Origin of the sequence: Micromonospora sp. A200, assembly GCF_029893845.1 — a bacterium.
GTDB lineage: Bacteria > Actinomycetota > Actinomycetes > Mycobacteriales > Micromonosporaceae > Micromonospora > Micromonospora purpureochromogenes.
The window spans coordinates 1-371,386 of record NZ_JARXXY010000001.1 but is presented as its reverse complement, the minus strand read 5'-3'; the positions used below and the strand labels follow the sequence as shown (position 1 = coordinate 371,386).

370 protein-coding genes, 4 tRNA genes and 3 pseudogenes are annotated in these 371,386 nt (G+C 73.1%); 191 read left to right on the top strand and 186 right to left on the bottom strand.

Annotated features, from left to right (window positions below):
• Positions 1 to 591 precede the first annotated feature (591 nt).
• Complete coding sequence (locus M2302_RS01890; protein ID WP_280836224.1) at positions 592 to 819, top strand: hypothetical protein; 228 nt, start codon at positions 592 to 594, stop codon at positions 817 to 819.
• Positions 820 to 826: 7 nt separating this feature from the next.
• Here M2302_RS01890 and M2302_RS01885 read toward each other — a convergent pair whose 3' ends face one another.
• From M2302_RS01885 to M2302_RS01855, 7 genes are all read right to left on the bottom strand, one after another.
• The gene (locus M2302_RS01885) at positions 827 to 1,624 is read right to left on the bottom strand and encodes a carbon-nitrogen hydrolase family protein (RefSeq protein ID WP_280836223.1); all 798 of its coding nucleotides are present in this window, start codon (positions 1,622 to 1,624) and stop codon (positions 827 to 829) included.
• A 39-nt stretch (positions 1,625 to 1,663) separates the two neighbouring features.
• On the bottom strand, positions 1,664 to 2,497 hold the full coding sequence (locus M2302_RS01880) for an EamA family transporter (RefSeq protein WP_280836222.1): 834 nt from the start codon (positions 2,495 to 2,497) through the stop codon (positions 1,664 to 1,666).
• A 109-nt stretch (positions 2,498 to 2,606) separates the two neighbouring features.
• The gene (clpX, locus tag M2302_RS01875; RefSeq protein WP_210776027.1) at positions 2,607 to 3,902 is read right to left on the bottom strand and encodes an ATP-dependent Clp protease ATP-binding subunit ClpX; all 1,296 of its coding nucleotides are present in this window, start codon (positions 3,900 to 3,902) and stop codon (positions 2,607 to 2,609) included.
• 210 nt (positions 3,903 to 4,112) lie between these two features.
• Positions 4,113 to 4,775 (bottom strand): ATP-dependent Clp protease proteolytic subunit, encoded by a 663-nt coding sequence (locus tag M2302_RS01870; protein ID WP_280836221.1) that lies wholly within the window; start codon positions 4,773 to 4,775, stop codon positions 4,113 to 4,115.
• 10 nt (positions 4,776 to 4,785) lie between these two features.
• A complete protein-coding gene (locus M2302_RS01865) occupies positions 4,786 to 5,427 on the bottom strand; it encodes an ATP-dependent Clp protease proteolytic subunit (protein ID WP_088960728.1) in 642 nt (213 codons plus the stop codon).
• 172 nt (positions 5,428 to 5,599) lie between these two features.
• Positions 5,600 to 6,952 (bottom strand): trigger factor, encoded by a 1,353-nt coding sequence (gene tig, locus M2302_RS01860; protein WP_238450285.1) that lies wholly within the window; start codon positions 6,950 to 6,952, stop codon positions 5,600 to 5,602.
• A gap of 148 nt (positions 6,953 to 7,100) precedes the next feature.
• Positions 7,101 to 7,174 (bottom strand) — tRNA-Pro (locus M2302_RS01855).
• A gap of 282 nt (positions 7,175 to 7,456) precedes the next feature.
• Here M2302_RS01855 and M2302_RS01850 point away from each other — a divergent pair.
• Positions 7,457 to 7,530, top strand: a tRNA-Gly gene (locus M2302_RS01850).
• A 92-nt stretch (positions 7,531 to 7,622) separates the two neighbouring features.
• On the opposite strand, the gene M2302_RS01845 is transcribed toward M2302_RS01850, so the two are convergent.
• Together M2302_RS01845 and M2302_RS01840 are read right to left on the bottom strand one after the other, a co-directional pair.
• Positions 7,623 to 8,303: a site-specific integrase gene (locus tag M2302_RS01845; protein WP_280836220.1), complete on the bottom strand. Its 681-nt coding sequence runs from the start codon at positions 8,301 to 8,303 to the stop codon at positions 7,623 to 7,625.
• Between the two features lie 206 nt (positions 8,304 to 8,509).
• A complete protein-coding gene (locus tag M2302_RS01840; protein ID WP_280836219.1) occupies positions 8,510 to 9,349 on the bottom strand; it encodes an alpha/beta hydrolase in 840 nt (279 codons plus the stop codon).
• 1,085 nt (positions 9,350 to 10,434) lie between these two features.
• Here M2302_RS01840 and M2302_RS01835 point away from each other — a divergent pair.
• Positions 10,435 to 13,389 (top strand): Hsp70 family protein, encoded by a 2,955-nt coding sequence (locus M2302_RS01835; protein ID WP_280836218.1) that lies wholly within the window; start codon positions 10,435 to 10,437, stop codon positions 13,387 to 13,389.
• An 80-nt stretch (positions 13,390 to 13,469) separates the two neighbouring features.
• On the top strand, positions 13,470 to 13,730 hold the full coding sequence (locus M2302_RS01830; RefSeq protein WP_280836217.1) for a hypothetical protein: 261 nt from the start codon (positions 13,470 to 13,472) through the stop codon (positions 13,728 to 13,730).
• A gap of 138 nt (positions 13,731 to 13,868) precedes the next feature.
• On the opposite strand, the gene M2302_RS01825 is transcribed toward M2302_RS01830, so the two are convergent.
• The gene (locus M2302_RS01825; protein WP_238451741.1) at positions 13,869 to 14,405 is read right to left on the bottom strand and encodes a hypothetical protein; all 537 of its coding nucleotides are present in this window, start codon (positions 14,403 to 14,405) and stop codon (positions 13,869 to 13,871) included.
• A 109-nt stretch (positions 14,406 to 14,514) separates the two neighbouring features.
• Between M2302_RS01825 and M2302_RS01820 the strand changes: the two genes are divergently transcribed.
• Positions 14,515 to 15,750, top strand: coding sequence for a GNAT family N-acetyltransferase (locus M2302_RS01820; RefSeq protein ID WP_280836216.1), 1,236 nt, complete (start codon positions 14,515 to 14,517; stop codon positions 15,748 to 15,750).
• A 46-nt stretch (positions 15,751 to 15,796) separates the two neighbouring features.
• Entirely contained in the window at positions 15,797 to 16,126 is a 330-nt protein-coding gene (locus M2302_RS01815) for a hypothetical protein (protein WP_280836215.1), read from the top strand.
• A gap of 72 nt (positions 16,127 to 16,198) precedes the next feature.
• On the opposite strand, the gene M2302_RS01810 is transcribed toward M2302_RS01815, so the two are convergent.
• From M2302_RS01810 to M2302_RS01795, 4 genes are all read right to left on the bottom strand, one after another.
• Positions 16,199 to 16,666, bottom strand: coding sequence for a ribose-5-phosphate isomerase (locus M2302_RS01810; RefSeq protein WP_280836214.1), 468 nt, complete (start codon positions 16,664 to 16,666; stop codon positions 16,199 to 16,201).
• A 71-nt stretch (positions 16,667 to 16,737) separates the two neighbouring features.
• A complete protein-coding gene (locus M2302_RS01805; protein ID WP_280836213.1) occupies positions 16,738 to 17,940 on the bottom strand; it encodes a DUF1015 family protein in 1,203 nt (400 codons plus the stop codon).
• A 71-nt stretch (positions 17,941 to 18,011) separates the two neighbouring features.
• Positions 18,012 to 18,311, bottom strand: a complete 300-nt coding sequence (locus M2302_RS01800; RefSeq protein WP_280836212.1) for a hypothetical protein — start codon at positions 18,309 to 18,311, stop codon at positions 18,012 to 18,014.
• 240 nt (positions 18,312 to 18,551) lie between these two features.
• The gene (locus M2302_RS01795) at positions 18,552 to 19,175 is read right to left on the bottom strand and encodes a DsbA family protein (protein WP_280836211.1); all 624 of its coding nucleotides are present in this window, start codon (positions 19,173 to 19,175) and stop codon (positions 18,552 to 18,554) included.
• 225 nt (positions 19,176 to 19,400) lie between these two features.
• On the opposite strand from M2302_RS01795, the gene pepN reads away from it, so the two are divergent.
• Both pepN and M2302_RS01785 read left to right on the top strand, forming a co-directional pair.
• A complete protein-coding gene (pepN, locus tag M2302_RS01790) occupies positions 19,401 to 21,947 on the top strand; it encodes an aminopeptidase N (RefSeq protein ID WP_280836210.1) in 2,547 nt (848 codons plus the stop codon).
• A gap of 85 nt (positions 21,948 to 22,032) precedes the next feature.
• Positions 22,033 to 22,401, top strand: a complete 369-nt coding sequence (locus M2302_RS01785) for a Uma2 family endonuclease (protein WP_280836209.1) — start codon at positions 22,033 to 22,035, stop codon at positions 22,399 to 22,401.
• Between the two features lie 61 nt (positions 22,402 to 22,462).
• On the opposite strand, the gene M2302_RS01780 is transcribed toward M2302_RS01785, so the two are convergent.
• The 14 genes from M2302_RS01780 to M2302_RS01715 form a co-directional block, all read right to left on the bottom strand.
• A complete protein-coding gene (locus tag M2302_RS01780; protein ID WP_280836207.1) occupies positions 22,463 to 22,870 on the bottom strand; it encodes a DUF5130 family protein in 408 nt (135 codons plus the stop codon).
• Positions 22,857 to 23,141, bottom strand: coding sequence for a hypothetical protein (locus M2302_RS01775; protein ID WP_280836247.1), 285 nt, complete (start codon positions 23,139 to 23,141; stop codon positions 22,857 to 22,859). Before M2302_RS01775 ends, M2302_RS01780 begins: the two co-directional genes overlap by 14 nt.
• A 72-nt stretch (positions 23,142 to 23,213) precedes the next feature.
• A complete protein-coding gene (locus M2302_RS01770; RefSeq protein ID WP_280836206.1) occupies positions 23,214 to 24,677 on the bottom strand; it encodes an amidase in 1,464 nt (487 codons plus the stop codon).
• 70 nt (positions 24,678 to 24,747) lie between these two features.
• On the bottom strand, positions 24,748 to 25,833 hold the full coding sequence (locus M2302_RS01765; RefSeq protein WP_280836205.1) for an amidohydrolase family protein: 1,086 nt from the start codon (positions 25,831 to 25,833) through the stop codon (positions 24,748 to 24,750).
• A complete protein-coding gene (locus M2302_RS01760; RefSeq protein WP_210776007.1) occupies positions 25,833 to 26,357 on the bottom strand; it encodes a 3-hydroxyanthranilate 3,4-dioxygenase in 525 nt (174 codons plus the stop codon). Before M2302_RS01760 ends, M2302_RS01765 begins: the two co-directional genes overlap by 1 nt.
• The gene (locus tag M2302_RS01755) at positions 26,354 to 26,776 is read right to left on the bottom strand and encodes a RidA family protein (protein WP_154942414.1); all 423 of its coding nucleotides are present in this window, start codon (positions 26,774 to 26,776) and stop codon (positions 26,354 to 26,356) included. The genes M2302_RS01760 and M2302_RS01755 overlap by 4 nt, the downstream gene beginning before the upstream one ends.
• Positions 26,773 to 27,546 carry a fumarylacetoacetate hydrolase family protein gene (locus tag M2302_RS01750; RefSeq protein ID WP_280836204.1) on the bottom strand — a complete coding sequence of 258 codons (774 nt, stop codon included), beginning with the start codon at positions 27,544 to 27,546 and terminating at the stop codon, positions 26,773 to 26,775. The genes M2302_RS01755 and M2302_RS01750 overlap by 4 nt, the downstream gene beginning before the upstream one ends.
• Positions 27,543 to 28,616 (bottom strand): 4-hydroxy-2-oxovalerate aldolase, encoded by a 1,074-nt coding sequence (dmpG, locus tag M2302_RS01745; RefSeq protein ID WP_280836203.1) that lies wholly within the window; start codon positions 28,614 to 28,616, stop codon positions 27,543 to 27,545. The genes M2302_RS01750 and dmpG overlap by 4 nt, the downstream gene beginning before the upstream one ends.
• The gene (locus tag M2302_RS01740) at positions 28,613 to 29,551 is read right to left on the bottom strand and encodes an acetaldehyde dehydrogenase (acetylating) (protein WP_280836202.1); all 939 of its coding nucleotides are present in this window, start codon (positions 29,549 to 29,551) and stop codon (positions 28,613 to 28,615) included. The genes dmpG and M2302_RS01740 overlap by 4 nt, the downstream gene beginning before the upstream one ends.
• Complete coding sequence (locus M2302_RS01735; RefSeq protein ID WP_210776002.1) at positions 29,548 to 30,345, bottom strand: fumarylacetoacetate hydrolase family protein; 798 nt, start codon at positions 30,343 to 30,345, stop codon at positions 29,548 to 29,550. The genes M2302_RS01740 and M2302_RS01735 overlap by 4 nt, the downstream gene beginning before the upstream one ends.
• Positions 30,346 to 30,362: 17 nt before the next feature.
• Complete coding sequence (locus tag M2302_RS01730) at positions 30,363 to 31,844, bottom strand: 2-hydroxymuconic semialdehyde dehydrogenase (protein WP_280836246.1); 1,482 nt, start codon at positions 31,842 to 31,844, stop codon at positions 30,363 to 30,365.
• 20 nt (positions 31,845 to 31,864) lie between these two features.
• Complete coding sequence (locus M2302_RS01725; RefSeq protein ID WP_210776001.1) at positions 31,865 to 33,202, bottom strand: NAD(P)/FAD-dependent oxidoreductase; 1,338 nt, start codon at positions 33,200 to 33,202, stop codon at positions 31,865 to 31,867.
• A complete protein-coding gene (gene kynU, locus M2302_RS01720) occupies positions 33,199 to 34,479 on the bottom strand; it encodes a kynureninase (protein WP_280836201.1) in 1,281 nt (426 codons plus the stop codon). Before kynU ends, M2302_RS01725 begins: the two co-directional genes overlap by 4 nt.
• Positions 34,480 to 34,493: 14 nt before the next feature.
• The gene (locus M2302_RS01715) at positions 34,494 to 35,396 is read right to left on the bottom strand and encodes a tryptophan 2,3-dioxygenase family protein (protein WP_280836200.1); all 903 of its coding nucleotides are present in this window, start codon (positions 35,394 to 35,396) and stop codon (positions 34,494 to 34,496) included.
• A gap of 146 nt (positions 35,397 to 35,542) precedes the next feature.
• Here M2302_RS01715 and M2302_RS01710 point away from each other — a divergent pair, with 146 nt between their 5' ends.
• From M2302_RS01710 to M2302_RS01700, 3 genes are all read left to right on the top strand, one after another.
• Complete coding sequence (locus tag M2302_RS01710; protein ID WP_280836199.1) at positions 35,543 to 36,016, top strand: Lrp/AsnC family transcriptional regulator; 474 nt, start codon at positions 35,543 to 35,545, stop codon at positions 36,014 to 36,016.
• Positions 36,017 to 36,152: 136 nt separating this feature from the next.
• Positions 36,153 to 36,629 carry a hypothetical protein gene (locus M2302_RS01705; protein WP_280836245.1) on the top strand — a complete coding sequence of 159 codons (477 nt, stop codon included), beginning with the start codon at positions 36,153 to 36,155 and terminating at the stop codon, positions 36,627 to 36,629.
• 12 nt (positions 36,630 to 36,641) lie between these two features.
• The gene (locus M2302_RS01700) at positions 36,642 to 37,460 is read left to right on the top strand and encodes a class F sortase (protein ID WP_280836198.1); all 819 of its coding nucleotides are present in this window, start codon (positions 36,642 to 36,644) and stop codon (positions 37,458 to 37,460) included.
• A gap of 22 nt (positions 37,461 to 37,482) precedes the next feature.
• Here M2302_RS01700 and M2302_RS01695 read toward each other — a convergent pair whose 3' ends face one another.
• Positions 37,483 to 38,016 carry an HNH endonuclease gene (locus M2302_RS01695; protein WP_210775995.1) on the bottom strand — a complete coding sequence of 178 codons (534 nt, stop codon included), beginning with the start codon at positions 38,014 to 38,016 and terminating at the stop codon, positions 37,483 to 37,485.
• Positions 38,017 to 38,293: 277 nt separating this feature from the next.
• Between M2302_RS01695 and M2302_RS01690 the strand changes: the two genes are divergently transcribed.
• The 3 genes from M2302_RS01690 (at position 38,294) to M2302_RS01680 (ending at position 41,505) form a co-directional block, all read left to right on the top strand.
• Complete coding sequence (locus M2302_RS01690; protein ID WP_280836197.1) at positions 38,294 to 39,376, top strand: mechanosensitive ion channel family protein; 1,083 nt, start codon at positions 38,294 to 38,296, stop codon at positions 39,374 to 39,376.
• A 248-nt stretch (positions 39,377 to 39,624) separates the two neighbouring features.
• A complete protein-coding gene (locus tag M2302_RS01685; protein ID WP_280836196.1) occupies positions 39,625 to 41,013 on the top strand; it encodes an MFS transporter in 1,389 nt (462 codons plus the stop codon).
• Positions 41,014 to 41,076: 63 nt separating this feature from the next.
• Positions 41,077 to 41,505 carry a globin gene (locus M2302_RS01680; protein ID WP_179801427.1) on the top strand — a complete coding sequence of 143 codons (429 nt, stop codon included), beginning with the start codon at positions 41,077 to 41,079 and terminating at the stop codon, positions 41,503 to 41,505.
• A gap of 46 nt (positions 41,506 to 41,551) precedes the next feature.
• Here M2302_RS01680 and M2302_RS01675 read toward each other — a convergent pair whose 3' ends face one another.
• The 4 genes from M2302_RS01675 to ettA all read right to left on the bottom strand — a co-directional run bounded on the left by M2302_RS01675 (position 41,552) and on the right by ettA (position 45,082).
• Positions 41,552 to 42,139, bottom strand: coding sequence for a YbjN domain-containing protein (locus M2302_RS01675; RefSeq protein ID WP_280836195.1), 588 nt, complete (start codon positions 42,137 to 42,139; stop codon positions 41,552 to 41,554).
• 131 nt (positions 42,140 to 42,270) lie between these two features.
• The gene (locus M2302_RS01670; RefSeq protein WP_280836194.1) at positions 42,271 to 42,960 is read right to left on the bottom strand and encodes a hypothetical protein; all 690 of its coding nucleotides are present in this window, start codon (positions 42,958 to 42,960) and stop codon (positions 42,271 to 42,273) included.
• Positions 42,957 to 43,403 (bottom strand): thioesterase family protein, encoded by a 447-nt coding sequence (locus tag M2302_RS01665; protein WP_280836193.1) that lies wholly within the window; start codon positions 43,401 to 43,403, stop codon positions 42,957 to 42,959. The genes M2302_RS01670 and M2302_RS01665 overlap by 4 nt, the downstream gene beginning before the upstream one ends.
• Before the next feature lie 2 nt (positions 43,404 to 43,405).
• Positions 43,406 to 45,082, bottom strand: coding sequence for an energy-dependent translational throttle protein EttA (gene ettA / locus M2302_RS01660; RefSeq protein ID WP_280836192.1), 1,677 nt, complete (start codon positions 45,080 to 45,082; stop codon positions 43,406 to 43,408).
• Between the two features lie 361 nt (positions 45,083 to 45,443).
• Here ettA and M2302_RS01655 point away from each other — a divergent pair, with 361 nt between their 5' ends.
• A complete protein-coding gene (locus tag M2302_RS01655) occupies positions 45,444 to 46,844 on the top strand; it encodes a trehalose-6-phosphate synthase (RefSeq protein WP_210775986.1) in 1,401 nt (466 codons plus the stop codon).
• Positions 46,841 to 49,444, top strand: coding sequence for a trehalose-phosphatase (otsB, locus tag M2302_RS01650; protein ID WP_280836191.1), 2,604 nt, complete (start codon positions 46,841 to 46,843; stop codon positions 49,442 to 49,444). The genes M2302_RS01655 and otsB overlap by 4 nt, the downstream gene beginning before the upstream one ends.
• A 218-nt stretch (positions 49,445 to 49,662) precedes the next feature.
• On the opposite strand, the gene cobA is transcribed toward otsB, so the two are convergent.
• The 3 genes from cobA to cobC are packed head-to-tail and all read right to left on the bottom strand — an operon-like array spanning position 49,663 to position 53,050.
• On the bottom strand, positions 49,663 to 50,889 hold the full coding sequence (gene cobA / locus M2302_RS01645) for a uroporphyrinogen-III C-methyltransferase (RefSeq protein WP_280836190.1): 1,227 nt from the start codon (positions 50,887 to 50,889) through the stop codon (positions 49,663 to 49,665).
• Positions 50,886 to 51,965 carry a nicotinate-nucleotide--dimethylbenzimidazole phosphoribosyltransferase gene (cobT, locus tag M2302_RS01640; RefSeq protein WP_280836244.1) on the bottom strand — a complete coding sequence of 360 codons (1,080 nt, stop codon included), beginning with the start codon at positions 51,963 to 51,965 and terminating at the stop codon, positions 50,886 to 50,888. The genes cobA and cobT overlap by 4 nt, the downstream gene beginning before the upstream one ends.
• Positions 51,965 to 53,050: an Rv2231c family pyridoxal phosphate-dependent protein CobC gene (gene cobC, locus M2302_RS01635; RefSeq protein ID WP_280836189.1), complete on the bottom strand. Its 1,086-nt coding sequence runs from the start codon at positions 53,048 to 53,050 to the stop codon at positions 51,965 to 51,967. Before cobC ends, cobT begins: the two co-directional genes overlap by 1 nt.
• 133 nt (positions 53,051 to 53,183) lie before the next feature.
• Here cobC and M2302_RS01630 point away from each other — a divergent pair, with 133 nt between their 5' ends.
• A complete protein-coding gene (locus M2302_RS01630; protein ID WP_280836188.1) occupies positions 53,184 to 55,316 on the top strand; it encodes a transglycosylase domain-containing protein in 2,133 nt (710 codons plus the stop codon).
• 213 nt (positions 55,317 to 55,529) lie between these two features.
• On the opposite strand, the gene M2302_RS01625 is transcribed toward M2302_RS01630, so the two are convergent.
• Positions 55,530 to 56,099 carry a GNAT family protein gene (locus tag M2302_RS01625; RefSeq protein WP_280836187.1) on the bottom strand — a complete coding sequence of 190 codons (570 nt, stop codon included), beginning with the start codon at positions 56,097 to 56,099 and terminating at the stop codon, positions 55,530 to 55,532.
• Positions 56,096 to 57,463 carry a cobyrinate a,c-diamide synthase gene (locus M2302_RS01620; protein ID WP_280836243.1) on the bottom strand — a complete coding sequence of 456 codons (1,368 nt, stop codon included), beginning with the start codon at positions 57,461 to 57,463 and terminating at the stop codon, positions 56,096 to 56,098. The genes M2302_RS01625 and M2302_RS01620 overlap by 4 nt, the downstream gene beginning before the upstream one ends.
• 173 nt (positions 57,464 to 57,636) lie before the next feature.
• Between M2302_RS01620 and M2302_RS01615 the strand changes: the two genes are divergently transcribed.
• Both M2302_RS01615 and M2302_RS01610 read left to right on the top strand, forming a co-directional pair.
• Positions 57,637 to 58,452, top strand: coding sequence for an SURF1 family protein (locus M2302_RS01615; protein WP_280836186.1), 816 nt, complete (start codon positions 57,637 to 57,639; stop codon positions 58,450 to 58,452).
• Between the two features lie 86 nt (positions 58,453 to 58,538).
• Positions 58,539 to 59,366, top strand: coding sequence for a hypothetical protein (locus M2302_RS01610; RefSeq protein WP_280836185.1), 828 nt, complete (start codon positions 58,539 to 58,541; stop codon positions 59,364 to 59,366).
• A gap of 18 nt (positions 59,367 to 59,384) precedes the next feature.
• Here the strand turns inward: M2302_RS01610 and M2302_RS01605 are convergent, their stop codons facing one another.
• The 4 genes from M2302_RS01605 to M2302_RS01590 all read right to left on the bottom strand — a co-directional run bounded on the left by M2302_RS01605 (position 59,385) and on the right by M2302_RS01590 (position 63,471).
• The gene (locus M2302_RS01605) at positions 59,385 to 60,968 is read right to left on the bottom strand and encodes an ATP-dependent DNA ligase (RefSeq protein ID WP_280836184.1); all 1,584 of its coding nucleotides are present in this window, start codon (positions 60,966 to 60,968) and stop codon (positions 59,385 to 59,387) included.
• A 75-nt stretch (positions 60,969 to 61,043) separates the two neighbouring features.
• Positions 61,044 to 61,250 carry a hypothetical protein gene (locus M2302_RS01600; protein ID WP_280836183.1) on the bottom strand — a complete coding sequence of 69 codons (207 nt, stop codon included), beginning with the start codon at positions 61,248 to 61,250 and terminating at the stop codon, positions 61,044 to 61,046.
• Positions 61,251 to 61,377: 127 nt separating this feature from the next.
• The gene (locus tag M2302_RS01595) at positions 61,378 to 62,730 is read right to left on the bottom strand and encodes a dipeptidase (protein ID WP_280836242.1); all 1,353 of its coding nucleotides are present in this window, start codon (positions 62,728 to 62,730) and stop codon (positions 61,378 to 61,380) included.
• 36 nt (positions 62,731 to 62,766) lie between these two features.
• Positions 62,767 to 63,471 (bottom strand): hypothetical protein, encoded by a 705-nt coding sequence (locus tag M2302_RS01590; RefSeq protein WP_348529395.1) that lies wholly within the window; start codon positions 63,469 to 63,471, stop codon positions 62,767 to 62,769.
• A gap of 264 nt (positions 63,472 to 63,735) precedes the next feature.
• On the opposite strand from M2302_RS01590, the gene M2302_RS01585 reads away from it, so the two are divergent.
• Positions 63,736 to 64,137, top strand: coding sequence for a rhodanese-like domain-containing protein (locus M2302_RS01585; RefSeq protein ID WP_154942725.1), 402 nt, complete (start codon positions 63,736 to 63,738; stop codon positions 64,135 to 64,137).
• Between the two features lie 135 nt (positions 64,138 to 64,272).
• Here M2302_RS01585 and M2302_RS01580 read toward each other — a convergent pair whose 3' ends face one another.
• From M2302_RS01580 to M2302_RS01560, 5 genes and pseudogenes are all read right to left on the bottom strand, one after another.
• Positions 64,273 to 65,817: a cobyric acid synthase gene (locus tag M2302_RS01580; RefSeq protein WP_280836181.1), complete on the bottom strand. Its 1,545-nt coding sequence runs from the start codon at positions 65,815 to 65,817 to the stop codon at positions 64,273 to 64,275.
• Positions 65,814 to 66,827 carry a cobalamin biosynthesis protein gene (locus tag M2302_RS01575; protein WP_280836180.1) on the bottom strand — a complete coding sequence of 338 codons (1,014 nt, stop codon included), beginning with the start codon at positions 66,825 to 66,827 and terminating at the stop codon, positions 65,814 to 65,816. Before M2302_RS01575 ends, M2302_RS01580 begins: the two co-directional genes overlap by 4 nt.
• Before the next feature lie 443 nt (positions 66,828 to 67,270).
• Positions 67,271 to 67,684: pseudogene (locus tag M2302_RS01570) on the bottom strand (single-stranded DNA-binding protein); the annotation flags it as partial.
• A 19-nt stretch (positions 67,685 to 67,703) separates the two neighbouring features.
• On the bottom strand, positions 67,704 to 69,137 hold the full coding sequence (locus M2302_RS01565) for a recombinase family protein (RefSeq protein ID WP_280836179.1): 1,434 nt from the start codon (positions 69,135 to 69,137) through the stop codon (positions 67,704 to 67,706).
• Positions 69,137 to 69,661, bottom strand: coding sequence for a helix-turn-helix transcriptional regulator (locus tag M2302_RS01560; protein WP_280836178.1), 525 nt, complete (start codon positions 69,659 to 69,661; stop codon positions 69,137 to 69,139). The genes M2302_RS01565 and M2302_RS01560 overlap by 1 nt, the downstream gene beginning before the upstream one ends.
• A gap of 144 nt (positions 69,662 to 69,805) precedes the next feature.
• Between M2302_RS01560 and M2302_RS01555 the strand changes: the two genes are divergently transcribed.
• From M2302_RS01555 to M2302_RS01270, 58 genes and pseudogenes are all read left to right on the top strand, one after another.
• Positions 69,806 to 70,063 (top strand): hypothetical protein, encoded by a 258-nt coding sequence (locus tag M2302_RS01555; RefSeq protein ID WP_280836177.1) that lies wholly within the window; start codon positions 69,806 to 69,808, stop codon positions 70,061 to 70,063.
• Positions 70,060 to 70,257 carry a hypothetical protein gene (locus tag M2302_RS01550; protein ID WP_280836176.1) on the top strand — a complete coding sequence of 66 codons (198 nt, stop codon included), beginning with the start codon at positions 70,060 to 70,062 and terminating at the stop codon, positions 70,255 to 70,257. Before M2302_RS01555 ends, M2302_RS01550 begins: the two co-directional genes overlap by 4 nt.
• A gap of 95 nt (positions 70,258 to 70,352) precedes the next feature.
• Positions 70,353 to 70,685, top strand: a complete 333-nt coding sequence (locus M2302_RS01545) for a hypothetical protein (protein ID WP_280836175.1) — start codon at positions 70,353 to 70,355, stop codon at positions 70,683 to 70,685.
• Positions 70,682 to 70,879 carry a hypothetical protein gene (locus tag M2302_RS01540; RefSeq protein ID WP_280836174.1) on the top strand — a complete coding sequence of 66 codons (198 nt, stop codon included), beginning with the start codon at positions 70,682 to 70,684 and terminating at the stop codon, positions 70,877 to 70,879. Before M2302_RS01545 ends, M2302_RS01540 begins: the two co-directional genes overlap by 4 nt.
• Complete coding sequence (locus M2302_RS01535) at positions 70,876 to 71,142, top strand: hypothetical protein (RefSeq protein ID WP_280836173.1); 267 nt, start codon at positions 70,876 to 70,878, stop codon at positions 71,140 to 71,142. The genes M2302_RS01540 and M2302_RS01535 overlap by 4 nt, the downstream gene beginning before the upstream one ends.
• Positions 71,139 to 71,441 carry a hypothetical protein gene (locus M2302_RS01530; protein WP_280836172.1) on the top strand — a complete coding sequence of 101 codons (303 nt, stop codon included), beginning with the start codon at positions 71,139 to 71,141 and terminating at the stop codon, positions 71,439 to 71,441. The genes M2302_RS01535 and M2302_RS01530 overlap by 4 nt, the downstream gene beginning before the upstream one ends.
• Complete coding sequence (locus tag M2302_RS01525; protein ID WP_280836171.1) at positions 71,438 to 71,599, top strand: hypothetical protein; 162 nt, start codon at positions 71,438 to 71,440, stop codon at positions 71,597 to 71,599. The genes M2302_RS01530 and M2302_RS01525 overlap by 4 nt, the downstream gene beginning before the upstream one ends.
• Positions 71,599 to 71,823 (top strand): hypothetical protein, encoded by a 225-nt coding sequence (locus M2302_RS01520; protein WP_280836170.1) that lies wholly within the window; start codon positions 71,599 to 71,601, stop codon positions 71,821 to 71,823. The genes M2302_RS01525 and M2302_RS01520 overlap by 1 nt, the downstream gene beginning before the upstream one ends.
• Positions 71,823 to 72,269 carry a hypothetical protein gene (locus M2302_RS01515; RefSeq protein WP_280836169.1) on the top strand — a complete coding sequence of 149 codons (447 nt, stop codon included), beginning with the start codon at positions 71,823 to 71,825 and terminating at the stop codon, positions 72,267 to 72,269. The genes M2302_RS01520 and M2302_RS01515 overlap by 1 nt, the downstream gene beginning before the upstream one ends.
• A gap of 94 nt (positions 72,270 to 72,363) precedes the next feature.
• The gene (locus M2302_RS01510; protein WP_280836168.1) at positions 72,364 to 73,185 is read left to right on the top strand and encodes a hypothetical protein; all 822 of its coding nucleotides are present in this window, start codon (positions 72,364 to 72,366) and stop codon (positions 73,183 to 73,185) included.
• The gene (locus M2302_RS01505; protein ID WP_280836167.1) at positions 73,182 to 73,367 is read left to right on the top strand and encodes a hypothetical protein; all 186 of its coding nucleotides are present in this window, start codon (positions 73,182 to 73,184) and stop codon (positions 73,365 to 73,367) included. The genes M2302_RS01510 and M2302_RS01505 overlap by 4 nt, the downstream gene beginning before the upstream one ends.
• Positions 73,364 to 73,591, top strand: a pseudogene (locus M2302_RS01500) (WhiB family transcriptional regulator); the annotation flags it as partial. The gene M2302_RS01505 and the pseudogene M2302_RS01500, both read left to right, overlap by 4 nt.
• 185 nt (positions 73,592 to 73,776) lie before the next feature.
• A complete protein-coding gene (locus tag M2302_RS01495; RefSeq protein ID WP_280836166.1) occupies positions 73,777 to 74,646 on the top strand; it encodes a PD-(D/E)XK nuclease-like domain-containing protein in 870 nt (289 codons plus the stop codon).
• A complete protein-coding gene (locus M2302_RS01490; RefSeq protein ID WP_280836165.1) occupies positions 74,643 to 75,452 on the top strand; it encodes a hypothetical protein in 810 nt (269 codons plus the stop codon). The genes M2302_RS01495 and M2302_RS01490 overlap by 4 nt, the downstream gene beginning before the upstream one ends.
• Position 75,453: 1 nt before the next feature.
• Entirely contained in the window at positions 75,454 to 75,957 is a 504-nt protein-coding gene (locus M2302_RS01485; protein ID WP_280836163.1) for a hypothetical protein, read from the top strand.
• Positions 75,954 to 76,115, top strand: coding sequence for a hypothetical protein (locus M2302_RS01480; protein WP_280836162.1), 162 nt, complete (start codon positions 75,954 to 75,956; stop codon positions 76,113 to 76,115). The genes M2302_RS01485 and M2302_RS01480 overlap by 4 nt, the downstream gene beginning before the upstream one ends.
• Entirely contained in the window at positions 76,112 to 76,921 is an 810-nt protein-coding gene (locus tag M2302_RS01475; protein ID WP_280836161.1) for a helix-turn-helix domain-containing protein, read from the top strand. The genes M2302_RS01480 and M2302_RS01475 overlap by 4 nt, the downstream gene beginning before the upstream one ends.
• Positions 76,921 to 77,676, top strand: coding sequence for a site-specific DNA-methyltransferase (locus tag M2302_RS01470; RefSeq protein WP_280836160.1), 756 nt, complete (start codon positions 76,921 to 76,923; stop codon positions 77,674 to 77,676). The genes M2302_RS01475 and M2302_RS01470 overlap by 1 nt, the downstream gene beginning before the upstream one ends.
• Positions 77,676 to 78,386: an ATP-binding protein gene (locus tag M2302_RS01465; protein ID WP_280836159.1), complete on the top strand. Its 711-nt coding sequence runs from the start codon at positions 77,676 to 77,678 to the stop codon at positions 78,384 to 78,386. The genes M2302_RS01470 and M2302_RS01465 overlap by 1 nt, the downstream gene beginning before the upstream one ends.
• On the top strand, positions 78,383 to 78,610 hold the full coding sequence (locus M2302_RS01460; RefSeq protein ID WP_280836158.1) for a hypothetical protein: 228 nt from the start codon (positions 78,383 to 78,385) through the stop codon (positions 78,608 to 78,610). Before M2302_RS01465 ends, M2302_RS01460 begins: the two co-directional genes overlap by 4 nt.
• Positions 78,607 to 79,134: a hypothetical protein gene (locus M2302_RS01455; protein WP_280836157.1), complete on the top strand. Its 528-nt coding sequence runs from the start codon at positions 78,607 to 78,609 to the stop codon at positions 79,132 to 79,134. Before M2302_RS01460 ends, M2302_RS01455 begins: the two co-directional genes overlap by 4 nt.
• Entirely contained in the window at positions 79,131 to 79,652 is a 522-nt protein-coding gene (locus M2302_RS01450) for a hypothetical protein (RefSeq protein WP_280836156.1), read from the top strand. Before M2302_RS01455 ends, M2302_RS01450 begins: the two co-directional genes overlap by 4 nt.
• Positions 79,652 to 80,701 carry a site-specific DNA-methyltransferase gene (locus M2302_RS01445; RefSeq protein ID WP_280836155.1) on the top strand — a complete coding sequence of 350 codons (1,050 nt, stop codon included), beginning with the start codon at positions 79,652 to 79,654 and terminating at the stop codon, positions 80,699 to 80,701. The genes M2302_RS01450 and M2302_RS01445 overlap by 1 nt, the downstream gene beginning before the upstream one ends.
• A 50-nt stretch (positions 80,702 to 80,751) precedes the next feature.
• On the top strand, positions 80,752 to 81,222 hold the full coding sequence (locus M2302_RS01440) for an endonuclease domain-containing protein (protein WP_280836154.1): 471 nt from the start codon (positions 80,752 to 80,754) through the stop codon (positions 81,220 to 81,222).
• A 63-nt stretch (positions 81,223 to 81,285) separates the two neighbouring features.
• Positions 81,286 to 81,690 (top strand): hypothetical protein, encoded by a 405-nt coding sequence (locus M2302_RS01435; protein WP_280836153.1) that lies wholly within the window; start codon positions 81,286 to 81,288, stop codon positions 81,688 to 81,690.
• A complete protein-coding gene (locus M2302_RS01430; protein WP_280836152.1) occupies positions 81,687 to 82,706 on the top strand; it encodes a tyrosine-type recombinase/integrase in 1,020 nt (339 codons plus the stop codon). Before M2302_RS01435 ends, M2302_RS01430 begins: the two co-directional genes overlap by 4 nt.
• Positions 82,707 to 82,753: 47 nt before the next feature.
• Positions 82,754 to 83,017, top strand: a complete 264-nt coding sequence (locus tag M2302_RS01425; protein WP_280836151.1) for a hypothetical protein — start codon at positions 82,754 to 82,756, stop codon at positions 83,015 to 83,017.
• Positions 83,018 to 83,126: 109 nt separating this feature from the next.
• Positions 83,127 to 83,756, top strand: coding sequence for a hypothetical protein (locus M2302_RS01420; protein WP_280836150.1), 630 nt, complete (start codon positions 83,127 to 83,129; stop codon positions 83,754 to 83,756).
• Positions 83,753 to 83,986, top strand: a complete 234-nt coding sequence (locus tag M2302_RS01415; RefSeq protein ID WP_280836149.1) for a hypothetical protein — start codon at positions 83,753 to 83,755, stop codon at positions 83,984 to 83,986. Before M2302_RS01420 ends, M2302_RS01415 begins: the two co-directional genes overlap by 4 nt.
• 534 nt (positions 83,987 to 84,520) lie before the next feature.
• Entirely contained in the window at positions 84,521 to 84,736 is a 216-nt protein-coding gene (locus M2302_RS01410) for a hypothetical protein (RefSeq protein WP_280836148.1), read from the top strand.
• A 327-nt stretch (positions 84,737 to 85,063) separates the two neighbouring features.
• The gene (locus tag M2302_RS01405) at positions 85,064 to 85,537 is read left to right on the top strand and encodes a hypothetical protein (RefSeq protein ID WP_280836147.1); all 474 of its coding nucleotides are present in this window, start codon (positions 85,064 to 85,066) and stop codon (positions 85,535 to 85,537) included.
• Complete coding sequence (locus tag M2302_RS01400; RefSeq protein WP_280836146.1) at positions 85,524 to 86,564, top strand: hypothetical protein; 1,041 nt, start codon at positions 85,524 to 85,526, stop codon at positions 86,562 to 86,564. The genes M2302_RS01405 and M2302_RS01400 overlap by 14 nt, the downstream gene beginning before the upstream one ends.
• Positions 86,561 to 87,139: a terminase TerL endonuclease subunit gene (locus M2302_RS01395; RefSeq protein WP_280836145.1), complete on the top strand. Its 579-nt coding sequence runs from the start codon at positions 86,561 to 86,563 to the stop codon at positions 87,137 to 87,139. Before M2302_RS01400 ends, M2302_RS01395 begins: the two co-directional genes overlap by 4 nt.
• Positions 87,140 to 87,151: 12 nt before the next feature.
• A complete protein-coding gene (locus M2302_RS01390; protein WP_280836144.1) occupies positions 87,152 to 88,492 on the top strand; it encodes a phage portal protein in 1,341 nt (446 codons plus the stop codon).
• Between the two features lie 3 nt (positions 88,493 to 88,495).
• Complete coding sequence (locus M2302_RS01385) at positions 88,496 to 89,557, top strand: hypothetical protein (protein ID WP_280836143.1); 1,062 nt, start codon at positions 88,496 to 88,498, stop codon at positions 89,555 to 89,557.
• Between the two features lie 50 nt (positions 89,558 to 89,607).
• On the top strand, positions 89,608 to 90,135 hold the full coding sequence (locus M2302_RS01380; protein WP_280836142.1) for a hypothetical protein: 528 nt from the start codon (positions 89,608 to 89,610) through the stop codon (positions 90,133 to 90,135).
• Between the two features lie 23 nt (positions 90,136 to 90,158).
• A complete protein-coding gene (locus M2302_RS01375; RefSeq protein ID WP_280836141.1) occupies positions 90,159 to 91,061 on the top strand; it encodes a phage major capsid protein in 903 nt (300 codons plus the stop codon).
• 13 nt (positions 91,062 to 91,074) lie between these two features.
• Positions 91,075 to 91,338: a hypothetical protein gene (locus M2302_RS01370; RefSeq protein WP_280836140.1), complete on the top strand. Its 264-nt coding sequence runs from the start codon at positions 91,075 to 91,077 to the stop codon at positions 91,336 to 91,338.
• A 22-nt stretch (positions 91,339 to 91,360) separates the two neighbouring features.
• Complete coding sequence (locus M2302_RS01365; RefSeq protein WP_280836139.1) at positions 91,361 to 91,936, top strand: hypothetical protein; 576 nt, start codon at positions 91,361 to 91,363, stop codon at positions 91,934 to 91,936.
• Positions 91,937 to 91,957: 21 nt separating this feature from the next.
• On the top strand, positions 91,958 to 92,272 hold the full coding sequence (locus M2302_RS01360; RefSeq protein ID WP_280836138.1) for a head-tail adaptor protein: 315 nt from the start codon (positions 91,958 to 91,960) through the stop codon (positions 92,270 to 92,272).
• Position 92,273: 1 nt separating this feature from the next.
• Positions 92,274 to 92,663: a hypothetical protein gene (locus M2302_RS01355; protein ID WP_280836137.1), complete on the top strand. Its 390-nt coding sequence runs from the start codon at positions 92,274 to 92,276 to the stop codon at positions 92,661 to 92,663.
• On the top strand, positions 92,660 to 92,878 hold the full coding sequence (locus M2302_RS01350; protein ID WP_280836136.1) for a hypothetical protein: 219 nt from the start codon (positions 92,660 to 92,662) through the stop codon (positions 92,876 to 92,878). The genes M2302_RS01355 and M2302_RS01350 overlap by 4 nt, the downstream gene beginning before the upstream one ends.
• Before the next feature lie 4 nt (positions 92,879 to 92,882).
• On the top strand, positions 92,883 to 93,476 hold the full coding sequence (locus M2302_RS01345) for a hypothetical protein (RefSeq protein ID WP_280836135.1): 594 nt from the start codon (positions 92,883 to 92,885) through the stop codon (positions 93,474 to 93,476).
• A 1-nt stretch (position 93,477) separates the two neighbouring features.
• Positions 93,478 to 93,948, top strand: a complete 471-nt coding sequence (locus tag M2302_RS01340; protein ID WP_280836134.1) for a hypothetical protein — start codon at positions 93,478 to 93,480, stop codon at positions 93,946 to 93,948.
• A gap of 11 nt (positions 93,949 to 93,959) precedes the next feature.
• Positions 93,960 to 94,160 carry a hypothetical protein gene (locus M2302_RS01335; RefSeq protein ID WP_280836133.1) on the top strand — a complete coding sequence of 67 codons (201 nt, stop codon included), beginning with the start codon at positions 93,960 to 93,962 and terminating at the stop codon, positions 94,158 to 94,160.
• Positions 94,161 to 94,172: 12 nt separating this feature from the next.
• Positions 94,173 to 94,514 carry a hypothetical protein gene (locus M2302_RS01330; protein WP_280836132.1) on the top strand — a complete coding sequence of 114 codons (342 nt, stop codon included), beginning with the start codon at positions 94,173 to 94,175 and terminating at the stop codon, positions 94,512 to 94,514.
• Positions 94,514 to 97,336, top strand: coding sequence for a hypothetical protein (locus M2302_RS01325; RefSeq protein WP_280836131.1), 2,823 nt, complete (start codon positions 94,514 to 94,516; stop codon positions 97,334 to 97,336). Before M2302_RS01330 ends, M2302_RS01325 begins: the two co-directional genes overlap by 1 nt.
• A complete protein-coding gene (locus M2302_RS01320; RefSeq protein WP_280836130.1) occupies positions 97,337 to 98,290 on the top strand; it encodes a hypothetical protein in 954 nt (317 codons plus the stop codon).
• A 3-nt stretch (positions 98,291 to 98,293) separates the two neighbouring features.
• The gene (locus M2302_RS01315; protein WP_348529393.1) at positions 98,294 to 99,490 is read left to right on the top strand and encodes a siphovirus ReqiPepy6 Gp37-like family protein; all 1,197 of its coding nucleotides are present in this window, start codon (positions 98,294 to 98,296) and stop codon (positions 99,488 to 99,490) included.
• Positions 99,490 to 100,404: a hypothetical protein gene (locus M2302_RS01310; RefSeq protein WP_280836129.1), complete on the top strand. Its 915-nt coding sequence runs from the start codon at positions 99,490 to 99,492 to the stop codon at positions 100,402 to 100,404. Before M2302_RS01315 ends, M2302_RS01310 begins: the two co-directional genes overlap by 1 nt.
• A 42-nt stretch (positions 100,405 to 100,446) precedes the next feature.
• The gene (locus tag M2302_RS01305) at positions 100,447 to 102,141 is read left to right on the top strand and encodes an SGNH/GDSL hydrolase family protein (protein ID WP_280836128.1); all 1,695 of its coding nucleotides are present in this window, start codon (positions 100,447 to 100,449) and stop codon (positions 102,139 to 102,141) included.
• Positions 102,142 to 102,201: 60 nt separating this feature from the next.
• A complete protein-coding gene (locus M2302_RS01300) occupies positions 102,202 to 102,474 on the top strand; it encodes a hypothetical protein (RefSeq protein ID WP_280836127.1) in 273 nt (90 codons plus the stop codon).
• 4 nt (positions 102,475 to 102,478) lie between these two features.
• Complete coding sequence (locus M2302_RS01295) at positions 102,479 to 103,372, top strand: hypothetical protein (RefSeq protein WP_280836126.1); 894 nt, start codon at positions 102,479 to 102,481, stop codon at positions 103,370 to 103,372.
• The gene (locus M2302_RS01290) at positions 103,372 to 103,695 is read left to right on the top strand and encodes a hypothetical protein (protein WP_280836125.1); all 324 of its coding nucleotides are present in this window, start codon (positions 103,372 to 103,374) and stop codon (positions 103,693 to 103,695) included. The genes M2302_RS01295 and M2302_RS01290 overlap by 1 nt, the downstream gene beginning before the upstream one ends.
• 7 nt (positions 103,696 to 103,702) lie before the next feature.
• The gene (locus M2302_RS01285) at positions 103,703 to 103,894 is read left to right on the top strand and encodes a hypothetical protein (RefSeq protein WP_280836124.1); all 192 of its coding nucleotides are present in this window, start codon (positions 103,703 to 103,705) and stop codon (positions 103,892 to 103,894) included.
• Entirely contained in the window at positions 103,887 to 104,225 is a 339-nt protein-coding gene (locus tag M2302_RS01280; protein WP_280836123.1) for a hypothetical protein, read from the top strand. The genes M2302_RS01285 and M2302_RS01280 overlap by 8 nt, the downstream gene beginning before the upstream one ends.
• Before the next feature lie 227 nt (positions 104,226 to 104,452).
• Entirely contained in the window at positions 104,453 to 104,704 is a 252-nt protein-coding gene (locus M2302_RS01275; protein WP_280836122.1) for a holin, read from the top strand.
• Between the two features lie 116 nt (positions 104,705 to 104,820).
• On the top strand, positions 104,821 to 105,138 hold the full coding sequence (locus M2302_RS01270; protein WP_280836121.1) for a hypothetical protein: 318 nt from the start codon (positions 104,821 to 104,823) through the stop codon (positions 105,136 to 105,138).
• Positions 105,139 to 105,382: 244 nt separating this feature from the next.
• Here the strand turns inward: M2302_RS01270 and M2302_RS01265 are convergent, their stop codons facing one another.
• Positions 105,383 to 105,649: a hypothetical protein gene (locus M2302_RS01265; RefSeq protein WP_280836120.1), complete on the bottom strand. Its 267-nt coding sequence runs from the start codon at positions 105,647 to 105,649 to the stop codon at positions 105,383 to 105,385.
• Positions 105,650 to 105,813: 164 nt separating this feature from the next.
• Here M2302_RS01265 and M2302_RS01260 point away from each other — a divergent pair, with 164 nt between their 5' ends.
• The 10 genes from M2302_RS01260 to M2302_RS01215 all read left to right on the top strand — a co-directional run bounded on the left by M2302_RS01260 (position 105,814) and on the right by M2302_RS01215 (position 112,689).
• On the top strand, positions 105,814 to 106,038 hold the full coding sequence (locus tag M2302_RS01260; protein ID WP_280836119.1) for a hypothetical protein: 225 nt from the start codon (positions 105,814 to 105,816) through the stop codon (positions 106,036 to 106,038).
• Positions 106,035 to 106,259 carry a hypothetical protein gene (locus M2302_RS01255; RefSeq protein WP_280836118.1) on the top strand — a complete coding sequence of 75 codons (225 nt, stop codon included), beginning with the start codon at positions 106,035 to 106,037 and terminating at the stop codon, positions 106,257 to 106,259. The genes M2302_RS01260 and M2302_RS01255 overlap by 4 nt, the downstream gene beginning before the upstream one ends.
• Positions 106,259 to 106,597, top strand: coding sequence for a hypothetical protein (locus M2302_RS01250; protein WP_280836117.1), 339 nt, complete (start codon positions 106,259 to 106,261; stop codon positions 106,595 to 106,597). The genes M2302_RS01255 and M2302_RS01250 overlap by 1 nt, the downstream gene beginning before the upstream one ends.
• The gene (locus M2302_RS01245) at positions 106,594 to 107,631 is read left to right on the top strand and encodes a hypothetical protein (RefSeq protein ID WP_280836116.1); all 1,038 of its coding nucleotides are present in this window, start codon (positions 106,594 to 106,596) and stop codon (positions 107,629 to 107,631) included. Before M2302_RS01250 ends, M2302_RS01245 begins: the two co-directional genes overlap by 4 nt.
• The gene (locus M2302_RS01240) at positions 107,631 to 109,355 is read left to right on the top strand and encodes a DUF87 domain-containing protein (protein ID WP_280836115.1); all 1,725 of its coding nucleotides are present in this window, start codon (positions 107,631 to 107,633) and stop codon (positions 109,353 to 109,355) included. Before M2302_RS01245 ends, M2302_RS01240 begins: the two co-directional genes overlap by 1 nt.
• On the top strand, positions 109,352 to 109,612 hold the full coding sequence (locus M2302_RS01235) for a hypothetical protein (protein ID WP_280836114.1): 261 nt from the start codon (positions 109,352 to 109,354) through the stop codon (positions 109,610 to 109,612). The genes M2302_RS01240 and M2302_RS01235 overlap by 4 nt, the downstream gene beginning before the upstream one ends.
• 64 nt (positions 109,613 to 109,676) lie before the next feature.
• Positions 109,677 to 110,093, top strand: a complete 417-nt coding sequence (locus M2302_RS01230) for a winged helix-turn-helix domain-containing protein (RefSeq protein ID WP_280836113.1) — start codon at positions 109,677 to 109,679, stop codon at positions 110,091 to 110,093.
• Between the two features lie 203 nt (positions 110,094 to 110,296).
• A complete protein-coding gene (locus M2302_RS01225) occupies positions 110,297 to 110,686 on the top strand; it encodes a hypothetical protein (RefSeq protein WP_280836112.1) in 390 nt (129 codons plus the stop codon).
• Positions 110,687 to 111,114: 428 nt separating this feature from the next.
• Entirely contained in the window at positions 111,115 to 111,537 is a 423-nt protein-coding gene (locus M2302_RS01220) for an HPF/RaiA family ribosome-associated protein (RefSeq protein ID WP_280836111.1), read from the top strand.
• Between the two features lie 96 nt (positions 111,538 to 111,633).
• Entirely contained in the window at positions 111,634 to 112,689 is a 1,056-nt protein-coding gene (locus M2302_RS01215; protein WP_280836110.1) for an alpha/beta hydrolase, read from the top strand.
• 7 nt (positions 112,690 to 112,696) lie between these two features.
• On the opposite strand, the gene M2302_RS01210 is transcribed toward M2302_RS01215, so the two are convergent.
• On the bottom strand, positions 112,697 to 113,389 hold the full coding sequence (locus M2302_RS01210) for a hypothetical protein (RefSeq protein ID WP_280836109.1): 693 nt from the start codon (positions 113,387 to 113,389) through the stop codon (positions 112,697 to 112,699).
• 149 nt (positions 113,390 to 113,538) lie between these two features.
• Here M2302_RS01210 and M2302_RS01205 point away from each other — a divergent pair.
• Positions 113,539 to 113,611: transfer RNA gene (locus M2302_RS01205), tRNA-Arg, on the top strand.
• Positions 113,612 to 113,991: 380 nt separating this feature from the next.
• Here M2302_RS01205 and M2302_RS01200 read toward each other — a convergent pair.
• From M2302_RS01200 to M2302_RS01185, 4 genes are all read right to left on the bottom strand, one after another.
• A complete protein-coding gene (locus M2302_RS01200) occupies positions 113,992 to 114,978 on the bottom strand; it encodes a serine hydrolase (RefSeq protein WP_280836108.1) in 987 nt (328 codons plus the stop codon).
• 393 nt (positions 114,979 to 115,371) lie between these two features.
• The gene (locus M2302_RS01195) at positions 115,372 to 115,827 is read right to left on the bottom strand and encodes a DUF6069 family protein (RefSeq protein WP_280836107.1); all 456 of its coding nucleotides are present in this window, start codon (positions 115,825 to 115,827) and stop codon (positions 115,372 to 115,374) included.
• A gap of 297 nt (positions 115,828 to 116,124) precedes the next feature.
• Complete coding sequence (locus tag M2302_RS01190; protein WP_280836106.1) at positions 116,125 to 117,153, bottom strand: RNA polymerase subunit sigma-70; 1,029 nt, start codon at positions 117,151 to 117,153, stop codon at positions 116,125 to 116,127.
• A 467-nt stretch (positions 117,154 to 117,620) separates the two neighbouring features.
• Positions 117,621 to 118,304: a hypothetical protein gene (locus M2302_RS01185; protein ID WP_280836105.1), complete on the bottom strand. Its 684-nt coding sequence runs from the start codon at positions 118,302 to 118,304 to the stop codon at positions 117,621 to 117,623.
• A 238-nt stretch (positions 118,305 to 118,542) separates the two neighbouring features.
• On the opposite strand from M2302_RS01185, the gene M2302_RS01180 reads away from it, so the two are divergent.
• Positions 118,543 to 118,926, top strand: coding sequence for a hypothetical protein (locus tag M2302_RS01180; protein ID WP_280836104.1), 384 nt, complete (start codon positions 118,543 to 118,545; stop codon positions 118,924 to 118,926).
• Between the two features lie 508 nt (positions 118,927 to 119,434).
• Here the strand turns inward: M2302_RS01180 and M2302_RS01170 are convergent.
• The 4 genes from M2302_RS01170 to M2302_RS01155 form a co-directional block, all read right to left on the bottom strand.
• The gene (locus M2302_RS01170; protein ID WP_280836102.1) at positions 119,435 to 119,713 is read right to left on the bottom strand and encodes a hypothetical protein; all 279 of its coding nucleotides are present in this window, start codon (positions 119,711 to 119,713) and stop codon (positions 119,435 to 119,437) included.
• Between the two features lie 53 nt (positions 119,714 to 119,766).
• A complete protein-coding gene (locus tag M2302_RS01165; protein WP_280836101.1) occupies positions 119,767 to 120,336 on the bottom strand; it encodes an N-acetyltransferase in 570 nt (189 codons plus the stop codon).
• Positions 120,337 to 120,461: 125 nt separating this feature from the next.
• On the bottom strand, positions 120,462 to 121,358 hold the full coding sequence (locus M2302_RS01160) for an aminoglycoside phosphotransferase family protein (RefSeq protein WP_280836100.1): 897 nt from the start codon (positions 121,356 to 121,358) through the stop codon (positions 120,462 to 120,464).
• A gap of 77 nt (positions 121,359 to 121,435) precedes the next feature.
• Complete coding sequence (locus tag M2302_RS01155; protein WP_280836099.1) at positions 121,436 to 122,086, bottom strand: VOC family protein; 651 nt, start codon at positions 122,084 to 122,086, stop codon at positions 121,436 to 121,438.
• A 98-nt stretch (positions 122,087 to 122,184) separates the two neighbouring features.
• Between M2302_RS01155 and M2302_RS01150 the strand changes: the two genes are divergently transcribed.
• Positions 122,185 to 122,877 (top strand): DUF4240 domain-containing protein, encoded by a 693-nt coding sequence (locus M2302_RS01150; RefSeq protein WP_280836098.1) that lies wholly within the window; start codon positions 122,185 to 122,187, stop codon positions 122,875 to 122,877.
• 79 nt (positions 122,878 to 122,956) lie between these two features.
• On the opposite strand, the gene M2302_RS01145 is transcribed toward M2302_RS01150, so the two are convergent.
• The gene (locus tag M2302_RS01145; RefSeq protein ID WP_280836097.1) at positions 122,957 to 123,466 is read right to left on the bottom strand and encodes a hypothetical protein; all 510 of its coding nucleotides are present in this window, start codon (positions 123,464 to 123,466) and stop codon (positions 122,957 to 122,959) included.
• Positions 123,467 to 123,676: 210 nt separating this feature from the next.
• Between M2302_RS01145 and M2302_RS01140 the strand changes: the two genes are divergently transcribed.
• The 5 genes from M2302_RS01140 to M2302_RS01120 all read left to right on the top strand — a co-directional run bounded on the left by M2302_RS01140 (position 123,677) and on the right by M2302_RS01120 (position 128,464).
• Positions 123,677 to 124,486 (top strand): class I SAM-dependent methyltransferase, encoded by an 810-nt coding sequence (locus M2302_RS01140; RefSeq protein WP_280836096.1) that lies wholly within the window; start codon positions 123,677 to 123,679, stop codon positions 124,484 to 124,486.
• Positions 124,487 to 124,605: 119 nt separating this feature from the next.
• Positions 124,606 to 125,784: an ATP-binding protein gene (locus tag M2302_RS01135; protein WP_280836095.1), complete on the top strand. Its 1,179-nt coding sequence runs from the start codon at positions 124,606 to 124,608 to the stop codon at positions 125,782 to 125,784.
• A complete protein-coding gene (locus M2302_RS01130; protein WP_280836094.1) occupies positions 125,774 to 126,964 on the top strand; it encodes a hypothetical protein in 1,191 nt (396 codons plus the stop codon). Before M2302_RS01135 ends, M2302_RS01130 begins: the two co-directional genes overlap by 11 nt.
• Positions 126,934 to 127,650, top strand: a complete 717-nt coding sequence (locus M2302_RS01125) for a response regulator transcription factor (protein ID WP_280836093.1) — start codon at positions 126,934 to 126,936, stop codon at positions 127,648 to 127,650. The genes M2302_RS01130 and M2302_RS01125 overlap by 31 nt, the downstream gene beginning before the upstream one ends.
• A gap of 73 nt (positions 127,651 to 127,723) precedes the next feature.
• Positions 127,724 to 128,464 (top strand): hypothetical protein, encoded by a 741-nt coding sequence (locus M2302_RS01120; RefSeq protein WP_280836092.1) that lies wholly within the window; start codon positions 127,724 to 127,726, stop codon positions 128,462 to 128,464.
• Here the strand turns inward: M2302_RS01120 and M2302_RS01115 are convergent.
• The 3 genes from M2302_RS01115 to M2302_RS01105 all read right to left on the bottom strand — a co-directional run bounded on the left by M2302_RS01115 (position 128,419) and on the right by M2302_RS01105 (position 130,859).
• Entirely contained in the window at positions 128,419 to 129,366 is a 948-nt protein-coding gene (locus M2302_RS01115) for a DJ-1/PfpI family protein (protein ID WP_280836091.1), read from the bottom strand. The two genes, M2302_RS01120 and M2302_RS01115, sit on opposite strands and share 46 nt — an antisense overlap.
• Before the next feature lie 5 nt (positions 129,367 to 129,371).
• Complete coding sequence (locus tag M2302_RS01110) at positions 129,372 to 129,980, bottom strand: isochorismatase family protein (RefSeq protein ID WP_280836090.1); 609 nt, start codon at positions 129,978 to 129,980, stop codon at positions 129,372 to 129,374.
• 129 nt (positions 129,981 to 130,109) lie between these two features.
• Positions 130,110 to 130,859, bottom strand: a complete 750-nt coding sequence (locus tag M2302_RS01105; protein WP_280836089.1) for a lysophospholipid acyltransferase family protein — start codon at positions 130,857 to 130,859, stop codon at positions 130,110 to 130,112.
• Between the two features lie 136 nt (positions 130,860 to 130,995).
• Between M2302_RS01105 and M2302_RS01100 the strand changes: the two genes are divergently transcribed.
• Entirely contained in the window at positions 130,996 to 131,643 is a 648-nt protein-coding gene (locus M2302_RS01100; RefSeq protein ID WP_280836088.1) for an alpha/beta hydrolase, read from the top strand.
• 52 nt (positions 131,644 to 131,695) lie between these two features.
• Positions 131,696 to 132,058 carry a VOC family protein gene (locus tag M2302_RS01095; RefSeq protein ID WP_210775658.1) on the top strand — a complete coding sequence of 121 codons (363 nt, stop codon included), beginning with the start codon at positions 131,696 to 131,698 and terminating at the stop codon, positions 132,056 to 132,058.
• A 30-nt stretch (positions 132,059 to 132,088) separates the two neighbouring features.
• On the opposite strand, the gene M2302_RS01090 is transcribed toward M2302_RS01095, so the two are convergent.
• Positions 132,089 to 134,149, bottom strand: coding sequence for a glycogen debranching N-terminal domain-containing protein (locus M2302_RS01090; RefSeq protein ID WP_280836087.1), 2,061 nt, complete (start codon positions 134,147 to 134,149; stop codon positions 132,089 to 132,091).
• Positions 134,149 to 134,520 carry an SCP2 sterol-binding domain-containing protein gene (locus M2302_RS01085; protein WP_280836086.1) on the bottom strand — a complete coding sequence of 124 codons (372 nt, stop codon included), beginning with the start codon at positions 134,518 to 134,520 and terminating at the stop codon, positions 134,149 to 134,151. The genes M2302_RS01090 and M2302_RS01085 overlap by 1 nt, the downstream gene beginning before the upstream one ends.
• On the opposite strand from M2302_RS01085, the gene M2302_RS01080 reads away from it, so the two are divergent.
• On the top strand, positions 134,504 to 135,775 hold the full coding sequence (locus M2302_RS01080) for a crosslink repair DNA glycosylase YcaQ family protein (protein WP_280836085.1): 1,272 nt from the start codon (positions 134,504 to 134,506) through the stop codon (positions 135,773 to 135,775). The genes M2302_RS01085 and M2302_RS01080 overlap by 17 nt on opposite strands.
• 70 nt (positions 135,776 to 135,845) lie before the next feature.
• Here M2302_RS01080 and M2302_RS01075 read toward each other — a convergent pair whose 3' ends face one another.
• From M2302_RS01075 to M2302_RS01050, 6 genes are all read right to left on the bottom strand, one after another.
• Entirely contained in the window at positions 135,846 to 136,262 is a 417-nt protein-coding gene (locus tag M2302_RS01075) for a CBS domain-containing protein (RefSeq protein ID WP_088960657.1), read from the bottom strand.
• A 64-nt stretch (positions 136,263 to 136,326) separates the two neighbouring features.
• Positions 136,327 to 137,016 carry a TMEM175 family protein gene (locus M2302_RS01070; protein WP_280836084.1) on the bottom strand — a complete coding sequence of 230 codons (690 nt, stop codon included), beginning with the start codon at positions 137,014 to 137,016 and terminating at the stop codon, positions 136,327 to 136,329.
• Between the two features lie 96 nt (positions 137,017 to 137,112).
• A complete protein-coding gene (locus M2302_RS01065) occupies positions 137,113 to 137,553 on the bottom strand; it encodes a PPOX class F420-dependent oxidoreductase (protein ID WP_280836083.1) in 441 nt (146 codons plus the stop codon).
• 227 nt (positions 137,554 to 137,780) lie between these two features.
• Entirely contained in the window at positions 137,781 to 138,806 is a 1,026-nt protein-coding gene (locus M2302_RS01060; RefSeq protein WP_280836082.1) for an aspartate-semialdehyde dehydrogenase, read from the bottom strand.
• A 72-nt stretch (positions 138,807 to 138,878) separates the two neighbouring features.
• Positions 138,879 to 140,225 carry a pitrilysin family protein gene (locus tag M2302_RS01055; protein WP_280836081.1) on the bottom strand — a complete coding sequence of 449 codons (1,347 nt, stop codon included), beginning with the start codon at positions 140,223 to 140,225 and terminating at the stop codon, positions 138,879 to 138,881.
• Positions 140,222 to 141,514 carry a pitrilysin family protein gene (locus M2302_RS01050; RefSeq protein ID WP_280836080.1) on the bottom strand — a complete coding sequence of 431 codons (1,293 nt, stop codon included), beginning with the start codon at positions 141,512 to 141,514 and terminating at the stop codon, positions 140,222 to 140,224. The genes M2302_RS01055 and M2302_RS01050 overlap by 4 nt, the downstream gene beginning before the upstream one ends.
• Before the next feature lie 108 nt (positions 141,515 to 141,622).
• On the opposite strand from M2302_RS01050, the gene M2302_RS01045 reads away from it, so the two are divergent.
• A complete protein-coding gene (locus M2302_RS01045; protein ID WP_280836079.1) occupies positions 141,623 to 142,366 on the top strand; it encodes a phosphodiesterase in 744 nt (247 codons plus the stop codon).
• On the opposite strand, the gene M2302_RS01040 is transcribed toward M2302_RS01045, so the two are convergent.
• Together M2302_RS01040 and M2302_RS01035 are read right to left on the bottom strand one after the other, a co-directional pair.
• The gene (locus M2302_RS01040; protein WP_179801491.1) at positions 142,333 to 142,548 is read right to left on the bottom strand and encodes a hypothetical protein; all 216 of its coding nucleotides are present in this window, start codon (positions 142,546 to 142,548) and stop codon (positions 142,333 to 142,335) included. The genes M2302_RS01045 and M2302_RS01040 overlap by 34 nt on opposite strands.
• A gap of 95 nt (positions 142,549 to 142,643) precedes the next feature.
• Positions 142,644 to 143,798 carry an alkaline phosphatase PhoX gene (locus M2302_RS01035; protein WP_280836078.1) on the bottom strand — a complete coding sequence of 385 codons (1,155 nt, stop codon included), beginning with the start codon at positions 143,796 to 143,798 and terminating at the stop codon, positions 142,644 to 142,646.
• A 306-nt stretch (positions 143,799 to 144,104) separates the two neighbouring features.
• On the opposite strand from M2302_RS01035, the gene M2302_RS01030 reads away from it, so the two are divergent.
• The 3 genes from M2302_RS01030 (at position 144,105) to M2302_RS01020 (ending at position 145,751) form a co-directional block, all read left to right on the top strand.
• The gene (locus tag M2302_RS01030) at positions 144,105 to 145,199 is read left to right on the top strand and encodes a 3-deoxy-7-phosphoheptulonate synthase (RefSeq protein WP_280836077.1); all 1,095 of its coding nucleotides are present in this window, start codon (positions 144,105 to 144,107) and stop codon (positions 145,197 to 145,199) included.
• A 68-nt stretch (positions 145,200 to 145,267) separates the two neighbouring features.
• The gene (locus M2302_RS01025) at positions 145,268 to 145,492 is read left to right on the top strand and encodes a hypothetical protein (protein ID WP_280836076.1); all 225 of its coding nucleotides are present in this window, start codon (positions 145,268 to 145,270) and stop codon (positions 145,490 to 145,492) included.
• A gap of 46 nt (positions 145,493 to 145,538) precedes the next feature.
• Positions 145,539 to 145,751, top strand: a complete 213-nt coding sequence (locus M2302_RS01020; RefSeq protein WP_280836075.1) for a hypothetical protein — start codon at positions 145,539 to 145,541, stop codon at positions 145,749 to 145,751.
• Positions 145,752 to 145,816: 65 nt separating this feature from the next.
• On the opposite strand, the gene M2302_RS01015 is transcribed toward M2302_RS01020, so the two are convergent.
• Genes M2302_RS01015 through M2302_RS01005 form a run of 3 tightly spaced genes read right to left on the bottom strand, consistent with a single transcriptional unit; the run spans position 145,817 to position 147,033 of the window.
• A complete protein-coding gene (locus M2302_RS01015) occupies positions 145,817 to 146,359 on the bottom strand; it encodes a DUF1360 domain-containing protein (RefSeq protein ID WP_280836074.1) in 543 nt (180 codons plus the stop codon).
• Between the two features lie 30 nt (positions 146,360 to 146,389).
• Positions 146,390 to 146,713 (bottom strand): hypothetical protein, encoded by a 324-nt coding sequence (locus M2302_RS01010; protein WP_280836073.1) that lies wholly within the window; start codon positions 146,711 to 146,713, stop codon positions 146,390 to 146,392.
• Entirely contained in the window at positions 146,713 to 147,033 is a 321-nt protein-coding gene (locus M2302_RS01005; protein ID WP_280836072.1) for a DUF6158 family protein, read from the bottom strand. Before M2302_RS01005 ends, M2302_RS01010 begins: the two co-directional genes overlap by 1 nt.
• Positions 147,034 to 147,150: 117 nt before the next feature.
• Here M2302_RS01005 and M2302_RS01000 point away from each other — a divergent pair, with 117 nt between their 5' ends.
• Together M2302_RS01000 and M2302_RS00995 are read left to right on the top strand one after the other, a co-directional pair.
• A complete protein-coding gene (locus tag M2302_RS01000) occupies positions 147,151 to 147,555 on the top strand; it encodes a hypothetical protein (protein ID WP_280836071.1) in 405 nt (134 codons plus the stop codon).
• Positions 147,556 to 147,580: 25 nt separating this feature from the next.
• Positions 147,581 to 147,910 (top strand): DUF3817 domain-containing protein, encoded by a 330-nt coding sequence (locus tag M2302_RS00995; RefSeq protein WP_280836070.1) that lies wholly within the window; start codon positions 147,581 to 147,583, stop codon positions 147,908 to 147,910.
• Positions 147,911 to 147,928: 18 nt separating this feature from the next.
• Here the strand turns inward: M2302_RS00995 and M2302_RS00990 are convergent, their stop codons facing one another.
• Complete coding sequence (locus M2302_RS00990) at positions 147,929 to 148,456, bottom strand: DUF6232 family protein (protein ID WP_280836069.1); 528 nt, start codon at positions 148,454 to 148,456, stop codon at positions 147,929 to 147,931.
• A 492-nt stretch (positions 148,457 to 148,948) separates the two neighbouring features.
• On the opposite strand from M2302_RS00990, the gene M2302_RS00985 reads away from it, so the two are divergent.
• Entirely contained in the window at positions 148,949 to 149,926 is a 978-nt protein-coding gene (locus M2302_RS00985) for a C40 family peptidase (RefSeq protein ID WP_280836068.1), read from the top strand.
• Between the two features lie 72 nt (positions 149,927 to 149,998).
• Here M2302_RS00985 and M2302_RS00980 read toward each other — a convergent pair whose 3' ends face one another.
• From M2302_RS00980 to M2302_RS00970, 3 genes are all read right to left on the bottom strand, one after another.
• Positions 149,999 to 150,988, bottom strand: a complete 990-nt coding sequence (locus M2302_RS00980) for a sigma-70 family RNA polymerase sigma factor (RefSeq protein WP_280836067.1) — start codon at positions 150,986 to 150,988, stop codon at positions 149,999 to 150,001.
• 451 nt (positions 150,989 to 151,439) lie between these two features.
• Entirely contained in the window at positions 151,440 to 152,390 is a 951-nt protein-coding gene (murQ, locus tag M2302_RS00975) for an N-acetylmuramic acid 6-phosphate etherase (protein WP_280836066.1), read from the bottom strand.
• Entirely contained in the window at positions 152,387 to 153,301 is a 915-nt protein-coding gene (locus tag M2302_RS00970; RefSeq protein WP_280836065.1) for a MurR/RpiR family transcriptional regulator, read from the bottom strand. The genes murQ and M2302_RS00970 overlap by 4 nt, the downstream gene beginning before the upstream one ends.
• Before the next feature lie 159 nt (positions 153,302 to 153,460).
• Here M2302_RS00970 and M2302_RS00965 point away from each other — a divergent pair, with 159 nt between their 5' ends.
• Entirely contained in the window at positions 153,461 to 154,153 is a 693-nt protein-coding gene (locus M2302_RS00965; RefSeq protein WP_280836064.1) for an SDR family NAD(P)-dependent oxidoreductase, read from the top strand.
• Here the strand turns inward: M2302_RS00965 and M2302_RS00960 are convergent.
• Entirely contained in the window at positions 154,138 to 154,863 is a 726-nt protein-coding gene (locus M2302_RS00960) for a thymidylate kinase (RefSeq protein WP_280836063.1), read from the bottom strand. The two genes, M2302_RS00965 and M2302_RS00960, sit on opposite strands and share 16 nt — an antisense overlap.
• Before the next feature lie 87 nt (positions 154,864 to 154,950).
• On the opposite strand from M2302_RS00960, the gene M2302_RS00955 reads away from it, so the two are divergent.
• From M2302_RS00955 to M2302_RS00940, 4 genes and pseudogenes are all read left to right on the top strand, one after another.
• Complete coding sequence (locus tag M2302_RS00955) at positions 154,951 to 155,631, top strand: nucleotidyltransferase (protein ID WP_348529392.1); 681 nt, start codon at positions 154,951 to 154,953, stop codon at positions 155,629 to 155,631.
• Positions 155,628 to 155,894 carry a hypothetical protein gene (locus M2302_RS00950; RefSeq protein WP_280836061.1) on the top strand — a complete coding sequence of 89 codons (267 nt, stop codon included), beginning with the start codon at positions 155,628 to 155,630 and terminating at the stop codon, positions 155,892 to 155,894. The genes M2302_RS00955 and M2302_RS00950 overlap by 4 nt, the downstream gene beginning before the upstream one ends.
• Before the next feature lie 13 nt (positions 155,895 to 155,907).
• Positions 155,908 to 156,683, top strand: a pseudogene (locus tag M2302_RS00945) (metallophosphoesterase).
• A complete protein-coding gene (locus M2302_RS00940) occupies positions 156,674 to 156,817 on the top strand; it encodes a GPGG-motif small membrane protein (protein WP_165947907.1) in 144 nt (47 codons plus the stop codon). Before M2302_RS00945 ends, M2302_RS00940 begins: the two are co-directional and overlap by 10 nt.
• A gap of 180 nt (positions 156,818 to 156,997) precedes the next feature.
• On the opposite strand, the gene M2302_RS00935 is transcribed toward M2302_RS00940, so the two are convergent.
• Positions 156,998 to 157,774: a peptidoglycan DD-metalloendopeptidase family protein gene (locus M2302_RS00935; RefSeq protein WP_280836060.1), complete on the bottom strand. Its 777-nt coding sequence runs from the start codon at positions 157,772 to 157,774 to the stop codon at positions 156,998 to 157,000.
• Between the two features lie 261 nt (positions 157,775 to 158,035).
• On the opposite strand from M2302_RS00935, the gene M2302_RS00930 reads away from it, so the two are divergent.
• The 5 genes from M2302_RS00930 (at position 158,036) to M2302_RS00910 (ending at position 164,310) form a co-directional block, all read left to right on the top strand.
• Complete coding sequence (locus M2302_RS00930) at positions 158,036 to 159,376, top strand: ABC transporter substrate-binding protein (RefSeq protein ID WP_280836059.1); 1,341 nt, start codon at positions 158,036 to 158,038, stop codon at positions 159,374 to 159,376.
• 71 nt (positions 159,377 to 159,447) lie between these two features.
• Positions 159,448 to 160,497, top strand: a complete 1,050-nt coding sequence (locus tag M2302_RS00925) for a sugar ABC transporter permease (protein ID WP_280836058.1) — start codon at positions 159,448 to 159,450, stop codon at positions 160,495 to 160,497.
• A gap of 1 nt (position 160,498) precedes the next feature.
• On the top strand, positions 160,499 to 161,461 hold the full coding sequence (locus M2302_RS00920; RefSeq protein ID WP_280836057.1) for a carbohydrate ABC transporter permease: 963 nt from the start codon (positions 160,499 to 160,501) through the stop codon (positions 161,459 to 161,461).
• Between the two features lie 66 nt (positions 161,462 to 161,527).
• The gene (locus M2302_RS00915) at positions 161,528 to 162,598 is read left to right on the top strand and encodes a LacI family DNA-binding transcriptional regulator (RefSeq protein ID WP_280836056.1); all 1,071 of its coding nucleotides are present in this window, start codon (positions 161,528 to 161,530) and stop codon (positions 162,596 to 162,598) included.
• Between the two features lie 41 nt (positions 162,599 to 162,639).
• Complete coding sequence (locus tag M2302_RS00910) at positions 162,640 to 164,310, top strand: glycoside hydrolase family 13 protein (protein WP_280836240.1); 1,671 nt, start codon at positions 162,640 to 162,642, stop codon at positions 164,308 to 164,310.
• Between the two features lie 671 nt (positions 164,311 to 164,981).
• Here M2302_RS00910 and M2302_RS00905 read toward each other — a convergent pair.
• From M2302_RS00905 to xylA, 3 genes are read right to left on the bottom strand one after another with little or no spacing between them, the layout of a single operon-like run.
• Positions 164,982 to 166,406, bottom strand: coding sequence for an MFS transporter (locus tag M2302_RS00905; RefSeq protein WP_280836055.1), 1,425 nt, complete (start codon positions 166,404 to 166,406; stop codon positions 164,982 to 164,984).
• A 59-nt stretch (positions 166,407 to 166,465) separates the two neighbouring features.
• On the bottom strand, positions 166,466 to 167,965 hold the full coding sequence (gene xylB / locus M2302_RS00900; RefSeq protein ID WP_280836054.1) for a xylulokinase: 1,500 nt from the start codon (positions 167,963 to 167,965) through the stop codon (positions 166,466 to 166,468).
• 11 nt (positions 167,966 to 167,976) lie between these two features.
• Positions 167,977 to 169,164 (bottom strand): xylose isomerase, encoded by a 1,188-nt coding sequence (xylA, locus tag M2302_RS00895; protein WP_280836053.1) that lies wholly within the window; start codon positions 169,162 to 169,164, stop codon positions 167,977 to 167,979.
• A 48-nt stretch (positions 169,165 to 169,212) separates the two neighbouring features.
• Here xylA and M2302_RS00890 point away from each other — a divergent pair, with 48 nt between their 5' ends.
• The 3 genes from M2302_RS00890 to M2302_RS00880 all read left to right on the top strand — a co-directional run bounded on the left by M2302_RS00890 (position 169,213) and on the right by M2302_RS00880 (position 172,303).
• On the top strand, positions 169,213 to 170,472 hold the full coding sequence (locus tag M2302_RS00890) for an ROK family protein (protein ID WP_280836052.1): 1,260 nt from the start codon (positions 169,213 to 169,215) through the stop codon (positions 170,470 to 170,472).
• Positions 170,473 to 170,600: 128 nt separating this feature from the next.
• Entirely contained in the window at positions 170,601 to 170,816 is a 216-nt protein-coding gene (locus tag M2302_RS00885) for a hypothetical protein (RefSeq protein WP_280836051.1), read from the top strand.
• Between the two features lie 29 nt (positions 170,817 to 170,845).
• Entirely contained in the window at positions 170,846 to 172,303 is a 1,458-nt protein-coding gene (locus M2302_RS00880) for a PP2C family protein-serine/threonine phosphatase (protein WP_280836050.1), read from the top strand.
• A gap of 20 nt (positions 172,304 to 172,323) precedes the next feature.
• Here M2302_RS00880 and M2302_RS00875 read toward each other — a convergent pair whose 3' ends face one another.
• Entirely contained in the window at positions 172,324 to 172,830 is a 507-nt protein-coding gene (locus tag M2302_RS00875; protein WP_280836049.1) for a MarR family transcriptional regulator, read from the bottom strand.
• Positions 172,831 to 172,927: 97 nt separating this feature from the next.
• Between M2302_RS00875 and M2302_RS00870 the strand changes: the two genes are divergently transcribed.
• Entirely contained in the window at positions 172,928 to 174,058 is a 1,131-nt protein-coding gene (locus M2302_RS00870) for a PP2C family protein-serine/threonine phosphatase (protein ID WP_280836048.1), read from the top strand.
• A 4-nt stretch (positions 174,059 to 174,062) separates the two neighbouring features.
• Here the strand turns inward: M2302_RS00870 and M2302_RS00865 are convergent, their stop codons facing one another.
• From M2302_RS00865 to M2302_RS00830, 8 genes are all read right to left on the bottom strand, one after another.
• Positions 174,063 to 175,547 (bottom strand): sugar transferase, encoded by a 1,485-nt coding sequence (locus tag M2302_RS00865; RefSeq protein ID WP_280836047.1) that lies wholly within the window; start codon positions 175,545 to 175,547, stop codon positions 174,063 to 174,065.
• Positions 175,548 to 175,760: 213 nt separating this feature from the next.
• Positions 175,761 to 177,500 carry a substrate-binding and VWA domain-containing protein gene (locus M2302_RS00860; protein ID WP_280836046.1) on the bottom strand — a complete coding sequence of 580 codons (1,740 nt, stop codon included), beginning with the start codon at positions 177,498 to 177,500 and terminating at the stop codon, positions 175,761 to 175,763.
• Between the two features lie 164 nt (positions 177,501 to 177,664).
• Positions 177,665 to 178,696, bottom strand: a complete 1,032-nt coding sequence (locus tag M2302_RS00855; RefSeq protein ID WP_280836045.1) for a lactonase family protein — start codon at positions 178,694 to 178,696, stop codon at positions 177,665 to 177,667.
• 145 nt (positions 178,697 to 178,841) lie between these two features.
• A complete protein-coding gene (locus M2302_RS00850) occupies positions 178,842 to 179,444 on the bottom strand; it encodes an ATP/GTP-binding protein (protein ID WP_210778768.1) in 603 nt (200 codons plus the stop codon).
• Positions 179,425 to 179,811 (bottom strand): DUF742 domain-containing protein, encoded by a 387-nt coding sequence (locus tag M2302_RS00845; protein WP_280836044.1) that lies wholly within the window; start codon positions 179,809 to 179,811, stop codon positions 179,425 to 179,427. The genes M2302_RS00850 and M2302_RS00845 overlap by 20 nt, the downstream gene beginning before the upstream one ends.
• Positions 179,801 to 180,223: a roadblock/LC7 domain-containing protein gene (locus M2302_RS00840; RefSeq protein WP_280836043.1), complete on the bottom strand. Its 423-nt coding sequence runs from the start codon at positions 180,221 to 180,223 to the stop codon at positions 179,801 to 179,803. The genes M2302_RS00845 and M2302_RS00840 overlap by 11 nt, the downstream gene beginning before the upstream one ends.
• Complete coding sequence (locus M2302_RS00835; protein WP_280836042.1) at positions 180,223 to 182,577, bottom strand: nitrate- and nitrite sensing domain-containing protein; 2,355 nt, start codon at positions 182,575 to 182,577, stop codon at positions 180,223 to 180,225. The genes M2302_RS00840 and M2302_RS00835 overlap by 1 nt, the downstream gene beginning before the upstream one ends.
• 238 nt (positions 182,578 to 182,815) lie before the next feature.
• A complete protein-coding gene (locus M2302_RS00830) occupies positions 182,816 to 183,181 on the bottom strand; it encodes a hypothetical protein (RefSeq protein ID WP_280836041.1) in 366 nt (121 codons plus the stop codon).
• On the opposite strand from M2302_RS00830, the gene M2302_RS00825 reads away from it, so the two are divergent.
• From M2302_RS00825 to M2302_RS00815, 3 genes are all read left to right on the top strand, one after another.
• Positions 183,171 to 183,764 carry a hypothetical protein gene (locus tag M2302_RS00825; protein WP_280836040.1) on the top strand — a complete coding sequence of 198 codons (594 nt, stop codon included), beginning with the start codon at positions 183,171 to 183,173 and terminating at the stop codon, positions 183,762 to 183,764. The genes M2302_RS00830 and M2302_RS00825 overlap by 11 nt on opposite strands.
• Before the next feature lie 10 nt (positions 183,765 to 183,774).
• Complete coding sequence (locus M2302_RS00820; RefSeq protein ID WP_280836039.1) at positions 183,775 to 184,758, top strand: hypothetical protein; 984 nt, start codon at positions 183,775 to 183,777, stop codon at positions 184,756 to 184,758.
• 138 nt (positions 184,759 to 184,896) lie between these two features.
• Positions 184,897 to 185,283: a hypothetical protein gene (locus M2302_RS00815; RefSeq protein WP_280836038.1), complete on the top strand. Its 387-nt coding sequence runs from the start codon at positions 184,897 to 184,899 to the stop codon at positions 185,281 to 185,283.
• Positions 185,284 to 185,436: 153 nt separating this feature from the next.
• On the opposite strand, the gene M2302_RS00810 is transcribed toward M2302_RS00815, so the two are convergent.
• Entirely contained in the window at positions 185,437 to 187,215 is a 1,779-nt protein-coding gene (locus M2302_RS00810; protein ID WP_280836037.1) for a glycoside hydrolase family 6 protein, read from the bottom strand.
• A 537-nt stretch (positions 187,216 to 187,752) separates the two neighbouring features.
• Between M2302_RS00810 and M2302_RS00805 the strand changes: the two genes are divergently transcribed.
• A complete protein-coding gene (locus M2302_RS00805; protein WP_280836036.1) occupies positions 187,753 to 188,988 on the top strand; it encodes a hypothetical protein in 1,236 nt (411 codons plus the stop codon).
• A complete protein-coding gene (locus M2302_RS00800) occupies positions 188,975 to 189,685 on the top strand; it encodes a class F sortase (RefSeq protein WP_280836035.1) in 711 nt (236 codons plus the stop codon). Before M2302_RS00805 ends, M2302_RS00800 begins: the two co-directional genes overlap by 14 nt.
• A 56-nt stretch (positions 189,686 to 189,741) precedes the next feature.
• Here the strand turns inward: M2302_RS00800 and M2302_RS00795 are convergent, their stop codons facing one another.
• Positions 189,742 to 194,790, bottom strand: a complete 5,049-nt coding sequence (locus M2302_RS00795; RefSeq protein ID WP_280836034.1) for an NAD-glutamate dehydrogenase — start codon at positions 194,788 to 194,790, stop codon at positions 189,742 to 189,744.
• Positions 194,791 to 195,077: 287 nt separating this feature from the next.
• On the opposite strand from M2302_RS00795, the gene M2302_RS00790 reads away from it, so the two are divergent.
• Entirely contained in the window at positions 195,078 to 197,036 is a 1,959-nt protein-coding gene (locus tag M2302_RS00790; RefSeq protein WP_280836033.1) for a penicillin-binding transpeptidase domain-containing protein, read from the top strand.
• A 351-nt stretch (positions 197,037 to 197,387) separates the two neighbouring features.
• Here M2302_RS00790 and M2302_RS00785 read toward each other — a convergent pair whose 3' ends face one another.
• The 6 genes from M2302_RS00785 to M2302_RS00760 form a co-directional block, all read right to left on the bottom strand.
• Positions 197,388 to 198,683 carry an arginase family protein gene (locus M2302_RS00785; protein ID WP_280836032.1) on the bottom strand — a complete coding sequence of 432 codons (1,296 nt, stop codon included), beginning with the start codon at positions 198,681 to 198,683 and terminating at the stop codon, positions 197,388 to 197,390.
• A 66-nt stretch (positions 198,684 to 198,749) separates the two neighbouring features.
• Positions 198,750 to 199,676, bottom strand: a complete 927-nt coding sequence (locus M2302_RS00780; RefSeq protein ID WP_280836031.1) for a tetratricopeptide repeat protein — start codon at positions 199,674 to 199,676, stop codon at positions 198,750 to 198,752.
• Positions 199,677 to 199,894: 218 nt separating this feature from the next.
• On the bottom strand, positions 199,895 to 201,583 hold the full coding sequence (locus M2302_RS00775) for a methylmalonyl-CoA mutase family protein (RefSeq protein WP_280836030.1): 1,689 nt from the start codon (positions 201,581 to 201,583) through the stop codon (positions 199,895 to 199,897).
• A 92-nt stretch (positions 201,584 to 201,675) separates the two neighbouring features.
• On the bottom strand, positions 201,676 to 202,080 hold the full coding sequence (locus M2302_RS00770) for an Asp23/Gls24 family envelope stress response protein (RefSeq protein ID WP_280836029.1): 405 nt from the start codon (positions 202,078 to 202,080) through the stop codon (positions 201,676 to 201,678).
• A gap of 83 nt (positions 202,081 to 202,163) precedes the next feature.
• Positions 202,164 to 203,168: a methylmalonyl Co-A mutase-associated GTPase MeaB gene (gene meaB, locus M2302_RS00765; RefSeq protein WP_210776220.1), complete on the bottom strand. Its 1,005-nt coding sequence runs from the start codon at positions 203,166 to 203,168 to the stop codon at positions 202,164 to 202,166.
• Between the two features lie 55 nt (positions 203,169 to 203,223).
• Entirely contained in the window at positions 203,224 to 204,423 is a 1,200-nt protein-coding gene (locus M2302_RS00760) for an acetyl-CoA C-acetyltransferase (protein ID WP_280836028.1), read from the bottom strand.
• 62 nt (positions 204,424 to 204,485) lie between these two features.
• Between M2302_RS00760 and mce the strand changes: the two genes are divergently transcribed.
• From mce to M2302_RS00735, 5 genes are all read left to right on the top strand, one after another.
• The gene (gene mce, locus M2302_RS00755) at positions 204,486 to 204,962 is read left to right on the top strand and encodes a methylmalonyl-CoA epimerase (RefSeq protein ID WP_280836027.1); all 477 of its coding nucleotides are present in this window, start codon (positions 204,486 to 204,488) and stop codon (positions 204,960 to 204,962) included.
• Positions 204,963 to 205,318: 356 nt separating this feature from the next.
• Entirely contained in the window at positions 205,319 to 206,674 is a 1,356-nt protein-coding gene (gene ccrA / locus M2302_RS00750) for a crotonyl-CoA carboxylase/reductase (protein ID WP_280836239.1), read from the top strand.
• A gap of 278 nt (positions 206,675 to 206,952) precedes the next feature.
• The gene (locus M2302_RS00745) at positions 206,953 to 208,221 is read left to right on the top strand and encodes a cell division protein DivIVA (protein ID WP_280836026.1); all 1,269 of its coding nucleotides are present in this window, start codon (positions 206,953 to 206,955) and stop codon (positions 208,219 to 208,221) included.
• Between the two features lie 178 nt (positions 208,222 to 208,399).
• Positions 208,400 to 210,517 carry a hypothetical protein gene (locus M2302_RS00740; protein ID WP_280836025.1) on the top strand — a complete coding sequence of 706 codons (2,118 nt, stop codon included), beginning with the start codon at positions 208,400 to 208,402 and terminating at the stop codon, positions 210,515 to 210,517.
• A 705-nt stretch (positions 210,518 to 211,222) separates the two neighbouring features.
• The gene (locus tag M2302_RS00735; protein WP_280836238.1) at positions 211,223 to 212,284 is read left to right on the top strand and encodes an AI-2E family transporter; all 1,062 of its coding nucleotides are present in this window, start codon (positions 211,223 to 211,225) and stop codon (positions 212,282 to 212,284) included.
• A 3-nt stretch (positions 212,285 to 212,287) separates the two neighbouring features.
• Here the strand turns inward: M2302_RS00735 and M2302_RS00730 are convergent, their stop codons facing one another.
• From M2302_RS00730 to M2302_RS00710, 5 genes are all read right to left on the bottom strand, one after another.
• Positions 212,288 to 213,088: an alpha/beta hydrolase gene (locus M2302_RS00730; protein WP_154942302.1), complete on the bottom strand. Its 801-nt coding sequence runs from the start codon at positions 213,086 to 213,088 to the stop codon at positions 212,288 to 212,290.
• 66 nt (positions 213,089 to 213,154) lie between these two features.
• Positions 213,155 to 213,481: a hypothetical protein gene (locus M2302_RS00725; protein ID WP_280836024.1), complete on the bottom strand. Its 327-nt coding sequence runs from the start codon at positions 213,479 to 213,481 to the stop codon at positions 213,155 to 213,157.
• Between the two features lie 65 nt (positions 213,482 to 213,546).
• Positions 213,547 to 215,337, bottom strand: a complete 1,791-nt coding sequence (locus tag M2302_RS00720; RefSeq protein WP_280836023.1) for a 3-hydroxybutyryl-CoA dehydrogenase — start codon at positions 215,335 to 215,337, stop codon at positions 213,547 to 213,549.
• 117 nt (positions 215,338 to 215,454) lie between these two features.
• On the bottom strand, positions 215,455 to 216,519 hold the full coding sequence (locus M2302_RS00715) for an alpha/beta hydrolase (protein WP_280836022.1): 1,065 nt from the start codon (positions 216,517 to 216,519) through the stop codon (positions 215,455 to 215,457).
• A 134-nt stretch (positions 216,520 to 216,653) separates the two neighbouring features.
• The gene (locus M2302_RS00710; RefSeq protein WP_280836021.1) at positions 216,654 to 217,139 is read right to left on the bottom strand and encodes an FHA domain-containing protein; all 486 of its coding nucleotides are present in this window, start codon (positions 217,137 to 217,139) and stop codon (positions 216,654 to 216,656) included.
• A gap of 247 nt (positions 217,140 to 217,386) precedes the next feature.
• Between M2302_RS00710 and M2302_RS00705 the strand changes: the two genes are divergently transcribed.
• The gene (locus M2302_RS00705; RefSeq protein ID WP_280836020.1) at positions 217,387 to 218,886 is read left to right on the top strand and encodes an aldehyde dehydrogenase family protein; all 1,500 of its coding nucleotides are present in this window, start codon (positions 217,387 to 217,389) and stop codon (positions 218,884 to 218,886) included.
• Positions 218,887 to 218,893: 7 nt separating this feature from the next.
• On the opposite strand, the gene nucS is transcribed toward M2302_RS00705, so the two are convergent.
• Positions 218,894 to 219,553 (bottom strand): endonuclease NucS, encoded by a 660-nt coding sequence (gene nucS, locus M2302_RS00700; protein WP_280836019.1) that lies wholly within the window; start codon positions 219,551 to 219,553, stop codon positions 218,894 to 218,896.
• Positions 219,554 to 219,624: 71 nt separating this feature from the next.
• On the opposite strand from nucS, the gene M2302_RS00695 reads away from it, so the two are divergent.
• Positions 219,625 to 220,242, top strand: a complete 618-nt coding sequence (locus M2302_RS00695) for a DUF4126 domain-containing protein (protein WP_179805899.1) — start codon at positions 219,625 to 219,627, stop codon at positions 220,240 to 220,242.
• Positions 220,243 to 220,330: 88 nt separating this feature from the next.
• On the opposite strand, the gene M2302_RS00690 is transcribed toward M2302_RS00695, so the two are convergent.
• Together M2302_RS00690 and M2302_RS00685 are read right to left on the bottom strand one after the other, a co-directional pair.
• Positions 220,331 to 220,927 (bottom strand): hypothetical protein, encoded by a 597-nt coding sequence (locus M2302_RS00690; RefSeq protein WP_280836018.1) that lies wholly within the window; start codon positions 220,925 to 220,927, stop codon positions 220,331 to 220,333.
• Positions 220,928 to 221,393: 466 nt separating this feature from the next.
• A complete protein-coding gene (locus M2302_RS00685; RefSeq protein ID WP_280836016.1) occupies positions 221,394 to 222,158 on the bottom strand; it encodes an SDR family NAD(P)-dependent oxidoreductase in 765 nt (254 codons plus the stop codon).
• A 99-nt stretch (positions 222,159 to 222,257) separates the two neighbouring features.
• Between M2302_RS00685 and M2302_RS00680 the strand changes: the two genes are divergently transcribed.
• The 4 genes from M2302_RS00680 (at position 222,258) to M2302_RS00665 (ending at position 225,071) form a co-directional block, all read left to right on the top strand.
• Positions 222,258 to 223,112 carry a helix-turn-helix transcriptional regulator gene (locus tag M2302_RS00680; protein WP_280836015.1) on the top strand — a complete coding sequence of 285 codons (855 nt, stop codon included), beginning with the start codon at positions 222,258 to 222,260 and terminating at the stop codon, positions 223,110 to 223,112.
• 162 nt (positions 223,113 to 223,274) lie between these two features.
• Positions 223,275 to 224,198, top strand: coding sequence for a polysaccharide deacetylase family protein (locus M2302_RS00675; protein ID WP_280836014.1), 924 nt, complete (start codon positions 223,275 to 223,277; stop codon positions 224,196 to 224,198).
• Positions 224,199 to 224,245: 47 nt separating this feature from the next.
• Positions 224,246 to 224,695, top strand: a complete 450-nt coding sequence (locus tag M2302_RS00670; RefSeq protein WP_280836013.1) for a DUF4878 domain-containing protein — start codon at positions 224,246 to 224,248, stop codon at positions 224,693 to 224,695.
• Positions 224,696 to 224,768: 73 nt separating this feature from the next.
• Complete coding sequence (locus M2302_RS00665; protein ID WP_280836012.1) at positions 224,769 to 225,071, top strand: DUF1540 domain-containing protein; 303 nt, start codon at positions 224,769 to 224,771, stop codon at positions 225,069 to 225,071.
• Between the two features lie 40 nt (positions 225,072 to 225,111).
• Here M2302_RS00665 and M2302_RS00660 read toward each other — a convergent pair whose 3' ends face one another.
• Positions 225,112 to 227,121, bottom strand: a complete 2,010-nt coding sequence (locus M2302_RS00660; RefSeq protein WP_280836011.1) for a protein meaA — start codon at positions 227,119 to 227,121, stop codon at positions 225,112 to 225,114.
• A gap of 151 nt (positions 227,122 to 227,272) precedes the next feature.
• On the opposite strand from M2302_RS00660, the gene M2302_RS00655 reads away from it, so the two are divergent.
• Both M2302_RS00655 and M2302_RS00650 read left to right on the top strand, forming a co-directional pair.
• Positions 227,273 to 228,121, top strand: coding sequence for an ABC transporter ATP-binding protein (locus M2302_RS00655; protein ID WP_280836010.1), 849 nt, complete (start codon positions 227,273 to 227,275; stop codon positions 228,119 to 228,121).
• Positions 228,118 to 228,963, top strand: coding sequence for an ABC transporter permease (locus M2302_RS00650; RefSeq protein WP_280836009.1), 846 nt, complete (start codon positions 228,118 to 228,120; stop codon positions 228,961 to 228,963). The genes M2302_RS00655 and M2302_RS00650 overlap by 4 nt, the downstream gene beginning before the upstream one ends.
• A gap of 34 nt (positions 228,964 to 228,997) precedes the next feature.
• On the opposite strand, the gene M2302_RS00645 is transcribed toward M2302_RS00650, so the two are convergent.
• Complete coding sequence (locus M2302_RS00645) at positions 228,998 to 229,951, bottom strand: helix-turn-helix domain-containing protein (RefSeq protein WP_280836008.1); 954 nt, start codon at positions 229,949 to 229,951, stop codon at positions 228,998 to 229,000.
• 58 nt (positions 229,952 to 230,009) lie between these two features.
• Here M2302_RS00645 and M2302_RS00640 point away from each other — a divergent pair, with 58 nt between their 5' ends.
• Positions 230,010 to 231,194, top strand: coding sequence for an MFS transporter (locus M2302_RS00640; protein ID WP_280836007.1), 1,185 nt, complete (start codon positions 230,010 to 230,012; stop codon positions 231,192 to 231,194).
• A gap of 29 nt (positions 231,195 to 231,223) precedes the next feature.
• On the opposite strand, the gene M2302_RS00635 is transcribed toward M2302_RS00640, so the two are convergent.
• Both M2302_RS00635 and murA read right to left on the bottom strand, forming a co-directional pair.
• Complete coding sequence (locus M2302_RS00635) at positions 231,224 to 232,072, bottom strand: 3-hydroxyacyl-CoA dehydrogenase family protein (RefSeq protein WP_280836006.1); 849 nt, start codon at positions 232,070 to 232,072, stop codon at positions 231,224 to 231,226.
• Positions 232,073 to 232,165: 93 nt separating this feature from the next.
• Positions 232,166 to 233,608 (bottom strand): UDP-N-acetylglucosamine 1-carboxyvinyltransferase, encoded by a 1,443-nt coding sequence (gene murA / locus M2302_RS00630; RefSeq protein ID WP_280836005.1) that lies wholly within the window; start codon positions 233,606 to 233,608, stop codon positions 232,166 to 232,168.
• Here murA and M2302_RS00625 point away from each other — a divergent pair.
• The gene (locus M2302_RS00625) at positions 233,607 to 234,179 is read left to right on the top strand and encodes a cob(I)yrinic acid a,c-diamide adenosyltransferase (RefSeq protein ID WP_280836004.1); all 573 of its coding nucleotides are present in this window, start codon (positions 233,607 to 233,609) and stop codon (positions 234,177 to 234,179) included. The two genes, murA and M2302_RS00625, sit on opposite strands and share 2 nt — an antisense overlap.
• The gene (locus tag M2302_RS00620) at positions 234,176 to 234,592 is read left to right on the top strand and encodes a VOC family protein (RefSeq protein ID WP_280836237.1); all 417 of its coding nucleotides are present in this window, start codon (positions 234,176 to 234,178) and stop codon (positions 234,590 to 234,592) included. Before M2302_RS00625 ends, M2302_RS00620 begins: the two co-directional genes overlap by 4 nt.
• Positions 234,593 to 234,720: 128 nt before the next feature.
• Here M2302_RS00620 and M2302_RS00615 read toward each other — a convergent pair whose 3' ends face one another.
• From M2302_RS00615 to glyA, 13 genes are all read right to left on the bottom strand, one after another.
• On the bottom strand, positions 234,721 to 235,176 hold the full coding sequence (locus M2302_RS00615) for a DUF2550 domain-containing protein (RefSeq protein ID WP_280836003.1): 456 nt from the start codon (positions 235,174 to 235,176) through the stop codon (positions 234,721 to 234,723).
• A 12-nt stretch (positions 235,177 to 235,188) separates the two neighbouring features.
• On the bottom strand, positions 235,189 to 235,467 hold the full coding sequence (locus M2302_RS00610; protein WP_154942281.1) for a F0F1 ATP synthase subunit epsilon: 279 nt from the start codon (positions 235,465 to 235,467) through the stop codon (positions 235,189 to 235,191).
• 147 nt (positions 235,468 to 235,614) lie between these two features.
• Positions 235,615 to 236,763 carry an LCP family protein gene (locus M2302_RS00605; RefSeq protein WP_280836002.1) on the bottom strand — a complete coding sequence of 383 codons (1,149 nt, stop codon included), beginning with the start codon at positions 236,761 to 236,763 and terminating at the stop codon, positions 235,615 to 235,617.
• Positions 236,764 to 236,975: 212 nt separating this feature from the next.
• Entirely contained in the window at positions 236,976 to 238,415 is a 1,440-nt protein-coding gene (gene atpD / locus M2302_RS00600) for a F0F1 ATP synthase subunit beta (protein ID WP_280836001.1), read from the bottom strand.
• Complete coding sequence (locus M2302_RS00595) at positions 238,415 to 239,344, bottom strand: F0F1 ATP synthase subunit gamma (RefSeq protein WP_280836000.1); 930 nt, start codon at positions 239,342 to 239,344, stop codon at positions 238,415 to 238,417. The genes atpD and M2302_RS00595 overlap by 1 nt, the downstream gene beginning before the upstream one ends.
• 3 nt (positions 239,345 to 239,347) lie before the next feature.
• The gene (gene atpA / locus M2302_RS00590; RefSeq protein ID WP_280835999.1) at positions 239,348 to 241,000 is read right to left on the bottom strand and encodes a F0F1 ATP synthase subunit alpha; all 1,653 of its coding nucleotides are present in this window, start codon (positions 240,998 to 241,000) and stop codon (positions 239,348 to 239,350) included.
• 85 nt (positions 241,001 to 241,085) lie between these two features.
• On the bottom strand, positions 241,086 to 241,907 hold the full coding sequence (locus M2302_RS00585) for a F0F1 ATP synthase subunit delta (RefSeq protein WP_280835998.1): 822 nt from the start codon (positions 241,905 to 241,907) through the stop codon (positions 241,086 to 241,088).
• On the bottom strand, positions 241,907 to 242,449 hold the full coding sequence (locus tag M2302_RS00580) for a F0F1 ATP synthase subunit B (protein ID WP_088960569.1): 543 nt from the start codon (positions 242,447 to 242,449) through the stop codon (positions 241,907 to 241,909). Before M2302_RS00580 ends, M2302_RS00585 begins: the two co-directional genes overlap by 1 nt.
• A 27-nt stretch (positions 242,450 to 242,476) precedes the next feature.
• Entirely contained in the window at positions 242,477 to 242,707 is a 231-nt protein-coding gene (locus M2302_RS00575; RefSeq protein ID WP_210776188.1) for an ATP synthase F0 subunit C, read from the bottom strand.
• A gap of 67 nt (positions 242,708 to 242,774) precedes the next feature.
• A complete protein-coding gene (gene atpB, locus M2302_RS00570; protein WP_210776187.1) occupies positions 242,775 to 243,572 on the bottom strand; it encodes a F0F1 ATP synthase subunit A in 798 nt (265 codons plus the stop codon).
• A gap of 11 nt (positions 243,573 to 243,583) precedes the next feature.
• Entirely contained in the window at positions 243,584 to 243,820 is a 237-nt protein-coding gene (locus M2302_RS00565; RefSeq protein WP_179801599.1) for an AtpZ/AtpI family protein, read from the bottom strand.
• A 211-nt stretch (positions 243,821 to 244,031) separates the two neighbouring features.
• The gene (locus tag M2302_RS00560; protein WP_280835997.1) at positions 244,032 to 244,463 is read right to left on the bottom strand and encodes a hypothetical protein; all 432 of its coding nucleotides are present in this window, start codon (positions 244,461 to 244,463) and stop codon (positions 244,032 to 244,034) included.
• Positions 244,456 to 245,742: a serine hydroxymethyltransferase gene (glyA, locus tag M2302_RS00555; protein ID WP_280835996.1), complete on the bottom strand. Its 1,287-nt coding sequence runs from the start codon at positions 245,740 to 245,742 to the stop codon at positions 244,456 to 244,458. The genes M2302_RS00560 and glyA overlap by 8 nt, the downstream gene beginning before the upstream one ends.
• A gap of 35 nt (positions 245,743 to 245,777) precedes the next feature.
• Here glyA and M2302_RS00550 point away from each other — a divergent pair, with 35 nt between their 5' ends.
• Positions 245,778 to 247,244, top strand: coding sequence for an SDR family oxidoreductase (locus tag M2302_RS00550; RefSeq protein ID WP_280835995.1), 1,467 nt, complete (start codon positions 245,778 to 245,780; stop codon positions 247,242 to 247,244).
• 16 nt (positions 247,245 to 247,260) lie between these two features.
• Here the strand turns inward: M2302_RS00550 and M2302_RS00545 are convergent, their stop codons facing one another.
• From M2302_RS00545 to prmC, 4 genes are all read right to left on the bottom strand, one after another.
• The gene (locus tag M2302_RS00545; RefSeq protein WP_280835994.1) at positions 247,261 to 249,378 is read right to left on the bottom strand and encodes a transglycosylase domain-containing protein; all 2,118 of its coding nucleotides are present in this window, start codon (positions 249,376 to 249,378) and stop codon (positions 247,261 to 247,263) included.
• A 149-nt stretch (positions 249,379 to 249,527) separates the two neighbouring features.
• The gene (locus tag M2302_RS00540; protein WP_280835993.1) at positions 249,528 to 250,139 is read right to left on the bottom strand and encodes a phosphotyrosine protein phosphatase; all 612 of its coding nucleotides are present in this window, start codon (positions 250,137 to 250,139) and stop codon (positions 249,528 to 249,530) included.
• The gene (locus tag M2302_RS00535) at positions 250,140 to 250,784 is read right to left on the bottom strand and encodes an L-threonylcarbamoyladenylate synthase (protein ID WP_280836236.1); all 645 of its coding nucleotides are present in this window, start codon (positions 250,782 to 250,784) and stop codon (positions 250,140 to 250,142) included.
• The gene (gene prmC, locus M2302_RS00530; protein WP_280835992.1) at positions 250,784 to 251,731 is read right to left on the bottom strand and encodes a peptide chain release factor N(5)-glutamine methyltransferase; all 948 of its coding nucleotides are present in this window, start codon (positions 251,729 to 251,731) and stop codon (positions 250,784 to 250,786) included. The genes M2302_RS00535 and prmC overlap by 1 nt, the downstream gene beginning before the upstream one ends.
• Positions 251,732 to 251,805: 74 nt before the next feature.
• On the opposite strand from prmC, the gene M2302_RS00525 reads away from it, so the two are divergent.
• Positions 251,806 to 253,356, top strand: a complete 1,551-nt coding sequence (locus tag M2302_RS00525; protein WP_280835991.1) for a GGDEF domain-containing protein — start codon at positions 251,806 to 251,808, stop codon at positions 253,354 to 253,356.
• 180 nt (positions 253,357 to 253,536) lie between these two features.
• Here M2302_RS00525 and prfA read toward each other — a convergent pair whose 3' ends face one another.
• The gene (gene prfA, locus M2302_RS00520) at positions 253,537 to 254,625 is read right to left on the bottom strand and encodes a peptide chain release factor 1 (protein WP_280835990.1); all 1,089 of its coding nucleotides are present in this window, start codon (positions 254,623 to 254,625) and stop codon (positions 253,537 to 253,539) included.
• Between the two features lie 100 nt (positions 254,626 to 254,725).
• The gene (gene rpmE, locus M2302_RS00515) at positions 254,726 to 254,950 is read right to left on the bottom strand and encodes a 50S ribosomal protein L31 (protein WP_280835989.1); all 225 of its coding nucleotides are present in this window, start codon (positions 254,948 to 254,950) and stop codon (positions 254,726 to 254,728) included.
• A 274-nt stretch (positions 254,951 to 255,224) separates the two neighbouring features.
• Between rpmE and M2302_RS00510 the strand changes: the two genes are divergently transcribed.
• On the top strand, positions 255,225 to 256,121 hold the full coding sequence (locus tag M2302_RS00510) for an AAA family ATPase (protein WP_280835988.1): 897 nt from the start codon (positions 255,225 to 255,227) through the stop codon (positions 256,119 to 256,121).
• 120 nt (positions 256,122 to 256,241) lie between these two features.
• Here M2302_RS00510 and M2302_RS00505 read toward each other — a convergent pair whose 3' ends face one another.
• From M2302_RS00505 to thrB, 3 genes are all read right to left on the bottom strand, one after another.
• Positions 256,242 to 259,694: a phosphodiester glycosidase family protein gene (locus M2302_RS00505; protein WP_280835987.1), complete on the bottom strand. Its 3,453-nt coding sequence runs from the start codon at positions 259,692 to 259,694 to the stop codon at positions 256,242 to 256,244.
• A 144-nt stretch (positions 259,695 to 259,838) separates the two neighbouring features.
• Positions 259,839 to 261,956, bottom strand: a complete 2,118-nt coding sequence (rho, locus tag M2302_RS00500; protein WP_280835986.1) for a transcription termination factor Rho — start codon at positions 261,954 to 261,956, stop codon at positions 259,839 to 259,841.
• A 297-nt stretch (positions 261,957 to 262,253) separates the two neighbouring features.
• A complete protein-coding gene (gene thrB / locus M2302_RS00495; RefSeq protein ID WP_280835985.1) occupies positions 262,254 to 263,198 on the bottom strand; it encodes a homoserine kinase in 945 nt (314 codons plus the stop codon).
• A gap of 105 nt (positions 263,199 to 263,303) precedes the next feature.
• Between thrB and M2302_RS00490 the strand changes: the two genes are divergently transcribed.
• The gene (locus M2302_RS00490) at positions 263,304 to 263,795 is read left to right on the top strand and encodes a hypothetical protein (RefSeq protein ID WP_280835984.1); all 492 of its coding nucleotides are present in this window, start codon (positions 263,304 to 263,306) and stop codon (positions 263,793 to 263,795) included.
• A 22-nt stretch (positions 263,796 to 263,817) separates the two neighbouring features.
• On the opposite strand, the gene M2302_RS00485 is transcribed toward M2302_RS00490, so the two are convergent.
• From M2302_RS00485 to argS, 6 genes are all read right to left on the bottom strand, one after another.
• On the bottom strand, positions 263,818 to 265,062 hold the full coding sequence (locus M2302_RS00485; protein WP_280835983.1) for an MFS transporter: 1,245 nt from the start codon (positions 265,060 to 265,062) through the stop codon (positions 263,818 to 263,820).
• Between the two features lie 229 nt (positions 265,063 to 265,291).
• The gene (locus M2302_RS00480; protein ID WP_280835982.1) at positions 265,292 to 268,561 is read right to left on the bottom strand and encodes an efflux RND transporter permease subunit; all 3,270 of its coding nucleotides are present in this window, start codon (positions 268,559 to 268,561) and stop codon (positions 265,292 to 265,294) included.
• Positions 268,562 to 268,758: 197 nt separating this feature from the next.
• The gene (gene thrC, locus M2302_RS00475; protein ID WP_280835981.1) at positions 268,759 to 269,808 is read right to left on the bottom strand and encodes a threonine synthase; all 1,050 of its coding nucleotides are present in this window, start codon (positions 269,806 to 269,808) and stop codon (positions 268,759 to 268,761) included.
• A gap of 107 nt (positions 269,809 to 269,915) precedes the next feature.
• Complete coding sequence (locus tag M2302_RS00470; protein ID WP_280836235.1) at positions 269,916 to 271,229, bottom strand: homoserine dehydrogenase; 1,314 nt, start codon at positions 271,227 to 271,229, stop codon at positions 269,916 to 269,918.
• A gap of 8 nt (positions 271,230 to 271,237) precedes the next feature.
• Complete coding sequence (gene lysA, locus M2302_RS00465) at positions 271,238 to 272,623, bottom strand: diaminopimelate decarboxylase (protein ID WP_280835980.1); 1,386 nt, start codon at positions 272,621 to 272,623, stop codon at positions 271,238 to 271,240.
• A gap of 6 nt (positions 272,624 to 272,629) precedes the next feature.
• On the bottom strand, positions 272,630 to 274,294 hold the full coding sequence (gene argS, locus M2302_RS00460; protein ID WP_280835979.1) for an arginine--tRNA ligase: 1,665 nt from the start codon (positions 274,292 to 274,294) through the stop codon (positions 272,630 to 272,632).
• A gap of 97 nt (positions 274,295 to 274,391) precedes the next feature.
• Between argS and M2302_RS00455 the strand changes: the two genes are divergently transcribed.
• The 9 genes from M2302_RS00455 to M2302_RS00415 all read left to right on the top strand — a co-directional run bounded on the left by M2302_RS00455 (position 274,392) and on the right by M2302_RS00415 (position 283,441).
• Positions 274,392 to 275,189, top strand: a complete 798-nt coding sequence (locus M2302_RS00455) for a DUF3105 domain-containing protein (RefSeq protein WP_280835978.1) — start codon at positions 274,392 to 274,394, stop codon at positions 275,187 to 275,189.
• Between the two features lie 8 nt (positions 275,190 to 275,197).
• The gene (locus tag M2302_RS00450) at positions 275,198 to 275,866 is read left to right on the top strand and encodes a DUF305 domain-containing protein (protein WP_280835977.1); all 669 of its coding nucleotides are present in this window, start codon (positions 275,198 to 275,200) and stop codon (positions 275,864 to 275,866) included.
• 189 nt (positions 275,867 to 276,055) lie between these two features.
• Positions 276,056 to 276,751, top strand: coding sequence for a winged helix-turn-helix domain-containing protein (locus M2302_RS00445; protein WP_280836234.1), 696 nt, complete (start codon positions 276,056 to 276,058; stop codon positions 276,749 to 276,751).
• Positions 276,752 to 276,911: 160 nt separating this feature from the next.
• Positions 276,912 to 276,983: transfer RNA gene (locus M2302_RS00440), tRNA-Arg, on the top strand.
• A 1-nt stretch (position 276,984) separates the two neighbouring features.
• Positions 276,985 to 277,656, top strand: coding sequence for an RNA polymerase sigma factor (locus M2302_RS00435; protein WP_348529394.1), 672 nt, complete (start codon positions 276,985 to 276,987; stop codon positions 277,654 to 277,656).
• Positions 277,657 to 278,106: 450 nt separating this feature from the next.
• Entirely contained in the window at positions 278,107 to 279,654 is a 1,548-nt protein-coding gene (gene mmsA, locus M2302_RS00430) for a multiple monosaccharide ABC transporter ATP-binding protein (protein ID WP_280835976.1), read from the top strand.
• Positions 279,651 to 280,949 carry a multiple monosaccharide ABC transporter permease gene (gene mmsB / locus M2302_RS00425; RefSeq protein WP_280835975.1) on the top strand — a complete coding sequence of 433 codons (1,299 nt, stop codon included), beginning with the start codon at positions 279,651 to 279,653 and terminating at the stop codon, positions 280,947 to 280,949. Before mmsA ends, mmsB begins: the two co-directional genes overlap by 4 nt.
• Before the next feature lie 49 nt (positions 280,950 to 280,998).
• A complete protein-coding gene (locus tag M2302_RS00420; RefSeq protein WP_280835974.1) occupies positions 280,999 to 282,099 on the top strand; it encodes a sugar-binding protein in 1,101 nt (366 codons plus the stop codon).
• 103 nt (positions 282,100 to 282,202) lie between these two features.
• Complete coding sequence (locus M2302_RS00415) at positions 282,203 to 283,441, top strand: ROK family protein (RefSeq protein WP_280835973.1); 1,239 nt, start codon at positions 282,203 to 282,205, stop codon at positions 283,439 to 283,441.
• Positions 283,442 to 283,579: 138 nt separating this feature from the next.
• On the opposite strand, the gene ligD is transcribed toward M2302_RS00415, so the two are convergent.
• Both ligD and M2302_RS00405 read right to left on the bottom strand, forming a co-directional pair.
• On the bottom strand, positions 283,580 to 284,539 hold the full coding sequence (gene ligD / locus M2302_RS00410) for a non-homologous end-joining DNA ligase (RefSeq protein WP_280835972.1): 960 nt from the start codon (positions 284,537 to 284,539) through the stop codon (positions 283,580 to 283,582).
• A gap of 48 nt (positions 284,540 to 284,587) precedes the next feature.
• Positions 284,588 to 285,349 (bottom strand): isocitrate lyase/phosphoenolpyruvate mutase family protein, encoded by a 762-nt coding sequence (locus M2302_RS00405; RefSeq protein WP_280835971.1) that lies wholly within the window; start codon positions 285,347 to 285,349, stop codon positions 284,588 to 284,590.
• Positions 285,350 to 285,402: 53 nt separating this feature from the next.
• Here M2302_RS00405 and M2302_RS00400 point away from each other — a divergent pair, with 53 nt between their 5' ends.
• Complete coding sequence (locus M2302_RS00400) at positions 285,403 to 286,809, top strand: PLP-dependent aminotransferase family protein (RefSeq protein WP_280836232.1); 1,407 nt, start codon at positions 285,403 to 285,405, stop codon at positions 286,807 to 286,809.
• Here the strand turns inward: M2302_RS00400 and M2302_RS00395 are convergent.
• Positions 286,749 to 288,191, bottom strand: a complete 1,443-nt coding sequence (locus M2302_RS00395; protein WP_280835970.1) for an MFS transporter — start codon at positions 288,189 to 288,191, stop codon at positions 286,749 to 286,751. The two genes, M2302_RS00400 and M2302_RS00395, sit on opposite strands and share 61 nt — an antisense overlap.
• A 99-nt stretch (positions 288,192 to 288,290) precedes the next feature.
• On the opposite strand from M2302_RS00395, the gene M2302_RS00390 reads away from it, so the two are divergent.
• A complete protein-coding gene (locus M2302_RS00390) occupies positions 288,291 to 288,659 on the top strand; it encodes a helix-turn-helix domain-containing protein (RefSeq protein ID WP_280835969.1) in 369 nt (122 codons plus the stop codon).
• Here the strand turns inward: M2302_RS00390 and M2302_RS00385 are convergent.
• Entirely contained in the window at positions 288,613 to 289,860 is a 1,248-nt protein-coding gene (locus M2302_RS00385) for an NAD(P)/FAD-dependent oxidoreductase (protein ID WP_280835968.1), read from the bottom strand. The genes M2302_RS00390 and M2302_RS00385 overlap by 47 nt on opposite strands.
• Positions 289,861 to 289,917: 57 nt before the next feature.
• On the opposite strand from M2302_RS00385, the gene M2302_RS00380 reads away from it, so the two are divergent.
• The 3 genes from M2302_RS00380 (at position 289,918) to M2302_RS00370 (ending at position 293,364) form a co-directional block, all read left to right on the top strand.
• The gene (locus M2302_RS00380; protein WP_280835967.1) at positions 289,918 to 290,529 is read left to right on the top strand and encodes a helix-turn-helix transcriptional regulator; all 612 of its coding nucleotides are present in this window, start codon (positions 289,918 to 289,920) and stop codon (positions 290,527 to 290,529) included.
• Positions 290,530 to 290,606: 77 nt separating this feature from the next.
• Positions 290,607 to 291,167, top strand: coding sequence for a helix-turn-helix domain-containing protein (locus M2302_RS00375; RefSeq protein ID WP_280835966.1), 561 nt, complete (start codon positions 290,607 to 290,609; stop codon positions 291,165 to 291,167).
• A gap of 13 nt (positions 291,168 to 291,180) precedes the next feature.
• Entirely contained in the window at positions 291,181 to 293,364 is a 2,184-nt protein-coding gene (locus M2302_RS00370) for an MMPL family transporter (RefSeq protein WP_280835965.1), read from the top strand.
• A 23-nt stretch (positions 293,365 to 293,387) separates the two neighbouring features.
• Here the strand turns inward: M2302_RS00370 and M2302_RS00365 are convergent, their stop codons facing one another.
• Entirely contained in the window at positions 293,388 to 294,644 is a 1,257-nt protein-coding gene (locus tag M2302_RS00365; RefSeq protein ID WP_280835964.1) for an erythromycin esterase family protein, read from the bottom strand.
• Positions 294,645 to 294,783: 139 nt separating this feature from the next.
• Between M2302_RS00365 and M2302_RS00360 the strand changes: the two genes are divergently transcribed.
• Entirely contained in the window at positions 294,784 to 294,975 is a 192-nt protein-coding gene (locus tag M2302_RS00360; RefSeq protein ID WP_210778133.1) for a DUF2795 domain-containing protein, read from the top strand.
• Positions 294,976 to 294,986: 11 nt separating this feature from the next.
• On the opposite strand, the gene erm is transcribed toward M2302_RS00360, so the two are convergent.
• Both erm and M2302_RS00350 read right to left on the bottom strand, forming a co-directional pair.
• Positions 294,987 to 295,820, bottom strand: coding sequence for an ErmE/ErmH/ErmO/ErmR family 23S rRNA (adenine(2058)-N(6))-methyltransferase (erm, locus tag M2302_RS00355; RefSeq protein ID WP_280835963.1), 834 nt, complete (start codon positions 295,818 to 295,820; stop codon positions 294,987 to 294,989).
• A gap of 670 nt (positions 295,821 to 296,490) precedes the next feature.
• A complete protein-coding gene (locus tag M2302_RS00350; RefSeq protein WP_280836231.1) occupies positions 296,491 to 297,390 on the bottom strand; it encodes a Gfo/Idh/MocA family oxidoreductase in 900 nt (299 codons plus the stop codon).
• Between the two features lie 169 nt (positions 297,391 to 297,559).
• Between M2302_RS00350 and M2302_RS00345 the strand changes: the two genes are divergently transcribed.
• Together M2302_RS00345 and M2302_RS00340 are read left to right on the top strand one after the other, a co-directional pair.
• A complete protein-coding gene (locus tag M2302_RS00345) occupies positions 297,560 to 297,955 on the top strand; it encodes a hypothetical protein (protein ID WP_280835962.1) in 396 nt (131 codons plus the stop codon).
• Positions 297,948 to 298,364: a hypothetical protein gene (locus tag M2302_RS00340; RefSeq protein ID WP_280835961.1), complete on the top strand. Its 417-nt coding sequence runs from the start codon at positions 297,948 to 297,950 to the stop codon at positions 298,362 to 298,364. Before M2302_RS00345 ends, M2302_RS00340 begins: the two co-directional genes overlap by 8 nt.
• Before the next feature lie 122 nt (positions 298,365 to 298,486).
• Here M2302_RS00340 and fabG read toward each other — a convergent pair whose 3' ends face one another.
• Both fabG and M2302_RS00330 read right to left on the bottom strand, forming a co-directional pair.
• The gene (gene fabG / locus M2302_RS00335; RefSeq protein WP_280835960.1) at positions 298,487 to 299,245 is read right to left on the bottom strand and encodes a 3-oxoacyl-ACP reductase FabG; all 759 of its coding nucleotides are present in this window, start codon (positions 299,243 to 299,245) and stop codon (positions 298,487 to 298,489) included.
• A 159-nt stretch (positions 299,246 to 299,404) separates the two neighbouring features.
• Positions 299,405 to 301,057, bottom strand: a complete 1,653-nt coding sequence (locus M2302_RS00330; protein ID WP_280835959.1) for an alpha-amylase family protein — start codon at positions 301,055 to 301,057, stop codon at positions 299,405 to 299,407.
• A gap of 94 nt (positions 301,058 to 301,151) precedes the next feature.
• Here M2302_RS00330 and M2302_RS00325 point away from each other — a divergent pair, with 94 nt between their 5' ends.
• Positions 301,152 to 301,760, top strand: a complete 609-nt coding sequence (locus tag M2302_RS00325; protein ID WP_280835958.1) for a DUF1349 domain-containing protein — start codon at positions 301,152 to 301,154, stop codon at positions 301,758 to 301,760.
• A gap of 218 nt (positions 301,761 to 301,978) precedes the next feature.
• Complete coding sequence (locus tag M2302_RS00320) at positions 301,979 to 302,650, top strand: DedA family protein (protein ID WP_280835957.1); 672 nt, start codon at positions 301,979 to 301,981, stop codon at positions 302,648 to 302,650.
• 15 nt (positions 302,651 to 302,665) lie between these two features.
• On the opposite strand, the gene M2302_RS00315 is transcribed toward M2302_RS00320, so the two are convergent.
• From M2302_RS00315 to M2302_RS00295, 5 genes are all read right to left on the bottom strand, one after another.
• Positions 302,666 to 304,204: a cellulose binding domain-containing protein gene (locus M2302_RS00315; protein WP_280835956.1), complete on the bottom strand. Its 1,539-nt coding sequence runs from the start codon at positions 304,202 to 304,204 to the stop codon at positions 302,666 to 302,668.
• Between the two features lie 309 nt (positions 304,205 to 304,513).
• A complete protein-coding gene (locus M2302_RS00310; protein WP_280835955.1) occupies positions 304,514 to 305,914 on the bottom strand; it encodes a cellulose binding domain-containing protein in 1,401 nt (466 codons plus the stop codon).
• Between the two features lie 134 nt (positions 305,915 to 306,048).
• Complete coding sequence (locus tag M2302_RS00305; protein WP_280835954.1) at positions 306,049 to 307,461, bottom strand: carbohydrate-binding protein; 1,413 nt, start codon at positions 307,459 to 307,461, stop codon at positions 306,049 to 306,051.
• 78 nt (positions 307,462 to 307,539) lie between these two features.
• Entirely contained in the window at positions 307,540 to 308,283 is a 744-nt protein-coding gene (locus tag M2302_RS00300; protein ID WP_280835953.1) for a YidC/Oxa1 family membrane protein insertase, read from the bottom strand.
• Between the two features lie 91 nt (positions 308,284 to 308,374).
• On the bottom strand, positions 308,375 to 308,689 hold the full coding sequence (locus tag M2302_RS00295; RefSeq protein ID WP_280835952.1) for a DUF6412 domain-containing protein: 315 nt from the start codon (positions 308,687 to 308,689) through the stop codon (positions 308,375 to 308,377).
• Positions 308,690 to 308,847: 158 nt separating this feature from the next.
• Here M2302_RS00295 and M2302_RS00290 point away from each other — a divergent pair, with 158 nt between their 5' ends.
• From M2302_RS00290 to M2302_RS00275, 4 genes are all read left to right on the top strand, one after another.
• On the top strand, positions 308,848 to 309,984 hold the full coding sequence (locus M2302_RS00290; protein WP_280835951.1) for a glutamate--cysteine ligase: 1,137 nt from the start codon (positions 308,848 to 308,850) through the stop codon (positions 309,982 to 309,984).
• Positions 309,985 to 310,008: 24 nt separating this feature from the next.
• Positions 310,009 to 311,379, top strand: coding sequence for an FAD-dependent oxidoreductase (locus tag M2302_RS00285; protein ID WP_280835950.1), 1,371 nt, complete (start codon positions 310,009 to 310,011; stop codon positions 311,377 to 311,379).
• A gap of 73 nt (positions 311,380 to 311,452) precedes the next feature.
• Positions 311,453 to 312,370: a hypothetical protein gene (locus M2302_RS00280; protein WP_348529391.1), complete on the top strand. Its 918-nt coding sequence runs from the start codon at positions 311,453 to 311,455 to the stop codon at positions 312,368 to 312,370.
• A gap of 85 nt (positions 312,371 to 312,455) precedes the next feature.
• Complete coding sequence (locus M2302_RS00275; RefSeq protein ID WP_280835949.1) at positions 312,456 to 313,322, top strand: aminoglycoside phosphotransferase family protein; 867 nt, start codon at positions 312,456 to 312,458, stop codon at positions 313,320 to 313,322.
• Positions 313,323 to 313,329: 7 nt separating this feature from the next.
• Here M2302_RS00275 and M2302_RS00270 read toward each other — a convergent pair whose 3' ends face one another.
• Positions 313,330 to 314,139 (bottom strand): DNA-formamidopyrimidine glycosylase family protein, encoded by an 810-nt coding sequence (locus tag M2302_RS00270; protein ID WP_280835948.1) that lies wholly within the window; start codon positions 314,137 to 314,139, stop codon positions 313,330 to 313,332.
• Positions 314,140 to 314,257: 118 nt separating this feature from the next.
• On the opposite strand from M2302_RS00270, the gene M2302_RS00265 reads away from it, so the two are divergent.
• The 3 genes from M2302_RS00265 to rocD all read left to right on the top strand — a co-directional run bounded on the left by M2302_RS00265 (position 314,258) and on the right by rocD (position 317,415).
• The gene (locus M2302_RS00265) at positions 314,258 to 315,046 is read left to right on the top strand and encodes a thrombospondin (RefSeq protein ID WP_280835947.1); all 789 of its coding nucleotides are present in this window, start codon (positions 314,258 to 314,260) and stop codon (positions 315,044 to 315,046) included.
• 342 nt (positions 315,047 to 315,388) lie between these two features.
• Positions 315,389 to 316,204, top strand: a complete 816-nt coding sequence (ddaH, locus tag M2302_RS00260) for a dimethylargininase (RefSeq protein ID WP_280836230.1) — start codon at positions 315,389 to 315,391, stop codon at positions 316,202 to 316,204.
• Positions 316,201 to 317,415 (top strand): ornithine--oxo-acid transaminase, encoded by a 1,215-nt coding sequence (gene rocD, locus M2302_RS00255; RefSeq protein ID WP_211364541.1) that lies wholly within the window; start codon positions 316,201 to 316,203, stop codon positions 317,413 to 317,415. The genes ddaH and rocD overlap by 4 nt, the downstream gene beginning before the upstream one ends.
• A gap of 61 nt (positions 317,416 to 317,476) precedes the next feature.
• On the opposite strand, the gene M2302_RS00250 is transcribed toward rocD, so the two are convergent.
• Together M2302_RS00250 and M2302_RS00245 are read right to left on the bottom strand one after the other, a co-directional pair.
• On the bottom strand, positions 317,477 to 318,628 hold the full coding sequence (locus M2302_RS00250) for an FHA domain-containing protein (RefSeq protein WP_280835946.1): 1,152 nt from the start codon (positions 318,626 to 318,628) through the stop codon (positions 317,477 to 317,479).
• The gene (locus M2302_RS00245) at positions 318,625 to 318,918 is read right to left on the bottom strand and encodes a 4a-hydroxytetrahydrobiopterin dehydratase (RefSeq protein WP_210779078.1); all 294 of its coding nucleotides are present in this window, start codon (positions 318,916 to 318,918) and stop codon (positions 318,625 to 318,627) included. The genes M2302_RS00250 and M2302_RS00245 overlap by 4 nt, the downstream gene beginning before the upstream one ends.
• A 215-nt stretch (positions 318,919 to 319,133) precedes the next feature.
• Between M2302_RS00245 and M2302_RS00240 the strand changes: the two genes are divergently transcribed.
• The gene (locus M2302_RS00240) at positions 319,134 to 319,904 is read left to right on the top strand and encodes a hypothetical protein (RefSeq protein ID WP_280835945.1); all 771 of its coding nucleotides are present in this window, start codon (positions 319,134 to 319,136) and stop codon (positions 319,902 to 319,904) included.
• Positions 319,905 to 319,969: 65 nt separating this feature from the next.
• Here the strand turns inward: M2302_RS00240 and M2302_RS00235 are convergent, their stop codons facing one another.
• The 9 genes from M2302_RS00235 to M2302_RS00195 form a co-directional block, all read right to left on the bottom strand.
• Complete coding sequence (locus M2302_RS00235; RefSeq protein WP_280835944.1) at positions 319,970 to 321,016, bottom strand: acyl-CoA desaturase; 1,047 nt, start codon at positions 321,014 to 321,016, stop codon at positions 319,970 to 319,972.
• A 121-nt stretch (positions 321,017 to 321,137) separates the two neighbouring features.
• Positions 321,138 to 324,749, bottom strand: coding sequence for a hypothetical protein (locus tag M2302_RS00230; RefSeq protein ID WP_280835943.1), 3,612 nt, complete (start codon positions 324,747 to 324,749; stop codon positions 321,138 to 321,140).
• 79 nt (positions 324,750 to 324,828) lie between these two features.
• The gene (locus tag M2302_RS00225) at positions 324,829 to 325,284 is read right to left on the bottom strand and encodes a pyridoxamine 5'-phosphate oxidase family protein (RefSeq protein ID WP_280835942.1); all 456 of its coding nucleotides are present in this window, start codon (positions 325,282 to 325,284) and stop codon (positions 324,829 to 324,831) included.
• A gap of 115 nt (positions 325,285 to 325,399) precedes the next feature.
• Positions 325,400 to 326,026: a glyoxalase gene (locus M2302_RS00220; RefSeq protein ID WP_280835941.1), complete on the bottom strand. Its 627-nt coding sequence runs from the start codon at positions 326,024 to 326,026 to the stop codon at positions 325,400 to 325,402.
• Between the two features lie 5 nt (positions 326,027 to 326,031).
• The gene (locus M2302_RS00215; protein WP_280835940.1) at positions 326,032 to 326,496 is read right to left on the bottom strand and encodes a helix-turn-helix transcriptional regulator; all 465 of its coding nucleotides are present in this window, start codon (positions 326,494 to 326,496) and stop codon (positions 326,032 to 326,034) included.
• An 80-nt stretch (positions 326,497 to 326,576) separates the two neighbouring features.
• On the bottom strand, positions 326,577 to 326,987 hold the full coding sequence (locus M2302_RS00210) for a VOC family protein (RefSeq protein WP_280835939.1): 411 nt from the start codon (positions 326,985 to 326,987) through the stop codon (positions 326,577 to 326,579).
• Positions 326,988 to 327,049: 62 nt separating this feature from the next.
• On the bottom strand, positions 327,050 to 327,370 hold the full coding sequence (gene cutA, locus M2302_RS00205) for a divalent-cation tolerance protein CutA (RefSeq protein WP_280835938.1): 321 nt from the start codon (positions 327,368 to 327,370) through the stop codon (positions 327,050 to 327,052).
• Positions 327,371 to 327,417: 47 nt separating this feature from the next.
• On the bottom strand, positions 327,418 to 328,440 hold the full coding sequence (locus M2302_RS00200) for a 1-acyl-sn-glycerol-3-phosphate acyltransferase (protein ID WP_280835937.1): 1,023 nt from the start codon (positions 328,438 to 328,440) through the stop codon (positions 327,418 to 327,420).
• Positions 328,440 to 329,273, bottom strand: a complete 834-nt coding sequence (locus M2302_RS00195; protein ID WP_280835936.1) for a patatin-like phospholipase family protein — start codon at positions 329,271 to 329,273, stop codon at positions 328,440 to 328,442. The genes M2302_RS00200 and M2302_RS00195 overlap by 1 nt, the downstream gene beginning before the upstream one ends.
• 192 nt (positions 329,274 to 329,465) lie before the next feature.
• Between M2302_RS00195 and M2302_RS00190 the strand changes: the two genes are divergently transcribed.
• Positions 329,466 to 330,932, top strand: coding sequence for a serine/threonine-protein kinase (locus tag M2302_RS00190; RefSeq protein ID WP_280835935.1), 1,467 nt, complete (start codon positions 329,466 to 329,468; stop codon positions 330,930 to 330,932).
• A gap of 37 nt (positions 330,933 to 330,969) precedes the next feature.
• Here M2302_RS00190 and M2302_RS00185 read toward each other — a convergent pair whose 3' ends face one another.
• From M2302_RS00185 to M2302_RS00155, 7 genes are all read right to left on the bottom strand, one after another.
• Positions 330,970 to 332,025 carry a glycosyltransferase family 4 protein gene (locus M2302_RS00185; RefSeq protein ID WP_280836229.1) on the bottom strand — a complete coding sequence of 352 codons (1,056 nt, stop codon included), beginning with the start codon at positions 332,023 to 332,025 and terminating at the stop codon, positions 330,970 to 330,972.
• Positions 332,026 to 332,176: 151 nt separating this feature from the next.
• Positions 332,177 to 332,848, bottom strand: coding sequence for a BON domain-containing protein (locus M2302_RS00180; RefSeq protein ID WP_280835934.1), 672 nt, complete (start codon positions 332,846 to 332,848; stop codon positions 332,177 to 332,179).
• Between the two features lie 188 nt (positions 332,849 to 333,036).
• The gene (locus M2302_RS00175; protein ID WP_280835933.1) at positions 333,037 to 334,644 is read right to left on the bottom strand and encodes a trypsin-like peptidase domain-containing protein; all 1,608 of its coding nucleotides are present in this window, start codon (positions 334,642 to 334,644) and stop codon (positions 333,037 to 333,039) included.
• 62 nt (positions 334,645 to 334,706) lie between these two features.
• Positions 334,707 to 336,263, bottom strand: coding sequence for a HAMP domain-containing sensor histidine kinase (locus M2302_RS00170; protein ID WP_280835932.1), 1,557 nt, complete (start codon positions 336,261 to 336,263; stop codon positions 334,707 to 334,709).
• Complete coding sequence (locus M2302_RS00165; protein ID WP_154942204.1) at positions 336,260 to 336,961, bottom strand: response regulator transcription factor; 702 nt, start codon at positions 336,959 to 336,961, stop codon at positions 336,260 to 336,262. Before M2302_RS00165 ends, M2302_RS00170 begins: the two co-directional genes overlap by 4 nt.
• Positions 336,962 to 337,029: 68 nt before the next feature.
• A complete protein-coding gene (locus M2302_RS00160) occupies positions 337,030 to 337,632 on the bottom strand; it encodes a PadR family transcriptional regulator (protein ID WP_280835931.1) in 603 nt (200 codons plus the stop codon).
• The gene (locus tag M2302_RS00155) at positions 337,629 to 338,465 is read right to left on the bottom strand and encodes a DUF4097 family beta strand repeat-containing protein (protein WP_280835930.1); all 837 of its coding nucleotides are present in this window, start codon (positions 338,463 to 338,465) and stop codon (positions 337,629 to 337,631) included. Before M2302_RS00155 ends, M2302_RS00160 begins: the two co-directional genes overlap by 4 nt.
• A 380-nt stretch (positions 338,466 to 338,845) precedes the next feature.
• Here M2302_RS00155 and M2302_RS00150 point away from each other — a divergent pair, with 380 nt between their 5' ends.
• Positions 338,846 to 339,037 (top strand): DUF397 domain-containing protein, encoded by a 192-nt coding sequence (locus M2302_RS00150; protein ID WP_280836228.1) that lies wholly within the window; start codon positions 338,846 to 338,848, stop codon positions 339,035 to 339,037.
• Between the two features lie 328 nt (positions 339,038 to 339,365).
• Here M2302_RS00150 and M2302_RS00145 read toward each other — a convergent pair whose 3' ends face one another.
• A complete protein-coding gene (locus M2302_RS00145) occupies positions 339,366 to 340,346 on the bottom strand; it encodes a lysophospholipid acyltransferase family protein (protein WP_280835929.1) in 981 nt (326 codons plus the stop codon).
• Positions 340,343 to 341,122, bottom strand: coding sequence for a GNAT family N-acyltransferase (locus M2302_RS00140; protein ID WP_280835928.1), 780 nt, complete (start codon positions 341,120 to 341,122; stop codon positions 340,343 to 340,345). The genes M2302_RS00145 and M2302_RS00140 overlap by 4 nt, the downstream gene beginning before the upstream one ends.
• A 181-nt stretch (positions 341,123 to 341,303) precedes the next feature.
• Here M2302_RS00140 and M2302_RS00135 point away from each other — a divergent pair, with 181 nt between their 5' ends.
• From M2302_RS00135 to M2302_RS00105, 7 genes are all read left to right on the top strand, one after another.
• Complete coding sequence (locus M2302_RS00135) at positions 341,304 to 341,975, top strand: hypothetical protein (RefSeq protein ID WP_280835927.1); 672 nt, start codon at positions 341,304 to 341,306, stop codon at positions 341,973 to 341,975.
• 151 nt (positions 341,976 to 342,126) lie between these two features.
• Complete coding sequence (locus M2302_RS00130) at positions 342,127 to 343,065, top strand: ATP-binding cassette domain-containing protein (protein WP_280835926.1); 939 nt, start codon at positions 342,127 to 342,129, stop codon at positions 343,063 to 343,065.
• A complete protein-coding gene (locus tag M2302_RS00125; protein ID WP_280835925.1) occupies positions 343,062 to 343,895 on the top strand; it encodes an ABC transporter permease subunit in 834 nt (277 codons plus the stop codon). Before M2302_RS00130 ends, M2302_RS00125 begins: the two co-directional genes overlap by 4 nt.
• A gap of 257 nt (positions 343,896 to 344,152) precedes the next feature.
• Positions 344,153 to 347,863, top strand: a complete 3,711-nt coding sequence (locus M2302_RS00120; RefSeq protein ID WP_280835924.1) for a multifunctional oxoglutarate decarboxylase/oxoglutarate dehydrogenase thiamine pyrophosphate-binding subunit/dihydrolipoyllysine-residue succinyltransferase subunit — start codon at positions 344,153 to 344,155, stop codon at positions 347,861 to 347,863.
• Positions 347,864 to 347,952: 89 nt separating this feature from the next.
• Positions 347,953 to 348,132, top strand: coding sequence for a DUF6104 family protein (locus M2302_RS00115; RefSeq protein WP_088960493.1), 180 nt, complete (start codon positions 347,953 to 347,955; stop codon positions 348,130 to 348,132).
• An 81-nt stretch (positions 348,133 to 348,213) separates the two neighbouring features.
• Entirely contained in the window at positions 348,214 to 350,280 is a 2,067-nt protein-coding gene (pta, locus tag M2302_RS00110) for a phosphate acetyltransferase (protein WP_280835923.1), read from the top strand.
• The gene (locus M2302_RS00105; protein ID WP_280835922.1) at positions 350,277 to 351,398 is read left to right on the top strand and encodes an acetate kinase; all 1,122 of its coding nucleotides are present in this window, start codon (positions 350,277 to 350,279) and stop codon (positions 351,396 to 351,398) included. The genes pta and M2302_RS00105 overlap by 4 nt, the downstream gene beginning before the upstream one ends.
• A gap of 22 nt (positions 351,399 to 351,420) precedes the next feature.
• On the opposite strand, the gene M2302_RS00100 is transcribed toward M2302_RS00105, so the two are convergent.
• The gene (locus tag M2302_RS00100) at positions 351,421 to 351,591 is read right to left on the bottom strand and encodes a hypothetical protein (protein ID WP_280835921.1); all 171 of its coding nucleotides are present in this window, start codon (positions 351,589 to 351,591) and stop codon (positions 351,421 to 351,423) included.
• A 158-nt stretch (positions 351,592 to 351,749) separates the two neighbouring features.
• On the opposite strand from M2302_RS00100, the gene M2302_RS00095 reads away from it, so the two are divergent.
• Together M2302_RS00095 and M2302_RS00090 are read left to right on the top strand one after the other, a co-directional pair.
• A complete protein-coding gene (locus tag M2302_RS00095) occupies positions 351,750 to 352,637 on the top strand; it encodes an alpha/beta hydrolase (protein ID WP_280835920.1) in 888 nt (295 codons plus the stop codon).
• 89 nt (positions 352,638 to 352,726) lie between these two features.
• Positions 352,727 to 353,695 (top strand): chlorophyllase, encoded by a 969-nt coding sequence (locus M2302_RS00090; protein WP_280835919.1) that lies wholly within the window; start codon positions 352,727 to 352,729, stop codon positions 353,693 to 353,695.
• A 93-nt stretch (positions 353,696 to 353,788) separates the two neighbouring features.
• Here the strand turns inward: M2302_RS00090 and M2302_RS00085 are convergent, their stop codons facing one another.
• The 3 genes from M2302_RS00085 to M2302_RS00075 all read right to left on the bottom strand — a co-directional run bounded on the left by M2302_RS00085 (position 353,789) and on the right by M2302_RS00075 (position 356,582).
• Positions 353,789 to 354,751, bottom strand: coding sequence for a zinc-binding dehydrogenase (locus M2302_RS00085; protein WP_280835918.1), 963 nt, complete (start codon positions 354,749 to 354,751; stop codon positions 353,789 to 353,791).
• A 160-nt stretch (positions 354,752 to 354,911) separates the two neighbouring features.
• Positions 354,912 to 356,090, bottom strand: a complete 1,179-nt coding sequence (locus M2302_RS00080) for an NADP-dependent malic enzyme (RefSeq protein WP_280835917.1) — start codon at positions 356,088 to 356,090, stop codon at positions 354,912 to 354,914.
• Between the two features lie 141 nt (positions 356,091 to 356,231).
• A complete protein-coding gene (locus M2302_RS00075; protein ID WP_280835916.1) occupies positions 356,232 to 356,582 on the bottom strand; it encodes a S24 family peptidase in 351 nt (116 codons plus the stop codon).
• 84 nt (positions 356,583 to 356,666) lie between these two features.
• On the opposite strand from M2302_RS00075, the gene sodN reads away from it, so the two are divergent.
• From sodN to M2302_RS00060, 3 genes are all read left to right on the top strand, one after another.
• Positions 356,667 to 357,071: a superoxide dismutase, Ni gene (gene sodN / locus M2302_RS00070; RefSeq protein WP_088960486.1), complete on the top strand. Its 405-nt coding sequence runs from the start codon at positions 356,667 to 356,669 to the stop codon at positions 357,069 to 357,071.
• A 65-nt stretch (positions 357,072 to 357,136) separates the two neighbouring features.
• Complete coding sequence (locus M2302_RS00065) at positions 357,137 to 357,646, top strand: GNAT family N-acetyltransferase (RefSeq protein WP_280836227.1); 510 nt, start codon at positions 357,137 to 357,139, stop codon at positions 357,644 to 357,646.
• 32 nt (positions 357,647 to 357,678) lie between these two features.
• Positions 357,679 to 358,086, top strand: a complete 408-nt coding sequence (locus M2302_RS00060; protein ID WP_280835914.1) for an ATP-binding protein — start codon at positions 357,679 to 357,681, stop codon at positions 358,084 to 358,086.
• 43 nt (positions 358,087 to 358,129) lie between these two features.
• Here M2302_RS00060 and M2302_RS00055 read toward each other — a convergent pair whose 3' ends face one another.
• Entirely contained in the window at positions 358,130 to 358,519 is a 390-nt protein-coding gene (locus M2302_RS00055; protein WP_280835913.1) for a hypothetical protein, read from the bottom strand.
• A gap of 43 nt (positions 358,520 to 358,562) precedes the next feature.
• Between M2302_RS00055 and M2302_RS00050 the strand changes: the two genes are divergently transcribed.
• Together M2302_RS00050 and M2302_RS00045 are read left to right on the top strand one after the other, a co-directional pair.
• A complete protein-coding gene (locus M2302_RS00050; RefSeq protein WP_280835911.1) occupies positions 358,563 to 359,513 on the top strand; it encodes a diacylglycerol kinase family protein in 951 nt (316 codons plus the stop codon).
• Positions 359,514 to 359,954: 441 nt separating this feature from the next.
• The gene (locus tag M2302_RS00045) at positions 359,955 to 360,212 is read left to right on the top strand and encodes a WhiB family transcriptional regulator (protein ID WP_088960482.1); all 258 of its coding nucleotides are present in this window, start codon (positions 359,955 to 359,957) and stop codon (positions 360,210 to 360,212) included.
• A 127-nt stretch (positions 360,213 to 360,339) separates the two neighbouring features.
• Here the strand turns inward: M2302_RS00045 and M2302_RS00040 are convergent, their stop codons facing one another.
• The 4 genes from M2302_RS00040 to M2302_RS00025 all read right to left on the bottom strand — a co-directional run bounded on the left by M2302_RS00040 (position 360,340) and on the right by M2302_RS00025 (position 363,816).
• The gene (locus tag M2302_RS00040) at positions 360,340 to 361,098 is read right to left on the bottom strand and encodes a CbiX/SirB N-terminal domain-containing protein (RefSeq protein WP_280836226.1); all 759 of its coding nucleotides are present in this window, start codon (positions 361,096 to 361,098) and stop codon (positions 360,340 to 360,342) included.
• Positions 361,099 to 361,187: 89 nt separating this feature from the next.
• Positions 361,188 to 361,949: a phosphoadenylyl-sulfate reductase gene (locus M2302_RS00035; RefSeq protein ID WP_280835910.1), complete on the bottom strand. Its 762-nt coding sequence runs from the start codon at positions 361,947 to 361,949 to the stop codon at positions 361,188 to 361,190.
• Positions 361,946 to 362,107, bottom strand: coding sequence for a hypothetical protein (locus tag M2302_RS00030; protein ID WP_280835909.1), 162 nt, complete (start codon positions 362,105 to 362,107; stop codon positions 361,946 to 361,948). Before M2302_RS00030 ends, M2302_RS00035 begins: the two co-directional genes overlap by 4 nt.
• Positions 362,104 to 363,816, bottom strand: a complete 1,713-nt coding sequence (locus M2302_RS00025; protein ID WP_280835907.1) for a nitrite/sulfite reductase — start codon at positions 363,814 to 363,816, stop codon at positions 362,104 to 362,106. Before M2302_RS00025 ends, M2302_RS00030 begins: the two co-directional genes overlap by 4 nt.
• A 1,195-nt stretch (positions 363,817 to 365,011) precedes the next feature.
• Between M2302_RS00025 and M2302_RS00020 the strand changes: the two genes are divergently transcribed.
• Positions 365,012 to 366,703 (top strand): glycosyltransferase family 39 protein, encoded by a 1,692-nt coding sequence (locus M2302_RS00020; RefSeq protein WP_280835906.1) that lies wholly within the window; start codon positions 365,012 to 365,014, stop codon positions 366,701 to 366,703.
• Here M2302_RS00020 and M2302_RS00015 read toward each other — a convergent pair.
• Complete coding sequence (locus M2302_RS00015; protein WP_280835905.1) at positions 366,700 to 368,235, bottom strand: PAS domain-containing sensor histidine kinase; 1,536 nt, start codon at positions 368,233 to 368,235, stop codon at positions 366,700 to 366,702. The genes M2302_RS00020 and M2302_RS00015 overlap by 4 nt on opposite strands.
• Positions 368,236 to 368,260: 25 nt before the next feature.
• A complete protein-coding gene (locus M2302_RS00010; protein WP_280836225.1) occupies positions 368,261 to 369,292 on the bottom strand; it encodes an SIS domain-containing protein in 1,032 nt (343 codons plus the stop codon).
• Between the two features lie 183 nt (positions 369,293 to 369,475).
• Here M2302_RS00010 and M2302_RS00005 point away from each other — a divergent pair, with 183 nt between their 5' ends.
• Positions 369,476 to 371,311, top strand: a complete 1,836-nt coding sequence (locus M2302_RS00005) for a tetratricopeptide repeat protein (protein WP_280835904.1) — start codon at positions 369,476 to 369,478, stop codon at positions 371,309 to 371,311.
• Positions 371,312 to 371,386 lie beyond the last annotated feature (75 nt).

Genomic DNA, 371,386 nt, shown 5'->3' with positions numbered 1-371,386 from the left:
ACTCCCGAAGAAGAACTGCCAGTCCGGGGTATAAATCATAATTGGCACTGGCTTTTCAAGCACCCTGTTGAGTTCTCAAAGAACAACCACACACCATCCGGAAGCTCCACACTGTGGAACCCCCGTCCGGGGCAACTTCTCGAACTTACTCGGTCCGACTTTCGCTGTCAACCTCGCGTTGAGGTGATCAACTTGGTGCGGCCCGATCCACGCTGACGCTCACCGTATCCGGTGGTCGTTTCTGTCGTGGGAAGTCGGCAGACCGGCCGATCGCCGCTTCGCGGCCACCCGCCCGGCTCCCTGCCGGCTTTCGAACTCTACCCGGTCGGTCTCGCGATCGCAACCCCGTCTTCCGGGGTGTCTCGCACCGCCCGCTCCCAGCCTCGCTCGGCGTCTCCGCCACGAGCCTGGTGCCCGCCCTCGGCCGGTTTGTCCGGCCTCCCGCGTGCAGAGAGAAAGTTACGCGGACTGGCCCGGAGAAGGCAAATCAATGATCGTCATTGGCGGATCCGGCGTGCGGTCCGGCGCCGCGCCGGCGTACCCGATCGGATCGGCGCGCCGGCCGGCCGGCGGCGTGCCAGAGTGGCTGCCATGGATCCCGTGTCCCGATCCCCGGCGGTCACCCTCGCCGACGAGGCGCTGCTCGGACTCCTGGCGCCCTTCTGGCAGCTGGTGATCGCCGCGGTCGTACTCGCCGTCGTCGTGCTCTCCGCCGCCCGGCTGGCCCGGCGCGGCCGGTCCCGGATGACCACCGCGTTGCTCGTCACCGCCGCGGCGATCGTCGGCCTGGCCGTGATCGGCGTACTCGTTCAGGGATGACCGGCGCTCAGAGCCGCCGGTTGGCGAGGCTGGGCAGCTCGGTACGGATGGTGTGCAGGCGGTCGAGGTCCAGCTCGACCACACTCAGCCCGGGGCCGTCGGGCACCTGGCCGAGCACCGTCCCCCACGGGTCGACCACCATGCTGCGCCCGAAGCAGGTGCGCTCCGGCTCGTGGTCGCCGATCTGACCGGCGGCGGCCACGAAGCACTGGTTCTCGATGGCCCGCGCCCGCAGCAGCACCTCCCAGTGGTCCCGGCCGGTGTGCATCATGAACGCGGCCGGCACGACCAGGAGCTGCGCTTCCCCGTCGACGGCCAGCAGCCGGTAGAGCTCGGGGAAGCGCAGGTCGTAGCAGATCGACAGACCGACCCGCAGACCCTCGACGTCGACCACCACCGGCTGGTCGCCGGGGGCGACCGTCGCCGATTCGAGGTACGACACCCGCCCCGGGATCTCCACGTCGTACAGATGGATCTTGCGGTAGCTGGCGGCGAGCGCGCCGGAGCGGTCGAACACCAGGGAGGTGTTCCAGGTGTGCGCCGGATCCGGGCCGGCCTCGTGGAACGAGCCCGCCACCACCCAGATGCCGAGCCGCTCGGCGACGCCGGCGAAGAAGGTGCCGACCGTGCCGTCCACCGGCTCCGGCTCCGGCATCGCCTTGGCGGGGCCGAGGTAGTCGACGTACTCCGGGAGGACCGCGAGATCCGCGCCGGCCGCGGCGGCCCTGACCAGCAGGGCCTCGGCGGCGGCCAGGTTGGCCGCCCGGTCGTCCCGGGCGTTGAGCTGGCAGACGGCGACGCGCATGGAGATGAGGGTACGGGCGGACGACGGCCGGGGACAGCGTCAGACGCTGGCGAGCACCAGGGCGCCGGCGGCGAACCCGAGACCGGCCAGTTGCACCGGCCGGAGCCGTTCCCGGTCCACCGCGAGCGCGAGCAGCACAGTGCTGGCCGGGTAGAGCGCCGCGATCGCGGCGACCACGCTCAGGTGGCCACGGGCTGCGGCGGCCAGGTAGAGCGCGTTGGCAGCGCTGTCGAGCAGGCCGGCGGCGGCCGCCCAGCCGAGTACCCGCGGACCGATCCGCAGACTTACGCCGGTGCCGACCGCGAGCGCGACACCGAAGACGATGGAGCTGAACCGCAGCGCCAGCACCGGCCACATTCCGGCCGCCGGACCGGCCTGGCCGAGCAGGGCGAAGAAGACGCCGAAGAGCGCCCCGGCGGTGAGGGCCAGCCCGATCAACCGGGTGGACACCGCGCCGCGCGCGCCACCCTCGCCGAGGCTGACCAGGGCGATGGCGAGCACGGCCAGCCCCGCACCGCAGAGCGCGAGGGTGCCGGGCCAGCGGGCGGTCAGCAGCCCGGCGATGATCGGCACCACCGCGGCGGTGATCGCCGTGACGGGCGCCACCACGGCCATCATCCCGGCGGCGAGGGCCCGGTAGAGCAGCATCACCCCGGCGGCGCCGGCGACGCCCGCACCGAGCCCCCACGCCAGGTCGACGGCGGTGGGGGTGCCGGGTACCACCAGCACCAGCAGGAGCAGCAGCGGCACGCTCAACACCTGGGAGACCACGGTGACGGCGACCGGGTCGGCGCGGCGGGACGCCTTGCCGCCCGAGAAGTCGGCCGTGCCGAAGGCGACCGCGGACACCGCCGCGAGCATGATGGGGAACATCGGACGGTCCTACCAGACGACGGGCGGACCCGGCCAGTGTGATCCCGTACCGAACGACGGCACGGCCACCTGTGGTGGCCGTGCCGTCGTCGTCAGTGTGGTGCGCCGGTCAGGCGGACTTCTCCTCGCGCTCCCGGCGGGCCCGGCGGCCGGTGAACTCCCGCGGGACGATGGTCGGGTTGACGTTCTCCAGGACCACCTCGCGGGTGATCAGCACGCGGGCGGCGTCCGGGTTGCTCGGCACCTCGTACATCGCGGAGAGCAGGACCTCCTCGATGATGGCGCGCAGGCCACGGGCACCGGTGCCGCGCAGCATCGCCTGGTCGGCGATCGCCTCCAGCGCCGGCTCGTCGAACTCCAGCTCGACCCCGTCCAGCTCGAAGAGCCGCTGGTACTGCTTGACCAGCGCGTTGCGCGGCTCGGTGAGGATCCGGACCAGGGCGCTGCGGTCCAGGCTGCGCACGTTGGTGATCACGGGCAGCCGGCCGACGAACTCGGGGATCAGCCCGAACTTGAGCATGTCCTCCGGCATCACCTGGCTGAAGATGTCGTCGGTCGACCGCTCGGAGACCGACCGGAGCCGGGCACCGAAGCCGGTGCCGCCGTGGCCGGTGCGGGCCTCGATGATCTGGTCGAGCCCGGCGAAGGCGCCACCGCAGATGAACAGCACGTTGGTGGTGTCGATCTGGATGAACTCCTGGTGCGGGTGCTTGCGCCCGCCCTGCGGCGGCACGTTGGCCACCGTGCCTTCCAGCATCTTCAGCAGCGCCTGCTGGACACCCTCGCCGGAGACGTCCCGGGTGATCGACGGGTTCTCCGACTTACGGGCGATCTTGTCGACCTCGTCGATGTAGATGATGCCGGTCTCGGCGCGCTTGATGTCGTAGTCCGCGGCCTGGATCAGCTTGAGGAGGATGTTCTCCACGTCCTCGCCGACGTACCCGGCCTCGGTCAGCGCGGTGGCGTCGGCGATGGCGAACGGGACGTTCAGCATCCGGGCCAGCGTCTGCGCCAGGTGGGTCTTGCCGCAACCCGTCGGGCCGAGCAGCAGGATGTTGGACTTGGCCAGCTCGACGGCGTCGCTGCCGGAACCCGGCGCGCCGGCCGCCTCGGCCTGGATCCGCTTGTAGTGGTTGTAGACCGCGACGGCGAGCGCCTTCTTGGCCTGGTCCTGACCGACGACGTAGTTGTCGAGGAACTGGCAGATCTCCATCGGCTTGGGAAGCTCTTCCCACTTCACCTCGCCGGACTCGGCCAGCTCCTCCTCGATGATCTCGTTGCAGAGATCGATGCACTCGTCGCAGATGTAGACCCCGGGGCCCGCGATGAGTTTCTTGACCTGCTTCTGCGACTTGCCACAGAAGGAGCACTTCAGTAGGTCGCCGCCGTCACCGATCCGTGCCACCTACGTTCTCCCTGCACTCGTCGGCCGGAACGCCGGCCCTGACCTGCGGGCGCCGCGCGCCCGTCCGTCTCGATCCCTGCCGCCGGCCCGACCCGGCCAGCGGTACGGAACCGACGTTACCCGCTGACGGAGGTTTCTCCGACCCCCAAAACGGGTGTGTCAGAGGTCGGCCGGAAACGACGCTCCGACCGACCTCCGACCCGGTACTGCTCAGGTAGCGGCCTGGGCCGCCAGGAGGCCCTTCTTGCGGCTGGTCAGGATCGTGTCGACCAGCCCGTACTCCTTGGCCTCCTCGGCCGTCATGATCTTGTCCCGGTCGATGTCCTTGCGGACCTGCTCGATCGGGCGGTTGCAGTGCCGGGAGAGCATGTCCTCCAGCTGGGTCCGCATCCGCAGGATCTCCCGGGCCTGGATCTCGATGTCCGAGCCCTGCCCGTAGCCGCCCTCGGTGGCCGGCTGGTGGATGATGATCCGCGAGTTCGGCAGCGCCATCCGCTTGCCCGGGGTGCCGGCCGACAGCAGGACCGCCGCCGCGCTGGCCGCCTGGCCCAGGCAGACGGTGGAGATGTCCGGACGGACGTACTGCATGGTGTCGTAGATCGCCGTCATCGCGGTGAACGAGCCACCCGGCGAGTTGATGTACATGATGATGTCGCGGTCCGGGTCGGTGCCCTCGAGCGTCAGCAGCTGCGCCATCACGTCGTTGGCCGACGCGTCGTCCACCTGGACGCCGAGGAAGATGATCCGGTCCTCGAAGAGCTTGTTGTACGGGTTGGACTCCTTGACCCCGTACGACGTGCGCTCGACGAACGACGGCAGGACGTAGCGGTTGTGCACGGCCGCGAACTGGGGCGGCAGGCTCAGATCGATCATCGTCAGCTCCTCAGCTCAGGGTCCCGGCGCCATCCGGAACCTGAGCGGCCCCGATGATCACCTTGTCGATGAAGCCGTAGTCCATGGCCTCCTGGGCGGTGAACCAACGGTCCCGGTCCGAGTCCGCCTCGATCTGCGCCTGGCTCTGGCCGGTGTGGTGCGCGACCCGCTCCTGGAACATCCGCTTGGTGTAGAGCATCTGCTCGGCCTGGATCGCGATGTCGGAGGCCGTGCCGCCGAGACCACCGGACGGCTGATGCATCATGATCCGCGCGTGCGGGAGGGCGTACCGCTTGCCCTTCGTGCCGGCGCAGAGCAGCAGCTGGCCCATCGAGGCCGCCATGCCCATCGCCACGGTCGACACGTCGTTGTCGATGAACTGCATGGTGTCGTAGATCGCCATGCCGGAGTAGACCGAGCCACCCGGCGAGTTGATCCAGAGGTTGATGTCGCGGTCCGGGTCCTCCGCCGCGAGCAGCAACAGCTGCGCGCAGATGCGGTTGGCGACCTGGTCGGTCACCTCGCTGCCCAGGAAGATGATCCGCTCCTTGAGCAACCGGTTGTAGACCGAGTCGTCGAGGTTGCCAATGGAGTCGCCACCGCGGGCCTCGATCGCCCGGAGCGACTTCTTGGGGATGTGCATGTCGGTCATGGCAGCCCTTCGCTCTCCGTACCGTCCTCCCCGACACTAACCGCTCAGCCGGGTGATCGACTCCCGGTCGGGGCACTGTTCGCTCTCAGCGCAGTTGTGCCTCCGACGTACCCGGAAAACGGTTTCGGCCGCCGTCCACCGCAACGGGCGGACGGCGGCCTACCGGGGAAGATCAGTGCTCGTGGTCGTGCTCGTGAGCCTGCTCGCTCTCGGCCCGCAGCGCCTCGAGGGTGACCTCGTTGCCGGCGGTGTCCTTGATCTTGATCTTCTCCATGACCGCGGCGAGGGCCTTGCCACGACGCACGTCACCGAAGACGGCGGCGGCCGCGCCGGAGCGCACCAGCTGGTCGTAGTACTGCTGCGGCGCCATGCCGGCCCGCTGCGCGCGGTGGACGATCTCGTGGCCGAACTCGTCGTCGGAGACCTGGACGTCCTCGGCGTCGGCCAGCGTGTCCAGCAGGAGCTGGATCTTGACGCCCTCGGTCGCCGCCTCGTTCAGCTCGGCGTCGATCTGCTCCTCGGTCTTCTCCTCGGCGGCGAGGTACTCCTCCAGCGAGGCGCCGATCCGCTCCAGCTGGTCGATCATCGCCGCCTTGCGGCTCTCGACCTCCTCGCGGACGACACCCTCCGGCGCCGGCACCTCGGCGGCCGCGACGAGCTGCTCCAGGGCCTTGTCCCGGGCGGCGTAGATCTGCTCGACCCGCTTGCCCCGGGTGACCCGCTCGCGCAGGTCGTCACGGAGCTCGGCGATGGTGTCGAACTCGCTGGCCATCTGGGCGAAGTCGTCGTCCAGCTCCGGCAGCTCCTTCTCCTTGACCGTGCGGACGGTCACCGCCACCTCGGCGTCCCGGCCGGCGAAGTCGCCGCCCACGAGCTGGGTGGTGAAGGTGGTGCTCTCGCCGGCGGCGAGGCCGACCACGGCCTCGTCCAGCCCCGGCAGGAGCTGCTTGCTGCCGACCTCGTGCGAGATGTTGCTGGCCGAGCCGCCCGGCACCTCCTCGCCGTCGACGGTGGCGTTCAGGTCGATCTGGACGTAGTCGCCCTCCTGGGCGGCCCGCTCGACCGTCTTGAGGGTGGCGAACCGCTCGCGCAGGCTCTTGACCTGCTCGTCGATCTCGCTGTCGTCGATCTGCAGCTCGTCCACGGTCACCTCGACGGTGGCCGGGTCCGGCAGGGTGATCTCCGGGCGGACGTCGACCTCGGCGGTGAAGTTGAGCGAGTCACCGTCGTTGAACTCGGTGATCTCGACCTCCGGGCGGCCGAGGGTCTTCAGGTCGTGCTCACGGACCGCCGCGAGGATGTTCTGCGGAATGGCCTCCTGCACCGCCTCGTTGAGGACGGTGCCCCGGCCCACCCGCTGGTCGATGACGGCGGTCGGCACCTTGCCCCGGCGGAAGCCGGGAACCTGCACCTGCGAACCGATCTCCCGGTACGCCTTCTTGAGGCTCGGCTCGAGCTCGACGAACGGCACCTCGATGGCGAGCCGCACGCGCGTCGGGCTCAGAGTCTCGACGGTGCTCTTCACAGGCGTACTCCTTGACGGATCTCAGTTTGAGTCTGGGCGTGTTTGCGCGCATCGAGTGTAGGCGAGCCGGGCTGCTGCTCCGGCAGCGCCCGGGTACCGCGCGACAAAAATCGGCGACGGCCCGGGCGACCCGGCCGGCGAACGACAGTCGGGGTGGCGGGATTTGAACCCACGGCCCCTCGCTCCCAAAGCGAGTGCGCTACCAAGCTGCGCCACACCCCGTGGCGACGAGAAGTGTATGCCGTCGGCACCCGGCGGAGGTGCCGGGGAGGCCCCCAACCCGCCGAACCCCCACCAACCGGACGGCCCTGTCCCCCGACGGGCACCGCCTGGCGGCGGCCGCCCTGGCCGCACTTTCCGAGAAAGAGTGGCCTCCGGGCGCTGCGAGGCCACTCTTTCTCGGAAAGTGCGCGGGGCACGGGAGGGGACGCGTGGATATGCCTGTGCGCGGTGGGTGGGGGGACCGGGTAGGCTGTCGGCGCGTCCCGTCGTGGCGGGGCGACTGCGGGCGTAGCTCAATGGCAGAGCTTCAGTCTTCCAAACTGACGGTGCGGGTTCGATTCCCGTCGCCCGCTCCACCTACAAAGGCCCAGGTAGACCGCACGATTGCGACACCTGAGCCCTTCCGCCCCTCCCCCATGTTGGATCTTGCGTGCCATCCGCGTGCCATTCACGGCCGGCGGCGGCCATTTCCGGCGATGCGGCGGTCCATCGCCTGGGCGATCTCACGGTCACGCTCGCTGGTGGCGTGCTGATAGATCAGGGCGGCGCGCAAGGTGGCGTGGCCCAAGCGGTGCATGAGCTCCCGGGTGCTGGCCCCCGCAGACGCGGCGAGCGTGTTGCCGGCATGCCGTAGATCATGGAAGTGGAAGCCGGCCAGGCCCACCGAGGCGACCGTCTTGGTCCACCTGACCGCCCGCCCGACGTTGCCGGAACGCAGCGGCGCACCCTTCGCTCCGGTGAACATGAGCGCGTCCGGCCCGTCCTCGACGTGCTCAGCCAGGTGCTCGCGCAGTGCCTCGACCGCGGCTGCCGGCAGCGCGACGACGCGGACCCCGGCGGCGGACTTGGGTGGCCCAAATTCCAGACGGTCCTTCAGCGCCGCGAGCTTGCGGGGCACCCGCACGGTCGCGGCGTCCAAGTCGACGTCGCAGCGGCGCAGGGCAGCCAGCTCTCCCCACCGCAGGCCCGAGAGGGCGGCGACGATGATGAGCGCGGCGAAGCGGGCCGGCATGGCGTCGGCCAGGGCGTAGACCTGGGCGATGGTGGCGGTAGGCCGCTCCGGGGTGTGGTAGCGGTCATAGCCCTTGATCCGGCATGGATTCTGCCGAAGGATCTCGTCCTCCCGCACAGCCGTGTTGAGAATCGCCCGTAGCAGGCAGTACGCCTTGACCGCCTGGGGCTCCGGAGTGCCGCCGTTGAGCAGCTTGCCGCGCCAGGTCCGGATGGTCGCCGGCTACGACTGCCCGACGAGGAGATCCGCCAGCGAGGCCAGGTCCGCAAGAGGTCCACGGACGGCGAGGGAGTGGTGAGAGATACCGAGAGGCGTCTCCGCTGCTAGAGCGCGAGCATCGCCGCCGCGACCTCACCGGCGGCCGCATCGGGGATCGCCGTCGCGGCCCGTTCGAGCACGAGCAGCCGCGCACCGGGGATCTCGCGCGCGAGCGCTTCGCCGTTGCCGACAGGGAAGAACGGGTCGCGGCGACCGTGCACCACCAGCGACGGGATCGCGAGCTCGGACAGGCGCTCGCGCCAGCGCGGCTTGCAGTCGAGCTTGGCGAACACCATGCCCAGGTGGTTGGCCATCTGCACCGCGGGCTCCGTGCCCGGCGTGCGGTCCCATCTGCGCTCGGCGGTCGCGCGCGCGGCGACGGGGTCGTCACCGAGGATCTCTGCGCCTGCGGCGGCAAACTCGGCCACCGCGGCGCGGTCGGACCAATCGGGCATCGAACGCGAGAACAGCCGGTCCATCGTCGCCGTGTCATGGTCAGGCAGGTCGTCGTCGACCGGGCCTGGAGCGACGGGCCGCGTTCCGGCGAGGGTGAGCGCCGAGAACGCGTCCGGGTGGTCGAGCGCGGCGACCTGGGCGACCATCCCGCCAACGCCGATGCCTGCCAGGTGCGCCGGCCGGTCGTCGAGTTCGCGGGCGAGCGCCGCGGCGTCGGCTGCAAGATCGCGCAGCGTATACGCCGGAGCCTCGGGATCGACGGTGGTCGACGCGCCGGAATCGCGCAGGTCGTACCGCACAACGTGGCGCCCGCCGCGCGCGAGCGCCTCGCAGAGTGCGTCGGGCCAGGAGAGCATGGTCGTGCCGCCCGCGAGCACAACGAGCGGCGCCGCCGTGTCGCCGAAGTGCTCGACCCCGAGCGTGACGCCGTCCGCCTCGACCGTCGTCATCACGCCTCCGCCGTCGTGATGACGCCGCCGGACGTGCGGAACGAGTGGACCGTCGGATACATCATGAACCTCCAGGGCGGCGTAGTGGACCGGTGGCGCGGGGACGGCGGCACAAGCTACGCGTCCCCGCCGGTGGTATGCGTCGCGTTGAACGTATGCGACTGGGGTTGGCTCTCAGAGATGGACAACTGGCGGGGCGGAAACTCATCGGGACCCTGTCCGCAGCTCGCCGGGTCGCTCAACTTGATCTCATAATTCTCCGGTCTCCGTGCCATCCACGTGCCAGTAGCCGGTACCCCGGACGGTCACCAGGGGGCACGAACGGTCACGCGCTTCCTGCCTTGACCTGGCCCACCAGGTCCTTGTCGGCCGTGTTCTTCGTCCTTCCAAACTGACGGTGCGGGTTCGATTCCCGTCGCCCGCTCCACAGCTTCCGGCCCGGGTCAGCGGCGTCACCGCCGAGCCGGGGCCGTTCTCGTTCCAGCTCTCTTTGATCTTGCGTGCCATCAGCGCGCCCCTCTGGCATGCCAGCCGCCAGCAGCACCGCCGCCCAGCCGACCGCCCGCCTGAAGTTGCCCGAACGCACCGCCCCCGTCCGGGGGAGGCTGGACGATCTGCGACTGCCCGACGAGGAGATCCACCTCCCCTGGCGGCCGGGTTATATGTTCTCCCGGTCGCCCTGCAGATGGCGGCATGGCAGCCGATCGCGGGAGGCTTCTGCTGTCGCGTTTGCGGGAATTTGTTGGCCTGGCCGGCAGAGCACGCACGAGCGGGGAAAGCATCTACTGCTGGATCTGCCTCTAGGAACGGTCGACAGCAACGGTTGCAGATCATGAGGTGCGGCCTTGGCTGTACAGCCATCCGTCCAGCCAAGCCGCCCGCGGAGGAGACGGCGAGGCCGCGCAGGTCGTCAATCAGGACATGCTCGGTGTCGAGCCAGGCGGTCGCCCGTTCGTCCGGCCATGGTGGTCCGTCACGCACTCCCGTTTCGGCCGGCGGACGGAGCCGGGCGGTCGATCGGGTCTGCTGCATCGGCTGCGTACGATGCGGGGCCGGGCAACTCGTGGGCGTGGAGGTATCGACGGATGGCAGGCCAGCAGGACGGGTTCGCCCTCGGCGTCGACCTCGGCACCTCCAACACCGTGGCCGTGCTGCGCTGGCCGGACGGGCGGACCCGGCCGCTGCTCGTCGACGGCCAGCCGATCCTCCCCTCCGGCGTGTACGCCGACGCCGACGGGCGGCTGCACGTCGGCCGGGACGCGCAGCGGCTGGCGCAGGCCGACCCGGCCGGGTACGAGCCGAATCCGAAGCGGCGGGTGGACGAGCCGAGCGTGTCGCTGGGCGGGCGGGCGTACCCCCCGGCGGAGCTGCTGGCGGCGACCCTGCGCGCGGTGGCGGAGTCGGCGGTCGCGGCGGCCGGCTTCCTGCCCCCGGCGGTGGTCACCTACCCGGCGGCCTGGGAGGCGCCCCGGCGGCAGGTGCTGCACGAGGCGCTGGCACTCGCCGGCTGGCCCACAGCCGCCGAGCACACCATGTCCGGGCCGATCCCGCCCGGGACCCGCCTGCTGCGGGAGCCGGTGGCCGCCGCCCGGTACTACACCGACGTGCTGCGCCGGCCGGTGCCGGTCGGCGACGCGGTCGCGGTCTTCGACTTCGGCGGCGGCACGCTGGACGTCGCCGTGGTCCGCAACGAGGGCGCCGACCCGTGGGGGGACTCGGGCTTCACCGTGATCTCCACCGGCGGGGTGGCCGACCTGGGCGGCCTGGACCTGGACGCCGCCCTGGTGGGCCGGCTCGGGGAGCTGGTCGCCGACGCCGACCCGGCACGGTGGGCCCTGCTGACCGCGCCGGAGACGGCCACCCAGCGGCGGGACCGGCAGCAGCTCTGGGACAACGTGCGCGGGGCGAAGGAGATGCTGTCGCGGGCCATGGTTGCCCCGGTCGCTGTACCGGGGGTGGAGACGGCGGCGCGGCTGGACCGGGTCGACCTGGAACGGCTCGCCGCTCCCCTGCTGGCCCGGGCGGTGGCGGAGACCCGCGAGGTGATCGCCGCCGCGGGGCTCACCCCGGAGCGGCTGGCCGGGCTCTTCCTGGTCGGCGGCTCGTCCCGGATACCGCTGGTGGCCCGGATGCTGCACGCCGAGCTGGGCGTCGCGCCGACGGTGCTGGAACAGCCCGAGCTGCCGGTCGCCGAGGGGGCGCTGACCGATTTGCCGATGCCCCGCCCGCAGGCCCGGCCGGCGCCGGTCGCCGCCGGAGCACCCGGCCACGCCCCGGCAGCGGCAGCGGCACCCGGAGCACCCGGGCACGCGGCGCCGCACGGGACGCCGGGCCAAGCGGCGGCGCCGCATCAGACGCCGGGGCACACGCCAGGGGCGCACGCTTCACCCGGCGACGCGGCGGCGCACGGGACGCCGGGCCAACCGGCTACGCCGCACCAGGCGCCGGGGCACGCGCCGGCGGCGCACGGGTCCGCCGGCGACCCGGCGGGGGTGGCCGACGCGGCGGCGAAGACGGCGACGGCGGCGACCCTGCCCCGGCCGGCGCCGACCCGGCCCGACCCGTACCTGCCCGAGCGGGCGGTGTCGCCGGCAGCCGGGACGGTGGCGGGCTGGCCGGGCGTACCCCGGTCGGCTCCGCCGGTGTCGCCGGCGCCCGGCGGCGGTCCGACCGGGCCGGGACGGTCCCGGCGGGGGCTCTGGATCGCGCTCGGCGCGGGCCTCGCCGTGGTCGGGGTGCTGGCCGCGACCGTGCTGTGGCTGACCCGGGACCGCTACCCGGCGCTGGAGTTCCGGACCCTGGAGGTGGTGGACACGCCGAAGGCCGGCGCGGAGCGCGCGACCGCCGTGTTCACCTCGGTCCTCGGCGACCGCGCCTATCTCGCCCACCAGCTGGCCGACGACCGGCTGGAGGTGGTGGCGGTCAACGCGGGCAGCGGGGACGAGCTGTGGCGCAAGGTCACCCCGGTCGGCGCCCAGCAGTGGGCCGGGATCCGCGCGCTGCCCGGCGGGGTGGCGGTCCTCGCGGACGCGTCCGGCGACAGCACGCCGCGCGACCTGCTGGTGCTCGACGCCGGGTCCGGCGACCAACGGTGGCGGCTCCCGGTGCACGGCGACGACGACCTGCACTACACCCGGGACACGGTGGTCTGGGTCGACCGGACCGGCGACCGACTGGTCGGCCTGCGGATGCGCGACGGCCACGAGGAGTGGCGCCAGGACAGTCCGCGCGACGAGTACGGCAGCAGCCGGACCCGGGTCGTGCGGGTCGGCACCCCGGAGGCGTGGGGCGGCGCCGGGTCGGTCACCGGCGCGCCGACCGCGCCCTGGCTCGGTACCGGCGGCCGGCTGGTGCAGGTGGGCGCCGACCGGTCGGTGCGGCTGATCGACATGGACAGCGGTGACGTGCTGCGCAGCCGGCCCAACGTGGCCGACGTCGACGACCTGGTGGTGGCGCACGCCGACCGGCTGTACGTCACCGAGAACGAGCGCGGCTACCGGCTGCTCGGGTACGACCTGGCCAGCCTCGGCGAGCCGGACGTGCTCTACACCGCCCCCGACGACGGGCGACGGCCGCAGTCGCTGGTCGCCTGCGGCGAGCACCGGGCCTGCCTGCTGGAGGTGCCGGACAGTGAGACCGCGCGTACCGAGGTGGTGGCGGCGACCGAGGGCAAGGGCAGCCGGCACTGGCCGGCCCCGGAGGCCGACGCGCTGGTGCCGGTCGGCGAGCACCTGTTGGCCCGGCGGGACTCCCCGCAGTCCGCCGTCACCCTCTTCGACGCCGACGGCAGGGCGGTGCTGGCCGACCGGGACGGGGTGGCGGTCCGGTTGGACGCGGGCAACGTGCTGCTCTTCGCGGAGCCGCCGAGCACCGCCGAGGACGACCGCAGCCTCGCCGGCATGGCGGTGGGCGGAAAGTCGCCGTTCGAGATGGGTGAGCTCAAGGACGTCCGCAGCCAGTCCTGCTCGTGGAACGCCTCGGTGATCGCCTGCGGCCGGGAGAAGGACTTCGTGCTGTACCGCTTCGCCGGGGACGACTGAGCCCACGGCCGGGTTCACTGCGGCGGACGGCCGGCGGACGGGTCGTTTTCCCCCGGTTCGCCCTGGGTAGGGCAGTCGGCATGGAGACGAACACGAACGCGTACCTGGTCGGTGGCCCCCGTGACGGCAGCACCCAGCAGGCGGCGAGCGCCCTGCTGGAGATCGAGCTGGACGGCATGATCCACCGCTACGTGCGCACCACGAAGCAGCACGGCGAGGACGGCACGGTCTACAACTACGACGGCATGGTCGCGCCGGGCGGCGGGCAGCCCGGCGTCGAGGATCCGGCGGCCCGGGTCGCCTCCCCCAAGGCGGACGCGGAGGGGCACGGCACGGCGTGACGGGCGCGGCCGGGGCGCGGATGAACCGCGGCCGGCGGGGTAAGCAGCGCCGGCCTGGTGGAGAACGACCGTTGTCGCGGCGTCCCGCGACCGGACGCGCGGGCGGGTCGGCCCCGGCCGATCCGCCCGCGACGTGCGTCAGTTGCCGGTGACGAAGTTCCAGACCGACACGACCCACTCGGTCTGCTGGAGGTAGGCGACCCCGACGCCGACCAGGAAGATCGCGGTCACCAGGTGCGCGCCGCGCGCGCCGCGCCGGATCCGGCCCAGCTGGCGCTCCCAGATCACCCGCCCGATCAGGCGGGAGAGCGCGAACAGGCCGACCGCCACCAGCAGGCTCAGCACGAAGGTGAGCAGCGGCGCGCCCAGGTCGCCCCGCCCGGAGATGGCCCAGATCCCCCAGCAGACGAAGGCGAAGAGCGCCCCCGCCATGCTCCACTCGCGGCCCTGGCGCAGCTGCGCCAGGTGCCAGCTCATCGGCCGGCGCGGCGCCGGCTCGTTCCAGGTGTGCTCGTCGGCGCCCACGGTGGGGAACTGCTCGGTACGTGGGGTGCGCGGCCGCCCGACGGAGGCGACGCCGGGGCGGAACGCGTCCCGCTGCGGCGGCACCCCGACACCGGGCTGCGGCGGCACCTCGACTGTCCGCTCCGCCCACGGTTGTGTCTGGTCTGCCATCTCGTGTCCTCCCCTGACCGGTGCCGGCCTCCGGCCGACCCGCCGTCTTCGAGGGTAGCCAGCCGGCAAATCGGTCGCCGCCCCGCCGACGATGGGCTAGACAGAGCCGATGACCCACCCCGTCCCCGACGTGCAGGTTCCCGTCGCGTCCGACTTCGACGAGATCGCCGACCTGATGGGTGACGCGTTCCACAACGCGTTCGACACCGACGCCCGGGAGGCCGAGCGGGGCATCTTCGAGCCGGACCGGTCGCTGCTGGTCCGCGACGGGGGTCGACCGGTGGCGCACGCCTCCGCCTTCACCCGGACGCTCACCGTCCCCGGGGCGACGGTGGCGGCGGCGCACGTCACCATGGTCGCGGTGGCCGTCACCCACCGCCGCCGGGGCCTGCTCAGCACGCTGATGGGTCGCCAGCTTCGGGAGATCTACGACACCGGCCGGGAGCCGATCGCGGTGCTGTGGGCCAGCGAGGGACGGATCTACCCCCGGTTCGGCTACGGTCTGGCCGCGCAGCGCCTCGTCGTCGAGTGCCCGGCCACCGCCGAGCTGCGGCTGCCGGAGCCGGCGTCCGCGGCGGGCAGCCTCCGCCTGGCCGACCCGGTCGCGTCGCAACCCGAACTGGCCCGGGTGTACGACCGGGTGCGCCCGGACCGCCCCGGCTGGTCGGACCGGGACGAGCGCTGGTGGCGGTACGTGCTGGCCGATCCGACCGCCTGGCGGGGCGGGGCGACCCCGCGCCGGGCGTTGCTGCACGAGGGGCCGGACGGCGTGGACGGGTACGCGCTCTGGCGGACCCGGGAGGAGTGGGACCAGCGCGGGCCGCGCGGCCAGGTACGGGCGGACGAGGTGGTCGCCACCGGCCCCGAGGCGTACCTGGCGTTGTGGCGGACGCTCTTCTCGGTCGACCTGACCCGGCAGCTCTCCTGCGGCCGGGTCGCCGTGGACGAGCCGCTGCTGCGCCTGGTGGACGAGCCCCGCCGGCTCGGCGCCCAGTTGGTCGACGCGCTCTGGGTGCGGGTGGTGGACGTCCCGGCGGCGCTGGCCGCCCGCCGCTACCCGACCGCCGTCGACGTGGTGGTCGACGTCACCGACGAGCTGCTGCCGGAGAACACCGGGCGCTGGCGGCTCACCGGCGGCCCCACCGGCGCGGTGTGCGTCCGCACCGACGACCCGGCGGAGCTGGCCTGCGACGTACGCGGCCTCGGCGAGCTGTACCTCGGCGGCGTGGCACCGGCCGCGCTGGCCGCCACGGGCCGGCTTCGCGAGCTGCGTCCCGGCGCGCTCGCCGCCGTCGGCCCGGCCTTCGGCTGGCACCGCGCCCCGGGGGCGATGGAGGTCTTCTGAGCGCCGGCGGGGCCACCGGGGCCGGTGCGGGCGGTACGGTCGGCTGATGGCGGATGCGGAGCGACGGCGACGCCGGCTGCGGCACCAGCCGGACGGGGTGGCCGGGGACGGCAACGGCCCCGCGGCGGACACGGCCGAGGTGCACGACGGCACGCCCGCGCCCCGGGCGCGGCGCGGCGGCGGGGCCGAGGAGAGCGAGCGGGGCCTGCGGGGGCTGGTCGGTTCCGGTTCCTCGCAGGTGGGGGTCGGCGCGGCACTGCGGGCCCGGGACGCCGCCCGGCCGACCGACGAGGACCTGGCCGAGGCGGAGGCCCGGCTGGTGATCGTGCGCCGCAACTGGGTGCCCCGCGAGGACCTGCCCCGTTCCGGCCGGTGACGGCCGAGGCCGGCCCGCACGGGCCGGCCTCGAACGGGGACCGGCCCGATGCGGGCCGGGGTCAGTCGACGGTCAGGGCAGCTCGGGGAGCTGGCGGGTGCGCTCGTACTCGGCCATCTGGGCGATCCGGCGGGAGTGCCGCGGGTTGCCCGAGAAGGGCGTGGTGAGGAACGCCTCGACGATGGCGGTCGCCTCGTCCAGGGTGTGCTGGCGGGCGCCGACGGCCACCACGTTGGCGTCGTTGTGCTCCCGGCCGAGCTGGGCGGTCTCGACGTTCCAGGCCAGCGCCGCCCGGACGCCGGCGATCTTGTTGGCGGCGATCTGCTCGCCGTTGCCGGAGCCGCCGATGACCACCCCGAGGCTGCCCGGGTCACTGACCACCCGGTCGCCGGTGTGCAGGCAGAAGGCCGGGTAGTCGTCGTCCGGGTCGAAGGCGTGCGGCCCGACGTCCACCAGCTCGTAGCCCTGCTTGGCCAGGTGGTTGGCCAGGTGCACCTTCAACTCGAAACCGGCGTGGTCGGATCCCAGGTAGACGCGCATACCGCGCAGTCTGTCAGGCCCCGCCCCGGCACGTCGCGCGGGCGGCGAACCGGGGCGGATTCGTCACAGCGTCACCGGGGCAGCTCGGCGACGACCAGGCCGCCGCGCGCCTTCGGGGTGAACCAGGTGCTCTTGCGGGGCATCTTCTCCCGGGCCAGGTTCACCGCGACGAAGTCGTCCACGGTCACCGGGGCGATGAGGATCGCCAGCTCGGCCCGGCCGGCGTCGACCTCGCCGGTCAGCCAGCTCGCCGGGTAGTCGCCGCCGACGTAGGTGATCCGCTTGTCGCCCGGGTCGAGGCCGAGCGCGTCGCGCAGCAGCAGCCGCTCGACCAGCGCATGGTCCAGGTTCTCCAGCCGGGCGGCGCCCTCGTCGTGCGGCAGCGTGACCGCGTACCCCTGGCCGGACAGCCGGAGGTGGACGGTGCCGCCGGCCGGCGGGACCTCGACCGGGCCGTCGATCGGGGTGATCGTCGCGCCGGCGGCGCGCAGCCGGTCGAGCAGCTCGTCTCCGGTGGTGGTCAGCTCGCTGACCAGCCGGTTGTAGGGCTGGATGGCGACCGACGCCGGGGTGGTGACCACCGACAGGAAGCGGGGCAGGCCGCCGGTCTGCGCGGCCAGGCTGCGGTGGTTGCCGTCGGCGACCACCAGCTCGCCGCCGCCGGCCAGCGCGGTCAGCTCGTCCTGCTGCGGGCCGGGGCCGAGCAGCCAGATGGCGTGCGTCCGGCCGGCCTGGTCGGTGTCGGTCGCGGCGGGCGCGCCGGCGGACTCGGTCGCCGCCGCGAGCGCGCCGTGCAGCTCGTCGCCGCGCCCGGTCTGGAGCAGGAGTACGGGTGAGAGCAGGTGCCCCAGCGCCTCGGCGAGGGCCACCCGCTCGCGAACCTTGGCGATGAAGACGTCCTCGTTGCGGATGACCAGGCCGGGCTCGTCGGCGCTGGTGGAGATCTGATCGGTGTCCACCATGGCGAAGAGTCCGTACGCCGACTCCTCGCCGGGGGCGCTGATCCGGTAGAGCACCACGACCTGCTCGGCCGGGGTGTAGCTGCCGTCGGCCTTGGCCTCGGCGAGGCGGGCCACCGCGTCGCCGAGCGCGTCGAGGAAGGACTTGCCGAGGCTCTCCGGCGCCCGGTGGGGCATCTCGATGCCGAGGGCACTGTGCGGGTTCGCCTCGATGATCGCGGTGATCTCCGCGTCGTCGGCGAACTCGTCGTAGTTCTGCGCGCCGGTGCCGCCAGTGGTGATCCAGGCCCGGGCGATCGGATGCACGACCGTCATGCCCGTTGACGCTACCGGCGTCGGCCGCCCGGACGACGCGGACCCCGCGCCGGGTCCACCAGATGAACCGGTCATCCCCGCTCGGCCGGCTCCTTGACGCGGCGGTGCCGTCCGGTCTGGTTGGGGACGGGCGCGCCACGGCCCGCGGGCGCGGAGCCACCCGGGCCGCCCGGCGGGGTGGCCCGGCAGGTGACCGGGACCCGGGCGACGCCGACCACGATCGGCGGGGCGAGCAGGTCGACCATCTCGACGGGGAGTTCGGGGCTGACCGTCGGCCAGTGGCAGTCGTCGACCGACCAGTACGTGGTCGGGTCGGCCACCTCCTGCCCCGTCGACAGGTCGTCAGCGGACGGACGGCGGTGCTTGGCCATCGGGAAAGCCTCCGGGTCGGCCGGGTGCGGCCGCTGCGGCCGCTGCGCTGGACAACCGGAGAAACGACACCGTGCCCGGGAGGGTGACGCCGCGTCGGCGGCGGCCCGGGCCGGCCGCCGGCGACCACGGCCCGACCACGAACGCCGCCGCCGAGGTGGACGGGCGTCGGAGTCGGACGCGGCCCGGCACGGGACGCCGCCCTGGACCGGACGAGCGGGCCCGGGGTGACAGCCGCGGGCTCAGTCGAAGATCGGGCCGAGCTCGCGGGAGCGCTTGAGCTCGTAGAAGCCCGGGGTGCCGGCGACCAGCAGCACGCCGTCCCAGAGCCGTCCGGCGGCCTCGCCCTTCGGAGCCGGCGTGATCACCGGGCCGAAGAAGGCCACCTGGCGGCCGTCCGGGCCCGGGGCGTGGACGACCGGGGTGCCGACCTCGGTGCCGACGGGGCGCATCCCGGCCTCGTGGCTGGCCCGCAGCGCCTCGTCGTACTCCGTGGTGTCGGCGACGCCGGCCAGCGCCGGGTCCAGGCCGACGTCGGTGAGCGCGGCCTTGAACAGCTCCGGGCCGAGCTGCTCCTTACCCAGGTGGATCCGGGTGCCCATGGCGGTGTACAGCTTCGCCACCGCCTCCTGCCCGTGCTGCTGCTCGACGGCCACGCAGACGCGTACCGAGCCCCAGCCCCTGTTCATCAGCTCCTGGTAATCCTCGGGCAGGTCCCGACCCTCGTTGAGCACCGAGAGGCTCATCACGTGGAAGCGGATGTCCACGTCCCGGACCTTCTCGACCTCCAGCAGCCAGCGGGAGGTGATCCACGCCCAGGGGCACAGGGGATCGAACCACATGTCGACGGTGACACGATCGGTCACGGTGAGGTCCCTTCGCGACGGGTGACGCGCCGGGCAGCCCCGGCGCCGCTGCCTCGATCCTCACCCCGCAGGGCATCGGCTGGTAGCGGAATGAGAGCGTGACCTCGACCACCGCGGGGCGTCGGTGCATGGAAGACTCGGCTCGGGCCGGCCGTCACGAGCGGCCGACTGGGCTGGCGCAGCCGCGAGGCGGCGAGAGTGGGATGGAGACGAACAGTGCCGGGAGTGCGCAACCTGACCCAGGTGGAGGCCACCGAGCGGGCCCGCCTGCTGGAGGTGACCGGGTACGACATCAGCCTGGACCTGTCGACCGCCGTGCAGGCCGAGGGCCGTACGTTCCGGTCGGTGACCGAGGTCCGGTTCCGCTGCGCCGAGCCGGGTACCGGCACCTTCATCGAGACCGCCGCCGAGTCGGTGCGGTCGGCGACGCTCAACGGCGCCCCGGTCGACCTCTCCGGCTGGTCGGCCGAGAAGGGCCTGGCGCTGTCCGGGCTGGCCGCGGAGAACACGCTCGTCGTGGACGCCGACTTCGCGTACTCCAACAGCGGGCAGGGCCTGCACCGCACGGTGGACCCGGTCGACGGCGAGACCTACCTCTACAGCCAGTTCGAGACGGCCGACGCGCAGCGGGTCTTCGCCTGCTTCGACCAGCCCGACCTGAAGAGCGTCTACACCTGGCACGCCACCGTCCCCGACCACTGGCGCGTGGTGTCCAACATGCCGGTGGAGCGCGAGGAGCCGGCCGGCGAGGCGCTCAAGACCGTCCACTTCGTGGAGTCGGCCCGGATGAGCACCTACATCACCGCGCTCTGCGCCGGGCCGTACCACGAGGTGCGGGACAGCCACGACGGCATCGACCTGGGGGTCTTCTGCCGGGCCTCGATGGCGCCGCACCTGGACTCCGACGACCTGTTCCTGATCACCAAGCAGGGCTTCGACTTCTTCCACGAGCAGTTCGGGGTGCGCTACCCGCTGCCCAAGTACGACCAGCTCTGGGTGCCGGACTTCAACGCCGGCGCGATGGAGAACTTCGGCTGCGTCACGCACGCCGAGTCGCACTACCTGTTCCGCTCCCAGGTCACCGACTTCGAGTACGAGCAGCGGGCCAACACGATCCTGCACGAGCTGGCGCACATGTGGTTCGGTGACCTGGTCACCATGCGCTGGTGGAACGACCTGTGGCTCAACGAGTCGTTCGCCGAGTGGGCCAGCCACTGGTGCAACACCCACGCCACCCGGTTCTCCGAGGCCTGGACGACCTTCCTGTCGATCCGGAAGAACTGGGGATACCGGCAGGACCAGCTCTCCTCCACCCACCCGGTGTACTGCGAGATGCCGGACCTGGAGGCGGTCGAGGTCAACTTCGACGGCATCACCTACGCCAAGGGCGCCAGCGTGCTCAAGCAGCTCGTCGCGTACGTCGGCGAGGAGCCGTTCGTGGCCGGGCTGCGGGCGTACTTCGGCAAGCACGCCTGGGGCAACGCCACCTTCGACGACCTGCTCTCCGAGCTGGAGACCGCCTCCGGCCGGGAGCTGCGCAAGTTCGCCGCGCAGTGGCTGGAGACCGCCCAGGTCAACACGCTGCGCCCCGAGGTGACCATCGGCGACGACGGGACGTACCAGCGGGTGCTGGTCCGCCAGGAGGCACCGGCGGGGTACCCGACGCTGCGTACCCACCGCATCGGCGTGGGCCTCTACGACCGCACCGACGGCCGGCTGGTCCGCCGGGAGCGGATCGAGGTCGACGTGACCGGCGAGCAGACCGAGCTGGACGCGCTGCACGGCAAGCGGGCCGCCGACGTGCTGCTGCTCAACGACGACGACCTGACGTACACCAAGCTGCGGCTGGACGAGCGGTCGATGGCCACCGTGGTGCAGCACATCGCCGGGCTGGAGTCCTCGCTGGCCCGGGCCCTGTGCTGGACGGCCGCCTGGGACATGACCCGCGACGCGGAGCTCGCCGCCCGCGACTACGTGGCGCTGGCGCTGGCCGGTCTGCCCGCCGAGACCGACATCAACCTGGTCACCGCCACCCTGCGCCAGGCGAGCACCACGCTCACCGTCTACGCCGACCCGGCCTGGGCGCCGACCGGCTGGGCGGAGCTGGCCCGCACCGCGAAGACGGCGCTGTCCGCCGCCGAGCCGGGCAGCGGCTTCCAGCTCGCCTGGGCCCGCGCGTACGCCTCGGCGGCCCGCTCCGCCGAGGACCTGGCGACCCTGCGCGGCTGGCTGGACGGCAACGGCGTGCCGGCCGGGCTGACCATCGACACCGAGCTGCGCTGGACGGTCCTCCAGTCGCTGGTGGCCAACGGGGCGGCCGGCGCCGCCGAGGTCGAGGCCGAGCTGGCCGCCGACCGGACGGCCAGTGGCGAGCGGGAGGCCGCGTACGCGCACGCGCTGGTGCCGACCGCCGAGAACAAGGCGGCGGTCTGGGCCGAGCTGACCGGCCCGCAGTCGCTGCCGAACTGGCGCAACCGGGCGCTGCTGCAGGGCTTCACCCACCCGGCGCAGGTGGAGCTCACCGCGCCGTACCGGGAGAAGTACTTTGCCAGCGTGGCGCAGGTCTGGGCGCAGCGGGACAGCGAGCCGGCGCAGGAGTTCGTCCAGCTCGCCTACCCGGCGTACCTGGTCGAGGAGGAGACGGTGGCGGCCACCGACGCCTGGCTGGCGCAGGACGGGCACCCGGCGCCGCTGCGCCGGCTGGTCGCCGAGGGCCGCGACGGGGTGGTCCGCTCGCTGAGGGCCCGCGCCAAGGACGCCCGGAGCGCCTGACCGAGGAGTACCCGGCCCGGGGCCGGCGTGGGCGAGAGCCCGCGCCGGCCCCGCGCCGTTATGGTGGCGGATGGAGGTGGAGGCGATGCCACAGCCTGGCTACGAGTGGCGCCCACCCGAGCGACGCTGGCGCGAGCAGGACCTTCTCGACCTGCCCGAGACCGGGAACCGCTACGAGCTCATCGACGGAAGCCTGCACGTCGCCCCACCCGCCGGGCCGGACCACCACGAGCTGGCGGACGACATCCGGATGGCCCGGCGGCTGGCCGCTCCGGCAAATTGGCGGGTGATCCGGGAGATCGGGATACGGATACCGGACGGCAACCTGATTCCGGACATCGAGCTGGTGAAGGGTGTCCACTACGACCTCCTCGGCACGGTGGGGCCGGACGACGCCGTCGAGGTGGCCGAGCCGTGGCCGCTGCGGCTCGATCCCAGCGTCTGGCCGCGCTGAAACGCCATGAGAAAGCCCGGCCCGCGTCACGCGGGCCGGGCTTCGTCGTACGTGTGGGGGCTCAGGCCCTGCCGGCGTGGCTGGCGAGCTGGTCGAGGCCGTTGATGATGCCACCGGTCAGGTCGCCGCCGCCGAACGCCGCAACCATCGACAACGCGGCGAGCCGGGCGTACGTGTCGGGGATGCGCTTGCGCGCGTGCCGGCCGGTGACCACCTCCAGCTGGCGCTGGTTGGGCGACACCGCGATCAGGACGGACCGGTCGGGGTCGGCGAGCTGGCGGTGCAGGCGCTCGGCGTGCTCCCGGACCGGCTCGTCGAGGCCGCCCACGTAGACCGAGAAGACCAGGCCGGTGCCCTGGTCGGCCAGGCGGAGCGCCTCGTCGATGCGCAGCAGCTGGCGGGTCGAGAACGGCCCGTCCAGCACGTCGGGCGGGTTACCCGTCCCGGTCTGCATCTCACCAACGGTCACTTGCGCCTCCGGTTCCACCGGCCGGCGCCTCGATGCCGGCCTGCTCGAGCTTGTGGCTGGTCAGCGCCGGCGCCTGCGCGCCCGCGGACAGGGCGGTGCCGGCCGAGTCGGCCAGCTGCTCCGGGCGGCCCAGGAACCAGACGGGGGTGAAGTCGAAGCGGCGGCCCGGCCGGTAGCGCTTGGACCCGCCGCCACCACGGCGGTTGCTGGCGAACACCAGACCGACGATCACCAGCATCACCACCGCCGGGATGCCGACGAAGATCAGCAACGTCTCAGTGACAGACAATCCCAACGCCCCCAGGCGGAAGATAGCGACCAGAGCATCCGGGTCGGGTGACGATCATGGCGCCGACCTCCCGACTCCGCTGCCATTCACGTTAGCGGAGTCGACGCCCCGCCAGATTGCGGGGTGCCGATCCCATCCGTCACTGCAGTGTTCCAGTTGCGCTGCGGTGGCGATCAGTCGGGCGTCGTCGCCGTAGCGACCGGTCAGCAGCACCCCGACGGGCAGGTCGGTCGCGGTGCGCCCGAGCGGTAGCGAGACGGACGGATCTCCCGTCACGTTGAACACCGCGCAGTACGGCGAGAACCGGCGCTGCCGGTCGAAATCGGCGGCCGGGTCGGCGTCGGCGGTGAACCAGCCGACCGGCGCCTGGGGTGCGGCCAGGGTGGGGCAGAGCAGCAGGTCACAGTCGGCGGTGCGGCGGGCGCCGAGGCGGACCTGGGCCTGGATCTCGCCGAGCGTGGCCATCAGCGCGCCGGCGCCGACGGCCGCGCCCCGGGCGCGGAGGAACCGGGTCAGCGGCAGCAGTTCGGACTCCCGCTCCAGCGGCACCGGGGCCAGCGCCAGCACGTACCAGAGGGTCTCGAAGAGCGGCCACACCGCGGGGCCGAGCGGCCGATCGACCTCGACCACCTCGTGGCCGGCCGCGGTGAGCAGCGCGGCGGCCCGGTCCACCGCGGCGACGCAGTCGGGGTGGACCGGCTCTTCGGCGAGCATCGGGGCGTCGAAGCGGCCGATCCGCAGGCGGCCCGGTGCGGCCCGGCGGGCGACGCCGAGGTAGCCGCCGTCGGGTCGCGGCGGCGGCAGGTACGGCTCGCCGGGCACCGGCACCGCCATCGCGTCGAGCAGCGCGGCGACGTCGGCGACCGTACGCCCGAGCGGGCCGCTGGTGGGCAGGCCGAACGCGCCGGAACCGAGCGGGCCGCCGGAGACCAGGCCCCGGCTCGGCTTGTAGCCGACCAGGCCGCAGAGGGCGGCCGGGATGCGCAGCGACCCGCCGCCGTCGGAGCCCTGGGCGACCGGGACCAGGCCGGTGGCCACCGCGGCCGCCGCGCCGCCGCTGGAGCCGCCGGCGGTGTACGCCAGGTCCCACGGGTTGCGGGCCGGCGGCGCGACCAGCCCCTCGGAGTAGAGCGAGCAGCCCAGCTCGGACGTGGTCGTCTTGCCGAGACTGACCAGCCCGGCGGCGGCCATCAGCCGGACCACGTCGGCGTCCACCGGCGGGACGAAGTCGGCGAACGCCGCCGAGCCGAAGGTGGTGCGCACCCCGGCGGTGAGGGTCAGGTCCTTGATCGCGGTCGGTACGCCGTGCAGCGGCCCGCGCTCCGGGACCGGCACCGCGTCGGCGGCCCGGGCGGCGGCGAGGGCGCGCTCGGGCGTGACGGTGACGAACGCGCCGACGGTGTCGCCGAGCGCGTCCACCCGGTGCAGGTGATGCCTGACCAGATCGACGCTGGAGAGCTCGCCCCGGGCGACGGCGGCGGCCTGCTCCAGCGCGGTCAGGTCGTGCGGCTCGGCCATGCCGCCATCCTGCCCGCTCGGCGGCCGGTTGGCCCGCCGACACGACCGGCCGGGACGCGGAGCCGGCCGATCAGGAGGACGTCGTCTTGTCCTCGTCGAGCAGGCCGGTCCAGTCACGATCGACCGAGAGCAGGTCATGGGCGGCGACCTGCCGGTCGATGCCGAGGAAACGCAGCGCGTTGCCGCCGAGCAGCTTGTCGCGCTGCTCCCCGGTGAGGAAGTCCGCCTCGTGGACCACCCGACCGGCCGGCCGCTCCCCCAGCGGGTACGGGTAGTCGCTGCCCACCAGCACCCGGTCGGCGCCCATCGTGTCCACCAGCAGCCGCAGCGCGGCCGGGGCGAAGACCACCGAGTCGACGCTGAACCGGTCGGTGTAGGAGCTGGGCGGCGCGGTCGAGGCGCCGCGTACCAGGTCGCCGCGGCGGTGCCAGGCGTTGTCGGCGCGGCCCAACCAGAACGGGAAGCTGCCGCCGCCGTGCGCGAAGCAGATGCGCAGCGTCTCCGGCACCCGGTCGAAGACCCCGCCGAGGATGAGCGCCAGCACCGACAGGTGCGTCTCGGCGGGCATGCCGGTGAGCCAGCGGGCCATCCACCGGTCCAGCCGGGGCCCGCCCGCCATGTCCCACGGGTGCACGAAGACCGGCGCCCCCACCGCCGCGCAGTGGGTCAGGAACTGCACGATGCCGGCGTCGTCGAGGTCGCGGTCGCCGACGTGGTTGCCGATCTCCACGCCCACGTGCCCGGCCGCCAGGCAGCGGTCCAGCTCGGCGCAGGCCGCGTCCGGGTCCTGCAACGGCACCTGGCAGAACGGCACCAGCCGGTCCCCACCGGCGGCGGTGACCTCCAGGGTGAGGTCGTTGAAGATCCGGGCGACCTTCACCGCCTGGTCGGCGGGACGGTCGTAGGAGAAGAAGACCGGCGTCGGGGAGACCACCTGCACGTCGACGCCGTCGGCGGCCATGTCGGCCAGCCGGGTCGGGGCGTCCCAGCACTCCGCGCCGACCGGGCGGAACTCGGTCTCGCCCACCATGATCATGGCGGCGCGCTCGGAGTCCACCCGCAACCAGGGCCAGCCGGACCCGCCGCACGCCGCGGCGAGGTCCGGCCACCCCCTGGGTACGACGTGCGTGTGCACGTCGACGACCGGTGGGCGCATCAGCCCTTGCCCGGGTGCAGCGTGCCGCACTTGTCGCAGGTGCGCGCGGACTCGTCGGCGTAGAACGCCTGGAAGACCGGGGGCAGGTCGGCGGCGATGTCGCGCACCTGCAGCTCCACCTCGTGCACCTTGTGCCCGCACTCCGGGCAGTACCACTGGAACTTCTCCAGCGTGCCCTCCTCGCGGACTCGCTCCACCACCACGCCGATCGAGCCGGGCTCGGGACGCTGCGGCGAGTGCGGGGTGTCGCGCGGCAGCATCCACATCTGACCCTCGCGCACGTGCACCGTACGCGGCCCCTCGGGCGTCATCAGGTTGATGTGCATGTTGCCCTTGACCTGGTAGAAGAACTCCTCGTACGGGTCGACGTGGAAGTCGGTGCGCTGGTTCGGCCCGCCCACCACCATCACGATGAAGTCGTCCCCACCCGGGAACATCTCCTTGTTGCCCACCGGCGGCTTCAGCAGGTGCTGGTTCTCCGCGATCCAGCCCGGGAAGCTGAACGGCTCGGCGATCTCACTCACGACTGACCTCCTTGGGGAAGCAGGGCGACGGCCTGGATCTCGATCAGCAGGTGCGGGTGCGGCAACTGGTGCACGGCAACCGTCGTCCGGGTCGGCCCGGACGCGTCGAAGAACTCCGCCCACACCTCGTTGTAACCACCGAAGTCGTTCATGTTGACCAGGTACGAGGTCACCTGGACGAGGTCGGACAGGTCCGCACCGACCGACCGCAGCAGATCACGGATGTTCTCGATGACCGCCCGGGTCTGCACCCGGATGTCGAGGTCCGTCGTGCCGAACTCGTCCACCGACACACCCGCGAAGGTGTTGTCCGGCCGCCGCGACGACGTACCCGAGACGAAGACGAACCCGCCCGCCACCTTGACATGCGGAAACGCCCCCCGCGGCACCGCCTTGCCGGCGACCACCCGGGCGGTCACGACGCGGCCCGCAGCGAGGCGGTCCCGAGCTTCTCCACCACAGCACGCACGTGGGCACCGGGACGCAGCGGGACAGCCGCGGTGGCGGCGCCGGCGAGGAAGACCCACCCGGAGCGCATCCGCACCCCGTGCCGGCCGGCCAGCCGGATGCCCTCGTCCAGCGCCCGGCGCGGGTCGCCGAGGATCGCCGCCGTCGAGCCGACCTGCGCCACCCGCCCGTCGATCTCCAGCAGCACGCCCAGGTTGTCCAGCCCGTCGGGCACCGGCGACCACGGCCCGACCACGAACGCCGCCGCCGAGGTGTTGTCGGCGACCACGTCCGGCAGGGAGAAGGTGAAGTTCGCGTAGCGGGAGTCGATCAGCTCGATCGCCGGGGCGACCGCGCGGACCGCGTCGGCGAAGGCGCCGACCGGCTCGTCCGGATCGGGGAGGCGGTCCAGCAGGAACGCGACCTCCGGCTCGACCCGTGGGTGGATGAAGTCGGCCACGTCGACCGTGCCGCCGTCGGGGACCCGCATCACGTCGGTGAGCCGGCCCCAGATCACCTCGTCCACACCCACCTGGGCCATCTTCGCCTTGCTGGTCAGCCCCATCTTGAGCCCGATCAGCCGCTCGCCCCGGTCCAGCCGACGCTGCAGCAGCGCGGTCTGCACCGCGTACGCGGCGTCGACGTCCAGGCCGGTCTCGGCGGCCAACTGCGGGATCGCGGTGGCCGAGTCCGCCGCCACGCCCAGCCGCTCGGCGATCCCCGCGACATCCACCCCGATCATGCGGCCTCCCCCTGCTCCTCGCGGCCGGCCAGGTCCAGCGCCACGTCCACGATCATGTCCTCCTGGCCGCCGACCATCCGCCGCCGGCCCAGCTCGACCAGGATCGAGCGGACGTCCACGCCGTACTTCGCCGAGGCGCGCTCGGCGTGCCGCAGGAAGCTGGAGTAGACCCCGGCGTACCCGAGGGAGAGCGTCTCCCGGTCGACCTGGACCGGGCGGTCCTGCAGCGGCCGGACGATGTCGTCGGCTGCGTCCATCAGCGCGAACACGTCGCAGCCGTGCTTCCAGCCGTGCAGCTCGGCGACCGCGACGAAGACCTCCAGCGGGGCGTTGCCCGCCCCGGCACCCATCCCGGCCAGCGACGCGTCCACCCGGACGGTACGGCCGTGCGGGGCGTCCGGGCCGGCCGGCCCGTCGCCGGCGATCCGGCCGTGCTCGACGGCGAGCACGCTGTTGGCCACCCCGAGCGACAGGTTGTGATGAGCGTGGATGCCGATCTGCGTCTCCGGCCGGAGCACCTGCCGGTACGCGTCGACCCGCTGCGCCACGTCGGACATCAGCAGCCGGCCGCCGGAGTCGGTGACGTAGACGCAGTGCGCCCCGTACGACTCCATCAGCCTGGCCTGGGCGGCCAGCCCGGCCGGGTCGTTCATGTGCGACATCATCAGGAACCCGGAGACGTCCATGCCGTTCTCCCGGGCCCAGGAGATGTGCTGGGCGGAGATGTCCGCCTCGGTGCAGTGGGTGGCGATCCGCACGCTGGTCACCCCGAGCGCCTTCGCCGCCTTCAGGTCGGCGATGGTGCCGATCCCGGGCAGCAGCAGGGTGGTCAGCTTCGCGGTGGTCAGCACCTCGGCGGCGGCGGAGATCCAGTCGGCGTCGCTCGCCGCGCCGTGGCCGTAGTTGACGCTGGAACCGGCCAGCCCGTCGCCGTGCGCCACCTCGATCGCGGCCACCCCGGCGGCGTCCAGCGCGGCGGCGATGGTGCGCACCTGGTCGACGGTGTAGCGGTGGGCGATGGCGTGCATGCCGTCGCGGAGGGTCACGTCCTGGATGTACAGGTCGGTCATGCCACTACCTCCGCGCTGGTCGTGCGGCGGGCCACCAGTCGCTCCGCGGTACGCAGCGCGGCGGAGGTCATGATGTCCAGGTTCCCGGCGTACGCCGGCAGGTAGTGCCCGGCCCCGGAGACCTCCAGGAAGACCGAGACCTGCCAGCCGGTCAGGTGCCGCCCGAGCGACGGCACGTAGGTGTCGACCCGGTCGAACTGCACGTCCTGCTTGAGCCGGTAGCCGGGGACGTACTCCTGGACGGTGGCCACCATGTCGGCCACCGAGGCGGCGATGGCCGCCCGGTCGGCGTCGGTGTCCGGGCAGAGGCAGTAGACGGTGTCGCGCATCAGCAGCGGCGGGTCGGCCGGGTTGAGCACGATGATCGCCTTGCCGCGCTCCGCGCCACCGACCACCTCGATCGCCCGGGCGGTGGTCTCGGTGAACTCGTCGATGTTGGCCCGGGTGCCCGGACCGGCCGACTTCGAGGCGATCGAGGCGACGATCTCCGCGTACGCGACCGGGGTGACCCGGCCGACGGCGGCGACGATCGGCACGGTGGCCTGCCCGCCGCAGGTGACCATGTTGACGTTGCTCTCGTGCAGGTGCTCGTCCAGGTTCACCGGCGGCACCACGTACGGGCCGATGGCCGCCGGGGTCAGGTCGACCACCGCGCGGCCGTGCGCCCGCAGCACGGCGTCGTTGTGCCGGTGCGCGCCGGCCGAGGTGGCGTCGAAGACCAGCTCCACGTCGGCGAACTCGGGCATGGCGACGAGCCCGTCCACGCCGTCGGCGGTGGTGGCCACGCCCAGTCGCCGCGCCCGGGCCAGGCCGTCGGACTCCGGGTCGATGCCGGCCATCGCCACCATCCGGAGGCTGTCGCTGAGCCGCAACACCTTGATCATCAGATCGGTGCCGATGTTGCCGGAGCCGATCACCGCCACACCCGTGGTCATGCCCGGGCCTCCTTCGCGAAACAGGTCCGCACCGAACCGAGCCCGGAGATCCGGGCCTCGTACGCGGCGCCCGGGGTGACCGGCACCATCGGGCCGAGCGCCCCGGAGAGCACCACGTCGCCCGCGCGCAGCGGGTCCCCGGCCCGGGCCATCGTCCGCACCAGCCACTCCAGCGCGTGCAACGGATTGCCGAGGCAGGCCGCCCCGGCGCCGACCGAGACCGGCTCACCGGCGTGCTCCAGCACCATCCCGCACAACCGCAGGTCCACATCGGCGAGCCGGCGCGGCGTGGTGCCGAGCACGAACATCCCGCTCGAGGCGTTGTCGGCGACGGTGTCCACGATGGAGATGTCCCAACCGGCGATCCGCGAGTCGACGATCTCGATGGCCGGGAGCACGTGGTCGACCGCCCGGAGCAGGTCCACGGTGGTGACCCGCTCGTCGGTCAGGTCCGCGCCGAGCACGAAGGCGATCTCCGCCTCCACCCGGGGCTGGAGCAGGCGCTCGATCGGCACCTCGACGCCGTCGCCGACCGCCATCGCGTCGGTCAGCACCCCGAAGTCCGGCTGGAAGACGCCGAAGCTCTCCTGCACCGCCCGGGAGGTCAGCCCGATCTTCGCGCCCACCCGGCGCTCGCCCCGGCCCTGCCACGCCCGCGCCTGCAACTGCTGCACCCGGTACGCCGACTCGACGTCGCCCTCCGGCAGCAGCCGCCCGCGCAGCGGTGGGCAGGGCTTCCCGCTGGTGCGGGCCTCGGCCAACTCCCGGTTCGCCGCTTCGATGTCAGCTCTCACGCCGGCTCCTCGCCCGCTCACGACAGGTCCACGCAGACGTTGGTCAGTTCCGAGTAGAAGTCCAGCGAGTGCACGCCACCCTCCCGGCCGATGCCGGAGGCCTTCACGCCGCCGAACGGGGTGCGCAGGTCGCGCAGGAACCAGGTGTTCACCCAGACGATGCCGGCGTCCAGCCGGGCGCCGGCCCGGTGCGCCCGGCCGACGTCCCGGGTCCAGACCGTCGCCGCCAGGCCGTACTCGGTGCCGTTGGCCAGCGCGTACGCCTCGTCCTCGTCGTCGAACGGGGCCAGGTGCACGACCGGGCCGAAGATCTCCTCGGTGTTGGTCCGCGCCCGCGGGCCGAGCCCGGTCAGCACGGTCGGCTGCACGTACGCCCCACCGTCGCGGCCGTCGCCGAAGCGCGGCACGCCACCCCCGGTGAGCACCTCGGCGCCCTCGGTCCGGGCCAGCGCGTAGTGGCCCAGCACCTTGTCCCGGTGGCCGTGCGAGATCAGCGGCATGTTCGCGGTGGCCTCGTCGGCCGGCCACCCGTACGCCAGCTCCCCGGCCCGCTTGGCCAGTCGGGCGGTGAACTCCTCGAAGACCGGGCGCTGCACGTAGATCCGCTCCGTGCAGAGGCAGACCTGCCCGCCGTTGGTGAAGCTGGAGCGCACCGAGCCGGCCACCGCCGCGTCCAGGTCGGCGTCGGCGAAGACCAGCCCGGCGTTCTTGCCGCCCAGCTCGAACGAGACGGCCTTCACCCCGTCCGCGGCGGCCCGCATGATGGCGCCGCCGGTGGCCGACTCGCCGGTGAAGGTGATCGCGTCGACCCCCGGGTGCCGGGTGAGGAACTCACCGGCCGAGTCCGGGCCGAAGCCGTGCACCAGGTTGAACACCCCGTCCGGCACGCCGGCGGCGGCCATCACCTCGGCCAGCAGCGTCGCCGAGGCGGGCGTCTCCTCGCTGGGCTTGACCACCACGGCGTTGCCGCAGGCCAGAGCCGGAGCCACCTTCCAGGTGAGCAGCAGCAGCGGCAGGTTCCACGGCACGATCACGGCGACCACGCCGACCGGCTTGCGGACGGCGTAGTTCAGCGCCCGCCCGCCGGCCGGGGTGACCGTGGTGAACGACTCGGTCGGCGCGGTCGCCACGATCTCGGCGAAGGCCCGGAAGTTCGCCGCGCCGCGCGGAATGTCCAGGGCGCGGGCCTGCGAGATGGCCTTGCCGGTGTCGGCGACCTCGGCGGTGACCAGGTCGTCGAAGCGACGTTCCAGCTCGTCGGCGACCCGGCGCAGCACCTCGGCGCGCTCCCGCTCCCCCATCCGGCCCCACGGCCCGCGCAGCGCCGCCCGGGCGGCGGCCACCGCGTCGTCCACCGTGGACTTCGACGCCTCGACCACCTCGAAGACCGGCTCGCCGGTCACCGGGCTGCGCTTGGTGAAGCGCGGCCCCGCGTCGACGAACTCGCCGCCGACGAAGTGGCGCAGCAACCCCGGCCCGTCCGGCGCGCTCCCGGCCATCAGCCGCGCGTCCCAGAGCGTCATCCGCGCCTCCCCCGGCCGATCGCCGCACCCACCGCGCCGACCAGCAACGCCAGCCCGCCCGCGGCCACCGCCCCCACCACCGCGTACTGGCGGCGCACCCGGCGGCGCACCTGCGCGTACGGGGTGGTGGAGAAGGAGACCAGTTCGTACTGCGAAACGTACCGGCCGGGCAGCGCCCGTTCCAGGGCGTGCTCGACCCGCTTGCGGGTCTGGAACACCGGCGAGGCGACCTTGTCCCGCATCTCCACGAAGTTGGCCAGCGCCATCCGGGCGATCGCCTCGGCGTTGTCCTGCCGGCGCCGCTGGTAGAGCGGCAGCGCGGCGGACCAGTCGTCGTCGCACTCGTCCAGGCAGCGGTCCAGTTCGACGACGTCCTCCATGGCGCAGTTGGCGCCCTGGCCGTAGAACGGCACGATGGCGTGCGCCGCGTCGCCGAGCAGCGCCACCTTCCCGTCGACCTGCCAGGGCGCGCAGCGGACCGTGCCCAGCACTCCGACCGGGTTGTGCTGGTAGTCGTCGACCAGGTTGGGCGCGAGCGGGATCAGGTCCGGGTAGTGGGTGGCGAAGTGCCGCTCGATCGCCGCCGGGCTGCCCAGCGAGGCGAAGCTGGCGGTGCCGTGGGTGGGCCAGAAGAGCGTGCAGGTGAACGAGCGGTCCGGGTTGGGCAGCGCGATCATCATGGAGGTGCCGCGCGGCCAGATGTGCAGCGCCGACGGATCGAGGGCGAAGTCCCCGCCGAGCGGCGGGATGGTGAGTTCCTTGTAGCCGTAGTCGAGAAAGTCCAGGCTCTCGGTCAGCACCCCGTACCCGAGCAGTTGCCCGCGCACGGCGGAGCCGGCGCCGTCGGCGCCGAGGACGACCGACGCGGTGGCGGCGACCTTGCCCTGCGGGGTCTCGAAGGTCATCTCGCCGCTGGTCGGGTCGAGGCCGACCAGCCGGTGGTCGAAGGCGATCCGCACCCCGGGCAGCGCGGCGGCGGCGTTGAGCAGGGCGTTGTTCAGCGCGCCCCGGCTGATCGAGTTGATCGCCCGGTCCCCGGAGCCGCTGTACGACTGGAACTGCGGCTCACCGGCGACCGGGTGGATCATCCGGCCGCGCATCGGCAGGGCGTCCGCCATCACCTGCTCGGCCAGGCCGATGCGGCGCAGCGCGTCCAGGCCGCGCTCGGAGAGCGCCAGGTTGATCGACCGGCCGCGCTCGACCCGCCCGGTCCTCGGGTCCGGCCGCCGCTCGTAGAGGGCCACCGGGTAGCCGCGTCGGGCCAGGTAGCAGGCCAGCAGGCAACCGGCGAGCCCAGCGCCGACCACCGCCACCTCGTCACGTTCCATGCTCATGGGCGCCCCTCGGCAACGGTCGCCGCCAGCGCGTCGGCGACCCGCCAGCAGTCGTGGTACGTGGAGTAGAGCGGCACCGGGGCGAACCGGACGATGTCCGGCTCCCGGGCGTCGGCGACCACGCCGTGCTCGTGCCGCAGCCGCTTGGTCAGCTCGGCCGCGCTGCCGGCGCCGATGCGCACCGAGAGCTGGCAGCCCCGCCGGGCGGGATCGCGCGGGGTGACCACGGTCAGCGGCCGGCCGGGGATCACCTCGTCGAGCAGCCGTTCCAGGTAGCCGGTGAGCCGGACGCTGCGCTCCCGCAGGGCCGGCATGCCGACGCTGTCGAAGAGCTCCAGCGAGGTACGCACCGGGCCCATCGCGAAGATCGGTGGGTTGGAGATCTGCCAGGCCTCCACGGTGGCCGGCGGCCGGGAGACCGGGGTCATCTCGAACCGGGTGGTCGCCTCGGTGCTCCACCAGCCCTCGAAGCGGGGCAGCCTGGGGTCGCCCAGGTGCCGCTCGTGGACGAAGACCCCGCCCAGCGCGCCGGGCCCGGAGTTGAGGTACTTGTAGGAGCACCAGGCGGCGAAGTCGACGTCCCAGTCGTGCAGCGCCAGCGGCACGTTGCCGGCGGCGTGGGCCAGGTCCCAGCCGACGATCGCGCCGGCCGCCCGGCCGGCGGCGGTGATCGCCGGGATGTCCATCAGCTCGCCGGTGAGGTAGTTGACCCCACCGAGCAGCACCAGCGCCACCCGGTCGCCCTCGGCGGCCAGGTAGTCGGTCACGTCCTCGGTGCGCAGGGTGTCCTCGCCGGCGCGCGGCGTCAGCCGGACCACGGTGTCGTCCGGGTCCAGGCCGTGGAAGCGGGCCTGGCTGCGCACCGCGTAGCTGTCCGAGGGGAAGGCGCTGTCCTCGATGACGATCCGGGTCCGCTCCCCGGCGGGCCGGTAGAAGCTCACCATCAGCAGGTGCAGGTTGACGGTGAGGGAGTTCATCACCACGGTCTCCGCGGGCCGGGCGCCGACCAGTCGCGCGGCGGGCGCCGTCAACAGCTCGTGGTACGGCAGCCACGGCCGCTCCGCCTCCAGGTGCCCCTCGACACCGAGCCGGCTCCAGGCGTCCAGGTCGGCGAGGAGTTCCGCGCGGGTGGCCCGCGGTTGCAGCCCGAGGGAGTTGCCGGCCAGGTAGGCGGTCTGCGGGTAGCGTCCGCCGTCCGCGGGCGGCACGTGGAAGAGGTGCCGGTGCCCGGGGTCGGCGGCGTCGAGGCGGTGCGCCTCCTGCTCCGAGGTGGTCATGTCCCGCTCCCCGCTCACATCGCCGTCCGGGCCGACCACAGCTCCGGGAAGACCACCCGGGCCATGCTGCGTTGCAGCCAGGCCAGTCCGGCCGAGCCGCCGCTGCCGACCTTCGCGCCCATGGTGCGCTGCACGGCCTTGACGTGGTTCCACCGCCAGTCGCCGAACTGCTCGGCCACCTCGGTCAGTGCCTCGCCGAGCAGGCGGAGGTGATTCTGCGGCCCGCCGTCGTCGTAGATCTCGACCCAGGCCGCCTCGACCGACGGGTGCGGCAGGTGCTCGACGGTGACGTCCCGCTCCAGCAGGTCGGCCGGGAGGTCGTGGCCGTGCCGGGCCAGCAGGGCGATCACGTCGTCCCAGAGGCTCGGCACGTCGAGAGCGGCGCGCAGCTCGTCGTAGACCTCTTCCTGGCGGCGGAACGGCCGGATCAGCGCCGGGTCGCGCAGGCCGAGCAGGAACTCCAGGTGCCGGTACATGGCGGACTGGAAGCCGGAGCCCTCGCCGAGCAGGTTGCGGAACCGGTTGAAGTCCGCCGGGGTCATCCAGCGCAGCCCGTGCCAGGCGGCGTTGAGCCCCTCCAGGTGCAGCGCGGCCCGGCGCAGCGGCGCCAACGCCTCCCACACCCGGTCGGCGCGCAGGTCCTGCTGGGCCTGGCGCAGCTCGTGGCAGGTCAGCCCGAAGTACAGCTCCATGATCTGGCTGACCATCAGGAAGGACATCTCGCCGGGGTCCGTGCTGAGCGGCTGCTGCAGGGTGTGCAGCGTGCTGGCGTGCACGTACGCGTCGTACGGCACCCGGTCGGCGAACTCCAGCGTGGGTTCGCCGCCGTTGCGGGCCGCCCGCGCGGTGCGCTGCTGCGGCGTGACCGGGCGCACCGCGGCGGTCCGGGTGGGCGCCCGCAGATCGGTCTGATCCACCTTGTCGTCTCCTCCGTGAGCCGGGTGACGACATGATGCCCTGGTCACAACGGCGTACGGAATGCCGATTCGACGGCGATCCGCACTTTCACCTTTGGCGCGGAAGGCTCTTCTGCCGTTCGACCTGCGGAAGGTAAGGTCCACGCGTGGACGAGATGGACTGGGCCCTGCTGCGTGAGCTGCAGACCGACGCGCGACTGTCGTACAGCGAGCTGTCCCGGCGGGTGCACCTGTCCCCGCCGGCGGTGGCCGAGCGGGTTCGCCGGCTGGAGGAGTCCGGCGTGATCACCGGCTACCACGCCCACGTGGACCTGACTCGGGCCGGTCGCGGCGTGGTCGCGCTGATCCGGATGTCCTGCTACGGCTCGCGCTGCATCCTGCACGACCCGGACGTCGCCGGCTGGCCGGAGATCCGGGAGATCCACCGGATCACCGGCGACGCGTGCAGCATGCTCAAGGTCGCCGCCGGCTCGATCACCGAGTTCGAGGCGGTCATCGACCGGCTCGCCCCGTACGGCCAGCCGTCCAGCACGATGGTGCTCTCCACCCCGCTGGACTGGCACCCGGTCACCCCGCTGCCGAACCCGCCGGCCGCGGCGCCGGGCACCCGCCGCCGCTGACCCGGCGGGTTTGCCCCACGGCGAGCGGGAATGCAGGCCCGGACACCCGTCGCAGGATTCCGGCGCACCTGGCCGGGAGGGGAGAATCATGCGGGGGCTCAGCGCGTACCATCGTGCCTTTTCCGCCGTCCTGGCGATGTTCGCCCTGGTCGCGGCGTTCGTCCTGGCAACGGCCACACCGGCCCGGGCCGGGGAGAACACCTTCGTCGAGGTCACGCCGAACACCGCGCAGGCCGGCACCCGGGTCAGCATCCGGGCCAGTTGCGACAACGCCAACAACCAGCAGGCCACCGTGCAGTCGGACGCCTTCGGCCGGGTGGTGCTGCGGCCGGACAACGGCTTCCTGACCGGGGCGGTGACCATCCCGGGCAACAAGCAGCCGGGCGACTACCCGGTCGACCTGCGGTGCGCCAACGGCAACACCGCGTCGACCACCCTGACCGTGCTGAACATGGCCCAGCCGACCAAGGGCCCGGCGACCGGGGCCGGCGGCACCGCCGACGGCCGGGGCGCGGGCTCGCTGCTCCTGGTCGGCGGCCTGGCCGTGGTGACCGTGGTGGCCGGGCTCGGGATGTTCGGCGGGAGCCGCCGGCGGGCCGGGACGAACTCCTGACCCCACGTCGCCATGACCCGCACACGCAGACGCACCCCGCGGTCGGGTCGGGACCGGGTCCGCGCCGCGGCCCGGCTGGCGGCCCGTGCGGCCGGCCGCTTCCGCCGGGTGGCCGGCCAGGCCTTCACCGCCAGCGTGACCACGACCGACCCGGTCGCGCACGCCCGTCCGGTACGGCCGGCGGCGCGGCCGGCCCGGTACGGCGGCTACCGGAGCCGGGGACCGGGCGCGGCGTTCATGGTGATCGCCACCCTGATGGCGCTGATCGTCGCGATGCTCGGCGTCGAGCAGGTGACGGGCCTCAGCGTCCTGCCGGACCGGTTCATCGCCGGCCTGCGCCCGGCGCCGAAGAAGTTCCCGGTGCTGCCGGGCAGCCCACCCACCCTGATCTCGATCTCCCGGATCGACGTGCAGGCCCCGGTGCACCACGTCGGGATCGGCCCGGACGGCAGCATCGGGGTGCCCGACGCCGCCCGCGCCCAGGAGGCCGGCTGGTACGACCAGGGCCCCACCCCCGGCCAGTACGGCCCGGCGGTGATCGTCGGCCACGTCGACACCACCACCGGCCCGGCGGTCTTCCACGGGCTGCGGGACCTGCGCGACGGCGACACGGTCGAGGTGACCCGCGAGGACCGGAAGGTGGCGGTCTTCGAGGTGAACCAGGTGCAGCGCTACGGCAAGGAGGACCTGCCGGTGGACGAGGTGTTCGGCGACTTCAGCCGCCCGAACCTGCGACTGATCACCTGCGGCGGCCGGTGGGTGGGCGGCGAGACCGGCTACGCCGACAACGTGGTGGTGTACGCCTCGCTGGTGAAGGCGCGCGACCGGTGACCCGGCGGCGCCGGCACCCCGCTCAGGCGGCTTCGGGCTCGCGCAGGTCGAGCCAGTCCGCCCAGCGCGGGTCGGGCGCGCGGTGACCCAGCACCCGCCAGGCGGTGCCCTTGGGGGCGGCGGGCAGGGAGTGCAGCCGCCAGCCCAGCTCGGCCGGGGTCTTGTCGCCCTTGGTGTGGTTGCACCGGGCACAGGCGGCGACCACGTTCTCCCAGGCGTGCCGGCCACCCCGACTGCGCGGGAAGACGTGGTCGATGGTCTCCGCGGGCCCCCGGCAGTAGGCGCAGCGCCCGCCGTCCCGGGCGAAGATCGCCCGCCGGGACAGCCCGACGTGGGTGCGGTACGGCACCCGGACGAAGCGGGTCAGCCGGACCACGGAGGGCACCGGGAGGGCGTCGCGGGCGCTGTGCAGCACACCGTCGCCGTCGGCGACGCAGACCGCCTTGGCGGAGAGCACGAGGATGGCGGCGCGACGCACCGACACGACACACAGCGGCTCGTAGGTGGCGTTGAGAACCAGCGCGCCGGAGCCCACCGTGGGTCGTATGTCAGGCATCGTGCTCACCCTCCCGGTCCAGCTGCCCACCACTGGCCACGCCGGCCGCGCCCCGCGCAGCGGGGAACCACGACCGACGCCGGCGGGTTCACCGACGTCCGTTGCGCCCATCGTCCCTGATAAGACCCGCGATTGCACGTACTAATCCGGGCTCCCTCGTGAAGGTTTTTCGGCGCGTGTGAAGATGTCCGGTTCGCGGGCCGCCGTCCGACGGGCGGGGGTCGCCCGACGGTGGGTCGGCGGCGGGCCGCCGAGGGTGTTGCGGTACGAAGACAGGGTGAGTGCCAGCAGCCTGACCTTCCCCGTCGCCGCCCCGACCCCCGACCCCGCACCCTCGGCCGACTGCCTCCAGGACACCTGGTGCAAGAGCGTGTTCGAGGTGACCGGCTCGGTGTGGTTCGCCGAGGGCAGTTACTGGATCCTGCTCAAGCCGCTGCGGGTCGCGCTGATCCTGCTGCTGGCGCTCGCCGCCCGCTGGGCGTTGCACCGGACGATCAACCGACTGGTCCGGACCACCAGCGTCGGCGCGGTGCCGACCATGCTCCGGCCGCTGCGCGAGCGCATCCCGTCGGCCGCGCTCGATCCCACCGAGTTCATCCCCGAGCGGCGCCGCCAGCGCGCCGAGGCGATCGGCTCGGTGCTGCGCAGCCTGGTCACCGCGTTCGTGTTCGGCATCGCGCTGCTGATGGTGCTCAAGGAGTTCAGCTTCGACCTGGCTCCGCTACTGGCCAGCGCCGGCATCGCCGGCGTCGCGCTGGGCTTCGGCGCGCAGAGCCTGGTGAAGGACCTGATCGCGGGTCTGTTCATGCTCATCGAGGACCAGTACGGCGTGGGTGACACGGTGGACCTGGGTGAGGCGACCGGTGTGGTGGAGTCGGTGGGGTTGCGGGTGACCACCGTCCGCGACGGTCGCGGGGTGCTCTGGTACATCCGCAACGGCGAGATCGTCCGGGTGGGCAACAAGAGCCAGGGGTGGGCCCTGGTGGTGGTGGACCTGCCGATCGGCTTCGCCGGCACCGAGGAGGCGAGCGCCGTGCTGCGTACGGCGGCGGCCTCGGTGGCGGTGGACCCGGAGCTGGCCTCGGAGATCGTCGAGGCGCCCGAGGTGCTGGGCGTCGAGCAGATGACCGTAGACGGCGCGGTGATCCGGACGGTGGTCAAGACGACCGCGGACGGGCAGTTCGCGGTGGGCCGGGAGCTGCGCCGCCGGCTAACCGAGGCGCTGGAGAACTCCGGCATCACCGCGAAGATCGCGGCCGCCCGGCTCTACCCGGGGCTGCCGCAGACCGGCGGGATCGGCCCGGCCGGGGCGCCCGGGACGGTGGGCACCCCGGGCACCGGTCAGGGTGGGGCCACCTGACCTGCCGGGCAGGACGGAATCGGGGAGTCCGAAATCTGGGGGTCGCGGACCGCGCGGCCCCTCGGGTATCGTCCGTTCGTTCAGTCGGAGATGCGACGACCAATCCGTTCGCCCTAGCCAGTTGTCAGACGATCGGGCAGAATCCGGTGCACGCGCTCCTGCCGGAGCGTGATCATGTCCTCGCTGATCCGTAGATCTGACGACGGGGTCCCCGTCAGGCCGTCACGAGTGGCCGTTCGCGGGGCACGATGGAGGCGACGGTGTCCGACGAGCGACCCTCTCCGGACGGGCCGGCCACATTCCGGGAGGTGTTCGGCCAGTCCGAGTACCGGGCGATCTTCATCGCCACCGTGTTCTCCTGGGTGGGCGACTACGTGGCCAAGGCCGCGGTCACCGTACTGGTCTACCGGCAGAGCGAGTCGATCGCCCTCTCCGCCGCGGCGTTCGCGGTCAGCTACCTGCCCTGGCTGGTCGGCGGGCCGCTGCTCGCCGCGCTCGCCGAGCGCTACCGCTACCGGCAGGTCATGGTCGTCTGCGACCTGATCCGGATGGCGCTGATGGCGCTGATCGCCCTGCCGGGCGTGCCGGTGTGGGTGATCCTGGCCCTGCTCTTCGCCACCACGCTCGCCAACCCGCCCAGCCAGGCCGCCCGGTCCGCGCTCATGCCGGCCATCCTCACCGGGGACCGGCTGGTCCTCGGCCTGTCGCTGAACGCCAGCTCGGCCCAGGCCGCGCAGGTGGTCGGCTACCTCCTCGGTGCCGCATTGGCCGCGGTGAACCCGACCGCCGCGCTGCTGATCAACGCGGCCACCTTCGCCGGGTCCGCCGCGCTGACCCGCTTCGGCGTCCGCGACCGGGAACCGGCGATGACCGCCGCGCACCGCAGCCACCTGTTGCGCGAGACGGGGCAGGGCTTCCAGATCGTCTTCGGCACCCCGGTCCTGCGGGCCATCGCCGTGCTGGTCTTCAGCGCCATGCTCTTCTCGATCGTCCCCGAGGGGCTGGCCGCCGCCTGGGCCGGCGAGCGCTCCGGCGACGGGCTGGACAGCGGCGTCGCGCAGGCCGTCATCATGGCCGCCAACCCGGTCGGGTTCATCCTGGGCGGGCTGGTGGTGGGGCGGGCGGTCGCGCCGGCCCGCCGGCTCGCCCTGATGCGGCCGCTGGCGGTGATCGCCCCGCTGGTCCTGGTGCCCACGCTCCTCGACCCGCCACCGGTGGTGGTGGCCCTGCTCGCGGCCGCCTGCGGCTTCGCCGCCGCCGGCCTGCTGCCGACCGCCAACGGGCTCTTCGTCCGCGCCCTGCCCAACGGTTACCGGGCCCGCGCCTTCGGCGTGATGGCCACCGGCATGCAGGTGATCCAGGGCGCCTCGGTGCTGGTCACCGGGCTGCTGGCCGACCGCTTCTCCATCCCGCTGGTGGTCGGCCTGTGGAGCGCCGCCGGCGTGGTGCTGATGCTGGTGACGGCCCTGCGTTGGCCGGACGGCGAGACCATCGACGCGGCCGTCGCGGCGGCCGACCGGGCCAACCGGGACGACGCCGCGGCCCGGGACAGCGTGCACGGGCCCGGTGGCCGGCCGCGCGCCGGCCGGGCGACGGACGGCCGCTCCGGGGGCCGGCGCAGCCACGCTGTGACGTGATCGGCAGCCCGCCCGGCCGGTACGCGGCGGCCGGTGCACCGGGGCACCTGGCAGGATGGAACGGTGAATTCCGCAGCTGAGTCCGACCGGCCCGGTGCGCCGACGACCCTCTTCGAAGCGGTCGGCGGCGAGCCCACCTTCCGCAAGCTGGTCGACGAGTTCTACGTCGGCGTCGCCACCGACCCGCTGCTGCGCCCGATGTACCCGGAGGAGGACCTCGGGCCGGCCGCCGACCGGCTGACGCTGTTCCTCATGCAGTACTGGGGTGGCCCCAACACCTACTCCGCCCAGCGGGGGCACCCGCGGCTGCGGATGCGGCACGCGCCGTTCCGGATCGGCGCGGCCGAGCGGGACGCCTGGCTGCACCACATGCGGCGGGCGGTCGACCGGCTGGACCTGCCGCCGGAGGTCGCCAAGGCGCTCTGGGACTACCTGGAGCGCGCCGCGTACTTCATGGTCAACGTGATGGAGGAGCCGGCCGGGGACGCCTGACGGCCCGGCGGTCGCGACCGGCCGGGGCCGGCCCCGCCCGTCGGGCTCAGAGCAGGGCGCCCTCGTCGTGCAGCCAGTCCACGAAGGTGGTCGCCACGGCCGCCCCGCAGTCGAGCATCTCGACCAGGAGCGCGTCGTGGGTGCCCGCGCCCAGCGGCACCTGCAGCTCGGCGTAGATCGGCAGCTGGCCCCGCTCGGTGGGGTCGCCGATGTACGCCTTGCAGAACCGGCGGGTGTGGTTCCACTCGTTGACCACCCGGTAGGCCCGGTCCGCCCAGTCCGGCGGGACCGTCGCGTGTGGACGGGCCCGCATCACCAGGATCTCGTCCTCGGGGCCCTCCAGGGTGACCAGCACCGCGTGCCGCTCCCACATGGCCAGCAGGTTCCCGTCGCCGTCGGCCAGGTACCGCACGTCGAGCAGGTCGAGGGCCGCACAGACCCGGCGCAGGGTGACCGGCTCCACACTGACCGGCATGTCCGTGATCACCGGCCGGTCGGCGGCCTTGCAGTCGTCCCCCGGCTGCCGGGGGGACGGTGGTCCGACCCGGACGGTGCTGTCCACTGTGATCCCGGTTCGAGTTTCCGGGTCGCCGCCGCCAGCGGCGGGACCAGGGCGCCATGACCACCACGGCATCGCTCGCGCACCTCACTCCCCAGCGGATCCGGACGCCTACGGTGCGTTGGATCCGAGGATGGACGGTACCCGGACAGCCGGGTTGAAGCACCCCCCCAACGACAGCCCCAGTCCAGAAGAATGACCACGGGTCAGCCGTTCGGATGATCCTTCACCGGTCGGATCGCCAGCTCCGAAACCTTGCGCGACCATGCCGCTCCGTACGGTCCCACCAGGCCGATCCAGCGGCCCGCGACGCGTACCTGGACCTCGCCCGGGGCGTCGGCGGGCCCGAGGAACCCCATCCGGACCACGCCCTGGACCAGGCGCTGGGTCACCTCGACCGGCTCGCCCGGCGGGTCGTCCGGGGTGACCACCACCGCCACGTGGTCGAGCAGCGCGTCGCGCAGCACCCGCTGACCCACCGCCCGGCCGCCCACGCCCTCGGTGGCCGCGGTCCGCAGGGTGCCCGCCGCCGCCTCGGCGATCCGTCGCAGCTCCCCGGCGGGCAACGCCTCCACCGGGCGGCTCGCCGCCGGCGGCAGCGGCCAGCGCCACCGGTCGTCCCGCCGGCCCGGCAGCGCCCCGCCGGCGGACTCCAGCTCGGCCAGCAGGTCGGCGGCGGCGACCGTGACGTCACCCGGGCCGACGCCGGCCACCGTGCGGACCACCAGCACGTCCCAGGGCAGCCGGGCCCAGAGCGCCGTACGTCCGGCCCCGGCGACCGGACGGAGCCGGACCACGGTCGCCGGGTCGAAGCGGACCAGCCGGGCCAGGAAGGCTCCCGCGTCGGCGACCCCGTCCAGCCCGTGCCCCGGCGTCACGACGCGCGCGCCACTCACGCCGCCCCGCCCGCTGGCGCGTACGCCAACAGGAAGGCCCGCTCATCCTCGGTGATCCGGCGGGGCCGCTTGGCCACCAGGTCGAACGGCACCAGCACCGACCGGGCGGTGCTGGCCAGCACGTCGCCGTCGTACAGCTCGTAGGCGACGGTGAACCGGGAGGCCCGGATCTCCTCCACCCAGAGTTCGATCCGGACGGTCGGGGCCGCCTCCGCGGTGGCCCGGCCCAGCGCGTAGTCGACCGGGCGCAGGTAGTCGACCTCGTGCCGGCGGATGACCACTCCGTCGGCGAACGAGCCCACCCCCCACGCCCGGCCGCCGGCGAACATCAACGCCACCCGCGCCTCCTCGTAGAGGGTGAGGAAGCGCGAGTTGTTGACGTGCCCGTACGCGTCCAGGTCGGACCAGCGCAGCGTGCAGTCGTAGACGAAGCGGTCGGCCATGCTCAGTCGCGGGTGAGCTTGCGGTAGGTCACCCGGTGCGGGCGGGCCGCCTCGGCGCCGAGCCGGTCGACCTTGTTCTTCTCGTAGGCATCGAAGTTGCCCTCGAACCAGAACCACTTGGAGGGGTTCTCGTCGTCGCCCTCCCAGGCGAGGATGTGCGTGGCGACCCGGTCCAGGAACATCCGGTCGTGGGAGATGACCACGGCGCAGCCGGGAAACTCCAGCAGCGCGTTCTCCAGGCTGGAGAGGGTCTCCACGTCCAGGTCGTTGGTCGGCTCGTCGAGCAGGATGACGTTGCCGCCGATCTTCAGGGTCAGCGCCAGGTTGAGCCGGTTGCGCTCGCCGCCGGAGAGCACCTTGGTCGGCTTCTGCTGGTCCGGTCCCTTGAAGCCGAACGCGGCGATGTACGCCCGCGACGGCATCTCGACCTTGCCCACCATGAGGTGGTCCAGCCCGTCGGAGACGACCTCCCAGACGGTCTTGTCGCCGTCGAGGCCCTGCCGGGCCTGGTCGACGTAGGACAGCGAGACGGTGGGGCCGACCCGGACCTCGCCACCGGTCGGCTGCTCCAGCCCGACGATGGTCTTGAACAGGGTGGTCTTGCCGACACCGTTCGGGCCGATGATGCCGACGATGCCGTTGCGCGGCAGCGAGAACGACAGGTTGTCGATCAGCAGCCGGTCGCCGAAGCCCTTGCTCAGGTCGTTCACCTCGATGACCGTGCTGCCCAGGCGCGGGCCCGGCGGGATCTGGATCTCCTCGAAGTCCAGCTTCCGGGTCTTCTCCGCCTCGGCGGCCATCTCGTCGTACCGGTCGAGTCGGGCCTTGGACTTGGTCTGCCGCGCCTTGGCGTTGGAGCGGACCCACTCCAGCTCGTCGGAGAGGCGCTTCTTCATCTTGGCGTCGCGGCGGCCCTCGACGGCCAGCCGGGCGGCCTTCTTCTCCAGGTAGGTGGAGTAGTTGCCCTCGTACGGGTAGGCCCGGCCGCGGTCCAGCTCCAGGATCCAGTTGGCCACGTTGTCCAGGAAGTACCGGTCGTGGGTGATGGCGATGACGGTGCCGGCGTACTTGGCCAGGTGCTGCTCCAGCCACTGCACGCTCTCCGCGTCCAGGTGGTTGGTGGGCTCGTCGAGCAGCAGCAGGTCGGGGGCCTCCAGCAGCAGCTTGCACAGCGCGACCCGGCGGCGCTCACCACCGGAGAGCTGGGTGACGTCGGCGTCCGGCGGCGGGCAGCGCAGCGCATCCATGGCCAGTTCGAGCTTGGAGTCGATGTCCCAGGCGTCGGCGTGGTCCAGCTCCTCCTGGAGCTTGCCCATCTCCTCCATCAGCTCGTCGGAGTAGTCCGTGGCCATCTGCTCGGCGATGGAGTTGAACCGCTCCAGCTTGGCCTTGGTCTCGGCCACCGCCTCCTCGACGTTGCCGAGGACCGTCTTGCTGTCGTTGAGCGGGGGCTCCTGGGCGAGCATGCCGACGGTGTAGCCGGGCATCAGCCGGGCCTCGCCGTTGCTCGGCCGGTCCCAGCCTGCCATGATCTTGAGGAGGCTGGACTTACCGGCGCCGTTCGGGCCGACCACACCGATCTTGGCCCCCGGCAGGAAGTTCAGCGTCACGTTGTCGAGCACGACCTTGTCGCCGTGCGCCTTGCGCGCCTTTTCCAGGACGTAGATGAACTGGGCCACGGTGCGGGCTACCTCCGTCGGTTGCTGTCGCCGATTGGCGGGCACGGCACGGGCTGCGTCCGCCGCCCGCCGCCGCCGGCCGGGAGCCGGCCGCGCGCACGCCGTCGTCAATCCTGACAGGTACGGCGCGCCGCGCCCACATCACCCCGCCCGAGCAGCACGCCGCGGCTCGCTCCCCCGGGCTTCGGCGAGCCGGAGGACCGCGGTATCGCCGACCTCCGCCCGAGGCTGTCACCATGATCACGGGTACGGTTCAGCGACCGTGGGACGGGTAGGTGACTCCGGCACGGGGCATCAGACGCCGCAGCTAGGCTCAGACTCTCATCGCGGTGGACCCGTCAGTACCCGGAGGTGGCCGATCGTGACCGTCCGTAGCTCCTTTGTCGTAGTGGCGAACCGATTGCCGGTCGACGAGGTGAGCACACCCGAGGGACGGCAGTGGCGACGCAGCCCGGGCGGGCTGGTGACCGCCCTGCACCCCGTCCTCGCCGAGCACCAGGGCACCTGGGTCGGCTGGGCCGGCGGGACCGGCGCCGCTCCGGAGCCGTTCGACCTGGAGGGCATCCGCCTGCACCCGGTGCCGCTGAGCGCCGAGGAGCTGGAGCGCTACTACGAGGGCCAGTCCAACGCCACCATCTGGCCGCTCTACCACGACGCCGTCGAGACCCCGGCGTACAAGCGCCGGTGGCGCGAGGCGTACCGCCTGGTCAACGCCCGGTTCGCGGAGGCCGCGGCGGACGTGGCGGCCGAGGGCGCCACGGTCTGGATCCAGGACTACCAGCTCCAACTGGTCCCGGCGATGCTCCGCGAGCTGCGGCCGGACCTGAAGATCGGCTTCTTCCTGCACATCCCGTTCCCGCCGATCGAGCTGTTCATGCAGATGCCGTTCCGCACCGAGATCCTGCGCGGGCTGCTCGGCGCCGACCTGGTCGGGTTCCAGCAGCGGCTGGCCGCGCAGAACTTCGTCCGGCTGGCCCGGCACCTGCTCGGCCTGCGCTACGAGGGCCAGATGATCCAGGTGGACGGCCGGCAGGTGAAGGCCGGCGCCTTCCCCATCTCGATCGACACCCACGAGATGGAGCGGATGGCCGCCGACCCGGCGATTCAGGCCCGGGCCAAGCAGATCCGCGAGGAGCTGGGCAACCCGAAGACGATCATCCTGGGCGTCGACCGGCTCGACTACACCAAGGGCATCGAACTTCGGCTGAAAGCCTTCCGGGAACTCCTCGCTGACGGAAAGCTGACAGTGCCGGACGCGGTTATGGTGCAGGTCGCGACGCCCAGCCGCGAGCGGGTGGAGCACTACCAGGCACTTCGCGTCAAGGTGGAGCGCGAGGTTGGTCGGATTAATGGCGAATTCGGACGGGTGGGTGTGCCCGCGGTGCATTATCTGCATCAGTCGTACAGTCGCTCCGAACTGGCCGCGATGTACGTCGCGGCCGACGTGATGATGGTGACCCCCCTGCGAGACGGAATGAATCTGGTGGCCAAGGAGTACGTGGCATCGCGCGCCGACCAGGGCGGCGCGCTCGTGCTCAGCGAGTTCGCCGGCGCGGCCACGGAGCTGCGCCAGGCATTCCTGTGCAACCCGCACGACCCGGACGCGGTCAAGGACGCCCTGCTGCGGGCCGTACACGTGGAGAAGCCGGAGGCCCGTCGACGCATGCGGATCATGCAACGTCATCTGCGCACCCACGACGTGGGGCATTGGGCGAAATCGTTCCTCACCGAGCTCGGCACGTCCGGGGTGGAGGCCGCGTGAACGTCCCCACCGACATCGTGACCCCGCCCGCGGGGACGATGGACCCCGAGCTGCGCGCGGCCATCGGGCGGATCGCCCGGGTCCCCCAGCTCCTGGTCGCCTGCGACTACGACGGCACGCTCGCGCCGATCGTCGAGGACCCGAGCAAGGCCGTGCCGCTGCCGGAGTCGGTCGCCGCGATCCGGGCGCTCGCCGCGCTGCCGCAGACCACCGTCGCGGTGGTCTCCGGTCGGGCGCTGCGCGACCTGGCCGCGCTCTCCCGGCTGCCCAGCGAGGTCCACCTGGTCGGCAGCCACGGCTCCGAGTTCGACATCGGCTTCGTCGAGCGGCTCTCCCCCGAGCTGATCGCCGTCCGCACCCGGCTGCGCGACGCGCTGCGCGAGATCGCCGCGGCCCACCCGGGCGTACGGCTGGAGCGCAAGCCGGCCAGCGTCGCCGTGCACACCCGCGGGGTCGACCCGCAGGTCGCGGCGGCCACCATCGAGGCGGTCCGCAACGGCCCCGCCAAGTGGGACGGCGTCACGGTCACCCAGGGCAAGGAGGTCATCGAGCTGTCGGTGGTCGCCACCCACAAGGGCACCGCCGTCGACCAGCTGCGCACCCAGCTCTCGGCCAGCGCCGTGCTCTTCATCGGTGACGACGTCACCGACGAGAACGCCTTCGGCAACCTGCACGGCCCGGACGTCGGCATCAAGATCGGCCCCGGCGACACCCAGGCCGGCTACCGGGTGGCCGAGCCGATCGAGGCGGCCCGGGCCCTGGGCCTGCTGCTGGAGACCCGCCGACACTGGCTCTTCGGCGAGCGGGCCGTCCCGATCGAGCGGCACTCGATGCTCTCCAACGGCCGGACGGTCGCCCTGCTCACGCCCGAGGCCAAGGTCAGCTGGCTCTGTCACCCCAAGCCGGACTCGGCGGCGATCTTCGCCGACCTGGTCGGCGGCAGCCCGGCCGGTCACTTCAGCATCGTCCCGGAGCGCGGCGGCATCCCGCTGGGGCAGCGTTACCGCAGCGGCACCATGACCGTGGAGACCCGCTGGTCGGGCCTGACGGTCACGGACTGGCTCGACCTGCCGGCCCGGGAGACCACCCCGGACGGCCCGGCGATCATCACCGGCGACTCCACCCTGGTCCGGGTGCTGACCGGCTCCGGCAAGGCCCGCATCGACTTCGCCCCGCGCCCGGAGTTCGGCCAGGTCGCCGTCCAACTCCAACCGCTCGACGACGGCCTGCTGGTGCTCGGCTCCAACGAGCCGGCCGCGCTCTACGCCCCGGGCGTGACGTGGGAGGTCAGAAGCGACGGAGTGAACGAGAGCGCGGAGGCGATGGTCGACCTCTCCGCCGCCGGCGGCCAGGTCGTGCTGGAGCTGCGCTTCGGCACCCACAGCCTGGAGCACCACGCCGTCCCGATCCACGAGCGGCAGGCCAAGGCTGAGCAGCCGTGGAAGGACTGGGTGGCCTCGCTGCGGCTGCCCACCACCGCCCGCGATCTGGTCGCCCGCAGCGCGCTCACGCTGCGCGGCCTCTGCCACGAGGCGACCGGCTCGATCCTGGCCGCCGCGACCACCTCGCTGCCGGAGGAGCTGGGCGGGGTCCGCAACTGGGACTACCGCTACTGCTGGCTGCGCGACGCGGCACTGACCGCTCGCGCGCTCGTCGACCTGGGTTCCCTCGAGGAGGCCGAGGCGCTGCTGCGCTGGGTGGACGGCTGCGTCGAGCGCACCGGCGGCCACCCGGAGCGGCTGCACCCGCTCTACACCATCGACGGCTACGAGCTGGGCGCCGAGGCGGTCATCGACACCCTCCCCGGGTACGCCGGCTCCCGGCCGGTCCGGGTGGGCAACCTCGCCAACCACCAGCTCCAGCTCGACGTCTTCGGCCCGATCGCGGACCTGATCGCCGCCGTGGCCGACGCCCGGGGCTCGGTCCGCGAGGACGAGTGGCGGGTGCTGGAGAACATGGTCGAGGCGGTCCGCCGCCGCTGGCACGAGCCCGACCACGGCATCTGGGAAGCCCGCCTCCCCCCACGGCACCACATCTTCTCCAAGGTGATGTGCTGGATGACCGTCGACCGCGCGCTGCACATCATGCGTCAGCACGGCGGCGAGGACCGGCCGGAGTGGGTGGAGCTGCGCGACCGGATCGGCGCCAACGTGCTGGAGAACGGCTGGCACGAGGCGGTCGAGGCGTACAGCGTCGCGTACGGCGACGAGGACATGGACGCCTCCTCGCTCTGGATCGGCCTGTCCGGGCTGCTGCCGGGCGACGACCCGCGCTTCCTCTCCACCGTGCTCCGGATCGAGGCGGACCTGCGCAGCGGGCCGGTCGTCTACCGATACCACTGGGACGACGGCCTGCCCGGCCGGGAGGGCGGCTTCCACATCTGCACGGCGTGGCTGATCGAGGCGTACCTGCGCACCGGCCGCCGCACCGACGCCGAGGAGCTGTTCAGGCAGATGATCGACACGGCGGGCCCGACCGGGCTGCTCCCCGAGCAGTACGACCCGCTCGCCGAGCGCGGCCTGGGCAACCACCCGCAGGCCTACAGCCACCTCGGCCTGATCCGCTGCGCGCTGCTGCTGGACAACATGCTCAAGCAGTGACCTGACCAGCGACGACGGCGGCCGGAGAGACACCTCTCCGGCCGCCGTCGCACGTCGGGGCCCGTCGTGCGGAGCCGCCGGCCGCCCGAAGATCCACCCCGTTTGCGGCGTGTCGCGGTGTCGTGGCGCGCGGATACCGCGACACGCCGCAAACGGGGTGGGCGTGCACGCCGACGCCGGACCGCGAGCGGGGCCGGCGCCGGGGGGCGCGGGAGCGGTCAGACGTCGAGGGCGCCGACCACGTCGCCGATCACCACGATGGCGGGCGGGCGCAGGCCAGCCGCCACCACGTCCGCCGCCACCGCGCCGAGCGTCGAACGCAGCGTCCGTTGGGCGCCGGTGGTGCCCTCCTGGACCACGGCGACCGGGGTGGCCGGATCTCTGCCGTGCGCGGTGAGCGTCGCGGTGATCGCGGCGAGGTTCTTCAGTCCCATCAGGACGACCAGGGTGCCGCGCAGGCCGGCCAGGGCCGGCCAGCGCACCAGCGAGTCCGGCGAGTCCGGCGCGACGTGCCCGGAGACGACGGTGAACTCGTGCGCCACCGCCCGGTGGGTGACCGGGACGCCGGCCACCGCCGGCACGGCGATCGCGCTGGTCACGCCCGGCACCACGGTCACCGGTACGCCCGCCTCGGCGCAGGCCAGCAGCTCCTCGCCGCCCCGGCCGAAGACGTACGGGTCGCCGCCCTTGAGCCGGACGACGACCTTGCCGGCCAGGGCCCGGTCCACCAGGATCCGGTTGATCTCCTCCTGGGCACGGGACGGGCCGTACGGGATCTTGGAGGCGTCCACCAGCTCGACGTCGGGACGCAGCTCGTCCAGGAGCAGCCCGGGCACCAGCCGGTCGGCGACCACGACGTCCGCCTCGGTGAGCAGCCGCCAGCCCTTGACGGTGATCAGCTCCGGATCGCCCGGCCCGGCGCCCACCAGGGCCACCCGACCGGGTGCGGCCCCGCCCGGCGTCGTGCCCCGCCCGGCGGCGGCCAGACCGGTGCGCACGTTCAGCAGGTCGCGTACGGCGTCCCGGACGCTCATCGCGCGACGCGGGTCACCACCGCCGAACACCGCCACGGTGACCGGGCCGTGCCGGGTCACCGCCGGCGTCCACGCGCTGGCGGCGGAGCGGTCGTCGGCGCGTACGCAGAAGATCCGGCGCTCGGCGGCGGCGGCGCTGACCGACGCGGCGGCGAGCGGGTCGTCGACGGCGACCTGGACCAGCCAGGCGCCGTCCAGGTCGGCCGGGACGAACCGGCGCGGCGCCCAGTGCAGCCGCCCGGCGTCGACGTGGGCCTGCAGCGCGGGGGTCAGCTCCGGCGAGACGAGGAAGACGTCCGCCCCGGCGTCCAGCAGCGCCGGCACCCGCCGGGTGGCCACCGCTCCCCCGCCCACCACGACCACCCGCCGGCCGGCGAGCCGCAGGCCGAGAGGGTAGGGGTTCCCGATCACTTCTCGGAGACCCCCGCCGAGTCGAAGGTGGCGACCTCGTGCAGCACCCGGACCGCGCCGGTGACCACCGGCAGCGCCAGCAGCGCGCCGGTGCCCTCGCCGAGGCGCAGGCCGAGGTCGATCAGCGGGTCCAGGCCGAGGTGGCGCAGCGCCACGGTGGCCCCCGGCTCGGCGGAGCGGTGCCCGGCGACCATCGCGCCGACCGCGTCCGGGGCCAGGGCCGCGGCGACCAGCGCGGCGCTGGCCGCGATCACCCCGTCCAGCAGCACCGGGACGCGGCGGGCGGCGGCGCCGAGGATCAGGCCGGCCAGCGCCGCGTGCTCCAGGCCGCCGACGGCGGCCAGCACGCCGAGCGGGTCGGCCGGGTCGGGCCGGTGCCGGTCCAGCGCGGTCCGCACCACGCCGACCTTGCGCCGGTACGTCTCGTCGTCCACCCCGGTGCCGCGCCCGGTGGCCTCGGCCGGGTCGGTGCCGGTGAGCGCGGCGACCAGCGCCGCGGACGGGGTGGTGTTGCCGATGCCCATGTCGCCGGTGAGCAGGATCCCCGCTCCGGCGTCGACCAGGTCGCCGGCGATCCGGATACCGATCTCCAGCGCCGCGCGCGCCTCGTCGCGGGTGAGCGCCGCGGTGACGGTCATGTCCCGGGTGCCCAGCCGGACGTTCGCGGCGACCAGGCGGGGTCCGACCGCCGGGTCGCCGGTGGCGTCCGGGTCGACCGGGAGCGGGGTGGCCACGCCGACGTCGACCACGGTGACCGAGGCGCCGGCCTGGCGGGCGAACGCGTTGACCACCGCCCCGCCGGCCAGGAAGTTGGCGATCATCTGGGCGGTGACCTCCTGCGGCCAGGGGGTCACCCCCTGGGCGTGCACGCCGTGGTCACCGGCGAAGATCGCCACCGCCGCCGGCTCGGGCAGTGGCGGCGGGCAGGCGCCGGCCAGCCCGGCGAGGCGTACGGAGAGATCCTCCAGGGCGCCGAGGGAACCGGCGGGCTTGGTCAGCCGGGCCTGGAGGTCGCGCGCGGCGGCCATCGCCGGCTCGTCGAGCGGCCCGATCGCCGCGATGGTGGTCTCCAGCATCATGCCTCCAGGATCTCGGCGAGTACCTCGGTGAACGCGTCGGTGGTCGCCGGGTCGCGTACCGCCACCCGCAGCCAGTCCGGGCCCAGACCGGGGAAGGTGTTCCCGCGTCGCACGGCCCAGCCGCGCTCGCGCAGGGTCTCCCGCACCCGGTCGGCGCCGGCCAGGTGCAGCAGGACGAAGGCGCTGGCCGGGCGGCCCGCGACGCGTACCCCGGGCAGGGCCGACAGGCGGGCGACGAGGTGGTCGCGGTCGGCGGCGAGCCGCGCGGCGATCTCGCGCTCGGCCGCGACGGCGGTGGGCGACGCGCAGGCGGTGGCGGCGGCCAGCGCCGGGGTGGAGACGGCCCAGAGCGGCTGGACGGCGGCCAGCCGGTCCAGCAGCGCGGCCTCGCCGAGCAGGTAGCCGATCCGCAGGCCGGCCAGCCCCCACGTCTTGGTCAGGCTGCGCACCACCACCAGGCCGGGCAGGTCGCGCCGGCCGGCCAGCGACTCGGGCTCGCCGGCCACGCCGGGGGCTCCGGTGGTGTCGGCGAACGCCTCGTCGACGACCAGCACCCGGCCCGGCCGGGCCAGGGCGGCCAGGTCGGCGGCGGGGTGCAGCACCGAGGTGGGGTTGGTCGGGTTGCCGATCATGACCAGGTCGGCGTCGGCGGGCACCCGCGCCGGGTCGAGCCGGAAGCCGTCGGCCGGGTCGAGCAGCAGCCGTTCCACCTGGTGCCCGGCAGCGCGCAGCGCGGCCTCCGGCTCGGTGAACTGCGGGTGCACCACCACCGGGCGGTGCACCCCGGCCAGCGCGCGGGCCAGCAGCACGAAGCCCTCGGCGGCGCCGGCGGTGAGCAGTACCTCCGCCGGGGGACGCCCGTGCCGGGCGGCGACGGCCGCCCGGGCCGGCCCCGGGTCCGGGTACGCGGCCAGCTCGGCCAACGAGGCGGTGAGCGGGTCGGCCAGCCAGTCCGGCATGGTGTCCCGGCGGACGTTGACGGCCAGGTCGACCAGGCCCGGGGTCGCCTCGGCGTCCCCGTGGTGCCCCAGGTCCGGTTCTTTTCCGGTGCCCGGCGGCACCTCGATCAGCTGACCATGCATGTCCGTGATCCTGCCGGGAAGCCGCCGTACGGGACAGCGGATCCCGACGTGGGTCGCGTCACCGCCCGGCGACAGTCTCGCCCGTTTATGAATTCTTCTCATTTCCGAATCGGAAATGTCATAACTTGACCCTGTGAGCAACCGACCCCTTGCTGCCGCTGGTCGTACCGTTCCGCTCCTCCGCGCCGGGCTCATCGCCGGCATCGTCGTTGCCGCCGTGGCCTACCCGTTGGCCGCGTTCACCGGCCTCGGCGCCAAGGCCACCGCCCACGCGGTGGAGCAGAAGACGGGCATCCTGCGCACCGCGCTGCCGGCCGAGACGTCGTACCTCTACGCCCCCGACGGCAAGACGATCCTGACCATGTTCTACGAGGAGTACCGGCAGTACACGAAGCTGTCGGACATGTCGCCGAACATCCAGCAGGCGATCGTCGCCGCCGAGGACAACCGCTTCTACCAGCACCACGGCGTCGACCCGAAGGGCGTCGCCCGCGCCTTCGTGGCCAACGCCCGCTCCAGCGGCGTCTCCCAGGGCGCCTCGACCCTGACCATGCAGTACGTCCGGATGGCGCTGCGGGACAGCGCCAAGACCCCGAAGGAGGTCCAGGAGGCCACCCAGCAGACCAGCCTGCGCAAGGTCAAGGAGATGCGGATGGCCCTCGACATCGAGAAGGAGCTGACCAAGGAGGAGATCCTGGAGCGCTACCTCAACTCGGCGTACTTCGGCCACCGGGCGTACGGCATCTACGCCGCCGCGCAGATCTTCTTCTCCAAGACCCCGGCCACCCTCACCCCGGTCGAGGCGGCCACCCTCGCCGGGCTGGTCAAGTCCCCCTCCGAGTACGACCCGATCACCTCGGACCAGAAGGACGCCACCGGCCGGCGCAACTACGTGCTCGACCGGATGGCCCAACTCGGCTACCTCTCCCCGGACGCCGCGGCGGCGGCCCGGTCCGAGCCCATCCGGACCCGGGTGACGACCCCGGCCAACGACTGCACCTCACTGCCCAGCAAGTACCAGACCTGGGGCTTCGCCTGCGACTACGTCAAGAACTGGTGGAGCGCGCAGCCCGCGTTCGGCGAGAACCGGCTGGAGCGGATGGACAAGCTGCGCCGGGGTGGCTACCGGATCGTGCTCAGCCTCGACCCGAAGATCCAGTCGGCGGCGGAGAAGAACGTCGGCGCGAAGGACGGCGTCGGCAGCCCCTTCGCCAACGGCATCGTGGTGGCCGAACCGGGCACCGGCCGGGTGAAGGCGATGGCGGTGAACCGGACGTACTCACTGGACCTCAGCGAGAACCCGTCCAGCTCCAACCCAGAGGCCGGCCCCAAGGTCAAGGCGAACTACCCGAACACGGTAGCGCCCCTGCTCGGCGGCGGCAGCCTCCCCGGCTACCAGGCCGGATCGACGTTCAAGATGTTCCCGATGCTCGCCGCGCTGGACGCCGGGATGACGCTCTCCACCGAGTACAACTCGCCGTACCGGTACCAGTCGAGGGTCTACGACGGCTGGGCCCCGTCCAACGCCAGTGGGGCGATGACCGGCCGGCAGACCATGTGGTCCGGCTTCGGCAAGTCGGTGAACACCTACTTCGTACAGCTGGAGGAGCAGATCGGCGCGGACAGGGGGGTCCGGCTCGCCGAGCAGCTCGGGCTGCGCTGGCGTACCGACGTGGACCGGGACCACGCCTCCCCGGCCAAGGCCAAGAAGTGGGGCGCGTTCACCCTGGGCGTCTCCGACGCCACCCCGCTGGAGCTGGCCAACGCGTACGCCGCGATCGCCGCCGACGGCCGGTACTGCGAGGCGATGCCGGTCATGTCGATCACCAACCGGGACGGCACGTCGGCGACGTACCGGACGGCGTCCGGCATCCAGCGGGAGGTGGCCAAGCCGCGCTGCCGGCAGGTGGTGAGCGCGGACGCGGCCCGGGCCGCCACCGACGCCGCCCGCTGCCCGACCGGGGACACCCCGGCGAAGGGCAGCTGCGGGGGCTGGTCGACGGCGGACAGCGTCCGGGGCACGGTGGGCCGCCCGGTGGCCGGCAAGACCGGTACCACGGACAGCACCCGGTCGGCCTGGTTCGTCGGCTACACGCCCGAACTGGCGGCGGCGAGCTTCATCGCCGACCCGGACAACCCGTTCAACGCGGTGGGTGACGGCCAGTCCCAGGTCCCCGTCGCCGCGGTCGCCGAGACGCTGCGCGACGGCCTCAAGGGCACGGCCCCCCGCCAGTTCACCCCACCGTCGGACCGCATCGTGGGGTGAGACCGGCCCGCCTGCCCGGATGACCGGGAGCGCTGCGTCAGGAACGGTGCGGTTCCTGGCGCAGCGCTTCTGTCCGCCCCGCTGGGCCGGCCGCGGGCCGGCGCGGGTCATGGGCGCGCCGGCCCCGCTCAGCGGCCGGCGGGTCGCGGGGCGGCTGCCGCCCGGCTCACGGACCGGCGGGTCGCGGGCCGGCTGCGGTGACGGGTGGGGCGTTCAGTGCAGGTCGGCGGCGACCAGGGACCAGAGTTCCAGATCGACCCGGGCGCCCCGGACGAAGCCGGCGTTGCGCAGCAGGCCCTCGTAGCTGAAGCCGGCCTTCTCCGCGACCCGGCGCGACGCCACGTTGCCCGGGGCCACCCGCAGCTCGACCCGCTGGAAGCCGTGCTCCAGGATCAGCGCGATGGCCAGCGCGTCCACCGCCTCGGCGGCCAGCCCGAACCCACGGGCGTGCGGGGCGAGGGCGTACGACACCTCGGTGAGCCGGGCGCCCCAGTCCGTGCGCCGGGTCCACAGGCAGCCGACCACCCGGGCGTCCTCCCGGCGCACCACCGCGTAGTGGTCGCCGTCGCCGCTGTCGCGCCGCTGCCGGGCCAGATCCGTGCACCAGGCCGGCCCGTCGATCTGCCCGTTGGCGTCGGCCAGCGGCAGCCAGCGCTGGGTCTGCCGGTCGGCGAAGACCTCGTCGACCGCGCCGGCGTCCGTCGCCCGCAGCTGGCGCACCTCCGTACGCGGGGTGGAGACGGTCAGCGCCGGGAAGCGGCGGACGGCCACCTGCCCGATCACGCCGGTGCTCCGACGCCCTCGGCAATCCCGGCCGCCGACACCAGTCGGGTCGCGATGGCCGGGTCGGCCGCCCAGTGCAGGCCCAACTGCGACGCGTGCACGCCCCGCCAGACGAAGCCCTCGGGAGCGCCGCCCTCCCAGCTCCACGCCGGGCGCTCACCGGCCCGGGGCGTGAGCACCGCGCTGTGCTGCTTGTAGCCGACCACGGCCGCCCCGGCCTCGGCGACCACGCTGGCGGTGCGGGCGGTCGCCTCGCGGTAGCCGACGACCAGGCCGTCGCGGCTGGCGCCGATCGCATCCAGCACCCCGCACATCGGCCGGCCGTCCAGCTCGCGAGCCAGCCAGAGCAGGCCCGCCCCCTCGGCGAGCACCGGGCGGCCGGTTCGGGCCAGCTCGGCCACGGCGATGCAGAGCCGGCGGTTGGCGGAGAGTTCGGCGGCGGACGACTCGGGCAGGCCGGCGCCGACGACCAGCGCCCGGGTGCCGGCGGGCAGCGCCTCGTCGCGCAGCGGGTCGACGGTGACCACCTCGGCGCCCGCCGCGCGCAGCAGCTCGGCCGTCTCGGCGTAGCTGTAGCTGCCGCCCGGCCCACCGGCCAGCGCGACCAGCGGCCGGCTCTCGACCGGGGCGGCCGGCGACGGCGACCACGGCTCGACCGTCAGCGCGGGCGCGGAGCGGGCCAGCGCGAGCAGCCGGTCCAGCTCGACGGTGCCGGCCACCGCCTCGCCGAGGCGCCGCACCGCGCGGGTTGCCTCGGCGTCGCCGCCGACCACCGGCAGCACGCCGTGCCGCCGGGCCGGCAGCACCGGGGGCAGCTCGTGCCGGCGCAGCGCGCCGTAGACGGGGACGTCGACGTCGTCGAGCGCCTGCCGCAGCATCGCCTCGTGGCGCGGGGACGCGACCTGGGTGAGGATCACCCCGCCCAGCCAGAGCTGATCGTCGTAGGAGCGGAAGCCGTGCACCAGGGCGGCCACCGACTGCCCCATCGCCGCCACGTCCACCACCAGCACGACCGGGCTGCGCAGGGCGGTGGCCACGGCGGCGGTGGACTCCGCCTCGGGGCGCCCGGCGACCGAGTCGTACAGCCCCATGGTGCCCTGCACCACGGCCAGCTCGGCGCCGGCCGCGCCGTGCGCGAAGAGCGGACCGAGCCGGTCCGCGCCGACCAGCCTCGCGTCGAGGGTGCGCCCGGGTCGACCGGCGGCGAGGCCGAGGTACGCGGCGTCGACGTGGTCCGGGCCGACCTTGAAGCCGGCGACGGCCAGGCCCCGTTCGGCGAGGGCGGCGAGCAGCCCGATGGCCAGCGCGTTGGTGCCGTGTCCGGAGGACGGCGCGCTGAGCACGAGGCGCGGCACGGCGGTCATCATCGACTCCTCGCGGGCGACGGGTGGTGGCAGGCGGACGACCGGGAAGATCTCCGACCGGAGATCCGCTCGCGTGACCATACCCGCCCAGACCGACACGTGGCGGCCGCCGACCGGTCGGCGCACCGGGCCGTCGCGGTCGGTGGTCCCGGTCATACGGGTAGCCTCGTGGCGTGTACCGGTTCCTGCTGACCCCACGCTGGCTGGGCATCCTCGCGCTGACCCTGGTCGCCGCCGCGGTGATGGTGCTGCTGGGCAACTGGCAGCTGGACCGCTACGAGCAGCGCACCGCGGTCAACGAGCGCATCGACGCCGGTAGCCGGGGCACCTCCGCGCCATTGCGTGACGCGCTGCCCGCACCGACCGGCGGGGCGGGCTCGGTCGGCCCGGCCCCCGCCGAGCGGGTCGAGTGGAGCCGGGTCACCGCCATCGGCCGGTACGACGCCGCGAACGTGGTGCTGATCCGTGGCCGGACGGTCGACAGCAAGGTCGGATTCGAGGTGCTCGCCCCGCTGGTGCTGACCGACGGCACGGCCGTACTGGTCGACCGGGGCTGGGTCCCGCCCGCGCCGGGCGGCGCGATGGCCATGCCGCAGGTGCCCGCCCTGCCGACCGGCGAGGTGACGGTGGTGGGCCGGGTGCACCCCACCGAGTCCGGCGGGGCCGGCGTGGACCGGCGCGACGGTCGGCTGGAGACCCGCCGGGTCACCGTCGACAAGATCGCCCGCGAGCTGCCGTACCCGGTGCACGGGGCGTACCTGCTGCTGGACGAGCAGACCCCGGCGAACGACCCGGCGTTCCGCGCGGTACCGATCGGGCACGCCAACAACTGGCAGAACTTCGGCTACGTGATCCAGTGGTGGCTCTTCGCCGCGATGTCGCTCTTCGGCTACGGCTGGGTCGCCCGCCGGGAGGCCCGGCGGGCGGCGGGGCTGGACGCGCCGAAGGGCCCGGTCGACCGGGCAGCGGAACCGGCCACCCCGGCCTGACGGCGCGACCGCCGGTCGCCTCGGCCAGGACGAACCGGACAGTCGGGCGGGCCACGGGACAGCGGAGGACGTTGTAGGGTCCGCCCGTGATCAACGAGCCGGCCACCCCTGATCCCACCACCGCCCGGTCGGAGCCGGCGACGGCGGCGTACCCGGCCTACGACCCGTGGAGCGCCATGCCGCCCTCGGACACCCCGCCGGTCACCGCCCAGTTCTCCGCGCCGCCGGCACCGCACACCGCACCCACCGCGCAGTTCCCCGCGCCGCACCCCGCCGGCCTGACCGTGCCATACCCTGCCGGCTCGGCCGCGCCGTACGCCATGCCGCCGGCGGGACCCGTCGCACCCGTACCCCCGCAGTCGCCGCCGACCGCGCACCTGCCCGTGGCGCACTCCGCGCCGCCAGCGACGGCGCAGTTCTCCGCGCCGCCGGCCCACTTCTCGGCGCCGCCGGCGCCGTTCCCGGTGCCGGCCCAGTTTTCCGCGCCGCCGGCCCGGCCGGGGCCGCATCCGCCGGTGCCCGCGCCGGCGCTGCTGCCCGCCGGCTACCCACCGGCCCGGCCGGACCTGGTGGCGGTGCAGATCGGCGAGATCGTGGTCACCCCGCCGGTGATCCGGACACCGACCGGGGTGCTGCCGCTGGCCGGCGCCTCCTGGCAGGTGACGGACTTCTGGCAGAAGGAGGAGAAGATCGCCACCTGGGCACTGGTCTGCGCCATCGTGGGCTTCTTCTGCCTGACCTTCTTCAGCCTGCTCTTCCTGCTGGTCAAGGAGACCCGTCACCACGGCACGGTCCAGGTGACGGTCGTCAACGGCGCTCACCAGTACGTGGCCCGCATCCCGGTGCTGGACCAGGGCCAGGTGCAGCACATCAACAACCAGGTGAACTACGCCCGGTCGCTGTCGACGTTCTGATCCCGGCGGCGGCGCGGGTCAGCCGCCGGCCCGCCCGGCGTGGATCGCCCGGACCATGTCGATGGTGTCCGCCTCGGCGGCGGACTTGTCCTCGCGGTAGCGCACCACCCGGGCGAAGCGCAGCGCCATTCCGCCCGGGTAGCGGGAACTGGTCTGCACCCCGTCGAAGGCGATCTCGACCACCTGCTCGGGGCGGACCCGGACGACCCAGTCGCCGCGCTCGACCGCCAGCGACAGGAACCGCTCGGTCTGCCAGCGCAGCAGTTCGTCGGTGAGGCCCTTGAACGTCTTGCCGAGCATCACGAAGTCGCCGGTGCGCGGATCCCGCGCGCCGAGGTGCAGGTTGGAGAGCCAGCCCTGCCGCCGGCCGCTGCCCCACTCCACCGCCAGCACCACCAGGTCGAGGGTGTGCCGGGGCTTGACCTTCACCCAGGCCGCGCCGCGCCGGCCCGCGTCGTAGGGCGCGTCCGGCGCCTTCACCACGACGCCCTCCTGGCCGGCGTCGACGGCGGCGGCGAAGGCCACGCCGGCCCGCTCGACGTCCTCCACCTCCATCCGCCCGACCAGCAGCGACTCGTCGACGGCGCCGGCCAGCGCCGCCCACCGCTCCCGGCCGGGCCGGTCGATCAGGTCCTCGCCGTCGATGTGCAGCAGGTCGAAGAAGTACGGCGTCAGCACCGCCTCGCCGGTCGTCTCGGCGGCGGCGAGCACCGCCGGGGCGACCGGAGCGCCGCCGGTGGTGCTCGGCGTGGTGCGGCGGGCGGCCCGGCTGGAGGTCTGCTGGAACGGCAGCGGGCGGCCGGTGGCGTCCAGCCCGATGGCCTCGCCGTCGAGCACCAGCTCGCGGGCGGGGAGCGCGCGCACGGCGGCGACCACCTCGGGGACCCGGGCGGTGCACTCGTCGAGGCTGCGGGTGAAGACGGCGATGTCGTCGCCGGAGCGGTGCACCTGGATCCGGATGCCGTCGAGCTTGACGTCCACCACCGCCGGCACGCCGGTGGCGTCGAGCGCCGCGTCGACCGACGGGGCGCTCGACGCCAGCATCGGGGCGAGCGGTCGGCCGACCTGGAGCCCGAAATCGGCCAGCGCGGCGGCGCCCCCGGAGAGCGCGGCGACCGCCACCGCGCGCAGGTCGCCGGCGAGCAGCAGGGCCCGGCGGACGGCGGCGACCGGCACCTCGGCGGCCCGGGCGATGGCGTCGGCGAGCAGCCCCGCCTGGGCACCCTGGCGCAGCTCCCCGCTGAACAGCCCGACCAGCAGCCGCTGCTCGTCGGCGGTCGCGGCGGCGAAGAGCGCGCCCAGCAGCTCCCGCCGGCGGGCCTGCGAGCCGGGGCCGCTGACCGCCGCGATCCGGTCGACCGCCGCGTCCACGGCGGCCACGGTCAGCGATGGCTCGGCGGCGGGTGCCGGCAGGTCGCGCAGGGCGGCCCAGCCGACGCCGGTCTGCCGCTGGCGCAGCTCGCCGGCGAGGTAGCCGGAGCCGGCCGGCACCTCGGCCGGGTCGAGCGCCCGCAGCGCGGCGGCGAGCAGCTCCACCTTGGCCCGCCGGCCGCTGGTGGCGCCGACCGCCGCGGAGGTGGCTGCCAGGTCGAGGAACCGCACGGCCTCATCCTGCCAGCCACCCCCGACACCACCCGGGCATTGCCGTGCCCGGGCCGTCCTGATGGGCGGCGCGGGTCAGGCGGAGACGGGCTCCTCGATGCGCAGGCCCCGGGCCCGCACCTCGTCGGCGACCCGGGAGAGGACGCCGTCGAGGGCGACCAGCGCGGCCGAGAGCTCGCCGAGCTGTTCCTTGAGCGTGTCCTCGGGCCACGCGGAGACGTCGAGGTCCCCCAGAGCACTCACGGCGGCTTCGAGCCGTGCCATCACGTCGTTCGTACGCATGTTCGAAAGGCTATAACAGCCCCGCGCCCGACACACCGCAAACTCCGACATCGGCCCCGAAGTTACGGTTCCGTCACCAAGGGCCTGTGTCAAAGCCCCTGGCCGGCCGAGGACTTTGACTCAGGCCCTAACCGACCTGGCGCCCCGCCTCGGCGACCCGGGCCAGCAGCAGCGCCTCGGCCAGGCAGACCCGGGCGAACTCGCCCAGGTGCAGGCTCTCGTTCGGGCCGTGCGCCCGCGCGTGCGGGTCCTCGACGCCGGTGACCAGGATCGCCGCCTGCGGGAACATCTCCTGGAAGGTGGCGATGAACGGGATGGAGCCGCCGACGCCGATGTCCACCGGGTCGGTGCCGTCCCAGGCGGTACGGAAGGCGCCCCGGGCGGCGTCGAACATCGGCCCGGAGGCGTCGATGACGCAGGGGTCGCCGTCGTGCTCGAAGGTGACCGTCACCCGGGCGCCCCACGGCGCGTGCTTCTCCAGGTGGGCGCGGAGCGTGTCGTACGCCCGCTTCGGGTCGTCACCCGGCGCCAGCCGTACGCTCAGCTTGGCCTTGGCCGACGGGACCAGCGCGTTCGGCGCCTCGCCGGTGGCCGGGGCGTCGATGCCGAGCACCGCCAGCGCGGGCTTGGTCCAGAGCCGGTCGGTGATCCGGCCGGTGCCGAAGAGCGCGGCCCCCTCGACCAGCCCGGCCTCGGCGCGGAACCGGTCCTCCGGGTAGTCGACGCTGGCGCCCTCCCGCCCGACGAGGCCCTCGACGGCCACGTCACCGGCGTCGTCGTGCAGGGTGGCCAGCAGCCGGACCAGCGCGGTCAGCGCGTCCGGCACCGCGCCGCCGAACATGCCGCTGTGCACCGCGTGGTCGAGGGTGCGCACCTCGACGAAGCAGTTGACGATGCCCCGCAGCGAGGTGGTCAGCGCCGGCACGCCGATGTCCCAGTTGGTGGAGTCGGCGATCACGATCACGTCGGAGGCGATCTCGTCGCGGTGCTCGGCGAGCAGCCGCTCCAGGGAGTCGGAGCCGTACTCCTCCTCGCCCTCGATGAAGAGGACCACGCCGACCGGGAGCTGGTCGCCGAAGGCGCGCAGCGCCGCGACGTGCGCCATGATGCCGGCCTTGTCGTCGGCGGCGCCCCGGCCGTAGAGACGGCCGTCCCGCTCGACCGGCTCGAACGGGTCGGACTCCCAGAGCGACAGGTCGCCGACCGGCTGCACGTCGTGGTGGGCGTACAGCATGACGGTGGGCGCCCCGGGCGGCGCCGGCTTCGTCCCGATCACCGCCGGCTGGCCGCCGGAGCGCACGATCCGGGTGTCGAGGCCGCAGCCGCGCAGCAGCTCCGCGACGGCCTCGGCGGAACGCTCCACGTGCGAGTGGTCGAAGCCCTCGAAGGCGATGCCGGGGATGCGGACGAGTCGTTCCAGATCGGCACGGACACCGGGCAGTTCACGCTCGACGGCGGCCCGCACCTCGGACTCGGACATGATCGGTGTGGTCATGACCGGCATCGTATGCCGGCCTTACCTCGCCGCACCTCGCGAGGCCGCATCGCCGCAGCTCGCGGGGTGGCGCACGAGGTAGCGCGCGGCGTCGTGCGGCAGCGCCGGCGCACCGTCGACCACCAGGTCCGCGTGCGCGGCGGTGCGGTCGGCGGCGAAGTGCGCGCGCTCCCCGGCGTGCCAGCGGCGCAGCTCCGGCAGGATCTGCGGGCCGTCGCGGTCCAGCGCCCGGGCCCGCCGCAGCGGCGCCGGGGCGGTGACGAACACCGCGAGGCTCAGCTCGGGCCGGATCGCCGCCCGCGCCGCGCTCACCCCCTCCACCAGCAGCACCGGCGCGACCGGCACCGGCACCACCCGGGGCAGGAAGCTCCGCCGCACCCAGCTGTAGCGCTGGTACGCCCCGGGCCGCCCGGCCCGCAGTGGCGCCAGCACCCGCTCCTCCAGCCGGGACCAGAAGGTGAACTGGTCGTCCCACCCGTCGAGCAGGTCGTCGGTGTGCACCACCGGTGGCCGCTCGCCGCCGGGCAGCGCGGCGAGGGCGTCCGCGAGCCGCGCGGCGAACACGCTCTTGCCCGCGCCGCTCGGCCCGTCGACGGCCACCAGTCGGGTACGCCCCAACCGCGCCGGCCGGGCCAGCACCCGGCGGGCCACTGCCGCGTACGCCTCCACCACCGCCACCCGCGGCCGGCCGGGCTCCTCGCCGCCGTCCGCCCGGTCTCCCGGCACCCGGCCGGGCTCCGCGCCGCCGTCCGCCCGGTCTCCCGGCACCCGGCCGGGCTCCGCGCCGGCGTCCTCCCGGTCTTCTGTCACCCGGCCGACGCTAGCGCCGCCGAGAGCCGCGCGAACCCCCGGCCCGGTGGCCGTCTGACCTGGTGGCGCCGGGTAATCGCGGTGTTGTCCCCCGTGAGCCTGGTTCCGTCTTCCGCCCGGCCGTTTCGCCCGGCGGTCGCTCCGAGTGACCGGCATGATCTGGATGTGCTGCATGACGTGATGAGTCCGGGCGTGGACGCCCTGCTGGAACAGGCCCGTGCCGGGCTGCGCCGGCTGAGTCCGCAGGAGACGGTCGAGGCGGTGCGGGCCGGCGCCCTGCTGGTCGACACCCGTACCGAGTCGCAGCGCCGCGAGCAGGGCGAGCTGCCCGGCGCGGTCGTCATCGACCGGACGGTGCTGGAGTGGCGGCTGGACCCGGCGAGCGAGTGGCGCATCCCCGAGGCGACCGGATACGACCGGGAGATCGTCGTGGTGTGCCGGCAGGGCTACGCCTCCAGCCTCGCCGCGGCGAGCCTGCAGGCGCTGGGGCTGCGGAACGCGACCGACATGATCGGCGGGGTGCAGGCGTGGCGGGAGGCGGGACTGCCGTTCTCCGACGAGCCCGCCGACATCCGCCCGTGACCGGGCCGCGCCAGCCGGGCCGGGTCGCGCCCGCTCAGCGATGTCGGCGAGGTTGCGGTATCCCAGCGAACGGGATACCACCACATCCCGTAACCGGTGTCGATCAGGCGGCGGCGCGGCCGGTTTCCGGGCCGGTCAGGTCGCCGGCGGGGCCCCGGGCGGGATGAACGGCAGGTCGGCCGGCGCGCCGGTCTCGACCAGCCGCCACAGCGCGTCGGTGTCGAGGTGTTCCTCGACGAGGTCCCCGAGCAGGTCGAGCGAGCGCTCGCGGGCGGCGGCGAAGGCGGTGTCCGGCGCCACCCGGAAACCGTGCCGCCCGGCAGTCCGGGCCACCTCGGTGAGGAACCGGCGGCGGAACTCGTCGGACTCGAACGCGCCGTGCCAGTGGGTGCCGTACACCGCGCCGAGCCGCGCGCCCTCGCCGTCGCCGTCGGCGTACGTCAGGAGCGAGGGCAGGCCCGGGTCGGCGGTCGAGACGTACCCGTGGTGGATCTCGTAGCCGCGCACCGGGACGCCACCGGTGGCGGTGCCCACCGCCTGCCGGACGGTCTTGCGCCGGTCGAAGGTGATCTCGACGGGGAGCAGGCCCAGCCCGGGGACACTGCCCCGGCGGCTCTCCACCGGGTCGTGGATGGCCCGGCCGAGCATCTGGAAGCCGCCGCAGATGCCGAGCAGCGGCCGGCCGGCGGCGGCGTGCGCGGTGACGGCGTCGGCGAGGCCGGTCTCGCGCAGCCAGGCCAGGTCGGCGACGGTGGACTTGGAGCCGGGCAGGACGATCAGGTCGGCGGCGGCCAGTTCGGCGGGCTCGACGGTCAGCCGGACCCGCACGCCCGGCTCGGTGGCGAGCGCCTCGACGTCGGTGGCGTTGCTGATCCGGGGCAGCCGGACCACGGCGACGTCCAGCCAGTCGGTGCCGCGTGGCGCGGCCGGCCGGCCGAGCACCCGCCCGTACGCGAGGGAGTCCTCGGCGTCGAGCCAGAGGTCGAGGTGCCAGGGCAGCACCCCGTACGTCGGGCGGCCGGTGACCCCCCGCAGCATGTCCAGCCCCGGCCGGAGCAGCCCCAGGTCGCCCCGGAACTTGTTGATCACGAAGCCGGCGACCAGCGCCTGGTCGGCCGGGTCGAGCAGGGCGACGGTGCCGAACATCGAGGCGAACACCCCGCCCCGGTCGATGTCGCCGACGACGATGGTGGGCAGGCCGGCGTGCCGGGCCAGGCCCATGTTGACGTAGTCGCCGGCCCGCAGGTTGATCTCGGCCGGGCTGCCGGCGCCCTCGCAGATCACCACGTCGTACGCCTCGCGCAGCTCGGCCAGGGCCGCGTACGCGGTCTCGGCGAGCTTCGGCCGCAGCTCCCGGAAGTTGCCTGCGGTGACGGTGTCGACGGCCTCGCCGAGCAGCACCACCTGGCTGGCCAGGTCGCTGCCGGGCTTGAGCAGCACCGGGTTGAACCGCAGGTCGGGGGCGAGCCCGCAGGCCGCGGCCTGCATCGCCTGGGCGCGGCCGATCTCCCCGCCGCGGCCGTCGGGGCCGACGACCACCGCGGAGTTGTTGGACATGTTCTGCGCCTTGAACGGGGCCACGGCGACCCCCCGGCGGTGCAGCCAGCGGCAGATCCCGGCGGTGAGCACGCTCTTGCCGGCGTCGGAGGTGGTGCCGGCGACCAGCAGCCCGCCGCTCACCGTCCACTCCCCCGGCCGACGGCAGCCAGGCCGCGCAGCCCCCGCCGGCCCACCGCCGCCACCAGCCGCCCGCCGGTCAGGGGCCAGGCGGCCGCGATCACGAGCGCGGCCAGCCCGACGGCGCCGGAGATCCGGGCGGCCCGCCTGAGGTGTCGCGCCTCGGGGCGGGGACCGTCGCCGAGGAACGGCCGCACCTCGGAGCGACCGAAGTACACGTTGCGCCCGCCGAGCCGGACGCCGAGGGCACCGGCCATCGCCGCCTCGCACTGGCCGGCGTTGGGGCTGGGGTGGTCGTCGCGGTCGCGGCGCCAGACGTGCCAGGCGCTGGCCCGGTCGCCGTGGGCGGTCGGGGCGAGGGCGACGGTGAGCAGCCCGGTCAGCCGCGCCGGCACCAGGTTGAGCCCGTCGTCGAGGCGGGCGGAGGGGGTGCCGAAGCGGGCGTAGCGGGGCGAGCGGTGGCCGACCATGGCGTCGAGCGTGTTGGCCGCGCGGTAGCCCAGCAGGCCGGGCAGGCCGGCGACCGCTCCCCAGAGCAGCGGGGCGACCACCGCGTCGGAGGTGTTCTCGGCGACCGACTCGACGGTGGCCCGGGCCAGCTCGGACTCGTCGAGCGCGGACGGGTCCCGCCCGCAGAGGTGGCCCAGGCGGCGCCGGGCCGCCGGCAGGTCGCCGCCGCGCAGCGCGGACCCCATCACGCCGGCCTCGTGGCGCAGCGTGCGCCCGCCCAGCACCGTCCAGGTGCCGGCGGCCACGAGCAGGCCCCGCAGCACCGGGTGCCGCCGGGTCGCCACGGTGGCGGCGGCGCCGAGCAGCACCGGCGCGCCGACGGCGAGCGTGGTGAAGACGGCGCCGGCGGCCCGGTCGGGGCGGTAGACCCGACGTTCCAGGGCACCGGCTGCGCGGCCGTAGCCGGCCACCGGGTGCCAGCGACGCGGGTCGCCGAGCAGGGAGTCCAGGGCGTATCCCGCCACCAGCCCTGCCGCGTTCGCCACGGCGGTCGCCTGACGCACCTCGCACCACCTCCGGCCGGCCAGCCTAGCCGTACGGCGGGGTGACCGACGCCGTCGTCGCCACCCCGCCCCCGTCCGTACACCCCCGTCGGGCCGCAGCGGCGCCACCTGCGCAGCTCACCGCTCCGGCCCGCCCGGTCAGGCCGGCACCGGCACCCGGCCGCGCCCGCGCCGACCCCGTCCGGCCGGTGTGACGGCGGTCTCCTCCGGCGCGAGTCCAGCTCGCCCTCCCCGGCGCCCTGTTCGCCGTCCCCGGGCACCGGGGCGAGCTCGTCGCCGGACGCCGGAGCGTCGTCGCCCTCCTCGTCGAACGGGTCGGTCAGCTCCGCCAGGTCGGTGCCGGGCAGTTCGTGGCCGGCGCGGGGCACGGCGAAGCCGGAGAACTCGAAGTCCTCGTCGAACGGCCGGTCGTCCGGCGCGGCCGGCGCCTGCTCGTGCGGCACCGGCTCGGTCGGCTCGCCCTGCACCCGACCGGCCGCCTCGGCGTCCTCCACGGTGCTGGTGGCCATGGTCGGCTTGTTGCGCAGGAACCGGCCCCGCCCGCGGGACAGGTCGTGCCCGACGGCGACCGCCTCCAACTCGTAGACGGTGCGGTGGTTACCCGCGTCGTCGATCCAGTCGCGGGTGTAGAGGCGGCCGGCCACCACCACCGGGTCGCCGACCATCACCGAGGCCGCCACCCCCTCGGCCAGCTTGCGCCAGCAGTTCACCCGGACGCGGAGGCTGTTGCCGTCCACCCACCGGCCGCTGTCCCGGTCGAGCCGGCGGGCGGTCGAGGCGACCTTGAAGTTGGCGACCAGCGTGTTGCTCTGTGTGGTACGGCGCCACTCGGGTGCCGTCAGCACATTGCCGACGATCGTCGGAGATCACAAACAACTACCAGCGGAACAGCACGTCAACCCGGTCGGACTCCGGCTCACGCCACCGCGACGCCGGACGAATCACCACCCGATCCACCAGCGACCGCAACGCCTGACCCCGCTCCGCCGGCAGCATCTCCGGCCACAACCCCAACAGCGCATCCACCGCGTTCGCGGCCTCCACCGGATCCATTGGCGGCTGCACCGGGCCCATCCTCGCCAGCTCGGAGGCGGCCGTTCGCTCCGCCTCCCGCAGCTCGGACATCGCCTGCTGATACACCTCGGACGGTAGCGGGTCGAGGGCGTTCGTCTTCGCCAACCGGACCATGCCCGCGCGGGCGTCGGCGACCTGCCGCTCCAACACCGCCCGATCCGTCCGGCCCGCCGCCACTCGCGCCAGCCGGGCAGCCCTCGCGGCGTGGTCGGTGCGCAGCCGCGACGCGTACACCGCGACCTGGCGGAGCACCTCCGCCTCCACCCGTTCCAGCAGCGGACGGCCCACACCCTCGCAGACGCCGCCCTTCACATCCCCGCGACCCATGCCGCACACCAGCCGGTCACCCTGCCGCTGAAGCTTGTGACCGCTCGGGCACTCGACGAGCCCGACGAGGGACCAGGTGGGCGCCAGATGCCGCGGCGGGGTGCCGGCGTCGGCGGCCAGCCGGTCCTGCACCCGCCGCCACGTCACCTCATCAACCAAGGGCTCGTGCGTCCCGGGCAGCACCTCATCCCCGGCGACGACCTTGCCGAGGTAGACGGGATTACGCATGAACTTCTTGACGTTCGCCGTGACCATCGCCCGGCCACGCACCGCCGCCAGGTAGCTGGTGATCTCCCCGATCGGGTCACCGGCCGCGTACCGGCGGAACACCTCGGTCATCGCCGGGCCGACCACCGGGTCGGGCACCAGCTGCTTGTCCCGCTTCACATAGCCCAGCGGCTTGCCGTGGTGTTGGCCACGCTCCGCCCGCCGGGAGATCGCCCCCGCCCAGCTACGGCCAATCTCATCCGACCGGTACTCGGCGATGGCCAGCATGTTCGTCAGCATCAGCCGGCCCGCCGGTGTCGACGTGTCCACCTGCTCGGACGCGGACAGGATGGTCACACCCTGGTCGGCGAGCCACGCGAGGAAGACGAGGGACTCGCGGACGTTGCGACCCAGCCGCGACACGTCGTACACCGCCACGGCGTCGATCTGCCCAGCTAGGGCGAGACGCCGGATCTTGTCGATGCCTTCGCGGGAGAAGTGCCGGCCGGTGCGGTCAATGTCCTCGATGACCTCCACCTCGTGCAGCCCCGCCGGGGCGGTGGTCCGGCGGATCGCCGCCAACTGCACATCGGGGCTGTGGAAGTCGTCTCCCCCGCGGCCAGCGAGGGCGGAGACGCGAACGTAGGCGACAACCCGACCGGGGCTGTCTGGAGCCGGGGCGAGATGACGTTTGCGGGGCATCAGCTGGCGGCGCGGCCCTTGTCGTCGCCCCGCTCGGCCTGGTCGGCGAGGTCCGCCAGATGCTTCAGGGTCGCCCGGATCAGCGTCTTCTCCGCCTCGCTGACCGTGGGGTCCGCCAGCCTGCGCAGGATGATCCGCACGTCCGCGTCGAGCTGGTCACCGCCGGTCGTTGCCCCGCCGGCGGCGGCCAGGGCGTGGGCTTCGCTGTCGCCGAGCGCCTTCGCGATCTGCTTGACAGACGCGACGGTCACGCCGTCGCCCTTGATCCAACCGAAGATCGTGGACCGGTTCACGCCAGCCTCGCGGGCGAGCCTGGCCACGCTCCAGCCGGGTCGGCTGGTCATGCGTCGCAGATAGCCGGCCCAGTCCTCGGCGGGTGGGGATGCGTCGCCCATAGGCGCACGGTAGGCGCTGAGCCAGCGGCAGCGGTAATTCGGCGGGCGTTGCTCTTTGGCAACGGCGTCGGCCAGTCTTCGCCGCCGCTTGATCCTTGACGTACCAGCGTCGTTGATGCGCTGTGGCATGGGCTTAACCTCCCTCATGGTGTTGTCTACCGGCAACGGTAAGGCATCGAACCACCCGATGGGTACCTGTCCGTTCGGCTGAAACCGGCGAGTTTCCCCGCCGCTTATTGCGTTGGCTTTAGGCAACGGTCTACCGTGGCCTGCATGGAAGCGACGGCAAAGAGCAACGCAGAGTCGCCAAAGACCAACGGCATCCGATTGCGGGTCGAGGTCTACGACGCTCTCGCGGAGCGGAAGGGACTCCTCAAGGTGACCCAGCAGGCCAAGAAGCACGGCATCGGCCGCACGCACATGTCCCTGATTCGCGCCGGCCGCAAGGGAGTCAGCCTCCCGCTGGCGATGCGGATGGCCGCCGACCTGGACACCACCGTCGAGGCGCTGTTCGGCCGGGTGACGTCATGACGCACCCGCCGTCCGGCCCGTCTCAGCCGCCGCGCCCGTCCGGGCCCCGCGACCTGCCGCCGCCGCTCGACCCGAACAGCGACGCCGGCCGGGAGGCCGCCGAGGCGCTGTCCGAGGCGCTCGCCCAGATCCTGCCGAAGGTGCTGGCGCGGCGGAACAACGCCAGCAAGCGCCACGGCACCGACGCCGCCTGATCCACCCGGCGCCCGACCGGGCCCGGACAGCAAAGCGACGCCCCCGCTACCTCCACAGCCGCAGGGACGCCGCTAGACCAGAAAGAAGGTACCCGATGAACGGGACCCTCACCCCCACCGAGCGTCAGCTGATCGTCGAGATCAACCAGTGGCGCAAGCGCCACGGCTGGTTCGACACCAACCTCGGCTGGGTCGACCCGAACCACACCATCCGCATCCGCCCGCAGGAGTGGGGCTTCGACCTGTGGCACCGCGTGGACGGGAAGTGGCAGCAGCTTGAGGACCGCTACGCCGCCTTCACCGTCCGGCAGGCGGTCGACACGCTGGTCGCCCTCGACGTCCTGCCGGACAAGTTCCACTCCATCAAGTGGGCGGTCCTGAAGGCGTTCGCGGCGGTCGACGCGGAGAACGCGGAGCGTGCCAAGTGAGCCCCCGGGACGCGGCGGCGGTCAACCACATCGCCACCGACATCCGCGACATGTCCGACGCCGACCTCCACCGCCTCGCCGGCAAGAACGCCTGCCTGCCCGGTGAGAACGCCGCCGCCGTCCGGCACGCCATCGACGCCGAGCTGGAGTTCCGCCGCGCCTACCGCCACGCCCACCTGGAGGCCACGCGATGAGCAACGTCGACCGCGCGGCCCTCGCCGCCGAGCTGCACGCCTACGCCGACGCGGTCGCCGCCGGCACGGAGCCCGTCCCCGCCATGGACGTCGTATACGACGGCGCCTTCCGGATGCGCGTCGTGCCCGGCGTTCTGCACGACCTGCTCTGCGCCTGGCGCATCGCCACCCCGCAGGACACCGACCCCGTTGTGCTCGCCTGCGCCGGCTGCGGCCTGTGCTACCCGCACGAGCCAGCCAACCTCGGGGGCGGTGCGGCGTGAGCATCGACATCGACACCTTCGCCGCCTGGGTCAGCCGCCCCGACGCCACCCCGGCCCCCACCGCCGGCCCGCAGGACCCGCCCGTCATCACCGGCCCATGGTGCCCCCGCGACGTCGGCCTCGACGCGGACCCGGTCGCCCACGCCCTGCACCACCTCGCCCCCTACGGCGACCTCACCCTCGCCGCAGCAGTGAAGGTGCTCGGCGCGTGGCCGGACAGCGGCAAGCTGACCGCCCCGCAGGTCGCCCAGGTGCTCGCCTACTACCGGCCGGCCCGACTGCGGAGGGCCGCCGCATGAGCCGCCGGTTCAACCGCTACGACCACCGCTGCGACTACTGCGGCCGGTTCATGCCCTGGGCGTGGGTGTCGTCGTGGAACTGCTTCGCCGGCTTCTCGAAGGCGTGGTGCGACCGGGACGCCTGCTGGCAGACCGCCGACACGGAGGCAGGTGCGTGATGGAACTCCTCATCGCCGTCCTCATCCTCATCGTCACCCACGCCCTCGCCTTCCGCGCCGGCGGCTGGTACCTGCGCTGGCGCGGCCTGCGCCACCAGATGCGCGCCGCGCAGATCGCCTGCACCGGCCAGCACCGCGAGGACGTGCTCGCCGACTTCCGGCGGCAGATCCGCGCCATCCTGCCCCGCTTCCACATGCCCCGCTTCCACGCCAGGAGCCACTGATGACCACGCCTCAGATCACCACCCCCGCGCCTTTCCCCTTCGCCACCATCACCACCGACAGCGGCACCCTCACCGTCCCCTGCGAGCCCATCAACGACTGGCTCGCCATCACCCCCGCCACTGGGAAGACGGACGACGGCAGGCCCGTACTCGGGGGCACCTTCACCATCACCCACCTCGCCACCGGCGCGACCATCGCCGACGGCGACGCCTGCATCAACTGCTGCCGCGCCTCCGGCCGGAAGCTCGCCAGCCTCCAGACCGCCGACTGGTCGGCGCTCACCGCCAACAACGCCGCCGACTGGTTCGCCGGGCTGTCCGAGGACGACCGGCACACGCTCAGCCTCTACCGGGCGCTGGAGTGGGGCTGCGACGCCGAGTACTGCGAGATCCCCGCCGAGGCCCGCCCCGTCGTCGACGTCGCGCTGCCCGGGGTGTCCCGGTGAACGCCCACGGCGCGGTCGTCGCCCTCTTCCTCACCCTCGCCCTGCTGTGGGCCGCCATCGCCGGCCCCGCCCTCCTGATGAACGGGAGCCTCTGATGACCGACTTCACCGCCCACGACATCCACCTCATCGACCAGGGCGCAGTCGACGCCCTCCGCGCGGTCGACGCGTTGGCCGCCGACCCGGAGACCGCCCGCCGCCTCGCCGAGCGCGGGGAAGCCGTCTACGGCGCCGAACTGACCGCCGACCTCCACAACACCGTCGACGGCCGGGCCATGAGCCTCGCCGGGTGGGCCGCGTTCGCCACCATCCGCCTCGTTCAGGCGCAGGCCCGCCACAGCACCGACCACGACGAGGCGGCCCGCATGTGGGCCGAGGACGTCGACATGGTCTGGGCGAAGGTCGCCGAGCTGGAGAAGCTGCGCGCCGAGCTGGCCGAGACGCGGGAGCACCTCGCCCTCGACCGCCAGGCCGTGGCGACGCTGCGAGAGCGCGAGCAGCAGGCCCGCGCCGAGCTGGCCGACGTCCGCAACCAGGCCCACCGCGACCACACCGAACACCAGCAGGTACTCCGCGACAAGAACGCCCTCGCCAACGAGCGGGACCTGCTCAAGGCCGAGGTGCGTGAGCTGAACGGCCTGCTCGACCAGACCAGCGCAGCCCGCGACCGGTTCCGCCGTGAGCGCGACATGGAGCGCGAGTGCCGCCGGGTCGAGCTGTTCAACGCCGCCCACCCGATCGGCACCACCGTCCGCTACTGGAAGGGCGTCCGCGAAGGCGACGGCAAGACCAGCACCACCCGCACCGAGGCTCAGCTGCTCAGCGGGCACACCGCCGTCGTCTGGCTGGAAGGCGTCTCGGGCTGCATCGCTCTCACCCACATCGAGCCCGTCTCCGCCGAGGCGGTGGCCCGATGAGCCTCGACACCCTGCCCCTCGCCATCGCCGGCTGGTCCGCCACCCGCCGCCACCGACGCAACACCGCACGCGGCCACCGCAGCGACCACACCATCCTCCGCTGGCCCGCCCAACTCCGCCGCCCCATCGCCGACGAACTCGCCCCCGCCGTGAACGGCGTCAACGGAGAGGGGGAGCGGTGAGCCTCTACCCCGACTTCGTCGACCAGGCCACCGACACCCCGGCCTGCCGCAGCGAAGACCCCGACCTGTTCTTCCCCGAGAAGAGCGAGACGGTGAAGGCGCGGAAGGCCAAGGCCGTCTGCCGCCGCTGCCCCCTCCTGGCCGCCTGCGAGGCATGGGCCCTCGCGCAGTCCCCAACCCAGCTGTACGGCGTGTGGGGTGGCCTCAGCGACTACGACCGCCGCCAGCGGAACAAGGGCAAGCCCCGCCGGCAGCCGCCCGGCGCCGGCCGCCACCACCACGTCATCGCCCGCATGCGCGCCCACAACCCGCCCGCCACCTGGGCCGAGATCGGCGAGGCCATCGGCGTCTCCGCTGACGCCGCGCAGAAGCACTGGCGGCGGAGCCACCAGCGTCAGGTGGTGGCTGCGTGACCACCACCCAGATCATCGTCACCGAGCCAGGCGTCTACGACGGCATGCCCGACGCGGTTTACCACGGCGACCCGGTGCCGGCCGGCAGCCTGTCGAGCTCCGGCGCGCGGAAGCTGCTCGAGACCTGCCCCGCCCGCTTCGACTACGAGCGCCGCCACCCCGAGCCGCCGAAGAAGACCTTCGACATCGGCCACGCCGCCCACAAGCTGGTGCTGGGCGTCGGCCCGCACCTCGAGGTGGTGCCCGGCGACCGCTGGGACACCAAGGACGCCAAGGCGCACGTCGCCAAGGTCCGCGACCTCGGCGGGGTTCCGCTGAAGCAGGCCGACCACGACCACGTCACCGCCATGGCCGACGCCATCCGCCGCCACCCCATCGCCTCCGCACTGTTCAACCCCGCCGCCGGCGGCAAGCCCGAACAGTCCCTGTTCTGGATCGATGGCGACACCGGCACCTGGCGGCGGGCACGCACCGACTGGCTGCCCGCGCAGGGCCGCGGGCGGCTCATCGTCCCCGACTACAAGACCTGCCTGTCCGCCCACCCCGAGGCGGTGCGCAAGGCCGTCCACAACCACGGCTACTACATGCAGGCCGCCTGGTACCTCGACGGCATCGCCGCCGCCGGGCTGGGGGAGGACGCCGCGTTCGTCTTCGTCTTCCAGGAGAAGACCCCGCCCTACCTGGTGACCGTCGTCGAGCTTGACGCCGAGGCGCTGATGACCGGCCGGGAGCTGAACCGGCGCGCCCTGCACATCTACGCCGAGTGCACCGCGAACGGCGTGTGGCCGGGCTACGGCGACGACCACGACATCGCCCTTGTCTCTCTGCCCGCTTGGGCGACCCGCACTGAGGAGTTCACCCGATGACCGACATCGCCGTCCGCGCCGACCAGCAGCTCGACCTCGCCACCGGCTCCGACCAGGCCATCGAGCGCCTCGCCGAATGGGCCCGCGTCGCCGACGCCGCCTACGGCATCGCCACCAAACTGTGCGGCACCACCTTCGCCCCCCAGGCCTACCGCGGGAAGCCCGAAGAGGGCTGCGCCGCGATCCTCGCCGGCGCCGAGCTCGGCTTCGGACCCATGGCCAGCCTCCGCGCCTTCGATTCCATTCAGGGGACGCCCGCCCCGAAGGCCATCACGCTGCGCGCCGTCGTACAGTCCCGCGGCCACGACCTCGAGGTCATCGAAGCCGACAACAAGCACGCCATCGTCGAGGGCCGCCGCAAGGGCAGCGACCGCTGGCAGCGCCTCGAATGGACCATCGAGCGCGCCACCACCGCCGGGTACGTCGCCAAGAACCCGAAGTGGAAGACCGACCCCACCGCCATGCTCGTCGCCCGCGCGACCAGCGAGATGGCCCGCTGGCTCGACTCCGCCGCCATCATGGGCATGCCCTACAGCGCGGAGGAGCTCTACGACGAGCCCGCCGCCGTCCGGCCGAAACTGACCCGGGTCACCGCCGCCGAGATCCTCGGGGCGCCCGTCGAGCAGCCGCCCGCCGAGGAAGTCGAGCCGTTCACGGTCGACCAGGCGCTCGGCGAGATCGAGGCCGCCGACACGCAGACCCGGCTCGACGAGATCAAGGCCGTCTGCCGCGACCACGGCATCCGCGACCAGCAGGTCCTCGACGCCTGGGCCGCCCGCTCCGCGAAGCTCGCCGAGGCGGCCTGACATGAGCGAGCACATCCTGCAGATCGTCTGGCCGATCACCGACGAGAACTACACCCGCCGCCAGCTCATCGCCGAAGCCGAAATCGACATCGACGACGAAGCCGAAGAGCGCGGCGTCATCATCACCGGCCCGCCGTTCTGGCTGATCCAGCCCGCCGCCGGCGTGCCCGGCTGGACCGCCTACGCCCCCGGCAGCGTCCTCATCGCCCGCGTTCCCGCCGAGGTCGCCGCCGACTACACCGCCTGGCGGTCCCGCCGCGACGTCAACCTCGGCAAGGTCGAAGCCGCGCTCAGCGGCGGGCTCACCGCCCGCGACCTCAACACCGCCGAGCGGCGCTACGTCGTCGAGCAGCTGATGGACGAAGGCCTCGACGACCGCACCATCGGCCTGCGGCTGCGCTGGTCCGACACCCCGGTCAAGGCCCGCAACTGCGTCATGCGCTTCCGCACCCACCACCAGATGCCCCGCACCACCACCCGGCCAAAGGCACTGGTGGCGGCATGAGCACCGGCGACCACCGCGGCACCGCGACCACCGTCGACTGCCCGCTCTGCGAGCTCACGGTCCTCGGTCAAGGCCAGGACCCGGCCGCTGCGGTGGTCGCCGCCGCCGACGCCCTCGAGAACCACATCCGCAACCACCACCAGGGGGACCACGAATGAGCATCCGCGTCATGACGTGGGTGTGGGACAGCTCGCGATCCAAGAAGACGGACCGCCTGGTGCTCCTCGCCATCGCCGACTGCGCGTCGGATGACGGCAGCAACGCCTACCCGAGCATGGCCGAACTGGTCCGCAAGACGGGGCTCTCCGAGCGGGGCGTCCAGAACGCCCTCACGCGGCTCACTGCATCGAAGGAGTTGAGGGTCTACCGCAACGCGGGGCCCGGCGGTTGCAACCGGTATCGGGTGATTATGACCCCCGCAGAATCTGCACCCCCCGCAGAATCTGCACCCCCGCACGCCGTGCACCCCCCGCAGTCCGTGCAGGGGCAGAAGCTGCACCCCCCCGCAGGAACTGCGGGAGCCCCCCCGCAGCGCGTGCACCCCACCCCCGCAGCGCGTGCACCCGGAACCGTCCTTGAACCGTCCTTAGAACCGTCAGTAGTACAAGAGCTTGGGTCGCCTAACGGCTCCCGCGACCCCAGGGGAAGCAGACTCCCCGACGACTTCACTCCTGATGCAGAACTCAAGGCTTGGTTCGCCGCCAACTGCCCCGGCATCGACGGCCGAGCGGAGCACGCCAAGTTCGGCGACTACTGGCGCTCCCAGGCCGGCGCGAAGGCCCGCAAGGCCGACTGGAAGGCCGCCTGGCGCAACTGGATGCGGAAGGCCGCCGACGACCAGCAGAACCGCCGAGGCCGCCCCGTCGCCACCGGCGCGAACCGGCACATCAACGGCCGCGACGACAACCCCTTCGCCAACGGCGCCAACGCCACCTACTCCAGCCAGCAGACCAGGAGCGCCTGATGAAGCCGTACTACGCCGACGACACCGTCACGCTCTACCACGGCGACAGCCGGGAGATCCTGCCGATCCTTGACCTGCAGCCCGACTGCATCGTTACCGACCCCCCGTACGGCGAGACGTCGCTGGAGTGGGACCGCTGGCCGGATGGTTGGCCGACCGTCGCCGCGAAGCTCACCTCGAGCATGTGGTGCTTCGGGTCGATGCGCATGTTCCTCGACCGGCGCGACGAGTTCGCTGGCTGGAAACTTTCCCAGGATGTTGTCTGGCGCAAGAACGTCGCCGGCTTCCAGCCAGGTGACCGCTTCAACCGGATCCACGAACATGCGCTGCACTTCTATCGCGGCGCTTGGGGATCCATTCACCACACGCCCCCCCGTGTGCCAGCAGTCAGGCGCCGCGCCGGTGACCTCATCGGCCGAGCCGCTAACGAGCCGGGGGTTACGGGCGCACGTGGCGCCTCGTTCCAGGTGTCTGACGGCCTCGCCTACCACCCGTCAGTCGTCGACGCGTCGATCTCCCGAACTGTCAGCCAGCATCCGACCGAAAAGCCCGTGCGGCTCCTTGACCCGCTGATCCGTTACGCCTGCCCACCCGGGGGCCTGGTGCTCGATCTGTTCGGCGGCTCCGGGTCGACGGCTGATGCCGCGCGCATGTCGGGCCGACGCGCGGTGCTCATCGAGGCGAACGAGGGGTACTGCGAGGCGATCGCCGACCGGCTGGCCCAGGGCGTCCTGCCGATGGGGGAGGTGGCCTGATGACCGCCGAGCTCGTCCGCCACGCCCTCACCGACTGGCAGCAGCGCCTCGACGCCCGCGCCCCCGCCGTCCTCGAGGACGACGCCACCCACGCCGCCCGCCTCGCCGAAGCCGACCGCGCCGAAATGGTCGCCATGCGCGCCCGCCAAGCCGCGAACCGGGCCATCATCTACAGCCGCCGCCGGCCCTCGAGGTACGCCCGCGCCAGCTACGACATCCTCACCGCCGCCCAAAACCCCAACGGCAAGATCGCCCGCTGGTGGGACACCGGCCCCCGCTCCCTGGTCCTCGCCGGACCCGCACGCACCGGCAAAACCACCGCCGCGTACGCCATCGCCAACGACGTCCACCACCGCGACACCTGGGTCATGGCATGGACCGCCGCCGACCTGTCCGCCGTACTGAAGCCCGACAGCGGCGAACCCCTCGCCTACGACTACGCCACCACCTGCCCCCTGCTGCTGCTCGACGACCTCGGCCGGGAACGCGTCACTGACTGGTGGCTGGAGCAGCTCCAGCGCATCGTCGACGCCCGCTGCGCCAACGAGCGCCGGCTCATCGTCACCACCAACTCGGGTGGCAGCGCCGACGCGGCGTACGACGAGCTCGTCACCCGCTACGGGCACCCGGTGGTGGAGCGGCTCATCGACGGCGGCGGTGTCCTCGTCCTCGACGGGCCCGCCGTGCGCCAGGTGGTGACCGAGTGGTGAGCCGCCTCAGCCCGGAGCAGGTGGAGCGCAACGAGCGGGGCATAGCCGCCTGCCGTGAGGTCGTCGCCGCCGCCCTGGCACGCCGCGACCAGCCCGAGGCCGATGAGAAGCCGCTGACCCGCTCCGACGAGATCCTGCTCGCCGCCCGCCAGGAAGCCGCCCGCCAACACGAAGCCCTCAACCGCCTCACCCGCGCCCACCGACCCAAGGAGCAGCACCCGTGACCACGCCGACCACCGCCACCGAATCGCCGATTAACACCGCCAACCGGATCGCCCCGGCCCCGGCCACCCGCGAAGGTGCCAACCGCGAGACCTGGGCGAAGCACTACGCCGCCCAGGCCCTCGCCTGCTGGGCCGCCTTCCGCGCCGAGATCCGCAGCCTCACGCCTAACCCGGAACCTGGCTCCCGCCCGGACCTCGGCTACTTGGCGCTGGCCGCTGTCGCCTCCACCACCGCCGTCGCCGCCCTGACCGACCAGACCGACTACGCCCCGACGCTGATCTGGGACCTCACCCCCGAGGCGGGTGCGCTCAACGGCGAATGGGAAGAGTGGCTGGCCGACGTACTCGTCCGGTACGGCGTCAACCCCGGTCACATCGACCCGGACCTCGACCCGGCCGACTTCACCGAGGCGGTACGAACCCTCGGGCCGAGCAACCAGCCGTACGTGTGCCCCGACTGCGGAGAGACCGCCTACCTGCACGCGCCGGAGTGCCCGCATGCCGCCGCCGAGGTGAAGCCGTGAAGCGCCGGCCCCGCGACATCGGCACCAAGGCGGAGTCCGCCGTCGTCCGCTACATCCAACCCAACGGCTTCCCCCACGCGGAACGGCGCAGCCTCCGCGGCGCCCTCGACGCCGGAGACATCACGGGGACACCGGCCGTGTGCTGGGAGGTGAAGGGCGGAGACGCGGCCCGCACCGCCAGCGACCTGATGATCGAGCGCTGGATGGCCGAGCTGACCCGCGAACGCGAGAACGCCCGGGCCGAGGTCGGCATCCTCGTCGTCCAGCGTGCCGGCGTCGGACCCGCCAACGCTGGCCGATGGTGGGCCGTCCTGCCGCTGTCGACTGTCGCCCTGCTGCGCGTCGGCATCAAGCCCCCGCCCAACCGCGCGGTCGTCGCCGACGCGTCGGTGCGGATGTTGCTCGCCGACGCCGTCACCCTCCTGCGCGCCGCCGGCTACGGCGAACCCGAGACGGTGCCGGCCGGCCACGACGGCACCCGCCCCGACACCCACCAGCCCCAGACAGGAGCCGCGTGATGACCGCCACCATCCTCCGCGCCGACGCCCGGGCGATCCCGCTGCCCGACGCGAGCGTGGACCTGATCGTCACCTCGCCGCCGTACTACGGGCTCCGCTCCTACACGGACGGCGGGGAGCACTACGCCGCGCAGATCGGCGCCGAGCAGAGCCCCGCCGAGTTCGTGGCCAGCCTGATCGACTGCACCCGCGAGTGGATGCGGGTGCTCAAGCCGACCGGGTCGATGTTCGTCAACCTCGGCGACTCGTACTACAGCGGCAAGGGTGCGCCCGGTCGGACCACCATCGACGGCAAGAACGCGGGCCGCACCGCCCGACGTACCGGCACATCGCCACTCGACGCATCCGGCCTCGGCTTCCCGCGCAAGTCGCTCCTGCTCCTGCCGGAGCGCTACCGCATCGCCTGCCTCGACCAGCTCGGCCTCGTGGTGCGGGCCGTCGCGATCTGGTCGAAGCCCAACGGGTTGCCCGAGGGGCAGGTCCGCGACCGCGTCCACCGCACCCACGAGGACTGGGTCCACCTGACGCTCAGCCCGAGCTACTACTCCGACTGCGACGCCATCCGCCAACCACACGCCGCCTGGACAGCCAAGGCGTACGAGTACGAGCGCACCGGCTACAACCGGCGGACCAACGCCGACCGGGTGGACGCTGGCGGCTTCGCCAAGCCCCCGGTCGTCAACCCGCTCGGCAAGATGCCCGGATCGGTATGGGAGATCGCGGGTGAGCCACTGAAGGTGCCCGAGCACCTCGACGTCGACCACTTCGCGGCGTTTCCCATCGAGTGGCCGCGTCGCATCGTCCAGGGCTGGTCGCCGGCCGGTGGCACGGTGCTCGACCCGTTCGGCGGGACCGGCACCACCGCGCTCGTCGCGTCCGTCCTTGGCCGCCACGGCATCAGCGTCGACCGGTCCGCCGACTACTGCCGCCTCGCCCGCTGGCGCACCACCGACCCGGCGCAGCGCGCCAAGGCCGCTCGCCAGCCCAAGCCGGCGCAGCAGCTCGACGGGCAGGGCGACCTGTTCGGGTTCGTCGGGGCAGTCGCGTGAGTAGCCCCAGAAGCAGCGGTTTGTTGGTACAGAACGATCAAGGAGACGAAGTGACCGAGCAGGCTGATGGCCGCTGGTGCCGTAGGTGCGGTGAGTGGCGAGCGTTCAGCGACTTCGCCGACGACGGCTTGAGCACCCCATGCGCAACCTGCCGGGAGCGCAAGCTGGCCCAGCAGCGAGAGCGGAGGTGGGCAGCCGGCCCGGAAGCGACTCGCGCCTCCGACCTCTGGCGTAAGTACCGGATGCGGCCCGCCGACTACGACGCCCTCCGAGCCGAGCAGGACTACCGGTGTGCGATCTGCCGCACCCACGAGGACGACATCACCACCTCACGAGGTGGACGGCCCCGGCTCGACGGGTCGAAAGCGGCGGAAGCCTTCAAGCTCGTCGTCGATCACTGCCACACCACCGGGCGCGTCCGGGGGTTGCTGTGCAACCGGTGCAACTTCCTCATCGGCAAGGCAGGTGAGAGCGAGGCGACCCTCATCTCGGCCATCGCCTACCTGAAGCGCCAGCCCTGATCCGCGATAACTGACATTCCCACGAACCAGAAAGAGAGATCGACAATGCATGATCCTTCGTTCTTGCTCATCGAAGCCCGCCCGCTCCGGCTCGACGTGTGGCACGACGAGCCCGGCGGCCACGACGCGTTCGAAGTGTGCGGCCACCCGCCGACGAGCATCACCGCTCGGCTTGCCTGGACGTTCCGCCACGGCCGGCACCTGCACTACCGGTGGTGGCCGTACCTGAACGTCCGCCGGTGGATCGTCGACCGCTGCGACGGCTGCGGCAAGCGGTTCCGCTGGCGCGAGGCCCGGCACTCCTACCAGAGCACCGACAAGGTGTGGCACGACGTGTGCATGTCGCTGCGGCACGTCCGGTCTCAGCTCGACGACATCACCGCCTACGTGCGAGCCGAGGCGGACAGCAACGCGCGGTGGCGTGTCGAGTACCGGCTCAAGCACCTCGACGAGGCGGCCCAGCCGTGACCGACCTGACGCCCCTCAACCGCGCGCCCGCCCCCCGCGACTACCACCTGTCGGACGACGCGTGGGAACTCATCCGGGAAGCCACCCCCGAGAGCACCCGCCGCGCCTACCAGGAGGACTGGAAGCGGTTCACCGACTGGTGCGCCGAGCAGGAGCGCACACCGCTGCCCGCAACTGGGGAAACCCTCGCCCAGTACGCCGCCCACCTCGCGCTCGGCGAGAAAGCCCCCGCCACCATCGGGCGGGCCATGGCCGCCATCGCCAAGGCACACGAACTGGCTGGCGCAGGCCCGCTCGACCGGCGCGGCGTCAAGGACGTGCTGCGCGGCTACCGCAAGCGGTACGCCAAGCAGGGCGGCACAGTGAAACGCGCCCCCGCCCTCACGCTCACCGCCCTACGCGCCATGGTCGCCACCCTCGACCCCGACACCCTCGTCGGGGTCCGCGACCGCGCCGTCATCGTCCTCGGCTTCGCCATGGGCGCACGCCGCTCCGAAATCGCCGCCCTCAACCTCGCCGACCTCGAACCCCACCCCGAAGGCCTGCAAGTCACGGTGCGGCTGTCCAAGACCGACAAGGACGGCCGGGGTCGGATCGTCGCCGTGCCGTACGGCTCCAACCTCGCCACCTGCCCCGTCCGCGCCGTCGAGCAGTGGCGCACCGCGCTGGCCCACCACGGCCGCCAGGACGGGCCGCTGTTCGTGCGGATCGACCGGCACGGCCGGGTCGGGCACGTTGCCACCGGCCGCGGCGACACCGACGGCCGCATCACCGGGGAGACCGTCGCGAACATCATCCGCCGGGCTGCCGTCGCCGCCGGCCTCGACGCCGCCGACGCGTTCTCCGGGCACTCGCTGCGGCGCGGGTTCGCCACCGCCGCCTACGCCGCCCCCGACGCCGACCTGGTGCGCATCGCCCGGCACGGCGGCTGGAAAGAGGGCTCAGCGGCGCTGTTCGGCTACCTCGAAGAAGTGGACCGGTGGCGGAAGAACCCCGCCGCCGGCATCGGCCTGTGACCGTCACCGTGCCGCGCTGAGCGGCCCAACCAGGAAGGACCAACACCGTGAAGTTCCGCAAGAAGCCCGTCGAGATTGAGGCCGTGCAACTCACCCGCGACCAGTTCGCCGCTGCCCGGGACTTCATCCCGGCTGATCAGTTCGGCGGGGGCGGCACTGACGAGCGAGGCCGGGCCTACCTGCTGATCAGCACGCTCGAAGGCACCATGCGCGCCGACGAGGGCGACTGGGTCATCCGGGGTGTGCATGGCGAGCACTACCCCTGCAAGCCAGCCATCTTCGAGGCGACCTACGAGCCGGTGACCCCGTAGACGCCGGCGGGCTCCCGAGGAATCGCCACCCGGGAGCCCGCCCACGCCGCACCCCCGCCAAGGGCGCCACCTGCACCGGCCAGCCTACAACCCGGGGGGACCGAACACCGTGGACCGCAACACGACCATCACCACCATCACCGGCCTCGCCGAGCAGCTGTGCGACCCCCGACACCACGTGGAGCGCGTGCCGTACTGGGACACCAACCGCAACCGCAAGTTCCGGGAGTGGCGCACCACCCAACCCGGACTGCTCTCCCAGCTGCACGAAGCCGCTGTAGAGCCCGTAGACGGCCTGAACGAGCCCGGCCCTAGGCGTACCCCCGGAAGCCGGCCACCGCTCGCCCTGGAAGCTCTCAGCACCCACACCGCCATCGCCGCATACACAGCCCGCTGGTGCTGGTCGCTGCGCGTCGACCTGCGGGACACGGTGGAAGACAACATCCGGGCGATGGTCGGCCGCGCCCCCACGTTGGACGACGGGGAGTTGACGGCCCTCGCCTCGGAGATGCGGCAGTGGTATCGGTGGGCTGCCACGGCCACGCGCTGGATCGCCCCGCCCTTTGAGCCCCACGTGCCCTGCCCGTCGTGTGAGAAGACCGGCAAGCTGCGGGTCAACCTCCACGCCCAGGTCGCCCACTGCCGCGGCTGCCAGAACACGTGGGCCGCCGACGACGGGTCGATCTTCGCCCTCGGCGAGTACATTCAGGCCCACACCAGCAGGAAGGCAGCAGCATGAGCGACCTGGTCAACCCGCACGCCGACCCCGTCTCCGAGCGTGCATACAGCCTGATCTTCAACGGACTGACGGCAGCCCTGCGCGAGGACCAATGGATGCCGCTCTCCGAACGCGCCCGAGTGAGCCAGGCGATCTACGACTCCCTGCGCACGGGTGGCCTTGAGGTGCGCTTCGTCGATGGGCTGGAGATGCTGCGGCTGGTGTCCATGACGATGGAGCCGCCGGCGTGAGCGCGTCGACTTGACATGTAGGCAGCCAACCTACGAACATCACACCTAGACCAGTGTCTCCGAAGCCCCGCCACATCCCCCAGGACGGCGGGGCTTCCGCATGTCCGGGGGTGAACCGGTGCGTGGCCCCACGCTGATGCTCGCCCTGTGCCTGGCTGCCATCGCCGTCATCGGCGTGACCCTGTGCGCACTGCACTGGCCGGAGTGAGCCATGCCGAAGGCCCTGCGCGTTTGCTCAGCACCTGGCTGCCCCCAACTCACATCAGGCGGGCGTTGCGCCACGCATAGACGCGAGGCAGACCAGGCGCGTGGCAGCAGACAGCAACGCGGCTACGACCGGGCCCACGAACGCGAACGCCAACGCTGGCGCCCGAAGGTGGAGCGGGGCGAGGTGGACTGCGCCGCACCCACCTGCGTCATGCCCACCCGCCGCATCCTCATCGGCCAGGCCTGGGACCTCGGGCACACCGACGACCGCAGCACCTGGCGCGGACCCGAGCACAGCCCATGCAATAGAGGGTGGAGGCGAGAGCGATGAGCAAGCCGACGGCTCTGCTGATCCCGAGTCCGTGGTCAGGCGACGAAGCCGACCCCATCCCCGCCTCGTACCGGTGGTGGTTCCGGCTGTACGTCACCACGCGGCGACTGCGGCACAAGCTCGGGCTGCACGACTACCGCCGCATCCACCCGCTTCACGGTGTCCGGTTCCTGCGCTGCTCGTGGTGCGGCCATCGACGGGTCGAGCGATGAGCACAGTGCACGTCGTCCCCGTCAACGACCTCATCGAGCACGACAGCGGCGGTGGTCAGCCCTGCGTGTGCGGGCCGGACAACGTGCCCGTCAAGCGCGACGACGGGTCGGTCGAGTGGGAGATCGTGCACCACTCCCTCGACGGGCGTGAGCAGGCCGAGCGACCTCACGCACAGTGGCGGCGGGGGTGGGGGGTGACCCCCAACGCCGCAGGTCAGAGGACCGCCGGGGAGGTGGCTCCCTGGTCCGCAGGGTTCAGACGTCCCCGACCGTGACGCAACGTGACGGCGGGTGTGGCCGCGAAACGTGGCAAGGAGATGATCGGCAATGGCCCGTGGGGGTGCACGAAACAGGTCGGGCCCGCAGCCCGACGAGAACTCGCTGAAGTCGGCGAAGACTGGCTACTCGCTGACGGCCCTGCCGTCGGAGGGCTACCAGGATGAGGTGCCTGGGTTCCCGCTGCCTGATGCGACCGCCCGAGAGGCGGAGGTGTGGCAGCAGGCGTGGCGGACTCCGCAGGCTGCCGCCTGGTCGATGCAGCCGTGGCGTCACCGCACGGTGGCGTTGTGGGTGCGCTGGTCGGTGCGCATGGAAGACCCGGAGGCCGGCGCCGCGCTGGGCAACGTGGTGGTCCGGCTGGCCGACCAGATCGGCATGACCCCGGCCGGTCTGAAGGAGAACGGCTGGAAAATCGCCACCGACCAGGTGGCCGCGAAGCGCGCCGACAAGCAGGCCGAGACGACACCGGCGGCGCCGTCCGCGCGGGATCGGCTGAAGGCGGTCGCTGGTGGCGGGGCGTAGCCCGCAGCCCCTGGCGGTAGCGCTCGACTGGATTCCCCGGCACTGCGTCATCCCCGACGGCTTCCGCCGCGGCCGGCCGTTCAACCTGTACGACTTCCAGTTCGAGTACCTCGCCGCCTTCTACCTGGTGCGCGGTGGTGCCCGCTGGCAGCCGGACGACCCGATCCTCGGGCCGGCGTTCGTCTACCGGCGCGGTGTGCTGGTCGATCCGCAGAAGAAGGGCAAGGGCCCGCTGTCGGCGGCGCACATCTGCCTGGAAGGCGCCGGCCCGGCGCTGTTCGGCGGCTGGGCTGGCCGGGACGACGGCTACGCCTGTGCCGAGCATGGCTGCGGGTGCGGCTGGGAGTACGCGTACGAGCCGGGCGAGCCGATGGGCATGCCGTGGCCGACGCCGCTGATCCAGATCACGGCGCTGTCCGAGGAGCAGACGGACAACATCTACGGCGCGCTGCGGCCGATGATCGACCTGGGGCCTCTCGCCGATCTGATCCCCAAGACGGGTGAGGAGTTCATCCGGCTGCCGGGCGGTGGCCGGATCGACACGGTGACCAGCTCGGCGCAGTCGCGGCTGGGTCAGCGGGTCACGTTCGTCCCGCAGGACGAGGTCGGGCTGTGGACGAAGGCGAACCGGATGCTGCACGTCGCCGACACCCAGTACCGCGGCTTGGCCGGCATGGGCGGTCGGGCGTCGCTGACGACGAACGCGTGGGACCCGGCGGAGCAGTCGGTCGCCCAGTTGCAGTTCGAGTCGCAGGCGCAGGACGTGTACCGGCAGTTCCGGCAGCCGCCGGCGAACCTGTCGTACCGCAACAAGCAGGAGCGGCGCCGCATCCACCGGTACGTGTACGGGGAGGCGTTGAAGGAGAACGGCGGGCACGTCGACCTCGACAGCATCGAGGCCGAGGCGGCGGACATGCTGGAGCGGGATCCGGCGCAGGCTGAGCGGTTCTTCGGCAACAAGCTGGTCTACGGGCAGGGTTCGTGGCTGCGTGAGGGCCTGTGGGACTCCCTGGCGGTGCCGGCGTGAAGCGGCCGGTGTGCCTCGGGTTCGACGGGTCGCTGAACAACGACTGGACGGGCATCAGGGCAGAGACGCTCGACGGCTTCCAGTTCACGCCCCGCTACGGCCCGGACCGGCGACCGACGGTGTGGGATCCGGCGCAGTGGGGCGGCGAGATCCCCCGCGGCGAGGTGCGCGCGGCCGTCGACGAGCTGTTCTCGACGCTGGACGTGGAGCGGTCGTACTGGGACCCGGAGGACTGGGAATCCGACATCGACGAGTTCGCTCTGCGGTTCGGGGAGAAGCGGGTCATCCAGTGGCGCACGAACCGGACGACGCAGATGTACGAGGCGATCCGGCGCATGGAAACGGACCTGATCACCGGGGCGATCAGCCACGACGGTTGTCCCATCACGGCGGTGCACGTGGCCAATGCGCGGAAGGTCGCGAAGCCGGGTCAGAAGTACGTGCTGGGGAAGCCGAACGAGCACCAGAAGATCGACATGGCAATGGCGTCGATCCTCGCCCACGAGGCCGCAGCGGACGCCCGGGTGGCCGGCTGGGGCAAGCCTGTCGACCGCCGGGTGGTCGCTTTTCGATGAGAGGAGGTGGCCGTGGCTCTGTCCGCTGATGAGTCCGCCGCGGTCGCCCGCCTCGACCAGAAGCTGATGGACGCGCAGACCGCGCTGAAGTCGGCGCACGCCTACTACGAGGGTGAGCAGCGGCTGCGGCAGCTCGGCCTGGCGGTACCGCCCTCGTTGCAGCAGTTCCTCACGGTGGTGAACTGGCCGCGGATGGCCGCAGACGGGGTGGAGGAGCGCCTCGACATCGAGGGCTTCCGGTTCCCGGGCGTGGATGAGGCCGACGAGGATCTGTGGCGGATCTGGCAGGACAACAACCTCGACGAGGAGTCGCAGCTCGCCCACCTCGATGCGCTGATCTACGGCCGGGCGTACATCTGCGTCGGCGCGAACGAGGACGATGGGGCGACGCCGCTGGTGACGGTGGAGTCGCCGTTCGAGCTGGTGCACGAGACGGATGCGCGGACCCGGCGGGCGTCGGCGGCGCTTCGGCTGTACGACGTGCGTGACGGCCGGGCCACCCGGGGCACCCTGTACCTCCCGGATGCCACTGTTTGGCTGTCCTGGAGCGGCTCAGCGGGCCGCTGGGTGGATGTGGATCGGGATGACCACCGGATGGGTGTGGTGCCGGTGGTGCCGGTGGTGAACCGGGCTCGCACGGCGAACCGTGCCGGGGTGTCGGAGATGAAGGACGTCATCCCGCTGACGGATGCGGCGGCGCGGTCGTTGACGAACTTGCAGTTGGCGCAGGAGACGCACAGCGTGCCGCAGCGGTTCGTGCTCGGCGCTGCGGCGGGTGACTTCGTCGACCAGAACGGGCAGCCGCTGACGAAGTGGGAGGCCTACTTCTCGTCGGTGTGGACGCTGGCGAACGAGCAGGCGAAGGTGGGGCAGCTGCCGTCGGCGGACCTGAAGAACCTGACGGGGACGGTGGATCACTACGCCCGGCTGGCTTCCGGGGTGACGGCGTTGCCGCCGAACTACTTCGGCCTGGCTGCGGACGACGCGGCGTCGGCGGATGCGATCCGGTCGCGTGAGGCGCGGCTGGTGAAGCGGTGTGAGCGGAAGCAGACCGCGTGGTCGGGTTCGTGGGAGCAGGCGATGCGGCTGGTGCTGTACGTGGCGACCGGCGAGGAGGATGCGTCCGCCCGCCGGTTGCAGACGTTGTGGCGTGATCCGGCGACTCCGACGCGGGCGCAGCAGGCCGACGCGGTGGTGAAGCTGGCGCAGGCGGGCATTCTGCCGCGTGAGGGCGCGTGGGATGACCTGAAGTACAGCCCGGCGCGGCAGGACCGACTGCGGGAGCAGTTCCGCCGGCAGGACGAGCTGGACCCGATCGGCGCGGCGTCGCGTCTGGTCGGCCAGCAGGTGTAACCGGTGGGCGCCGCGCAGATCGCGCTGGCGCACTACCGCCGGCAGGTCGCCCTCGCCCGACGGGCAGCGACAGAGTTGGGCCGGCTGTGGTCGCGGGTCGACCGGCAGGCGATCGGCCCGTCGTGGGCGGCGAGCTTGCCGGCGGCGGTGCAGGTGCTCTCGACGGCTCAGGCGCTCGCTGCGGCGTCGTCGAGCGCCTACCTGGATGATGTGCTGGAGGCGCAGGGCATCGACCCGGAGGCGGAGGGCCGGATCCGGGTGGACGCGTTCGCTGGGGTCGCGTCGGACGGCCGGGACCTGGCGGCCTTGCTCTACCAGCCGGCTATCACCGCGCTGACCGGGGTGAAGCAGGGCGAGACCGTACCGCGGTCGCTTGCTGTTGGCCGGCTGGCGCTGGACATGATCGTGCGGACGCAGGTCGCCGACGCGGGCCGCACGGCGGACGGGGTGGCGGTGGTCGCCCGCAAGAACGTGGGCGGGTATGTGCGGCTGCTCAGCCCGCCGTCGTGCTCCCGGTGCGTGGTGCTGGCCGGGAAGTGGTACCGCTGGAATGCCGGCTTCCTGCGGCATCCGCGCTGCGACTGCCGGCACATCCCCGCTGCCGAGGACAACTCCGAAGAGTTGGCGACCGATCCGCGGAAGTATTTCGACAGCCTGACCCCTGAGGAGCAGGACGCGGCGTTCACCCAGACCGGGGCGGAGGCGATCCGCGACGGCGCGGACATCAGCCAGGTCGTCAACGCCCGCCGCGGTGCTCGGGGCCTGACCCCGGCCGGCGCCCGTATCACTGCGGCGGAGGCGAAGGCCCTGCGCGCCGGCCGGGACCGGGGCCGGCTGGAGGCCACCGAGGTGTTCGGTCACGACCTGTTCGTCACCACCGAGGGCACGACGACCCGCGGCGTGGCCGGTGTGCGGCTCGGCGCGAAGGAAACCGGCACGAAGCAGGGCCGCCGGTACCGGTCGGCGAAGCCGCCGCGGCTGATGCCCGAGTCGATCTACCAGATCGCCGGCGGCGACCGCGACGAGGCCATCAGGCTGCTGCGCCGCTACGGCTACATCACCTAGACCATCCGCCCCGCAACGGGGCGGCGACACCCGAAACGGGAGAGCACCACATGTCCGAGAGCAGCACCGCGACCGACACCACCACCGAGGCGCCGGAGGCGACCGAAACGGTCGACTGGCAGGCCGAAGCCGAGAAGTGGAAGACGCAGTCGCGCAAGCAGGAGGAGCGGGCCAAGGCCAACGCCGCCGCAGCGAAGGAGCTGGAGCAGTTCCGGGCGGCGCAGATGTCGGAGACGGAGAAGATCGCCGCCGAGGCGGAGCAGCGGGGCCGTAGTGCCGCGCTGGCCGAGATGGGTCAGCGGCTGGTGCGCGCGGAGTTCGCCGCACGGTCCGGTGGCCGGATCGGCGACGACACCCTCGACGACCTCAACCTGGCGAAGTTCCTCGACGAGGACGGCCAGCCGGACGTCAAGGCGATCGACAAGGCCGTCGCCCGTCTCGCCCCGCCCGCCGAGCAGGAGACCACCCGCAAGCCCGGCCCACGGCCGGACCTGTCGCAGGGCTCCAGCTCGAACAACCTGCCGCTCAACGGCGACCCGCTGCTGGACACCGTCAAGCAGAAGCTCGGCATCGACTGATGCCCTCCCGATAGGAGCCAACCGTGGCGATCACCGCCGCAACCAAGCTGTCGGACTTCTCCGGCTTCCTCAACCGCGACCAGTCGGCCCCGATCTTCGAGCGGGCCGCCCAGCTGTCCGTCGTGCAGCAGCTCGCCCGCCGGGTGGAGCTGGGCGCGAACGGCGTGTCCATCCCCGTCGTGACCGGCCGGCTCACCGCCGGGTGGGTCGCTGAAGGCGCGCAGAAGCCCGCGTCGTCCGGGTCGATGACCCTGAAGACGATGGACCCGAAGAAGATCGCCGCGATCGCGGTGGTCTCCTCCGAGGTGGTCCGCGCCAACCCGGGCGGCTACATGAACGTCGTCCGGGAGCAGGTCGCGGAGGCGTTCGCCACCGCGTTCGACGCCGCGGCGCTGCACGGCACCTCCTCGCCGTTCTCGACGAACCTCGACACCGGCTCGTCCACGCAGGAGTTCACCGGCACCACGCCGGCGTTCACCGACGTGTTCGGCGACCTCAACGCCGGCCTGGCGACCCTGGTCAACGCCGGTAAGAAGGTCACCGGGTTCGCGTTCGACGACCGGTTCGAGCCGGTGCTGAACGCGGCGAAGGACACCGCGAACCGGCCGCTGTTCATCGAGTCGCCGCTGACCGAGACCGCCGGTCCGATCCGCGCGGGTCGGCTGCTGGGTCGTCCGACGTTCGTCGGCCCCGGCGTGTGGGCGGCGACCCCGAAGATCTACGGCTACGGCGGCGACTGGACGCAGGCCGCGTGGGGCAGCGTCGGCGGGATCTCGTACTCGGTGTCCACCGAGGCGACCGTCACCATCAACGGCGCGCTGGTCTCCCTGTGGGAGAACAACCTGGTCGCGATCCTCGCCGAGGCCGAGTACGGGTGGCTGGTCAACGACCCGGCCTCGTTCGTCAAGTACACCAACGCCACCTGATCGGGGGACTGACATGGCGATCAAGAAGGCGACCACGACGGCCGACCTGGGATCCAACCCGGCAACCGACCCGACCCCGACCGTGCCGGCCGACCAGCGGCCCGTGTCGGAGCAGGGCAACCTCACCGAGGACCGGCCGGACGACGCCCCGAAGTACGTCGACCTGGTGAGCCCGATCGACGGCAAGAGGGCCACGGTGCCGGAGAGCATCGCGGACTCCCTGCGGGAGGTCGGCTACAAGGGCTCAACCAGCACCAGCAAGTCCAGCAAGTCCTGAAGCGGAGGGGTGGTGAGGTCCGGTGGCGGACCAACTGGCGACGCCGGCGGACCTCGCCGCCCTGCTCCACATCGCCGAGGCTGACCTGCACGTGCCGGCGGCGACGCTGTTGATCGAGTGCGCGACCGCGGTGGTGCAGGAAGTGGCCGGGCAGCGCATTGTCCGGGCGACTTCGACGGTGACGTTGGAGCCGAGCCCGGGGCGGTGGCTGTGGCTACCGCAGCTGCCGGTGGTGTCGGTGGAGTCGGTGGCGATGGACGGCACCACGCTGACGTCCGGCGACTACCAAGTGCGCGGGCACCGGCTGTGGCGAGAGACGGGCTGGCAGCTGCTCACCGCCCCGCCGACCGAGGTCGACGTGGCGTACACCCACGGCTACGCCGTGGGCGCGCAGGAGTTGCAGCGGGCCCGGCAGGCGGTCGTGGCCCTGGCCGGCGCGGTGTACGCGAACCCCGAGGGCGTGTCGCGGGAGCAGATCGGCAACTACGCGGTGGCGTACGAGGCGATCTCGGCGCGGATGGAGGCGGCACCGTACCTACGGCAGGGTTTGCGTCGCTACTACGGCCGCTCCGCCGGGCTGATCACACTCGGGGGCTGAACGATGATCCTCCACGACCGTGTGACTCGGGTACGTGCCGCGCTCGTTGACGGCCCGTACGGCAACCAGGACCGCGACTGGGACAACGCTCCGCCGGGGGTGGCCTACCCGGCGGAGGTGCAGCCGGTGTCGTCAACCGAGGACGTCGTCAACCAGCAGCAGACGGTCACCCGCTGGCGGATGTTCCTTGGCCCACAGGCCGACCTGGAGGCGACCGACCGCGTGCAGTGGGACGGCGACACGTACGAGGTCGACGGGGACGTGGAACGGCACAAGGCCCGGGGCCGACTGCATCACCTGGAAGCGGTGCTGATGCGCGTCGAGCAGGGGGCCTGACATGGCGTACGCGTTGCTGCCTGACGTCGATCAGGCGCTCATCGACTTCCTCGACACCCACCCGGCTCTCGTTCCGCTGCACGGGGGCCGGGTGGGCACCAAGCTCGCCTCGACCCTGACCAGCGTGCGCGTCGCCTCGCTGAGCGGCCCGCAGCCCTGGCCGTGGGAGGCGCTGCCCGAGTACCAGGTCGAGTGGTGGGGCGGCACCGACCTGCAAGCGAAGACCCTCGCCCGCACCGGTGAGGCGGCCCTGTGGGACTTCCTCAGCGCCTTCGACTGGGTCACCGGCGTGTCGATGCCCCTGTCACAGCTCTGGTCACCTGACGAGACGTCGGGCCGGCCGAGGTTCATCAGCCAAGTTCAGTACCGAGTGCACCCGGAGGAAGCGTGAGCAGCGAACTGGTCGCGACCAGCGACATCCCGTTCGGCGACCCGGGCCGCGGCGTCTACGCCTTCCGCAAGGGGCAGACGGTGCCGGCCCACCTGGTCGAGGAGCACGGCTGGCAGGACTTCGTGTCCGGCGCCGGCACCAAGTCGGGCCAGCAGGCCCAGACCGAGGCGTCCGGCGTCCAGCCGTCCGCCACCACCACCGGAAAGAAGGGCTGAGGACATGGCCGCGCCCACCATCCAGTCCGGGCAGATCAAGGCTGGTCCTGGTCTGATCCGCTACGCCCCGCTGGGCACCATCATCCCGACGTTCACGGCCGCCGCCAGCAAGGTCACGGGGACGTGGACGAACTGGCTGGAGGTCGGTGCGACCGACTCCGGCCTCACCTACTCCGAGTCGGTGGAGACGGCGGACATCACCGTCGCCGAGTCGCTGTACCCGGTGCGGACGGTGACGACCGGTAAGGCCGGTCGGGTCAGTTTCACCATGTCGCACATCAACGACCTGAACTGGAAGCTGGCCATGAACGGCGGCACCATCACCAGTTCGGGCGCCGCCGCGACGAAGCTCAACGTGTACGTGCCGCCGCTGGTGGGCGCCGAGGTGCGGGTCATGCTGGCGTTCATGAGCCTCGACGAGGATGAGGTCATCATCTGGCCGCAGGTGTTCAACGTCGGCTCCGTGGAGACGGCGCGGGGCACGTTCGACAGCAAGGCGGGTCTGCCGGTGGAGTTCTCCGCCGAGCTGCCCGACCCGGCCGTGATGACCACCCCGTACAAGCGGTGGACGTCCGGCGGCCTCGCGCAGGGGGTCTGACGTGGGTCACCTGGGTAGCTTCGGGGCGGCGCTGCGGGAGCTCGACCCCGGCGCGGACCGGGACACCTTCGACTTCTTCGGTGAGTCGTTCACCGTCGAGGGCGTCATGCCGCCCATCCAGCTGTTCCAGCTCTCCGCCGCCATTCTCGGCGGCGAGCGGGGCACCAGCGGCATGGCGGCGATGTGGGGTGCATTCCGCGCGGCCCTCACCAAGCCGGCCGAGGACGGCAAGCGGCAGGACGACTCCCAGTTCGACCGGTTCTACCGGCTGGCGGTGCTGCGCAAGTGCGACACCGACAGCCTGATGGACCTGGCCTTCAACCTGTTCGAGGCGCAGACCGGCCGCCCTACCGTGGAGCCGCGAGGCTCCTCCGCTGGGCAGTCAACAACTTCGCCGAGTGCGAGCACCTCGTCCTCAACACACCCGGCCTTGGCGCATCTGCGGCCGGTGGAAGCGGTGCTGGCTGGCTGACCCGCATTCCGATGCGGCAGCTGCTCAACGTGCTGTACGTCCACCTGCGCCCGCCGCACCTGTCGGACTGCCGGCAGCAGTGCGCTGGCGGGTGTCCGCGTGTGCAGTTCCACGACTGGTTGGAGGGTCCGTTGCAGGGCCGGGACCAGCGGATGCATGAGCGGTTCCGGCAGCGTCGTGAGGCGTTGTGGCGGGGTGAGATTCCGGCGTGAGAGGGGGCGACCGTGGACGTCGACAACCGGGGCATCCCGCAGGACGTGTTGGTCGCCCTCTCCGAGCTGCCCGAGGTGCAGAAGGAGATGCGGGCGGTGGCGTCGGCCATCGCCCGGGATGCCCGGCAGCTCGCACCGGTGGAGTCTGGGCAGCTCAAGGGCAAGGGCATCGGCATCGAGAAAATCGAGGACGACGCCACTGGCCTCGTCTACTACGGCGTGGGCTGGACTCGTGCCGGCTGGTACGGGTGGCTGGTCGAGGCGGGCCATGAGGACGCCGAGCCCCGGCCGCATCTGGTTCCGGCGGCGATCAAGCACGGCGCACGGGGCGGCTTGACGGGGGGCATCAGCTGATGACGATCCTGCGCAACGCGTTCGTCAAGGTCACCCCCGACACCAGCAAGTTCGACAAGGAACTCAAGGACAAGCTTCGCAACGTCAAGGCTGACGAGCCGGCAGAGAAGGTCGGCAAGTCGTTCTCGTCGACACTGACCCGGCGCATCGACCGGGAGCTGAAGGCGTTCGACCTGCCCACGCTCGACCTCAAGGGCGACCCGTCGGGCGTCATCAAGGCGATCGAGGCCTCACGCGGTCGGCTGGAGAAGCTGCGTGACGACGCCGACAACATCGAGCTGCGGATCAAGGCGAACAAGGCCCTCGGGGACCTGGACAGCTTCCGCAAGTCCGTTGGCGACACGGGCCCGAGCCTCGGGGCGACCCTTGGCGTGTCGACCAGCCAGGGCTTCTTCGCCAGCCTGTCGGGGTCGTTCAAGAACCCGCCGCCGGCGGTGTTCGCCGGCGCGGGTGTGCTCGCCGCGGCGCTGACCCCCACGCTCGCCGCAGGCGTGTCCGGTGCGATCGTCGGCGGCGTCGGCGTCGGTGGCGTGATCGGCGGCGTGACCCTGGCGGCCCGCGACCAGCGGGTCAAGTCGGCCGGCGCGTCGCTGGGCGCGTTCATCCTCGGCGACCTGGAGGACCGCGCTGCCGGGTTCGTGCCGGTGGTCCTGGACGGCATAGGCGATATCCGCGCTGGCTGGAGTGACCTCGGCCCTGACCTGGATCGGATCTTCGCGTCGTCGCGGTTCGTGGATCCGCTGGTGTCGGGGGCGGTGTCGGGTGGCAAGAAGCTGATCGCCGGCCTTGCTGACGCGGTGGACAAGGCTGACCCGGTGGTCGGGTCGTTCGCCGCCGCGTTCGACCGGATCGGTGACGCCGCCGGTGACACCCTGTCCACGTTGGCGGAGGACGCCGACGAGGGCGCCTCGGCCATCGACGACCTGTCGCAGGCCTTGTCGAACCTGATCCGCGTGAGCGGCGGGATCGTGCACGCGGGCGCGACCGTCAAGGGCTGGTCGGACGAGCTGGACGTGGCCATCGACAAGGGCCGGTACTGGCTTGAGGACATGCGGTACTACCGCGAATGGCTGGACATTACGGCGGACGGGTTCAGCAAGGGCAGCAAGGAGGCCGAGGCGTGGCGGAAGGCCACCATCGGCACGGCGGAGGCGGCCGACTTCGCGACGTTGAAGGCCGCTGGCCTGACCGACGCGGAGATCGCCGGAGCGGACGCTTCGGGCACCTACATGTCCCGCCTGGACGAGGTCAACGGGGTGCTCGGCAAGGCCGCGACCCTCTACACCGACACGACCACCGCCGCGGACAAGCTAAAGGAGCGCACCGCGCTGCTCGGTGAGGTGCAGTCGGTCGCGGCGCAGGAGATGGATGCGCTGCTGACCCGCACCGGTGCGGTGACCGGGGCGATGGACGCGCAGCGGACCATGGCGGACCTGCTGCGCACGGCCCACGACAAGATGTACGGCTCGGTCATCTCGGCCAGCGAGGCGAACGAGGGTTACCAGGCGTCGTGGGACGACCTGTCGGTGGCGGTGGAGAAGAACGGCGGCAGCCTGAGCATCAACACCGCGAAGGGCCGCGACAACCGCGACGCGCTGCAGGAGCTGCTGGGCCGCACGAACGACCTGTTCTATGCGGAGATCGAGACCGGCACGTCGGTCGAGGGTGCGACGAAGAAGCACCAGGAGCGCATCAAGGCAGTCAAGGAGGAGGCGCGGCGGCTTGGTCTGAACAAGACCGAGACCGAGAAGCTGATCGCCGTGTACGGGCAGATCCCGCCGAAGAAGGGCACGGATCTGTTCCTGGAGGGCATGGAGCGGCTCGGCCGGCAGCTGACCGACCTGTACATCTTCCAGCGGTCGCTGGCCACCGGCCGCACTCTGGCGCAGGTCCGCTCGGACCTGTTCGGCGGCTACGCCGGCGACCCGCGGGTGTTCAAGGCCGAGGGTGGTCCGATCCCTGGCCATTCGCCGACGGACACCGCCGACAACATCCCCATCATGGCGACGGCCGACGAGTACATGATCCGCCGGCCGGCGGCGCGGAAGCTGGGTAGGCCGGCGCTGGACTACATCAACCAGCACGGTGCCCTGCCTCCGCTGCGCGGCTACGCCACGGGCGGGCTGATCGAGCAGCTCGGGGGCCGGGACTGGGGCAGCCGGATGCGGTACCCGGTGGACGTGTCCGACTCGTACGTCATGTCGAAGTCGGACGCGGCGAAGAAGGTCGTGGCGGCGCCGCCGGCGGGTGGGGCGACCGCCCCGTGGATGGTGCAGGTGCTGCGGCAGGCGTTCCCCGCGCTGTCGCTGATCTCTGGGTTCCGGCCGGGTGCGACGACGCTGTCGGGCAGCCAGTCGTATCACGCCTTGAACCGGGCGGTGGACTACGCGCCGAACCGGGACATGGCCCGCTGGGTGTTCACCAACTACCGGGCGCGGACGAAGGAGTTCATCTCCCCGTTCCAGGAGTACAACCTGCTCAACGGCAGTCCGCACCGGTACACCGGCAGCGTGTGGGCGCAGCACAACTTCGCTGGTGGCAACGCCCACAACCACTGGGCGATGGCCAACGGCGGTGTCATCCCGGAGCCGGTGTTCGGTGTCGGGGCGAGTGGCCGCACCTACTCCTTCGCGGAGCGGGGCCCGGAGACGGTGGTGCCGAACGGCGGGGCGATGCGCCTGCATCCCTCCGACCTGGCGGCGCTGGCCGGCGCTCGTGGGGAGACGCATTACCACCTGCACGACTCGCAGGCGACCATCGCGCAACTGGAGGCGCTGCAGCACCGGCAGGCGCTGCGGGCCAGGTTCGGGAGGAGCCGGTAGATGCCGCTGCTGGTGTCGGCCACGACGGTCGAGTTTGCCCCGGTCGTTGTCGACGAGCCGCGGGTCATCACCCCCGAGTTCGATACTCGGGTTCCGCGCTTCTCGTGGATCGCCCCGGATGGGCAGGAGTGGCCGTTGGACAGCCCCCAGTTGGGTTGGTTCACGCCGAGGGGTCGGGCTGGGTTGGGGGCGGCGCCGGTCGAGCAGGTCGCCGATCCGCATCCGCGGGGCGGGTCCCGGGTGAGGCACATCCAGCCGCAGGCGCGGGTGGTGACGTGGCCGCTGTTCGTGGAGGGCGTCAGTCACCTGCAGTTCGTGGAGCGGTGGCGGGCGTTGACGCGGGCGTTCACGTCTACCCGGCGGTTGGGTCCGGGGCGGTTGCGGGTGATGCGCCCGGATGGCACTGCGCGGGAGATTGAGGCGTTCTACCAGGGCGGCTTTGATGGGGAGCCGGGGTGGGGTCACACGTTCGACCAGGCGGTGCTGAGCCTGTACTGCGAGGACCCTTTCTGGCGGGCGACGGAGCCGATCAGTCTGCCGTATGGCAACGGGGCTGCGGTGAGCTACCTGGACCCGCATTTGACGGTGTCGCCGTCGTCGGTGCTCGGGTCGACCGTGGCGGTCAACGGGGGGGATGTGGAGGCGTGGCCGGTGTGGTCGATTACCGGGCCGGCGTCGGTGGTTGTCGCGACGAACGTGACGACGGGTGAGAGTTTCACCTTCACGCCGGTCGGGGGGGCGCTCACTGCGGGGCAGACGGCGACGATCACGACGGATCCGCCGGCCGTGCGGGGCCCGGCCGGGCAGAACTGGTCGGGCGGCGCTCTGAACTGGCCCGGCGCGGTGTTGTGGGGCTTGCAGCCCGGCCTGAACGACGTGACTTTCTCGGTGTCGGGGTCCGGTGCCGCCACGAACATCACCTTGTCGTACGTGCCTCGATATGAAACGGCGTAGCGCATGCCTTTGATGCAGTCCCGGCCGGCCGGAATCGCCATCCTGATCACTGACCGGAACCTCAACGTGCTCGGTGACCCGATCGCCAACTGGACGAGCCTTGAGGTGACGCTGCGGTTCAACGAGCCGTCGTCGGGGCAGTTCACCGCGCCGGCGTCGCCGGAGCTGATCGCCCTGATTTCGGGTGACGAGGTTGACGCCGCCCGCCGGGTGGTGGTCGTCCGCGACGGCCAGGTGTTCGTGGCTGGGCCGATCGAGCAGGCCGGCCCGCAGCGGTGGGCGGTCGACGGGGCGGACAGCGAACCGGGAACGGTGACGGTGCAGTTCGCCGATGATCTGGCGTTGGTGGCGACCCGGTTGACGTATCCGACGCCGTCGGCGGTGGCGTGGGCGCAGACCACGACCGCCCGCTGGACGGCGACGGGTAACGCCGAGGACATCATGCGCAGCCTCGTTGACCTCAACGTCGGCCCTGGCGCGCTGGCGGTGAGGCGGCTGCCGAAGCTGATCCTCGGCGTCGACCAGGGGGTCGGTTCGTCCGTCACGTTCGGGACGAGGTTCGAGCCGCTGTGCGACGCGCTGCGGTCCGTGGCCATCGCCGGCGGTGGTTTGGGTTTCCGCACGCAGCAGGTCGGCACGGACGTCGAGTTTCAGGTGTTCCAGCCGGTGGACCGGACCGGGTCGGTGCGGTTCTCGCCCGGGCTGGGGAACCTGCGTTCGTATTCGTACGAGCCGGCCGCGCCGACCGCGACTGCTGTGATCGTTGGCGGCAAGGACGTCGGCACGAGCCGGGTCATCGTCGAGCGGGTCGACACGGCCGGGGTGAACCGCTGGTGGCGGATGGAGACGTTCCGCGATCAGCGTCAGTCCGACGACACGACCACGTCGACATCCGAGCTGCAGCAGGCCGCCTACGAGGCGCTGGTGAAGGGCGCGGCGATGTCGCGGCTGGTGACGGTCACCGTCGACACACCCGATCAGCGATACGGGGTGCATTACGGCCTTGGTGATCGGGTGTCGGTGGAGTTGGCGTCGGGTGCGGAGGTCGCTGACGTGGTCCGTGAGGCGAACCTGCGGATCTCCCCGGACGGTGGTGAGCAGGTGACTGTGCTCGTCGGTTCGCAGGACGCAACGAGCGACCCGGTCTGGTCGCGGCACATCGCGGTGGAGCGGCGTATGCACAGATTGGAGACCATCTGATGGCGGAGCTGTCGTATCCGAACCCGTCGGTGACGCAGGTGCAGCATGAGCGGCTGATGGGTGGCGGTTCGGCGTCGGGGGTGTTCGGTCATCCCGCTGACGCGCCGGTGGTGTTCGCGCCGGGCAGCGGCACCAGGGAGGTGCGGTTGCGGGCGAACCGACGGGCCCTCGTCGAGGGGTATGGGTGGGAGAGCGACGACACCGAGGTGGTCCTGCCATCGTTGGCCGCGAACTCGTCGGGGTCGACGCGGGTGGATTTGGTGGTGTTGCGGCTGGATCGGGCCGCGTGGACGGTGCGGGCGGCGGTGGTGCCGGGCACCCCGGGTGCGGGTGCTCCGTCGCCGTCGTACTCCACGGGCACGTCGGGGACGTGGGAGTTGCCGCTGGCTGAGGTGACTGTCGATTCGGGTGCGACGACGATCGCGGGCTCGAAGGTGAAGAGCCGTGCTTGGTATGTCGGCTCGGACGGGCAGATCCGCTGCACGCCTGACACCCGTCCGCCGCATGAGGCGGGTCGGGTGATCTGGGAGCATCCGACGGGCGCCGAGTTCGTGTCGAGCGGCACGTCGTGGATGCCGGTCGCGAGTGACGCCTCCGGCACCATCACCGCCCCGACCGGGTTCAGCCACAGCGGTGTGGTGCTGCACCGCCGTAACGGGATGGTGACGGTCGCGCTCACGTTCTGGCGGCCCGCTGCGGCGCTCAACGCGAACACCGAGTACAAGGTGGGCACGGTGCAGGACGGGTTCCGGCCTGTGAAGCAGACCCCGTCTGTGGGCATCTGCCCGTCCAACCAGTCGGTGCTGACCTACTCGGTCGACACCAACGGTGTAGTGCTGATCAACCCGGGTGCGCAGTCCATCCCGGCTAACCGGTCGTGTGTGCTCGCCTCCATGACCTATCCCCACGCCTAGCAAGGGAGCGCCACGTTGGCACGGTATTGGTTCGGCGGTGGAGTGTCCGACTGGACGTTCATCAATGGCGACGACGCGACGGTGGGGGAGGTTACCGGGAAGAACGCCGTCGTGGTGGGTGGCGTGACGATCGCGTTCTGGTCGGCGGAGACGGGCGGATCTCAGTACACGGATCTCCTGGATTCCGACGGCGTGGCGGTTCCCGTGATCGTTTCCGCCGATGGGGCGACGGCGAGGGCGGCGGGGCAGATCCCGCCGTTCCAGGGGCCCGATGGGGTGACCGAGGTGTGGGCGTCCGCGAACGGTGGACCCCGGTCCCGGATGGTCGCCAACATCGGCGGCGACTTCGTGACGGTCGAGCAGCGTGTCTCCGCGGTGGAGGGTGTGGCCGGGGCGGCGGAAACCCCGGCGGGGGCGCAGGCCAAAGCTGACGCGGCGGAGGCGGCGGCCCAATCAGCGGCGGCGACCGACGCCACGACCAAGGCCGACGCGGCGCAGGCGGCGGCTATCGCGGCGTCGGCGTCGCGGCCGGCCGCGTTCCAGCGGGGGCACCGATGGGCGTTCATCGGCGACTCCATCACCAACGGATCGGCCGCCAGCAACTTCAGCTACTCGTACGCCTCACGGGCCATCGCCCTGGCTGGGCACAACCTCATCCGCCCCGACTCGTTCGAGGCCGGCGTGCCGGGTGAGCGCAGTGACCAGATGCTGGCACGGCTGGCTGCGGTGGAGGCATCGGGGGCGACATCGTTCGTGGTCTTGGCCGGGACGAACGACGCCGGCCAGGGCGTGTCGGTGACCTCCTACGCCAGCACCATGACGCAGATCATCACCCGTCTACGCGCCCTCGGGCAGGTGCTGGTGGGGACCGTCCCGCCACGTGGAGCGAGTGACCCGGCGGCGTTCCACACCGCCATCGATGGATACAACGCATGGTTGCGCGTGTTCGCGCCGCTGCTCGGCGCGCAGGTCGTGGACGTGTGGGGGGCGCTGGTCGACACCACAACGGGCCGGCTCCCGGCCGCGTACGACTCGGGTGACGGCACCCACCCGAACACCCTCGGTCATCTGCGGATGGCCCGCGTCGTAGCGGCGGCGATCCGTGCCAGCGGCCCAGCCTGGCCGGGCTGGGTTACCTCGGAGGGGCAGCCCGGCAACTACATCACCGACGCGCTGTGCGACTCCGGTACGGTCCGCCCGTCAGGCTGGTTCGAGTGGCCGAGCGGCACCGGCACCCCGCCCACATATTCCCTGGTGACAGATACGACCGGCCGTCTCCCGGCGGGCAAGTGGGCGACGGTGGACATCAACGCGGCGGCGGCGACCTCTCGGGTACTGTCGTCGCCTGCGATCCCCGTGACCGCTGGTGACCGGCTGGCGTTGTGCCTGCTGGCCGAGGTTGACGACCTGTCCGGGGACTGGGAGGCGACCGCCAACGCCGCTACCGCCTGGAATGCCCGAGTGGTCAACCAGACAGGTGCGGCCATCGCCTCCGCGCGCACGACTCGCGCAGTGGGATACAGCGTCGTCGCGGGAACGTACCGGATGCCGCCTCTGCTGTGGCCGTTCACCCTGCCTGCTGGCACCACGAGCGCAAATATCTGGCTGGAGCACACCCTGTCGGCCGGGCAGCACTACACCTTCCGGTACGGCTGCATCGGCCTGATCAACCTGACGACCCTGGGGATGCAGTCGCTGCTCGATTTCGGCAGCAACTCGATGGTCTCGCTGGCCTGACCCACGCCATTTTCGAGAGGGGCCGCATTGCCTCTGTCCACAGGCAGCCGAGGAGCGCCCGTGACCATCCGCGTTGACTTCGACCAGCCCAGCTACGGGCCCGACGACCCCATCCGCTTCCAGGTCGTGGTGGAGGGGGAACCGGCGACCGTGACCCGCGATGTGACGTTCACCGGTGAGGTGACCCTGCCGGCGCAGGCACCGCAGCAGGTGTCCGCCACCACCCAGATCGTGGAGGGCACCGTCTACGGGCCGTTCACCGCGCCCGGCTACGACGTGGCGCAGGACCCGACCGACCCGACCCAGTACACGGCCACACCGAACGGGGGCTGAGCCGATGACCGGCGCCCCCGCGAATCTGCTGGCCGCCCGCCGGCTGCTTCTCGACCACCTGAACATGTCGTCCGAGTCCCGCAGCGCGGACCTGGAACCGGCGGAGGTCGGCATCGTCGGCGACCCTGCTCACCGCGGGGGTTACCACTGCGGCGCCGACCGGGTGGTGACCAACGACTACTCGGTGGTGGAGTCGTCGCGGGACCGCACCGGGCTGACCGACTACGCCTCCGCGCTGGACGTCGGCGACTTCAGCGTCTCCGTCGCGGGGAAGCGGCACACGCTGGCCAGCTTCTCGATGTGGCTGGTCGCGCAGTGCAAGGCCGGCAGCGCCGACACCCGGGACATCCGCGAGGTCATCTACAGCCCGGACGGGGTGGTCGTCCGCCGGTGGGACCGCCTCGGCCGGCGCACGACGGGCGACAGCTCGCATCGCTGGCACACGCACATCTCCTACCACCGCGACGCCATCAAGGCTGGCCGCGACCAGTCGGCGGTGTTCCGCCGCTACCTCACCTACATCGGCCTCATCAAGGCCCCGACCGTGGAGGACGACATGTCGGAGAAGGCCAGCCAGGTCATCGAGGCGTGGGCCGTCGGGAAGACCGCCACGCCCACCGGCGCGACCGTGGAGCCGGTGAAGTGGCGCATCCGCGACGAGGCCTGGCAGCGACGGGTCGACGGCCTCCTGGTCGCGCTCGCCGCCAGCGTCGAGGGCCTCGACATGGACGCCGTCCTACGACGCCTCGACGAGCACGCCGCCGCCGAAGCCAGCCGCGACGCCGAGCTGCGCGCCCTGGTGCAGGCCAGCCAGTCCGGGGAGCTGACCGCCGAGCAGGTGCTGACCAAGCTCCGCGACCTGCTCCCCGCCGGTGAGCCGGCCAACCCGACGCAGTAGTGGAATGGCTGCCCGCGGCCGTGGCGGGCGGTGGGCCGTGGGCGCTGCTGGGCGGCGTCGTCGTCACAGTCGTCGGGCTGCTGCTGAAGGGCATCCTGGTGCCCGGGCCGCAGGTCGACCGCATCGTCAAGGCATACGAGACGGTCATTGCGGCAAAGACAGACGACGTGACCGCGTGGAAGACCGCCCACGCCTTGGAGGTGGAGGCCAACAAAGTGCTCCGAGAGCAGAACGGCAAGCTGCTGGAGCACTCGGCCACGTCGGCGCAGGCCTGGCGGTCCATCAGCAAGGCTGCGGAGAGCCGAGCCGATGAGTCGACATAAACGGTGGATGCCGCCGGAGCATGACCCGGCGGAGCAGGAGAAGGCCCGCAGCGCCATTGCGGCGGCGGTGCGCCGGCTGAACTCGGTGATCGCCCGGCAGTCCGAGGTGGACCAGGCCGCGAAGACGCAGCGGCGGATCAGCTCGGAGAACCACTTGGCACCGAACATCGCGTCAGCGTTGGGGGCAAACCGTGACTGACTTCCTTGCCTGGCGCGGGTGGATCCACCTCGCCCTCGCGGCGTGCGTGGTCGGCCTCGGCCTGGCGGCGTCGTTCGTGGTCCGCTACCACTGGAAGACCGGCGGGGCGTGGCATCGGACGCCAGAGGGCCGGTGGACGCTGTACCGGCGCGCGGTGGAGTCGGCCCTGTTCGCGCTGACGCTGGTCAACTACTTCGCGCCCGGCTGGCCGGGCCGTAGGTTCGCGTCGTTCCTGCTGGTGACAGCGTTCGCGTTGCAGACGTACATCCCTCACCGGCTGCTGACCCGGGCGCAGCGGAAACGGGACCGGGAGGACGCCGGCCGCCGGTAGCTACCTGACGCGCCGGTGCTGATGCTCGTGCTGCGTCACGAGGCCGCACCCGGGCCGCTCGCACCGCCACTGGCGGCCCATCTCCCAGCACCCGTGCACCCGGCAGGCACCCCACGCCGGGGTCGTCTCCGTGTGCCCAGCAGGGCAAGGCCGGGGCACCTCGGCGATGCCATCCGGCGTCGACTCGTACAGCTGCACCCAACGACCGTACCCACAGGAGGCACACCATGTGGACCAGCACGTTCTGGAAGCAGGCCCTGGAACGGGCCGTCAAGACCTTCGCCCAGGGTGTGCTCGCCCTGCTCGCCGGTGACGGCCTGGGCGTCCTCAACGTCAACTGGGGCGACGTCGCCTCCGTCGGCGCCCTCGCCGCCATCGCGTCGATCCTCACCTCGCTGGTGTCCGCGCCCGTCGGCGAGGCGGACAGCCCGTCGGTGGTCGACATCCCGCCGCCTGGCCCGAACACGCCCCAGATGTAGCACCACCGCGCAGACTGCGGCCCCTCGCCTTCGGGTGAGGGGCCGCTCTTTCGTGTCCGTGGACGCTACAGTGGGCGGCCCACGTGCAGGTCCCTCACCTTCCCCGGGAGCCCTCGATGTCCAGCGCAGCCACCCCGCCCGGCAGACCGGACAGCCCGTTCCCCCCGGACGGCAGAGTCTGCATCGGCGCGTGGCCCGTCACCATGGACGACGCGATGGCCCACGCCACTGCGGCCGGCTTCCGCGCGACTCCCCGCAGCAGCCGGGACAAGGTCGTCGTGCAGCGGGACTGGAAGACCGCCGCCACGATCACCCCGACACCCGCCGGCGTGGTCGTGAAACGGGAGCTGACAGTCGCGCAACTAGCGATGGTCGGCGCCGTGCTGGTGCTGCTCATCGTCGTCCTCTTCGGGCCCGGCGTGGTCAGTCTCTGACCTCGGGACTCCGCGGGGAGGTCATGCCGCGCAGGGCGTCCTGCGGCGCCGCCCGGGCCAAGTAGTCCCGCCGCCAGCCGCGGCGTTGACGCCGGCACCGGCCGCACGCCCACGGCAGCAGCCACCACCGACCGCAACACCAGCACTTCACCCGGTCACCCCCTGCCAGCACCGTACCGACCAGCAGCAACGGAGAGGCCCCACCGTCCAGTCCGGGCGGTGGGGCCTTTCGTCGCGTCTGGGGTCAGGCGTCGGGCTTCGCGCCCTTGCCGCCGCCGGGCCGGCCTTCGGCGATCTGCTGGATGCGGTTGCGGTGCAGGCCCAACTCCTTGCCGATGTCCCCGTAGCTCATCTGCTGCTGCCTCATCTCAAGAACGGCGGCCTGCCGGATCTTCCGGAGACGTTCCTGCCAGGCCGGGACGGCGGCGAGGCGCACGCCTGCTTGTCTTGCCCGCTCAGCGGGGTCGGTGATGCGCTCAATGTCGTCAACGTCGGCCAACGGATTCTCCACCTCGTGATCGTAAGGGGTGCCCTTGCAAACGTGACTGTAGTGGGTACCTTGACGATCTGACAAGATACCCACTACATTCGGAAGGCGCCCACAACGAGGCAGCCCCCGACCAGCGATTGCAGCGCTGGCCGAGGGCCTCAGGACGACTGCGAAGGAGTCGACCCATGCCCATCATCAACTACACGGCCCAGGCCGCACAGCCCACCACCCGGTTCAAGCTGGAGGAACGCACCACCCGCGACGGCAAGGTGGAGTGCACCGGCATTGAGACCGGCTACGACCGCACCAGCGGCTTGCGCCGCTTCGACGCGAAGATCCGCCAGAACCCCAACCGGTACGGGGGTCGCCGCCGGCTGGTCCTCGTCGAGTCCGACGGGGGTGACCGGTGACGGGCTGGGAGTGGGTCGCGTTCATCCTCGCCGGCGGCATCGGCGTCCCCACCCTTGTCTTCCTGGGCGCCCGCGCCCTCGTCTACCGGCAGAGCGACCCACGACAGGGCCAGGAGTACCTGGCGTGGTTCCGCGCGCAGAAGGCCGCCGAGCACGACGAGGCGGTCCGCGCCGAGCTGGCCCGACAGACCGCCGCCCGGCGGAGGGAGCTGGTGCGCTGATGTGCGAAACCGTGCTGATCCCCTGCAACAAGGACCACACCGCCAGCGGCGGCGGCACCGTCGCGCTGGTCGACGCCATCGTCTTCGCCTGGAAGGTCGCCAAGGTGACGGGGCGGGCGACGGTCGACTTCGCCGTCGGGCTGGCCGTCATCGCCTTCGCGCTGTACCGCGCCACGCGTTGGACGGTGCGGGCCATCAAGCGGGCCTACCGCTGGTACACCACCCGGCCCGTCGTGCTCGACAGCCGTCAGCCGGTCGCCGCCGTCACCGCCACCCCCGACCCCGAGCAGTTCCTCTGGTCCGACCTGATGCAGAAGCGGGAGGCCAACGCCCGATGAGCACCAACCGCACCGTCCGCGTCTTCTACGCGGTCGTCCTCGCCACCGCCCTCGGCGGGTCCGTCACCGCCGCCGCGGCGTGGCTTGACGTGCCGTGGTGGGTGGCGGTCGGCCCCATCGCCGCCGCCGAGCTGGGTGGCGTCGTCCTCATGCGCCACGCCAACGACCGCCGCAAACTCGGCGAGCGGGCCTTCGCCGCCATGGGCCTGTCGTTCGCGTTCGCCGCCCTGGCCGTCGCCACCAACGTGCTCGGACACGCCCACATCGGCATGGCCGCGTTCTTCGGCGGGTTCTCCGCCCTCGGCTACCTCGTCTACCTGCTCATCCAGGGAGCCGAGCGCCGGGACGCACTCCGCGCCGCGGGGAAGCTGGAGGACACCGCCCCGGCGTACGGGGTGTGGCAGTGGGTCCGGCACCCCGGCATCACCCGCCGCGCCCGGCTACTCGCCCAGGCTGGCAGCCTTCCCCGGGGGGCGTCCCTCGCGGCGGCCCGGGAGCAGGTGCGGGCCGAGCGGCGGCAGAAGGCCATCGCCACCGCCCTCGACAAGCTGATCCGCGAGAAGGCCGGACCGGTCATGGCGGAGATCGCCGTCAACACGTACGACGTGGAGCACATCGCCCGGCGGATCGCCGAGCGGGCGGACCTCGACGGGTACGCGGCGCTCATCAGTGGCGACCTCACCCCGGCGAAGCTGGCGGGGGAGAAGCCCGCCATCAAGCCGCCACCTGGCGACACCCTGACCGCCGTCATGGACGCCACCACACCGACTGCCATCCGCACCGTCACCGACGCCGTCAGCGCCCCGTCACCGGCCCCTGTCATGACGACCATCAGGCGGCCCGCCAAGAAGCCGTCAGGGCGCCGTCAGATGACGGCCGCCGAGAAGGTCACCGCCGCCGTCACCAAGCTCGGCGCTGACGCCTCCCTGACGGCCCTCATGAAGGAAGCCGGCGTCAGCGAATCATCCGTCCTGCGCCACCGGCCCAAGCCGCCCGCCGCCGTCAACGGCCACCGCCACGCCCAGGAGGTCTGATGGTCAAGCACACCGTCATGCGGGTGACCTACCGCTACCTGTCGGGGCGGCCCCTCGATGGGCGCACCGGCTACCTGTACCTCAAGCGCGGCGCCGGCCGGCTCGCCGGGTGGCAGCGCCAGGCGTACCGAATCGGCGTACCGGCCGCAGCCGGAGTCGTCACCGCGTTCCCCGACCAGAGCCTCACCACCGCCAGCAGCGTCGCCGTGGTGGCGGTGTGGCGCGGCCGTCGCCGCATCGTCCGCCGCCGCTTCCACGCCGCGTACATCGCCCCCACCCTCGCCGCCATCACCCCGCCACTCGGCCTCCAGACCGGCGTGCAACTCCACGTCGACCCGTCGCTGGGCAACCTCACCCCGCGGCTGGCCAAGCCGCTGTCGCCCGCCGAGGAGCGGATGCGGCTGTGGTACGGCGAGCACGTCGAGCCGGTGGTGCGGTGGCTGCCGGAGCACCTCCAGCGCGGGCTGTGGGCGTTGCAGCGCAAGGCCCGACCGGTGACCTCGAAGCTGGAGGTGTTCCGCCGGCCAGCGCCGGAGTACGGACCGCGCATCGAGCTGACCATCGACAGCCCGTACCTGACCCGCGAGCAGCGGCAACTCGTCTCCTCCATCATCGGCAGCAAGATCCCCGTAGCCGATCTGGTGGAGTCGTGGGATCAGGTCGGCCCGAAGGTCCGCGCCCGGTGGACGGTCCGCAAACGCCCCCCGGCGCTCGTCGGACACGACCAGGTGGTCGAGCGGCTGCCCAAGCTGGCCGAGTGGGAGTTCTACATCGGCCAGGGCGCAGGGGACACGCCCGTGGTCATCTCCCTGCACGACGACTCCCCACACATCGCGGCGTCCGCCGGCAGCGGCGCCGGGAAGAGCGTCCTCGCGCAGCTGCTGGCCGTGCAGGTACTCGCCCGCGGCGGCCGGGTCACCATCCTCGACCGCAAGGGCTCCCACCGGTGGGCCGTCGGCCTGCCCGGCGTGGACTACTGCACCCGACCTGCGCAGATGCACGACGCGCTGATCCGCAAGGCGCAGAAGGCCGACGAGCGGAACACCCTCGCCCTGCACGAGCCGGAGGACTGGGACCCCGGCGAGCGGGAGCTGGTCATCTGCGAGGAGCTGAACGCCACCATCGGCCAGCTCACCAACTTCTGGGCGGAGGTGCGGGAGAAGAGCGACCCGAAGCGATCGCCGGCCATCGCGGCGCTCGCCGACCTGCTGTTCATGGGCCGCTCCGCCAAGGTGAACGTGTTCGCCATCGCGCAGATGCTCACCGCCCGGGCGATCGGCGGACCGGAGGCGCGCGAGAACTTCGGCATCCGCTTCCTGGCCCGCTACACCACCAACAACTGGAAGATGCTCGTCCCCGAGGCCGCCATGCCCCGCTCGTCGCGCACCCTCGGACGGTGGCAGGTCGTCATCGGCGGACGCGCCACCGAGGTGCAGGTCGCCTACCTGACCGTGAAGCAGGCCCGGGCGCTCGCTTGTCCCCGGTCCCCGGAGACATCGCAGGTAGAGGCGCTATCAAGGCCTGCCGGCGACTTCCTGACGCTGCGTGAGGCGGTGGATGCCGGCGTGCTCCCGTGGACGCACGCAGCAGCCAAGAAGCGTCTGCAGCGGAAGGTCGGCAGGGTGCCTCAGCCGCGCGGCAGGCGGGGGACCGCGGACCTGTACGCCCACGCGGATCTGGCCGCCTGGGCGGAGAGCGACAACAAGGCCGAGGCGGCGGCGTGAGGGACCTGATCGGGAAGGCGCCGTGGCAGGTGATGCTCGCCCTGGTCGTCATCGCCGTGCTGTTCTGCTACGGCGTCGACTGCTGGTGGCGGGAGTGGAAGCACTGCTGGTGCTGCAAGGGCAGCGCCCGGCACTACCGCAGCGACGGGAGGGTGTTCCGCGACTGCTGGTGGTGCCGGCGCACCCCGGGCCGGAAGCTGCGGGTGGGCCGTAAGCTGTGGAACCGGTTCGCGAAGGTCCGCAAAGCATCGGCCTGACCTCCAAATTGGGCTAGCTGGGTAGCCCACCAACACCCAGAACGCCGGGCCCTAGCCTGCCGGGGTGATCTACCCGGGGCAGGGCCCGGTCGGCTACCTGGAGCTGGCCGAAATCCTCCGCGCGCAGATCACCTCCGGGGAACTTCCACCCGGTCGGCGCCTGCCGTCGGAGACGATGCTCGCGCAGACGTACGGGGTGGCGCCGAAGACCGCCCGGGCTGCGCTGATGATGTTGCGGAACGAGGGCTTGGCGACCGCGGTGCGGGGCTACGGTGTGGTCGTGCGGGAGCACCCGGAGCCGGAGCTGGTGACGGTCGACGCGGACGATACGGTGTCGGCGCGGATGCCCTCACCAGCGGAGCGGGACACCTACGACATGCCTGAGGGTGTGCCGCTGATCCTGGTCATCCACGCGGACGGTTTGCAGGATCTGTACCCGGCGGACCGGTACAGGGTCGCGTTTCGGACAAGCCCCATCTGATCCAATCGGACCGATCTTGCACCGCGTAACAGCATGATCACTCATGTTTCGCTATCTGCGACATGCGACGAGATTATTTGACCTTGAAAGTACCCGGTACGTGAAACTTCCACGGCATGAACGACACGTGGGGAACCCGAGAGCAAACGTCCGACCGAGATCCCGGCCGTCTCCGCGCCGAACACGCCTACCTCCTCCTCGCCGTGTTCAGCATCAGCGCCGCCATCGTCCTCTACACCGTTGACGCCGAGTTGCACTTCGACGTCAACCGCGGCGCGTACGCCATCCTCGTCTCGTTCTTCATCGCCGGATACTGCGGCTGGCTGTCCCGCTCCGCCGAACGGCGCATGCGCCGCGTCGCGGTCGGCGAGCTGCGCCAGATGGCGGCGGCAGTCGACGAACTCCGCGAGCAAGTCGCCCGCCAGCGGACCGTATACCTGCCGACGCCCCGCCAACACGAGGGGCATCGGTACGTCGGGGCTGTGGCCGTCGGAGCGGAGGACGACACGACGCACGCCAGCGGCATCGACCCCGCCAGCATCGACGCCCTCCGCCGGATCAACACCCGGCTCCGCAGCGTCGACCACGAATAACCGCAGGTCGGGGGATGGTCGACGATGATGGGCGTTAGCCATCTCCGACGATCGTGACGTAGGTATCGAACATCGTCCCCTCCCAGGGGTTTCAGGGCCTGCCGTGGCGAGTCGACTCGGTGCCGAGCCTGGCCGGGTGGGCGCCGCGCCACGAGTGGACCGGCCGGGCCTGTGGACGACGAGACCGCCCTGTGGACAAGAACCTGATCAAGGGCCCGGTCTGCTAGGGCCGGGCGGCCCTGGGTGGCCGTACCGGGTGTGACCAGGATCGGAAGGCGGGGTCGCCCGGCGTGGGAACGGCTCCGGCTGGGTATGGATTTGATCAACCGAGAGCCAGCACGGCACGAGGTTCGATGAGAAAGGTCAGTGACGATGATTCTCAGCTCGCGTACCACCGGCCCCGTCCGCACCGAGCGGGAGGTGCGGCGATGAGCGCGGTGACCAACCCGGCGACCGTTGCCGAGTGCCTGCGCGTCGGCGCCGGTTTCTCCCAGGGCGACCGGAACTGGATCGTGGAGCAGTTCGCGACCCTGGACGCGCGGCTGGCCGCGTTCCACGCCGACGCCACCGAGCTCGAGTTGTCGGTGAAGGACCGCGAGGCGCGCGGGCAGAAGGTCACGCTGGAGTGCTGGATCGCCGGTCGGCAGAAGATCGTCACCACCTCCAGCGAGGAGGACCTGCGCGCGGCGCTCCACGACGTCCGCGACGACCTGCGCCGGCGGCTCAACGACGCCAAGACGCGCCAGGAGCCCCGGCACAACAAGCACATCCGGGAGATCGGCCAGCCCGGCCCCGACCAGGTGGCCGACGCCGACGCCGACCTCGAACGGGTCGACGCCGAGACGGCCTGAGACCACGCCTCGACCGTCCCCGTCCACCGGCGCGGTCGGACGGGGACGGCAACGGGGGGCTACCGCCCGGTAGCTTCCGGGCGTACCGTCGCCTTCGTGGAACCGGACGTGCTGGGGCCGCCGTACGAGCGGCAGACGATCGACCTGGGCACCGACGACGAGGGACCGGTGGTCGCCACCCTGGTCCGGCGGCGTGCCGAGCGCCCGACCGGGCGGGCCGTGCTCTACGTGCACGGCTTCGTCGACTACTTCTTCCAGACTCACGTCGCCGACTTCTTCGCCGAGCGCGGCTGGGACTTCTACGCGCTCGACCTGCGCAAGTACGGTCGCAGCCTGCTCTCGCACCAGACCCCGAACTTCTGCCGCGACCTCGGTGACTACTTCCCTGAGCTGGACGCCGCCGCGAAGATCATCCGCGAGGACGACGGGCACGACACCCTGCTCGCCATGGGCCACTCCACCGGCGGCCTGATCCTCTCGCTCTGGGCGCACGCCCGCCGGGACGCCGGCCTGGTCGACGGGCTATTCCTGAACAGCCCGTTCTTCGACATCAACGCCCCCTGGGTCATCCGTCGACCCCTCGCGGCCGCCGTCTCCCGGCTGGGCCGCCGGGCGCCGCAGCGCATCCTCCCCTTCGGCCTCGGCACCGTGTACGGCGAGAGCCTGCACGCCGAGCACCGCGGCGAGTGGACGTACGACCTGGCCTGGAAGCCGCTCGCCGGGTTCCCCGTCCGGGCCGGGTGGATCAACGCCATCCGCACCGCCCAGCGGCAGCTGCGGGCCGGGCTGGAGATCCCGGTGCCCGTGCTGTTGGCCTGCTCGACCCGCAGCTTCAAGGGCACCAAGTGGCACGACAACGCGGCCCTGGCCGATGCCGTCCTGGACGTCGAGCACATGGTGCGCTGGGCGCCCCGGCTCGGCCACCACGTCACCCTGGCCCGCTTCGACGGCGGCCTGCACGACCTGACGCTCTCCGGCTCCGCCGTACGCGAGAAGGTCTTCGCCGAGGTCGGGCGGTGGGCCGAGGCGTTCCTCGGCGCGGGCCCGACGAACGTCGGCCCCGACCCGACGGAGTCCGGTGCGACCACGGTTCCCAGCAGCCGGGAGCCGGCTGCGGACACGGCACCGGCGGGAGCACCGCAGGCCGGTTGACCGGCGCTCAGCCGCCGGTCGGCAGCTCGGCGGTGATCCGGTCGAAGGTGGCCACCGGGTGGTCGCCCTCGCCGGGCAGCACCAGGCCCAGGCAGCGCAGCCCGACCTCCCCCGCCGGGTCGGCCTGCACGCCGAAGACGGGCGCGCCGACGTACCCGTCGGGCAGCTCGCCGGTGATCCGCAGGCCGTCGCCCGCGCGGACGGCCCGCTCGACCGCGACCTCCAGCGGCCGCGATCCGTCGTCGCGGACACCCAGCGCCAGCACGATCGCGGTGACCGGCTCCGCGCCGATGCGGGCGACGTCGTCCGCGCCGGCCGCGACCGCGTCCGGCACCGGTTGGGTACGCCAGCGCCAGCCCTGCCCGGCCGCCCGCTCGTGCAGCCCGTGGGTGGGCAGCACCGCCACCCCGAGATCGGGCAGGTGCCCCCACCGGTCGGCGAAGTGCGGCAGGACCAGCGCGTCAGGGGCCGCCCCGGTCGGCTCGGTGACGCTCGGCCGCAGCCCGACCTCGCCGGCCTCGACCCGGGTCAGGACGTCGGCGGTGAGCAGGTACTCCCCCGTCGGATGCGCGAAGAAGAAGGCGGTGCCGGCGGGGCCGTCGTCGGCCGGCCCGGCCGGGCGGACCGGCAGGATCGCGCGCCCCAGGAGCTGGCACAGCTCGTAGGCGACCTCGTTCTCGGCGTCCGGTTCCAGTAGCACGAAACCGAGGGTACGGGGCGCGCCCGGCCGGAACCCGGATGACCGGACGCGCGGCGGCGTGCGACGCTGATCACCGCGCCGCAGCGGGCACCCGTTCCCCCGCTGCCCGGGGGTGCGGCGGTAGTCTCTTGGCGCGACACGCACGCCGCGCGCCCGTAGCTCAGCGGATAGAGCAGGGGACTTCTAATCCCAAGGCCGCAGGTTCGAATCCTGCCGGGCGCACCCATGTGACCGCAGGTCAGCGACTTTCCGCTCCCGGTCGAGACGATCACCAAGCCATCACCGGTGCAGACGACCGAAGGCTCATCGTCCACTCGGCCCAGGACCTCCAGAACTGGGCGCGCCGCACGGCATCTGTCCAGTCCCACCACGAATCCGTTTCAGCACACGCTCGACAGCCGGCCCTGTTACTCGGCCATCCTCGATGACGACCGGGCGACGGTGGCGACGCACTCACATGTCGATGACCGGACTCGGGTCGGGTTGCCGTGACACGGATGCACCTCCGGCGAATGGAGCAACTGTCCCAACCACATGTGTCAGGTGACGTCTGGCCCAGATGCCTGCCATGCCGACACGGCTGACGGAAGGACCCGGCCCCGTCAGGCCATTGCGGGGAGGATGATCCGCTCCAGCACCCCGAGCGGGGTCCGCCACTGGTCGGGGTCGTCGTAGTTGCCGGCGGTAATGGCCACGGTGAGGTCCAGGTCGGGCAGGACGAACAGGCGCTGCCCGCCGTTGCCCATGGCGGCTACCAGCCGACGGCCCTCAATGGATTCGACGTACCACTGGTAGCCATACTGCGCGCCCCAGCTGGTCTGCAGGCGTGGCTGGAGCATCGCGCGGATCCAGTCCTCGGGGACGATTTGCTGACCGTCCCAGGCTCCCTCGGCCAGCATCAGCTCGCCGATCCTGGCCAGGTCGCGGGGCGCGAGTCGCAGCCCGGACGCGGCGGAGGCCACTCCGTCCGCGCCGGTCATCCATCCGAAGTTGTCGATTCCCAGCGGCGCGAACAGGACGGCCTGCCCGTACTGCGGCAGCGACTGCCCGGTGCCATCGGCGACCAGTCGGCCGAGCAGCGCCGTGGCACCGCCGCAGTAGGTCCATCGGGCGCCGGGCGGCTCGATGATCGGCCGCTCCAGAATGTACCGGTACCGGTCCGGCGCCAGCTCCATCGCGATCTCGGCGTTGGCCGGGCTGTTGTACGGGAGATCTTCGCTCCATTCCACGCCCAACGACATCGTCAGCGCGTGCTCAACGGTGAGCCGGGCACGCTGGGGGTCGGCCGCCAGGTCGGGGTACTGCGGGAACCCCCGCAGGAGCGGCTCCGCCGGCGGCGGGACCAGCCCTTCGCCGTACGCGATGCCGTACAACAGCGCGGTCACGCTCTTGGTGACTGACCGGATGTCGTGCAGCGTCTCGGGCCCGAACTCAACGACGCCCAGCGAGTCGCCCCAGGCAAAGTCCTCGCCCGTTCCGTAGTACTCCAGCAAGGTTTGGCCACCGCGAACTGCCGCGACGGCGTGCAGACCGCTGACGTGGCCAGCTTGGAGTATCTCGCTGAGGCGGGCACGCAACTGCGTCGTCATGGGGCACTCCGAAAGGGCGATGTCGGCCAGCGGAACTGCACGCCCGTTATACCGGAGTTTCCGCTTTGGAGCGGCCCGAGCGGTAGGCCCAGCCCGGCCCGCCGCAGCTGCCCGGTACCACACCCTCGATGAGGCCGCCGTCGACGTTGCGCTGGCCGGCGCCGAGCACGAGCAACACAACGGCCACGTCCAGCGCGAACTGCCGACGGGCATCCGCATCTGCCGCTGGCCGCGCGAGCGGTGTCTACCCGGTCGTCAGTGAGCCTTTTCCAACCTCCCACGTCACAAACAGCGCTCCCTGCCCCGCCGGCTACGGCGTGACAGCCTCCCGCAGGGCCACGTTAGTGCGCTCGCGCACGCCCTTGTGCCGCGCGTTGTCCCGTTGCGGGATCGTCAATCGGTCCGGGTGCGGAGGCTCCGCGCCAGGGTGGGGATCATCACCGTCGCAGGGACGAGGTGTAGCCAAAGGAGGGCGGTGGTGGTGGCGGTGTTTGCCCCGGAGAGGAGGGGCGGGACCAACGAGATCGCGGTCAGCGACACTGCCGTCCACACGAATCGCTCGGCGGGGCGAGCGCTCCAACGAAGAAGAGCGACGGCAATGACGATGCCCACGACCGAGAAGAAGCCGGTCACCACGGCGAACCCGGACAGCGGGATCGTCTCGCCACCATCGGGGACCTCGAAGTCGACGCCAACGGCCTGGGCAAGCGCAGCAGCGAGGGTGGTGGCCACCATCGCTGCGAGCGTGGCAATGAAGCCGGTGCCGGCGAGCCCGCGGAGTCGGTGGGTGTGGCTGGTCTGGCCCGATGCCGGGCCTGCGACGCCCCCGGTGTCATTCATGCTGTTCATGTCGTTCCTCCATCATTGGGTAATCGGCGTACCGGGTGTGTTGACTGGCATGTGAGGTCCTGGCCCTGGGGGGTGATGATGCGCACCCTCGCCGTGCGACGGTCGGGGTTCCGCAGGGCGCGGACGCCGGTGCCGCACGCCAGAACCCGGCGTCGCGTCCGAGGACCGGCCCGGGCTCGCCGTCGCGCAGCTCCAGCTGCACCCGCCCGCGGGTGACGATGCCGAAGGCGTCGCACCACTCCACCGCGACCACCGCGACACGCGCGCCACCGGGCAGCGCGAGCGTCCACACCGGGACTACTCCGTGCCGTCCGCCGGCAGGCGCTCCGGCAGCCCGAGCCGCGGGAACTGGTCGTCGTGGAACGTGACGATCTCGGTGATCGCCCCGCCGGTGACGCGCAGGACGTCGATCGTCAGCGGCAGGTACGCGCCCTCCCGCTTCCGCCAGAGGTAGAAGGCGACGGCGGGCTGCCGGTTCACGGAGGTGAGGACGGCGCGCAGGTGCTTCAGGCCCTCGAAGCCGCTCTCGACCCAGTCGTTCACCACCGTGTCGCGGCCGACGTACAGGCCGGGCGTGGGCGGCATCGAGCAGCGGACGTCGTCCCGCAGCAGTGCGGCGAGCCCGTCGATGTCCGTGGCCACGCTGGCGTCGGTATAGCGGCGCACCAGCTCGCGCGTCCCGGCGTCCTCCTCGCCGCCGGTCCAGTCCTGCCGCTCGGCGGGCAGGTGCTCCCGCATGCCGGCGCGGGCCCGCTGCAGCGCGCTGTTCACGGAGTTGACGGAGTCCCCGAGGAGCTCCGCGACGTCCTTCGCCGGCCAGCCGAGCACGTCCCGCAGGATCAGCACGGCCCGCGGGCGCGGCGCGAGGTGCTGGACTGCGACCAGGTACGCCAGCTCGATCGTCTCCCGCGCGACGGCGACGGTCTCCGGCTCGTCCGCGTCGCCCGCGGGCAGCTCGTCGAGCAGCCGGTCCGGGTAGGGCTGCAGCCACAGCACCTCGCCGCCGGTCGCAGGCTCCGGGCGGCACTTGGCGAGCAGGTCCAGGCAGGCGTTGGTGGCGATCCGGTACAGCCAGGCCCGGAACGTCGACCGCCCCTCGAAGGTCTCCCGCCGCCGCCAGGCACGGAGGAACGTCTCCTGCACGGTGTCCTCGGCGTCCTCGAACGACCCGAGCATCCGGTAGCAGTGCACGTGCAGCTCCCGCCGGTGCCGCTCCGCCAGCCCCGAGAACGCCGGCTCGTCGATTTCGCCCAGACCGCTCCCGCCCAGCCCGCTCTCGCCCAGACCGCTCACGCCCAGCTCCTCCAGCCGCGTGTCCGCACTCATCACGTCATCCTTCCGTCTCGTCGTGTCCCGTCGTAGGTGTGACGGGTGCGGGCGCGACAACTCATCACCAGGGTCGGTCGGCATGCTGATCCAGTGACGGATCCGGTGGCGGAGCACGACGCGCGGTACGGCGAGGAGGGCGCGGGGTCCGCCGGAGTGGGCGCGGGTGCGCGACCGCCTTGCGCGTGCCGGGGTCGCCTGGTTCACGACGACGCGGCGGGCATGGACGCACGGGCACGGCACGAGGTCCACCGAAAAGGATGGGTTTGATCTTGGAGCCGAGACCCGGCTCACCTGGGGAGATGCGCGCCCGGAGGGATTCGAACCCCGGCGCTGTTGCGTTACCGGATCGGCGGACACGCTAGGCCCGCCGACCACCTGTCAGATCGCTTCGGCGAGCTCGGTGAACGCCGCGGCGGACGGTCTACGACGGCCCGACAGGGCAATCCCTTCAGGCGCTGTCCTGGCTATAGTTCAGCACCTCCGCCCGGGAGCTTGTCGAACCATCCCTCGGCCAAGCGCAGGCGCCACAGGTAGGCGGACAGGTCGTCGGGAAAGCGAGGGCCGAACCGCCGCCAGAAGTCGACAAAGACCCAGGGCGAGTCCAGCTCGAACTCATCGTCAGGAAATGCCCGGCCCATCTCAGGCTCCACGACGTAGTAGCCCTCGTCGTCCTCGCCGTCTTCCACGTCGACCGGCACGAGGTAGGGCGCAACATCATCGACTGGGCAGCCGACCGCCTCCGCGATCAGGGCCGGCTGGCCGGCGTACTTGGCAGTGAGCCGAGCGATTTCCGCGGGGTCATCGGTGAAGTAGCCCGGCATCGTCGCGAACCGGTCCAGCGTGGCGCCGTTGCGCAGCAGCGAATGGCTCCAGTAGTCGCCATCGTGGATGCGCACCGTGCTGCCAAGGACAGCGAGGTCGCGAGAGATGAACTCCGCGGCGGCGAGTTCGGTGAAGTAGCGCGGCCAGTTGACGACGGTCCAGCCGTTTACCGGCGGGAATCCCAGTACGTCGTCGTCAGTCACCGGTTCGGTGCTCTGGGCGGGCTCAGCCAGCCAGTCGTTGGCCGTGAAGAACCGGCCGGCGGCGGCCAGCACCCTGTCTGCGTCCTCGGTCCGAAAGGCGGACACCGCTACGAACTCGCCCACGCGGCGACCCTAGACGTTGGTGAAGACCTACGGATCAGAGGGCGGCGTGCCAGCCACGTGCCAGTAGCCCGCGCTTCTACGGGCACGAACGGCACGCGTGTCACCCCGCTCCCCTGCCACGAGCAGGCGTTTCCGGCATCTCGCGGCGGTGATCTTCGCCCTTCCGAACTGACGATGCAGCTAGCCCCGGACAACGTACGGCCCGCTGATCTACCGTTGCCGGCGGAGGTAGTGAGCGGTGTGGATGATGCACACGGGCCAGACGACGCTGCAGAACCCGAGCGAGGAGCAGGTGTTGTCCGCCGTCCGGGAGGCAGTCTCTGCTGGCCAGGGCGAGATCTGGATCGAACATCAGCGCGGCCCCATCCTCGGCCTCGTTCTGGGTGGTACTCGCGCGATGGTGCTGCGCCTGGCGGAGCCTGGCGACGCCGGCTTCCACGCCATTGATCCCCAAGGGTCTCCGGAGCCGTCCGGGAAGTACGTGTTGGCCCATGGTCAGGTCGATCAGTACGGCGATCGTGACGGGGTCGACACCCGCCACGTCGTGCCGATCGTGGTCCACTTCCTCGCCACCACCGACGGTTGGCCCGGGGTGGCGTGGCAGGACGACAACGCGGCTTAGGGAACACCCCTACCCAAGGCCGCAGGTTCGAATCCTGCCGGGCTCACCACTGTCACCACCGGAAACGCTGATCAGGGCTGATCTTCGACATAGCCGGGCACAACCCGGGTGCAACCGCGTCAGCGTGGTCAGCCCTGCTCAGCAACGAAGGTGCCCCGCGCGTGAACGGTGACGACCGGGCCCCTGTCGCGCAGTTCGCGTATGGCCATCCGCACGGTGCCCCGGGCAACGCCGTAGGTCTGTGCCGAGCCGGCCGACCAGGGCCACCTGCGCTGGCGCGACCGGGACGACTGCCAGCATCGCTCCCACGCCCGGCACGTGAACACCAACCGGCCGGAGGCGTTCATCGTTGACGTGGCCCTCGTCCAGGCTCTGCACCCGGCCGCCGAGCCGAGGGTGAACGTGACCAGCGTGGAAGGCAGCGCCGCAGTCAGCCTCGTCCTGTCGGTCGGGCAGGCGCGCGTACTGCGGTACCGGCTGGCCCACCTAGCGAGTCACGCCCGCTCAACTACTCCTTCAGGTATCCGGTGGCGGGGTCGATCTCAGCGAGGAAGTTCCGGATGGCCTCCTCCATCTCAGGCAGGGTCATTGCGCAGGCGTCAGCTCTGGTGATCCCGAAGCCGTAGTCGTGCGGCCCGCTGAGCCAGTCGAAGTCGTACCCGCCGGGCGTCTCAGCACGCTGACGGATGCGAAAGTACTGCCCGTCGACCGTCATCACGATCGGATCCTCGGCGTAACGGGGTCTCGTGTGCTCGGGCGCGAGGCCGGGCTCCGGTTCGGTTGACATGCCTGCTCCTTCCTCCGCCACCCGCCGAGGGCGACAAGCCGGCGGGTTGACACCTACCCCGGATGCCGCATGATCCAGGTGGGGAGGGGCTCCGTGAAGGCGCGTACCACCTCCCAGCCGGCGCGGCCGTACACCTCGATGTTGTCGGGGTTGCTGGTCTCCAGGATCGCCGGCAGATCGTCTGCGGCGGCGCGGAGCAGTCCGGCTGTCATGACGGCGTGGCCCCACCGGCGGCCGGCGTTCTGCGGATGGGTACCCAGGACGCCGAGGTACCAGTAGGGAGCGGCCGGCAGTGCCGCGTGCACGGCCTCGTCGTAGGCGTGGACGCGGGCCAGTGCGTCGGCGGGGAGTTGGGCGACGAGGTCGTCGTCCGGCCACTCGCTCTGGCTCGCGGGGGGCTCCCAGATCGCGACCGACGCGCCCCGTTCGATCGTCCAGATCGTCTCCCTGCTCACCCGCTTGTCGAAGAGGTGCCCGAAGAAGGCGGCGGCGTACCGGGGATAGGTCGCCTCGTCGGGAAACAGGTACCGGAGGACGGGGTCCTTGGTGAAGGCGGCGACCAGCGAACTGATGATCCGTTCACGGTCTTCCGGGGTGGCGACGGTGATCTCAGGCGCGGTCACAACGTCCGACCGTATCGCAGGCTGCTCGGTCGCACCCGGCCGCACAGCCGATCGGACCCGGAATACGGCTGCCCTCGGTGGAGGCCGTGCCGGCCAGGTAGGTGCCAACAGGGCGGGCCGGGAGGTCAGTGCCGGTCGCCCAGGACCTGCGTCAGGGCATGCGTGGCCTGCCGGACGATGCCGGGGTTCGTCTCCCAGTAGTAGGGCAGGGCCATCACGGCCTGCAACAGCGCCCAGCCACGACCCCGTAGCCACGACGCGTCGTCGACGTCCAGTTCGGAGCGGAACCGCTCGCGGCTGGGGCCGGCGAACACGTTCCACGCCGGTTGCAGGTCGCAGGCGGGATCACCGACGTTGAGGCCGCCGAAGTCGATGACCGCGGACAGCCGGCCGTCGACGACGAGCAGGTTGCCCGGCAGCAGATCACCGTGCACCCAGACCTCCGGGGCGTCCCACGCCGGGGCGTCGAGCGACTCCTGCCACGAACGCAGCGTCGCCGTACCGTCGATCCGGTCGCCGAGGCGCGCGACCGCCCGCCGGACGCCCTCGTCGAGCTCCGCGAGCGGTGCGCCCCGCTTGCCGGGAAGGCGCGGGAAGGCGCCGGTGGTGTCGATCCGGCGCAGCGCGGCCACGAATGCGGCGAGATCGACCGCCGCCCGGTCCAGGTCGTCGATGGTGCCGTTCGCGTTCTCGCCCGGCAGCCACTCGCACACCGACCAGTCGAAGGGGTAGCCCTCGGCGGGACGCCCCATTGCCACCGGCACGGGCAGGGCGAGCGGCAGGTGCGGTGCGAGCTTCGGCAACCACTCCGCCTCCTGGGCCGCCTGCCGGGTGGCCCACCCGATCCGCGGCAGCCGGACGACGAGGTGCTCACCGAGCCGGTAGATGTCGTGGTCGGTGCCGTACGACGGGACCGGACGGATCGGCAGCCCGGCCCAGTGCGGGAACTGTCCGGCCAGGAGGCGACGGACCAGGTCGACGTCGGTCTCGATCTCGTCGGCATGCATCTTGAGAGCGCTCATCGCGGCCATCCTCAGCGAACCGGGGTGAGCGCGGCAACCGAGTTGCCGGCGGGTGCCTCGGGGCGGCGCGCCGACGTTCAGTCGCGGCCCAGCCAGGTGGCCACGCACGCCTCGTTGCCCTCGGCGTCGGCCAGCACCCACCACGTCGGGGCATTTCGGTCGGTGACCAGGCGACCCCCGGCGGCGAGCGCCGCCGCGATGCACGCCTCGGCCTGGTCGTGCGGCACGGAGACGTCGACGTGCAGGCGGTTGCGCGCGGTGCGCCGGACGTCCATCTGCTGGAACCATAATGACGGCCCGTGGCCGTGCGGGTCGATGAGGTCCTCGGGCCCCTTGTCCCGGTAGCCGAGCAGGGCGCGCCAGAACGGCAGCACCTCGGGGATGACGAGGGCGTCGACGGCGACGTTGACCTGCTGGAGGACGGCCGGGTCGGCGGGCACGTCCAGCTCGCGCGCCGCCTCGGAGATCCGCCGGGCCAGCGTGACGTCGCGTTCGCTGGGCCAGTCCACGTCGGGCGTCGGCAGCCGTACGGTCACGCCGTCGGGCCGCAGGTCGACATGGGGATAGTGGCCCGCGGCCTCGGCCAACCCGCCGATCACCGCCACCAGGGCGACGCCCCGGGAGAACGACCCGGTGCGGAAGTGCGCGCAGGTCGCGTGGAAGAACACCCGCCAGTCCTCGACGCCGTCGAGCCGGTGGAACTCCCGCGGCCTGATCCGCTCGGTCACGGCCCCAATCTAGCCCCGTGGGCGTCCACCCGGCCGCCCAACGACGGCCGGCCGGAAGGGGCGGGCCGGTTGTCGGTCCGGCTCGCTACCCTCCGCCGGTGACCGACACCGCTGACGCGATCCGGGTGCCCACTGTGGAGGACGAGGCCCGCTTCTGGGCACTGGTCGAGGCCGCCTGGGAGCGGCTCGGCCCGGAGCCGGCGGCGCTGCGCCGGGCCCTGGCGACCCGCGACCCGGAGGCCGACGACGTCGACCCGTACGCGATCCACGACTGGCTCGACCCGTTCCTCGCCAATCTTCGGGCGCTCTGTGCCGACCTGTCCGGCCGGGAGCTGACCGACCTCGACCGCGTGGTCGAGCGGAAGCTCCACGACATCGACCGGGAGGACGTCCACGAGGTGACCGACGGCTCCGACGACGGGTTCCTCTACTGCCGGGGCTGGATCGTCGCGCTGGGTCGGGAGTTCTACGAGGCCGTGCGCGCCGATCCGGCGGTGGCGGTGCTGGACGCCGACTGCGAGGAAATGTGCTACATCTTCGCCCACCTGCACGAGGACGCTTCGGGGAGTGGCCCGACACCGGCTCCGGCATCTCGCGGGAGTCCACCAGCAACGCCGCCGGCTGGGCAGCGAGCTGACCGACGGTACGACGACCGGTCGCGCGACCGGGAGACTCGGCCAGGGCCCGGTGCGGACCCGCCGGGGCGGCGGCCGCGAAACCGCCGCCCCGGCTCGCCCCCGGAGGGGCGGGGGTGCGGCACGCGTCGCACCGACGACCTGGGGGGTGAGTAGTCGGTGCGACGCGGCCTGACCGACGCCGGGGCGGGGCGGAGGGGGAATGGGAGTGAGGTGCCCCGCCCGGCGTCGGAGCTCAGCCGGCGGTCGGGGTGGCCGGCTTGTGGCCGCCGCCCGGGCCCCCGGTACGGGTGGTGTCCTGCGGGTTCGGTCGCGTGTCCGGCTTGCCGGTCGGGTGGCTGGGCGGGACCGAGGGGCGGGGGGACGGCTTGCCCTTCTCGGCGGCGAGCAGCGTGGCGCAGTAGCCGGCCACCTGCTCCCGGCCACCGGCGGTGGTGATCAGCACGGTGAAGGCGGGACTCTCCAGCGCCTTGCCCGGGTTGTCGCCGGCCTTGGCGGTGTACGCGCGGCAGAGGCCGACCAGGGACGGCGACGGGGTGCCCTTCGCGCCCGGTGACTTCTCGCCCTTCACCTTGTCGGCGGGGGCGCCGGTGGCGTGCGCCGAGGGCTTGGCGCTCGCCCCGGCCAGCGGATTCGGCAGGGTGCCGTTCGCGGCGGCGAGCGCCACCCCACCGGTGGCGGTCACGGCGAGCGCCGTGGCCCCGACCTTCAGGGTGAGCAGCTTCGCCAGTGCGGTGTTCAGCATGGGGGCTCCGGTCTTGGGGGGATGACGGAGTGGCGGTGTCCCCGGGGCGCCTTCCGGACCACACCTTCCGTGCCCCTCAGCGCCGACCTCCCCCGATACGTCACACCGGCCCTTTCGTGATCGCGAGGACGTCACACCTGCTCACACCCCGTGAGGAGCCGGCGCGAAAACCCGGGTGACGGCGGCGCGTCCACGCCCCACCATCGACGGATGCCGTCGACCCGAGCGCCCGAGCCGGACATCCGCCGCTACTACACAGAGGTCTACGACGAGGCCGGCCGGCTGGACCGCACGCCGCAGGGGCGGCTGGAGCGGACCCGTACCCGGGAGTTGCTGGCCCGGCTGCTGCCGCCGGCGCCCGCGACGGTGCTCGACCTGGGTGGTGGCCCGGGGGCGTACGCGGGCTGGCTGGCCGCCGCCGGCCACCCGGTGCACCTGGTCGACCTGGTGCCGGCGCACGCGGCGGCGGCCCGGCGCGACCACCCGGTGGCGAGCGCCAGCGTGGGCGACGCGCGGCACCTGCCGTACGCGGACGCCAGTGTGGACGCCGCGCTGCTGCTCGGCCCGCTGTACCACCTGACCGAGCGGGACGAGCGGGTCACCGCGCTGCGGGAGGCCGCCCGGGTCACCCGTCCGGGCGGGCCGGTGCTGGCCGCCGCGATCAGCCGCAACACCCCGATGATCGACCTGGTCCGGCAGGGCCGGGTGGACGACGACACCCGGCCGGCGATCCTGGCTGCGTACGCGACGGGGGTCAACGACCCGGCCACCGGCTTCACCACCGCCTACTTCCACCGCCGGGAGCAGCTGGTGGACGAGTTCACCGCCGCCGGGCTGCCGGCGGTCACCGTGTACGGCATCGAGGGTCCGCTCTGGCCGGTGCTGGAGACGCTCGGCGCGGCCGAGGAGTCCACGCTGTTCCGCGAGGCGGTCGCCTGCGCGCGGGCGTTCGAGTGCGACCCGGCGGTGACCGGGGTCAGCTGCCACCTGCTCGCCGTCGCGACGGTGGGAGCCTGTTGACCGGTCAGCGACACGACGCGTACCGAAGGTGATCGGAACGGACGTACCGTGCTATTCTCCGTCGTCGATCTACCGCTGCGCGGACCCGGACGGGTCGCTGCCCGAAGGACGCCTCCCCGATGTCCGCCGTACCCGCTCCGACCCCGCCGCCGTCGATGTTGGACCGGCCGGCCGGTGGCGCGTTCACGCTCATCTTCACCACCCTGCCGGCCCTGCTGCGGCTCAGCTGCGGGCTGGTCGGGGCGGTCACCGCGCTGGCGGTGCGCACCCCGCCGGTGCGGACCGGGGCGCTGCTCGTGGCGGTCGCGGTGCTGACGGCGTGGTCGGTGCTCTACGCCGTCCGCGCGCTGCGCGCCGGGATCGGCGCCGCGCTGGTCACCGGGGACGTGGCCCTCACCACGACGGCGTGCCTGCTCATCCCCCACCTGGTCGCGCCGGAGGTGCTGCCGGGTGAGGGCAGCTGGATCGCGGTGCTGGCCAGCACCACTGTGATCAACACGCAGGCCACCGCCGCCGCCCGCTGGTCGGTCCCGGCGGGGCTGCTGCTCACCGCCGCCTACGCCACCGGCGCCACCGCCGCCGGCAACCCGGCCGAGGCCACCGCCCACGCGGCGACCCTGCTCGGGCAGACCGGGCTGACGGCGATGATGACCGCCGTCATGCGCCGGCGGATCGGCCGGGCCGACCGGGCGTTCGCCGCCTACCAGGGGTTGCGCCGGGACGCGCTGATCGCCCGTACCACCCGGGAGGCCGAGCGACGGCAGAACCGGGACCTGCACGACACCGTCCTCGGCACGCTCACCATGGTCGGCCTCGGTGCGGTGCCCGACGGGTCGCCGGCGCTGCGCCGGCGGGCCGGGGCCGACCTGCGTACCCTCGTCGGGCTCGCCGACGCGCGGTCCGCGCCGGTCGCCGGCCGGGTCGCGGTCGACGAGCGGTTGCGGGCGGTGCGCGACGCCCACCCGGAGCTGGCGGTGACCGCCGAGCTGGCGCCCTGCGCCGCCCCGGCCCCGGCCGTCACCGCGCTCGCGGACGCCACCGCCGCCGCGCTGGCCAACGTGGCCCGGCACGCGCCCGACGCGGCCGTGACGCTGCGGCTGACCACCGAGGCGGAGACCGTCGTGGTCGAGGTTCTCGACGACGGTCCCGGCTTCGACCCGGCCGCCGTCCCGGCCCACCGGTACGGGCTGCGCGAGTCGGTACGCGGGCGGCTCGCCGAGGTCGGCGGGCACGCGGAGGTGACCTCCGCCCCTGGCGAGGGCACCCGGATCCGGTTGGAATGGCCCCATGTCGGCTGACCTCGACACCGGCCCGGTCGCCGTACCCCGGGTCGATCCGTCCCCGGCGAGCCGCCCGCCGCCGGACGACGTCCCGGCGGTCGACGTGGCCCGCGCCTCGGACCGGGGCGCCCGGATCGCGGCCGTCGCCATCGCGCTGGTCTGGCACGCGGTGATCGGGTTGCCGGCGCTGCTGGGGTCGTGGTCCGAGCTGGCGGCGCCGGCGGTGGTCGCGGCCGGCTGGCTGGTCGTCGCCGCGACCGGCGGATACGCAGCGGCCCGGCTGCTGGGCGGGGGCCGGCCGCCGGCGCTGCCGCTGGTAGCGGTGCTGCTGGCGGTGGACGCGGCGGTCTTCGCGGCCAGCGGGCGGGAGCTGTTGTTCACCGCCGCCAACTGGGTCTGGGGCACCCTCGGCTGGTTCCTGGTCGTGGCGCTCTGGGGGCGGCGGATCCCCTGGCTGCTCGCGCTGCTCGCCGCCCACTCGCTGATCGCGCTGGCCGCGCTGCTCGGGCACGGCGCGACCGCCACCGCCGACCTGACCCGGTACGTGATGTACGCCTACGGCACGTCGTCGCTGCCCATCGCGGTCTTCACCGGCGCCGCGGTGATCGCCGGCCTGGCCCGGCAACGCGCCGCGACGGCGACGGCCACCCTCGCGGTGGCCGCCGAGCGGGACGCGGCCGAGCGGGCCCGGCGGGAGCGGCAGGCCCGGCTAGCCCTGGTCAGCGGCGCCGCCGAGGAGGTGCTGGCCGAACTGGCCGACGGGCGCGCCGATCCGGCCGACCCGCTGGTGCAGCGCCGGTGCGTGCTCGCCGCGGCCCGGCTGCGCCGGCTGATCGCCGAGTCGGACGACGTGCCGGACCCGCTGCTGCACGAGCTGCGCGCCGCCGCCGACCTGGCCGAGCGGAACGGCCTGCCGATCGACCTGGTCGCCATCGGCACGCCCCCGCCGCTGCCGGTGGAGGTCCGCCGCCGGCTGGTGGACCCGCCGACCGCCGCGCTGGCCGAGGCACGGCGCTGGGCCCGGCTGACCGTGGTCGCCGGCCGGGACGAGGTGGTGGTCAGCATGGTCACTCCCGAGGTGGACGATTCCGCCGGGACCGGTCCGCCCAGCCACGCCGAGGACGACGGCCAGGTGGAGCACGTGCAGGAGCGGGACGGGGAGATCAGGTGGACGCAGACCCGGTGGCGCAGGACGTGAGCGGGGACCGGCCCGTCGGGGTGGCCATCGTGGACGACCACCCGGTGGTGATCGACGGGGTGCGGGCCTGGCTGGCCGCCGAGCCGCAGCTGCGCGTCCTGGCCGCCGGGGACGATCCGGACCAGGTGCTGCGCGACGCGCCGGACGCCGACGTGGTCCTGCTGGACCTGCGCCTGCACGGGCGGATGGTGCTCGACAAGCTGGCCGAGCTGAGCGCGGCCGGTCGGCGGGTGGTGGTCTACTCCGAGCACACCGACCCGGCGACGATGCTCGCCGCGCTGGACGCCGGGGCGGCGGCCTTCCTGGCCAAGCACGAGGGGCGGGAACACTGCGTGGCGACCGTGCTGGCCGCCGCCAGCGACCGCCCGTACGTGCCACCGGCGCTGGCCGGGGCGATGGTGGGTGACCCCCGCCCCGACCGCCCGGCCCTGTCCGACAAGGAACGGGAGGCGCTGCTGCTCTGGTTCCAGTCGATGTCGAAGGCGTCGGTGGCCCGTCGGATGCGGATCAGCGAGCACACCGTCAAGCAGTACGTGGACCGGGCGCGGATCAAGTACACCCGGGCGGGCCGGCCGGCGGCGACCAAGGCGGCGCTGCTGGCCCGGGCGATCGAGGACGGCCTCGTCCGACCGGAGGAGATCGGTATCTACCGGTCGCAGGCGGCGGCCGACCGGCCGACCCCCTAACGGCTGTCATGACAGGCCCGGCGGGCTGAGCGAGGCTTACCGGCAGGAGGTCAACCGCCGGGAGGTCGTGACGATGCGCGAGGACGCGTCCCCGTTCTTCATCGCACCGCACCGCTTCGACGCGCCGGACGACGAGCTCCGGCCGGTGCTGGACCGGCGCTACGAGCTGGTTCCCGAGCCGGGCGAGCGGGTGTTGCGGCGGCTGCGTACCCCGGTGGCCGGTTGCCTGCTCAGCCCCACCGGCACCCGGCGGCAGTGGGTGCTGCCCGCGCCGGCCACCGTCACCGTCACCGACCGGCGGCTGGCGTACGTGTGCGCCGGCGCCGAGCTGGCCGTGGTCTCCGGGCGGGACGGCCGTAGCGACGCCCGGCACCGGCGCGCTCTTCGGCTGTCCCGCCTGGTCAGCGGGCAGATCCGCTGGCAGTGGCCGTCCCGCCTGGAGCTGCCGCCACCCGCCGGGCCAGCGGCGGAGCGGTCCGCCCCGGACTCGACGGCCGACGGGGAGCTGCTGGTGGTCTGCGACGCGCTGCGGACCATCCAGCAGCCGGCGCTCGCCCTCGGCGGTCCGGCCGACACGGTGACGGAGCTGGCCCGGCTGGTCCGCCGGTCGGTGGCCAGTTTCCGGCTGAGCCACCCGGACCTGGTCGAACTCTCCCCGCCGGAGCGCGACGAGCTGGCCCGCCGGGCGGCACCCGGTCCGCTGGACGGGGTGGCCCGGGTGACGCTGCCCGGTTCGCTGCCGGTGGAGTTCCTGTCCCGGGACGACTACTACCGCACGCCGGCGCCGTCGGCGCGGGACGCGGTCGGCGAGTGAGCCCGGGCCCGTAGCCGACGCAGCATCCGGGCGTCGGTGAACCCGACGGCCCGGGCGGCGGACTCGACGGTGGCCCCGTGCCCGATCAGGTGCTCGGCCCGCTCGACCCGCAGCAGCTGCTGGTAGCCGAGCGGCGTGAGCCCGGTGGCCTGGCGGAACAGTCGGGTCAGGGTGCGTTCCGCGACCCCGCCGGCGGCGGCCAGGTCGGCCAGCGGCAGCGGTTCGGAGAACCGGTTGTCGATGAGGTCCTGCACCCGGTGGGCCGCGTCGGACAGGTGCGAGCGGTGCCGCATCATCGCGCTGGCCTGCTGCTCGTGCCCGTTGCGCCGGGCGTAGACCACCAGGGTGCGGGCGATCCGGGCGGCGGCGGCCGGGCCGTGCCGGGTGGCCACCAGGTGCAGCGCCACGTCGATGCCGCTGGCGATGCCGGCGGAGGTCACCACCCGGTCGTCCACCACGTAGAGCACGTCCCGGACCACCCGGGCGGCCGGGAAGACCCGGGCCAGGTCGTCCTGCACCTCGTGGTGGGTGGTGCAGCGCCGACCGTCCAGCAGGCCGGCCCGGCCGAGCGCGAACGCGCCGGCGCAGATGCTGGCCACCGTGCCGCCGCGGGCGTGGTGGTCGGCCAGACGCCGCAGGTCGTCCCGGCCGACCGGCCCCGCCGGGCCGTGCGCCCGCGGCCGCCAACCGGGTACGACCACCAGGTCGTCCGCGTCCAGCTCCGGCCACCCGGTGGCGGCCCCCAGCGGTACGCCCTGCACGGTCGGCACGGTGTCCCGTTCGGCGACGTAGTGCAGCCGGTAGTCGTACCCGTTGTCGGCGGCGGTGGAGAAGACCTGGGCCGGGCCGGCCAGGTCCAGCAGGTGCAGCTGCGGGACCAGCAGGAAGACGACCCGGGCCATCGGGGTCAGCTCCGCGCGCCGACCGGGGTCGCCCCGGCCACCTCGTCGACGGTGCGGACGGTGGCGAAGCGGCCGGCGAGGGCGTACTCCGTCCGGGCGGTCATCTCCGCGCCGGAGAGGGTGCGCGGGTCGGCGAGGATCTCCTCGACGGTGGCGGTCGGCGGCAGGTCCCGGTGCGGGGTCGGGAAGGTCACCGTCGCGTCGGTCACGAACGTCATCTCGTAGCCCAGATCGCAGCCGACCCGGGTGGTGGTCTCGACGCACTGCTCGGTGCGGATGCCGCAGACGGACAGCTCGCGGATGCCGGCCATGGTGAGGATCTGCTGGAGGTTGGTGGTGGTGAAGGCGTTGTGCGACGTCTTGACGAGGGTGGGCTCGCCGGCCACCGGGGTCAGCCCCTCGATCAGCCGGACGTGGCCGAGCGCCGGGTCGAAGACGGTCCCGCTGCCCGGCTCGGCGTGCAGGACCCAGACCACCAGGTCGCCCCGGCGACGCGCGGCGTCGACCAGCCGGTCGACCTGGCGCACGATGTCGGGCTGCGACGCGTGGGCCCAGATCGGGCGCTGACGGAAGGACTCCTGGACGTCGATCACGACGAGTGCTGCTCTGCTCATGGCTGTAGATCCTGGCCGGGTGGCTGCCGGGGCGGCAGACACCATCATGCCCGGATGCGGAACGATCCGGTCACCGCCCCGGCCCACGGAAGGCGGGGCGTCGTGCGGGGCGGAGCCGGAGCGGAAGCCTCAGGATGCGGCGGTGCGCCGCCCGCGCCGGTCCAGCTCGGCCGCCTCCTCGAGGGTGGGGGCCGTGCCGCCGAGGTGGGCGGGCTGCCACCAGGCGTCGTCCGGGCCGGCCGGCTTGTCCGGGTACTCCCGCTGGGCCCGGTCGACCAGGGCGGACAGCCGGCTCTTCAGCTCGACGGTCATGGCGGCGGCGTCCGGCCAGTCCGCCGGGTCCATCGGCTCGCCGAGCAGGATGGTGATCGGGGTGTGCCGGCGGGTCAGGTTCTTCGGCCGGCCCTTGGTCCAGAGCCGCTGGGTGCCCCAGAGCGCCACCGGCAGCAGCGGCACGGAGGCCTCCTGCGACATCCGGGCGGCCCCGTTCTTGAGCTCCTTGACGGTGAGCGAGCGGCTGATCGTCGCCTCGGGGAAGACGCCGACCACCTCGCCGCGCCGGAGCGCGTCCACCGCGGCGTTGTACGACCCGGCGCCGGCGCGGCGGTTCACCGGGATGTGCTTCATGCCGCGCATCAGCGGGCCGGAGACCTTGTGCGCGAAGACCTCGTGCTTCGCCATGAACCGGACCAGCCGGCGGGATTCGTGCGCCCCGTAGCCGCAGAAGATGAAGTCGAGATAGCTGACGTGGTTGCTGGCCAGCACGGCCCCGCCGGTACGCGGGACGTGATGGCTGCCCTCGACGGTCAGGCGCAGGTCGAGGACCCGGAACATCGTCTTGGCGGCGGCGATCACAGGGGGGTACACGAGTTCCGACATTCGCCAACTTTACCCCGCGTAGGTTACGGACCCGTAGGGCCCGAAACCGGTCCTCGGTGGTTCGGCCCCGGGTCCGTCGCTCTGCCGCTGGCAGAAGGGCTCGCCCCGGCCGGCGCCCGCGGCCCAGGATGGCGGGATGACGCAACGCGCGGTCCTGCTCTGGATCCACGGCGGCGGGTGGCGTGGCCGGTCGGACGAGGACGGCGCGGCCCTGGCCCGGCTCGGGCTGCGGGTGGTGGCGGCGACCTACCGCTTCTCCCACCAGGCGCACTGGCCGGCGCAGCTCGACGACGTCCGCCGGGCGGCGCGGGCCGCCCGCGAGGAGGCGGGTGGGCTGCCGCTGCTCGTCGCCGGAGACTCGGCCGGCGGCACCCTGGCCCTGCACCTGGCGCTGCGCGGGATCGACCGGCCGGACGACGTGGCGGCGGGGCTGGCGTACTGGCCGGTGAGCGACCCGCTGGACGACGAGTGGCGACGGGCACGGGCCGACGACGACCCGTGGGCCGACCTGCTGGGCCACCCGCCGGCCGCCGGTGACCCCGCCACCGTCGACGCGACCGTCGCCAGCCACCTCGGCAACCGGGTGCCGGTGCTGCTGGTGCACGGCACCGGCGACGCGGCCGTCCCGGTGGGCCAGTCGGTCGCCCTCACCGGCGCGCTCATCGCCGCCGGCCATCCCACCCACGCCTGGATCACCCACGGCGGCCACGCCCCGGCCCTGGACCGGCCGGACATCCGGGCGGTCACCACCGCGTTCCTCGACACCGTCCTACCGGCCCGCTGACCGGCGGAGAAATCCGCCGCCCACTGGGAGTCGGCGGGGCTACCGTCGACGCATGCCGGAGCTGCACTCCATCGTGATCCACTGCCGCGACCCGTACCTGCTGGCGCCCTTCTGGAGCGTGGTCACCGGGCTGCCGGTGGTGCCGGAGGACGAGGCGAAGCTCGCCGACCGGTCGCTGGACCCGGGCGAGTCGGTCCTGCTGCGCGACCCGCACGGGCACCGCCCCGACGTCTGGATCTCCCCCGTGCCCGACCTGCCCGCCCCCGGTCGGATCCACCTCGACCTGGTGGGCGACGCCGAGGAGCGGGCCGACGTGCTGGCGGCCGGCGCCACCGTGGTCCGGGAGCTGCCGGGCTGGACGGTCCTCGCCGACCCCGAGGGCAACGAGTTCTGCCTGCTCCCCCACCGGCCCTGAACGGGCGGCGGGAGAGCAGGCGAAACTGGCTCACTCGACGAGTTTCTCCATGTCCAACCGGCCCCGGGCGAAGGCGTCCACCCGACCCCACCGGCCCGGGATGTCCAGCACCTCGATCCGCCCCATGCCCACCGGCAGCATCGGCTCGACCGCCAGGTGCCCCTCGTGCGGCTCCAGCCCGAGCATGGTGCGCAGCAGCAGCAGCGGGGTGCCGGTGGACCACGCCTGCGGGCTGCACGCGGTCGGGTACTCCACCGGGAACTTGGTCTGCCCCCGGGGATAGCCGCCGAACGCCTCCGGCAGCCGCCCGTTGAAGTACCGGGCGGCGTCGAGGATCCCGCTGGCGATGGTGGCGGCCTCCTCGTTGAAGCCGTACCGGCGCAGGCCCCAGGCGATGAAAGAGTTGTCGAAGGGCCAGATCGTGCCGTTGTGGTAGCCGATCGGGTTGTACCGGACCTCGCCCTCGGCGAGGGTGCGCACTCCCCAGCCGGAGAAGAGCCGGGGACCGACCAGGTGGTGGGCGATCTTCTCGGCCCGGTCCTGGTCGACGATCCCGCTCCACAGCAGATGCCCGATGTTGGAACTCAGGGTGGCGCACTGGCGCCCCTCCGGGTCCAGGGCGAGGGCGTAGTACTCGCCGTCCTCCACCCACCAGTCCCGGTTGAACCGCTCCTTGAGCTGCGCGGCCTCCCGCTCCAACTGGTCGGCGTACCCCGGGTCGTCCCAGAACTCCCGGGCCAGCCGGGCGGCGCGCAGCTTCGCGTCGTACGCGTAGCCCTGCACCTCACAGGTGGCCCGGGGAAACGGCGGCAGCGTGCCGTCGCGGTACTGGATCGAGTCCCAGGAGTCCTTCCAGCACTGGTTCTCCAGGCCGGTCTCGCTGTTGCGCCGCTCGTACCAGATGTAGCCGCTGCCGACCAGGTCGGCGTACTCGTCGATCCACTTGAGCGCGGCCCGGCACTCCCGTTCCAGCTCGCGGACCAGCGCGACGTCCCCGCTCCACTTCTCGTACTCGTCGAGCAGGATCACGAAGAGCGGCGTGGCGTCGACCGACCCGTAGTACGGCGAGTGCGGCTGCTCCTCGAAGGCGGCGGTCTCGCCGTAGCGCATCTCGTGCAGGATCCGGCCCGGATCCTCGTCCCGGAAATCGTCGAACCGGGTCCCCTGCAACGCGCCGAGGATGCGCAGCGTGGTCTTGGACAGGTCGGGGGCGAACGGCAGCACCTGCAGGCTGGTCAGGATGCTGTCCCGGCCGAACATCGTCATGAACCAGGGCAGGCCGGCCGCGGGGAGCGCCGCGCCACCGAGGGACAGCGGCGAGAAGCGCAGCGCCGCCAGGTCGATCAGACTGCGCCGGTAGGTCGACGCCAGCTCCGGGTGTTCACTGTTGACCTTGGGAGCCTTGGCCACCCACTCCTGGAGGTCGTGCTCGAGGGCGAGCCGCTCGGTGCTGTGTGCCCGCACACCCATCCGCAGGTCCCGACCGCCCGGGCCGAGCGCGGACGTGTCCACCTGGATGGCGGTGTCCCACTGCTCGTTGGGCTCCAGGTGGACGCTGAACGCGAACCCGTTCTTGTCGTAGCGGGCCGGGCGGGACGCCGAGATCACCGTCTCCCGCTTGAAGTTGCCCCGCCGGTAGCCCAGGCGCAGCCGGTCCGCCTCCACCTCCGTGTAGATCTCGCCCTTCTTGTTCAGGATCTCGTCCTTGACCTGGAACAGGTCGGCGAAGTCGGAGCCGGCGTCCATCCGGATCTCCAGGTCCACCGGCTTCTCGTCGTGGTTGAGGATGGTCACCTGCTCACGGAAGCTGCCGCCCACGGCGCGCTCCCGGATGATCGACAGCTTGGCGTCGATGTAGTGGGTGGCCATGCCGGGCACCAGGAAGAACCGCGCCTCGTAGTACTGCAGATCGTCGAAGGAGAGCGCGTTGAGCCGCTCGCCGTTGACCGTGAGCACCCACTTCGACAGGAAGCGGGTGTCGAGGGAGAACAGGCCGGTCGGCTCGCTCGGCGTCGCCTCGATGTCGCCGGTGTCCTGGGAGACGACGAAGGTGTTGCCGTCCAGGATGCGGATCATGTTGCTCTGCGCCATCAGCGGGCCTCCCTGCGGAATTCGTGACGGGGGCCGGTGGAGGTGACGGGACCCGGGAAGATCCGTTCCACCTGGAGCAACAGTCGCGGGTTACCCGAGACGGTCATGTCGCCCCGCAGCACCGCGGCGATCGCGTTCTCGCGGCCCGCGACCATGTCTCCGAAGAACACCGGATCGGTGCCGATCACCGTGTCCGCCTCCCGGTCCTCCTGGCTCACCTCGAGCCTGCCCCGGTCGATCTGGAGCAGCCAATGTGTCGTCTGCGCCCCCTCGTGCAGGTCGAAGCGCAACGTCCCCGAGGTCTTCTCCAGCAGGGGCTCGTAACCCCGCCGGTCGAGATCCTCGAAGAACCTCGTGGTCGGGTCCACCATCCACTCCCCCCGTCGATCCACGGCATCACGACGTACGCCGACCGGGTCCCCGTCCGGCACGCCGTCAACCTCGCCCGGATCGGGTGAGTCCGGGCGGGCGTCGTACCCGCGCAGTAGCCTGCTCGACGGACGACGACAGGAGGGCCGATGGCGACGGTGCCGACGGTCGACCGCGGCCGGGTGCTCGCTCACCGGGCCGCGGCGCAGCAGCTCGACCGGCCCGGGCTGCGCCCGGCCGATCTGGCGGTGCTCGACCTGGGCGTGCAGGACACCCCCTACGGCTCGGCCCGGCTGGCGCTGGCCGCGCGGTGCCGACGGCCTCGACGACGACCGCCTGGAGCTGGTCTGGGCCGCCCGGGGAGCGCCGCACCTGCACCGCCGCGCCGAGCTGACCGAGCTGGCCGCCGCGCTGTGGCCGCTCAGCGACGCCGACGCCGCGCGCCGGGTGGCCGGGCGGATCCGCGCCGGGGTGACGAAGCTCGGCACGGTCGCCTTCCAGCGCACCGCGCAGGCCTTCCGGGAGGTGGTCACCACCGCCATGGACAAGGGCGCGGTGAGCCGGGCGGTCACCGACCGCATCCCCGCCGAGCTGAGCTACGACTGCGGGCCCTGCGCGGCGCGGCACGTCTCCGGGTCCCTCTTCCAGCAGGCCGGGCTGGCCGGCGGCGTCCGGCTCGAGGTGTCCGGGCGGGGGGCCCGGCTGGCGCCGCTGGCCGACCGGCCGCCCCTGCCCACGCGGGCGGCGGGCACGGCGGGCCTGGTGCTGGCGTATCTCCGCCTGCTCGGGCCGGCCACCGTGGCGGACGTGGCCGGCTTCCTGGGCACCTCCGCCACCGAGCTGCGAGCGGTGTGGCCGGCGGCCGAGCTGACCGAGGTCCGGGTGGACGGCCGGCGGGCGTGGCTGCCCACCGACCGACTGGACGCGCTGCGGGGCGCCGAGCCGCTGGACGGCGTCCGCCTCCTGCCGACCGGCGACCCGTTCCTGCAGGCGCGGGACCGGGACGTCCTGGTTCCCGACCCGGCGCACCAGCGAGAGCTGTGGCGGATGCTCGGCAACCCGGGCGCGCTGCTGGTCGACGGCGAGATCGGCGGCACCTGGCGGGCCCGGCAGTCCGGCCGGGGTCGGCTCGACCTGACCGTCACCCCGTTCACCCGACTGTCGCGTCGGGCCGGCGAGCGGATCGAGGCGGAGGCGGAGACGGTACGACTGGCCCGTGGGGCGTCCGCCGTGACGGTCCGGGTGGAGTCCGGCTGAGGGACCCCCCGGGCAGGACGGACGCCGGCCCCCGCGAGGGGAGCCGGCGTCACGGCCCGCGGCGGACAGGTCAGTTGTTGGGCTCGTCGGCGCTGATGTCGGCCAGCACCGACTGCGGTTCCCGCTCGACCGCCAGGTCACCCATCGACACCAGGCCGACCAGCTTGCCGTCGTCGATCACCGGCAGCCGGCGTACGGCGTAGGTGCGCATCAGGTCGGCCGCGGCGACGGCGTCGTCGTACTGGCTGACCGTCACCACGTCCTTGCTGGTGACCTGGTTGAGCCTGGTGGTGTTCGGATCCATGTTCTCGGCCACCGCACGGACCGTGATGTCCCGATCCGTGACGATGCCGACCACGTCGTCTCCCGCGGTCACCACCACGTCGCCGATCGCGCTGTCGCGCATCTCCTGCGCCGCCGCGGTGAGCGTGTCGTTGCCGTCCATCGTCACCAACCGGGTCGTCATGAACTCTCCGACCGTTGTCATGGTGCTCCCCTCTCGGTGTCGGCAGGCCCCGTCTACCCGCCACGCCGCAGCAGGTAACGCGTGCTCACCGGTGCCGCCGCAGCCGCCGCCGCAGGTCGTAGAAGCCGTTGCTGGACAGCGCGTAGAACGGCGGCAGCAGCAGGAAGATCACCAGCGCCACCGGCACCGCGCCCAGCCAGCCGACCAGCGCGGCGACCGCGTACGCGCCGATGCCGAACACCGCCCGACCGCGTTCGACGGCGAAGAACCGGGCCGGGACGCGCTCCTGCAACAGGTCCTCGTGCCGGCTGAGGTAGTGGTAGAGCCCGAGCCAGGCGGCGGAGAGGATCACCCCGACCGCCGCGTACAGCACCACCGCCACCGTCTCGTCGGCCCGGTCGCCGGCCTGCACCGACCGGGAGACGACGACCGTGGCGAACGGCAGCAGCGCGGTGCTGAAGAGCACCCCGAGGTTCCACCAGTGCAGGCCGCGATCGGTGCTGCGGATGCGGTGGAAGGTGCCCTTGTGGTTGAGCCAGCCCACCGCGACCCAGAGGTACGACGTGACGTACGCCAGGTAGGTGGGCCACTGTTCGAGCAGGAGGTGCCCCATCCCGCCGGGGTGCACCTCGGGCGGGTTGAGCTCCAGGACCAGCACCGTGATGATGATCGCGAAGACGGCGTCGCTGAACCCGACGGCCCGTGCGGTGTCCGACCGCAGCGCCGCCTCCTCCTGCGCCGCGACCGGTCCCGGTCGTGCCCGCTCGGCGCTCATCGGCTCCCCCGTTCCCGCCGGCCGTGCGGTCGCCGGCGTTACGCAGGAGCCCGGTATACCCGCCGGGCCGCCGCCACACCGCCGCCGCGACAGCCCCTAGCCGGGCGGGGGCATGCCGTAGAGCCGCTCGACGTGCAGGCGCAGCACGAGGCGCCGCTCGGCGACCATGGCGGCGCGGAAGTCGTCCCAGTCGGGGTGTTCGCCCTGCACCGCCCGGTAGAGCCCGATCAGTTCCTCGACGGTGGGGTCGTCCGGTCCGGCCGCCACCGGGGTCAGCTCCGCCCGCGCCTCCGCCACCGCGTACGCCCAGCCGTCCTCGCTGCTGACCTGGAAGCTGGCCCGGGGGTCGCGGCGCAGGTTGGCGGTCTTGGCCCGGTCGTCGGTGACCGAGACGCGGATCAGCGCGCGCTCGCGGTCGAAGGCGTAGAGCACGTTGGACAGCTGCGGCCGGCCGTCCCGTTTGATGGTGGCGAGCACGCCGACCCGGCGGCCGGCGATGAGATCGGTCAGGGCCGCTCGGGCCCGTTCGTCCGCCATGGGATCCTCCGCGTCGCTTTCGGCGGCGTGGTACGCCGCGCGGGCGACACACCTGAGAGGCACCAATATGCCCGTTTGACGGGTCGCCCGCACCCGGATCGACCGGTCCCGCCCGGGCCGGCCCCGCTCACCGGACCGCCGCACCCCGCCGGCGGTGGGCCGGACGGGCACGGCGGACCGGGCGGGGCGGGCGGTGGGCCGGGCCGGCGGAGGGGCGGGCGGGCGGCTCAGCGGAGTTCGGCGGCGACCAGCTCGGCGATCTGCACCGCGTTCAGCGCGGCGCCCTTGCGCAGGTTGTCGTTGGAGCAGAACAGCGCCAGACCGTGCTCGACGGTCTCGTCGGCGCGGATCCGGCCCACGTACGTCGGGTCCTGGCCGGCGGCCTCCAGCGGGGTCGGCACCTCGGACAGGGCCACGCCGGGCGCGCCGTCGAGCAGCTCGCGGGCCCGCTGCGGGGTGAGCGGCCGGGCGAACCGGGCGTTGATCTGGAGCGAGTGACCGGTGAAGACGGGCACCCGGACGCAGGTGCCGGAGACCTTCAGCCCCGGGATGTCCAGGATCTTGCGGCTCTCGTTGCGCAGCTTCTGCTCCTCGTCGGTCTCGAACGAGCCGTCGTCGACGATCGAGCCGGCGAGCGGGAGCACGTTGAAGGCGATCGGCCGGGCGAAGGAGCGCGGCGTGGGGAACTGCACGGCGGCACCGTCGAAGGCGAGCGCGCTGGCGTCCTCGGCGACCTTGCGGACCTGCTCGTCCAGCTCGGCGACCCCGGCCAGGCCGGCCCCGGAGACCGCCTGGTAGGTCGAGACGACCAGGCCGACCAGCTCCGCCTCGGCGTGCAGCGGGCGCAGCACCGGCATGGCGGCCATCGTGGTGCAGTTCGGGTTGGCGATGATGCCCTTCGGGCGGACGGCGGCGGCGTGCGGGTTGACCTCGGCCACCACCAGCGGCACCTCCGGGTCCATCCGGAAGCCCGAGGAGTTGTCGATGACCACGGCGCCGGCGGCGGCGACCCGGGGGGCGAGCTCCTTCGCGGTGCCCTTGCCCGCCGAGAAGAGCACGATGTCCAGCCCGGAGTAGTCGGCGGTCGCCGCGTCCTCGACCGTCACCTCGCCGTCGCGCCAGGGCAGCGTGCGCCCGGCCGACCGGGCGGAGGCGAACAGCCGCACCTGCTCCGCCGGGAAGTCGCGCTCCGCCAGCACCTGCCGCATCACGCCACCGACCTGGCCGGTGGCCCCCACAATGCCGATCCTCATGCCCGCGAGGCTACCCAGGCGGCCGGTCCGGGCGGGAATGCTTTCCCACCGCCCGGACCGGATTCGCCCCGATCAGAGCGTGGCGTCCGTCACCTCGCCGAGCCCGGTCGCCATGAGTTCGTCGCGGATCACCGCCGCGTCGCCCTCCACCACCAGGGTCAGCGACTCCGGGTGCAGGTGGGCGGCGGCCGCGGCGGAGACCTCCGCCACGTCGGCGGCGAGCAGCGCCTCCCGCAGCCGGGCGTGGTAGTCGTCCGGCAGGTCGTGCACCACCAGGGTGGTCAGCGCCGACGCGATCGCCCGCGGGCTCTGCAACTCGACCGACAGCTGGCCGGCCCGCCAGGAGCTGGCCACCGCCAGCTCGTCGGCGGTCACCCCGCCGACCCGGGTACGGGTGATCTCCCCGACCGCCTCCACCAGAGCCGGCGCGGTCACCGCGTTCTGCACGCCGGAGCTGACCGCGAACCGGCCGAAGCGGCGGGACGAGGCGAAGTCGCCCCGGATGCCGTACGTGTAGCCGCGCACCTCCCGGATCAGGTGGTTGAGGCGGGAGGTGAACGCGCCGCCGAGCACCGTGCCGGCGAGCGTCATCGGCACGTGGTCCGGGTGGGCACGGTGCGGCGACGGGTGCCCGAGCCGCAGCGTGGACTGCACCGAGCCGGGCCGGTCCACCAGGAGGATCCGCCGCCCGGTGTGCAGCGGCACCTCGATCGGGCCACCGCGTTCGGCCGGGCCGCCGCCGGTGCCGGCGAACGCCGCCGCGGCGAGCGCGTCCAGGTCGAGGCGGTCCAGGTCGCCGGCGACGATCAGCGTGCCGGGCCGCAGGAACCACTCCGAGTGGAAGACGGTGACGTCCTCGACGTCCAGCGCGGCCACCGAGTCCGGGTCGCCGTACATCGGGCGGCCCCACCGGTTGTCGGCGCCGAAGAGGTCGGCGCGCAGCGCCGCGTCGGCGCGCGGGCCGGGGTTGGCCCAGTCCATCCGCAGCGCGGTCGCCTCGTCGTCGCGGACCCGGCGCACGTCGTCGGGGTCGAGCCGGGGCGTCCGGACCGCCTCGGCGAGCAGCTCCACCGCCGCGCTCAACCGGTCCACCGGCACCTGCACGCTGACCTGGAAGGAGTCCCAGTCCAGCCCGGTCACCAGCTCGGTGCCGAGCCCTTCGACGGCGAGCGCGAAGGTGGTGGCGTCCCGCTGGGCGGTGCCCTCCTCCAACGCCTTGGCCAGCACCCCGCCGAGCCCCTCCTTGTCGACCGGCTCGCGGCCGGCCCCGGCGTCGAGCAGCAGCACCGCCACGGCGAGGTTCTGCCCGGGCAGGTGGGCGGCGACCACCCGGCCGCCGGCGACCTCCCGGCGGACCACGGCGGGGAACCGGTACGGGCGGGGGGTGCCCGCGCCGGGACGGGCGGTGATCAGCGTCATGGGGTCTCCTCCGGCAGGTAGGTCAGGGTCACCCGGTCGTCGGCGCCGAGCAGCTCGGCGGCCTGCTCGGCGATCTGGTCGGCGGTCACCGCCAGCCAGGCCGGCAACCGTTCGGCGGCCTTGGCCGGGTCGCCGAACTGGGTGGCGTACCGGCCGAGGGTGTCCGCCCGGCCGTCCACGGTGGACATCTGTCGCCACCAGGCGGTGCTCAGCAGCGCCTTGGCGCGGTCCAGCTCGGCGTGGGTCACCGGCACGGTGGCCAGCTCGTCGACCACCTCGGCGACCCCGGCGGCCAGCCGCTCGGCGCCCACCCCGGTGCGGGCGGTGGCGGTGGCGATCAGCGGCGCCGGGGCGTGCGCCAGGTCCACTCCGTACGCGCCGACCAGGTCCGGCTGGGCGATCCGTTCCCCGTCCGCGAGGCGCTGGTAGAGGCGGCTGCCCCGGCCGCTGCCGAGCACCGCGGCGAGCACGGTGGCCACGTCGTACCCGGGGGTGCCGAAGGGGTGGGTGCGGTGCGCGACGTACACCCGGGGGGCGGGGACGTCGGTGGTGACGGTCTCGACGGCGGCCCGGCCGGTGGCCGTGACGGTCCGGCCGTCCGGGGCGGCCGGGATCTCCTGGCGCGTGGGGATCGCGCCGAAGTACTTGTCGGCGAGCGCGAAGACCTCGGCGGCGGAGGCGTCGCCGACGACGGTGAGCACCGCGTTGTCGGGCGCGTAGTAGGTGGTGTGGAACGTCTGAAAGGTGGCCAGGTCGGCGGCGTTCAGGTCGGCCATCGAGCCGATCGTGGCGTGGTGGTACGGGTGGCCGGGCGGATACAGCAGCGGCAGCAGCCGCAGCCAGGCGTCGCCGTACGGCACGTTCTCGTAGCGCTGGCGGCGCTCGTTCTTCACCACGTCGCGCTGGTTGTCCAGCGTCTCCTGGGTGAGCGCCGGGACCAGGCCACCCATCCGGTCGGCCTCCAGCCAGAGCGCCAGCTCCAGGTGCTCGGCGGGGACGGTCTCGAAGTAGTTCGTCCGGTCCGGGTTGGTGGTGGCGTTGAGGGAGCCACCGCAGCCCTGGATGAGCTTCATGTGCTCGGTCTTGGCGACGTTGAGCGAGCCCTCGAACATCAGGTGCTCGAAGAGGTGGGCGAAACCGGTCTGCCCCGTCGGCTCGTGCCGGGAGCCCACGTCGTACCAGAGATTGACCGCCACCGCCGGAGCGGTGCGGTCCTCGCTCACCACCACGCGCAGGCCGTTGTCCAGTCGGGTCGTCTCGATGGGCCAGGGGTAACCGCTGTCGGGCATGACCCGACGCTATCCGATCTCCGGGGCGGAAAGGGGACAGCTCATCCGTCCGCGAGCCCACCCGGCGCGGCGGGCATCTACCGGGCGGCGCGGGGTACCGCAGCGGGCATGCCGACCCCCTCGGAGTCCGTCGCCGCCGGCGCGGCCGTCGCCGTCGCCGGGGCCGCCGCCGTCCTGACCCGCTGGCGCGGGGCCCGCCTGCTGCATCCGACCGGCCGCGCGTTCACCGCCGAGGTGATGATCTGGGGTACGCCCGGACCGCCGACCGGCGTGGCGCTGCTCGACGAGCCGGGCCGGCACCGCGCCACCGTGCGGTTCTCCCGTGGCGTGCCCACCCCGGACGGCTGGCCGGACGTGCTGGGGCTGGCGGTCCGGCTGCACCTGGCCGACGCCCGGGCGTTCGACCTGCTGGTCAGCTCCAGCGGGGCCGCCCCGGTGCTGCGCAACATGCCGCTGCCCCGGCGGCGCTTCGCTGGGACGTACAGCACGATCCTGCCGTTCCGGGTGGGGACGCGGCGGCTCTGGCTGGCGGCGCTGGCCGACCCGGACTCCCCCGACCTGGGCCGGAGTCTGGCCGAGGTCGCCGCGGCGACCCGGGCGGATGCGCCGCGGCTGGTGCTCGCGGTCGCGTCCGCCGTCGGGCCGTGGCGGCCGTTCGGCCAGGTCACCCTCGGCGGGCAACTGGACGCCCGGACGGACGCCGCGCTGGCCTTCGACCCGGTGCGGAACCTGCCGGCGGGCCTGCGGATGGCGGGTCCGCTCGCCTGGCTGCGTGAGCAGAGCTACCGGGGGTCCCGCCGGGGCCGGGGCGCGGTCGATCAGTCGGGGGGTTCGATCGGGGTCACGGTCTGATCAGAGGTGCGGTGCTCCAGCACCGTGTCCGGGGCGGCGTTCTGGTCCTCCTCCCGGATGTCGGACTCGGTGAGGATGGCGTCGGCCTGCGCCTGCGCGTCCTCGCTGCCGACCGACGCCTCCTCGGGCAGCAGGTGGGCGCGGGACTCGACCCGCTCCTGGTCGCTCTGCTCGTGACTCATGCCGGGTCTCATACCCCGCCGGCCCGCCCGACACGCCACAAGATCGCCGTGGGCCGGTCCGGCGCCGTGCGGCGCCGGACCGGCCGGGCGGAGACTCAGCGGAACGGGCCGCGCACCTCGTAGGTGATCCCGCCGGAGGAGGAGCCGGAGGTGCCGCGCTGGGACGAGAAGTAGAGCCGGCTGCCGTCCGGGGAGAACGCCGGGCCGGTGATCTCCGACGAGGACTGCCCGGTGATCCGAACGAACGGCGCGACCACCTCGTCCGGGGTGATCAAATTGATTTCCATGTTGCCGCCGTCCTCGGCGACGTAGAGGTCGCCGGAGCGGGCGCCGGTGATGTTGTCCACCCCGGTCAGCGGCGCCGTGCCGCCGGTCACCAGCGAGTCGTCGTACGCCAGCTCGATCCGCTGGTTGACCGCGTCGTACGCCCAGACCCGGTTGTCGCCCTTGGTGGTGAACCAGCAGGTGCCGTCGGCGTACCAGCAGCCCTCGCCGCCGTTGAACTTCTTCGCGCCGGAGACCTGCTGGCGGGTGGTGGTCGGCGAGCCGTCCGGGTCGGGCACCCGGGCCCAGCTCACCGGGCCGCTGGTGGCGGTGCCGGCGACCAGCACCTCCAGGGTGCCGGCGGAGAGGTCACCCCAGACCGTGGGCCGGAACCGGTAGAAGCAGCCGCTGCTCTCGTCCTCGGTCAGGTAGATCACCTTGCGGACCGGGTCGGCGGCCGCCGCCTCGTGCTTGAACCGGCCGAGCGCGGGCCGGCGCACGGCGCTCGTCCCGCCCTGCGGGTAGGTCTCGTAGACGTACCCCAGGCTGACCTCCTCGCAGGAGAGCCAGGTCCCCCACGGGGTGGCGCCGCCGGCGCAGTTCTGGTTGGTGCCGGAGAGGATCCGGTACGCCGAGGCGATGGTGCCGTCGGCGTTGAACCGGATGGCCGAGGCGCCGCCACCCGGGGTGATCTCCGAGTTCGAGACGTAGATCCAGCCGGTGCCGGTGGCGAAGCAGGCGCCGCCGTCCGGGGCGTCGTGCCAGGTGTACGACGTGCCGGCCACGACCTGCCGGGACCGGGCGACGATCCGGCTGGTGAAGCCGGCGGGCAGCTGAAGGCCGCGGGCGTCGGCGGTGCCGAGCGGCCCGTACGGGGAGACGCCCGGCTGGGCCGGTGCGGCGAGCGCGGCGCCGGACCAGAGGCTGCCGGCGAAGGCGGCGGCCCCGCCGGCAGCGGTGGCGCGCAGGACGGTACGACGGTCCATCGGTTACCTCCGGGGGTTGCGAGCGGTGCCGATGAAGTTACCCCTGGTCGCATCGACGGAGGTAAACATCGGACGAGGCTTTCCCGACGCCCCGGTGAGCCTTCCCCGTCCGGTCGGGTACGCTGGCCGACGTGACGCGCTCGTATCGATGGTTTAGGCAGCCGGCTCCGACGCCGGTGACCTCGCCATGAGCTGACGTCACCTTCGTTTTCGAGCCGGCCGGGCAGGAGCTTGAAGCTCCTGCCCTTCTGCATACGAGCAGCCGGCTCCACCCGGGCACCGGCCCCGGGCACGGTCGGCGAAAGGATGCCCACCGTGACCACCCCGGAGACCGACGCGGTCATCGACCAACGGATCGACCGCGTCGTGCCGTTGACCACGCCCGCCCTGCTCCTGCACGACCTGCCCCTGCACGCCCCGCTCGCCTCGGCCGTGCTGGCCGGCCGACGCGCGGTCGGCCGGGTGCTGGACCGCGCCGACGACCGCCTGCTGGTGGTGGTCGGCCCCTGCTCGGTGCACGACCCGGCCGCCGCCCTGGAGTACGCCCACCTGCTGCGCGAGGCCGCCGACCGGCACGCCGACGACCTGCTGGTGGTGATGCGGGTCTACTTCGAGAAGCCGCGTTCCACGGTGGGCTGGAAGGGCCTCATCAACGACCCGGCGCTGGACGGCTCCGGCGACGTCAACCTCGGCCTGCGGACCGCCCGGGCGCTGCTGCTGGACGTGCTCCGCCTCGGCCTGCCGGTGGGCTGCGAGTTCCTGGACCCGATCACCCCGCAGTACATCGCCGACACGGTGGCCTGGGGCGCGATCGGCGCCCGGACGGTGGAGAGCCAGGTGCACCGGCAGCTCGCCTCCGGGCTGTCCATGCCGATCGGCATGAAGAACCGCCCGGACGGCAGCATCGGTACGGCGGTGGACGCGATCCGGGCGGCCGGCGTGCCGCACGTCTTCCCCGGCATCGACGTCTCCGGCACCCCGGCGATCATGCACACCCGGGGCAACGCCGACGGGCACCTGGTGCTGCGCGGCGGCGGCGGCCGGCCGAACTACGACGCGGAGTCGGTGGCGGGCGCGCTGGACCTGCTGCGGGCCGCCGGCCTGCCCGAGCGGTTGGTGGTCGACGCGAGCCACGCCAACAGCGGCAAGGACCACCGCAACCAGCCGAAGGTCGCCGCCGACGTGGCCGGCCAGCTCGCCGCCGGGCAGCGCGGGATCGTCGGCATCATGCTGGAGAGCTTCCTGCTCGACGGCCGCCAGGACCTGGACCCGACCCGGGAGCTGACCTACGGCCGCTCGGTCACCGACGCCTGCATCGGCTGGGACACCACCGCCGAGGTCCTGGACCACCTGGCCGCCGCCGTGCGCGCCCGCCGGGCGGCCCTGCCCACCCCCGCCTGATCGGGTGTCTGGAGACCCGACAGCCTCTGCGCGGGTTTGGGCGATTCGGGTGGGGGTAGCTGGGCGGAGTGACCGATGACGCACCGGTGACCGACGAGGTCGACACCGGGCAGCTCGACGAGCTGCTCGACGACATCTACCACGGCCAGGAGCGGATCAGCCAGGCGGACATCTACCGCCGGGCGGTCGCCGCGGAGCTGCCGCCGACGCTGCTCGCCCGGATCGCCGCGCTCCCCCAGGGCGAGTACGCGGTGGACGAGGTGGCCGACCTGCTGGGCGGTTCGGCGGCCTGAGCGCGCGGCGCACGGGGGTGGACGAAGACGACGAGAGGACGACGGCATGACGCACCACGAGGGGCACGAGCACGAGTCCGTGCCGGCGCTCGGCCAGCCCCCGGAGGGCCGGGACACCACCCCCGAGCCGGACTTCGCCAACGAGCACGACCGCACCGCGGTGGACCGCGACGTGATCACCGACGAGGACTCCGACGAGCGTGAACCGGAGGCCTCGCGCGGCTGGGCCGGCGAGGATGGCGGCACCACCCCGACCTGAGCGGGACGGGACGACGCGAAAGGGGGCCGGCGCAACAGTGCCGGCCCCCTTCGCGCGTACTGGGGTCACTTCTCGTCGTCGTCCCCGCCCTCGGCGGCCCGCTGGGCGACGGCGTACCCCATCTGGAGGAAGTCCGAGGCGGCGACCGCGGTCAGTGCGGTGGCCACCAGCCGGGTCAGCCGGGGCGCGAGCACCAGGCCGCCGGTGAGGCCGGTGGCCACCCAGACGGCCAGGCAGAACGGACAACTCAGCAGCTCGCCGATGGCGTGCCGGGTCGAGCTGCCCCGGTCGCGGACGTGTTCCATCACCTCGCCGCTGCCGGCCGGGTGGTCGTAGCGGGTGAACGGGGCCCGCAACGGGCTGGTGATCGCGTCCTTGGAGAGCAGCCGGCTGAGCTTGTGCGTGGCGATGGAGAGCAGCACCACGTCGGCCGGGGCGGGCCGGTCGGGCACCGGCCGGCCGGTCGCCCGGACCAGGCCGGCCAGGGACGCGGTGACCGTGGCGTACGTGCCCATCGCGGCCAGGTAACCGCCCAGCGGCCGGTGCTCGTGCGGCGCGTACGCCTGGCGCAGCCGCGCCACCTTCTGTTTCAGCCCGCCCTGGGTCACCACGTCTCCTCGTTGCTCGTCACGTTCCGCTCATCCCGCGGTCAGATTGTCGGCCACCTCGCGGGCGAGGTTGGTAAGGGTCTCGTCGGCCAGGCCGTCGTCCCCGCCGGTGAGGTCGAGGCGGACCCGGGACCCGCCGGCGTCGGCCGGCTCCACCTGGATCTCCGCCGACCACCCGGGGGCGGCGGCGCTGCTCCACCGGGCCCGCAGGTCGTCGGCGCTGGCCTGGGGGTGCTCCCCACCGTCGGACCGCAGCGGCTCCGGCAGCCAGGCCGAGGCCCGGTCCGGGTCGGTCGCGGTGTTGAACACCACCTCGGGCGGCGCGGACATCCCCCGCTCGGCGTGCGTGCCCATCAGGCGTCCCGCAGCCGGCTCGGATCCACCTCGCGCCCGGGGTGCCGGGCCAGGTACTCGGTCTCCAGCTCGGCGGTGCGGCGCAGGTGGTGGGCGAGCGCGGAGTCGGCCGCGTGGCGCAGCGTGTCCAGCCGGGTGCGGTGCAGGCTCTGCATCTCCCGGATCAGGTCCTCGTCGTCCAGCTCCGCCGGGTCCACCCCGAGCAGCTCTCCGTCGACGTTCGCGCCGGTGGCCGACGTGTCGCGGGCGTGGTCGCCGTCCCACTCCGTCATCCGCTGCTCCGGGCTGACGTCACCGGACTGGCGTACTGATTCGGTCATGTCGCCCCCTCGGGCTCGTACGGGCTGGCATCTAGACGGATGCCCAGCCGGGGTGTCACCAAACCCTCCTACGACACCGCGTCGGAGAGGCCGAGCCGTCCCGGTACGCTCGATGCCATGAAACGGCTCTGGACACCGGCGTGGATCGCCCGCCACGTGGCCATGGTCGTGCTGGTCGTCGGGTTCCTGGCGCTGGGCTGGTGGCAGATCAGCCGGGCGGCCTCGGGCAACACGCTGAGCTGGGCGTACGCCGTGGAGTGGCCGATCTTCGCCGGCTTCGTGGTCTTCGTCTGGTGGCGTGAGGTCCGGCACACGCTGCGCGGCCCGGCCGCCGCCGCGCCGGAGGCGGCCGGTGGCGCCGCGCCGGATCCGGGCGCGCCGGCGGTACGCCGCCCGGTGCGGGTGGCCCGGGTGCCGGCCGCGGTCGACGCCCCGGACGACGCGGACCTGACCGAGTACAACCGCTACCTGACATGGTTGAACGCCAATCCGGGCGCGAGGCCCGGTGACTATCCCGGCTGAGGCCGGTGCGGAAGGACGGACGACGGTGGGCGGAGCCCTTACCCGGTACCGCGTGATCGCCTGGATCGTGGGCGTGGCGCTGGCCGTGCTGGTGCTGATCGGCATGCCGCTGAAGTACGCGTTCGACGAGCCGATCGTGGTGGCGGTCGTCGGCACGGCGCACGGCTGGCTCTACATGCTGTACCTGGCCGCCACCTTCGACCTGGGCCGCCGGGTGAACTGGCCGCTCAAGCGGATGCTGCTGGTGATGCTCGCCGGCACCGTGCCGTTCGTGTCGTTCGTCGCCGAGCGCAGGGTCACCCGGGATCTCGCCGCCCGGCAGCCGCAGGCCCCGGAGCCGGTCGCCGCGCACTAGGCCCGTGCGGGCTGCGGTCTAGGCCCGTCGGGGCTGCGGTCGCCAGTAGCCGGCCGCGGTGGCCGGGTCCTCCGCGTCGGGATACCGGTGCAGTTCCCGGGCCTGGTTCAACGCCCGGCTGACCTGGCCGAACTGCCGCTCGTCGTCGCTGCTGAACAGCAGCACCTCGACGCCGCCGCAGTGCCCCCACAGCTCGTACGCCGGCGGCCGCCAGCGGTCGCCGGCCAGCGCCAGCAGCACCGGCAGCAGGAACACCACCCCGAGGGTCAGGTACGCCCCGGCGGTGAGCCGTTGCAGCCCGCCGGTGAAGCCGAGCAGCACGCCGACGCCGGTGATCAGGGTGGCGGTCACCGCGACGGCGCGCACGGCCAGCCGGTCGTGCGGCCCGCGCCCCACCCGCAGGTGGGTGAGGTCGGCGACGGCGAAGGTGTTCCGACCGACGGTGAACCGTTCGGTGGTCACCACGATCCCCGGGCGCGCGTAGAGCAGGGTCGTCCCGCGCGACGAGCGCGGCGGGCGGGTGGCGGAGCGGTCTGCCTGCTGCACGGCGTCCTCCCAGGGGCCGGCGGCGTCGGCTCTCCCACCGCCCCGTGCCTGCTCACGGCGGGATTCCCGGCACCGGGTTCCATTCTGTTGCCCGCCCGCCAGCCGTGCCGGTCGGATTCCCGCCTCCGCGGCGGCGGGCCGATCAGGGCCGCCCGCATCTGGCCTCCATTTCGGGTTTGTCCGGCGATCGTCGCTCACGTGCCACGACATCCGCCCAGAACGACGAATCCGGCGCAAGCGGCCAAGAGCGACGAAGTACCCGCGCCACGCCGCCCGCCACGCCACAGCGGCGTCAGGGGATGTCACGCTGCGCAGCGGCCTTTCCTGCCCCTTTGCCAACTTTCGCCCCGGCTTCCCCTGCGCGTCACTCCCGTCCCGGGTTACGTTGGGCGGGCCGGCGCGGTCGGCCGCCATCCGTCCGGATGGCCCCGAGCCGGTGCCGTCGGGGGCGTCAGCATCCCCCGAGGGCCCGTGGAGAGGAGCCTTCCGCTCTTGTCGTCCTTACGGATGCTGGTGCGAACGCTCACGGTCGCCGGCCTCACGGCCGCGCTGATCGCCCCGTCGTCGATGGCTCGGGCCGAGCCGTCGGTGGCCGAGCTGACCGCACGGATCGAGAAGTCCTCGACCGAGCTGGAACGGGTCGTCGAGTCTTACAACAAGCTCAACGAGGAGATCAAGGCCAACAAGAAGACCGCAGCCGCGCTGCACGCGCGGATCGGCCCGCTGGAGGAGCAGACCGCGCGGAGCCGGGCGGACGTCGGGCACATGGCCGTCACCGCGTACAAGACCGGGGGCCTGCGGACCGCGCAGGCGCTGCTGGAACCGGGCGGGTCCGCCTCCCTGCTGGACCGGCTCAGCACGATCGACCGGCTCACCCGGGAACGCCAGGATCGCATCGCCGGCTTCACCACCAGCCAACGCAGGTTGGTCGACGAGAAGAACCGGCTGGACGCGACGCTGGCCCGGGAGGCCGCACAGGCGCGCAGCATCGCGAACACCAGGAAGAAGATCGAGCGCGACCTGGCCCGCCTCTACGAGCTGCGCCGGGCGGCGTACGGCCAGGCCACCGAGGCGCCGAGCCCGCGGCCGGCCGCCCGCTCCGCCCCCGACGCACCCGCCGTGGCGGGCAGCGCCGGGGTGGCCGTGCGCTACGCGTACGGGGCGATCGGCAAGCCGTACGTCTGGGGTGCCGACGGTCCCAACGGTTACGACTGTTCCGGCCTCACCTCGGCCGCCTGGCGGGCGGCGGGAAGGTCCCTGCCGCACAACACCCGGATGCAGTGGGGCGTGGTGACCCACATCGGCCGCGGTGATCTGCACCCGGGAGACCTGGTCTTCTACAGCGGCCTGGGCCACATGGCCCTGTACGTCGGTGGCGGCCAGATCATCGACGCGCCCAGCGCCGGGCGCAACGTGCTCAAGCGGGACATGGACATCATGCCGATCCAGGGCTACGGCCGGGTCCGCTGACCCCGTCCCGGCACGGCGAACGGCCGGCGTCCCCCTATCGGACGCCGGCCGTTCGCCGTCATTACTACCAGGTCAGGCTGCCTGCAGCCCCTCGGCGCGGGCCAGCTCGCGGAGCCGGCCGAGGGCCTGGATCTCCAGCTGGCGGATCCGCTCCCGGGAGAGCGAGAAGCGCGACGCGACCTCGGTGAGCGAGTGCTCCCGACCGTCCTCGAGCCCGTACCGGGCCCGCATGATGCCGGCCGACCGGTCGTCGAGGTGGTTGAGCAGACCCTCGATCCGCTGCCGCTCCAGGCCGGTGAGGACGATCTCCTCCGGCGACGGGGCGTCGCTGTCGGCGACCAGGTCGCCGAGCTTGGTGTCGCCGTCGTCGCCGACCGGGGTGTCCAGCGACACCGTGTCCTGCGACCAGCGGACCAGCTCGTTGACCCGCTCGACGGTGACGCCGAGGGCCGCCGCGATCTGCTCCGGCTCCGGGTCGCTGCCCAGCTCACGGGTGAGCTGCCGGGCCACGTTGCGCATCCGGTTGACGTCCTCGACCAGGTGCACCGGCAGTCGCACGGTCCGCTCCTGCTGGGCGATCGCCCGGCTGATGGCCTGACGGATCCACCAGGTCGCGTACGTCGAGAACTTGTAGCCGCGCTCGTAGTCGAACTTCTCCACCGCGCGGACCAGGCCGGTGTTGCCCTCCTGGATCAGGTCCAGCATGGGCATCCCGGACCGGACGTAGCGGCGGGCGATCGAGACGACCAGCCGCAGGTTGGCCCGGATGAAGAGATCCTTGGCGCGCTCGCCCTCGACGACCAGGCGCTCCAGGTCCTCCCGGTCGACGCCCTCGGGGACGCGGTCCTCGCCGAGCAGGTGCTCGGCGTACAGGCCGGCCTCGATGGCCTTGGAGAGATCGACCTCCTTGGCGGCGTCCAGCAGCGGCGTCCGGGAGATCTCGTGAAGGTAGACGCCGACCAGGTCGCGCTCCTCGGCGACCTCGTCGGTCCGCATGCCGATGTTCTTGTCCACGTTGCCCACGGTCCCCTCGCTAGCGCCGGTTGCCCGGTTCCTTGCCATCCCCACGTCCATCGGCCCTCCCCCGTAACCTCCGCTGTGCCCGTCGGTGCTGACACCTACACAACAGATGAGACGTGTCGGGGATTCCATGTCGTGAGTCGAAAGTGTCACGAATGCCTGAGTATCAGCTGTAAGCCACGTCCACGTTTGCTGTCAGCGCCCATTCGGGGCTCACCAACTTCGCACCGCGAACAGGCTGGCGGATCAGGGGAAATCGACCTCCGCCCCTGGCAATCGCACCATTGCGACCCCAACGACGCAGCGACCCTCGTCACCGCCCGGCTGCGATCCTGGTCACTGCCAGATACGCACCGGTGTACCGGTCGGTTCATCCGCTCCGGGATTGATTACCCCGCCCCCTGGACAACAATCCGGGGCGTGCGGGACGTCCCGTCCGTGACGTGTTCCGCGTCTCACCCGGTGAGTGGGCGCACCGGGGCGGCGGAGGGCGTCAGGAGGCGAGCAGGGCGAGCGCGCCGCGCACCTGGTGCGCGCTGCGGGCCAGGGCCGCCCGGGCGGCGGACACCTCGGCTCCGGAGACCAGCGAGACCAGGGCGGTCTTGAGATCGCCGGCGGCCTCGTGCAGGGCCCGCCGGCAGATCTCCTCCGAGCAGTTGGTGGCCTCCATCAGGATGGAGATCATCCGCCCGCGCAGCTTCGCGTTGGTGGCCACCATGTCGATCATGAGGTTCGAGTAGACCCGGCCGAGGCGCACCATCACGGCCGTGGAGAAGCTGTTCAGCACCAGCTTCTGCGCGGTGCCCGCCTTCATCCGGGTCGACCCGGTGACCACCTCCGGTCCCGTGTCCACCCCGATGAACACGTCGACCGAGGAGGCGGCCTGCGCCTCCGGGTTCGCACAGAGCAGCACCGTGGCGGCACCCTGCGCCCGGGCTGCGGCGAGCGCCCCGAGGACGTACGGGGTGCGCCCGCTGGCCGCCAGGCCGACGACCAGGTCGCCCGGTCGTACGCACTCGGCCGCCTCGGCGGCGCCACCCCGCTCGTCGTCCTCGGCGTCCTCGACGGCGCGCCACATCGCGTCCGGGCCGCCGGCCAGGTGGGCGCAGAACCAGTCCCGCGGGGAGTTGAAGGTGGGGGCCAGCTCGGCGGCGTCGAGCACCCCGAGCCGGCCGGAGGTGCCGGCGCCGAAGTAGTGCACCCGGTGCCCGCCGCGCAGGGCCGCGACGGCCAGGTCGACGGCCGCGGCGATCTCGTCGAGGACGGCCGCGACGGCGGCCGGCACCCGGCGGTCGGCGTCGTTGATGACGGTGAGCACGTCCCGGGTCGACATCAGGTCGAGGTCGGCGCTGTCCGGGTTGCGACGCTCGGTCGGAGCGCCCACCCGGACCACCGGTCGGGCCACGGTCGCCGCCTCGTCCGGCTCCACCCGACCGGCGGTCACCCGCGCCTCCGACCCGGGCCGACCCGGTGCGACTGGACCGCCTCGGCGGTCGCCTCCAGCGCCTTGCGCGCCCGCGCCCGGTTCCGCGCGGCCACCCCGACGAAGAGCACGTCGACGACGGTGAGCTGGGCGAGCCGGCTGGCCATCGCGCCGGAGCGGTAGGTCGTCTCGCGGGCCGCGGTGGTGAGCACGAAGTCGGCCACCTCGGTGATCGGCGAGCGGGGGAAGTTGGTCAGCGCGACGGTCGCGGCGCCCCGCGCCCGGGCCTGCTCCAGCACCTCGATGACATCGGAGGTGGTGCCGGTGTGCGAGATGCCGACGGCGACGTCGCCCTTGCCGAGCAGCGCGGCGGAGGTCAGCGCGGTGTGGATGTCCGGGAAGTAGAAGGCGGTGCGGCCGATGCGGTGCAGCTTCTGCTGGAAGTCCGAGGCGACGAAGCCGCTGGCGGCGGCGCCGTAGACGTCGATGCGGCCGGCGGCGGCGATGGTGTCGACCACCCGCTCGCAGACCGCCGGGTCGAGCTGCTCGGCGGTCTCCTCGACGGCCCGGGCGTCGTTGAAGGCGATGGTGGCGATGATCTGCGCCAGGTCCGCGCCGGGCGGGATGTCACCACCGACGACCCGGGCGTCCGGCGGCTCGACCCGGCGGGCGGCCTCGGCGGCGAGCCGGATCCGCAACTGCGGGTAACCGTTCATGCCGACCGACCGGCAGAACCGGATGACGGTGGCCTCGGATGTCTCTGCGGCGGTGGCGAGATCGGTGATGGTCCGCCGCGCGGCGTCGGCCGGGTCGGAGACGACCAGCCGGGCCACCCGCTGCTCGGCGGGCGACAGCGAGGGCAGCAGGCCGCTGATGTGGACGATCAGCCCACCCGGCTCGTGACTCGCAGAAATCTTCGTACTCTTCGCCACGGATGAAACTTACTTTCATGAACGGTGGCCCGTCAACCATCACCGCGCGTATCCGACAACAAGTATCCCCCGCGCGCGTCACGTTCCGGCAGCTTGTGCGGTCACCGCAGCATGACGCTCCGGTCCGCCGCGGTCCAACACCACGCTACGGTGTCCCGCATGGCGGATCGCAGCGTGCTGGTCACCGGCGGAACGGGCGGGCTCGGCGGGGCGGTCACCGCCGCCTTCGTCCAGGCCGGCTGGCGGGTGGTCGTACCCCAGCGGGAGAGCGCCACCGGGGCGGGGCCGGCGGCGTCCGGCCCGGTCCGGGTGATCGCGGACCTGATGGACCCGGCGGGCGTCGAGCGGGCCGTGCGGGCCGCCGCCGACGACCCGGCAGCGCCGCTGCGCGCGGTGGTCAACCTGGTCGGCGGGTACGCCAGCGGCGGCCGGGTGCACGAGACGCCGGTCGAGGAGTTCGAGCGGATGCTCTCGATCAACCTGCGGCCCACCTACCTGGTCACCCAGGCGGCACTGCCGCACCTGATCGCGGCCGGCGGCGGCGCGGTGGTCTGCGTCTCGTCCCGGGCCGCGCTCGCGCCGTTCCCCGGGGCGGCCGGGTACGCCACCGCCAAGGCGGCCGTGCTCGCCTTCGCCAACGCGGTGGCGGTCGAGTACCGGGCCTCCGGCGTCCGCTGCAACACGGTGCTGCCCAGCGTGATCGACACCCCGGCGAACCGGGCCGCCCAGCCGGGCGCCGACCACCGCCGCTGGGTGACCCCGGCCGAGATCGCCCCGGTGATCCGCTTCCTCGCCTCGGACGACTCCGCGCCGACCAGCGGGGCGGCCGTCCCGGTCTACGGGCGGGCCTGAACGGGCGACCGCCCCGGGATCGCCGGGGCGACCGGCCGGTCGGCGGCCGACGCGTCGACAGCCGGCGGGTCGGCCTCGGGCGGTAGCCAGGCCGCCAGGTGGGCGCGGATCCGCCGCTCCACGTCCTCCGGCGTGCCGCCGGCGTCGACCAGCACGAAGCTCGGGTACTCGGGCAGGGTGCGGTACGCCGTGTCGGCGGCGGTCAGCCAGCCCATCGTCTCGTGGTCGTCGCCGCGCCGCTCGATCCGCCGGTACGCCTCCGCCGGGTCCACGGTGAGCAGGAAGGTGACCTGTGGGGCTGGGAAGAGCCGGTAACCGACCCGGGCCAGCCGCTCCCAGCGCTGCCCGCCGTGCGCCCGGATGCTGGCGTACTGGCAGGCGGAGTAGCGGTCCATGACGGCCGTGCGGCCCGTCACCAGGCAGCTCAGCAGCGCGGCGGCGATCGCCAGCCAGCGCAGCACCGACTCCACGGCCAGCACGCCGCTGCGCCCCACCAGGCGCTGCGCATCGGGGCGGCCGAGCCGGTTGGCGAGCCGGCCGAGCCAGCGCCGGCCGCCGGCGTTGCGGTGGTAGGTGGCGGGCCGGCCGGCCGCGGTGAGCGCGTCGGCGAGCCGGTGCGCCTGGGTCGTCTTGCCCGAGCCGTCGATGCCGATCAGGGCGACGCGGCGAAGTCGGGCCGTGCCGCCGGTCGCAAGCAGTGATCCGGCCACCCTGAACAGGCTATCCGACCGGCGCTCGCCCACCGGCGGTTTGCCCGGTTGATGGCCGGGTGACCAGTCTCTGATCGCCGCCCAGGTGTGGGCGGCGGGCGGGCCGGGTACGCAACGTCATTTCCGACCGCCTGTCCACCTTCACGACGACGGGAGAACCAGATGGCCGAGCGCGGGGACGAGAGCCTGTTGCACACCCTCAAGCGGGTCGCCGCCGTGCTCAAGCAGAACGACATCCCCTTCGCCCTCGGCGGCAGCTTCGCCGTCTACGCGCACGGCGGCCACTCCAGCGAGCACGACGTGGACTTCCTGCTCCGCGAGGAGGACATCGAACGGGCGCTGGAGGCGCTGGTCGCCGAGGGCTTCAACGCCGAGCGTCCGCCGGAGGACTGGCTGGTCAAGGTCTACGACGAGGGGCGGATGGTGGACCTGATCCACCGACCGATCGAGACCCCGGTGACCGAGGAGACCTTCGCCGACACCGTGGTGCGCCCGGTGGACGCCATCCACATGCCGGTGCTGTCCGCGACCCGGCTGATGGTGCACAAGCTGCTCAGCTTCTCGCAGCACTACTGCGACTTCGCCCGCGGCCTGCCGCTGGCCCGCTCGCTGCGGGAACAGATCGACTGGGAACGGGTACGGAAGGAGACGCGGCACTCGCCGTACGCCGAGGCGTTCCTGGTGCTGCTGGACCGGCTCGACGTGGTGCCGTACGGCGGCACGCCCGTGCCGTACGCCCGCACCCCCGAGGGAGAGGAGACATCGTGACCCAGCATGGCGCCGGCCCACCGGACGAGTACGTCGAGGCGGAGATCCACCGGCTGCTCGCCGAGGATCCGGACGTCGCCGAGCAGGGCATCACCGTGGTCCACCGGGAACGCGGCCTGGTCCTCTACGGCGAGGTGGAGACCCCGCACCGGCGGGAGGAGATCCTCCGGCGGGTCTCGGAGCGCTTCCCGGACCTGCCGATCACCAGCGACATCGGGGTGATCCGCGCGCAGGCGCCGACCCAGGTCGAGGAGCTGCCGTGAGGAGGGCCCGACGATGATCCGGATCGCCGCCGTCGGCGACGTGCACGTGGACGAGGACGTGGTCGGCCGGTTCCGTCCGGCCCTGGAGGAGCTGCCGGACTGCGCCGACGTGCTGCTGCTCGCCGGGGACCTGACCCGGCACGGCACCGCGTCCGAGGCGCGCTGCGTGGCCCGGGAGTTCGGCGGGCTCGGGGTGCCGGTGATCACCGTGCTCGGCAACCACGACCACCAGTGCGACCAGGTGCCGCAGGTCATCAAGGTGCTGGAGGACGCCGGGATCACCGTGCTGGAGGGGACGGGCACGGTGGTGGAGTGCGCCGGCGGCCGGCTCGGCGTGGCCGGGGTCAAGGGCTTCGGCGGTGGCTTCGCCGGCCGGTGCGCCAGCGACTTCGGGGAGCCGGAGATGAAGGCCTTCGTCCGGACGACCAACGAGAGCGCCGAGGCGCTGGGCAAGGCGCTGCGCGGGCTGGACTGCGACCGGGTGGTCGCCCTCACCCACTACTCCCCCGTGCCGGACACGCTCGCCGGCGAACCGCTGGAGATCTATCCGTTCCTGGGGTCGTACCAGCTGGGTCAGGCGATCGACTCGGCGCCGACCGCGCTGGCCCTGCACGGGCACGCCCACGCGGGCACCGAGCGGGGCACCACCCCCGGCGGGGTCCGCGTCCGCAACGTCGCGCACCCCGTGATCAAGCAGGCGTACAGCATCTTCCACCTGGGCGATCACCTCGAATGATCTCCCAGGTTTCCGGGATCGGAGAGACGGGTACTCAGCCGCCATGGAGCTGATTCTCTGGATTCTCGCAGTCGTACTCGTGGTCGCCGGCATCCTCGCGCTGTTCCGCCGGCAGATCCTGTGGGGCGTCGTCCTCATCGTGGTGGGCCTGCTGGTCGGCCCGGGTGGTGTCAGCATCTTCAATTGACGCTGGTTTCGCGTCACCGGACCCGCCGGGGTCGTCGCTTCCGGAATCTCCGTCCTCCCAGACCTGGAGATCCGGCAGCGACGACCCCGGCGCCGTGCGTCCGGGTCTGTCGCGCCCGCTCGTGGGTCGGGTCTGTGCCGTCGGCCGGGCGGACGCTGCTCTACGCGCTGTCCGCGCGCCTCAGCAGCGCGGCACGTTCGGGATCCAGCCGTCGTAGCCGGTGTAGACGTACGCGTCGGAGATGAACCGGCCGGAGCCGATCCGGTCCCAGATCGAGCTGGTGCCGTACGTGCCGGTGACCGTGGTGCCGGTGGTCTGGCAGTAGATGGTCACCCTGGCCCCGTCGGCGACCGAGCCGACCGCGCTGTAGCCGGTGCCCGGGCCGGAGCGCACGGTCAGGTCCGCGCCGGCCGTGTTGACCGTGCCGGAGGCGGTGCCGCCGGAGCAGGCGTTGTCGCTGGAGTAGCTCTTGGTGCCCCAGTAGAGCGCCAGCGCGCCGTTGAACCGCACCTGGATGTCGTTGCCGTTGAGCCGCTGCTCGTAGTGCAGGTGCGGCCCGGTGGAGCCGCCGGTGCTGCCCACCCAGCCGATCACCTTGCCGTAGCCGACGGTCTGGCCCACCGAGACGTTGAAGCCGTTGAGGTGGGCGTAGTAGGTGGTGTAGCCGCCGCCGTGGTCGATCCGGACGTACTTGCCGTAGCTGGTGCCGCCGAGGTCGGTGACCCGGTCGACGGTGCCGGGGGCGCTGGCCACCACCGGGTCGCCGAGGTCGTCGGTGCGGTTGAAGTCGATCGCGTACGCCGGGCTGTGGTCGGACCGGGTCTGCCCGGACCAGGACTGGCCGCAGGGGAACGGCACCTTGAACGTCGGCGCGGCCATCGCCGGGCTCGCCGGGGCCACCAGGGCCACCGAGGCGAGCAGTGCGGCCGCGGCCAGGCTCCACCACCGTCTGCGCATCCAGCACCTCCAATGTTGAGATTCTTCAATCTGCTGGGCCCAGCGTGGCAGAAACCTCCATCGATGGGAAGTGGCGCTTGGTGCAGGTCGCGACTACTGCGCGGGAGCGCGCCCACGGCCGCTGGGCGGGTTTCGGGATTGTTACCGGGCCGTGTCCGGCCAGGGCTGGACCGGAGGTGATGCAAGCGCTTACATGTGGGGACGACCATCGGACCGGCGCGGCTTCGACTCCTCCACGCGCCGGCAAGGAAGGAGATCGGCATGGCGTTTGCCAGATCACGCCAGGCTCTCGCGATCGCCGGCGTACTGGGGCTGGCGCTCGGCGCCACCGCCTGCGGCACCGGCAACGACAAGAAGAGCAGCAACGCGGGCTCCGCGGAGTGCGCCGCATACGAGAAGTACCAGGGCCACGACGGCAAGAAGGTCACGATCTACTCGTCGATCCGGGACATCGAGGCCGACCGCCTGGAGCAGTCCTGGAAGCAGTTCGAGGACTGCACCGGCATCACGATCGACCACGAGGGCAGCGGCGAGTTCGAGGCCCAGCTGGGCGTCCGCGTCGACGGTGGCAACGCCCCCGACCTGGCCTTCATCCCCCAGCCGGGTCTGCTCAAGCGGTTCGTCGACGCGGGCAAGGTGAAGACGGTCGGCGCCGACACCAAGGCGCTGGCCGAGCAGAACTTCACCCCCGACTGGCTGAAGTACAGCACCGTCGACGGCAAGCTCTACGGCGTTCCGCTCGGCTCCAACGTCAAGTCGTACGTGTGGTACTCGCCGAAGACCTTCAAGGAGAAGGGCTGGCAGGTCCCGACCACCTGGGACGACCTGATCAAGCTCAGCGACACCATTGCGGCCAGCGGCACCAAGCCGTGGTGCGCCGGCATCGAGTCCGGTGACGCCACCGGCTGGCCGGCCACCGACTGGATCGAGGACGTCATGCTCCGGACCCAGGGTCCGGAGGTCTACGACCAGTGGACCACCCACGGCATCCCGTTCAACGACCCCAAGGTCGCCGACGCGGTGAACAAGGCCGGCACCATCCTCAAGAACGAGAAGTACGTCAACGGCGGCTTCGGCGGGGTGAAGAGCATCGCCACCACCTCCTTCCAGGAGGCGGGCGTCCCGATCACCACCGGCAAGTGCGCGCTGCACCGCCAGGCGTCCTTCTACGCCAACCAGTGGCCGCAGGGCACCAAGGTGGCCGAGGACGGCGACGTCTTCGCCTTCTACTTCCCGGCCATCGACCCGGCCAAGGGCAAGCCGGTGCTGGGTGCCGGCGAGTTCGTCGCGGGCTTCGCCGACCGTCCCGAGGTCCAGGCGGTGCAGACCTACCTGGCCTCCGGCGAGTACGTCAACAGCCGCGCCAAGATCGGCGACTGGCTGTCGGCGAACAAGAAGCTCGACCTGGCCAACGTGCCGAACCCGGTGGACAAGCTCTCCGTCGGCATCCTCCAGGACCCGAAGACCGTCTTCCGCTTCGACGGCTCGGACCTGATGCCGGCCGCGGTCGGCGCGGGCACCTTCTGGAAGGGCATGGTCGACTGGGTGAACGGCAAGGACACCACGACCGTCCTCAACGGCATCGAGGGCAGCTGGAAGTGATCTGAGTTGGTGGCCCGGTCCGCGACGCGGACCGGGCCACCACCGCTAACCGAGCCCTTGAAGGAGGGTCGATGGAGTTCGACTTCGCGGAGGAACAGCCGAAGTTCCTCATGCTGATGTACGGGCTGATCGCTTTCGTCGCGGTGGTGGGCGGTCTGCTCCTGCTCCTCGACGTGGTGCCGGCCTGGTTCGCCCGCCGTCGGGAGCAGAAGCTGGTCGCCGCGGCGGCGAGCGGCGGTCCACTGCCCCGCCGGCTGAAGCCGCGGGAGGGGCTGTTCGCCCTGTTCTTCCTGCTGCCGACGCTGCTGCTGCTCGCCATCGGGCTGGTGGTGCCGGCGATCCGGACCACGCTGCTCTCCTTCATGGACGCCGGCAGCAACGACTGGGTGGGCCTGCGCAACTACGGCTGGATGTTCTCCGAGGACTCGATCGTCCGGGTCCTGCTCAACACCCTGGTCTGGGTGCTGCTGGTCCCGCTGGTGGCCACCTCGTTCGGCCTGCTCTACGCGGTGATGGTGGACAAGGCCAGGTTCGAGGCGGTCGCCAAGTCGCTGATCTTCCTACCGATGGCGATCTCGTTCGTCGGCGCCAGCATCATCTGGAAGTTCGTCTACGCCTACCGCGGCGACGGCCAGGAGCAGATCGGCCTGCTGAACCAGATCGTGGTCAGCCTCGGCGGCGAGCCGAAGCAGTGGCTGCTGGAGTCGCCGCTGAACACGCTGCTGCTGATCGTGATCATGGTGTGGATCCAGGCCGGCTTCGCCATGGTGGTGCTCTCCGCCGCGATCAAGGCGATCCCGGCGGACATCGTGGAGGCCGCCCGCCTCGACGGGGTCACCCCCTGGCAGATGTTCTGGCAGATCACCATGCCGAGCATCCGGCCCGCGCTGATCGTGGTGGTGGTGACGCTGTCGATCGCCACGCTCAAGGTCTTCGACATCGTCCGGACCGCGACCAACGGCAACTACGACACCAGCGTGATCGCCAACGAGATGTACAACCAGGCGTTCCGGTACGGCCAGAACGGGCAGGGCTCGGCGCTGGCCGTCTTCCTGTTCATCCTGGTGGTCCCGATCGTGATCTACCAGATCCGCAACCTGCGTCAGCAGCGGGAGGGCTGAGATGAGCACCGCCACGCCCACGGTCCCGGCCGGCACCCAGGCCACCGGGAAGACCACCACCGCCGGACGCGTCCGCAAGCGGCTGAACAGCCGTACGGCCACGCTGATCTCGATCGTCATCGCGCTGCTCTGGACGATCCCGACCTTCGGCCTCTTCGTGTCCTCGTTCCGGCCGGAGGACGAGATCAAGAGCACGGGCTGGTGGACGTCCTTCACCAACCCGCAGTTCACCCTGGAGAACTACCAGGAGGTGCTCTTCGGCAGCTCCTCCTCCTCGGGTCAGCTCGCCAGCTACTTCATCAACTCGCTGGCCATCACCATCCCCTCGGTGCTGTTCCCGCTCGCCTTCGCCTCGCTCGCCGCGTACGCGCTGGCCTGGATCAACTTCAAGGGCCGGGACTGGCTCTACATCGCGATCTTCGCGTTGCAGATCGTCCCGCTGCAGATGGCGCTGGTGCCGCTGCTGAAGTTCTTCTCCACCGGCGTCACCGTCGCCGGCGTCACCCTGATGCCGGCCTGGGACCTGGTGGACGAGCAGAAGTTCGCCCAGGTGTGGTTCGCGCACACCTGTTTCGCGCTGCCCTTCGCGGTGTTCCTGCTGCACAACTTCATCTCGCAGCTGCCCAGGGACCTGATGGAGGCGGCCCGGGTCGACGGGGCCACCCACCCCAAGATCTTCCGCACCATCGTCCTGCCGCTGATCACCCCGGCCCTGGCGGCCTTCGGCATCTTCCAGTTCCTCTGGGTCTGGAACGACCTGCTGGTCGCGCTGATCTTCGCCGGGGGCGGCAACGAAACCGCCCCGCTGACCGTCCGGCTGGCCGAGATGGCCGGCACCCGGGGCAACGAGTGGCAGCGGCTGACGGCGGGCGCGTTCGTCTCGATCGTCGTACCCCTGATCGTGTTCCTGTCCCTGCAGCGCTACTTCGTCCGCGGCCTGCTCGCCGGCAGCGTCAAGGGCTGAGGCCTCGTACCGCCGCCGCCCGCCGGGCGGGCGGCGGCGGTGACGGGCGCGGAGCGGGGGAACACCATGACGAAGATTGATGACGTCGCCCGACTCGCCGGGGTCTCGACCGCCACCGTCTCCCGGGCCCTGCGCGGCCTGCCGACGGTGTCGGCCGCGACGCGCCGCCGGGTGCTCGCCGCCGCCGAGCAGCTCCAGTACGCCGTCTCGCCGAGCGCCTCACGGCTGGCCGGCGGCCGGACCGGGACGGTGGCCGTGGTGGTCCCCCGGATCACCCGCTGGTTCTTCGGCACCGTCGTGGAGGCGGTCGAGGAGTTCCTCCACCAGGCCGGGTACGACCTGCTCCTGTACAACCTGGGCGGCCGGGAGCAGATCCGGCAGCGGGTGCTGCGCAACGCCAACCTGCACAAGCGCGTCGACGCCATCATGCTGGTCGCCACGCCTCTGCGGCCGGCCGACCTGACCGCGCTGGGCGCGCTGGACCTGCCCGGGATCACCATCAGCTCCGGCACCGTGGTGCCCGGCTGGCCCTGCGTCCGGATCGACGACGTGGCCGCCGCGCGCACCGCCACCCGGCACCTGCTCGACCTGGGGCACCGCCGGATCGCCCACATCTCCGGCGACCCGGACGACGAACTGGCCTTCACCACCCACCTGGACCGGCGCCGGGGCTACCGGGAGGCGTTGCGGGCGGCCGGGATCCGCCCCGACCCCAGCCTCGACATCGAGTCGCAGTTCACCATCGACGGCGGCAACCGGGCCACCACCGAGCTGCTCTCCCGGGGGGAGCCGCCGACCGCGATCTTCGCCGCCTGCGACGAGATGGCGATGGGCGCGATCACCGCGCTGCGCGACGCCGGGCTGCGGGTGCCGCAGGACGTCAGCGTGATCGGCGTCGACGACCACGACCTGGCCAGCGTGCTCGGGCTCAGCACCATCGCCCAGCCCGCCGCCGAGCAGGGCCGGCTCGCCGCTCGGCTGCTGCTCGACCCACTCGGCACCCGCACCACCGGCCCGTACGCCGGCCGGGTCCCCGACCAGCGGGTCGGCGGCCGGGACGACCCGCCGACCCCCCCGGTGATTCTGCCCACTCGGCTGGTGGTGCGTGAATCGACCGCACCACCGCGGGCACACTGAACGGATTCGACCGCACCACGGCTCGACACAGGGAGAAGGCTCTGAACACCGACGCGAGGCACCAGGAACAGTCCGGTGGCCCGGCCACCGGGTGGTGGACCGAGGCCGTCATCTACCAGATCTACCCGCGCTCGTTCGCCGACTCCGACGGCGACGGCGTCGGTGACCTGCCGGGCATCACCGCCCGACTCGGCCACCTCGCCGAGCTGAGCGTGGACGCCGTCTGGCTGTCGCCGTTCTACCCGTCGCCGCAGGCCGACGCCGGGTACGACGTGGCCGACTACCGGGACGTCGACCCGCTCTTCGGTCGGCTGGAGGACGCCGACAAGCTGATCGCCGAGGCCCGCGCCAAGGGTCTGCGGGTGATCGTCGACCTGGTGCCCAACCACACCTCCTCGGCGCACCGGTGGTTCACCGCCGCCCTGGCCGCCGCCCCGGGCAGCCCGGAGCGGGCCCGCTACATCTTCCGGGACGGTCTCGGCCCGGACGGCGACCAGCCGCCGAACGACTGGCAGAGCGTCTTCGGCGGCCCCGCCTGGACCCGGGTCACCGATCCCGACGGCCGGCCCGGCCAGTGGTACCTGCACCTGTTCGACACCGGCCAGCCCGACCTGAACTGGGACAGCCCGGAGGTCCGCGAGGAGTTCCTGGACGTGCTGCGGTTCTGGCTGGACCGGGGCGTCGACGGCTTCCGGGTCGACGTGGCACACGGCCTGATCAAGCAGGCCGACCTGGCCGACTGGCAGGAGCCGCAGGAGATCCTCTCCGGCAGCGAGGTGGCGAAGCCGCGACCCCCGATGTGGGACCAGGACGGCGTGCACGAGATCTACCGGGAATGGCGCCGGTTGCTCGACTCGTATCCGGGCGAGCGGGTCCTGGTCGCCGAGGCGTGGGTGGAGCCGGCGGAGCGGCTGGCCCGCTACGTGCGCCCGGACGAGATGCACCAGGCGTTCAACTTCGAGTACCTGCTCGCCTCGTGGACCGCGCCCGCCCAGTACGCGGTGATCACCCGCTCGCTGGAGGCCACCGACAGCGTCGGCGCGCCGACCACCTGGGTGCTCTCCAACCACGACGTGGTGCGGCACGCCTCCCGGCTCGGCCTGACCATCGGCGGCGGCCGGCCGAACGGCATCGGCATCGGCGACCCGCAGCCGGACGCCGCGCTCGGCCTGCGCCGGGCCCGCGCGGCCAGCCTGCTGATGCTGGCCCTGCCCGGCAGCGCCTACCTCTACCAGGGTGAGGAGCTGGGCCTGCCCGAGCACACCACGCTGCCGGACGAGGTCCGGCAGGACCCGACCTGGGAGCGCAGCGGCCACACCCAGCGCGGCCGCGACGGCTGCCGGGTGCCGATCCCGTGGGAGGCCGACGCCCCGTCGTACGGCTTCGGGCCGACCGACGCCAGCTGGCTGCCGCAGCCGCCGCTGTGGGCCGAGTACGCCCTCGACCGGCAGCGCGGGGTGCCCGGCTCGACGTACGAGATGTACCGGACGGCGCTGCGGCTGCGGCGCGAGCACGGGCTGGCCCGGGGTCCGCTGCAGTGGCTCTCCTCCGGCGACGAGGTGCTGACCTTCCGCAACGGCGGGCTCACCGTGCTGACCAACTTCGGCGCGGCAGCCGTCCCGGCGCCGGCCGGGGAACTGCTGCACAGCAGCGCTCCGCTGGACGCCGACGGGCGGGTCCCCACCGACGTGACGGTCTGGGTCCGCGCCTGACCACTGCCGCTCCCGCCGGTCCCACCGGCCCCGCGCTCGTCCGCGGGGCCGGTGGGCCGGCTGGTCGGCTCGGGCACGGCGCGGCGTCTCGGGCACTGCCGTGTCCGGCACTCTTCACCCGTCCACCCCAGCACCCGGTTGGTTCGCTGTGGACCTGATGTCGTAAACGACTCAGCCCTGCTTCCCCACCCCCGCAGCGCACCGGCACGGACCATGCGTCCCGCCAGAGTCGGCGGGCCAGGAGCCCTTGCGCTACCCCGTCGTTGACGGGGACAGGTGTGCGCGTCGCGACGGCGGCGCACGGGATGCAGGGCGGGTTCCACGGCGTGTCGTGTCGCGGGGCACGCTGCCGGACGTGTCGCGCCGTCCCGGGGTGGACGGCGGTCTGCATGGAAGCAGGGCATCATCCGGCACGGCGCCAAGTTCCGACATCAGGCCGGCCTGAATCGTTTACGACATCAGGTCCACAGCGTCCTGGGGGCACCCGGCCCGGTGGATCCGCCGGCTCAGCCCCAGCGCCAGCGCCGCTAAGCCGACCCGGCGCGGCGTGGACCGACCCGGCGCAGCCCGACCCGGCCCGGGGCCACCGTGCTGATGATCGGCGACCACCTCGGCCCCGAGGCGTGGCATGGCCAGGCCCAGCGCGACCGGTGAGGCCCGACGGCGATCGGTCAGAGGCGGTCGGCGCGGGCGTGCAGCAGGTCGTGCACCGCCTCGATGTCCTCCGGCGAGGAACGGGAGGCTCGCCAGTACATCAGGCCGGTGGGGATGAAGAAGAGCTGGAAGACGGCCAGCCCGACGGCGTAGTTCAGCGGCGGCGGGAAGGCCGCCCGCAGGGTGTGGAAGGCCACCCCGACCAGGCCGTTGCCGGCCGCCCGGCCCACCCCGTTGACCAGGTTGCCCAGGCTGTAGACGGTGCCCCGGTGCTCGGGCGGGTTGACGTCGGCGATCAGGGCGAACCAGTTCGGCGAGTTGGCCGAGGTCAGCGCCAGCGCGACCACGGCGGCGAGCAGGCTCAGCCCGACCGTCGGCTCGGTCAGCACGCTGGCCAGCACCGCCCGGACCACTGCCCCGCCGCCCGCCCCGTCGGGCACCACGATGCGGATCGGCACGAAGAAGAGGACCAGGTAGAACGGCACGGCCGCGAGGATGCCCACCGCCGCGACCAGGGCCCGTCCCCTCCGGGTACGCCGTTGCAGCGCGTCGCCGGCCAGTCCGCCGACGATGGAGAACACCCCGCCGAGTTGGAACAGCGTGGCGAAGACGCTGCCCACCACCACCGCGGTCGCCGACGAGTAGCCCTGGGCCTCGGCCCGTTGCGCGAAGAGCACCGGCAGCCAGACCAGCGAACCGAACGCCGCCTGCGCGGTCAGGCCCTGCAGGATCAGCCACCGGTTGGTCCGCCGGTGCAGGATCCGGGGCAGGTCGCCGCGGGTGATCCGGTAGTCGTACTCGGCCCCGGCGTTCAGCGCACCGGCCAGCTCGGGCTCGCTCTGCCCGCGCCGGATGTCGTACGTGAAGAGATAGGCCAGGGTGGCGGCCAGCCCGACCACGGTGAGCGCCAGGAACGGACGCCGCCAGTCGGTGGCCCCCAGCAGGCCGCCGGTGAGCGTGCCGGCCAGCGTCCCCACGCCCTGCGACAGCCCCCAGAAGCTCATCACCAGCCCCCGGCGGCGGGGCGAGATCAGGTCCGTGACGACGGAGAACCCGACCGAGCCGACCGCGCCGAGCCCGACCGCGGCCACCAGCTGCGCGGCCAGGAAGGTCGGGTAGTCCTGGGCGAGCGCGCTGCCGCCGGTGCCGGCCGCCCAGATCAGGGTGCCGACCATGAGCAGCGGCTTGCGGTTCGTCCGGTCCCCCACGTACGCCCAGGCCACCGCCGCCACCGCGCTGACCAGGAAGCTGACCGCGGTGACCAGCCCGAGCAGCCGCTGCGACACGCCCAGCGCCCCGGAGATCGGCCCGTACAGGGGCGGGACCAGGCCGATCGCCACGTTGTCCAGCGAGGCGAGCACCACGAAGACCACGACGCTGTAGAACCGGTGCGCCGTGCCGCCGCCCCAGGTCCGCGCCGCCCCACCCCTGGTCAAGGTCATGTGCGGCAGCCAATCAGGGCGAGGTCACGATCGCGTCACCGGGGTTGGCACCGCCCCGCTCAGCCCGGCGTCCGGTCGACGGTCCGGTCCCGGGCCTGGGCGTACCGCTCGCGGACGGCGGGGACGGGCTCCGCGTCGTACTCCCGGGTGTCGGCGTCGGCCCACTCGGGTGGCGCCGCGCCGCCCAGGGCGACCCAGGCGGCCTGGCGAGCGGCCCCGTCGGCGACGTACTCGCCGGGCGGCGGCACCACCACCGGCCGGCCGAAGACCTGCGGGGCGATCCGGCGCACCGCCGCCGAGCGGGCCCCGCCACCGACCAGGATCACCCGCCGGGCGTCGGCGCCCTGGGCGGTGAGCGCGTCCAGCCCGTCGGCGAGCGCGCAGAGCATCCCCTCGACGGCGGCCCGGGCCAGGTGCGCCGGGGTGGCGGTACGCAGGGTGAGCCCGTGCAGCGCGCCGGTGGACAGCGGCCGGTCGGGCGTCCGCTCCCCTTCCAGGTAGGGGACCATGACCAGCCCGTCCGCGCCGGGTGGAGCGGACAGCGCCAGCTCGCTCAGCTCGTCGAGGCCGACCCGGAGCAGCGCGGCGGCAGCGTCCAGCACCCGGGCGGCGTTGAGGGTGCAGACCAGCGGCAGGTACCGGCCGGTGGCGTCGGCGAACCCGGCGACGGCGCCGCCCGGGTCGGCGGCCGGCACGTCGGCCACGCTGAAAACGGTGCCGGAGGTGCCGATCGAGACGACCACGTCGCCCGGGCCGGCGCCGACGCCGAGGGCGGCGGCCGCGTTGTCCCCGGTGCCCGGGCCGAGCACGATCCCGCCGGGCGCGGCACCCGACGGGCCGACCCCGGCGCCCCCGACCGCGCCGGGCCCGGCTGCCGGCGCCGGGCCGCCCAGCGCGGCCGGGTCCAGGACGCCGGCGGCCTCGGCCGGGCCGAGCACCGCCGGCACCCCCACCACCCGGCCGAAGGCCTGTTCCAGCAGGTCGAGGCGGTAATCGCCGGTGCGGGGCGACCAGTAGCCGGTGCCGCTGGCGTCGCCCCGGTCGGTGCGCAGCGCGGCCAGGCCGCGCACGCCGGCCAGCCGCCAGGTGAGCCAGTCGTGGGGCAGGCAGACGGCCGCGACCCGGGCCGCACGCTCCGGCTCGTGCCGGGCCAGCCAGCGCAGCTTGGTGCCGGTGAAGCTCGCCACCGGCACGCTGCCCACCGCCTCGGCCCAGAACCGGCGGCCCGCCACCTCGCCGCCGGCCTCGTCGATGAGATCCCGGGCCGCGTCGGCGGAGCGGGTGTCGTTCCAGAGCAGGGCGGGCCGGACCACCTCGCCCGCCTCGTCCAGGCAGACCATGCCGTGCTGCTGGCCGGCGACCGAGAGGGCCGCGACGTCGGCCAGCCCGCCGGCGGCGTCCACCGCCGTGCGCAGCGCGTCCCACCAGGCCCGCGGGTCGACCTCGGTGCCGTCCGGGTGCGGCGCCCGGCCCTGCCGGACCAGGGCCCCGGTGGCCGCGTCCCGGATCACGACCTTGCAGGACTGGGTGGACGAGTCGACCCCGGCGACGAGCGGCACGGCGGCCCGCCTCAGCGCGCGCCGAGCAGGTGCTCGACGGCGAGCTGGTTGAGCCGGACGAAGCCGAAGCCCCGCGCCGCGACCGCGTCCACGTCCACGTCCTCGTACGCGGACCGGTCGGCGAGCAGCTCGGTGTACCCCTCCCCCGGGCTGAGCGTCGGGGTGGACAGCTCGGCGACCTTGCTGGCGGCCAGCGCCTCGGCCACCTCCGGGTCGGCGCGGAACGCCGCGGCCCGCTCCTTGAGCAGCAGGTACGTGCGCATGTTCGCCTCCGCCGAGGCCCACACGCCGGCGAAGTCCTCGGTGCGCGAGGGCTTGTAGTCGAAGTGCCGGGGCCCGTCGTACGCGGGGCCGCCGTCCGGGCCGCCGTGCTCCAGCAGGTCCACCAGGGCGAAGGCGTTGAGCAGGTCACCGTGACCGAAGACCAGGTCCTGGTCGTACTTGATGCTCCGCTGGCCGTTGAGGTCGATGTGGAACAGTTTGCCCTGCCAGAGCGCCTGCGCGATGCCGTGCGCGAAGTTCAGCCCGGCCATCTGCTCGTGCCCGACCTCCGGGTTGAGGCCGACCAGGTCCGGGTGGGCGAGGGTGGAGATGAACGCCAGCGCGTGCCCGATGGTGGGCAGCAGGATGTCGCCGCGCGGCTCGTTGGGCTTGGGCTCGAGGGCGAAGCGCAGGTCGTAGCCGGAGTCCACGACGTACTGGCAGAGCAGGTCGACCGCCTCGCGGTAGCGGTCCAGCGCGGCCCGGACGTCCTTGGCCAGGTCGTACTCGGCGCCCTCCCGGCCGCCCCACATCACGAAGGTGCGGGCGCCCAGCTCGGCGGCGAGGTCGACGTTGCGCAGCACCTTGCGCAGCGCGTACCGGCGCACGTCCCGGTCGTTGCTGGTGAATCCGCCGTCCTTGAAGACGGGGTGGGTGAAGAGGTTGGTGGTGACCATCGGGACGACCAGGCCGGTCTCGTCGAGTGCCTTGCGGAACCGGGCCAGGTGGGCCTCGCGGGCGGCGGCGTCCGCGCCGAAGGGGACCAGGTCGTCGTCGTGGAAGGTGATCCCGTACGCGCCGAGCTCGGCGAGGCGGTGCACCGCCTCCACCGGGTCCAGCTCAGCGCGGGTGGCGTCGCCGAACGGGTCGCGGGCCGGCCAGCCCACCGTCCAGAGCCCGAAGGAGAACTTGTCGGCGGGGGTGGGACGGGGTGCCATGGCAGACCTCCGGTGGTGTCGCCGCAATTTGTTCAATGGATGGATTAAATGACCGTGCTGTGGCACTGTCAAGGGGTGAGCAGCACCAGCACCGCAGGCGCGGTCCGGCAGGGCAGCCTGCGCGAGCTCAACCTCGCCGTCGTGCTCGGGCGGATCGCCGCCGCCGACCAGCCGCCGTCGCGGGCCGGCATCGCCGGCCAGACCGGTCTCACCCGGGCCACCGTCTCGGCCGTGGTGGACGACCTGATCACCGGCCGCCTGGTCACCGAGGCCGACCCCGCGCCGCGCGGCGGAGCGGGCCGCCCGGCCCGGGGACTGCGGCTCGCCACCGACGGCCCGGCCGGGCTGGGGCTGGAGGTCAACGTCGACTACCTGGCCGCCTGCGTCGTCGACCTCGCCGGCACGGTCCGGCACCACGAGGTACGCCGGGCCGACCTGCGCCCGGTCGCCCCCGCCGACGCGCTCGCCCGGCTGGTCGAGCTGGCCGGGCGGGCCCGGGCCGCCGCCGACCGGGAGGGGCTGACCCTGGCCGGGGCCACGCTGGCCGTGCCGGGGCTGGTCGACGGCCACGGCCTGGTCCGGCTCGCGCCCAACCTCGGCTGGCGCGACGTCGACGTCCCCGCCCTGCTCGCCGGGCATCCGCCGCTGGCCGGGCCGGTCGACGGGGTGCCGGCGCTGGTGGTCGACAACGAGGCCAACCTGGCCGCCCTCGGCGAGCTGCACGCCGGCCCGGCGACGGCCAGCTTCCTGCACGTCTCGGGCGAGATCGGCATCGGCGCCGGGATCCTGCTCGACGGCGCGCTGTTCCGGGGCGCCCGGGGCTGGAGCGGCGAGCTGGGCCACGTAACGGTCGACCCGGCCGGGCCACGGTGCCGCTGCGGCGCGCGGGGCTGCCTGGAGACGTACGCCGGCCAGGAGGCCGTCCTCGGCGCGGCCGGACTCTCCGGGACGGACCTGCCGGCGGACACCGCGGCGCGCCGGCTGGCCGACCTCGCCGAGGCGGGCGACCGGGCCACCCTCGACGCGCTGCGCGCGGCCGGCACCGCCCTCGGGGTGGCGGTGGCCGGCGTGGTCAACCTGCTGGACCTGGACACCGTGGTCCTCGGGGGCGGATACGCCACCCTGGCGCCCTGGCTGCGCCCCCCGGTCCTCGCCGAGCTGACCGACCGGGTGCTCACCGCCGCCTGGTCGCCGGTCACGGTCCGCGCGGCGGCGCTCGGCCCGGCGTCGGCCGCGGTCGGTGGAGCCGGGTCGGTGGTCCGCCGGATCATCACCCGGCCGTCCGGTTGGCTGGCCGGCCGGCCCTGAGCCGACCTTGCTGGATGGGCGCCCGTCGGTCCGCCTCGCTACCCTTGCCCTGAGGCAACGTTCCCGTCCGAGGAGTCCGCTACCAGCATGCGCACAGGTCGACAGGCCGAGGCGACCGGCGACCAGCGGTGACGACCATCCGTCGTGGTGGACCCGCCGGACCGGCCAGCAGCGGGGAGCCGGCTTCTCCCGCGCCGCGCCGACCGTCCTCCGACGCGCCGCTGCCCGCCGACCCCCGGCTCGCCCGCGAGCTGCTGGACGGCCTCGCCGAGGCGGTGGTCACCACCGACCACGCCGGGATCGTCACGCTCGTCAACGCGACGGCAAACTCCTGCCCGAGCTGACCCCCGGGACCGACCTGGCGCGCTGCGCGGTGCCGGCGCTGGCGAGCGCCGTACGGCGGGGAGGCGGGACCTTCGACACCGAGCACCGCGGCCGGCGGCTGCGGGGCGTCTGCCGCCGGCTGGCCGCCGGCCGGTGCGCCTGGTACGTCCGGGACGTCACCGAGGAGCAGGCCCGCGCCGACGCCCTCCTCGCCGAACGTTCCCGCACCGCCTTCCTCGCCCAGGCCGGCAGTCGGCTCGGCCTCTCTTTGCACCGGGACCAGGCGCTGCGGGCGACGGCCACGCTGCCGGTGCCGTACCTCGCCGACGCCGCGGTGACCGTCCACCACCCGCCGCCCGCCACCGACCGGCCGCACTGGGTCCGGTACGCCGAGGGCGACCCGGCCCCGGTCACCGGCATCGGCTCCCCCGGGCTGACCGGCTCCGTTCCCGGCCTGGCCGAGGCGCTCGACGGTGCCGCCACCGAGCCCAGCCCCTGCCCTGACGCCGAGCTGGCCGAGCTGGCCGACGTGCTGCCTGAGTCGTTCGGCCGGCCCGGGGAAGTGCTGATCAGCCCGATGCCCGGCGCCGGCGGGCCGGGCGGCGCCCTGATCCTCGTCCGCCGGGCCGAGCGCCCGGGCTTCGACCAGCGCGACGTCGAGCTGGCCCGGGAGTTCGCCGCCCGGGCCGGCGCCTCGCTCGCCGCCGCCCAGCTCTACGGCGAGCAGGTCCACCTGGCCCGGGTGCTCCAGCACCGCCTCCTGCCGCCGGAGCTTCCACCACTGCCCGGCCTCGCCCTGGCCGGCGGCTACCGGGCCGCCGGGGACAGCCTGCGCATCGGCGGCGACTTCTACGACGTGTTCCGCACGCAGCGGGGCGGGATGTTCGCCCTCGGCGACGTCTGCGGCAGGGGCGTCGGGGCCGCCGTGCTCACCGGCCGGGTGCGCCAGTCGTTGCAGACGCTCCGCCTGGTCGAGCAGCGCCCCGTGGAGCTGATGCGGCTGCTCAACCGGGCCCTCTCCGACGCACCGGACGCCGCCCGGCGCGCCCAGTTCACCACCCTGCTGCTCGGCACCGCCGAGCCGGACCCCGACGGCGGGGCCCGGGTACGCGTCGCCGGCGGCGGGCACCCCGCCCCGCTGCTGGTAGGCGCCGACGGCACCGTCACCCCGGTGCCGGTCGGTGGCATGCCGATCGGCGCCTTCACCACCGCGACCTTCGCCGAGGCGGAGGTGCGGCTGGCCCCGGGCGAGCTGCTGCTGGCGTACACCGACGGGGTGACCGAGGCGCGCGGCGGCCCGACGGCGATGGAGATGTTCGGGGAGCGACGGCTGCGCGAGGTGCTCGCCTCGGCGGCGGGACTGCCGCCGAGCGCGGTGGTCGACCGCCTGCTCCAGGCGGTGGAGGACTGGCTGGACGGGCAGAGCCACGACGACATCGCCATGCTCGCCGTCTGCGCCGCGCCCCCGGCCGTGACCGGCCCGGAGCTGACCCACGGCCGGCGGTGACGGCGCCCGGCGGGTCAGGATCAGGCGGAGCGGGCCGCCGACGGGTCGCCGATCGCGCCGTCGTGGGGCGGGACGCCGCTGCCCTGCCACGGCACCACCGGCGGCGCCGACTCCTCCAGGTCGCGGGCGACCCGGTCGAACTCCCGGACTCCCCGCAGCAGGGCCTGGCGGTCCTCGTCGCTCATCCCGGCCAGCACGTCGGCCAGCCGCCGCCGCCGGTCCCGGCGCAGCTCGGCGAGGAGTCCCCGGGCCTCCGGGGTCAGGTGCAGGGAGATCTCCCGCCGGTCGACGCGGCCCGGCTCCCGTTCGAGCATGCCGGCCGCCACCAGCCGGTCGCAGAGCCGGCTGGCCGAGGAGAGCAGCATGTCGAGGAGGGTGGCGAGCCGGCGCAGGTTGATCCCGTCGTGCCGCTCCACCACCATGACCGCGCGCAGCTGAGCGGCGGAAAGGCGGCTGGTGGTGCCCTCCCGCGCCGCCTCCCACACCGACAGCAGGGCACCCGCCGCGCCGTCGAGCTCGGCGGCCATACTCAGTTCCGGTCCCGCGGGACCATGTTCGTCGGCCATGGTGGGCCCGAGACTACCCGGAGTACCGGGTGGTCGGCCCCTGTCAGGAGGAGTGATGATGGGCGGACCGGACGATCACGCCCGGCGGGTGCTGGTCGAGGCACCGGCCGACCTCCTGCTCGACCGGCTCACCGCCGAGCTGGAACGGACGTTCAGGATCACGGAGAGCGAACTCTTCCAGGTCGACTATCGCCTCTCGGTGCTGCTGCCGCTGGGTGACGGGGACCCGATCAGCGAGCCCGGCCACCCGGCCTGGCGCTGCTTCGACCACCAGGAGCCGATCGTGGCCGGCGGCGTCGGCTGGTTCCCGGTCGGCATGCGCGGCGAACGGCGCGGGGTGCTGCGCCTGGCCCCGGTCGCCGACGACCCCGCCCAGGTCGAGGAACTCGCCGCCATCGCCACCGCCCTCGGGCACGAACTCGCCGCCGTCTCCGCCGGCACCGACATCTACCGGGCGTCCCGCCGGGCCCGTCGGCTCACCCTCGCCGCCGAAATGCAGTGGGAGCTGCTGCCCGGCCGCAGCCGGATCCGCCCGTCGTTCAGCCTGGCCGGTCAGCTGGAGCCGGCGTACGCGGTGCGCGGCGACAGCTTCGACTGGTCCGACGACGGGAACCGGGTCTGGCTCGCCACGATCAACGGGGCGGGTGAGGGGGTGGCCGCCGCGCTGCTCACCTCGCTGGCCACCTACGCGCTGCGCAACGCCCGCCGGGGCGGGCTCGGGCTGGCCGACCAGGCCGCCCTGGCGGACCAGGCGATCTACGCCCTGCACCGGGGCGAGCAGCACCTCTCCGCGCTGCTGATGGAGCTGGACCTCGCCTCCGGGAAGCTGACGGTGGTGGACGCCGGGTCGCCCCGCCTGGTGCGACTGCGTGACGGGGAGATCAGCGAGCACGTGCTCGAGAAGCAGTTCCCGCTCGGCATGTTCGAGGGCACCGACTACCAGGAGCAGTGTTTCGAGCTGCGCCGCGGCGACCGGCTCTTCGTGCTCAGCGACGGCGTGATCGACGCGACCAGCCAGAACGTCCGGTACGGGGAGACCGCGCTGGACCGGTTCCTGCGCCGTACCGGGCCGATGGAGCCGCTGGACGCCGTCCGGTCGCTCCTGGGCGACCTGCGGGCGTTCGTCGCCGGCGACCTGATCGACGACGCGGTGGTGGTCTGCCTCGACTGGACCGGCCCGCAGCCCTGAGGGGTCAGTACGCCCCGCGCCCGCGCAGCACCGCGCCGAAGGTCTTCCAGAGGATGGTGAGGTCGGCGGCGAGCGACCAGTTCTCGACGTAGTACAGGTCGAGCCGGATGCCGTCCTCCCAGCTCAGGTCGGAGCGACCGCTGACCTGCCAGAGCCCGGTCATCCCGGGCTTGACCAGCAGTCGCCGGGCCACGTCGCCGTCGTAGCGGGCCACCTCGGAGGGCAGCGGCGGCCGGGGGCCGACCAGGCTCATCTGCCCCAGCAGCACGTTGACCAACTGCGGCAGCTCGTCGAGGGACCATTTGCGCAGCAGCCGCCCGGCCCGGGTCACCCGCGGGTCGTCGCGCATCTTGAACATCAGCCCGTCGGTCTCGTTGCGCACGGCGAGCTCGTCGAGGAGGGCGTCGGCGTTGACCACCATGGTCCGGAACTTCAGCACGCCGAACTCCCGGCCGCCCCGCCCCACCCGGGTCTGGCGGAACAGCACCGGGCCCCGACTGTCCAGGCGGATGGCGAGCGCGACCGCCGCCCCCAGGGGCAGCAGGAGCAGCACGGCCAGCGCGGCGGCGGCCCGGTCGACGAACTCCTTGACCAGCTTGCGGGCGCCCCGGAACTCGGGCGCCTCGACGTGGATCAGCGGCAGCCCGGCGACCGGCCGGGTGTGGATGCGGGGCCCGGCCACGTCGGTGAGCGCCGGCGCGACGACCAGGTCGATGCCGGTCCCCTCCAGCTGCCAGCCCAGCCGGCGCAGCCGGGCCGCGGTCAGCTCGCCGGAGGCGGTGACGGCGACCGTGTCCGCGCCGATCGCGGCGGCCGCCTCGGGGATGCCGCGCAGCGAGCCGACCACCGGCACGTCGCTGAGCCGTTGCGGCACCGGCGCGAGCAGCGCGTCCGGGATGCAGGCACCGACCACCTGATAGCCGGCGTACGGCTCGCGGCGCAGGGTGTGCACGAGTTCCAGCACGTGGGCGGTGTCGCCGACCACCAGCACCCGGCGGGACCAGCCGGCGCCCCGATATCGGGCCCGGTGCAGCCGCTTGCGCGCGGCGAACCGGTTCACCTCCAGCGCCACGGTGCCGACGGCGAACGAGATGCCCAGGAACCCCCGGGACACGTCAGCTTCGGCGATGTAGCCGACGATGGCGATGCCACCGGCGAGCCGCAGGCTGGCCGCGCTCACCCGCCGGTACTCGTCGGCGCCGTAGCCGAGCACGCGGTCGTCGTAGCAGCGCAGCATCCGCAGCGAGAGCAGCCAGGCGAGCACCAGGCCGGGGGCCACGAGCACGTACGGGATCTCGGAGCCGACCGGCACCCGGTCACCGAAGCGGGCGGCGTACCCGACCAGGACGGCGAGGGAGAGCACGGCGGTGTCGAGCACCACCAGGATCCGCACGTACGCCCGCTGGTCGGCCCGGGCGAGCGGGCCGGTGGGCGGGCCGGCCGGGGCACGCGGGATCCGTGCCGGCGTGGACAGCGTCGCAGACGTCACCCAGCCTCCCCACATCGCGCACACCGGCTCCGGCCGACGACCGCCCCGGGCGGGACCTCGACGCCGGAGCGTACCGGACATCCTGCTTGACAATGATGCTCGCCGATTGATTCGGACGTATTGCCGTCACTTTGCCTTCCGGCCCGGACCCCGGAATGCGAACCGCCGCACCGGAAACCTCCGGCGCGGCGGTTCTCCGCACTGTCTGAGGACTCAGCGCGGCGCGTTCGGGCGCAGCGCGATCGCCTTCAGGAAGATGTCACCGATCTTGCTCGGGTCCTCGGTGACGAAGGTGCCGCCGCCGGTGACGTTGGTGATCGACTGGAGCTCGGTCTTGGAGACCTCGTTGCCGATGCCGATGACGACCACCTGCACCGGGCGCTCCGGATCGTTGAGCTGCTTGAGCTGGCTGATCAGCGACGCCTGCGAGATGCCGTTCTTGTCGTCGTTCTTGCCGTCGGTGAAGAGCACGATCGAGTTCACCCGGCCCGGCTGCCAGTCCTTCTGCACCGTCTTGTACGCCTCCAGCACGGTGTCGTACAGACCGGTGTTGCCGCTGGACGGGCGGATCCCGGCGAGGCTCTGCTCCAGCCGGCTGCGGTTGGTGGAGAGCGGGTTGATCGGCACCAGCTCGCGCCAGTCCCGCGAGCCCACCAGCTCGGTGGAGAAGGTCCAGAGGCCGATCGACCAGGAGTCGTCGAACAGGTTCAGGCCACGGCTCGCCGCCGACACGGTGACCTGCTCCCGGGTGGCGCCGCCCGCGGAGGGCACCTTCGCCTTCATCGAGCCGGAGACGTCGACGACGGCGAGCATCCGACCGGACTGGGTGGCGATGGACCAGCCGGAGACCGCACGGTCTATCGCGAAGGGGTCCAGGCCACCCACCGCGCCGACACCCGCCGGCGGGGCGGTCGCCGGACCACCGGCCGGGCTGGGCGCCCCCTGCGGCGCCTTGAAACCGTCACCCCAGTTACCGTCCGGCGCCCGCAGCGACTGGGCGGCCAGCCGGTTCTTGAAACCCTGCGTGGTGAGCAGCTCGAAGAGCACCCTGGCGGCCGACTGCTTGGCCGGCTCGATGCCCGGCAGCACCGCGAACGGGTAGTCCAGCGGCATCGGCGCCGGCTCCAGGTAGAGCGCGGCCAGCGGGATCGGCGGCTTGGTGCTGTTGTACGCCATGACGTCTTCCTCGGAGAGCGCGGCGGCGCCGAGCCCGCTGGCGATTGACGTCGGGTCGTTGGAGCGCGGGAAGCGGGCGAGCAGGTCCTGCCGCAGCGCGGAACGGCCGGTGGCCAGCGCCCGCAGCGCCCCGGTGGTCGCCTTCGCGGTGTCGCCGCCGGAGGCGCTCGCCGCGGCGGTCAGGGAGAGCAGGCCGGAGAGGCCGGCGGCGTCCTGCGTCGGCTCGACGATCCCGGCGCGCAGGCCCTTGCCGGTGCTGACCGCCTTGAGCAGGTCGGTCCAGCCGAGCTTCTTGTCCGGCCAGCCGAAGCGGGAGGCCACCGGCTCCGGCATCGCCACCACCACCGGGCTGCGGGCGACGGAGGCGCCGTTGCCCGGCGCGAAGGCGGTGGCGCCGTTGTTCTTCAGCCGCAGCAGCCAGGTCGAGGAGTCCGGGATCCAGACGTCGGGCGTGGCCACCGTGCCGCTGGCCTGGCCGACACCCGCGAGGGTGGCGCCGTGCTTGCTGGCGACCGCGGCCGCCACGTCCACCGGCTCGGAGGCACTCACGTTCACCGCGATGCAGGTGCCGCTCACGGCCGCGCCGTCCTCGACCCACTGCGCCGAGGCCTTCTGCACCGCCGGGGCGAGTTCGGGAGCGGCTGCCACCGACAGCTGGATCTCACCGGAGCAGGAGGGTCCGGCCAGCTGCTGGTAACCGAACCAGGTACCCCCGACCACGACGACGAGCGCAGTCGCCGCCGCAGCGGCTCCTGCTCCACGGATACTTGAACGCATGCGATGGCGGCCAGACACGCTGACCATCTTGCGTATCTCGTTCGGATAGTGCCATAACCGTTCGGCTGAAAGTTACGCAGGAGATACAGTTGATCGCTCTTTTGGCACAGTGAGTAATCAGTCAATCTCGCGCCGTTGCCACGATCCACACCGGACAGCGCCGCTCAGGGCAGGACACAGGTCGGGCTCGGCACCGGCACCGGTTCGCCGAGCGGCTCGGGCGCACCCGAGCCGGGGTCGACCCGGAACACCCGGACCATGTCGGCCCGCTCGTCCGCCACGTAGAGGTGGGGCCCGGTCAGCACGAAGTGCCGGGGCCACTCGCCCCCGGTGTCGACCTCGGCGACCAGCCGGGGCAGCTCCGCGTCCAGCGCGAAGACCGAGATCGTGCCCACGCCCCGGTTGCCGACGTAGAGGAAACGCCCGTCCGGCCCCACCGCGATCTCGGAGGGCTGGACGTGCCCGGTCCGCCCGCTGGCGTCCACCCGTCCCCGCTGGTGCAACGCCCCGTCCGGGGTCGACTCGTACGCGGTGACCGTCGCGTCCAGCTCGCCGGCCACCCAGCAGCGCCGCCCGTCGGGGTGCCGGGCGAGGTGCCGGGGCCCGGCGCCGGCCGCGGTACGGATCCGGGGCTCGCGGGACACCAGCCGGCCCGGGCCGGCGTCCAGGTCGTACCGGTAGATCGAGTCGGTGCCCAGGTCGACGGCGAGCAGCGGCCCGGCCCCCGGGTCCGGGGAGACCATGTGGCAGTGCGCCTGCTCCTGGCGCTCCGGGTCGAGGCCGTGCCCCTGGTGCACCACCAGGTCGCTGTGCTCGGCGGGCGCGCCGTCGGCGTCCAGCGGGAAGACCGCCACGCTCCCGCCGCCGTAGTTGGCCACGAAGAGGTGCCGCCCGTCGGGCGCGACCGCCAGGTGGCAGGGGTCGGCCCCGCCGGTCGGCCGGACGCCCAACGGGGTCAGCTCGCCGTCGCCGCCCACCCGGAAGGCGCTGACCTGCCCCGCCGGCAGCTCGTTCACCGCGTAGAGGACGGGCAGGGCGGGATGCCGGACGAGGAAGGAGGGCGAATCGGTCACCGCGACGGTGCCGAGCGGGGTGAGTTCCCCCGATTCGGGATCCCGGCGGGCGGCGATGATGCCGTCCCCCCGCCCGCCGCTCGCCGCCGTGTAGCCGCCGATGTGGACGATCGTGTTCGTCACCGGTGCACCCTCCGCCGATCCTGCCGTCGCTCCCACCAGAGGCTTCCCGGTCGACCCGGGCGTTAGCCCTGTTTTCCGGAATTTCCTCCGAACGCCGACGGCGGGGACTCCGGGCGCCACCGCCCGGGCCCCGCCGCCCGCCAAGTCAGGAGACCGGGACCGGTTCACCCCGCTGCCGGGCGACGTGCTCGACCAGCGAGATCAGCACCAGCTTGGCGGACTGCCGGTCCCGGGCGTCGCAGAGCACCACCGGCACGTCCGGGTCGATGTCCAGCGCCTGGCGTACCGCCTCGATGCCGAACCGGCGGGAGCCGTCGAAGCAGTTCACCCCGACCACGAACGGGATGCCCCGCTGCTCGAAGTAGTCGATCGACGGGAAGCAGTCGGCCAGACGCCGGGTGTCGGCCAGCACCACCGCGCCGAGCGCACCGAAGGCCAGCTCGTCCCAGAGGAACCAGAAGCGGTCCTGCCCGGGCGTGCCGAAGAGGTAGACCTGGAGGTCCTCGTTGATCGTGATCCGGCCGAAGTCCATCGCCACGGTGGTGGTCGACTTCGCCTCCACCCCGGAGAGGTCGTCGGTGCCGATGCCGGCCCCGGTCAGCACCTCCTCGGTCTGCAACGGGCGGACCTCGCTCAGCGCGCTGACCAACGTCGTCTTGCCCGCGCCGAACCCCCCGGCGATCAGGATCTTGAGAGCCAGCGGCAACCGGGGCCCGGAGGAGTCCCGGTCAGAGCGCACGTAGTCCACTGACCACCGCCTTGAGGATGTCGTTGTCGGGAAGACCGGCGGCCGGGGGCTCGTGCACCGAGACCAGGCCCCGGGCGAGCAGGTCACCGAGGAGGACCCGGACCACGCCCACCGCGAGGTCCAGGTCGGCGGCGAGGTCCGCCACCGCGACGGGACGCCGGGCCAGCTCGACCAGGCGCCGGTGCTCCGGCTGGAGGCCCGGCTGGCCGGCCGGGTCCGCGCCCGCGCCGGCCAGCACGAACGCGACCAGGTCGAAGCCGTCGACGGCCGGGCGCACCCGGCCGCCGGTGAGGGTGTACGGACGAACCACCGGGCCGGCCGCCGCGTCCAGCCACTCGTGCTGGGCGCCCGGCGGCTCAGCCCACATCGACGGCCCCCACCGTCGCGCGGGCGGGCGCGGTCAGGTTCTCGCCGACCCGGATGACCAGCATCGCCATCTCGTACGCCACCAGGCCGATGTCCGCGTCGGCCGCGCAGACCACCGCCAGGCAGGCGCCCCGCCCGGCGGCTGTCACGAACAGGTACGCGGACTCCATCTCCACCACGGTCTGCCGCACCCCGCCGCCAGCGAGGTGCCGGCTGGCGCCCTTGGCCAGGCTGGAGAAGCCGGAGGCCAGGGCGCAAAGGTGCTCGGCGTCGGCGCGGTCCAGCTCGGCGGAGGCGCCGAGCATCAGCCCGTCGGCGGAGAGCACCACGGCCTCCCGGGCGGCCGGTACCCGGTCGACCAGCTCGTCGAGCAACCAGCCGAGGTCGACGTTCTGCCTCGTCGTGTCCACCACTAGGCGTCCCTCTCAGTCGCGGTCGGGGAATCGGGGGTCGCCGCCGTCGCACCCGGCGGCGGGGACGGCGCGGGATCGCCGCCCCGCCCCTCGGTACGGCCGCCGGTCGGGGCGGGTACGGCGCCGTCGGGTCGCCCCGGCGGCACGGAGCGGACCGCGCCGTCGCGCCGGCCCCGGGCGGTGCCGGCCTGGAGCGCGGACATCTGCCGGCGTACCTCCTCCGGGGAGCGGGCGGCCGGGGCCTCGGCGACCTGCGGGCGGGGGCGGGCGACCGGCCCGCGCCGACGGACCCGGCGGGGCAGGCCGTCGCCGTCGGGGGCGGCCTCCACCGAGGAACTGCGGGCCGGGGCGAACGGCAGCACGGTCTGCTCGGCCCGGTCCCGCAAGGCGCGGCCGGCGCGGGGCCGGGGCAGGGTGGCCAGCCGGGTGACCACCGAGGCCGACCGCCCGGTGTTCACCGGCGCGGCCGGCGGCTCCTCGGTGACCAGGTCGGACGGGACGAGGACCACGGCGGTCACCCCGCCGGGAGCCTCGGAGCGCAGGGTGACCCGGACGCCGTGCCGGGCGGCGAGCCGGGACACCACGAACAGGCCGAGCCGGGCACTGTCGGCCGGGTCGAACTCGGGCGGCCGGGCGAGCCGGCGGTTGGCGTTCTCCACCGCCTGCGGGGTCATGCCCAGGCCGTGGTCGGTGATCTCCACGACGTAGCCCCGGGGCACCTGCTGGCCGGAGACCTCGACCCGGGTCTCCGGAGGGGAGTAGGCGGTGGCGTTCTCGATCAGCTCGGCGAGCAGGTGGATGACGTCCGCGACGGCCCGGCCGACCACCCCGGCCGGCTGCACCGCCCCGATGTCCACCCGGTCGTACGCCTCGACCTCGGAGACCGCGCCGCGCACCACGTCCAGCACGGCCACCGGCTGCCGCCAGCCCCGCCCGGGGGCCGCGCCGGCCAGGATGACCAGGTCCTCGGCGTGCCGGCGCAGTCGGGTGGCCAGGTGGTCGACCCGGAACAGCTCGGCCAGCTCGTCCGGGTCCTCGGTACGCCGTTCCATCCGGTCGAGCAGCGCCAGCTGGCGGTGCACCAGGCCCTGGCTGCGCCGGGCGATGTTCAGGAACACCTCGTTGAGGCCGCGGCGCAGGGTGACCTCGTCGACGGCCGCCCGGACGGCGGTCCGCCGGACCTCGTTGAAGGCGCGCCCGACGTCGCCGATCTCGTCGGCACCGTACTCCAGCGGCGGCGCCTCCCGGGCCACGTCCACCTGCTCGCCCCGGCGCAGCCGGGCCACCACGTCGGGCAGCCGCTGCTCGGCCATCTCCAGCGCGGCGCTGCGCACGCCGGTCAGCCGGCGGGCCAGCGTCCGCCCGACCCGGACCGCGACCAGCAGCGACACCACGATCGCGGCCAGGCCGAGCAGCCCGGCGACGGCGAGCCGGACCAGGATGCCGACGGCCACCGGCACGGACCGCTCGGCCAGCCCGTCGGCCTGGCTCAGCTCGAAGTCGCGCAGCGCCTGCTGGACGGCGTCGTGGCTGGTCTGCCAACTGCGGGCGTCGACCGGCGGAGGGGCGGCCGGATCCGCCCGCAGCAGCCCCTCCTGGAGCGTGCGCAGCTGGACGAAGGCCCGGTCCTCGGTCAGCCGCTGGTAGGCGCTGCGGGCCTCCGGCGGCAGGTCGGCCACGGCCGTGTCGACCAGGAACCGCTCGTTGCCGATGGTCTGGGTCAGGAGCAGGTGCTCGCCGTCGGAGAACCGCCCACCGGCGAGCGCGCCGGCCACCAGCGCGTCGGCCTGACCGAGCAGGTCGCGGGACCGGCCGAGCGCGGTGAGCGCCAGCGCCTCCCGGTTGAGCTCCGGGTCGGGTAGGGCGGCCATCGCCGAGAAGGTCTGGAAGGCGAAGGAGATCATGCCGCTGTAGAGCCCGACGGCGCCGGCCCGGTCCACCTGCCGGCGGTCGATGAAGCCCCGCCCGGCCGGCAGGGCGTCGAGCGCGGCGACCAGCTTGTCGAGCCGGGCGTCGAGCAGTTCGCCGGCCGCGTCGCGCAGCTTGTCCCCGCCGACCCGGTCCCGCAGCTCGGCGATCGCCGCGTCGGTGCGGCGGCGCTGGTCGGCCAGGGCCGGCAGGGCCGCCGGGCCGGCGAGCTGCACCACCGAGAGCCGGCGTTCGCGTTGCAGCTCGGTGACCACCACCTCGCCGGGGCGGCCCAGGTCGTACAGGAGGGTCCGCGCGGAGAGCAGATCCAACGCCGGGCCGAAGGTCAGCGTGGTGGCGAAGATCCAGAGCGCGAGCAGGGCGGCCACCGGGGTGACGACCAGGGCGGTCAGCTTGGCGCGGATCGGCCAGTCGCGGGTGTCCATGAGTCCTCGCCCGAAGGGGTGGCAGCGGTGGCGCCGGCACCGGCCGGGCAGCGTCCCGGCCGCGCCGGGCACCGGCTCGGGCGCCTTGGGCAGGATACGTAATCCCGCGCCGTAGCACTACCGTCCGTCTCGCCCGTCACTACCAATCCGGTGTGGACCGTCCCCGGAGGACACTCGCCCCCGGACGACGGACTTCCCGGCGGTGGATCGGCGGAGCGTCGCGTGCCGAGCGGAACGGTCAGTCGTTGATTGAGATGCCGAGTCCCTCGGCGACCCGCTGAGCCAGGTTGTCGACCAGGTCGAGGATCAGATCGCCCCGCTCCCGGTCGGCCATCTCGGAGTAGTGCCGGCCTGGGAGTCGTTGTTCTGCCGCTCGATCAGGCCCGACCGTGACGTGCAGCCCGGCCCGTCCGGCGTCGGAGTGGACCGGCATCACCCCGCCCAGGCGCTTCTTCTGGAACAGGTCAAGTTTTTGGGACGGCTCACCCGGTGGGCCTGACCATGCTCGGGTGGGGGAATCGGCCAGGAAAGTGCGCGGGATCGGGATTGGCGGCCAGCGCGCGGAGGGAATACCAGGTGGCGAAGGAGGAGCCATGTCGCCCACGCAGGTAATCGTTGTGGTTCTCGTCGTGCTGGTGGTCGTGGCGCTGGTCGCCGCGGCCGTCGTCGCCAGCCGGCGGCGCGCGCTCAGGCGCCGCTTCGGCCCGGAGTACGACCGGGTCGTCGCGGAGCAGGGCAGCCGCGGCGCCGCCGAACGGGAGCTGCGCGACCGGGAACGCCGGCACGCGGAGCTCGAACTCACCCCGCTGGACCCCGGGTCCCGGGCCCGGTACGCCGCCGCCTGGGAGGAGCTCCAGGTCCGCTTCGTCGACTCCCCCGGCGAGACCGTCGGCGACGCCGACGAGCTGGTCAGCCGGCTGATCGCCGAGCGGGGCTACCCCACCGGGGACTTCTCGGACCAGATCGCCCATCTCTCCGTCGACCACGCCCGCACCCTCACCCACTACCGGGACGCGCACGAGATCCGAATGCGCAACGAGCGCGGTGAGGCCAGCACCGAGGAACTCCGCCAGGCCGTCGTGGACTACCGCGCCCTCTTCGCCGACCTGCTCGGCGAGGAGCCGGTCGGGCACCGGCCGCCGGAGCAGCGCCGCCCGGACAGCCCGCACGACGTCACCAGCCACTGAGGAGCCGACGATGCGCCAGGAAGAGCAGCAGGACAGCACCGACCACCCGGAGGCGGTCCGCTCCGCCCCGGTGCCGGTCCCCCCTCCGGACGCCGCAACCCGGACTCCGCGGGACGACCGGGACGGCCGGGCCGACATCCCCGACGACGTGCTGGACGACCGGGGCACCTTCGACGACCCGCGGGTGGCCGCCGACCGGCGCGCCGACGACCCCGACGACACCCGCCCGTACGACGTGCGTGACCTCGACCGCGGCGACGCCGACGGCGACGGACGGCCGGAGTTCCACGAGCCGGCCCCGCTGCCGACCACCTTCGGCGCGGCCTCCGTAGGCGACGCGGTCGCCGCGTCGGCGCTGGCCAGCGGCCGTCCCGAGGACGAGCGGGACGCCCGGGGCGAGGACACCGTGGCGCCGGGTGACGGCGCGCCCGGGCGGACCGAGCCGTTCGACGACGAGCGGGCCGACCCGACCGCCGCGGACCGGATCCACGACCGGCAGCGGTGGGAGGCCGAGCACACCCCCGGCGGGGTACGCCCGGACGGCGACGCGTCGGCGGAGGGCGCGGCCGGGTACGGCAGCGCCGAGCCGACCATGGTCGACCCGGACGCCGAGGCGCCGGAGGGTGGCGCGGCGGCGGCCGCGGCCGGCGTCGGCGCGACCGGTGCCGCCGGAGCGGCCGGGGTGGCCGAGGCGGCCCGGCCGTCCGGAGCGAACGTCCCCACGCACGCGGCGACGCTCTTCGAGGCGGACGCGGCGCAGGCCTTCCGGGACCGCTGGCGGGAGGTGCAGCTCCGCTTCGTGGACGACCCCCGCGCGGCGGTCGGCGAGGCCCAGTCGCTGGTCGAGGAGGCGATCCAGGCCCTCTCGGAGGCGCTCGCCACGCAGAAGGAGAAGCTCGGCGGCTGGCAGACGGCCGGCTCGGCGGACACCGAGCAGCTGCGGGTGGCCGTGCGCCAGTACCGCGACTTCCTGGACCGGGTCCTCGGACGCTGACCACAAACCGGGCGCCCCGGCCGTACCAGCGGCCGGGGCGTTCGCGTGCGTACCGGAAGGCGTGACCTCCGTCGGCATGGGCCGGTCCCAGCGGGGTACGCGAGATCAGGGACGCGCCCGGGACAGGAGGTCAGCACCATGACGGATCGTGACCCGAACCGCCGACCGCTGGAGGAGAGCCCGGAGGTGGCCGCCGCGGTCGAGGACGAGACCACCGTGCCGCAGTTGGCCACCGGGGGTGGCGCCGACCGGGACAACCCGTCCTTCACCGAGCCCGGTGGCGGCGCGGGCGGCGGCGTGCCGACCGAGGACCTGCTCGGCGACCCGTACGCGGCCGGCACCGGCGCCACCGGGACCGGCACGGGGGCCGGCGGGGACAACATCCGCACCGGGGCCGAGCAGCCCTGGGAGCCGGAGGACCTGGTGATGGCCCGGGGGCAGGACATGACGCCGGCGAACCTCGAGCGGGCCCGCCGCGACCTGGCCGAACACGGCCGGGCCGCGATCGAGCGGACCGTCCCCTGACCGGCACGCCGCAGCGAGCCCGCGGGCCCGACCGGCGGGTACGGCGGGGGCCCCTGGCCCAACCGGTCGATCCGGTCGGGCCAGGGGCCCGTGGGGAACCCGCCGCGGCAGTGCCTCACTCCCGCCGCGGCGGGTGGGCCGTCCGCCCGGTGCTCAGAGCGCCGGGTAGGCGTTCTTCATGAGTTCCTGGAACTGCGCGGAGAACCAGGCGCCGGAGATCGGCGCGTTCGGCAGGGCGCCGCTGAGGCTGTTGCCGTTGCGGGCGTTGCCGGTGTAGGTCGGGTCGCACATCCGGTCGAAGCCCTTGCCCTCGTTGTTCGGGATCAGGCTGCTGGAGCCGTCCGACTCGCCCGGGGGCTTGACCCAGACGTACGCGTCGATGCCCGGCTCCGGCGTGGCCCTGGGCCGCTCGCCGAGGCCCGCCCCGGCCTGGTTGCACCAGTTGCCGGCGTGGATGCGGCGGTCGATGCGACCACCGTTGACGTAGGTGTCCACGCTGGTCGTCGCGCCCGGGCCGGTGGGCCGGGCGGTGCCGCCCCAGCCGTTGCGGGAGGTGTCGATCAGCATGCCGATGTTGGCGTCGAAGCCGACGGAGACCAGCTTGCTGCGGAACGCCTGGGCGAACGACAGCTCGTCGACGTACTGGTTCCAGTCGATCCACTTGGATTGGCGGACGGTCTGCCCGTTCACCGTATCGGTGATCTTGATGTACGGCTCACGCAGCGCCGAGTAGTTCGCGGTGTTGACGATGAAGCCGTGCACGTTCTTCACCGTGCTGCCGGAGGCGGTGGCGGCCTGGTGGAGCTGGGTCGCGGTCGGGCCGAGGTTGCTGTCCCAGCCGATCCAGCCGTGGTGGGCGGCGTCGATGTAGTTGTAGACGTTGCCGATGGCGCCCAGCTTGGCCAGGGCGTACCCGACACCGTTGACGTACGCGCCGTTGGCCTTGACCGTGTCGCACATGGCCGTGCCGCCCGGGTTGCCGGACGTGTTGGTGACCAGGTTCGGCAGCGAGTCGATCTCGATGATGTTGACGATGCGCAGGCTGGCGTACTTCGGGTCGCCCTGGATGGCCGCGATCGGGTCGATGTACTCGGCCTTGTACCGGGGCAGTTCCTCCGGACCCAGCTCACCGTTGGAGGCGAGCGCCGCGCAGTCCCGGCCGGGCAGGTTGTAGATGACGAACTGGATGTAGCCGGCGCCCTGGGCCAGGGCCTTGTCCAGGTGGTCACGTACGCCCATCGCGCCGTTGGAGCTGCTGCCGGTGGTGCCGTTGATGGCGGCGATCCGGTCCAGCCAGACGGCGGTCGGGTTGTTCGACACCCGGCTGCCACCGGGCTCGGCATCCGCCTTCGCCTTCCACTCCGGGTTCACGTACCCCTTGGCCCCGACGTACGGGTTGTCCACCTTCTGGCCCGGCGTGGTCGGTGTCGGGGTCGGGTTGGTGGGCGTGGGGGTCGGGTCGGTGGGCGTGGGGGTCGGGTTGGTCGGTGTCGGCGTCGGGTTGCCGCCGTTGCAGACCGTCCCGTTCAAGGTGAACGAGGTCGGCTTGGGGTTGCTGCCGCTCCAGGCGCCGTTGAACCCGATGCTGGTGCTGGCGCCGGAGGCGAGCGAGCCGTTGTAGGACTCATTCGTGGCCGTGACGTTCTGGCCCGTCTGCGACCACTTCGCCGACCAGCCCTGCTGCACCTTCTGGCTGCTGTTCGGGAAGGTGAAGCCGAGGTTCCAGGAGCTGACCGGGTCACCGAGGTTCCTGATGACGACGGTGGCGGTGAACCCGCCCGGCCAGTCGTTGGTGGTGTAGTCGACGCTGCACTGGGTCGCGGCCCGCGCCGCGGTGACCGGGATGGCCACCATCCCGCCCGCGACCAGGGCGCTCGCACCGGCTAGCGCGATCGCCCGGCGCCGGCCGGACAGGTTTCTCCACAGATTCATGCCACTGAACTCCTTGGGCGAGACCGGATCCGCGTACGGCCCGGCGGAATGGCCCGGCTGGACGTCCCTGCGGGGACGGTCCTCGGCGCCAACGGGGATATCTCGGGGGTCGACCCGGACGGGCGTGGTGGTGGTGACGTCGACCGGTCACGCGGACCGGTCCAGCGACGACGCCGTCCGGTCGGACCGGTTGCCCTCGACGTCTGCCTGCGCGGTGTGGCTCCCCGAACCGCGTGCAGCGATTCTTGCATGGGAGCGCTTCCATGGCAATGCCTCGATGTCTGCCGCAACCCCCGCACACGGGAGGCATCGGTGACCCGGACGTACGCCCTTTCCGCCGCAGGCAGGCCCAGAGCGCCCGCCAGGTCGACACCGAGCCGCCGGGCGGACAGAAGCCATCTAGCACCCCTATCGCCCTTACTGCGTACAAACTCTTAAACACGAATCTTTCCCCGCATAAGTCGCGAAACGGTCTAACGTCGGTCGTAGCTCGACTGTCGTCGGGCTCAGGACAACAGGGATGGAGTGACGCAGGTCATGGCAAAGAAGATGCTCGGGAAGGTCGTAGCGGGTGCCGCCCTCGGTGGCGCGTCCCTCCTGGTGTTCGCGCCGGGGATCGCGTTCGCGGACAACCAGCACGACGGCAAGGACCGCGACGGCAAGGTCATCGCCAAGCCGCACGTCGTGAAGGCCGGCGACAAGGTCAAGCTCCTCGAGATCTGCCCGGAGCGGCAGGAGCACGCTTTCGTCTGGTCCAAGGTCACCGGCAAGGTGGAGCTGAAGCCGGTGGACAAGGACCGGCATGACGACCGGGGCGAGGACCGCGGCGGCGAGCACGGGGACTGGAAGGACAAGGACAAGGACAGGGGCGACTGGGAGCACGGCAAGGACGACGAGCGCCGCGACGAGCACGGCAAGAAGGACGACCACGGCAAGAAGGACGACGGCAAGAAGGACGACCACGGCAAGAAGGACGACCACGGCAAGGGCGAAGAGGGCCGCGGCGACGAGCACGGCAAGAAGGACGACCACGGCAAGAAGGACGACGGCAAGAAGGACGACCACGGCAAGGGCGAGGACGGCAAGGGCCAGTGGTCGAACGAGGGCGGCCAGCCCCCGGCCAACGGTGCGGGCGGCGGCTTCGCCGCCGACAACGGGCCGGACCGCGACGCCAAGAACCACGAGGAGGGCCGCGACGAGCACGACAAGAAGGACGACGGCAAGAACGACGAGCACGGCAAGAACGACGAGCACGGCAAGAACGACGAGCACGGCAAGAAGGACGACGGCAAGAAGGACGACCACGGCAAGAAGGACGACGACAAGAAGGGCCACGACGGGTACGGCCAGGAAGAAGGCCGGGACCGCAACGGCCACGACGAGAAGTCCGACGAGCACGGCGACAAGGGCGACTGGAAGAACGGCCACGACGAGAACGGACGGGACGACCACGGCCGGGACGACCACGGCCGGGACGACCACTCGGGCTACGGCGAGGACAAGGACCGCTGGGAGCACAAGAAGGACTTCGTCTACTACGGCGAGGCCGAGGTCTCCAAGGACGCCCGTCCGGGCAAGTACGAGCTCAAGGGCTCGTGCGGCGAGGGCAAGCTGGTGGTCCTCCCGCGCGGTGGCGTCGACGGTGGTGACGGTGGCATGACCAGCACCAGCACCGACCGCGGCATGGCCCTGGGCGGGGCGGGCATGATCGGCGCGGCCGCCCTGGGTGGCATCGTGCTGATGCGTCGGCGTCGGGCCGATGGCCTCGTCTGACCAGACGGCGACACGGGCCGGCGGCCGTCACGGGAGACCGTGGCGCGCCGCCGGCGCCGCCGTCGTCGTCCTGCTGGCCATGGTTGGCTCCGGCATGATCGGCGCGTCGCTGCGGACCGAGCCCCCGCCCCGTCCCCCGCAGCCGCGGGCCCAGTCCGCCCCGCAGACCCCCGCCGCGGAGCCGGACGTCGTAGCCGGCGAAGGCCCGGTCGAGGCGGTGGACGTACCCCCCGCCGCGTTGTCCCGAGCCGCCGCCAGCACCATCTCGATCCCGCGCATCGGGGTCGACGCCGAGATCATGACGTTGGGCACCAACCCGGACGGCACCGTCCAGGTCCCCCCGCTGGACCAGGCCCAGCGCGCCGGCTGGTACTCCCCCGGGCCCAGCCCGGGCGAGGTCGGCAACGCGGTGATCGTCGGGCACGTCGACTCGGCGAAGCTCGGCCCCGCCGTCTTCTTCGAACTCGGCGCCCTCCAGCCGGGTGACACCGTCACCGTCACCCGCGCCGACGGGGTCAAGGCCACCTTCGCCGTCGACGAGGTCCGGTCGTACCCGAAGGTGTCCTTTCCCACCGAGCTGGTGTACGGCCCGAACGACAAGCCCGCCCTGCGGGTGGTGACCTGCGGCGGCGAGTTCAACCAGGCCACCGGCAGCTACCCCGACAACATCGTCGTCTTCGCCACGATGACCGCGTGAACGCGACGCGCCTCCGGTGGGACCTGAGTCCCGCCGGAGGCGCGTCGGCGTACTCGTCAGGCGGCGGCGGAGGTCCGCACCAGGGTGCGGATCTGGCGCAGCAGCACCGACAGGGCGGCCAGGTCGGCCCTCGACTCGTCGAACTCCCCCATCGCCCGGCGGGCACGGTGGATCGAGGTGGCGTTCGACTGCTCCCACTGGAGCACCCGCTCGTTCGAGGGCAGGTTGTCCGGGGTCGAGCCGAGAACCTCCGCGGTGAGCGCGGCCAGCGCGGCGTACAGGTCGTAGCGCAGCGCCATTCGAGCCAGCGTCTGCCAGCGGTCCTCCCGCGGCAGCAGGGAGATCTTCGACAGCAGGGAGTCCACCCGGAACAGGTCGGACAGGACGAAGTAGACCGAGGCCACCTCGCCCACGTCCCGCCCGCTGGAGGTGGCCGTCTCCACCACATCCAGCAGGCCGAAGCTGTACATCAGCCGGGTCGCCTGCTCGGCCAGGTCCCGCGGCAGACCCCGCTCGGTCATCGAGTCGATGTGCGCCGCCAGCGACTCCCGCTCGCTGCCGTAGAAGCGCTCCTCCAGGTCGGGCAGGAGCCGGGCCACCCCGTCGCGGAGCCGGGTGATCTCGGCCGGCACGTCGATCGGCGAGCGCCGGTTGGTGACCAGCCAGCGCACCGCGCGGTCGAGCAGCCGACGGGTGTCCAGGTAGACGCTGGTCTGCAGCTCCGGGGAGACCTTGTTGTCCAGCGCCTCGACGGCGTCCCAGAGCTCGCGCAGCCCGAAGACCTCGCGGACCACCACGTACGCCCGGATCACGTCCGCCGGCGACGCGGCCGTCTCCTCGACGACCCGGAAGATGAACGAGATGCCGCCCCGGTTGACCGCCTCGTTGACCAGCACCGTGGTGACGATGTCGCGGCGCAGCCGGTGCTGGGCCATCCGGTCGGCGAAGCGCTCGCGCATCGGCGTCGGGAAGTAGTTGACCAGGACCTCGGTCGTCCACTCCTCGTCGGCCAGCCCCTCGGCCAGGATCTCCCGCTCGAGCACGATCTTGACGTACGCGAGCAGCACCGCGAACTCCGGCGCGGTCAGCCCGGACTCGGTGCGGACCGCCAGTTCCTCGTCCGGCGGCAACGCCTCCAGAGCCCGGTCGAGCTGACCGGACCGCTCCAGCTCGTTGATCATCCGCCGGTGCACCGGGAGCAGCGACGCGGCCTGGGCCTGGGAGTTGTTGATCGCCCGCGCCTGGTCGTAGTTGTCCCGCAGCACCAGCTCGGCGACCTCGTCGGTCATCTGGGCGAGCAGCTCGTCCCGCGCGGGCACGTCCAGCGCGCCGTCGGCGACCGCCGTGTTGAGCAGGATCTTGATGTTCACCTCGTGGTCGGAGCAGTCCACCCCGGCCGCGTTGTCGATGAAGTCGGTGTAGATCCGTCCGCCCGCCAGGGCGTACTCGATCCGGCCGAGCTGGGTCCAGCCCAGGTTGCCACCCTCACCGACCACCCGGCAGCGCATGCTCTTGCCGTCCACCCGGATCGCGTCGTTGGACTTGTCGCCCACCTCCGCGTTGGTCTGCGTCGACGCCTTCACGTAGGTGCCGATGCCGCCGTTCCAGAACAGGTCGACCGGCGCGGTGAGGATCGCCTTCATCAGCTCCTGCGGGCTGAGCTGGGTCGTGCCCTCGTCGAGGTCGAGCACCGCCCGGACCTGCGGCGTGATCGGGATCGACTTGGCGGTACGCGGGAAGATCCCGCCGCCCTCCGAGATCAGCTTCCGGTCGTAGTCCTCCCACGACGACCGGGGCAGCTCGAACAGCCGCTTCCGCTCGGCGTACGAGGTGGCCGCGTCCGGGTCCGGGTCCAGGAAGATGTGCCGGTGGTCGAAGGCGGCCACCAGCCGGATGTGCTCCGAGAGCAGCATCCCGTTGCCGAACACGTCACCGGACATGTCGCCGACGCCGACCACGGTGAAGTCCTGGGTCTGGGTGTCGTGGCCCAGCTCGCGGAAGTGCCGCTTGACCGACTCCCACGCGCCCCGGGCGGTGATGCCCATCTTCTTGTGGTCGTAGCCGGCGGAGCCGCCGGAGGCGAACGCGTCGCCCAGCCAGAACTGGTGCGCCGCCGAGATCTCGTTGGCGATGTCGGAGAACGTGGCGGTGCCCTTGTCCGCCGCCACCACCAGGTACGGGTCGTCGACGTCGTGCCGGACCACGTCGGTCGGCGGCACGATCTCGCCGCCGACGATGTTGTCGGTGACGTCGAGCATCGCGCCGACGAACTCCTTGTAGCAGGCGACCGCCTCGTCGCGGTCCCCCGGCTTCTGCTTGAGCACGAAGCCGCCCTTGGCGCCCACCGGCACGATCACGGCGTTCTTCACCATCTGCGCCTTGACCAGGCCGAGCACCTCGGTGCGGAAGTCCTCCCGCCGGTCGGACCAGCGCAACCCACCCCGGGCCACCGGCCCGAACCGCAGGTGCACGCCCTCGAACCGGGGCGAGTACACGAAGATCTCGAACTTCGGCCGCGGGGCCGGCAGGTCCGGGATGGCCTGCGGGTCCAGCTTGAACGCCACGTACGACTTGGGCCGCCCGCCGACCGGCTTCTGGTAGAAGCTCGTCCGCAGGGTGGCCTGGATCAGCGTCAGGTACGCCCGCAGGATCCGGTCCTGGTCCAGGCTGGCCACGTCGTCCAGGGCCGCGCTGATGGCGCCGACCAGCTCGTCGCCGCGCTGCCGGCGCTCCTCCATGCTCGCCGAGCCCGGGGCGAAACGCGTCTCGAAGAGCTCCACCAGCAGGGCGGCGATCTTCGGGTACGCGATGAAGGTCTGCTCCATGTAGTCCTGGGAGAAGACGGTGCCGGCCTGGCGCATGTACTTCGCGTACGCCCGCAGCACCACCACCTGCCGCCAGGTGAGACCGCCGCGCAGGACCAGCTCGTTGAAGCCGTCCACCTCGGCCTCGCCCCGCCAGGCGGCGGCGAAGGCGTTCTCCACGTGCGGACGCACCTCGGCCAGCTCCTGGTGCCTTTCGGGCAGGCGCAGGCCGAAGTCGTACAGGAAGACCCGGCCGTCGACCCGGTCCACCTCGTACGGGTGCTCGTCGACCACCGCGACGCCCAGCGAGTGCAGCACCGGCAGCACGGCGGAGAGCATCATCGGCTCGCCGTACCGGTAGACCTTGAAGCGGACGTCCATGGCGTCGTCGGCGTCCGCGCCGGCCCCGCGCGGGGCGAGCTGCTTGCGGAACAGGTGCATCTCCAGCTGGCCGGGCTCCTCCAGCAGCTCCAGCTTGGCGAGGTCCTTCATCGCCTCGTACGGCGTGTGGCCGTCCTTGTAGCCCTCCGGGAAGGCGTCGGCGTACCGGCTGAACAGGTGCTTGGCCTGCTCGTCGCCGAGCTTACGCTCCAGCACCAGCCGGTAGTCGTCGTCCCAGAGCCGGGTGGCGTCGGCCAGCTCCTCGGCGAGCAGGTCGGCGTCGACCTCGCCGGGCGGGTTGGTCGGGTCGGTCCGGACGATGAAGTGCACCCGGGCCAGCATCGACTCGGTCACCCGGGTGGTGTAGTCCACCCCGACGCCGTTCAGCTCGTGCAGCAGGATGTCCTGCATGCGCAGCCGGTTCTGGGTGGTGAACCGGTCCCGGGGCAGGTAGATCAGGCAGGAGATGAACCGCCCGTACGCGTCCCGGCGCAGGAAGACCCGCAGCTGCCGGCGACCGGCCATCCGCAGCACGCCGATCACGGCGTGGTACAGGTCGTCGGTCTTGATCTGGAACAGCTCGTCGCGCGGGTAGGTCTCCAGGATCTGGAGCAGGTCCTTGCCGGAGTGGCTGCGCTGGCTCAGGCCGGAGCGGTCCAGCACCTCGGCGACCTTGCGCCGGACCACCGGCAGCTCACGGACGCTGGTCCGGTACGCGGCGGTGGAGAACAGGCCGAGGAACCGCCGCTCCCCGACCACCTCGCCGGCCTCGTTGAAGATCTTGAACCCGATGTAGTCCAGGTAGGCCGAGCGGTGCACGGTCGCCCGGGAGTTCGCCTTGGTGATGATCAGCAGGCGCTTCTCCATCACCTTCTCGTGCGCCTCGGGCGTCATCGACGACAGCGCCCGGGCCTCCGGCGAGTCCGACCGCAGGATGCCCAGCCCGGTGCCGAGCACCGCCTCCAGCGCCGGTCCGTCGCCGCCGTCGCTGTCGACCAGCCGGTACTCCCGGTAGCCGAGGAAGGTGAAGTGGTCGTGAGCCAGCCAGCGCAGCAGCTCCACCGAGTCGGTGATGTCCTTCTCAGGCACGGGCGGACGGTTGTCGGAGGTCCGGGCCGAGGCCAGTTCGTCGGCCAGCGCCAGGGCGCGCTGCCGCATCTTCGGCCAGTCCTCCACCGCCTCGCGCACGTCGGTGAGCACCCGCTGCAACTCGCGGCGCAGCTTCTCCCGCTCCCCCGCGTCGCGGACCGGGTCGATCTCGATCCGCATCCAGCTCTCGACCAGGTCGCCGGCGATCGCGTCGTCCGGCTCGACGTCGGCGGAGACCTCGGTCAGCCGGCCGAGCGGCTCCCGCCGCACCACGACCAGCGGGTGCACCAGCAGGTGCACGTCGAGGTGGTGGGAGTTGAGCAGCGCGGTCACCGAGTCGACCAGGAACGGCATGTCGTCGGTGACGATCTCGATGACCGTGTGGTGCTGCTCGGCGTCCGGCTCGTGGATGCGCAGTTTCAGCTCGCCCGGCACTCGCTGCTGGGCCAGGTCCCGGTGCGCCCGGGCGGCGTCGAGCATCTCCTCGGCGGTGAATCCGATCAGTTCCTCGTCCGGCGCGAACCGCCAGAAACGGCCCACCAGGGTGGCCGCGTCGTGGTCGTCGCCGGCCAGCGCCACCGCCTGGGCGACCAGGCGCTCCGCGTTGGGTACCGGCTCGTCGAGCTCCGCGTCCTCCACGTCGTCACCGAGCGCTTCGGAAGGAAGCCCCAGTTCGTAGAGGGTGTCGATACTCGAACCGGTCATCCCGGTAACTCCTGTGTCGAGTCGGCCGAAGCCGTCCCCGTCGGTCGCCGAATCGAAGCTGTCGTCCCGGCCGGTGTCAGCCTGCCGGAGGTCGGGTCCCGGTTTGATCGCCGGACGCCGGTCCATCGGTGCCACTCCCCTCGACCCACCGCGTTGTGGGTCACTCTGCCGCCCAGCCTAGGCCCTGCCACTCTGTCCGTTCGTCGGCGGACCACCGGCCGGACGTCCGGTTCGGGACTCTGTCCTTTCACCCGTTGCAGATGCGTGGTCGGCCGGCTGCGGAGTACCCCGACTCGCGATGTTCATCACACCGCCGTCGGGTCTTCACGCAGCGTGCGGCCACGCCCGGGGCGGTACGGGGAGCACGGTCGTACTAGCGTGCAGGGCAGTCCGAGATCCGGAGGTACCGCTCCATGCCCGTGTCGTACCCGCTCCGCCGTCCCCGTACGCGCCTCCGGCCGGCCCTCGCGGCGCTGACCGCCACCGTGCTGGCGGCCGGCGCGCTCACCGGGTGTTCGGATGGTGACGGACCGGAGCGGACCGTCGACGCCTTCCTGGCCGGCTGGCGCTCCGGCGACCTCGGCGCGGTCGGGTTCATCGACCCGACCGGCGCCCGGCTGCCGGCCACCGAGGTCGCCAAGGAGATCAAGGAACTCTCCGGCGAGCTGGCCGCCACCCCGCCCACCCTGCGCCGCTCCGGCGACGCCGAGGTCACCAAGGACATCGCCACCGCCAAGGTCCGGGTGGAGTGGGCACTGCCGGGAAAGACCACCTGGGCGTACGACCGGCCGGTGCGGCTGCGCCAGGGCCGGGACGACCAGTGGCAGGTGATCTGGGAGCCGCAGCTGGTGCAGGAGCAGCTCGGCGAGGGCGACCGGTTGACGGTACGCCGGACCGCCAGCCCCCGGGCCGGGGTGCTGGACGCCGCCGGGCAGCCGATCGTGGCGCCCCGGCAGGTGGTCCGGGTCGGCGTGCAGCCCAGCGAGGTGACCGACGCGAAGGCGCTGGTCAGGCAGCTCGACGCGGCGTTCAAGGCGATCCGGCCGGCGCTGAATCCCCCGGTCGACCTCTCCGACCTGCCGAAACGGCTCAGCGAGGCGGATCCGGGCGCGTTCGTCGAGGTGGTGACGCTGCGGGACGAGGCGTACCGGCAGATCCGATCGCGCATCTACGACCTGCCCGGCACCCGGTTCCCCACCGAGAAGCGGGACCTGGCCCCCACCCGGGAGTTCGCCCGAGCGCTGCTCGGCTCCGTCGACGAGGCGCAGGCCGACGACCTGGCCGCCCACCCCGACCGGTACGCCAAGGGCGACCTGGTCGGGCACGGCGGCCTCCAGGGCCGCTACGACGACCGCCTGCGCGGCACTCCCGGGCTCACCGTGCTCGTCCAGGGGCCGGCCGGCCCCGACGGCACCCCGGAGCCGACCGAGGTCTTCCGGCACGAGCCGCAGCCCGGCCAGCCGCTGAAGACCACCCTCGACGTGGCCATTCAGAACGCCGCCGACGCCGCGCTGCGCGGCGAGAAGCGCCGCTCGGCGCTGGTGGCGGTACGGATCAGCGACGGCGCGGTGCTCGCCGCGGCCAACGGGCCGGGCGCGGCCGGGGAGAACCTGGCCTTCACCGCCCAGGTGCCGCCGGGCTCCACCTTCAAGGTGGTCAGCGCCCTCGGCCTGCTGGACCGCGGCGCGGTCGGCGCCGACTCCGTCGTGGACTGCCCGAAGACGTTCACCGTGGACGGACGACCCTTCAAGAACTCCGACGACTTCGTCCTCGGCAAGGTGCCGTTCCGCACCGACTTCGCCAGGTCCTGCAACACCGCCTTCACGTCCCTGGCGCCGAAGCTCGGCCCCGACGGGCTGGCCGTCACCGGCCGTACCCTCGGTCTGGAGGGCAGCTGGGACCTCGGCACGGACGCCTTCACCGGCAAGGTCTCGGCCAACGGCTCGCCGGTCGAGCAGGCCGCCGCCGCGATCGGCCAGGGCACCACCGTGGTCAGCCCGCTGGCCATGGCCGGGGCCACCGCCGCGGTCGCCCGCGGCCGCTGGGAGCAGCCGAGACTGGTGCTCGACCCGGCCCCGGCCAAGCCGGCGGAGCCCGGCCCGCAGCTCAAGGCCGAGTCGGTGGAGCCGCTGAAGGCGATGATGCGCGAGGTGGTCACCGCCGGTACGGCGAAGGCGCTGGCCGACGTCCCCGGCGGCCCGGTGTACGGCAAGACCGGCACCGCCGAGTACGACAACAACCCGGCGCACACCCACGCCTGGTTCGTCGGCTGGCAGGGCGACGTCGCGTTCGCGGTCTTCGTCGAGCAGGGCGGGTCGAGCACGGCCAGCGCGGTCCCGATCAGCGAGCGCTTCCTCCGCGCCCTCCGCTGACCCGCACCCAGCCTCCCAGCCTCCCGGCACCCGACGCCGGGCACGCGGCGCTCGGCGTCGCAGCCTCACCGGCCGCGCGCGTGTTGATCGACACCCGTTTGCGGCGAGTCGCGGTGTCCGTCAGCCCTGATACCGCAACACGCCGCAAACGGAGTCGATCACGCACAGGCGAGCCGGCGCGCGTGGCGCGGGCACGGGAGGCGCGGGCAACGGGTGGTGTCTTGGCGGCGACATCGGCCGGCACCGCGCCTGCGAAACCGACCAAGGCAGCGCCAGCGACACCGGCCGGACCGTGCCGCGCCACGGCACGGCACGGCACGGTCAGGAGGACCTGCGCGGGTGGGCGATCCGTCAGGCGATGCCGGCGGACGACGGTGAGGGGTCGTCCTCCGACGTCCCGTCCTCGTCGGCACGGGGCACCCGGCGGAGCAGGCCGGGCCCGACGGCGGCGGGCGGCCCGACCGGCTCGGCGGCGACGGCGGGCACCGGCGTCTCCACCGGCGCCGACGCGAGCCCTCCGGTCGCCGGGCCTGTCGCGGCCTCCGGCTCGGCCACCGCCGGCTCGCCGGACCCGAGCGGCGCGATGCCGACCGGGGAGCCCGGCCCCGGCCCTCCGGCCGGCCCGGCGCCGCCGTTGGTCGGCGCGGCGAGACCGGCGAGGGTCGCCGGCCCGGTGGACCGGACCCGCTGCGGCGGCGGGGCGGCCGGCAGCAGCCGGGGCGGCACCGCCTCCGGCGCCGACACCGGGGCCAGTCCGGCCACGACGGTGTTGACGATCTCGGCGGCGTACGAGCCGTCCGGGTCGTAGTCGGGGTCGAAGACGGTCAGCTCGACGCCGAGGCAGTGTGGGGTGTCCACCAGCCCGGCGAGCAGGATCTCCAGTTCGGCGAAGGCGATCCCGCCCGGGTCCGGCGCGTCCACCGCCGGCATCACCGCCGGGTCGAGCACGTCCACGTCGATGTGCACCCAGTAGCCGGCGCAGTCGGCGAGCTGCTCGTGCGCCCACTGGGCGGTGCGGGCCGCGCCCTCGGCGCGCAGCGCCGGCACCGGCCGGGTGGTGATGCCGGCGGCCTGGAGGTCGAGGCGGTACTCGTCCTGCGCGCGGATACCGAGCACCACCACGTCGATGTCGCGGAAGTAGGGGCGCCGCCCCTCGATGGCGGCCAGGTCGGCCTGCCCGCGTCCGGTCACCAGGGCCAGGTCCTCCCCCGCCGCCGCGCCGACGTACGAGGCGTTGCCGGGGTGCCGGAAGTCGGAGTGGCCGTCGACGAAGACCAGGCCGATCCGGCCGCCGACCGCCTCGCCGAGCCGGTGCATGGCCAGCGCCGAGCCGAGCAGCACCGAGCAGTCGCCGCCGAGCACCAGCGGGAACTCGCCGCGGTCGATGATCGCGCCGATCCGGTCCGCGAGGGTCACCGAGTAGCCGGAGATCTCCCTGGCGTGGCAGACGCCGTCGCCGGGCCGCCAGTCGCCCGGGTCGTACCGGGGTGGGGTGAGGCAGCCGGCGTCGCGGGCCCGCAGCCGGGCGAGCAGGTCGTGGTCGCGCAGCGCGCCGGGCGCCTTGCCGCAGCCGGGGACGGAGGTGGACGTGGGTGGGCGCAGTCCCAGGTTTGTCGGCGCGTCGAGGACGGCGATCCGGCGCATCATGGGCTCCCGTCCTCGGTGGTCGGGCGGGCCGGCCGGAACGCCGGCCCGCGCTGGCGTGCTATTAACTCAGAACAGGGCGCTGGCCAGGGCACGCCGGGCCGAGGCGACCGCGGGGTCGTCCGGGCCGGCGATGGTGAACAGCGAGACCAGGTGCTGGCGTACCTTCTCCCGGTCGTCGCCGGCGGTCCGCCGGACCAGGCTGACCAGGCGGGCGTACGCCTGCTCGGCCAGGCCGCTGAGCACCTCGATGTCGGCGGCGAGCAGCTGCGCCTCGACGTCGTCGGGGGCGGCCTGCGCGGCGGCGACCGCCGCCTGGGGGTCGACGCCGGCGACCCGCCGGGCCACCCCGACCTGGGCCAGGCCGGCCTCCGCCGCGGCGTCCGCCGGGGACTCGGCGAGGATCTTCTTGTACGCCCGCTCGGCGGCGTCCAGGTCGCCGCTCATCAGGGCGTCGTCGGCCTCGTCGAGGCGCGGGTCCTCCGGCTCGGCCACGGCCACGCCGCCGGCCTTGAGCACCGCCGAGATCCACTGGCGCAGCTGCGGCTCCGGCACGACGCCGGGGAACGCGTCGATCGGCCGGCCGCCGACGACCGCGTAGACGGTCGGGATCGCCTGGATCTGGAACATCTGGGCGATCCGGGGGTTCTCCTGGACGTCGACCCGGGCCAGCACCCACGCGCCGGCGTCCTCGGTCGCCAGCCGCTCCAACACCGGCGCGAACTCGTCGCTCTCCGGGTAGCCGGCCGCGCCGAAAAAGACGACGACGGGCGTGGTCAGCGAACGCTCGAGCACCTCGGACTGGAGGGTCGCCTCAGTCACGTCGATCACGGCGAGGCCGCCGCCACCGGTGGCGGGGCCGCCCGGGAGACCGGCGGACGAGCCGGGCTGGGTCGGTGTGCTGGGGCGGGTGTTGGCCGGTGCGGTGCTGCGCAGCGCGCTGAGGTCGACCGCGCCGCGGGTGAAGATCGACGAGGTGATCCGTGGGTCGCTCATGGTTATCTAGTCTCGCACGTGTCCCGCGGAACTCAGATCAACCGCCACGGCGACAGTCGCAACTCTCACCCTGCTCACACCCCCTCCCCCGCCCCCACCCCGCCGCCTCCCGCGATCTTGCACTTGCCGCCCCGACAAATGCGGCAGATGCCGCGTTCGGCGGGCCGAAAGTGCAAGATCGCGAGGGCGGGGGGTGGGGGTGGGGGTGGGGGGTGGGGTCAGAAGCGGGCGGGTTCGCGGTAGATGCCCCACTCGGCGCGCAGGGCGTCGCAGATCTCGCCGAGGGTGGCCTCGGCGCGGACCGCGTCCAGCATGGCCGGGACCATGTTCTCGCCGGTGCGGCCGACCTCGACCATCCGGGCGACGGCGGCCTTGACGGCGGCGTCGTCCCGGGCGGCCTTGCGCTCGGCGAGCACCCGACGCTGCTCCAGCTCCACCTCGTGCGAGATGCGCAGGATCTCCAGCTCCTTGGCGACCGTGCCGGTGTGGCAGTTGACGCCGACGATCCGCTTGTCGCCCTTCTCCAGCGCCTGCTGGTAGACGAAGGCCGACTCGGCGATGTGGCCGGTGAACCAGCCGTCCTCGATGCCGCGCAGGATGCCGGAGGTCATCGGGCCGATCTGGTGCGGGCCCTCGCCGCCGAGCTGCCGGATCCGGGCGAAGATCTCCTCCGCCTCGGCCTCGATCTTGTCGGTGAGCGCCTCGACGTACCAGGAGCCGCCGAGCGGGTCGGCGACGTTGACCACGCCGGTCTCCTCCATCAGCACCTGCTGGGTACGCAGGGCGATCTCGGCGGACTCGTCGGTGGGCAGGGCCAGGGTCTCGTCGAGGGCGTTGGTGTGCAGCGAGTTGGTCCCGCCGAGCACCGCCGCGAGCGCCTCCACGGCGGTCCGTACCACGTTGTTGACCGGCTGCTGCGCGGTCAGCGACACCCCGGCGGTCTGGGTGTGGAACCGCAGCCAGAGCGCCTTCTCGCTGGTCGCGCCGTAGACGTCGCGCAGCCAGCGGGCCCAGATCCGGCGGGCGGCGCGGAACTTGGCGATCTCCTCGAAGAAGTCGACGTGCGAGTCGAAGAAGAAGCTCAGGCCCGGGGCGAAGACGTTGACGTCCAGCCCGCGGCTGAGCCCCAGCTCGACGTAGCCGAACCCGTCGGCCAGGGTGTACGCCAGCTCCTGCGCGGCGGTCGCCCCGGCCTCGCGGATGTGGTAGCCGGAGACCGAGAGGGGCTTGTACCGCGGGATCTCCCGGGCGCAGTACTCCATCAGGTCGCCGATCAGGCGCAGGTGCGGCTCGGGGTCGAAGAGCCACTCCTTCTGCGCGATGTACTCCTTGAAGATGTCCGTCTGCAGCGTCCCGTCCAGCTTGGACAGGTCGACGCCCTGCCGCTCGGCGGCGACCAGGTACATGCAGAAGACCGGCACGGCCGGGCCGGAGATGGTCATCGAGGTGGTGACGCCGGCGAGGTCGATGCCGTCGAAGAGCGTCTCCATGTCGGCGGCGGTGTCCACCGCGACGCCGCAGTGGCCGACCTCGCCGAGCGACTGCGGGTCGTCGGAGTCGCGCCCCATCAGGGTGGGCATGTCGAAGGCGACGGAGAGCCCGCCGCCGCCGGCGCCCAGGATCATCTTGTAGCGCTCGTTGGTCTGCTGGGCGTTGCCGAACCCGGCGAACTGCCGGATCGTCCAGGTGCGCCCCCGGTAGCCGGTCGGGTAGAGCCCCCGGGTGTACGGGAACTCGCCCGGCCAGCCGATCCGGTCGAAGCCCGGGTACGCGGTGCCCTCCGGCGGGCCGTAGACCGGGTCGACGGTCATCCCGGACAGCGTGGTGAAGTCGGCGTCCCGCTTTCGCGCGGCGTCGTAGCGGGCCTGCCAGCGTGCCCGTCCGGCTGCGATCTCGTCGGCGTTCATCCGCGGGGCTCCTCCTCGAGTCCTCGACTGAAGACCGAGTGTAGAACGGAGTCCTGAACGATCGCTAAGGAAGTTCGTACCGGTCGGTAACCTTATCCGGCCGGGGCGTCGAGCGCGACGTCGTCCACCCGGATGTTGATCTCGTCGGCGCGCAGCCCGTACGCCTCCACCGCCGCCGTCACCGCCGCCCGTACCGCGTCGGTCACCTGCGGCACCGGGTGCCCGGCGGAGATCACCAGCACCAGGTTGACCACCGCCCCGCCGTCGGTCACGTGCGCCGAGCAGCCCCGCCGCGCGTCGCCGACCTGGTCCAGGCCGACCCGGTCGAGCACGGCGTTGAAGAACCGGGCGACGTCGCCACCGAGCTCGGCCACCCCGGGCACGGACCGGGCGGCGGCCACTGCGATCTTCTCCACCACCTCGTCGGAGACCTGCGTCGTCCCGCCCGCCACCGCGTCCGGAGTCACCGACAGCTCCTGCGTCGCCTCGTCAGCCATGGTCTACCCGCCCACTCGTCCAGCCCCACGCTCGCCATGGGGCGGTGCGAGCGTACTAGGCGGGCGGTTCCGCAGTGGACCGGTCAGGAGCCGAGCTGGGCCAGCAGCTCGTCCGCGGCGGCGTACGGGTCGAGCGCGCCCTCGGCCACCTTGGCGGCGAGCGTCGACAGCTCCGTACCGTCGCGCAGTGAACCGATCCGGGCGCGGAGCGCGCCGAGCGCGATCGCCTCGATCTCGGCGGCGGCCCGCGTCTCCCGGCGGCGGCGCAGCTCGTCGTGCTGCTCCAGCCAGCCGCGGTGCTTGTCGATGGCGGCGGCGATGTCGTCGATCCCCTCGGCCCGCGCGGCGATCGCCCGGACCACCTGCGGACGCCACTCGCCGGGCCCGCGCTCACCGAGCGCGATCATGCCCTGGATGTCGCGGACCGTCGCGTCGGCGCCGTCCCGGTCGGCCTTGTTGACCACGAAGACGTCGGCGATCTCCAGGATGCCGGCCTTGACCGCCTGGATCGCGTCGCCCATGCCGGGGGCCAGCAGGACCAGGGTGGTGTCGGCGAGCGAGGCCACCTCGACCTCGGCCTGGCCGACCCCGACGGTCTCCACCAGCACCACGTCGCAGCCGGCGCCCTCCAGCACCCGCACCGCCTGCGGGGTGGCCGCGGACAGCCCGCCGAGGTGGCCCCGGCTGGACATCGAGCGGATGTAGACCCCCGGGTCGGTGGCGTGGTCCTGCATCCGGACCCGGTCGCCGAGGATCGCGCCGCCGGTGAACGGGCTGGACGGGTCGATCGCCAGCACACCGACCCGGTGACCGCGCGCCCGCAGCGCCCGCACCAGCTCGTTGGTGGTGGTCGACTTGCCCACCCCGGGCGAGCCGGTCAGGCCCACCACCTGGGCCTGACCGGCGTACGGCGCGAGGGCCGCCGCCACCTGCGGCAGCACCTCGTCACCGGACTCGACCAGGGTGATCAGCCGGGCCACCGCGCGGGGGTCACCCGCGCGGGCCCGCTCCACCAGCATCGGTACGTCCCGGCTGCGGCGCACCGGCCCGGTGGCCGTCGCCGGGACGTGATCGACGGCGTCGCTCACTGTGGTCCCTTTGTTCACGGCTGCGAAGCTCGCAGCACCGACTCGCTCCGCGCGCTCACTGCTGGCTCTCGGCCCCAGCCGGCACGTGGATGATCAGTGCGTCACCCTGACCGCCACCGCCGCAGAGCGCGGCCGCGCCGGTGCCGCCGCCCCGGCGCTTGAGCTCCAGCGCGAGGGTGAGCACCAGCCGGGCGCCGGACATGCCGATCGGGTGGCCCAGCGCGATCGCGCCGCCGTTGACGTTGACCTTGTCCGGGCTGACCCCGAGGTCGCGGGCCGACTGGATGCCGACCTGGGCGAACGCCTCGTTGATCTCGATCAGGTCCAGGTCGGAGACGCTCAGCCCGCCCTTCTTGAGGGCGTGCTGGATGGCGTTGGACGGCTGCGAGTGCAGCGAGTTGTCCGGCCCCGCGACGTTGCCGTGCGCGCCGATCTCGGCCAGCCAGGTCAGCCCCAGCTCCTTGGCCTTGGCCTTGCTCATCACGACCACGGCGGCGGCGCCGTCGGAGATCGGCGAGGAGCTGCCGGCGGTGATGGTGCCGTCCTTGGTGAACGCCGGGCGCAGCTTCGCCAGCGACTCGGCCGTGGTGTCGGGGCGGATGCCCTCGTCCTCGCTGATCACCAGCGGCTCGCCCTTGCGCTGCGGGATGACCACCGGGGCGATCTCGTCGGCGAAGTGGCCGTTCTTCTGCGCGGCGGCGGCCCGCTGGTGGCTGGTCGCGGCGAACGCGTCCTGCTCCTCGCGGGTGATGCCGTGCCGCACGCCGTGCTTCTCGGTGGACTCGCCCATCGCGCAGCAGTCCCAGGCGTCGGTCAGCCCGTCCAGCGCCATGTGGTCCTTGATCGTGACGTCGCCGTACTTGTAGCCGGAGCGCTGGCCGAGCAGCAGGTGCGGGGCGTTGGTCATCGACTCCATGCCGCCGGCCACCACGATGTCGAACTCACCGGCCCGGATGAGCTGGTCGGCCAGGGCGATCGCGTCCAGGCCGGAGAGGCAGACCTTGTTGATGGTCAGCGCCGGCACGGACATCGGGATGCCGGCCTCGACCGCTGCCTGCCGGGCCGGGATCTGCCCGGCGCCGGCCTGGAGCACCTGCCCCATGATCACGTACTGCACCTGGTCCGGAGCGACGCCGGCGCGCTCCAACGCCGCCTTGATCGCGACGCCGCCGAGCTTCGTCGCCGGGAGATCCTTGAGGTTGCCCAGCAGGCGCCCCATGGGGGTCCGCGCGCCGCTGATGATCACCGAAGCCATTGCCTGCCTCCGAGGGGGTGCCGACCTGTACGCCTTAACGATTGTTCGGTCAGACTAGCGCCATGGCTGAGAACTCCCCCGTCGAGCCCGCTGCCGACTATGTCACAGACATCGGCCTGCGCCGCATCGACCACGTCGGGGTCGCGGTCGCCGACCTCGACGCCGCGATCGACTTCTACCAGCGCACCTTCGGCATGCGCTGCGTGCACATCGAGACCAACACCGAGCAGGGCGTACGCGAGGCGATGCTGGCCGTCGGCCCGACCACCGAGGGCGGCTGCGTGCAGCTGCTCGCCCCGCTGACCCCGGAGTCGACCATCGCGAAGTTCCTGGACCGCAACGGGCCGGGCGTGCAGCAGGTGGCGTACACGGTGGCCGACATCGACGCCGCCTGCGCCGCGCTGCGCGAGCGGGGCGTACGGCTGCTCTACGAGAAGCCGAAGCGCGGCACCGCCGACTCCCGGATCAACTTCGTGCACCCGAAGGACGCCGGCGGCGTCCTGGTCGAGCTGGTCGAGCCGGCCGCCGACGCCCACTGACGTCCGCCCGCCCACTCGCCCGTTCCGCCGTTTGCGGCGTGTCGCGGTGTCCCCGTCGTCGGACACCGCGACATGCCGCATCCGGTGCCGGCGGACCCCGCCGGACCGCCCCCGCGACGGGGCGGAGCGCAGGGGTGCGCGGTACGGGTGCGGCGCGGACACCTCCACGCATCGGCCAATGCAGTTTTTCACACAGGACTTCCGGCCCTAGCTACCGTTCAGTAACGTCCCGGCCCAACAAGGAGCGCGACCGGTGCCGGATGTGTCGATTGCCGACATGGCGGTCGGTCGCACCGGCGCCGACGATGGCAGCACCCCTGCCCCCCGGCGTGGGTGCGGACGAACGGGAGGTCACCGTGCAGGACATCCTCGAAGCGATCATGGCGGCGGAAGGCTCCGACCGACCGGAGCGCGAACTCGCCGGTCTCGCCGGACTGCCGGTACCGGAGACCTACCGCGGCGTGGTCGTCCGGGCCGAGGACACTCGGATGTTCGACGGGATGGCCACCCGCGACAAGGACCCGCGCAAGGCCCTGCACCTGCAGGAGGTGCCCACCCCGGAGCTCGGCCCGGGCGAGGCCCTGGTCGCGGTGATGGCCAGCGCCATCAACTACAACACGGTCTGGACCAGCATCTTCGAGCCGCTGCCGACCTTCAAGTTCCTCCAGCGCTACGGCCGGCTCTCCGAGCTGACCCGCCGGCACGACCTGCCGTACCACGTGGTGGGTTCGGACGCGGCGGGCGTGGTGCTGCGCACCGGTCCCGGCGTGACCAAGTGGAAGGCCGGCGACGAGGTCGTCGCGCACTGCCTCTCGGTCGAGCTGGAGGACGCGGCCGGCCACGACGACACCATGCTCGACCCGCAGCAGCGGATCTGGGGCTTCGAGACCAACTTCGGCGGCCTGGCCGAGCTGTGCGTGGTCAAGGCCAACCAGCTGATGCCCAAGCCGCGCCACCTGAGCTGGGAGGAGGCGGCCAGCCCCGGGCTGGTCAACTCGACCGCGTACCGGCAGCTGGTCTCGCACCACGGCGCCAACATGAAGCAGGGCGACGTGGTGCTGATCTGGGGCGCCTCCGGCGGCCTGGGCGGCTACGCCACCCAGATGGCGCTCAACGGCGGCGCGATCCCGGTCTGCGTGGTCTCCTCGCCGGAGAAGGCGGAGCTGTGCCGGAAGATGGGCGCCGAGCTGGTGATCGACCGCACCGCCGAGGGCTTCCGGTTCTGGAAGGACGAGCAGACCCAGGACCAGGACGAGTGGCGCCGCTTCGGCGAGCGCATCCGCGAGCTGACCGGCGGCGAGGACCCGGACATCGTCTTCGAGCACCCCGGCCGGGAGACCTTCGGCGCCAGCGTCTACGTGGCCAAGAAGGGCGGCACCATCGTCACCTGCGCCTCCACCAGCGGCTACCTGCACCAGTACGACAACCGTTACCTGTGGATGCACCTCAAGCGGATCGTCGGCAGCCACTTCGCCAACTACCGCGAGGCGTGGGAGGCCAACCGGCTGGTGTCCCTCGGCCTGATCCACCCGACGGTGTCGAGGACCTACCCGCTGGAGCAGACCGGCCAGGCCGCGTACGAGGTGCACCGCAACGCCCACCAGGGCAAGGTCGGCGTGCGCTGCCTCGCCCCCACCGACGGGCTGGGCGTCCGGGACACCGCGCTGCGCTCCCGGCACGAGGACGCGATCAACCGGTTCCGCGGCCACTGAGCCGTCCGGGTGATGCCGGCATGCCCATTGCGGTGAGGCGGCCATTGCCTTTCCACATGCGCGGCGCACCCCCATTCGAGTGACGACGGACAAAGGGCCGCGGGCATCCCCCGCGGCCCTTTTCCCGCTCACTCGGCGTGACCTCGGCCCGCCCGGGACCTGCCAAGATCGCCGATTGGTCCGGTGTCGACGAGCGTAGAAGTTGACCATGTAATGAGGACACGAAAGGTCGGGACCGCTCTTGCGAACGACCCCGGGGGGTCTGCAAGTATGTCCCAATGCCCCAGCAGCAGTCCTCCCCTCTCGCGTTCTTCGATAACGCGAACTCGCAGCCAGATTTCACCGTCGGCCTGCGCGGATACAACACCCACCAGGTCGATGACTTCATCGGCCGGATGACCGCCGCGCTGACCCAGTCCGAGCAGGCCCGCGCCGAGGCCGAGCAGCGGATGAACGACGCCCAGCGTCGGCTCCGCCAGGCCGAGCAGCGCCAGAGCGCGCTCGAGCAGAAGCTCACCGACACCAGCAAGCAGCTCGAGGAGAACAGCCGGCCGACCCTCTCCGGCCTGGGCACTCGCGTCGAGCAGATCCTGCGGTTGGCCGAGGAGCAGGCCAACGACCACCGCAACGAGGCCAAGCGCGAGTCGGAGGGCATCCTCTCCGCGGCCCGCCTGGAGGCCCGGGAGATCACCGACAAGGCGCGCGCCGAGGCGGCGGCGATGAAGGCCAACGCCGAGCGGGAGGCCGGCAACGTCCGCACCACCGCCGAGCGCGAGGCCGCCGAGGTCCGCGTGCAGGCCCGCCGCGAGGCCGACACCCTGCGCGCCGACGCCGACCGGGAGACCAAGCAGCTGCGTACGGTCACCGCGCACGAGGTGGCCGAGCTGAAGTCCACGGTCGAGCGGGAGGTCGCCACCCTGCGCGCCACCGCCGAGCGGGAGATCACCCAGCAGCGGGCCAAGGCCGCGCGCGAGGCCGAGGAGAAGCGGGCCGAGGCGACCAAGCTGCTCACCGACGCCCGCGACAAGCGGGACAAGGACCTCCAGGCCCTGGAGCTGCAGCTCGCCGAGCGCCGCGAGAAGGCCGAGCGCGAGGAGTCCGAGCGGCACGCCGCGCAGGTCGCGCAGACCCAGAAGCTGGTCGGCGAGGCCGAGCAGCGGGCCCGCGCCGCCCAGGAGCGCGCCAAGGAGATCGAGCAGCGCGCCGAGGCCCGCCGGGTCGAGTCGGAGCGCACCGCCAACGAGACCGTCGACAAGGCCAAGGCGCTGGCCGAGAAGACCCTCAACGAGGCCAAGGCCGAGGCGAACCGGCTGCTCACCGAGGCGCGCACCGAGGCGGAGCTGACCACCCAGGCGGCCCGCCGCGAGGTCGAGGACCTCACCCGCCAGAAGGACGCCGTCACCTCCCAGCTCGGCCAGATGCTCTCCGGCCTGGCCGGCATCGTGCCGGGTGTGCCGGCGCAGCAGCCGGCCGCCGCGCCGGCGAAGCCGGAGGCCGCCAAGGCCGCCGGCACCGAGCAGCGGGCGACCGCGGAGACGGCCAGCTGACCCACCGCACCGACGGGGCATGAGTTCACGGCGCGGGGTGACACCGGGTGACCGGTGGCACCCCGCGCCGTATGCGTTTCCCAACCCCTGATACGGCCGGTACGGCCGTGGTGAAGTAGGTCGCAACAGGGGCGTCCGTATCGCCCCAGCAGGACCGGATGCGTGTGAGGATGGGGGCATGTCGCACGGCGAGGAACTGTTCGCTCTCGGCGGGGACGTGACCACGGAGCCCAGCTTCGAGTCCGCCCTGCGGGGGTACGAGAAACGACAGGTCGACCGGTACGTCGCTCGTGCGGAGCACGAGATCGCGACCCTGACGGCCGAGCGGGAACAGGCGTACACCCAGATCCACAAGCTGGCCGGGCAGGTCGAGCATCTCCAGCGGGACCTGGCCCAGGTGCGCAAGCAGATCGGCGTGGTGGACCGCGCCTCGTTCAAGCACCTGGGGCCCCGGGTCGAGCAGATCCTCGCCCTCGCCGAGGAGCAGGCGGACGCCATCCTGAGCGCCGCCAACGATGAGATCGAGGCCCGTCGCGCCGCCGCCGAGCACATCATTGACGAGGCCCGCGAGCAGGCCGCCCAGGCACTCAAGGACTTCGAGATCGCGTTGGCGGCGCGGCGCGCCGAGGAGGAGCGGCACACCGCCGCCCGCAAGGCCGAGGCGACGGCCGCGCTCAAGAGCGCCAAGGAGGACGCGGCCCGGCTGCGGGCCACGGCCCAGGACGAGTCGAATCGGCTGCGCGCCACCGCCCAGGACGAGTCGACCCGGCTGCGCGCCACCGCCCAGGAGGCGCTGACGAAGGCGCAGCAGGAGGCCACCCAGCTCCGCGACACGGCCAAGGAGATCCACAGCCGGGCCCAGCAGGAGGCCACCAAGCTGCGCGAGACGGCCAAAGAGGCGCTGGCGAAGGCGCAGCAGGAGGCCACCGAGCTGCGCGAGGCGGCCAAGGAGGTGCACGCCAAGGCCCAGCAGGAGGCCAAGCGGCTCACCGAGTCGGCGGCCGAGGCCGGGCGGGCCACCCACGCCAAGGCCCTCCAGGAGGCGAAGCGGATCACCGACGACGCCGAGGAGGCCGCGAAGGGCACCCGGGGCCGCGCGCGGCAGGAGGCGCACCGGCTGACCACGGAGGCCGCCGAGACGGCCAAGCGCAGCCGCGCCGAGACCGAGGCGTACGTGCAGCGGATGCGCAGCGAGACCGAGGCGTACGTGCAGCACGCCCGCGCTCAGACCCAGCAGGAACTGGGCGCCTGGCGGGCGGGCGTGGAGAAGGAGGTCAACGGCCGGCGGGAGGCCGCCGACCGGGAGCTGGCGCAGCGTCGCGCCGCCATCGAGCAGGAGCGCGCCGCCATCGAGCAGGAGTACGCCAAGCGCCGCGACGAGCTGGAGAAGCAGCACAAGACCCGCCACGACCAGCTGGAGCGGGAGTGGACGGCGCGCCGCGACGAGATCGAACAGGGCGCCGCCGAGGTCCGTCGGTCCGCCGAGGTCGACGCGCTCACCATGCGCCGCCGGGCCGAGGAGGAGGCCACCACGCTGCTCCAGCGGGCCGAGACGGAGTCGGCCGACAAGCGCCGCAAGGCCGACGAGCACGTCGCGGCGTCCCGCCGGCAGTTCGAGGAGTACGCCGCCACCACCCAGCAGCACCTGGCCACCACGCAGCAGCACCTGGCCGCGACGCAGCAGGAGGCGGCGGCGGGCCGGCAGCAGCTCGCCCAGGTGATGCTGGAGATCGCGCAGGCCCAGCAGCAGCTCGCCGACCTGCGTCAGGAGACCTGGCAGGCGCGGCAGGAGTTTGACGAGCTCCAGCGGCAGATCACCGAACTCCAGCTCCGGAAGGTCACCGGGACAGCGGCCGTACCGACGACGGACGGTGCCGCTCCGGCGCTCGCCGGCGTCACCCCGAGCACCGACGGCGGGAAGCCCACCGCCGACGGCGCTAAGCCCAAGGCCGACGCCGTGAAGGCCATCGCCGACGGTGCCCGGGTCTCCGGCGACGGCGCGAAGACCGCGCCGGACACGGACGGGGCCCGGCCGAAGGCCGAGCCGGTCGCCGGCACGGACGGGACGAAGCCCAAGGCCCGCCCGGCCGCCGAGCCGGTGACCACCGTGGACGGTGGCACGGCCAGCGCCGGTGTCGACGGGGAGCCGACGGTGGCCGCGGTGCCCGGCACGGGCGGCCGCGAGGCCACCCCGACCAAGATCACCAGCACCGGCGGGAACGGCAAGCGGCCGACCAAGCCGACCACCGACGAGCGCGGCGCCAAGCCGAGCAAGGTCACCGCCGAGTCGGAGTGACCGGGGCCGTTCCGGCGACAGCGAGCGCCGGAACGGCCGCCCGGCCGAGCTGGGCCAGGACTCGCCCGGCCGCGGTATCCGGCCGTCCGCCTCGCCATCAGGCCGGACCGGATCGCCCTGCGCCGCCGAGGTCCTGAGCCTGTCCCGGGTCCTGAACCGCCTCGACGCGGCCCACGACGGTCCCGACCCAAAACCGTCCCAGCCCGCCACCGTCGCGGCCCACGACGGTCCCACCCCGCTGCGGTCCCGACCCCGCCAGCCTCGTGGCGACCCGGCCCCGACGACACCCCTCCGCCACACGCTTTGCTCTGCTGCGGTCCAGGCAACAGCCGAGCGCTCCCAGTGTTGCCGGCTGGGGCAGACCAAAGGCAGGGCTGGCTCGGGCACCTGGGGGCCACTACCCTCCGGGCAGGGGGCCGGCCCGAGGCTCGGGCCGGACGGTCCGACAGGTTCCGGCGTACCGCCGGGGGCACGATCCGGGGAGGTCGAGTGGGACAGGACGAACCGGTGGAGGGCGAATTTCGGGACGACGCCGGCACCCGACCCACCACGTCCGGCGGGAGACGCACCCAGCGCGACGGAGAGCACCCGTCGACCGACGGGGACCCGACGGACTTCGAGCCCACCGGGGAACGGCCCGCGGCCGGCGCGCACGCGGCCACGTCCACCGACGCCGACCCGACGGAGTTCGAGCCGGCCGCTCCGGTGGCGACCCCCTCCGGGCGCTACGGCCAGCCGGGGCGGCCGCTGCGGCGGAGCAGCTTCCTGGTCGGCTTCACCGGGGCGCTCGGCGTGCTGTTGGCGTACACGCTCTATCTGGGCGTCCGCAACGCCGGCGGCATCCTCGTCCTGGTGGTCATCGCGCTCTTCCTGGCGGTCGGGCTCAACCCGGCGGTGGTCCGGTTGCGCTCCTGGGGAGTGCCGCGCGGTCTCGCGGTGGCGACGGTGGTGCTCACCCTGGTGCTGCTGATCGCCGGCGGCCTGGTGGCGCTCGTGCCGCCGGTGGTGACGCAGACCGGGGAGTTCGTCGACCAGATCCCCAGCTACGTCGAGGAGTTGCGGCGCAGCCGCACGGTCAACGACCTGGTGGAACGGTACGACGTGATGGAACGCGTGCAGTCGGCGGCGAACGCCGACACCGTGGGCCGGGCGCTCGGCGGTGTGCTCGGCGGCGCCCAGCTCATCTTCGGCACCCTGCTCCGGGCGCTCACCGTGCTGGTGCTGACCATCTACTTCCTGGTCTACTTCGACAAGCTGCGCGCCCTGGCGTACGGGCTGGTCCCCCGCTCGCGGCGGCAGCGGGTCAGCCTGATCGGCGACGCGATCCTGACCAAGGTCGGGGCGTACATGGTGGGCGCGCTGAGCATCGCCGTGCTGGCCGGCGTGAGCACCTTCGTCTTCGCGCTGGTCGTCGGGCTGCCGTACCCGTTCGCGCTGGCCGTGGTCGTCGCCGTGACCGACCTGATCCCGCAGATCGGCGCCACCCTCGGCGCGGTGATCGTCGCCCTGGTCGGGTTCGCCACCGGGCTGCCGACCGGGATCGCCTGCGTGGCCTTCTTCCTGGTCTACCAGCAGGTGGAGAACTACCTGATCTACCCGAAGGTGATGCGGCGGTCGGTGGAGGTCAACGAGGTGGCCGCCCTGCTCGCCGCGCTGCTCGGGGTGGCGCTGATCGGCGTGGTCGGCGCGCTGATCGCCATCCCGACGGTGGCGGCGCTCCAGCTCATCCTGCGCGAGGTGGTGCTGCCCCGGCAGGAGGCCCGTTGACCCTCAGTCCCGCGCCGGCCCTGGGACGGGCGTGTCGGCGAAGGAGGCCACCGTACGGTCGGCGTACGCGCTGACGTCGCCGGTCTCCATCGGGCCGTCCCAGGTGGTGGGCAGCGGCAGCGGCACCGCCGGGTTGACCCGTCGGACGATCTCGTCCAGCACCGTCTCGGCGTCGCCCACCCAGAGGTGCTTCGCGCCGGGTACCCCGACCACCTCGGCCTGCGGCACCGCCGCGAAGCGCTCCCGCGCCTCGTCCGGCCGCAGGTAGTCGTCGAACTCGGGCACCAGCGCGGTGAGCGGGGTGCCCGCCTCGGCCCAGGCCGCGAGATCCGCCGGCTCGGAGAAGCGCAGCGGCGGGGAGAGCAGGATGGCGCCGGCCACCGCCGGGTCGCAGCCGTGCTTCAGCGCCAGGTCGGTGCCGAACGACCAGCCCACCAGCCAGATGTTCGGTAGTTCGTGGAACTCGGCGTACTCGATCGCGGCAGCGACGTCGAACCGCTCCCCCACCGCGGCGTCGAAGGCGCCCTCGCTGGTGCCGCGGACGCTGCTGGTGCCCCGGGTGTTGAACCGGAGCACGGCCAGGTCGGCCAGGGCCGGCAGCCGCCAGGCCGCCTTGCGGAAGACGTGGCTGTCCATCATCCCGCCGTGGGTGGGCAGCGGGTGCAGGCAGACCAGGGTGGCCACCGGCTCCCGGTCGACCGGCCGGGCCAGCTCACCGACCAGACGCAGGCCGTCGGCGGTGTGCAGCTCGATGTCCTCCCGGTGGCCGGGCAGGATCGACGACGCGCGGATCGGTGTGCTCACCGCTCAAGTCTGGCGCGACTTCACCGCCGCCGCCCGCCCGGGCGGAAACAGGGTGATCCAGATCGCTCAGCCGTACTTCGGCGCGCTGCGCCCGCGCTGGATCGCCGGGCCGCGCCGGTCCCGGGCCCGCCAGCAGCCGCTGTGCCAGTGCCGGCGGTCGGTGAGGTCACCCGTCCCGTCCGCCGGCCAGGCCACCAGGTGCGCCACCCCCGGGCGGATCTCCTGGTCACAGCCGGGGCAGCGGTACGTCTTGGTGGACGCCCCGCCGCCGATCCCGCGTACCTGCCACTCGCCGTCGCGCCACTGCTGCACCGAGGCGACGCCCTGCCGGACGCGGTCGGACTCCAGGTGGGCGGCGTCGTCCCGGCGGGGACGATTGCGACGGGGGCTCACGTACCCAAGGTTACGGTCAGTCCCCGCCGGTCGGCTCGCCAAGGTCATTGGCCACCGGGATGCGGTCAGCGGCGGGTGTGGTCGCGGAAGCCCCGGCCGCTCTTGCGACCCAGGTAGCCGGCGGTGACCAGGTGCTCCAGCAGCGGCGCGGGGGCGAAGCCCGGCTCGCGCAGCTCCAGGTAGAGCTCCCGCTGGATGGCCAGCGAGACGTCCAGCCCGACCACGTCGAGCAGCTCGAACGGGCCCATCGGGTAGCCGCAGCCGAGCTTCATCGCGTAGTCGATGTCGTCGGCGGTGGAGTAGCTGGCCTCCAGCATCTTCACCGCGTCGTTCAGGTACGGGAAGAGCAGCGCGTTGACGATGAACCCGGAGCGGTCGCCGCAGACCACGCCGGTCTTGCCCAGCGTCGCGCAGACCGCCTTGGCGGTGGTGGTGGTCTCCGCCGAGGTACGGATGGTCTGCACCACCTCGATCAGCGGCATGATCGGCGCCGGGTTGAAGAAGTGCAGCCCCACCACGTCGGCCGGGCGCTGGGTGGCCATCGCCACGTCGATCACCGGCAGCGAGGAGGTGGTGGTGGCGAGCACGACGCCCGGCTTGCAGATCTCGTCGAGGCTGGCGAAGAGGGCCTTCTTGACGCTCAGCTCCTCGACCACGGCCTCGACCACCAGGTCGACGTCGGCCAGGTGCTCCAGCGTGGCGGACCAGTTGATCCGGCCCAGCGCCGCGTCCCGGTCGGCCTCGCTCAGCTTGCCCCGCACCACGCCCTTGTTCAGCGAGGTCTTGACGGACTCGAAGACCTTGGCGGACTTCTCCGCGCCCCGGGTGACCGAGACGACCTCGTAGCCGGCCTTGGCGAAGACCTCGATGATGCCGGTGGCCATCGTCCCGGAGCCGACCACGCCGACCTTGGCGATCCCCCGGGCGCCGTCGGCGAGGGCCGACTCCGACGCCACGGGCGTCTGCTCGTCGGGTACGACCACCGGAGAGCCCGCCCGCTCGTAGGTGTAGAAGCCCCGGCCGGACTTGCGGCCGAGCAGACCCGCGGTGACCATCTGCTTGATCAGCGGCACCGGGGCGTGCCGGCGGTCGCGACCGCCCCGCCGGTACATGGTGTCCAGGATCTCGTACGCGGTGTCCAGGCCGATCAGGTCCATCAGCGCGAGCGGGCCCATCGGCAGGCCGCAGCCGAGCTTCATCGCGGCGTCGATGTCCTCGCGGGTGGCGTACCGCGACTCGAACATGCTGACGGCGTGGTTGAGGTAGCCGAAGAGCAGCGCGTTGGCGATGAAGCCGGCCCGGTCGTTGATGGTGACGTCGACCTTGCCGAGCCGCTCGCAGAGCGCCTCGACGTCGGCGACCACCTCGGCGGAGGTGACCACCGTGCGGACCACCTCGACCAGCTTCATCACCGGGGCGGGGTTGAAGAAGTGGATGCCGATCACCTGGTTGGGCCGGGTGGTGGCGACCGAGATCTCGGTGACGCTCAGCGACGAGGTGTTGGTGGCCAGGATGGCCTCGGGCTTGCAGACCCGGTCCAGCTCGGCGAAGATCCGCTGCTTCAGGTCGAGGTGCTCGGGGACGGCCTCGATGACCAGGTCCACCGAGTGCAACGCGTCCAGCCCGACCTGGAAGTTCACCCGGGACAGCAGGGCGTCCCGGTCGGCCTCGGCGAGCTTGCCCTTGGCGACGGCCCGGTCGGTGGAGCCGGTGAGGGTGACCCGGCCGCGTTCCAGGGCGGCTTCGGAGATCTCCACCGCGACGACGTCGATGCCGTTGCGGGCGAACACCTCGACGATGCCGGCACCCATGGTGCCCAGACCCACCACACCCACACTGGTGAACTCGCGCGCCACGACCGGCCTCCCCTGGCTCCGCACCCCGCCGACTTGAACGGCGACTAAGGTTATGCGCCGGAGTCTGCCACGCGACGCTGCGTTGTCGAGACGCCGTGGGATATTTCACGCACCGGGTCAGTTCGTCGCCGGCACCCCGGTCAGCGCCAGCAGCTCGGCCACGAACTCGGCCGGTCGTTCCACGTGCGGGCTGTGCCCGCAGCCGGGAAGCACCACCTCCCGGTAGGTGCCGCCGGCCGCGGCGTACCGGTCCAGCACCGCCCGGGTCTGCCCGACCATCGGCTGGGGCGGGCACGCCTGCTTCCCCGGCCAGCCCGGCACCATTCCCAGCGACCCCAGGTACGCCAGGTCGAACAGCGAGGTGTCCGAGACGATCACGTCGGCGTCGCCGCGTACCCAGGCGACGGGCGGCTTGACCTCGACGGCGACCAGCTCGTCGGCGAGCCGGAAGTGGGCCGGGGCGAGCGCGTTGAGCACACCCCGCGACCCGGGCGCGGTGCCGGGCCAGTGCGGCGAGGTGCCGGCCGTGCCGGGGTAGTTGTCGTCGCCGGTGGCGGTGGAGAGCAGGCTGTCCAGCAGCAGCTCCTCGTCCTCGCCCAGCGTGGCCGGGTCGGCGACGTAGGTCGTCCGCAGCACGCTGCGCGGGCTGGTCGGGGCGTCGGCGCTCCGGTCGCCGGCGGCGAGCCGGGCCACGAAGTCCGGGTTCACCGAGCCGGCGCCGGTGCCGGCGAAGTCGGGCGTGGTCGGGGTGCCGTCGAGGTCGCGGGTGCCACCGAAGCCGTACGGCGACACCGGGGCCTCCAGCAGCAGGGCCGCCACCCGGTCCGGGTGGTCGACCAGCAGCCGCATCGCCACCCCGCCGCCGAGGGAGTGCCCGACCACCACCGGACGCGCGCCGGCGGCGAAGAGACCCGGCTCGTCGAGCAGGGCGGCCACGTCGTCGGCGAAGTCGGCCAGTCCCCGGGTCGCGTCCGCCGGGGCGGTCTCGGTGTCGCCGTACCCGCGCAGGTCGGGCGCGACGACCCGGAGTGTGGCGGGCAGCCGACGGACCAGCGGCTCCCAGAACGCCGAGGAGGAGCCGTTGCCGTGCACCAGCAGCACCGGCACGCCGTCCGGCGGCCCGGCCACCCGTACCCGCTGGGTGATGCCGTTCGCCGTCACGGTCCGCTGCTCGATCTCCATCCGCGGCATGCTGCCACGGCGGCGTCCCCCGGTCCATGGGCCGGCCGCCCACGAGCCGGCGCGGCCGGATGTGCCGCCCCCGCACGACGACCGGGGGCGGCACGGTCTCCGGAGGTCACGGACGCGGCGGCAGGTCAGGTGGCGCCGTCGGTCCCGGCCGCCGACCCGACCGGCTCGCCGCCGGCGGGCCAGGCGTCGGTCGGCGCGGTGGCGGGGGCGGCCAGCGGCAGCGGCAGGGTCGGCCGGTGGTCCCGGCGGACCGGGCCCCCGCCGGCGAAGCGCAGCCCCACCGGGTCGGTGGTGGCCAGGCCCGGGTCGAAGAAGCGCAGTTCGGTACGGCCGAGCCGGACCACGTCACCGTCGCAGAGCAGCTCCGGGCCGGTGATCCGCCGGTCGTTGAGCCAGGTGCCGTTGGTGGAGCCCAGGTCCACCAGGACGGCTCCGGCGTCGGTCAGCCGCACCTCGGCGTGCCGCCGGCTCAGGTGCGCGTCGGTCACCACGATGTCGGTGGTCGGCGCGCGGCCGATCACCTGCGACCGTGGGCTCAGCCGGAAGCTGGCCCCGCGCATCGCCCCGCCCGCCACCGTCAGCAGCGGCACCAGTTCTGGATGATCCTCCATGGACAGTCAGCTCCCCACCCACCGTCGCCCCGCGTCAGCGTGCCAGTTCCCCCCGCCCACCTCACCCCCCGCGCGTACGCCTCCACGACCCCGGCCGGACAACTACCGCTAACCGATTCGGGCGGCGGCGGCACGGGTCCACGTCGCCACCGTCGGTCGGTGACGCGCGGCAAGCCGATCCGGGACGGGGTGCGGGGACCTCCGGTCACCCCTACCGGTGGGTAATCTCCGGGTCTAGACTTCCGCCATGACGGCTGTGCATGTCCCCGGCACCCCGGTCATCGAGGGCGATCGGCTGGTCTCGACGAGCCCCGCGACGGGCGCCGAAGCCGGCCGCTTCCCCGTGGCCACCCCCGACGACGTCGCCCGCGCGGTCGAGCGGGCCCGGGCCGCCGGCGAGTGGTGGGCCGGTCTGGGCTTCACCGGGCGCCGGGAGCGGCTGCTGCGCTGGCGCGGACTGCTCGCCCGGCGGATCGAGGAGCTGGCGGAGCTGGTCCACGTCGAGGGCGGCAAGCCGGTCGCCGACGCCATCGTCGAGATCCTCACCGCGATCGAGCACATCGACTGGGCCGCCCGCAACGCCCGCCGGGTGCTGGGGCCGCGCCGGGTCCGCTCGCGGCTGATCCTGGCCGAGTTCTCCGGTCACCTCGAATACCAGCCGTACGGGGTGGTCGGGGTGATCGGCCCGTGGAACTACCCGGTCTTCACCCCAATCGGCTCCACCGCGTACGCCCTCGCCGCCGGCAACGCCGTCGTGCTCAAGCCCAGTGAGTACACCCCCGCCGTCGGGCAGTGGCTGGTGGACACCTTCGCCGAGGTGGTGCCGGAGCAGCCGGTGCTGACCGCGGTGCACGGTCTCGGCGACGTCGGCGCGGCGCTGTGCCGCTCGGGCGTGGGCAAGCTGGCCTTCACCGGCTCGACCGCCACCGCCAAGAAGGTGATGGCCGCCTGCGCCGAGTCGCTGACCCCGGTGCTGCTGGAGGCCGGCGGCAAGGACGCGATGATCGTGGACGCCGACGCCGACCTGGACGCCGCCGCCGAGGCGTGCGTCTGGGGCGCGCTGACCAACGCGGGCCAGACCTGCATCGGCATCGAGCGGGTCTACGCCGTCGAGCCGGTCTACGACGCCTTCGTCGACAAGGTGGTCGCCCGCGCCGGCCGGCTGACCGTGGGCGCGGAGGGCGCCGACATCGGCCCGATCACCATGCCCAGCCAGCTCGACGTGATCCGGCGGCACATCGACGACGCCGTCGCCGCCGGCGGTCGCGCCGTGCTCGGCGGGCCGGGCGCGGTCCAGCCGCCGTACGTGCACCCGACGGTGCTGGTGGACGTCCCCGAGACCTCGGCCGCCGTCCGCGAGGAGACCTTCGGCCCGACGCTGACGATCAGCCGGGTGAGCGACGCCGACGAGGCCGTACGCCGGGCCAACGCGCTGTCGTACGGCCTGGGGGGTTCGGTCTTCGGTCGCAAGCGGGCCGTGGCGATCGCCCGGCGGCTGCGCTCGGGCATGGCCTCGGTCAACTCGGCGCTCACCTTCGCCGGCATGTCCACGCTGCCGTTCGGCGGGGTGGGTGACTCCGGCTTCGGGCGGATCCACGGCGAGGACGGGCTGCGCGAGTTCGGCCGGGCCAAGTCGATCACCCGGCGCCGGGCCCGGTCGCTGCTGCCCTCGATGACCTTCGAGCGGACCCCCGCCGACGTGGCGCGCCTGGTCAAGGCCGCCAAGGTGATGTACGGCCGGCGCTGAGCGCGGGTCAGAAGAGGGTCAGCTCATCCCGCTCGATGCCGCGCAGCTTGTCGTAGTCGACCACCACGCACCGGATCCCCCGGTCGGTGGCGAGCACGCGGGCCTGCGGCTTGATCTCCTGCGCGGCGAAGACGCCGGAGACCGGGGCGAGCAGCGGGTCGCGGTTCATCAGCTCCAGGTAGCGGGTGAGCTGCTCCACGCCGTCGATCTCGCCGCGCCGCTTCACCTCCACGGCCACCGCGCCGGAGGTGGCGTCCCGGCAGAGCAGGTCGACCGGGCCGATGGCGGTCATGTACTCGCGCCGGACCAGGGTGAAGCCCTCGCCGAGGGTCTCCGGATTGGCGGCGAGCAACTCCTGCAGGTGCGCCTCGACGCCGTCCTTGCGCAGGCCCGGGTCGACACCGAGCTCGTACGAGGTGTCCTGGAAGATCTCCTCCAGGGTGATCCGCAGCTCCTCGCCGGCCTTGTTGACCACCCGCCAGACGCCCGGAGCCTCCTCCAGCCGGCAGGGCGGGCTCATCCAGTTCAGCGGCTTGTACGCCCGGTCGTCGGCGTGGATCGACACGGAGCCGTCCGCCTTGACCATCAGCAGCCGCGTGGCCAGCGGCAGATGAGCCGAGAGCCGTCCGACGTAGTCCACCGAGCACTTCGCAATCACCAGCCGCACCCGACGAGGGTAGCCGAGGACCGGACCATCGCCACCGAGCGGCTCTGGCGTGCCGGTGCGATGCTGAGATGGTGTTCGAAGTTCTCACGGGTACCGGCCTGGCCGCATCGGCCGGCTTGAACGCCTACATCCCCCTGATCATCATGGGATTGCTCGCCCGTTACACCGACCTGATCGAGCTGCCGAGCGGCTGGCAGTGGCTGGGCAACGGCTGGGTCGTGCTGATCCTGGCGGTGCTGCTCGCCGTCGAGGTCGTCGCCGACAAGGTGCCCGTGGTCGACCACGTCAACGACCTCGTGCAGACCGTGGTCCGCCCGACCGCCGGCGGCCTGGCCTTCGGCGCCGGCGCCAGCTCGGAGACCGTGACGGTCAGCGACCCGGGGAGCTTCTTCTCGTCCCACCAGTGGGTGCCGGTGGTGACCGGCGTCGTCATCGCGCTCGGCGTGCACCTGCTGAAGTCGGCCGCCCGGCCGGTCGTCAACGCCACCACCGCGGGCTTCGGCGCGCCGGTGGCCAGCACCGCCGAGGACGCGACCAGCGTGGTCATGTCCCTGGTGGCGATCGTGCTGCCGGTGCTGGTGCTGGCCTTCCTGCTGGGGCTGGTGGCCTTCCTCTTCTGGTTCCTGCGACGCCGCTCCGACCGCCGCCGGGAGCGCCAGGCGGCCCGCGCAGCCGGCTTCCGCGTCTGACCCCGGGTACGCCCCCAATCCCCGGGCGGACATGCCGCTGGCCGGCACCCCGCTCGGGGGTGCCGGCCAGCGTGAGTGTTCAGGTGGGTCAGTTGTTCCAGTGCTTGGCGACCAGGTCGGCGGCCTGCTTCTCCCACTGGGCGTAGTGGTCCGGGTAGGCCGACACCTGCACGGTCTGCGCGGCCTTGGTCAGCGGCATGTCCTGCCAACCGTCGACCTGCTTCAGACCCTTCAGGAACGCCATCGTCGAGTACTCCGGGTCGGTGATCTGCTCAACCGTGCCCCAACCGCTGGACGGGCGCTGCTGGAACAGGCCCTGCGAGTCGTGGTCGTTGCGGTCACCCAGGTGACCCAGGTTCTCCAGCTTCGACTCCTGCAGCGCGGTGGCGATCGCCACCACGGCGGCCCGCTCGTCCATGCCCGACTTCTTCGTCGCGGCGATGATCGCCTTCACGTTCTTCGTCTGCTCGTCGCCCAGGGTGATGTGCGACTGCTTGCCCTGCACGCCGTGCGGGATCAGCTTGCTCTTGTCCACACCGGGCTTGTCGGCCTGCACCACGGCAACGGCCTTGGCGTCCACCGCGGGGGCGGCGTGGGCCTCGGTGACCGGGCCGGCGAAGACGCCACCGGCGAAAGCCAGACCAGCGATACCCAGAACACTCTTACGCAGAATGGTGGTGTTCATCAGAGTGGCTCCATTCGGGGGTTGGCGACGTGTCCAAGGGGGGGTCGGACACGCGCGCGCTCAAAGATCAGGGGAAAGTCTTCGCCCCGGCAGGCTTCGCGAGCGGGGGCTCACGGCGCCGGGTCCATGTGTAACGACCGGCGGCCCACCATCATTCCGGGGGCCCGCATCCCGGGCGACCCACGTGATGGGGCCAGGCCAGCGGGGTGCTGCTGCGATCGTCCAGGTGATGTAACGACCGCGGCCCGGCCGCCATTCCACCGCCGGGGTGCCGCCGGTCACGGGACGCCCGGGCCCACCTGACCCAGATCCGGACACGGACATGCCCAGCGGTCCCCCGTAACCGGACATCCGGCGCATCCATGCCAATCGGGGGCCAGACATCCCGGCACGTCGATCTGGGCCGGAACCCGGTATCCGGGCACGCCGTTCCAGCCTGAACCGGACAGCCGCGCCGACGCCGACGCTACTTTCCGTGCGGGTCGGCGGCGTTCAGCGTCTCGACCACCTGGTCGTAGTCGCCGCGCGCCTCGCCGTACCGGAGGAACTTGACCCGCTCGACCTGGATCTCCTTCGCCTCGGGCTGCGCCTCCAGCAGCTCGACCACCTCCGCCACGAACTCGTCCAGCGGCACCGCGAACTCGCTGTGCTCCTGCCCGGGCAGCAGCGAGGTGCGCACGGCCGGCGGTTCGAGCTCCACGACCTTCACGGTCGTGTCGGCAAGCTGCAGCCGGATCGACTCGCTGAGCATGTGGATCGCGGCCTTGGACGCGTTGTAGCTCGGGGTGACCTTGAGCGGCGCGAACGCGAGGCCCGACGAGACTGTCATGATCGTGGCGTCCGGCTGCGCCCGCAGGTGCTCGATGAACGCGGCGATGAGCCGGATCGGGCCGAGCACGTTGGTGTTCACCACGGCCTCGGCGGAGGCGAGGAACGTCTCGGGCTGGTGCCAGTCCTCGACGCGCATGATGCCGGCCATGGTGACGAGGACGTTGAGGTCCGGGTGCCTCGCCAGCACCTCCCGCGCGGCCGACGCGATGCTCGCCGGGTCCGCCGTGTCGATCGTGACCGTGTCAATGCCGGGGTGCTCGGCGGCGATCTGCTTCAGCAGATCGGTGCGGCGGCCGCCGACGATGACGGTGTTCCCCCTGGCCTGCAGTTCGAGGGCGAGGGCGAGGCCGATCCCGCTGGTGGAGCCGGGGATGAAGACGGTGTTTCCGGAGATGTTCATGCACCCACCTTCACCGGTCCGCCGGGGTGGATGAAGAGAGCGCTCATCGGGGGATCGGCAATCCCTGGTTCGTCCGGGCGGCAGGCGGATACTCGGATCATGGACCGTGCAGCCCTGGCCGACTTCCTCCGCCGCCGCCGGGAGGCGCTGCAGCCCGGGGACGTCGGGCTGGCAGCCGGCGCGCGGCGGCGCGCGCCGGGCCTGCGGCGCGAGGAGGTGGCCGCCCTGGCCGCCATGTCCACCGACTACTACACCCGGCTGGAGCAGCAGCGCGGCCCGCAGCCGAGCCCGCAGATGCTCGCCGCGCTGGCCCGGGCGCTGCGGCTGACGACCGGTGAGCGCGACTACCTGTTTCGGGTGGCGGGGCACAACGCCCCGGCGCGGGTGACGACGGCGACGCACGTCGCCCCGGCGCTGCTGCGCGTGCTGGACCGGCTCGACGACACCCCGGCGCTCATCCTGTCCAACCTCGGCGAGGTCCTCGTGCAGAACCGGATGGCCGAAGCCCTGTTCGGGGACCGGTCGGGTTACACGGGCCTCGCCCGCAGCGAGATCTACCGGTGGTTCACCGACCCGGCCGAGCGGCTGCGCTACCCGGAGGACGACCGCCCCCGGCAGAGCCGCGCCCAGGTCGCCAACCTGCGCGCCGCGTACGGGTCGATGGGCCCGCGGTCGCGCGCCGGTGAGCTGGTGCGGGCACTGCAGAAGGCGAGCCCGGAGTTCGCCGAGCTGTGGGAACGGCACGAGGTCGCGCAGCGCTTCGCCGACCACAAGACGCTCATCCACCCCGAACTCGGCGCGATCGAGCTGGATTGCCAGGTCCTGTTCACCGAGGACCGGTCCCAGGCGCTGCTCGTGCTCACCGCGCCACCGCGCAGCGAGGGCCACGAGAAGCTGCGGCTGCTCGCCGTGCTGGGGCACGAGCGTTTCCCCTCCGACACCACACCCGGTTAGCCCCGGCGCACCTCGCCGTGCGACCACCTCGGGCACGCCGCGCGGCCGGTGGCCGGGCCGAGGCGCGGGTGCGGGGCGGCAGACCCCCGACGGACCGGCCGCCAGGCGGAAGGGGCCGTTCGGGGGCCACCACGACACCGCCCCCACTGCCATGATCACCCGGTGCTCGCGAAGAACTCCCGCGTCCTGCTCACCGCCGCCATCCTCGCGCTGGCCGCCATCGTCGCGCTCGTCGTCGGTCCCGCGCCCCACCGGGCCCCGGTACGGGCCGCCGTGCTGAAGGTGCCCGCCGGCAACGGACCGGCCACGGCGGGCGGGACCGCCGTACCGCCGGCCCCCGGGCAGAGCGGGCAGCCCGGCAACGGTGGGCGGCCCGGGGAGGACTCCGGGCTGCCCGGTGCGACGCCACCGGGCACCCTGCCGCCGGTGGTCGACCACGGTCCGCGTACCGGGCGCAAGGTGGCGCTCACCTTCGACGCCGACATGACCGACACCATGCGCCGGCAGCTGCGCAGGCCGCACCCGCCGTCGTACGCGAACCTGGCGATCGTCGAACTGCTGGAACGGGAGCGGGTGCCGGCCACCTTCTTCCTCACCGGCAAGTGGGTCGAGGACTACCCGGAGCTGACCCGCCGGCTCGCCGCCAACCCGCGCTTCGAGCTGGCCAACCACACCTACGGGCACGCGGCGTTCACCCCGCGCTGCTACCACCTGACGCCGCTGCCCCGGCGGGAGATGACCCGGGACGTGGCGCGGACCTTCGAGGTGATCGGCCGGTACGGCGGCCGGCAGACCCGCTACTTCCGCTTCCCCGGCCTCTGCCACGACCGGACGGCGCTGGCCGAGCTGGCCCCGCTCGGACTGACCGTGGTGGACGGTGACGTGGTCAGCGCCGATCCGTTCGCCACCGCCTGGCAGCCGATCGTCCGGGCGGTGCTGAGCCAGGTCCGGCCCGGTTCGGTGATCATCCTGCACGTCACCGAGGCGAACGCGGCGATGACCGACGAGGCGCTGCCCCGCATCCTGGCCGGGCTGGCCGAGCGAGGTCTGGAACCGGCCCCGCTCTCCGAGGTGCTCGGCCGGTGAGCCGGAGCGCGGGCGGCGGGTTTGCGCGACCCGCCTAGCCTGCGGCCATGACGTACCAGCCGATCCCGGTGCCCCCGCGCGACAATCGCCGTACCCTGCGGATCGTCCTGATCGTGGTGGGCGCGGTGCTGGCGCTCTGCTGCCTCGGCGGCGCGGTCGGCGGCTTCTTCGTCTACGGCGCGGCGAAGGAGGCGGTCGGGCCGGTCCGGGAGGCCACCACGAGCTACCTGGACGCCATCCGGAGCGGCGACCACCAGCGGGCGTACGACCTGCTCTGCCGGGAGGAGCGGGAGCGGACGTCGCTGGCCGAGTTCCGCCGGCGGTGGGAGGCCGAGCCGCGCCTGGTCGACTACGACGTCGCCGGGCTGACCGTCAACAACACCAACGGCCGGGTCCTGGGCACCGCCACCGTGCGGCTGACGACGGAGACCGGCGGCGCGAGCACCCAGGTGTTGACGCTGGTCAAGGAGGACGGGGCCTGGCGCCTGTGCGGGTGACGGTCCCGCCGAACTCCGCGCCGAAGTCGGGCAAATGCCTACCATCGGCACAGGAGTCGAGAGGGAGGCCGTCATGACCACATCGATCGAGATGCCCCGGGTGCAGGAGTGCACCGTCGCGTCCTGCGCTTACAACCGCACCAACGACTGCCACGCCTTCGCCATCACCGTCGGCAGCAGCGACCACGCCCACTGCCACACCTTCGTCGAGATGCCGGTGCGGGGCGGGATCGAGGAGCTCATCGCACAGGTGGGCGCGTGCAGCCGGTCGGACTGCCGGCACAACTCGGAGCTGGAGTGCCACGCCCCGGCGATCACCGTCGCCCCGGACCAGGACATGGCCGACTGCGTGACGTACCAGCCGCTGACCGTGTGAGCCCGCGCGACCGGGCGGTCGCGCGGGCGGTGGGCCGCGGTCAGGCGGTGAGACCGTTCGCCTGGCGGATCACGCCGACCAGTTCGTCGATGATCCCGGTCAGGGCGAAGTCCTTCGGGGTGAAGACCCGGGCGACCCCGGCGGCGCGCAGCGCCTCGGCGTCCCCGGCGGGGATGATGCCGCCGACGACGACTGGCAGGTCAGCGCGGCCGGCCGCGCGCAGCCCGTCCAGCACCGCCGGCACGGCCGCCAGGTGCGAGCCGGAGAGCACCGAGAGCCCGACCAGGTCCACGTCCTCCTCGACGGCGGCGGCGACGATCTGCCCGGCGGTCAGCCGGATGCCCTGGTAGACCACCTCGAAGCCGGCGTCCCGGGCGCGTACCGCGATCTGCTCGGCGCCGTTGGAGTGCCCGTCCAGGCCCGGCTTGCCGACCAGCAGCCGCAGCCGGCCGCTGCCCAGCTCGCCGGCGGTGGCGGCGACCCGTTCCCGGACCGCGACGAGGGTGGCGTCCCCGCCGACCCCGGCCGCGCCGGTCAGCCCGGTCGGCGCGCGGTACTCGCCGAAGACCTGGCGCAGCGCGCCGGCCCACTCGCCGGTGGTCACCCCGGCCCGCACGCACTCCAGCGTCGCCGGCATCAGGTTCGCCGTGGTCGCGGCGTCCGCCCGCAGCCGGGCCAGTGCCGCGTCGACCGCCGCGTCGTCCCGGCCGGCCCGCCATTCGCGTACGGAGGCGGTGGCGGCCGCCTCGACCGCCGGGTCGACCTGCTCGACGGACTCCGCGCCGGCCGCGGTCAGCGGGGAGGGCTCGGTCTCGGTGTACCGGTTGACGCCCACCACCACGTCGGCGCCGGACTCCATCCGGCGGCGTCGGTCGGCCAGCGAGGCGACCAGCGCGCTCTTGAGGTAGCCGCTCTCCACGGCGGTCACCACGCCGCCCATCTCCAGGACCTTCTCCAGCTCGACGCGGGCGCCGGTGACGATCTCGTCGACCAGCGCGGTCATCACGTGCGAGCCCTCGAAGAGGTCGGGGTACTCCAGCAGGTCCGACTCGAACGCGAGCACCTGCTGCATCCGCAACGACCACTGCTGGTCCCACGGCCGGGGCAGGCCGAGCGCCTCGTTCCAGGCGGGCAGCTGCACCGCGCGGGCCCGGGCGTCCCGGGAGAGGGTGACGCCGAGCATCTCCAGCACGATGCGCTGGATGTTGTTCTCCGGCTGCGCCTCGGTCAGGCCGAGCGAGTTGACCTGCACGCCGTAGCGGAAGCGGCGCTGCTTGGGGTTCTCCACGCCGTAGCGCTCGCGGGTGATCTCGTCCCAGAGCGCGCCGAAGGCACGCATCTTGGCGATCTCCTCGACGAAGCGCACCCCGGCGTTGACGAAGAACGAGATCCGCTGGACCACGTCGCCCATCCGCTCGGCGGGCACCTGGCCGGAGTCGCGGACCGCGTCCAGCACGGCGACGGCGGTGGCCAGCGCGAAGCCGACCTCCTGCACCGGCGTCGCGCCGGCCTCCTGGAGGTGGTAGGAGCAGATGTTCGTCGGATTCCAGCGCGGCATCTCGCGCAGCGTGTACGCGATGATGTCGGCGGTCAGCCGCAGCGACGCCGCCGGCGGGAAGATGTACGTCCCCCGGGACAGGTACTCCTTGATGATGTCGTTCTGCGTCGTCCCCGCGCAGCGGGACAGCTCGGCGCCCTGCTCCGCGCCGACCGTGCCGTAGAGGGCGAGCAGCCACATCGCCGGCGCGTTGATGGTCATCGAGGTGTTCATCTCGGCGAGCGGGATGCCGTCGAAGAGCGCCCGCATGTCGCCCAGGTGGGCCACCGGCACCCCGACCCGGCCCACCTCACCGGCGGCCAGCTCGTGGTCCGGGTCGTACCCGGTCTGGGTCGGCAGGTCGAAGGCGACCGACAGACCGGTCTGGCCCTTGGCCAGGTTGCGCCGGAAGAGCGCGTTGGTGGCCGCGGCGGAGGAGTGCCCGGCGTACGTGCGCATCACCCAGGGGCGGTCGCGCTCCGGCAGCCGGCCCGGGAGTGCCTTCTCGTCCATGGCCGGAGTTTAAGTTACCGTTCAGTAAAACGGGCTGTGGAAAACCACACAGGTCCATGGAGCGGACCACCGGGCACGGCCGACGCGACATGGCCGACACCACCACACCCCGGCCGGCCGGGACAGCGTCCCAGGTCGCACACTGGACGTCATGGATGACGAGCTCGCGATCTCCGTACGGGGACTGCGCAAGGCGTACGGCGACACCGTCGCGGTGGCGGGGGTCGACCTCGACGTCCGGCGCGGCGAGGTGTTCGCCCTGCTCGGCCCGAACGGCGCGGGCAAGACCACCACGGTGGAGATCCTGGAGGGCTACCGGCAGCGCGACGCCGGCGAGGTCTCGGTGCTGGGCAGCGACCCGGCCCAGCCGGCCGCCGACTGGCGGTCCCGGGTCGGCATCGTGCTCCAAGGCACCGGCGAGTTCGACGAGCTGACCGTGGCCGAGGTGGTTCGACACTTCTCCGGCTTCTACCCGGACGCCGAAGACCCGGACAAGGTCGTCGAGCGGGTCGGGCTGGCCGGCAAGGCGAAGGCCCGCACGCACACCCTCTCCGGCGGGCAGAAGCGCCGGCTCGACGTGGCGCTGGGCATCATCGGCCGCCCCGAGCTGCTCTTCCTCGACGAGCCGACCACCGGCTTCGACCCGGAGGCCCGGCGGGAGTTCTGGGAGCTGATCCGGGACCTGGCGGCGGCCGGCACCACCATCGTGCTGACCACCCACTACCTGGACGAGGCCGAGTCGCTCGCCGACCGGGTCGGGGTGATCGCCGGCGGCCGGCTGATCGAGGTGGCCCCGCCGAACCGGCTGGGCAACCGGCAGGAGGCCCTGGCGACCGTGGCCTGGCGCACCCCGGACGGGACGCCGCAGACCGCGCAGACCGCGACGCCGACGGCGCTGGTGGCGGAGCTCGCCGCGCGCTTCGGCGGCGAGGTCCCCGGCCTGACCGTGACCCGGCCGACCCTGGAAGACGTCTACCTGCGGATGATCGGACAGTCATGACGACCACGACGAAGCCGGCAGCCCCGGTCGCTGCCACCGGTGGCCGGCGGGTGGGGCCCGGGGCCCTCGCGCTGCGGCAGGGCCGGCTGGAGATCACCCAGTTCCTGCGCAGCCGGGAGTCCGTCGTCTTCACGATGGGCTTCCCGATCATCATGATCCTGATCTTCGCGGCGATCTTCGACGGCACCGTCGGCGGCGGGGTGAAGTACACCCAGTACTTCATCACCGGCATGATCGCGACCGGGCTGATGACCGTGAGCTTCCAGAACCTGGGCATCTGGATCCCCATCGAGCGGGACCGGGGGGTGCTCAAGCGCTACCGGGGCACGCCGATGCCGAAGTGGGTCTGGTTCGCCGGCAAGGTGATCATGGTGGTGGCGATCGGCGTCGCGGAGACCGTGCTGCTGCTGGCCGTCGCCGTGACGCTGTTCGACCTCGACCTGCCCGGCACCGCCGCGAAGTGGTTCACCTTCGGCTGGGTCTCCGTGCTCGGGGTGACCGCCTGCACCCTGTGCGGCATCGCCATCTCCTCGCTGGCCCGCACCGCGCGCAGCGGCTCCGCCGTGGTCACCCCGGTCGCCCTGGTGCTCCAGTTCATCTCCGGGGTGTTCTTCGTCTTCACCGAGCTGCCCACCTGGATGCAGCAGGTCGCGGCGCTCTTCCCGCTCAAGTGGATGTGCCAGGGGCTGCGGGCGGTCTTCCTGCCGGAGAGCTTCGGCGCGCAGGAGCCGGGCGGCTCCTTCGAGCTGGGCCGGGTCGCCCTGGTGCTCGCCGCGTGGTGCGTCGTCGGCCTGGTGCTCTGCCTGACCACCTTCCGCTGGACCACCAAGCGCGACGGCTGAACCGGCGGGGCGGGCGCGGCGCCGCCGGGCCCGCTCACTCGCCGGCGGCGAGCGCGACGCCGAGCGGCGTACGCCAGTAGAGCACCTCGCGCCCGGACCGCCGCTTGCTGACGGCCCCCGCGTCCAGCAGCACCCGCAGGTGGTCGCTCACCGTACCGAGGGACAGCCCGGTCACCGCCATCAGCTGCGAGGTGCTCAGCGGCGCATCAAGCCTGGCCAGGATGTTGGCCCGGTTCGCGCCGATCAGCCGGGCGAGCCCGTCGGGTGCCGGTGAGGTGGGATCGACCAGGATCCCGCGCGCCGGATACACCATCCCGAACCGCGTCGGCTTGTCCCAGACCACCCAGCCGCGACGGCAGTGCGCCGGGAGGAAGACCAGCTGCTCGGCCTCGTTCAGCGACAGCGGCGGCTCCAGGTAGTCGTTGATCTGGAGACGGCCGTCGCCCAGCCAGCGCATGTCGCGATTGAGGTCGGCGAACACCCCGGCCCAGCCGCCCGTGCTCAACGCGGCGGTGCGGGCCACGATGTCCGCGCGGAGCCGGCGTTCCCGCTCCGGCCACTCCGGCTCGACGGTGTGCGTCCAGACCCAGTCGAGGAGCTCCACCACCTGCCTGGTGAGACCGTCCGCCAGCAACTCGGCGGCGAGCGGCGCCGGCCGGGTGGCGCGCAGGTCGGCCCGGATCCGCTCGTCGGACAACCTCCCGACGGCCGCCAGCTCCGCCGCGAACGTCGGTTCCGGCGAGGCGGGCGCGACGGTGAGGAAGTCCGCGGTCCACCGGGGATTGAACGACGCGGGCAGCAGCGCCCGGGCCACGGGCCGAGCGGCCAACATCCGCCGGAACGCCTCGATATGGCGCTCTCGCCAGGCACGCTGCCAGGGCGTACGCGGGTGATACAGCGCGTGCAGCGCGGCGACCGTGTCGACCATCGGCGAGACCGCGAAGCGGCTGCGCGCGAGCAGATCCGATGGCACCTGCCAGACGCCCACGTTTCGCCTCCAGACGTAACTCTAGGAGATCCACTCGGCGGCCCACACGATCGTGCCCGTGAGAACGTACGCAGACCTGTTCGCGGCCCGTGAGTTCCGCAACCTGTTCCTCGCCAACTGCGCCGGGATCGCAGCGCACACCACGTCAGCGCTGGCGCTGGGCGCGTTGACCTATGCGTCGACCGGCTCGGCACTGCTCACCGCGCTCAGCATGTTCGGCGCACCGCTGGCCGGCGTGCTCGGCAGCCTGACGTTGCTGTCGGCCGCGGACAGTCTGCCGCCCCGCCGGGCGCTGACCCTCGCCGCGGTGCTGGTCACCGTCGGAGCGGCGGTGCAGGCCGTGCCCGGGCTGCCACTGTGGGCCCGCTTCACGATCATCTTCGTCAGCGCATACGTCGGCTCGATCACCGGTGGGGCCAGGTGGGCGCTGCTCACCGACATCCTGCCGGCCAACGCCTACGTACTGGCCCGGGCCACGATGAACACGAGCGTCGGGGTGATGCAGATCGCCGGGTTCGGGCTGGCCGGCGCCCTGCTCGTCCTGCTGACCCCGTACCAGGTGTTCCTGCTCGCCGCGGTGCTCCGGGCGGTGGCCGCCGCGGTGGGCTGGTTCGGGCTGTCCGAACGCCCGGTCCGGGTCACCGAGCGGACGACGATCGCGCGCACCGTGCGGGTGAACAAGGAACTCTGGAAAGACCCGGGCCGCCGGTCCCTCCTCCTGAACCTGTGGGTGCCCAATGGTCTGATCGTCGGGTGCGAGGCGCTCTTCGTCCCGTACGCCGGTGATCGCGCCGGCTTCCTGTTCGCCGCTGCCGCCCTCGGCATGCTGATCGGCGACGTGGTGGTGGGGCGGTTCCTGACCGTGGCCCGCCGGGAGCGGTGGGTTCCCGCGCTGCGGTTGCTGCTCGCAGTCCCCTATCTGGTCTTCCTGCTGTCGCCGCCGCTACCACTGGCCATGGTCGTCGCACTGATCGCCTCGGTCGGCTTCGCCGCCGGGCTGCCGTTGCAGGAGCGGCTGATCGCCCACTCGCCACCCGAGGCCCGTGGCCAGGTACTCGGCCTGCACCACAACGGCATGCTGGCCGGGCAGGCGGTGTGCGCCGCGCTCGCCGGCACGGTCGCGGACCTGGTCCCGGCGTACTGGGCCGTCGCGCTGCTGGCCGGGGCGTCGCTGGCGGCCACGCTCGTGCTCACCGCCGGGCTGCGGCGGACCGCCCCCGCCGGTGCGGGGGCGGTCCGTTGAGCGGCCGGGGGGCCGCCCCCGGCTGCCGGTCAGTACGTGTAGAAGCCCTTGCCGGTCTTGCGGCCCAGGTCGCCGGCGGTGACCATGCGCTGGAGCAGCTCCGGCGGGAAGAACTTCTCGTCGGCGGTGTCGGTGTAGATGTTCTTCGAGGCGTGCAGCAGCACGTCCACGCCGGTCAGGTCGGTGGTGGCCAGCGGACCCATGGCGTGGCCGAAGCCGAGCTTGCAGGCGGTGTCCAGGTCCTCGGCCGACACCACGCCGGACTCGACCAGCTTGACCGCCTCGACGACCAGCGCCGCGATCAGCCGGGTGGTGACGAAACCGGCGATGTCCCGGTTGACCACCACGACCGTCTTGCCGATCCCCTCGGCGAACGCCTTGACCGTCGCCAGCGTCTCGTCGCTGGTCTTGTAGCCCCGGACCAGCTCGCAGAGCTTCATCATCGGCACCGGCGAGAAGAAGTGGGTGCCGACGACCGCCTCCGGCCGCTGCGTCACCGACGCGATCTGGGTGACCGGGATGGCCGAGGTGTTGGTGGCCAGCACCGCGTCGGCCTTGCAGATCTTGTCCAGCGCGCGGAACACCTCGTGCTTGATCTCCAGCCGCTCGAAGACCGCCTCGACCACGATGTCCGCGTCGGCGACCGCCTCCAGGTCGGTGGTGGGGGTGATCCGGCCCAGCGTCGCCTCGACCTCGGACGCGTCGATCCGGCCCTTCTCGGCGAACTTCTCCAGCGACTTCCGGATGCCGTCGACGCCCCGCTTGGTGGCCGCGTCGTCCAGGTCGCGCAGCGTCACCTGCCAGCCCGCCTGCGCCGCCACCTGGGCGATGCCCGAACCCATCAGCCCGGCACCGACGACCGCGAGTCGACCCGCCATCTGCTTCTCCCTCGCTGCGAATGAGTGTCTGTCTGCACCCTAGTCGGCGAGCCTGAACGACGGCTAAGGCCCCGGCCGCGGCGGCGAGGCCGGTCAGATGGTGAGGTCCGGGGCCTCCGGCGCGGTCCCCCGCTCCACCCGCACACCGAGCGCCCGCAGGTCGGCCACGAAGTCCGGATAACCCCGGTCCACGTGATACACGTGGGAGACCTCGGTGACCCCCTCGGCGCAGAGCCCCGCGATGATCAGGCCCGCGCCGGCCCGGATGTCGGTGGCGCGTACCGGGGCGCCGGAGAGGCGGTCGCGACCGCGTACCACCGCGTGGTGGCCGTCGGTCTTGATGTCCGCCCCCAGCCGCATCATCTCGTTGGCGAACATGAACCGGCCGTCGAAGATGTTCTCGGTGATCAGGGAGGCGCCGTCACTCACCGCGGCCAAGCCGATCGCCATCGGCAGCAGGTCGGTGGCGAAGCCCGGGTACGGCAGGGTGACCACGTCGACCGCGGCGGGCCGGTCGTCGGCGCGTACCCGGAAGGCGTCGCCGCGGGTCTCCACCAGTGCGCCGGCCGAGACCAGCTTGTCCAGCGCGACCTCCAGGTAGGCCGGGTCCACGCCGGTGACGGTGACGTCCCCCCGGGTCATCGCGGCGCCGAACGCCCAGGTGCCGGCGACGATCCGGTCCCCCACCGTGGCGTGCCGCACCGGGTGCAGCTCGGGCACCCCGACGATCCGCAGCGTGGAGGTGCCCGCGCCGGAGATCCGCGCGCCCATCTGGTTGGCCATCGTGCAGATGTCGACGATCTCCGGCTCCCGGGCCGCGTTGTCGATCACCGTCACGCCGCGGGCCAGCACCGCCGCCATCACCAGGTTCTCGGTCGCCCCCACGCTGGGGAAGTCCAGCACGATCTCCGCGCCGTGCAGGCCGTCCGGAGCTGACGCGATGACGAAGCCGTGCTCACCGGAGATGTCCGCGCCCATCCGGGTCAGCCCGGAGATGTGCATGTCCAGCCCCCGGGAGCCGATCGCGTCCCCGCCCGGGTGGGCCACCCGGACGTGCCCGCGACGGGCCAGCAGCGGGCCCAGCACGCAGATCGACGCGCGCAGCCGGCGGACGAGGTCGTAGTCGGCCTCCACGCCGGGCCGCTCCGGGACGTCGATGACGACCGAGCGGGACCGGGCGGCCCCACCCCGGGCGACCATCGGGTCGACCGGATCGTCCGCCTCGAACCGCACGCCGCAGCCGAGCCGGCGCAGCACCTCGCCCATGATCGCGATGTCGGTGATCCGGGGGACGTTGGTGATCACACTGCGCCCCGGGGCGAGCAGCGCGGCCGCCATCAGCTTGAGCGCGGAGTTCTTGGCGCCCACCACGTGCACCGTGCCGGCCAGCCGGGCGTCGCCGCCGACCCGGATGACGTCGACGTCGTTGACCGCCTGGTCGACGCCGTCACCGGCCCCCGTTCCGCCCGGCCAGCCGAGGGCGGGGTCCGGCCGTGCCGGGATCGTCAGGTCCGGTATCCGTAGGCTGTGCGTCATGGCCGTCCACCTCACGCGCATCTACACCAAGGCCGGCGACGCCGGCATGACCAGGCTGAGCAACAACGAGCAGGTGCCGAAGACCGATCCGCGGATCGCCGCGTACGCGGACGTCGACGAGTGCAACGCCGCGATCGGCGTGGCGCTCGCCCTGGGGCAGCTCGACGAGGAGCTCCGGGCGGTGCTGGGGTCGATCCAGAACGACATGTTCGACGTCGGCGCCGACCTTGCCACCCCGGTCGAGCCGGATCCGGCGTACCCGCCGCTGCGGGTCACCGAGGAGTACGTGGAGCGCCTCGAGGGCTGGTGCGACGAGTACAACGCACGCCTGAGCAAGCTCGACTCCTTCATCCTCCCCGGCGGCACCGCTGGCGCGGCGCTGCTGCACGTGGCACGGACGGTCGCCCGGCGCGCCGAACGGGCCGCCTGGGCACTGGTCGCGTACGACCCGGATCGCACCAGCTCCCTTCCGGCAAAGTATCTCAACCGCCTCTCCGACCTGCTGTTCATCCTGTCAAGAACGGCAAATCCGGACGGAGATGTGCTATGGGTGCCGGGCGGTAAGCGCTGAGCGTCGGCGCGCTGCACCACGTCGAGGTCTGGGTGCCCGACCTCGACGCCGCCCGGGCGAGCTGGGGCTGGTTGCTGGGCGAGCTGGGCTGGACGCCGTACCAGGACTGGCCCGCCGGCCGGTCCTGGCGGCTCGGCCCGACGTACCTGGTGCTGGAGGAGTCCCCCGCGCTGTCGGGGCGGACGCACGACCGGCTCGCCCCCGGGCTCAACCACCTCGCGTTCCACGCCGGTCCGCCCGCCGCGGTGGACCGGCTGGTCGCGGCCGCGCCCGCGCACGGCTGGACGCTGCTCTTCCCGGACCGCCACCCGCACGCCGGCGGCCCGAACACCTACGCCGCCTACCTCACCGACATCCAGGGGTACGAAGTCGAGCTGGTCGCCTCCGACGAACCCGGTAAGGGTGCAAGGTGAACAACCGCGCCTGGACGACGCAGCGGGCGGCGTGAAGGGTTTCCGGGGAGCCCACCCGCGGAGGGATCAAGCCTGACCGCCCGGAGCGGGTGGGCTCCCCGGAAACCCCGACGGTGAGTGGAGACGGGTCAGGCCGCGGGCCAGTCCTGGGAGGCCATACGCGGCGAGGCCGCCCCGGGCGGGGCGGCCTCCAACCAGCTGAGGAATCCGGTGACGGTGGAACGCGCCATGGCGATCTCGACCGGAGCGTGGTGACTGGTACACCGGAGGATCACCCAGTCGGCGGGCATCGAGAGACGCTCCTGCCCCTCCGGCAGGCGCCGTCGCTCCACCACCAGCTCCTTGCGGGAAAGCACCCGCTTGGGTCGCAGGGCGAAGCTGAACATCCGGTACCACCGGAGCTCGTCGCCGACGAAGCGCCCGAAGCCGGGCGACCAGCCCCGGCCGTCGAGCACCGTGGTGACTCGGACGCCGAGCCGGATGATGCCTCCGCTACGGGTGACCAGTGCCCGCCGGATGAAGAGGATCAGGATCGCGGCGACGACCACCGCAAAGCCGATTCCGATCCCTTCCACGATCTCCATCGGCGGGTCGGCTCAGCGCGCGGGGGTGGCCGGGGAGGCGCTCTCGGCGAGGACGGTGACGCCCTCACCGGTCACCGACAGGAAGCCGCCGGCGATGTCGTACGCGACCTGCTGGCCGCCGACCTGCTTGATGCGGACCTGGCTGGGCTCCGCCAGCTGGCCGAGCAGCGGCGCGTGCCCGGGCAGCACACCCAGCTCACCCTCGGTAGTCCGGGCGACGACCATCTCGGCCTCGCCCGACCAGACCTTCTCCTCGACGGCTACGAGCTCGACGTGAAGCTGCTGTGCCACGCTGTCTCCTTGCTGCGGCGGCGGAATGTCGAAAGTCTAGTCCCGCGGCCGGGAGCGCCCCAACGCGGGTGGCGAGACCTGCGCCACCCGGTGTCGTGACACGCGGAGCCGGGCCGGCGGGAGGCCGGCCCGGCGGTGGCGCGAAGGTCACTTGTTCCGGTTGCGGAACTCCGGGTGTTCGAGCAGGAACCCGTCGAGCTGCTCGTTCTTCAGCGCGGTGAAGAAGTCGTCCGCGGCCGGCAGCAGCCGCTCGCCCCGGTACGCGCTGCCGGTGCCGAGCCCCTCCCCCGGCAGCTTGATCAGCTCGACGTTCTCCGGGCGCACGCCCTTGAGGGCGACGGCGAAGTCGACCACGCTGTTGCCCCGGCCGTTGAAGGTCAGCGACTGGCCCGCGGCCCGGATGACCCGGTCCAGCTTGATCGGGTTGGTCACCACGTCGGCGCTGAACGCCTGCTTGACCATCGCCTTGATGAACTGCTGCTGGTGGCGTTGGCGGCCGTAGTCGCCGTCCGGGACGCCGTTCTTGGGGTAGCGCTGCCGCACGTAGTCCAGCGCCTGCCAGCCGCTCAGGTGCTGGTTGCCCTTCTTGTACTCCGCCTGCGGCCCGATGTAACCGGGGCCGTTCGGGTTGCCCTTGCGGTGCGTGCCGTCGGGCTCGCGGTGCTCGGACTGCACGTCCCGCTCGATGTACATGTCGACGCCGCCCATCGCGTCGACGATCTTCTGGAAGCCGGTGAAGTTGATGATCGCGCCGGCGTCGAACCGCTCGATGCCGGTCACGTTCTGCACGGTCTTGGCGAGCAGCTCGAAGCCCTGCGGGGCGCTCGGGTTCTGCCCCTGCACGACGCTGCCGTGCGACATGGCCCCGTTGAGCTTCCCGGCGCCGCCGGACCAGCCGGCCTTGTCGAACTCCGGGATGTCGACGTACAGGTCGCGGGGCAGGGAGAACAGGTACGCCCGGTCCATCGTCTCCGGCACGTGCAGCACCATGATCGAGTCGGCCAGCGGCCGGTCCTCCGGCTTGCGCGGGTCGGTGCCGACCAGCAGGATGTTGAGCGGGCCCTTGACGTCGCTCTTGCGCTCCTGCGCCCCGGCCGCCTGGTCGCCGAAGAGGTCGGCCTTGCCGACGGCGCCCTCGTACCGGGCCAGCAGCGCCTCGTAGCCGACCAGCACCACGCCGCTGAGCAGCATGAGCACGGCGCCGAAAATGGTGCACGTCCTGGCCCACCGCGGCACGCCCGACCACATGGACGGCTTGCCGCCGCCCTTGCCGGCCTTACCCACGAGCTTCTCCATTCGTCGTCACGCCCACAACTCAAGGGACGGGCGGACGCAGCCGAAAAGTTGCACCGGATCGACGCCGATTGGCGGGCGTCGCGCTCGAAACGGTACCCCGCCGTCGTGGGAATCGCTCTCCCGACAATCGGACATTCGGTCCGACCAGGCCCGCAACGGCCGAAGGCCACCCCGGCGAACCGGGGTGGCCTTCGTCAGTTGTGGCGGAGTTCTCAGCCCTCCGACATCAGTTCCTTCGCCTTGCGCTCCAGGTCCTCGAGACCGCCGCACATGAAGAAGGCCTGCTCGGGGAAGTGGTCGTACTCGCCCTCGCTGATCTTCTTGAACGCCTCGATGGTCTCGCTGATCGGGACCGTCGAGCCCGGCACGCCGGTGAACTGCTCGGCGGCGTAGGTGTTCTGCGACAGGAAGCGCTCGATCCGCCGGGCCCGGGCCACGGTGATCTTGTCTTCCTCGGAGAGCTCCTCGATGCCGAGGATGGCGATGATGTCCTGCAGGTCCTTGTAGCGCTGCAGGATCCGCTTCACCTCGGTGGCGACCTGGAAGTGCTCCGGGCCGACGAACTCCGGGGCGAGGATCCGGGACGAGGACGCCAGCGGGTCCACGGCCGGGTAGATGCCCTTGTCGGAGATCGACCGCTCCAGGTTGGTGGTCGCGTCCAGGTGGGCGAACGTGGTGGCCGGCGCCGGGTCGGTGTAGTCGTCCGCCGGCACGTAGATCGCCTGCATCGAGGTGATGGCCTGGCCCCGGACGGAGGTGATCCGCTCCTGGAGCTCGCCCATCTCGTCGGCCAGTGTCGGCTGGTAACCCACGGCGCTCGGCATGCGGCCGAGCAGCGTGGAGACCTCGGAACCGGCCTGGGTGAAGCGGAAGATGTTGTCGATGAAGAGCAGCACCTCCTGCTTCTTCACGTCGCGGAAGTACTCCGCCATGGTCAGCGCGGACAGGGCGACCCGCAGCCGGGTGCCCGGCGGCTCGTCCATCTGACCGAAGACCAGCGCCGTCTTGTCGATGACGCCGGACTCGGTCATCTCGGCGATGAGGTCGTTGCCCTCACGGGTCCGCTCACCCACGCCGGCGAAGACCGACGTACCACCGAAGTTGTTCGCGACTCGGGTGATCATCTCCTGGATGAGCACCGTCTTGCCCACGCCGGCACCGCCGAACAGGCCGATCTTGCCGCCCTTGACGTACGGGGCAAGCAGGTCGATGACCTTGATGCCGGTCTCCAGCATCTCGGTCTTCGGCTCCAGGTCCGCGAAGGCCGGGGCCTTGCGGTGGATGCCCCAGTGGTCGTCGGGCTGGAGCGTCTCGCCCTCGGCCAGGTTGAGGCACTCGCCGATGGCGTTGAAGACGTGGCCCTTGACGGTGTCACCCACCGGAACGCTGATCGGCGAGCCGGTGTCGCTCACCTCCGTGCCGCGGACCAGGCCGTCGGTCGGCTGCATCGAGATCGCGCGGACCATGTTGTCACCCAGGTGCTGGGCGACCTCCAGGGTCAGCGTCTTCCCGCCGCCGGCGAGCTTCACCTCCACCCGCAGGGCGTTGAACAGGGCCGGCATGGCGTCGCGCGGGAACTCGGCGTCGACGACCGGGCCGATGACCCGGACCACGCGACCCGTGGCCGTCTTGGTCTCCACTGGTGCAGTCATCACACTTCACTTCCCGACGCGGCCAGCGCGTTCGCGCCGCCGACGATCTCGCTGATCTCCTGGGTGATCCCGGCCTGGCGGGCCGAGTTCATCTCGCGCGTGTACTTCTCGATCATCTCTTCGGCGTTGTCGGTGGCGCTCTTCATCGCCCGCCGCCGCGCCGCCGACTCGCTCGCCGCCGACTCGATCAACGCCGCGTAGATCCGCGTGTTGATGTACTTCGGCAGCAGCGCGTCGAGCAGCGCCTCGGCCTCCGGCTCGAACTCGTACGCCGGCAGCAGACCCTCGGACCGCGGACGGTCCTCGACCTGCATCGGGCCGATGATCTTCGCGACCGGGTTCTGGGTCATCAGGGAGTGGAACTCGGTGTAGACGATGTGCAACTCGTCGATGCCGAGCACCCCGTCCGCCCCGGCGCCGCCGTCGACGTCGTCCGCACCGGCCGAGAACGCCTTGATCAGCGTCTCGCCCACGGTGCGGGCGTCGGCGAACGTCGGCTGCTCGGAGAACCCGGTCCAGTTCGCCTCGATCGGCCGGTTGCGGAACCGGTAGAACGTGACGCCCTTGCGCCCGATGACGTAGAGCACCGGCTCCTTGCCGTCGGCCTTGAGCCGGGCGATCAGCGACTCCGCCGTCCTGATCGCGTTGGAGCTGTAACCGCCGGCCAGGCCGCGGTCGCTGGTGACCAGCACGACGCCCGCCCGCCGCACCCGCTCACGCGGGGTGAGCAGCGGGTGGTCGATCCGCGCGTTGGACGCCAGCGCCGTGAGCACGCCCGTGATGGCCCGGGCGTACGGCAGGGACGCCTCCACCCGGGCCTGGGACTTGGCGATCCGGCTCGTCGCCACGAGCTCCATCGCCTTGGTGATCTTCTTCATCCCCTTCGCCGAGCGGATCCGCTGGCGAAGAACGCGAACCTGGGCAGCCATGGATCAGCTCTCTGCCGGGCGGTCGGTCGAGCCGTCCCGGAAGCGGGTCACCGTCTCGCGGTTCTCCTCGCCCTGGAGCGGCGCGGCCGGGGCCTCGTTGATCCGACGCTCGTCCTCCTTGCCCAGGAAGACCTGCTTGAACTCGGTGATGGCCGACTCCAGCGAGCCGATGATGTCGTCGCCCCACTTGTTGTCCGCGATCGCCGCCAGCACACCCTCGTGCTTGTGCCGCAGGTACTGGAGGAACTCGGACTCGAAGCGACGCACCTCGCCGACCGGGATGTCGTCCAGCTTGCCCTCGGTGCCGGCCCAGACCGAGACGACCTGCTCCTGCACCGGGTACGGCGAGTAGTTCGGCTGCTTGAGCAGCTCGACCAGGCGGGAACCGCGCTCCAACTGGGCGCGGGAGGCCTTGTCCAGGTCGGAGGCGAAGGCGGCGAACGCCTCCAGCTCGCGGAACTGGGCCAGGTTGAGCCGCAGCGAGCCGGCGACCTTCTTCATCGGCTTGACCTGCGCGGCGCCACCGACCCGGGAGACCGAGGTGCCGACGTTGATGGCCGGCCGGACGCCCTGGTTGAACAGGTCGGTCTCGAGGAAGATCTGGCCGTCGGTGATCGAGATGACGTTGGTCGGGATGAAGGCCGAGATGTCGTTGGCCTTCGTCTCGATGATCGGCAGGCCGGTCATCGAGCCGCCACCCAGCTCGTCGGAGAGCTTCGCGCAGCGCTCCAGCAGGCGCGAGTGCAGGTAGAAGACGTCACCCGGGTACGCCTCGCGGCCCGGCGGGCGACGCAGCAGCAGCGACACGGCCCGGTACGCCTCGGCCTGCTTGCTCAGGTCGTCGAAGACGATCAGGACGTGCTTGCCGCCGTACATCCAGTGCTGCCCGATGGACGAGCCGGTGTAGGGGGCCAGGTACTTGAAGCCGGCCGGGTCGGAGGCCGGGGACGCCACGATGGTGGTGTACTCCATCGCGCCCGCCTCCTCCAGGATGCCCTTGATCGAGGCGATCGTGGAGGCCTTCTGGCCGATGGCGACGTAGATGCAGCGGACCTGCTTCTTCGGGTCGCCGGAGCGCCAGTTGTCCCGCTGGTTGAGGATGGTGTCCAGGGCGACCGTGGTCTTGCCGGTCTTCCGGTCACCGATGATCAGCTGCCGCTGGCCCCGACCGACCGGGGTCATGGCGTCGATCGCCTTGATGCCGGTCTGCAGCGGCTCGTCGACGGACTGCCGGGACATCACGTTCGGGGCCTGGAGCTCCAGCTCGCGGTAGCCCTCGTTGGCGATGTCGCCGAGCCCGTCGATCGGCTGGCCGAGCGCGTTGACCACGCGGCCGAGGAAGGCGTCGCCGACCGGGACGGAGAGCACCCGTTCGGTGCGCTTGACGCGCTGCCCCTCCTCCAGCTTGGCGGAGTCACCGAGAACGACGACACCGATCTCCCGGACGTCGAGGTTCAACGCCACGCCGAGCGTGCCGTCCTCGAACTCCAGGAGCTCGTTGGTCATGGTCGAGGGCAGGCCCTCGACGTGGGCGATGCCGTCACCGGTGTCGGCGACGGTGCCGACCTCCTCGCGGGAGACGTCGGCCGTGTAGGAGGAGACGTAGCGCTCCAGGGCGCCGCGGATCTCCTCCGTCGAGATGGTCAGCTCGGCCATCCTCTGCTTCCTTAAGTATCAGGGTCCCGGGATACCTAGTACCGACCGGTCCGAATGGCGTCGATCAGGGCTGCGGAGACGCTGGTCAGCGCTTCGCGAGCGCGTTGCGGGTCTCGTTGAGGCGGCGCAGGACGGTGCCGTCGTACAGGTCGGAGCCGACCTGCACGCTCACCCCACCGAGCACCTCCGGGTCGACCGTCTGCTTGACGGAAACCTCTCGACCGTACATCGCGGAGAGGCGGGCACCCAGGCGTCGCTCCTCCTCGTCAGTCAATGGGGCTGCCACGGTGACGTACGCCACCTGGCGGTCCCGCCGTTCGGCGGCCAGCTCGACCAGCCGGGTGAGCGATCCGGTGAAGGAACGCCCCCCGAAGCCGGCCAGCGCCACCTCGATGAGGCGGACGGTGGCCAGCTTGGCCTTGCCGGCCAGCAGCTCGCCGACCAGGACACCCCGCTGGTCTACCGGGGCCACCGGGTTCGACAGCACCGCGCTGAGCCCGGGCTGGCCGGCGACGACCTGCCCGAAACGGAACAGCTCGTCCTCGACCTCGCCCAGGTCGCCCGCGGCATCGACGCTGGCCAGCACGGCCTCCACGCCGAGCCGCTCGGCGCCGTCGAGCAGTTCCGACGGCGCCGACCAACGGCCGGAGACCAGCGCGGCGAGCAGGTCGAGCGCGCCCTCGCTGATCTTGCCCCGCAGCATCTCGCCGAGCAGACCGGCGCGGTCCGCGGCGGACCGGGCGGAGTCCGAGAGCGCCCGCCGCAGCCGAGTCTCCCGCCGGAGCAGGGCGGCGACGGCGAGCAGGTCGTTCGCGGTGTGGGCCACCGCGACCGGGTCGGCACTGCGCGCGTACGCGTCGAGGTGCTCCGCCGCGACCTTGTACGACTCCCGGCTGGCGGCCTGCATCAGCGGGCCCCCGCGCTCTCGAGACCGCTCAGGAACCGGTCGACGGTGCCCTTGCGACGAGCCTCGTCGGCGAGCGACTCACCGACGATCTTGCTGGCCAGGTCGACCGCGATCGTGCCGACCTCCGTGCGCAGCTCGCGCACGATGGTGGCCCGCTCGGCGGCGAGCTGCTCCTTGCCCGCCGCGATGATCCGGTCGGACTCCTCCCGCGCCTTGGCGAGGATGTCCTGGCGGATGCCCTCGGCGTCGGCCCGGGCGTCGTCCCGGATCTTGGCGGCGTCGGTGCGCGCCTCGGCGAGCTGCGCGCGGTACTGCTCGAGGAGCTGGTTGGCCTCGGCCTGAGCGGCCTCGGCGCGCTTGATGCCACCCTCGATCGCGTCGACCCGCGCCTGGAACGTCTGCTCCATGCGGGGGAAGACGAACTTCATCAGCACGAAGCAGAGCACGGCAAAGGCGACCGTCCCGACCACGAGCTCCTGCCACAGCGGGACGATCGGGTTGTGGGCCGTTTCACCACCTTCGGCGGCGAGCAGGTGGTACATGGTTACCTCCCGGTCAACAGGGGTGGATCAGGCGCCAGCCCAGATGAAGCCGAAGGCGATACCCAGCAGCGCGAGCGCCTCGATGACGGCGAAGCCGATCCAGACGTACGGCAGGGTCATCCGCGACGACTCCGGCTGGCGGGCGGTCGACTGGATGTAGGCGGCGAAGACCAGGCCGACACCGATGCCCGGGCCGATGGCCGCGAGACCGTAGCCGATGGCGGCGGTGCTGCCCTCTACCGCGGCGTAGACGTCCATTAGTGGGTTCCTCCTGGTTATCACGCGTGACGGTCACGCGGGACGACAACTGTTGGTGCGAAGTGGATCAGTGCTCTTCGGCGAGCGCGCCCTGCACGTAGCTGGCGGTCAGCACCGTGAAGACGTAGGCCTGCAGGACGATCACCAGGAACTCGAGGAAGGTGAGCGCGATGGTCATCACCCAGGACAGCACCGAGACCGGGGCCAGCCAGGTGTTGGCGCTGAGCATCGCGAAGCCGCCGAGCGTGAAGACCAGCAGGAGCATGTGGCCGGCGAACATGTTCGCGAAGAGACGGACGGCCAGCGAGAACGGCCGGACGAGGAAGGTCGAGAAGAACTCGATCGGGATCAGCAGCGGCAGGATGTACCAGGGCGCCGGCGGGATCAGGGAGTTCTTGATGAACTTGCCGGCGCCGTGGTGCTTGATGCCGGCGTAGATGAAGAGCACGTAGCTGATCACCGCGAGGATCGCCGGGAAGGCGATGTGCGAGTTCGGCGAGATCTGGAAGCCCGGCAGGATCGCGAAGAAGTTGGTCAGCAGGATGAAGCAGAACAGCGTGGTGAAGTACGGCGCGAACCGCACCCCCGCGTGCCCGATCATGTCGACCGCGATGTTGTTCCGCACGAAGCCGTAGATCGACTCGGCGAACCACTGCTTCTTCGTCGGGACCAGCTGCGGCTTCCGGTAGCTGGCCAGGAAGAAGATGATCAGGACGCCGACCGCGATCCAGACCATCGCCGTGATCTTGGTGAACCAGTACGAGTCGTGCGCACCCCAGGGCAGGATGCTGGGCAGGTAGAAGTCCTCCACACTGGGTGGGAATGCCGCCTGGCCCGCTGCCAGGACGTTCGCCTGTCCGAACACCGCGTCCCTTCCTAAGTAGGCGTGCCGAGTCGGCGGACGACCAGGACGATTCCCCCGGCCATGCCGAGCACGACGCCGATCCCGGTGGCGATGCCCCCGGTGTCGAGCCACTGGTCGACCAGCCAGCCGATGAAACCCCAGAAGACCATGCCCGTGATGAGGTATCCGAGCGCGGTCCAACCCTGGCCGGCACCGGACGGAACGTCGCCTGAGCCGCCGCTGGATCGGGGGGTTTGGTCATCAGCCATGACGGGGCGAACGATATCAGCCGGGAAGACGAGGCTGTGCCTCACCCCCCGCACAACCGTCGTTGTGTGGGCCTTTGGCGGGCGCGTCGTCTGGAGGCACGCTACTCCCCTTCGGCCGGCCAGAAAATGACCGAAGGTGGACAGACGCGCGCGTCGCCCGCCAGGTGGGACGGCGCTACAGATCCACCACGCTCGGTGTGCGCCAGACCGGTCAGCCGGCGACCCCGCGTCGGTGCACCCTGGTCAGCCACCAGATGTGCACCCCGGTCCAGACCGCCACGCCCGCCGCGATGCCGAGGCAGAGCGGGAGCAGCCCGTCCCAGCCGGTCGACGCCACGGCCACCATCACGACACCCAGCAGGGTGAACTTGGCGGCGTACAGGCCGAGCCCGAACGGGAGCACCAGCTGCGGGTTGACCGCGTCTGCCCAGGCCAGCACCACGGTGGTCAGCGTGTAGCTCGCCGCCGTCACCGCCACCCCGGCCGCCGCGCCCAGCGCCGCGTCGCCACCGCCGACCACCCCGCCCACCAGGGCGGCCACCGCACCCAGCAGCACCGAGGCGATCAGCAGCACCGGCAGGTGGCGCAGCCGCCAGCGCCGGTCCGCGGCCACCTCCGCCGCGCGCACCCCGGGCTCAGCCACGGGGGTACGCCGGGAAGGCGGCGGCCAGCTCGGCGACCTCGCCGGCGATCCCGGCGAGCGTGTCCGTGCCCCCGGGTGCGGCCGGGTCGGTGCGTACGGCGCGGGCGATCAGCGAGGCGACCTGGCGCATCTCCGGGACGCCCATGCCCTGGGTGGTGACGCTCGGCGTGCCGACCCGGATGCCGGAGGCCACCATCGGCTTCTGCGGGTCGTACGGGATCGCGTTCTTGTTCAGGGTGATGGTCGCGGCGTCGCAGCGGGCCTCGGCCTCCGCGCCGGTCACCCCGGTCTCGCGCAGGTCGATCAGGGCCAGGTGGGTGTCGGTACCGCCGGAGACCGGGCGCATCCCCTCGGCGGCCAGCCCGGCGGCGAGCGCCTCGGCGTTCTGCACCACCTGCCCGGCGTACGCCCGGAACTCGGGCTGCGCGGCCTCGCGCAGCGCGACCGCCTTGGCCGCGACGGCGTGCATCAGCGGGCCGCCCTGGGTGAACGGGAAGACCGCCTTGTCGATCCGGGCAGCCAGCGACTCCCGGCAGAGGATCATGCCGCCGCGCGGGCCGCGCAGCACCTTGTGGGTGGTGAAGCAGACGACGTCGGCGTACGGCACCGGCGACGGGATGGCCCGGCCGGCGACCAGCCCGATGAAGTGCGCGGCGTCCACCATCAGGTACGCGCCGACCTCGTCGGCGATCTCCCGGAACCGGGCGAAGTCGATCAGCCGGGGATAGGCGGTCGCGCCACAGATGATCATTTTGGGCCGGTGCGCCAGGGCGAGGTCGCGGACCTCGTCGTAGTCGATCAGCTCGGTGTCCGGCCGGACCGTGTAGCCGACCGGATGGAACCACTTGCCGGAGAAGTTGACCCGGCTGCCGTGGGTGAGGTGCCCGCCGTGCGGCAGGTCCATCGCCAGCACCGTGTCGCCGGGTTGCACCAGGGCGGCGTACGCGGCGAGGTTGGCGCTGGCCCCGGAGTGCGGCTGGAGGTTGGCGTGCTCGGCGTCGAAGAGCTCCTTCGCCCGGGCGATGCCGATCTCCTCGGCCCGGTCGACCTCGCCGCAGCCGCCGTAGTAGCGCCGGCCGGGGTAGCCCTCGGCGTACTTGTTGGTCAGCGTCGAGCCGAGCGCCGCGAGCACCGCCGGGGAGGTCAGGTTCTCGCTGGCGATCAGTTGCAGGCCGCCGCGCAACCGTTCCAGTTCGCCCAGCACCACCCCGGCGATCTCCGGGTCGACGGTACTGAGCTGCTGGAAGTCCGGCCCCCAGAAGGTGCTCGCGTTCTCCACAGCGAAGGAGTCTATGGGGCCGCACACTGGAAACCGTGAGATGCCTGGTCACCGGAGCCACGGGTTACATCGGCGGACGGCTCGCCCCCCGGCTGCTCGCCGAGGGGTACGAGGTGCGCTGCCTGGCCCGCAAGGCCGGGCGGCTGCGCGACGTGCCCTGGGCGGCGCGGGCCGAGGTGGTCGAGGGCGACCTGCGCCGGCCGGAGACGCTGCCCGCCGCGTTCGAGGGCGTCGACGTCGCGTACTACCTGGTGCACTCGCTCGGGCAGGCCGGCTTCGAGGCGGCCGACCGGGAGGCGGCGACCCACTTCGCCGCGGCGGCCGCCCGATCCGGCGTACGCCGGATCGTCTACCTGGGCGGCCCGGAGCCGAAGCAGGACGGCGGGGTCCCCTCGCCGCACCTGCGCTCCCGGGCGGAGGTGGCGCGGATCCTGCTCGCCAGCGGCGTGCCGACGGTGGTGCTGCGGGCCGCCGTGATCATCGGGTCCGGCTCGGCCTCGTTCGAGATGCTGCGCTATCTGACCGAGCGGCTGCCGGGGATGGTCACCCCGCGCTGGGTGCGCAACCGGATCCAGCCGATCGCGGTCCGCGACGTGCTGCGCTACCTGGTCGGCGCCGCGACGCTGCCGCCAGAGGTGGACCGGGCCTTCGACATCGCCGGCCCGGACGTGCTCACCTTCGAGCAGATGATGCAGCGGTACGCCCGGGTGGCGGGGCTGCGCCGCCGGGTGATCCTGCGGGTGCGGCCGCTGACGCCGTCGCTCTCCTCGTACTGGGTCGGGCTGGTCACCCCGGTGCCCAACAAGATCGCCCGGCCGCTGGTGGAGAGCCTGGTCCACGAGGCGGTGGCGCACGAGCACGACATCGCCCGGTTCATCCCCGACCCGCCAGGCGGGCTGACCGGCTTCGACGAGGCCGTGACGCTGGCGCTGGCCAAGGTGCGCGACGCCGAGGTGGAGACCCGCTGGTCCACCGCGAGCGGCCCGGACGCGCCGGCCGAGCCGCTGCCCAGCGACCCGAAGTGGTCCGGCGGCACGGTCTACACCGACGTCCGGACATGCGACGTGGCCGCCCCGACCAGCGCGCTGTGGCGGGTGATCGAGGGGGTCGGCGGCGAGCACGGCTGGTACTCGTTCCCGCTGGCCTGGTCGGTGCGGGGCTGGCTGGACCGGCTGATCGGCGGGGTCGGGCTGCGCCGCGGCCGGCGGGACCCGCACCGGCTCCAGGTCGGCGAGGCGCTGGACTTCTGGCGGGTCGAGGAGATCGTGCCGGGCGAGCTGCTGCGGCTGCGCGCCGAGATGCGGCTGCCCGGCCGGGCCTGGCTGGAGATGCGCGTCGAGCCCACCACCGACGGCCGCAGCCGCTACGTGCAGCGCGCCGTCTTCCTCCCCCGCGGCCTGGCCGGGCACGCCTACTGGGGCTCGGTCGCCCCCTTCCACGCCATCGTCTTCGGCGGGATGGCCCGCAACATCGCCCGGGGCGCCGAGCACGCCACCGGCTGACCCGGTCCGGCGCGGGTCAGTTGCCGTCGCGGGGGCCGGTCTGGCGGTAGGTGACCGCCGCGCTGGGCGGGACGAAGTCGCGGACGGGCTGGTCCTTGAGCGCGGTGAGGAGCACCCGGCCCACCGCGTCCACCATCCGGGCCTGCACCGCCTTGCCGACCGCGTCCCGCGGGTCGTCCGGGTTCGCCGCCATCGAGGCGATCGCGAGCTGCGGGGTGAACGCGACCACCGACTCGCTCTCGTACCCCTCCGAGCTGCCGGTCTTGCCGGCCACCGGGCGACCCAGCAGCGGCCGGAGCCGCTCCGCGGTGCCGCCGTTACAACGCTGGTACATGGTCTGGTCGCCGACCGGGCAGCGGGCCGCGTCCACCGCCGCCCGGGCCACGTCGGTGTCGACCACCTGCCGGCAGTCCGGGCGGCCGGCGGCCACCTCGTGCCCGGCGTTGTCGGTGATCGACACCACCGGCAGCGGCGCGCACCAGGTCCCCTCGGCGGCGACCGTGGCGTACGCGTTGGCCAGGTCGAGCGGGGTGGTCGAGGAGACCCCGAGGGTGAACGAGCCCCAGTTCCGCGCGCCGGAGCGGGCCAGCCGGGCGTCGTCCTCGGCCCGGAACCCGATGCCCAGCCGCTCGGCCATCTCCACCACCTTGTCCGCGCCGACCCGCTCGATCAGCCAGGCGAAGTAGGTGTTCACCGAGCGGCCGAAGGCGGTCCACATGGTGTGCCGCCCGTCCATCCAGTCCGGCGTGGCGTTGACCGGGCACCAGTTGCCGCCGCAGCTGGCCCGTCCCGCGTCGACCGGGAACCGGGTGACGATCCGGGTCGGGGCGTCGAAGCCGGTGTCCAGCGGCAGCCCGGACTCCAGGGCGGCCAGCATGGTGAAGAGCTTGAAGGTCGAGCCGCCCTGGTAGCCCTCGATGCCGCCGCCACCGGCGACGAGCTGGTTGACGGTGTTCGGGTGGTTCTTCTGGCCGCCGGGGTTGTCGGCCACGCTGTAGTTCCGGTTCACCGCCATCGCCAGCACCCGGCCGGTGCCGGGCTGGACCACCGCGGTCGGCACGGCCCGCCGGTCGGTGACGGGGTAGATGTCCAGCGCCTGCCGCAGGGTGGCCCGCTGCACGGCCGGGTCCAGCGACGAGACGATCCGGAAGCCACCCCGACGCAGGGTGTCCTGCCGCTCGGCGGCGGACGCGCCGAAGGCCGGCTGGGCGTTCCACCACTGGGTGAACCAGTCGCAGAAGAAGCCCCAGTCGCCCTGCTCCCGCGGCACCGCGGTGCAGTCGTTCGGGGTCTGGCTGGGGCGCAGTGACAACGGGCCGGTCTTCGCCTGCGCCGCCTCGGCCGTCGACACCTGCCCCGCGTCGACGAGCCGGTCCAGCACGTACGCCTTGCGGCGCAGCGCCGCGTCGGCGTCGCCGTTGATCGGGTCGTCGGTGTCCGGCGAGCGGACCAGACCGGCGAGCAGGGCCGCCTGGGGCAGCGTGAGGTTCGCCGGCGAGGTGGAGAAGTAGCGCTTGCTGGCGGCCGCGATGCCGTACGCCCCGGCGCCGAAGTAGGCGATGTTGAGGTAGCGCCGGAGGATCTCGTCCTTGTCCAGCTCGCGCTCCAGCGACAGGGCGTACCGCATCTCCCGCAGCTTGCGGGCGGCGGTGATCTCGGTGGCCGCGGTGCGCTGCTCCCGGGTCAGCCGGGGATCGCTGGCCAGCACGTTGCGCACGTACTGCATGGTCAGTGTGGAGGCGCCCTGCCGGGTCGTGCCGTCGCGCCGGTTGATCGTGAAGGCCCGGACCACGCCGCGCAGGTCGACGCCCCGGTGCTGGTAGAAGCGGGTGTCCTCGGCGGCCACGATGGCCTGGCGCATCACCGGCGCCACCTTGTCCAGCGGCACCTCGACGCGGTCCTCGGTGTAGAACGAGGTGATCAGGGTGCGGCCGTCGTTGGCGTACAGGTTCGACCGTTGCGCGGTGGGTGGCGTGCGCAGGCTCGACGGCAGCTCGGAGTAGGGCGCGGAGAGCGCGCCGAAGCCCAGCCCGAGCACCAGGGCGACCGGGAGGGCCGCCGCCGCCAGCACCAGCCCGGCGAGCACGCCGGCGATCACCACGGTGAACAACTTGTCGAGATGGGCCCGGATCATCAGTACTCCCCGCAGGAGCCGTCAGGACCAGTCCAGAATGACCCGGTATGCCCCTTCCGCCCTCATATTTCGCGAAACCCGGAGGAAATTCGCGAGCGGGACGCGGCGCGGAGCACCGGACACGCCGCCCGGTTCACCCGGGCGGGGGGTCAGGGCAGCAGCGCCGCGGTGAGCGGGTGCACGGTCTCCTCGATCTCGTCGGCCACCCGGCTGAAGCACTGGTCGCCCCGGCCCCACGGGTCGTCCAGGTCGTCGGAGTGCAGCGCGGAGGCGCCCTGCCGGGCCGCGTCGGCGGCCGCCACCAGGGCCACGCCCCGGGCGTACACCGCCTCGCCGGTGGCCTCCGCGGGCGGCAGGGCGGCGGCGTCCACCAGCCCGAGCAGCCGACCGAACTCGCCGAGCACGAAGGTGCGGGCCGCGGCGTCGGGACGCAGCGCCACCACGTACTCCTGCTGGTCGGCGGTGGCGGTGAGGACCAGGTCGGCGGCGTCGATCAGATCCGAGCGCAGCTTGCGGGCGGCGAAGCCGTCCACCTCACCGCCGCGCGAGAGCACCTGCCGGGCCGCCGGCGGGTTCATCTCCTCGCCGGCGTGCCAGCCGCCGGTGCCGGCGCTGTGGCTGTGCAGCAGCTCGTCGGAGCGGGTCGGGTCGACGCCGAGCCGGCCCAGCCGCTCCCGGACCGCGAGCACCAGCAGCCGCTCCGCCATCGGCGAGCGGCAGATGTTGCCCATGCACACGTGCAGGACGGTGAACGGCGGCACTCAGGCCCCCCGCTCGTCGAGGATGTCCGGCGCCACCTCGCGGAGCTTGTCCAGCCCGATCGCGCCCAGCCGGAGCACCCGCGGCAGCTCGCCGGTCAGGTCGACGATCGTGCTCGGCACCGGGTCCGGGCAGGGCCCGGCCTCCAGGTAGGCGCGCACCGAGTAGCCGAGCTGGTCGCGGGCCTCCTCGGCGGTCAGCGCGGCCGCCTGGCCCGCCTTGTTCGCCGAGGCCACCGCCATCGGGCCGGTCTCCCGCAGCACCTCCAGCGCCACCGGGTGCAGCGGCATCCGGACCGCCACCGTGCCGGTGGCGTCGCCCAGGTCCCAGGCCAGGCTCGGCGAGTGCTCCACCACGATGGTCAGCGCACCGGGCCAGAACGCCTCGACCAGGTCGCGCGCGGCGCGCGGCAGCGAGAAGACCAGGCCGTCCAGCGTGTGCCGGGAGCCGATCAGCACCGGCGGCGCCTGCCGGCTGCCGCCCTTGGCGTCCGCCAGGGCCTTGACCGCGTACGGGGTGAAGGCGTCCGCGCCGATCCCGTAGACCGTGTCGGTCGGCAGGACGACCAGCTCGCCGTTCTTGACCGCCTCGATGGCAGCGGCGATGCCGCGGTCCCGGTCGGCGGGCGACCGACAGTCGTAGAGCATCACGAGGAGCCAGTCTGCCACGCCGGGGCCACACCGGCGTGCGGGCCGTCCGCCCGCCGGGACGCGGTGGCGAAGCGGGACCGTCCCGCCAGGTCCCGGTGCTCCGTCACGTCGACGTACCGGCCGTCGGCGGCGAGCAGCGCCGGCACCGCCGCCCCGTGCGTGTCGTCGTGCTCCACGCCCAGCGCGCCGCCGGGGCGCAGCAGGTCCCCGGCGCGGGCCAGCACCGGCCGGATCACGCTCAACCCGTCCGTCCCGCCGAAGACCGCCTCGTCCGGATCGTGCCCGGCCACCTCCGGCGGTACGGCCACCGCCCGGGGCACGTACGGCGGGTTGCAGAGCAGCACGTCCACCTCGCCGACCAGCGTGGCCAGCAGCTCCGGGTCGGTGACGTCGGCGGCGACCACCTCGATCGGCCGGTCCCCGGCGGCGGCCCGCTCGGCGGCGTTGCGCCGCAGCCACTCCAGCGCGGCGGACGACCGCTCCACGGCCACCACCCGGGCGGCCGGCACCTCTTGGGCGACCGCGAGCGCGATCGCCCCCGAGCCGCTGCACAGGTCCACCACCAGCGGCGCCGGCCGGGTCCGGGCCACCTCGATCCCCCAGCCGGCGAGCAGCTCGGTCTCCGGCCGGGGCACGAAGACCCCCGGCCCGACCGCCAGCTCCAGGTGCCGGAACCCGGCCCGGCCGGTCAGATGCTGCAACGGCACCCGGTCGGCCCGGCGGGCGACCAGCGCCTCGAACCGCTCCCGCTGGGCGGCGGTGAAGCCGTCCGCCAGCGCCAGCCGGCCCCGGGGCACGTCCAGCACGTACGCGGCGAGCAGTTCCGCCTCGGCACGGGCCGACTCCACCCCGGCGGCGGTCAGGGCACGGGTGGCGCGGGCCACGGCGAGCGAGGGTCGCTCGCGTTCTGTCCCTTCGGAGGGGTGGCGCGGAAGGAAGGTCACGACATAATCATGAAGCGTCGCGGGTCACGTCACGAGCGGGTGCGGCCGGACGCACACCGACAGGAGGTTCGCAGGTGGCATGGCTCGACCGGGTCGATGACCAGGTTGACGCCCTCCGGCGTGCCCGGGCCCTGCAGGAGGCGAGCCGGTCCGCCGAGGCGTGCGGCCTGCTCGAATCGGTGCTGCGCAGCACCACCGACCCGAACACCCGCGCCGACGCGCTGGTGCAGCGCCTCTGCGCGCTGATCAATCTCGGTCGGACGGCGGAGTTCACCGGGGCCATCGAGGAGGCGTCCACCGCCGTCCGCGACCTGCCCGAGCCGTACCTGCACGGGCACCTCAACGCGCTGGCCGCGCTCGCCGCGCACCACCAGGGCGCGCTGGACCGGTGCGTCACCCACCTGGTGCGCGCCGCCCGGGCGCTGGGCGCGGCCGAGGAGCGGGACCGGGACACCGCCTGGGGCTGGCACGACCTGGCGATGGCCTACTCGTACCTCAGCTTCCACGGCTACGCGCTCGGCGCGATCGAGCGGGCCCGGCAGCACGGGCTGGCCGCCGGGCTCCCCGAGGAGGTCTTCGCCGCGCCGGGGATCCGGCTGCGCAACGCGGTCGCCCTGGACCACAACGGCGACAGTGACGGCTGCCTGCGGGTGCTCCGGGACATCGCCATCGACCTGAACCGGTTCGTCCGCGACGGCCGGAGCGAGCGGATCCGCCCCAGCAGCCTGGCCGCGTACGGCTACGCGGCGGCCCGCCGGGCCGCCCTCGGCGACCCGCTGGAGACCGGCACCAAGACCGACCCGGTCCGGCTGCTCGCCCACGGCGGCGACAGCGCCCGCGCCCGCGACATGCGGCAGCTCGGGCAGGTCTGCCTGGCCGTCGCCGACGGCCGGCCGATCGAGGCGATCACCCGGCTGGACACCGCGCTGGTCTCCAACGAGACGCTCGGCGCGGCCGAGCCGTCCCGGCTGCGCAGCATCGCGTACGCCCGGGCCGGCGACCACGTGGCGGCGCACCGGGCCGACCGGATGGCGTTCCGGCTGGCCGCCCAGCGCAACGACCGGCTGCGCGACGTGTACATCGACGGCATCGCCGCCCGGATCGACCACGAGGAGATGCGCCGCGAGGCCGCCCGGTACGAGGGCGAGGCGCTGACCGACCCGCTCACCGGCCTGCCGAACCGGCGCCGGCTGGAGCGCTACATCGCCTCGGTGACCGCCCGCGGCGAGCGGGTGGTGATCGGCGTCTGCGACCTGGACGGGTTCAAGGCGGTCAACACCACCCACGGCCACCACTCCGGAGACCTGGTCCTGCAACGGATCGCCGGGGTGATCAACCGGGTGATGCGCCGGGGCGACTTCGTGGCCCGCTACGGCGGGGACGAGTTCGTGGTGGTGCTCTCCGAGGCCGGGATGACCGAGGCGGCCGAGGTGGCCCGGCGGATCCACGCGGCGGTGCGCACCGAGGACTGGGAGTCGCTGGTGCCCGGCACCCCGGTCGGGGTGAGCATCGGCTTCGCCGAGGTCGACGGCGCCCACGGCGCCCTGCGTGACGCCCTCGGCACCGCCTTCGAGATCGCCGACCGCGAGATGCTCCGCGCCAAGACCCGCCCCCGCGCCTCCTGACCCGCCCCGCCCCCCGCGCCGCCCTCCCCGCGCCCGCGCGCCCCGCCCCGCTCGCGCCGCCCCCGCCGCGCGCTTGAGGCCTCTTTCAGAGAAAGCGTGGCTATTCGGCGCGGAATAGCCACGCTTTCTCTGAAAGTGCGTGGTGGATGGGCGGGTGGGGCGCCCGGTGGGGAGGTCGGGTCAGCGGCGGGTCAGTTCGGGGTCGCCGGCCAGGCGGGCGGCGCGGTCGGCCTCGGTGAGGGCGTCCAGGACGCCGTCCAGGTCGCCGGCGAGCGCCAGGTCGAGGTTGTACGCCGTGTAGCCGATCCGGTGGTCGGTGATCCGGTTCTGCGGGAAGTTGTAGGTGCGGATCCGCTCCGAGCGGTCCACCGTGCGCACCTGCGCCCTGCGGGCGTCGGAGGCGGCGGCGTCGGCCTGCTCCTGGGCGACGGCGAGCAGCCGGGCCCGCAGGATGCGCATCGCCTGCTCCCGGTTCTGCAGCTGGGACTTCTCGTTCTGGCAGGAGACCACCACGCCGGTCGGCAGGTGGGTGATCCGGACCGCCGAGTCGGTGGTGTTCACCGACTGGCCGCCCGGCCCGGACGAGCGGAACACGTCGATCCGCAGCTCGTTGGGGTCGATGGTGACGTCGACGTCCTCGGCCTCGGGCAGCACCAGCACGCCGGCGGCGCTGGTGTGGATGCGCCCCTGGGACTCGGTGACCGGCACGCGCTGCACCCGGTGCACGCCGCCCTCCCACTTCAGCCGCGACCAGACGCCGTTGCCGCCCTCCGGGACGCCCTTGGTCTTGATCGCCAGCGAGACGTCCTTGACCCCGCCCAGGTCGGAGTCCTGCGCGTCGATCACCTCGGTGAGCCAGCCGTGCCGCTCGGCGTACCGGGTGTACATCCGCAGCAGGTCGCCGGCGAAGAGCGCGGACTCCTCGCCACCCTCGCCGGCCTTGATCTCGATGATCACGTCCTTGGCGTCGTGCGGGTCGCGCGGGATCAGCAGCTCGGCCAGGCGCTCCTCCAGTGCCGGCAGGCTCGCCGCGATCGACTCCGCCTCCGCGGCGAAGGACGGGTCCTCGGCGGCCAGCTCCCGGGCCGCGGCCAGGTCGGCGCGGGCCTGCTCCAGCTCACCGGCGGCCTTGTGCAGCGGGACCAGCTCGGCGTACCGGCGGCCCACCCGACGGGCGGTGCCCTGGTCGGCGTGGATGGCCGGGTCGGCCAGCCGCTTCTCCAGCTCGGCGTACTCGTCGAGGAGGGAAGCCAGGCGCTCGCTGCTCATGCGGGGGATGCTCCTTCGACGGACGGACGGGCGTAACCGGGGGCGGAACGGACGAACGCCCGTGCCCGGCCGAAGCCGGACACGGGCGTCGTCGGTGGAGCTACTTGGCCTTCTTCGGCTGAACCTTGGCGTACTTCTGCTGGAACTTGGCGACCCGGCCGGCGGTGTCGAGGACGCGCTGCTTACCGGTGTAGAACGGGTGGCAGGCGCTGCAGGTCTCGACGTGGATCGAGCCGCCCTTGGCGGTGCTGCGGGTCGAGAAGGTGTTACCGCAGGAGCAGGAGACCTCGGTGGTCACGTACTCCGGGTGGATGTTGGGCTTCATGTCGCCTCGGTCCTTTCGTCGGTGGTCGCCGGGTCGCCGCTGATCTCCCCGTCGCCTGGTGCGCGACGGACTCGGGCGTGAACCGGAACCGGTGGCCGATTGACCAGTGTGCCACGGGCGTGAGCCGACCCGGCAGGCGGGCCGCACGATCGGTCCGGCAGTGGAAACGCCCGCCTCCCTGCTCGCATTCCCGCCACCGGGGACCAGCATTCCCGCCCCCGGCGTACGGTGGGATCGTGCCCGATTCGTCCCTGACCCGAGTGGGATGGGCAGGATGCCCCGACTGATCGCCACCCGCGGGCTGCCCGCCTCCGGCAAGACCAGTTTCGCCCGTACCCTGCAACCGGCCGTGGCCCGGGTGAACCGCGACGACCTGCGCCGGATGCTGCACGGTGAGCGGCTGTTCACCCAGCGGGCCGAGTACCAGGTGACGCTCGCCCAGCAGGCCCAGGTGGAGGCGCTGCTGCGGGCCGGGGTCAGCGTCTGCGTGGACGACACCAACCTGCGCTCGCGCACCCTGCGGGACTGGGCCGACCTGGCCGCCCGGTACGACGCGGACTTCGAGGTGCACGACTTCACCGACGTACCGCTGGACGAGTGCCTGCGCCGCGACGCCGTGCGGGCGGAGGCGGACCGGGTCGGCGAGTCGGCCATCCGTCGCCTGCACGACCGCTTCCTGGCCAACCGGCAGCTGCCGCTGCCGGTGCCGACGGCCCGCACCGGCCGGGCCGGCACGGTCGACGCGAGCCCGGCCGGCCCGCCGGAGATCGTGCTGGTGGACATCGACGGCACGGTCGCGCTGAACGTCTCCCGCAGCCCGTACGACATGACCCGGGTGGGCGAGGACGAGCCCAACGAGGCGGTGATCGCGGCGGTCCGGGCGATGCACGCCGCCGGGTACGGGGTGATCTTCTGCTCCGGACGCGACGCCACCGCCCGCGCCGCCACCGTGGCCTGGCTGGACCGGCACGTGCGGGTGCCGTACCTCGGTCTGCACCTGCGCGCGGTGGGCGACTCCCGCAAGGACGCCGTGGTGAAGCAGGAGATCTACGAGCGTGAGGTGCGCGACCGCTACCGGGTGGCCGGGGTCTTCGACGACCGGCAGCAGGTGGTGCGGATGTGGCGGTCGCTCGGGCTGACCGTCTTCCAGGTCGCCGAGGGCGACTTCTGAGACGCGCCGCCGGGCGGCCCTCGCCGAGGAGACCGACGACCGGGCCGGAGCGCACCGCCGGTCGGCCCCTCGCCGCAGGGGCCGACCGGCGGGCGGGATGCCCGGCGTACGCCGGGCCGGTCAGGCGGCGGGTGCCTCCCCAGGTGTCTCCGTCGCCGTCAGCGCGACCGTCGCCTCGACCCGGACGCCGTTCACGGTCACCGCGAGCAGCACCTGCGTGCCGGCCCGCAGCGCGGTCAGTTGCCCGGTGGCCGGGTCGAAGCGGGCCACGTGCCAGGGCCGCAGGCCGCCGGGGCTTCCGATGTGGACGTTCGGCGAGGCGGACCAGTCGGCGCTGACCGGCGCCGCCACGGGGACGGTACGGCCGCCCGGCTGGGTCAGCGTCGCGGTCACCGTGGCCGGCGTCCCCACCGGCACGGCGGCCGGCGCGCTCACCGCGAGCCGGTCGGTGTGGGCGTGGAACTCCGCGGCGACCCAGCGCGGCCCCTCGACCAGCGGATCCCGGCGGGCCCGGTCGGCCTCGGCCGGGGTCACCGGGTCCACGCCGAACTCGGTCCAGCCGGTGAAGCCGCCGAGCTGCGGCGGCGTCGACGGGTTCTTGCCCGAGTTGCCGTTGATCACGTACGGCACGCCGTCCACCCGGTCGGCGTGGAAGGTGCCGACGTGCCCGCCGACGAACAGGGCGCCCTTGCCGGTGCGGTGCTGGAAGTCGGCCAGCCACTGCTCCAGCAGCGCCGCCTCCTTGCGGTCGCCGAGCTGACTGGCCTTGGCGGGGCTCGGGTCGCGGGGCGGGTGGTGGTGCAGTACCACCACCGAACCGACCGCCGGGTCGGCGGCGGCCGAGTCGAGCGCCTCGCGCAGCATCCGGACCTGGTCGAAGCCACCACCGCGCAGCGACCCGGTGGACGAGTTCAGCGTGACGAACCGGGTGCCCTCGTGGTCGAAGACCCGCTGGGTGTCGCCGAAGACGGCGCGGAAGTTGTCGATCGGCGCGCCCATGATCTCGTGGTTGCCCGGGACGTAGTACCAGGGCAGCTCGCCGCCCAGTTCCTCGTCCAGCAGCCGCTTCGCCAGCGCGAAGTCCGCCGGGTACGCGGTGTCCACGAAGTCGCCGTTGATCACCAGGAAGTCCGGCTTCGCCGCCTTGACCTCGCGCAGCGTACGGCGGGCCTGGGCGACCAGGTCGCTGTCCGGGTCGGCGGCGACGAACTGGGCGTCGGACATCACCGCGAAGCGCCAGGGCGCGCCGTCCACCGTGCCGTCGCGCAGCACCACCCGATCGGTACGGGGCGGCTCGGCCGGCGCGTCGAGGGTGGGCGGCACCTTCGCCACCAGGTCGTCGATGATGACCTCGCTGGTGTACTGCGCCGCCGGGTTGGTCTCCGCCACGTAGAACCGGCGGACCCGCACCGGGTACTGCACGCCAGGCGGCACCGCGAACTCGACGTACTTCCAGCCCTTCCAGGTGACCAGCGGGCCGCGCAGCACGTGCTGGGTGTCCTGCGCGTCGTGCAGGTGCAGGCTGGGCCACTCGCCGGTGCCGTTGCCGTGGATCCACATGCCGAACGCCTGCGGCTGGCCGGGCACCGCGATCCAGGCCGGCGGGTCGGCGTAGGCGGCCCGGGTGCCGGTGGACTGGCTGAAGTCGTACGTCATCCGCAGGCCGGTGCCGGTGTGCCCCGGCGCCGGGGCGACCGCGCCGCTGGCCCGGGCCTGGCTGAACCTCCAGGAGGCCGCGTCGTCGAAGCCGGCCACCGGCACGTCGGTCAGCCCGACGGTCACCGGCAGTACCGTGGCGTGCCGGCCGACGTGGACGGTGACCAGGGCGGAGCCGCTGTCGCCGAGGGCCTTGACCGACAGGTTGCCGTCGGCGGTGGGGGTGACCGCCAGCAGCTTCGGGTCGTACTCCAGCTTCAGGTCGGCCGGCTCGATCGGCGCGGTGTTGCCCTCGGCGTCGTAGCCGACCACGCCGAACAGCCCGCTGTCGCCGGCCCGGTTCAGGCCGACCCGGTCCACGGTGGAGTCGACCCGGGCCAGCGGGCCGAGCACGGTCAGCTCGACCGTGCCCCGGGCATCGCCGCGCCAGGCGGTGACGGTGCTGCGGCCGGGTGCGCCGGCTCGGAAGAGCCCGTCGGCCACGGTGCCCTGCGCCGCCGGGTTCGCCCGCCACGTCGGCGCGCCCTCCGCCGGGCCGTACGTCTCGTCGTGGCCCGCGGCGGTCAGCCGGCGGGTCAGTCCGGGGAAGACCCGGTCGGGCCGGCCGCCCCGCACCGGCGCGACGCCCGGCGCGGCGGTCGGGTCGCTCGCGGTCTCCAGCCAGTACCCGGTGAGCCGCCCGCTGCCCTCAGGGGCGTAGACCGCCAGCCCGTTGGGGACCGGGCGCTCGGTGCCGTCGGAGGGGCTGTTCTCCACCTGCACGGCCGCCGCGCCGGGCTCCCGGGCGAGCAGGGTGGACGAGCCGCCCCCGTCCAGGTTGAGCGCGTGGTACGCGCCCAGCCCGGCCATCATCTCGCCCATCTCGGTCTGCGTGACGCCCCGGCTGTCCAGCTGACGCCCGTCCACGGTGAGCAGGATCATCCGCCGCCCGTCGGCGGAGAAGCCGACGGCGGTGCGCGGGGCCAGGGTCGGGTCGGCGATGGTCTGCACCGCCCCGTCGCGGACCAGGACGTTGCCGCCGCCCACGGCGGCGCGCAGTTCGCCGCCCTCGGAGGGCTTCGGCTTCCAGGTCAGGTCGATCGGGTCGCCGGGGCGCAGGGCGGCCAGGGCGTCCGCGCCGGCGTCCCGGCCGAGCAGCACGGTGGTCCCGGCCGGAATCGGCCCCTCGCCCGCCGCGGCGCCGACGGTGGCCACCCGGCCGTCCCGGACCGCCACCTCGGTGACCCGGGCCGCCCCGTCGACGGCCCGCCGCCGGGGGTACGACCCCCAGAGCGCGGTGAACACGCCGACGCCGTTGGCCTGCACCATGTTGTTGAACTGGGTCAGGGTGACCGGGCCGGTCGGCAGCGTCGCGGTGCCGTCGAAGTGCACCTGGACCACCCGGCCGAGGCCGTCGCCGGTGATCGCGGCCGCGTTGTGGTGGCCGGCGATCGGCGACTGGATCAGTTCGCCGGCGCGGATGCCGACGCCCTGCGCGGCACCGGAGTTGTTGATGTCGAAGAAGTCGCCGTTGACGGCGGCGACGGCCCGGGACCTGTCGACCGCGCCGCGCAACGGCTCGGCCCGGGCCACCTCCCCGGAGTTGACGTAGTCGACCGTCAGCCCGCCGCCCAGGTCGGCGGTGAGCGCGTCGGCGCGCAGCCAGCCGGCGGCGTCGTACCGGTCGAAGGAGGTGAGGTCGAGCCCCGGCGCGACCGGGCGGGTGGTCCGGGCGGTCTCCAGTCCGTCGGCCGGCGCGACGCCGGCCGGGGCGAGCGCCACCGCGGCGGCCGGGTACGACGAGGCGCGGGGGGCGTCCTCGGCGGCGGTGCCGGCGGCGGGCGGCGCGGCGGACGCCGGGACGGCCCCGGCGAGCGCGAGCAGCGGCGTCAACAGCAGGACGCCGGGAAGGCGGGCGGTTCGGCTGCGGGTACGCATGGACGACAGTCAACCCGGCCGTGAACAGAAGTTTCAATACCCGGGGACTGAATTGAAGGAAAATTCCAAATCCCGCCGGCCCGGGATACGACGAAGGGCACGGCCGATGCGGCCGTGCCCTTCGCGGGTCTCACCCGGGTGAGGTCACTCCCCCGGGGTCGACTTGGCGATCTGCATCAGGAACTCGATGTTGGTACGGGACTTCTTGAGCCGGTCCAGCAGGAGGTCCAGCGCCGCCTGGGAGTCCAGCGAGTGCAGCACCTTGCGGAGCTTGTGGATGATGGCCAGCTCCTCCGGCGAGAGCAGGATCTCCTCCTTGCGGGTGCTGGACGCACTGACGTCAACGGCCGGGAAGGTCCGCTTGTCGGCGATCTTCCGGTCCAGCTTCAGCTCCGCGTTACCGGTGCCCTTGAACTCCTCGAAGATGACCGTGTCCGCCATGGACCCGGTCTCCACCAGCGCGGTGGCGAGGATGGTCAGCGAGCCGCCGTTCTCGATGTTGCGGGCCGCGCCGAGGAAGCGCTTCGGCGGGTAGAGCGCGGTGGAGTCGATACCACCCGACATGATCCGGCCGCTGGCCGGCGCCGCCAGGTTGTACGACCGGCCGAGCCGGGTCACCGAGTCGAGCAGCACGACCACGTCGTGCCCCAGCTCGACCAGGCGCTTGGCCCGCTCGATCGCCAGCTCGGCCACCGTGGTGTGGTCCTGCGGCGGACGGTCGAACGTGGCCGCGATGACCTCGCCCTTGACCGTGCGCTGCATGTCGGTGACCTCTTCGGGCCGCTCGTCCACCAGCACCACCATCAGGTGGCACTCCGGGTTGTTGTGCGTGATGGCGTTCGCGATCGCCTGCAGCACCATGGTCTTACCGGCCTTCGGCGGCGACACGATCAGCGCCCGCTGCCCCTTGCCGATGGGCATGACCAGGTCGATCACCCGGGTGGTGAGGATGTGCGGCTCGGTCTCCAGCCGCAGCCGCTCCTGCGGGTACAGCGGAGTGAGCTTGTAGAACTCGGGACGACGCTTGGCCTCGTCCAGCTCCATGCCGTTGATGGTGTCCAGCCGGACCAGCGGGTTGTACTTGTCCCGCCGCTGTTCACCGTCACGAGCGGAGGCCCGCACCGCACCGGTGATCGCGTCACCGCGGCGCAGCCCGTACTTCTTGATCTGGGACATCGAGACGTAGACGTCGTTCGGGCCGGCCAGGTAGCCGGTGGTCCGGACGAAGGCGTAGTTGTCGAGGATGTCGACGATGCCGGCCACCGGGACGAGCACGTCGTCCTCGCTGACCTGCGGCTCGCGACCGCCCTCGCGACCGCCCTCGCGGCCACCGTCGCCGCCCTCGGCACGCTCGCCGCGGCCACGCCGACGGTCGCGGAACCGGCTGCGCCGGCCACGCCGGCCGCCGCCCTCGCCGTCCTCGTCGGTGTCGTTGTCGCGCTGGGCCCGGTCGCCACCGCGGTCGTTGCGGTCGCCCCGGTCGGTGCGGTCACGCTCGGCCCGCTCACCGCGGTCGTTGCGCTCGCCGCGCTCGGCCCGGTCGCCACGGTCGGCCCGCTCGTTGCGGTCACCGCGCTCGGCCCGGTCACCGCGCTCGGCACGCTCACCGCGCTCGGCACGCTCACCGCGCTCGGCCCGCTCACCGCGCTCGGCACGCTCACCGCGCTCGGCACGCTCGCCGCGCTCGGCACGCTCGGCCCGGTCACCGCGGTCACCGCGGTCACCGCGCTCGGCACGCTCGCCGCGCTCGGCCCGGTCCCGGCCCTCGCCGCGCTCGGCACGCTCGCCGGTCTCGACGGGAGCAGCCTCCTCCGTCCGCGCCTCGACGGGACGGCCCTCGGCGGGACGGCCCTCGGCGGGACGGCCCTCGGCGGCGGCCCGGCTGCGCCGGGTCCGGGTACGGCCCTCGGCCTCGCCGGCGGCGGCCGGTGCGGCGGCAGCCTGCTCGGCAGCCCGCTCACCGGTCTCGCGAACCTCGGCGTGCACCTCTTCACGGGCGGGGGCGGCCGCAGCCGCAACCTCGGCCCGCGGTCGAGGGGTGCCGGCGCCGCCCTGCTGCCGCTCGGTGATCGCGCTGATCAGTTCGCCCTTGCGCATACGCGCCGTCCCGGAGATGCCGAGCGACGCGGCCAGGCTCTGCAGCTCTGGCAGCAGCATCGCCGACAGGCCGGTGCCGCTGCGTCGACGACGGGCGGGGGCAGCGGTGGTGGCATCGCCAGCGACGTTGGAAACATCCGACGTCACGTCGGTGGTGTCGCTCAATGGATTCCTTCCCTCGATAGGCCGGGACTGCCCGGAGTCGACAAGCTCAGGTGGCCGGGCGGCCTCGGTGCACCCGCCTCGCATGGACACGTCGCGGGAGTCTGTGGCACAGCAGCTGGTCGGTTTCCCGACTCACCAGCATCGGTGAGCAGGTCTCGCCGTCTGCGGCGACCTGTGGAAACTGCGGTGCGGCGTGGGCCTTGGCAGGGGTGACGGGCTTACCGCCGAGAGCTTCGGGGGTGCGCCGACCCGCAGGGAGATCGCATGCTTCGCGGCTGTGCTAAGTCTAGAGCGTAATCAACTCTTCCGACCTGCGGCAACAGGGTCCCGCTCGGCGTGTCCCAGTCTACCCCGCGCGACCGTTGCGCCGCGCACCTCTACCGACAACCGCCAGACCTGCCAGTCTGTTCCCGCCTGGAAGCCGCTCGGCGGCTCGCCGAGCGCCAGCACGGTCGGCCCCGCCCCACTGACCACAGCCGCCACATCCGCCGCACGTAGCGCGCTGACCAGGGCCGCCGTCCCCGGCATCCCGGGTGCCCGGTAGTCCTGGTGCAGCCGGTCGACGGTCGCCGGCAGCAGCAACGCCGGCTCGGCGGTCAGGGCGTGCACCAGCAGCGCGGCCCGGCCGGCGTTCTGCGCGGCGTCGGCATGCGGAACGGTCACCGGCAGCGCCGCCCGGGCGGTCGCGGTCAGCCCGCGCTCGGCCGGGACGAAGACGGTGGGCCGGATCCCCCCGGCGACGGGCAGCGACACCGCCCGCGCGCCGCCGGGCTCCGTCCAGGCCACGGTGAAGCCGCCCAGCAGGCAGGGGGCCACGTTGTCCGGATGGCCCTCGATCTCGGCGGTCAGCCGGAGCACCGCGTCGTCGTCGAGTCGCTCCGGCCCGTCGGTGACCAACGCACGGGCCAGCAGCACCCCGGCCACGATCGCCGCCGAGGAGGAGCCCAGGCCACGGGCCTGCGGGATCCGGTTGACGCACTCCAGCGCCAGCCCCGGCGGCTGAGCGCCGAGCACGTCGAAGGTGGCGCGCATGGCGCGGGCCACCAGGTGCCGGTCGTCCGCCGGCAGTTCACCGGCGCCCTCGCCGGTCACCGACACCCGTACGCCGCCCGAGGTCACCTCGGCCGCCACGTCGTCATGCAGCCCGAGGGCGAGGCCCAGCGCGTCGAAGCCCGGGCCCAGGTTGGCGCTGGTGGCGGGCACCCGGACACGGACCGGCCCGGCGGCGAAAGTCAACGGCACCGGCTCATGCTAGGGCCCGGGACCGACGTGGCGGGGTTCCGCCCGGAGCGTGGGAACTGATCATCTCGGCTAGCCTGACCCGACTTACGGTCAGACGGAGGCGGAATGGAACTCTTCGGTTTCTCGATCCTGCAGATCGGCGGGGAACTGCCCACCCTGGCCGTGCTGGTGACCGGCCTGGTGCTGGCCGTGGCGCGCCGCGGCCGGCTGCCCCACCGGGCCCGGGCGCTGATGATCTCGGGCATTGCGGTGCTGCTGGCGGTCAGCCTGCTCAGTCTGACCTTGAACCTCGTCCTGCCGCACCTGCTCGATGTCGGCTGGGCCGGTGGCGGCGGGTACCGCAGGTTACGGCTGTTCAGCCTCGCCGTCGGTGTGCTGTGGGCGATCGGATATCCGGTCGGGCTCGGCCTGCTCGTCGCCGCGGCGCTTGCCGGCCGGCCGATCGCCGCGCCCGCCGTCGACTGGGCGGGCTGGACGCCGCCGGCCGGGGACGACGAGGGCCAGCCCGACCCCGCCCCGCAATCGCCGGCTCCCCCCGCCACCCAGTGGGGCGGCTCCGACCTCCCCGCGCCCCCGGCCACGCAGGACCGGACCTGATCCGCCGAACGCCCGCCGGAGGTCAGGGGGCGGATGCCGGCGCCGCCTCCGTGGCCGGGTCGGACAGCGAGAGGCGACGGGTGGCGATCCGCCAGCCCACCGCGTAGACCAGCGTCACCAGTCCGCAGCCGGCGAGCACCACCCGCTCGTCGACCACGTCCACCACCGAGGCCACCACCAGCTGGCTGACCGAGATGGCCAGCGTCGCCAGCATCATGTCGGTGGCGAAGACCCGGCCGCGCAGCCGGTCCGGCACCTCGCCCTGCAGGGCGAAGTTCGACAGCACCCAGTTGCTGCCGCCGCCGAAGTGGGCCACGAAGACCAGGACCAGCACCAGCGGGAACCAGCCGACCACCGAGGTGCCCAGGTAGGCCAGGCCGTACAGGGACATCGACGCGGCCAGACCAGGCAGCAGCCAGGCCCGGTTGGTGAGTACCCGGCGCATCAGGATCGGCCCGACCAGCGCCCCCGCGCCCCGGAACGCGAAGAGCAGCCCGGCGCCGACCGGGCCGACGCCGTACACGCCGGCGAGCAGCGGGAAGACGGTCAGCACGCCGTTGCCCAGCCCGACCGCCGACTTGACCGTAACCAGCGCCAGCACCCGCGGCCGGTGCCCGATGTAGCCCAGCGCCTCCCGGATCGCCGCCCAGGTGCGCGGCGTCGGCAGGTCGGCGTCCCGGGGGGCCTGCAGGGGCCGGCGGATCAGCGCGGCCAGGCCCGCGGCCAGCGCCAGGCCGACCGCCGCCACCCAGAAGCAGGCGTACGGCCCGGCCGCCGCGCTCAGCACGCCGCCGAGCGAGGCGCCGACCACGGTCATCGTGCCCCAGGCGGAGCCGGCGATCGCGTTGCCGGCGGCCAGTTCGTCCGGGTCGAGCACATTGGGCAGGGCGGCCTGCGCGGCGGGCGAGTAGAACGCCTTCGCCACCGCCACCGCGGCGATCGCCAGCATGGCCAGCCAGGCGGTACCGGCGCTGCGCACGCCGAGCAGGAGCAGCACCCCGAGCAGGGCGGCGACGTTCGCCACCATCATGATCTTCTTGCGGTCGAACCGGTCGGCGATGGTTCCCGTGTACGGCAGCAGCAGCGCGACCACCCCGGTGTCCAGGGCGAGCACCAGCGCGCCCCAGACGCCGCTGCCGGTCAGCTTCGGCAGGAGCACCAGCAGCGGCACCATGACGAACCAGTCGGCGCCGAAGACCACCAGCTCGGCCAGGAAGAGGTTGCGGAAGTTCCGGTTGCGGGTGAGGACCGAAAAGGTGGGCGACACGTGCCCGAACCTTACCCGGCCGCTCACACCGCGGCGGTGCGTCGCACCAGCTGGGAGACGGTGACGAAGGTGTCGCCCGTCTGGTCGTCCGAAGTGGATGATCGACAACCGACGGTAGGGGGCCGCCGCAACGCCGGCACAGGGCCAAGGTCACGGCGGGCTGTCGGAGTTTCGACAGCACAGCGCCCCCGGCCGGTGGTACGGGCCGGGGGCGCTGTGCGTGGTCGGACTACTCCTCGGTCGGCGGCAGCGGCGAGCGCCGGCTCTTCGGCAGCCGCAGCACCTCGAACTGGTCCGTGCCGTCCAGCAGCGCGGCCGAGGGCGCCGGCCGGGCCGGCGACCCGGCGGCCGGCGTACCAGTGGCGGCGACCGCGGCCGGGACCGGTGCCTCGGCCTCGTCCCCGGCGGCGGCCGGCGCGGCCGGCTCGACCGGGGCCGGGCCGCCGGAGCGCCGGGCCCGGCGGGCCCGCAGCGACTCCTTGGTGCGCTCCACCATGGTGTAGAGCGTCGGCACCAGCACCAGGGTCAGCAGCGTCGAGCTGAGCAGACCGCCGATCACCACCACGGCCAGCGGCTGGGAGATGAAGCCGCCCTCGCCGGTCAGCCCGAGGGCCATCGGCAGCAGCGCGAAGATGGTGGCGACCGCGGTCATCAGGATCGGACGCAGCCGCCGCCGGCCGCCCTCGACCACCGCCTCGGTCACGCCCATCCCCTGCGCCCGGTACTGGTTGACCAGGTCCAGCAGCACGATCGCGTTGGTCACCACGATGCCGACCAGCATGAGCACGCCGATCAGCGCCGGCACGCCCAGCGGGGTGCCGGTGGCCAGCAGCAGGCCGATCGCGCCGGTCGCGGCGAACGGGATCGAGATCAGCAGGATCAGCGCCTGGGTGATGCTGCGGAAGGTCGCCACCATGATCAGGAAGACGATCGCGATCGCGGCCAGCACCGCCAGGCCCAGGTCGCCGAAGGCGTCCTCCTGCTCGGCGCTCGCGCCACCGACGGTCACCGTCGCGCCGGGTACGTCGATGTCGGCGACCCGCTTCCGCAGCTCCTGGGTGATCGCCCCCAGGTTGGAGCCGGTGGCGGTGCCGGTGACGGACACGCTGCGCTCGCCGTCGATCCGGGTGACCTGCTGCGGTCCGTAGCCCTCGGTGACGTCCGCGATGTCGTCCAGCTTGACCGGGCCGACCGGCAGGGCGCGCAGCTGCTCCATGGTCGTCGGCGGAGTGGCCGAGGTCCGCAGCACCACGTCCTGCTGACCGCCGTCCAGGGTCACCCGCCCCAGCGGGGCACCCCGGTACGCCTGCGACACCAGCTGCCCGACCGCCGCCTCGCTCAGCCCGACCCGGGCCGCGGGGAGCCGGTCGACGGTGACGTCGACCCGGGCCACCCGCGTCGCCAGGCTGGTCGAGACGTCCTCGACGTCCGGCGTGCCGGCCATCGCCGCGTGAGCCTCCTCGGCGGCCCTGGCCAGCGTCTCCTGGTCGGCGGCCTGGACGACCAGCTCCAGCTGGTCACCCTGGCCCTGGCCGAAGGTGAGCTCGCCGCCCTCGGCGCCGAGGGCGTCGAACTTCTCCCGCAGGATCTCCTTCATCTCCTTGGCGTCGGTGTCGCCGTCGAGCGCCACCGACCAGCGGGCGGTGTTGTTGCCCCCGCCGGCCAGCCACGGCTGGTCGCTGCCGCCCGCCGTGACCTGGTACGTCTCGACGCCGTCGGTCCGGCCGAGCACCTCCTCGACCCGGCGGGCCGCCTGGTCGGTGGCGGCCAGTCCGGCGCCCGCCGGCAACTCCTGGGTGATGTTCAGGGTGTCCTGGCCGGAGTCGTCCAGGAAGTTGGTCTCCAGCTTCTGGGCGAGGCCGAACGTGCCGAGCAGCACCAGCAGCCCCACCGCGACGGTGATCCAGCGGGTCCCACGGGTGCGGGTGGCGAACCCGATCGTCGGCAGGTACGCCCGCTGCAACGGGCTGCGCAGCTCCTTCTCCTCGGCGGCCCGGCGCACCTCGGCGTCGTCCGCCCCGGCCCGGCGCGGCGTGAGGAACCAGTACGCCAGCACCGGGATCACGGTCAGCGAGACCAGCAGCGAGGCGAGCAGGGCCACCGTCACGGTGATCGCGAACGGCGCGAAGAGCTGCCCGACGAAGCCGCCCACCAGCGCGATCGGTGCGAACACCGCGACCGTGGTGAGGGTCGACGCGGTCACCGCGCCGGCCACCTCGCGGACCGCGGCGACGATCGCGTCCCGCTTGGGTTCGCCGTACTCCAGGTGGCGTTTGATGTTCTCCAGCACCACGATCGAGTCGTCGACCACCCGGCCCACGGCGATGGTGAGCGCGCCGAGGGTGAGCAGGTTGAGCGAGTAGTCGCCGACCCAGAGCGCGAGCAGCGCCACCACCACCGACAGCGGGATGGAGACCGCGGTGACCAGGGTGGAGCGCACCGACAGCAGGAAGACCAGGATCACCACCACGGCCATGAGCAGGCCGAGCAGGCCCTCGGTGGTCAGGCTCTCGATCGACTTCTCGACGAACGGCGCCTGGTCGAAGACGACGGTCAGCTCGGCGCCGGAGGCGGAGCGCAGGGCGTCGAGCCGGTCCCGGATCTCGTGCGAGATGCGCACGGCGTTGCCGTCCGGGGCGGCGATCACCTGGACGCCGAGGCTCTCGATGCCGTTGGTGCGGGTGATCGCGGTGGCCGGGGCGAGCTGCTGCTGCACGGCGGCCACGTCACCGAGGCGGACCGGCGGCGCCTTGGGCACGCTCGGGGTGAGCACGATGCCGCGCAGGTCGTCCAGGGTGGTGATCGGGGCGCCGACCTGCACCGGGAGCGCCCGGGTGCCGTCGGTGACCGTGCCGGCCGGCACGGAGATGCCGTTGGTCTTCAGCGCCGTCGGAATGGCGGTCGGCGCCAGCTTCGCGGCGGCGAACTTCGCCGGGTCCGGCGTGATCGTCACGACCTGGTCGCGGGTGCCGGTCACCTCGACGGTACGGACGCCGTCGATCCCCTCCAGCTCGGGTACGACGGTGCTGCGCAGCTTCTCCGCCAGCGCCCGCTCGTCACCGCCGCCGCTGGCGGCGAGCACCACCGCGGGCAGGTCGTCGGTGCTCCCGGTGAGGACCTGCGGGTCCACCTCCGCGGGGAGCTGCGCGTCGATCCGGCCCAGCGCGGTCTGCATCTTGTTGGCCGCGTCGTCGACGTCGGTGCCGAACTCGAACTGCACCGAGACGGTCGCCGAACCCTCCCGCGAGGTGGAGGTGACCTTCTCCAGCCCGGGCAGGCCCTGGAGGCTGTTCTCGATCGGCTCGGTGACCTGGGACTCGACGATCTCCGGCCCGGCGCCGGGGTAGACCGCCACGACGAACGCGCCGGGGAACTCCAGCGACGGCAGCAGCTGCTGCTTGAGCGAGGGGACGGCGAACGCCCCGAACGCCGCGGTCACCACCGCGATCAGGGCGACCAGTCCCCGGTTGGCGAGGCTGGATCTGGCGAGCAGCGACATCGGCGGACTCACTCCTGCAGGAGGTCGACGGGGTGACCAGAGTGTGCCCGATTCACTTTCCCCCACCCCCACCGGGCCACCGCCGCCCCCACCCACCGGCACCCCGCTCGTTGACCATGAAGTTACCGCCGGAGGAAAGCGCGTTCCGTCTTGTCAACTTCATGATCAACGCTCGACCCCGTCGCGGGGGCCCGGGGTCAGGCGAGGTCGAGGGAGCGGGCGGCGGCGAGGGGGTCGTTGGCGATGGTGACCGGGGCGGGGGCGGTGGAGATGGCCCACTCCGGGTCCTTGAGGCCGTGGCCGGTGACCGTGCAGACGACCGTGGAACCGGGCGGGACCCGGCCCGCCGCGGCCTGCTGGAGCAGGCCGGCCACGCTGGCCGCGCTGCCCAGCTCGACGAAGACGCCCACCTCCCGGGCGAGCAGCCGGTACGCCGACAGGATCTCCCGGTCGGTGACCGCCGCGATCAGGCCCTGCGAGGCGTCCCGGGCGTCGACCGCCTTCGTCCAGCTCGCCGGGTTGCCGATCCGGATGGCGGTGGCGATCGTGGACGGCTCGTGCACCACCTGGCCGGTCACGATCGGCGCGGCGCCGGCGGCTTGGAAGCCGTACATCTTCGGGGCCCGGGTGGCGTTGCCGGCGGCCAGGTCCTCGCCGTAGCCCATCCAGTACGCGGAGATGTTGCCGGCGTTGCCGACCGGCAGGCAGTGGATGTCGGGGGCGTCGCCGAGCGCCTCGACGATCTCGAAGGCGGCAGTCTTCTGGCCGTGCAGCCGGTCCGGGTTGACCGAGTTGACCAGCGCCACCGGGAAGTCCTGGGCGAGCTTCGCGGCCAGCGACAGGCAGTCGTCGAAGTTGCCGTGGACCTGGAGCAGCTTCGCCCCGTGCACCAGCGCCTGGGCGAGCTTGCCCAGCGCGATCTTGCCCTGCGGCACCAGCACCGCGCAGGTGATCCCGGCCCGGGCCGCGTACGCCGCGGCGGAGGCGCTGGTGTTGCCGGTGGAGGCGCAGATGATCACCTTGTCGCCCGCCTCGACCGCCTTGGACACCGCGACGGTCATCCCGCGGTCCTTGAACGAGCCGGTCGGGTTGGCCCCCTCGACCTTCAGGTGCACGTCACAGTTGAGTCGGGCGGAGAGCACCGGCGCGGGCAGCAGCGGCGTGTTCCCCTCGTGCAGGGTGACGACGGGGGTGGCGTCGGTGACCGGCAGTCGGTCCCGGTACGTCTCGATCAGACCGCGCCACATGTCGCTCTCCTCGCCTCGCCCCGTCCCAATCGGGGGTGTCTCAAGCCTGGACCAGCCGACGGGGGCGGCGACCGGCGCACCCGCCGCCACCCACCAGACGGGACGCCCTACTGCCCGCCCTCCACCCGCAGCACGCTGGTCACCGATCCGACGATGTCCAGCCCGCGCAGCTCGCGTACGGTCGCGGCGAGCGCCGCGTCCGGCGCGACGTGGGTGACGATGACCAGCTCGGCGTCGGAACCCCGACCGGCCGGCCCGCCGCCCGCCGGGCCCTGCCGCACGGTGGCGATGGAGACCTCGTGCCGGGCGAACACCCCGGCCACCGCCTCCAGCACACCCGGACGGTCGGCCACGTCGAGGCTGATGTGGTAGCGGGTCAGCGCCTCCCCCATCGGCCGCACCGCCAGGTCGGCGTACGCGGACTCGCTGGCCGCCCGCGCCCCGGCGAGCCGGTTGCGCGCCACCGCCACCACGTCGCCGAGGACGGCGCTGGCCGTCGGCGCGCCACCGGCGCCCCGGCCGTAGAACATCAGCTGCCCGGCCGCCTCGGCCTCGACGAAGACCGCGTTGAACGCGTCGCCGACGCTGGCCAGCGGGTGGGTCAGCGGGATCATCGCCGGGTGCACCCGCACGCTGACCGTCTCCCGGCCCTCCGCGTCGGCGCCCCGGGCCGCGATGCAGAGCAGCTTGATCGTGCAGCCCATCGCCCGGGCGCTGGCCACGTCCGCGGCGGTCACCTCGGTGATCCCCTCGCGGTGCACGTCGGCGGCGGTGACCCGGGTGTGGAACGCCAGCGAGGCGAGGATGGCGGCCTTGGCGGCGGCGTCGAAGCCCTCCACGTCGGCGGTGGGGTCCGCCTCGGCGTACCCGAGCTCGGTGGCCTCCTCCAGCGCCTCGGCGAAGCCGGCGCCGGTGGCGTCCATCGCGGAGAGGATGAAGTTGGTGGTGCCGTTGACGATGCCGGTGACCCGGTTGATCCGGTCCCCGTGCAGCGAGTCGCGCAGCGGGCGCAGCAGCGGGATCGCCCCGGCCACCGAGGCCTCGTAGTAGAGGTCGGCGCCGCCCTCGGCCGCCGCGTCGTGCAGGGCCGCGCCGTCCTCGGCGAGCAGCGCCTTGTTGGCGGTGACCACGCTCTTGCCGGCCCGCAGCGCCTCGACCAGCCAACCGCGCGCCGGCTCGATGCCGCCGACCACCTCGACCACCACGTCGATGTCGTCGCGCTTGATCAGCCCGAGCGGGTCGGTGGTGAACAGCGCCGGGTCGACCGGCAGGTCACCGCGGTCGCGCCCGACCCGGCGTACGGCGATGCCGGCGATCTCCAGTGGGGCGCCGATCCGGGCGGCGAGGTCGGCCGACTGCTCGTGCAGCAACCGGACCACCTCGCTGCCCACGGTCCCGCAGCCGAGCAGCGCCAAACGCACAGGTGACGTCATCCAACATCCAATGCCAACAGGTCCTCTTCGGTCTCCCGCCGGACGATCAGCCGGGCCCGGCCGTCCCGCACCGCGACCACCGGGGGGCGGGGCACGTGGTTGTAGTTGCTGGCCATGCTGCGGCAGTACGCGCCCGTGCCGGGCACCGCGACAAGATCTCCGGGCTGCACGTCGGCGGGCAGGAATTCATCCTTCACCACGATGTCCCCGGACTCACAGTGCTTTCCCACCACGCGGGCGAGCATCGGCTCGGCCACCGACGCCCGGTTCGCCATCGTGGCAGAGTACGAGGCGTCGTAGAGCGCGGTGCGGATGTTGTCGCTCATCCCGCCGTCGACGCTGACGTAGGTGCGGATCCCGTCGACGTCCTTGACCGTGCCGACCTCGTACAGGGTGAAGACCGCCGGGCCGACGATCGCCCGACCGGGCTCGATCGACAGGTGCGGCACGGCCAGCCGCTCGGCCGCGCACTCGCCGTCGACGATCTTGCGCAGCCGCTTGGCCAGCTCCTGCGGCGAGGCCGGGTCGTCCTGGGTGGTGTACGCGATGCCGAAGCCGCCGCCGAGGTCCAGCTCGGGCAGCTCCACCCCGCGGGCGTCGCGGATCTGCGCCTGCAGGGCGAGCACCCGGCGGGCGGAGACCTCGAAGCCGCTGGCGTCGAAGATCTGCGACCCGATGTGCGAGTGCAGGCCGCGCAGGTCGAGCACGCCCTCGTCGAGCACCTTGAAGGCGGCCGCCGCGGCCGCCCCGCCGGCGAGCGAGAAGCCGAACTTCTGGTCCTCGTGCGCGGTGGCGATGAACTCGTGGGTGTGCGCCTCGACGCCGACGGTGACCCGGATCAGCACGCCGGGGCGTACCCCGCGCTCGCGGGCCAGCGCGGTGAGCCGGTCGATCTCGGTGAACGAGTCGAGGATGATCCGGCCCACCCCGGCGTCCAGCGCCCGGGTCAGCTCGGCCACGGACTTGTTGTTGCCGTGGAAGCCGATCTTCTCCGGCGGCATCCCCGCCGAGAGCGCGGTGGCCAGCTCGCCGCCGGTGCAGACGTCGAGGTGCAGGCCCTCCTCGGCGATCATGCGGACCACGGCACGGCAGAGGAACGCCTTGCCCGCGTAGTAGACGTCGACGTCCTGGAAGGCGGCGCGGAAGTCGCGGCAGCGCGAGCGCAGGTCGTCCTCGTCGAGGACGTACAGCGGGGTGCCGTACTCGGCGGCGATGTCGTGGATGCCCAGGCCGGCGACGGCGAGCGCGCCGTCGGCGCCGCGGGTCACGTTGCGCGGCCACAGCTGCGGCACCAGGGCGTTGACGTCGGTCGGGGTACGCAGCCACGCCGGCTCCCGGCTGCCGATGTCGCCGTGCAGGGCACCGGCCTCATGCGCGCGCACGAATGCTCACATCCTCTCCGGAGCGGTGACGCCGAGCAGGTGCAGGCCGTTGGCGATGACCACCCGCGTCGCGTCGTTGAGCCAGAGCCGGGCCCGGTGCAGGTCGGTGACCTCCTCGTCGCCGCGCGGCAGGATCCGGCAGTTGTCGTAGAACCGGTGGTACGCCCCGGCCAGCTCCTCCAGGTAGCGGGCCACCCGGTGCGGCCCCCGCAGCTCGGCGGCGGTGGCCACCACGGCCGGGAACTCGGCGAGCGCCTTGAGCAGCTCGTTCTCCTTCTCGTGCCCGAGCAGCTCGGCCCGGAAGCCAGCGGCGTCGCCGCGGGTCAGCCCGACCTCGGCGGCGTTGCGCCCGACGCTGGCCGTCCGGGCGGCGACGTACTGCACGTAGTAGACCGGGTTGTCCCGGGTGGCCCGGGTCCACAGCTCGACGTCGATGTCGATCGGGGAGTCGCTGGAGTAGCGGGCCAGCGCGTACCGGGAGGCGTCCACGCCGATCGCGTCGACCAGGTCCTCCAGGGTAACCACGGTGCCGGCCCGCTTGCTCATCCGCACCGGAGCGCCCTCGCGGACCAGGTTGACCAGCTGGCCGATGAGGATCTCCAGGTTGCGGTCCGGGTCGTCGCCGAAGCAGGCCGCCATCGCCTTCATCCGGCCGATGTAGCCGTGGTGGTCGGCGCCCAGCATGATCACGACCCGCTCGAAGCCCCGCTCGCGCTTGTCCAGGTAGTAGGCGCAGTCGGCGGCGAAGTACGTCCACTCGCCGTTGGACTTGCGCAGCACCCGGTCCTTGTCGTCGCCGAAGTCGGTGGTGCGCAGCCAGGTCGCGCCCTCGGACTCGTAGAGGTGCCCCTGCTCCCGCAGCCGGTTGAGCGCGTGGTCCAGCTCACCGCGGTCGTGCAGGTCCTTCTCGTTGAAGTAGGTGTCGAACTCCACCCCGAAGGCGCGCAGCGAGGACTTGATCTCGGCGAACATCAGCGCGACGCCCTCGACCCGGAAGACCTCCTGGGCGGCGGCGTCGTCCAGCTCCAGCACGTCCGGCCGGACGGCGCGGACCTGCTCGGCGATCTCGGCGATGTACGCGCCGCCGTACCCGTCCTCGGGGGCCGGCTCGCCCTTCGCGGCGGCGAGCAGCGACCGGGCGAACCGGTCGATCTGGGAGCCGGCGTCGTTGAAGTAGTACTCGGTGCCCACGTCGGCGCCGGTGGCGCGGAGCAGCCGGCTCAGCGCGTCACCGACGGCCGCCCAGCGGACGCCGCCGATGTGCACCGGGCCGGTGGGGTTGGCCGAGACGAACTCGAGGTTGATCTTCTGGCCGGCGAGGGCGTCGCTGCGGCCGTACTCCGCGCCGGCCTCGACGATCGACCGGGCGAGCTGGCCCGCGGCGGCGGCGTCGAGCCGGATGTTGAGGAAGCCGGGGCCGGCGATCTCCACGGACTTGACCCCCGGGGCGCGGCCGAGCTGGTCGGCCAGCGCGGCGGCCAGCTCCCGCGGCGGGACCCCCACCTTCTTGCTGAGCTGCAGCGCCAGCGTCGAGGCGTAGTCGCCGTGCTCGGGATTGCGCGGTCGCTCCACCGCCGTCCGCGCCGGGAGCGCGGCCGGGTCCAGGCCCCGCTCGGTGAAGACGGCGTGGGCTGCGGAGAGGACGACCTCGGCGAGTTCTGCGGGAGTCACCGAACCATGTTATCGGGGGTAGACTCGGTCACTCGGCGGCGACCCTGCGCGTCACCCTGCCCGCCAATCCCCTGACCGACCGACCTGACGAGGCACCATGAGCATCAGCACCCCGGGCGGCCCGGAGCGCCGTCCGACCGTGGTCAGCACCGGCAAGAAGCCGGCGGCTGGCCGGCCCGCGTCCGGCGCCAAGCCCGGGGCCGGCAAGTCGGCGGGCTCCCCCCGTCAGACCTCGGGTGGCAAGGGCCCCCGCAAGCCGATCACACCGGTCAAGGTGAGCCAGGGCCGGCCCTGGGGCCCGATCGCGCTCTTCGTGGCCGTCGGCGTACTCGCCGCGGCGATCATCGGGTACGGCGCGTACGCGGCCTTCCAGGGCTCCAAGCCGTGGGAGAAGCGGGCGGCCGACATCGACGGCATCGTCGACTTCCGGGAGAAGGACGCCAAGCTCGTCCAGGGCGGCCAGCACCAGCAGGGCCCGATCAAGTACGACGTCAACCCGCCGGTCGCCGGCCCGCACAACGCGGCCTGGCAGAACTGCATGGGTGACGTCTACGACGCCCCGATCGCCAGCGAGCACGCGGTGCACAGCATGGAGCACGGCGCGGTCTGGATCACGTACCGCTCCGACCTGCCGGCCGACCAGGTGACGAAGCTCAAGACCAGGGTCCAGGGCAAGGAGAAGCTGATGCTCAGCCCGTTCGACGGGCTGGACAAGCCGATCTCGCTGCAGGCCTGGGGCTACCAGCTCAAGGTCGACAACGCCGACGACGGCCGGATCGACGACTTCATCAAGACCCTGCGCGTCAACGCCTCGGTCGAGGGCCCGAACGCCAACTGCGGCCAGGGCATCACGGCCACCGGCACCACCCCGCGCGACCCGCAGCCCACCCAGTAAGGACGGCCATGACCGCTCCCGTGACGACGGCCAGCGCACCCGACGAGGCCCCGGTCACCGACGACGGTGGCCGGCGGTCCGCGCGCCGCTACGGCGTCCTCGCGCTGACCGCCGCCGTCGTGGTCGGTCTCCTTCTGGGTTACGCCGGCGGCCTGCTGACGCCGAGCCTCACCCGACCGGGTGACAGCTCGGCCGAGGCGGGCTTCGCCCGGGACATGACCAGCCATCACGCCCAGGCGGTGGAGATGGGGCTGATCGCCTTCCAGAAGGGCAGCGACCCGGAGGTACGCCAGGTCGGCGGCGACATCGCCACCGGTCAGCAGGGCGAGATCGGCACCATGCAGACCTGGCTGCGGTCGTGGGGGCTGGACCCGACCGGCTCCGACCCCGCGATGGCCTGGATGCCGGACGGCCGGGACAGCCTCCGGGACGGGCTGATGCCCGGCATGGCGACGCCGCAGGAGATGGCGCAGCTGCGCGCGGCGCAGGGACACGACCTCGACGTGCTCTTCCTGCGCATGATGATCAAGCACCACCTGGGTGGGATCCACATGATCCAGGGCATCCTCGACCACGGCGGGGACGACGACGTGCTCACGGTCGCGCAGACCATGAAGAACACCCAGCAGACGGACCTGGTCAACCTCCAGAACGCCCTCAAGCGCCTGGGCGGCTGATCCCGGCACCCGGCTCGACGGAGGCCCGCGTACCGCCCTGGCGGACGCGGGCCTCCATCCGTTCCGATCCACCCGGTGCCCCTTTACGCCCTTTTAGCAGCCTTTGGCCGCTCCGACCGATTGCGGTCGTTGGAGACTTTTCTCCCCACATATCGTGACCAGTTGCGATTCGGGCTCGTTGCGCAGGACGTGGGGGTTGCACTGAGAGACGCGCGGCGGTCGGTCACCAGCTGGTGCCGGCGCCACACCATCGGCGGTGACGGAGCGGTGGCAGCCGTCCGTCGCGGACACCGGCAGGGCGAGCCCGGAACGCTCAGCCGCGAACAGGAACTCGAACTGATCGACATCCTGCGGGGCGTCCACCCCGACGAGCTCGGGCTGGACGAGGAGCTGTGGACGCGACAGAGCCTGACCACGCTGATCCAGCGCCAGTTCGACCTGGCGATGGACGCCGGCACCGTCGGGGCGTACCTGCGGGCCTGGGGGTTGGGTCCGCGGGAGCCGCGGGAGCGGGCCTGCGGGCTCTGCGTGGGCGCGGTCGAGCGCTGGGTACGCAGCGAGTACCCGGCGATCACCCGGGCCGCTCAGGAGCACTCGGCGGAGGTCTACTGGATCGGCCGGGTACGCCTGCGCGGCACCATGCCGGCCGCGGACGTGATCTCTGCGGTGTCGTCCCGGGGCCGGGTCCGGTTCATGGTCACCACGCCCGGCGTGGACGCGCCGCTCCCCCGCGACTTCGTGCTGCGGCTCAGCGGCGCCGAGGAGCGCACCGTGCACCTGATCGTGGACGGCTCGTGGCCCAAGAACGAGTGGCCCCGACGCCTCCCCCGCCGCATCGTCCTGCACCCCCTCCCCAGCTGCGGCCGCGCCCTCGCCGCCGCCTGACCCCCCGCCCTTTCGCGTTGATCATGAAGTTGTTGTCGGCGGGCACGGCGTGTCGGGACAACAACTTCATGATCAACGCGGGATTCGAGGGACACGGAGGGGGGACCGGGTGCCGATTCGGTGTTCGGAACGGGGTTTGGTACTCTTCTCGGGTCGCTGAGCCCCCGTAGCTCAGGGGATAGAGCACCGCCCTCCGGAGGCGGGGGCGCAGGTTCGAATCCTGCCGGGGGCACATCACTGACATACGCGAATGGCCCCGGCTGCCCAGCCGGGGCCATTCGCGTTTCCGACAGAATCTCGTCCGGTCTCCCCGAACGGGATCAGGAAAATCCGCATCACACAGGCAGAACCCGAAACCTTGCCCGGACGGAAGGAATGCCCCTGATGCGGACCCTGCGCCTGATGACTGCCGCTCTCAGCCTCTCGATCCTGACCGGCTGTACGACCGAACCGGAGAATGTCGACGGAGAGGCGGGATGCCGTGCCTGCAGGACGCGGAGGAGGCGTGCCAGGACGCGCTGCTCCAGGTTGCCCTGCACATCACCCGGTTCGAGGGCCGGTCGAAGTTCTCCACCTGGCTGCACGTCGTGGTCGCCAACTGCGCCCGGCAGACGTACCGCTCGCTGAAGCGGCGCGCGGCCGAGCGGACGGCTGCCGCGCTGCCGGTCGATGTCCCGGACCCGCGGACCACGAGCGTGATCGCCGGTTCCCGCCTGGACCTGCTGGACGCGTTGGAACGCCTCGAGGCCCAGCGGCCGAACCTGGTGGCCGCTCTGGTGCTGCGGGACCTGTGCCAGCTGGACTACGACGAGATCGCCGAGCAGCTCGCGATACCCGTCGGCACGGCGAAGTCACAGGTTCACCGGGCGCGGCAGCACGTCCGCCATTCGCTCGACGGTGCGTGACGGCGCCCAGCGGGGCCGGACGCCCGCACCAGCCCCCGACCGTCCGGGCAGGCCTGGCCAGACTCGTCGCGTCTGACCGGATCTGAGCGGTCCGTGCCAGGCGGCCTGACGGCTGGACCGAGTGGGTCCGGGGCTGCCCTGCCGCTCCCCGGGTCGGCACGCCCACGCAGGTCGCGGCCCCGGTGGCCCGGTGGCGGGCGGGGACCGGCCCGGGCCGGAGACCGGCGACACAGCCGGCGATGTCTACCGCGTCACCTCGCGGCCGGGGAACCGGACGCCCGCACCGGGCGAGGCATGGAGCGGACGCCACATTGCCGGATTGTTACAACTCGCGCCCATCGGAAACTTGCGGATCGCCTTCGGCCGTGAATAAGTTGTGGTACGCAACAAAACCTCGTGAGGCCTAACCCAGCGAGAGGCATCCATGATGTTGGCGAGGTGCAGCAAGTCATGAGCAACGCGCCCATCCTCCTGGAGATGCGCTCCATCACCAAGGAGTTTCCGGGAGTCAAGGCTCTTTCCGACGTCAACCTCGTGGTTCGCGCCGGTGAGATCCACGCCATCTGCGGCGAGAACGGTGCGGGCAAGTCGACGCTGATGAAGGTGCTCAGCGGCGTCTACCCGTACGGCACGTACGACGGCGACATCATCTATCAGGGCGCCGAGACCCGCTTCTCCGACATTCGGGCGAGCGAGGCCGCCGGCATCGTGATCATCCACCAGGAGCTCGCGCTCATCCCGCACATGTCGATCACCGAGAACATCTTCCTCGGCAACGAGCCGCGCAAGCGGGGTGCGATCGACTGGAAGGCCGCGAACCGGATGGCCCTGGACCTGATGGCCCGGGTCGGTCTCCAGGAGGACCCGGACACCCTGATCAAGGACATCGGCGTCGGCAAGCAGCAGCTGGTGGAGATCGCCAAGGCGTTCGCCAAGGACGTCAAGCTGCTCATCCTGGACGAGCCCACCGCCGCGCTCAACGAGGCGGACTCGCGCCACCTGCTGGACCTGCTGCGCGGCTTCCGCTCGCGGGGCATCACCTCGATCATGATCTCGCACAAGCTGAACGAGATCGAGGCGATCGCCGACCAGATCACCATCCTGCGCGACGGCAGGACGGTGGAGACCCTGGACGTCCAGGCGGGCGGGGTCGACGAGGACCGGATCGTGCGGGGCATGGTCGGTCGCGAGCTGAGCAGCCGCTTCCCGGACCACACGCCCAAGATCGGCGAGGTCTTCTTCGAGGTCCGCGACTGGAACGTCCGGCACCCGATCTCGGCCGAGCGCCAGGTCTGCAAGAACGAGAGCTTCGTCGTGCGCCGCGGCGAGATCGTCGGCTTCGCCGGCCTGATGGGCGCGGGCCGCACCGAGCTGGCGATGAGCGTCTTCGGCCGCTCCTACGGCGTGTACGAGTCGGGCACGATCATCAAGGACGGCAAGGAGATCGTGCTGAAGTCGGTGGCGGACGCGATCGCCCACGGGCTCGCGTACGTCAGCGAGGACCGCAAGGCGATCGGCCTCAACCTGCTCGACGACATCAAGACGTCGACGGTGGCCGCCAAGCTGTCCAAGGTCTCCCGGCGCGGCGTCCTGGACGAGGTCGCGGAGTACAAGGCGGCCGAGGCGTACCGCCGGGAGCTGCGGACCAAGACCCCGTCGGTCGACGAGGGCGTCTCCAAGCTCTCGGGCGGCAACCAGCAGAAGGTCGTCCTGGCGAAGTGGATGTTCACCGACCCCGACCTGCTGATCCTCGACGAGCCGACGCGCGGCATCGACGTGGGCGCCAAGTACGAGATCTACGGAATCATCCAGCGGCTCGCCGACCAGGGGAAGGGCGTCGTCGTCATCTCCTCGGAACTGCCTGAGCTGATCGGGCTCTGCGACCGCATCTACACCGTGTTCGAAGGAACCATCACCGGCGAGATCGCCCGCGAGGATGCGGACCCGGAGACCCTCATGAAGCAGATGACCTCTACGAAGAAGATGCAGACACGATGAGCCGATTGAAGGACCTGCAGAAGAACCTCTTCGGAGGCACCACCTCCAACGCCCGCCAGTTCGGGATGATCTTCACCCTCGTGGCGATCGTCGTCCTGTTCCAGATCCTCACGGACGGGCTGACCCTGCGGTCGGACAACCTGATCGCGCTGTTCCAGCAGAACTCGTACATCCTCATCCTGGCCATCGGCATGCTGATGGTGATCGTCGCCGGGCACATCGACCTGTCGGTCGGCTCGGTCGCCGCCATCGCCGGCATCCTGGTGGCCAAGTCGATGGCGGAGTGGTCGCTGCCCTGGCCCGTCGCCATCCTCTTCGGCCTCGCCATCGGCGCTGTCATCGGCGCCTGGCAGGGCTTCTGGGTCGCCTACATCGGGGTACCGGCGTTCATCGTCACCCTGGCGGGCTTCCTGCTCTTCCGCGGCGGCAACCAGTTCATCGGCAACGCGAACACCATCCCGGTGCCGGAGGACTTCCGGCTGATCGGCTCGGGCTTCCTGCCCGAGGTCGGGCCCAGCACGGGCTACAACAACCTGACGCTGCTGCTCGGCCTCGCCGCCTGCGTGGCCGTGGTGTGGCGGGAGTTGAAGTCCCGCAAGACCCGTCGGGAGATGGACGCCGACCCGGCACCCATGTGGATCTCGGTCCTCCGGATGGCCGTCATGGTCGGTCTGATCGTCTTCGCCTCGCTGCGCTTCGCCAGCGGCCGGGTCGGCACCAGCTTCCCGGTCTCCGGCATCATCCTGGTGGCGCTGGTGCTGGCGTACTCCTTCTACACCCGCAACACCGCCGGCGGCCGGCACATCTACGCGGTCGGCGGCAACTCCCGGGCCGCGGAGCTCTCCGGTGTGAAGCTCAAGCGGGTCAACTTCTTCGTCATGATGAACATGTCGGTCCTGGCCGCGCTGGCCGGCATGATCTTCGTGGCCCGTTCGGCGGCCTCCGGTCCGCAGGACGGCAACGGCTGGGAACTGGACGCGATCGCCGCGGTCTTCATCGGCGGCGCGGCCGTCTCCGGCGGCATCGGGACCATCAGCGGCTCGATCGTCGGTGGTCTGGTCATGGCCGTGCTCAACAACGGCCTGCAACTGCTGGGTGTCGGCACCGACCGCGTCCAGATCATCAAGGGCCTGGTCCTGCTGCTGGCCGTCGCGCTCGACGTCTACAACAAGAAGCAGGGGCGCTTCTCGATCATCGGCAGCCTCACCCGCTCGTTCCGCCGAGACGCACCCAGCACGCCCTCGTCCCCGTCGGAAGCGGAGCGCGAGCCCGCCAAGACCGCGGTGTCCGGCTGACGGCCACCGACCTCTCCCCTTTCACCACAGAAGAAGGGCACTACTCCCCATGCGCAATCTCCTCGCCAAGACGGTGGCCATCGGCGCCATCGCGACGCTGGCCCTGACCGGCTGCGGCTCCGGCCGTGACGGTGAGTCCGGCGGTGCCGGCGCCCCGACCAAGGGCTTCGCGGCCGACTCCCTGATCGGTGTCGCCCTGCCGTCGAAGACCTCGGAGAACTGGGTCCTCGCCGGTGACCTGTTCACCAACGGCCTGAAGGAGGCCGGCTTCAAGAGCGACGTGCAGTACGCCGGCGCGTCGACCACCGTTGCCGACCAGCAGGCTCAGATCACCGCCATGGTGACCAAGGGCGCCAAGGTCATCGTCATCGGCGCGACCGACGCCGCGCAGCTGTCGACCCAGGTCGCCGCGGCGCACCAGGCCGGCGTGAAGGTCATCGCCTACGACCGGCTGATCACCAACACCCCGGACCTCGACTACTACGTCGCCTTCGACAACTTCAAGGTCGGCCAGCTCCAGGGCCAGGCCCTGCTGGACGGCATGAAGGCCAAGAAGCCGAACGGCCCGTACAACATCGAGCTCTTCTCCGGCTCCCCGGACGACAACAACGCCGGTGTCTTCTTCAACGGCGCGATGAGCGTGCTCAAGCCGGAGATCGACAAGGGCAACCTCGTCGTCGCCTCGAAGCAGACCGACGTCAAGCAGACCGCCATCCAGGGCTGGAAGGCCGAGGGTGCGCAGGCCCGCATGGACCAGCTGCTGACCTCCGCCTACGGCAACAAGCAGCTGGACGGCGTCCTCTCCCCGAACGACACGCTGGCCCGCGCGATCATCACCTCGATCAAGGGTGCCGGCAAGCCGATCCCGGTCGTGACCGGTCAGGACTCCGAGGTCGAGTCGGTCAAGTCGATCATGGCTGGCGAGCAGTACATGACGATCAACAAGGACACCCGGAACCTGGTCAAGCAGACCATCGCGATGGTGAAGTCCCTCCAGGCCGGTGACAAGCCGGAGATCAACGACACCAAGTCCTACAACAACGGCAGCAAGGTCGTCGACACGTACCTGCTCCCGCCGGTCGCCGTGACCAAGGCGAACGCGGCCGAGGCGTACGCGAACGACCCGAAGCTCGCGCCGCTCACCAAGTAACACCAGCGGGTAGTCACGACGTCGGGTCCCGGAAGTCCGTTTCCGGGACCCTTCGTTGTACTCCCCGACAGATACCCACAACCGACCGGGAGGCGGCCTGACCGTGGCGACACCCATGCGGTCCGGGCCACCCCGGCAGGGCCGCAACCCGGAACCCCTGCCGGCCTCGGCGCCCGGCGCCAGCCAGGAGGAGATCCGCCGGCAGAACCTCGGCGCCGTGCTGCGCTACGTCCACGTGCACGGCCCGACCTCCCGCGCCGAGCTGACCAGTCGGCTCCGGCTCAACCGGAGCACCATCGGCGCACTCGCCGCCGACCTCGCCGCCGCCGGCCTGGTGACCGAGGAGGTGCCCACCACCGCCCGCCGCGCCGGCCGCCCCTCACTGGTGGTCAGCCCCCGCTCCGGCCGCGTCTACGCGCACGCGCTGAGCATCGAGGCGGACCGGCTGCGCGCCGCCCGCGTCGGCCTCGGCGGCCGCATCCTCGACCTGCGCGAGGCCGACCGTCCGTCCGGAATGGCGGCCCCCGACGCCGTCGCCCCGCTGGCCGACCTCGTCCGCGACATGGAACGCGCCGTCCCCGGTGACGCGCTGCTGGCCGGCGGCGCGGTCGCCGTGGTCGACACGACCCGCGACGCCGACGGCCGGATCCGGATCGGCGGCGCCGACGAGACGCTGCACGCCGCGCTCAGCGCGGAGTTCGCGGCCGGCCCCCGATTCGTCACCGGCGACCTGGCCGACATCGCCGCCCTCGCCGAGCACGTCCGGGGCGTGGCGGCGGGGGTCAACGACGTCGTCTACCTGCACGGCGACCTGGGCGTCAGCGCCGGCATCATCAGTGGCGGCCGGCTGGTGCTCGGCCACCGCGGGCGCAGCGGAAAGGTCGGCCACATGGTGGTCAACCCGGACGGCCTGCCCTGCGGGTGCGGCTCACGCGGCTGCTGGGAGACCGAGATCGGCGAGGCGGCGCTGCTGCGGCACGCCGGCCGGAAGCCGGGCGACCCGGACGCGGTCGCCGACGTCCTGCGCGCGGCGGCGGCTGGCGAGCAGCCGGCGGTCGCGGCCGTGGAGCGGGTCGCCGACTGGCTCGGGTTCGGCGTGGCCAACCTGGTCAACGTGGTCAACCCGAACACCGTGGTGTTCGGCGGCTCGCTGCGCGAGCTCTACCTCGCCGGCGCGGACACCGTCCGCCGCCGCCTGGACACGATGGTGCTGCCGCCCTGCCGCGAGATCGTGCACCTGCGCGCGGCGGCGCTCGGCCGCGACGCCGCCCTGATCGGCGCCGCCGAACTGGCCTTCGACACGCTCCTGGCGGACCCGCTGCAGATCGCCGCCACCGGCTAGGCGACCTGCCCGGCGGTCCGTCCGAGCGCGGCCGGCCGGCACCCGGCGCCTGGCCGGTCCCCAGCCAGCGGCAGCGGACCCGAGGGCGCACGACACGTCGCCGGCGCTCGGCCGGCCCCGGTGGACCGGAACCGAACGTCAGCCGGCCGCCCGCCGGGCCCGGGCCCGGCGCTTCCCCTCGTGCATGGCCTGCACCCGGGCGACCGGAATGGTCCGCCCCTCGGCGACCACGTCGGCCGGGAGCCGCTGCGGCGCCGGCAGCGCGTCGGCCCACGGGTCCCGGTCGGCCACCAGCGCCGGCACCGTCCGCACCGTGAAGTCGGCCGGGGTGACCCGGTCGAGGTCGTCCCAGGCCACCGGGAAGGAGACCGGCAGGCCGGGCCGGACCCGCGGGCTGTACGCGGCCACCACCGTCGCCCCGCCGGCCCGGGTCGCGTCGACGAAGACCCGGCCACCCCGGTCCTCCCGGATGAAGGCCGTGGTGGCCAGGGCCCGGTCGAGCCGTTCGGCGTGCACGGCGAGGGCGCGGGTGGCGGCGGCCGCCTCCTCCGCGGTGGTCGCCGGGTCGACCGGTACGAAGACGTGCACGCCCTTCGCCCCGCTGGTCTTCACCGCCCCGGCCAGGCCCACGTCGTCGAGCGCCCGCCGCACCAGCGCGGCGGCCCGGACGACCAGCCCGAACGGCTCCCCCTCCGGCGGGTCGAGGTCGAGCACCAGGTGGGTCGGGTGCTCGGGGTGCGCCACCGTACTCAGCGTCGGGTGGTACTCGATCGCCCGCTGGTTGGCGAACCAGAGCAGGGTGCGCCGGTCGTCGCAGAGGGCGTACGACACCTGCCGGTGGGACGCCTCCGCCCAGACGGAGGTGCGGCGCACCCAGTCCGGCGTGTACTTGGGCAGGTTCTTCTGCATGAACGGGTCCTGCCCGCGCAGCAGCCGGATCACCGAGAGCGGCCGGTCGCGCAGGCCGGGCAGGATGCGCTCGCGCACGGCGTCCAGGTAGTCGACCAGGTCCCGCTTGGTGACGTCACCGCCGGCGAGCAGCGGTTGGTCCAGGTTGGTCAGCCCGACCCCGTCCCGGGTCTCCTCCGCCCCGCTCATCAGCCCACCTTCCCGGCTGCGCCGTCCGGCCGCAAGCCGACGCGGCGGTCAGCCCGCGAACGGGTCGCCGCCGCCGCGCAGCGCGTCGAGCATCCCGGCGGCCCGGGTCCGGGCCGCGTCGTACACGCCGGAGCCGAGGCTGATCCGGGCCACGCCGAGGCGGGCCAGCTCCCCGACCCCGGGGGTGCCGGGGCGCAGCAGCACGTTCACCGGCCCGTCGACCGCCGCGACGAACCGCCCGATCAGCTCCGGGTCGGCCAGCAGGATCGGGTAGACGCAGTCGGCGCCGGCGGCGCGGTAACGATTGGCCCGGCGGACCGCCTCGTCGAACGCCCGGGCCGGATCGCCGGCGGCGCGCAGGAAGACGTCCACCCGGGCGTTGACCACCAGGTCCGGCCCGGCCGCCGCCCGGACGGCGGCGAGCAGGGCCGCCTGATCGTCCACCTCGCACAGCCGTCCGGTACCCGGTTCGGAGTCCTCCAGGTTGAGTCCGGCCGCCCCGGTGGCGAGCAGTCGCTCGACCAGTTCGGCCGGCGGCAGGCCGTACCCCCGCTCCAGGTCGGCGGTGACCGGCACCTCGACGGCCCGGACGACCCGGGCCACCGCGGCGAGCATCTCGGCCACCGGGGTCGCCTCGCCGTCGGTGTGGCCGAGCGATTCCGCCACGGCGGCGCTGCTGGTGGCGACGGCGGGGAAGCCGGCGGCGACGACGGCGCGGGCGGAGCCGGCGTCCCAGGCGTTCGGCAGGATCAGCGGGTCGCCGGGGCGGTGCAGGGCGCGCAGCGCGGCGGCGGAACGGGTCGACGTCATGGGTCGATTCTCGGCCGGCGGGTGGCCCACCTCTAAGCTCCAATCCCGTGCCGATGGACTGGGCCGGTTTCGGCGTCGACCTGCACCTGGAGCTGGACGCCAGCGGCGGCCGGCGGGCCGGGCTGGAACGCGCGCTGCGCGCGGCCATCCGGGACGGCCGGCTGCCGCCGTCGACGCGGCTGCCCGCGACCCGGGCGCTCGCCGCCGAGCTGGGCCTGGCCCGGGGCACCGTCAGCGCCGCGTACGACCAGTTGGTCGCCGAGGGCTGGCTGGTGGCCCGGGTCGGCTCCGGCACCGAGGTGAGCCCGCTGCGGCAGGCCGGGCCGCCGGCCGCCACGCCGCCGCCCGGTCCCGCCGCGCCCCGGTACGACCTGCGGCCGGGCAGCCCGGACGTAGGCGCCTTCCCGGTCACCGCCTGGCTGCGGGCCACCCGCCGGGCGCTGGCCGTCGCCCCGGCGAGCGTGTACGGCTATGGCGATCCGCGCGGGCGGGCCGAGCTGCGGGCCGCGCTCGCCGGCTACCTGGGCCGGGCCCGTGGTGTGCTGGCCGACCCCGAGCGGATCGTCGTCACCAGCGGGTACGTCCAGGCGCTGGTGCTGCTGACCACGGTGCTGGCCGACGCCGGCGCGCCGACGGTGGCGATGGAGGACCCGGGGTTGCCCTTCCACCGCGAGGTGGTGCGCCGCCAGGGCGGCCGGGTGCTCCCGCTGCCGGTGGACGACGGCGGGGCCCGCACCGACCTGCTCGGCTCCGGTGAGCTGGCCGGGGTGGCGGCGGCGGTGGTCACCCCGGCCCACCAGTACCCGACCGGGGTGACGCTGCGCCCGGACCGCCGGCACGCGCTGACCGGCTGGGCCCGGGACGCCGCCGCCCTGGTGGTGGAGGACGACTACGACGGCGAGTTCCGCTACGACCGGCAGCCGGTCGGCGCGGTGCAGGGCATGGCCCCGGAGCAGGTCGCCTACGTCGGCACCGCGGCGAAGACCCTCGGCCCGGCGTTGCGGCTGGCCTGGCTGGTGCTGCCGGCCCGGCTGGTCGAGCCGGTGGTGGAGGCCAAGCGCCACCTGGACGTGCAGACCGAGGTGGTCGGGCAGCTCGCGCTCGACGACCTGATCACCAGCCACGGGTACGACCGCCAGGTGCGCACCGTCCGCCGCCGCTACCGGCAGCGGCGTGACCTGCTGCTGGACCGGCTGGCCGGGCTGACGCCCGTCGGCGGGGTCGCCGCCGGGCTGCACGCCACCGTCGCGCTGCCGTCGGGCGGGCCGACCGAGGCGGAGGTGCTGGCCGCCGCGGCCGCCCGGGGACTGGCGCTGACCGGGCTGGACGCCCACCGGCACCGCCCCGGGGCGGGCCTGCCCGGGCTGGTCGTCGGGTACGCCACCCCGCCCGCGCACCGCTATCCGGCCGCGCTGGACGAGCTGGCCACGGTGCTGCGTACCGTCTCGAACCCGCCCTGACCTCGGCGCAGCGCCACCAGTGCGACCAGCAGCGCGGCGGTGACCAGGGCGGCCGCGGCGGCGAACGCGGCGCGGTAGCCGGCGGCGAGGGCGTCGGTCCCGGCCCGGCCGGCGGCGCCCAGCACGTCGGTGCGGTGGGCGGCCAGGGTGGCCAGCGCGGCCAACCCGAGCGCGCCGCCGACCTGCTGGGTGGTGTTGGCCAGCCCGGAGGCGAGGCCGGCGTCGGCCGGGTCCGCGCCCGCCATGGCGAGGGTGGTGACCGCCGGCAGGGTCAGCCCGCCGGCCAGGCCGAAGACGAGGATCGCCGGGAGCACGTCGGTCGGGTAGTCGCCGTCCACCGGCAGCCGGGCCAGCAGCAGGAACCCGGGTACGGCCAGCGCCAGCCCGGTGAGCAGCACCGCCCGGCCGCCGAACCGGGCGATCAGCCGCCCGGCGAGGCCGAGCGAGACCACCGCGATCACCACCGGGGTGGGGAGGAAGGCCAGTCCGGTGGCGGCCGGCGCCAGGCCCAGCACGAGCTGGAGTTCCAGGGCCAGCAGGAACTGGAAGCCGAAGAACGCGGCGATGGTGAGGAACTGGACCAGGTTCGCGGCGACCAGGTCCGGCGTGCGCAGCACCCGGGGCGGTAGCAGCGGGGTGGCGGCGACCGCCTGCCGGAGCGCGAACGCGCCGAGCAGCGCCCCGGCCAGCAGCGCGGCGGCGAGGGTGCGCGGGGACGTCCAGCCGTGCTCGCCGGCGCCGACGATCGCCACCACGGTGGCCATCAGGCCGGCGGTGACCAGCGCCGCGCCGGGCAGGTCGAGGCCGGCCCGCAGCCCGATGCCGGAGTCGGCCGGCACCCACCGCGCGGCGCCGCCCACGATGAGCAGGCCGATCGGCAGGTTGATCAGGAAGATCGCCGGCCAACCGGCCAGCTCGGTGAGGAACCCGCCGGCCAGCAGGCCGAGCGAGGCGCCGGCCGCGCCGGTGAAGCTGAACACCGCGATGGCCCGCGCCCGCTCGACGGGCGCGGGAAAGAGCCCGACGACCATGCCGAGGCCGACCGCGCTGGTGAGCGCCCCACCGGCGCCCTGGAGGAACCGGGCGACGACCAGGGTGGTCGGGTCGCCGGCCAGCGCGCAGGCCACCGAGGCGAGGGTGAACAGGGCGACCCCGGCGAGGAACACCCGCCGGCGGCCGGCCAGGTCGCCGAGCCGCCCGGCGAGCAGCAGCAGCCCACCGAACGCGACCAGATAGGCGTTGACCACCCAGGGCAGGTCGGCGGCGGCGAAGCCGAGGTCGCGCTGGATGGCGGGCAGGGCCACCGCGACGATGGTCCCGTCCAGAATGATCATCAGGCTGCCGGCGCAGAGCACGAGCAGCGCCGCCCATCGGTTCGTCATCGACGTCCTCCTTGGTGCACGGTTTGTTACCAAGGCCATCGTCTGTGACCATCAGACCGAGCGGAAGGAGGCACTTTGGTGTCCCAGGGGAACAGCTGTGTGTCCATCGGGCGCGCCCAGGCCCGCGCCTGCACCGTCCGCGAGGCGCTGGACCGGGTCGGTGGCAAGTGGAGCATCGGCATCCTGGTGGCGGCCGCCAAGGGGCCGGTCCGCTTCACCGAACTGGAACGGCAGGTGGAGGGGATCAGCCGGCGGATGCTGACCCTCACCCTGCGCAACCTGGAACGGGACGGCCTGCTGCACCGGCGGGTGTACCCGACCGTGCCGCCGAAGGTCGAGTACACCGCCACCCCGATGGCCCTGGAGCTCTACGAGTCGCTGGTGGCGCTCACCGACTGGGCCGAACGGCACCGCGGGGCGATCAGCGAGGCGCGGGCCGCGTACGACCAGGAGCACGCGGCGCAGTGACTCCGGCGGCGACCGGCGCGTCCCACTCGACGTGGTGGTCGTACAGCCAGGCGAGGGAGGCGCCGCCGGTCTTCGCCATCCGCCTGGCGTACAGGGGCAGGGCGACGTCCCGCACCAGCCGGGCGACCGGACCGGCGGCCTTGGTGCCGCTGTTCCGCCGCCCCTGCGCCACCACCCGCTCGACCCGCTCCCGGCGCAGCCGCTCGTACGCGGTGAAGGCGGCCGGCACGTCGGGCAGGTCGCGCAGGCACCGGGCCAGCGTCACCGCGTCCTCGAACGCCATCGCCGCGCCCTGACCGGAGGAGGGGGCGGCGGTGTGCGCCGCGTCGCCGATGACGATCATCCGGTCGCGGTGCCAGACGGGCAGCGACGGCAGGTCGTAGGTGGGCCAGCCGTACCGGATCCGGTCGGTGGCCTCGACGATGCGCAGGGCCGGGCCGGCGTCGTCCGCGAAGAGGGCGCGCAGCCGGGCGCGGGACTCCTCCGGGCCGATGGCGGCGAGCTGGTCCGGGGCCAACTCCGCCGGCTGGGGCGGGTTGGCGAACCACCAGATCTCGTCGTCGCCCACCGGGATCCAGCAGAAGAAGCACCGCCGACCGAAGACCATGTTCATCACGCCCGGCTCGCCGGGCAGCCCGAGGCCGCGGGTGAAGCCACTGGCGTTGAGCAGCGGGACGTAGCGGGGCGCGGGCGCCGCCGGGTCGATGATCTCCCGAGTCCGCGAGCGCAGCCCGTCCGCGCCGATCAGGAGGTCACCCTCGGCGCTCCGGCCGTCGGCGAACCGGGCCGTTACCCCCGCCCCGGTCGACTCGGCCGACACCAGGCGGGCGCCGTGCACGATCGGCACGCCCTGCCGGGCGGCCTCGTCACGCAGCTCCCGGTAGAGGTCGGACCGACGCACCGTGGTGCTGCCCCGCCCCCGGGTACGGGTGCCGCTGGTGCCGAACTCGCCCAGCCGGCGGCCCTGGTGGTTGAACATCGCCATCCGGGGAGTCGGGTGGCCGAGCCCGGCGACCAGCGCGTCCAGGCCGATCGCCCGCAGCGCGTCCATCCCGTTGACCGAGAGGGTCAGGAAGGAGCCCACGCCGACGGCGTCCCGCTCGTACGCCTCGTGGATCGCCGAGTCGATGCCGGCGCGGCGCAGGGCGAGGGCGGCGACCGGGCCGGCGATGCCAGCACCGATGATCAATGCTTTAGTCATGTCATGACTATACATAGAATGACTATGATGAGGAAGACCGTCACCTAAGGTGAGGCCATGGCCGCTCGCGCACACCGCCACTCACCGCTGGCGATGATGGTGCTCGCCCTCCTGGTCGAGCAGCCGATGCACGCGTACCGGATGCAGCAGCTCATCCAGGAGCGCGAGAAGCAGGACGTGGTCAACGTCGCGCAGCGCAACAGCATCTACCAGGCCATCGAGCGGCTGCGGCGCGACGAGCTGGTGCGGGTCAGCCACACCGCCCGGGACGAGCGACGGCCGGAACGCACGGTCTACGAGCTGACCGACGCCGGCCGGCGGACGCTGGACGGCTGGCTGGTCGAGGCGCTGGCCACCCCCGCGCGCGAGTTCCCCGAGTTCCCCGCCGCGCTCTCCTTCCTGCCGCTGCTGCCACCGGCCGAGGCGGCCCGGCAGCTGGAACGACGCGCCGAGACCCTCGCCGCGCGGCTGCGCGAACGCGAGGCCGTCCTCGCCCGGGTCGACCTGCCGCGGCTCTTCCTGGTGGAGGACGAGTACCGGCTGGCACTGCTGCGGACCGAGCTGGACTGGGTTCGCGGCCTCGCCGCCGACCTGCGCGCCGGGACGCTGGCCTGGTCCGGCGAGTGGCTGGCCGGCTGGACCGGCGGGGCGGACGGCGCCCGGGAGTGACCGGTGTGGCGAACGCCACCTGACGCGTCTGACCGATCGGTCAGGCTCTGACCGATCGGTCAGGCATGCTGGAACGCATGGCACGGACGACCCCGCAGACCCACGGCGAGATCCTGGCCGCGGCGGCACGGCGGTTCGCGGTGACCGGCTACAAGGGCACCTCGCTGCAGGACATCGCCCGTGCGGTCGGCTGTTCCAAGGCGGCCGTGCTCTACCACTTCGCCAGCAAGGAAGCCCTGCTCGCCGAGCTGATGGCCAGGCCGATCGAGGTGCTGCGGCAGCTCGACGAGCGGATCGCCGCCCTCGACGGCGCCGCCGCCCAGCGCGCCGCCGCCGAGGGCTTCGTGGACCTCGCGGTCCGTTTCCGGCGGGAGATCGCGCTGCTGCGCGGCGAGTTCCCCGAACTGCTGGCGCAACCGGCCTTCGCCCACGTCCAGCGCATCTCCGAACGGCTGCTCGACGCGCTCGCCGGGCACTGCGAGGGCCCGGGCGGCCGGATCGCGGCGATGGTCGTGCTGGCCGGGGTGCCGGAGGCGTGCGCCGAGTTCGTCGACGTGCCCGACGACGAGTTGCGCCCCGCCCTGCTGGCGATCGCCAACCGGGCGCTGGCACCGCTCGACCCACCCAACCCCGAATGAGGACAAGGATCTGATGGCGACCCTGCTGTACCGGCTCGGCCGGGCCTCATTGCGCCACCGGCGACTCGTCGTCGCCGTCTGGCTCGTCGTACTCGTCGGCCTCGGCCTCGCCGCGGCGACCCTGCGCGGCCCGACGGCGAGCAACTTCACCATGCCCGGGACCGAGTCGCAGCAGGCGCTGGACCTGCTGGCCGAGCGGTTCCCGGCGGCCAGCGGCGCCACCGGGACCATCGCGGTCAAGGCGCCGGCGGACGGCCGGCTCGCCACGCCCGAGGGGCAGGCGGTGGTCAAGGGCGTCGTGCAGGAGGCCGCGACCCTGCCCGGCGTGGTCGGCGCCGTCGACCCGTTCCAGGTCCAGGCGGTCTCCCCCAACGGCCGGTACGCCCTGGTGCAGGTGCAGTTCGCCAAGGGCGCCGACGAGGTCACCGACGACCAGCGCGAGGCGTACGAGAAGGTCGGCGCGCAGGCCGAGGCGCAGGGCTGGCAGGTCGCACCCGGCGGCGAGGTGCTCAACACCGAGCCCGAGGTCGGCTCCACCGAGGCGCTCGGCGTGCTGGTCGCCGCGATCGTCCTGATCATCACGTTCGGCTCGCTGGTCGCCGCCGGGATGACCATGCTCAACGCCCTGATCGGCGTCGCCGTCGGCATGGCCGGCCTGTTCGCGCTCAGCGGCGTGGTCGAGCTGACCAGCACCGCGCCCATCCTGGCCCTGATGCTCGGCCTGGCCGTCGGCATCGACTACTCGCTCTTCATCACCTCCCGGCACCGGCAGAACCTGCTCGACGGGCTGGAGCCGGACGAGGCGGTCGGCCGGGCGGTGGGCACCGCCGGCTCCGCCGTCGTCTTCGCCGGCGCCACCGTGGTCATCGCGCTGGCCGGCCTGGCCGTGGTCAACATCCCCTTCCTCACCGTGATGGGTCTGGCCGCCGCCGGCACCGTCACCGTGGCGGTGCTCGTCGCGATCACCCTCCAGCCGGCGCTGCTCGGCTTCGCCGGCCGCAGGGTGCTCCCCCGCAAGCTGCGCCGGGCCGACGCCGCGCCGGCCGCCGGCGACACCCCGCCCGCCGAGGACCGCTCCGGCTTCGGCTTCCGCTGGGCGCACTGGGTCACCAAGCTGCGGATCCCCGTCATCCTGGTCGGCCTGCTCGGCCTCGGGCTGCTCGCGCTGCCGGCGCAGGACATGCGGCTGGCCCTGCCGGACGCGGCCACCGCGCCCGAGGGCAGCGCGGCCCGGGTCAGCAGCGACGTCATCCGCGAGGGCTTCGGGCCCGGCTTCACCGGCCGGCTCGCCGTGGTGGTCACCTCGGACTCCCCGCAGGACACCGCGGCCGCCGTACCGCAGGTCACCGCGCTGATCCAGCGCACCGAGGGCGTGCTGGCCGTGGCCCCGCCGCAGGTGGACCCCTCCGGCCGGACGGCGCTGCTCGGCGTCATCCCCAGGACCGGGCCGACCGACGCGGCCACCGAGACGCTGGTCCACGACATCCGCGACGGCGTCGGCTCGATCGGCAACGCCGAGGTGCTGCTCACCGGCGTCACCGCGATCGGCATCGACGTCTCCGAGAAGCTCTCCGACGCGCTGCCGGTCTACCTGCTGCTCGTCGTCGGGCTGTCGATCCTGCTGCTGATGCTGGTGTTCCGCTCGATCCTGGTGCCGGTCAAGGCGGCGCTGGGCTTCCTGCTCACCGTGGCCGCCACCTTCGGCATCACCGTCGCGGTGTTCCAGCAGGGGCACCTGGCCGACCTGGTCGGGCTGGACACCCCGGGCCCGCTGATCAGCTTCCTGCCGATCCTGCTGATCGGCATCCTGTTCGGACTCGCCATGGACTACGAGGTCTTCCTGGTCTCCCGGATGCGGGAGGACTTCGTGCACGGCGACACCCCACACCAGGCCACCATCAACGGGATGGGCCACGGCGCCCGGGTGGTCACCGCCGCCGCGCTGATCATGATCTCGGTCTTCGGCGGCTTCGTCTTCCTCGACGACCCGGTGATCAAGTCGATGGGCTTCGCGCTCGCGATCGGCGTCGCCATCGACGCCTTCGTGGTGCGGATGACCATCGTGCCGGCGGTGATGTCGCTGCTCGACCGGACGGCCTGGTGGCTGCCCCGCTGGCTGAACCGGGCACTGCCCAACGTGGACATCGAGGGCGAGGGGCTGCGCGCCCACCTCGACCGGGAGCCGGTCGACGCCTGACCGACGGGGCCTGCCCGGCCGGCCTACACGCCGGCCGGGTAGGTCTCCATCTCACCCATCGCGCTCAGCGCCGGCAACGGATGCAGCGCGGTGGTCTCGTCGCACCAGATGAACCCGTCGTACCGCTCGGCCAGCCGGGTCGGCACGTAATTGCCCCAGGACTCGAACGTCGGGTCGTAGACCACCCCGATCGCCCGGTGGTCGACGGTGCCGGTGATCCACTCCGGCTCGTCAGTACCGCCGAAGACCAGCACCGCGCGCTCCGGCATCAGCTCGTGCAGCCGCCGCTCCACCGAACCCTCCCGGGCCGGCGGCACCACCATCGCCTCGGCCGGCGAACCCCAGCGCGGCGCGGCGACGACCGTCCCCCGGTAGCTGCCGAAGCCGACCAGCACGACCCCGTCGCGGCCCAGCCGTTCCCGGCCCAACTGGCCGATGTTCACCATCCCGTCGGCGGCCATGTCGGTGGCCCGGGCGTCTCCCACGTGCGTGTTGTGCGCCCAGACGATCCCCCGCGCCTGGGGGCCGTAGTGCTCCAGCAGGCGGTCCAGGGTGTCCGTCATGTGGATGTCCCGCACGTTCCACGACTCCGGGCCGCCGCGCACCATCGCCCGGTAGTAACGCTCCGCGCCGGCCACCACCTCCGCGTTCTGCCAGGCCGCGAAGGCGTCCGGGCCGTCCGAGGCGGCGTGTGCCCGGGTACGCGCCAGCAGGCGTACCACCTCCTCCTCGCAGCGCGCGGAGACGAACCGGCTGGCCGCGCCGTACTCCTCGACCTGCTTGCCGTACGGCTCGAAGCAGCGGTAGGCCTCCTGCGCCGCCTCCAGCGACTGCGGGTCCTCCTCGCCGAGGTAGTCGAAGATGGCCTGCATGGACTCCCACAGGCTGTAGACGTCCAAGCCGTGGAAACCGGCCCGCTCCCCCGCCGGGCGTTCCATGTTCCAGGCCCGCAACCAGCGGCAGAACCGGTTCACCTCGGCGTTCGCCCACATCCAGGTGGGCCAGCGTTCGAAGCATTCCAGCGCGAGCCGCGGGTCGGCGGCGCCGCCGGGCGCGCCGGTCACCGACCGGTTCACCCGGTCGCAGTCCGGCCAGTCGCCCTCCACCGCCACGAAGGAGAAGCCGTGCTCGGCGATGAGCCGGCGGGTGAGCTGTTCGCGCAGCCGGTAGTAGTCGTAGTTGCCGTGCGTCGCCTCGCCGATCATCACCACCCGGGCGTCCCCGACACGCGCCAGCAACGGATCGAAGTCGCTCGGCGCGCCGAGCCGCTGAACCAGCATGTCCGCGGCTACCCGGCGGGTCGGCGACCAAACTCGGACCGTGCCCGCGGGCGTCGATGGCCGTCCCGGTCCCACCCCTGGAACCGGTCACTTTCGCCGATTGCGGTGTGCCGGCGCGCAGGACGGGTAGCCGGGCGGCATGACCGTCACCGGGGCGCAGTTGCAGGACTACCTGGCCGGGCTCGACTACCCGGTCTCCCGCGAGGACCTGGTCCGCTGGGGTCAGGAGAACGGGGCCAGCACCGAGCTGTTGCAGATGTTGCGGGCGTTGCCCGTCGAACAGTTCAACGACCCCGCCGAGCTGCACGAGGCGCTCGCCACGCTCGCCTGAGCCTGCCTGGCTCAGGGCAGGCGAGCCCGTGGGTGCCGATCGCGCGGGTCGCGGGCGTGCAGCAGACGGAACAGGACCAGCCACTGCTCCGGCCAGACCAGCCCGACCGGCGTGGCCGGGTCGAGCCGGGCGGCCCGGAGCGCACCGTCCACCCGGCCGCGCGGGTGCGCCGTGCGCAGCGAGGCGGCGAGCGAGCCGCCGGCGCCGCCGAACCCGAGCTCGACCATCCGCCGGTACGCCGGCAGCGCCGCCGGGGGCAGCAGCGGCTCGGGGCGGCGCTCGATCCGCAGGATCCCACCGTCGACGCCGGGCACCGGCCGGAACGCGGCACGGGGCACCCGCCCGGCCAGCCGCCAGTGGTGTTCCGGCCAGGTGAGCACGGTCAGCCTGCTCCACCGGCCGTGGTCGCCGGTGCGCTTGCGGGCGTACTCCAGCTGGGTGAGCAGCGTCGCGGCCCGCAGCCCGGGGGCGGCCAGGCACCAGCGGACCACCGCGGCCGTCAGCGACCAGGGGATGTTGCCGACCACGGAGAACGGTTCGTCCGGCGGCGGCGCGGCGAGGAAGTCCTCCTGCCGGTGGCTGACCTGGGGCAGTTGGGCGGCGAGGGCGGCCAGGTCGCCGGCGGTGGCCGGGTCCACCTCGTACGCGACGAGCCGCGCGCAGCGGGCGGCGAGCGGACGGGTCAGTTGACCCCGTCCCGCGCCGACCTCCAGCAGCAGGTCGTCGGGGCCGGGCCGGGCGGCCCGGACCAGCCGCGCGACGGCAGCCGGGTCGGTCAGGAAGTTCTGGGACAGTACGCGACGGGACCGGTCGCGTGCGGTGGTGCGGGGTCGGCGGGGCGCCACGGGGATCGTCCTGTCTGTCGCCGGCCGGCGACGGGTACGGACAGGCGCACGGCGGGCCTGTCCGAGCGGATCGGGACTCGGACGACCCTGGAGATTCGGCGTGGGACGCGGAGGGTGCGCCCGCCGACCGCGAGGTGTCAGCGGTCAGCGGCGTGGCGGCGCCGGGTGCGACGCGACGCACCGGCCCCGGTCGGTGGACCGGTCGGCGACGGTGCGGAGGTCAGGTCAGGCGCGGTGAGCGTCCCGGCCGGCCAAGGCCGGGCGCCGGACTCGCGGGCGGGCAACCAGGAGGAGGCCCCGCACGGCCGGCGCGGCGGCCACGTCGATCAGGGCATGCGTGAACATGTCGGCCAGGCTAGCGGCGGGCCAGCCGACCCGCGAGGGGGTTTCCGGAACCGCCCCGGGTCGTCGCCATCCGCCGGTCACCTGGCTGTTCGACTCGCCGAGTCGCCACCGAGGTTGCCGGCTGCGGGCCGGCGGCTGTCGGCGGCTCGCCCGGGCTACGGAGGGTAGCGTCCGCCCCCCACTCCCCACAGCGAGCGATATACCTGTGAGGCATAAATATGCCTCACAGGTATATCGCTCAAGACTCATATGCCCTGGGATCGGCGACACGCCCGGCCGGCACCCACCGGCCGGGGTCAGGGACCGGCCGGACCCGGGAAGGGGCTCAGATTTCGACGGTGCGGCCCTCGGCGCGGGCGACCTCGGCGGCGGACAGGATCTCCACCACCTCCCGACCGAAGCGCACGTCGCAGCGATGGTCCCGGGTGCCGGCGTCGATCTCCTCGAGGAGCTGGTCGATTGCCGTGCCGAAGGCGGTGATGGCGTCGCCGTCGCCCGGTGGCACCGCCTCGGTGCCGTTCTCGCCGAAGAAGACGAAGTCGCGGGTCGTCGCCTCACGAGGCGCGTCGAGGGTGAGCGAGATCGCGCTGGTGGCGCCGCCGACGTGGGTGAGCAGCAGGTGGACCAGGCCGCTCGGGCCGTTCATCGCGGCCACCCGGGTGACCCGGCCGAGCACCGGCAGGATGATCGACAGCGCGTGCGGACCGATGTCCCAGAGTGCGCCGTGCTCGATCCGCCACTGGGAGTCGCCGTACGGGCTGCCGGGCTGGTAGATCGAGGCGAACATGGTCGCCCGCGCGTGCTGCCAGCCGCCGGCAGCGGCGGTCGAGGCGAGGAAGCCGGTGACGTTCGGGTGGTAACGCTGGGTGAAGAAGACCACCGAGGCCACCCCGGACTGCTGGGCGGCGGCGACCACCCGGTCGGCGTCGGCGAGGGTGAGCGCCAGCGGCTTGTCCAGCAGCAGGTGCCGGCCCGCGATGGCGGCGCGTACGGCGAGGTCCGCCTGGATGTCGGGCGGAAGCGCCACGGCGACCGCGTCGCACTCGTCCAGCAGCGCGCCGACGTCGCCGAACGCCGGTACGCCGTGCCGGTCGGCCAGCTCGGCGGCCCGCTCCGGGTTGCGTCCCCAGACCCCGACCAGTTCGGCGCGCGGGTGCGCGTCGATCGCGGCGGCGTGCGTCTCCGCCGCCCAGTGACCGGTGCCAAACAAGCCGAACCGCAGCACGAGTACCCCCGGTGTCGTCGTCCGCCACGGCGGTGCCGTGGCGTGATCCAACCTAGTCGTCCCCGGCCGGGCACGTCCGGCCGACCTGGCCGAGTGACCGGGGCGAGGGCGATTACTACGACGGTTAGTAGGCTGTGCCGGTGACCGAGACTCCGACGGTGTGCCCGCGATGACCAGCGCAGCCTCAGCCGGCTCGCCGGTGGACGGGATCCTCGCGACGGCAACGATCGTGCTGTCGCTCGTACTGGCGCTCTGGAGCCTGGTGGCGACGCTGCGCCACCGCGCGCCGGACCGGCTCCAGTTCGTCGGCCTGGCCGTGCTGGAGGTGGCGCTGCTCGCGCTGGCGGTGGCGGCGCTGGTCGCGCTGAGCGGCGGCGAGCGCCCGGGCGAGCCCGGCGCCTTCTTCGGCTACCTGGTGACGCTGGTCTGCCTGCCGCCGCTGGCCTGGGTGCTGGCCCGGATGGAGCCGACCCGCTGGGGCTCGGCGATCGTCTGCGCGATCTGCCTGGTCACCCCGGTGGTCGTGGTCCGGCTCCAGCAGACCTGGGAGATCCTCGGTGGTTGAGACCGGCACCTCCACGCCGGCCACGAACAAGGGTCCGGGTCGGCTGCTGATCGCGGTCTACCTGCTCTTCGCGATCGCCGCGACCTCGCGGGCCGGGCTCCAGATCGCCACGAAGTTCGACGAGGCTCCGGTGGCGTACCTGCTCTCCGCGCTGGCCGCGGTGATCTACATCGTCGCCGCCGTCGGGCTGGCCCGCGCCGGTCACGCCGGCCGCCGGGTCGCGCTCGCCTGCTGCTCGGTGGAGCTGGCCGGGGTCGTCGGGGTGGGCCTGCTGAGCCTGGTCGACAAGGAACTCTTCCCGGACGAGACGGTCTGGTCCGGATTCGGCAGCGGCTACGGCTACATCCCGCTCGTCCTGCCCATCCTCGGCCTCCTCTGGCTCTACCGCACCCGCCACACCCCCACCTGACCCCGCGACCCCGCGACCCCGCCCTGCGGCCGCACTTTCGGAGAAAGCGTGGCCTTGGAAGCCGAAATGGCCACTCTTTCTCGGAAAGAGCGGCCATTTGGTGGTGCGGCGCGGGGTGGGGGTCAGTCCTTGGGGCCGCCGGCTACGTAGATGACCTGGCCGGAGACGAAGGACGCGCCCTCGCTGGCGAGGAACGAGATGGTGTGGGCGATGTCCTCCGGGCGGCCGCAGCGGCGGACCGGGATCTCCGCGGCGGCGTGCTGCTGCAACGCCTCGAAGTCGACCTTCATCCGGGCGGCGGTCGCGGCGGTCATATCGGTGACGATGAAGCCCGGCGCGACCGCGTTGACCGTCACGCCGAACGGGCCCAGCTCGATGGCGAGCGTCTTGGTGAAGCCCTGGAGGCCGGCCTTAGCCGTCGAGTAGTTCGCCTGGCCCCGGTTGCCCAGCGCCGAGGTGCTGGAGAGGTTGACGATCCGGCCCCACTTCCGGTCGACCATGTGCTTCTGGGTGGCCTGGCTGAACAGGAACGCGCCGCGCAGGTGCACGCCCAGCACCGTGTCCCAGTCGGCGTCGGTCATCTTGAACAGCAGGTTGTCGCGGAGCACGCCGGCGTTGTTGACCAGCACGGTCGGCCCGCCCAGCTCGGCGGCGATCCGCTCGACGGCCGCCTCGACCTGGGCCCGGTCGGACACGTCGGCGCCGACCCCGAGCGCCCGGCCGCCGTCGGCGGCGATCGCGTCCACGGTCTCCTTCGTCGCCGACTCGTCGATGTCGACCACGGCGACGGCCATGCCGTCGGCGGCCAGCCGTCGGGCGGTGGCCGCGCCGATGCCGCGCGCGGCTCCGGTCACGATGGCGACGCGGGGCTCCTCCGACATGATTACCTCCCGGTAACTTGTGGGTCGATCGAAGGAGCTTAACCCAGGGGTACGCCCACCCGGACCGGCCCGCGGCGGCGGTCCGCGCCGCCGGGCGCGGGCCGGCTCTGGAGAGCACATCGGACACCGCCGGGCCCGGCCGAAGGTCGGGCGGGAGGGTCAGATCGCCTCGCTCCGGCAGAGCCGGATCCAGCGGTAGCCGTAGCCGGCCAGCTTGAGGTTGTCCAGCTTGCCCACCTCGCCGTACCCGCGGTCGGAGAGGACGTCATTCGGCAGGTCCGCCTCGGGCGCGAGCATGCTCAGGTCGACCTCGACGTCCTCGGTGCCCAGGTTGTGCAGGAAGACCATCGTCCCGGTCGGACCGTCGGCGCGGTGCGCCAGCACCCCGGCCGGCATCGGCACGTCGATGTGCGTCGTCACGCCCGAGCCGATCTCGGGGGCCTCGCGCAGCGTACGGATCATCCGCTCGAACCAGGCCAGCAGCGACTTCGGGTCACGGCGCTGGGCCGTCACGTTGACCTTCTCGTAGCTGAACTCACCCTTGTCGATCACCGGTCGGACCAGCTTCTCCGGGTCCGCGGTGGAGAACCCGGCGTTCGGCTTGAACGACCACTGCATCGGGGTGCGGATGGCCTCCCGGCCGGGCAGCGACAGGTCCTCGCCCATCCCGATCTCCTCGCCGTAGCGCAGCACCGGCGTGCCGCGCAGCGAGAACTGCAACGCGTACGCCAACTCGATGCGGCGGCGGTCGTTGCCGAGCATCGGGGCCAGCCGGCGCCGGATGCCCCGGTCGTAGATCCGCATGTCCTCGTCCGGGCCGAACTCGGCGTACACCTGGTTGCGCTGCTCGGCGGTGAGCCGGGATAGGTCGATCTCGTCGTGGTTGCGCAGGAAGGTGGCCCACTGGCCGCCGACGGGCAGCGCCGGGGTGTCCCGCAGCGCCTCGATCACCGGCTCCGGGTCCTGCCGGGCCAGGGCCAGCATGAGCCGGCCGTTGAGCATGAAGTCGAAGAGCATGTGGATCCGGTTGCCGGAGCCGCCGGAGTCGCCGAAGAACGTGGGCAGCTGGTCCGGCTCGACGTTCGCCTCGGCCAGCAGGACCGCGTCGCCGCGCCGCCACTGCACGTGCTGGCGCATCTCGGTGAGGAACTCGAAGTCCTTGGGCGAGTTGGGGTTGCCCGGCTCGGTCAGCTCGATGATGAACGGCACCGCGTCCATCCGGAAACCGGAGACGCCGAGCTGGAGCCAGAACGACATCACCTTCTTGATCTCCGCGCGGACCTCAGGGTTGGCGAAGTTGAGGTCCGGCTGGAACGTGTAGAACCGGTGGTAGAACCACGCCTTCGCGGTGCGGTCGTAGCTCCAGGTCTCGTTCTGCTCGCCAGGGAAGACCATGCCCTGGTGCCGGTCGTCCGGCTCGGTGTCGGACCAGACGTACCAGTCCCGGTACGGCGAGTCGGGCGACGAGCGGGCGGACTGGAACCAGGGGTGCTCGTCGGAGGTGTGGTTGACCACCAGGTCGATGATCACCCGAATGCCCCGGTTCTGCGCCTGGTGCAGCAGCTCCGCGAAGTCGCCGAGGGTGCCGAAGCGGGGGTCCACGTTGTAGAAGTCGGTGGCGTCGTAGCCGTCGTCCCGGCCCGGTGAGGGGTGGATCGGGTGCAGCCACAGGCAGGTGACCCCGAGCCGGGCCAGGTAGTCCAGCCGGCCGATCAGCCCTCGGATGTCACCGACCCCGTCGCCGTCGGAGTCCGCGTACGTGTCGATGTCGAGGCAGTAGACGACGGCCTCGGAGTACCACCTGTCACCCATGCCGACCTTATGTCTCCGATCGGCCGTCGCGGCAAACGCGAGGCCGTGGTCGCCGTCCTCGGATCGGCGCCGTCCGGACGGGTACGGTGCCGGCATGGGCGAGGACGAGACGCTGCGGGACGTCGACTGGACCGCCGGTCGCTGGCTGCGCGAGCCGGTACGGGTCGAGCGGACCGACGCGGGTGACCTGCTGGTGGAGCCGGGCGCGGAGAGTGACTTCTGGCGGCACACCAGCTACGGGTTCGTGCACGACGACGGGCCTGCCCTGCTCGCCCCACTGCCCGGCGGCAGTGCCGTCGAGGTGAGCTTCCGGCTGGACTACGGCGAACAGTTCGACCAGGCCGGGGTGCTGGTCCGGGTGGACGAGCGGAACTGGGTCAAGGCCGGGGTGGAGGTCAGCGACGGCGAGCCGCAGCTCGGCGCGGTGGTCACCCGGGAGGTCTCCGACTGGTCGGTGGCGCCGGTGCCGGACTGGGCCGGGCGCGAGGTCACCGTCCGGGTCAGCCGGGACGGTGATGCGCTCACCGTCCGGGCCCGGGTGGACGACGAGCCGTGGCGGCTCGTCCGGCTCGCCCCGCTCGCCCCGGAGTCAGCGGCGTCCGCCGGACCGTTCTGCTGCTCGCCGACCCGGTCCGGGCTGACCGTCCGGTTCACCGGCTGGCGCCAGGGCCCGGCCGACCGCGAACTGCACCCCTCGACCTGACCCCCACCGGCGACCCGCCTGCCGGCGACGCGCTCCGTCGCGAGTTGCGGCGTGTCGCGGTGTCCCGGGCGACCGATACCGCGACACGCCGCAAGGCGGGCAGGTCGGCGGGCGGATCGGGTCTGAGCGGGTGGTCAGTGGGGCGGGTCACCGGCAGGTGTGGGGGTCGGATGCGCGGGTACGACTCTCCGATCCCGGCAGCTCTCGGAAGGACGCCCATGGCTCTCGCCCAGAACGTCGACCCGAACCAGTTCACCGGGCTGACCGGCTGGGTGGCCAGCGTCATCGACTCGCTGGGCGCGGTCGGCGTCGCGCTGCTGGTGGCCCTGGAGAGCATCATTCCGCCGATCCCCAGCGAGATCGTGCTGGCGATGGCCGGCTACCTCGCCAGCGAGGGCCGTTTCCACCTGGTGGTGATCGTGCTCGCCGCGACGGTCGGCTCGCTGCTCGGCGCGCTGGTGCTCTACTGGCTCGGCGCGGCGCTGGGCGAGGAACGGCTCAAGCGCTGGCTGGACCACATCCCGCTGGTGGACTCCGACGACCTGGAGAAGGCCGACCGCTGGTTCGACCGGTACGGCCGGTGGGCGGTGCTGATCGGCCGGGTGGTGCCGGTGGTCCGCAGCCTGGTGTCGGTCCCGGCCGGGGCGAACCGGATGCCGCTGGGTGAGTTCGTCCTGTTGACCACGCTGGGCAGCGGGGTGTGGAACACCCTGATCGTGGGGCTGGGCTACGCGCTCGGGTCGCGCTGGGAGGACGTCGACCGGTACAGCAGCTGGTTCAACTACGCGATCTTCGCCGTCTTCGCCGTCATGATCGCGAGCTGGGTGGTGAAGAAGGTCCGCAAGCGGCGGGCGCGGCGCGACCGGCAGTCGGTGACCGCCGGTCGCTGACCGCGACGCCGTCGCTCAGTACTTCGCGGTGATCGAGGTGAACTCCCAGTTGTTCTGGGCGATGCCGGAACAGTTGGAGACCACTCCCCCGCCCGGGCAGGGGCGGTCCCGGTTGACCGACCAGAAGGTGAAGCGGGACAGGCCGCGGGCCTTGGCCCAGTCCCGGATCTGCGTCCAGGTGGCCGGGGAGGTCAGCTCCTGCTGGTCGGAGAGGCCGTTCATGCCGGAGATGCCCATGTGCGCGTACGCGGTGGCGTCCGACCAGCCGAAGGCCGTCTTGAGCGCGTTCTTCAGGCCCTCCGCCGCGTTGACGGTGTTCTGGTACATGTTCGCGCCACCGCCGAAGTCGAACGGCATGATGGTGAAGGTGTCGATGTTCGCGCCGAGCGCGGCGGCCTGGTTGATCAGCCGGGTGCCCCAGTAGTTCGGCCCGGTGGTCGAGGTGCCGAACGTGATGATCGTCTTGATGCCCGGGTTGTTCTGCTTGACGATCTTCAGCGCGCCGAGGATCCGGTCCTGCACCACCGCGTTCTCGAACTCGTCGCTGTTCTCGATGTCGATGTCGATCGCCTTCAGCCCGAACGCGTTGATCACCTGCTGGTACGCCCCGGCGAGCGCGGCGGCCGAGGAGCAGTTCGGGCCGAGCTTGTTGCCGCTCCACCCGCCGATGGACGGGATCACGTCGCCGCCGGCGGCCCGGATCGCGGCGATGGTGCTGGCGTGCGCGCCGCCGGTGAGCGGGCCGCTGCCGTCCCAGGCCGGGGTGCAGCCGCCGCCGGAGAGGACGAACGCGATGGTGAACCACTTGACCCCGGTCGCCCCCATCACCGTCGACGGCGCGGGCGGGTCGCCCCAGCCCGGGTAGAGGTAGGGCGCGGCGGCCATCGGAGCGGTGCCGCCGGTGCAGCCGGTGGTGGTGGCGGAGACCGGCGCGGACTTCGCCGACTCACCGGAGGAGTTGTACGCGGCCACCGTGTAACTGTGCGCGGAGCAGGCGGCCAGCCCGCTGACCGTGGTCGAGGTGCCGGTGAGGGTGGCCCGGACGGTCGAGCCCTCGTACACCCGGTAGCCGGTGACCGTGCCGCCGACGGCGTTCCACGCCAGCGCGATCGAGGAGGCGGTGGTGCCGGTGACCCGCAGGCCGCCGGGGGTGGCCGGGGCGGACGGGTTGCCGCCGCCTCCGGTGCAGGAGCCGCCGTTGACCGTGCAGTTGGTCGGGTCGCCGTTACCGCTGACCACGAAACCGAACGAGGTGCTGGCACCCGGGGCGAGGGTGCCGTTCCAGGACTGGTTCACCGCGGTCACGTGCTGGCCGGAGGTGGTCAGCCGGGCGTCCCAGAAGGTGCCGAGCGAGCTGCCGGCGGGCAGGTCGAACTGCACGTTCCAGGAGCTGATGCTGGCCGAGCTGTCGTTGGTGACGGTGAACTTCGCCTCGTACCCGCTGCCCCAGCTGGCGGTGCGGACGAAGGCGGCGGTGGCGGCGGACGCGGCCGGTGGGGCCACGACGGTGGCCGCGACCAGGGCGGCGGCGAGCGCGACGGCGAATGTCGCCACGCGTGGGGAGCGGAGTTTCACGGTGGCCTCCAGGGACCTGTGGTGGGGGACCGCCCGGGGGTGGGCGGGGTCGCCGGCCCGCAGGAGGCGGGTCGGTGGGGCGGGAGGACCGGCCCGGCCGCTGCGGTGGGCCGGCGGTGCGGACGGCCCGGCCGGGCGTGGGCCGGGTGCGGCCTTGCCGGCCGGGGGTGGGCCGGGTGATGCGGACTTGCCGGCCGGGGGTGGGCCGACGGTGCGGACGGACCGGCCGGGGGTGGGCCGGGTGGTGCGGCGTGGCCGGTCCGCGGGACGGCGGACCGGCCACGCCGGTCAGGGCAGGGTGGCCAGGTGCGGCTTGACGGTGCGGGCGAAACCGTTGCCGTTGCTGACGTCCCAGTTCACCGACCAGGTCATCGCGCCCCGGATGCCCGGGTAGGTGCGCGGCGGCCGGAAGCTGCCGCAGTTGGTGCCGCGGGCCAGGCAGTCCAGGGCGGCGTTGACCACGCTCGGCGCGACGATGCCACCGCCGGCGGCGCCCGGCCCGGCGGGCAGGCCCAGGCCGACCTGGTCGGGGCGCAGCCCCGCCTCCAGCTGGATGCAGGCCAGGGCGACGATGAAGTTCACCGTGCCCTGTGAGTACGCGGCGTTCTGGTCGCAGCCGAGCATCGCCCCGGAGTTGTAGAACTGGGTGTTGACCACGGTGAGGATGTCCCGGATGTCCAGCGCCAGCTTGAAGTAGCCGGTGGTGGGCGACTGCATGTCGATGGTCTGCGGTGCCATCGCGATGATCAGGCCGGCGCCGACCTTCGCCCGCAGCGCGCGCAGCGCCTGGGCCATGTACGTCGGGTTGAGCCCGTTCTCCAGGTCGATGTCGACCCCGTCGAAGCCGTACCGGCGGATCAGCGTGTGCACGGTGTCGGCGAAGGCGGTGGCCGAGGTGGCGTCGTTGACCGCGACCCGGCCGGTCTCGCCGCCGACGGAGAGGATCACCTTCTGGCCGCGCGAGCGCAGGGTCTGCACGTCGGCGGTGAACTGCGCGTCGGGGTAACCGCCGAGTGCGGCGGACAGGCCGGGGTCGACGGCGAACGCGACCGCGCCGGGCGTGGCGGTGGCCTCGCCGAAGGCGACGGCGACGATGTCGTACTCGGCGGGCACGTCGCGCAGTCGCAGCTCGACCGCGGGGTTGTCGAAGTTGTGCCAGTAGCCGGTGAGCAGGTGCTTCGGCAGCCCGCCGGTGGGCGGCGGCGGGGTGGTGGTGGGCGGCGGGGTGGTCGGCGCCGGGGTGGTGGGCGACGGCGTCGGAGTGGTCGGCGTCGGGCTCGGCGGGGTGCTGCCGCCACCGCAGGGCGCCCCGTTGAGCAGGCAGTTGGTCGGCGAGCCGGTCCCGGTCCCGAGGAAGCCGAACGACACCGAGGCGCCCGGGGCGACGGTGCCGTTCCAGGACCGGTTGGTGAAGGTGTACCGCTGGCCGGAGCTGGTGAGCAGCGCGTCCCAGTAGCTGCCGACGGTGGTCCCGGCGGGCAGGTCGAAGGAGACGGTCCAGCCCGAGATGGTGCTGGCGCCGCCGTTGGTGATCGTGTACTTCCCCTCCCAGCCGCTGCCCCAGTCGGCGGTCTTGACGAAGCTGGCGGTCGCCCCGGCCGCGTACGCGGGCAGCGCGACCCACGCCGCGCCGAGGGTCGCGACCAGCGCGGCGACCAGGGAGAGGAGCAGGGTTCTGGAACGCGTCATGCGACCCTCCGGACTGCGATCGATCCATGGATGTCGACGTGCGCGCTTATTATTAAGACTGTTAACTGATTCTGTCCAGAGTGGCCGACCCATCGATCGGGGCCCGCGTCGCTCGACGCGGGCCCCGGGCGCGCTCAGCGCCGGAAGGTGAACCAGTTGACGTTGACGAAGTCGGCGCTCTGGCCGCTGCTGAAGGTCAGGTAGACGGTGTGCCGCCCGGTCGCCGCGGCGACGTTGCCGGGCACCGAACGCCAGCTCTGCCAGCCGCCGGTGTTGGCGATGGCGAAGCTGCCGATCGGCGCGCTGGTCGGGCTGTCCAGGCGCACCTCGACCAACCCGCTCACCCCGCCGGCCGCCCCGGAGGCCACCCGGGCGACGAAGTCGCGGGGCGGGGTCGCGCCGAAGTCGACGTTGTCGTAGCGGACCCAGTCACCGCTGCGCACGGCGCCGATGTTCTGCCCGCCCTCGGCGCACGCCTCGACGATCACCCCGTTCTGCGCGGTGAACGCCTCGGCCTGGATCGTCCCGTACGCGTCGACGCCGCCGGACGGCGGCGGGGTGGTCGGCGGTGGCGTGGACGTGCCCCGCCGGTAGACGGCCACGTAGTCGACCAGCATCGACCGGCCGGAGACGGTCGAGGCGGTCGGCGTGGCGTAGCCGGCCACCCCGTTCGGGAACGCGCCACCCATCGCGACGTTGAGCAGCAGGAAGTAGCCGGCATGGCCGGTCATCTGGGTCCAGTACGGCTCGCCGACCTGGTTCTGGCCGACGGTGTGGAACAGCTGTCCGTCGACGTACCAGCGCAGTTGCTGCGGAGCGACCGAGGCGTCCCACTCGAAGCGGTAGGTGTGGAAGGCCGACTGGCAGGTGCTGCCGGGGCAGGGCCGGGAGTTGCCGAGGCCATTGAACTCGTTGCACGGGCCGCCCGGGGCGTACCCGCAGTGCAGCACGCCCCAGACCTGGTTCAGCCCGTTGACGTTCTCCATCACGTCGAACTCGCCGACGCCGGGCCAGTTCTGGTAGTTGCCCCGGTACGGCGAGCCGAGCGCCCAGAACGCCGGCCAGTAGCCGGCGGCCTGCGCGCCGGTGACGTTGGGCATCTGGATCCGCCCCTCGATGGCGAGCACTCCCCCGGCGGGCGGCTTGAAGTCGGTGCGGACGGTCTCGATCCGCGCCGAGGTCCACCGCCCGGCGCCGTCGCGGATCGGGGTGATCCGCAGGTTGCCGGCGCCGTCATGGGCGAGGTTGCTGGTGCTGGCGGTGTACGTCTGGATCTCGCCGGTGCCCCAGTTGGCCGGGCCACCCGGGTAGCTGGTGCCGGTGTCGATGATCCAGTTGGCCGAGGACGGCAGGGTGCCGGCGGAGCCGGTGAAGTCGTCGCTCCACATCAGGCTCCAGCCGGACGGGGGCGGCGGGACGGCGGCCTGCGCGGTCACGGTCACGCCGGTCAGTGCGGTGGTGGCGACGGCCAGCGCGACGGCCAGCGGGAGCCGTCGGCGCGACCGGGGTGGGCGGGGGGCGGCGGAGGCCGCCGGGGCAGGGTTCATCGGGGGTGCCTCTCTGCGGGGGACGGGTCGAGAGAGCGCTCTCTGACAGCGATTTGTACGCCGCCGAGCGGACAGATGTCAACGCTTGTCGATGGATCCCGGCTGCGGGCGGCGCAGCGTCACCTGCTCCAGCGCCGTCCACGCCGTGGTGGCCACCAGGTAGATCACCGCCGCCAGCGGCACCACCAGCGCCACCAGCACGGTCACGTACGGCAGCAGCGGGATCAGCCGGCCCAGCGTGGCCGCGCCCGGTCCCTCGATCGGCGTACCGGCCACCGTGCCCGTCGACGCCGCGGCGCGCTTCGCCCGCCGGGAGGAGAACCAGGCCAGGCCGGTCAGCACCGCCAGCAGCAGGCCGAAGACCAGCACCACCGGGCCGGAGAGCCCGTCGCCCAGGTGCCAGCCCAGCGGCACCCCGCCCAGCCGCTCGTCGAGCAGCCCGCCGCCGCCCTCACCGGTGGCGAAGAGCCGGTACATGACCAGGAAGAAGGGCGCCTGGAGCAGCGCCGGCAGGCAGCCGGCGATCGGACTGGCGCCGGCCTTCCGGTAGAGCCCGAACAGCTCGGACTGCAACCGCGCCGGGTCGTCGGCGTACCGCTGCTGAAGCTGGCGGACCTCGGGGGCGAGCGCCGCGCGGCGCCGCTCCCCACGGACCTGCGCCAGGGTGAGCGGCGAGATCAGCAGCCGGACGGCGATGGTGAACAGGACGATGGCGGCGGCGGTGGCCGTCCCGCCGGTCAGCGGCGCGAGCGCGTCGGAGAGCCAGGTGACGGCGGCGCCGGCGGCAGCCACCGCGTCGTGCACGGGTGAGAAGGCGAGCATCAGGTGACCCCTCGGTCCGATCCCGGATGTCCCCCGGCCGGGGCCGGTGGGACGGATGACGACGGAATCGGCCGGGCGGCGACGCGCGGGATCAGCCCGCGACCGGACGCCACCCGGCCGAGGGACGCCACCCCGGGGCCCGGGGACGGGGCCGGCCGGCCGCGTCCGGATCGACCTGGCGCGGCACCCGCCGGCGCCGGGCCCGCTCCCGCAGGCCCACCGCCCGCCGGCCACCCCGGGCCGGGCCGCCCACCCGGCGGGGACGCGCCGCCAGCAGCGTCGCGAGCAGCAGCGCGGCCACCACCGCCGCGCCGGCGAGGAGCTCCGCCGGACGCTGCCCGAGCAGCGTCAGCTCGGTGAGCACGTACGCCCACAGACCCGTCACCGCCACCAGCAGACCCGGCACGGGATCAGCCTAGGGTCCGCCGTCCACCCCACCGGCGGGATCGGCGACACGCCGCCCCGACGCGCCGGTCCGGCGTTTTCCGTCGCCGCCACCCTGGGTAACCAGAGCCCCGACCGGCGCGGACGGACCGTGACCGGGGCGAACGGACGGTGGTGGCGATGACCAGCCAGGTGGCGGAGGCGAGCCCGGCGGCACCGAACGGCACCAACCTGCTCACGGTGGGCGTCGAGGAGGAGTTCCTGCTCGTCGACCCGCACACCGGCGCCGCGGTGCCCGCCGTCGACCTGGTGCTGGATCAGGTGCCGGCGGAGCTGCGCGGCCAGGTGGAGCGGGAGTTCCAGACCAGCCAGATCGAGATCGGCAGCCCGCCCGGGCTGGAACTCCGGTCGATCCGCCACTCCCTCGGCGTGCTGCGGGCCGCGCTCGCCGACGCCGCCGAGCGGGCCGGCGTACGGCTGCTCGCCATCGGCACCGGCCCGGTCGACGGCCCGGTCCCGCCGGTGGTCGACAAGCCCCGCTTCGACCAGATGATCGAGCGGTTCCGGCTGCTGGTCCCGGGCCCCGGCAACAACGGCATGCACGTGCACGTCGGCGTTCCCGACCCGGAGACCGGCGTCCAGGTGCTCAACCACGTCCGCCCCTGGCTGCCCGTGCTGCACGCGGTGACCACCAACTCCCCGTTCGCCCGGGGCGCGGACACCGGCTACGCGAGCTGGCGCTCGGTGGAGTGGGAGCACTGGCCGTCGGTCGCCCCCACCCCGTTCCTGGCGTCGCACGAGCACTACCAGCGGCTGATCCGGCAGCTCATCGCCAGCGGCGTGATGCTCGACGAGGGGATGCTCTACTGGTACGCCCGGCTGTCGGCGAAGTACCCGACGGTGGAGATCCGCATCGGTGACGTCTGCCCGTCGGTGGACGACGCGGTGCTGGTCGCGGCCATGGTCCGGGCGATGGTGGCGACCGCGATGACGGACCTCGACGAGGGCCGCCCCGCCGTCAACACCGACCACCACCTGCTGGTCGCCGCGCACTGGCGGGCCGCGCACGACGGGCTGGAGGGCGAGGGCGTCGACCTCGCCAACGGCGAGCTGCGCCCGGCCTGGGAGCTGCTGGACGCCCTGGTCGAGCGGGTACGCCCCGCGCTGGAGAGCCACGGCGACCTCGGCGAGATGACCGACCTGCTGGGCGGGCTGCGCCGGCACGGCAGCGGCGCCGCCCGGCAGCGGGCCGTCTTCGAGCGGACCGGCCGGCTGGAGGACGTGGTGGCGGACGTGGCGCGACAGACCCGCGGCTGAGCCCTGCGTGGGAGACTGGTCACCGTGGCACAACGGCTGATCGTCATCGGCGGGGACGCCGCGGGCATGGCGGCGGCCTCCCAGGCCCGCCGCCGTCGCCGCCGCGACGACCTGGAGATCGTCGCGTTCGAGCGGGGGCACTTCACGTCGTACTCGGCGTGCGGCATCCCGTACTGGATCAGCGGGACGGTCGAGGAACGCGACGACCTGATCGTCCGGTCCCCGGCCACGTTCCGCGAGGAGCACCAGATCGACGTGCTGACCCGCACCGAGGTCACCGGCATCGACCTGGACCGCCGCGAGGTCGTCGCCCGCGACCTGGACCGCGGCGCCGAGGTCCGCGAGCGGTTCGACACCCTGGTGTACGCCACCGGCGCGGTGCCGACGAAGCCCGACTGGGCCCGCGACGACGTGGGCGGGGTCTTCGGGGTGCAGACCCTCGACGACGGCGCGGCGGTGCGCGACTGGCTGGACGCCGAGCCGAAGCCACGCCGGGCGGTGGTGGTCGGCGGCGGCTACATCGGCGTGGAGATGGCCGAGGCGCTGGTCCAGCGAGGACTTTCGGTCACCCTGGTGGAGCAGGGCGAACAGCCGATGTCCACCGTCGACCCGGACATGGCGTCCCTGGTCGCCACGGCGATGCGCGGCCTCGGCATCGAGATCCGTACCGGCGTCCGGGTGACCGGGATCGAGGAGCGCGACGGCCGGGTCGTCGCGGTGGTCACCGACGCCGGTTCGCTGCCGACCGACGTCGTGGTCCTCGGCCTCGGGGTACGCCCCAACACCGCGCTCGCCGCGGCCGCCGGCCTGCCGGTCGGCACCACCGGCGGGATCCGCGTCGACCGGCGGATGCGGGTGCCCGGAATGCCCGACGTCTGGGCGGCCGGCGACTGCGTGGAGACGCTGCACCGGGTCAGCGGGATGTCCGTGCACGTCCCGCTCGGCACGCACGCCAACAAGCAGGGCCGGGTGGTCGGGATCAACATCGGCGGCGGGTACGCCACCTTCCCCGGCGTCATCGGCACCGCCGTGACCAAGGTCTGCGACCTGGAGGTGGCGCGTACCGGGCTGCGGGAGCGGGAAGCCGCGTCGGCCGGCTTCGAGTTCGTCACGGTGCGGGCCGAGTCGACCAGCCGAGCCGGCTACTACCCGGGGGCCCGCCCGATGACCGTCAAGCTGATCGCCGAGCGTCCCACCGGGCGGCTGCTCGGCGCCCAGATCGTCGGCCGCTCCGAGTCGGCCAAGCGGATCGACGCGCTGGCCGTGGCGCTCTGGAACGGCATGACCGTGGACGACATGACCGCGCTGGATCTCGGCTACGCCCCGCCGTACGCCCCGGTGTGGGACCCGGTGCTGATCGCCGCCCGCAAGGCCGTCGACGCCCTGGCCAGCTGACCGGTCGGTGGTGTGCGGAGTTGTTGTCGTCCCAGCGACAACAACTCCGCACAGAATCAGTTCTGCTGGATCGGTGCGGATTCCGGGGGATGACGCGGGAGCGTTGGACTGGCTGCTGTTCGAGCAGGCGGGGGTGCTGAGCTGGGCGCAGGCGACACGCGAGCTGACTCCGGCCAAGGTACGCCACCTGGTGGCCACGGGCCGGTGGGAGCGGATCTGCCGGGGCATTCTGCGGACCGGCGGTGGTGAGATCAGCTTGGATCAGCAGCGCTGGATCGCCGTACTGGCGGCCGGCGAGGGTGCGGTGCTGGCAGGGCTGGCCGCCGCTCGCGCCAGCGGCCTTCGCGGACGCTGGCGCTACGAGGCGGTGGACGTGCTCGTGCCGTTCCAGCGGCAGGCTCCCGACCTGCTGCGCCGTCTGCCGCTCGGCATGCCGGCGGTACGTGTCCGGCGGACCCGGCACCTGCCTGACGCCGACCGCCAGCGGGGACGACCCGACCGCACGACCATGGCGCGGTCCCTGCTGGACGCCGCGCAGTGGGTACGCACCGAGGACGAGGCGCAGGCGCTGCTCGCTGCTGGCTGCCAGCAGCGGCGCGTCACCCCGGCCGAACTGGGGGCGGCCCTGCAGCGCTTCCGCCGGCCACGCCGGGCGGCGTTGATCAGGAGCACCATCGCGGACCTGACCGGCGGCGCCGAAGCGCTGTCGGAGATCGACCTGGTCCGGCTCTGCCGGCGGTACCGTCTCCCCCCGCCGGAGCTGCAGGAACGACGACGGGACGCGGACGGGCGGGTGCGCTACCTGGACGCGTACTGGCGACGGTGGGGGCTGCACGTCGAGGTCGACGGCGCGCACCACATGGAGGTCCGGCACTGGGCCTCGGACCTTCGGCGGCAGAACCGGATCTGGGCGATCGTATCCTCCGATTCACCGCCTTCGATCTTCGTCGCCGTCCGGCAGAGGTGGCCACCCAACTCCGCGCCGCCCTGACGGCGGCGGGCTGGCAGCCGGAATCGTGAAGAGTTGTTGTCGCCGGGACGACAACAACTCTCCACGATCCGGCGAGGATGGCCGGGTGGAGATTCCGGAGGGGTTGTCGTGGGTGCGGGGTACGGCGGTCGGGCGGGACTGGCTGGGGATGCTGCCCCGGTGGCGGGACGAGTGCGCCGAGCGCTGGTCACTGCGGCTCGGGCCGCCCTTTCCGTACGCGTTCGCCTCCCTGGCGATCCCCGCCACACTGCCCGACGGCACCCCGGCGGTGCTCAAGCTCCAGTACCCGGACGAGGACAGCCGCCGTGAGGCCGACGCGCTCGCGCACTGGGCCGGCGACGGGGCGGTACGCCTGCTCGCGCACGACCCGCGGCGGCGGGCGCTGCTGGTCGAACGGTGCCTGCCCGGCTCGCCGGTGCACGAGCTGCCGCCCGACGAGGCGCTGGACGTCGTCGCCGGGCTGCTGCCCCGGCTGTGGCAACCGGCCGGCAGGCCGTTCACCACGCTCGCCGAGGAGGCCGCCGGCTGGCGCGCGCGGCTGCCGGTGAACTGGGAGCGGGCCGGCCGGCCGTACGAGCGGCGGCTGCTCGACGCGGCGCTCGGCCGGCTCGCCGAGCTCGTCGACGACCAGGGCGAACAGGTGCTGGTCAACCAGGACCTGCACGCCGGCAACGTGCTGCGCGCGACCCGCGAGCCGTGGCTGGTGATCGACCCGAAGCCGCTGGTCGGCGAGCGGGAGTTCGGGGCGGTGCCGATCGTGCGCGGCCCCGAGCTGGGTCACTCGCCGGCGGCGCTGCGGCGGCGGCTCGACCGGCTCACCGGCGCGCTGGGGCTGGACCGGGACCGGGTCCGGGACTGGGCGATCGCGCAGACGCTGGCCTGGAGCACCGACGGGAAGGTCGTCTTCCCGAACCAGGTCGAGTCGGTCCGCTGGCTCGTCGACGGCGACTGAGCCCGGCTCAGCCGACCTGGCAGGTGGCGCACCAGTAGAGGTTGCGGCCGGCCAGCACTCCCCGGCGCACCGGCGTCGCGCAGACGTGGCAGGGGTCGCCGGGGCGGCGGTAGACGTACACCTCGCCGCCGTGCCGGTCGACGCGGGCCGGGCGGCCCATCGCCTCCGGCAGGTGCGCGTCGCGGACGGTGTCGATCCGGCCGCGATCGACGGCCAGCGTCATCAGCTCGACCAGGTCGGCCCAGAGCGCATCCCAGCCTGCCGGGGTCAGCTCCCGGCCGGGCAGCGTCGGCGGCAGCCCCGCCCGGAACAGCGCCTCGGTGACGAAGATCAGCCCGGTGCCGGCCACCACGGACTGGTCCAGCAGCAGCGCGGCGAGCGGGGTGGGGCTGCGCCGGACCCGCGCCCAGGCCCGGCGCGGGTCGGCGTCGGCGCGCAGCGGGTCCGGGCCGAGCCGGTCGCGCAGCGCGGCGACCTCGGGCGGGGTGAGCAGCTCGCAGGCGGTGGGGCCGCGCAGGTCGAGCCAGTGCCGGTCGCTGGCGAGCCGCAACCGGACCTGCCCGACCGGGGGCGGCGGCTCCTCCGGGCCGTCGCTGAACTTGCCGTACAGGCCGAGGTGCACGTGCAGGGTCAGCTCGCCGGCGTAGTGGTGCAGCAGGTGCTTGCCGTACGCCTCGGTGCCGTCGAGGACGGTGCCGGAGAGCCGGGCGGCGCCCTCGGCGAAGCGGCCCTGCGGACTGGCGGCGGTCACCTTGTCGCCGGCGAACAGCTCGGCGTGCCGGGCCGCCAGGCGGTGGATGGTGTGTCCCTCTGGCACAACGGCAACGGTAGCCCGGGTGTGGCGGATCGGGCCGCTGGGTACCACAGCGGTGATACGCGTGGCTGCCCACCGGCGCTCACCGAGGCCTCCACGCATCGATCAGGAGGTGTTCACAATGAAGATTCCTTCGCTGTCGCGCCGGACCGAGCCGGCGCCCACGACCGACCGTAACGGCGACGGGCGCGTCGACGGACACGACCGGAGCGCCACCGTCGACCGCCCGGCCGATCCGCCGCTGGTCACCGACCGGGACGCCGAGCAGACGACGTACCGCAGCAACGCGCTGGCCACCGACGGCGAGCGCGACGCCGAGACGGAGCGCCGGGCGGCGGAGCGCGCCGCGCTGGCCCGGGCGGCCACCGCCCGCTCCGAGTCGACCCGCGGCCCCTCCGGCCGGGTCGCCCCGATCGACGACGAGCCTCGGCGTACGACGTCGGACCGGCTCACCGGCGCGGACCGGGACGCCCGGCCGGGCACCGGCCTCGCCGACCCCACCGCCGAGCGGACGGTCGACGTGGACCGGGACGGTGTCCCCGACCGGGACGAGGCCCGCCGGGAGACCCCGGTGGTCGCCGGCCCGAAGCCGCGCGCCAGCCTGCTGGCCACCCTCGGCCTGATCGTCTCCGTGGTCGGTGCCCTGTTCGTGCTCACCGGCACGCTGGCCGGGTACGGCATCGCCGTCGGCGCGGCCGGCGCGGTGCTCTCCGTCCTCGGCCTGATGGCGACCCGGCGGCGGCACGTCGCCGGCAAGACCGACGCGCTGATCGGCATCCTGGTGGGCCTGGCCGCGGTGGTGGTCGGGGTGGTCGCGATGACCGGCCAGTTCGACTGGCCGACCGCCGACGGCGAGTGGGTCTCCCGGTTCCGGGAGTGGCTCGACTCACAGTTTGTCGACCGGTTCTGACGGGCACCTTTCCGCTCGCCGGTGGTGCGCCGGCGACGCCCGATCAGTCTGGTGGTTCACCAGCCGGGCACGCATCCTTTCGGGGGCGGCGTTCGCCGCCCCCGAAGCGCGTCCAGGGGCCGTCACCTCCCGTTCCGGGGGTGGCGGCCCCTTCATCATGCGGGTGGTAGGCGGGAACGCAACAGATCACCGCTCGGCCGACGCCAGACGCAACGTTTCGCCGGTGTACGCAAGTCTTGGCGGTGGATGTCGTCGGCCGGTGCCGCATACCGTTGAACAACGGCGCCAGCCCGTCGGCCGAGGTGGCCGGGCGCGCCCGACCCCCAGGAGCAGGACATGACGATGGACGCCATCAGCCAGCGCTTCCTGATGTGCCGGCCGACGTACTTCGCCGTCGACTACGCCATCAACCCGTGGATGGACCCGACCGCGCCGGTCGACGCCGACCTGGCCATCCGGCAGTGGGAGCAGCTGCGCCGGACCTACCTCGACCTGGGCCACTCCGTCGAGCTGATCGACCCGGTCGCCGGCCTGCCGGACATGGTCTTCGCCGCCAACGGCGGCACGGTGATCGACGACAGGGCCATGGCGGTGCAGTTCCGCGACCCGCAGCGCGCCGACGAGGCCCCCGCCTACCGCGCCTGGTTCGAGGCCGCCGGCTTCGAGATGTACGACCCGAAGCACGTCAACGAGGGCGAGGGCGACGTCCTGCTGGTCGGCGACTATCTGCTCGCCGGCACCGGCTTCCGCACCGCGCACGCCTCGCACGCGCAGCTGCAGGAGGTCTTCGGCTACCCGGTGATCACGATGCAGCTGGTCGACCCGCGCTTCTACCACCTGGACACCGCCCTGACCGTGCTCGACGAGCGGACCGTGGCGTACCTTCCGGAGGCGTTCTCCCCCGGCAGCCAGGCGGTGCTGCGCCGGCTCTTCCCGGACGCGGTGCACGCCACCATGGCCGACGCCGAGGTGCTGGGGCTGAACGCGGTCAGCGACGGCCGGAACGTGGTGCTGCCGGCGCAGGCCACCGACCTGGCCGCGAAGCTGCGCGACCGGGGTTACGAGACCATCGGGATCGACCTGTCCGAGCTGCGCAAGGCCGGCGGCGGACCGAAGTGCTGCACGTTGCGACTCCGTCAGGGAAAGGCGACCAAGTGATCGAGGACATGCTGCGGACTCCCGCCGCGGTACGGGACGCGGAGAAGCACACCGCGCACAACTACCACCCGCTGCCGGTGGTGATCTCCTCCGCCGAGGGCGCCTGGCTCACCGACGTGGACGGCCGTCGCTACCTGGACTGCCTCGCCGGCTACTCGGCGCTGAACTTCGGCCACCGGCACCCGACGCTGATCCGCGCCGCCCACGAGCAGCTCGACAAGCTGACCCTCACCAGCCGCGCGTTCATCCACGACCAGTTCGCCGACTTCTGCAAGGAGCTGGCCGAGCTGTGCGGCAAGGACCTGGTCCTGCCGATGAACACCGGCGCCGAGGCGGTCGAGACCGGCGTCAAGGTCGCCCGCAAGTGGGGCTACCAGGTCAAGGGCGTCACCCCCGGCCAGGCCAACATCGTCGTCGCCGAGGGCAACTTCCACGGCCGGACGACCACCATCGTCAGCTTCTCCACCGACGAGGACGCCCGCGCCGACTTCGGGCCGTACACCCCGGGCTTCACGGTCGTCCCCTACGGCGACCTGGACGCGCTGGCCGCCGCGATCGACGAGAACACCGTCGCCGTGCTGCTCGAGCCGATCCAGGGCGAGCAGGGCGTCGTGGTGCCGCCGGAGGGCTACCTGCCGGGTGTCCGCCGGGTCTGCACCGAGCGCAACGTGCTCTTCATCGCCGACGAGATCCAGTCCGGCCTCGGCCGGACCGGGCACACCTTCGCCTGCGACCACGAGGGCGTCGTGCCGGACATGTACCTGCTGGGCAAGGCGCTCGGCGGCGGCATCGTGCCGGTCTCCGCGGTCGCCGCGAACGCCGACGTGCTGGGGGTGCTGAAGCCGGGCCAGCACGGTTCGACCTTCGGCGGCAACCCGCTGGCCTGCGCGGTCGCCACCGAGGTGGTCCGGCTGCTGGCCACCGGCGAGTTCCAGCGCCGCTCCGCCGAGCTGGGTGCGCGGCTGCGCGCCGGCCTGGAGGGGCTGCTCGGCAAGGGTCTGGTCGCCGTCCGGGTCCGCGGCCTGTGGGCCGGGGTGGACATCGACCCGGCGCTGATGAGCGGCCGCCAGGCCTGCGAGCGGCTGATGGAGCGGGGCGTCCTGGCCAAGGACACCCACGGCTCCACCATCCGGCTGGCCCCGCCGCTGGTGATCACCGAGGAGGAGATCGACCACGCGGTGGCCCAGCTCGCCGCCGTGCTGGCCGGCTGACCTCGTACGCGCGAAGCGGGCGTCGGGACCACGGTCCCGACGCCCGCTCGTCGTTCGTCGGTCAGTTGCGGGGCAGGCGCATGGCCATCGTCGGCGCCTCGGCCATCACCGAGGTGGGGGTGAAGGGGGCGCCGGTGGGCAGCTCGCCGGCGCGACCGACCTGGACGCCCGGGTAGAGCTCGACCATGTCGGCGCCGCCCAGCACCCGGGACTGGTTCGGCGCGAGCGGGATCCGTTCCGCCTCGGTCATCGACCCGTGCGGGCGGATGCCGGAGCCGTTGGTGCTCACGTCGGTCACGATCACCTCGCCGACCCGCAGCTCCAGCTTCAGGTGGCTGCGGCTGATCCAGCGCCGGGCCTCGTCGTTGAGCCACTGGCCGAGCACGATCCCGCCGCTGGCCTCGGGCGCCCGCCCGACGAACACCGGCTGCTCCTCGGTGAGCACGAACCGCCGCCGGACCAGGCCACCGATCCGGACCGCCAGCACCTCGGTGCGGGGGCGCGGCCCGGCGTCACCGAGCCGGGCGCCGTGTCGGGGGCAGGTCGGCACCCCGTTGCGCAGCGCGGGTGGCGGCTGGCCGGCCGGCGCGCGCTCGACCCGGGCCAGGTCGGCGAAGGCGCCACCGCCCCCGGCGCCGCCGAAGAGGGCGCAGCCCGGCTCCGGGCAGCGCCACTGCCGGGCCAACAGCTTCGCCCCGACCGGCGAGCGGTCCCCCTCGACCGGGGTCGAGCCGCCGCCGACGTGCGCGACGAAGACCGGGCCGCCGGCGCCGGGCACCGGCGCGAGCACCCGGCCCGGCTGCTCCACCAGCCACGGGAACCGACCGCGCAGGCTGTCGAACCGGACCCGGGTGAGCACCGGCAGGCCGAGCAGATCGGCCACCTCCAGCATCCGGTCGCCCGGGTTGTCCAGCACCTCGACCAGGCCGTCGTCGGCCCAGCGCCGGACCACCATCCGCTCGTTGGAGGTGAGGTCGGCGTCGGAGAGCAACGCCCGGTGCACCACGGCGTAGACCGGGACGCTGTCCTCCTCCAGCTCACGGGAGAGGGCGTCGATCACCATGCCGAGCCGCAGCAGGCTGGCCGGCCGGCCACCGTCGAGGTCCTGGTAGCGGATCACCTCGGCCAGGTCGAGGACGGCCCGGGCCAGTGACGGGTCGGTGCAGACGCGCCCCTCGATGGCGTCCAGCACCTTGCTGATCTCGAATCTCATCGGGCGCTCCGGACGATGTCGTCGATCTGGCGCGCCAACTCCACGTCCCGGTGGGTGACCCCACCCGCGGAGTGGGTGACGCAGCGGAAGGTCACGGTCCGCCACCGGATGTCGATGTCGGGGTGGTGGTCGAGTCGCTCGGCCACCTCCGCCACCCGGTCGACCACGGCGATGGCGGCCGGGAAGCTGCCCAGCTCGACGGTGCGGCTGATCTGAGTCGGGTCGCCCGACCAGTCCGCCAGCCCGCCCAGCTCCTCTCGCACCGCCTCGGCGGTGAGCAGGTCTGTCATGGCCCGACCCTACCGGCACCGGCCTGGGCGGGTCGGAACCCGCCGGAGGCGGGTCGACGCCCGTTGACATGGTGTGTCGGGTCGGGCACCGACGGCGACGACGGACGGACATCGAAACCCTGTTGTCGCATTCGCCCGCTACGCTGACCGACGGCCCGGCCGGTGGCCGGCAGTACACGCCGCCCCGGCCCACCCTCTACGAGGAGTAATCCACAATGAACACTCGACGGCTGGCGACCACGGGGGTCGCGCTCGTCGCCGCGCTGGGTCTGCTGACCGGCTGCGGCAACCAGGACGGAGCGGACGCTCCAGCCGCCGGCGGAAGCGCCGCGAGCGTCGCCCCGAGCAGCAGCGCGTCGGTCGCTCCGCTCGACGAGCTGACCGCCGCCGCGCTCAAGCTCAGCGAGGACAGCGTCCGGGTCACCATCACCTCGTCGGTGGTCAACGGCGGTGGCCTGCTGGACCCGCGGACCAAGGCGATCGACATGACCCTCGACATGGGCAGCCAGGGCAAGGTCCGGATGATCACGCTCGGCGACGACGCCTGGATGAAGATCAGCGGCATGGCCGGCGCGCCGAAGAAGTGGCTGCACATGGACGCCACCAAGCTCGGCGCCAGCGGTCAGATGAACCTGATGCCGGACGGCGACCCGGGCGGCGCCAAGCAGATGATCAAGGGGGTCACCGAGGTCGAGAAGACCGGTGAGCACGCCTTCGCCGGCACCCTCGACTACACCAAGGCCAAGCCGGACGACAAGGGCATCAAGGCGCTCGGCGCCAAGGCCAACGCGGTGCCGTTCACCGCGAAGACCGACGACCAGGGCCGGCTGATCGAGCTGGTCGTCGACACCACCGTGCTGTCCCCGGCGGCCGGCAAGCTCAAGACCACCTACACGGACTTCGGCGCGGCCGTCGCCCCGCAGCAGCCGCCGGCCAGCCAGACCCAGGAGGCCCCGGAAGAGCTGATCAAGGCGTTCGGCGGCTGACCGCCCCGCACCCGACGCGACGGGGCGGCACCGTGACCGGTGCCGCCCCGTCGTGCGTACCAGGGTCAGCCGCGCAGCGGCCGGCCCACCTCGTGCAGGTGCGCCAGCGCCTGCCGGTACGACTCGACCAGCCCGGTCTCGACGTACGGCACCTCCCGCTCGGCGCAGTACGCCTGCACGATCGGCTGCGCCCGGCGCAGGTTGCCCCGCGGCATGTTCGGGAACAGGTGGTGCTCGATCTGGTAGTTGAGCCCGCCCAGCGCGACGTCGACGAACCGGCCGCCCCGCACGTTGCGCGAGGTGAGCACCTGCTTGCGCAGGTAGTCCAGGTCGTCTTCCTCCGTCGGCATCGGCATGCCCTTGTGGTTCGGGGCGAACGCGCAGCCCATGTAGAGGCCCCAGAGCCCCTGGTGGATGGCGATGAAGGCGAGCGCCTTCGCCGGCGACATCACGGCGAAGATGAGCCCCAGGTAACCGACGGTGTGCGCGACGAGCAGCAGCCCCTCCACGCCCCGGTGCCGCATCGGCGTGGACCAGCCGCCGCCCGACCGACCGACCAGCGCCTTGATGCTGGCCACGTGCAGGTGGAAGCCCTCCAGCAGCAGCATCGGGAAGAACAGCCAGGCCTGCCGCCGCGCCAGCCAGCGCAGGTAGGGCGGCGTCGCCGCCGCCTGCTCGTACGTCCAGACCAGCGCGCCGCCGCCGACGTCCGGGTCCTCGTCGGTGTGGTTGGGGTTGGCGTGGTGCCGGTTGTGCTTGTCGACCCACCAGCCGTAGCTGAGCCCGACCGCCAGGTTGCCGGCGAGCAGACCGGCCAACTCGCTCGGGCCCCGGCGGCGGAACATCTGCCGGTGCCCGGCGTCGTGGCCGAGGAAGGCGACCTGGGTGGTGGCCACCGCCATGCCCACCGCCATCAGCAGCTGCGCCCACGAGTCGCCGACCGCCACCACCGCGGCCCAGCCCGCCAGGAAGAAGGTCGCCGTCAGCGCGATGCGCACCGCGTACCGGCCGGGGCGGCGCTCGAGCAGGCCCGCCTCGCTGATCCGTCGGGACAACACCGCATAGTCGCTGCCGCGTCGTACCGGTTGGTCCGCCACCGCTGAACGCGCCATCTCCACTCCCAGTCCTCGGTCGGGGCCGCACCCGTTGGCGGGCCCACTCTTGATTCTCGCGGCGGCGGTTGCGCCTGGTAATCATGGCAACACCCCGATTCGTGGTGGTGTTGCCCCTACCTCAGCCCATCCGGGCGACGGCCGCGCGTAGCCGGGTCAGGTCCCGCCGCCGCCGCTCGTAGGTGGCGGCGAGGGCGATCAACGCGAACCCGCCGACGGCCAGGAAGATCCACCGGGGCAGCCGGTCCCAGCCGCCGACCAGCTCGTGCAGGGACAGCAGGGCCAGCGTGGTCCCCCCGAGCACCACCGGCGCCTGCCAGCGCCGGGTCGCCCCGGCGAGCACCACGGCCAGCGCGGCGGCCCCGAGCAGCAGCCGTCGCCAGGGCTGGGGCTCGGGGGCGACCAGCACCGACACCAGGCCGGGCAGCAGCCCGGCGGCCAGCCCGGGACCGAGCGCCAACCAACTGGTCAACCCCGGCCGGGTACGCAGCGCAACCACCCCGGCGACCAGCGCCAGTCCCGCCGCCGGCAGGGTGTACGCCTCCAGCAGCACCACCTTGCCGGCGGCGAGCAGCAGCCAGGCACCGAGCAGTTCGCTGCCGCCGGCGATGCCCGCGAAGGCCCACCGCCGGCCGGCGGACTCGCCCCGCCGCAGCACCCGCGGCGCCACCGCCGCGCCCCACAGCACGCAGACCGCCGCCGCGTGGCGCGGGGCGGACGCGGTGAGCAGCAGCGCCACCAGCGCCACGGCCTGGGCCGCGCCCTCCGCCGCCCGTCCGGTCACCGGCGTGCGCCGGGCCAGCAGCGGCGCGGCGGACAGCACCGCCACCGCCACCGCGAGCACCGCGAAACCGGCCGTCCGCAGCGGCAGCCCCGCGGCCAGCGACGCGGTCACCGCGAAGCCGGTGGCCGCGGCGACCGCCACCAGGCAGCCGGCCAGCCGCACCTCGGCCCGCCGTCCGGCGACGCCGGCCACCGCCGCCGCCACGACCAGCAGCGCCAGGCCGGCGAGGGTCCCGGCGTGGGTGGCGAGCAGCCCGGTCAGCCCGGCCAGGGTCCAGAGCGCCCCCACCGGCACCGCGACCGCGCCCAGCAGGGGGCCCGGACGCCGCAGCGCGGCGGCCAGCAGGGCGGCCAGCCCGGTGAGCAGCGCCACCGCCGGCACCACCGGCCAGGGCGCGCCAGCAGCCGCCAGCAGCACCGGCAGCGCGGCGGCGGCGAAGGGCAGTGCCAGCAGGGCCGGGACGGTCGCGCCGCCCCCGGTCCGCCGGCCGACCAGCGCGGCGGCGACCGCCAGCACCAGCAGGGCGACGCCGCCGGCCCACCCGCCGGGCAGCGGACCGGTCGCGGGTACGCCCGACCAGGGGTCGACCGGCCCGTCGTACGGGGACAGCAGCGCCGTCACGGCCACCGGGGCGGCGGCGAGCGCCGCGACCACCGCCAGCGCGGCGGCCACCACCCGGCCGACGGCCGACGCCGGGGTGTCCCGGTCGACCACCACCAGCAGCAGCGCGGCGAGCGCGGCGTACAGCGGGACCGGCTCGGCAGCCGGTACGACCACCGGCGCCAGCCCGAGCACGCCGAGCGCCACGGCGGACGCCGCCGAGGCGTACCCGTCGAGGTCGGGCCAGTGGCGGCGGACCGCGCCGAGCGCGACCAGCGGGACCACGGCGGCGGCGAAGCCGGCCCGCAGCTGCCACCAGGGGGCCGAGCCGGCGGCGAGGAGCGCGACGACCGTCCCCGCCGACACGGCGAGCAGCGCCACGGCCAGCCCGCCCCCGGCGACGGCGCGCTGCGCCGGCGTCCCACGGCGGGCGAGGGCCGCCACCGCGAGCCCGGCCGGCAGCAGCACCCCGAGCGTCACCAGCATGCCGCCCGGCGCGGCCAGGGCCACCAGCAGACCGTGCCCGAGCAGCGCCGCGCCGGCCAGCGACCCGACCACCACGGTCGGGGTGCGGCGAGCCGGCCGGACGACGGCCAGCAGGAGCGCCACCCCGACGACGAGATCGACGGCGAGCGCCGCCGGCCACGGCGTGGCGGCCACCGCCGGCAGGGCGGACGCGGTCAGGGCGACACCGACCAGCGCGGTCATCGGGCGGGCGGCCCGGGGCAGCAGCAGGCCGATCGCGGCGGCGGTCAGCGCGACGGCGACCGGAAGCTGCCAGCCCCAGCCGACCGCCGGGCCGGCCGCCGCGCCCCGCCACCCGGGCAGCGACCGGGCCACCGCGCCACCGGCGACCAGCAGGGTGGCCAGGACACCCACCTGGGCCAGCGCGCCGGCGACGAGCAGGGCGCCGACCCGGGGGCCGGAGCGCAGCCGCACCGGGACCACCCGGGCCGCCCCGGCCAGGGCGGCGGTCACCAGGGCGGCCGCCACCAGCAGCACCCCGGGGCGCAGCTCGGCCACCGGGCGGAGCAGCGCGGCGGCCAGCAGCGGGACCAGCAGCGCCGCCGCGACCTGACGGAACACCCGGCCACCGGCGGCCCACGCCGCGCCGAGCAGGACCAGCCCCACCAGCAGCAGCGGCGCCCCGGCCAGCAGCGGCCGGCCGGCGGCCCGGCCCCAGGCCAGCGGCACCAGCGCGCAGCCGGCGGCGAGCGCCGTCGCGGCACCGAAGCCGAGCCAGGCGAGCACCTGTCCGGCCCGCACGACGGCCGGGACGCGCGGCCCGACGGCCGGTCCCCCACCGGCCGCCGGCCCCCCGATCCGCGCCCCCGGCCCAGCGGCCGGCGTCCCCCCGCCGACCACCACCGGCCCCCCACCGGCCCCGACGGACGCCAACTGGCCCGTGGCCGTGCCCTGGTCCGCCGCTGCAGCGACCGCACCGGGCGAAGCCGGGGCGGCGACGGGACCGGGAGGCACCGGGCCGGGCTCGGTCGGCGCCGCGGAGCGGCGACGCAGCGCGACCACCACCACGAGGTCGAGCAACGCCACCCCGAGCAGGACCAGGGTCCACCCGGCGGCGCCGGGGCGGGCCGCCACCGCCGCCAGCGGCAGCACCGGCTGCGCGACGAGGAGCGCCGCGAACCAGGGCACGGTCAACCGGCTGAGCCGGGCGTACCCGGCGGCGATGGCCGCGCCGGCCCCCCCGACCAGCGCGGCGTACCGGGTGCCCGGCCAGTCGGCCACGCCGAACAGGTCCACCGCCCAGGCGGCGTACCCGTCGAGGACCACCAGCAGCAGCCCCACCGCGGCGAAGGCCTCCGCGGTCCCCCGCAGCCCGCGCCGCACCGCGACCAGCGGCGCGGCCAGGGCCAGCACGGTAACGGCGGCCAGGATCGCGGCCCGCCCGGCGACCCCGACGGCGGCCCAGGCCACGGCGGTGAAGACCACCGCCGCGGTGCCGAGCAGCAGGCCGCCGAGGACGAACAGCAGCCCCTGCACCGCCCGGGTGGAGGTCTCCGGCCGGCCCGGCGGCGGCGGGACCGGGGCGGGTCGGACCGGGACCGGCGGTACCGGGGGCAACGGACCGGCCGGCACCGGCCGGGCGACCTCCGCGCGGACCCGGGCCGCCAGCTCCGCCCGCCGGCGCTGCGCCGCGAGCAGCCGACCGGCGAGCCCCTGGTACGCCTCGCGGGCCCGCTCCACCTCCTGACCGAGCGCACGGATCTCCGCGTCCAGCCGGATCACCTCGGCGGCGGGCGGGTACGGCGGGCGGCCGCAGCCGGAGCAGCCGCGGACGAGATCGGCGGGCGCGCCGCAGCCGGGGCAGGGGTAGCCGGTGTTCTCCACCCGGCCATCCTCGCGGCCGGGCCGGGGCACGCCCAGAGTGCGCGTACCTAGGTGTACCGCTGTTGTTTCCCTGCGGCGGTCAGCCGAGCCAGCGGCCGTCGCGCATGAGGACCCGTCCCCGCATCTCGTTCACCTCTCGCCAGGCCTGGATGCGTCGCGGCCGGATCAGGAAGTACTGGTAGGGCTCGTCGAGTTCGCGCGGGTCGAAACCGGTCCTGGCCGCGAACGCGTCGCCCAGCTGCGGGCCGAGGTCGGCGATGGCCACCGGCTCGGCGGTGCCGTCGACGACGACGACATCGCGCGTCGGCCCGAGGCTGAGCCGCACCCGGCCGTCCGCCAGCAGGTTGCGGCCGGTGACCGAGGCGCGCGCCGTCGCGATGACGAACGCGGTCCCGTCCCAGAGGTACGAGAGCGGAATGAGGTGGACGCCGCCCGGGGAGCCCGACGTGGCGACCCAGAGATCGACCTCGCTCTCCAGTTTCGCGCGGGTGTCCCGCAGCCTCTCCTCAAGCCCACGCGGCGGCGCGCCCGTCATGCTTCCCCCAGTCACTTCGTGGCGAGCCCTCCCTCCCGGAGAGGGGCTCCGTCGGTCATCGGTCGGTTCGGCGGCGGCCGTCTCGTGATCGGCCGTCGGACAGGGCACGCAGCCGTCAGGGCGTGGGTGCCAGCGAGGCGGCCTCCCAGGCGAACCCGTCCGGGTCGGTGAACGGCCCGGCAGCGCCGCCGATCATGAGCCGGTGCGAGCCGGTGCCGTCGGGAGCGACGCCGACGTCCTTGGCCAGGGCACGGCGCCGGTACAGCGCCAGCTTGACGGGACTCGACCCGGCAGCGAACTCGACGTACATGCGGCTGAAGCTCTTCGCCACGGCAAGGCCGCGCTCGACGTAGAACCGCTTGCTCGCGGCCACGTCCGCGACCCCCAGCAGGAGCACCATCTCGTCGATCTGCCGGGTGGCCGGGCCGGTGTCCTTCTTCGCCGAGGTCGCGACCTTCCAGATCGTCCCGTCCGGGGCCTGTACGACACCGCCGTAGCCCCAGAGCGACTTCGCGGCCGGCTTCAGCGACGTGGCGCCGGCGTCCAGGGCAGCGCCGATGAAGCCGTCGACGGTGGCCGGCTGGGACACCGTGAGGGCCAGCATGAACCCACGGAAGCCGGTCGTCGGTGCCGCCGAGGCCCGCAGGCGGATCTGCGTGTCCAACCCGAAGGCGGCGGTGTAGAAGCGCTGGGCGGCCGTGGGGTCGGCCACTTCGAGGGTGACGGATTCGATGTTTGCCATGGTCATCACGCTAGGTGCGGCTCGGCGACCGGCGCTTCTCGATTCCTGACCGGTCTGGTCACCTGTTTCGCCACACACGGCGGCATCCCCGCCGCAGCGCCCGTCGCACGGCGTCGGTAGGCGCTGGGCAGCATGCCGACCAGCTCGGTGAAGCGGGTGCTGAAGGTGCCCAGCGACGAGCAGCCGACCGCGAAGCAGACCTCGGTGACGCTGAGGTCGCCACGGCGCAGCAGCGCCATGGCGCGCTCGATGCGCCGCGTCATCAGATAGGAGTACGGGGACTCGCCGTAGGCCTGCCGGAACTGGCGGCTGAGGTGACCGGCCGACAGGTTCGTGCCCCGGGCGAGCGCCTCGACGTCCAGCGGCTGCGCGTACTCCCGGTCGATCCGGTCGCGGACCCGGCGCAGCCGCGCGAGGTCACTCAGGCGCTGCGCCTCGGCGAGTGCGCGCCCCCACGAGGGGTGACACATGGGAGAACTCCTTTCCACGATGTCCGTGAGCACCCGGCCCCCTGCCGAGCAGGCGACCGGGTGCTCGACGACCGGAGGGCTCAGCGCAGCTCCTGGATGCGGACCAGGTTGCCCGCCGGATCGCGGAAGGCGCAGTCGCGGATGCCGTACGGCTGCTCGATCGGCTCCTGAACGACCTCGGCGTCGCCGGCCTGCAGCTTCTCGAACGTGCCGTCGAGGTCCCGGGTGGCCAGCAGGATCCAGCCGTAGGTGCCCTTGGCCATCATCTCGGCGATGGTGCGGCGCTCGTCCTCGGTGACCCCCGGGTCGGCGGCGGGCGGCGCCAGGAGGATGGACGTGTCGGGCTGGCCGACGGGGCCGACCGTGATCCACCGCATCTTGCCCTGTCCGACGTCGTTGCGGACCTCGAAGCCGAGGACGTCGCGGTAGAAGGCCAGGGATTCGTCCGGGTCGACGTGCGGCAGGAAGCTGGTGTGAATGGTGATGTCCATGACGATCACGCTAGGCGGACGCCGTGCTCCGCACTTCTCGATTCCTGACTGATCCGGGACACCTAGGTACGGGTGTTCTCGTGCACCCAGGCGGCGTACGCCGGCTCCCCGCACTCCACCCGGGACACCAGGATCTCCGGCACCTCGTACGGGTGGGCGGCGCGGATCCGGTCGACCAGCGCGACCACCCGGTCGGGGGCGGTCTTGAACTGCACCGACCACTCGGGACCGGTCTCCACGGCGGACCGCCACCAGTAGGTGCTGTCGACCTGGCCGCCCACCTGCGCGCAGGCCGCCAGCCGCCCGGCGACCGCCTCGGCCGCGAGCGCGTCCGCGACCGGGCGCGCGTCCACCACCGTCGTGACCACGCAGATCTGTTCCATCAGCGCACCCTACGCGGCGTCGCCACGGGCGGCCCCGACCCGCGCGGTCAGCCGGTGGACACGCCGTCGCGGTTGGCGGCGATCCAGGTGTCGATCCGGGCCCACCAGTCGAAGAGCCAGTCGATGCGCTCCTGCCGGTCGGTCGGCACCTCCTCCGGCGGCACCGACCAGAAGCGCATCACGATCCGCTTGTCCATCGGCAACTCCCGCCAGACGTCGGCCACGGTGACCATCCGGTCCAGCCCGGTGTGCGCCACGAAGATCACCCCGGCGTCCGGGGCGGCGTCCAGCGCGGCGAGCAGTCCGCCGGGCTGTGGCGCCAGCACGTGCCGCATCCGCTCGGCGCGCAACGCCATCCGCTCCAGCCCGAGCGCGCGGAGCCGGGCGATGGCCCGCAGCCGGCGGCCGGGCGTGAAGTTGCCGCCCTCCGGAAAGATCACGAACGCGTCGTCGTCGTCGAGGTCGGTGGCGAGCTGCCCGATCTGCCGGACCGCCGAGTCACGGCCGTCCGCGCCGGGGGCGATGAACCGGTTGGGCAGCCGGTTGAGCAGCACGTCGATCGCCGGGTCCCACTGGAGGCTCTCCTTGAGCACGATCCGCGGCTCGCGGTGGAACCAGTTGACCAGCGCGTGGATCAGGATGAACGAGTCACCCGGCCCGGCGTGCCGGCAGAGCACCAGCTCCGGTCGGCCGGGCAGGGCCGTGTCCGGGTCGGTGCCGACCACGTCGATGCGCAGCCGCAGCGTCCAGCGGGCCTGCCAGAAGAGCACCCGCAGGAAGTCGCCGGCGAGCGCGTAGTGCGCGCGCTGGAAGGCCGGCGAGCGCTTGCGCCGCCCGAACCCGGACGCCAGCCAGAGCAGGAAGAGCGCGGCCAGCGCCGCCGCGTCCCAGACCAGGTAGACGGAGCCGATCCAGAGCAGGCGCAGCGGCCGCAGCCGGCCGGGCACGAAGGGCGACAGCGCCAGGCCGAGCAGCGCCCAGACCGGCACCGTGGTGACCACGGCCAGCGCGAGCAGCACCACGCCGGGGGCCAGCAGCATCCGGCGTACCCACCGGGGCGGCAGCGGCATCAGCGGTCCAGTTGGGTGGCCAGGTAGTGCCGGGAAGCGGTGTAGGCCCGGCTGATCCGCCGCCCCACCGCCGCCATGTCCCGGTAGGCCCACGGGCTGTCGTCCCGCGGATTCAGCCCACCGGTGGGCAGCACGTGCACCTCCACCCCGTCGGGCAGCGCCGCCATCTCCCGGGCGAACCGGTGCCGCCGGGCGATCTCGAACGCGACCTGGGCGATCTCCCAGGGCCGCTGGGGCGGCGTCAGCTCCCGTTCGATCCGACCCACCTGGAGTACGAAGATCTGCCGCGCGCCCAGCGCGACCGCCTCGCCGATCGGGATGGAGTTGACGATCCCCCCGTCGACGTAGTGCTGGTCGTTGATCCGGGCCGGTGGCAGCAGCCCCGGCACGGAGGCCGAGGCGAGCACGGCCGGCACCAGCGGACCGCTGTCGAACCAGTGCTCGGCGGCCCGCTCGATGTTCGCCGCGCAGCAGCGGAACGGCACCTTCAGGTCGGCGAAGGTGGTCTCGGCGCCCAGTTCGGACTCGAGCAGCTTGCGCAGCGGCCGGGGCGAGTGCAGGTGGGTACGCGCGGCGAACCGGCGCAGCTGGCGGGCGACCGAGTCGCCGTACACCTCGCTCGCCTCCGGCGAGGCCCACAACCGGACCAGCCGGTCGGTGACCGCCTCGGTCGGGTCGGCGGCGACCAGCGCGCCGTTGACCGCCCCGATGGAGGTGCCGAGCACGACGTCCGGGCGGATCCGGGCGCGGAACAAGGCGCGCAGCATGCCCACCTCGACCGCGCCGAGCACTCCCCCGCCGCCGAGCACGAACGCCACCGGACCCCCAGCCATGTCGTTCATCCTGGCACGTGCCCGCCGCCCGACCGGGTCCAGCCGCTGGTCACCGGGGTCCAGCCGACTCCAGGTGGCGGCGTGCGAGCCGTCCACGACGGAGGGTGACCGCGAATCCGGACGACCGTTGACACGGCGGACACATTCCCGGAACCTGATACCGCCCCCACCCCCAGGCAGGTGCGATCACTGATGGCAGCGATGCACGCCGGCAGGTTGCTGGCCCGCCGGTACCGGCTCGTCGACCAGATCGGGGCCGGTGGCATGTCGGTGATCTGGCGGGCCCGCGACGAGGTGCTCGACCGGATCGTCGCGGTCAAGGTGCTCGCCCCCTCCCTGGCCAGCGACGCCCGCTTCCGGGACATGGTCCGCGAGGAGGCCCGCTCCGCCGCCCAGCTGGTCCACCCGCACGTGACCTCGGTGCACGACTACGGCGAGACGCTGGCCCCGGACGGCTCGATCACCTCGTTCGTGGTGATGGAGCTGCTCACCGGGGAGGAGCTGGAGCACCGGCTCACCGAGGGGCCGCTGCCCTGGGCCGAGGCGGTCGAGGTGGGCGCCCAGGTCGCCGAGGCCCTCGCGGCCGCGCACCGGCTCGGCATCGTGCACCGGGACATCACCCCGTCCAACGTGATGATGACCCGGGTCGGCGCGAAGGTGCTGGACTTCGGCATCGCCACCCACGTCGGCGCCCCGGACGAGGACGAGGACGGCGGCACCTTCGGCACCCCCGCGTACGTCGCGCCGGAGCGGCTGGACGGAGCGCCGGCCCAGCCGGCCACCGACGTCTACTGCCTCGGGGTGCTGCTCTACGAGACGCTGACCGGCCAGGCGCCGTACCCGGCGGACACCTGGGAGCAGCTCGGCGAGGCGCTGGCCGCCGACGAACCGCCCACCCTGGACGGTGTGCCGGGGCTGCCGCCGGCGGTCGCCCGTACCTGCCTGCGCTGCCTGGCCCGCGACCCGCGCGACCGGCCCACCGCACACCAGGTGGCCGCGGCGCTGCGCGACCAGCTGCTGCCCGGCGACCCGCAGGCGGCCACGATGCTCGCGCCGACCGTGACCCTGCCCGCGCTGCCGGACCGGGCAGCCGGGCAGGCGGAACCGGCCGGGCGATCCGCGCAGGCCGGAGCGCCGCCGCGGCGACGGCGGCCGCTGCTGGTGGTGGCCGGGCTGGTGGTGGTGACCACGGCCGCCGCGCTGCTCGCCCCGACCCTGGTGCCGGAGTCGGCGCCGCCGCCGGACGCCCGGCGCACCGGCGCCCCGGCGGTGCAGCCGACGATCCCGCCCGCCGAGCCGTCCACCCTCCCTCCGCCGGAGTCGACCGCGGCGGCGACCAGCGCGCCGCCGTCCCGACCGCGACCCAGCCCGGACGGCGGGCAGGGCGCCGGTGGGCTCACCGAGGCCGCCGAGCGGCTGCGCCGGCTCATCGACGACGGGGTGCGCAGCGGCGACGTCCGCGCCGACGTCGGCACCGACCTGCGCAACGTGCTGGCCAACCTGACCCGGTCGGCCGCCGACGGGCGGTCCGACCTGGCCGAGCCGGTGGCGCTGCTGCGCGAGAAGGTCACCCACCGCGTCGACGAGGGCGGCATCACCTCGGCGTACGCGCGCCGGCTCGACGCGGCCATCGTGGACCTCGGCACCAGCCGGGTCTGACCTCCGGTCGGGGCTGCGCCGGTCCCGCTGCCCGCGGTCAGCGGGTGACGACCGGCGTCGGCTCCCGGGCCGGCGCGGCGGCGCCGAGGGCGACCTGCCGGTACACCGCCTCGTAGCCCTCCGCCATCCCGTCCGTGGAGAAGTTCCGGGCCACGTGCGCGACGCAGGCCTGCGGGTCCAGCCGGTCCGCCGCCCGCAGCGCCGCCGGCAGCTCGTCGGCGCGGTCCCGGATCAGCCCGGTGACCCCGTCCACCACCAGCTCCGGCACGGCACCGCGCCGCAGCGCCACGACCGGCGTACCGGTCGCCATCGCCTCCACCATCACCATGCCGAACGGCTCCTCCCACTGGATCGGCATGATCAGGCAGCGGGCGTCCAGCAGCAGTCGCAGGGTCGCGTCCCGGTCGGCGTTGAACACCACGGTGACGTCCTCGTCCAGCAGCGGCTCGACGACGTCGGTGAAGTAGTGCCGCTCGGCGGGCTCGTTGCACTTGCCGGCCAGGGTCAGCGGCAGGCCGGCCGCCCGGCAGGCGCGGATCGCGAGGTCCGGGCCCTTGTCCGGACTGAACCGGGCCAACCAGAGCACCGGGCCGCGGCCGGGGCCCTGCTTGTGCGGGAACTCCCGCACGTCCATCGCGTTGTGCACGGTCCCCACCCAGGGCAGGCCCGGATTCAGCCGGCGCTGCGTGTGCGAGATGGCCACCAGCCCCACGCCCCGGTCGACGTCGCTGAGCACGGTGCCGTACTCGCCGACGGGGTTGCCGTGCACGGTGGCCACGGTCGGCACCGCCCGCCGGCCGGCGACCAGCGGGCCGATGGTGGTGTGGTCGTGGATCACGTCGAAGTCGGCCGCGTTGATCAGGTGGTTCACCCGGGCCAGGTGGGCCAGTTCCGGCAGCGCCTCGCCCAGCCGGGCGTACTGGAGGTCCTCGACGGTGGAGACGAAGTCGGCGGCGGTGCCGTGGTGCCGGCCGGCGCCGAACAGGGTCACCGCGTGGCCGCGCTCGACCAGCCGGTCCACCAGCCCGTGCACCAACTGTTCCAGCCCGCCGTAGCCGGGCGGCGGCACCGACAGCCACGGCGGGACCACCATCGCGATCCGCAGCGGCCCTCCCGGCGGGCTCTCCGACGGACGGTGGGTCACGGCCACAGGTCCTCCCCGTTGCTTCCCGGTGAGCGGGATCGGCGGCGATTTCCCCACCCCGGCTGCGCTAAACGGACATTCGTCGGACGCGACGGGCGGCTCACCCGGTGACGACGAGACGGTCGTCGACGGCCCGTACGCCCGGTGCCGACCAGGCGACCCGCTCCGCCTCGTCCCGCTCAACCCAGGAGCGGACCGTGCCGCCCAGGACGACGGTGTCGCCGGCCAGCTCGACGGTGATCGCCTCGGTGCCGGTCCGACGGCGCAACGCCCGGCGCAGGTCCAGGGCGGTCTGCTCGGCGCTGGGCGGGGCCGACGGCACCACCTCGATCAGGTTGGTCACCCCGCGTACGCCCCGCAGCCGGCGCAGTTCCCGCTCGGCGGTGCGCCGCTGGTAGCCGAACTCCACCTCGCCGCGCAGCATCAGCCAGCCGGCGGAGACCGTCACGTCCAGCCGCTCGGCGGGCACGAAGCTGTCCCACTCCAGCGCCCGCACGGCGGCGAGGGCGAGCTCGCCGTCGTCCTGACCGTCCAGGCCGGGCAGGCGTACCTCGATGTCGTCGGCGACGGCCCGCACGCCTCGTACCCGGTGCGCGCAGCGCTGCGCCGCCCACTTGCGGGCGTAGCTGTCGACCCGGCCGGTCAGGGTGACCACGCCGTCGGCGACGCTCACCCCGATCTCGTGCGGCTGGGCCTGCGGGTCCCAGGCCAGTTCGTCGAGCACGTCGCGCTGGATGTCCGGATCGGTGCGGGTGGCCGCTGCCGTCGTCATGGCGTCCCCTCCCGTGCGGTCGGCTCCTGGCCAGGATGCCGACTCCTCGGGTGAGGCCGGCTCACCCTGACGGGGTGAACCGGCACCGAACCGGCGTCGGGGGCCACGGGGTGCGAAAAAGGCGACGGGTGACGGAGCCAACCCCCTTGGCTCCGCCACCCGCCGCCCCGGAGGAGGCAGGTCTGGTGTTATGACGTCTCGGCGAGCGTCACGGTTGCCTTCGCCTCGGCACCATTTCGCTTGTAGGTCACCTCGACCCGGTCGCCGACCTTGCCGGCCTGCACGGCGCCGACCAGGTCGTTGGAGTCGTTGACCACCTTGTCGCCGAACCGGGTGATCACGTCGCCCCGCTGGATGCCGGCCTTCTCGGCCGCGCTGCCGGGCACGACCGCGGCGACCAGCGCCCCGCCGTCCTCGGCGGCGTTGACGCTCACCCCGAGGGACGGGTGGCTGACCTTCTCGCCGCGCTGGAGCTTCTCGGCGACGTCCTTGGCCTTGTTGCTGGGGATCGCGAAGCCGACTCCGATGTTGCCGCTGCTGCCCTGTCCGGCGGTGGCGATCGCGGTGTTGATGCCGATCACCTCGCCCCGGGTGTTGACCAGCGCGCCGCCGGAGTTGCCGGGGTTGATCGGCGCGTCGGTCTGGAGCAGCCCGGAGATCGAGCTGGCGCCCTGCTGCGGGTTCTGCTGCCCGTTCTCGCCGGCCTGGATGGTCCGGTCCCGGGCGCTGAGGATGCCGGCGGTGACCGAGCCCTGCAGGCCCAGCGGGCTGCCCAGGGCGAGCACCTGGTCGCCGACCTGCATCCCGTCGCTGTCGCCGAACTTCGCGGCCTTCAGGTCGCTGACACCGCTGGCCTTGACCACGGCGAGGTCGGTCTTCGGGTCGGTACCGACGATCTTGGCCTGGGCGGTCTTGCCGTCGGCGAAGACCACCCGGACCGTGTCCCCGGAGGCGGAGGCGACCACGTGGTTGTTGGTCAACACGAAGCCGTCCGCGCTCAGGATCACGCCGGAGCCCTCGCCGTTGCCCGTGATGATGGAGACCACGCTGTCCTGCACGGCGGCGGCGATCTTCGGCAGGTCGGCGCTGTTGATCACCGGCGCGGCCGAGTAGGTGCGGGTGATGCCGCCGGAGTCGCCGTCGACCGCGAGAGCGAGCGCGCCACCGGCGACGCCGGAGCCGAGCATCAGGGCGAAGACCGCCACGCCGGCGCCGACGAACTTGGCCACCTTCGAGGGGCGCGGGCCGGCGGCCCAGGGCGGCACCGGCTGCCCGCCGTGCTGTGGCGGGACCGGCCCACCGGGCCCCTGCGCACCCGGGTAGCCCGCCGTCCAGCCGGACTGCTGCCCGGGCTGGTAGCCGGCCGGGTACTGACCGGCGGACGGGTACGGCTGGTAGCCGGGTCGGTAGGCCTGCTCACCACCGTGCGCCCCGCCCGGGTACGGCGCGGCGGAGGCCTGACCCGCCTGCGGGTACCCGACCGACGGGTACCCGGCACCGGGAGTCTGGCCGGCGTTCGGCGCGGCGGAGGTCTGCCCGGCGCCCGGGTACGGGCCGGCGGAGGTCTGGCCGGCGTACGGGGCGGCCGAGGTCTGGGCGTCCGGCGTGGTGGCGGCGCTCGGCTCGGTGCCGGCCGGCTCCCCCGCGGTGCCGGCGGCGTCGCCCGGGGCGGCCGGGCGAGGTTCGGTGGAGTCGGACTGCCCAGGCTCGACGCGGGACAGCTCGGCGGTGGGGTGCGACGGCTCCGCGTCGGGGGCGGCCGGCCGCCGCTGCGGGTCGGTCTCGAACTCGGTCATGGCTCCACTTTCTCCCGTCGCACTGGCACCAGCCTGGAACCGGCCTGAATGTTTTCTGAAAGTCACTCGTTCTCGCCGTCGGCGTCCGGCAGCAGCGGCAGCCGGACCCGGAAGGTCGCCCCGCCGCCCGGGGTCTCGGCGACCTGCACGGTGCCGTGGTGGGCGGTGACCAGGGCGGCGACGATGGCCAGCCCCAGCCCGGTGCTGGTGATCCCGGTCGCCCGGCGGGTCCGGGCCGCGTCGGCGCGGTAGAAGCGCTCGAACACCCGCTCGGCCTGCTCCGGGGTGAGGCCCGGACCGGTGTCGGCCACCTCGACCACGGCCAGGTTCCCCGGCTCGGCGCGCAGGCGCAGGGTGACCGACGCCTCGGGCGGGGTGTGGGTGAGCGCGTTGGTCATCAGGTTGCCGATGACCTGCCGCAACCGGGCGTCGTCCCCGTGCACCACCAGCGGCCCCGAGCCGGGCTCGATCTCCAGCTCGATCCGCCGGTCGGGGGCGACCACCCGCGCGGCCTGCACGGCGTCGGAGGCGAGCACCGGCAGCTCGATCGGGGCCAGCGAGAGCGGCCGTTCCCGGTCCAGCCGGGCCAGCAGCAGCAGGTCCTCCACCAGCAGCCCCATCCGGGCCGCCTCGTCCTCGATGCGGCGCAGCAGGTCGGCGGTCTGCTCGGGCGCGCGGGCCGCGCCCTGCCGGTACAGCTCGGCGAAGCCCCGGATGGTGGTCAGCGGGGTACGCAGCTCGTGCGAGGCGTCCGCGACGAACTGCCGCATCCGCTCCTCCGAGCGGCGGGCCCGCGCCTCGGAGATCTGCGCGGCGTGTGCCGCGTCCCGGGCGCCGGCCTCGGCCGAGCGGGCGGCGGTCTCCGACGCGGCCCGGGCGGTGAAGGCGGCCTCGATCTGGGCCAGCATCGCGTTCAGCGCGCGGGAGAGCCGGCCCAGCTCGGAGGTCGCGCACTCCTGCCCCTCCTCCGGGTCGGGCACCCGTCTGGTGAGGTCGCCACCGGCGATCGCGGCGGCGGTGCGTTCGATCTCCACCAGCGGCTTGAGGCTGGTCCGCACGATCGCCGCGCCGATCGAGGCGAGCAGGATCAGCACCGCCCCGCCGACCAGGAGGTCTATCCAGACCAGTCGCTTGACGGCCAGGTCGACGTCGGTCAGGTGCTGGCCGAGCGCCAGGACGCGGCCGTTCCCCAGGTCGGTGTAGAGCATCCGCCACCGGGTCTTGCCGTCCTGGGACCGGACGGTGAAGGGTGCGCCCACCTGGTCGGCGAAGCCCTGCACGTCGGACGGCAGCGGCGGCAGCTCCTCCGCACCCAGGCCGGAGTAGCGGGAGGCGGGCCGAACCCCCAGCTCCGGAGAGGCCTGCGCGGCGACGTAGTCAGTGGGGAGACCGACCAGGATCTGGCCGCCCCGGGCCTGGTCGAGCGCGTCGGCCACCTCCATGCTGTCGCCCCGGAGCTGCTCGTCGACCTGGCTGATCAGGTAGTCGCGCAGGAAGTACGTGGTCAGTGAACTGATCACGACCAGCGCCATGGCGACCAGCGTGAGCACCGACGCGACCAGCTTGATCCGCAACGGGACGCTGCGGAGCTTTCCCTTGGCGTCGTGCAGGACGCTCACGCTGTCGGCTTGCGCAGCACGTAGCCCACCCCGCGCAGGGTGTGGATCAGCCGGGGCTGGGTGTTGTCCACCTTGCGGCGCAGGTACGAGATGTAGGACTCGACGATGTTGTCGTCGCCCCGGAAGTCGTAGTTCCAGACGTGGTCGAGGATCTGCGCCTTGCTGAGCACCCGGTTGGCGTTGAGCATCAGGTAGCGCAGCAGCTTGAACTCGGTCGGCGAGAGCTGCACCCGCTGGCCGGCCCGGTGCACCTCGTGGGTCTCCTCGTCCAGCTCCAGGTCGGCGAAGGTGAGCCGGGAGGGGGCGTGCTCGCCGGTGGCCGTACGCCGCAGCACCGCGCGGATCCGGGCGGTCAGCTCCTCCAGGCTGAACGGCTTGGTGACGTAGTCGTCGCCGCCCAGGGTGAGCCCACGGATCTTGTCGTCGGTGGCGTCCCGCGCCGTCAGGAACACCACCGGGGTACGGGTGCCGCCCTCGCGGAGCATCCGGATGACCTCGAAGCCGTCCAGGTCGGGCAGCATCACGTCGAGGACCACGAGGTCGGGACGGTGGTCCTTCGCGGTGCTCAACGCCGCGCTGCCGCTGGTGGCGGTGGCCACGTCGAAGCCGGCGAAGCGCAGGCTGGCGGAGAGCAGTTCGAGGATGTTGGGATCGTCCTCGACCACGAGCAGTCGCGCCTCGGTCTGGGTAGCGGCCATGCCCGCCATCATCCGCGACGCGGCTGCGCCGGCGCTGGACGCTTCCTGAAAAGACCCTGTGAGCCGCGTCAGCGCAGCAGCCGGCGGAGCCCGTCGAGCGCGCCGTCGAGGACCCGGATCGCCGTACGCAACTGGTTGTCGGAGAGTCGGTGCGCCCGGACCAGCCCGCCGACCTCCATGGTGAAGGCGGCCAGCCGCTGGTCGAACTCGGTCAGCAGCGGTGAGGCGGCGGGGGCGGGAGCCGCCGGCGGCACCGGCCGGTCCCAGCGGGCCTGCCGGGTCTGCCGGGCCGCCTCGCGCAGTTCGCGCTTGAGGTCCCGGACCGAGCCGCGAACCTCGGTCTGGATCTCCCCGGCGAGGGTGGAGAGGTCCTGCACCGAGGCGGTGATGTCAGACTCCAGGGTGGCCAGCTCGCCGGCGCGCTGCCGCAGCTCCGCCCGGCCGGCCTCGGTGATCTCGTAGACCTTGCGGCCGCCGGCCGCGGTGTGGGTGACCAGCCCCTCCACCTCCAACCGTTGCAGGCGGGGATAGATCGTGCCGGCGCTCGGGGCGTACAGGCCGAGGAAGCGGTCCTCCAGCAGCCGGATCAGCTCGTAGCCGTGCTTCGGGCCGTCGTCGAGCAGCTTGAGCAGATAGAGCCGGAGCCGCCCGTGACTGAACACGGCGGTCACGGCAGCTCCTCCTGGTCGTCGTCCACCGGACGGGCGAGCAGCGCGATGCTGCCCGACGTCGCGGAGGCCCAGAGCTTACCCTCGCCCGCCCCGAGGACTCCCTCGCTGTCGCGCACCGCGGCCAGCCCCCGGCTGGCCAGCACCTGGGGGAAGCCGCTGGTGATGCGGCCGGAGGCGGTGTGCAGCCGGACGGCGAGGTCGCTGTCCTCCCGGACCCGGACGGTGATCCTGCCGGAGATGGTGCTGAGCCGGATCTCGCTGCGCCGGGGGTTGTCGAAGTCGCAGGTGATCGCGCCGGAGACGGTGTGCGCGCGGACCTGGCCCGGCGCGCTGTCGGCCACGATGACCTCGCCGGAGACGGTCTCCAGGGTGACCTCGCCGGCCACCCCGAGCGCCTCCACCGGACCGGAGACGATCTTCGCGGCGGTGGCGCCGCGCAGCCCCATCAGGGTGATCTGGCCGGAGGTCACGTCGGCCCGGGTCCGCCCGCGCAGCCCGGAGGCGACCAGCGAGCCGTCGATCAGGTTGAGGGTGGCCGCCACGTGGGCGGGGACCGCGACGGAGACGTCGACCCGGGGCCAGCGGGCCAGTGGGCCGACCCACCGGAACACCTGCGACCAGCGGAACTTCCGCTCCTGGACGACGCTGAGCCGGCCGTCGCGGTGCTCGACGTGGATCGGCCGGCCCTCGCCGCCGGCCTGGGTGATGTCGACCCGGGCCGGGCCGTCGGTGGCGACCACGTTGAGCCGACCGCTGATCAGCCGCACGTCGAGTTCGGTGACCGGGTCGTCCAGGGTGAAGCGTCGCGGCTGCTCGACCGTCCAACTGGTCATGGCATCCTCCCCTCGATGCGCACGGCCGGCGGCCCACGCTCGGGAGGAGCGTAACGCGATACATCGCGATAGGACAAGACACGTCGCGAGTCGGGTGCGCGTCAGGCCGCCAGGTCCAGCTCCCTTCCGCCTCTTGAGGCACCGAGGCGACAGGCGGGGATGCGGCGTCCACGCGGCAGCCGCGCGCCCAGGCCGAATATCGCCGAACTGCCGGACGGCGCACGGGTAGCGCACGCGGACAACCCTCTCACTGCACAGATCGTCGATGCGCCTGCGGATGTCGCTACGCTGGAAAAGACGTGGGAGGTCGTGCGGAACGAAGCACTCCCCCGCCGGCGGCCAATCGAGCTGATCAAGGAAGTGGCGAAGTCATGGACGTGATGACCCCGCGGTGGCGGAAGTCGACGAAGTCTGGCGGCAACGGCGGGTCCTGCGTCGAAATTGCCGACAACATGCCGGGGGCCGTCCTGGTGCGCGACACCAAGGATCGGGAGGGCGGCACCCTCAACTTCGACCCGCAGTCGTGGCAGTCCTTCGTGGATCTGGCGAAGCAGATCGGCCCGGTCGGCTGATCTGCTGCGGACCACAGAGAAGGCCCCCCAGCGCGAAGCTGAGGGCTCTTCCCCGTTACCTGACGAGGCGCGCTCCGGTGGCGCACTCCTCGTCGATGCCGGTCGCTCACCAGGACGCCGTGGCCGTGGGGCCATCGCCCACCGTGATCCGCTCGTACGGTGCCTGCGGCCGGCTGCCCTCCGACATGCGGCACTGCCCTTCAGCCACGGCTGCCGCCTCCGACCAGCGGAACCTCCGCTCCTGGACGACGCTGAACCGCCCGTCGCGGTGCCCCACATGGATCGGCCAACCCTCGCCGCAGGGAGACCGTCGCGAGTCGGGTAAGCGTCAGGCCGCCAGGTCCAGCTCCCTTGCGCCTGTCGAGGCACCGAGGTCGGCCGGCGGTGACGCAGCCGTCCACCCGGCAGCCGCCCGGGTCGAATCCGCCGTCCGGAGGAGGCCCGGGCCGCCCGGCGCGGTCACCGGCCGGAGCGCGACGGGCCGGGCCGGCACCAGGTGGACCGCCGACTCGGCGGCCCGGGCCAGCGCCCGCCGGTCCGCGCCCGGGGCCGGGTGCAGGGCCGCGGCGACCCGGACGGTGACCACCAGGTCGCGGGCGGCGAGCACCCGGCGTACCGACCGCCAGAGGGTGTCGTCGCCGAGGAAGGCGGCCGCCGTGGTGGCCTCGCCGGTCGCGGCGCAGCGGTAGCCGACGCGCAGCGGCACCACCGGCGCCCCGGCGTCGATCGCCGCCTGGAACACGGCCGGCCGGAACCCCCGCCCCGGCCGGCAGTCGCCGGCGGTCAGGGTGCCGCACCAGGTCGTACCCTCCGGGAAGACCGCGACCGGGTCACCGGCCCGCAGCGCCCCGGCGATCCGGGCGACGGTCGCCGGCAGCTCGCGGGGCCGGGCCCGGTCGACGAAGAGCGCGCCGCCCGCGCGGGCCAGCACCCCGACCAGCGGCCAGGCCCGGACCTCCCGCTTGGCCAGCATCCGGGCCGGCGCGACGGCCAGCACCGCCAGCACGTCCAGCCAGGAGACGTGGTTGGCGACCAGCAGCGCCCGCCGGCGCGGCGGCCGGCCCCGCACCTCCAGCCGCACCCCGAGGGCGCGCGCCGTCGCCCGCGCCCAGCCGCGCAGTGCGGTCGCGCGCGACGCCGCCGGCAGCACCGGCAGCAGCCCGGCCAGGCCGGCCCCCACCAGCAGCATCCCGAGTACGCCCAGCAGCCGGGCCACCCGCCGGGCGGCGGGCACGGCGGGCACCTGCCCCGACACCGGCAGGCAGTCCGGACCGCAGCCGGAGGTGGGCCGCCACAGCTCGGCGCTCACTCCTGCGCCCCGCCGAGGAAGTGCCGCAGGTAGCGCGGGTTCATCCGGTCCAGGGAGAACAGCACGTAGAAGTCGGCCACCGCGAAGTCCGGGTCGTACGCCGGCTCCCCGGCGACCCAGGCGCCCAGCCGGAGGTAGCCGCGCAGCAGCGGCGGGATCAGCGCCTGCCCGGCGGCGCCGCCCTCGGCGGTGTCCGGCGGGACCGCCCCCGGCTCGGCGAACCAGGGCCGCAGCGGACGGACCCGCAGCAGCGGCGGGGCCAGGTGCCGGGCGCGGGCCCGGGCCCACACCTCGGCGGCGGCCCGGCCCCCGTCGCCGACCGGCACCGAGGCGCAGCCACCCAGCCAGCGGGAGCCGCGCAGGTGCAGGTAGCGGGTGATGCCCGCCCACATCAGGTTGATCACGGCACCCGAACGGTGATCGGGGTGGACGCAGGAGCGGCCGGCCTCCACCAGGACGTCGCGCAGCGGGTCCAGGGAGGTCAGGTCGAACTCGCTCGCGGCGTACCGGCGGTCGGTGCGTCCCGGCGGCAGCAGCCGGTACGTGCCGACCACCGCGCCGGTGCGCTCCTCGCGCACGATCAGGTGGTCGCAGTGGGTGTCGAGGTCGTCGACGTCCAGCCCGGCCCCGCCCGGGCGCAGGGTCGCGCCCAGCTCGGTGGCGAAGACCTCGTGGCGCAGGCGTTGCGCGGCCGCGACCTGGGTGGGGTCGTCGGCGATCAGCAGGGTGTATCCGCTGGTCGTCAGGGGTGCGCCAGCGGCGTGCAGAACGGCCATGCGACCTGTGTAGGTGTCCGGGGTTGCCGGCCGCCCCGGCGAAGGATGTCGATCCGGTGAACGGCGGTCGGCGGTCCGCCCCGAACCGCCGACGCCGGGCTACCTGACCTTCCGCCGGGCCGGCGTGGCAGGCTGCCCGGGCGGACCCGGCGGCGGCGCCGGGCACGACGGAGGTGCGTCGATGATCATCGAGTCCCGGTTCAACGGGCCGCCCGGATCGGGCAACGGCGGATGGAGCGCCGGCGTCTTCGCCGAGGCGTACGGGGGCGACCGGCCGGTCGAGGTGACGCTGCGCCGCCCGCCCCCGCTGGAGACCCCGCTGACCCTGGCCGACGGCGACGTCCTCGACCCGGACGGGCAGCTCGTCGCCCAGGTCCACCCGACCGACGACCCGCCCGCGGCGGTCGCCCCGGTCGACCCGGCGACGGCGGCGGCCGCCTCGGCCGCGTACCCCGGCCTGCGAAACCACCCCTTCCCCGGCTGCTACGTCTGCGGCCCGGACCGCCCGGACGGGCTGCGGATCTTCCCGGGACGGCTGCCGGACGGCCGGACCGCCGCGCCGTTCCGCGCGCCCGACCGGGTGGTGCCCGCCACGGTCTGGGCGGCGCTGGACTGCCCGGGCGGCTGGGCGGTCATCGCCCCGGGCCGGCCGTACGTCCTCGGCCGCGTCGCCGCGGTCGTCGACGCGCTGCCCGGGCCCGGCGACGAGTGCGTGGTGACCGGCGAGCTGGTCAGCGGTGAGGGGCGCAAGGCGGTCGTCCGCACCAGCCTGTACGGGCCGACCGGCGCGCTGCTCGGCCGGGCCCGGGCCACCTGGATCGCGCTGCCCCCGGAACCCGCCTCTCGTCCCTGAGGACGACCGCCTCCTGCGTGAGGTGGAGCCCGGACTACGGACCGCGCCCGATTGACCAGGTTGCGCGCCCTTGCCAGGCTGTGCCCCGGCGCTGTCCGCAACGGCGCCGCACACCGCGGCGCGTGACGCGCCGCCGCACGGGAGGAGCACGATGTCCGACGGGCAGTGGAGCCCCAGCACCGGGACCGGCCAGATCGTGGTGTCCGGACTGACGAAGCACTACAAGAACGTCCGGGCGGTGGACAACCTGTCCTTCACCGTCGAACCGGGGCGGGTGACCGGCTTCCTCGGCCCGAACGGCGCCGGCAAGACCACCACGCTGCGGATGCTGCTGAACCTGGTCACCCCGACCAGCGGCGACGCCACCGTGGACGGGGTCCGCTACGCCGACCTGACCGACCCGCTGCGGCACGTGGGCGCGGTGCTGGAGGCGTCCAGCGCGCACAAGGGCCGCACCGGCCTCAACCACCTGCGGGTGATCTGCGCCGCGGCCGGGCTGCCCCGGCAGCGCGCCGACGAGGCGCTGGCCCTGGTCGGGTTGACCCCGGCCGCCCGGCGCAAGTTCAAGGGCTACTCGCTGGGCATGAAGCAGCGGCTCGGCATCGCCGCCGCGATGCTCGGTGACCCGCGGGTGCTGATCCTGGACGAGCCGGCCAACGGGCTGGACCCGGAGGGCATCCGGTGGATGCGCGGGTTCCTCAAGAGCCTGGCCCAGGAGGGCCGCACGGTGCTGGTCTCCAGCCACCTGCTCTCCGAGATGCAGCTGCTCGCCGACGACGTGGTGATCATCGCCGCCGGCCAGCTGATCCGGCAGGGGCCGGTCGAGCAGGTGATCGGCTCGATGGCCCAGGGCGTGCGGGTGCGGGTACGCACCCCGCAGGCCGACGAGCTCGTCGCCGCGCTGAAGGCGCAGTCGGCCACCGTCACCCCCGACGAGCACGGCGTCCTGCTGGTGGACGGGGCGGACGCCCCGACCGTCGGCCGGGTCGCCCTGGCCGCCGGGGTGGAACTGCACGAACTCACCACGGAACGACCCGACCTGGAACGGGTCTTCCTGGAGCTGACGGCCGGGAAGGCGGGCATCCGATGAACCTGGTCCGAGCCGAACTGCTCAAGATCCGTACGACCAACACGTGGTGGCTGTTCGGCCTCGGCGCGCTGGTCACCCTGGCCCTGGCGTTCCTGGTCAACGCGGTCAACGCGAACCTCAGCCTCAGCGGCCCGCAGGACGTGGAGGGCCTGCCGCGAGAGCAGGCCGAGCAGGTCCTGGCCTCGGCCGACGAGGTCTACCAGGCGGCGAACCTGTTCACCTCGGGGCAGTACTTCGGGCTGCTCTTCGTGCTGCTGCTCGGCATCATCGTGGTGACGAACGAGTTCTACCACCAGACCGCGACGACCACCTTCCTCACCACCCCGCACCGGACGGTGGTGGTCACCGCCAAGCTGGTCGCGGCGGCGCTGATCGGCGCGCTCTTCTGGCTGGTCACCACCGTGCTGACCGTGCCGGCGACGCTGATCTTCTTCGCCGCCAAGGGGTGGGACGCGCACCTGGGCGACTGGGACATCACCCGCGCGATCCTGCTCAACCTGCTGGCGTACGTGCTCTGGGGCGTCTTCGGCGTCGGCTTCGGCGTGCTGATCCGCAGCCAGATCGGGGCGACCATCACCGCCGTGGTGCTCTACCTGGTCGGCACGACGGCGGCGAACCTGATCTTCTTCCTGCTCCAGCAGTGGCTGGAGCAGGACTGGATCGGCAAGCTGGCGGTGATCGTGCCGTCCACCGCGTCCTCGCTGATGATCAGCGGCACCGAACTGCCGGGCAGCCCGCCGCAGTGGGTGGGCGCGGTGGTCCTGATCGCGTACGCCGTGGTGACCTCGGCGGCCGGCAGCCTCATCATGCGGCGCCGCGACATCGCCTGAGCCGGACCCGGGCGACGGCCCCGGTCGGTGGCGGTGACGTCACCGACCGGGGCCGTCGCGTCTATCAGGAGTCGACGCGACACGCAGCGTTTGGCGAACTTCTGGCATCTTCTGTGAAACGGGCCACCCGTCGGAGGCGGAAATGCCTGCGGCATTCCTACGGCGTAGCCTGGGAGCCGTCTCCCGTGCGCCGGTAACCGGGCACGGGTGCCGACCGCGTGACATACGAACCCGCGTGAAAGAGGCGATTACCGGCCGTGTCGACCCAGCAGACTTCGCAGGAGAACCCACTGGCGGGTTTCGGCCCGAACGAGTGGATCGTCGAGGAGATGTACCAGCGCTACCTCGCCGACCCGTCGAGCGTCGACTCGGCCTGGCACGACTTCTTCGCCGACTACCGGCCGGCCCCGGGCGCCGCCACGCCGCGCCCCGCCGAGGAGAAGGCCCCGGCCAAGGCCGCCCCCGCCGAGCCGGCCGGCCAGCCGGAGGCCGCCGTGACCGTGGCGCAGCCGGCCGCCCCCGCCAAGCCGGCCCCCGCCGCCAAGGCCCCCGCCAAGCCGGCGCCGGCCAAGGCCGCCCCGGCCAAGCCGGCCGCCAAGGCGCCGGCGGTGAGCGGTGCGGGCACCACCCCGCTGCGCGGCGTGGCCGCCAAGATCGTGCAGAACATGGACGCCTCGCTGGCGGTGCCGACCGCGACCAGCGTGCGCGCCGTCCCGGCCAAGCTGCTGGTCGACAACCGCATCGTGATCAACAACCACCTCGCCCGCGGGCGCGGTGGCAAGGTCAGCTTCACCCACCTGATCGGGTACGCGCTGGTCCGGGCGCTGGTCGAGCACCCCGAGATGAACAACTCCTTCGCCCAGGTCGACGGCAAGCCGGCGATGGTCCGCCCGGAGCACGTCAACCTGGGCATCGCCATCGACCTGGCCAAGCCGGACGGCTCCCGCAACCTGGTGGTGCCGTCCATCAAGGCCTGCGAGCAGATGGACTTCCGGCAGTTCTGGCAGGCGTACGAGGACGTGGTCCGGCGCGCCCGGCGCAACGAGCTGACCATGGAGGACTACGCCGGCACCACCATCTCGCTGACCAACCCGGGCGGCATCGGCACGGTGCACTCGATCCCCCGCCTGATGCAGGGGCAGAGCGCCATCATCGGCGTCGGCGCGATGGAGTACCCGGCGCCGTACCAGGGCATGAGCGAGACCACCCTGGCCGAGCTGGCGGTCAGCAAGATCATCACGCTGACCAGCACGTACGACCACCGGATCATCCAGGGCGCGCAGTCCGGCGAGTTCCTCAAGGTGATGCACGAGCTGCTGCTCGGCGAGCGGGGCTTCTACGACCAGATCTTCACCTCGCTGCGCATCCCGTACGAGCCGGTGCGCTGGATGCGGGACGTCGCGGTCGACTCCGAGGGCCAGATCAACAAGACCGCGCGGGTGCACGAGCTGATCCACGCGTACCGGGTGCGCGGCCACCTGATGGCCGACACCGACCCGCTGGAGTTCAAGATCCGGAAGCACCCGGACCTGGACGTCCTCCAGCACGGGCTGACCCTGTGGGACCTGGACCGGGTCTTCCCGGTCAACGGCTTCGCCGGCCGGCAGCGGATGAAGCTGCGGGAGATCCTCGGCGTGCTGCGGGACTCGTACTGCCGCCGGGTCGGCATCGAGTACATGCACATCCAGGACCCGGAGGAGCGCCGCTGGATCCAGGAGCGGATCGAGCGCAAGTACGAGAAGCCGCCGGCCGACGAGCAGAAGCACGTGCTCAACCGGCTCAACGCCGCCGAGGCCTTCGAGACCTTCCTGCAGACCAAGTACGTCGGGCAGAAGCGCTTCTCGCTGGAGGGCGGCGAGTCGCTGATCCCGCTGCTCGGCGAGGTGCTGGAGGCCTCCGCCGAGGGCGGGCTGGACGAGGTCGTCATCGGCATGGCCCACCGGGGCCGGCTGAACGTACTGGCCAACATCGTCGGCAAGCCGTACGAGAAGATCTTCTCGGAGTTCGAGGGCCACCTGGACCCGCGCTCCACCCAGGGCTCCGGCGACGTGAAGTACCACCTGGGCCAGAACGGCAAGTTCACCACCCCGGACGGCGACCACGCGGTCAAGGTGTCGCTGGTGGCGAACCCGTCGCACCTGGAGGCCGTGGACCCGGTGCTGGAGGGCATCGTCCGGGCCAAGCAGGACCGGATCGACCTCAAGCTGGAGGGCTACACCGTGCTGCCGCTGGCGGTGCACGGTGACGCCGCCTTCGCCGGCCAGGGCGTGGTCGCCGAGACGCTCAACCTCTCCCAGCTGCGCGGCTACCGCACCGGCGGCACCGTGCACGTGGTGGTCAACAACCAGGTCGGCTTCACCACCGCCCCGGAGTACAGCCGCTCCAGCCTCTACAGCACCGACGTGGCCCGGATGATCCAGGCGCCGATCTTCCACGTCAACGGCGACGACCCCGAGGCCGTGGTCCGGGTCGCCCGGCTGGCCTTCGAGTACCGGCAGGCGTTCAACAAGGACGTCGTGATCGACATGGTCTGCTACCGCCGGCGCGGGCACAACGAGGGCGACGACCCCTCGATGTCCAACCCGGAGATGTACAAGATCATCGACTCGAAGCGCTCGGTCCGCAAGCTCTACACCGAGGAGCTGATCGGGCGGGGTGACATCACCGTGGAGGACGCGGAGGAGCTGCTGCGCGACTACCAGGGGCAGCTGGAGCGGGTCTTCAAGGCCACCCGCGACGCCGCGACCACCCCGCGCAAGCTCAGCCGGCCGCGCCCCGAGGAGGAGCCGGAGCCGCAGGTGGAGACCGCCACCGACGCCGCCGTGGTCAAGGCGATCGGCGAGGCGCACGTCAACCTCCCCGAGGGCTTCACCCCGCACAAGCGGATCCAGCAGCTGCTCGACCGGCGGGCCAAGATGTCCGTCGAGGGCAACATCGACTGGGGCTACGGCGAGATCATCGCGTTCGGCGCGCTGCTGCACGACGGGGTCACCGTCCGGCTCGCCGGGCAGGACTCCCGCCGCGGCACCTTCGTCCAGCGGCACGCCTCGATCGTGGACGCCAAGACCGGCGACGACCACCTGCCGCTGAAGTCGCTCACCGGCGACGGCGAGCGGTCCCGGTTCTTCGTGCACGACTCGCTGCTGTCCGAGTACGCCGCGATGGGCTTCGAGTACGGCTACTCGGTGGAGAACGTCAACGCGCTGGTGTGCTGGGAGGCCCAGTTCGGTGACTTCGTCAACGGCGCCCAGTCGGTGATCGACGAGTTCATCTCCTCCGGCGAGGTGAAGTGGGGCCAGCGCTCCGCGGTCACCCTGCTGCTGCCGCACGGCCACGAGGGCCAGGGCCCGGACCACACGTCGGGTCGCCCGGAGCGGTTCCTCCAGCTCTGCGCGGAGGACAACATGCGGGTGTCCATCCCGACCACCCCGGCGAACTACTTCCACCTGCTGCGTCGCCAGGCCCTGTCGCCGAAGCGCAAGCCGCTGGTGGTGTTCACGCCGAAGTCGCTGCTGCGGCACAAGCTCTGCGTCTCCTCGGTGGAGGACTTCACCACCGGCACCTTCCAGCCGGTGCTGGCCGACACCGCCGCCCCGGCGCCGGAGCAGGTGAAGCGGGTGCTGCTCTGCTCGGGCAAGGTCTACTACGACCTGTTCCAGGCCCGGGCCGAGCGCGGCGTCACCGACACCGTGATCCTCCGGATGGAGCAGCTCTACCCGCTGCCGATCGAGGAGATCCGGGCCGCGCTGGCGCAGTACCCGAACGCCGAGGACTTCGCCTGGGTGCAGGAGGAGCCGGCCAACCAGGGCGCCTGGTCGTTCGTCGCGCTCAACCTGCTGGAGCACCTGGCCGACGTCCGGCTGCGGCGGATCTCCCGCCCGGCCGCGGCGGCCCCGGCGGTCGGCTCGGCCAAGATGCACGAGGTCGAGCAGACCGCGCTGATCGAGGCGGCCCTCCCCCGCCCGTGACCTGACCGCACCGCCGAGACCCGGGGCAGCGCCGTCCGCCGACGGCCCTGCCCCGGTTCCGTCGGCACCCTCCCGACAAGGACGTACGGATGTACTTCACCGACCGTGGCATCGAGGAACTCGTCGAGCGCCGGGCCGACGAGCAGGTCAGCATCGAATGGCTCGCCGAGCGCCTGCGCGACTTCGTCGACCTGAACCCCGAGTTCGAGACCCCGATCGAACGCTTCGCCACCTACCTGGCCCGCCTCGACGACGAGGACGACGAGTAACCCCGGGACCATCCCGTCCGGCCCGGGTGGGTGGGACGGAGGTCCCGGGCGCGGGAGCGCGTGATCTCCTAGGGTGGGGTCGTGGCCCGCAGCGTCTACCTGACCAGCGTGGGGTCCGGCGGGGGGAAGTCGACCATCGCCCTCGGCCTCGCGGAACTCCTCTCCCGACAGGTCGAGCGGATCGGCGCGTTCCGGCCGCTGGTCGCCGACACCGGCGCCGACCCGATCCTCGCCCTGCTGATCGACCGCTACCGGGTGGACCTGCCGCAGCATGAGCTGACCGGCGCCACCTACGCCGAGGCGAGCGCGCTGGTCGCCGACGGCCGCCGGGAGGAACTGATCTCCCGGATCGTCGAGCGCTATCGCAGCGTCGAGCAGCGCCGCCCGGCCGTGGTCGTGGTGGGCAGCGACTTCGCCGACGGCGGCGACGGCGCAGGCCCCCGCGAGCTGGCCTTCAACGCCCGGCTGGCCACCGAGTTCGGCAGCGTGGTGGTGCCGGTGATCGACGGCTTCGGGCAGGAGCCGGAGGCGATCGCGGCGGCGGCGCGTGGGGCGTACCACGATCTGGAGGACCTGGGCGCGACGGTGCTGGCGGTGATCGCCAACCGGGTGCCCGGGCCGATGACCCTGCCGGAGCTGCCCGTCCCCGCGTACGCCATCCCGGAGGTGCCGACCGTGTCGGCGCCGACGGTGGCCGAGGTGGCGGCGGCGCTCGGCGCCACCCTGCTCGCCGGGGACGACGCCGCGCTCGACCGCGACGTGCTCGACTACGTGGTCGGCGCCGCGCACGTGCCCACCCTGCTCGACCACCTCACCGAGGGGGCGCTGGTGATCACCCCGGGCGACCGGGCGGACCTGCTGGTCGCGGCCAGCGCCGCGCACGTCGCCGGGCAGGTCTCGGTGGCCGGGCTGGTGCTCACGCTGGGCGAGCAGCCCGACCCCCGGGCGATGCGGCTGGTCGAGGGGCTCAACACCGGGCTGGCGGTGCTCTCGGTACGCAGCGACAGCTACGACACGGTGGCCGCGTCCAGCCGGATCGAGGGGCGCCCGAGCCCGGCCAACCCGCGCAAGGTGGAGGCGGCGCTCGGCGCGTTCGAGGGCAACGTGGACACCGTCGACCTGGCCCGCCGGCTGCGGGTCAGCCGGTCCGAGCGGGTCACCCCGCTGATGTTCGAGTACGACCTGATCGACCGGGCCCGGGCCACCCGCCGCCGGCTGGTGCTGCCCGAGGGGGCCGAGGAGCGCATCCTGCGGGCGGCGGAGGTGCTGCTCCGGCGGGGCGTGGCCGACCTGACCCTGCTCGGCCGCCCGGACGACGTCACCCGCCGCACCCGGGAGCTGGGCATCGACGTCACCGGCGCCGACGTCGTCGATCCGGTCACCAGCGCGTGGCGCGACGAGTTCGCCGTCGAGTACGCGCGGCTGCGCGCCCACCGCGGCGTCACGGTCGAACTGGCGCACGACATCGTGGCCCGGCCCAACTACTTCGGCACCATGATGGTGGCCACCGGGCACGCCGACGGCATGGTCTCCGGGGCCACCCACACCACGGCGGCGACCATCCGCCCGGCGTTCGAGATCATCCGGACGGTGCCCGGGGTCTCGGTGGCCTCCAGCGTCTTCTTCATGCTGCTCGCCGACCGGGTGCTGGTCTACGGCGACTGCGCGGTCAACCCCGACCCGGACGCCGCTCAGCTCGCCGACATCGCCATGTCCTCGGCCGACACCGCCGCCCGGTTCGGCATCGAGCCCCGGGTGGCGATGCTGTCGTACTCCACCGGTGACTCGGGGGCCGGGGCGGACGTGGAGAAGGTCGCGGCGGCCACCAAGCTGGTCCGCGAGCGCCGCCCGGAGCTGCTGGTGGAGGGCCCGATCCAGTACGACGCGGCGATCGATCCGCAGGTCGCGGCGACGAAGCTGCCGCAGAGCACGGTGGCCGGCAGCGCGACGGTCTTCATCTTCCCGGACCTGAACACCGGCAACAACACGTACAAGGCGGTGCAGCGCTCGGCGGGCGCGGTCGCGGTCGGCCCGGTGATGCAGGGCCTGCGCCGGCCGGTCAACGACCTGTCCCGGGGCGCGACGGTCGCCGACATCGTCAACACGGTGGCGATCACCGCCATCCAGGCCGCCGCGGAGGCGTCATGACCGACCGGGTACTCGTCCTCAACTGCGGTTCCTCGTCGGTGAAGTACCGGCTCTACGACGGTGAGACGGTCCGCGACTCCGGCACCGTGGAGCGGGTCGGCGAGCCGGGGGGCGGGCCGGCAGACCACGTCACCGCCGTCCGGCAGATCCTGGACCGGCTCGACGTGGAGGGGCTGGGCGCGGTCGGGCACCGGGTGGTGCACGGCGGCCGGCGGTTCAGCGAACCGGTGCTGATCGACGACGCGGTCCTCACCGCGATCCGGGAGCTGGTGCCGCTCGCGCCGCTGCACAACCCGGCAAACCTGGCCGGCATCGAGGTGGCCCGGGAGGCGCTGCCCGACGTGCCGCAGGTCGCCGTCTTCGACACCGCCTTCCACCATGCGCTGCCCGAGGCCGCCGCCACCTACGCCATCGACCGGGACGTCGCCGAGCGCTACGGGGTCCGCCGGTACGGCTTCCACGGCACCTCGCACGCGTACGTCTCACGGCGCACGGCGGAGCTGCTCGGCCGGCCGTACGAGGGCCTGCACACGATCACCCTGCACCTGGGCAACGGCGCCAGCGCCTGCGCGGTCTCCGGCGGGCACAGCGTGGCCACCTCGATGGGCATGTCCCCGCTGGAGGGCCTGGTGATGGGCACCCGCAGTGGTGACCTGGACCCGACGGTCATCTTCCACCTGCGTCGGGAGGGCGGGCTGGGGGTGGACGAGATCGACGACCTGCTCAACCACCGCAGCGGGCTGCTCGGCCTGACCGGCGCGAACGACATGCGCGAAGTGCTCCGACGGCGGGCCGCCGGGGACCCGGCCGCCGCGCTGGCCTTCGACGTCTACTGCCGCCGGATCACCGGGTACGTCGGGGCGTACTACGCCCTGCTCGGCCGGGTCGACGCGGTCACCTTCACCGCCGGCGTGGGTGAGCACGCCGCGGAGGTCCGGGCCGCGGCGCTGGCCGGGCTGGACCGGCTGGGCATCGCCGTGGACCCGGCGCGCAACGCCGGCGCCGGCGACCGGGTGATCTCGCCCGACGGCGCCGAGGTCAGCGTCTGCGTGATCGGCACCGACGAGGAGCGGGAGATCGCCCGGGAGACCCGCGTGGTGGCCGCGACCGCCGGCTGAGCGGAACCGGGTCGGCGGCGGCTCAGCCCAGGGCCAGCCAGCCGGCGACGGCCACCAGCAGCACCGCGACCGCGGCCGCGCCGGCGATCAGTGGCAGGCGGGACGCCACCTCGGCGGGCGCGGCGGGCTCCGAGTGGGCGAAGGCGCGGAACTGCTCGGTGTTGCCGCTGGGGTCAACGTACTCGTCAGACATGCCGGAGACCCTAGCGAAACCGCGCACCCCGCACGGTCCCGCCGAGCCCAGGGTGACGCTTGCGATCCGAGCGGTGGACGGGAACCGGCCGGGCGGCGGGCGGCATCCGGTCCGGACGGTGGGGCCGGGGTGGGGCGCCGGCCCCCTACCGTGCAGGGATGGGGGTGCCGCGGCCGGTCGTCGCGTTGATCACGGCGCTGCTGGCGGGCTGCGCACCGGCCACCGCCGCGGTCGGCGGGCCGCCGCCGGCCGGGCACGCCCCGGACCGGCTCCACCCGGTCGCGGTACGGACCCTCACCATCGACCCGACCGGGTCCCGGCCGCTGCCGGTGACGCTCTGGTACCCGACCGAGGGCGGGCGGGTCGCCCCGGGGCGGTTCCCGGTGGTGATCTACAGCCACGGCCTGTGGAGCCTGCCCGAGCTGCACGCCGGGCTCACCGCCCGCTGGGCGGCGGCGGGGTTCGTGGTGGCCGCGCCGACGTACCCGCACACCAACCTGCGGGCCCGGACGTTCACCCGGTCCGACGTCAGGAACCAGCCGGCGGACGGCTGGCGGCTGGTGCGGCACCTGGCCCGGCTCGACGCGGGCCGGAAGGACCCGCTCGCCGGGCACCTGGACGTCGGCCGGGTCGCCGCCGCCGGCCACTCGGCGGGCGGCTTCACCACCGCCGGCATGTTCACCTCGGGGCACTCGGCCGGGCTCCGCTCCGGCATCGTGATCGCCGGCGGCGGGCTGGCCGGCAGCTTCGCCGGGCCCGCCGCTCCCCTGCTCTTCGTGCACGGCACCGCCGACCCGGTGGTGCCGCTGGCCGTCGGTCGGGCCGCGTACGACCGGGCCGGCCCGCCGGCGGCCTTCCTGAGCGTGCTCGGGCAGGGGCACGGCGAGTACCTGACCCCGGGCCGCCCCGGCTTCGACCAGGTGCTCGCCACCACCACGGACTTCCTCCGCTGGACGCTCTACGACGACCGGGAGGCCGCCCGACGCCTGCCGGCCGACGGCCTCCGGCCCGGTGTCACCGCCCTCGACGACCGCCTGCGTCCCTGAGCGGCGGCCCGGCCACCGACGGTCCGCCGCAGGTCACACTGCGTCCAACAGTGGCCGGACACCCCGGTGACCGGGGCACAATCGGATTCATGTCCCGTCGCCCCACCCCGGTCCTGCTCGCCACCGCCCTGCTCTCCGTCGGCCTCGCCGGCTGCTCGGCGGCTCCCGCCCCGACCGCCCGGCCGGCCGCCCCGCCGGAGCCGCCGAAGGCCACCACCCCGGCGCCGCGGGTCCCCGCCGGCACCGCGCCAGCGCAGACCTTCGCCGTCGGCGTACGCCAGGTGAAGCTGAACCGGGACGGTGACCGCCCGCTGCCGGTGACCCTCTGGTACCCGGCCCGGGGCGCAACCGGTGGCGGGCCGGAGCGGGGGGCGGACGTGGCGGACGGGCGGTTCCCGGTGGTGATGTTCAGCCACGGCCTGAACGGCCGGCCGGACGACTACGCGGAGCTGCTCACCCGGTGGGCGGCGGCCGGGTTCGTGGTGGCCGCGCCGACCTTCCCGCACACCAGCCGGGGCGCCGGCGGCAACGTGCTCGACGTGCTCAACCAGCCCGCCGACGTCTCGTACGCGCTGGACAAGGTGCTCGCGCTGGACGCGAAGGCCGGCGACCCGCTGCGCGGCCGGCTGGCCGCGGACCGGGTGGCCGCGGCCGGGCACTCGGCCGGCGGGGTGACCACCATCGGCCTCTTCACCGCCGGCCGGGACGAGCGCCTCGACGCCGGGGTGGTCTTCGCCGGGACCGCGCTCGGGGTCGGCACCGCCTTCGCCGGGGCCGCCGCGCCGCAGCTCTTCGTGCACGGCGAGGCCGACGAGGTGGTCGACTACGCCGCCGGCAAGGCGGTGTACGACGCGGTCCCCTGGCCGAAGGCGATGCTGAGCCTGCCGAAGGGCGACCACGGCCGGGCCCTGCTCAGCGACGGCGCGGCGCTGCGGGTGGTCTCCGACACCACGCTGGAGTTCCTCCGCTGGACCCTCTACGGCGACGCGGCGGCCCGGGACCGCCTCCCCGCCGACGCCGCCCGCGGCAACCTGGCGACCCTCGACGACCACCTCTGACCCCCGCGGCCGGCCGGCGCACTTACCGAGAAAGAGTGGCCATCCGACGCGGAATGGCCACTCTTTCTCGGAAAGTGCCGGGATCTGGGGGGGTCAGGCGGTGTGGTCGATGACGACCTTGCCGAAGACGTCGCCGGAGTGCAGGCGGGCGAAGGCGTCCTCGACCTTGCTGAACGGCACCACGCTGTCCACCACCGGGCGCACCTCGTGCTCGGCGCAGAAGGCCAGCAGGTCGGTCAGCTCGTCCGGGGTGCCCATGGAGGTGCCGAGGATCTCCAACTGCATGGCGAAGACCCGCCGCAGGTTGATCTTCGGCTCGTGCCCGGCGGTCGCCCCGGAGACCACGATCCGGGCCAGCGGGGCGGCGGACTTCAGCGAGTGGTCGAAGGTGGCCGCGCCGACCGTCTCGATCACCACGTCGACCCGCTCGGGCAGGCGCGCGCCGGGTTCCAGCGCGGTCGCCCCGAGGGCGGCGATCCGCTCCCGCTTGCCGGCGTCCCGGCTGGTCGCGTACACCCGCTTGCCGTGCCCCACGGCGAGCGCGACGGCCGCGGTGGCCACACCGCCGCCCGCGCCCTGGACCAGCACCGACTCGGCGTCGTCGATCCGGCCCTTGGTGGTCAGCATCCGCCACGCGGTCAGCCAGGCCGTCGGCAGGCAGGCCGCGTCGGTCGCCGACAGCCCCGTCGGCAGCGGGATCAGGTTCACCCGGGGTACAGCCACCCGCTCGGCGAGGGTGCCGGCGAAGTGCTCGGAGAGGATGGAGACGCCACGCGGGTCGCCGGGGGTGGGCACCACCGGGTAGATGACCACCTCGTTGCCGTCCGGGTCGGTGCCGACCGCGTCGCAGCCCAGGATCATCGGCAGCTGGTCGGGGGCCAGGCCCACCCCGCGCAGGGACCACAGGTCGTGGTGGTTGAGCGAGCTGGCCCGCACCTGCACGGTCACCCAGTCTTCCTCCGGGTGGGTCGGCTCGGGACGCTCGCCGATGGTCAACGCGGCGAGCGGATTGTCGGTGTCGAAGCTCGAGGCATAGGCGGCACGCATGGTCGGCACCGTAACAAGGAGAACCGCCGCCGACACAGGACCTGCCCCACAACCCCGCCCCCCCCGGCCCTCCGGTCACCACCCCCGCACATTCCGAGAAAGAGTGGCCTCCCGGCGTCAGGAGGCCACTCTTTCTCGGAAACTGCGTGTCCCGGTGGGCGGAGCGCGGTCAGGCGCGGGTGACGCCGTCGCGGCGGGCCGCCTCGGCGACCGCCGCCGCCACCGCGGGAGCCACCCGGGGGTCGAGCGGGGAGGGCACGATCGCGTCGGCGGTGAGCGACTCGGCCACCACCCCGGCGATCGCATCCGCCGCGGCCACCTTCATCCCGTCGGTGATCCGGGTGGCCCGGGCGTCCAGCGCACCCCGGAACACGCCGGGGAACGCCAGTACGTTGTTGATCTGGTTGGGGTAGTCGCTGCGGCCGGTCGCCACCACCGCGACGTGCCGGGCGGCCACCTCGGGGTGCACCTCGGGGGTGGGGTTGGCCAGCGCGAAGACGATGCCGCCGGGCGCCATGCCGGCGATCGCCGCCTCGGGGATCTGCCCGCCGGAGACGCCGACCAGCACGTCCGCGCCGCGCAGTGCCTCGGTGATGTCACCCTGGCGGCCCTCGGCGTTGGTGGACTCCGCCAGCTCGGCCTTGGTGCCGGTCAGCCCCTCGCGGTGCCGGCCGATGATGCCCTTGGAGTCGCAGACCACCACCTGGTCGGGGTTCACGCCGCCGGCGACCAGCATCTTCGTCACCGCCACCCCGGCCGCGCCGGCGCCGCTGACCGCCACCCGCAGGTCGCCGAGCTTGCGGTTGAGCAGCGCCGCCGCGTTGCGCAGCGCGGCCAGCACGACGATCGCGGTGCCGTGCTGGTCGTCGTGGAAGACCGGGATGGCCAGCGCCTCGTCCAGCCGGCGCTCCACCTCGAAGCAGCGGGGGGCGCTGATGTCCTCCAGGTTGATCCCGCCGAAGGAGGGGGCGAGCGCCGTCACCGTCGCCACGATCTCGTCCACGTCCTGGGTGTCCAGACAGATCGGTACCGCGTCCACGCCGGCGAACTGCTTGAACAGCACCGCCTTGCCCTCCATCACCGGCAGCGCGGCGCGCGGGCCGATGTTGCCGAGGCCGAGTACGGCCGAGCCGTCGGTGACGACCGCGACGGTGTGCGACACCCACGTGTAGTCGTCGGCCAGGGCCGGGTCGGCGGCGATCGCCTCGCAGACCCGGGCGACGCCCGGGGTGTAGGCGAGGGAGAGGTCCTCCCGGCTGGTCAGCGGGACCGTCGAGGTGACGGCCATCTTGCCGCCGACGTGCAACCGGAAGACGGGATCAGCGGGATCCACGGTGGACGCAGACATGGTGACTCCAGGATCTGTCGAGCAGACGGAGCGGCCGGCGCGGGCGCGAGGTGAGGCGCCTGGTGGCGGCACGCGGTGCGGGGGGTCACCCGGGCACTTTCCGAGCATAGTCACGCCAGGGGTGCGCCGATGTGAGCAGGGTCATAACAGGTCGCGTGGCAGCCGACCGGGGCGGGGCCAGTAGCGGCACACCACCCGCCCGAGCACGTCGGCCACCCCGTACGCCCGGGAGTCGTCGGTGACGAGTTCGTTGTCGCCGCGTACCCACCAGCCGCCGTCCTGCCGGCGGACCGCGCGCTTGACCACCAGCAGGTCGGGCCGGGTCCGGAAGACCGCGACCACGACGTCGCCCGGCCGGACCGACCGGCCGCCCCGACGGACCAGTACGGCGTCCCCGTGCCGCAGCGTCGGCGCCATGGACGGACCGGTCACGCCGACGGCCGTGAGCCACCGGCGCAGCCGCGCCGCCGGGTCGGCACCCTCGACTGTCACCAGGTTTCCCCTCCACCCCTGCCGGGGACGCCCCCAGGAGTAATGTCGGCTTGGATCATCGCAAACATCCCGTGGAGGACCCAGATGCGACTTCCCCGCATCCTTACGCCCCGTCTGACCGCCAGCGCCCACTGCGACCTGCCGTGCGGCGTCTACGACCCGGCGCAGGCCCGGATCGAGGCCGAGTCGGTCAAAATGATCTGCGAGAAGTACCAGGCGAACACCGACCCGGAGTTCCGCACCCGGGCCATCATCATCAAGGAGCAGCGGGCCGAGCTGGTCAAGCACCACCTCTGGGTGCTGTGGACCGACTACTTCAAGCCGGCCCACTTCGAGAAGTACCCGCACCTGCACCAGCTCTTCAACGAGGCCACCAAGATGGCCGGCGCGGCCGGCGCCAAGGGCGCGACCGACCCGAGCAAGGCCGACGAGCTGCTGCAGAAGATCGACGAGATCTCGAAGATCTTCTGGGAGACCAAGAAGGCGTGACCCTGGCCTCCCCGGCACCGACGATCCGGCCGGCGCGTCCCACGGACGTGCCGGCCGTCGTCGCGATGGTGCACGAACTCGCCGACTACGAGCGCGCCGCCGACCAGTGTCGGCTGACCGAGGAACAGCTCACCGCCGCCCTGTTCGCGACTGCTCCAGGTCGCGGCGCGGCGTCAGACGCGCCGAGCTGGAGTAGTCGTAGCCCCGCGCCGACGTTGTTCGGGCACGTCGCGGTGGACGACCGGGACGAGCCGGTCGGGTTCGCGCTCTGGTTCCTCAACTTCTCCACCTGGGCCGGCGTGCACGGCGTCTACCTGGAGGACCTGTACGTCCGCCCCGAGCACCGGGGCACCGGCGCCGGCCGGCTGCTGCTCGCCGCGCTCGCCGCGATCTGCGTGGAGCGGGGCTACGAGCGGCTGGAGTGGTGGATGATCAACTGGAACCCGGCGGCCCGCTTCTACGCCTCCATCGGCGCGGTGCAACTCGACGAGTGGGTGCCGTACCGGCTCAGCGGGCAGGCGCTGCACGGGCTCGCCGCCCAGTCGACCTCGGCCCCCGCCCGGCCGGACGCCTGAGGGGGTAGAGTCCCCGACCGGGGGGATGAGGCGTGACTCAACTGACCGGCCAGCCGACGACCGACGACGACGTCGTGCACCTCACGGTGCCCGCCGACGGCGGCTACCTCGGCGTGCTGCGCACCGCCACGGCGGGGCTCGCGGCCCGCCTCCAGTTCGCCCTCGACGAGATCGAGGACCTGCGCATCGCCGTCGACGAGGCCTGCGCCATGCTGCTCGCCATCGCCACCCGCGACGCCGAACTGGAGTGCCGCTTCTCGGTCACCGAGGACGCGCTCACCGTCGAGGTGACCGTGCCGACCGTGCTCGGCGCCACGCTGCCGTCGGAGTCCTCGTTCGCCTGGAAGGTGCTCACCGCGCTGACCACCGCCGCCTTCGCGGACGCGGCCGACGGCCGGGCCACCATCTCGCTGCTGACCCGCCGCTCCTCCGGCTACTGAGCCGCGGCGCGGCGCCGGCCACCCGCCGGGCGGCCCGCAGCGGTCACCGGAAGCCCAGGGCGCGCGTCGTGGGCGGGCTGACCAGGAGCGCGCAGACGCCGACGCCGAGGACCATCAGCGGTACGCCGAGCCACCCCAGGCCGCCGGAGATCATGAACCAGCCGACCGGCAGCAGCATCAGCTGGAGCACCATCGCCGGCGCCCGGGCACCGGCCCGGCGACGGGCCAGCGCCGCGCCGAGAGCCCAGAGGGCGGCGGCGCCGGCGAACGCGAACCCGGTCACGAAGAGTGCCGACACCAGATCGGTCTTGGTGGCGGTCAGGTCGGCCCAGATCAGCCAGGCGGCCAGCAGCGCCAGCGCGACCGCCTCGGCGCGCAGCAGCCGTACCGCCCAGCGCAGGGTGTCGGGCACCGGGCCGGAGTCGATGGTCACGCGCGCCACGATACCCGTGACGGATGGGGGTACAGTGCCGCCCATGCGGGCCGTCCTGGTGGTCAATCCGAAGGCCACCACCACCAGCGAGCGCAGCCGGGACGTCCTGGTCCGGGCCCTGCGCAGCGAAGTAGACCTGTCGGTGCGGTACACCCGGCGACGGGGTCACGCCATGGACATCGCCCGGGAGGCGGTCGCCGAAGGGGTCGACGTCGTCGTCACGCTGGGTGGCGACGGGACGGTGAACGAGGTGGTGAACGGCCTGATGAAGGCCGCGCCGCCGGCCACCCGCCCCGGCGGTACGACCGCCGAGCGACTGCCCGCGCTGGCCACCGTGCCGGGCGGTTCGACCAACGTCTTCGCCCGCGCCCTGGGGCTGCCCCGGGAGTGGCCGGAGGGCACCAGCATGATCCTCGAAGGGCTGCGGCTGGGCCGCTCCCGCACGATCGGGCTGGGCCGCGCCGACGACCGCTACTTCACCTTCTGCGCCGGCTTCGGAGTGGACGCGGCGGTGATCCACCGGGTGGAACAGGCCCGCAAACGCGGTCGCGTCTCCACCCCGGCGCTCTACTTCCGCTCCACGCTCAGCCAGTACTTCCTCGACTCCGACCGGCGGCACCCGGCGATCATCCTGGAGCGCCCCGGTGAGGCGGCCGAGGCCGAGCTGGCGACGGTGATAATCCAGAACTGCGCCCCGTGGACGTACCTGGGCGAGCGGGAGATCAATCCGAATCCGGAGGCCTCGTTCGACCTGGGGCTCGACGTGATGGCGCTGCGTCAGCTCCGGGTGGCCAGCACCACACGCACAGTGACGCAGTTCCTGTCCCGACACCCCGATCCGCGCGGCAAGCAGGTACTCCGGCTGCACGACGTGCCCGAGTTCACGCTGATCAGCGCTCGCCCGCAGGCGTTCCAGCTCGACGGCGACTACCTTGGCGAACGGGAGAAAGTCAGATTCACATCCGTTCCCGACGCACTGAGAGTAATCTGCTAGCTCTCGGGTAACGCCCTAGGTTGACGGTCGTTACACCGCACGACGCGGTGGCCGCCACAACGAGGGGTTGGTGCCGGAAATGTCAGCAATGTCACGCGCACTGTACTATATTGATCCTCGACTGTGGTACGCCGGGTAACCAGGGACGCCTGAAATCCGGACAAAAGGGTCGTGAGCTTGCTCACCGTGCGGAGTTTTTCCTCGCGGCACCCTTGACATCGACAGCGTTCGTGAAAGTATTCACAAGCGAACTTGAGTTACCGGGACATTGCCTGGATATGCTCGGCAGGTTGAGCTGTTCCAGCAGGTCCAGGGACTGCACAAGCCTGCTCACGCACTGCCGAATAGTCAGACGCGAACCGTCACGACCGGCACTGCGGACGCATATAAGAAAAGCACCAGCGTTTCTGCCACCCATCCAGAATGAGGAGTGTTGCCGCCATGGACTGGCGCCACGATGCCGTCTGCCGCGACGAGGACCCGGAGCTGTTCTTCCCGATCGGGACGTCCGGTCCGGCCCTCCTGCAGGTGGAGCAGGCCAAGGCCGTCTGCCGGCGCTGCCCGGTGACCGACCACTGCCTGCAGTGGGCGCTGGAGTCCGGTCAGGACGCCGGCGTCTGGGGCGGGATGAGTGAAGAGGAGCGCCGCGCGGTGAAGCGCCGCGGCGGCATCCGGGTGCTGCGCGCTCACTCCGCCTGACCGATCACACAGCCGTACGCCCCGGCCGGGTTCCACCGGCCGGGGCGTTCTGCTGTCCGGGCGCCGCACGGCTGCCCCGGTACCCGGACGGCGCCCGGTCCGATCATCGACGGGCCGGTGAACCCGATCACCACCGCTGCACCGCATCGACCCGCCGCAACACCAGGTCGGCCAGCTCGGGCGCATCGGTCAGCGGCCCGCTGACCGCCACCGCGCCGGCCCGGCCGGCCGCCGCCACCACCCCGTCGTGGAAGAGCCCCGGCGCCAGGAAGTACGCCGCCACGGCCACCCGCCGGGCGCCGGCGGCGCGCAGCCGGGCCACCGCCACGTCGGTCGTCGGCGGCGCCGCTGAGGCGTACGAGACGGTGCAGGGGACCCGCAGTTCGGCGGCGAGCGCCGCGGCGACCCGACCCACCGAGCCACGCGCCCGGGCGTCCCGGGTGCCCGCCGCCGCCAGCACCAGGGCGTCGAAGCCGTCCGGCTCCGCCTCCGCCAACCGCCGCCGCAGCCCGGCCAGCAACCGGGCGTCGACCGTGCCGTCGGCGGGGCCGAGCACGTCGGTGACGCGTACCGCCAGCTCCGGCGCCGTGTCGCGGGCCGCCACCACCGCCGCCGGAATGTCCACCCGCCGGTGGTAGGCGGCGGTGAGCAGCAGCGGCACCAGCACCGCCCGGGTGTGCCCCGCCACGGCCAGCCCGCGCAGCACCGCCGTCGGGTCCGGTGCGGTGTGGTCCAGCCAGCTCGGCAGGACGGCCGTGCCGGGCCGGACCGCCTCGACCGCCCGGGCCAGCGCCCGGGTCGCCTCCGCCGCCCGGGGATCCCGGCTGCCGTGCGCCACCAGCACCACCGGCGGGCGGTCGCCGCCCGGCGCCGGGCAGGGCCGGATCCCCCGCGCCGACCCCGAATGGTCGTCGACCGGCACGGCCGGTCCGCCGGTTCCCGGCGCGGTCTCCCCCGCGCCGGGAACCGGCCCGGTCAGACGTGCAGACCGCACTCGGTCTTCTCGAACATGGCCCAGCGGCCGGCCCGTGGGTCCTCCCCCGCCTTGGTACGCCGGGTGCACGGCCAGCAGCCGATCGAGCCGTAGCCCCGGCTGAACAGCTCGTTGACCGGGATGTCGTAGCGGGAGATGTAGGAGTCCACGTCGGCCTGGGTCCAGGCCGCGATGGGGTTGACCTTCACCTTGCCGCGCCGGGCGTCGAAGGTCACCACCGGCGTGTTCGCCCGGGTGGGCGACTCGTCCCGGCGCAGCCCGGCGGCCCAGGCGTCGTACCCGGCCAGGGCCCGCTCCAGCGGCTCCACCTTGCGCAGCTGGCAGCAGTCGTCGGGCGAGCGGTTGAACAGCCGGGGGCCGTACTCGCCGTCCTGCTGGCCCACGGTGAGCCGGGGGCGGATCGAGCGCACGTTGACCGGCAGCCGGCGGGCCACCTCGTCGCGCACCTTCAGCGTCTCAGGGAAGTGCAGCCCGGTGTCGAGGAAGACCACGTCGACGCCGGGAGCGACCCGGGAGACCAGGTGGGCCAGCACCCCGTCGGCCATCGAGCTGGTCACGCAGAACCGGTCGCCGAAGGTCTCGGCGGCCCAGCGGGCGATCTCCAGCGCCGGGGCACCCTCCAGCTCCCGGCCGGCCCGCTCGGCCAGCACGCGCAGCTCCTCGGGGTCGCGCCCGGCCGGTTCGGCCGGCGTCGGGCCGCCAATGCCGACCAGGCCCAGGTTCGCGGCGGACATCAGGCTCATCGGGCCACCGCCTTGGCGAGCAGGCCGGCGAACTTCACCGTGAAGACGCGGGCGCAGGCGTGGCACTCCCAGGCGCCGTGCCCGGCCTCGTTCGGCCGCAGGTCCTCCTCGCCGCAGTACGGGCAGTACAGCGGCGCGGAACGGGTTTCGCTACTCATCGAAGCTCCTCCTCGTCGACCCTGATCACCCAGTTGGCGAACGTCTCGCCCTCGGTCCGGCCGGCCAGGTAGCGGCGGGCCAGTCGTTCCACGTACTCGGGAAGCTCCTCGGCGGTGGTCTTCAGGCCGCGCAGCTTGCGCCCAAAGCCGGCGGTCTGCCCCTGGGCCATGCCCAGCCCGCCGCCGAGGTGCACCTGGAAGCCCTCCACCTGCCGGCCGTCCGGGCCGACCACCAGCTGCCCCTTGAGGCCGATGTCGGCGACCTGGGTGCGGGCGCAGGCGTTCGGGCAGCCGTTGAGGTGGATGGAGATGTCGGCGTCGAAGTCGCGCAGCCGCTCCTCCAGCCGGGCCACCAACTCCTCGCCGCGCCGCTTGGTCTCGACGATGGCCAGCTTGCAGAACTCGATGCCGGTGCAGGCCATGGTGCCGCGCCGCCAGGCCGACGGCCGAGCCTCCAGGCCGATCCCGCGCAGCGCGTCGACCAGGGACTCCGTCCGCTCCGGCGGCACGTCGAGCACCAGCAGCTTCTGGTACGGGGTGAGCCGTACCCGGTCGCTGCCGTGCGCCTCGACCGCGTCGGCCAGCTGGGCGAGCTGACTGCCGGAGACCCGCCCGACCACCGGGGCGGCCCCGACGTAGTTGCGGCCGTCGCGCTGGCGGTGCACGCCGATGTGGTCGACCGGCTTGTCGGGCAGCTCCGGGGCCGGGCCGTCGAGCAGGGTCCGGCCCAGGTACTCCTTCTCCAGCACCTCACGGAACTTCTCCACACCCCAGTCCGCGACCAGGAACTTCAGCCGAGCCCGGTTGCGCAGCCGGCGGTACCCGTAGTCGCGGAAGATGCCGACCACGCCGGCCCACACGTCCGGCACCTCGTTCAGCGGCACCCAGACGCCCAGCCGCTTGGCCAGCATCGGGTTGGTGGAGAGACCGCCACCGACCCAGACGTCGAAGCCGGGGCCGTGCTCCGGGTGGTCGACCCCGAGGAAGGCGACGTCGTTCGCCTCGTACGGGGTGTCGACCAGCCAGGAGATCGTCGTCTTGAACTTGCGCGGCAGGTTCGAGTACGCCTTGTCGCCGACGTACCGGCGGACGATCTCGTCGATCGCCGGGGTCGGGTCGAGCACCTCGTCGCGGGCCACCCCGGCGACCGGGCTGCCGAGCACGATGCGCGGGCAGTCACCGCACGCCTCGGTGGTCTGCAGGCCGACCGACTCCAGCCGGCGCCAGATCTCCGGCATGTCCTCGACCCGGATCCAGTGGTACTGGATGTTCTGCCGGTCGGTGATGTCGGCGGTGTCCCGGGCGAACTCGCGGGAGATGTCGGCGATCACCCGGAGCTGGGCCAGGTTGAGCTGGCCGCCGTCGACCCGCACCCGGAGCATGAAGAACTCGTCCTCCAGCTCGTGCGGCTCCAGCACGGCGGTGCGCCCGCCGTCGATGCCGGCCTTGCGCTGGGTGTAGAGGCCCCACCAGCGGAACCGGCCACGCAGGTCCTGCGGGTCGATGGCGGCGAAGCCGCGGTGGGCGTAGATGTTCTCGATCCGGGCCCGGACGTTCAGCGGGTCGTCGTCCTTCTTGATCCGCTCGTTGGCGTTGAGCGGCTCGCGGTGGCCGAGCGCCCACTGCCCCTCGCCGCGCGGACGACGGGCTGCCCTGGCGGCGGGCGCCGCCGGGGTCTCCGGGCGAGCCGGGGTGCTGCTGACCGCCATCGCGGCGTCCTCCGTTGTCTGCTGTGCCTCGGTGGGATACGCGGGCGCGGCGGCCGACCCGTGGGACGGGCCGAGGACAACGGTGTCGGAACGGCCGGCGCGCAGTACGCGCCCGAGACAGATGGGTCGGGCGTCGTCAGTAGGCCGGACAGATCGCGCTGCGCACGCGGCCGTAGTCGACGTGGCGACGGGCCACGAAGCGGCGGACGACAGCGGCGGTCATGGGGCCATGCTGCCACACCCCCGGGGGGCCGGCCAACGAGCGCGTGCGCCATCCCACATCACGGGCCGCGCCCCCGCCAGCACCGTCTCCCGCGCTGCGACCCCCTCGGCCCGCCCTTCGACCTCCGCGAATGGGTTTCCCGAGCAGGGCCGGCATCCGCCCGGCATTCCCTCGCGCCCGGTGCTTCGTCACGCCCGACGGTCCTTCAGGCCCGGTGGTTCTTCAGGCCCGGTGGTTCTTCAGGCCCGGTTGCTCTTCCAAGCCCGGTTGCTCTTCCAGGCCCCGGTGGTCGGCACGCGCCCGGTGGTTCGCACGCCCCCGTTGGTCTACACGGCCTCCCGCACTCCTCGGGCGGCCCGCGGTCAGCTCAGGCCCCTGCCACCACCTGCCCTGTGCCGGCCCTTTCGAGCTGATGTCGTGAACGAATCAAGCGCCGCCCGCCGGGTCCCTGCGGTCACGTGTTCGCACCGGCCGAGCGGGGCCGGTCGGGGCGGAGGGTGAAGCGGCAGGCTGTTCGCCGCACTGGTGAATCGTCTACGACATCAGCTCGACAGGGCCCGCACAGGGCACTCAGCCTTCTGAGGCAGCGCCGGGCTTCCGACCAAGCTCCCCAGGGCTGGCGCCAGCCGTCCGGCCAAGCCGCGCGGGGCCAACGCTGGCATCCAGCCACGCTTTCCCGGGCCAACGCCGGGCGTCCGGCCAAGCTGCGCGGGGCCAACGTTGGCATCCAGCCAGGCTTCCCAGGGCCAGCGCCGGGCGTCCGGCCAAGCTGCGCGGGGCCAACGTTGGCATCCAGCCAGGCTTCCCAGGGCCAGCGCCGGGCGTCCCGGTCCAGCTGCGCGGGACAGCGGTGAAGCTCTGGCCGGGTTCGTGGGGATGGGCAGCACGGCGGCCGGGGCCGCTGTGGCAGCGTGGCCCGGCGCGGTGTGGGACGCTCGGCGCGTGGGCAGTATGTCCGGAAAGCGGCATGCGGTGGGAGGGTGGGCACGGCTCGTCTGGGTGCCGCCCCTGCTGGCCACGCTGATCGTCGGGCTCTACGGCATCGGCCACGCCCAGCCCTGGCGGGACGAACTGGCCACCTGGAGTGCCGCCACCCGCCCGCTGGGCGACCTGGTCCGGCTCACCGGCACCGTGGACGCCCCCACCGGGCCGTACTACCTGCTCATGCACGGCTGGGTCCGGCTCTTCGGGGACTCGGCGACGGCGCTTCGGCTGCCCTCGGCGCTGGCCATGGCCGGGGCGGCCGGGCTCACCGCCGTACTCGGCAGGTGGCTGCTGGGGACGCGGGCCGGCCTGCTCGCCGGCCTGCTCTTCGCGGTCCTTCCCGGCACCTCCCGGTACGCCCAGGAGGCCCGCCCGTACGCGTTGGCCAGCCTCTTCGCGGTGCTGGCCACCCTGCTGCTGGTCGCGGCGCTGCGCCGGCCCGCGTGGACCCGCTGGGCCGGGTACGCGGCGGCCGTCGCCGCGCTCGGCCTGACCCACCTGCTGGCGCTCACCCTGCTGGCCGCGCACGCCGCGGTGGTGCTGGTCGCCTGGTGGCGCCCCACGACGGCCGGCCTCGACCCACCGCCCGCACCGGCGACCGGACTCAACCCGCCACCCACCGACCCGGCGGACCGAGAGCCGACTGCCGACCTACCCGCCCCGGCGCACGACCGGAACGGGACGGCCGATCGGGACGGGCGGTTGCCGGTGCGTTGGTTGGTCGCCGTGCTGCCGGCGCTCGCGCTGCTCACCCCGCTGCTGCTCATCGCCCGGAGGCAGCGCTCCCGCCAGCTCGACTGGGTCGAACCGGCACGGCTGGCCGACCTGGCGGCGCTGCCCGGCGGGGTGGCGCAGAGTTCGGTGGTGGGCGGGCTGCTGGTCGGGCTGGCCGCCCTCGGCGCGGTCCGGGCGGGTCGCCGGGCGCTGCTGCCCGGGCTCTGCGTGCTCCTGCCGGTGCTGCTGGTCCTCGTCGGCGCGCTGGTGGTGGCCCTCTGGGTGCCCCGCTACCTGGTCTTCACCGTGCCCTTCGCGAGCGTGCTCGCCGGCGCGGCGCTGGCCAGCGCACCGACAGCCGACCCGCCGGTAGAGCAGCGCGGGCCGGATGCGTCGGCCCGGGCCACGGCCACCGGCCCAGCGGCGTCGGCGTCGGCGTCGGCGTCGGCGTCGGCGTCGACGTCATGGGCGTCGGTGCCGGCAGCGTTGGCGTCGGTGTCGGGGGCGCTCGCGGTCGTGGTGCTCGCCGGGCTGCTCGGCCTGCCCGACCAGGCGGCGCTGCGGCAGACGCACGGCTGGCCGCGCAGCGCGACCGTCGACTACCGGGGGGCGGCGTGGATCGTCGCGGCCGGCCAGCAGCCCGGCGACGCGGTCGTCGTCCACCCCCGGGACGGCTGGCTCTTCCTCGACCTCGGGCTGGCGTACCACCTGGATGCCAGGCCGCGCGACGTGCTGGTGATCCGCGACCAGCGGCAACGCGCGGACCTCTGGGCCACCGAGTGCGCCCGGCCGGCCGAGTGCCTGGCCGGGGTGCGGCGGGTGTGGCTGGTGGTCGCCGGCCGACGACCCGATCCGCTGGCGGCGGTGCCCGGCGCCAAGGGGGACGCGCTGCGGGCGGGCTTCACCGTCGGTCAAGTGTGGCAGCGGCCCGGTGTCACCGTCGCCCAGCTCACCGCGCGCGGCTAGCCGCGCTCCCCGCGGGCCAGCGGCACGACCAGCACGGCCTCGGTGCCGCCGGCCACGCCGGGGCGCAGCTCGATGCTGCCGCGCAGCTCCCCGGTGACGAGCGCCCGGACGATCTGCAGGCCCAGCCGGCCACCGCGCTCGGCGTCGAACTCGGCCGGCAGGCCGCGCCCGTTGTCGGCGACCGAGACGTGCAGCTGCTTGCGGAACCGGTGCGCGGTGACCACCACCTGCGGCGCGGCGCCGCCCTCCGGGCCGGCGGCGCCGTCCTCGCCGGCCGGCGGGAAGCCGTGCTCGACGGCGTTGAGCAGCAGCTCGTTGAGGACCATCACCAGCGAGGTAGCGATCTCGGCGGGCAGTACGCCGAAGCTGCCCTTGCGGCGCATGCCGACGCTCACCTCGGTCGCCGCGACCTCGGTGGCCGCGCTGGCCACCCGGTCGACGATCCCGTCGAACTCGACCGCCTCGTCGCTGGACATGGAGAGCGTCTCGTGGACGAGGGCGATCGAGGCGACCCGGCGTACCGACTCCTCCAGCGCCACCCGGGCCTCTGGCATGGACACCCGGCGGGCCTGGAGGCGCAGCAGCGCGGCGACGGTCTGGAGGTTGTTCTTCACCCGGTGGTGGATCTCCCGGATGGTGGCGTCCTTGGTGATCAGCGCCCGGTCGCGGCGGCGCACCTCGGTGATGTCGCGGACCAGCACCAGCGCGCCGATCGGCACGCCGGCCGGCATCAACGGCAGCGACCGGGTGAGCATGGTGGCGCCCCGGGCGTCGATCTCCCGCCGGGGCGGGGCCTCGCCGCGCAGCGCGGCGAGCACGCCGTTGGCCGCGTCGGTCCCCTCCAGCGGGTCGCTGGCCAGCCGCCGGTGCAGCTTGGCCAGGTCCTCCCCGACCAGGTGGGAGGCGTAGCCCAGCCGCCGGTACGCCGACTGCGCGTTCGGGCTGGCGTAGGTGACCTTGCCGTTGGCGTCCAGCCGGACCAGGCCGTCGCCGACCCGGGGCGCCGAGGTGGTCTCGCCCGGGTGCCGGGGCGGCGGGAAGGTGCCGTCGGCGGTCATCTGGGCCAGGTCGTCGGCGGTGGTGAGGTAGTTCAGCTCCAGCTGGCTGGGCGTACGGGCGGTGGACAGGTTGGTGTCCCGGCCCACCACGGCGACCACCTCACCGGACTCACCGTCGGCGGCGCGCAGCCGGACCGGGATCGCCTCGTGCCGGGCGGGCACGTCGCCGTACCAGACCGGGTCGCCCTCCCGCCAGATCCGGCCCTGCCGGTAGGCGACCTCCAGGTGCGCCACCTCCGGCCCGCCGACGATCCGCCCCACCTGGTCGTCGAGGTACGCGGTGGGGGCGGTCGTCGGGCGGACCTGGGCGACGCAGAGGAACGTCCCGTCGCCGTCCACCGGCACCCACAGCAGCAGGTCGGCGAAGGAGAGGTCGGACAGCAGCTGCCAGTCCCCCGCGATCCGGTGCAGGTGGTCGATGTCGGCCGGCCGGAGCTGGGTGTGCTCCTCGGCGAGGTCGCGCAGCGTGGACACGAGACACAGCGTGCCACGCCGGGCCTCACCTCGTCGCGGTGACCTTCTTCAGCCCGCGCGGGGCGTCCGGGTCCTCGCCCCGGGCCAGCGCCAGCGACAGCGCCAGCCGTTGCAGGGGCAGGATGTCCAGCAGCGGGGCGTACCGCTCGTCGACCTCGGGCACGGCCATCCGGGTGGCCCCCTCGACCTCGGCGGAGCCGACCACCACCACGTCGGCGCGGCGCTCGCCGAGCCGGGGCAGCACCTCCTCCATCGACCGGCCGCCGGGGCCGGAGCCGACCACGGCCAGCACCGGCACGTCCGGGTCGGTCATCGCCAGCGGGCCGTGCAGCAGGTCGGCGCCGGAGAAGGCGAGCGCGGGCAGGTAGGAGGTCTCCATCAGCTTCAGGGCGGCCTCCCGGGCGGTCGGGTACGCGTACCCCCGGCCGGTGGTGACGAGCTGGCCGGCGAAGCGGTAGCGGGGCGCGAGCTGGGCCGGGGTGGGGTCGGTCAGGGTGCGCTCGGCCAGTTCGGGCAGGGCGTTCAGCGCGGCCCGCTCGTCGGCGGGGAGCACCCCGTCGCCGGCCCGGACGCCCTCGATCAGCAGCAGCAGGGCCAGCAGCTCCGCGGTGTACGTCTTGGTCGCGGCGACCGCCCGCTCGTGCCCGGCGGCGATGTCGACGGAGAGCTCGGCGGCCTCGGCCAGCGGCGAGCCGGGGGCGTTGGTGACCGCCAGGGTGAGCGCCCCGGCGTCACGGGCGGCGCGCAGCACCTCGGTGAGGTCGGGCGACCCGCCGCTCTGGCTGACCCCGACGACCAGAGCGTCGGAGAGGTCGGGGCGGGCCCCGTAGAGGGTGACCACGCTCGGCGAGGCGAGCCCGGCCGGCAGACCGAGCCGGATCTCGGTCAGGTACGCCCCGTAGAGCGCGGCGTGGTCGGAGGTGCCCCGGGCGGTGAAGACCACGTGCCGGGGCCGCCGCTGCCCGATCACCGCCGCGACGCGGGCGATCGCCCCGGCGTGCTCGGCGGTGAGCAACCGGGCGTAACCGGCCGGCTGCTCGTCGATGTCGGCGGCCATCCCGGCCCCTGGACGCGTCACGGAAGCTCCTCCCACTGCGCGATTGCCGCGCGTTTCATGCTCAGTCTTGCACCATTGTTCGCGTCTGAGCAATCGTACGAGCAGGAATGCGCAGTGGATCACCAGATCGGCGCGTCATCCCCTAGGCTTGCCCAGCCCTGGAACTGCGAGCGAGAGGCCGACGTGTCGGAGGGACCTGACGAACCCGTGCTGTCCGCCGCGGAGGAGCTCGCGCTGGCCCGGCTGGCGCTCGACGAGGGCGACCTGCCGCACGCCGCCGGTCACCTCGCCGCCGCCATCGTCCAGGCCCCGACCCTGCCCGAGGTGCACGAGACGCTGGCCCGCATCGCCGCGGCCTCCGGCGGCGACCTGGAGCTCTTTCCGCTCGGCCAGCGGGTCTTCGTCGGCGCGGTGGTGGCCCGCGCCCACCTGCTCGCCGCCGCCGGGCGCCCGGCCGAAGGGCTCGACCTGCTGGTCGCCGCCACCGGGCACGCACCCGGCGTCGACTGGGCCGGCGTGCCCTGGGTGAGCGCCCCCGATCTGGCGCGACGACTCGACCCGGAACGCGCCGCCCGGATCCTGATGCAGGTCTGCGCCGCCGTGCCCGACCCGGTGCCCCGGGCCGGCCGGCCGCCGCTGCTGCCGTACCTCACCCTGGCCCGCAACGCGGTGGCCGCGCATCCGCGCCACGCGCTGCTGCTGGGCGCGGCGTCCGCGCTGGCCCGGCGCCTCGGCGAGGTCGCCCTCGCCGTCACCTGGGCCAGCCGGGGGGTACGCGCCGAGCCGACCAAACTCGGCGAGGTGTGGCTCGGGTACGCGTACCGCAGCGCGGGCCGGACCCGGGACGCCCTGGCCGCCCTGGAACGAGCCGTCGACCACGACCCCGACGACCTCGCCGTATACGCGGACATCGCCGGCACCCTGGCCGACACCGGCCGGCTGGACGCGGCGCTGGAGTGGATCGACCGGGCGCTGGCCCGCGACCCCACGTTCGACTGTGCCGTGCACACCGCGCACCGGCTGCGCTACCTGCGCGACGGGGACGTGGCGCACCTGGTCGCCCTCGCTGACTTCGTCCGCGACCATCCCGACGACAGCCACGAGCACGGCGACCTGGCCGAGTGCTGCCGGGGCCGGCCCTGGCTCGGGCAGGTCACCCCGGCGGCCGGCGCGATGGTCGACGCGCTCCGCCGCGCCCTGGCCGCCGACGGCACGCCCGGCGCCTCGGTACGGCTGGCCGCGGTCGAGCCGCCGAGCGCGATGCGTACCGTGGCGGCGGCCGTGCCGGGCCTGGACGTCGAGGTCACCGGCGTGGTTGACCCGGACCCGCGGGAGCCCCGCCGGGCCACCACCTGCCAGCTCTGGCGCTACGACGGCAGCACCGCCGCGCCCACCCTGCCGGTCCCCTCCGCCGACGCGGCGGACCGGGTCCGCCACCTGGCGCATCCCGCCTGGCCCCACCCGCCGGCCGCGTACGACGCCGCGGTGGGGCTGGCCACCCTGGAGCTGGGCGACCTGCTGGGGCTGCTGGTGCATCCGCCCGAGGCGCCCGCGACCGCGCTGGGGCGGGTGCTGACCGGGCAGGACCCGTCGCTCTGGGTGCGGTGCGTGCAGGTCTGGGCCTGCCTCGGCCTGCTGCACCACCGCACCGACGAGCCGTGGGCGGAGTCGACCCGGCGCCGGGTGCTGGTCGAGCTGGTCTGGGGTGTGGAGGACTGGATCACCGAGGCGGCACTGTTCGCCCTGGTCACCGCCGCCTGGGTCGACCCCGCGGTACGCCCCGACGTGGCCGGGGTCGTCGCCGAGCGGCTCGCGGACGCGGCGGAGGTGGCCCGGGACCGGCCGGTGCCGATCGCCACCTCGCTGGCCCACCTGGCGCTGGCCACCCCGGCCCTGGACGAGGCGACCACCGCGCTGGCCGACCGGATCGTCGCCGCCGCGACGGCGCCACCGCCCCGCCGTCCGGGCCTGCTGGCCCGCCTCCGCGCCCGCCTGGCCCGCGCCGTCGGCCGCCCCTGACCCCGCCCCACCGAGCGCCACCCCCGCTCGCGGTTTGCGGCGTGTCGCGGTGTCCGGTCGCCGGGACACCGCGAC

What these genes read in the sequence shown, in the direction of transcription:
- M2302_RS01535 (WP_280836173.1), top strand. Translation starts at nt 70,876, where the DNA reads ATGAGCAACGTCGACCGCGCGGCCCTCGCCGCCGAGCTGCACGCCTAC.
- M2302_RS00100 (WP_280835921.1), bottom strand. Translation starts at nt 351,591, where the DNA reads ATGTCTGACGAGTACGTTGACCCCAGCGGCAACACCGAGCAGTTCCGC.
- M2302_RS01475 (WP_280836161.1), top strand. Translation starts at nt 76,112, where the DNA reads ATGAGCATCCGCGTCATGACGTGGGTGTGGGACAGCTCGCGATCCAAG.
- M2302_RS01765 (WP_280836205.1), bottom strand. Translation starts at nt 25,833, where the DNA reads ATGCGCCCACCGGTCGTCGACGTGCACACGCACGTCGTACCCAGGGGG.
- M2302_RS00105 (WP_280835922.1), top strand. Translation starts at nt 350,277, where the DNA reads ATGACCGACCGGGTACTCGTCCTCAACTGCGGTTCCTCGTCGGTGAAG.
- M2302_RS01200 (WP_280836108.1), bottom strand. Translation starts at nt 114,978, where the DNA reads ATGACGACGCAGTTGCGTGCCCGCCTCAGCGAGATACTCCAAGCTGGC.
- M2302_RS01555 (WP_280836177.1), top strand. Translation starts at nt 69,806, where the DNA reads ATGGAAGCGACGGCAAAGAGCAACGCAGAGTCGCCAAAGACCAACGGC.
- M2302_RS01315 (WP_348529393.1), top strand. Translation starts at nt 98,294, where the DNA reads ATGCCTTTGATGCAGTCCCGGCCGGCCGGAATCGCCATCCTGATCACT.
- M2302_RS00080 (WP_280835917.1), bottom strand. Translation starts at nt 356,090, where the DNA reads ATGTCTGCGTCCACCGTGGATCCCGCTGATCCCGTCTTCCGGTTGCAC.
- M2302_RS01805 (WP_280836213.1), bottom strand. Translation starts at nt 17,940, where the DNA reads ATGACGGTCGTGCATCCGATCGCCCGGGCCTGGATCACCACTGGCGGC.
- mce (WP_280836027.1), top strand. Translation starts at nt 204,486, where the DNA reads ATGGCTGAGAACTCCCCCGTCGAGCCCGCTGCCGACTATGTCACAGAC.
- M2302_RS00705 (WP_280836020.1), top strand. Translation starts at nt 217,387, where the DNA reads ATGACGGCTGTGCATGTCCCCGGCACCCCGGTCATCGAGGGCGATCGG.
- M2302_RS01730 (WP_280836246.1), bottom strand. Translation starts at nt 31,844, where the DNA reads ATGGCCGGGAGCGCGCCGGACGGGCCGGGGTTGCTGCGCCACTTCGTC.
- M2302_RS01045 (WP_280836079.1), top strand. Translation starts at nt 141,623, where the DNA reads ATGCCGACCCCCTCGGAGTCCGTCGCCGCCGGCGCGGCCGTCGCCGTC.
- M2302_RS00455 (WP_280835978.1), top strand. Translation starts at nt 274,392, where the DNA reads ATGAGCATCAGCACCCCGGGCGGCCCGGAGCGCCGTCCGACCGTGGTC.
- M2302_RS00045 (WP_088960482.1), top strand. Translation starts at nt 359,955, where the DNA reads ATGGACTGGCGCCACGATGCCGTCTGCCGCGACGAGGACCCGGAGCTG.
- M2302_RS01685 (WP_280836196.1), top strand. Translation starts at nt 39,625, where the DNA reads ATGGAGGCGACGGTGTCCGACGAGCGACCCTCTCCGGACGGGCCGGCC.
- ddaH (WP_280836230.1), top strand. Translation starts at nt 315,389, where the DNA reads ATGGACGCCATCAGCCAGCGCTTCCTGATGTGCCGGCCGACGTACTTC.
- cobC (WP_280836189.1), bottom strand. Translation starts at nt 53,050, where the DNA reads ATGCATGGTCAGCTGATCGAGGTGCCGCCGGGCACCGGAAAAGAACCG.
- M2302_RS00370 (WP_280835965.1), top strand. Translation starts at nt 291,181, where the DNA reads ATGGCGACCCTGCTGTACCGGCTCGGCCGGGCCTCATTGCGCCACCGG.
- M2302_RS00800 (WP_280836035.1), top strand. Translation starts at nt 188,975, where the DNA reads ATGGCCTCGTCTGACCAGACGGCGACACGGGCCGGCGGCCGTCACGGG.
- ligD (WP_280835972.1), bottom strand. Translation starts at nt 284,539, where the DNA reads ATGAGCGGGGCGGAGGAGACCCGGGACGGGGTCGGGCTGACCAACCTG.
- M2302_RS00820 (WP_280836039.1), top strand. Translation starts at nt 183,775, where the DNA reads ATGCGCCAGGAAGAGCAGCAGGACAGCACCGACCACCCGGAGGCGGTC.
- M2302_RS01160 (WP_280836100.1), bottom strand. Translation starts at nt 121,358, where the DNA reads ATGAGCGCTCTCAAGATGCATGCCGACGAGATCGAGACCGACGTCGAC.
- M2302_RS01890 (WP_280836224.1), top strand. Translation starts at nt 592, where the DNA reads ATGGATCCCGTGTCCCGATCCCCGGCGGTCACCCTCGCCGACGAGGCG.
- M2302_RS00305 (WP_280835954.1), bottom strand. Translation starts at nt 307,461, where the DNA reads ATGAACCCTGCCCCGGCGGCCTCCGCCGCCCCCCGCCCACCCCGGTCG.
- M2302_RS01515 (WP_280836169.1), top strand. Translation starts at nt 71,823, where the DNA reads ATGACCACGCCTCAGATCACCACCCCCGCGCCTTTCCCCTTCGCCACC.
- M2302_RS01240 (WP_280836115.1), top strand. Translation starts at nt 107,631, where the DNA reads ATGGTCAAGCACACCGTCATGCGGGTGACCTACCGCTACCTGTCGGGG.
- M2302_RS00810 (WP_280836037.1), bottom strand. Translation starts at nt 187,215, where the DNA reads ATGAATCTGTGGAGAAACCTGTCCGGCCGGCGCCGGGCGATCGCGCTA.
- M2302_RS00535 (WP_280836236.1), bottom strand. Translation starts at nt 250,784, where the DNA reads ATGCTCTACGACTGTCGGTCGCCCGCCGACCGGGACCGCGGCATCGCC.
- M2302_RS01060 (WP_280836082.1), bottom strand. Translation starts at nt 138,806, where the DNA reads ATGAGGATCGGCATTGTGGGGGCCACCGGCCAGGTCGGTGGCGTGATG.
- M2302_RS00775 (WP_280836030.1), bottom strand. Translation starts at nt 201,583, where the DNA reads ATGAACGCCGACGAGATCGCAGCCGGACGGGCACGCTGGCAGGCCCGC.
- M2302_RS00915 (WP_280836056.1), top strand. Translation starts at nt 161,528, where the DNA reads ATGACGAAGATTGATGACGTCGCCCGACTCGCCGGGGTCTCGACCGCC.
- M2302_RS00790 (WP_280836033.1), top strand. Translation starts at nt 195,078, where the DNA reads ATGCCCGTGTCGTACCCGCTCCGCCGTCCCCGTACGCGCCTCCGGCCG.
- M2302_RS00650 (WP_280836009.1), top strand. Translation starts at nt 228,118, where the DNA reads ATGACGACCACGACGAAGCCGGCAGCCCCGGTCGCTGCCACCGGTGGC.
- M2302_RS00545 (WP_280835994.1), bottom strand. Translation starts at nt 249,378, where the DNA reads ATGATCCGGGCCCATCTCGACAAGTTGTTCACCGTGGTGATCGCCGGC.
- M2302_RS00580 (WP_088960569.1), bottom strand. Translation starts at nt 242,449, where the DNA reads ATGTACCACCTGCTCGCCGCCGAAGGTGGTGAAACGGCCCACAACCCG.
- M2302_RS01480 (WP_280836162.1), top strand. Translation starts at nt 75,954, where the DNA reads ATGAGCACCGGCGACCACCGCGGCACCGCGACCACCGTCGACTGCCCG.
- dmpG (WP_280836203.1), bottom strand. Translation starts at nt 28,616, where the DNA reads ATGACCGACCTGTACATCCAGGACGTGACCCTCCGCGACGGCATGCAC.
- M2302_RS00140 (WP_280835928.1), bottom strand. Translation starts at nt 341,122, where the DNA reads ATGGCCGTTCTGCACGCCGCTGGCGCACCCCTGACGACCAGCGGATAC.
- M2302_RS00875 (WP_280836049.1), bottom strand. Translation starts at nt 172,830, where the DNA reads ATGGCCGCCGAGCTCGACGGCGCGGCGGGTGCCCTGCTGTCGGTGTGG.
- M2302_RS01040 (WP_179801491.1), bottom strand. Translation starts at nt 142,548, where the DNA reads ATGAGTCACGAGCAGAGCGACCAGGAGCGGGTCGAGTCCCGCGCCCAC.
- M2302_RS00925 (WP_280836058.1), top strand. Translation starts at nt 159,448, where the DNA reads ATGGAGTTCGACTTCGCGGAGGAACAGCCGAAGTTCCTCATGCTGATG.
- M2302_RS00785 (WP_280836032.1), bottom strand. Translation starts at nt 198,683, where the DNA reads ATGATGCGCCGGATCGCCGTCCTCGACGCGCCGACAAACCTGGGACTG.
- M2302_RS01335 (WP_280836133.1), top strand. Translation starts at nt 93,960, where the DNA reads ATGCGGCAGCTGCTCAACGTGCTGTACGTCCACCTGCGCCCGCCGCAC.
- M2302_RS00490 (WP_280835984.1), top strand. Translation starts at nt 263,304, where the DNA reads ATGGAACTCTTCGGTTTCTCGATCCTGCAGATCGGCGGGGAACTGCCC.
- M2302_RS01830 (WP_280836217.1), top strand. Translation starts at nt 13,470, where the DNA reads ATGGAGACGAACACGAACGCGTACCTGGTCGGTGGCCCCCGTGACGGC.
- M2302_RS00815 (WP_280836038.1), top strand. Translation starts at nt 184,897, where the DNA reads ATGACGGATCGTGACCCGAACCGCCGACCGCTGGAGGAGAGCCCGGAG.
- M2302_RS01870 (WP_280836221.1), bottom strand. Translation starts at nt 4,775, where the DNA reads ATGATCGATCTGAGCCTGCCGCCCCAGTTCGCGGCCGTGCACAACCGC.
- M2302_RS01700 (WP_280836198.1), top strand. Translation starts at nt 36,642, where the DNA reads ATGACCCGCACACGCAGACGCACCCCGCGGTCGGGTCGGGACCGGGTC.
- M2302_RS01005 (WP_280836072.1), bottom strand. Translation starts at nt 147,033, where the DNA reads ATGACCGAATCAGTACGCCAGTCCGGTGACGTCAGCCCGGAGCAGCGG.
- prfA (WP_280835990.1), bottom strand. Translation starts at nt 254,625, where the DNA reads ATGAGCAGCGAGCGCCTGGCTTCCCTCCTCGACGAGTACGCCGAGCTG.
- M2302_RS01140 (WP_280836096.1), top strand. Translation starts at nt 123,677, where the DNA reads ATGCCGTCGACCCGAGCGCCCGAGCCGGACATCCGCCGCTACTACACA.
- M2302_RS00125 (WP_280835925.1), top strand. Translation starts at nt 343,062, where the DNA reads ATGAACCTGGTCCGAGCCGAACTGCTCAAGATCCGTACGACCAACACG.
- M2302_RS00385 (WP_280835968.1), bottom strand. Translation starts at nt 289,860, where the DNA reads ATGACTAAAGCATTGATCATCGGTGCTGGCATCGCCGGCCCGGTCGCC.
- atpD (WP_280836001.1), bottom strand. Translation starts at nt 238,415, where the DNA reads ATGACTGCACCAGTGGAGACCAAGACGGCCACGGGTCGCGTGGTCCGG.
- M2302_RS00505 (WP_280835987.1), bottom strand. Translation starts at nt 259,694, where the DNA reads ATGCGTACCCGCAGCCGAACCGCCCGCCTTCCCGGCGTCCTGCTGTTG.
- M2302_RS01055 (WP_280836081.1), bottom strand. Translation starts at nt 140,225, where the DNA reads ATGACGCTGATCACCGCCCGTCCCGGCGCGGGCACCCCCCGCCCGTAC.
- M2302_RS01445 (WP_280836155.1), top strand. Translation starts at nt 79,652, where the DNA reads ATGACCGCCACCATCCTCCGCGCCGACGCCCGGGCGATCCCGCTGCCC.
- M2302_RS01405 (WP_280836147.1), top strand. Translation starts at nt 85,064, where the DNA reads ATGGCCCGTGGGGGTGCACGAAACAGGTCGGGCCCGCAGCCCGACGAG.
- M2302_RS01030 (WP_280836077.1), top strand. Translation starts at nt 144,105, where the DNA reads ATGCCCACCGTGACCACCCCGGAGACCGACGCGGTCATCGACCAACGG.
- M2302_RS01275 (WP_280836122.1), top strand. Translation starts at nt 104,453, where the DNA reads ATGTGGACCAGCACGTTCTGGAAGCAGGCCCTGGAACGGGCCGTCAAG.
- M2302_RS00405 (WP_280835971.1), bottom strand. Translation starts at nt 285,349, where the DNA reads ATGACGTCGACCCGTTCCGCCGCCGCGCTGCGCGCCCTGCACCGCCCC.
- M2302_RS00360 (WP_210778133.1), top strand. Translation starts at nt 294,784, where the DNA reads ATGACCGTCACCGGGGCGCAGTTGCAGGACTACCTGGCCGGGCTCGAC.
- M2302_RS01035 (WP_280836078.1), bottom strand. Translation starts at nt 143,798, where the DNA reads ATGGACCGTCGTACCGTCCTGCGCGCCACCGCTGCCGGCGGGGCCGCC.
- M2302_RS01505 (WP_280836167.1), top strand. Translation starts at nt 73,182, where the DNA reads ATGAGCCTCGACACCCTGCCCCTCGCCATCGCCGGCTGGTCCGCCACC.
- M2302_RS01310 (WP_280836129.1), top strand. Translation starts at nt 99,490, where the DNA reads ATGGCGGAGCTGTCGTATCCGAACCCGTCGGTGACGCAGGTGCAGCAT.
- M2302_RS00980 (WP_280836067.1), bottom strand. Translation starts at nt 150,988, where the DNA reads ATGGCAAGGAACCGGGCAACCGGCGCTAGCGAGGGGACCGTGGGCAAC.
- M2302_RS00180 (WP_280835934.1), bottom strand. Translation starts at nt 332,848, where the DNA reads ATGACGACGGCAGCGGCCACCCGCACCGATCCGGACATCCAGCGCGAC.
- M2302_RS01065 (WP_280836083.1), bottom strand. Translation starts at nt 137,553, where the DNA reads ATGGCGGACGAACGGGCCCGAGCGGCCCTGACCGATCTCATCGCCGGC.
- M2302_RS00685 (WP_280836016.1), bottom strand. Translation starts at nt 222,158, where the DNA reads ATGAACATCTCCGGAAACACCGTCTTCATCCCCGGCTCCACCAGCGGG.
- M2302_RS01105 (WP_280836089.1), bottom strand. Translation starts at nt 130,859, where the DNA reads ATGTCGGAACTCGTGTACCCCCCTGTGATCGCCGCCGCCAAGACGATG.
- M2302_RS01100 (WP_280836088.1), top strand. Translation starts at nt 130,996, where the DNA reads ATGACGCAACGCGCGGTCCTGCTCTGGATCCACGGCGGCGGGTGGCGT.
- M2302_RS01750 (WP_280836204.1), bottom strand. Translation starts at nt 27,546, where the DNA reads ATGATCGGGGTGGATGTCGCGGGGATCGCCGAGCGGCTGGGCGTGGCG.
- atpA (WP_280835999.1), bottom strand. Translation starts at nt 241,000, where the DNA reads ATGGCCGAGCTGACCATCTCGACGGAGGAGATCCGCGGCGCCCTGGAG.
- M2302_RS00225 (WP_280835942.1), bottom strand. Translation starts at nt 325,284, where the DNA reads ATGACGGGCGCGCCGCCGCGTGGGCTTGAGGAGAGGCTGCGGGACACC.
- murA (WP_280836005.1), bottom strand. Translation starts at nt 233,608, where the DNA reads ATGACGCACAGCCTACGGATACCGGACCTGACGATCCCGGCACGGCCG.
- M2302_RS01345 (WP_280836135.1), top strand. Translation starts at nt 92,883, where the DNA reads ATGGCCGCGCCCACCATCCAGTCCGGGCAGATCAAGGCTGGTCCTGGT.
- M2302_RS01665 (WP_280836193.1), bottom strand. Translation starts at nt 43,403, where the DNA reads ATGGCCGACCGCTTCGTCTACGACTGCACGCTGCGCTGGTCCGACCTG.
- M2302_RS00010 (WP_280836225.1), bottom strand. Translation starts at nt 369,292, where the DNA reads ATGGCCGCCGACATCGACGAGCAGCCGGCCGGTTACGCCCGGTTGCTC.
- M2302_RS01170 (WP_280836102.1), bottom strand. Translation starts at nt 119,713, where the DNA reads ATGTCAACCGAACCGGAGCCCGGCCTCGCGCCCGAGCACACGAGACCC.
- M2302_RS01810 (WP_280836214.1), bottom strand. Translation starts at nt 16,666, where the DNA reads ATGCGCGTCTACCTGGGATCCGACCACGCCGGTTTCGAGTTGAAGGTG.
- M2302_RS00680 (WP_280836015.1), top strand. Translation starts at nt 222,258, where the DNA reads ATGGACCGTGCAGCCCTGGCCGACTTCCTCCGCCGCCGCCGGGAGGCG.
- M2302_RS00290 (WP_280835951.1), top strand. Translation starts at nt 308,848, where the DNA reads ATGACCAGCCAGGTGGCGGAGGCGAGCCCGGCGGCACCGAACGGCACC.
- M2302_RS00210 (WP_280835939.1), bottom strand. Translation starts at nt 326,987, where the DNA reads ATGGACATCACCATTCACACCAGCTTCCTGCCGCACGTCGACCCGGAC.
- M2302_RS01550 (WP_280836176.1), top strand. Translation starts at nt 70,060, where the DNA reads ATGACGCACCCGCCGTCCGGCCCGTCTCAGCCGCCGCGCCCGTCCGGG.
- cobT (WP_280836244.1), bottom strand. Translation starts at nt 51,965, where the DNA reads ATGCTGGAGACCACCATCGCGGCGATCGGGCCGCTCGACGAGCCGGCG.
- mmsB (WP_280835975.1), top strand. Translation starts at nt 279,651, where the DNA reads ATGAGCCGATTGAAGGACCTGCAGAAGAACCTCTTCGGAGGCACCACC.
- M2302_RS00190 (WP_280835935.1), top strand. Translation starts at nt 329,466, where the DNA reads ATGGCAGCGATGCACGCCGGCAGGTTGCTGGCCCGCCGGTACCGGCTC.
- M2302_RS01880 (WP_280836222.1), bottom strand. Translation starts at nt 2,497, where the DNA reads ATGTTCCCCATCATGCTCGCGGCGGTGTCCGCGGTCGCCTTCGGCACG.
- M2302_RS00215 (WP_280835940.1), bottom strand. Translation starts at nt 326,496, where the DNA reads ATGTGTCACCCCTCGTGGGGGCGCGCACTCGCCGAGGCGCAGCGCCTG.
- M2302_RS00155 (WP_280835930.1), bottom strand. Translation starts at nt 338,465, where the DNA reads ATGACCAGTTGGACGGTCGAGCAGCCGCGACGCTTCACCCTGGACGAC.
- M2302_RS00235 (WP_280835944.1), bottom strand. Translation starts at nt 321,016, where the DNA reads ATGGCGCGTTCAGCGGTGGCGGACCAACCGGTACGACGCGGCAGCGAC.
- M2302_RS01785 (WP_280836209.1), top strand. Translation starts at nt 22,033, where the DNA reads ATGCCACAGCCTGGCTACGAGTGGCGCCCACCCGAGCGACGCTGGCGC.
- xylA (WP_280836053.1), bottom strand. Translation starts at nt 169,164, where the DNA reads ATGGCACCCCGTCCCACCCCCGCCGACAAGTTCTCCTTCGGGCTCTGG.
- M2302_RS01840 (WP_280836219.1), bottom strand. Translation starts at nt 9,349, where the DNA reads ATGACGACGGTCGAGGCGGACGGCGTCACGCTCGGGGTCGAGCACTTC.
- M2302_RS01510 (WP_280836168.1), top strand. Translation starts at nt 72,364, where the DNA reads ATGACCGACTTCACCGCCCACGACATCCACCTCATCGACCAGGGCGCA.
- M2302_RS00870 (WP_280836048.1), top strand. Translation starts at nt 172,928, where the DNA reads ATGGGCGGACCGGACGATCACGCCCGGCGGGTGCTGGTCGAGGCACCG.
- M2302_RS01600 (WP_280836183.1), bottom strand. Translation starts at nt 61,250, where the DNA reads ATGCGTACGAACGACGTGATGGCACGGCTCGAAGCCGCCGTGAGTGCT.
- M2302_RS01050 (WP_280836080.1), bottom strand. Translation starts at nt 141,514, where the DNA reads ATGCCCGACAGCGGTTACCCCTGGCCCATCGAGACGACCCGACTGGAC.
- M2302_RS00345 (WP_280835962.1), top strand. Translation starts at nt 297,560, where the DNA reads ATGACCAGCGCAGCCTCAGCCGGCTCGCCGGTGGACGGGATCCTCGCG.
- M2302_RS00400 (WP_280836232.1), top strand. Translation starts at nt 285,403, where the DNA reads ATGGACTGGGCCGGTTTCGGCGTCGACCTGCACCTGGAGCTGGACGCC.
- M2302_RS01010 (WP_280836073.1), bottom strand. Translation starts at nt 146,713, where the DNA reads ATGGGCACGCACGCCGAGCGGGGGATGTCCGCGCCGCCCGAGGTGGTG.
- M2302_RS01770 (WP_280836206.1), bottom strand. Translation starts at nt 24,677, where the DNA reads ATGGCCGAGCCGCACGACCTGACCGCGCTGGAGCAGGCCGCCGCCGTC.
- M2302_RS00940 (WP_165947907.1), top strand. Translation starts at nt 156,674, where the DNA reads ATGGAGCTGATTCTCTGGATTCTCGCAGTCGTACTCGTGGTCGCCGGC.
- M2302_RS01740 (WP_280836202.1), bottom strand. Translation starts at nt 29,551, where the DNA reads ATGACCACGGGTGTGGCGGTGATCGGCTCCGGCAACATCGGCACCGAT.
- M2302_RS00050 (WP_280835911.1), top strand. Translation starts at nt 358,563, where the DNA reads ATGCGGGCCGTCCTGGTGGTCAATCCGAAGGCCACCACCACCAGCGAG.
- M2302_RS00165 (WP_154942204.1), bottom strand. Translation starts at nt 336,961, where the DNA reads ATGGCCGCTACCCAGACCGAGGCGCGACTGCTCGTGGTCGAGGACGAT.
- M2302_RS01595 (WP_280836242.1), bottom strand. Translation starts at nt 62,730, where the DNA reads ATGTCCGAGTCCGAGGTGCGGGCCGCCGTCGAGCGTGAACTGCCCGGT.
- M2302_RS01695 (WP_210775995.1), bottom strand. Translation starts at nt 38,016, where the DNA reads ATGCCTGACATACGACCCACGGTGGGCTCCGGCGCGCTGGTTCTCAAC.
- M2302_RS01190 (WP_280836106.1), bottom strand. Translation starts at nt 117,153, where the DNA reads ATGAGTGCGGACACGCGGCTGGAGGAGCTGGGCGTGAGCGGTCTGGGC.
- M2302_RS01800 (WP_280836212.1), bottom strand. Translation starts at nt 18,311, where the DNA reads ATGGCCAAGCACCGCCGTCCGTCCGCTGACGACCTGTCGACGGGGCAG.
- M2302_RS00710 (WP_280836021.1), bottom strand. Translation starts at nt 217,139, where the DNA reads ATGGAGGATCATCCAGAACTGGTGCCGCTGCTGACGGTGGCGGGCGGG.
- M2302_RS01260 (WP_280836119.1), top strand. Translation starts at nt 105,814, where the DNA reads ATGCCCATCATCAACTACACGGCCCAGGCCGCACAGCCCACCACCCGG.
- M2302_RS01675 (WP_280836195.1), bottom strand. Translation starts at nt 42,139, where the DNA reads ATGCCGTGGTGGTCATGGCGCCCTGGTCCCGCCGCTGGCGGCGGCGAC.
- M2302_RS00030 (WP_280835909.1), bottom strand. Translation starts at nt 362,107, where the DNA reads ATGAGTAGCGAAACCCGTTCCGCGCCGCTGTACTGCCCGTACTGCGGC.
- M2302_RS00635 (WP_280836006.1), bottom strand. Translation starts at nt 232,072, where the DNA reads ATGGCGGGTCGACTCGCGGTCGTCGGTGCCGGGCTGATGGGTTCGGGC.
- M2302_RS01705 (WP_280836245.1), top strand. Translation starts at nt 36,153, where the DNA reads ATGTTCGCCCTGGTCGCGGCGTTCGTCCTGGCAACGGCCACACCGGCC.
- M2302_RS00920 (WP_280836057.1), top strand. Translation starts at nt 160,499, where the DNA reads ATGAGCACCGCCACGCCCACGGTCCCGGCCGGCACCCAGGCCACCGGG.
- M2302_RS00065 (WP_280836227.1), top strand. Translation starts at nt 357,137, where the DNA reads ATGGTGCACGAACTCGCCGACTACGAGCGCGCCGCCGACCAGTGTCGG.
- M2302_RS00195 (WP_280835936.1), bottom strand. Translation starts at nt 329,273, where the DNA reads ATGGCTGGGGGTCCGGTGGCGTTCGTGCTCGGCGGCGGGGGAGTGCTC.
- M2302_RS01410 (WP_280836148.1), top strand. Translation starts at nt 84,521, where the DNA reads ATGAGCAAGCCGACGGCTCTGCTGATCCCGAGTCCGTGGTCAGGCGAC.
- M2302_RS01485 (WP_280836163.1), top strand. Translation starts at nt 75,454, where the DNA reads ATGAGCGAGCACATCCTGCAGATCGTCTGGCCGATCACCGACGAGAAC.
- M2302_RS01090 (WP_280836087.1), bottom strand. Translation starts at nt 134,149, where the DNA reads ATGGCGCAGAGCAACATGATCCGCATCCTGGACGGCAACACCTTCGTC.
- M2302_RS01070 (WP_280836084.1), bottom strand. Translation starts at nt 137,016, where the DNA reads ATGAGCGCCGAGCGGGCACGACCGGGACCGGTCGCGGCGCAGGAGGAG.
- M2302_RS00240 (WP_280835945.1), top strand. Translation starts at nt 319,134, where the DNA reads ATGAACACTCGACGGCTGGCGACCACGGGGGTCGCGCTCGTCGCCGCG.
- M2302_RS00795 (WP_280836034.1), bottom strand. Translation starts at nt 194,790, where the DNA reads ATGGACCGGCGTCCGGCGATCAAACCGGGACCCGACCTCCGGCAGGCT.
- M2302_RS01835 (WP_280836218.1), top strand. Translation starts at nt 10,435, where the DNA reads ATGGCAGGCCAGCAGGACGGGTTCGCCCTCGGCGTCGACCTCGGCACC.
- M2302_RS01110 (WP_280836090.1), bottom strand. Translation starts at nt 129,980, where the DNA reads ATGAGCAGAGCAGCACTCGTCGTGATCGACGTCCAGGAGTCCTTCCGT.
- M2302_RS00420 (WP_280835974.1), top strand. Translation starts at nt 280,999, where the DNA reads ATGCGCAATCTCCTCGCCAAGACGGTGGCCATCGGCGCCATCGCGACG.
- M2302_RS00175 (WP_280835933.1), bottom strand. Translation starts at nt 334,644, where the DNA reads ATGACCGAGTTCGAGACCGACCCGCAGCGGCGGCCGGCCGCCCCCGAC.
- M2302_RS00320 (WP_280835957.1), top strand. Translation starts at nt 301,979, where the DNA reads ATGGCTCTCGCCCAGAACGTCGACCCGAACCAGTTCACCGGGCTGACC.
- M2302_RS01525 (WP_280836171.1), top strand. Translation starts at nt 71,438, where the DNA reads ATGAGCCGCCGGTTCAACCGCTACGACCACCGCTGCGACTACTGCGGC.
- M2302_RS00605 (WP_280836002.1), bottom strand. Translation starts at nt 236,763, where the DNA reads ATGGAGAAGCTCGTGGGTAAGGCCGGCAAGGGCGGCGGCAAGCCGTCC.
- M2302_RS00845 (WP_280836044.1), bottom strand. Translation starts at nt 179,811, where the DNA reads ATGTGGGCTGAGCCGCCGGGCGCCCAGCACGAGTGGCTGGACGCGGCG.
- M2302_RS00265 (WP_280835947.1), top strand. Translation starts at nt 314,258, where the DNA reads ATGAAGATTCCTTCGCTGTCGCGCCGGACCGAGCCGGCGCCCACGACC.
- M2302_RS01370 (WP_280836140.1), top strand. Translation starts at nt 91,075, where the DNA reads ATGGCGATCAAGAAGGCGACCACGACGGCCGACCTGGGATCCAACCCG.
- M2302_RS01000 (WP_280836071.1), top strand. Translation starts at nt 147,151, where the DNA reads ATGAAACGGCTCTGGACACCGGCGTGGATCGCCCGCCACGTGGCCATG.
- M2302_RS00220 (WP_280835941.1), bottom strand. Translation starts at nt 326,026, where the DNA reads ATGGCAAACATCGAATCCGTCACCCTCGAAGTGGCCGACCCCACGGCC.
- M2302_RS01545 (WP_280836175.1), top strand. Translation starts at nt 70,353, where the DNA reads ATGAACGGGACCCTCACCCCCACCGAGCGTCAGCTGATCGTCGAGATC.
- sodN (WP_088960486.1), top strand. Translation starts at nt 356,667, where the DNA reads ATGCGACTTCCCCGCATCCTTACGCCCCGTCTGACCGCCAGCGCCCAC.
- M2302_RS01130 (WP_280836094.1), top strand. Translation starts at nt 125,774, where the DNA reads ATGTCGGCTGACCTCGACACCGGCCCGGTCGCCGTACCCCGGGTCGAT.
- M2302_RS01250 (WP_280836117.1), top strand. Translation starts at nt 106,259, where the DNA reads ATGTGCGAAACCGTGCTGATCCCCTGCAACAAGGACCACACCGCCAGC.
- M2302_RS00825 (WP_280836040.1), top strand. Translation starts at nt 183,171, where the DNA reads ATGTCGCCCACGCAGGTAATCGTTGTGGTTCTCGTCGTGCTGGTGGTC.
- M2302_RS00805 (WP_280836036.1), top strand. Translation starts at nt 187,753, where the DNA reads ATGGCAAAGAAGATGCTCGGGAAGGTCGTAGCGGGTGCCGCCCTCGGT.
- M2302_RS00715 (WP_280836022.1), bottom strand. Translation starts at nt 216,519, where the DNA reads ATGGAGATCGAGCAGCGGACCGTGACGGCGAACGGCATCACCCAGCGG.
- M2302_RS01885 (WP_280836223.1), bottom strand. Translation starts at nt 1,624, where the DNA reads ATGCGCGTCGCCGTCTGCCAGCTCAACGCCCGGGACGACCGGGCGGCC.
- M2302_RS01585 (WP_154942725.1), top strand. Translation starts at nt 63,736, where the DNA reads ATGAGTCCGGGCGTGGACGCCCTGCTGGAACAGGCCCGTGCCGGGCTG.
- M2302_RS00380 (WP_280835967.1), top strand. Translation starts at nt 289,918, where the DNA reads ATGGCCGCTCGCGCACACCGCCACTCACCGCTGGCGATGATGGTGCTC.
- M2302_RS00965 (WP_280836064.1), top strand. Translation starts at nt 153,461, where the DNA reads ATGGCGGATCGCAGCGTGCTGGTCACCGGCGGAACGGGCGGGCTCGGC.
- M2302_RS00760 (WP_280836028.1), bottom strand. Translation starts at nt 204,423, where the DNA reads ATGGCTTCGGTGATCATCAGCGGCGCGCGGACCCCCATGGGGCGCCTG.
- M2302_RS01560 (WP_280836178.1), bottom strand. Translation starts at nt 69,661, where the DNA reads ATGCCACAGCGCATCAACGACGCTGGTACGTCAAGGATCAAGCGGCGG.
- M2302_RS00770 (WP_280836029.1), bottom strand. Translation starts at nt 202,080, where the DNA reads ATGGCTGACGAGGCGACGCAGGAGCTGTCGGTGACTCCGGACGCGGTG.
- M2302_RS00625 (WP_280836004.1), top strand. Translation starts at nt 233,607, where the DNA reads ATGGCCGTCCACCTCACGCGCATCTACACCAAGGCCGGCGACGCCGGC.
- fabG (WP_280835960.1), bottom strand. Translation starts at nt 299,245, where the DNA reads ATGTCGGAGGAGCCCCGCGTCGCCATCGTGACCGGAGCCGCGCGCGGC.
- M2302_RS00740 (WP_280836025.1), top strand. Translation starts at nt 208,400, where the DNA reads ATGTCGCACGGCGAGGAACTGTTCGCTCTCGGCGGGGACGTGACCACG.
- M2302_RS01325 (WP_280836131.1), top strand. Translation starts at nt 94,514, where the DNA reads ATGACGATCCTGCGCAACGCGTTCGTCAAGGTCACCCCCGACACCAGC.
- M2302_RS00860 (WP_280836046.1), bottom strand. Translation starts at nt 177,500, where the DNA reads ATGCGTTCAAGTATCCGTGGAGCAGGAGCCGCTGCGGCGGCGACTGCG.
- M2302_RS01490 (WP_280836165.1), top strand. Translation starts at nt 74,643, where the DNA reads ATGACCGACATCGCCGTCCGCGCCGACCAGCAGCTCGACCTCGCCACC.
- rpmE (WP_280835989.1), bottom strand. Translation starts at nt 254,950, where the DNA reads ATGAAGCCCAACATCCACCCGGAGTACGTGACCACCGAGGTCTCCTGC.
- M2302_RS00185 (WP_280836229.1), bottom strand. Translation starts at nt 332,025, where the DNA reads ATGGTGGTCCCGCCGTGGCTGTCGGTGCCGCCGCCCGGCTACGGCGGG.
- M2302_RS00245 (WP_210779078.1), bottom strand. Translation starts at nt 318,918, where the DNA reads ATGACAGACCTGCTCACCGCCGAGGCGGTGCGAGAGGAGCTGGGCGGG.
- M2302_RS00310 (WP_280835955.1), bottom strand. Translation starts at nt 305,914, where the DNA reads ATGACGCGTTCCAGAACCCTGCTCCTCTCCCTGGTCGCCGCGCTGGTC.
- M2302_RS01520 (WP_280836170.1), top strand. Translation starts at nt 71,599, where the DNA reads ATGGAACTCCTCATCGCCGTCCTCATCCTCATCGTCACCCACGCCCTC.
- M2302_RS01270 (WP_280836121.1), top strand. Translation starts at nt 104,821, where the DNA reads ATGTCCAGCGCAGCCACCCCGCCCGGCAGACCGGACAGCCCGTTCCCC.
- M2302_RS00095 (WP_280835920.1), top strand. Translation starts at nt 351,750, where the DNA reads ATGGGGGTGCCGCGGCCGGTCGTCGCGTTGATCACGGCGCTGCTGGCG.
- M2302_RS01465 (WP_280836159.1), top strand. Translation starts at nt 77,676, where the DNA reads ATGACCGCCGAGCTCGTCCGCCACGCCCTCACCGACTGGCAGCAGCGC.
- M2302_RS01865 (WP_088960728.1), bottom strand. Translation starts at nt 5,427, where the DNA reads ATGACCGACATGCACATCCCCAAGAAGTCGCTCCGGGCGATCGAGGCC.
- M2302_RS01355 (WP_280836137.1), top strand. Translation starts at nt 92,274, where the DNA reads ATGGCGTACGCGTTGCTGCCTGACGTCGATCAGGCGCTCATCGACTTC.
- M2302_RS01285 (WP_280836124.1), top strand. Translation starts at nt 103,703, where the DNA reads ATGCCGCCGGAGCATGACCCGGCGGAGCAGGAGAAGGCCCGCAGCGCC.
- M2302_RS00395 (WP_280835970.1), bottom strand. Translation starts at nt 288,191, where the DNA reads ATGACGAACCGATGGGCGGCGCTGCTCGTGCTCTGCGCCGGCAGCCTG.
- M2302_RS01075 (WP_088960657.1), bottom strand. Translation starts at nt 136,262, where the DNA reads ATGACAACGGTCGGAGAGTTCATGACGACCCGGTTGGTGACGATGGAC.
- M2302_RS00780 (WP_280836031.1), bottom strand. Translation starts at nt 199,676, where the DNA reads ATGAGCGACCCACGGATCACCTCGTCGATCTTCACCCGCGGCGCGGTC.
- M2302_RS01245 (WP_280836116.1), top strand. Translation starts at nt 106,594, where the DNA reads ATGAGCACCAACCGCACCGTCCGCGTCTTCTACGCGGTCGTCCTCGCC.
- M2302_RS01115 (WP_280836091.1), bottom strand. Translation starts at nt 129,366, where the DNA reads ATGGCCCGGGTCGTCTTCCTGCTGGTCCCGCAGCTGCACCTGCTGGAC.
- M2302_RS00905 (WP_280836055.1), bottom strand. Translation starts at nt 166,406, where the DNA reads ATGACCTTGACCAGGGGTGGGGCGGCGCGGACCTGGGGCGGCGGCACG.
- M2302_RS00325 (WP_280835958.1), top strand. Translation starts at nt 301,152, where the DNA reads ATGGGCGAGGACGAGACGCTGCGGGACGTCGACTGGACCGCCGGTCGC.
- M2302_RS00135 (WP_280835927.1), top strand. Translation starts at nt 341,304, where the DNA reads ATGATCATCGAGTCCCGGTTCAACGGGCCGCCCGGATCGGGCAACGGC.
- M2302_RS01320 (WP_280836130.1), top strand. Translation starts at nt 97,337, where the DNA reads ATGCCGCTGCTGGTGTCGGCCACGACGGTCGAGTTTGCCCCGGTCGTT.
- mmsA (WP_280835976.1), top strand. Translation starts at nt 278,107, where the DNA reads ATGAGCAACGCGCCCATCCTCCTGGAGATGCGCTCCATCACCAAGGAG.
- M2302_RS01295 (WP_280836126.1), top strand. Translation starts at nt 102,479, where the DNA reads ATGACCGGCGCCCCCGCGAATCTGCTGGCCGCCCGCCGGCTGCTTCTC.
- M2302_RS01145 (WP_280836097.1), bottom strand. Translation starts at nt 123,466, where the DNA reads ATGCTGAACACCGCACTGGCGAAGCTGCTCACCCTGAAGGTCGGGGCC.
- M2302_RS00835 (WP_280836042.1), bottom strand. Translation starts at nt 182,577, where the DNA reads ATGGACACCCGCGACTGGCCGATCCGCGCCAAGCTGACCGCCCTGGTC.
- M2302_RS00660 (WP_280836011.1), bottom strand. Translation starts at nt 227,121, where the DNA reads ATGGACGAGAAGGCACTCCCGGGCCGGCTGCCGGAGCGCGACCGCCCC.
- M2302_RS01195 (WP_280836107.1), bottom strand. Translation starts at nt 115,827, where the DNA reads ATGAACAGCATGAATGACACCGGGGGCGTCGCAGGCCCGGCATCGGGC.
- M2302_RS00450 (WP_280835977.1), top strand. Translation starts at nt 275,198, where the DNA reads ATGACCGCTCCCGTGACGACGGCCAGCGCACCCGACGAGGCCCCGGTC.
- M2302_RS00595 (WP_280836000.1), bottom strand. Translation starts at nt 239,344, where the DNA reads ATGGCTGCCCAGGTTCGCGTTCTTCGCCAGCGGATCCGCTCGGCGAAG.
- thrC (WP_280835981.1), bottom strand. Translation starts at nt 269,808, where the DNA reads ATGTGGCGCGGTCTGATCGAGACGTACCGGGACCGACTGCCGGTCACC.
- M2302_RS01380 (WP_280836142.1), top strand. Translation starts at nt 89,608, where the DNA reads ATGTCCGAGAGCAGCACCGCGACCGACACCACCACCGAGGCGCCGGAG.
- M2302_RS00930 (WP_280836059.1), top strand. Translation starts at nt 158,036, where the DNA reads ATGGCGTTTGCCAGATCACGCCAGGCTCTCGCGATCGCCGGCGTACTG.
- M2302_RS00890 (WP_280836052.1), top strand. Translation starts at nt 169,213, where the DNA reads ATGACCGTGCTGTGGCACTGTCAAGGGGTGAGCAGCACCAGCACCGCA.
- M2302_RS00130 (WP_280835926.1), top strand. Translation starts at nt 342,127, where the DNA reads ATGTCCGACGGGCAGTGGAGCCCCAGCACCGGGACCGGCCAGATCGTG.
- M2302_RS00365 (WP_280835964.1), bottom strand. Translation starts at nt 294,644, where the DNA reads ATGCTGGTTCAGCGGCTCGGCGCGCCGAGCGACTTCGATCCGTTGCTG.
- M2302_RS00115 (WP_088960493.1), top strand. Translation starts at nt 347,953, where the DNA reads ATGTACTTCACCGACCGTGGCATCGAGGAACTCGTCGAGCGCCGGGCC.
- M2302_RS00300 (WP_280835953.1), bottom strand. Translation starts at nt 308,283, where the DNA reads ATGCTCGCCTTCTCACCCGTGCACGACGCGGTGGCTGCCGCCGGCGCC.
- M2302_RS01220 (WP_280836111.1), top strand. Translation starts at nt 111,115, where the DNA reads ATGAGCGCGGTGACCAACCCGGCGACCGTTGCCGAGTGCCTGCGCGTC.
- M2302_RS01135 (WP_280836095.1), top strand. Translation starts at nt 124,606, where the DNA reads ATGTCCGCCGTACCCGCTCCGACCCCGCCGCCGTCGATGTTGGACCGG.
- M2302_RS00585 (WP_280835998.1), bottom strand. Translation starts at nt 241,907, where the DNA reads ATGCAGGCCGCCAGCCGGGAGTCGTACAAGGTCGCGGCGGAGCACCTC.
- M2302_RS00330 (WP_280835959.1), bottom strand. Translation starts at nt 301,057, where the DNA reads ATGGGTGACAGGTGGTACTCCGAGGCCGTCGTCTACTGCCTCGACATC.
- M2302_RS00690 (WP_280836018.1), bottom strand. Translation starts at nt 220,927, where the DNA reads ATGAACACCACCATTCTGCGTAAGAGTGTTCTGGGTATCGCTGGTCTG.
- M2302_RS00575 (WP_210776188.1), bottom strand. Translation starts at nt 242,707, where the DNA reads ATGGACGTCTACGCCGCGGTAGAGGGCAGCACCGCCGCCATCGGCTAC.
- M2302_RS01095 (WP_210775658.1), top strand. Translation starts at nt 131,696, where the DNA reads ATGCCGGAGCTGCACTCCATCGTGATCCACTGCCGCGACCCGTACCTG.
- M2302_RS00935 (WP_280836060.1), bottom strand. Translation starts at nt 157,774, where the DNA reads ATGCGCAGACGGTGGTGGAGCCTGGCCGCGGCCGCACTGCTCGCCTCG.
- kynU (WP_280836201.1), bottom strand. Translation starts at nt 34,479, where the DNA reads ATGACCACCTCGGAGCAGGAGGCGCACCGCCTCGACGCCGCCGACCCC.
- M2302_RS00565 (WP_179801599.1), bottom strand. Translation starts at nt 243,820, where the DNA reads ATGGCTGATGACCAAACCCCCCGATCCAGCGGCGGCTCAGGCGACGTT.
- M2302_RS01415 (WP_280836149.1), top strand. Translation starts at nt 83,753, where the DNA reads ATGAGCGACCTGGTCAACCCGCACGCCGACCCCGTCTCCGAGCGTGCA.
- M2302_RS01470 (WP_280836160.1), top strand. Translation starts at nt 76,921, where the DNA reads ATGAAGCCGTACTACGCCGACGACACCGTCACGCTCTACCACGGCGAC.
- M2302_RS01565 (WP_280836179.1), bottom strand. Translation starts at nt 69,137, where the DNA reads ATGCCCCGCAAACGTCATCTCGCCCCGGCTCCAGACAGCCCCGGTCGG.
- M2302_RS00655 (WP_280836010.1), top strand. Translation starts at nt 227,273, where the DNA reads ATGGATGACGAGCTCGCGATCTCCGTACGGGGACTGCGCAAGGCGTAC.
- M2302_RS00375 (WP_280835966.1), top strand. Translation starts at nt 290,607, where the DNA reads ATGGCACGGACGACCCCGCAGACCCACGGCGAGATCCTGGCCGCGGCG.
- M2302_RS00250 (WP_280835946.1), bottom strand. Translation starts at nt 318,628, where the DNA reads ATGAGATTCGAGATCAGCAAGGTGCTGGACGCCATCGAGGGGCGCGTC.
- M2302_RS00025 (WP_280835907.1), bottom strand. Translation starts at nt 363,816, where the DNA reads ATGGCGGTCAGCAGCACCCCGGCTCGCCCGGAGACCCCGGCGGCGCCC.
- M2302_RS01815 (WP_280836215.1), top strand. Translation starts at nt 15,797, where the DNA reads ATGGCGGATGCGGAGCGACGGCGACGCCGGCTGCGGCACCAGCCGGAC.
- M2302_RS00665 (WP_280836012.1), top strand. Translation starts at nt 224,769, where the DNA reads ATGACCACATCGATCGAGATGCCCCGGGTGCAGGAGTGCACCGTCGCG.
- M2302_RS01620 (WP_280836243.1), bottom strand. Translation starts at nt 57,463, where the DNA reads ATGACCGCCGTGCCGCGCCTCGTGCTCAGCGCGCCGTCCTCCGGACAC.
- cutA (WP_280835938.1), bottom strand. Translation starts at nt 327,370, where the DNA reads ATGGAACAGATCTGCGTGGTCACGACGGTGGTGGACGCGCGCCCGGTC.
- M2302_RS00670 (WP_280836013.1), top strand. Translation starts at nt 224,246, where the DNA reads ATGACGTACCAGCCGATCCCGGTGCCCCCGCGCGACAATCGCCGTACC.
- M2302_RS00035 (WP_280835910.1), bottom strand. Translation starts at nt 361,949, where the DNA reads ATGAGCCTGATGTCCGCCGCGAACCTGGGCCTGGTCGGCATTGGCGGC.
- M2302_RS01020 (WP_280836075.1), top strand. Translation starts at nt 145,539, where the DNA reads ATGACGCACCACGAGGGGCACGAGCACGAGTCCGTGCCGGCGCTCGGC.
- M2302_RS00200 (WP_280835937.1), bottom strand. Translation starts at nt 328,440, where the DNA reads ATGCCGCTGCCGCCCCGGTGGGTACGCCGGATGCTGCTGGCCCCCGGC.
- M2302_RS00150 (WP_280836228.1), top strand. Translation starts at nt 338,846, where the DNA reads ATGACCCCGCGGTGGCGGAAGTCGACGAAGTCTGGCGGCAACGGCGGG.
- M2302_RS01820 (WP_280836216.1), top strand. Translation starts at nt 14,515, where the DNA reads ATGACCCACCCCGTCCCCGACGTGCAGGTTCCCGTCGCGTCCGACTTC.
- M2302_RS00090 (WP_280835919.1), top strand. Translation starts at nt 352,727, where the DNA reads ATGTCCCGTCGCCCCACCCCGGTCCTGCTCGCCACCGCCCTGCTCTCC.
- M2302_RS01085 (WP_280836086.1), bottom strand. Translation starts at nt 134,520, where the DNA reads ATGGTGGACCCGACCACGAGGTTCTTCGAGGATCTCGACCGGCGGGGT.
- M2302_RS01120 (WP_280836092.1), top strand. Translation starts at nt 127,724, where the DNA reads ATGCGCGAGGACGCGTCCCCGTTCTTCATCGCACCGCACCGCTTCGAC.
- M2302_RS00480 (WP_280835982.1), bottom strand. Translation starts at nt 268,561, where the DNA reads ATGTCGCTGCTCGCCAGATCCAGCCTCGCCAACCGGGGACTGGTCGCC.
- M2302_RS01725 (WP_210776001.1), bottom strand. Translation starts at nt 33,202, where the DNA reads ATGAGCATGGAACGTGACGAGGTGGCGGTGGTCGGCGCTGGGCTCGCC.
- M2302_RS01825 (WP_238451741.1), bottom strand. Translation starts at nt 14,405, where the DNA reads ATGGCAGACCAGACACAACCGTGGGCGGAGCGGACAGTCGAGGTGCCG.
- M2302_RS00510 (WP_280835988.1), top strand. Translation starts at nt 255,225, where the DNA reads ATGCCCCGACTGATCGCCACCCGCGGGCTGCCCGCCTCCGGCAAGACC.
- M2302_RS00745 (WP_280836026.1), top strand. Translation starts at nt 206,953, where the DNA reads ATGCCCCAGCAGCAGTCCTCCCCTCTCGCGTTCTTCGATAACGCGAAC.
- M2302_RS00615 (WP_280836003.1), bottom strand. Translation starts at nt 235,176, where the DNA reads ATGGAGATCGTGGAAGGGATCGGAATCGGCTTTGCGGTGGTCGTCGCC.